At 65.9% G+C, this 358,952-nt stretch carries 299 protein-coding genes, 5 tRNA genes, 3 pseudogenes and 3 riboswitches; of the genes and pseudogenes, 197 read left to right on the top strand and 110 right to left on the bottom strand.

Annotated elements, in window-relative coordinates; genetic code table 11:
- Positions 1-604: pseudogene (locus ARTSIC4J27_RS14825) on the bottom strand (hypothetical protein); the annotation flags it as partial.
- A gap of 89 nt (positions 605-693) precedes the next feature.
- Positions 694-1,581 carry a hypothetical protein gene (locus ARTSIC4J27_RS14820; RefSeq protein ID WP_235436689.1) on the bottom strand — a complete coding sequence of 296 codons (888 nt, stop codon included), beginning with the start codon at positions 1,579-1,581 and terminating at the stop codon, positions 694-696.
- A 558-nt stretch (positions 1,582-2,139) separates the two neighbouring features.
- Between ARTSIC4J27_RS14820 and ARTSIC4J27_RS23580 the strand changes: the two are divergent.
- The 4 genes and pseudogenes from ARTSIC4J27_RS23580 to ARTSIC4J27_RS14810 form a co-directional block, all read left to right on the top strand.
- Positions 2,140-2,424 (top strand): annotated as a pseudogene (locus ARTSIC4J27_RS23580) (TetR/AcrR family transcriptional regulator); the annotation flags it as partial.
- Positions 2,425-2,454: 30 nt separating this feature from the next.
- Positions 2,455-3,519 (top strand): TetR/AcrR family transcriptional regulator, encoded by a 1,065-nt coding sequence (locus ARTSIC4J27_RS14815; protein WP_235436688.1) that lies wholly within the window; start codon positions 2,455-2,457, stop codon positions 3,517-3,519.
- Between the two features lie 137 nt (positions 3,520-3,656).
- The gene (locus ARTSIC4J27_RS22225; RefSeq protein WP_200900838.1) at positions 3,657-3,884 is read left to right on the top strand and encodes an SDR family oxidoreductase; all 228 of its coding nucleotides are present in this window, start codon (positions 3,657-3,659) and stop codon (positions 3,882-3,884) included.
- A gap of 300 nt (positions 3,885-4,184) precedes the next feature.
- Entirely contained in the window at positions 4,185-4,928 is a 744-nt protein-coding gene (locus ARTSIC4J27_RS14810; RefSeq protein WP_050055943.1) for an NADPH-dependent F420 reductase, read from the top strand.
- Positions 4,929-5,205: 277 nt separating this feature from the next.
- Here the strand turns inward: ARTSIC4J27_RS14810 and ARTSIC4J27_RS14805 are convergent, their stop codons facing one another.
- The 7 genes from ARTSIC4J27_RS14805 to ARTSIC4J27_RS14775 form a co-directional block, all read right to left on the bottom strand.
- Entirely contained in the window at positions 5,206-6,276 is a 1,071-nt protein-coding gene (locus ARTSIC4J27_RS14805; RefSeq protein WP_050055942.1) for a Gfo/Idh/MocA family protein, read from the bottom strand.
- Between the two features lie 36 nt (positions 6,277-6,312).
- On the bottom strand, positions 6,313-7,017 hold the full coding sequence (locus tag ARTSIC4J27_RS14800) for an ABC transporter ATP-binding protein (RefSeq protein WP_050055941.1): 705 nt from the start codon (positions 7,015-7,017) through the stop codon (positions 6,313-6,315).
- A 2-nt stretch (positions 7,018-7,019) separates the two neighbouring features.
- Positions 7,020-8,462: an ABC transporter permease gene (locus ARTSIC4J27_RS14795; protein ID WP_050055940.1), complete on the bottom strand. Its 1,443-nt coding sequence runs from the start codon at positions 8,460-8,462 to the stop codon at positions 7,020-7,022.
- 229 nt (positions 8,463-8,691) lie between these two features.
- Positions 8,692-9,789 carry a substrate-binding domain-containing protein gene (locus tag ARTSIC4J27_RS14790; RefSeq protein ID WP_050055939.1) on the bottom strand — a complete coding sequence of 366 codons (1,098 nt, stop codon included), beginning with the start codon at positions 9,787-9,789 and terminating at the stop codon, positions 8,692-8,694.
- Between the two features lie 50 nt (positions 9,790-9,839).
- The gene (gene mmsB, locus ARTSIC4J27_RS14785) at positions 9,840-11,126 is read right to left on the bottom strand and encodes a multiple monosaccharide ABC transporter permease (RefSeq protein ID WP_050055938.1); all 1,287 of its coding nucleotides are present in this window, start codon (positions 11,124-11,126) and stop codon (positions 9,840-9,842) included.
- 44 nt (positions 11,127-11,170) lie between these two features.
- Positions 11,171-12,727, bottom strand: a complete 1,557-nt coding sequence (gene mmsA, locus ARTSIC4J27_RS14780; protein ID WP_050055937.1) for a multiple monosaccharide ABC transporter ATP-binding protein — start codon at positions 12,725-12,727, stop codon at positions 11,171-11,173.
- Between the two features lie 132 nt (positions 12,728-12,859).
- Positions 12,860-14,050, bottom strand: coding sequence for an ROK family transcriptional regulator (locus tag ARTSIC4J27_RS14775; protein WP_050055936.1), 1,191 nt, complete (start codon positions 14,048-14,050; stop codon positions 12,860-12,862).
- Positions 14,051-14,255: 205 nt separating this feature from the next.
- Between ARTSIC4J27_RS14775 and ARTSIC4J27_RS14770 the strand changes: the two genes are divergently transcribed.
- Positions 14,256-15,050, top strand: coding sequence for a carbon-nitrogen hydrolase family protein (locus ARTSIC4J27_RS14770; RefSeq protein ID WP_235436686.1), 795 nt, complete (start codon positions 14,256-14,258; stop codon positions 15,048-15,050).
- On the opposite strand, the gene ARTSIC4J27_RS14765 is transcribed toward ARTSIC4J27_RS14770, so the two are convergent.
- Positions 15,029-16,681 carry a PucR family transcriptional regulator gene (locus ARTSIC4J27_RS14765; RefSeq protein ID WP_050055935.1) on the bottom strand — a complete coding sequence of 551 codons (1,653 nt, stop codon included), beginning with the start codon at positions 16,679-16,681 and terminating at the stop codon, positions 15,029-15,031. The genes ARTSIC4J27_RS14770 and ARTSIC4J27_RS14765 overlap by 22 nt on opposite strands.
- A gap of 108 nt (positions 16,682-16,789) precedes the next feature.
- Between ARTSIC4J27_RS14765 and ARTSIC4J27_RS14760 the strand changes: the two genes are divergently transcribed.
- Positions 16,790-18,328, top strand: coding sequence for an amino acid permease (locus ARTSIC4J27_RS14760; RefSeq protein WP_050055934.1), 1,539 nt, complete (start codon positions 16,790-16,792; stop codon positions 18,326-18,328).
- The gene (locus ARTSIC4J27_RS14755) at positions 18,325-20,058 is read left to right on the top strand and encodes a flavin monoamine oxidase family protein (protein ID WP_200900837.1); all 1,734 of its coding nucleotides are present in this window, start codon (positions 18,325-18,327) and stop codon (positions 20,056-20,058) included. Before ARTSIC4J27_RS14760 ends, ARTSIC4J27_RS14755 begins: the two co-directional genes overlap by 4 nt.
- Positions 20,059-20,093: 35 nt before the next feature.
- Here ARTSIC4J27_RS14755 and ARTSIC4J27_RS14750 read toward each other — a convergent pair whose 3' ends face one another.
- The 3 genes from ARTSIC4J27_RS14750 to purU form a co-directional block, all read right to left on the bottom strand.
- Positions 20,094-20,612, bottom strand: a complete 519-nt coding sequence (locus ARTSIC4J27_RS14750) for a gamma carbonic anhydrase family protein (RefSeq protein WP_050055933.1) — start codon at positions 20,610-20,612, stop codon at positions 20,094-20,096.
- A gap of 84 nt (positions 20,613-20,696) precedes the next feature.
- A complete protein-coding gene (locus ARTSIC4J27_RS14745; RefSeq protein ID WP_050055932.1) occupies positions 20,697-21,365 on the bottom strand; it encodes a class I SAM-dependent methyltransferase in 669 nt (222 codons plus the stop codon).
- A gap of 30 nt (positions 21,366-21,395) precedes the next feature.
- A complete protein-coding gene (purU, locus tag ARTSIC4J27_RS14740; protein WP_050055931.1) occupies positions 21,396-22,256 on the bottom strand; it encodes a formyltetrahydrofolate deformylase in 861 nt (286 codons plus the stop codon).
- Positions 22,257-22,299: 43 nt separating this feature from the next.
- A riboswitch (ZMP/ZTP riboswitch) is annotated at positions 22,300-22,385 on the top strand.
- Between the two features lie 145 nt (positions 22,386-22,530).
- Here purU and glyA point away from each other — a divergent pair.
- The 10 genes and pseudogenes from glyA (at position 22,531) to ARTSIC4J27_RS14690 (ending at position 31,871) form a co-directional block, all read left to right on the top strand.
- Positions 22,531-23,828 (top strand): annotated as a pseudogene (gene glyA, locus ARTSIC4J27_RS14735) (serine hydroxymethyltransferase).
- A gap of 3 nt (positions 23,829-23,831) precedes the next feature.
- Entirely contained in the window at positions 23,832-24,734 is a 903-nt protein-coding gene (locus ARTSIC4J27_RS14730; RefSeq protein WP_050055930.1) for a bifunctional methylenetetrahydrofolate dehydrogenase/methenyltetrahydrofolate cyclohydrolase, read from the top strand.
- Positions 24,735-24,858: 124 nt separating this feature from the next.
- Positions 24,859-25,836, top strand: coding sequence for an ABC transporter ATP-binding protein (locus tag ARTSIC4J27_RS14725; protein ID WP_050055929.1), 978 nt, complete (start codon positions 24,859-24,861; stop codon positions 25,834-25,836).
- Complete coding sequence (locus ARTSIC4J27_RS14720; protein ID WP_050055928.1) at positions 25,829-26,701, top strand: ABC transporter permease; 873 nt, start codon at positions 25,829-25,831, stop codon at positions 26,699-26,701. The genes ARTSIC4J27_RS14725 and ARTSIC4J27_RS14720 overlap by 8 nt, the downstream gene beginning before the upstream one ends.
- Positions 26,698-27,531, top strand: coding sequence for an ABC transporter permease (locus ARTSIC4J27_RS14715; protein ID WP_050055927.1), 834 nt, complete (start codon positions 26,698-26,700; stop codon positions 27,529-27,531). The genes ARTSIC4J27_RS14720 and ARTSIC4J27_RS14715 overlap by 4 nt, the downstream gene beginning before the upstream one ends.
- A gap of 60 nt (positions 27,532-27,591) precedes the next feature.
- Complete coding sequence (locus ARTSIC4J27_RS14710; protein ID WP_050055926.1) at positions 27,592-28,149, top strand: hypothetical protein; 558 nt, start codon at positions 27,592-27,594, stop codon at positions 28,147-28,149.
- Positions 28,150-28,159: 10 nt separating this feature from the next.
- Positions 28,160-28,993, top strand: coding sequence for an exodeoxyribonuclease III (locus tag ARTSIC4J27_RS14705; protein ID WP_050055972.1), 834 nt, complete (start codon positions 28,160-28,162; stop codon positions 28,991-28,993).
- A 20-nt stretch (positions 28,994-29,013) separates the two neighbouring features.
- A complete protein-coding gene (gene trpS, locus ARTSIC4J27_RS14700) occupies positions 29,014-30,057 on the top strand; it encodes a tryptophan--tRNA ligase (RefSeq protein ID WP_050055925.1) in 1,044 nt (347 codons plus the stop codon).
- 4 nt (positions 30,058-30,061) lie between these two features.
- Positions 30,062-30,763 (top strand): 2'-5' RNA ligase family protein, encoded by a 702-nt coding sequence (locus ARTSIC4J27_RS14695; protein ID WP_083435475.1) that lies wholly within the window; start codon positions 30,062-30,064, stop codon positions 30,761-30,763.
- 58 nt (positions 30,764-30,821) lie between these two features.
- Positions 30,822-31,871 carry a YihY/virulence factor BrkB family protein gene (locus ARTSIC4J27_RS14690; RefSeq protein WP_083435474.1) on the top strand — a complete coding sequence of 350 codons (1,050 nt, stop codon included), beginning with the start codon at positions 30,822-30,824 and terminating at the stop codon, positions 31,869-31,871.
- A 7-nt stretch (positions 31,872-31,878) separates the two neighbouring features.
- On the opposite strand, the gene ARTSIC4J27_RS14685 is transcribed toward ARTSIC4J27_RS14690, so the two are convergent.
- Positions 31,879-34,149, bottom strand: coding sequence for a hypothetical protein (locus ARTSIC4J27_RS14685; RefSeq protein WP_050055924.1), 2,271 nt, complete (start codon positions 34,147-34,149; stop codon positions 31,879-31,881).
- A gap of 204 nt (positions 34,150-34,353) precedes the next feature.
- On the opposite strand from ARTSIC4J27_RS14685, the gene ARTSIC4J27_RS14680 reads away from it, so the two are divergent.
- Positions 34,354-35,655: an ABC transporter substrate-binding protein gene (locus tag ARTSIC4J27_RS14680; RefSeq protein ID WP_050055923.1), complete on the top strand. Its 1,302-nt coding sequence runs from the start codon at positions 34,354-34,356 to the stop codon at positions 35,653-35,655.
- A gap of 38 nt (positions 35,656-35,693) precedes the next feature.
- Here ARTSIC4J27_RS14680 and ARTSIC4J27_RS14675 read toward each other — a convergent pair whose 3' ends face one another.
- The 5 genes from ARTSIC4J27_RS14675 to sdhC all read right to left on the bottom strand — a co-directional run bounded on the left by ARTSIC4J27_RS14675 (position 35,694) and on the right by sdhC (position 40,155).
- Positions 35,694-36,464, bottom strand: a complete 771-nt coding sequence (locus tag ARTSIC4J27_RS14675; protein WP_050055922.1) for an alpha/beta hydrolase family protein — start codon at positions 36,462-36,464, stop codon at positions 35,694-35,696.
- A gap of 154 nt (positions 36,465-36,618) precedes the next feature.
- Positions 36,619-37,401, bottom strand: coding sequence for a succinate dehydrogenase iron-sulfur subunit (locus tag ARTSIC4J27_RS14670; RefSeq protein WP_050055921.1), 783 nt, complete (start codon positions 37,399-37,401; stop codon positions 36,619-36,621).
- A gap of 1 nt (position 37,402) precedes the next feature.
- Positions 37,403-39,202, bottom strand: a complete 1,800-nt coding sequence (gene sdhA / locus ARTSIC4J27_RS14665; RefSeq protein ID WP_050055920.1) for a succinate dehydrogenase flavoprotein subunit — start codon at positions 39,200-39,202, stop codon at positions 37,403-37,405.
- A gap of 108 nt (positions 39,203-39,310) precedes the next feature.
- Complete coding sequence (locus ARTSIC4J27_RS14660; RefSeq protein ID WP_050055919.1) at positions 39,311-39,772, bottom strand: succinate dehydrogenase hydrophobic membrane anchor subunit; 462 nt, start codon at positions 39,770-39,772, stop codon at positions 39,311-39,313.
- A gap of 2 nt (positions 39,773-39,774) precedes the next feature.
- On the bottom strand, positions 39,775-40,155 hold the full coding sequence (gene sdhC / locus ARTSIC4J27_RS14655; RefSeq protein WP_081620212.1) for a succinate dehydrogenase, cytochrome b556 subunit: 381 nt from the start codon (positions 40,153-40,155) through the stop codon (positions 39,775-39,777).
- 264 nt (positions 40,156-40,419) lie between these two features.
- Here sdhC and ARTSIC4J27_RS14650 point away from each other — a divergent pair, with 264 nt between their 5' ends.
- The 24 genes from ARTSIC4J27_RS14650 to ARTSIC4J27_RS14535 all read left to right on the top strand — a co-directional run bounded on the left by ARTSIC4J27_RS14650 (position 40,420) and on the right by ARTSIC4J27_RS14535 (position 65,357).
- Positions 40,420-41,553: a mannose-1-phosphate guanylyltransferase gene (locus ARTSIC4J27_RS14650; RefSeq protein ID WP_050055918.1), complete on the top strand. Its 1,134-nt coding sequence runs from the start codon at positions 40,420-40,422 to the stop codon at positions 41,551-41,553.
- A gap of 75 nt (positions 41,554-41,628) precedes the next feature.
- On the top strand, positions 41,629-42,828 hold the full coding sequence (locus ARTSIC4J27_RS14645; protein WP_050055917.1) for an amidohydrolase: 1,200 nt from the start codon (positions 41,629-41,631) through the stop codon (positions 42,826-42,828).
- Between the two features lie 107 nt (positions 42,829-42,935).
- Positions 42,936-43,370 (top strand): MarR family winged helix-turn-helix transcriptional regulator, encoded by a 435-nt coding sequence (locus tag ARTSIC4J27_RS14640; RefSeq protein WP_050055916.1) that lies wholly within the window; start codon positions 42,936-42,938, stop codon positions 43,368-43,370.
- Positions 43,371-43,407: 37 nt separating this feature from the next.
- A complete protein-coding gene (locus ARTSIC4J27_RS14635) occupies positions 43,408-43,836 on the top strand; it encodes an organic hydroperoxide resistance protein (protein WP_050055915.1) in 429 nt (142 codons plus the stop codon).
- The gene (locus tag ARTSIC4J27_RS14630) at positions 43,833-44,870 is read left to right on the top strand and encodes an NADP-dependent oxidoreductase (RefSeq protein WP_050055914.1); all 1,038 of its coding nucleotides are present in this window, start codon (positions 43,833-43,835) and stop codon (positions 44,868-44,870) included. Before ARTSIC4J27_RS14635 ends, ARTSIC4J27_RS14630 begins: the two co-directional genes overlap by 4 nt.
- Positions 44,871-45,106: 236 nt before the next feature.
- Positions 45,107-46,216 (top strand): BMP family lipoprotein, encoded by a 1,110-nt coding sequence (locus tag ARTSIC4J27_RS14625; RefSeq protein WP_456107069.1) that lies wholly within the window; start codon positions 45,107-45,109, stop codon positions 46,214-46,216.
- A gap of 181 nt (positions 46,217-46,397) precedes the next feature.
- A complete protein-coding gene (locus ARTSIC4J27_RS14620; protein ID WP_050055912.1) occupies positions 46,398-47,993 on the top strand; it encodes an ABC transporter ATP-binding protein in 1,596 nt (531 codons plus the stop codon).
- A complete protein-coding gene (locus ARTSIC4J27_RS14615; RefSeq protein ID WP_050055911.1) occupies positions 47,986-49,359 on the top strand; it encodes an ABC transporter permease in 1,374 nt (457 codons plus the stop codon). Before ARTSIC4J27_RS14620 ends, ARTSIC4J27_RS14615 begins: the two co-directional genes overlap by 8 nt.
- Positions 49,356-50,681 (top strand): ABC transporter permease, encoded by a 1,326-nt coding sequence (locus tag ARTSIC4J27_RS14610; protein WP_050055910.1) that lies wholly within the window; start codon positions 49,356-49,358, stop codon positions 50,679-50,681. Before ARTSIC4J27_RS14615 ends, ARTSIC4J27_RS14610 begins: the two co-directional genes overlap by 4 nt.
- Positions 50,668-51,093, top strand: a complete 426-nt coding sequence (locus ARTSIC4J27_RS14605) for a cytidine deaminase (protein ID WP_050055909.1) — start codon at positions 50,668-50,670, stop codon at positions 51,091-51,093. The genes ARTSIC4J27_RS14610 and ARTSIC4J27_RS14605 overlap by 14 nt, the downstream gene beginning before the upstream one ends.
- Complete coding sequence (locus ARTSIC4J27_RS14600; RefSeq protein WP_050055908.1) at positions 51,090-52,424, top strand: thymidine phosphorylase; 1,335 nt, start codon at positions 51,090-51,092, stop codon at positions 52,422-52,424. The genes ARTSIC4J27_RS14605 and ARTSIC4J27_RS14600 overlap by 4 nt, the downstream gene beginning before the upstream one ends.
- Positions 52,425-52,430: 6 nt before the next feature.
- Positions 52,431-53,060: a DedA family protein gene (locus tag ARTSIC4J27_RS14595; RefSeq protein ID WP_050055907.1), complete on the top strand. Its 630-nt coding sequence runs from the start codon at positions 52,431-52,433 to the stop codon at positions 53,058-53,060.
- A gap of 126 nt (positions 53,061-53,186) precedes the next feature.
- On the top strand, positions 53,187-53,927 hold the full coding sequence (locus tag ARTSIC4J27_RS14590) for a DedA family protein (protein WP_050055906.1): 741 nt from the start codon (positions 53,187-53,189) through the stop codon (positions 53,925-53,927).
- A 27-nt stretch (positions 53,928-53,954) separates the two neighbouring features.
- On the top strand, positions 53,955-55,091 hold the full coding sequence (locus ARTSIC4J27_RS14585; protein WP_050055905.1) for an adenosine deaminase: 1,137 nt from the start codon (positions 53,955-53,957) through the stop codon (positions 55,089-55,091).
- Between the two features lie 76 nt (positions 55,092-55,167).
- Positions 55,168-55,779: a MazG nucleotide pyrophosphohydrolase domain-containing protein gene (locus ARTSIC4J27_RS14580; RefSeq protein WP_050055904.1), complete on the top strand. Its 612-nt coding sequence runs from the start codon at positions 55,168-55,170 to the stop codon at positions 55,777-55,779.
- Positions 55,780-55,912: 133 nt separating this feature from the next.
- Positions 55,913-57,193: a phosphopyruvate hydratase gene (gene eno / locus ARTSIC4J27_RS14575; RefSeq protein WP_050055903.1), complete on the top strand. Its 1,281-nt coding sequence runs from the start codon at positions 55,913-55,915 to the stop codon at positions 57,191-57,193.
- A gap of 123 nt (positions 57,194-57,316) precedes the next feature.
- Entirely contained in the window at positions 57,317-58,021 is a 705-nt protein-coding gene (locus ARTSIC4J27_RS14570; RefSeq protein WP_050055902.1) for an FtsB family cell division protein, read from the top strand.
- A gap of 28 nt (positions 58,022-58,049) precedes the next feature.
- Positions 58,050-58,721, top strand: coding sequence for a DUF501 domain-containing protein (locus ARTSIC4J27_RS14565; protein WP_050055901.1), 672 nt, complete (start codon positions 58,050-58,052; stop codon positions 58,719-58,721).
- Complete coding sequence (locus ARTSIC4J27_RS14560) at positions 58,718-59,665, top strand: Ppx/GppA phosphatase family protein (protein WP_050055900.1); 948 nt, start codon at positions 58,718-58,720, stop codon at positions 59,663-59,665. The genes ARTSIC4J27_RS14565 and ARTSIC4J27_RS14560 overlap by 4 nt, the downstream gene beginning before the upstream one ends.
- A 6-nt stretch (positions 59,666-59,671) precedes the next feature.
- Positions 59,672-61,057 (top strand): S8 family serine peptidase, encoded by a 1,386-nt coding sequence (locus tag ARTSIC4J27_RS14555; protein ID WP_050055899.1) that lies wholly within the window; start codon positions 59,672-59,674, stop codon positions 61,055-61,057.
- Positions 61,058-61,117: 60 nt separating this feature from the next.
- Entirely contained in the window at positions 61,118-62,590 is a 1,473-nt protein-coding gene (locus ARTSIC4J27_RS14550; RefSeq protein ID WP_050055898.1) for an NAD(P)/FAD-dependent oxidoreductase, read from the top strand.
- A gap of 95 nt (positions 62,591-62,685) precedes the next feature.
- Positions 62,686-63,693 carry an N-acetyltransferase gene (locus ARTSIC4J27_RS14545; protein WP_050055897.1) on the top strand — a complete coding sequence of 336 codons (1,008 nt, stop codon included), beginning with the start codon at positions 62,686-62,688 and terminating at the stop codon, positions 63,691-63,693.
- A gap of 20 nt (positions 63,694-63,713) precedes the next feature.
- Positions 63,714-63,787, top strand: a tRNA-Leu gene (locus ARTSIC4J27_RS14540).
- A gap of 217 nt (positions 63,788-64,004) precedes the next feature.
- A complete protein-coding gene (locus ARTSIC4J27_RS14535) occupies positions 64,005-65,357 on the top strand; it encodes an ABC transporter substrate-binding protein (protein ID WP_050055896.1) in 1,353 nt (450 codons plus the stop codon).
- Between the two features lie 90 nt (positions 65,358-65,447).
- On the opposite strand, the gene ARTSIC4J27_RS14530 is transcribed toward ARTSIC4J27_RS14535, so the two are convergent.
- The 4 genes from ARTSIC4J27_RS14530 to ARTSIC4J27_RS14515 are packed head-to-tail and all read right to left on the bottom strand — an operon-like array spanning position 65,448 to position 69,588.
- Positions 65,448-66,224, bottom strand: coding sequence for an ABC transporter ATP-binding protein (locus ARTSIC4J27_RS14530; protein ID WP_050055895.1), 777 nt, complete (start codon positions 66,222-66,224; stop codon positions 65,448-65,450).
- Positions 66,221-67,318: an ABC transporter ATP-binding protein gene (locus tag ARTSIC4J27_RS14525; RefSeq protein WP_050055894.1), complete on the bottom strand. Its 1,098-nt coding sequence runs from the start codon at positions 67,316-67,318 to the stop codon at positions 66,221-66,223. The genes ARTSIC4J27_RS14530 and ARTSIC4J27_RS14525 overlap by 4 nt, the downstream gene beginning before the upstream one ends.
- A complete protein-coding gene (locus ARTSIC4J27_RS14520) occupies positions 67,315-68,283 on the bottom strand; it encodes a branched-chain amino acid ABC transporter permease (protein WP_050055893.1) in 969 nt (322 codons plus the stop codon). The genes ARTSIC4J27_RS14525 and ARTSIC4J27_RS14520 overlap by 4 nt, the downstream gene beginning before the upstream one ends.
- Positions 68,284-68,292: 9 nt before the next feature.
- Entirely contained in the window at positions 68,293-69,588 is a 1,296-nt protein-coding gene (locus tag ARTSIC4J27_RS14515) for a branched-chain amino acid ABC transporter permease (RefSeq protein WP_235436685.1), read from the bottom strand.
- Between the two features lie 473 nt (positions 69,589-70,061).
- Between ARTSIC4J27_RS14515 and ARTSIC4J27_RS14510 the strand changes: the two genes are divergently transcribed.
- The gene (locus ARTSIC4J27_RS14510; protein WP_050055891.1) at positions 70,062-71,000 is read left to right on the top strand and encodes a Bax inhibitor-1/YccA family protein; all 939 of its coding nucleotides are present in this window, start codon (positions 70,062-70,064) and stop codon (positions 70,998-71,000) included.
- A gap of 100 nt (positions 71,001-71,100) precedes the next feature.
- On the opposite strand, the gene galK is transcribed toward ARTSIC4J27_RS14510, so the two are convergent.
- Positions 71,101-72,288 (bottom strand): galactokinase, encoded by a 1,188-nt coding sequence (gene galK / locus ARTSIC4J27_RS14505; protein WP_083435473.1) that lies wholly within the window; start codon positions 72,286-72,288, stop codon positions 71,101-71,103.
- Complete coding sequence (gene galT, locus ARTSIC4J27_RS14500; RefSeq protein WP_050055890.1) at positions 72,285-73,445, bottom strand: galactose-1-phosphate uridylyltransferase; 1,161 nt, start codon at positions 73,443-73,445, stop codon at positions 72,285-72,287. Before galT ends, galK begins: the two co-directional genes overlap by 4 nt.
- 129 nt (positions 73,446-73,574) lie before the next feature.
- Between galT and ARTSIC4J27_RS14495 the strand changes: the two genes are divergently transcribed.
- From ARTSIC4J27_RS14495 to ARTSIC4J27_RS14480, 4 genes are read left to right on the top strand one after another with little or no spacing between them, the layout of a single operon-like run.
- On the top strand, positions 73,575-74,534 hold the full coding sequence (locus ARTSIC4J27_RS14495) for an aldose 1-epimerase family protein (protein WP_152683879.1): 960 nt from the start codon (positions 73,575-73,577) through the stop codon (positions 74,532-74,534).
- Between the two features lie 39 nt (positions 74,535-74,573).
- The gene (locus ARTSIC4J27_RS14490; RefSeq protein WP_083435472.1) at positions 74,574-75,917 is read left to right on the top strand and encodes an AI-2E family transporter; all 1,344 of its coding nucleotides are present in this window, start codon (positions 74,574-74,576) and stop codon (positions 75,915-75,917) included.
- 3 nt (positions 75,918-75,920) lie between these two features.
- Positions 75,921-77,159 (top strand): threonine ammonia-lyase, encoded by a 1,239-nt coding sequence (ilvA, locus tag ARTSIC4J27_RS14485; RefSeq protein WP_050055889.1) that lies wholly within the window; start codon positions 75,921-75,923, stop codon positions 77,157-77,159.
- Between the two features lie 8 nt (positions 77,160-77,167).
- Positions 77,168-77,788, top strand: coding sequence for a rhomboid family intramembrane serine protease (locus tag ARTSIC4J27_RS14480; RefSeq protein ID WP_050055888.1), 621 nt, complete (start codon positions 77,168-77,170; stop codon positions 77,786-77,788).
- A gap of 99 nt (positions 77,789-77,887) precedes the next feature.
- Here ARTSIC4J27_RS14480 and greA read toward each other — a convergent pair whose 3' ends face one another.
- Positions 77,888-78,382 carry a transcription elongation factor GreA gene (greA, locus tag ARTSIC4J27_RS14475; RefSeq protein WP_050055887.1) on the bottom strand — a complete coding sequence of 165 codons (495 nt, stop codon included), beginning with the start codon at positions 78,380-78,382 and terminating at the stop codon, positions 77,888-77,890.
- A 141-nt stretch (positions 78,383-78,523) separates the two neighbouring features.
- Positions 78,524-78,991, bottom strand: a complete 468-nt coding sequence (locus ARTSIC4J27_RS14470; protein ID WP_050055886.1) for a DUF4307 domain-containing protein — start codon at positions 78,989-78,991, stop codon at positions 78,524-78,526.
- A gap of 130 nt (positions 78,992-79,121) precedes the next feature.
- Between ARTSIC4J27_RS14470 and mca the strand changes: the two genes are divergently transcribed.
- Positions 79,122-80,039 (top strand): mycothiol conjugate amidase Mca, encoded by a 918-nt coding sequence (gene mca, locus ARTSIC4J27_RS14465; RefSeq protein WP_050055885.1) that lies wholly within the window; start codon positions 79,122-79,124, stop codon positions 80,037-80,039.
- Positions 80,040-80,138: 99 nt separating this feature from the next.
- On the top strand, positions 80,139-80,528 hold the full coding sequence (locus ARTSIC4J27_RS14460) for a hypothetical protein (protein ID WP_050055884.1): 390 nt from the start codon (positions 80,139-80,141) through the stop codon (positions 80,526-80,528).
- A gap of 26 nt (positions 80,529-80,554) precedes the next feature.
- Here the strand turns inward: ARTSIC4J27_RS14460 and trhA are convergent, their stop codons facing one another.
- Positions 80,555-81,301 carry a PAQR family membrane homeostasis protein TrhA gene (gene trhA, locus ARTSIC4J27_RS14455; RefSeq protein ID WP_235436684.1) on the bottom strand — a complete coding sequence of 249 codons (747 nt, stop codon included), beginning with the start codon at positions 81,299-81,301 and terminating at the stop codon, positions 80,555-80,557.
- Positions 81,302-81,456: 155 nt separating this feature from the next.
- On the opposite strand from trhA, the gene ARTSIC4J27_RS14450 reads away from it, so the two are divergent.
- Together ARTSIC4J27_RS14450 and ARTSIC4J27_RS14445 are read left to right on the top strand one after the other, a co-directional pair.
- On the top strand, positions 81,457-82,218 hold the full coding sequence (locus ARTSIC4J27_RS14450) for an isoprenyl transferase (RefSeq protein WP_050055883.1): 762 nt from the start codon (positions 81,457-81,459) through the stop codon (positions 82,216-82,218).
- Between the two features lie 239 nt (positions 82,219-82,457).
- Positions 82,458-83,876: a PhoH family protein gene (locus tag ARTSIC4J27_RS14445; RefSeq protein ID WP_050055882.1), complete on the top strand. Its 1,419-nt coding sequence runs from the start codon at positions 82,458-82,460 to the stop codon at positions 83,874-83,876.
- Positions 83,877-83,970: 94 nt separating this feature from the next.
- Here the strand turns inward: ARTSIC4J27_RS14445 and ARTSIC4J27_RS14440 are convergent, their stop codons facing one another.
- Both ARTSIC4J27_RS14440 and ARTSIC4J27_RS14435 read right to left on the bottom strand, forming a co-directional pair.
- The gene (locus ARTSIC4J27_RS14440) at positions 83,971-84,621 is read right to left on the bottom strand and encodes a GNAT family N-acetyltransferase (RefSeq protein ID WP_050055881.1); all 651 of its coding nucleotides are present in this window, start codon (positions 84,619-84,621) and stop codon (positions 83,971-83,973) included.
- A 42-nt stretch (positions 84,622-84,663) separates the two neighbouring features.
- Complete coding sequence (locus ARTSIC4J27_RS14435) at positions 84,664-85,455, bottom strand: hypothetical protein (protein WP_050055880.1); 792 nt, start codon at positions 85,453-85,455, stop codon at positions 84,664-84,666.
- 58 nt (positions 85,456-85,513) lie between these two features.
- Here ARTSIC4J27_RS14435 and ARTSIC4J27_RS14430 point away from each other — a divergent pair, with 58 nt between their 5' ends.
- On the top strand, positions 85,514-86,068 hold the full coding sequence (locus ARTSIC4J27_RS14430; RefSeq protein ID WP_050055879.1) for a prepilin peptidase: 555 nt from the start codon (positions 85,514-85,516) through the stop codon (positions 86,066-86,068).
- A gap of 45 nt (positions 86,069-86,113) precedes the next feature.
- Entirely contained in the window at positions 86,114-86,584 is a 471-nt protein-coding gene (locus ARTSIC4J27_RS14425) for an NUDIX hydrolase (RefSeq protein WP_050055878.1), read from the top strand.
- A gap of 126 nt (positions 86,585-86,710) precedes the next feature.
- On the opposite strand, the gene ARTSIC4J27_RS14420 is transcribed toward ARTSIC4J27_RS14425, so the two are convergent.
- From ARTSIC4J27_RS14420 to ARTSIC4J27_RS14400, 5 genes are all read right to left on the bottom strand, one after another.
- The gene (locus ARTSIC4J27_RS14420; protein ID WP_050055877.1) at positions 86,711-88,396 is read right to left on the bottom strand and encodes an MDR family MFS transporter; all 1,686 of its coding nucleotides are present in this window, start codon (positions 88,394-88,396) and stop codon (positions 86,711-86,713) included.
- Positions 88,393-89,061, bottom strand: coding sequence for a TetR/AcrR family transcriptional regulator (locus ARTSIC4J27_RS14415; protein WP_050055876.1), 669 nt, complete (start codon positions 89,059-89,061; stop codon positions 88,393-88,395). The genes ARTSIC4J27_RS14420 and ARTSIC4J27_RS14415 overlap by 4 nt, the downstream gene beginning before the upstream one ends.
- A gap of 214 nt (positions 89,062-89,275) precedes the next feature.
- On the bottom strand, positions 89,276-90,703 hold the full coding sequence (locus tag ARTSIC4J27_RS14410; RefSeq protein ID WP_050055875.1) for a class II fumarate hydratase: 1,428 nt from the start codon (positions 90,701-90,703) through the stop codon (positions 89,276-89,278).
- A 76-nt stretch (positions 90,704-90,779) separates the two neighbouring features.
- On the bottom strand, positions 90,780-91,394 hold the full coding sequence (locus tag ARTSIC4J27_RS14405; protein ID WP_050055874.1) for a carbonic anhydrase: 615 nt from the start codon (positions 91,392-91,394) through the stop codon (positions 90,780-90,782).
- 10 nt (positions 91,395-91,404) lie between these two features.
- Positions 91,405-92,085: a DUF4245 domain-containing protein gene (locus ARTSIC4J27_RS14400; protein ID WP_050055873.1), complete on the bottom strand. Its 681-nt coding sequence runs from the start codon at positions 92,083-92,085 to the stop codon at positions 91,405-91,407.
- A gap of 236 nt (positions 92,086-92,321) precedes the next feature.
- Here ARTSIC4J27_RS14400 and glpX point away from each other — a divergent pair, with 236 nt between their 5' ends.
- Together glpX and ARTSIC4J27_RS14390 are read left to right on the top strand one after the other, a co-directional pair.
- On the top strand, positions 92,322-93,344 hold the full coding sequence (glpX, locus tag ARTSIC4J27_RS14395; RefSeq protein WP_176156781.1) for a class II fructose-bisphosphatase: 1,023 nt from the start codon (positions 92,322-92,324) through the stop codon (positions 93,342-93,344).
- Between the two features lie 87 nt (positions 93,345-93,431).
- Positions 93,432-94,487 (top strand): lipid II:glycine glycyltransferase FemX, encoded by a 1,056-nt coding sequence (locus ARTSIC4J27_RS14390; RefSeq protein WP_050055871.1) that lies wholly within the window; start codon positions 93,432-93,434, stop codon positions 94,485-94,487.
- 106 nt (positions 94,488-94,593) lie between these two features.
- On the opposite strand, the gene manA is transcribed toward ARTSIC4J27_RS14390, so the two are convergent.
- From manA to ARTSIC4J27_RS14370, 4 genes are read right to left on the bottom strand one after another with little or no spacing between them, the layout of a single operon-like run.
- Complete coding sequence (manA, locus tag ARTSIC4J27_RS14385; protein WP_050055870.1) at positions 94,594-95,862, bottom strand: mannose-6-phosphate isomerase, class I; 1,269 nt, start codon at positions 95,860-95,862, stop codon at positions 94,594-94,596.
- 37 nt (positions 95,863-95,899) lie between these two features.
- A complete protein-coding gene (locus ARTSIC4J27_RS14380) occupies positions 95,900-97,549 on the bottom strand; it encodes an LCP family protein (protein ID WP_050055869.1) in 1,650 nt (549 codons plus the stop codon).
- A 10-nt stretch (positions 97,550-97,559) separates the two neighbouring features.
- Entirely contained in the window at positions 97,560-98,144 is a 585-nt protein-coding gene (gene purE / locus ARTSIC4J27_RS14375) for a 5-(carboxyamino)imidazole ribonucleotide mutase (RefSeq protein ID WP_050055868.1), read from the bottom strand.
- Positions 98,141-99,337, bottom strand: coding sequence for a 5-(carboxyamino)imidazole ribonucleotide synthase (locus ARTSIC4J27_RS14370; RefSeq protein ID WP_083435471.1), 1,197 nt, complete (start codon positions 99,335-99,337; stop codon positions 98,141-98,143). Before ARTSIC4J27_RS14370 ends, purE begins: the two co-directional genes overlap by 4 nt.
- A gap of 174 nt (positions 99,338-99,511) precedes the next feature.
- Between ARTSIC4J27_RS14370 and ARTSIC4J27_RS14365 the strand changes: the two genes are divergently transcribed.
- On the top strand, positions 99,512-100,081 hold the full coding sequence (locus ARTSIC4J27_RS14365) for a GtrA family protein (protein ID WP_235436683.1): 570 nt from the start codon (positions 99,512-99,514) through the stop codon (positions 100,079-100,081).
- 58 nt (positions 100,082-100,139) lie between these two features.
- On the opposite strand, the gene ARTSIC4J27_RS14360 is transcribed toward ARTSIC4J27_RS14365, so the two are convergent.
- Positions 100,140-100,838 (bottom strand): TIGR03089 family protein, encoded by a 699-nt coding sequence (locus ARTSIC4J27_RS14360; RefSeq protein ID WP_050055866.1) that lies wholly within the window; start codon positions 100,836-100,838, stop codon positions 100,140-100,142.
- A 391-nt stretch (positions 100,839-101,229) separates the two neighbouring features.
- Between ARTSIC4J27_RS14360 and ARTSIC4J27_RS22220 the strand changes: the two genes are divergently transcribed.
- The 3 genes from ARTSIC4J27_RS22220 to ARTSIC4J27_RS14345 are packed head-to-tail and all read left to right on the top strand — an operon-like array spanning position 101,230 to position 106,779.
- Positions 101,230-101,763: a WhiB family transcriptional regulator gene (locus ARTSIC4J27_RS22220; RefSeq protein ID WP_083435470.1), complete on the top strand. Its 534-nt coding sequence runs from the start codon at positions 101,230-101,232 to the stop codon at positions 101,761-101,763.
- 29 nt (positions 101,764-101,792) lie between these two features.
- The gene (locus tag ARTSIC4J27_RS14350; protein ID WP_050055865.1) at positions 101,793-105,125 is read left to right on the top strand and encodes a glycosyltransferase family 2 protein; all 3,333 of its coding nucleotides are present in this window, start codon (positions 101,793-101,795) and stop codon (positions 105,123-105,125) included.
- Positions 105,118-106,779 carry a DUF5719 family protein gene (locus ARTSIC4J27_RS14345; protein WP_050055864.1) on the top strand — a complete coding sequence of 554 codons (1,662 nt, stop codon included), beginning with the start codon at positions 105,118-105,120 and terminating at the stop codon, positions 106,777-106,779. The genes ARTSIC4J27_RS14350 and ARTSIC4J27_RS14345 overlap by 8 nt, the downstream gene beginning before the upstream one ends.
- A 37-nt stretch (positions 106,780-106,816) precedes the next feature.
- Here the strand turns inward: ARTSIC4J27_RS14345 and ARTSIC4J27_RS14340 are convergent, their stop codons facing one another.
- Complete coding sequence (locus ARTSIC4J27_RS14340) at positions 106,817-107,329, bottom strand: metallopeptidase family protein (protein ID WP_050055863.1); 513 nt, start codon at positions 107,327-107,329, stop codon at positions 106,817-106,819.
- A gap of 119 nt (positions 107,330-107,448) precedes the next feature.
- Between ARTSIC4J27_RS14340 and ARTSIC4J27_RS14335 the strand changes: the two genes are divergently transcribed.
- The 4 genes from ARTSIC4J27_RS14335 to ARTSIC4J27_RS14320 all read left to right on the top strand — a co-directional run bounded on the left by ARTSIC4J27_RS14335 (position 107,449) and on the right by ARTSIC4J27_RS14320 (position 111,038).
- Positions 107,449-107,838, top strand: a complete 390-nt coding sequence (locus ARTSIC4J27_RS14335; RefSeq protein WP_200900836.1) for a DUF3499 domain-containing protein — start codon at positions 107,449-107,451, stop codon at positions 107,836-107,838.
- 77 nt (positions 107,839-107,915) lie between these two features.
- Complete coding sequence (locus tag ARTSIC4J27_RS14330) at positions 107,916-108,152, top strand: Trm112 family protein (protein ID WP_050055862.1); 237 nt, start codon at positions 107,916-107,918, stop codon at positions 108,150-108,152.
- A 105-nt stretch (positions 108,153-108,257) separates the two neighbouring features.
- Positions 108,258-109,736 (top strand): adenosylhomocysteinase, encoded by a 1,479-nt coding sequence (gene ahcY, locus ARTSIC4J27_RS14325; RefSeq protein WP_050055861.1) that lies wholly within the window; start codon positions 108,258-108,260, stop codon positions 109,734-109,736.
- A 63-nt stretch (positions 109,737-109,799) separates the two neighbouring features.
- Positions 109,800-111,038, top strand: coding sequence for a L,D-transpeptidase (locus ARTSIC4J27_RS14320; protein ID WP_050055860.1), 1,239 nt, complete (start codon positions 109,800-109,802; stop codon positions 111,036-111,038).
- A gap of 18 nt (positions 111,039-111,056) precedes the next feature.
- Here ARTSIC4J27_RS14320 and ARTSIC4J27_RS14315 read toward each other — a convergent pair whose 3' ends face one another.
- Positions 111,057-111,857: an RDD family protein gene (locus ARTSIC4J27_RS14315; protein WP_050055859.1), complete on the bottom strand. Its 801-nt coding sequence runs from the start codon at positions 111,855-111,857 to the stop codon at positions 111,057-111,059.
- 67 nt (positions 111,858-111,924) lie between these two features.
- On the opposite strand from ARTSIC4J27_RS14315, the gene ARTSIC4J27_RS14310 reads away from it, so the two are divergent.
- Both ARTSIC4J27_RS14310 and ARTSIC4J27_RS14305 read left to right on the top strand, forming a co-directional pair.
- Positions 111,925-112,917: a stage II sporulation protein M gene (locus ARTSIC4J27_RS14310; RefSeq protein WP_200900835.1), complete on the top strand. Its 993-nt coding sequence runs from the start codon at positions 111,925-111,927 to the stop codon at positions 112,915-112,917.
- Positions 112,918-113,055: 138 nt separating this feature from the next.
- On the top strand, positions 113,056-114,246 hold the full coding sequence (locus ARTSIC4J27_RS14305; protein ID WP_050055963.1) for a TIGR01906 family membrane protein: 1,191 nt from the start codon (positions 113,056-113,058) through the stop codon (positions 114,244-114,246).
- Here the strand turns inward: ARTSIC4J27_RS14305 and ARTSIC4J27_RS14300 are convergent.
- Together ARTSIC4J27_RS14300 and ARTSIC4J27_RS14295 are read right to left on the bottom strand one after the other, a co-directional pair.
- On the bottom strand, positions 114,237-116,066 hold the full coding sequence (locus tag ARTSIC4J27_RS14300; protein WP_050055857.1) for an AMP-dependent synthetase/ligase: 1,830 nt from the start codon (positions 116,064-116,066) through the stop codon (positions 114,237-114,239). The two genes, ARTSIC4J27_RS14305 and ARTSIC4J27_RS14300, sit on opposite strands and share 10 nt — an antisense overlap.
- Positions 116,067-116,133: 67 nt before the next feature.
- A complete protein-coding gene (locus ARTSIC4J27_RS14295) occupies positions 116,134-117,861 on the bottom strand; it encodes a dolichyl-phosphate-mannose--protein mannosyltransferase (RefSeq protein ID WP_050055856.1) in 1,728 nt (575 codons plus the stop codon).
- Between the two features lie 45 nt (positions 117,862-117,906).
- On the opposite strand from ARTSIC4J27_RS14295, the gene rsmI reads away from it, so the two are divergent.
- A complete protein-coding gene (rsmI, locus tag ARTSIC4J27_RS14290) occupies positions 117,907-118,845 on the top strand; it encodes a 16S rRNA (cytidine(1402)-2'-O)-methyltransferase (protein WP_083435469.1) in 939 nt (312 codons plus the stop codon).
- A 186-nt stretch (positions 118,846-119,031) separates the two neighbouring features.
- Positions 119,032-120,531, top strand: coding sequence for an NAD-dependent succinate-semialdehyde dehydrogenase (locus ARTSIC4J27_RS14285; protein ID WP_050055854.1), 1,500 nt, complete (start codon positions 119,032-119,034; stop codon positions 120,529-120,531).
- A 67-nt stretch (positions 120,532-120,598) separates the two neighbouring features.
- On the opposite strand, the gene ARTSIC4J27_RS14280 is transcribed toward ARTSIC4J27_RS14285, so the two are convergent.
- From ARTSIC4J27_RS14280 to ARTSIC4J27_RS14270, 3 genes are read right to left on the bottom strand one after another with little or no spacing between them, the layout of a single operon-like run.
- Positions 120,599-123,097: a transglutaminase TgpA family protein gene (locus ARTSIC4J27_RS14280; RefSeq protein WP_050055853.1), complete on the bottom strand. Its 2,499-nt coding sequence runs from the start codon at positions 123,095-123,097 to the stop codon at positions 120,599-120,601.
- On the bottom strand, positions 123,094-124,533 hold the full coding sequence (locus tag ARTSIC4J27_RS14275; RefSeq protein WP_050055852.1) for a DUF58 domain-containing protein: 1,440 nt from the start codon (positions 124,531-124,533) through the stop codon (positions 123,094-123,096). Before ARTSIC4J27_RS14275 ends, ARTSIC4J27_RS14280 begins: the two co-directional genes overlap by 4 nt.
- 10 nt (positions 124,534-124,543) lie before the next feature.
- Positions 124,544-125,668, bottom strand: a complete 1,125-nt coding sequence (locus tag ARTSIC4J27_RS14270) for an AAA family ATPase (protein ID WP_050055851.1) — start codon at positions 125,666-125,668, stop codon at positions 124,544-124,546.
- A 163-nt stretch (positions 125,669-125,831) separates the two neighbouring features.
- Between ARTSIC4J27_RS14270 and ARTSIC4J27_RS14265 the strand changes: the two genes are divergently transcribed.
- From ARTSIC4J27_RS14265 to sufU, 14 genes are all read left to right on the top strand, one after another.
- Positions 125,832-126,737 (top strand): TatD family hydrolase, encoded by a 906-nt coding sequence (locus ARTSIC4J27_RS14265; RefSeq protein WP_050055850.1) that lies wholly within the window; start codon positions 125,832-125,834, stop codon positions 126,735-126,737.
- A 281-nt stretch (positions 126,738-127,018) separates the two neighbouring features.
- On the top strand, positions 127,019-128,197 hold the full coding sequence (locus ARTSIC4J27_RS14260; protein ID WP_050055849.1) for a resuscitation-promoting factor: 1,179 nt from the start codon (positions 127,019-127,021) through the stop codon (positions 128,195-128,197).
- Positions 128,198-128,319: 122 nt separating this feature from the next.
- Complete coding sequence (rsmA, locus tag ARTSIC4J27_RS14255) at positions 128,320-129,192, top strand: 16S rRNA (adenine(1518)-N(6)/adenine(1519)-N(6))-dimethyltransferase RsmA (protein ID WP_050055848.1); 873 nt, start codon at positions 128,320-128,322, stop codon at positions 129,190-129,192.
- Positions 129,189-130,151, top strand: a complete 963-nt coding sequence (locus ARTSIC4J27_RS14250) for a 4-(cytidine 5'-diphospho)-2-C-methyl-D-erythritol kinase (protein WP_050055847.1) — start codon at positions 129,189-129,191, stop codon at positions 130,149-130,151. The genes rsmA and ARTSIC4J27_RS14250 overlap by 4 nt, the downstream gene beginning before the upstream one ends.
- Before the next feature lie 35 nt (positions 130,152-130,186).
- Positions 130,187-132,016 (top strand): ABC-F family ATP-binding cassette domain-containing protein, encoded by a 1,830-nt coding sequence (locus ARTSIC4J27_RS14245; protein WP_050055846.1) that lies wholly within the window; start codon positions 130,187-130,189, stop codon positions 132,014-132,016.
- Between the two features lie 85 nt (positions 132,017-132,101).
- Positions 132,102-132,173 (top strand) — tRNA-Gln (locus tag ARTSIC4J27_RS14240).
- 105 nt (positions 132,174-132,278) lie between these two features.
- Positions 132,279-133,760, top strand: coding sequence for a bifunctional UDP-N-acetylglucosamine diphosphorylase/glucosamine-1-phosphate N-acetyltransferase GlmU (gene glmU / locus ARTSIC4J27_RS14235; protein ID WP_050055845.1), 1,482 nt, complete (start codon positions 132,279-132,281; stop codon positions 133,758-133,760).
- On the top strand, positions 133,760-134,740 hold the full coding sequence (locus ARTSIC4J27_RS14230) for a ribose-phosphate diphosphokinase (RefSeq protein ID WP_050055844.1): 981 nt from the start codon (positions 133,760-133,762) through the stop codon (positions 134,738-134,740). Before glmU ends, ARTSIC4J27_RS14230 begins: the two co-directional genes overlap by 1 nt.
- A 280-nt stretch (positions 134,741-135,020) precedes the next feature.
- The gene (locus ARTSIC4J27_RS14225) at positions 135,021-135,617 is read left to right on the top strand and encodes a 50S ribosomal protein L25/general stress protein Ctc (protein WP_050055843.1); all 597 of its coding nucleotides are present in this window, start codon (positions 135,021-135,023) and stop codon (positions 135,615-135,617) included.
- 99 nt (positions 135,618-135,716) lie between these two features.
- Positions 135,717-136,307, top strand: a complete 591-nt coding sequence (gene pth, locus ARTSIC4J27_RS14220) for an aminoacyl-tRNA hydrolase (protein WP_050055842.1) — start codon at positions 135,717-135,719, stop codon at positions 136,305-136,307.
- A 123-nt stretch (positions 136,308-136,430) separates the two neighbouring features.
- The gene (locus tag ARTSIC4J27_RS14215; RefSeq protein WP_050055841.1) at positions 136,431-139,166 is read left to right on the top strand and encodes a helix-turn-helix transcriptional regulator; all 2,736 of its coding nucleotides are present in this window, start codon (positions 136,431-136,433) and stop codon (positions 139,164-139,166) included.
- A gap of 52 nt (positions 139,167-139,218) precedes the next feature.
- A complete protein-coding gene (locus ARTSIC4J27_RS14210) occupies positions 139,219-141,822 on the top strand; it encodes a helix-turn-helix transcriptional regulator (RefSeq protein WP_407681135.1) in 2,604 nt (867 codons plus the stop codon).
- 504 nt (positions 141,823-142,326) lie between these two features.
- A complete protein-coding gene (locus ARTSIC4J27_RS14205; RefSeq protein WP_050055839.1) occupies positions 142,327-143,652 on the top strand; it encodes a cysteine desulfurase in 1,326 nt (441 codons plus the stop codon).
- A 22-nt stretch (positions 143,653-143,674) separates the two neighbouring features.
- Positions 143,675-144,124 (top strand): Fe-S cluster assembly sulfur transfer protein SufU, encoded by a 450-nt coding sequence (sufU, locus tag ARTSIC4J27_RS14200; RefSeq protein ID WP_050055838.1) that lies wholly within the window; start codon positions 143,675-143,677, stop codon positions 144,122-144,124.
- Between the two features lie 81 nt (positions 144,125-144,205).
- Here sufU and ARTSIC4J27_RS14195 read toward each other — a convergent pair whose 3' ends face one another.
- From ARTSIC4J27_RS14195 to ARTSIC4J27_RS14185, 3 genes are read right to left on the bottom strand one after another with little or no spacing between them, the layout of a single operon-like run.
- The gene (locus ARTSIC4J27_RS14195) at positions 144,206-144,427 is read right to left on the bottom strand and encodes an SCO4848 family membrane protein (RefSeq protein WP_050055837.1); all 222 of its coding nucleotides are present in this window, start codon (positions 144,425-144,427) and stop codon (positions 144,206-144,208) included.
- 4 nt (positions 144,428-144,431) lie between these two features.
- Positions 144,432-144,929, bottom strand: coding sequence for a DUF2505 domain-containing protein (locus tag ARTSIC4J27_RS14190; RefSeq protein ID WP_050055836.1), 498 nt, complete (start codon positions 144,927-144,929; stop codon positions 144,432-144,434).
- A 43-nt stretch (positions 144,930-144,972) separates the two neighbouring features.
- Positions 144,973-146,481 carry an SDR family oxidoreductase gene (locus tag ARTSIC4J27_RS14185; protein ID WP_050055835.1) on the bottom strand — a complete coding sequence of 503 codons (1,509 nt, stop codon included), beginning with the start codon at positions 146,479-146,481 and terminating at the stop codon, positions 144,973-144,975.
- A gap of 195 nt (positions 146,482-146,676) precedes the next feature.
- Here ARTSIC4J27_RS14185 and mfd point away from each other — a divergent pair, with 195 nt between their 5' ends.
- The 5 genes from mfd to ARTSIC4J27_RS14160 all read left to right on the top strand — a co-directional run bounded on the left by mfd (position 146,677) and on the right by ARTSIC4J27_RS14160 (position 155,801).
- Positions 146,677-150,366: a transcription-repair coupling factor gene (gene mfd / locus ARTSIC4J27_RS14180; protein ID WP_200900834.1), complete on the top strand. Its 3,690-nt coding sequence runs from the start codon at positions 146,677-146,679 to the stop codon at positions 150,364-150,366.
- 6 nt (positions 150,367-150,372) lie between these two features.
- On the top strand, positions 150,373-151,185 hold the full coding sequence (locus ARTSIC4J27_RS14175; protein ID WP_050055834.1) for a metal-dependent hydrolase: 813 nt from the start codon (positions 150,373-150,375) through the stop codon (positions 151,183-151,185).
- Positions 151,186-151,887: 702 nt separating this feature from the next.
- Positions 151,888-152,829 carry an ABC transporter substrate-binding protein gene (locus tag ARTSIC4J27_RS14170; protein WP_050055833.1) on the top strand — a complete coding sequence of 314 codons (942 nt, stop codon included), beginning with the start codon at positions 151,888-151,890 and terminating at the stop codon, positions 152,827-152,829.
- Positions 152,830-152,878: 49 nt separating this feature from the next.
- The gene (locus tag ARTSIC4J27_RS14165; protein ID WP_083435467.1) at positions 152,879-154,048 is read left to right on the top strand and encodes an ABC transporter ATP-binding protein; all 1,170 of its coding nucleotides are present in this window, start codon (positions 152,879-152,881) and stop codon (positions 154,046-154,048) included.
- A gap of 7 nt (positions 154,049-154,055) precedes the next feature.
- Positions 154,056-155,801 carry an ABC transporter permease gene (locus ARTSIC4J27_RS14160; protein ID WP_161799578.1) on the top strand — a complete coding sequence of 582 codons (1,746 nt, stop codon included), beginning with the start codon at positions 154,056-154,058 and terminating at the stop codon, positions 155,799-155,801.
- A 423-nt stretch (positions 155,802-156,224) separates the two neighbouring features.
- Here the strand turns inward: ARTSIC4J27_RS14160 and ARTSIC4J27_RS14155 are convergent, their stop codons facing one another.
- From ARTSIC4J27_RS14155 to nirB, 6 genes are all read right to left on the bottom strand, one after another.
- Positions 156,225-156,488 carry a hypothetical protein gene (locus ARTSIC4J27_RS14155; RefSeq protein ID WP_050055831.1) on the bottom strand — a complete coding sequence of 88 codons (264 nt, stop codon included), beginning with the start codon at positions 156,486-156,488 and terminating at the stop codon, positions 156,225-156,227.
- 51 nt (positions 156,489-156,539) lie between these two features.
- Entirely contained in the window at positions 156,540-157,265 is a 726-nt protein-coding gene (gene deoC / locus ARTSIC4J27_RS14150; RefSeq protein WP_050055830.1) for a deoxyribose-phosphate aldolase, read from the bottom strand.
- Between the two features lie 81 nt (positions 157,266-157,346).
- The gene (locus ARTSIC4J27_RS14145) at positions 157,347-158,213 is read right to left on the bottom strand and encodes an FAD-dependent oxidoreductase (protein ID WP_050055829.1); all 867 of its coding nucleotides are present in this window, start codon (positions 158,211-158,213) and stop codon (positions 157,347-157,349) included.
- 256 nt (positions 158,214-158,469) lie between these two features.
- Complete coding sequence (locus ARTSIC4J27_RS14140; RefSeq protein WP_050055828.1) at positions 158,470-159,618, bottom strand: uroporphyrinogen-III synthase; 1,149 nt, start codon at positions 159,616-159,618, stop codon at positions 158,470-158,472.
- Between the two features lie 14 nt (positions 159,619-159,632).
- Positions 159,633-160,667, bottom strand: coding sequence for a uroporphyrinogen-III C-methyltransferase (gene cobA, locus ARTSIC4J27_RS14135; protein WP_050055827.1), 1,035 nt, complete (start codon positions 160,665-160,667; stop codon positions 159,633-159,635).
- 2 nt (positions 160,668-160,669) lie between these two features.
- Entirely contained in the window at positions 160,670-163,300 is a 2,631-nt protein-coding gene (nirB, locus tag ARTSIC4J27_RS14130) for a nitrite reductase large subunit NirB (RefSeq protein ID WP_050055826.1), read from the bottom strand.
- Positions 163,301-163,569: 269 nt separating this feature from the next.
- Between nirB and nirD the strand changes: the two genes are divergently transcribed.
- Positions 163,570-163,956, top strand: coding sequence for a nitrite reductase small subunit NirD (gene nirD / locus ARTSIC4J27_RS14125; RefSeq protein WP_083435465.1), 387 nt, complete (start codon positions 163,570-163,572; stop codon positions 163,954-163,956).
- A gap of 90 nt (positions 163,957-164,046) precedes the next feature.
- Here nirD and ARTSIC4J27_RS14120 read toward each other — a convergent pair whose 3' ends face one another.
- Positions 164,047-165,810, bottom strand: coding sequence for a phospho-sugar mutase (locus tag ARTSIC4J27_RS14120; RefSeq protein WP_200900833.1), 1,764 nt, complete (start codon positions 165,808-165,810; stop codon positions 164,047-164,049).
- 102 nt (positions 165,811-165,912) lie between these two features.
- The gene (locus tag ARTSIC4J27_RS14115; RefSeq protein WP_050055824.1) at positions 165,913-166,731 is read right to left on the bottom strand and encodes a purine-nucleoside phosphorylase; all 819 of its coding nucleotides are present in this window, start codon (positions 166,729-166,731) and stop codon (positions 165,913-165,915) included.
- Positions 166,732-166,837: 106 nt separating this feature from the next.
- Between ARTSIC4J27_RS14115 and ARTSIC4J27_RS14110 the strand changes: the two genes are divergently transcribed.
- The 10 genes from ARTSIC4J27_RS14110 to ARTSIC4J27_RS14065 all read left to right on the top strand — a co-directional run bounded on the left by ARTSIC4J27_RS14110 (position 166,838) and on the right by ARTSIC4J27_RS14065 (position 179,296).
- Complete coding sequence (locus ARTSIC4J27_RS14110; protein ID WP_050055960.1) at positions 166,838-168,253, top strand: NAD(P)H-quinone dehydrogenase; 1,416 nt, start codon at positions 166,838-166,840, stop codon at positions 168,251-168,253.
- A gap of 51 nt (positions 168,254-168,304) precedes the next feature.
- Positions 168,305-168,595, top strand: coding sequence for a hypothetical protein (locus ARTSIC4J27_RS14105; RefSeq protein WP_235436682.1), 291 nt, complete (start codon positions 168,305-168,307; stop codon positions 168,593-168,595).
- Between the two features lie 838 nt (positions 168,596-169,433).
- Positions 169,434-171,308: a flavin-containing monooxygenase gene (locus ARTSIC4J27_RS14100; RefSeq protein WP_050055823.1), complete on the top strand. Its 1,875-nt coding sequence runs from the start codon at positions 169,434-169,436 to the stop codon at positions 171,306-171,308.
- Positions 171,309-171,681: 373 nt separating this feature from the next.
- Positions 171,682-172,614, top strand: coding sequence for an ABC transporter permease (locus ARTSIC4J27_RS14095; protein WP_050055822.1), 933 nt, complete (start codon positions 171,682-171,684; stop codon positions 172,612-172,614).
- Positions 172,611-173,519: an ABC transporter permease gene (locus tag ARTSIC4J27_RS14090; protein ID WP_083435464.1), complete on the top strand. Its 909-nt coding sequence runs from the start codon at positions 172,611-172,613 to the stop codon at positions 173,517-173,519. Before ARTSIC4J27_RS14095 ends, ARTSIC4J27_RS14090 begins: the two co-directional genes overlap by 4 nt.
- A gap of 297 nt (positions 173,520-173,816) precedes the next feature.
- Positions 173,817-175,160 (top strand): ABC transporter substrate-binding protein, encoded by a 1,344-nt coding sequence (locus ARTSIC4J27_RS14085; protein ID WP_235436681.1) that lies wholly within the window; start codon positions 173,817-173,819, stop codon positions 175,158-175,160.
- On the top strand, positions 175,157-176,287 hold the full coding sequence (locus tag ARTSIC4J27_RS14080; protein WP_200900832.1) for an ABC transporter ATP-binding protein: 1,131 nt from the start codon (positions 175,157-175,159) through the stop codon (positions 176,285-176,287). Before ARTSIC4J27_RS14085 ends, ARTSIC4J27_RS14080 begins: the two co-directional genes overlap by 4 nt.
- A complete protein-coding gene (locus tag ARTSIC4J27_RS14075; RefSeq protein WP_050055819.1) occupies positions 176,284-177,351 on the top strand; it encodes an ABC transporter ATP-binding protein in 1,068 nt (355 codons plus the stop codon). Before ARTSIC4J27_RS14080 ends, ARTSIC4J27_RS14075 begins: the two co-directional genes overlap by 4 nt.
- A gap of 155 nt (positions 177,352-177,506) precedes the next feature.
- Complete coding sequence (locus ARTSIC4J27_RS14070; RefSeq protein ID WP_083435463.1) at positions 177,507-178,526, top strand: isocitrate lyase/PEP mutase family protein; 1,020 nt, start codon at positions 177,507-177,509, stop codon at positions 178,524-178,526.
- A gap of 584 nt (positions 178,527-179,110) precedes the next feature.
- A complete protein-coding gene (locus ARTSIC4J27_RS14065) occupies positions 179,111-179,296 on the top strand; it encodes a PspC domain-containing protein (RefSeq protein WP_200900831.1) in 186 nt (61 codons plus the stop codon).
- A gap of 87 nt (positions 179,297-179,383) precedes the next feature.
- Here the strand turns inward: ARTSIC4J27_RS14065 and ARTSIC4J27_RS14060 are convergent, their stop codons facing one another.
- The 3 genes from ARTSIC4J27_RS14060 to ARTSIC4J27_RS14050 are packed head-to-tail and all read right to left on the bottom strand — an operon-like array spanning position 179,384 to position 184,624.
- A complete protein-coding gene (locus tag ARTSIC4J27_RS14060; protein WP_050055816.1) occupies positions 179,384-180,943 on the bottom strand; it encodes an FAD-dependent oxidoreductase in 1,560 nt (519 codons plus the stop codon).
- On the bottom strand, positions 180,940-183,153 hold the full coding sequence (locus ARTSIC4J27_RS14055; protein ID WP_050055815.1) for a molybdopterin oxidoreductase family protein: 2,214 nt from the start codon (positions 183,151-183,153) through the stop codon (positions 180,940-180,942). The genes ARTSIC4J27_RS14060 and ARTSIC4J27_RS14055 overlap by 4 nt, the downstream gene beginning before the upstream one ends.
- Before the next feature lies 1 nt (position 183,154).
- Positions 183,155-184,624: an MFS transporter gene (locus ARTSIC4J27_RS14050; RefSeq protein ID WP_050055814.1), complete on the bottom strand. Its 1,470-nt coding sequence runs from the start codon at positions 184,622-184,624 to the stop codon at positions 183,155-183,157.
- A gap of 275 nt (positions 184,625-184,899) precedes the next feature.
- On the opposite strand from ARTSIC4J27_RS14050, the gene ARTSIC4J27_RS14045 reads away from it, so the two are divergent.
- Positions 184,900-186,312: an MFS transporter gene (locus ARTSIC4J27_RS14045; protein WP_050055813.1), complete on the top strand. Its 1,413-nt coding sequence runs from the start codon at positions 184,900-184,902 to the stop codon at positions 186,310-186,312.
- 138 nt (positions 186,313-186,450) lie between these two features.
- Here the strand turns inward: ARTSIC4J27_RS14045 and ARTSIC4J27_RS14040 are convergent, their stop codons facing one another.
- From ARTSIC4J27_RS14040 to ARTSIC4J27_RS14015, 6 genes are all read right to left on the bottom strand, one after another.
- Complete coding sequence (locus tag ARTSIC4J27_RS14040) at positions 186,451-187,182, bottom strand: glutamine amidotransferase (protein WP_050055812.1); 732 nt, start codon at positions 187,180-187,182, stop codon at positions 186,451-186,453.
- An 83-nt stretch (positions 187,183-187,265) separates the two neighbouring features.
- Positions 187,266-187,706 carry a YybH family protein gene (locus tag ARTSIC4J27_RS14035; RefSeq protein ID WP_050055811.1) on the bottom strand — a complete coding sequence of 147 codons (441 nt, stop codon included), beginning with the start codon at positions 187,704-187,706 and terminating at the stop codon, positions 187,266-187,268.
- Between the two features lie 15 nt (positions 187,707-187,721).
- Positions 187,722-189,533 carry an acetyl/propionyl/methylcrotonyl-CoA carboxylase subunit alpha gene (locus ARTSIC4J27_RS14030; RefSeq protein ID WP_050055810.1) on the bottom strand — a complete coding sequence of 604 codons (1,812 nt, stop codon included), beginning with the start codon at positions 189,531-189,533 and terminating at the stop codon, positions 187,722-187,724.
- Between the two features lie 129 nt (positions 189,534-189,662).
- Complete coding sequence (locus ARTSIC4J27_RS14025) at positions 189,663-190,307, bottom strand: Maf family protein (RefSeq protein ID WP_050055809.1); 645 nt, start codon at positions 190,305-190,307, stop codon at positions 189,663-189,665.
- A 9-nt stretch (positions 190,308-190,316) separates the two neighbouring features.
- Complete coding sequence (locus ARTSIC4J27_RS14020; RefSeq protein WP_050055808.1) at positions 190,317-192,836, bottom strand: MMPL family transporter; 2,520 nt, start codon at positions 192,834-192,836, stop codon at positions 190,317-190,319.
- 18 nt (positions 192,837-192,854) lie between these two features.
- Positions 192,855-193,547, bottom strand: a complete 693-nt coding sequence (locus ARTSIC4J27_RS14015) for a TetR/AcrR family transcriptional regulator (RefSeq protein ID WP_050055807.1) — start codon at positions 193,545-193,547, stop codon at positions 192,855-192,857.
- Between the two features lie 174 nt (positions 193,548-193,721).
- Between ARTSIC4J27_RS14015 and ARTSIC4J27_RS14010 the strand changes: the two genes are divergently transcribed.
- Positions 193,722-194,279, top strand: a complete 558-nt coding sequence (locus tag ARTSIC4J27_RS14010) for a hypothetical protein (protein WP_050055806.1) — start codon at positions 193,722-193,724, stop codon at positions 194,277-194,279.
- A gap of 94 nt (positions 194,280-194,373) precedes the next feature.
- Here the strand turns inward: ARTSIC4J27_RS14010 and ARTSIC4J27_RS14005 are convergent, their stop codons facing one another.
- From ARTSIC4J27_RS14005 to ARTSIC4J27_RS13990, 4 genes are all read right to left on the bottom strand, one after another.
- Entirely contained in the window at positions 194,374-195,807 is a 1,434-nt protein-coding gene (locus ARTSIC4J27_RS14005; RefSeq protein WP_050055805.1) for a dicarboxylate/amino acid:cation symporter, read from the bottom strand.
- Between the two features lie 273 nt (positions 195,808-196,080).
- On the bottom strand, positions 196,081-197,766 hold the full coding sequence (locus tag ARTSIC4J27_RS14000; protein WP_050055804.1) for a DUF885 domain-containing protein: 1,686 nt from the start codon (positions 197,764-197,766) through the stop codon (positions 196,081-196,083).
- 171 nt (positions 197,767-197,937) lie between these two features.
- Positions 197,938-198,159, bottom strand: a complete 222-nt coding sequence (locus tag ARTSIC4J27_RS13995; protein ID WP_050055958.1) for an acyl-CoA carboxylase subunit epsilon — start codon at positions 198,157-198,159, stop codon at positions 197,938-197,940.
- 14 nt (positions 198,160-198,173) lie between these two features.
- Positions 198,174-199,757, bottom strand: a complete 1,584-nt coding sequence (locus ARTSIC4J27_RS13990; RefSeq protein ID WP_050055803.1) for an acyl-CoA carboxylase subunit beta — start codon at positions 199,755-199,757, stop codon at positions 198,174-198,176.
- 221 nt (positions 199,758-199,978) lie between these two features.
- Here ARTSIC4J27_RS13990 and ARTSIC4J27_RS13985 point away from each other — a divergent pair, with 221 nt between their 5' ends.
- From ARTSIC4J27_RS13985 to ARTSIC4J27_RS13890, 20 genes are all read left to right on the top strand, one after another.
- A complete protein-coding gene (locus ARTSIC4J27_RS13985; RefSeq protein ID WP_050055802.1) occupies positions 199,979-200,866 on the top strand; it encodes an SDR family oxidoreductase in 888 nt (295 codons plus the stop codon).
- Between the two features lie 50 nt (positions 200,867-200,916).
- Positions 200,917-201,825, top strand: coding sequence for a biotin--[acetyl-CoA-carboxylase] ligase (locus ARTSIC4J27_RS13980; protein WP_050055801.1), 909 nt, complete (start codon positions 200,917-200,919; stop codon positions 201,823-201,825).
- On the top strand, positions 201,818-202,417 hold the full coding sequence (locus tag ARTSIC4J27_RS13975; RefSeq protein ID WP_050055800.1) for a PH domain-containing protein: 600 nt from the start codon (positions 201,818-201,820) through the stop codon (positions 202,415-202,417). Before ARTSIC4J27_RS13980 ends, ARTSIC4J27_RS13975 begins: the two co-directional genes overlap by 8 nt.
- Complete coding sequence (locus ARTSIC4J27_RS13970; RefSeq protein ID WP_050055957.1) at positions 202,407-203,531, top strand: adenylate/guanylate cyclase domain-containing protein; 1,125 nt, start codon at positions 202,407-202,409, stop codon at positions 203,529-203,531. The genes ARTSIC4J27_RS13975 and ARTSIC4J27_RS13970 overlap by 11 nt, the downstream gene beginning before the upstream one ends.
- Before the next feature lie 630 nt (positions 203,532-204,161).
- Positions 204,162-209,825 carry an Ig-like domain-containing protein gene (locus tag ARTSIC4J27_RS13965; protein ID WP_407681134.1) on the top strand — a complete coding sequence of 1,888 codons (5,664 nt, stop codon included), beginning with the start codon at positions 204,162-204,164 and terminating at the stop codon, positions 209,823-209,825.
- Positions 209,826-209,980: 155 nt separating this feature from the next.
- Positions 209,981-216,079 (top strand): Ig-like domain-containing protein, encoded by a 6,099-nt coding sequence (locus ARTSIC4J27_RS13960; RefSeq protein ID WP_050055798.1) that lies wholly within the window; start codon positions 209,981-209,983, stop codon positions 216,077-216,079.
- Between the two features lie 82 nt (positions 216,080-216,161).
- A complete protein-coding gene (locus tag ARTSIC4J27_RS13955) occupies positions 216,162-217,133 on the top strand; it encodes an AAA family ATPase (protein ID WP_050055797.1) in 972 nt (323 codons plus the stop codon).
- A 53-nt stretch (positions 217,134-217,186) separates the two neighbouring features.
- Positions 217,187-218,518, top strand: a complete 1,332-nt coding sequence (locus ARTSIC4J27_RS13950; RefSeq protein ID WP_050055796.1) for a DUF58 domain-containing protein — start codon at positions 217,187-217,189, stop codon at positions 218,516-218,518.
- Complete coding sequence (locus ARTSIC4J27_RS13945; RefSeq protein ID WP_050055795.1) at positions 218,515-221,079, top strand: transglutaminase-like domain-containing protein; 2,565 nt, start codon at positions 218,515-218,517, stop codon at positions 221,077-221,079. Before ARTSIC4J27_RS13950 ends, ARTSIC4J27_RS13945 begins: the two co-directional genes overlap by 4 nt.
- Entirely contained in the window at positions 221,076-222,629 is a 1,554-nt protein-coding gene (locus ARTSIC4J27_RS13940) for an RDD family protein (protein WP_327077650.1), read from the top strand. Before ARTSIC4J27_RS13945 ends, ARTSIC4J27_RS13940 begins: the two co-directional genes overlap by 4 nt.
- Positions 222,626-223,588 (top strand): PP2C family protein-serine/threonine phosphatase, encoded by a 963-nt coding sequence (locus tag ARTSIC4J27_RS13935; RefSeq protein WP_083435462.1) that lies wholly within the window; start codon positions 222,626-222,628, stop codon positions 223,586-223,588. The genes ARTSIC4J27_RS13940 and ARTSIC4J27_RS13935 overlap by 4 nt, the downstream gene beginning before the upstream one ends.
- On the top strand, positions 223,575-225,656 hold the full coding sequence (locus tag ARTSIC4J27_RS13930; protein WP_050055793.1) for an FHA domain-containing protein: 2,082 nt from the start codon (positions 223,575-223,577) through the stop codon (positions 225,654-225,656). The genes ARTSIC4J27_RS13935 and ARTSIC4J27_RS13930 overlap by 14 nt, the downstream gene beginning before the upstream one ends.
- Positions 225,653-227,341, top strand: a complete 1,689-nt coding sequence (locus ARTSIC4J27_RS13925) for a serine/threonine-protein kinase (protein WP_050055792.1) — start codon at positions 225,653-225,655, stop codon at positions 227,339-227,341. The genes ARTSIC4J27_RS13930 and ARTSIC4J27_RS13925 overlap by 4 nt, the downstream gene beginning before the upstream one ends.
- Before the next feature lie 70 nt (positions 227,342-227,411).
- On the top strand, positions 227,412-228,116 hold the full coding sequence (locus ARTSIC4J27_RS13920; RefSeq protein ID WP_050055791.1) for a hypothetical protein: 705 nt from the start codon (positions 227,412-227,414) through the stop codon (positions 228,114-228,116).
- Positions 228,113-232,558, top strand: coding sequence for an FtsK/SpoIIIE domain-containing protein (locus ARTSIC4J27_RS13915; RefSeq protein WP_050055790.1), 4,446 nt, complete (start codon positions 228,113-228,115; stop codon positions 232,556-232,558). Before ARTSIC4J27_RS13920 ends, ARTSIC4J27_RS13915 begins: the two co-directional genes overlap by 4 nt.
- Before the next feature lie 120 nt (positions 232,559-232,678).
- Positions 232,679-233,290, top strand: a complete 612-nt coding sequence (locus ARTSIC4J27_RS22810; protein ID WP_050055789.1) for a hypothetical protein — start codon at positions 232,679-232,681, stop codon at positions 233,288-233,290.
- Positions 233,291-233,342: 52 nt separating this feature from the next.
- On the top strand, positions 233,343-235,616 hold the full coding sequence (gene ligA, locus ARTSIC4J27_RS13905; RefSeq protein WP_050055788.1) for an NAD-dependent DNA ligase LigA: 2,274 nt from the start codon (positions 233,343-233,345) through the stop codon (positions 235,614-235,616).
- Positions 235,613-236,422, top strand: coding sequence for an inositol monophosphatase family protein (locus tag ARTSIC4J27_RS13900; RefSeq protein ID WP_050055787.1), 810 nt, complete (start codon positions 235,613-235,615; stop codon positions 236,420-236,422). The genes ligA and ARTSIC4J27_RS13900 overlap by 4 nt, the downstream gene beginning before the upstream one ends.
- A 105-nt stretch (positions 236,423-236,527) precedes the next feature.
- Positions 236,528-237,031, top strand: coding sequence for a GNAT family N-acetyltransferase (locus tag ARTSIC4J27_RS13895; protein WP_050055786.1), 504 nt, complete (start codon positions 236,528-236,530; stop codon positions 237,029-237,031).
- A gap of 46 nt (positions 237,032-237,077) precedes the next feature.
- Positions 237,078-237,461, top strand: coding sequence for a RidA family protein (locus tag ARTSIC4J27_RS13890; protein ID WP_050055785.1), 384 nt, complete (start codon positions 237,078-237,080; stop codon positions 237,459-237,461).
- Position 237,462: 1 nt separating this feature from the next.
- On the opposite strand, the gene ARTSIC4J27_RS13885 is transcribed toward ARTSIC4J27_RS13890, so the two are convergent.
- A complete protein-coding gene (locus tag ARTSIC4J27_RS13885; protein ID WP_050055784.1) occupies positions 237,463-238,125 on the bottom strand; it encodes a response regulator in 663 nt (220 codons plus the stop codon).
- Positions 238,118-239,878 (bottom strand): sensor histidine kinase, encoded by a 1,761-nt coding sequence (locus ARTSIC4J27_RS13880; RefSeq protein ID WP_200900830.1) that lies wholly within the window; start codon positions 239,876-239,878, stop codon positions 238,118-238,120. The genes ARTSIC4J27_RS13885 and ARTSIC4J27_RS13880 overlap by 8 nt, the downstream gene beginning before the upstream one ends.
- A gap of 184 nt (positions 239,879-240,062) precedes the next feature.
- Between ARTSIC4J27_RS13880 and ARTSIC4J27_RS13875 the strand changes: the two genes are divergently transcribed.
- From ARTSIC4J27_RS13875 to ARTSIC4J27_RS13855, 5 genes are all read left to right on the top strand, one after another.
- Positions 240,063-241,571, top strand: coding sequence for a CitMHS family transporter (locus ARTSIC4J27_RS13875; RefSeq protein ID WP_050055783.1), 1,509 nt, complete (start codon positions 240,063-240,065; stop codon positions 241,569-241,571).
- A 146-nt stretch (positions 241,572-241,717) separates the two neighbouring features.
- Positions 241,718-242,014 carry an Asp-tRNA(Asn)/Glu-tRNA(Gln) amidotransferase subunit GatC gene (gene gatC, locus ARTSIC4J27_RS13870; RefSeq protein WP_050055782.1) on the top strand — a complete coding sequence of 99 codons (297 nt, stop codon included), beginning with the start codon at positions 241,718-241,720 and terminating at the stop codon, positions 242,012-242,014.
- A gap of 2 nt (positions 242,015-242,016) precedes the next feature.
- The gene (gatA, locus tag ARTSIC4J27_RS13865) at positions 242,017-243,573 is read left to right on the top strand and encodes an Asp-tRNA(Asn)/Glu-tRNA(Gln) amidotransferase subunit GatA (protein ID WP_050055781.1); all 1,557 of its coding nucleotides are present in this window, start codon (positions 242,017-242,019) and stop codon (positions 243,571-243,573) included.
- Positions 243,573-245,081 carry an Asp-tRNA(Asn)/Glu-tRNA(Gln) amidotransferase subunit GatB gene (gatB, locus tag ARTSIC4J27_RS13860; RefSeq protein ID WP_050055780.1) on the top strand — a complete coding sequence of 503 codons (1,509 nt, stop codon included), beginning with the start codon at positions 243,573-243,575 and terminating at the stop codon, positions 245,079-245,081. Before gatA ends, gatB begins: the two co-directional genes overlap by 1 nt.
- Before the next feature lie 200 nt (positions 245,082-245,281).
- Positions 245,282-245,815 (top strand): DUF5666 domain-containing protein, encoded by a 534-nt coding sequence (locus ARTSIC4J27_RS13855; RefSeq protein ID WP_050055955.1) that lies wholly within the window; start codon positions 245,282-245,284, stop codon positions 245,813-245,815.
- Positions 245,816-245,841: 26 nt separating this feature from the next.
- Here the strand turns inward: ARTSIC4J27_RS13855 and ARTSIC4J27_RS13850 are convergent, their stop codons facing one another.
- Positions 245,842-246,753, bottom strand: coding sequence for a LysR family transcriptional regulator (locus tag ARTSIC4J27_RS13850; protein WP_050055779.1), 912 nt, complete (start codon positions 246,751-246,753; stop codon positions 245,842-245,844).
- Between the two features lie 144 nt (positions 246,754-246,897).
- On the opposite strand from ARTSIC4J27_RS13850, the gene tdh reads away from it, so the two are divergent.
- The 6 genes from tdh (at position 246,898) to ARTSIC4J27_RS13820 (ending at position 253,330) form a co-directional block, all read left to right on the top strand.
- Positions 246,898-247,944: an L-threonine 3-dehydrogenase gene (tdh, locus tag ARTSIC4J27_RS13845; protein WP_050055778.1), complete on the top strand. Its 1,047-nt coding sequence runs from the start codon at positions 246,898-246,900 to the stop codon at positions 247,942-247,944.
- A gap of 8 nt (positions 247,945-247,952) precedes the next feature.
- Positions 247,953-249,149: a glycine C-acetyltransferase gene (locus ARTSIC4J27_RS13840; protein ID WP_050055777.1), complete on the top strand. Its 1,197-nt coding sequence runs from the start codon at positions 247,953-247,955 to the stop codon at positions 249,147-249,149.
- A gap of 53 nt (positions 249,150-249,202) precedes the next feature.
- Entirely contained in the window at positions 249,203-250,318 is a 1,116-nt protein-coding gene (locus tag ARTSIC4J27_RS13835; RefSeq protein WP_050055776.1) for an NAD(P)/FAD-dependent oxidoreductase, read from the top strand.
- 12 nt (positions 250,319-250,330) lie between these two features.
- Positions 250,331-251,542, top strand: a complete 1,212-nt coding sequence (hutI, locus tag ARTSIC4J27_RS13830; protein WP_050055775.1) for an imidazolonepropionase — start codon at positions 250,331-250,333, stop codon at positions 251,540-251,542.
- A gap of 97 nt (positions 251,543-251,639) precedes the next feature.
- On the top strand, positions 251,640-252,428 hold the full coding sequence (locus ARTSIC4J27_RS13825; RefSeq protein ID WP_050055774.1) for a DeoR/GlpR family DNA-binding transcription regulator: 789 nt from the start codon (positions 251,640-251,642) through the stop codon (positions 252,426-252,428).
- A gap of 122 nt (positions 252,429-252,550) precedes the next feature.
- A complete protein-coding gene (locus tag ARTSIC4J27_RS13820) occupies positions 252,551-253,330 on the top strand; it encodes a CPBP family intramembrane glutamic endopeptidase (protein WP_050055773.1) in 780 nt (259 codons plus the stop codon).
- Positions 253,331-253,549: 219 nt separating this feature from the next.
- Here the strand turns inward: ARTSIC4J27_RS13820 and ARTSIC4J27_RS13815 are convergent, their stop codons facing one another.
- Both ARTSIC4J27_RS13815 and ARTSIC4J27_RS13810 read right to left on the bottom strand, forming a co-directional pair.
- Positions 253,550-255,142 carry an HNH endonuclease signature motif containing protein gene (locus tag ARTSIC4J27_RS13815; RefSeq protein WP_050055772.1) on the bottom strand — a complete coding sequence of 531 codons (1,593 nt, stop codon included), beginning with the start codon at positions 255,140-255,142 and terminating at the stop codon, positions 253,550-253,552.
- Positions 255,143-255,520: 378 nt separating this feature from the next.
- The gene (locus tag ARTSIC4J27_RS13810) at positions 255,521-256,159 is read right to left on the bottom strand and encodes a VOC family protein (RefSeq protein WP_050055771.1); all 639 of its coding nucleotides are present in this window, start codon (positions 256,157-256,159) and stop codon (positions 255,521-255,523) included.
- A 166-nt stretch (positions 256,160-256,325) separates the two neighbouring features.
- A riboswitch (SAM riboswitch) is annotated at positions 256,326-256,442 on the top strand.
- Positions 256,443-256,486: 44 nt separating this feature from the next.
- On the opposite strand from ARTSIC4J27_RS13810, the gene ARTSIC4J27_RS13800 reads away from it, so the two are divergent.
- Together ARTSIC4J27_RS13800 and metX are read left to right on the top strand one after the other, a co-directional pair.
- Complete coding sequence (locus ARTSIC4J27_RS13800) at positions 256,487-257,812, top strand: bifunctional o-acetylhomoserine/o-acetylserine sulfhydrylase (RefSeq protein ID WP_050055769.1); 1,326 nt, start codon at positions 256,487-256,489, stop codon at positions 257,810-257,812.
- A gap of 102 nt (positions 257,813-257,914) precedes the next feature.
- A riboswitch (SAM riboswitch) is annotated at positions 257,915-258,030 on the top strand.
- Between the two features lie 12 nt (positions 258,031-258,042).
- On the top strand, positions 258,043-259,158 hold the full coding sequence (metX, locus tag ARTSIC4J27_RS13795) for a homoserine O-acetyltransferase MetX (protein ID WP_050055768.1): 1,116 nt from the start codon (positions 258,043-258,045) through the stop codon (positions 259,156-259,158).
- Positions 259,159-259,164: 6 nt separating this feature from the next.
- On the opposite strand, the gene ARTSIC4J27_RS13790 is transcribed toward metX, so the two are convergent.
- From ARTSIC4J27_RS13790 to ARTSIC4J27_RS13780, 3 genes are read right to left on the bottom strand one after another with little or no spacing between them, the layout of a single operon-like run.
- Complete coding sequence (locus ARTSIC4J27_RS13790) at positions 259,165-259,728, bottom strand: hypothetical protein (RefSeq protein ID WP_050055767.1); 564 nt, start codon at positions 259,726-259,728, stop codon at positions 259,165-259,167.
- Between the two features lie 32 nt (positions 259,729-259,760).
- Positions 259,761-260,981 carry a winged helix DNA-binding domain-containing protein gene (locus ARTSIC4J27_RS13785; protein WP_235436680.1) on the bottom strand — a complete coding sequence of 407 codons (1,221 nt, stop codon included), beginning with the start codon at positions 260,979-260,981 and terminating at the stop codon, positions 259,761-259,763.
- Between the two features lie 4 nt (positions 260,982-260,985).
- On the bottom strand, positions 260,986-261,783 hold the full coding sequence (locus ARTSIC4J27_RS13780) for an SGNH/GDSL hydrolase family protein (RefSeq protein ID WP_235436691.1): 798 nt from the start codon (positions 261,781-261,783) through the stop codon (positions 260,986-260,988).
- Between the two features lie 149 nt (positions 261,784-261,932).
- Between ARTSIC4J27_RS13780 and ARTSIC4J27_RS13775 the strand changes: the two genes are divergently transcribed.
- Positions 261,933-262,583 carry an alpha/beta hydrolase gene (locus tag ARTSIC4J27_RS13775; protein WP_050055765.1) on the top strand — a complete coding sequence of 217 codons (651 nt, stop codon included), beginning with the start codon at positions 261,933-261,935 and terminating at the stop codon, positions 262,581-262,583.
- Positions 262,584-262,648: 65 nt separating this feature from the next.
- Here the strand turns inward: ARTSIC4J27_RS13775 and ARTSIC4J27_RS13770 are convergent, their stop codons facing one another.
- Positions 262,649-262,876: an RNA-binding S4 domain-containing protein gene (locus ARTSIC4J27_RS13770; RefSeq protein ID WP_050055764.1), complete on the bottom strand. Its 228-nt coding sequence runs from the start codon at positions 262,874-262,876 to the stop codon at positions 262,649-262,651.
- A gap of 32 nt (positions 262,877-262,908) precedes the next feature.
- Between ARTSIC4J27_RS13770 and ARTSIC4J27_RS13765 the strand changes: the two genes are divergently transcribed.
- The 3 genes from ARTSIC4J27_RS13765 (at position 262,909) to ARTSIC4J27_RS13755 (ending at position 266,471) form a co-directional block, all read left to right on the top strand.
- Positions 262,909-263,904, top strand: a complete 996-nt coding sequence (locus ARTSIC4J27_RS13765; RefSeq protein ID WP_050055763.1) for a DMT family transporter — start codon at positions 262,909-262,911, stop codon at positions 263,902-263,904.
- A 147-nt stretch (positions 263,905-264,051) separates the two neighbouring features.
- Positions 264,052-265,437 (top strand): glycine--tRNA ligase, encoded by a 1,386-nt coding sequence (locus ARTSIC4J27_RS13760; protein WP_050055762.1) that lies wholly within the window; start codon positions 264,052-264,054, stop codon positions 265,435-265,437.
- 2 nt (positions 265,438-265,439) lie between these two features.
- Positions 265,440-266,471 (top strand): GNAT family protein, encoded by a 1,032-nt coding sequence (locus tag ARTSIC4J27_RS13755; protein WP_050055761.1) that lies wholly within the window; start codon positions 265,440-265,442, stop codon positions 266,469-266,471.
- A gap of 56 nt (positions 266,472-266,527) precedes the next feature.
- Here ARTSIC4J27_RS13755 and ARTSIC4J27_RS13750 read toward each other — a convergent pair whose 3' ends face one another.
- Positions 266,528-267,358 carry a lysophospholipid acyltransferase family protein gene (locus tag ARTSIC4J27_RS13750; protein WP_050055760.1) on the bottom strand — a complete coding sequence of 277 codons (831 nt, stop codon included), beginning with the start codon at positions 267,356-267,358 and terminating at the stop codon, positions 266,528-266,530.
- Between the two features lie 51 nt (positions 267,359-267,409).
- A complete protein-coding gene (locus ARTSIC4J27_RS13745; RefSeq protein WP_050055759.1) occupies positions 267,410-268,165 on the bottom strand; it encodes an alpha/beta hydrolase in 756 nt (251 codons plus the stop codon).
- 84 nt (positions 268,166-268,249) lie between these two features.
- On the opposite strand from ARTSIC4J27_RS13745, the gene ARTSIC4J27_RS13740 reads away from it, so the two are divergent.
- From ARTSIC4J27_RS13740 to ARTSIC4J27_RS13715, 6 genes are all read left to right on the top strand, one after another.
- Positions 268,250-269,722, top strand: a complete 1,473-nt coding sequence (locus tag ARTSIC4J27_RS13740; RefSeq protein WP_050055758.1) for a YibE/F family protein — start codon at positions 268,250-268,252, stop codon at positions 269,720-269,722.
- A gap of 59 nt (positions 269,723-269,781) precedes the next feature.
- Positions 269,782-270,960, top strand: a complete 1,179-nt coding sequence (gene dusB, locus ARTSIC4J27_RS13735; RefSeq protein ID WP_050055757.1) for a tRNA dihydrouridine synthase DusB — start codon at positions 269,782-269,784, stop codon at positions 270,958-270,960.
- The gene (locus ARTSIC4J27_RS13730) at positions 270,953-272,242 is read left to right on the top strand and encodes a deoxyguanosinetriphosphate triphosphohydrolase (RefSeq protein WP_050055756.1); all 1,290 of its coding nucleotides are present in this window, start codon (positions 270,953-270,955) and stop codon (positions 272,240-272,242) included. Before dusB ends, ARTSIC4J27_RS13730 begins: the two co-directional genes overlap by 8 nt.
- Positions 272,243-272,315: 73 nt before the next feature.
- Entirely contained in the window at positions 272,316-274,244 is a 1,929-nt protein-coding gene (dnaG, locus tag ARTSIC4J27_RS13725; RefSeq protein WP_050055755.1) for a DNA primase, read from the top strand.
- 75 nt (positions 274,245-274,319) lie between these two features.
- A tRNA-Asn gene (locus ARTSIC4J27_RS13720) sits at positions 274,320-274,392 on the top strand.
- A gap of 124 nt (positions 274,393-274,516) precedes the next feature.
- Positions 274,517-274,589, top strand: a tRNA-Asn gene (locus ARTSIC4J27_RS13715).
- Between the two features lie 53 nt (positions 274,590-274,642).
- On the opposite strand, the gene ARTSIC4J27_RS13710 is transcribed toward ARTSIC4J27_RS13715, so the two are convergent.
- The 3 genes from ARTSIC4J27_RS13710 to ARTSIC4J27_RS13700 all read right to left on the bottom strand — a co-directional run bounded on the left by ARTSIC4J27_RS13710 (position 274,643) and on the right by ARTSIC4J27_RS13700 (position 276,582).
- Positions 274,643-275,050: a hypothetical protein gene (locus ARTSIC4J27_RS13710; RefSeq protein WP_050055953.1), complete on the bottom strand. Its 408-nt coding sequence runs from the start codon at positions 275,048-275,050 to the stop codon at positions 274,643-274,645.
- A gap of 96 nt (positions 275,051-275,146) precedes the next feature.
- A complete protein-coding gene (locus tag ARTSIC4J27_RS13705; protein ID WP_050055754.1) occupies positions 275,147-275,341 on the bottom strand; it encodes a hypothetical protein in 195 nt (64 codons plus the stop codon).
- A 17-nt stretch (positions 275,342-275,358) separates the two neighbouring features.
- The gene (locus ARTSIC4J27_RS13700) at positions 275,359-276,582 is read right to left on the bottom strand and encodes a multidrug effflux MFS transporter (protein ID WP_200900829.1); all 1,224 of its coding nucleotides are present in this window, start codon (positions 276,580-276,582) and stop codon (positions 275,359-275,361) included.
- A gap of 177 nt (positions 276,583-276,759) precedes the next feature.
- On the opposite strand from ARTSIC4J27_RS13700, the gene ARTSIC4J27_RS13695 reads away from it, so the two are divergent.
- The 5 genes from ARTSIC4J27_RS13695 (at position 276,760) to ARTSIC4J27_RS13675 (ending at position 280,716) form a co-directional block, all read left to right on the top strand.
- Entirely contained in the window at positions 276,760-277,614 is an 855-nt protein-coding gene (locus tag ARTSIC4J27_RS13695; protein WP_050055753.1) for a phage holin family protein, read from the top strand.
- A 99-nt stretch (positions 277,615-277,713) separates the two neighbouring features.
- Positions 277,714-278,334 carry a CDP-alcohol phosphatidyltransferase family protein gene (locus tag ARTSIC4J27_RS13690; RefSeq protein ID WP_050055752.1) on the top strand — a complete coding sequence of 207 codons (621 nt, stop codon included), beginning with the start codon at positions 277,714-277,716 and terminating at the stop codon, positions 278,332-278,334.
- The gene (locus tag ARTSIC4J27_RS13685) at positions 278,334-279,242 is read left to right on the top strand and encodes a DMT family transporter (RefSeq protein ID WP_050055751.1); all 909 of its coding nucleotides are present in this window, start codon (positions 278,334-278,336) and stop codon (positions 279,240-279,242) included. The genes ARTSIC4J27_RS13690 and ARTSIC4J27_RS13685 overlap by 1 nt, the downstream gene beginning before the upstream one ends.
- 125 nt (positions 279,243-279,367) lie before the next feature.
- Complete coding sequence (locus tag ARTSIC4J27_RS13680) at positions 279,368-280,564, top strand: glycosyltransferase (protein WP_050055750.1); 1,197 nt, start codon at positions 279,368-279,370, stop codon at positions 280,562-280,564.
- 78 nt (positions 280,565-280,642) lie between these two features.
- A tRNA-Ile gene (locus tag ARTSIC4J27_RS13675) sits at positions 280,643-280,716 on the top strand.
- Between the two features lie 92 nt (positions 280,717-280,808).
- On the opposite strand, the gene ARTSIC4J27_RS22205 is transcribed toward ARTSIC4J27_RS13675, so the two are convergent.
- Together ARTSIC4J27_RS22205 and ARTSIC4J27_RS13665 are read right to left on the bottom strand one after the other, a co-directional pair.
- Complete coding sequence (locus ARTSIC4J27_RS22205; protein ID WP_083435482.1) at positions 280,809-281,084, bottom strand: tyrosine-type recombinase/integrase; 276 nt, start codon at positions 281,082-281,084, stop codon at positions 280,809-280,811.
- A gap of 999 nt (positions 281,085-282,083) precedes the next feature.
- A complete protein-coding gene (locus tag ARTSIC4J27_RS13665; protein ID WP_050055748.1) occupies positions 282,084-282,299 on the bottom strand; it encodes a helix-turn-helix domain-containing protein in 216 nt (71 codons plus the stop codon).
- Between the two features lie 86 nt (positions 282,300-282,385).
- On the opposite strand from ARTSIC4J27_RS13665, the gene ARTSIC4J27_RS22555 reads away from it, so the two are divergent.
- Positions 282,386-282,595 (top strand): hypothetical protein, encoded by a 210-nt coding sequence (locus ARTSIC4J27_RS22555; RefSeq protein ID WP_152683876.1) that lies wholly within the window; start codon positions 282,386-282,388, stop codon positions 282,593-282,595.
- 580 nt (positions 282,596-283,175) lie between these two features.
- Here the strand turns inward: ARTSIC4J27_RS22555 and ARTSIC4J27_RS13660 are convergent.
- From ARTSIC4J27_RS13660 to ARTSIC4J27_RS13650, 3 genes are all read right to left on the bottom strand, one after another.
- Positions 283,176-283,421: an AMP-binding enzyme gene (locus tag ARTSIC4J27_RS13660; RefSeq protein ID WP_152683875.1), complete on the bottom strand. Its 246-nt coding sequence runs from the start codon at positions 283,419-283,421 to the stop codon at positions 283,176-283,178.
- A gap of 136 nt (positions 283,422-283,557) precedes the next feature.
- Positions 283,558-283,989 (bottom strand): DUF309 domain-containing protein, encoded by a 432-nt coding sequence (locus tag ARTSIC4J27_RS13655; RefSeq protein ID WP_050055951.1) that lies wholly within the window; start codon positions 283,987-283,989, stop codon positions 283,558-283,560.
- 122 nt (positions 283,990-284,111) lie between these two features.
- Positions 284,112-284,507 carry a VOC family protein gene (locus ARTSIC4J27_RS13650; protein ID WP_235436679.1) on the bottom strand — a complete coding sequence of 132 codons (396 nt, stop codon included), beginning with the start codon at positions 284,505-284,507 and terminating at the stop codon, positions 284,112-284,114.
- Between the two features lie 166 nt (positions 284,508-284,673).
- Between ARTSIC4J27_RS13650 and ARTSIC4J27_RS13645 the strand changes: the two genes are divergently transcribed.
- Together ARTSIC4J27_RS13645 and ARTSIC4J27_RS13640 are read left to right on the top strand one after the other, a co-directional pair.
- Positions 284,674-286,464, top strand: coding sequence for a DUF262 domain-containing protein (locus ARTSIC4J27_RS13645; protein ID WP_083435459.1), 1,791 nt, complete (start codon positions 284,674-284,676; stop codon positions 286,462-286,464).
- Positions 286,461-288,809 (top strand): DUF262 domain-containing protein, encoded by a 2,349-nt coding sequence (locus ARTSIC4J27_RS13640; protein ID WP_050055745.1) that lies wholly within the window; start codon positions 286,461-286,463, stop codon positions 288,807-288,809. The genes ARTSIC4J27_RS13645 and ARTSIC4J27_RS13640 overlap by 4 nt, the downstream gene beginning before the upstream one ends.
- A gap of 203 nt (positions 288,810-289,012) precedes the next feature.
- Here the strand turns inward: ARTSIC4J27_RS13640 and ARTSIC4J27_RS13635 are convergent, their stop codons facing one another.
- Positions 289,013-289,798 carry a class I SAM-dependent methyltransferase gene (locus tag ARTSIC4J27_RS13635; protein WP_050055744.1) on the bottom strand — a complete coding sequence of 262 codons (786 nt, stop codon included), beginning with the start codon at positions 289,796-289,798 and terminating at the stop codon, positions 289,013-289,015.
- 1,044 nt (positions 289,799-290,842) lie between these two features.
- Between ARTSIC4J27_RS13635 and ARTSIC4J27_RS13630 the strand changes: the two genes are divergently transcribed.
- Positions 290,843-292,030 (top strand): acyl-CoA dehydrogenase family protein, encoded by a 1,188-nt coding sequence (locus ARTSIC4J27_RS13630; protein WP_050055743.1) that lies wholly within the window; start codon positions 290,843-290,845, stop codon positions 292,028-292,030.
- A 39-nt stretch (positions 292,031-292,069) separates the two neighbouring features.
- On the opposite strand, the gene ARTSIC4J27_RS13625 is transcribed toward ARTSIC4J27_RS13630, so the two are convergent.
- Positions 292,070-292,597 (bottom strand): M23 family metallopeptidase, encoded by a 528-nt coding sequence (locus ARTSIC4J27_RS13625; RefSeq protein WP_050055742.1) that lies wholly within the window; start codon positions 292,595-292,597, stop codon positions 292,070-292,072.
- Positions 292,598-293,039: 442 nt separating this feature from the next.
- On the opposite strand from ARTSIC4J27_RS13625, the gene rpsB reads away from it, so the two are divergent.
- From rpsB to ARTSIC4J27_RS13595, 6 genes are all read left to right on the top strand, one after another.
- Positions 293,040-293,909: a 30S ribosomal protein S2 gene (gene rpsB / locus ARTSIC4J27_RS13620; protein ID WP_050055741.1), complete on the top strand. Its 870-nt coding sequence runs from the start codon at positions 293,040-293,042 to the stop codon at positions 293,907-293,909.
- A 129-nt stretch (positions 293,910-294,038) separates the two neighbouring features.
- The gene (tsf, locus tag ARTSIC4J27_RS13615; protein ID WP_050055740.1) at positions 294,039-294,875 is read left to right on the top strand and encodes a translation elongation factor Ts; all 837 of its coding nucleotides are present in this window, start codon (positions 294,039-294,041) and stop codon (positions 294,873-294,875) included.
- Positions 294,876-294,993: 118 nt separating this feature from the next.
- Entirely contained in the window at positions 294,994-295,731 is a 738-nt protein-coding gene (gene pyrH, locus ARTSIC4J27_RS13610; RefSeq protein WP_050055739.1) for a UMP kinase, read from the top strand.
- A gap of 124 nt (positions 295,732-295,855) precedes the next feature.
- Positions 295,856-296,413 carry a ribosome recycling factor gene (frr, locus tag ARTSIC4J27_RS13605; protein ID WP_050055738.1) on the top strand — a complete coding sequence of 186 codons (558 nt, stop codon included), beginning with the start codon at positions 295,856-295,858 and terminating at the stop codon, positions 296,411-296,413.
- On the top strand, positions 296,413-297,336 hold the full coding sequence (locus ARTSIC4J27_RS13600; RefSeq protein WP_050055737.1) for a phosphatidate cytidylyltransferase: 924 nt from the start codon (positions 296,413-296,415) through the stop codon (positions 297,334-297,336). Before frr ends, ARTSIC4J27_RS13600 begins: the two co-directional genes overlap by 1 nt.
- A 122-nt stretch (positions 297,337-297,458) precedes the next feature.
- Positions 297,459-298,043, top strand: coding sequence for a DivIVA domain-containing protein (locus ARTSIC4J27_RS13595; RefSeq protein WP_050055736.1), 585 nt, complete (start codon positions 297,459-297,461; stop codon positions 298,041-298,043).
- A gap of 6 nt (positions 298,044-298,049) precedes the next feature.
- Here the strand turns inward: ARTSIC4J27_RS13595 and ARTSIC4J27_RS13590 are convergent, their stop codons facing one another.
- From ARTSIC4J27_RS13590 to ARTSIC4J27_RS13570, 5 genes are all read right to left on the bottom strand, one after another.
- Complete coding sequence (locus ARTSIC4J27_RS13590; RefSeq protein WP_083435458.1) at positions 298,050-298,742, bottom strand: hypothetical protein; 693 nt, start codon at positions 298,740-298,742, stop codon at positions 298,050-298,052.
- Between the two features lie 82 nt (positions 298,743-298,824).
- A complete protein-coding gene (locus ARTSIC4J27_RS13585; RefSeq protein ID WP_050055734.1) occupies positions 298,825-300,291 on the bottom strand; it encodes a sodium/solute symporter in 1,467 nt (488 codons plus the stop codon).
- A gap of 45 nt (positions 300,292-300,336) precedes the next feature.
- Positions 300,337-300,687 (bottom strand): DUF485 domain-containing protein, encoded by a 351-nt coding sequence (locus ARTSIC4J27_RS13580; protein ID WP_050055733.1) that lies wholly within the window; start codon positions 300,685-300,687, stop codon positions 300,337-300,339.
- A complete protein-coding gene (locus tag ARTSIC4J27_RS13575) occupies positions 300,684-301,400 on the bottom strand; it encodes a LytR/AlgR family response regulator transcription factor (RefSeq protein ID WP_050055732.1) in 717 nt (238 codons plus the stop codon). The genes ARTSIC4J27_RS13580 and ARTSIC4J27_RS13575 overlap by 4 nt, the downstream gene beginning before the upstream one ends.
- A 43-nt stretch (positions 301,401-301,443) precedes the next feature.
- Positions 301,444-302,652: a sensor histidine kinase gene (locus tag ARTSIC4J27_RS13570; RefSeq protein ID WP_050055731.1), complete on the bottom strand. Its 1,209-nt coding sequence runs from the start codon at positions 302,650-302,652 to the stop codon at positions 301,444-301,446.
- A 182-nt stretch (positions 302,653-302,834) separates the two neighbouring features.
- Here ARTSIC4J27_RS13570 and ARTSIC4J27_RS13565 point away from each other — a divergent pair, with 182 nt between their 5' ends.
- Positions 302,835-303,215: a DUF485 domain-containing protein gene (locus tag ARTSIC4J27_RS13565; protein ID WP_050055730.1), complete on the top strand. Its 381-nt coding sequence runs from the start codon at positions 302,835-302,837 to the stop codon at positions 303,213-303,215.
- Complete coding sequence (locus ARTSIC4J27_RS13560) at positions 303,212-304,828, top strand: solute symporter family protein (RefSeq protein ID WP_050055729.1); 1,617 nt, start codon at positions 303,212-303,214, stop codon at positions 304,826-304,828. The genes ARTSIC4J27_RS13565 and ARTSIC4J27_RS13560 overlap by 4 nt, the downstream gene beginning before the upstream one ends.
- 107 nt (positions 304,829-304,935) lie before the next feature.
- Here the strand turns inward: ARTSIC4J27_RS13560 and ARTSIC4J27_RS13555 are convergent, their stop codons facing one another.
- Positions 304,936-305,601, bottom strand: a complete 666-nt coding sequence (locus ARTSIC4J27_RS13555) for a hypothetical protein (protein WP_050055728.1) — start codon at positions 305,599-305,601, stop codon at positions 304,936-304,938.
- 166 nt (positions 305,602-305,767) lie between these two features.
- Entirely contained in the window at positions 305,768-306,241 is a 474-nt protein-coding gene (locus ARTSIC4J27_RS13550) for an Lrp/AsnC family transcriptional regulator (protein ID WP_050055727.1), read from the bottom strand.
- Between the two features lie 194 nt (positions 306,242-306,435).
- On the opposite strand from ARTSIC4J27_RS13550, the gene pdhA reads away from it, so the two are divergent.
- Genes pdhA through ARTSIC4J27_RS13535 form a run of 3 tightly spaced genes read left to right on the top strand, consistent with a single transcriptional unit; the run spans position 306,436 to position 310,045 of the window.
- Complete coding sequence (gene pdhA / locus ARTSIC4J27_RS13545; protein WP_050055726.1) at positions 306,436-307,617, top strand: pyruvate dehydrogenase (acetyl-transferring) E1 component subunit alpha; 1,182 nt, start codon at positions 306,436-306,438, stop codon at positions 307,615-307,617.
- Positions 307,617-308,627: an alpha-ketoacid dehydrogenase subunit beta gene (locus tag ARTSIC4J27_RS13540; protein ID WP_050055725.1), complete on the top strand. Its 1,011-nt coding sequence runs from the start codon at positions 307,617-307,619 to the stop codon at positions 308,625-308,627. Before pdhA ends, ARTSIC4J27_RS13540 begins: the two co-directional genes overlap by 1 nt.
- A gap of 8 nt (positions 308,628-308,635) precedes the next feature.
- Positions 308,636-310,045 carry a dihydrolipoamide acetyltransferase family protein gene (locus ARTSIC4J27_RS13535; RefSeq protein WP_083435481.1) on the top strand — a complete coding sequence of 470 codons (1,410 nt, stop codon included), beginning with the start codon at positions 308,636-308,638 and terminating at the stop codon, positions 310,043-310,045.
- A 77-nt stretch (positions 310,046-310,122) separates the two neighbouring features.
- On the opposite strand, the gene ARTSIC4J27_RS13530 is transcribed toward ARTSIC4J27_RS13535, so the two are convergent.
- Positions 310,123-310,836, bottom strand: coding sequence for an SACE_7040 family transcriptional regulator (locus ARTSIC4J27_RS13530; protein ID WP_050055723.1), 714 nt, complete (start codon positions 310,834-310,836; stop codon positions 310,123-310,125).
- A 144-nt stretch (positions 310,837-310,980) separates the two neighbouring features.
- Between ARTSIC4J27_RS13530 and ARTSIC4J27_RS13525 the strand changes: the two genes are divergently transcribed.
- Genes ARTSIC4J27_RS13525 through ARTSIC4J27_RS13495 form a run of 7 tightly spaced genes read left to right on the top strand, consistent with a single transcriptional unit; the run spans position 310,981 to position 319,020 of the window.
- Positions 310,981-312,588, top strand: a complete 1,608-nt coding sequence (locus ARTSIC4J27_RS13525) for a carboxyl transferase domain-containing protein (RefSeq protein WP_050055722.1) — start codon at positions 310,981-310,983, stop codon at positions 312,586-312,588.
- Positions 312,589-312,593: 5 nt separating this feature from the next.
- Positions 312,594-314,819: an ATP-binding protein gene (locus tag ARTSIC4J27_RS13520; protein ID WP_050055721.1), complete on the top strand. Its 2,226-nt coding sequence runs from the start codon at positions 312,594-312,596 to the stop codon at positions 314,817-314,819.
- A 2-nt stretch (positions 314,820-314,821) separates the two neighbouring features.
- Complete coding sequence (locus ARTSIC4J27_RS13515; RefSeq protein ID WP_050055720.1) at positions 314,822-315,985, top strand: acyl-CoA dehydrogenase family protein; 1,164 nt, start codon at positions 314,822-314,824, stop codon at positions 315,983-315,985.
- 50 nt (positions 315,986-316,035) lie between these two features.
- Positions 316,036-316,857, top strand: coding sequence for a CoA transferase subunit A (locus ARTSIC4J27_RS13510; protein ID WP_050055719.1), 822 nt, complete (start codon positions 316,036-316,038; stop codon positions 316,855-316,857).
- Positions 316,858-316,859: 2 nt separating this feature from the next.
- Entirely contained in the window at positions 316,860-317,624 is a 765-nt protein-coding gene (locus ARTSIC4J27_RS13505; protein ID WP_050055718.1) for a CoA transferase subunit B, read from the top strand.
- Complete coding sequence (locus ARTSIC4J27_RS13500; protein WP_050055717.1) at positions 317,621-318,184, top strand: MaoC family dehydratase; 564 nt, start codon at positions 317,621-317,623, stop codon at positions 318,182-318,184. The genes ARTSIC4J27_RS13505 and ARTSIC4J27_RS13500 overlap by 4 nt, the downstream gene beginning before the upstream one ends.
- Complete coding sequence (locus tag ARTSIC4J27_RS13495) at positions 318,181-319,020, top strand: HpcH/HpaI aldolase/citrate lyase family protein (RefSeq protein ID WP_050055716.1); 840 nt, start codon at positions 318,181-318,183, stop codon at positions 319,018-319,020. The genes ARTSIC4J27_RS13500 and ARTSIC4J27_RS13495 overlap by 4 nt, the downstream gene beginning before the upstream one ends.
- Here the strand turns inward: ARTSIC4J27_RS13495 and ARTSIC4J27_RS13490 are convergent.
- Positions 319,017-320,483 carry a lipase maturation factor family protein gene (locus ARTSIC4J27_RS13490; RefSeq protein ID WP_050055715.1) on the bottom strand — a complete coding sequence of 489 codons (1,467 nt, stop codon included), beginning with the start codon at positions 320,481-320,483 and terminating at the stop codon, positions 319,017-319,019. The genes ARTSIC4J27_RS13495 and ARTSIC4J27_RS13490 overlap by 4 nt on opposite strands.
- Before the next feature lie 148 nt (positions 320,484-320,631).
- Here ARTSIC4J27_RS13490 and dxr point away from each other — a divergent pair, with 148 nt between their 5' ends.
- The 8 genes from dxr (at position 320,632) to ARTSIC4J27_RS13450 (ending at position 327,789) form a co-directional block, all read left to right on the top strand.
- Positions 320,632-321,816, top strand: a complete 1,185-nt coding sequence (dxr, locus tag ARTSIC4J27_RS13485; RefSeq protein WP_050055714.1) for a 1-deoxy-D-xylulose-5-phosphate reductoisomerase — start codon at positions 320,632-320,634, stop codon at positions 321,814-321,816.
- A gap of 18 nt (positions 321,817-321,834) precedes the next feature.
- Entirely contained in the window at positions 321,835-323,166 is a 1,332-nt protein-coding gene (locus ARTSIC4J27_RS13480; RefSeq protein WP_050055713.1) for a M50 family metallopeptidase, read from the top strand.
- A gap of 98 nt (positions 323,167-323,264) precedes the next feature.
- On the top strand, positions 323,265-324,011 hold the full coding sequence (locus tag ARTSIC4J27_RS13475; RefSeq protein WP_235436678.1) for a MarR family transcriptional regulator: 747 nt from the start codon (positions 323,265-323,267) through the stop codon (positions 324,009-324,011).
- Positions 324,008-324,520, top strand: coding sequence for a hypothetical protein (locus ARTSIC4J27_RS13470; protein WP_050055712.1), 513 nt, complete (start codon positions 324,008-324,010; stop codon positions 324,518-324,520). The genes ARTSIC4J27_RS13475 and ARTSIC4J27_RS13470 overlap by 4 nt, the downstream gene beginning before the upstream one ends.
- Positions 324,521-324,661: 141 nt before the next feature.
- A complete protein-coding gene (locus tag ARTSIC4J27_RS13465) occupies positions 324,662-324,955 on the top strand; it encodes a YciI family protein (RefSeq protein ID WP_050055711.1) in 294 nt (97 codons plus the stop codon).
- A 28-nt stretch (positions 324,956-324,983) separates the two neighbouring features.
- Positions 324,984-326,150 (top strand): flavodoxin-dependent (E)-4-hydroxy-3-methylbut-2-enyl-diphosphate synthase, encoded by a 1,167-nt coding sequence (ispG, locus tag ARTSIC4J27_RS13460; protein WP_050055710.1) that lies wholly within the window; start codon positions 324,984-324,986, stop codon positions 326,148-326,150.
- Positions 326,113-327,003: a GNAT family N-acetyltransferase gene (locus ARTSIC4J27_RS13455; RefSeq protein ID WP_050055709.1), complete on the top strand. Its 891-nt coding sequence runs from the start codon at positions 326,113-326,115 to the stop codon at positions 327,001-327,003. The genes ispG and ARTSIC4J27_RS13455 overlap by 38 nt, the downstream gene beginning before the upstream one ends.
- Positions 327,004-327,042: 39 nt before the next feature.
- On the top strand, positions 327,043-327,789 hold the full coding sequence (locus ARTSIC4J27_RS13450; protein ID WP_050055949.1) for a hypothetical protein: 747 nt from the start codon (positions 327,043-327,045) through the stop codon (positions 327,787-327,789).
- On the opposite strand, the gene ARTSIC4J27_RS13445 is transcribed toward ARTSIC4J27_RS13450, so the two are convergent.
- The 3 genes from ARTSIC4J27_RS13445 to ARTSIC4J27_RS13435 are packed head-to-tail and all read right to left on the bottom strand — an operon-like array spanning position 327,782 to position 330,050.
- Positions 327,782-328,468, bottom strand: a complete 687-nt coding sequence (locus tag ARTSIC4J27_RS13445; protein ID WP_083435457.1) for a TetR/AcrR family transcriptional regulator — start codon at positions 328,466-328,468, stop codon at positions 327,782-327,784. The genes ARTSIC4J27_RS13450 and ARTSIC4J27_RS13445 overlap by 8 nt on opposite strands.
- Positions 328,465-329,208 carry an ABC transporter permease gene (locus tag ARTSIC4J27_RS13440; RefSeq protein ID WP_083435480.1) on the bottom strand — a complete coding sequence of 248 codons (744 nt, stop codon included), beginning with the start codon at positions 329,206-329,208 and terminating at the stop codon, positions 328,465-328,467. The genes ARTSIC4J27_RS13445 and ARTSIC4J27_RS13440 overlap by 4 nt, the downstream gene beginning before the upstream one ends.
- Positions 329,209-329,219: 11 nt before the next feature.
- Positions 329,220-330,050 carry an ABC transporter ATP-binding protein gene (locus ARTSIC4J27_RS13435; protein WP_050055707.1) on the bottom strand — a complete coding sequence of 277 codons (831 nt, stop codon included), beginning with the start codon at positions 330,048-330,050 and terminating at the stop codon, positions 329,220-329,222.
- Between the two features lie 416 nt (positions 330,051-330,466).
- On the opposite strand from ARTSIC4J27_RS13435, the gene ARTSIC4J27_RS13430 reads away from it, so the two are divergent.
- Genes ARTSIC4J27_RS13430 through ARTSIC4J27_RS13420 form a run of 3 tightly spaced genes read left to right on the top strand, consistent with a single transcriptional unit; the run spans position 330,467 to position 334,538 of the window.
- Positions 330,467-332,278 (top strand): proline--tRNA ligase, encoded by a 1,812-nt coding sequence (locus ARTSIC4J27_RS13430; protein WP_050055706.1) that lies wholly within the window; start codon positions 330,467-330,469, stop codon positions 332,276-332,278.
- Positions 332,279-332,286: 8 nt separating this feature from the next.
- Positions 332,287-333,090 carry a sulfite exporter TauE/SafE family protein gene (locus tag ARTSIC4J27_RS13425; protein WP_050055705.1) on the top strand — a complete coding sequence of 268 codons (804 nt, stop codon included), beginning with the start codon at positions 332,287-332,289 and terminating at the stop codon, positions 333,088-333,090.
- Between the two features lie 56 nt (positions 333,091-333,146).
- Entirely contained in the window at positions 333,147-334,538 is a 1,392-nt protein-coding gene (locus ARTSIC4J27_RS13420; protein ID WP_050055704.1) for a pyridoxal phosphate-dependent decarboxylase family protein, read from the top strand.
- 97 nt (positions 334,539-334,635) lie between these two features.
- On the opposite strand, the gene ARTSIC4J27_RS13415 is transcribed toward ARTSIC4J27_RS13420, so the two are convergent.
- The 3 genes from ARTSIC4J27_RS13415 to ARTSIC4J27_RS13405 all read right to left on the bottom strand — a co-directional run bounded on the left by ARTSIC4J27_RS13415 (position 334,636) and on the right by ARTSIC4J27_RS13405 (position 337,700).
- Positions 334,636-335,679 (bottom strand): aminoglycoside phosphotransferase family protein, encoded by a 1,044-nt coding sequence (locus tag ARTSIC4J27_RS13415; protein WP_050055703.1) that lies wholly within the window; start codon positions 335,677-335,679, stop codon positions 334,636-334,638.
- A gap of 48 nt (positions 335,680-335,727) precedes the next feature.
- The gene (locus tag ARTSIC4J27_RS13410) at positions 335,728-336,456 is read right to left on the bottom strand and encodes a VIT1/CCC1 transporter family protein (protein WP_050055702.1); all 729 of its coding nucleotides are present in this window, start codon (positions 336,454-336,456) and stop codon (positions 335,728-335,730) included.
- Positions 336,457-336,572: 116 nt separating this feature from the next.
- Complete coding sequence (locus ARTSIC4J27_RS13405) at positions 336,573-337,700, bottom strand: DUF4439 domain-containing protein (protein WP_050055701.1); 1,128 nt, start codon at positions 337,698-337,700, stop codon at positions 336,573-336,575.
- A gap of 106 nt (positions 337,701-337,806) precedes the next feature.
- On the opposite strand from ARTSIC4J27_RS13405, the gene ARTSIC4J27_RS13400 reads away from it, so the two are divergent.
- The 5 genes from ARTSIC4J27_RS13400 (at position 337,807) to rbfA (ending at position 343,813) form a co-directional block, all read left to right on the top strand.
- On the top strand, positions 337,807-338,415 hold the full coding sequence (locus tag ARTSIC4J27_RS13400) for a ribosome maturation factor RimP (RefSeq protein ID WP_050055700.1): 609 nt from the start codon (positions 337,807-337,809) through the stop codon (positions 338,413-338,415).
- Complete coding sequence (gene nusA / locus ARTSIC4J27_RS13395) at positions 338,415-339,395, top strand: transcription termination factor NusA (protein ID WP_050055699.1); 981 nt, start codon at positions 338,415-338,417, stop codon at positions 339,393-339,395. The genes ARTSIC4J27_RS13400 and nusA overlap by 1 nt, the downstream gene beginning before the upstream one ends.
- Before the next feature lie 166 nt (positions 339,396-339,561).
- Positions 339,562-339,921, top strand: coding sequence for a YlxR family protein (locus ARTSIC4J27_RS13390; protein WP_050055698.1), 360 nt, complete (start codon positions 339,562-339,564; stop codon positions 339,919-339,921).
- Positions 339,922-340,073: 152 nt separating this feature from the next.
- Positions 340,074-343,013 (top strand): translation initiation factor IF-2, encoded by a 2,940-nt coding sequence (gene infB, locus ARTSIC4J27_RS13385; protein WP_050055697.1) that lies wholly within the window; start codon positions 340,074-340,076, stop codon positions 343,011-343,013.
- 290 nt (positions 343,014-343,303) lie between these two features.
- Positions 343,304-343,813, top strand: coding sequence for a 30S ribosome-binding factor RbfA (rbfA, locus tag ARTSIC4J27_RS13380; protein ID WP_050055696.1), 510 nt, complete (start codon positions 343,304-343,306; stop codon positions 343,811-343,813).
- 89 nt (positions 343,814-343,902) lie between these two features.
- Here rbfA and ARTSIC4J27_RS13375 read toward each other — a convergent pair whose 3' ends face one another.
- The gene (locus tag ARTSIC4J27_RS13375) at positions 343,903-345,024 is read right to left on the bottom strand and encodes a ScyD/ScyE family protein (RefSeq protein ID WP_050055695.1); all 1,122 of its coding nucleotides are present in this window, start codon (positions 345,022-345,024) and stop codon (positions 343,903-343,905) included.
- Between the two features lie 182 nt (positions 345,025-345,206).
- On the opposite strand from ARTSIC4J27_RS13375, the gene ARTSIC4J27_RS13370 reads away from it, so the two are divergent.
- Together ARTSIC4J27_RS13370 and trxA are read left to right on the top strand one after the other, a co-directional pair.
- Positions 345,207-345,689, top strand: a complete 483-nt coding sequence (locus ARTSIC4J27_RS13370; protein WP_050055694.1) for a nucleoside deaminase — start codon at positions 345,207-345,209, stop codon at positions 345,687-345,689.
- Between the two features lie 2 nt (positions 345,690-345,691).
- A complete protein-coding gene (gene trxA, locus ARTSIC4J27_RS13365; RefSeq protein ID WP_050055693.1) occupies positions 345,692-346,129 on the top strand; it encodes a thioredoxin in 438 nt (145 codons plus the stop codon).
- A 13-nt stretch (positions 346,130-346,142) separates the two neighbouring features.
- Here trxA and ARTSIC4J27_RS13360 read toward each other — a convergent pair whose 3' ends face one another.
- On the bottom strand, positions 346,143-347,303 hold the full coding sequence (locus ARTSIC4J27_RS13360; RefSeq protein WP_200900828.1) for a pyridoxal phosphate-dependent aminotransferase: 1,161 nt from the start codon (positions 347,301-347,303) through the stop codon (positions 346,143-346,145).
- Between the two features lie 102 nt (positions 347,304-347,405).
- On the opposite strand from ARTSIC4J27_RS13360, the gene truB reads away from it, so the two are divergent.
- The 10 genes from truB (at position 347,406) to ARTSIC4J27_RS13310 (ending at position 357,625) form a co-directional block, all read left to right on the top strand.
- Positions 347,406-348,422: a tRNA pseudouridine(55) synthase TruB gene (gene truB / locus ARTSIC4J27_RS13355; protein ID WP_235436676.1), complete on the top strand. Its 1,017-nt coding sequence runs from the start codon at positions 347,406-347,408 to the stop codon at positions 348,420-348,422.
- Between the two features lie 2 nt (positions 348,423-348,424).
- Positions 348,425-348,778 carry a hypothetical protein gene (locus ARTSIC4J27_RS13350; RefSeq protein ID WP_050055691.1) on the top strand — a complete coding sequence of 118 codons (354 nt, stop codon included), beginning with the start codon at positions 348,425-348,427 and terminating at the stop codon, positions 348,776-348,778.
- Between the two features lie 19 nt (positions 348,779-348,797).
- Positions 348,798-349,274: a hypothetical protein gene (locus ARTSIC4J27_RS13345; RefSeq protein ID WP_050055947.1), complete on the top strand. Its 477-nt coding sequence runs from the start codon at positions 348,798-348,800 to the stop codon at positions 349,272-349,274.
- 129 nt (positions 349,275-349,403) lie between these two features.
- Positions 349,404-350,387 (top strand): bifunctional riboflavin kinase/FAD synthetase, encoded by a 984-nt coding sequence (locus ARTSIC4J27_RS13340; RefSeq protein WP_050055690.1) that lies wholly within the window; start codon positions 349,404-349,406, stop codon positions 350,385-350,387.
- Positions 350,388-350,425: 38 nt separating this feature from the next.
- The gene (gene kynA / locus ARTSIC4J27_RS13335; RefSeq protein WP_050055689.1) at positions 350,426-351,280 is read left to right on the top strand and encodes a tryptophan 2,3-dioxygenase; all 855 of its coding nucleotides are present in this window, start codon (positions 350,426-350,428) and stop codon (positions 351,278-351,280) included.
- Positions 351,277-352,545, top strand: a complete 1,269-nt coding sequence (locus ARTSIC4J27_RS13330) for a kynureninase (protein ID WP_050055688.1) — start codon at positions 351,277-351,279, stop codon at positions 352,543-352,545. The genes kynA and ARTSIC4J27_RS13330 overlap by 4 nt, the downstream gene beginning before the upstream one ends.
- A 198-nt stretch (positions 352,546-352,743) precedes the next feature.
- Complete coding sequence (gene rpsO, locus ARTSIC4J27_RS13325; protein WP_043452786.1) at positions 352,744-353,013, top strand: 30S ribosomal protein S15; 270 nt, start codon at positions 352,744-352,746, stop codon at positions 353,011-353,013.
- 243 nt (positions 353,014-353,256) lie between these two features.
- Positions 353,257-355,518 carry a polyribonucleotide nucleotidyltransferase gene (locus ARTSIC4J27_RS13320; RefSeq protein WP_050055946.1) on the top strand — a complete coding sequence of 754 codons (2,262 nt, stop codon included), beginning with the start codon at positions 353,257-353,259 and terminating at the stop codon, positions 355,516-355,518.
- Positions 355,519-355,643: 125 nt separating this feature from the next.
- A complete protein-coding gene (locus ARTSIC4J27_RS13315) occupies positions 355,644-356,987 on the top strand; it encodes a M16 family metallopeptidase (RefSeq protein WP_050055687.1) in 1,344 nt (447 codons plus the stop codon).
- 119 nt (positions 356,988-357,106) lie between these two features.
- Positions 357,107-357,625, top strand: a complete 519-nt coding sequence (locus ARTSIC4J27_RS13310) for a DUF1579 family protein (protein ID WP_050055686.1) — start codon at positions 357,107-357,109, stop codon at positions 357,623-357,625.
- 68 nt (positions 357,626-357,693) lie between these two features.
- Here ARTSIC4J27_RS13310 and ARTSIC4J27_RS22200 read toward each other — a convergent pair.
- Positions 357,694-358,952, bottom strand: a 1,259-nt coding sequence (locus ARTSIC4J27_RS22200; protein ID WP_235436673.1) for an HNH endonuclease signature motif containing protein, incomplete at its 5' end; no start/stop codon positions are given.

The following is a 358,952-nucleotide window of genomic DNA, read 5'->3' as shown; positions in this document are numbered from 1 at the left end:
GGCCAAGGTCAACGATGGCTGCCGCGGCGAGGTCGGGGCTGGTGGTTTCACCGGTCCCGGTGGAGGTGCCCAGGTCGACGGCTACGTCTGCTGCGGCGGTCAGGTCGGCCGCTGCTGCGTCGGTGGTGCCGCCGGTGGCGGTGTTGCCGAGGCCAAGGTCGACGATGGCTGCCGCGGCGAGGTCGGGGCTGGTGGTTTCGCCGGTCCCGGTGGCGGTGCCGAGGTTTACGGCTACGTCTGCTGCGGCGGTCAGGTCGGCCGCTGCTGCGTCGGTGGTGCCGCCGGTGGCGGTGTTGCCGAGGCCAAGGTCGACGATGGCTGCCGCGGCGAGGTCGGGGCTGGTGGTTTCGCCGGTCCCGGTGGCAGTGCCGAGGTTGACCGCGGCATCCACTACGGCGGCGACGGCCGTTGAATCGGACGGCGTTGGGTCACCCAGCAGGCCCAACGACGCCGAGTCAGCGGACGCCGCCGCCGAGATGAGGGCAGATGCGGAAAGGTCCGATCCGCTGGTGGTGTCCGCGGCGTTTGCCGCGGTGCAGCCGAGGGCTAGAAGCCCGCCGGCGAAGAGGGTGCCAAGCAGCCCTCTGCGAAGGTTGGAACTCATGGTGATCTCTCCTGAGGAAGTTGAGTAAGGGGCGCTTGTCAGCAACCCGAATGGCCGCGTGCTGCCGCAAAGGGGCAGGCGGGTCTCAACTAGTCAGGAGAAGAACCGGGGTCGAATGACACCGGCGCAGGGGCGTTCTCGGGGGTTTCACCGGCGCAGACAGCGCCGGACAGGGGAAGGTCAAAGTTGAAGGGGCTCAGGAATGCAGCCGAACCAGGGGAGCCCGCGGGCGCAGCTCCGCTGCCCGTACCGGAGCCGGGGGCAGCAGGTGCCTGTGCTGGTGCGGGGGAAGGGTCCGCCGTCCCGGGCTGATTGTGGCTGGAGTCGGATGCGCTGATGGCCGCCGAATGAGGCGAAGAAGTTCCCGCGAGCGCGACGGCACCCTGAGGGGAGGTGGCGCTATCCGGAGCATTACTAATGGATGATTCAACAGCTGCGAGGTTCTCTGCCGGGGCCTGTTGCACGGCACGGGAGGCTTCCGTGGGGACAGCCGGGGCAGCCGCAGGAGGTCCGTCCTCGTAAGCGGCCTCGAGAGGCAGTTCGGGGAGCTCAACTGGCAGCGGTTCCGTTCCAGTCACGAAATCCGAAACGGGTTGCAGGACGGGCTCGAGTACCGGAAGAGTCTCGGTTACGGGTGGAACAACTACTTCCACAACTGCTGTGGTTGCCCCGTCCGCTACTTGAGCGATTGGAGCGGCGACCGCCGTGACGGTACCGGCGGGAACCACCTGGTTCACCACGGGAACCACCGAAACGATGTTGTCCGCGAGGCCCGAAACCTGGCCGACGACCGGCTGCAGCAAGCCTGCAGGCGGCGCAGCAGCAGAAGAGGGCGCAGGAGCAGCCGGGGCAGGAGTGGTGGGTGCAGTGCCAGTCAGCTTGTCGGTTACTGAGGACACCGAGTTTGTAACGCCGCCAAGCAGGGACGTTGTGTCCGAGAGTGCATCGGCAGAAGCGGCTGGAGATGAGAAAGTCAACCAAGTAAGGGTTGCAGCCCCGGCGAGGAGCACAGGCCGCAGGGCACGCCATGGAGAGACAGCGTTAGCCATGCGTACCACCCCCAGTACCGTTGCATTCGACGATGCCTACAGCCTAAGACTGGATGTTGCGGGAAGTCTAGGGTCTCCTAAAACAATTCGACAAAAGTGGAAACTTTTGTAGCAAGCCCATGACAAAGCGTCTTGTGCGAGTCATCTGATTGACCATAAGGGCTCGAGCGCCTCTAGCGCCTAGCTTTGACCGTTATCAACCACTCCAGCTATCAAAAGCGAGTAGCAGCCCTCATCACATCAGATCTGCAAAGCCGGCAGATCACCAATACTTCACTCTCAAGTGAATGTGGCCCGAGCACTGACCTGAAGTTCTTCGTCGGTGGTGATCTACGCCGACGACTATCTGATTCTTGGCCTGAATCCTTGGTGAAGGCCATGCGATACGATGGCTTTTGCCTGGATTGGGCCAGCGACGTGCGGACCTGACCGCTGCGTCCAGAACGCTTCGTATGTTGGAGAAGAGATGGACCGCACTGCTGAGAAATGCCCCCACCTTCAGCCTTGCTGCCGGACTTCCTGTATTCCCCACCTCCTCCTAGGAGACATGGCGGGCGAGTTGTGACCAGCCGCCCTCGTACTGCAGCGCGAAAACGCCGGCCTGGCCGCCCACAGGGGGCAGTTTGGGAGGAGACTCGCAGTCGAATCCTCGAAACGTCCCTGGGACGGTTTTCTACCGGAGGGTTTGGGGATACCGCGGTGAGTGCTCTGGCGAGCGACGCTGGTGTCGCCTCTGCGCTCATCTACTATTACTTTGGCTCCAAGAGTGGATTGTTCCAATCTGTCGTCGAGACTGCGCGGATGCGACTCAAAGAGCGGGTAATCGCGCCCATCCTCGCCGTGGTCGCCCACCAAGGGTCCTTAGAGGCGCGCCTGACCACGCTCGTGAGCGTCCTCGCTCACCGCGGAAGGGACGACATCGGACTTCACAGGCTCATCCTCGCCGGGGATCTCGAGGCGGATATCCCCGAAGTGTTCGCGGTCCGGGAAACCATCGGTGAAGACATCCAGCGTCTGTATTGGGCGGTCGCTGGCCTGAATGAGCACGGCCCGGAAAATGACAGGGAGCGCCAGCTCGTCGCCACTATCGAACTCTTGGTCCTCGGGATCTGGTTGTTTGGGATGCGCAGGCATGGCGTAGAGCGCCTCCCGATCGTCGTCCAAGCATTCATGGACCTTCTTGCCGGGACCCTCTTCGAGGCTGGCGTTGAGGACGAGCCACAGGGCGGCGCGGAAACGCGCCAGGAGGCGCGGACCTCTTCCGAATTACTCGATGGTGATGCCGCACTCGAGGAACGTCTTGCATCAATCGCACTACATCGATTTGCATCGAGCGGCTACGGGAAGACCTCCTTGAAGGAGATCGCGACGTTGGCCGGGGTGACCACCGGCGCAATTTTCCATTACTTCGGCTCCAAAGCAGGCCTCTATCGTATGGCGGGCGCCCTCGGGATCCAACGAATGGTTGACCGATCTGCATATTCAATCGCCTTGGCCGACATACGTGGTAAAGGCAGCCAGCGCGAGCGCGTAAAGGCGCACTTCCAATCAATAGCCGCCACAGTGGAGGACCTCGTCGACAACCACTGGATGGGGTTGCGGGTTCAGGTCGATGCGGAACTTTATCCCGCGTTGGTTGAGATGCGGGACGAGTGGGCGGACGCCCTTGAGCAGCACTACCGCTCGGTCACGGGAGGCGGTGAGCCCTCCTCCGGTTCGGGAGAGGGAGCGCCGGTCCAGGAGCCTTTGCCTGTGCTCCTGGACGTGCTCACACTCGGGACGTCCTGGTTTACTGTCCGCCACGGGACTGGCGCGGCCAAGTCCGCGCTCCTGGGCCTCGAGCGACTAATCGATAGGCAGGTCTGACCTTTTCTAGGCCGTACACCGAACCTTTTAAACCATTCGGTAGTCGCTTATGTTGCGCGGGTTCCAACCGTCGTCGCAACAGTTAGACAAAAGCCACCTGATCCACCTCACCAAGATTCTGGCCCTCGAATGGCCACATGCCGGAATCCGGGTCAACGCAGTGGCACCCGCTTTGTCCGCACGGAGCTGACCGCGTCAACGCTCAGCCGCCTCGAATGGGAAGCCGAGCTGCTGTTCAGGATCCCCATCGGCCGCTTGGCGAGCCGGAAGACATTGCCCGGGCGGTGACATTCCTCCTCAGCGACGCCGCTTCACTAATCACGGGACACACTTTGACCATCGACGGCGGCTACACCATCCGATAATCCAGACTATCCCGCTTCCGCAGACAACACTCCCCCGGGCGCTCACGGTGTCCTTTGTGTGTTCCTGGCGTCCTTGTGCCCAGCGATCTCGGTGATCCGGTACGTGTGATTGAGCTATCCGTTGCTCCGGTTTTCGGTGGTGAGCTGTTGTTGCACAAGAAAGAGGTGCGAACTAAAGCCGCGACCCTTGGAGGGGCTGCATGAGGATCAGTCGTTCTAGGAACGAGAAGTAATATTGATCGGTTAGTTAGGGCGTAAGCGTAGACTTTAACTACGTAGTGTATGAACGAAGGGGTTTACATGAAAATCGGCATTCTCGGAGCAGGAGCCATTGGCGGGACAGTCGCGCGCAAACTGAGCGAAGCTGGACATAAAGTAAAAGTCGCCAATTCCCGTGGTCCCGAATCCATCGACCCCGACATCGTGGCCGCGGGTGCCATGGCGGTAGAGGCTGACGACGTCGTCGCCGATGTCGACGTCCTCGTCATCTCCATACCGCTCAGCCGGATACCCGAAATACAACCCCTCGTCGCGAGGCTCCCGGGCGATGCAGTCATCGTTGACACGTCGAATTACTATCCACACCGCGATGGACAGATCCAGGCGCTCGAGGAGGGGCAGGTCGAAAGCATCTGGGTCACCGAGCAACTCGGACGCCCAGTTGCTAAAGCCTGGAATGCGATCCCTTCAGAATCCTTCCAGAACTCGGGGAAAGACGCAGGCGACTCTGGCCGCATCGCCATTCCCGTCGCCGCGGACCGCGCTGCCGATAAGCAGCTAGCCATGGCTCTCGTCGAGGAAACCGGGTTCGACGCCTTTGACGCCGGTTCCCTCGCGGACTCGTGGCGGCAACAACCCGGAGCGCCCAGCTACTGCACCAACCTCACGCGCCAAGAGATGCCGAAGGCCCTTGCCGCAGCCGACAAGGCCAGGCTCCCGCGCCGCCGGGATATTGTGATATCAGCAGTCATGGAGCGTTTCACCAGCCACACCGACATGAGCGATGACTACCTCGTCCAACTGAACCGAACCATCTACAGCTAACTCCTGCGCCGCTCGATATCAGTGATAGGTCGGCCTAACCATTACCTGTATCGAGCGGCCAAAGGCGATTGACTTTTAGTTATGACCTGAGGACAGGTGCCGTGGCGACCAACGCAGTAGAGCGGGCACCTGGCTAAGGTGGGCCCCCGGTTGGGCCATGCGTGACCAAGAGACGGCGTTACATTGACCTAAGTGCCCGCCCGCAGCAAGGCTTATCCCGGACCGCACAAGACGCCAGGGCCACCGGCTGCGGAATAACTGCCGTTCCGGCACCGACCTAGCGGCTGTCGTTCGGATAGGTGACGCCCAGCTGGGCCCGCACGCCGTCGAAAAGCCGCATGGTGTTCAAGGAGTCCTCCAGCGGCATGACCGGGCTTTCCGTAAGGCCCTGTTGGATGCACCTCGTTACCTCGCGGAGCTCGTAGGTGTACCCGCGGCCCACGATGTCAAAGGATTCCACACGCCGCTCTTCCCACCCGGAGCCAATAACCAGTTCACGCGGATTGTTGATCGAGCCGATGCTCTGAAGGAAGCCTAGACTGCCGGCAACGCTGGCCGTACGCGGACCGTGGGCGAGCAATGAAGATGTCAGTTGTGCCTGGGCACCATGGTTGTATCCAAGCGTTATGGCATTTTGGGCGTCGACGCCGTCGTCATTAAGAAAGCCCGTGGCGCTGACCGTTTGCGGGAATCCAAGGGTCCCCAGCGCCCACAGCAACGGGTACACCGAAAGGTCCAGCAATGCGCCGCCACCGTCCTGCCTGGCCCAAAGCCTTGCGGTGGGCGAATACGGGGCAGGAAACCCGAGATCGGCAGTAACCCAGTGGACGTCGCCGATCTCGCCGGACGCGGCAATCTCGAAGGCCCGTTGCATGCCGGGGAGGAAACGGCTCCACACTGCTTCCATCAGGAACAGTTTCCGGCTCCGGGCGACGTCGATCAGCTCGGCCGCTTCGCGGGCATTGATCGTAAAGGCCTTTTCACACAGGACATGCTTGCCCGCGTTGAGGGCGGCGAGCACGATCTCATGGTGCTGGGCGTGGGGTGTCGCCACGTACACAACATCCACCGCGTCATCGGCGAGCAGCCGCTGGTAGCCGGGCACACCGCCGTCGGCCCCGTAAGCTTTCGCGAAGTCATAGGCAACCGCAAAGGCATCCGCAGTTTCCTGGCCCCGGGAACTGATGGCATAGAGCTCCGCGTCATTCAGCAGGGCAAGGTCCTGCGAGACCGAACGCGCTATCCCGCCGGTTGCGATGATCCCCCAGCGGAGGGGATTTCCTGTTGCGGACCGGGGGTCCGGGTCGGATTGGCTGGACAGCCAGGGCTTGGCGATAGGCGCGCTCATGGAGCAATCCTGTCACAGGCGTGAGCACGCCCACCGTCAGGCGGAGGCGGACACCACCGGCCTGCGCACCGGTTCCTCGGTCAGCTTGCCTTGCTGGAGGCGGAAGCGTCTGTCTGTTTTATTGGCCAGGGCGCGATCGTGCGTGACCACGAGGATGGTGGTGTTGTGGTCCCGGCTGAGGGAGCTGAGGAGCTCGATGATGTGGTCACCGGTCTGCTCGTCGAGGTTTCCCGTGGGTTCGTCGGCCAGGATGAGCTTGGGCTCGTTGGCCAGGGCCCGGGCGATGGCCACCCGCTGCTGCTCGCCGCCGGAAAGCCGGTTGATGCGCCGGTCATGCTTCTCCGGATCCAGCTGGACCTGCACCAGCAGGTCCTTGGCGCGCTGCAGCCGGGTGGCTTTCCGCATGCCCGCGAACTCCATCGGCAGCATCACGTTGTCCACTGCCGAGAGGTTGGGGATCAGGTTGAACTGCTGGAAAACAAATCCGATATCCCGCCGGCGGTACTCGGTGAGCTTCGCGTCAGGCATGCTGGCGAGGCTGACTCCATTCACGACGACGTCCCCGCTGGTGGGCTTGTCGAGGGCGCCGAGGAGGGACAACAGGGTGCTTTTGCCGCTGCCGCTCTTTCCGACGATGGAGGCGAGGGTGCCCTGCTCCAGTTCGAAGCTGACATCGTTGACCGGTTTGATGGTCCGGTCACCGGAGTTGAAAGTGCGGACCAGGTTTTTGACTTCAATCATGGCTATTCTCCTCGCAGGACTTCGATGGGACGGATGCGTGCAGTGAGCAGCGCCGGGACCAGCGCGCCGATGATGGCGACGCTGAAGACGGCGCCAATGCCCGCCGCGATCACACCGGGCGATGCGCTGGCCGTGACGGAGGTGACGAGCTGGGCTGCCCCGCCGAACGGTCCTCCCTGGCCCCCGGGGAATGCGCCGCCGCCCGGTATACCGGCGCCTCCGGCAGCCCCGGCCATGGCGGCCCCGCGCCCGGTGGTGGGAGCCGCCGTCGTGCTGGTGCTGTTGGTGCTGATCAGCGCCGAAGCGATCCCGCCGCTGGCGAAGGAGGCGATGGCCGCGCCCACGGCACTGCCCAGCGCGGCCAGGACCAGTGCTTCGAGGACGAACTGCAGGCCGATGGTGCGGTTGGGGGCGCCGATGGCTTTCAGGACGCCGATTTCCCGGCGGCGTTCGCGCACCAGCATCACCATGATCAGCAGGATGATCAGGCCGGCCGTGCCGAGGGCTGCGATGAAGGCGATCAAGGAAATGTTCTTGACGCTGCCCAGCGAGCTCAGTGCGGTCTCGAGGTTCTGGCCCTGGGTGACGTCGGCCTTGTCCGTGCCGAGTGCCGTTTCGAGGGCGGCCTTGGCGGAGTCAACGTTCTCCAGCGAGTCCACTGTCACGATCATGCTGGCGAGCTCGCCCGGAAGTCCGGCGAGGGTCTGGGCTGTTGGAAGCGTGACATAGACGGCGTTGTTGCCGAAGGCAGTTCCGGCGTCGAACAGGCCGGCCACCGTGTAGGTATGGTCGTTGATGGTGAAGGTGGACCCGACGGTGAGGCTGTTCTTCTCGGCCAGCGTGGTTCCGAGCAGGGCGCTGCTGGACTCGGCGGTGTAGTCACCGAGGCCCGTGCCGTGGGTGATGGTCAGTGCCTTGCCGGTGGTGTCCACCTCCGCGCCGATCCCGGTCGCGGTAATCGGCAATGACCGGACCGGCTGGGTGGCGGTGGTGCCGTTGGCGGCTTGATTTCGTCCGCCCAGTGTTCCGGCGTCGACGGCGGCGGTGAGGCTGGTGGTGAGGGTGGCCGAGGCCTGTCCGCCGGGACCGCCCTGCCAGCCGCCGGGGCTTGCCCCGGTTGCCTGTGAGGCAGCCTCGGTTGCGTTGCGGAGGCGGAGGGACTGGGTTCCGACGACGGCACTGACGTTGGGAACGGCGGCGGCAGTTGCGGCCTGCTCGGCCGTGAGGGGCTCGCCGCCGCCTTCAAAGCCCTGCCCGCCGGCGGGGTTGACGGTCAGGACGGTGCCGACGGAGGCGTTGAGCTCCTGGACTTTGGCTGCGACGGCCTGGTTGGCCACCAGCATGGCCAAAGCCAGGCCGATCGCAACGGCCAGCACGGCAACAACCGCTGCCGTGCGGACCTTGTTTCTGAAGGCATTGCCTACACTGCGGGCAAGGACGCTCACGTTACTCCTAGGTTCCGGTGCCGGCCCAGCAGGCCGGCTTCGGGTCCACTCTCGTGCGGCATCCTGTGTGGGCAACCGGCCCAAGCTGTGTTTGAGCTGTGAAAACGGGCGGAGTGAGAGAGCGTTGGGAAAAAGCGAGCATTAACTGAGAGAGCGTTGGGAATAGAAATGCCCCGGTTCCTGTTTGGAGCCGGGGCATTCTGGGTTTAGTGCTTGATGGTGCGGGGTGTTACTTGGTGATCGGGCCGAGTACCGGATCGTCGGTGTAAGCGGTCTTCACGTTCGCGGCGGTGACGATGACCGGCTCCAGCAGGTAGGCCGGAACCGTCTTGACCCCGTTGTTGTAGGACTTGTCGTCGTTGACCTCAGGCGTCTTGCCGGCCTGGAGGTCCTTGACCATGGTGATGGCGTGCTCTACGAGCTTGCGGGTGTCCTTGTTGATGGTGGAGTACTGCTCGCCGGCCATGATGGACTTGACCGACTCAACCTCGGAGTCCTGCCCGGTGACCACGGGGAGTGGCTTGCCGGCGGCCTTGACGGAGGTCAGGACTGCGCGGGCCAGGGTGTCGTTCGGCGAGAGGACGCCGTCCAGGGACTCGCTGGTGTAGCTGCCGGTGAGCAGGGTGTCTGCGCGGCGCTGGGCGTTTTCAGCCTTCCAGCCCTGGGTTACAGCCTGTTCAAAGCTGGTCTGGCCTGACAGTACCTTGAGCGTGCCGTCGTCGATCTTCGGCTTCAGGACGCTCATCGCGCCGTCGAAGAACACCTTGGCATTGGCGTCGTCCGGGGAGCCGGCGAACAGTTCGATGTTGTACGGGCCGCTGGGCTTCTTGGCCTTGAGGCCTTCCAGCAGGGCCTGGCCCTGGAGTTCGCCCACCTTGAAGTTGTCGTAGGCCACGTAGTAGTCCACGTTCTCGGTGTTCAGCAACAGGCGGTCGTAGGCGATGATGGTGGCGCCGGAATCCTTTGCCTGCTTGAGCTGGGTGCCAAGCTGCGAGCCGTCAATGGCGCCGACGATGATGACCTTGGCACCCTTGGTGACCATGGCGCTGATCTGGTTCTGCTGCTCGGACACGCCGCCGTTGGCGAACTGCACGTCAGCTTTGAAGCCGGCGCCGTTGAGTCCGTCGTTGAACAGCTTCTCTGCCAGGACCCAGTTTTCACTGGTCTTCTGCGGAAGTGCGACGCCGATGGAAGAGCTCTGTTCGAATCCTCCTGCGCCCCCGCTCGCTCCGCCCGATGGGGTTTCCGAGCGGCCACAGCCCGTCAGCGCCAGTGCTGCGATAGCAGCTACCGCTGCGGCCTTCCCTGCTTTACCAATCATTCGCATTGTTGGTTCTCTTTCTTTTTAGTGGTGTAACGCTATTCAGGCCGCAAAGCTCAGGCTTCCCTGGCGATCGCTTCCTTGGTGGAGGTGGTCTCGTCCGGCTGGAGCGGGTTGCTGGGGCCGCCTCCGGCGGGGCGGTTGAAGTTCTGGGTCAGCAGGCCGATGATGGACCTCTTGCCCTGGCTCTTGTTGTAGACGTCGAAGGCGACGGCGATCAGCAGCACGAGGCCCTTGATGATCTGGGTCAGATCGGCGCCGACGCCGAGGAGCTGCAGGCCGTTGTTCAGAACTGCCATCACCAGGCCACCGATGATGGATCCGACAACTGTGCCCACACCGCCGGTAACCGCTGCGCCGCCGATGAAGACTGCCGCGATGGCGTCCAGTTCCCAGCCCACGCCGTCGAACGGGCCCGATGCGGTGGAACGGCCAACGAAGATCATGCCGGCCAGGCCGGCAAGGATGGACATGTTCATCATGACCAGGAAGTTGACCTTCTTGGACTGGACACCGGAGAGTTCGGCTGCGTGGCGGTTGCCGCCGACGGCGTAGACGTGGCGGCCCAGGATGGTCCGGGAGGCGACGAAGCCGTAGATCAGGACCAGGACGGCCAGGATCAGGCCGGGGATGGGGAAGGAGGTGCCCGGACGGCCGGTGGCGAAGAGGTAGGTTGCGTAAAGAATGGCGCCGCAGATCAGGACCAGCTTCAGCGCTGTAACCCACATTTCCGGTACCTCGGCGCCGAGGGCCTTGGCGCGGGCACGGGAGCGCAGCTCACCCCACACCACGAACGCGGCGGCCGCGATGCCCAGCAGCAGGGTGAGGTTGTTGAAGCCGGTGTTGGGGCCCACTTCGGGGAGGTACCCGGATCCGAGGTACTGGAAGTCGTTGGGGACCGGGATGGTGTTGGACTTGCCCACGAACTGGTTGAAGCCGCGGAACAACAGCATACCTGCCAGGGTGACGATGAACGCGGGTATTCCCACGTACGCTGTCCACCAGCCCTGCCATGCCCCGATCACCGCGCCGAGCACCAGGCCCAGGAGCACTCCGGCGTACCAGGGGATACCCCAGTCGCGGATGGCCAGTGCCACGGTGACCCCGACGAACGCGGCCACGGAACCGACCGAAAGGTCGATGTGGCCGGCGATGATCACCAGCACCATGCCGATGGCCAGGATCAGGATGTAGGAGTTGCCGTTGAAGAGGTTGATGACGTTGCCGGGAGTGAGGGTCCGGCCGCTGGTGGCGATCTGGAAGAAGACGATCAGGGCCACCAGGGCGAAGATCATGCCGAATTGGCGGGTATTGCCGCCAAATAGCTTCTTGAGGGCGTTCATTGTTTCAGTCCTTGTGTCCGGAAGGTTCTGGGTGATCCAGAGGGTCAGGCGGCTTTGCGGGCGGAGGTCATCAGTTTCATCAGGCTTTCCTGGCTGGCCTCGTCTTTGTTCAGGACACCGGTGATGGCGCCTTCGAAGATCGTGTAGATACGGTCGGACAGGCCCAGGAGTTCGGGGAGCTCCGAGGAAATGACGATCACTCCCTTGCCCTGGTTGGCCAGCTGCTGGATGATGCCGTAGATCTCGTACTTGGCGCCGACGTCAATGCCGCGGGTGGGTTCGTCCAGGATCAGCAGGTCCGGATCGGTGAACATCCACTTGGCGAGGACCACCTTCTGCTGGTTGCCGCCGGAGAGCTTGGCCACGCCTTCCTCCACGGACGGGGTCTTGGTCCGGAGCGACTTGCGGTACTGCTCCGCCACCGTGAATTCCTGGTTCGGGTCCACCACCGAGTTGCGGCTGATCTTCCGCAGGTTCGCCGCCACAGTGGTGGTTTTGATGTCGTCCAGCAGGTTCAGGCCCAGCGACTTGCGGTCCTCGGTCACGTAGCCCAGCCCGGCGTCGATGGCCTGCCGGACGTTCTTAAGGACCACTTCCTTGCCGTTCTTGTAGATGTGGCCGCTGATGAACCGCCCGTAGGAGCGGCCGAACACGGACCTGGCAAGCTCGGTGCGGCCGGCGCCCATCAGCCCGGCGAAGCCTACGATCTCTCCGCGGCGGACGAAGAAGCTGGAGTTTTTGCATACGAGACGGTCCTGGATCTGTGGGTGGCCCACGGTCCAGTTCTTGACCTCGAACAAGACTTCGCCGATCTTCGGCGTATGGTCCGGGAACCGGGATTCCAGGGTCCGTCCCACCATGCCCTTGATGATGCGGTCCTCGTCCACGCCGTCGGCCTTGACGTCCAGGGTCTCAATGGACTTGCCGTCGCGGATGATGGTGATGGAGTCCGCGATCTGTTCGATCTCGTTGAGCTTGTGCGAAATGATGATGGACGTGATGCCCTTGGCTTTCAGGCCGAGCATCAGATCCAGCAGGTGCTGGGAATCGGATTCGTTCAGCGCGGCAGTGGGTTCGTCCAGGATCAGGATCTTTACGGACTTGTTCAGTGCCTTGGCAATCTCCACCAGCTGCTGCTTGCCGACGCCGATTTCCTTGATGGGGGTGTCCGGGTCATCGCGCAGGCCCACCCGGGCCAGGAGATCCAAGGACCGGAGCCGGGCTTCAGCCCAGTCGATGATGCCGCGCTTGGTGGGCTCGTTGCCCAGGAAGATGTTCTCCATGATGGAGAGCTCCGGGATCAGCGCCAGTTCCTGGTGGATGATCACAATGCCTGCGTGTTCACTGGCCCGGATGTCCCTGAACTGCTGGACCTGGCCCTGGTAGACAATGTCCCCGTCGTAGCTTCCGTACGGGTAGACGCCCGAGAGAACCTTCATCAGGGTGGACTTGCCGGCGCCGTTCTCGCCGCAGATCGCGTGGATCTCGCCGGCCTTCACCCGCAGGCTGACGTTATCCAACGCTTTAACGCCCGGGAATTCCTTGGTAATGGACCGCATCTCGAGGATGATCGGGTCCGTCTGCGTGGTCTGGGACGCCATATTGCCCTAACCCTCCAATGCAATGACTTCTTTGTCCGGCCGGCAAAGCGCAGGGCCGTCTGATGAAAAAGTAAACTGGATCACTCCGGTTGTCGTCAAGTCTTTAACGCATATCCCGGATAACGAAACGGTCTAGGTTTTGCGGATCCCGGCGTGCTGGAACACCAGGGCGGCCGCTCCCAGAGCTTCGGCGCGGTCTCCCAGGGAGGACATGGTGATGGTGGTGGTCTCCCCGATGACGGGGACGGCATGCCGCACCAGCCCCCTCTTGATGGGGTCCAGGAGGAGGTGTCCGAGGCCGGCGAGGGGCCCGCCCACCACGATGACTTCGGGATTGATGAGGTTGGCAACGTTGCCCAGTGCGCGGCCGACGGCGAGCCCCGCGTCGTCGAGGACCCGGAGCGTTGCCGAGTCCCGTGCCAGCGCCTTCCGGACGATGTCCGCAGGGGTCATGGGCCGGTCTTCGCCCCGGCTCAGGAGCTCGATCATGGTGGTGGTGGAGGCGATGGTTTCAAGGCAGCCGCGGTTCCCGCAGCGGCATACAAGGCCCTGTTCGTGGATGGTGGCATGGCCGATCTCGCCGGTGATTCCCACATTGCCGTAATAGGGTGCGCCGTTGAGGATGAGGCCGGCTCCGATGCCGGATCCAATCTTCAAAAACAGCAGGTTGCTGACCCCGGTGTGCTGGCCCCAGGTCACCTCTGACCAGGCCCCGAGATTCGCGTCGTTGTCGATAAAGACGGGGATTTTCAGCCTGTCCTCCAGGTGCTGGAGGATATTGATTCCCACCCACTCGGGCAGGATGGCCCCTTGTGCCACGGTGCCGGTGCGCCGGTCAATCGGGCCGGGGATTCCGACGCCGGCACCCACCACCGCGCTGCGCGCGATACCGCTTTCCTGCAGGAGTTTCTCGAGCAGGACCACTGCCGCCTGGATGCCCTCCTCGGCCTGGTGGCCGAGCGGCAGCGCAACCGATTCCTCGGCGATGACGTGGTAGCTCAACGACGCCAGGACCACGCGCAGATGCCTGCGGCCGAAGTCGATTCCCACCGCCACCGCCCCATTGCTGTTGAGCCTGACATTAAGCGCCCGCCGGCCCGAGCTGGTGATAGGTTCGGTGGACGCCAGGCCCGAATCCAGCATGATTTTGACGATGTTGGAAACCGTTGCGGTGGACAGCCCGGTCTGCCGGGCCAGCTCCGCCTGCGTGGACGGGCCGCCCATCAATGTCTCGATGATCCGTTGCTGGTTAAGTTGCCTCAGGGCCGACTGCGAGCCGGGATTCTTAGGCTTGCTCCTCGTTGAGCGCGAAGTTGCGGGCATGCTTAGAAGATTGCCCCATCCGCACTCTTGTAGTCAAGAAGTTAACGCAAGGTGGCTCGGCGGCAAGAACAAACCGAACAGGATGATCTGCCCGCTGCGATGCGCGCAGAGGTGCAAATGGCCCCCGCTGCGGGCTGCGCGGCATGGCTACTCTGATGTCAGGCCTTCCTTATGCTGGCCGTTCCGACGACGGAAGGTGGCCGCGGTGTTGCTGGCGCTCCTGCAGGCGAATGCTGTTGTGATGGATCTCGAGGCCAATTGCGCCACCATCGACGAAGCGGCGGGTACCGCAGCCGCGGCCGGGGCCGCAGTCCTGGTGACGCCGGAACTTTTTCCCACCGGCTACGCGCCCGGCCGGGTCCGGGCGGAACTGGACCCTGCCGGCCTGCCGGAGCTTCGCAGCAGGCTGGCAGGGATCGCCCGGCGCCACAGGATCGGCCTGGTGTACAGCGTTCCCCGGGTCACCCCGCAGGGGGAGTGGCACATCAGCGCAACCTTGCTCGATGCAGAGGGGGCCAGCCTGCTCACCTACGACAAGGTGCATCTATTCGGCCCCGAGGAGCGGGCGGCCTTCAGCCCCGCGGCCCAGCCTCCCGCCGTCGTACGTTTCAACGGGATCCTCACCTCCATGGTGATCTGCTACGACGTCGAATTCCCTGAGGCGGTCCGGGCCGCTGCGGTGGCCGGCGCCGAACTGCTCCTGGTTCCCACCGCGCTGGCCCACGGGTTCGACGACGTTCCGCAGGTGCTGCTGCGGGCCCGGGCGCTGGAAAGCCAGCTGACCGTGGCCTACGCCAACCACTCCGGCACCGAAGAGGGGTGCCGGTTCCTCGGCGGCAGCGTGATTGCCGGCCCGGACGGTACGCTGCTGACAGCAGCGGGGGAAGAACCTCAACTCATTTATGCGGAGGTGGACGAAGGGTCTGCCGCCCGGGCCCGCAGTGAAGTGCCCTACCTCGCCGAACGCCGGCCGGACCTCTACCGCTCCTGGGACTCCTGACCGTTCAGGCCGGGCAGGACGTCCTCGTACTGCAGGGCAATCCACAGTTCGGCACGGGATTGGGCCTGGCCAAGGTCCATGTCCAGCAGTTCTGCGATGGCATTGATCTGGCGGCGCACGCTGTTCCGGTGCATACCCAGCTCCTTGGCCGTGGCGTCCCAGCTTCCGTTCGCGGCCAGCCATTGCCGCAGGATCCGTAGCTGGGCGTCGCGGCGTTCGGGCTCCAGCTCAAGCACCGGCGCCAGGAGCCGGGCGGCCAGCAGGCCGCCCGCTTCCCTGCCGAGCAGGCCGGTCACGGACCACGTCACCTCTTCCACGCGGGCGCTTTTGCCGGTGGCGATGACCCGGGGCCGCAGTGACGACGCGCGTCGGTAGGCCGCTTCCAGGCCTGACAGTTCGGCCGGTTCACCCACCACCAGGCGCCACCCCAGTTGTTCCACTTCGGCCACCAGCTGGTCATCCACTTTCAACCGGGTCACGGCAGTAAAGCCATAGTCCGTCAGTTCCACCATCTTGCTGTCGAACAGCCGCCGCCACTGCAGCAGTTCCCGGACAGGCCCGTCGTCGGCAGCCGGGGCTTCCGCCGCCCGTATCCCCTGCACCACGCGGACCTGGCCGGAACGGGTTCCCGCCACGCTTTGCGCCAGCAGGTCCTTGAGCCCGTTCAGCTGCCGGGTGTTGCCCCCGGCCAGCGTTTCGGGATGGAGCAGCAGGGCGGTGGCGAGCTGGCTGGGGGCAAGGGAGCCGCTGGTGCGTTGGCGGACCAGCAGTTCCAGGAGTCCCACCACGGATGAGACCACACTGTTCTGGGCTGGGGTCAGCGGCTTCTCCGCGCCGAGCACCAGGCTGCCCAGGGTGGCGTCCTTGCTGCTCCGCAGGGGATGGCCGAACACCAGCGCCGAGCCGGGGGCATCGGACGTTTCTGTTTCCACCCGGGGTCCGCTGCCGGTGAGGAGCTTCTTGAGGAGGGGCTGAAGTTGGGAAGGTTCGACGGCGGCACCCGCCCGGGCGCGCACGCGCCCGTCCGCACCAAACAGGACCGCCCACACCGGCACGCGCTGTGTCAGCGCCGCCAGCAGTTCATGCTCGGGCCGTGCGGAGAGGACGGCGCGCATGAGATGGCGGTTGGTCTCCGCGAGCTGCCGGAAGACCTGCGCATTTCCGGACTCCAGCAATTTGGAGAACTCCAGTCCCAGCGCTGCGAAGGGGACACTGGCGGAAACCTCTACCAAGGTGAGTCCCTGCTGCCGGCACGCGGCCAGCACGTGGTGCGGCACGGCGTCGTAATACGGCTGCAGGCCGAAGCCCAGCGCGGCGACTCCTGCGTCCACAAGCCGGCGGACATACTCACCGGCACGGAAGCCGGCACCGCTGGTGTCCGCGCCCTCCGTGCCCTCACCGGTCCCGCCGCCGCGGAACGGCAGGCCCGCGGTGAGCACAAACTCGCCGTCGAGCAGGTAGGGAGTGGGATCCTCCAACTCGCTCGGCTCCACCCAGCGCAGCGGCACATGGCGGTTGCCGGCGTCGTGCACCACTGACACCGCTGCCGGCAACGCGTCCAGGAACTGTCCCAGTGTGACAGCGTCCAGCTGATCCGGCCCGCCGTCCACCGTTGGTGCATTACGTCTCATGGATGATCACTATAGGTCACTTTGCACTGCCTGAGATGCGGCTCACAGCCCTACTGTGAATGAGGGGAAACCAGTTCCAGCAGCCAACGAAAAGAACGGACGTCAACGATGACTGTGCCTACACTCTCCGGCCGGCCACCGGCCGGGCCGGCCGCCCGTCCCGCTCTGGGCGCACAACTCCTGCGCCGCAAGCCCATCGGGCAGATGGTCAGCGAGGCGGAAAACGCCAGCGGCGGCCCCCGCCTGGTCCGCAGCTTCGGCGTCCTCCAGCTGACCATGATCTCCGTGGGCGCCACCCTGGGCACGGGCATCCTGGTTATCCTGGGTGAATCCGTACCGCTGGCCGGGCCGGCCATCTGGATTTCCTTCGCCATTGCCGGCCTCGCCGCCCTCCTGTCCGCGGTGTCCTACGCGGAGATGGCCGGGCTGGTGCCCGTGGCCGGTTCCAGCTACTCCTACACGTACGCCACCATGGGCGAGGGAATGGCCTGGATCTGCGGCTGGTGCCTGGTGCTGGAGTACGCGGTGTCCGTGGCTGCAGTTGCCGTGGGCGCCGGGCAGTATGTCAATGAGGCCCTCGCGGTGTTTGGTACCGTCCTTCCCGACGCCGTGTCCCAGCCGCCGGGCGATGGCGGCGTGGTGAACATTCCCGCCATGGTCATCGTGGTGCTCGCCACCATCCTCCTGGTCCGCGGCGCGAAGGAAAGTGCCTGGATCAACACCGCCATTGTGGTGGTGAAGGTGGGTATCCTGCTGTTCTTCTGCGCGGTGGCCTTCACCGCCTTCAACGCCGGCAACTTCGAACCGCTGCTGCCCATGGGCGCCGCCGGCGTCTCGGCTGCCGCCTCCCGGGTGTTCTTCTCCTACATCGGCTTCGACGCCGCCTCCACGGCAGGTGAAGAAGCCCGCAACCCGAAACGTGACCTGCCCCGGGCCATCATGCTGTCCATGCTGATCGTCACCACCATCTACGTCCTGGTTGCCGTCGCTGCCATTGGTGCCCGGCCCTGGGGCTGGTTCGACGGTACAGAGGCCGCCCTGGTGAAGATCCTCGAGGAGACCACCGGCCAGCCGTGGATCGCCCTGGTCTTCGCGGTGGGTGCCGTGCTGGCCATCGCCAGCATCGTCCTCACGGTCCTCTACGGGCAGACCCGCATCCTGCTCTCCATGGCCCGCGACGGACTCATTCCCCAGGTCTTTGGCCGCGTCTCCCGCCGCACCGGCACCCCCGTGGCCGGCACGCTCCTGGTGGGAACCGCCGTCGCACTCACCGCCGGGCTGGTCCCGCTGGGCGCCCTCGCGGATGCCACCAGCATCGGCACACTCTTTGCCTTCGCCCTGGTGAACCTTGCCGTGATCTACCTCCGCCGCACCCGGCCGGAACTGGAGCGCACCTTCCGCGTGCCGTTCTTCCCGCTGACGCCCATCCTGGGCGCCGCAATGTGCGCCTACCTGATGGCCAACCTCGGCGCTGATACCTGGCTGGTCTTCGCCCTCTGGATGCTGGTGGGTGTTGCAGCGTACTTTGGCTACGGGCGCCGCAACTCCAAGGTGGCGGCACTGAGCAACGACGAATACCGCGAGCTGTCCGGACCGAAACTTCCACCCGAGCAAACCCCCCAACCGACGAAGGCAGAACTTCCATGACCATCGCCACCGAACTGCCGGCCTCCGACCCGTCCAGTACCTCAGCCGCCCCGGCCGCTGCTCCGGGTGCCGGCGGGGCCGCCGCCGGTCCCATCACCATGCTGAACCCGGACTTCCCGTTCAGCTACGACCACTACCTGGCCCACCCGGACGGGCTGGGGTCCGTGCCGCCCGAACTGCTGGGCACTGAGGTAGCGGTGATCGGTGCGGGTCTTTCAGGCCTGGTCACCGCCTATGAGCTGATGAAGCTGGGGCTGCGGCCGGTGGTGTACGAGGCGGACCGGATCGGCGGGCGCCTGCGCACTGCCTCGTTTCCTGCGGCACCCGGCGTGGTGGCCGATCTAGGCGGCATGCGGTTCCCGGAATCCGGCAAGGCGTTTTACCACTACGTGGACCTGCTGGGCCTGGAGACCGAGGAGTTTCCCAATCCGCTATCCCCGGCAACATCAAGTACCGTGATTGAGTTGGCCGGCCAGAAACATTATGCGGAAAAACCCAGCGACTTGCCCCCGTTCTTCCGTGAAGTGGCGGACGCCTGGAAAGCGGCGGTCAACGACGGGGCCAAGTTCGCCGAGATGCAGCAGGCCATCCGGGCCAGGGATACCGGCCGGATCAAGGAACTGTGGAACGAACTGCTGCCGCTGATGGACGAGCAGACCTTCTACGGCTTCATCGCAGCCAGCGACTCCTTTAAGAAGGCAGGGTTCGCGCACCGGGAGGCCTTCGGCCAGGTGGGCTTCGGCACCGGCGGCTGGGACACCGATTTCCCCAACTCCATCCTGGAAATCCTGCGCGTGGTGTACACGGACGCTGACGACCAGCACCGGCTCATCAGCGGGGGAGCGCAGCGCCTGCCCGAGGCACTCTGGCAGCACGCGCCGTCGGGCATGGCCCACTGGCCGGAAGGGACCTCCCTGTCGTCGCTGCACTCCGGTTCGCCCCGCGGCGCCGTGGGCAGGATCAGCCGGGACCCGGACGGAAACCTGCGGATCCGTGAACGCTGGGGCCGCGAGGCCAGCTACCCGGCAGTGGTGACCACCTGCCAGTCCTGGCTCCTGTCCACCCGGATCCATACCGAAGAGGCGCTGTTCCCGCCGGAACTTTGGACGGCCATCGAGCGCTCGCACTACATGCAGTCCTCCAAGACGTTTGTGATGGTGGACCGGCCCTTCTGGAAGGACATCGACCCGGACACCGGCAACGAGGTGCTCTCGATGACCCTCACAGACCGACTCAACCGCGCCACATACCTTCTGGACAACGGCCCGGACCAGCCCGCCGTCATCCTGCTCTCCTACACGTGGAACGACGACGCGCTGAAGTGGCTGGCCCTGGACGCGGACGAGCGGGTGGAACTGATGTTGCATTCGCTTGAGCAGATCTACCCGGGAGTGGACATCGCCGGCCACATCGTGGGCCAGCCCATCACCGTCTCCTGGGAGGCCGACCCCAACTTCATGGGCGCCTTCAAAGCCAACCTGCCCGGGCACTACCGCTACCAGCAGCGGCTGTTCACCCACTTCAAGCAGGACAAACTGCCCGAATCCCAGCGCGGCATCTTCCTTGCCGGGGACGACGTTTCCTTCACGGCCGGCTGGGCCGAAGGCGCCGTCACCACGGGCCTGAACGCCGTGTGGGGAGTGCTGAACCACCTGGGCGGCGCCTCGGCTCCTTCCAACCCGGGACCCGGCGAACTGCTCGACGAGATTGGCCCTATTTCGTTGGACTGAGCCTTGCCCCGGGAGGTTAGGGGGCGGGTGGGGACTCAGGCGTGAAGCTCCCGGTGCGCGGCGGCCAACTCCACGTAGCGCGCCGCGTTGGCCCGGACGCCGTCGTACTCCTCATCGGTGAGTTCGCGGCGCACCTTGCCCGGGACGCCCGCCACGAGCGAGCGGGGCGGGACCACCGTGCCTTCGAGCACTACGGCGCCGGCCGCCACAAGCGAGCCGGCGCCGATCACCGCGCCGTTAAGTACTGTCGCGCCCATGCCGATCAGGCAGTCATCCTCCACAGTGCAGCCGTGGACGACGGCGGCGTGCCCCACGCTGACGCGTGCGCCCACGGTGCAGGGGAAGCCGGGGTCCGCGTGCAGGACCACGTTGTCCTGCAGGTTGCTGCCGGCGCCCACCGAGATGGCCGCAGTATCAGCGCGGACGGAGACGCCGTAGAAGGCGCTCGAGTCCGCGGCCAGGGTGGCGTTGCCGATGATCGACGCCGTGGGGGCGACGAAAGCTGAGTCATGGACGGCCGGGGTGTTCCCGGCGAAGGGGTAGAGAGGAGCCATGGCCCAAGCCTAGGACATCCCTCCCTGCGCCCAACCAACCAGGGCCAAAGTGTCGTTTTGCAGGCTCAGGACACTTGGCGCCCCCTACTTGGGGCCAGGGGTGCGCAGGACCAGGAACTGGTAGTGCTGGATCCAGTGCCCGGCTCCGGGGCCTGACTCGGCCCCCGTTCCCTCCGGCCACGTCTGGAAGTGCTCGATGTGGCCGTGCCTGCCGAAAATCCGGTGGAGGGCAGCATCGCTGCGCCTGCTGAAAAAGCGCCGGGGCACGTCGTGGTCCTCCGGGTTCAGGACTTCCTCGTCGTTCCCGGACCAGAGCCCGACGGCGATTGGCGAGCCGGGCGCACAAACCCGCACCAGCTCCCCAACGACGTCATGAATCCGGCTGTTGGGAACGTGCAGCAGGGTGCTCATGGTCCAGGCAGCCGAAAAAGAATCGTCCCGGAAGGGCAGGCTCCGGCCGCTGGCCACGCTTGCTTCAAGGCCTTTGGCCCGCGCCAGCCGGACGCTCTGGCCGGACAGGTCAACCCCGCAGTAATGCAGGCCCGCGCGTACGAACTCGACGCCCTCGACGCCCGTGCCGCATCCGAGCTCGAACAGCGAGTGGCGGTGTTCGTCCTTGAGCAGGCGGATGAACCACTCCCGGCACTGCACCCGGGCCGGGGTCATGGCGCGGGTGCTGCCGGCGGCTGCCTCCCGGTCGTAGAACCCGGCAAGGTCGGCTTCGTGGTCCGCTTGCTCCGGAATGCCCTGCATGCTTTCGTGCCCCCTGCTGCGGACGAAGCGCTAGTTAAAGACGACAGTCCGGTTGCCATCGAGCAGCACCCGGTGTTCCGCGTGCCACTGCACCGCCTGGACCAGCGTGCGGCCTTCCACATCCCGGCCCATCTGGACGAACTGCTCCGGGGTACGGGCGTGGTCCACGCGGATGACTTCCTGTTCGATGATGGGACCTTCGTCCAGGGCGGCCGTCACGTAGTGGGCCGTGGCCCCGATCAGCTTCACGCCGCGGGCGTGGGCCTGGTGGTAAGGCTTCGCACCCTTAAAGGACGGCAGGAACGAGTGGTGGATGTTGATGGCCTTGCCGGTGAGATCGGTGCAGAGCTCGTCCGAGAGGATCTGCATGTACCGGGCCAGGACCGTCAGTTCGATGTCGTGCTCGGCGATGATGGCCCGGAGCTTGTCCTCCGCCTGGACCTTGGTGTCCCTGGTGACCGGAATGTGGTGGAAGGGAATGCCGTAGAACTCGGCCAGCCCGGCGAGGTCCTGGTGGTTGGACACGATGGCGGGGATTTCAACGGGCAGGGTGCCGGAGCGCTGCTGGAACAGCAGGTCGTTGAGGCAGTGGGCGGAGGTGCTGGCCATCACCAGCGTGCGGACCTTCTGGCCCACGGCGTTGAGGCTCCACTGCATGCCGAACGCCCCGGCCACCGGCTCCAGGGCGGCCCGAAGCTCGGAGGCGGGGGCCGCCGTCGTGACCTCCACGCGCATAAAGAAGTTGCCCGTGGCGGGGCTGCCGTACTGCTGTGAATCCGTAATATTGCACCCTGCCACCAGCAGGGCTCCGGTGACCGCATGGACAATTCCCGGGCGGTCCGGGCAGGACAGGGTTACTACGTACGCTTGGTTCAGCTGCTCTTCACTCACGCGTACAAGCCTACCCGCGCAGCAGGGCCGGGATTTGGTACGCTGGGAAGGTCGCAACTGGCGTTGGGTGGCTAACCACCAGGGAGCGGCAATCACGAAGACCACGGATCGTACGCCTGGGCCGAGGGTCATGTCTTGCCGGAAATTGGGGCTGCACTGCGTCAGTACTGCAGCGCCATGCCCGCGCTTGATCGCACCGTCATAAGCGGTGTGGCAGCGTGCCAGCCGGTAGCCTGACCTAAGCAGTGCCCGTATCCCTAACCAGGAGTTCTTCGTGACTACTACAGCCACCTCAACCACCGCCGTCAGCAACCAGCCGCTGGCTGAGCTTGACCCTGAAATCGCCGCAGTCCTGGACCAGGAGCTCGGCCGCCAGCGCGGCACCCTGGAAATGATTGCGTCCGAAAACTTCGCCCCCCGCGCCGTGATGGAGGCCCAGGGCTCAGTCCTCACCAACAAGTACGCTGAGGGTTACCCGGGCCGCCGCTACTACGGCGGCTGCGAATACGTTGACGTTGCCGAGCAGCTGGCCATCGACAGGGTCAAGGCACTCTTCGGCGCCGAGTACGCCAACGTCCAGCCGCATTCCGGTGCGCAGGCCAACGCCGCCGCGCTGTCCGCCATGATCACCCCGGGCGACAAGATCCTGGGGCTGTCCCTGGCCCACGGCGGCCACCTGACGCACGGCATGAAGCTGAACTTCTCCGGCAAGCTCTACAACGTGGCTGCCTACCAGGTGGAGGAAGACAACTTCCGCATCGACATGGACAAGCTGCGTGAGCAGGCCATCGCCGAAAAGCCGCAGGTCATCATCGCCGGCTGGTCCGCCTACCCGCGCCACCTGGACTTCGGCGCCTTCCGCTCCATCGCCGATGAGGTGGGCGCACTGCTCTGGACCGACATGGCGCACTTCGCCGGCCTGGTGGCCGCCGGCCTGCACCCGAGCCCGGTGCCGCACTCCGACGTCGTCACCTCCACCGTGCACAAGACCCTCGCCGGTCCGCGCTCCGGTGTGATCCTGGCCAAGCAGGAGTGGGCCAAGAAGCTGAACTCCAACGTGTTCCCGGGCCAGCAGGGCGGCCCGCTCATGCACGTCATCGCTGCCAAGGCCGTGGCCTTCAAGATCGCCGGCACCGAGGAATTCAAGGAGCGCCAGGAGCGCGTCCTGGAAGGCGCCAGGATCATCGCTGACCGCCTCAACCAGGCCGACGTCGCCGAAGCCGGCGTGTCCGTCCTGACCGGCGGCACCGATGTGCACCTGGTCCTGGTTGACCTGCGCAACTCGCAGCTGGACGGCCAGCAGGCGGAAGACCTCCTGCACTCTGTGGGCATCACCGTCAACCGGAACGCCGTTCCGTTCGACCCCCGCCCCCGATGGTCACCTCCGGCCTGCGCATCGGCACCCCGGCCCTGGCCACCCGCGGCTTCGGTGCCGCCGAGTTCACCGAGGTGGCCGAGATCATCGCCACCGCGCTGAAGGCCGGCACCGGCGCCGACGTCGAGTCCCTGCAGGCACGCGTCGACAAGCTCGCCGCCGACTTCCCGCTGTACCCGCAGCACGAGCAGTGGTGACCCATGACTGAAGCAACCAAGACTGCCCGGATCCTTGACGGCCGCGCAGCAGCCGCCGCCATCAAGGCCGAACTGACCGAGCGTGTGGCTGCCCTGAAGGCCAGCGGCATCACCCCCGGCATCGCCACGGTGCTGGTGGGCGCGGACCCCGCCTCCCAGCTGTATGTGTCCATGAAGCACAAGCAGTCGGTGGAGATCGGGATGAACTCCATCCAGCGCGAGCTTCCCGGCGATGCCACCCAGGAGCAGGTTGAGGCCCTCATTGACGAACTCAATGCGGACCCCACCTGCCACGGCTACATCGTCCAGCTGCCGCTCCCCAAGCACCTGGACACCGACGCCATCCTTGAACGGATCGATCCCGACAAGGACGCCGACGGCCTGCACCCCACCAACCTCGGCCGGCTGGTGCTCAACGTCAACGGCAAGATCACCTCGCCGCTGCCGTGCACACCCCGCGGTGTCATCGAGTTGCTACTGCGCAACGGCTACGACCTCAAGGGCAAGCACGTGGTGGTGGTTGGCCGCGGTGTTACCATCGGCCGGTCCATCGGCCTGCTGCTGACCCGGCGCGAAATCAACGCTACGGTGACGCTGACCCACACCGGCACCACCAACATGTCCGAGCTGCTGCGCCAGGCGGACGTGATCGTGGGTGCGGCGGGTGCCAAGCACATCGTCAAGGCCTCGGACGTGAAGCCCGGCGCTGCCGTCCTGGACGTCGGTGTCACCCGGGAAACCGACCCCGAAACGGGCAAGAGCAGGGTCCACGGTGACATCGATCCCGCCGCTGCCGACGTGGCCGGCTGGATCTCGCCGAACCCCGGCGGCGTGGGCCCGATGACCGTGGCACTGCTGATGACCAACGTGGTGGAAGCCGCGGAGCGCAAGGCGGGCATCGCCTAAGTGCGCAGGGCAAACAGCCCGACGGCGGCACGTACCCATCCAGGTGCGTGCCGCCGTCGTAGTTAACACAGGTGTGTTACCGCGGACTCTTCCGCAGAGCCAAAAGCCCCGCTAGTCTGCGGAGGTGCACAACGAAGCCATCCTTCCCTCCGCTGCCCGGGCGGGCGGCCGGGACGCGCCCCGCACTGTCGTCAGCGCCGAAAACCTGACCAAAAAGTACGGTGATGTGGCCGCCGTGGACGGTATTTCCTTCAGCGTCCCGGCAGGGGAGTCCTTTGGCCTGCTGGGGCCCAACGGAGCCGGCAAATCCACCACCATGAAGATGATCGGCGGTGTCACCGGCCGCACCTCCGGCAGCCTGCACATCATGGGCCTGGACCCGGACTTGCACGGGCCGGAAGTGCGGGCCCATCTTGGTGTGGTGCCGCAGCAGGACAACCTGGACGAGGAGCTCCGGGTCCGTGACAACCTCCTGGTGTACGGCCGGTACTTCGGCCTGCCCATGAGCTATTTGAAGCCCAAGGCTGACGAACTGCTTGAGTTCGCGCAGCTGACCGACAAAGCGAAGTCCAAGGTGGACGCACTGTCCGGCGGCATGAAGCGGCGACTGACGATCGCCCGCTCGCTGATCAACGAACCGCGGATCCTGCTGCTGGACGAACCCACCACCGGCCTTGACCCGCAGGCCCGGCACATCCTCTGGGACCGCCTGTTCCGGCTCAAGGAACAAGGCGTCACGCTGATCCTGACCACCCACTACATGGACGAGGCCGAACAGCTCTGCGACCGGCTCATCGTGGTGGACAAGGGCAGGATCATGGCCGAAGGGTCACCGGCGCAGCTGATCCGCGGGCATTCCACCCGGGAAGTGGTGGAGCTGCGCTTCGGATCGGAGCGGAACACCACCATCGCCGCCGAACTGGACGGCATCGGGGAGCGGCTGGAAGTCCTGCCGGACCGGGTGCTGATCTACACGCATGACGGCGAGTCGGCGCTGGAGCAGGTGGCGTCCCGCGGTTTGAGGCCGCTGACATCGCTGGTCCGCAGGTCCTCGCTGGAAGACGTGTTCCTTCGGCTGACAGGCAGGAGCCTGGTTGACTGAGAACAGCGGCGCGCCCCTCCGGGCGGAGGGTCCCGCCGCCCATGGCCCGGTCGCGCACGGTCCGGCCGCAGCAGCTGCGAAGGCACGCCGCTGGGGCTCCGTCTACTACATGGAACATGTGCTCCGGGTCATGAAGGGGTACAGCTGGTCCCTGCTGATGTACAGCGTGGGCCACCCGGTTGCCTACCTGTTCGCGATGGGCGTGGGCCTGGCCACCCTCGTGGATGCGCAAGGGGCCGGAGCCTTCGGGGGAGTGGGGTATGTGACGTACGTGGCACCCGCCCTGCTGATCTCCGCTGCCGTGATGACGGCCGCCAACGAATTCACGTTCCCGGTGATGGCCGGCTTCAAGTGGCGGCGGACGTACTACGGGCCGCACGCTTCGCCGCTGACGCCCGGGCAGATTGCTGCCGGGCACATCATGGCGGTGACCCTGCGGTTCCTGCTGCAGTCGGCCGTGTATTTTGCTGCGGTGGCCCTTTTCGGCGCGGCTCCGGGCGGGTGGGGGTGGGTGACCATCCTGGTGGCCACACTGGCGGCGCTTTCCTTCGGCTTGCCGCTGATGGCCTATTCAGCGTCTATTACTGAGGACAAGGGCCAGTTCGCGCTGGTGATGCGCTTTATTGTGATGCCGCTGTTCCTGTTTTCCGGGACGTTCTTTCCGCTGGACTCGCTGCCGCCGGCGGTGCGGTGGATTGGTTGGATTTCCCCGATCTGGCACGGTACGGAGCTGGGACGGGTCTTCAGTTACGGCTATCAGGAGCCGCCGCTGCTGACTGTTCTGCATGTGGTGGTGCTGGTGGGCCTTGCCGTGGCGGGCTGGTTCCTCACACGGCGGCAGTATGCCCTGAGGATGGGCCGATGAGCACCGGACTGCCGGTGAAGAGCGCTGCGGACGCGGCCCGCAGCAGGACCTTCGGCGCGTTGTATTCGCGCAATGCGAAAGCGGTGATTGCGCGCGGGCTGCTGGCGACAAAGAGCACCAACTGGCTGGTGATGCTCTCAGGTTTCTTCGAGCCGGTCCTGTTTCTGATCTCCATGGGAGTGGGTCTCGGCGCGATCGTGGGCCCGGTGGAGGGCCCGGGCGGCGGGGACACCAGCTACGCCGCGTACATCGCCCCGGCCCTGCTGGCCGTTTCGGCCATGAACGGAGCCGTGTACGACTCCACCTGGAACGTGTTCTTCAAAATGAATTTCGCCAAGCTCTACCAGGGCATGCTGTACACCTCGTTGGGGCCGCTGGATGTTGCGCTGGGTGAGATCTTCCTTGCCCTGCTGCGCGGGCTCCTCTACGCCCTGGGCTTCACGGCAGTCATCGGCGTGATGGGCTTGATCACCACACCGTGGGCCCTGCTGATGATCCCGGCCTCAGTGTTGATCGCGTTCGGGTTCGCGAGCATCGGGATGGGGATCACGAGTTTCCTGAAGACCTTCCAGCAGATGGACTGGATCAACTTCATCATGCTGCCCATGTTCCTGTTCAGCGCCACCTTCTACCCGCTGGCCGTGTACCCGCAGCCCATCCAGTGGCTGATCCAGGCCATGCCGCTGTGGCACGGCGTGGAACTGCTGCGGCAGATCAGCGTGGGTGCGTTTACGGCGGCCACGCCCATCCACATCGGCTACTACCTGGCGATGACCGCCGCCGGCATGCTGCTCACCACCATGCGGCTGCGCCAGCTGTTCCTCAAATAGCCCGTTCGCCGGGGGTGGAAGGCGGCGGGAGCATGCCCGGGCGTTTGAGAGAATGGGTGCATGCAATCTCTGGGCAGCTCCAAGTCATCCTCCAAACCCGCCAGGGGCGGATTCTCGATGTTCCGCATCAGCGGGCCGGGACTGATGGTCCTCGTCACCGCCTTTATTGTGGCTGTGATCTTCGCCGCCAACCAGAACGACGTCGTGGGCTGGGTCGTTGCCGTCATTGCCTTCTTCTGGCTCGCCCTTGCGTCCTTCGTGGTCTTCAGTATCCAGAAGGCGGCCAAGAAGGCCGGCGCGAAGCTGACCGAAGCCCAGAACGCCTTCACCACGGCCGCCGGGCGCGGCCCGTACGCCGGTGCGGACCAGGGCGGAACCCGGGTTGTTGCCGAGCGCGGCCAGGCGGACGAGGTCCGCGACCTCAAGCTGGACCACTCCTTCAAGATCGTCCAGGTGCAGATCCGGGTGGTGGAAGAAGAGCGGGCCAAGGGCGCTGCCGCCAACCAGGACACCATCAACCGGGCCCTGGAAACCATCGAGATCACCGCCACGAACGCCCGGGACATGATCAAGTCCTCCGGCAGCGGAGAGCCGGTCACCGGAACCATCATCGACTAGAGTGGAGCGGGTGAGCTCGGCATTGAAGAAGGACCACCTTCGCATCGCATCCGTCAACGTCAATGGCCTTCGGGCTGCCTTCAAGAACGGTATGGCGGCGTGGCTGGAGCCGCGCGAAGTGGACATCCTTTGCCTCCAGGAGGTCCGCGCCCCTGACGCGATCGTCCGGCAGCTGCTGGGCGAAGGCTGGCACATCCTGCATGCAGAGGCAGAAGCCAAAGGCCGTGCCGGCGTCGCCATCGCCTCACGCGAGGAGCCGCTGGAAACCCGGAACGGCATCGGCGATGACTACTTCGCAACGGCGGGCCGCTGGGTCGAGGCCGATTTCCGCTTCGCCGACGCCGCCGGACGCCCGGTCCAGCTCACCGTGGCCAGCGCCTACGTCCACTCGGGCGAGGTGGGCACGCCCAAGCAGGACGACAAGTTCCGCTTCCTGGACGCGATGAGTACCCGCCTGCCGGAGCTGACCAAGCACAGTGACCATGCCCTGGTGGTGGGCGACCTCAACGTGGCCCACACGCCCCGGGACATCCGGAACTCAAAGGCCAACCTCAAGAAGGCGGGCCACCTGCCGGAAGAACGGGTGTACTTCGACCGCTTCTTCGGCGAGGAGATCGGCTGGCAGGACGTCCACCGCAACCTTGCCGGTGATATTGACGGGCCCTACACCTGGTGGTCCCAGCGCGGAAAGGCGTTCGACAACGACACCGGCTGGCGCATCGACTACCACCTGGCCACCCCGGAGCTCGCTTCCTCCGCCATCTCGGCCGTTGTTGACCGGGCGGCCTCGTGGGACACCCGCTTCTCCGACCATGCCCCGCTCGTAGTGGACTACCAGCTCTAAGCCCCGAAGGTTTCCTCCCCATGACTACCCAGACTTCCCCTGCCACCAAAAAGCGCATCCTCTCCGGCGCCAAGCCCACGGCCGATTCGCTGCACCTGGGCAACTACATCGGTGCCGTCCGCAACTGGGTGGACATGCAGGCCGAGTACGATGCTGTGTTCTTTATTCCGGATCTGCACGCCATCACCGTGGACTTCGATCCTGCGGAACTGGCCAAGCGCACCCGCATCGTGGCAGCCCAGTACATCGCGGCCGGCATCGACCCGGACAAGAGCATCTTCTTCGTCCAGTCCCATGTGCCGGAGCACGCGCAGCTGGCCTGGGCGCTGAACTGCATCACCGGCTTCGGTGAAGCGTCCCGGATGACCCAGTTCAAGGACAAGACCCAGAAATCCGGCGCGGACGCTGCCACCCTGGGACTGTTCGCGTACCCCACCCTGATGGCGGCGGACATCCTGCTGTACCAGACCGACCTCGTGCCGGTGGGGGAGGACCAGCGCCAGCACCTGGAGCTGACCCGGAACCTGGCGCAGCGGTTCAACACGAAGTTCGGGGCCACCTTCACGGTCCCGGAAGCCACCATCGTGAAGGAACGCGCCAAGATCTACGACCTCCAGAATCCAAGCGCCAAGATGTCCAAAACGGGGGAGTCACCCAACGGGGCCATCCAGCTGCTCGAGGACCCCAAGATCGCCGCCAAGCGCATCAAGTCCGCCGTCACGGATGCCGGCACGGAGATCCGTTTCGACCAGGAGGAGAAGCCGGGCATCTCGAACCTGCTCACCATCTACTCCTCCCTCACCGGCAAGTCCGTCGCCGAACTCGAAGCCGAGTACCAGGGCAAGATGTACGGCCATCTCAAGGTCGACCTGGCCGAGGTGGTGGTGGAGTTCGTCACGCCGCTGCGCGACCGCACCAACGAGCTCATGGAGGACCCGGCTGAGCTGGACCGGCTGCTGGCCCACGGCGCCGAGCGCGCCCGGGAAATCGCCTCCGTTACCCTCGGCCAGGTGTATGAGCGCATGGGCTTCCTCCCGTCCTTCTCCCTCGCTGGAGTCCGCTAGCGCCATGCCATCCAGCAAAGTCACCGCAAGGGAAGGCTCCCGCTCCTCTCAGGCAGCGGGAAGGCCCGGTAACCCCCAAGGCGACCCAGCGGAGGACACCGGCGCGGCCGGGAATGGGCCGTCCCGGACAGAAGACATCAGCGTAGGAGTCATCCTGGGCTTTCCGCCGGAGGTGGCTGAGGAACTGCAGCGCTGGCGGGCTTCCTTTGGGGATCCCCTCGCAGGCGTGGTACCGGCCCACATCACCTTGGTGACCACCACGCCTACCCAGGACTGGGAGGCCACCCGCGAGCACGTGCGGGACGTGGCCCGCAGCCAAAGCCCCTTTATGGTCACCATCGCCGGTACCGGAACGTTCCGCCCGGTTTCCCCCGTGGTCTTCATCAACGTGGAGGAGGGCTTCGAGGCCTGCGTGGACCTGCACGAAAAGCTCCAGCAGGGCCCACTCCAGCGGGAACTGCCCTTCGCCTACCACCCGCACGTCACCATCGCCCACGACGTCGCGCCGGAAAGCCTCGATGAAGCCGAAACGGTCCTGAAAAACTACAGAGCCACCTTCCCCGTGGTTAGCATGGGACTCTACGAGCACGATGCGGACGGCATCTGGCAGCTACGGGAAGAGCTGGACTTTGGGACCGAAACTGACAGCGACGCCGGCGCCGGATTCACGGACGCCGCCGCGGACACAGCAACCGAAACAGGCTGACCAACAGCCCCTTCCCACTGAGCAGGCGCAGCTGAAGCTTGCCGTCATCCAGAAGCGGATGGAGCTGGGGAAGGCGCGCCGGTCCGGGGGAACCTTTTTCGCCACCGTGACCGCCACATCCCAATGGCTGCTGGCCCGGCTCAACGCGTTGCGCCCCATGCGGGCATTCCGGCACTACAACCTGCAGCGCGGTCCACTGATGAGCGCCGGCATTGGCTTCAATATGTTTTTCTCCATCACCGGCCTTCTCACTACCGGTTTCTCCGTCGCCGGACTTGTGCTGCGGGGGCAGCCGGACCTGCTGGACACCATCATCAGCAGCGTGGCGTCGAGTGCGCCCGGGCTGTTGAAGCTGAACGGCACTGCGGGCCTGGTGGATCCGCAGGACCTGCTGAATCCGGACGGGCTGGGCTGGACTGCAGTCATCGGCTCACTGGTGACGGTGGTCACCTCCCTCCGGTGGATTTCCGGTATCCGGGAAGGGCTGCGCGGAGTGCTGCAATTGCCGCCGCTGCTGGTCAATCCCGTCCTCCTGAAGCTGCGCGATGCCGGAACGCTGCTGCTCCTGGGTGTGGCGCTGGTGATCAGCGCCGGAGCGTCCCTGGTGTTCGGAACCGCGGCGGGATGGGTCTCTGACTTCCTCCGGCTCGACGACGTTGTGGCGGGACCTCTGGCCACCTCCGTGAAAATCTCCGTTCCGCTGGTCCTCAGCTGGGCAACCGCGTTCATTATGTACAGGTTCGCGGCCAGCCTGAAGCTCTCCCGGCGGGCGCTGCTCGAAGGGACCATCCTGGCGGCCGTGGGTACCGGGGTGCTGCAGATTTTCAGTACCGAGCTGCTGGCGGGCGCCGGCCGCAATCCCATCCTGGCGCCGTTCGCCATCATCATCGGCCTGCTGATCTGGTTCAACCTGGTGAGCCAGGTCTACCTGCTCTCGGCCGCGTGGGCCGCCGTCCGTGAAGCCGACCTGAAGGCACCATCCAGCGGGCATGAGAAGGGCACCTGGGGAGCGCGCCAGGTCCAGCCGGGAAAGGTGCCCGTCCATCCGGATGGCGGCCCTGCGGTGACTGCCCGGCGCCGAGGTACTGGCCGGCCCCGGCAGGGATGAAGCAGGCCTAGGGGGCCGGCACCAGTCCTTCCCACTCCACAGTCCAGCCGGAAGGAAAGCCGGGGGCGTTCCGGTCCGGTCCGTTGTCCCAGCCTGCGGCCATCAGGGCGACGGCGGCGAGCAGCCCGCCGTTGCCCGGCAGGTACAGCGGCAGTGAATCCGTCTGGCGGTTGTGCCCGTTGGGCAGGACGGTGTTCTTCCCCGCGTCCATCAGGAGTGCGTTCACAGCAGCCTCCGGGTCGCCGAGGCGCGCCGCGGTCATGGCCATCACGGGATAGTCCCAGCCCCAGGTGCTGCCCCAGTCCCAGCCGGCGAGCACGTCCGCCAGTGTTGCCCTCATGATCTCCGCGTCGATCAGGTCAGTCTCCGGCAGCACACCGAGCGCGCAAAGCATCGAGGGGTGGTCCGTCCGTATGGTGAAGGGTTCCGAATCGATGGCGGCGTACACGCCATTGATGACCCCCGGCTTCACCAGCCCGTCGGCCACCTCCCGCCAGGCCGGAACGGGCTCGAGTCCCAGCCGTTCCCGCCAGGCGGCCGCGGTCCGAAGGCCCCACTGCCAATACGCGAGCTCGAACGTGGGGTTGGTAACGGACCCCCGGATGCTGCCGTAGCTCTCCTGCGCCGGAATCAGGGGCGGCCCCAGCTCAAAGCCACGCGCGGTGGGATGGGCGAAGCTGGCCATAAACGCGGCGGTTTCGAACACGATCTCCGCGAACTCCTCCAGCACCTCGCGGCCGGGGCTGGCACGGTACACCAGTTCGGCCAGGTGGATGGGGTGCGGCTGCTGCCAGATAAGGAACGTCCCGATGGGGCTGGGGCTCTCCCTGCCGTCCGGGCCAACCTGCTTTGGCCAGCGGACGCCGTCGAAACCCTGCGCCCTGGCTGTTTCCCGCGACGTTTCCAGCACTGTGGCGTACCACCGCAGTGAGGGCAGCAGGAGCTCGGGGCGGTTCCAGTGGGCAAAGTGGGCGGCATGCCACCAGTGCATTTCAAGGTGGAAGCGGCCCCGCCAGGAATTGCAGACCAGCCCTGTTTCCTGCGGCGGCAAGGAACCTGAGCAATTGATGGCGGTCAAGTACTGCGAGAGGACAATCCGGCGCTCCAGCTCTTTCGCCCGCGGATCATCCCTCGCCTCCAGCTCGATGGCGCCACCCGAGGACCAGAACCGGGGCCACGAGGCGGCCGAGGCCGCGGCAACGGCACTGCCCGCAGAAAGGTCTTCTGAAAGCACGACGGCGGTTCCTGCCCCGGTGCCCCTGCTGGGCTTTGCTGCCATGCGGGACTGCCTGTTGCCACCTCGGGGGATGCAGTCACCGGATCCGGCTGGGGCAAAAGCAATGGCAAGGTCCAGGACATCAACGCTGTCCTGGCCCTGGGCAGCGCCGGTGGAAGTAATCCGAAGACGGTGCTGCCCGGTCTGCTCCACCGCAAGGGTTGTGCCCGTGACCACCACCTGGTAGCGGGAGTTGTCCAGCCTGCGCTCCGCAATCCAGCTGGTGGAGCCGGTATGGACCGCTGAAGGGGCAGGCTCCTTCAGCGTGGTGCTGTGGGCATCGGGACTGTCCCAGTCTGCGGCATCGTGCCAGGCCTCGGAGCCGTAGGGAAAATCGACGGCAATGACCAGGCCCGCACGCAGCGCGGGTGACTCCACGCGCAGGCCGATTTCATCACGGTCCGGGTGGCACGCCGTAGTGACGGTGACCGGGTGGCCAGCCAGAGTGAAGGTGCTGGTCACCACTCCCGTCCACAGGTCCAGCGTCTGCTGGGGCCCGGAGATGTCGGCAGCAGTGAGCGAACGTTCCGCACCGTTCTCAACGAGCCGGAAACCGATGCGTCCCAGGTCCAGGCGGTGGGGATTGGCCCGGAGCCACGTTTCGGCCCGCGAGGCGTCCGTCTCGCGGTCATTGACGATGTCGCCCACCATATCGACGTACGGCACGGGACCGCGCGGCGAGTCGTAGAGGACGGTGGAACCTGCCAGCTCATATGGCTGGGCGGGGGGTATGGCGTGCCAGCCCCACTGTGCCTGGGTCCCAAGGAGCGTTCCGGGCGGGAGTTCGTCCCGTGCACCCACCGGGTAGGTGCCGGGGAGGGACTGCAGCCCCGTGAGGTCCATGGTGAAGGCGAACTCGCCGTTGCCCACAGAGACGGGGCTTCGGGGATCGAGTTTCTCCTGGCACACGTTGTGGCGCCGGACGAGTGCCTCCCTGTTGATGGCGGTGCCGGCAGATCCGGCTGAAGGAACTCCTGGTCTGGTGATGCTCTGGCTGTGCACGCTGCACGCCCTCCCGGTGCTGGTGCTGGGCTGTAAAAGGAAACAGGCCAGAAAGCGGTTTCTGGACGCGTTCCATCCTTATGGCCTGCCCCGGACGCTGTCAACCCCGGCGGCCGAAAGCCTTCCTGCCAACCCCTTGACCCTTCGCAGTGCTCCTTGATACGTTTCACGAAACCGCTTTCTGACCCGGAAGAAGTTTGCCCGATGACGCGTAAAGTGCTTGAAAGAATCCGTAAATCAGTCACAATGCTCACCGCACTGGGCCTTTTGGGCGTCACTGCGGGATGCTCCGGCGCGCCCTCCAACCAGCCCGCGGACGGCCCTGTGGAGATCCGATTTTCCTGGTGGGGGAACGCCGGGCGGGCGGAGCTGACCAACAAGGCCATTGCCGAATTCGAGGCTGCCAATCCCAACATCAAGGTCAAGCCCGAATACGGCGACATTGGCGGATACTTCGACAAGCTCGCCACGCAGGTAGCGGCCAACGATGCTCCTGACGTGATCACCATGGGCGGGGCGTACCCGGCCGAATACGCCAACCGCGGCGCGCTGCTGGACCTGTCCACGGTGAGCGGTTCCCTGGATCTGTCAAAGATGGACCAGGGTGCGCTGGAAAACGGGCAGGTCCAGGGCAAGCAATATGGCGTCTCTACCGGTGCGAATGCACTCTCAATTGTCGTGAATCCTGCGGTTTTCCAGGCAGCCGGTGTTGCCGTTCCGGATGACAGCACCTGGAGTTGGGAGGATTTCGCGAGGACCGCCGCAGAGATCACGTCAAAGAGTCCCAAAGGTACCTATGGAACGGCCACAGTGCTCACCCATGATTCCCTGGACGCCTTTGCACGCCAGCACGGCGAATCGTTGTACACACAGGACGGGCAGCTCGGGCTGAACCAGGATACGGTCCGGGACTACTTCGACTACTCGTCGAAGCTCAGCGAAACGGGAGCGGCGCCGAGTGCGTCCGAGACTGTGGAAAAGCTCGACGTGAGTACCGAGCAAACGCTGATGGGCATGGGCAAGGCTGCCATGATGCTCACCTGGAGCAACTCACTGTCCGCGCTGAGCAAGGCCTCGGGCGCCGACCTGCGGCTGCTCAAGCTCCCCGGCGAAACACCCACTCCCGGGATCTGGCTGCAGTCATCGCAGTTCTACACCATCTCGGCGCGGAGCAAGCAAGCAGATGCCGCCGCGAAGCTGATCAGCTTCCTGGTGAACAACGAGGCGGCCGCAAAGATCATCCAGAGCGACCGCGGGGTCCCCAGCAATTCCGAAATGCGCGACGCCATTAAGGACCTCCTGACGCCCCAGGGCAAGGTGGAGGCGGCGTATATCGACCAGATCGGCAAGATGGACTTCGCCCCCACCTTCATTGGTCCCACCGGATCAACGGCCGTCTCCGAGATCACCGCCCGCATCAACACCGAAGTCCTGTTCAGGCGGCTCACTCCTGAGAAGGCAGCCGAACAATGGATCAGCGAAAGCAAGGCCGCCATCGGCAAATAGCCACCTCTGCGGCCCGGCAGCCTGGGCCGCCCGGCCGGCTACTGCCCGGCGTCGAGGTACTGGTCCGCCCAGGCAGCGATAATCCGCGCAGCCCGTGCCGCCTGACCCTTCCCGGTCAGCAGGTGGTCGCTGCCCTCAAGCGACACGAAGTTCCGCGGATGCCGTGCGGTCTGGAAAATGGTGCTGGCATTTTCGATCCCCACAGTGTTGTCGGTGGGGGAGTGCAGCACCATCAGCGGCTTGTGCAGCTGCTTGATGCAGTCGGTCAGGTCCGCGTTTTCCAGGTCCTCCACAAAGTGCTTGCGGATCTCCACGCGCTTCCCGCCAAGGTCCACCTCGGCGCTGCCTTCGCTGAGGATTTTGTCCAGGGCGGCGTCGAACACGTGGGCCACGTGCTTGGGTGAGAACGGCGCCCCAACAGTCGCTACGGCGTCGAGCTCGGGGATCTCACGCGCTGCAGCGAGCACGGCTGCGCCGCCGAAGGAGTGGCCCACCAGAAGGGAAATCTCTTTGCCTTCGCTGCGCATGAACTCGGCCGCCTTAACGGTATCGGCCACCTTGTGGCTGAAGGAGCCCGCGGACCACTCGCCGGCGGATCCGCCGAGGCCCAGGTTGTCGAACCGCAGCATTCCCACGCCGCTGTCCGCCAGAGCCTTGCACATCCTCGACGCGGAGGGCGCGTCCTTGCCAAGGGTGAACCCGTGGGAGAAGACGCCCCAGCCCTTGACCGGGCCGTCGGGAATGTCGATGATGCCGGAGAGCATTTCGCCGGTGGAACCGGCAAACGAGACTTTTTCGGAGCGGGACACGTCGTCCCCTTTCGATGGGTACGAATGGCTGTGGGCCCACGCCCGCCGGGTTCCCTGGCCGGGCTTGCGAGCTCAGGCGGCGGGTGGGGAGAAACAACGACGGCGCCGGTCCCCCTTGGGTGGGGGACGGCGCCGTCGTTGGCCTAATCCTCTGTCAGATCTTGCGGGAGAGGATGGCCTGCTTGACCTCTTGGATGGCCTGGGTCACCTGGATGCCGCGGGGGCATGCTTCCGAGCAGTTGAAGGTGGTGCGGCAGCGCCACACGCCTTCCTTGTCGTTGAGGATCTCCAGGCGCATGTCACCGGCGTCATCACGGGAATCGAAGATGAAGCGGTGTGCGTTGACGATCGCCGCCGGGCCGAAGTACTGTCCGTCGGTCCAGAACACCGGGCAGGAGGACGTGCAGGCAGCGCACAGGATGCACTTGGTGGTGTCATCAAAGCGCTCACGGTCCTCGGCGGACTGCAGGCGTTCCCGGGTGGGCTCGTGGCCCTTGTTGATGAGGAACGGCATCACTTCGCGGTAGGACTGGAAGAACGGTTCCATGTCCACTATGAGGTCCTTCTCCACCGGCAGGCCCTTGATGGGTTCCACCGTGATGGGCTTGGACGTGTCCAGGTCCTTCAGGAGGGTCTTGCAGGCGAGGCGGTTCCGGCCGTTGATGCGCATGGCATCGGAGCCGCAGACGCCGTGGGCGCAGGAGCGGCGGAACGAAAGGCTGCCGTCGATTTCCCACTTGACCTTGTGCAGGGCATCCAGGACACGGTCCGTGCCGTACATGGTGAGGTGGTAGTCATCCCAGGTGGCCTCGCCGGAAACCTCCGGGTTGTACCGGCGCACGCGCATGTGCACATCGAACGTGGGGATTTCGCCGCCACCGCCGACGCCGGCAGGCAGTTCAATCTTTGAGGCTGGCTCAGCGATTTCAGCGGTCATCTTAGTACTTCCTCACCATCGGCTCGTAGCGGGTAAAGACAACCGGCTTGGTGGCCAGGCGGATGCCGGCAATTGATTCTGCCGATCCGTCCGCCGGGGCGTGGTCGTCCTTGTACGCCATGGAGTGCTTCATGAATTTCTCGTCGTCACGCTCCGGGAAGTCCTCGCGGAAGTGTCCGCCGCGGGATTCCTCACGGTGCAGGGCGGCCACGGTCATCACCTTGGCCAGCTCCAGCAGGAAGCCGAGTTCAACGGCCTCGAGCAGGTCAAGGTTGAAGCGCTTTCCCTTGTCCTGGACGTTGATGCGCTTGTACCGCTCCTCGAAGGAGGCGATGTCGCGCAGGACCTGGTTCAGGGTATCCGCGGTGCGGAACACCTGCATGTTGGCGTCCATGGTGTCCTGCAGTTCCTTGCGGATCTGGGCCACCTTTTCGTCGCCGGTGCCGTTGCGGGCAATGTCCAGCAGTTCGGTGGTGTACGCCAGCGGGTTCTCCGGCAGTTCCACGAAGTCGGCCGTCTTGGCGTACTCGGCTGCGGCAATGCCGGCACGCTTGCCGAAGACGTTGATGTCCAGCAGGGAGTTGGTGCCCAGGCGGTTGGAGCCGTGGACGGAGACGCAGGCAACCTCGCCGGCCGCGTAGAGGCCGGGGACCACGGTGTCGTTGTCCTGCAGGACCTCCGTGGTGATGTTGGTGGGGATGCCGCCCATGGCGTAGTGCGCGGTGGGGAACACGGGAACGGGTTCCGTGTAGGGCTCCACCCCCAGGTACGTGCGTGCGAATTCGGTGATATCCGGGAGCTTGGCGTCGATGTGCGCCGGCTCCAGGTGCGTGAGGTCCAGGAGGACGTAGTCCTTGTTCGGGCCGCAGCCGCGGCCTTCACGGACCTCGTTGGCCATGGAACGGGCCACGATGTCACGCGGCGCCAGGTCCTTGATGGTGGGGGCGTAGCGCTCCATGAAGCGCTCACCTTCCGAGTTGCGGAGGATGGCGCCTTCACCGCGGGCGGCTTCGGAGAGGAGGATGCCCAGGCCGGCGAGGCCTGTCGGGTGGAACTGGAAGAACTCCATGTCCTCCAGCGGGATGCCGCGGCGGAAGGCGATGCCCATGCCGTCGCCGGTCAGGGTGTGGGCGTTGGAGGTGGTCTTGAAGACCTTGCCGGCACCGCCGGAGGCGAACACCACGGACTTGGCTTGGAAGACGTGCAGCTCACCCGAGGCGAGGTCGTAGGAGACCACGCCGGCAACGCGCTTCTGCTTGTACGGCGTGCCGTCTTCGCGCACGGCGTCCTCTTCGACCGTCAGCAGGTCCAGGACGTAGTACTCGTTGTAGAACTCGACGTTGTGCTTGACGCAGTTTTGGTAGAGCGTCTGCAGGATCATGTGGCCGGTACGGTCTGCGGCGTAGCAGGCGCGGCGGACCGGGGCCTTGCCGTGGTCGCGGGTGTGGCCGCCGAACCGGCGCTGGTCAATCCGGCCTTCCGGCGTGCGGTTGAACGGCAGGCCCATCTTTTCCAGGTCAAGCACGGCGTCGATGGCTTCCTTCGCCATCACCTCGGCGGCATCCTGGTCCACGAGGTAGTCACCGCCCTTGACGGTGTCGAACGTGTGCCACTCCCAGTTGTCTTCCTCGACATTGGCCAGGGCCGCACACATGCCGCCCTGTGCCGCACCCGTGTGCGAGCGGGTGGGGTAGAGCTTGGTCAGTACTGCTGTGCGGGCGCGTTGACCGGATTCGATCGCCGCGCGCATGCCAGCGCCACCGGCACCGACGATGACGACGTCGTACTTATGGACCTGCATACCAGACGCTCTTTCTCTCAAAATTCGCTATAAAACAACGGGGCGGCTTCGCCCTCCCCGCAAAACAGGGCCCGCGGTAATGCCCGCGGGCCCGGGGTGGTGCTGCTGCTAGGCAGGGCAGAAACCGCCAGGCAGGGGGACGCCGTCAACCACGGGGCACGGATCGAAGGTGAAAATCACCAGGGTGCCCAGGACGATGATGACAACGGTCGCTGAGTAGAGGACGGTCTTCAGCCAGCGGCGGGTTGAATCCTTCTCGGCGTAGTCGTTGATGATGGTGCGCACACCATTGGTGCCGTGCAGCATGGCCAGCCACAGCATGGTCAGGTCCCAGAACTGCCAGAACGGGTCGGCCCATTTGCCGGCGACAAAACCGAAGTCGATGGCGTGGATGCCCTCGCCCACCAACAGGTTCACGAAGAGGTGGCCAAAGATCAGGACCACGAGCACCACGCCGGAGAGCCGCATGAACAGCCAGGCGATCATTTCGAAGTTGCCGCGGCTTCCGCCGGTGCGGCGGTACTGGGGCGCGATCCGCCCGCTGCGCGGGCTCTCAATCGTTGCTGACATGGCTAGTGACCTCCGAGCGCGAGGGATAGGTGGCGGATGGAGAAGGCGACCATGGTGACGACCCAGAGGGCCAGGACGGCCCAGAGCATCTGGCGCTGGTACTTGGCACCCTTCTTCCAGAAGTCCACCGCAATAATGCGCAGGCCGTTAAAGGCGTGGAAGACGATGGCCGCAACAAGACCGGTCTCGCCCAAGGCCATGAGGGGGTTCTTGTAAGCACCGATCACCGCGGTGTAGGCCTCGGGAGACACACGCACCAAGGAGGTGTCCAAAACGTGGACCAACAAGAAGAAAAAGATCACTACACCGGTAATACGGTGTCCTACCCAAGACCACATGCCTTCACGGCCGCGGTACAAGGTGCCAGCTGGTTTTGTCGGCACTGATAAACCTCCCTGCAACACAGCGGCGCTGGCATGAGATCCACGCGGGGGGAACGCCTGCTGCGAGAGCACTCGTAGCTCAGGCCTAAATCTAGGCTCCGCTAACAGCTTATTCAATTTAGGAACTCCTTGGTGCCCAGCAGTGGCAAGGATTTTGCTGAATAATGAGACTAACGCCACAATCGCGCGTCCAGATGAAGTCCAGGTTGGCCCGGCCGGACCCCCGAAGGGGCCGCAGCAGGCGGTCGGCTAAAGTAGGCCTTGATGAGTACAGACAAAGTGACAAGCCCGGCTTCACCCCTTGACCGCTTCATCGCGGTGATTCCGGCCGGCGGCGTGGGGACCCGCCTTTGGCCCCTGTCGCGAGCCGCAGCTCCCAAGTTCCTGCATGACCTCACCGGCTCGGGCAGCACGCTGCTGCGCGCCACCTATGACCGGCTGCACCCGCTGGCCGGCACGCGGGTGCTGGTGGTCACGGGGCAGGCCCACCGGGACGCGGTGTGCCGCCAGCTGCCGGAAGTCCAGGACGCGGACCTGGTGCTCGAGTCCGAGCCAAAGGATTCCGGTGCGGCCATTGGCCTCGCCGCGGCCATCCTGCACGAACGCGATCCCGACACCATCATGGGTTCCTTCGCCGCGGACCAGGTGATCAGCCCGGACAACCTCTTCCAGCAGGCGGTCCGCGAAGCCATCCACACCGCCGCCGCCGGCAAGATCGTCACGATCGGCATCAAGCCCACCCATCCGTCCACGGGATTCGGGTACATCCGTTCGGGCCAGGACCTGCACATCGACGGCGCTCCCAGCGCCCAGGATGTGGTGGAGTTCGTCGAAAAGCCGAACGAGGAAGTGGCGCAGCAGTACGTGGACAGCGGCAACTACGTGTGGAACGCCGGTATGTTCGTGGCCCCCGTTGCCCTTCTGCTCAAGCACCTCGAGGCCAACCAGCCCGAGCTGTTCCAGGGCCTGCAGGAAATTGCCCGCGCCTGGGACACCCCGGCCCGCGACGAGGTCACGGCCCGCGTCTGGCCCACCCTGCCCAAGATCGCCATCGATTACGCAGTGGCCGAACCTGCCGCCGAAGCCGGGGACGTCGCCGTCGTGCCCGGCTCCTTCCGTTGGGACGACGTCGGAGACTTCGCTTCCGTGGGCCGGCTCAACAGTGCCAAGGAAGTTGACGACGTCACCGTACTAGGTGAGGGCGCACGCGTGTTCACCGAGAACTCCAGCGGCGTGGTGGTGACCGACACCAAGCGCGTGATCGCGCTGATCGGGATCCAGGACGTTGTCATCGTGGATACCCCCGATGCCCTGCTTGTGACCACCATGGCCAACTCGCAGCGGGTCAAGGCCGCCGTCGACGCCCTGAAGGCCAGCGGGGATACAGACGTTCTCTAGGCCGGCGCGGCCCTGCGGATGTAACGCGGGGACCGCGATGGCCCGTAATCCGGCGACCCTCGCTAGAGTGAAGCAGTGCGCAATTACACTACGGAAACCGAGCCCACCGCGCTGGTGGCACCCTGGCTTGAGCCGCTCCTGCCGGAACTGATCGATTTCCGCCGGGACCTCCATGCGCACCCGGAACTGTCCTTCAAGGAATTCCGTACCACGGACAAGCTCGCCGAGCGGCTCGAAGCCGCAGGACTCAGCCCCCGCCGGCTGGACGGCACCGGCCTCACCGTGGATGTGGGGGAGGGGCCCATTGCCACCGCCCTGCGCGGCGACATCGATGCGCTGCCCATCATCGAGGAGACGGGCCTGCCCTTCGCCTCGAAGAACCACGGTGTAACGCACGCGTGCGGCCACGACGTCCACACCACCACCATGCTGGGCATTGCCCTGGTGCTGCACCGCATGCACCAGGAGGAACCGCTCGGCGCCACCGTCCGCATCATCTTCCAGCCCGCCGAGGAAACCATGCCCGGCGGCGCGCACTCGTGCATCGAGCAGGGCGTCCTGGACGGGGTTCCCCGCATCCTGGCCCTGCACTGTGATCCGCGCATCGAAGTGGGCAAGATCGGCACGCGCATCGGCGCCATCACCTCAGCCTCGGACACCATCCGGATCGAACTTTCCGGCCGCGGCGGCCACACCTCGCGTCCGCACCTGACCGAGGACCTGGTGTTCGCACTGGCCCAGATTGCCGTGAACGTCCCGGCCGTCCTGTCCCGCCGGGTGGATGTCCGGAGCGGAGTGTCCGTGGTCTGGGGGCAGATCTCCGCCGGCTCGGCTCCGAATGCCATTCCCGGCACCGGCTACATGGCCGGAACCATGCGCTGCCTGGACCGCGATGCCTGGCACGCCGCGGGCGAACTGCTGGATGAAGTGGTGCACCAGGTGGCGGCTCCCTACGGCGTGGACGTGCGCCTGGAGCACACCAGGGGAGTGCCGCCGGTGGTGAACTCCGAGCACGAGACGGCCATCATCGAGGCATCGGCCAGGGCGGAAATCGGCGAAAGCGCCGTGGTGCTGACCCCGCAGTCAATGGGCGGGGAGGACTTCGCCTGGTTCCTTGCCGAGCTCCCGGGCGCCATGATGCGGCTCGGCACCAAAACGCCCGGCGGCGAGGAATACGATCTCCACCGCGGCGACTACATCCTGGACGAACGGGCCCTGGGCCTGGGCATCCGGGTGCTCACGGCTGCGGCGCTGCGCACCATCCGCGACCTGTAGGGGCGGCGGCGCGCGCCGCCGTCGTACATACCAAAAACCCTGACCGGGCCTCACTGAGCCACTCGAAGTAAGTTGTGTGCAATCTAATTGCCCGTTATGGTTATGGCATGACTGATGTTCCCCGGCTGAACCGCCAGGTGTGTTTTGCGCTCTACTCCGCATCCCGTGCCGCCACTGCCGTGTACCGGCCTGTCCTCGAAGAGCTGGGCCTCACGTATCCGCAGTACCTGGTGATGCTGGTGCTGTGGGAAAGCGAGCCGCGCGGCGTGAAGGAACTGGGCGAAGAGCTCGGACTGGACTCGGGCACCCTGTCACCCCTGCTCAAGCGCCTGGAATCACTGGGGCTGGTGGAGCGCCGGCGGTCCGGAGAGGACGAACGCCGGGTCGCCATCCACCTGACGCCGGCCGGCCGGGAGTTGAGCGGTAAGGCCGGCGCCATCCCGCAGCGGCTGGCGGACGCCGCCGGGCTGACAGCCAGGGAACTGGACCAGCTGCGCGACACCCTGGGCCGGCTGACCGCCGCCCTGCACAACGCGCTCTGACACTGAAGATTTCAACCCACAACAGGACGGAAGCCCCGTGAAACCCCTTTACACTGCAGAGGCGCTTGCCTCCGGCGAAGGCCGCGACGGCAACGCACGCACCAACGACGGCAAACTGGACGTCACCCTCTCCAGCCCCCTGGAGCTTGGCGGGACCGGCGAAGGCACCAACCCCGAACAGCTTTTCGCTGCCGGCTATGCCGCCTGCTTCCACTCCGCGCTCCGGCTGGTGGGCCGCAAGGAACGCGCGGACCTGACCGATTCGGCAGTTGCCGCCAAGGTCCACCTCGGACAGCTGGACACCGCAGGTTTCGGGCTGGCAGCGGAACTGGAGATCGCCCTGCCGGCACTGGACCTGGCCACAGCTGAGGCGCTCGTGGCCAAAGCCCATGAAATCTGCCCCTACTCCAACGCCACCCGCGGAAACATCACCGTGGACCTCAAGATCCTGGAGTACGCCGCATGAGCGTTGCCACAATTCCCGTCACCACCCGCGAAATCCAGCTGGCTTCGCGGCCCGCGGGCCGACCGGTCCCGGAGAACTTCCGGCTTGCCGAGTCACTACTGCCGGAGCTCCAGGACGGCCAGGTCATGGTCCGCAACCTCTTTATGTCCGTCGATCCCTACATGCGCGGGCGCATGAATGACGTCAAGTCCTACTCCGCGCCCTTCGCCTTGGATAAGGCGCTCGACGGCGGCGCCGTGGGGGAGGTGATTGCCTCCCGTTCGGAGCGCCATCAGGAAGGTGACGTGGTGGTGCATGCCCTGGGCTGGCGCGAATACGCAGTGGTCGACGCTGCCGCAGCCACGCCCGCACGCACCGACCTCGCCCCCGCGTCAGCTTTCCTCGGTGCGCTGGGCATGACGGGGCTGACGGCATACGCCGGCCTGCTCAAGGTCGCAGAGTTCAAAGCCGGGGACGCCGTGTTCGTCTCGGGCGCGGCCGGCGCGGTGGGTTCACTGGTGGGCCAGATCGCCAAGGCCATGGGCGCATCCCGCGTGATTGGTTCCGCGGGCACCCCTGCCAAGGTGGCCCGGCTGCTGGAACTCGGGTTTGACGCTGCCTTCGACTACCACGACGGCCCGGTCCTGGAGCAGCTGCAAAAAGCGGCCGGTTCAGCCGGCATCGATGTCTACTTCGACAATGTGGGCGGCGAACACCTTGAGGCCGCCCTGGCCACGCTCAACGTCGGCGGCCGTGTGGCGATGTGCGGCGCCATTGCGCAGTACAACTCCACCGAGCCCACGCCTGCCCCGCACAACCTGATGCTGGCCATCGGCAAGCAGCTCACCCTCAGGGGCTTCCTGGTGGGCGGGCAGCGGCAGCACTCCGCAGAGTTCGCCGAAAGGATGGCAGGCTGGCTCGCCGACGGCACGGTCCGCTACGACGAGACCATCGTGGACGGGCTTGAGAACGCCCCGCAGGCGTTTATGGACCTGCTCGACGGCGCCAATACCGGCAAGATGCTGGTCCGCCTCTGGCGGTTGTCCGGCAGCTGAACGAGCAGGCGCCGCACCGCGAGGTGCGGCCCCCTACTCGTTGGTAACAACTTGTAAACAATCTCTTCAATCGCGCCCGGGTGTGCTACGGAGACGTGTTGCAGGCCACTAAAGTGGGTGCCATCAGTGCGCTCCGGCGCAGTGCTGCGGACCTCAGTGAAAACAGAATTTCAGTGTAGAAACGGACACTCATTGAATTCGAGCCGTAGCGCCACTCTCTTCATCCTGGAGGAAAATTGAAGAAATCACTGCGTGCACACGTCAAGCGCGGTTCAATGGCCGGCCTGGCTACCGTCAGCGCTTCGGCCCTTCTGTTGACCGCCTGCGGCGCAGCCCCCGAAGCCGGAAGCACTTCGTCCGCCGGTGCCACCGACTACACCGGCTGCATCGTCTCCGACTCGGGCGGATTCGACGACCAGTCCTTCAACCAGTCCTCCTATGAGGGCCTGAAGAAGGCGGAGGCCGATCTCGGCATCAAGGTCAACCAGGTGGAGTCCAAGACCAACAATGACTTCGAGCCCAACCTCCGCGCCATGGTCACCGCCGGCTGCGACCTGACCGTCACCGTCGGCTTCCTGCTGGGCGACGCCACCAAGGCACAGGCAACGGCCAACCCGGACAGCCACTTCGCCATCATCGACTTCGGCTACGAGACGCCCATCAACAACGTCAAGCCGATCATCTACGACACCGCCCAGGCAGCATTCCTGGCCGGCTACCTGGCCGCCGGCACCACCAAGACCGGCACGGTGGCCACCTTCGGCGGCATCAAGATTCCCACCGTCACCATCTTTATGGACGGCTACGCGGACGGCGTGAAGTACTACAACGAGCAGAAGGGCAAGGACGTCAAACTCCTTGGCTGGAACAAGGAAGCCCAGGACGGCAGCTTCACCGGCGACTTCGAGAAGCAGGACGTGGGCAAGCAGCTCACCCAGAACTTCCTGGACCAGGGCGCCGATATCGTGATGCCAGTGGCAGGCCCGGTCGGCAAGGGCGCCGGTGCCGCGCTGAAGGAAGCCAAGGCAGCAGGCAAGGACGTCAAGCTGATCTGGGTTGACTCCGACGGCTTCCTCACCGCACCGGACTATAAGGACATCATGCTGTCCTCCGTGATGAAGCAGATGGGCGAGGCCGTGGAGACCGTGGTCAAGGAGGACAAGGACGGCAAGTTCAGCAACACCCCGTACGTCGGCACCCTTGCCAACGACGGCGTCCAGCTGGCCCCGTTCCACGACCTTGATTCCCAGGTCCCCGCCGATCTGAAGTCCGAACTGGAGCAGATCAAGAAGGACATCGTGGACGGCAAGCTGAAGGTTGAATCGGCAGCAAGCCCCAAGTCCTGACCCGTGCATGGAGCGCCGCCGCCCGGCTGGTCGATGACCGGCCGGGCGGCGGTGCTTTTTGCTGCTGCCTGCCTCTTTTGGGCTACCGCCCGCTCATCCCAGGACTGCAACCACTAGGCTGGTGCTGCAGCCACATATCCCGTCCGGTCGATCACTGGACGCTTCGAGATTGGTCAGAGTTTTGAAACTTGAACTCAGAGGGATCACCAAACGCTTCGGGACTTTGCTTGCCAACGACCACATCGACGTGGTGGTTGAACCCGGACAAATCCACTGCCTGTTGGGCGAGAACGGGGCCGGAAAATCCACCCTGATGAATGTGCTCTACGGCCTGTACGAGCCGTCCGAGGGTGAAATCCTCGTCGATGACAAACCCGTTTCCTTCCGCGGCCCCGGCGACGCCATGGCGGCCGGCATCGGCATGGTGCACCAGCACTTTATGCTCGTCCCGGTGTTCACGGTTGCCGAGAATGTGGCACTCGGTGCCGAACCCACCAAAGCTGGCGGCTTCCTGAACCTGGACGAGACCCGCCGCCGGATTAAGGAGATCTCGGACCAGTACGGGTTCGACGTCGATCCGGACGCCCTAGTGGAGGACCTGCCCGTGGGCGTCCAGCAGCGCGTCGAAATCATCAAGGCGCTGGTCCGGAACGCCAAGGTCCTGATCCTGGATGAGCCCACTGCGGTGCTCACGCCCCAGGAAACCGACGAGCTGCTGGACATCATGCGCCAGCTCAAATCCGGCGGCACCTCCATCGTGTTCATCTCCCACAAGCTGCGGGAAGTGAAGGAAGTCTCGGACACCATCACGGTGATCCGGCGCGGAAAGGTGGTGGGCACGGCCGAGCCCGGCACCCCCACCGCAGAGCTCGCCTCCATGATGGTGGGCCGCCCGGTCAGCCTGAACTTGGACAAGTCGCCGGCCCAGCCGAAGGAAAAGACCTTCGAGGTCCACGACCTGACCGTCATCGCGGCGAACGGCCACCACGTAGTGGATGGCCTCAGCTTCGACATTGCCCGCGGCGAGATCCTGGCAGTGGCCGGTGTGCAGGGCAACGGCCAGACCGAACTCACCGAAGCCATCCTCGGACTGCAGGACCGCGTTTCCGGTTCCATCAGGCTGGACGGCAAGGAGCTGCTGGGCAGATCGGTCAAGGAAGTCCTGGGGGCCGGCGTCGGATTCGTTCCGGAAGACCGCAAGGTGGACGGCCTGGTGGGCACCTTCTCCGTGGCTGAGAACCTGGTCCTGGACCTGTACGACAAACCACCGTTCGCGAAGGGCATCAGCATGAGCCCGGCGAAGATCCTGGAGAACGCCAAGGCGCGCATCGGCGAGTTCGATGTCCGCACACCGTCAGCCGTGGCCGCCGCCGGAACACTTTCCGGCGGCAACCAGCAGAAAGTGGTGATGGCCCGCGAGCTTTCCCGCCCGCTGCGCCTGTTCATCGCCTCCCAGCCCACCCGCGGCGTGGATGTGGGTTCCATTGAGTTCCTGCACCGCCGGATTGTGGCCGAGCGCGACCAGGGCACGCCGGTGATGATCATCTCCACGGAGCTTGACGAGGTCATGGAACTGGCCGACCGCATCGCGGTGCTCTACAAAGGCAAGCTCGTGGGCATTGTTCCGGCCGGTACCGGACGGGACGTCCTGGGCCTGATGATGGCGGGAATCCCGCCGGAGGAACACTCCCATCCGCCAGCGCCGGGAACAGGACAGCCCTCCGCCGCAGCTGCCACGGCCTCCACTTCCGACGCCGAAGGAGGCGACCATGTCTGACAAGCATCCCCCCAAGCATGCGGCCGGCGAACCCGGCCCCGAGGCCCGGGAAACGCCGGCCGCGGAAGACCAGACGGCCGCCGTCGTCTCCGTTGACACCGCCGGCGGCGCCATGGAACCCTCAGCCGTCCCCGCCACTGCCCAAAGCGGGCAGCTGCCGGGCGGCCCGGACACTTTGCTCCGCAGGATCTTCACCGGCAGCGGTATGGTTTCGGTCCTCGCCGTACTGCTGGCGCTCATCATCGGCGGGCTCCTGATCGCCAGCACCGACAAGCAGGTGGCCACCACGTCCACGTACTTCTTCGCCCGTCCCACCGACTTCCTGGCGGCCGTCTGGAACGCCGCCACCCGCTCCTACATAGCCCTGTTCCAGGGCTCGGTCTTCAACCCGCGGGGCAACAGCATTGCCGCCCAGTTCGCGCCGTTTATGGAGACGCTTACCATCGCCACGCCGCTCATCACGGCCGGCCTCGGCGTCGCGCTGGCCTTCCGCGCGGGCCTGTTCAACATCGGCGCCCAGGGCCAGATCATCGTGGCCGGCATCCTGGCAGCCTGGGTGGGCTTCGCCCTCCACCTGCCCCTCGGCCTGCACCTGCTGCTGGTCCTGCTGGCCGGCATCATCGGCGGCGCCTTCTGGGGCGGACTTGTAGGCGTCCTCAAGGCACGGACCGGCGCCCACGAGGTCATCCTGACCATCATGTTCAACTACATCGCGCTGTACTTCCTGCGGTACCTGTTGAACACGCCGGCCTTCCAGCGGCCGGGGGAGTCCAACCCCATCTCGCCCATCCTGGACCCCAGCGCCGTGTACCCGCAGATTTTTGGCAGCCAGTACCGCCTGCACCTCGGCTTCCTCCTGGCCATCGCCGCCACCGTCCTGGTGTGGTGGCTCCTGAACCGATCCACGGTGGGCTTCGAGTTCCGGGCCGTGGGGGCCAACCCCAAGGCCGCGCAGACCGCAGGCATCAACGTCTCCCGCTCCACCATCCTGGTGATGGCCATCGCCGGCGGGCTGGCCGGCATGTCCGGCGTGGCCCAGGTGGCCGGCACCGAGAAAGTCCTCACCGACGGCGTGGCCGCCACCTACGGGTTCGACGCCATCACCGTTGCGCTCCTGGGACGTTCGACGCCGTGGGGCACCTTCGCCGCTGGCCTCCTGTTCGGCGCCTTCCGCGCCGGAGCGGTCCAGATGCAGATCCAGACCGGAACCCCCATCGACATCGTCCTGGTGGTCCAGTCCCTGATTGTGCTCTTCATCGCGGCGCCGCCGCTGGTCCGGGCCGTCTTCGGACTGAACCCGCGCCGCAAAAAGCAGGCCCGCACCGCCAAGTCCCGCAAGGCAGCAACCTCCGGAGGTGCAGCATGAGCACAACAGTTTCGTCGCCCCGGCCGGGAAAGCCGCAACCGGGCAACACGGTCCCCGACGCCGGTTCCGCCGCCGTCTCCACCAAACCCGTGACCTGGCGTACCCCTGTCCTGCTCACCGTCTTCGGACTCATCGCCCTGGTCTTCTTCGGCCTGATGGCGCCCAACCAGACCGCCAGTTTCGGGATCTCCACCAGCGAAGACTTTTTCCAGCTGCCGGCCCTGCAGGTGAACGCCTTTGCCGGCGGCATCGTCCTCGCCGTCCTCCTGCTGGGGCTTGCCGCCTATGCCGTCTACCTCAAGACCAAGAGCAGGCCGGCTCCGGGCTGGCTGACCATCACCTTCATCGTCCTGTTCGTGGCCGCGTTCCTCATCTGGGTGGTGGGCGGCGCCCGAACCCCGAACATTTCCCTGGCAGGCCTGATCGCAGGGTCCGTCACCCTCGCGGTACCGCTGGTGTTCGGTTCGCTCTCCGGTGTCCTGTGTGAGCGTGTGGGCGTGGTGAACATCGCCATCGAGGGCCAGCTCCTGGGCGGCGCCTTCACCGCCGCCATCGTGGCCAGCATGACGCAGAACCCGATCGTCGGGCTGGCGGCGGCCGCCGTGGCGGGAGCCGTGGTGTCCATGGTGCTGGCGCTTTTCAGCATCAAGTACCTCGTCAACCAGATCATCGTGGGCGTGGTGCTGAACGTCCTGGTTTCCGGCGTCACGGGATTCCTCTTCAGCACCGTCATGCAGGCCAACAAGGCCCAGTTCAATTCGCCGCCCGGGCTGGACATCATCGAGATTCCCGTCCTTTCGAGCATCCCCATCATCGGGCCCATCCTGTTCCGCCAGTCCCTGGTGGGGTACCTGATGTACATCGCGGTCCTGGTGGTCTGGATTGGCCTGTTCAAGACCCGCTGGGGCCTCCGCGTCCGGGCCGTCGGCGAGCACCCGCAGGCGGCTGACACCCTGGGCATCAATGTCAACGCCACGCGTTTTTGGAACGTCACGCTGGGCGGAGCAGTGGCCGGCATCGGCGGCTCTTTCTTCACCCTGGTGGCGATCGACAGCTTCACCAAGGAGATTTCCGGCGGACGCGGCTTTATTGCGCTGGCCGCCCTGATCTTCGGCCGGTGGAACCCGATCGGCGCCTTCTTCGCCGCACTGCTGTTCGGGTTCGCTGACAACCTGCAGAGCATCGTGACCATCATCGGAACCCCGGTCCCCAGCCAGTTCATGGCCATGCTGCCCTACCTGGTGACAGTCCTGGCCGTGGCCGGGCTGGTGGGCAAATCAAGGGGCCCGGCGGCCAGCGGCATTCCCTATGTCAAGGGTTGACCCGGTGGCCGGCTCGAAGGACCCGGACTGGCCCGCCCTGGAGGCTGCCGCCGTCGCAGCCATGCGGAACGCCTACGTCCCCTACTCGAAGTTCCCGGTGGGGGCGGCGGCGTTGACCGAAGACGGCCGGATTGTCAGCGGCTGCAATGTTGAAAATGCCAGCTACGGGCTGACCCTCTGCGCCGAGTGCGCTTTGGTGGGCAACCTGCATATGACCGGCGGCGGGCTGCTCCGGGCGTTCTACTGCGTGGACGGCAACGGCAAGGTCCTCATGCCCTGCGGGCGCTGCCGGCAGCTGCTCTACGAATTCCGGGCGCCCGGCATGGAGCTTATGACCACCCAAGGCATCAAAACCATGGACCTGGTGCTGCCCGACGCCTTTGGTCCCGAACACCTGGAGGAAACCCGGTGACAGATTCCCGCGCACAGAAGAACAACACCGCCGAAGCGTTCGACGCCGTCGACATCATCCGCGTCAAGCGGGACAAGGGCACCCTCAGCCCCGACCAGATCGACTGGACCATCGATGCCTACACCCGCGGCGTGATCGCAGACGAGCAGATGGCCGCACTGAACATGGCCATCCTGCTCAACGGCATGGACCGCAGCGAGATTGCCCGCTGGACGGCCGCGATGATCGCTTCGGGCGAGCGGATGGACTTCTCCAGCCTGCGTCGTCCCGACGGCGGCCTGAAGTACACCTCGGACAAACACTCCACCGGAGGCGTGGGGGACAAGATCACGCTGCCGCTGGCACCGCTGGTGGCCGTCTTCGGCGTCGCCGTTCCGCAGCTCTCCGGCAGGGGACTGGGCCACACCGGCGGCACCCTGGACAAGCTGGAATCCATCCCGGGCTGGCGCGCATCGCTCAGCAACGAGGAGATGCTGGCCCAGCTGCAGGACGTGGGCGCCGTCATTTGCGCGGCCGGCGCCGGGCTGGCTCCCGCGGACAAAAAGCTCTACGCACTCCGCGACGTCACCGGCACCGTGGAGGCGATTCCACTCATTGCGTCCTCGATCATGAGCAAAAAAATCGCCGAAGGAACCGGCTCGCTGGTCCTGGACGTCAAGGTGGGCAGCGGCGCCTTTATGAAGGATGAGGCCAAGGCCCGCGAACTCGCCGAGACCATGGTGGCCCTGGGCAAGGACGCCGGCGTCAACACGGTGGCCCTCCTCACGAACATGACCACCCCGCTGGGCCTCACCGCCGGCAACGCCATCGAAGTGGAGGAATCCGTGGAGGTGCTGGCCGGCGGCGGCCCGGATGACGTGGTGGAGTTGACCGTCCGGCTGGCAGAGGAAATGCTCGCGGCCGCTGGCGTCCACGACGCCGACCCCGCCGCCGCGCTCAAGGACGGCCGCGCCATGGACGTCTGGAACCGCATGATCGAGGCGCAGGGCGGCGACCCTCGGGCCAAGCTGCCGGAGGCCCGCGAATCCGAGGTGGTGTACGCCCCGGCGGACGGTGTGCTGGTGGAACTGGACGCCCTGGCTGTGGGCGTGGCCGCCTGGCGGCTGGGCGCCGGACGCGCGCGCAAGGAGGATGCCGTCCAGGCGGGAGCAGGCGTGCGGATGCATGCCAAACCCGGCGCAGTGGTCCGGGCGGGTGAGCCGCTGATGACCCTGCTGACCGATACCCCCGAGCGCTTCGCCCGGGCAAAGGAAGCGCTCGAGCAGGCAGTGGTCATCGCGCCCGAGGGATCGCGGCCGGCGCAGCGACTGATCATCGACCGAATAGCATAGGGTCCCATGCAGGCCATCAATGACTTCATCCTCGCCGCGGCCGGGCAGCCGTGGGTGCTGTTCCTGGTCCTGGCATGCTGCGTCATTGACGGTTTCTTTCCGCCCGTCCCCAGCGAATCCGTGGTGGTGGGCCTCTCGGCCGTGGCCGCCACCGCAGATGTTCCTAATCCCTGGCTCCTGATGCTGGTGGCAGCCCTAGGCGCTTTCTCGGGGGACAACATCGCGTACCTGATCGGGCGCCGGGTGGGTACGCGGCGCTGGTCATGGATGCGGGGAGCCCGTATGCAGAGCGCCTTCCGGTGGGCGGGCCGGGAACTGCGCAAGCGTCCGGCGTCGCTCATCCTGGTGGCGCGGTTCGTTCCGATCGGCCGGGTAGCGGTCAACCTCACCGCCGGCGTCACACACTATCCCCATCTTCGTTTCGTGGGCCTGACCGTGCTGTCGGCGTCCCTGTGGGCGGCCTATTCCGTGGGGATCGGACTGTTTTTCGGCCAGTGGTTTGAAGACAACCACCTCCTCGGCGCCGCTATCGCCATCGTGTGTGCCGTGGCCCTGGGCATCGTGGTGGACCTCGTTATCAACCGCGTCCGGCGCAGGCCTCCGATAGTGGAGCGGATGAAGGAACCGGAAGCGTAGTCCAAGCGTTGTTCTGGCAGGCCAGGGCGTAGCGAATTGCGTTGTGGCCATGGGACACTTAGGAACGATTTCCGCTTTGGCTGCGCCGCTTAGGCCCGTGCCATTTTGCATAGGAGCAAGACCCGCGTGGAGTTTATTAATGAGGCCGTGCTCCATGCAGCGGGCCAGTGGTGGATCTACCCCGTCCTGCTGCTGTTTTTCTTTGTGGACGGCTTCGCCATGGTGGTCCCCAGTGAGACTCTCATCGTGGCCTTGGCAGCGTTCTCCCGGCACAGTGGAGAACCCAACCTGTGGATCCTCGGCCTCACCGCCCTGGTCGGCGCCATCGCCGGGGACAACATGGCCTTTATGCTCGGACGCCGGATCGGGCTGAACCGCTGGAAGTGGATGCGCCGGCCCAAAATCCAGAAGGCTTTCGGCTGGGCACGCTACGAGCTGGACAAGCGCGGTGCGGTGCTGATTTTCACTGCCCGCTACATCCCCTGGGGGCGGGTGGCCGTCAACTACGTGGCCGGCAGCACCGGTTTCTCCCACCGCCGCTTCTTCCTGCTGGACGCCTTCGCCTGCGTCACCTGGGTGGGGTATTCCATCGGCATCGGACTGCTGGCCAGCTCCTTCCCGTGGCTCCACCACAACCCGCTGCTCAGCGCAGGCATCGCCGTGGTGTTCGCCATCGTGCTTGGTGTCCTCATCGACCACCTGCTTCGGTGGTGGCACAAGCATCTTGCCCGCAATGACGCCGAAGAGGTGGATGAGTGGCTCGACGGCGGCAGGTCCGGAGCAACCACGCTGAATCCCGGCAGCACTGACGTGCCTGCTCCCGGGGCCGGGGACGGCGATCACGCCGCCACGAAGCGGCTGGCATAGAACCCCCGCCCACCCTAAGGTGGGAACGTGACTGAGCCTATTGTTGACGCTGCCCCTGCCATCGATTTTGACCTGAAGAGCCTGCCCAAGGTGTCCCTTCACGACCACCTGGACGGGGGACTCCGTCCGGCAACCATCATCGAACTGGCCGGGGCCGTTGGCCACACCCTCCCGTCCACCGATCCGGTGGCGCTGGGCCAGTGGTTCCGGGAGTCCGCCGATTCCGGCTCCCTGGTCCGCTACCTGGAGACGTTCGACCACACCGTCGCCGTGATGCAGACCGCCGAAGGCCTGTTCCGCGTTGCCAAGGAATTCGTCGAGGACCTCGCCGACGACGGCGTGGTGTACGGCGAGGTGCGCTGGGCCCCGGAACAGCACCTGCAGAAGGGCCTCACGCTCGACGAAGCCGTGGAAGCCGTGCAGGACGGCCTGGAAGCCGGCGTTGAAGCCGTGGGGGAGACCGGACGCGAAATCCAGGTGGGCCAGCTCATCACCGCCATGCGCCATGCGGACCGCGGCCAGGAGATCGCCGAACTCGCCGTGCGCCACCGGAACAAAGGCGCGGTGGGCTTCGACATTGCCGGCGCCGAAGACGGCTTCCTGCCCTCCCGCTTCCGCGACGCCTTCACCTACCTGGCCCAGCACAACTTCCCCGCCACAGTGCACGCGGGCGAGGCAGCGGGCCTGGACAGCATACAGTCCGCCCTGGTGGACGGCCGCGCCCTGCGCCTGGGACACGGCGTCCGGATCGCCGAGGACATCATGGTGGAGTTCGACGACGATGAGGACACCGAGGACACCATCGGCCTGGTGACCTTGGGCGATCTTTCCAGCTGGGTCCGCGACCGCGGCATCGCCCTGGAAATCTGCCCGTCCTCGAACCTCCAGACCGGCGCCATCGCGGGGTTTGGCGAGGGCATCGAAAGCCACCCGCTGGACATGCTGTACCAGCTGGGCTTCAACGTCACCATCAACACGGACAACCGGTTGATGAGCGGCGTGACCCTGACCGACGAGTTCGAACTGCTGGTGGAAACCTTCGACTACGACCTCGACGACCTCCTGGAACTGACGCTGAACGCAGCCGAGGCATCCTTCCTGCCGCTGGAGGAGAAGGAAGCGCTCGTCGAGTACATCAACGACGCCTACGCCAACCTTGGCTAACGGGCAGGTGGCCGGCAGCTCCCCGATAGGGGAGCTGTTGTGGGTGCTGGCGTCCTTGCGTGAGCACTGCCCCTGGATGGGTGCCCTGACGCACGAATCCCTGGTGGAGTACCTCCTCGAGGAGGCGTACGAGGTGGCCGAAACCATCGAGGCACGCACTTCCGGCGGAGCCGCGGGGGAGGAACACTTCGACGCCGAACTGCTGGGGGAGCTGGGCGATGTCCTGCTCCAGGTGGTGCTGCATGCCCGCCTCGCCGAGGAGCGCGGCGCGTTCACGTTCGACGGCGTGGCACGCGGCCTCAGCGCCAAGATGGTGCGGCGCAACCCCCACGTGTTCCGTCCGGACGGCTCGCTGCAGGACAGCTTTCCGGCCACGGTTGAGGAGATCGTGCAGAAGTGGGATGCGGTGAAGCGGGCGGAACGGCCGGAGCGGCAGGATGCGTTTGAAGGGATCCCGCTGGCCCTGCCGGCGCTCGCGAGGGCGCAGAAGTCCATCGACCGCGCAGCACGGGCCGGCGTCGAACTGCCCGCACAGGCTCCCATCCCGGACACGGAAGAAGAGCTCGGCGAGTTGCTGCTCGCCGTCGTGCGTTCCGCACACGCCAGCGGATTCGACGCTGAGCGCGCCCTCCGCGGCGCCGTACGGAACTACCAGCAGTACGTCCCGCAGCAACACCAACAGAGTTAGCCGCACCATCATGACGTCCGGGGGCTGGATAGGTTTCCGTAACCCGGACCACTCTCGACTACGCTGGTCCCTGACGAGTACGTCGAGTTTTCAGCTGTATTTCCCCCGTTAATCGCCCATAAGGAGCAAATTCATGGCGCTTATCGATGCCATCCACGCCCGCGAAATCCTTGATTCCCGCGGCAACCCGACTGTAGAAGTTGAAGTTCTGCTCTCCGACGGCCAGATCGGCCGCGCTGCAGTTCCCTCCGGTGCTTCCACCGGTGAGCACGAGGCCGTTGAGCTCCGTGACGGCGACAAGGGCCGCTACCTCGGCAAGGGCGTCCAGAAGGCCGTTGACGCGATCATCGACCAGATCGCCCCGGCCCTGACCGGCTTCGACGCCACGGACCAGCGCAGCATCGACCAGGCCATGCTGGACCTGGACGGCACCCCGAACAAGGGAAAGCTGGGCGCCAACGCCATCCTGGGTGTTTCGCTGGCCGTTGCCAACGCCGCCGCCGCGTCCGCCGACCTGCCGCTGTACAAGTACCTGGGCGGCCCGAACGCCCACGTCCTGCCGGTCCCGCTGATGAACATCCTCAACGGCGGCTCGCACGCGGACTCGGACGTTGACATCCAGGAATTCATGATCGCCCCGATCGGTGCCGAGACCTTCTCCGAAGGCCTGCGCTGGGGCGTTGAGGTCTACCACAACCTCAAGTCCGTGCTCAAGGAAAAGGGCCTGTCCACCGGCCTCGGCGACGAAGGCGGGTTCGCCCCGAACCTGCCGTCCAACCGTGCAGCCCTGGACCTGATCCAGGAAGCCATCAAGAACGCCGGCTACACCCCGGGCAAGGACATCGCCCTGGCCCTGGACGTTGCCTCCTCGGAGTTCTTCAAGGACGGCGCCTACCAGTTCGAAGGCAAGGCGCTGTCCTCCACCGAGATGAGCGCCTACTACGCCGAGCTCGTGGCAGACTACCCGCTGGTCTCCATCGAGGACCCGCTGGACGAGAACGACTGGGAAGGCTGGAAGACCCTCACCGACTCCATCGGCGACAAGGTCCAGCTGGTGGGTGACGATCTCTTCGTCACCAACCCCGCCATCCTGCAGCGCGGCATCGACACCAAGACCGCCAACTCCCTGCTGGTCAAGGTCAACCAGATCGGTTCCCTCACCGAGACGCTGGACGCCGTCAGCCTGGCCCAGCGCGCCGGTTACACCACCATCACCTCGCACCGCTCCGGCGAAACCGAGGACACCACCATCGCCGACATCTCGGTGGCCACCAACGCCGGCCAGATCAAGACCGGCGCGCCGGCCCGCTCCGAGCGTGTTGCCAAGTACAACCAGCTGCTGCGCATCGAAGAGGAACTCGACGACGCCGCACGCTACGCGGGCCGCAGTGCCTTCCCGCGTTTCAAGGGCTAGTAGCCGCGTAAACCGATAACCGGTGGCTATGGTTGAAAGACCATAGCCACCGTTGTTGTTTCCGGCATTGTTCCAGCCCAAAAAAGTGGCGGCCCCAGGCAGGCTGCGCGTTTCAGGAGTGTCATGGCTACCCGCCGTCCCAAAGTTCCCAAGGTTGCCTCATCCCGCTCGGGCACCAACCAGGCAACGCATGAGACCGCCGACGGCGCTGACGTCATCCGCGCCGATTTCGGCTCGGGCAAGGGAAAACCGGGCGCCGCTGCAGCCGGCCATGAGGCGGCAACCGCCAGGGACAAACACCACGCACCGGCTGCGGACAAGGCCTCGCGGTCACAACCGGCAAAAGGGCACTCCGCACAAGGGTCCGACGGCGGGAAGGGGACAGGTGCCCGCGGGGCCTCCCGGACAGCCGGCAAAGACAGCGACGAGGAGCAGCAGCCCGTACCGGCCAAGGCGTTTTCCGGCAGGATGCTCGCCCTGGCCGTGGTGATGATTGCCATCACCATCATGCTCGCGCCCACGGTGAAGATCTTCTTCGACAAGCGGGCCGAAATAGCGGCCCTGAACGCCGATATCGCTGCCCGTGAGGCCGAAGGCAACAGCCTGCGCCAGCAGGTCTCCCGCTGGCAGGACCCCAACTACGTGAAACAGCAGGCACGCGACCGCATTAACATGGTTATGCCGGGCGAAACCGGCTACTGGGTCTTCGGCAGCGATCTGCCGGCCGGAGAAAGCAGTAGCCAGGCCGGTGCAGCAGCACAAGACCCCGCCGATCTGCCGTGGGTGGATTCCCTGTGGGAGTCCATCACGCGCGCGGCCACAGACTGAACCGCAACAGGAAGGACGGCCAGCGACAGTGGAACCTTACACGGCAGCCGCCCGGGACGAATCCCGCACACCATCACCGCACGATCTGGAAGTACTGAGCCGCCAATTGGGACGGCCGGTGCGTGACGTGGTGGAAATTCCTGCCCGCTGCATTTGCGGCAACCCGCTGGTGGCCGCCACCGCTCCGCGCCTGGGCAACGGAACGCCGTTCCCCACCACCTTCTACCTGACACACCCCGTCATCACCTCTGCCGTCTCCAGGCTGGAAGCGGCGGGCGTGATGAACGAGATGAATGAGCAGCTCGCCGGCGACCAGGACCTGGCCGCAGCGTACCGCTCCGCGCATGAGGCCTACCTGGCGGCCCGCGCCGCCATCGGCGAGCGGTCCGGCATCGGCGCCGTTCCCGAGATCGACGGGATCTCCGCCGGCGGGATGCCCACCCGCGTCAAATGCCTGCACGTCCTGGTGGGCCACTCGCTGGCCGCCGGCCCCGGCATCAACCCCCTCGGGGACCAGGCGATCACCGCCATCAGCGAGTGGTGGACCGCCGACAGATGCTACTGCGAAGGCGCCTGGGACACCTCCGGCGAAGCGCCCTCCAAGGACCTGAGCCGGCACGGTCCGCAGGGGCTGCCGGACATCGTGGGCCGGCCCGCGCCCGTCCGGAAGACCTCCGGCACCACCGGGGCGGCGACATGACGCGCGTCGCCGCCATCGACTGCGGCACCAACTCCATCCGCCTCCTCATCGCAGACATCCGGAGCAGCAACGGAATCACCACCCTGACTGATGTTGTCCGCGAGATGCGGGTAGTCCGGCTGGGCCAGGGAGTGGACGCCACCGGCGAACTCGCTCCGGAGGCATTGGAGCGCACGTTCGCGGCCACCGCCGATTACGCCCGGCTCATCAAGGAGCACGAAGCCGTCAAGGTACGCTTCGTGGCCACATCCGCCAGCCGTGACGCGCGGAACCGGGAGCTCTTCGTGGACGGAATCCGCAACCTGCTGGGCGTGGAACCTGAAGTCATCTCCGGTGACGAGGAAGCCGCCCTGTCCTTTGCCGGAGCCAGCAGCGTCCTGCCCATCCTGGACGGCCAGGAGGTGCTCGTGGTGGACCTCGGCGGCGGCAGCACCGAGTTCGTCCTTGGCACGGCGGCCGGAGTAACGGCCGCCAAGTCCGTTGACATCGGCTGTGTCCGCCTCACTGAACGGCACCTGCGCCAGGACCCGCCCACTGCGGAGCAGATCGCGGCCGCCCAGGCCGACGTGGACAACGCCATCGCCCGCGCCCACCAGGACGTTCCGCTGGAACGCGCCACCGCCGTCGTGGGCGTTGCCGGAAGCATTACCACCATCACCGCGCACGCCCTCCGGCTGCCCGAGTACACGCCTGACGCGATCCACGGCACCGAACTGCCCCTGGACACTGTCCGTGCCGCTGCCGGCGACCTGCTGGGCATGGACCGCGCGGACCGCGCCGCGCTGCCGTACATGCACCCGGGGCGGGTGGACGTCATCGGCGCAGGCGGACTGGTGTGGGGCCGGATCCTCGAACGGCTGCACGGGCTGACAGGTGGGCGCATCACCACGGCCACGGCCAGCGAACACGACATCCTCGACGGCATCGCCCTGAGCATCGGCTGACCGCCCATGCAAAAACACGCAACCGGGAAGACGCCACCGCTCGGACGGGCCGGCGCGGCCCTGCTGGCCCTGCTCCTGGCAGCCTGCTGCCTCGGAACAGGCCTCGTCACCGCGCCCGCCGCCCACGCGGACGAATGGCGCGACAAACAGTACTGGCTGGCTGAATCCGGAATCACCAAGGCCTGGGAGGTTTCCAAGGGCGCCGGCGTGAAGGTGGCCGTGATCGACAGCGGCGTGGACGCCAAGCACCCGGACCTCAAGGGTGCCGTGGTGGGCGGCTACGACGCCTCCGGCTCCGGACAGCCCGATGGCCAAAAAACTGTGGGCTCCAAGACCGAACACGGCACCCTCGTGGCCACCATGCTCGCAGGGCGCGGCCACCAGCCTGCCGACGCCACGGCCAGTCCGTCACCGGGACCCGCGGCGCTTCCTCCTGACGGAATCGTGGGCGTGGCCCCGGAAGCCCAGATCCTCTCCGTCTCCACGTGGCTGGGTTCAACCAACCCCTCGGGCAAAAGCGACCAGGACCAGATCCCCGAAGCAGTCCGCTGGGCAGTGGACAACGGCGCCAAGGTCATCAACATCTCCCTCGGCAGCACCACCCCGCAGTGGCCGCAGAGCTGGGATGCGGCCTTCCTCTATGCCGAGCAAAAAGACGTGGTGATTGTGGCCGCTGCCGGCAACCGGGTAGGCGGCAACATCCAGGTGGGCGCGCCTGCCACTATTCCGGGCGTCCTCACCGTCGCCGGCCTGGACCGCAAGGGAACAGCCTCCGTTGACGCGTCCTCGCAGGGCATCAGCATCGGCGTGGCAGCGCCGGCCGAGAACCTGCTGGGCGGCGTTCCCGGCGGCAGCTACGCCGAATGGCAGGGAACCTCCGGCTCCACACCCATTGTTGCCGGCGTCGCCGCTCTGATCCGGTCCAAGTGGCCGGAGATGAGTGCAAAGCAGGTCATCAACAGGATTGTGTCCACGGCCAAGGACGCCGGTGCCCCCGGCAAAGACCCGCTGTACGGGTTTGGTGTGCTGAACGCGGAAGCTGCGCTCAAGGGCAACGTTCCTGAGGCCTCGGCGAACCCGCTTGGCTCCATCGCGGAATGGATCAGGGTGCACCGCCGGGGAAACCTCGCCACCCCAACTCCGCCTCCAACCGCCGAGCTTCCCAGCGCAGTGCCCACGCTGCCCGAGGCCACCGTGCCTGCGGCAGAGCCTCCGTCCCAGCGGGACAGTGCCCTTGCCGCTGCCGTCGTGATCGGTTTTGGCCTGCTGTTCGTGGCGATCATCGCGGCGGCGGTGGCCCAGCTCAGGCGGGCGGCCAGAAGTCCCGGCGAACTGCCGGAGGAGCCTGACACGGGAGTGGTGGACCGGGTGGATTCGGGCCGGAAAACCTAGGGTTTCCGGCCTTCCGGACAGTTAGTGAAGATTTTCACAAACTGCTGTATCCTTGAAACTATGGCAACCACCCCAGAGCTCCAGGACCGTCCCAGGGTACTCGTCGTCGGCGGCGGGTACGTCGGCCTGTACGTAGCACTCAAACTGCAGAAGAAGATCGCGAATGCCGGTGGCATCGTCACCCTCGTGGATCCACTGCCCTACATGACCTACCAGCCCTTCCTTCCCGAGGTGGCCGGTGGCAACATCGAGGCACGCCACGCCGTGGTCTCCCACCGCAAGCACCTCCAGCAGACCGAACTGATCCAGGGCCGCGTCACCGGGATCGACCACGCCAACCGCACCGCGGTGGTGGCACCCGCTGACGGCGGCGCGCCTTTCGAGGTTCCCTACTTCGACGTGGTCCTGGCCGCCGGTGCCATCACCCGCACCTTCCCCATCAAGGGCCTCGCGGACAAGGGCATTGGCCTGAAGACCATCGAGGAAGCAGTTGCGCTCCGCAACAAGGTCCTCGAGCGCATTGAAGTCGCCTCCACCATGACCGATCCCGCTGCCCGCGCCAAGGCCCTGACCTTCGTGGTGGTGGGTGGCGGTTTTGCCGGCATCGAGTGCATCACCGAAATGGAGGACCTTGCCCGGGCCGCCGTCCGCAACAACCCGCGCATCAAGCAGGAGGAAGTCCGCTTCGTCCTGGTCGAAGCCATGGGCCGCATCATGCCCGAGGTCACCGCCAAGCAGGCCGAATGGGTTGTGGAGCACCTCCGCAGCCGCGGCATCGAGGTGCTGCTCAACACCTCCCTGGACAGCGCCGAAGGCACCCTCAAGCTCATCAACCTGCCGGACAAGACCCCGGCCCAGGAATTCGAAGCCGATACCCTCGTGTGGACCGCCGGCGTACAGGCCAACCCCATGGTCCGCTCCACCGACTTCCCGGTTGAGCCCCGCGGCCGTGTCCGCGTCCTGCCGGACCTGCGCATCGCCGGTGACGAAGGCATCATCGACAACGCCTGGGCTGCCGGCGACGTCGCCGCTGTCCCGGACCTCACCGGAAAGGGCCTGCCGGACGGCACCTGCGTCCCCAACGCCCAGCACGCACTGCGCCAGGCCAAGCGCCTCGCCAAGAACCTGTGGGCCTCCCGCTGGGACAAGCCGCTCAAGGACTACAAGCACAAGAACCTGGGCGCCGTTGCAGGCTTCGGCGAGTGGAAGGGTGTTGCCAACATCAACCTCGTGGGCAGCATCGGGCTCAAGGGCGGACTCGCCTGGCTGGCACACCGCGGCTACCACGGCCTGGCCATGCCCACCTTCGAGCGCAAGTTCCGCGTGATCTTCAACTGGATCCTCAGCTTCTTCGCAGGCCGCGACACCACGCAGCTGATGGACCTGGACAACCCGCGCGGTGCCTTCGTGGCAGCGGCTGCCCCGGCACCCAAGCCGGCCGCCGCACCCGCCGCCCCGCCGGCAGGCGCCGCAGGCTCGGCGGAAAAGACGAAGGTCGATCCGAAGGAATCCGTGACGGCCAACGCCAAGTAGGACCGGTCCTGGCTTAACGCACGACGGCGGCTATCCCCTTACGGGGGACGGCCGCCGTTTGCGTGGGTGCTTCTTCCGCCTCCTACACTGGCACCATGACTGGCGAGAAAAACCTGCAGGCCCTGCTGGCGGGGATGCGTCCGGTGCAGCGCACCGGTGAGTACGTCTACGTCCTGTGGCCGCACGGGCAGCCGCTGGCAACCGGCATTGAAGCGGCCGTCCGCGAAGCCGAAGGCCTTACCGTGGTGCTGCCCCGTGCCGAGGCGGACAGGGAAGGGCTGTCCTACGACTTCGTGGGCGCCTGGATCACCCTGGAGATCCACTCTGCGCTGGAGGCGGTGGGACTGACCGCCGCGGTCAGCAAAGCCCTCACGGACGCCGGCATCAGCTGCAACGTCCTGGCAGGCTTCCACCACGACCATCTCCTGGTGCCGGTCGCTGACGCACCTCGGGCCCTTGCGGTGCTGGCTGAACTCTCTGCCCGCAGCCGGCAGGGACCGGGCGAGGGGCCGGACATTGGCTGGCTGCAGGGCGATACCCAGGTTCAGGATGGTGGGCGGCCGGTTCCCGGGCTGCAACTGCGCGATGAGGCTCCGGAAGACCGGGACGCGATCCTCGCACTGACAGCAGAGGCGTTCGCCATATCACCGGCCACCGGCCTTCCCGCCGAGGGAGAGCCGGTGGAAGTCAACGTCCTGCGCGAACTGTTCGAGGCCAAGGAATACCTGCCCGGCTTCAGCGTGGTGGCGGTGCTGGACGGCGAGGTGGTGGGCCACGTCATCAGCACCCGCGGATGGGTGGGCAGCCACGAACTCCTTGGCCTTGGCCCCATCGGCGTCACCCCTCGGCTCCAGAGAAGGGGCATCGGCTCTGCGCTGATGAAGGAAACCATTGCCCGGGCCAACGCTGCGGGGGAGAGCGGCATCGCACTCCTGGGCAGCCCGGAGTACTATCCGCGGTTTGGCTTCGTGCCGGCTGCCACGCTCGGCGTCCTCGCGCCGGATGAAGCCTGGGGGGAACACTTCCAGCTCCTGCCGCTCGCACTGTGGCCCGGAGGCGTCCACGGCGTCTTCCGGTATGCCGAACCATTCAACCGCCTCTGACGGGATACCATGGAGCCGTTGCCCCAGTAGCCCAATTGGCAGAGGCAGCGGACTTAAAATCCGCGTGTTGTGGGTTCGAGTCCCACCTGGGGTACAAAATCGTCGTCGCTCCTGGCAGCCGCGACCAAGGGAAGCCGCCCATCTTAGGGGCGGCTTCCTGCGTTTAATTCCGCATATGCAACGACTGTTATATAGATGTGACCTCAGTCACTTATCTTCGCCTGGGATATGCATTAGCTTGAAGCTAAATCAGGAACACCTGATTTTTCGTGTCAAAGGCCGTTCGCACCTTTAGATCGAGGAGCTCGTAAATGACTTTATTCCCCCAAGCGGGAACCCGCGCTGCCAAGCTGACAGTGCTTGGCATCGGCGTCGCCTTTATGGCGACGGCGTGCGGCGGTTCGTCCACACCCACGGCGTCCGAGTCCACCACCGCTGCTGCGGCAGGTATCGCGTGCCCGGCACCTGAGGGCGGCGGGGGCGCGGCCGCATCGCAGACTGCGGAGACAGGTTCCATTCCGCCTTCCACCGGCACCACGGATACACCGCTGCGGATTGGCTCGCTGCTGCCCACCACCGGTTCGCTTGCCTTCCTCGGCCCGCCCGAAATCGCCGGCGTCAACCTTGGCATTGAAGAAGTCAACAAGGCCGGCGGCGTCCTGGGCAAGCCGGTGGAAGTTATCCACCGCGACTCCGGTGACACCAAGACCGATATCGCCACCCAGTCCACGTCCGCACTGCTCGGCCAGGGCGTCAGCGCCGTCATCGGTGCAGCATCCTCGGGCGTTTCCAAGACGGTCATCAACCAGATCACCGGTGCGGGCGTCATCCAGTTCTCGCCGGCCAACACCTCCCCGGACTTCACCACCTGGGATGACAAGGGCCTGTACTGGCGCACCGCACCCTCGGATGTGCTCCAGGGCAAGGTCCTGGGCAACTACATGGCCACCTGCGGTGCGCAGACCGTGGGCATGATTGTCCTGAACGACGCCTACGGCACAGGGCTGGCCAAGAACATCAAGTCCGCCTTTGAATCAGCTGGCGGCCAGGTGGTTGCGGAGGAACTCTTCAACGAGGGCGACACCCAGTTCAGCAGCCAGGTGGACAAGGTCATTGCCGCCAAGCCCGACGCCATCGCCCTGATCACCTTCGACCAGGCCAAGAGCATCGTCCCGCTGATGACCGGCAAGGGTGTCAAACCCACCCAGATGTTCCTGGTGGACGGCAACACCTCCGATTACAGCAAGGACTTCCAGGCCGGTACCCTCAAGGGTGCCCGCGGCACCATCCCGGGCACCTTCGCCCAGGAGGACTTCAAGAAGAAGCTGCTGGCCATCGATCCGGCGCTGAAGGACTACAGCTACGCCGGTGAGTCCTACGACGCCGTCAACCTGATCGCGCTGGCCGCGGAATCGGCAAAGAGCACCAAGGGCGTGGATATCGCAGCCAAGCTCAAGGAAGTCTCTGAGGGCGGCGAGAAGTGCACCTCCTACGCAGCCTGCGTCACGCTGCTCCGCGAGGGCAAGGACGTGGACTACGACGGCCAGTCAGGCCCGGTGACCTTCTCGGACGCCGGTGACCCGACCGAAGCCTACATCGGGATCTACGAGTACCAGGATGACAACAAGTACAAGGCAATCAAGGAAGAGTTCGGCAAGCTCTAACAGCCCTTCCTGAACCAGAACAAAGGGAGCCTCCGTCCAGCTGGACGGAGGCTCCCTTTGTGTTTCCTTCTTGTGATTCTGGCGCCAGGCCTATTCGACGGTGTCGGCCAGGGTGCCGAGGTAGAGCTGAATCACCTTCGGATCCTTCATCAGCTCCCGGCCCGTGCCGGTGTACGCATCCCTGCCCTGGTCCAGGACGTAGCCGCGGTCGCAGATCTGCAGGCAGCGGCGGGCGTTCTGTTCCACCATGATCACGGACACGCCGGCCCGGTTGATCTCATGGACGCGCAGGAAGGTCTCATCCTGCTTGACCGGGGACAGGCCGGCGGATGGCTCGTCCAGCAGCAGTACCGCCGGGTCCATCATCAGGGCCCTGCCCATGGCCACCATCTGGCGCTCTCCGCCGGACAGCGAGCCGGCCCGCTGCGCGCGGCGCTTGCCGAGTTCGGGGAACAGGCCGGTCACGAAGTCGAAGCGCTCAGCGAAGTCCTTGGGCCGCTGGAACATGCCCATCTGGAGGTTTTCCTCGATGGTCAGGGTGGCAAAAACATTGTTGGTCTGCGGAACAAACCCCACGCCGCGGCTCACCAGCTTGTTGGCCTTCAGCCCGGTGATGTCCTGGCCGCGGACCACCACAGTGCCCGAATGGACCTTCACCAGCCCGAACATGGCCTTCAGGAGGGTCGACTTGCCGGCACCGTTGGGGCCGATAATGCCGATGAGTTCGCCTTTGCGGGCCTCAATGCTGCAGCCGTTGAGGATGTTGACCCCCGGCAGGTAGCCGGCCACCAGGTCGGTGACCTTCACCACCGAGTCTCCGTCGATGACCGGCTGGGCGGCGGACGCCGCGCTCGTGCTGCTGCTCATGGGGTGTCCTTCTCTCGGCGCTCTTCACCACTGATGTCCGTGCTGCCATGGCGGCCGGAAATGCCGCCGCCTGCAGGCCGCTCCGTGTCCCTGGGTGTTCCGGTTTCTTCGGCTACCACGTCAAGTGAAATGATGCCCGCGTTTTCGGTTCCCACCACCGACTCTTCGTCACTGACCAGCTCGGCTGCCAGTTCCTTGATGCCCTCGGAGTCGCCAAGGTCCACGTCATGGTGGGCGCCGAGGTAGGCATCAATGACCGCGGGGTTTTTCATCACCTCGGCCGGCGGGCCCTCGGCCACCACCTTGCCCTCAGCCATCACCACCACCCAGTCGGCGATGTGGCGGACCATGTGCATGTCGTGTTCGACGAACAGCACCGTCATGCCTTCCGCCTTGAGGTTCTTGATGTGGTCCAGCAGGGACTGCGTCAAGGCGGGGTTGACGCCGGCCATGGGCTCATCCAGCATCACCAGTTTGGGCCGCACCATCAGGGAGCGCGCCATTTCCAGGAGCTTGCGCTGGCCGCCCGAAAGGGACGCCGCGTAATCGTCCTTTTTGGTGTCCAGCTTGAACTTCTCGAGGAGGACGTCCGCCTCGGCGGTGATTTGTTTCTCCCGGCCGCCCCAGATGCCCTTGAACAAGGCCTTGGCCAGGCTTTCCCCGGGCTGGTTTGACGCGCCGAGCCGCATGTTTTCCATAACGGTCAGTTTGCCCATGACCTTGGTGAGCTGGAAGGTGCGCACCATTCCCATCCGGGCCACCTTGTAGGGGGAGACCCCGGCAATGCTCTTGCCTTCAAACTGCCATTTGCCGCTGTTGGGCGTATCAAAGCCGGTGAGGAGGTTGAATAGTGTGGTCTTGCCTGCTCCGTTGGGACCAATCAGGGCAGTGATCTTATGGCGGGGGATTTCGAGGTATTCGACGTCCACCGCGTTGATGCCGCCGAAGCTTCGGGTCACGTTCTCCGCCACCACGATGGGATCACGCTTCTTGCAGCCTGGTCCGATGTCACCCGCTGCGATGGGCCGGGCATCGGTCATGTAGTCCGGCTCCGCGGAGCCGGGATTGGTTGGTTCCGTGCTGTGCATGCTCATGCGAACGCCAGCTCCTTTTTGTTTCCGAAGACGCCCTGGGGCCTGAAGATCATCAGCAGCATCAGGGCGACGCCCACCAGGATGTAGCGCAGCTGCCCGGCCTGGACCGTGTTGAGCCACGTGACGGCCCCCGACTCGATAAGGCCGTACAGGATGCCCTGGGTCAGCGACAGGACCACCCAGAAGATCATGGCGCCGATCACCGGACCGAGGACCGTGCCCAGGCCGCCGAGCAGGAGGCAGGTGTAAAGGAAGAACGTCAGTTCCGTGCCGTAGTTTGCCGGCTGCACAGCTCCGCGGGGAAGGGTGAACACCATGCCGGCCAGTGCGCCGAGGACGCCGCCGATGATGAGGGCCTGCATTTTGTAGGCGTAGACGTTTTTCCCGAGGGAGCGGACGGCGTTCTCATCTTCGCGGATGCCCTTGAGCACGCGTCCCCAGGGGCTCCGCATCAGCAGCCACACCAGTGTGCAGCAGATGGCCACCAGGGCCCAGCCAACCACGCGGATGAAGAAGTCACGGTTGTTCATCCCGAAGTACGAGCCTTCGGGGAACGGGTTCATGGCGTAGAACCCGCCTTCGAACGCTGCAAGGCCGTTTGCCGAACCCGTCACCGAGGTGAGCTGGTTGGTGGTCACGATGTACCGGACGATTTCGGCTGCCGCGATGGTCACGATGGCCAGGTAGTCGGCGCGCAGCCGCAGCGTGGGGATACCCAGCAGCAGCGCAAAAATCGAGGAGGCAATGATGGCGATCAGCAGCCCGACGAAAAACGGGACGCCGAAGGTGAGCGTGGAGATGGCGAAACCGTAGGCTCCCACCGCCATAAAACCGGCCTGCCCGAAGTTCAGCAGACCGGAGTAGCCGAAATGTACGGCGAGGCCGAGGGCAGCCAGGGCATAGGCCGCCGTCGTCGGGCTGAAAATTTCACCGGCAGCGCTGGCAAGAATAAATCCAAAGTCCATGGCTGTCTCCTAACCCACGCGCTCGCGCCGGCCCAGGATTCCCTGTGGCCGGAACAAAAGGACAACGATCATGATGAAGAGGGCGCCCACGTATTTGAGGTCGGCGGCGAGGCCGAACACGGTGGTGAGCTCCACAAAGATGCCGACGATCACTGACCCGATCAGGGCGCCGAAGACAGTTCCCAGACCGCCCAGCGTGACGCCGGCGAAGATGAGCAGGAGGATGGCCGAACCCATGTCGAAGGTGACGCCGGGGCGGTAGTAGGCCCACAGGATGCCGCCGAGGGCGGCCAGCATGCCGCCGGTGATCCACACGAGGCGGATGACGCCGTCAACGTCGATCCCGGACGCGGCGGCGAGGGCGGGATTGTCCGCCACTGCGCGCGTTGCCTTGCCCAGCCGGGTCTTGAGCAGCACGATGCCGATCAGGGCAATAACTACCGCGCTGATGCCCAGGGACCAGAGGTTGTTCGGCGAGATGGATACCGGCCCCAGCTGGATTTCGGGGCTCTGCGCAAACGGCAGCTGCTGCGTGGCGCCGCCAAAGTAGAACTGGATCACGTAGCGTACCGCCAGTGCCAGGCCGATGCTGACGATCATCATGGGCACCAGTCCGGTGCCCCGGCGCCGCAGCGGCCGCCACAGGCCCCGGTCCTGGGCGTACCCGAACAGGCCGCCGCCCAGCAGGGACAGGATGATCGTGAGCCAGAACGGAAGGCCGATGGCGTTGAACGCAAACACCAGCACCGCGCCGAGCGTCACCATCTCGCCGTGGGCGAAGTTGGTCAGGCCGGTGGTGCCGAAAATCAGTGAAAGGCCCACGGAGGCAAGTGCCAGCAGGAGGCCGAAACTGAGTCCGGCCACGAGCCGGTTGAGAAGGTTCTGCCCGAAGTCCTGCTGCTGCACCACGATGCCTTTGCCGAAGGCGAAGATGACCGACAGGTTGGAGGTCTGGCTGAACGTCACCTCCCGCGGGTTCTCCTGGCCTTCAGCCAGGGTGATGCCCTCCGGCAGGGTGGATTCGTCCAGCTCCACGGTATAAGTGCCCTGCTGCGGCACGCCGATGTTCCAGGATCCGTTCGCCGTGGACTTCGTGGTTCCGGTGAAGTCGCCGCTCTTGGCAGTGATGGTCACGCCGGCCAGGGGTGCGCGGGTGTCGTCACGGAGGAATCCGCTGATGTTGTTCTGGAAGGTCTGGTTCGACGGGGATGGTGTCGGTGCGGGGGAAGCGGCCTGGGATGCCGGTGCGGCCACGAGGAGGATCGCCAGGATGGAAGCACTGATGGCTCCCAGCAGTCTCAGCAATCGGCCGTGTCTTCCGGCCGGCTGGCCTTGGGGTGTACTTCTCAAATTGAAAACCTCCACTTGGGGGCGGTCTCGGCTGCGCCTCTGCAGCCGCTGCGAACGGTCGCAGGACGGGGATGGCACCCACTGGCCCGGCACCCATCACGGTTGTGAGTTCCGTCACCCTGCTTGGCTTATGCTACAGCGCAAAAGAAGGCGCAATTGCTGTGGTTCCGGCCTTGTTGGTAGCGATCGGATAACAACTGCCGGCGCCCGGGCCCCAAGGAAGGCGGCGGCGCCAGGAAAACCTTTGTTGAATAAAGGTGCTTCCTCGAGGGGTACTTCCGGACCGACCTGCCCCCCGGGCACGGGCCGTACGTCACGGTTGGGTTGCACCGCCGTCAGGCCGGGAACTTTTAGCGGCGCATCCGCGTGGAAATTGGTAGCGTGAACTTTAAGGTTCATACCCACCCACCACATGGAGGAAACCCGCAATGGCACTTGGCGGCAACCCGATCTTCAACGGAAAGAGCTTCCGTGGAGCCACCCAGGCACCGCCTGTCCCGCAGGCTCCTTACGGCCAGGCTCCTTACGGCCAGCAGTATGGCCAGCCTTTCGGCCAGCAGGGCTACGGGCAGCAGCCGTATGGCCAGGCCCCCTATGGCCAGCAGGGCTACGGACAGCAGCCCATGACCGACGAGCAGCTGCGGCAGATGTACAACCAGCCTGCAGCAGGCCCGGCTGACACCGGCCGGATGACGTTCGACGACGTCATCGTCAAAACGGCAGCATGCCTTGGCGTTGTGGTGGCCGGCGCAGCCGTCACCATGTTCGTCAGCATGGGCCTCGCGTCACTGCTGATGATTGTTGGCGCCCTGGGCGGTTTTGTGCTGGCCCTGGTCAACACCTTCAAGAAGCAGCCCTCGCCGGCACTCATCCTCGCTTACGCCGGACTGGAAGGCCTGTTCCTTGGCGGCCTGACCCGGATCCTGGACGCGCAGTTCCCCGGCGTCGGCCTGCAGGCCGTGATCGGAACCCTGTCCGTGTTCGCCGTGACGCTGGTGCTGTTCAAGAGCGGCAAGGTCCGGGCAACGCCCAAGGCCATGCGCTTCTTTATGATCGCCCTCATTGGCTACGCAGTGTTTGCCCTGGTCAACATGGTCATGATGATGACCGGCGCCGTGCAGGAGCCGTTCGGCCTGCGCACCCAGGTTGAAATCTTCGGCATCCCGTTGGGTGTGTTCATCGGCCTGCTGGCCATCGGCCTGGCTGCGTTCTCGCTGATCATGGACTTCACCAGCATCGAAGAGGGCGTCCGCAGCGGCGCTCCGCAGCGCTTCTCCTGGACCGCTGCGTTCGGCCTGACCGTCACCCTCGTATGGCTGTACGTGGAAATCATCCGCCTGCTGGCCATCCTCCGCGGGGACGACTAGCTGCCGGGTGACGCACCCGCCGTCGTCCTTTTCTAACGTAGGCCAATAACCAGCTGAGGGCCCCACCACCAGGTGGGGCCCTCAGCTGGTTAACGCGAACTTAGGCGATGCGCAGGGCGCCGGCCGCCGGGGTCACCGTGAAGATCTCCGGCGCCGTGAAGCCGGCGTCGGCAAAGGCCTTGACGACGGCGTCACGCACCTTCTGCTCTGAGCGGGCCGGTGTGAGGGCGATGGCGGCGCCGCCGAAACCGCCACCGGTCATCCGGGCGCCGATGGCGCCGCTGGCGCGGGAAGCCTCCACCGCCAGGTCCAGTTCCGGGCAGGAGATTTCGAAGTCGTCGCGCATCGAGACGTGGCTTGCATCAAGCAGGGCGCCAATGGATGCCGGCCCCCGTGCTGCCAGGAGCTCCACGGTCTGCAGGACCCTGTCGTTCTCGGTGACCACGTGCCGCACCCGGCGGAACGTCACCTCGTCCAGGAGGCCCGAGGCCTCCTCAAGGTCGGCTACCTGGACATCGCGCAGCGCTTTGACTCCGAGGACCTCAGCCCCCAGTTCACAAGACGCGCGCCGGGACGCGTAACCGCCGTCGGCATGCGAATGCGAGACCTTGGTGTCAATCACCAGCATCACCAGGTCCGCCGGTTCCGTTTCGAAGGGAACCAGGCTGACTTCCTGGTTGCGGCAGTCCAGGAACACGGCATGGCCTTTTGATCCGCGCAGCGATGCTGACTGGTCCATGATTCCGGTGGGCGCGCCCACAAAGTCGTTCTCGGCCTGCTGCGTGGCCAGCACCATTTCCTCTGCCTTCAGGCCGGCACCGGTCAGTTCGTTCAGCGCCGAGACGACTGCGCACTCGATGGCATGGGAGGAGGACAGGCCTGCCCCAAGCGGAACATTGGAGTCCAGCAGCAGGTCAATGCCGGGAACGTCGATGCCCCGTTGGCGCAGTGCCCACATGACTCCCAACGGGTACTTGGTCCATCCCTTGGCCAAGCCGGGCTGCAGGGAATCCAGGGATGTGGTCACCATGCCCTGGTCCCCGTACGTGGACAAGAGCCGCACCGTGGAATCGGAACGCACAGCGACGGCCACCCGGGCAGTCCGGTCAATGGCGAAGGGCAGCACAAAACCCTCGTTGTAGTCGGTGTGCTCACCGATCAGGTTGACCCGCCCCGGCGCCTGCCAGATGCCGGCGGGAACGCCGTCAAACTCCCGGGTGAACCGGGCAGCCAGATCTTCGCTGCTGGCCGGTCCGGGCGTGGTGAGAGAATCACGAACGGCGCTCACGCGGTTGCTCCTTCAGGCACGGCTGCCTGGAGGGCAGCGGGGGATGGGGTGGAGGCCGGAACGGTGACGTTGCGCAGCCGCTCGGCCACGCTTTCCGGAGTGGTGTCATTGATGAAGGCGCCCATCGCGGCTTCCGATCCGGCGAGGAACTTCAGTTTGTCGGCAGCCCGGCGCGGCGACGTCAGCTGGAGGTGCAGGTAACTGGCCGGGCGCAGCAGCTCGTCAATCGGCGCCTGGTGCCACGCCGAGATGTACGGCGTGGGGGTGGGGTAGAGGGCGTCCAGGCGCTTGAGCAGGTCCAGGTACACGTGCGCCAGCTCATCCTTCTCCTCCCCGCCCAGCGCCGCCAGGTCCGGAACCTGGCGGTGGGGAACCAGGTGGATCTCCAGTGGCCAGCGGGCAGCGAACGGGACATAGGCGCTGAAGTTCTCACCCTCCAGGACCATGCGGCTGCCGTCCTCGCGTTCGGAGCGCAGCAGCGATCCTGTCAGCGTTTCCTTGCCGCCGGCCGCGTCGTAGAACTTCCGGGCCGCGGCGCCAAGGACCCCGGCCCGCGGGGTCACGTAGGGATAGGCATAAATCTGGCCATGCGGGTGGTGCAGTGTCACGCCAATGTCCGCGCCGCGGTTTTCGAACGGAAACACCTGCTTGATCCCCGGAAGCGCACTCAGGGCTTCGGTGCGCTGGGCCCAGGCCTCGATGACGGTGCGGGAACGCTCCTCGGTCAGGCCGCTGAAGGACCCGGTGTGGGCAGGAGTGAAGGCCACCACCTCACACCGGCCATAGGCGGGCGCCGTTGTTCCCCAGGCAGCGTGGTCCGGGACCGAACCGAGGGCCGGGCCCAGGGACGGGAAGCGGTTCTCGAACACCACCACATCGTAGTCGTCGGCGGGAATCTCTGAGGGGTTGCTGGCCGTAGTGGGGCAGATGGGGCACTGGTCCGCCGGCGGAAGGTGCGTGCGGCTCTGGCGGTGGGCGGCGACGGCAACCCATTCACCAGTCAGGGCATCGAAACGGACTTCTCCCGGTTCACCCCGTGGCGGCAGGCCGCGGTGGTCCGCGGTGGTTTCCGCCGTCCGCGCCTTGGGGGCGTGGGCGTCGTCGAAGTAGATCAATTCCCGGCCGTCGGAGAGCCTGGTGCTGGTGATTCCGGTCATGAACCCTGTCCTTTTAGTGCAGCAACTTATCAATATTGTGCCACATTCCGCTCATAAAAGAATAGAATCAAACAAAAAGTAACACCAGCCGTGATGCAGGCACAGGACATGGGCTGTACGGTATTGCTCATGACTTCCGATGCACCCCTAGAAACCAGCGTTGCTTCAGGCTACCGGGCCTACGCCACGGGCCGGCAGTATGAGCTCCGCCGCGGAGATGCCCTTGCCGTAGTCACTGAGCTGGCCGCAGGACTGCGTCTCTACAGCCGGGGCGGCGTGCAGCTGACGGAGACCTACGGCGATGACCAGATTCCGCCGGGCGGGTGCGGCATCACCCTGGCTCCCTGGGCTAACAGGGTCGAAGACGGACAGTGGTTCCTGGACGGCAAGAAGCAGCAGCTGGCCATCACCGAGGTGGCACGGAACAACGCGAGCCACGGCCTCCTCCGGAACGCCTCCTACGCGCTGGTTGACGAGTCGCAGCACTCGGTCACGCTGGAGGCCGCCATCTTCCCCCAGCACGGCTACCCCTTCCTGGCCCGCCACCGGGTGCAATACTCCCTCGGGGAGGATCTTGGGCTGGAAGTCCGCCAGACCCTGGCCAACGACGCCAAGTCTCCGGCGCCCTTCGTCCTCGGGGCCCACCCGTACCTGCGGCTTGGCGACACCCCCACTGAAGACCTGGTGCTGACGGTTTCCGCTGATACGCAGCTGCTCGCCGACGAGCGCCTCATCCCGCGCAGCAGTGCTCCGGTGCAAGGGGACACCGACTTCCGGGCCGGGGTGCACATTGCGCCGCTGAGCGTGGACGTTGCCTTGACGGGGCTCCGCTTCGAAGGGGGCAGGGCGCGCCACACCCTGGCCGGGCCTGGCGGGGAGCAAGTCAGCCTCTGGCAGGACGAATCCTGCCAGTACGTCCATGTCTATGTCAGTACCATCTACCCCGGCCGGAACCGTGCCGTGGCAGTTGAACCCATGACCGGACCGGCGAATGCCTTCAACTCCGGGGACGGCCTCCGCTGGTTGGCGCCCGGGGAATCGTTCACCATCTCGTGGGGAATCGACTACAGCCCCGGCGCCGCAGGGTAGCAGTTTCCCATTAGGCCACGGCTGCGTAAGTATTAGGCTATGACGCCAGCCGAGGATCCCGTTTCGCCCGACCCTCAACCACCGGTACGGCAACCAACCGCCCCGACGGCCCAGGCTGGTCCGCCGCTGCGCGTACTGACAGACCGTGAACTGGATAAGGACATTCCGTACGGGGTGCGCATTGCAGCGTCGTGGGCATGGCGGCTGGGGCTCATCCTCCTGGTGTGCGGCGCGCTGGTCTGGATCCTGCGGCAAATCAGCTTCCTGATCATCCCGGTGATGGTCGCCGCGCTCCTGGCCGGCCTCCTCAGCCCGGTGACCCGCTGGCTGCGGCGCCGGGGACTGCCCGGCGGCCTCGCAGTGGCCCTGACCGTCCTCGGCTTTATCGGGCTGATCGCCGGATCGCTGGCGCTGGTGGGCAGGCAACTGCTCATCGGATTCGGCGAGCTCTGGTCCCAGGCGCTGGAAGGCGTGAAGCAGGTCCAGGACTGGCTTTCGGCCGGCCCCCTCCACCTGACCGCCGCCCAAATTGACCAGTACGTCAAGGAAGCCACCGATGCGCTGCAGAACAACAGCAGCAGCATCCTCAGTGGCGCCCTGTCCTTTGGCAGCACCGCCGGCCACTTTGCCGCGGGAATGCTCCTGGCGCTGTTCATCCTGATCTTCTTCCTCCTCGAAGGCGACCGCATCTGGGCTTTCCTGGTCCGTCTGCTGCCCAGGAAAGCGCGCGCCGCGACCTTTGGTGCAGGCCGGAAGGGCTGGTCCTCCATGGTCAGCTACGCCCGGATCCAGATGTTCGTCGCGCTGGTGGACGCCGTGGGAATTGGCGTTGGTGCCGCCATCATCGGTGTGCCCCTGGCGCTCCCGCTGGGCGTCCTGGTGTTCATAGGTTCCTTCATCCCCGTGGTGGGCGCCCTGGTGACCGGAGTCATCGCGGTCCTGCTGGCACTCGTGGCCAACGGTCCGGTGAACGCCCTGATCATGCTCGGCATCGTGTTGCTCGTCCAGCAGCTCGAAAGCCACATCCTGCAGCCGCTGGTTATGGGCAAGGCAGTGGCCCTGCACCCGGTGGCGGTGATCCTGTCCGTCGCGGCCGGCTCCTATCTCGCCGGAATTCCCGGTGCGCTGTTCTCGGTACCCATCCTCGCCGTCGCAAATTCGGCCGTTCGCTACATCGCCGCCAGAACGTGGGAACATGAACAGGTGCTGGCAGCGCCGGGCGGCCCTTCGGTTGCCGGCGCCGGCCCGGACAACACCATTAGGCATGTTGATCCGCCGGACGCCCTCAAGGACGGCAACGGCGGCGCAGCCGGCACAAACGCAGAACATCATGGTGCCCGTACCCGCGACGCGGCGCCAGGGCCGAAATTCAGAGGAGATTAGTCCGTGAACATCCTTGAAACCCTTCCCGTCACGCTGGACGATGTCCTGGAGGCGCAGAAGCTGCTCGACGGGATTATTGCGCGGACTCCGGTGGAATCATCACGCGCCCTGGGCAAGCTTGTGGGCGGAGACGTCTACTTCAAGTGCGAGAACCTGCAGCGCGCCGGATCGTTCAAGGTCCGCGGCGCCTACGTCCGCATGGCACGGCTGTCGCCCGAAGAAAAGAAGCGCGGCGTGGTGGCCGCTTCCGCAGGCAACCACGCCCAGGGCGTGGCAGTGGCGGCGAAGAGCCTGGGAATCAAGGCCCGCATCTACATGCCGCTCGGAGTGGCCCTGCCCAAGCTGGCAGCAACCCGCAGCCACGGCGCCGAGGTCATCCTGCACGGCCACAACGTGGACGAGGCGCTGGCCGAAGCCCAGCGCTACAGCAACGAGACCGGAACGGTCTTCGTCCACCCGTTCGACAACGTTGACGTCGTGGCCGGCCAGGGAACCCTGGGACTGGAAATACTGGAGCAGGTGCCCAACGTGGACACCATCCTCATGGGTGTCGGCGGCGGCGGGCTCCTGGCGGGCGTCGCCGTAGCCATCAAGGCGCGGGCCAAGGAACTGGGCCGCGAAATACGCATCATCGGTGTACAGGCGGAGAACGCCGCGGCCTACCCGCCCTCACTTGCTGCAGATGCGCTGGTGCCTTTGAAGAAGGTATCCACCATGGCCGACGGCATCGCCGTGGGCCGGCCGGGCCAGCTGCCGTTCAGCATCATCCGCGAGCTGGTGGACGATGTGGTGACGGTCAGCGAGGACTCCCTGGCCCGCGCGCTGATCTTCCTGCTGGAGCGGGCAAAGATGGTGGTGGAGCCAGCCGGCGCCGTGGGGGTTGCCGCCCTGATGGACGGCAAGATCGAAAACCCCGGAACCACGGCAGTGGTCCTTTCCGGCGGCAACATCGACCCCATGCTGATGCTCAAGGTCATCCAGCGCGGCCTCTCCGCGGCAGGGCGTTACATGACAGTCCGCATGATGCTTGACGACCGCCCCGGTTCGCTGGCCACCATCGCCAGGATCATTGCCGAGAACGACGCGAACGTCACCGGCCTGGACCACACCCGCGTGGGCGGCTCCATCAGCATGGGTGACGTCTCCATCACCGTCAACCTGGAAACCAAGGGCCATGAGCACGGCGAGCAAGTGCTGAGCGCGCTCCGGGCCGAGGGTTTCCAGCCCATCGTGGTCCATTAGGAGGGTTGATGGCCGGACTGGCGCAGAACAGCGGTTTCGGCGACCGGCGGACCCTTGCTGCCCGGGCAAAGGGCGGGCTGCTGGTGCTGGGCAGCTTTGTGGCACTCCTCTTTGTCATCGAACTGTTCAACGCGCTGATGCTGCGCTCGCTCAACCGGACGTTCGGCCTGAGGCCCAGGAGCGCCGACGGGCTGCTGGACATCTTCACCTTCCCGCTGCTGCACGCCAACCTGAACCATCTGCTGTCCAACAGCCTGCCGCTGATAATTTTCGGCTTCCTGGTTTTCCTGTCCGGACTGCGGGTCTTTATGACGGCCCTGGCCTTCAGCTGGCTCGGATCGGGACTGACAGTCTGGCTAATCGGGAACGGCGGCATCACTGTGGGTTCGTCCGGCCTGGTTTTCGGGCTGTTCGCGTTCCTGCTGGTGCGCGGGTTTTTTAACCGCAGCTGGCGGCAGATCCTCCTGGCGGTGGTGCTGTTCATGGGCTACGGCGGCATCCTGCTGGGCGTCCTGCCCTTATTTCCCGGCTACATCTCGTGGCAGGCCCACCTTGGCGGCGCTGCCGGGGGAGTGGTGGCGGCACTGCTCCTGCGCCCCCGGAAGTCCGCGACGGTCAGCGATTTCTGACCGCCGAAGCACGGCGTCTCCTTGCACCAAAGCAAGACGCCGGCCGCCCCTGGGGGGCGGCCGGCGTCTTTGAATGCTCTTGCCGGTATGCGGGTACTGCTATCCGGCGTACGGCTTGGCGGAAAGGATCTCCACTTTGATGTCCTTGCCGTTGGGCGCCGTGTAGCTGAGCGTTTCGCCTTCCTTGTGGCCAAGGATGGCAGCGCCCAGCGGTGACTTTTCGCTGAAGACGTCGATATCGGAATCACCGGCGATTTCGCGTGAGCCGAGCAGGAAGGTTTCTTCGTCGCCGGCGATCCTGGCAACCACGATCATGCCGGGCTCCACGATTCCGTCATCGGCCGGAGACTCACCCACGTGCGCGTCGCGGAGCAGCGCCGTCAGTTGGCGGATGCGGGCTTCGATCTTGCCCTGCTCCTCCTTGGCTGCGTGGTAGCCGCCGTTTTCCTTCAGGTCCCCCTCTTGCCGGGCCTGGTCAATCTTCTGGACGATTTCCGCGCGGCCAGGGCCGGAAAGGTGGTCCAGCTCTGCCTTCAGGCGGTCAAAAGCTTCCTGGGTGAGCCAGGCTGCAGCTGCGCTGTTGGTGGTAGACACGGACTTCTCCTCTAATGGTCCTACATGCAAAAGACCCCGCCACGGTGGCCACTTGTGGAACAGTAACCAGCTCAGCGGGGTAAAGGTATTGCTCCATTGTAGTCAATCCTGTGGATTTACCCAACGTGGGAGCGGCGCGGATCACATCTTCCGGCCTGAACCGTCCGGAATCCAGCAGCTGTCCACCACCCCGGACACGGCGAGGGACTCCGTGCGGACGGACACGCGCTGAGAAACTGTCCGCCCGCCGTCGGCTGTTTCCTCTGCCTGCGACGGCGGAACGTCCACCACTTTCCAGCCCACCACGGCGAATTTGGAGTCCAGCGCCTTGATGGCACACTGCACGGCCGTTCCCGGCTCCCTTGTCACCTGGAAATCCACCTCCGCCACGGTGGCGTCCGTCGTGGCGTAGCCGATGTCCTTGAAGCTCACGCTGGAGAGGGAATTCGATGTGGAGACCCATGCCATGAATCCGATGCCGGCGGCCAGGCCAACACCGCCGATGGCCCGCTTGGCGGCAGGGGAGAGCCTGCGCTTTTTAGCGCCATAACGATTGGCTAGGCTAGTGTTCGCGGGCTCCGAGGGGGCCGGCTGGTCCGGGGAAGTCACCAGACCAGTTTAGTGCCCTTCCCCGGGGGACTCAGCGGCCGGCAGCGTGCCGGCGCAAGCCAGCCGCCCGCCGAGCCATACGAACAGCCGCCACAAGCCGACATATGAAGAATTAAGGAGCAGTCCTTCGATGACAGCGTCCAGTAACGCCCCGAAGGGGGAGCACAGCCCGCTCCGGCTGCTCGCCGTCCACGCCCACCCGGATGACGAATCCAGCAAGGGTGCCGCCACCATGGCGAAGTACGCTGCCGAAGGGGTGGAAGTCATGGTGGCCACCTGCACCGACGGGTCACGGGGGGACATCCAGAACCCTGCAGTGGAAGATGCGCCCCATCCCAAACGTGACATGGCAGGCGCCCGCCGGTTGGAAATGGAACGGGCCGCGAAAATCCTGGGCATCAAGCAGCGGTGGCTGGGCTTTGTGGATTCGGGCCTGCCCGAAGGAGATCCGCTGCCGCCTCTGCCGGCGGGATCGTTCGCCACGTTGCCGCTGCACCAAGCTGCCGCCCCGTTGGTGCGCCTGGTCCGGTCCTTCAAGCCGCACGTGATCCTCAGCTACGACGAAAACGGCGGCTACCCCCACCCGGACCACATCATGGCCCACCGCGTAGCCGTTGAAGCCTTCGAGGCGGCCGGGGACCCCGCCCGCTACCCGGACGCCGGCGGACCCTGGGAGCCCAGCAAGCTGTACTACGACCGGGCCTTCAGCCCCGAGCGTTTCCGTGCCCTGCATTTCGCCCTGGAGGAGGCGGGCCTTCAGTCGCCGTACGCGGAGCGGCTCGCGGCGTGGCTGGAGTCCGACGCCGAGGGCCACACGCCGCCGCCCGCACCGCATCCCACCACCACGCAGGTGGACTGCGGGGACTTCTTCGAAGTCCGCGATGATGCCTTGCGGGCGCACAGCACGCAGGTGGACCCGCTGGGGTTCTTCTTCGCTGTATCGCCGGAGATGCAGCGGCGGGCATGGCCGTGGGAGGACTACTCGCTGATTAGTTCCCGGGTGCCCTCCGGGCTGCCCGAGAAGGACCTGTTCGCGGGACTAAGATAGAACCGACAGGCAATTTCTATGCCGCGTAGAAGAAGCGTCCGGAGTCCGGGTTGCTGTATCTGCTGCCTGCCGACACCCGTTCCATAGAAGGTATTCAACGTGCAAAGTCTGCTCCTCAGCCTGGCCACCACGCCCGCGCCCCAGCCCACACCGTCGCTGCGCGAGGGCATCACCCAGGACCAGGTGACACCGGGACTCCTGGGCTTCATCATGACGGCCTTCTTTGTGGTGGCCACGGCACTGCTCATCGTGGACATGGTCCGGCGGATCAGGCGGGTCCGGTACCGCGCCCAGGTGGAGGAGGAGCGCATTGCGGCGGCTTCGGCTGCGGACATCGAAGCGGCCGAGGCTGCAGAGGCGGGATCCGCCGCTGCGGGGCCGTTGGCAGGTCCGGCGGACGGTTTTGCTGCCGGTTCAGCCTCCGGGGATTCCCTTCAGGGGCCGGCCGACGGCGGCACGGACGCCGGTCCCGGGACCCGCCGCCACTAATTGGCTAGCTGGGCACGGCTGCTCGGCTAGCTGAGTACGGCGAGAGCTATTGCCGTGAAGTGCGCGGCGAACGCAACCACGGTCAAGGCGTGGAACAGTTCGTGGAAGCCGAAGTGGTGGTAGCTGAAGTTCGGCTTTTTCAGCGCGTAAAAGACAGCGCCGGTGATGTAGAGAATCCCGCCCACGCAAATGAGGACGGCGGCAGGAATGCTCGCCTGGAAGAACTGCGGGAGATAAAACAGCGCTCCGCAGCCCAGCGCGATGTAGATCGGAACATAAAGCCAGCGCGGCGCATCGGTCCACAACAGCCGGAACAGCACGCCCAGAATGGCGCCGGACCAGATAACCCACAGCAGCAGGACAGCCTGGGGCCGTTCCAGCAGGGTCCAGGCCAGCGGAGTGTAGCTCCCGGCGATCACCAGCATGATGTTGGTGTGGTCCAGCCGCTTGAGGACCATCTTCACCTTCGGGGACCAGTTGCCGCGGTGGTAGACGGCACTGATGCCGAACAGCATCACGCCGGTGGCCGCGTACACGGCTGACGTGATCTTGCGGTCCACGGTGGGGGCCAGTGCCACAAGGACGGCTCCAGCCACCAGGGCCAGCGGCGCGGTCACGGTATGGATCCACCCGCGCCACTTCGGCTTGATCATCAGGAGCCCGGCCAGCCGGACGGCGGCATCGTCCACGGCGTTCGATTCGGAGCCGGTTCCAGCGCTTGCGCTGCCGTTCGGTTGCGGCGCCCGCGAAGCGTCCGGGGTGTCGCTGTTCATGGGTCCAGAGTAACTTACGCCCCGGTAAGTTACCCACGGGTAGTAACGGGTGGCCTATGGATTCCGCTCCCGCCGGGAACGCAGGTTCCGTTACGGACGGTAGCCTAGGATGTGCAAAGCCGAACGTACAGCAAGGAAGTCAGGTGAGAGAACGCGTGGAGTTGCCCGGGTTCCTCTACGGCTTTTACGAGCGCAGGCTGCTGAAGGACCTCGCCCGCGACCGCATTCCCCGGCACATCGGGGTCATGGTGGACGGCAACCGGCGCTGGGCCAAGCAGTTCAATGCCCCCACCAGCCAGGGCCACCAGGCCGGTGCGGACAAGATCCACGAGTTCCTTGGCTGGTGCCAGGAGCTTGGCATCAAAGTAGTCACGCTCTACATGCTGTCCACGGACAACATGAACAGGTCCAGCGAAGAGCTCGACCTGCTGATGGGCATCATCGCCAACACTTTGGACCGGCTGGACGAGGACGCCAACATCTCCGTCCACGCCATGGGTGCGCCCGAACTGCTGCCGGACTATCTGGCCGAGCGCCTCAACAAGCTGACCGCACGCACCCCGGTCCGGGAAAAAATCCACGTCAATGTTGCTGTGGGCTACGGCGGGCGGCGGGAAATAGTTGATGCGGTCCGCGAACTGCTGCACGATGCCGTGGCCAAAGGCAAGGACATCGGAGAACTGGCAGACGAGCTCTGCGTGGACGACATCTCCAGGTTCCTCTACACCCGCGGCCAGCCCGATCCGGACCTGGTGATCCGCACGTCCGGCGAACAGCGCCTTTCCGGGTTCCTGATGTGGCAGAGCGCCTACAGCGAGTTCTACTTTTGCGAGGCGCTGTGGCCCGCCTTCCGCAAGGTCGATTTCCTGCGCGCGCTGCGCGATTACGCAGGCAGGCAGCGGCGCTTCGGCGCCTGACATTCCCGGTTTACCGCGTGTTCACGCGGCCGCAACAAGAATCGCCGCGTAATGGTTGCGGAAATTACTTCCGATGGATTTACGTTATATCCATCAGCAGGCAAAACCGCCGGCTGATCGGGGAGGCCAGTACATGGAGCGAGACATCGCACCGGTTGTATGGGAGGCCGGACCCGGCCTCATGGCCGAGCCGGCTCACCACTAACACATCCGGGCTTGTGCCCGGGGCTGGAGTCGATGTGGCTACTTCTGAACAACTGCCCGCGGTCCTTTCCGACCAGGGAGAGAAAGCTACCTCTCGCGCCATGCGAGCCACCTTAGAAACCGGTGCAGCGGAAGAAACCGCGGCCGGTTTTGCTGTTCCTGGAAGGGAAGCCACCATCCACACCTTTGTGATCGACACCTCCGTCCTGCTCTCGGACCCCCGCGCCCTGCTGCGCTTTGCGGAGCATGAGGTTGTGGTTCCGGTTGTGGTCATCACCGAGCTTGAGGCCAAGCGGCACGATCCCGAACTTGGCTACTTCGCGCGCAAGGCACTCCGGCTCCTCGACGACCTGCGCGTCAAACACGGTGGACTGAACCAGCCCATTCCGATCGGTGATGACGGCGGCACCCTGGTGGTGGAACTGAACCACATTTCCTCGGAGGTGCTGCCGCTGGGCTTCCGCAGCGGGGACAACGACAGCCGCATTCTCGCCGTCGCGAAGAACCTCGCGAATGAAGGCCGGGACGTCACGGTGGTGTCCAAGGACCTGCCCATGCGCGTCAAGGCCTCGGCGATGGGGCTCACCGCCGACGAATACCGCAACGAGCTGGTGAAGGATTCGGGCTGGACCGGTGTGGCCGAGGTGGAGGCCGGCGAGCAGGAGATCAACACGCTTTACGGCCACGAGCCCGTCTTCATCCCGGCAGCGGCTGAGCTGCCGGTCAACACCGGGCTGGTGCTGCTGTCCAACCGGGGCTCTGCCCTGGGCCGTGTCGGCCCCGACAAGCAGGTCCGCCTGGTGAAGGGCGACCGGGACGTTTTCGGCCTGCACGGACGGTCCGCGGAACAGCGGCTGGCCATCGACATGCTGATGGATCCCGCCGTCGGCATCGTTTCCATCGGCGGCCGGGCAGGAACCGGCAAGTCGGCGCTGGCCCTGTGCGCCGGCCTGGAGGCTGTCCTGGAACGCCGCGAGCACCGCAAGGTGATTGTGTTCCGGCCGCTCTACGCCGTGGGCGGGCAGGAACTGGGCTACCTTCCGGGCTCGGAGTCCGAGAAGATGAACCCCTGGGCGCAGGCCGTTTTTGACACCCTCGGCGCGCTGGTGAGCCAGGAAGTGGTGGAGGAGGTCATGGACCGCGGCATGCTCGAGGTTATGCCCCTCACCCACATCCGCGGCCGCTCCCTCCACGACGCCTTCGTGATTGTGGATGAGGCCCAGTCGCTCGAAAAGAACGTACTGCTGACGGTCATGAGCCGGATCGGCCAGAACTCGAAGATCGTCCTCACCCACGACGTCGCCCAGCGTGACAACCTCCGCGTCGGACGCCATGACGGAATCGCCGCCGTCGTCGAAACCCTGAAAGGACACCCGCTCTTCGGCCACATCACACTGACCCGCTCCGAACGCTCGCCGATCGCAGCCCTGGTGACGGAACTGCTCGAAGGTTAAGCGGGGGTGCCCGGGTGCCCCTTCCTCTGCGTGCTGGCTCGTTCCTCGCCTCTGACGCACGCTGCCGGAAGGCGCACCCGGGCACCAGGTCCCGTCAGTCGCCGATCTTGAGGAACTTCGCCGCTGCTTCGTGGCCCTCTACCTGCAGGGTCCAGTCGGGGCGTTTGAAGGATTCCGGGGTGAGGCGGACGTGTTGGACGGTTTCGACTTTTGGGCCCCAGGCCTTCCGGGTGATGCCGTTCAACTCGTAGCCGAGGGCGCGGGAGACGCCGAGGGAGGCCTCATTCCAGAGGGCAGCTTCCGATTCGGCTGCTTCTGCGTCCAGCCAGTCGAAGGCGTAGAGTGCGACGGCGGCGCGCATCTCCTTGCCCAGGCCCTGGCCCTGCACGGACTGCTTGAGCCATGAGCCGGTGCTGACTGTCTTCAGCCTGGCGAAGTCCTTGGCGCCGACGTCCTGGCAGCCAACGAACCTGCCGTCGTGCCAGATCCCGAGCAGCAGGGTCCACGCCTCCGGTGTGAACTCCGCCCGGCAGCGCCAATACCAGCGGGCCATGTTGGGCCCGAGCTCCTCCGCCGGGAGCTCCGTCCAAGGGGTGCTGAACGGGTTCCGGCCGGCGTCGTGAATACCGCTGCGGGCAGCCTCCACGGCGGCCGGGATGTCCTCATCCCTGATGGGGCGGAGTTCAAGGCGGGGAGTGGCCAGCCGAAGGCCAAAAAGTGGCCAGACGTCACTTATTGTTGTCATTCGCGAAGCCTAGCCGACGGCCGCATCCAGGGCTTGCCATCCTCAGGCGGGGATCTCCCAGCTGATGTGCTGGCGGACATCGGTGAGGCTCATTGACTGGGCGACGAACAGGTCGTCCAGCATGTATTCGTCCACTGCGAGGATGCGCAGCCAATGGCCGTATTCCTCGGTCCCTGGTTCCAGTGACTGGCTTGCCACGCATACACCCGTTCCCAGATCCACCCGGATCCGGGACCTTCCAGGCAGGCACAGCGGCGAGGCTGGATAGGCCGGGTGATATGCGGCCGTGGGGCTCACCACTGCTTCCAGGACCGGGCGGCCCTCGTGGTTCCGGGAGCTGACCCCATGGACTTCCACGGTATTGCTGCCGGGGAATTCGATGGGCACCGGCGCGTTGCCGGCCAGTTCCACCGGGTCCAGGGCCGCGGCGAACCGGCCGTTGCCGAAGCCCGGTTCGCCGTAGGCTGCTTCCGGGCGGCGCCGGACCAGGCCCTGGTCGTCGTAAACGGGCGTCACCAGGTGCGGTGGAAGGAGCCAGGACTTCCGGGTGGCGCTGACGTAGAGGCCATCCTTGGAATCATTGATTCCGGTGGTGCTGTGCAGGACGAGTCCGTCCGCGGTTTCGAGCCGGAGGGCGCCGGGGCGGCGCAGCCATGCCCGGACCAGGGGCGCTGCCGGGCTGGGCGCTTCGGTAAAGGGCTCATCCCAGTATTCAAAGCGCAGGGACTGCCACTTCCAGGGCGAGGACCTGCACAGATTCCGGAAAAGGGCAGGATCCGCGGCGGCTGAACTGCTGTCCGGATTTATCCGGTGCCGGGAGTCCCAGGTCGCCATATCCACAGTTTACGCGCGGGCGGTGCGCGCGGGAGCGGAAATCCAGTAGCATCCGAGGGTGATCCAACGACTGGGCGAACTCTGGGCGCAGACCCCGCTGGCCTTCTGGCTGGTGCTTGCTGCCTGCGCCTACTTTGCGGTGATGGCCGTCCGGCTTACGGTGATCGACGTCCGGCATCACCTCCTGCCCAACCGGATCGTTTTCCCCTCCTACGCTGTGGCCGGTGTCCTCCTGCTCGCGGCTGCCATCTTTGCCGACGTCGGCGCTGGTGCGGTGCAGGGGCCGGATGGCTGGAGTGCTGGGTTGATGGCCATGCCGGCCCTGCGGATAGTGGCCGGTGCCGGCATCCTGTGGCTTTTCTACTTCCTCCTCAGGTTTGCCTACCCGCCCGGGATGGGTTTCGGCGACGTGAAACTGGCCGGCGTCCTGGGCATGTACCTCGGCTACCTGGGGTGGGGCCACCTGTTCGCCGGTACCTTCCTGGCTTTCCTGCTGGGCGGCCTGTGGTCCATTGCCCTGCTGGCCGCGCGCAGGGGGACCTTGAAGTCGTCCATCCCGTTCGGGCCGTTTATGCTCGCCGGCGCCGGGGCCGCGATGCTGCTGCCTGCCTGACAGGCGGGCTGAGCTGTGGGGCAGGCAGTTCGGTAGGCTGGCTTAATGCCTGCGCCTGACTACGTCCTGAAACTTCGCGAAAAAATCGGCAACGACCCTCTGTGGGTCCCCGGCGTCCGGGGAGTGGTGGTCGATGACTCGGGCCGGGTCCTGCTGGCCCGCCGTGCGGACAACAGGCAATGGGCCCTGATCAGTGGAATGCTCGACCCGGGCGAGCAGCCCGCGCGCGGCCTGGTGCGGGAGATTTTCGAGGAAACCGCAGTGGTGGCCGAACCGGAGCGTGTTGTGTCCGTCGGCGCGGTGGGCCCCATCACCTATCCCAACGGTGACGTCTGCGAGTTCCTGGACGTGGTATTCCTCTGCCGCTACGTATCGGGAACTGCCCGGGTCAACGATGATGAGTCCATTGCCGTCGGCTGGTTCGGCCTGGATGAACTCCCTGACCTGATGCCCGGGCACCTCACCAGCATCCACTGTGCCCTTGCTCCGGCAGAGGCAGCCCACTTCGAACCCTGACAGCACCCTGCCGCCCCAGGGCCCGCAGGGCCCGGGAATGCAGCCGGGGCGCCGCAACCCCCAGGATCGCGGCGCCCCGGCCGGTCCGGCACTCCCGGACCACAGCCGGCAGGAGTTCGACGGCGGTCAGTTGCGCTGGGAGACCAGCCCGCCGTCGTCGTCCTTGACGCTGTCCTGAGCACCGCGGGCTTCCGCCCCGGCCCCGGACGGGGCCTTGGACAGTTCCGCGGCGAGGCGTTCAGCTTCCTCGCCACCCACGGCTTCCCCGCGGGCCACCATCCCGGCAGTGTCCGAGAGCGGTATCTGCTTCAGCGTGAGCGCCAGGATCAGAGCCAGGGCAATGAACGGGATCAGGTACCAGAAGACGGGGGCCAGCGACTCGGCGTAGGCGTTGACGATCGCATCACGCAACTGCTCCGGCAGCTGGTTCAGGGCCTGCGGATCCAGTGTGCTGGTGGACTGGGCAGCCTGGTCGGCGGAGGCGCCGGCGCCGGTGAACGCGCCGGTCAGGGATTCCGAGAGCCGGTTGGTGAAGATGGAGCCGAAGATGGCCACACCCATGGCCGCACCCACTTCGCGGAAGTAGTTGTTGGTGCTTGTGGCCGTGCCGATCTGATCGGCGGGGACGGAGTTCTGCACCACCAGCACCACCACCTGCATGATCAGCCCCAGGCCGGCACCGAAGATGAACAGCTGCACGCAGATGACCCAGATGGGAGTGCTGGCGGCGAGGGTGGTCATCCAGAACATGGCAGCCATGGTGAAGGCAGCGCCGAGGATGGGGAACATTTTGTACTTGCCGGTTTTCGAGATCCGGATGCCTGAGTAAATGGAGGTGCCCATCAGGCCCGCCATCATGGGCAGCATCAGCAGGCCGGACTCTGCGGCGGAGGTGCCGGAGGACATCTGCAGGAACGTGGGGACAAAGGCGATCGCGGAGAACATGCCCAGGCCAAGGGTGAAGCCGATGGCCGTGGCGTTGACGAAGATCCGGTTGCGGAACAGGCTCAGCGGAATGATGGGGTCCTCGGCGCGGCGCTCCACCATCACAAAGGCGGCGGCGGACAGCACCATGCCGGCGCCGAAAGCCCAGGTAAGCGGTGAATCCCAGCCTTCGTCCTTCTTGCCGCCGAAATCGGTGAAGAAGATCAGGCAGGTGGTGGCGGCCGACAGCAGCACCACGCCCAGGATGTCGATCCGCTTTTCAGCCTTCTTGTTGGGCAGCGTCAGGGTGAACCAGGCGATGGCGAACGCTGCGATGCCGATGGGGATGTTGATGTAGAAGGCCCATTCCCAGGTGAGGTGGTCCACAAAGAAGCCGCCCAGCAGGGGGCCGGCCACGGCGGAGAGGCCGAAGATGGCGCCGAGCGGGCCCATGTACTTGCCGCGGTCCTTGGCTGGCACAATATCGGCAATGATCGCTTGGGACAGGATCATCAGGCCGCCGCCGCCCAGGCCCTGGATGGCGCGGAAGATCACAAAGCCCCAGAAGTCGGTGGCAAGGGCGCAGCCCACGGACGCCAGTGTGAAAAGTGCGATGGCTACCAGGAACAGGTTCCGCCTGCCCAGGACGTCGCCGAACTTGCCGTAGATGGGCATCACGATGGTGGTGGCCAGAAGGTAGGCGGTAGTGATCCAGGCCTGGTGTTCCACACCGCCGAGCTTGCCCACGATGGTGGGCATGGCGGTGGAAACGATGGTCTGGTCCAGGCTGGAGAGCAGCATCCCGGCGATCAGCGCCGAGAAGATGATCCAGATGCGTTTCTGGGTCAGCAGCAGGGGGCCCGCTGCCGGCTTGGTGGCGATACTCATCTTGGTCCTTCTGCGGCGGTGTCCGGCTGGTCGAATGGCTGGGAGAAGAGCAGGCTGGCGGCGGAAATGTTCTCCATCAGCAGCTTTTTGTAGGGGCGGGTGTTGCCGTCGGCGAAGTAGGCGATGCTGCTTTTCCGGGCGATGGTACTGAGCAGCGCAACGGCCATCTGGACCACAGGGTGGTCACTGGCCACGCCTTCGCGCCGGGCCACGTCGCGGGCGAACTGTGCTTCCCGCCGCTCGGTGATGCCAATGAGGCGGAGGATCAGCTGGGGCTCTTTTTTGACGACGGCGATCAGCTGGCGGGTTTCCTCTTCCGAGGCCTCCATGTCCTCGGACAACCGCAGGGACAGCCGGACGAGGTCCCGGAACAGGGTGGGGGACATTTCGCCGGGCGGTGAGGAGGCTCCGCCGTCGATGAATTCCTTGAGGATGCCGGCAGGCAGGTCGTCGTCGCCGTGGCCGATAACGGCGTCTTCCTTCGTGGGGAAGTAGTTGAAGAATGTCCGGCGGGAGATGCCGGTGCGCTCGCAGACTTCCTCCACGGTGTAGCCGTTCAGGCCGCGCTCGGCGGTCAGGGTGCGGGCGGCGGCGGTGATGCCGGCACGGGTTGCGGCGCGTTTCCGTTCACGGAGTCCGCCCGCTATTTCTGCACTGTTATCCACAAAGTAAAGTTTTGCACTCTATTAGCTAGAGTGCAACTTAATCCCTTACCCGATGGAGTTTTTGTCCAGATATGCAGGTTTCAGGGGTGCGGAAGTCTGCATATCTGGACAAAAACTCCAAGGTGGGGGAGGGGTGGGGGCAGTACGACGACGGCCGGTACCTTTCGTGCGAAAGGTACCGGCCGTCGTCGTACTTGAGCGGTTAGTGCGGAGGCTACGCCTTGTGCGCCGGAGCCGTCATGGTGGTGACATCCAGGGCCTTGTCGAGGTCGGCCTCGGTGACCTGGCCTTCGCCGTCACCGACGAAGCCGAGCTTCTCGGTGGCCTGGCGGACGGTGAGGCCCTCGGCCACAGCCGTCTTGGCGATCTTGGCTGCGTTCTCGTACCCGATGTACTTGTTCAGCGGGGTGACGATGGACGGGGAAGCCTCGGCCAGGAATCGGGCGCGCTCCACATTGGCCGTGATGCCGTCGATCATCTTGTCCGCCATCACGCGGCTGGTGTTGGCCAGCAGGCGGATGGACTCGAGCAGGTTGGAGGCCATGACCGGGATGCCGACGTTCAGTTCGAAGGCGCCGTTGGTTCCGGACCAGGCGATGGCGGTGTCGTTGCCGATGACCTGGGCGGCCACCATGATGGACGCTTCGCAGATCACGGGGTTGACCTTGCCGGGCATGATCGAGGAGCCGGGCTGCAGGTCCGGGATGGCGATCTCGCCCAGGCCGGTGTTGGGGCCCGAGCCCATCCAGCGCAGGTCGTTGTTGATCTTCATGAAGGAGATCGCGATGTTGCGCAGCTGGCTCGACGCTTCAATGAGGCCGTCGCGGTTGGCCTGGGCCTCGAAGTGGTCACGGGCCTCGGTGAGCGGGAGCCCGGTGTCGGTGGCCAGCAGTTCGATCACGCGCTCCGGGAAACCGGCCGGAGTGTTGATGCCGGTACCCACGGCCGTGCCGCCGAGCGGAACTTCGGCAACGCGGGGGAGTGAGGCGTTGATGCGCTCGATGCCGTAGCGGACCTGTGCGGCGTAGCCGCCGAACTCCTGGCCCAGGGTCACCGGGGTGGCGTCCATGAGGTGCGTACGGCCGGACTTAACGACGTCCTTGAACTCCACGGCCTTGCGCTCCAGCGACTCGGCCAGATAGCCGAGGGCCGGGATGAGGTCGTTGATCAGGGCCGAGGTCGCCGCGACGTGCACCGACGTGGGGAACACGTCGTTCGAGGACTGCGAGGCGTTGACGTGGTCGTTCGGGTGGACAACCTTGTCGCTGCCGGCCGCTTTCAGGGCACGCGAGGCGAGCTCGGCGATGACCTCGTTGGTGTTCATGTTCGAGGACGTGCCGGAGCCCGTCTGGAAGACATCGATGGGGAAGTCGCCGTCGTACTTCCCGGCGGCCACCTCATCCGCCGCGTCTGCGATGGCCTTGGCAAGCTCGCCGTCGAGCACACCCAGTTCAGCGTTGGCTTGGGCAGCCGCCTTCTTGACCCGGGCCAGTGCCTCAATGTGGGCACGTTCCAGGGTCTTGCCGGAAATAGGGAAGTTCTCCACTGCCCGCTGCGTCTGCGCGCGGTACAGTGCGTTCACGGGGACGCGGACTTCGCCCATCGTGTCATGTTCAATGCGGAACTCTTCAGTGGAAGTCATGGGGCTAGCTTAGGGCGATCCGGCGCGCCATCGAAAACCGTGAAGAGCATGCTACGGGCGGGTTTTTACCCCCGCCCTAGAGCTCACCGATCCCGGAAACAACGTTGGCGCGCCCCTCCGCCAGGCTGTAGGAGAGGCCGATGACCGCGGTGCGCCCGCTTTCAATTGCGTCCGAAATCACACGCGAGCTGTCCACCAGCCGTTCGGACGTCTGCTTGACGTGCTCCACCACCATGTCGTTGACCTCATGCTTGTCCTGGCGCATGGAGGTGAGGACCGACGGCGTGATGCGCTCCACCAGGTCGCGGATGAAGCCCGGCGGCATCTCGCCGGTGTCCACCGCGGCCTTGGTGGCGCTGACGGCGCCGCAGCTGTCGTGCCCCAGGATAGCGATCAGGGGCACGCCGAGCACACCCACGCTGTATTCCAGCGAGCCGAGGACGGCGTCGTCAATCACCTGGCCTGCCGTGCGCACCACAAAAACGTCACCGAGTCCGACGTCGAAAATGATCTCCGCTGCGAGCCGGGAATCCGAGCAGCCGAAAATCACGGCGAACGGGTGCTGGTTCTCCACGAGCGAGGACCGGCGCGAGGAGTCCTGGTTCGGGTGGGACGACTGGCCGGCGACGAAGCGTTCATTTCCTTCGCGCATCCGGCGCCAGGCAAGGGCAGGAGTCAGATAGGTAGTCACCCTGCTTACCTTAGGGGGCAGCGGTGGCCGCAGGTGAAACTGTGACGGCAGGATTGCTGTCCAGGGACTTCACGACGGCGTCTGCCAGGATGGCGAATTCGTCCAGTTGGGCAGCGCCCGAGAGGATGACGGTAGTCCCGCGGTACTCGAGGACCATTGACTTTTCGCCCTTGCCGGTATCCCGGAGTTCCCATTCCTGCCCGCCGGCGTTGCGGGATCCGGTGACCGGGGCATTCTTTGTCTGCTGCAGGAGCCAGGTGGGGTTGGCAGCGCGGGTCTGGATGAGTCCAATGAAGGACTCCTTGGGCGTGATAAAGCCAACCTCCCACGAGGGGACGCCGCTTCCGGTGCCGGCTTCCCACCGGGCGTAATTGGGCCGGAAGGTGCTGCCAGTGTCCGGGGCCACTGGTGTGAATCCTGCCACATCTGTCGCATTGCGGGCTGCGGCGCTGACGTCGATGTCCGGGCGGTAGCCGTCACTCTTGGGGGAAGGGTTCATCAGGACGATGGGCAGGAAGGCGCCGATGCTGAGCGCCAGGGCGATGATCATCCCGATCACCGAGGCGTTGGCCCGTTTGGCCGCGGCAGCCGGAATCACTGGCTTAACCGGGGCCTGCCCTCCCGCTGCGGCCGGTCCGCTGTTGCTTCCGGATCCGGCCGGTTCGGGGGTGGGGCTGGTCTTTTCCTGCATTTCGCTCACCCCTCCATAGTCCCTTATGCCGGTGCACAACTCACACTCGGCCCGGACGGCGCCGGGAGCCCGGCGCCAAAGCCCGCGCGGGTACATTGCGCCCCCGCGTCATGCCGCAGCCCGAAGGCGGTGCCGCGACTATGATCGATATCAGAGGAATCACCGCTTTCGCTGTTCCGGCGGAGCGGGTTCAATGATCGCCACTCGAAGAAGAGGTTCACGTGTCACCAGCGTCCATGACCCAGAAGTACTCCACGATCTCCCCGTCCCTGGCTGTGGGCAATGACGAGCCGGACCGCAACCTCGCCCTTGAGCTTGTCCGTGTTACCGAGGCGGCAGCAATCGCCGGCGGCCACTGGGTTGGCTTCGGCGACAAGAACACTGCCGACGGCGCCGCCGTTGACGCCATGCGCTCCTTCCTGCAGACAGTCCACTTCAACGGCGTTGTGGTCATCGGCGAAGGCGAAAAAGACGAAGCCCCCATGCTGTTCAACGGCGAACGCGTCGGTGACGGCACAGGCCCCGAATGCGATGTGGCCGTAGACCCCATCGACGGCACCCGGCTCACTGCGCTGGGCATCAATAACGCCCTCGCCGTCCTGGCCGTGGCCGAGCGCGGCTCCATGTTCGACCCCTCCGCGGTGTTCTACATGGAGAAGCTCGTCACCGGCCCGGAAGCGGCTGACATGGTGGACCTCCGCCTGCCCGTCAAGCAGAACCTGCACCTGATCGCCAAGGCCAAGGGCGTAAAGGTCAACCAGCTCAACGTGATGATCCTTGACCGCGACCGCCACCGCCCCCTGGTGGAGGAAATCCGTGAGGCCGGCGCCCGCACCAAATTCATCATGGACGGCGACGTTGCCGGTGCCATCGCGGCTGCCCGCTCCGGGACCGGCGTGGACGCCCTGATGGGTATCGGCGGCACCCCGGAAGGCATCGTTGCGGCCTGTGCCATCAAGTCCCTCGGTGGTGTCATCCAGGGCCGCCTGTGGCCCACCAGCGACGAAGAAAAGCAGAAGGCCATCGACGCCGGCCACGACCTCGAGCGGGTCCTGTCCACCAACGATCTGGTCTCCAGCGACAACTGCTACTTCGCCGCCACCGGCATCACCGACGGCGACCTGCTCAAGGGCGTCCGGTACTCCAAGGACAAGGTCCTCACCCAGTCCATCGTGATGCGTTCCAAGTCCGGCACCATCCGTTTTGTGGACGGCGAGCACCAGGCCAGCAAGTGGGAAGGCTACGCCCGCAAGAGCTGATCCCCTTCCTGCCTGACACGGATCCCCGGAGCGCCGCAGCGTGCTCCGGGGATCTGCCGTTTCAGGCCTTGGTATAGGGTTGAAGCCATGATTCCTGCTGTTGTGCCCTGTACTGACCGCGCCCTCTGGGACGAACATGTTGACCAATTTCAGGGACATCCGCAGCAGCTGTGGGGCTGGGGTGAGACCAAGGCAATGCATGGCTGGTCTGTGGCCCGGGTGCTGGTCAACGACGGTGACAAGACCGTGGGCTGCGCACAGTTGCTGGTCCGGCGGCTGCCGTTCCCGTTCCGCGCCCTGGCCTACATCCCGCGCGGCCCCATGTGTTCGGTGGAGGACGCCCCGGCCGTCCTGGCAAGCCTGGCTGAGCATGCAGCCGCCCGCCACCACGCAGTGGCGCTGAGCATAGAACCCGACTGGGACCAGGACTCGGCCTTCGCCGGCGCCGTAGCCTCCGCGGGCTTCCGCGCCACCACCAATACCGTGCTGATCCCGCGGACGCTGATCCTGGACCTGACCAGGACGGACGACGAACTGATGGCGGAGATGTCCAAGTCCACCCGGGCCAACATCCGCAAGGCCATGCGCAGCGACGTCGAGTTCCGCAAGGTCAAGAATGACGCTGAGCTTGACCAGGTCCTGGCGATCTACCATGAGACGGCCGAGCGCGCCGGCTTCGGCATCCATGAGGACCAGTACTACCGCGACATCTTCAGGAACATGGGGGACGGTTCACCCATTATTGGCGCCTTCGACGGCGAGCAGATGCTGGCCTTCGTGTGGCTGGCCAGGAGCGGGTCCACGGCCTTCGAGCTGTACGGCGGGGTATCCGCCGAAGGCCAGAAGCAGCGGGTGAACTACGGGGTGAAGTGGGCGGCCCTGCAGGCCATGCGGGAAGACGGGTGCTCCCGCTATGACTTCAACGGCCTCCTCAACGACGGCATCTCGGACTTCAAGAAGCAGTTCGCCAAGCACGAGAACATGCTGCTGGGCACGTGGGACAAGCCGCTCTCACCGCTTTACCCGGCCTACGCCCAGGCCATGCCGCTGGCCCGCCGCGGCCTGCAGCAGGGGCGGCGGCTCCTGAAGGCGGCGGCCGGCCGCGTGCGGCCGCTGGTCCGGAAGCTGCGCCCGGGCAACTGACCAGGTAAGCCAGGACAAAAGGGCGACGGCGGCACCCGCCCGGGTGCCGCCGTCGCCCTTTGCTCGTTGCTGGCCTGCCGGCCTGCCGGTTGCTGGCCGCTGGTTGCTAGCCGCGGTCCGCGGAGTGTGGAAGGCCGGTGGTCACGGCGAACGCCAGCGCGCGTTCCCTGCTGCCGGCCACCGGATGAACGTTGACGGGCGCCTCGGCTGCGGCAAGGAAGGCGCTGCCGCCGCGGGAGAGCCGGAGGTCTCCCCTGGGGGAATCCAGGTAAATGTCTCCGGCCACCACAATCACCACGGCGGCGCCGGACTGGGCCAGCGGAACGGGGCCGGCGTCCGGCGCGAGCTCGATCCGCTGGAGCTGGAATTCCTCGAAGGGCGGCCGGAACAGCTCCTGGTCCATCACTGTCCGTTCGGCCGGAAGCATCGGCACGGCGACGGGCTGGAAGTCGATGGTCCGCAGCAGTTCCGGAACATCGATGAACTTGGGTGTGAGCCCGCCGCGGAGCACGTTGTCCGAGGAAGCCATCACCTCGACGCCGAGCCCGTGCAGGTAGGCGTGCACGTTTCCGGCCGGCAGGTAGACCGCTTCGCCGGGCTGCAGCGAGATGCGGTTGAGCAGCAGCGAGATGAGGACGCCGGGGTCGCCCGGGTACTTCTCGTTGAGGCTGATGACGGTGGCCAGCTCGGTTTCGTAGGGTGCCAGCGGGGCCCCGGACAGGAGCGCGGCAACCACCAGCGCGGTATCGCCGGCCACCGAGGAGCCGCCGGTGATCAGCCGTTCGAAGGCTGCCCGGAGGCCGGCGCTTTCGTCAGCTGCCCCTAGGTCCTCCAGCAGGGCACCGACCAGGGCGGGCGCCTCGCCTTCCGCCGCATCAAAAGCGGCCGCCACATGCTGCAGGATTTCCCGCGTCCGGGCTGCCGGGCGGAAACCGCAGAGCGCCTCAAACGGCGTGAGGGCGAAAATCATTTCGGGCTTGTGGTTGTCGTCCCGGTAATTGCGGTTGGGGGCGTCCGCGGCCAGGCCCTCGGCATTCTCCCGGGCAAAGCCTGCCCGTGCCTGTTCAAGGCTCGGATGGACCTGCAGGGACAGCGGCTGGGCGGCGGCCAGGACCTTGGCGAGGAAGGGGAGGCGGGGACCGAAACGCGCCACCGAGTCCGCGCCGAGGAAATGCTCGGGATCGCGCGAGATCAAAGCGTCCAGGGCCGTGGGAGTGCCGTCCTCCGGAACGCGGGCCACGGAGGGCGAGTCAGGGTGCGCTCCGATCCACAGTTCCGCTTCGGGACGGCCGGATTCGGGGCGTCCCAGCAGGGCGGCGATGGCCGTGGTTGAACCCCAGGCATAATCCCGGAGGACGTTCTCAATCTCGTACAAGTGGGTGTCCATTCCTAGGTCTGGAGGGAAAGCGGGCCTACAAGGGGGCGCACTGGCCGTTCGTCGCCACCAAGACCCGGATGGCCTGTTCGTTGCCCTGGCGCTTGAGCTCGTTGAGCATGGCTTCAGTGATCGGCTCACCGTCCGGCGTGGTGGTCACCGGCGTGAAGTCCGACGGCGGGGGAGACTGCTGCGCCCGGGTCCCGCCGGCCAGCAGCGGAGCGGGGGAGAGCGCCGGTGCAGCCTGCAGGTGTCCGGTGGCAGCGGCCGGGACCACCATCGCGTCATCGGGGGATCCGGCGGACTGGGCTTCCGACGCCGACGCCAGCAGCTGGCGGACCCGGCTGTGGATCTCGTCGAAGTCCGGAACGGTGGAGAAGGACGCGTCAAAGTCCGGCGGGCCGATGGTAAGCCGCTTGACGTCCTGGCCCTTGGCTTTGATGGCCAGGTCCGCGAAGCTGCCCAGCTGGGAGGCGGAGATATTGGAGTCCACCACCTTGGTGCCGGCGTTGGCGATGTCCTCGAACTTGGCCAGGAGCGTGGCGGGGTCCAGCTGCTTGAGCATGGCCTGCTGTACGCACTGCTGGCGCTGGATGCGGGCGTAGTCGTCCACGAATTCACGCGACCGCCCGTACCAGAGGGCATGGTAGCCGTCCAGTGTCTGGTCGCCCGCGGGGATCCAGCCCAAGGGCATGCCGTGGATGCCGTTGGCCTCATCAATCGTCTCGCCGCTGATGGGCACCCAGCCTCCGGCCTTGATCCTGATGCCGCCCATCGCATCGATCAGTTTGGAGAACCCTTCCATGTCCACCAGCACGTATGCCTGGACCGTGATGCCCAGGGTTCCGGAGACGGCCTCGAGCGTGGCCTGGGCGCCGGGATCTGCAACGCCGGGGTAGAGGTCGGCATGCTCATTGGTCACTTCGGTGTTGATGGCGTTGATCAGGCACTCGTCGCCGCAGTCGTAGCCGTCAGGGTAGAGGGCCCGCATGGGGGAGTCCTCGCTGAACCGGGCGTTCTGCAGGTTCCGGGGAACGGAGATGATGGCGGTCTGGCCGGTCTTGGCATCGACGCTCAGGACCGAGAGGCTGTCCGTGCGCCTGCCTGTACGGTCGTCGCCGGCGTCTCCGCCCATCATCAGGAAGTTGTAACGGCCCTCCACCGGTTCGATGGCGGGACCGGCGGAGAAGATGCTGCCGATGGCATTGCGTCCCACGTTGAGCAGGTACGCGGCGTAGCCCAGTGAGCCGCTGCCCAGGACCATCGCCAGCACCAGGGCAATAACGACGGCGGGCCGGGACGGCGGTGCCAGCAGCACGGGGCGGATGAGCCGCAGGGTGTTGATGAACAGGACCGCCCAGCCGGCCGCCAGGGCCACCATCACGATGATGATGGCGAGCGAGGCGAAGGGGTTGGTGATGATGTTGATGAGCAGGGTCCGGTTGACCAGCAGCAGGACCACGGCCAGCACCAGGAGTGCCCAGACGCCGAGCGTTACCCTCAGCGCGGCCCGGCCGAGTCTCCGGTCGCCGGCTACGAGCTGTGCGCTGCCGGGAACCAGGAGGGTCATCAGGACAAGCACAAACCCGCGCTTGGTCCGGACCTGGGGGGAGGCACTGACCGGATAACGGACCGGGTCAGTCAGCGCAGTGTCCGAAGGCGACTGCGGGATCTTGCTGCTGGACATGGCCGCCTTCCTAACGGCTGCCCCGGAGCGGCCCGTTGCCTTCTGCGAAGACCTCGCTCACCTTTTGCCGGAGGTTTGCTCCCTTGCGGGTGGCCACGGCATTGAGGTCAGCGGCAAACTCGATGAGGTCGGCGCGCAGGGAGGCGGCAAGCTCATCAGTACCTGCAGCCAGCATGCGTACCGCAAGGAGCCCGGCATTGCGGGCTCCCGCAATGGAAACCGTGGCCACAGGAACGCCGGCGGGCATCTGCACAATGGAGAGCAGCGAGTCCATCCCGTCCAGCGTCTTCAGGGGGACGGGCACCCCGATCACGGGAAGGGGCGTGACGCTGGCCAGCATCCCGGGCAGGTGGGCGGCGCCGCCGGCACCGGCGATGATGACCCTCAGCCCGCGCTCGTGCGCCGTCTGGCCGTAGCGGATCATCTCAGTAGGCATGCGGTGGGCGGACACAACGTCAGCCTCGAACGGGATGCCGAACTCAGCCAGGGCGTCCGCTGCTGCTTCCATCACGGGCCAGTCGGAGTCGGAACCCATCACCAGGCCCACCAGGGGGCTGGCGGCGGAACCGCGGGCCGGGGTAGCTTCGGCGCTCATGCGTTCTCCTCAAGAATTGCTGCGGGTTCTTCTGCCGGCACGCGCCCGTCCCGGATGATGCCTGCCACCACTGCGGCCCGGCGCCGGACGTCGTCAACGTCCGCCGTGGAGGTGCCTGTGAGGTTGACATGGCCGATCTTGCGGCCCGGACGCACGGACTTGCCGTAGCAGTGCACCTTGGCCGCCGGTTCGCTCGCAAGGGCCAGCGGGTAGGCGGAAAACAGGTCCTGGTTGTCTCCGCCCAGGAAATTTTTCATCACCACAACCGGGGCCAGGGCATCCGTGGCGCCCAGCGGCAGGTTGAGGACTGCCCGGAGATGCTGCTCGAACTGGCTCGTCACCGAGCCGTCCTGCGTCCAGTGCCCGGTGTTGTGCGGCCGCATCGCAAGTTCGTTGACCAGGAAGCCGGCTCCTGTCCCGGGCGTCTCGAAGAGTTCCACGGCCAGGACTCCGGTCACGTCCAGTTCGCTGGCGATCCGCAGGGCCGCGTCCTCCGCCGCGGCGGCGACTTCCACCGGAATATCGAGTGCGGGGGCGATAACTTCGTCGCAGACGCCGTCAACCTGCACGGTGTGGACTACAGGCCACGCCCGGGCTTCGCCGTCCGGGGTCCGGGCAACCAGCGCGGACAGTTCACGGGTGAATTCGACTTTTGCTTCCGCGAGGAGCGGGCTCATGGCCTCAAACCAGTCGCCGGTTTCAGCGGCCTCCGCCGGGGAGGAGATGATCCGCACACCCTTGCCGTCGTAGCCGCCGCGCGGCGTCTTCAGGACAACGGGCCATCCTGTTTCCTCACCGAATGCAACGAGCGCGGCGACGTCGGACACTGAAGCCCACACGGGGTTCGGCAGCTCCAGGCGGTCGATGGCCGCACGCATCACGAGTTTGTCCTGGGCATGGACCAGGGCGTCCGGGCCGGGCTGGACGTTGACGCCCGCTTCCTGCAGGGCCCGGAGATGGGCGGGAGGGACGTGCTCGTGGTCGAACGTCATCACGTCCAGGCCCTTCGAGAACTCCAGCAGGGTCTCGAGGTCCTTGTAGTCACCCACCGGCGAGGAGGGCACTGCCGAGACGGCGGAAACGTCGTCACTTTCGGCGAGGACGCGGAGTTCGAAGCCGAGTGCTGTTGCGGCCGGGGCCATCATTCGGGCAAGCTGGCCGCCGCCAACCACACCTATTACTGGAAAAGTCACATGGGCCAGCCTACCGAAAACCGCCCCGTATCCCGCCTTCGGGTCGCGGCGGCGGCTCAGTTTTTCCCTGCGCGGGCTGTCGGCTGAAGCAAGTCAGGGGGCTGCCGTACAGCTCCGGGGGCTAAAATGGGCCTCTGGCCGTGTGGCCCATTGTTTCAACGGCCATGGAGGGTCATGTTTAGCGCACTTGCAGATCGCATCCGGGGGCTCGCCTCGCTTTTCTGGCGTGAGGTGGCCAAATTTGGTGCCGTGGGCGGTGTGGCGTTCGTCATCGATAACGGCCTCACGTATTACCTCATGCATGGACCCATGACCGACAGTGAGGCCAAGGCGCGGTTTGTGGGCGCCTCGGTGGCCACCATCTTTTCCTGGATCGCCAACCGCCTCTGGACCTTCCGGCACCGGCGGCAGGCCAACGTGCTGCGCGAGTTCCTGATGTTCGTCCTCATTAACGGCATCGGCATCGGCATCTCCACGGGCTTCACCGCCCTGGCCAAGTACGGGCTGGGCGTCACAGACAAGAACCTGCTGTTCTTCGCGGGAGTTGCCGGCATCCTGGTAGCCACGGTGGTCAGGTTCTTCGCCTACCGGTTCCTCGTGTTCAACCAGGAACTGGACCAGGAACCCGAGTTTTCGCACGACCACGAGCTCATCGAGCTCCACCACGCCAAGGATTCCGGTACCGGCAGGGGTGTGGCGGAGCCCGAACCCTTTGCCGGCGATACAGCGCAACCCCAAAAGTAGTGGCGGCCGCGCTCCGGACCGGGCGGCGGCCGCAGTAAAGGCCGCCGGGACCAGGGGTTCAGCTGCCGTGGATACGTTCTGCGGCGAGCAGCTTCCCGGTGTCCGTCACCTCAGGGTGCGTGAGCACCACGGACCCTCCGCCGCGCCACGCGCCCAGCGCATTGGCCAGTGCGGCTTCGAGCCCGCCGCCGCCCGCAACGTGCAGCCGGACGCCCTCTTCGTGGGGCACTGCGAAGCCGTCCAAAAGGTCCTGGTGGAGGTGCCGGCGGCCGTCTGAGGCGACGATGGCGCAGGCTGACGGATCGGGGTCGGCATGCTGCATAAAAACGTCGCCGTGGGAGCGCACCTCGGCAGCGTAATCGAGGACGCCGGCCGGGAGCCCGCCGTCCCAGCGCATGGCCAGGGCCGGCAGCGCAACTGCCACGACGGCGTCGTACTTTCCGTTCACTGCCTCCGGCGCAGCAGTGGCCAGGAAGTCGGCCTCGTCCGCGCTGAGGACAGTCTCGAGACCGAGCTGCCATGCAGCCAATGCCCAGACCACGGACTTCCAGTGCGCCGGAAGGTCCAGCGCCAGCCGCATGCCGGGACCGGCGTCCAGTTCGTCCTGGAGGAGGTTGCTGGTCTTGGCCACCCAGTTGTCCAATACCCTTCCGGACAATTCCACCCGCTCCCCGTCCGGGCCGTACCAGGTGAGCCGCGGTGCAGTGGAGTTGCCGGAACGAAGACTGGCCATCAGATCGATTGCGGGGGTTGTCATGGCTCAATCCTGCCATCCGCCGAACCGCGGGTCACCCGTCATCGCGGCACCGGGTCCCCGCCTCACGGCGCATGTGATGTTTATCACCCCTGGTACTAAGCGTACTTGCTATTTTCCCGCGGACCGGCTATTTTCCCCGCAGGCACACGCTTTTTGGCGTTCACGTGTCCGCATTCCCCGCCACCGGGACCAGTGCCGTGCCGAAGCCGGCGAAAAATCCGGGCGTGGCGTGCAAAACATCGCAGGATTTACTGATTATTATCCGGGCAGCGGCTTGACTCACCCTAGTTACACGCGTGTAATTAGATAACTAAAGGCAACTGCGTAAATACCGGCACACAACCGAGTGTCCACGTATCCAGGCAGTGGCTGCAACATCAGGAGGGTCGCCGTGGGGCAAGCAGAGCGTATCCAGGAAGATGCCGTCGTCGCCGGTCAGGCAACGGCGAAATACCGGGCACGGGGGGTGCCGAGCGATTGGTATGTTGACCCGGCCGATCCTGATGCGGCGGAACGGTACAACAGGAACAACAAGGACTTCCTCCAGGACCAGGCCACGGCGTTCCTGGCCGCACATGAAGCGCTCCTGGATGGCGGCGAGGATCCCGAGGACGAGCTGGACCCGCCGATGGAACTGGCGGCGGCCGGAACGTCGCAGCCGGTATGGATCGGCCTGCCCTTCCAGCAGGACTTTGATGACGAGGGCGAGCTCGGCTGGCAGACGGACGCGTTGTGCGCCCAGACGGATCCCGAGGCGTTCTTCCCTGAAAAGGGCGGTTCCACCCGCGACGCGAAAAAAGTGTGCGGCGCCTGCAACGTGCGGTCGCAATGCCTTGAGTACGCGCTGGCGAACGACGAACGGTTCGGCATCTGGGGAGGCCTGTCCGAGCGTGAGCGCCGGCGGCTAAGGAAGCGAGCAATCTAATTCATCAGGATGTTCACGTCACTGCCGTTGTGGTTGCCCACAACGGCAGTGCCTATCTCCCCAGGACCCTGGCAGCACTGGCGGACCAGACCCGGCCGGCGGACTACGTCATCGGGGTTGACGCCGGTTCGCGCGACGATTCCGAAGTCCTCCTCCAGCAGGCCTTGGGTTCGGCCCACGTTGTCAGCCACCGCGGGAAGAGCGGTATGGGCGCCGCAGTATCTGCTGGCCTCGCCCGGCTCGCCCCCTGGCGTGGTGAGCCAGGCGCGGGCGGCAGCCCGGAGTGGATCTGGCTGCTCCATGACGACGCCGCTCCCGCTCCCGAAGCGCTGGCTGAACTGCTCACCGCTGTTGAACGCGCGCCCTCGGTCACTGTTGCCGGCTGCAAACAGCTGGACTGGCACGCCGAACGCCACCTGATCGACGTCGGCCTGTCGACGAGCCGCTGGGCCGAACGGCTGACCCTCATCGACGCCGATGAACTGGACCAAGGGCAATACGACGGCCGCACCGATACGTTCGCCGTGAATTCAGCAGGTATGCTGATCCGCCGCGACATCTGGGAGCAGCTGGGCGGCTTCGACCCCGCGTTGCCGGGCAGCGGCGATGACGTCGACTTCTGCTGGCGGAACCGGTTGGCCGGACACCGGGTGGTGGTGGTCCCCGCCGCCAGGATGTTCCACGTTGCCCACCGGCCCCACGCGCTGGGGAACGCGGCGGCAGCCCGAAAAGCCCAGGTCCATCTGCGCCTGAAACATGCACCGCTGTGGATGGTGCCCGTCCACGCGGCGGCCGCCCTGCTGGGAAGCATCTTCAAATTTGTGCTGAGCATTGCCGTCAAGGATCCCGGGTACGGAATCACGCAGCTGCTTGCCACCTTCGCCGCGCTGGGCCGGCCCCGGGCCGTCCTCAAGGCCAGGCAGGCAGCCCGGAAAACGCGCCGGATCAGGCGTTCCGTCATCCGCAAGCTCCAGACGCCCAGGCGGGAGGTCTGGAGCCACAGGCGTTCGCTGATGGAAGCCCTGGGGTCGGACACCAATGCGGTGGACGACCTCGAGCACGACCCCCTGGCTCATCAGCCCACCGGCGACGCTTCGGACGACTTCGCGGCGCTGGCCACCAGCAAACGCGGCTGGGTGGGTAACGGGGCGCTGGCCGCCGTCATCCTCGGGTCCGTCGCGTCGTTGCTGGGCCTGACCGGAATCTTCGGTGCCCCGGCAGTATCGGGAGGTGCCCTGATTCCCGTTGCGGCCGGGCTGGGCGACATCTGGCACCACGCCTCCAGCTGGTGGATCTCCCTGGGCGCCGGACTCCCGGGCCGGGGCGACCCCTTCGGCTACGTCCTGTGGATTCTCGGAGTACTCGGTGGCGGCGACGCCAATGCCGCCATGACCTGGCTGCTCCTGCTCGGCACGCCGCTGTCCGCCCTGACCGCCTGGTTTGCTGCCGGAGGGCTGACGGTCCGCCGCCGGCTGCGCCTGGTGGCGGCACTTTTCTGGGCTGCTGCCCCGGCCCTTCAGGTGTCCCTGAACCAGGGACGCGCCGGCGCCCTCATCGCCCACATCATGATCCCCCTCCTGGTTCTTGCCTTGCTGCGGTCCACCGGCTCAGCCGTGGGCCAGGGCCGTTTCGAGTCGCCGGCTTCCGGCGACCACCCCTCGGCCGACAGGCCGGCGCTGAAGCCCGGGATCAACGGCATGCCGTCCTGGACCGCGGCTGCGGCAGCCGGCCTCGCCATGGCAGTGATCAGCGCCTCCGCGCCTTCCCTGCTGGTTCCGGCCACCGTGGTGGTAGTACTCTGCGGCCTTCTCCTGCGGCGCCGCGGGCGTACTGTCTGGTGGACACTGCTGCCCTCGGCTGCCCTCTTCATTCCCTTCGGGCTGTCCACCCTCGACAGGCCCCGGGCCTTGCTCGCCGACCCCGGCCTGCCGCTCGCCTTCGACGCCGCTCCCTTGTGGCAGCAGCTCCTCGGCCAGCCGCTTGAGTTCGGGCAGGGAGCCGGCCTTTCCGGACTTCCGTATTTCGCCGACGGCACCATTCCCTGGGCAGTGCTGCTGGCTTTCCTTGCAGCCGGCCCGGTCCTGCTCCTGGCCGCAGCTGGAATCCTGCTGCCGGGCCAGCGGACCGGCATTGCCCGGTGGCTGTGGGTTGTTGCCACCATAGCCCTTGCCGGAGGCTGGCTCGCGGGGCAGGTGGCCGCAGGCATTAATGCCAACACCATGGTGACGCCCTTCTCCGGCCCGGCGGTTTCTGCCGCGGCCTTTTCCCTTCTTGGCGCCGGCCTGCTGGGGGCCGAGCAGCTCCTCGGCCGTGTGGACAGGGCTGCAGCAGCCGGCACCAAGCACAGGCTGACGCTGCGGTCCGCCACAGCACTGGGCACAGTGCTCCTGGTTGTCGGACCCCTGGCCGGCATGGCAGCCTGGTCGGCGCAGAACCTTCTTCGGACATCTGTGGTGACGGCGCAAGCGCCTGCCGGCCCGGACGGACCCCTGGGCACACCCCGCCTGGTGGAAGCCGCCAACCAGCGAATCCTGCCGGCAACCGCGATCGACCGGGGGACCGGGCCGGAGCAGACACGCACGTTGTTGATCAGCACCCGCGACGACGGCACCTATGACGCCTCGCTGATGCGTGGTGCGGGCACCACACTGGACAGCCTCTCAGCCATTGCCTCCGCGCGGAACATCCTGGGCGCCCCGGGGTCCGAGACGGTCCGCGACGACGACGCGGTCACGGCCGCGGTCCGCCGGGTGGTGGCCACGCTGGTGGCGGGCCAGGGTGTGGACCCCAGGACAGACCTTGAGCAGTTGGGCGCCGGCTTTGTGGTACTCCGGGCGGCTGACACCGCCGCCCAGTTGACCGCCAGCAGGATGGACGCCGTGCCGGGCCTGATTGCCGTGGGGCAGACCGATGTCGGCTGGCTCTGGCGCATCACTCCGCTGAACCAGCCGGCCCTGCAGCCGGCAGACGTCACGCACCGGGTGCGGATCGTTGATGGCAGCGGCGCCGCGATTGGCCTGGTACCTTCGGGCTACGACGACGTCGACGCTGCAATTCCCGAGGGGCCTGAAGGCCGCCTGGTTGTTCTCGCCGAACGGGCAGATCCGGGCTGGACGGCGTGGCTGGATGGGCGGAAACTGACAGCCACCACCTCCGGGTGGTCCCAGGCCTTCACCCTTCCGCCCACGGCAGGCCACCTGACGGTGCGCTACGAGAACCCGGGCGCCGTGTGGGCTGGAATTGGCCAGGCCGCGGTCATCGGGCTCACAGTGATGCTGGCCATCCCCATGCCGGCCCGGCGCCAACGCGCCGGCCTTTCCCGGGATGAAGGCTCCCTGCGTAAGGAACACCAGAATGCATAACAACTCCGTTGCCCCGGCAGCACCTCCCGCCGTGCCTGCCAGCGGGGAAGAACCGCAGGGGAGCTCAGTCATGGAGAAGCGCCCCGGGACCGGCCGCAAAACGCTCGTGGCAGGGCTGCTCTCCGCCGCGGTGATTATCGCCGGCGCCGGGGCCGTAGTTGCGGCCGGATCCCTTCTCCCGCAGTCGGGGTCCAGCCGCAGCATAGCTGCGGGGGTTTCTGCAGTTCCGGCCGGGACCAGCCTGGGGGTCTGTCCCGGACCCGCCCGCCTGCTGGAAGGCACGGAGGCGGGCACGGACCCGCAGTTCAGCCCGGAGTCGGAGACCGCTGCCAGTTCAGTCACCGGTGCCGTGCTCAGCGCCGGCGGCGTCCTGCCGGCAAGCCGCCTCGCGGACCTCAACGGCAGGACCGGCGTCGACATTGCCAAAGACCCTGGCCAGCCCGCTGCCGCCAGTGCTCCGCAGGAGCTGTTGGCAGGAGTAGTGGCCGGCAGGCCGGTGGACCAGGTGAGTGTGCTCAGTGCCGATGCCACCGCCAACCAGAGGGCGTCGGCCGGGGCTGCCATGAAGTTCACCGCAACCGACGGCGACCTGCAGGGGACTGCGGCCGCCAACTGCCAGCAGCCCTCCAACGACCAATGGCTCGCCGGCGCCAGCACCACTGTGGGCCGGACGTCCGTGCTGATGCTCACCAACGCTTCCACCACACCGGCCACCGTCAGCCTGGAGCTGTTCGGCTCGAACGGGCAGATCCAGGCGCCCGGAAGCCGCGGGCTGCTGGTGGCGCCCGGTACTTCGCGCCCCGTGGTACTCGCAGGCCTCGCTCCAGATGAAGCGCATCTGAGCGTGCACGTCCGCAGCGCGGGCGGACCGGTAACAGCCCTGATCCAGCAGAGCGTCCTCCGGGGACTCACCCCGGGAGGCGTGGACTTCATCGCCCCCGGTGCGGCGCCTGCCGTCCGGCAGGTAATGACCGGCGTCGACATCCAGGACGCGGGCCAGGTCGCCTCGCTCACGGAAAAGTCCGGATATGAAGACGCCGGGCCCGCCCTTCAGCTCACCGTGCCCGGCCCCTCGGACGCCGTGGTGGAGGTCAAGCTGTACGGGCGGGACGGCCAGAAGGCCCTGCCTTCCGGCGGCGTGATCACGGCGAAGGCTGGCGCGGTTACGGAGGTCCCGCTCGCAGGGGTGCCGGCCGGCCACTACACCGTGGCTGCATCATCCGACGTCACGTTCGTGGCTTCCACCCGGGTCACACGCGGCCTCGAGGATGGCAAGGCGGTGGACGTTGCGTGGGCGGCATCCGGCGTCCGCCTGGGCAGCCAGCATGTGGTCCCGGTTCCGCCGGGCGGCCAGCGGACACTGGTTTTTGGTGCCCTGGAGAACCGGGCCACCATCACCTATTCGGCCATCACCGTGGACGGCAAGGTCCGGGCGCCCGCCACGGCGGACATCGCGGGCGGAACCACAGCGTCCATCACCATTCCTGGCAAGGCCGACGATTCCGACGTCGTGGGCTACGTGGTCTCGGCTTCCGGGGACGCAGCCTATGGTGCACTGCTCCTGCAGCAGGACGGCCGGGATGACGTCTCGTCACTGGCTTTCCTGCCGGCGGCCGCCGGCCAGGAAACAGTACCCGTGACGCTCAGTTACTGACCGCGCCCGCTGCCGCCGACGGTCGGTACCGCCGCGGTCAGTACCTGCGCCGATAAACGGGATCCAGGGTCTCGGGGGCAACACCCAGCATTTCGGCGGTATGTTCCACCACCACGTCGTGGACCAGGTCCTGGAGGTCGTCGGCACCGCCGCAGGTTTGCTCCACCACGCGCCGGTAGACGGTGATCATGGGGCCGTCCCCGTCGGTTGCCGGGATGTAGGCTCCCATGGGCGCCGGGGCCGAATTCGCTGCAAGCTGCTCGAGGTCCGGCGGAATTTCATCCACGCCGAACCGCACGCCATCCAGCGTCTTGCCCCAGATGTCGTGAAGCCGCTGGGCGGAGTCCAGCACCATGTCATCGAACCGGTCCGAGCGCGTACGGTACCCGGGATGGGTGGGGAGCATCACTTCGCCGCGGAGGCCGCGTCCGTGCCGGTTCCGGCGGCGGGCCATAAAGCTTTTGCCGGGCACCGCGGTGCCTTGGTCCTTGCGGGCATCCGGGTCAGCCAACCGGACCGTAAAACCTGATTCATGGTTCGATGACTGCATACATCGACTGTAAACCCGGGCGAACAATTACGCGATACATTGTCCCCAGCTTCACAGCCGCGTCGACCCGCAGCGGCAATGCGCAGTTTTGCGGTGGACTGCGAGTAGTCTGGGATGTCGTGGGAGCTATCCGTCAGTGTTCAAGATCTGCCTGCCGCCAGTCAGCGGTGGCTACCCTGACGTACGTCTATGCCGACTCCACCGCAGTCCTCGGTCCGCTGGCCACCTACGCCGAGCCCCATTGTTACGACCTGTGCGAGCAGCACGCCGATTCCCTCACCGTTCCCCGCGGCTGGGAAGTCCTGCGCCTCGCCATGCCTACCACCCCGCAGCAGCCGGGCCCCGACGACCTGCTGGCCTTGGCCAATGCCGTGCGCGATGCCGCGGCCCTGCCAGCCCAGCCCCAGCCGCCGGCAGCCAAGCGCGGGCCGCATTCCGCCCTGGAGGCACCGGCTGGCGCGGAAGGTACCCGGCGGGGCCACCTGCGCGTCCTGCGGGAACCGTCCTGAACGCATCTGGCGGTAGGCTGGAAGCTGCAATTCCGTCCGCTACCGGCGCCAGCGCGCCCGCCAGGGAGCATGTACCAATGCCAAAGATCAGTCCTGAACTGCTGTCCGTCCTGCGTTGCCCCGTGACAGGTTCGCGGTTGGTGCAGGAGGGCGGGGAACTTGTTGCCACGGCAGCGGACGAGTCCGGCGTGAAGCCCCGGTACGCCATCGAAGACGGGATTCCGCTCCTGCTTCCGCCTGAACTGCTGGCGGCCGCCGCCTCCGCCGGTTCAGACCAGCACGATTCCTCCTCCGCTGCGCCGCCGGCAGAGTAGCCCGATATCCCTTTCGAACCATAGGCCAACCCGGCCGCGCGGCCCGGTGCCGCGGTTCCCGCACATGGCACCGGCCACCGCCGGACTAACTGAAGGATTTACCCCATGGCTTTTGATTACAAGGTTGCCGACATCTCGCTGGCGGAAGCCGGCCGGCACCAGATCCGCCTTGCCGAGCACGAAATGCCGGGCCTGATGTCCCTGCGCGAGGAGTTTGGCCCCAGCCAGCCGCTCAAGGGTGCCAGGATCGCCGGATCCCTGCACATGACCGTGCAGACAGCCGTGCTGATCGAGACGCTGACGGCCCTCGGCGCAGAGGTCCGCTGGGCTTCCTGCAACATCTTCTCCACCCAGGATGAAGCTGCTGCCGCCGTTGTGGTGGGCAAGGGCACCGTGGAGGACCCGCAGGGCGTGCCCGTGTTCGCCTGGAAGGGCGAAACCCTCGAGGAATACTGGTGGACCGCCGAGCAGATCCTCACCTGGCCCGGCGCCGAGTCCGATCCGGAGCTTGGCCCCAACATGATCCTGGATGACGGCGGCGACGCCACCATGCTGGTGCACAAGGGCGTTGAATTCGAGGCAGTGGGCAACGTTCCCTCCGCCGATCCCACCGATTCCGAAGAATACGGAATCTTCCTGGAGGTCCTCCGCCGCTCCATGGCGGCAGACCCGAAGAAGTGGACCCGCACCGCCGCCACCATCAAGGGCGTCAGCGAAGAAACCACCACCGGTGTGCACCGGCTCTACCAGCTCGCCGAGCAGGGCAAGCTGCTGTTCCCGGCGATCAACGTCAACGACTCCGTCACCAAGAGCAAGTTCGACAACAAGTACGGCATCCGGCACTCCCTCCCGGACGGCATCAACCGCGCCACCGACGTGCTTATGGGCGGCAAGGTCGCCGTCGTCTGCGGTTACGGCGACGTCGGCAAGGGTGCCGCCGAGGCACTCCGCGGCCAGGGCTCCCGGGTCATCGTCACCGAAATCGACCCCATCTGCGCGCTGCAGGCCGCCATGGACGGCTACCAGGTTGCCAAGCTGGAGTCCGTCCTGGCCCAGGGTGACATCTTCATCACCACCACGGGCAACAAGGACGTCATCATGGCCGAGCACATGGCGGGCATGAAGAACAAGGCGATCGTGGGTAATATCGGCCACTTCGACAACGAGATCGACATGGCCGGGCTCGCCAAGCTCCCGGGTATCAGTAAAGTGGAGATCAAGCCGCAGGTCCACGAGTGGGTTTTCGACGCCGGCACCGCCGCCGAGCGTTCCATCATCGTCCTCTCCGAAGGCCGGCTGCTGAACCTGGGCAATGCCACGGGCCACCCTTCGTTCGTAATGAGCAACTCGTTCGCGAACCAGACCATCGCCCAGATTGAGCTGTGGACCAAGAAGGACCAGCCGGAAGGCCAGCGCGAGTACGAAAACCAGGTCTACGTCCTGCCCAAGGTCCTGGATGAAAAGGTGGCACGCCTGCACCTGGACGCCCTGGGCGTGGAGCTCACCGAGCTGACAAAGGACCAGGCGGAGTACCTGGACCTCGACGTCGCCGGCCCCTACAAGCCCGAACACTATCGTTACTAAGAAGTAAAGTGCCCGGGTGCCCACCGCACCCGGGCTGTTACTTTTTGAACCTAGGATCAAAACATGGAGCCTGAATTCAAGCCCCGCCGGACGGGCGCAACCAAGAAGATTCTTTTGGTGGTGGCCGTGTGCCTGCTGGCTGCCGTCGGCGGCGTGTTCGCCGCGGTGGCCCCAGGTATCGCCCGCGGTGCCATCGAATCCGAGGCAGGTTCCGCCGTCAGGTCATCCCCTGGCGTCGCTTTGCCGGTGATCGCCCCAGTGAAACTGGATGCCGCGCCGGCCAACGGTGCCAAGCAGGTGAACCCCGCCGCCCCGGTGTCACTGAAGGTGGCCAACGGCACCATCGAGCGGGTCACCCTCACCAGCACCTCGGGCGAGACGGTCGAAGGCAGCATCGACGCTGGAGGCACGGGCTGGACCGCGGCCGGGGCGTTGAAGTTCAACACGGACTACAGCTACACCTACGTGGTCAAGGACAGCGCCGGGCGCGAGACAAGCACCACGCAAACGTTCAGCACGGTCTCCAGCACCCATGAAGCGGATGCCGCCATCTACCCGCTGGACGGCATGAAGGTGGGGGTGGGACAGCCGCTGCAGATCATCTTCAGTGAACCTGTCATCAACCGCGACGCCGTGGAAAAGGCCATCAGCATCTCCAGCAGCGCCGGCCAGGTGGGCGCCTTCCACTGGCACAGCGACACCATGGTGCGGTACCGGGCCGAGAACTTCTGGGCAGCCAATTCCACCATCACCATGGACATGAAGCTGTTCGGCGTGGACCTGGGGAACGGCCAGATCGCCAACTTCAACAAAAAAGTCAACGTCTCCATTGGTGACAAGAAGGTGGCAGTCGCCGACGCTGCGGCCCACACCTTCACGCTGAGCGTCAACGACCAGGTGGTCAAGACGCTGCCCGTAAGCATGGGAGACCAGCGCTTCCCGTCTGCCCGGGGCTACGGCGTGCTGATGGAGAAGAAACGCTACGACCACTTCAGGGCCTCGAGCATTGGACTGAAGCCGGACGACCCCGCCTATTACGGTGACGTGGACGTCGAGTACACCATCCGGCTGACGCTCAGCGGGGCCTACATCCACCAGGCCCTGCCGTCCGCGTTCCCCTTCATCGGCAACGCGAACGTCTCGCATGGCTGCATCGGGTTCGCTCCCGACGGCGCCGCCTGGGTCTTCGACAACATGGGCACCGGCGACGTGGTCCAGATCGTCAACACCGAGGGTGACTACGCGGCCCACACGGACGGCTTCGGCGACTGGAACATCCCCTGGGGCGAATACGACAACTAGCCGCGCGACTAACGGCGGCTAACTGCTGAAAGGCAGCCGGTGCAGCCGCTCACCGGTCTCAGCGCTCCGCCGTCGGGCCTTGCCCAGCCTGGCCAGCTCCCTGCTCCGCCGTTCAGCAACGACGGCGGCGAGGTAGTCATCAGGGCTGGTTCCGGGAGGCGGGGGAGGGGCCACGTGGGCTGCGAGTTCGGTAGCTATCGACTCGGCCATTCCAGCCCTGGACAGGGGCGCCATCCGCCCGGCCTGCCGGATGAACTGGGAGGCCCGCCGCGCAGTGGCATCCGGGATCCTTCCAATGTCCGCCGCGGCCGCCCAGGCCTGCAGCCGGGGCGGAACGAACACCGGCGCGGACTGCTCCACCGGCACCCGGCTCCGGATGGCGTACGTCCCGGCCATCAGGTCGCCCAGCCGGCGCGACCTCTCATTAAAGAGGGCCACCGCAATGGCAAGGCCGCCAAAAGTCAGGTAGATCTCGAGGAATCCAGCCAGGCCGCGGATGAGGGCGTGGCGGAAGCGGATGGCCCCGCCGTCCTCCCGGACCACCCGCAGGCCGGCGGCGAGTTTCCCCAGCGAGAGCCCGCGGCTCAACGTCTCGATGGCCACCGGGACAATCACCAGGCAAAAGACCACGCCGGCAAGGACCAGTGCCCGCTGGGCGGCCTCGTCCAGGTCCTCACCGGCGGCCGAGATCCCGGTCAGGACCACCACCAGCAGGACGATGCTCAACGCCATGTCCAGGAGCAGGCCCAGGGCGCGGGCCGCGAAGGACGCCGGGCGCAATTCAAGGACAACCGCTTCGCCGGTGACGATCGAACTCACACTGGTTCCTGTTCCTCGCAGCTGTTGATGCAGACGCAAGTCTAGTGCCGGGCGCTAGGCTGATGCCGTGGATATGGATGCGTTCTCCGCCGTCAATGCGGACAGGTGGTCCCGGCTGCACCATCTGGCCCACAAGGGCAGGCTCACCGGGACCGAAGCAGACGAACTGCTGGCGTTGTACCAGTCCACGTCCGCACACTTGTCCCTCATCCGTTCCCTGGCGCCGGAAAGCGGCCTCTCTGCATCCCTGTCAGCCACCCTGGCCCAGGCCCGGACCCGTTTCACCGGGGCGCGCTCCAACGTGATGGCAGACCTTGCGCGGTTCTTTGTGGTGGCCCTTCCGGCGGCGTTGTACCGGCTCACCTGGCTCACTCTCGCGTGCGGTGCCGCGTTTGTCCTTATCGGCACCGCCTATGCACTCTGGATCGGCGGGAGCCCGGAGGCATTGCGGGCAGTGGCATCGGAAGCCGCGGCCCGCCAGTACGTTGAAGAGGACTTCATCGACTACTACTCAGAAAACCCCGCTGCGTCCTTTGCCGGCGCCGTCTGGACCAACAATGCCTGGATCAGCGCACAGGCTGTGGTTTTGGGAATCACCGGCGTGTGGGTGCCCATGATCCTGTTCGCCAACGCCCAGGGGGTGGGGATTGCCGCCGGTATCTTCGCCGCGGCCGGCAAGTCGGATGTTTTCTTCAGCTACATCCTGCCCCACGGCCTGATGGAGCTGACGGCAGTGTTCATCGCCTGCGCCGCCGGCCTCCGGATCTTCTGGGCCATGGTTTCACCGGGCCCGCGCACCCGGGGCAGGGCCGTGGCCGAGGAAGGAAGGTCGCTGGTCACCGTTGCCCTGGGGCTGGTCCTGGTGCTGTTTGTGTCCGGACTGGTGGAAGGCTTCGTGACCCCCAGTGTGCTGCCGGTATGGGCCAAGATCGGGATTGGAGCCTCCGTACTGGCCGCGTACTGGCTCTACGTCCTGGCCTTCGGCCGGCGCGCCCACCTGGCCGGGGAGCGCGGTGACCTGCGCCGCGAGGATGCAGGGTATTCCGAAATCGCTGCCTGAATCGTTGTAATCCATCCGGGGTGGTTCCTCGCCCAGCCGGAATTCCGGACGGTAGGCTCGTCAACAGAGAAAGCGCGCCGGTGGAACCCGGTGGGACCCGGAACCTGGCGCGAAGACCCAACGGAAGTGGACGCTGCTGTGAAAGACGAAACTCCTGCCCGCGCCCGGCGCGCCGAGCCGCAGCCGGACCCGATTTTGGACACGTCGGGAGACTCTGACGAGCCGGCGTTCTCCTGGCTGAGCGGCGGCACAGGCGCCGGAAGTTCTGCCGCGGATAGCAGTGCATCCGACGGGACCGGACCGCGCCGCGCCGGTGACCCTGCTGGTCTTGCAGAACCTGACGGCCCGGCCGTGCCCAGAGGCCCGGTTGAGTCCAAAGGCGCGGCCGTGCCCAAAGGCGCGGCAGTGCCCCAAAGTCCAGTAGAGCCGCAGCCGGAAAGCAGGGCGGACCGCAAAGCCGCCGAGGCCGCCGCTGAAGAGCCCGTGCCCGCATCCAGCCAGGGAAGCTCACCGGTTTTCCGTGAGCAGTTGCCCACCTCGGCCCTGCAGGTCCGTCCGCCGCAGGAGGAGGTGGAGCGGCGCAACGCCCAGCGGGAGAGCGCAGCAAACGCGAAGCCGGTGGCCCCCCGCGTGATGCAGGTCCTGCTCGCCATCTTCTTCCCGCTGGTATTGCTTATCCTCGCCGTCCGGGCGGTCACCAGTCCGCTGTTCCTGTGGGTGGAATACAATCGCCCCGGGTTTCCCGGCGACGGCTACGGGTTCAGCACGGATGACAGGATGACCTACGGGTCGTACGCGGTGGATTACCTCAACAACTGGGCTGCCCCGCGCTACCTGGGGGACCTGGTGCACCGCAGCGGCGACAAGCTGTTCAAGGACGGCGAAGTCAGCCACATGGCGGACGTCAAGCTGGTGATCCTGTCCACCTTCGGTGCCGGTGTACTGCTGGCCCTGGTGGGCATCATCGCCATCCTGTACCTGCGCAGGCGCAGTTCCGGGGGCGTCCGGAGGGGCCTGTTCGCCGGCTCCATCATCACCCTGGTGCTCATCCTGGGCCTGGGCTCGCTGGCGGTGCTGGGCTGGCAGCAGTTCTTCACGGAGTTCCACCGGATCTTCTTCGCCGAGGGCTCCTGGACTTTCAGCATGGACGACACCCTGATCAGGCTGTTCCCCGGCCAGTTCTGGATTGACGCCGGAATGGTCATTGCGGGCCTGGTGCTGGTGACATCGCTCGTCACTCTGGTCCTTACCTGGCCGACGCGCCGGCGCCGGGGCCTGGCGAAGAAGGATGCCGGAACGGCAGGGGAGAAGCCCGACGATCAGGTGTAAAGCTTCCCGATCTCCGCTTCGAAATCGCGTACGACGGCGTTGCGCTTCACCTTCAGTGACGGCGTCAGGTGACCGGATTCAACTGTGAATTCGGCGTCCAGCAGGGTGAACTTGCGGATGGACTCCGCCTTGGAGACCAGCAGGTTCGCCTGGTCCACTGCTTCCTGGACCGCTGCGGCCACCTCCGGATCGGCGGCTGCCTCGCGGATGGTCCGGGAAGGCAGGCCGCGCTCGGAGTGCCAGTTCTCCAGGCCCTCCGGATCGAGGGTCACCAGGGCTGAGATAAAAGGCTTGCCGTCACCCACCACCACGGCATGGCCCACCAGCTGGTGTGCCCGGATTTTCTCCTCGAGGGGTCCGGGTGCCACGTTTTTGCCGCCGGCTGTGACCAGCAGGTCCTTCTTCCGCCCGGTGATGGTGAGGAAGCCCTGCGGGTCCAGTTCCCCGAGATCACCTGTACGGAAAAAACCGTCCACAAAAGCCTCGGCGTTTGCGGCCTGGTTGGCGTGGTACCCCCGGAAGACGCCGATCCCCTTCACCAGGATCTCCCCGTCGTCGGCCACCCGGATGGTGGTGCCCGGAATGGGGATGCCCACCGATCCCACCTTGGTGCGGGTTGGAGTATTAGCCGTGCACGGGGCGGTGGTCTCTGTCAGGCCATACCCCTCCAGGACCGGGATCCCGGCGCCGCGGAAGAAATGGGCGTCCTCCAGGCGAAGCGGGCTTGCGCCGGAAACGGTATAGCCCACCTGGCCGCCCATGGCCTGGCGGAGCCGGGGGTAGAGCAGCCGGTCGAAGATACCGTGACGGATCCGGCACAGCAGGCCCGGCCCAGCTCCCTCGCCCCGGCTCTTCAAATCCTCGGCACGGGAGTACTCAATGGCAGTGGCAGCCGCCGCACTGAACAGCCGGGCTTTGCCCCCCACTGCCGCCTTGTGCGCCGCGGTGGCACGGACTTTCTCAAAAATCCGTGGAACCACCAGCAGGAAGGTAGGCCGGAATGAGCCCAGGTCTTCCAGGAGCCGCACCGCACCGGGCGAGTGTCCCAGGGTTGCACCGGCAGCGAGGCAAACCACCTGGACTGCGCGGGCCAGCACATGGGCAAGCGGCAGGAACATCAGGGTCCGGGCCTGCTCCTGGAGCAAAAGCCCGGGCAGGAAGGCAACAATGTTCTTGGCTACCAGGGCGAAGTTTCCGTGCGTGATCTCGCAACCCTTGGGCTTTCCCGTGGTGCCGGAGGTGTAGACCAGCGAGGCGACGTCCTCCAGCACCGCTTTGCTGCGGTGCCGCTCCAGCTCGGCGTCGGTGACGCCCATCCCCGCTGCGGCAAGGCTCGCGAGATTGGGGGCTTCGCCGTCCGAATCCATCCGGACCACGTTGACCAGCCGGTCCCGGAGCAGGGGAGAGTTGGCCAGGACTGCAGTCACCAGCTGCGACTTGCTCCGGTCCTCCACGAACACGCGCCGGACGCCGGCGTCGTGGAGGATCCACTCCACCTGGCTGGCGGAGGACGTTTCATAGATGGGAACGGTCACGCCGCCGGCGAACCAGATGGCGAAGTCAACCAGCGTCCACTCGTAGGAGGTGGCCGACATAACGGCCACGGTGTCACCTGGCTCGAGCCCGCCCGCGATGAGGCCCTTGGCGAGGGCGCTGACATCCTGGAGGAACTTCCGTGCGGGCACGTCCACCCACCCGTTGGGCCCCTTGCGCCGGTACAGGGCAAGGGCCGGATTGGCTGACTCCTGCTCCAGCAACAGGTCCGTGACGTTGCTGGCAGCGTCAACCTCAACCAGCAGCTCTGTGCTCGCTTCTCTCACAGCAGGTCTCCGTTCCGCTGCCATGCCGCGGGCAGCGGCTCCTTCGGGGGTCTTCTGACATCCTGCCCTAGATCCAGGACGGCATCCACATCCGAAGCCTCCACTCCTGGTAGGGGATAATCTCGGCAGCCCAGACCGGATAGAAGAAGGCGGACAACAGCATGGCGGCCGCCACAAACAGGACCACCAGGTACAGGCCGGACCGGCGGCGCCACGGCGGGTCCGCCGATTTCCCCAGGACCAGCCCCAGACAGTAGACCAGCGCCAGCACCAGGAACGGCTCGAAGGACACCGCGTAGAAGTAGAACATGGTCCGTTCGGGGTACATGAACCAGGGCAGGTATCCGGCGGTCATGCCGGCCAGGACGGCACCGGCCCGCCAGTCCCGACGGCCCGCCCACCAGAACAGGAGCACCACCAGCGAGATGGCGGCCGCCCACCAGATCAACGGGTTGCCTACGGACAGGATGGCGGACGTGCACCGGTCAAAGTCACAGCCAGGCGTACCGCGCTCCGGGGACTCATAAAAGAACGACGTCGGCCGGCCCATCACCAGCCAGCTCCAGGCGCTTGCCTCGTAGGGATGTTCCGAGCCCAGGCCCTGGTGGAACTTGTAGGCCTCCAGGTGGTAGTGCGCGAGGGAGCGGACGGAATCCGGCAGCCAGCCCCATTCTGCGGAAGGGTTGGATTGCGCCCAACGGCGGAAGTAGGCGTCATCAGACCGGAACCAGCCCGCCCAGCTCACCGCGTAGGTCACGGCGGCAACCGGAACCATGCTCAGGAACGCCGGAATTCCGTCCTTGATGATGCCGCCGCTGATCCAGCCGCGGATCCCCGCTACCCGGCGGGCGCTGAGGTCCCACAGCACGGTCAGGATGCCGAAGCCGGCCAGGAAGAACAGGCCGGACCACTTGGTGCCCACGGCGAGCCCAAGGCAGAGCCCTGCGGCAATCCGCCACCAGCGGATTCCCAGCCAGGGTCCGGACAGCAGCTGCGCCGGAGTGGGACGTCCCCCGCCCGCCTCCGCCGCCCGGGCAAGCCTGGTGGCCAGCCGCCGTCGGCCGTCATCCCGGTCCAGCAGCAGGGCGCCGAAGGCGGCGAGGACCCAAAACATCAGGAAGATGTCCAGCAGCGACGTCCGCGACATCACCAGATGGTGGCCGTCCACGGCCAGCAGGAGCCCGGCGGCCCCCGCCAACGGAAGGGATCCGAAGAGCTTCAGTGCGATGAGTGACAGAAGCAGGATGGACAGGGTGCCTGTCAGGGCGGCGGAGAAGCGCCAGCCGAAGGAACTGTCCGGGCCGAAGATCCACATCCCGGCCGCGATCATCCACTTTCCCACGGGGGGATGGACCACATATTCGGGAGAACCCAGGAGCACGCCGGGGTTGCCGGCATTGAAGGAATCGTTGGCCTTGTCCGGCCACGCCCGTTCGTAGCCGCTGACCAGGTATGAGTAGGCATCCTTGACGTAGTAGGTCTCATCGAAGACCAGTTTGTGCGGGGTCTCCAGCCGGATGAACCGCAGCACACCGCCCGCGACGGCCGTCAGGACCGGAACCAGCAGGAACCACAGCCTCAACGACGGCGGGTAGTCCCGCCATTGCTGACGGCTGCCCAACAGCCGGGCACGGAGGGACTCAACAGTAAATGCCTCGGCCGGCCGGGTGATCCAGGGCCGGGCCGGGACGTCTCCGGGCCGCCCTCCGGTTGCTGGAGTGCTTGTGCTGGACGCCGCAGGTGTGGCGTGTCCGGCCCCGGCTGGCCGCGTCGAGGTCTGCGTCACGAGCCCCATGCTACCTTTTGCGGCTGGCAGTGCCCGCAGCAGTAGGCTGGTGGCGTGGACCCTAACCCCAGCCCCTTCCCTGATTCCGGCACTGCAACCTCCAGCGAAGCTGGTGGAGAGCCCGTCGAGGACGGGGGAGCGGTTGCGGCGCCAGGGCAGGCGGCCGGGCGGATCGTGCTCGCCGCCACGCCCATCGGCAACACCGGTGATGCCTCCGCCCGGCTGGTGGAACTGCTGGGCACGGCGGACATTGTTGCCGCTGAGGATACGCGCCGGCTGCACCGCCTGGTGCAGAGCCTGGGGGTTACCGTGGCCGGCCGCGTCATCAGCTACCACGAACACAACGAGGCCACCAAGACTGCTGAGCTCCTCGAACAGGTCAGGGCAGGCAAGACCCTGGTGATGGTCACCGATGCGGGAATGCCGTCCGTCTCCGACCCCGGCTTCCGGCTGGTCGAAGGTGCCGTGTCGGCCGGCCTCACCGTTACTGCCGTTCCGGGACCCTCGGCAGTACTGACGGCGCTGGCGTTGTCCGGTCTGCCCACCGACCGCTTCTGCTTTGAAGGGTTCCTGCCGCGAAAGACCGGCGAAAGGGCCTCGCGCCTGGCCGACCTTGTCCAGGAGCGGCGCACCATGGTGTTCTTCGAGGCGCCGCACCGGCTCGAAGCGATGCTGCGCGCCCTGCGGGAACGTTTCGGACCTGAGCGGCGCGTCGCCGTCTGCCGCGAACTGACCAAAACCTATGAGGAAGTGATCCGCGGTTCCCTGGGCGAACTCCTGCAGTGGGCCGAAAGCACCGAGGTCAGGGGCGAGATTGCCGTGGTCCTGGCGGGCGCACCCGAGCAGGCCGCCGGAACACCGGAGGACCATGTGGCCGCGGTCAATGAGCTGGTGGCGCAGGGGATCCGGCTGAAGGAGGCCGTGGCCGCCGTCGCCGAGGATGTCCGGGTAAGCAAACGGGAGCTCTATTCAGCGGTTTTGGCTGCCCGCTAAGCACGCCTGCTCGCTCCACGAAAGGGCTGTGCAGGTGCACAGCCCTTTCGTCTTTGAGTAGTGCGTAAAGGCGTAGACCGGGCGGGGGCCCGGCAGTAGTCTGGCAACTAATCAGCCCGTATCACCGCGGCCCATGCGGGCCGCTTGCCCGCGGGCTGCAATAACCCTACTGACGAGGGAGTCATCGTGACTGTCACTGCACAGCCGGCCGTTTCCGCAGAACGCGAAAGCGCCCTTTTGGCCTCTGTTCCCACCGGCCTGCTTATCAATGGTGAGTGGCGGGCTGCCGCTTCCGGCAAGACCTTCGACGTCGAGGATCCGGCTACGGGCAAGGTGCTGTTGAGCATTGCCGACGCCGGCGCTGAGGATGGTGCCGCGGCCTTGGATGCCGCTGCTGCCGCGCAGGAGTCGTGGGCGAAGGTCCCGCCGCGGGAACGCGGCGAGATCCTGCGCCGCGCTTTTGACCTGGTCACTGAACGCGCCGAGGACTTCGCGCTGCTGATGACCTTGGAAATGGGCAAGCCCCTGGCCGAGGCCCGCGGTGAAGTGACCTATGGCGCCGAGTTCCTGCGCTGGTTCTCCGAAGAGGCTGTCCGTGCCTTCGGCCGCTACTCCGTCTCACCGGACGGCAAGTCCCGGCTGCTGGTCACCAAGAAGCCGGTGGGTCCCTGCCTGCTGATCACCCCGTGGAACTTCCCGCTGGCCATGGCCACCCGCAAGATCGCCCCGGCCGTGGCCGCCGGCTGCACCATGGTGCTGAAGTCCGCGAACCTCACTCCGCTTACCTCCCAGCTGTTCGCCGCCGTGATGATGGAAGCCGGCCTGCCCGCCGGCGTCCTGAACGTCATCCCCACCTCCACGGCCGGCGCCACCACCGGGCCTCTGATCAAGGATTCCCGGCTCCGCAAGCTCTCCTTCACCGGCTCCACCGAGGTGGGCCGCCGCCTGCTCTCCGACGCCTCCGAGACCGTACTGCGGACCTCCATGGAACTTGGCGGGAACGCCCCGTTCGTCGTCTTTGAAGACGCTGACCTGGACGCCGCCGTCGCCGGCGCCATGCTCGCCAAGCTGCGGAACATGGGCGAGGCCTGCACCGCGGCCAACCGGTTCATCGTCCACGAATCGGTCGCTGCAGAGTTCGCGCAGAAGTTCGCCGCCAAGATGCGCGAAATGACCACCGCCCGGGGCACCGAGCCGGAGTCCAAGGTGGGCCCGCTGATCGATGCCAAGAGCCGGGACAAAGTCCACGAACTCGTCTCTGACGCCGTCGCCTCCGGCGCCACGGCCGTTGTGGGCGGCGGACCCGTGGAGGGCCCGGGCTACTTCTACCAGCCCACCATCCTCTCCGGCGTCACCGAGGGCACCCGGATCCTGTCCGAGGAAATCTTCGGCCCCGTTGCCCCGATCACCACGTTCAGCAGCGAAGACGACGCCGTGCGCCTGGCCAACAACACCGAATACGGGCTCGTGGCCTACGTCTTCACCAAGGACCTGAACCGCGGCATCCGGATGGGCGAAAAACTCGAAACCGGCATGCTGGGCCTGAACGCCGGCGTCATCTCCAACGCCGCAGCCCCCTTCGGCGGCGTCAAGCAGTCCGGCCTGGGCCGCGAGGGAGGCCTCGAAGGCATCGAGGAATACCTCTACACCCAGTACATCGGCATCGCCGACCCCTACGCCGGATAGCCTTCGCCCGCCGGTGAAAGCCGCCGCCTGCCCTGGAACAGCAATGCCTGGACCGGAAACTCCTGCCTTAGGAGTGTCCGGACCAGCGTGTTGACCAGGTGCGCGCGGCGGCTTTCGCGCTTTTGCCTGCTGCTCCGGCAGCACCGATGGCGATCCTGAAGGGTGTGCCAAGCAGGCGTCCCAGCCGGGCAACAACCGACGGCGGCAGCCAGACGGCGCGGAGGCGGCGAAGGGTGCCCGCGTTGCCCCGCAAGGCTGTTTCGAGGGCGGCGACGCGTGCACCGGCCACCTGGCTGGCCCGGGACGCCTCCCTTTCAATTTCCTCCGGATCCGCTTCCGGCACACCTTCCACCAGGGGCGGACCGTATTTTTGGCGTTCGAAGTCCGAGGTCAGCCCGGCCGCGGCCTGGTGGGCGGCCTCGTCCATTCCGCCCGGTTCTCCCAGCAACGCGGAGCCCCGGAGCCGGGCCGAGTAGGTCCGCGGCGTTTCACTCGGCTCGGGCGGCAGGCCATAGTCCGTCCCCAGGTCAACCATTTCGCTCCATGCCAGCGGCACCGCAGCGGCCGGATCAGCGGCCCTGAGCCGCCGTGCCCGGATCGCTGCCCGGACCAGGCGGGGGGAGGCGGCGAGCAGCGCGGCACCCAGGAGCGCTCCCGTACCCAAGAGCCAGGGCAGGAGCTGGGATCCGGTGTCAGCGGTTCCGCCGGCGCCCGGACCGGGCAACGGGGCGGCGCTCGGCGCGGGGGCCGGTGCCGGGGTGGCGTCCGGGATAAGGTCGTCGTTGTTTTCGATCGAGCCGGGGGCTGAGGCGGTGGAACTTTCGGTGGCATAGTCCGGCACCACGCCGCGGGAAGGCGTTGGTTCGAAGGGGACCCAGCCAAGGCCCTGGAAGTAGAGCTCCGGCCAGGCGTGGGCGTCGCGGGCATCCACTTCATATTCGGGCAGGGCGCCCTGGCCGGCCACGGACACCGTGGCGCCGGTCAGCCTGCCCGGCGCATATCCCACGGCGATCCGGCTGGGGATCCCTTCGAGCCTTGCCATCACGGCCATGGCCGACGCGTAGTGGATGCAGTACCCGCTCTTCTGTTCCAGGAAGTCGGCAAGGACCGAGAGCCCGTTTCCGTCGTAACCGCCCTGCACGGGAGATTGGAGCGAGTAGGTGAATTGGGCGGACCGCAGGTACTTCTGGATGGCCATCGCCTTGTCATACGGAGAGGCGCCGGAACCGGCCACGGTGTCGGCCGTGGTCCGGACGATCTCCGGCACGTTGCCCGGAATCCTGGTGAAGTCGTCCGCGATGCCCTGCACAGGCGCTGAAGACGTGGCCAGCAGTCCGCCCGTCAGCTTCGGAACCGTGGACGTGACCAGGTACTCCTGCCGGCGTGAGGTGGTGTCAGTCCCCTTGATGCTCAAAGTGGCAGGATCCCAGGTCCACCGACCCTGAAGGCCCCGCACGGATTCGGGGGCGTACGGAACCGGAAGGTAGGGGCTGGTAAAGGTTCCCGTGTCTATGGCTGTGACCAGCTGCTGCTCGTCGGACACCGTGTAGCCGGGGTCGATCTGGTTGCCCAGTGGGCGCCGGGAGGCGTTGCGGTCATCGGGGCCCCAGGAGTCGCCGTCGAAATTGTCCACGGTGACAGAGCGCAGGTACACCGGGGCGGGGGAGTTGGTGGCATAGCTGATGCGGCCGCTGCCGGCAGGGGTGCGCAGGCTGTTGCCCAGCGTGATCATCGGGTTCAGGCCAGTGGACGTGCCCCAGGGGTTGATACGGGAACCCTGCGGGAAGGTGCCCTGGTCGAATCCGGGGATGGCCAGCGGCAGCACCAGGGTGGCGGCCACCGCCACAGCCCCGGTAAGGACCGCCCTCCGCCCCTGGCCGGGGTTGCGCGCCGAATCCGCCGGTGTCCGCGCATCCGGGACGTACCACTGGCTGCAGGCCAGGATCATCAGGTAGCCGGCAACGGTGGCAGCGAATCCCCAAAAGCCCACGCTTTGGGGTTTGATCATGGCCGGCACCACCAGGATGGCCAGCAGGCCCACTCCGGTGGCGGCAGGCATCCCGAGCGGGACGGCCAGCGCGTCCACCAGGATCACCGCCAGGCCCAGAACGGCGCAGATCACCATCACGATGCCCACGTTGGGCGCCACGGGAGCGGTTTCGGAGAGCACGGTTTCGCTGGCGCGGCGGATCAGCCGGTCAAGTTCCGCCAGGCTGCCTGCGGTGGGGATAACGCCCGCGAAACTGGTGCTCCGGAAGAACGTCAGGGTCAGGATGGCGCCGAGGGACAGGAAACCGCCGGCAGTCACCAGCAGCGGCTGCGCCCGGACCGCACGCAATACGGCGAGGGTGAGGCTGACGACCAGAACTGTGGTGAAAACGGGCCAGTACCAGGCCCAGCCCCGCAATACTCCATTCAGCGACAGGGCAGCCCCTGCCACCGCCAGGGAAATGGCCGCAGCCATCACCCACGGGTAGGCGCCTACGCGGGCGCGTCCTGCCAGGGTTCCCGCCGCCGACGGCTGCTGCTGGCCCGTTCCAGGTTTCCGGGCCGGTGCAATGGTCATCGGGCCACCCCCGCTCCGCGCCGGACCTCCGCAGCCGGTGGTTCCGGTACGTCAAGGTCCTGGTCGAACTGGTTCCAGGCGGCAGCCACGGAGACGCCCGGCGCCACCGCCGCCGCCCGCCAGCCTCCCTGCCGGAGCTTCTCCAGGGCATCCTCGAACTCCGCCGGCCGCTCCGCCACCAGGATGGCAAAGGCGTTGGTGCCGTAGCCTGCGGCGGGGGCAAGGGACAGGGCCTCCAGTGCGGAGATCCTGCCCAGGACGGCAATGACCGGTCCCCGCATGCGGTGGGCGGAGAGCTTGTCCATGAGGTTGTCATCAAAAGGCGGTGGTCCTGCCTCCTGGCCATGGGATTCCCTGGCGCCGAAAAAGTCTTTGCGCGCGGCGTCGCCGCGCTGGTGGTGGTGGGAACCCGTGAGCTGGATGGCCGCGAGGCTCTCGGCGATGGACTGAAGCCCGGACGCTCCGCTGTACTCTTCCAGCTCCGGTTCGGGAGCCGACGGCGAACGCAGGAAAGCCGGTTCCCCGCGTGCATCCAGAAGACGCAGGGCGTAGTTGCGTTCGGAAAGGTGGGCGCTGATGGACATGGCGGCCACCACGGCCCACTCGAAGGTTTCGCTGCTGACCATCGTGTGGCCGTCCTGGGCCGCGTTACCAGACGGGGCGGCGCCGGAGCCGCCGGAGAACGCACCGAACCGGTGATCCAGGATGATGGTGGCCTCCGGCGTGGTGACGGATTCTTCCTGCCGCACCATCAGCTCGCCATGGCGTGCGGTGGCCGCCCAGTGGACGCGGCGCATCGGGTCCCCATGGCGGTATTCGCGCGTCATCACATCATCATCGCTGGGGTTGGCCCGGATCCGCGTGGCCGTGACGCCATCGTTGCCCCGGGCGCCCGCCAGTCCCGTCAGCGGAAGGACGACGGCGGCCGGCGTCACGGTGAGTGTGTCGCCGTCGTCAATGGCCTGCCTGTGCAGCGACAGGCCGAACGGGTCGGTGAACTCCGCCGTCACTGGTCCGATCAGGAACTGGCCGCGCTGGGCGGAGCGCAGGCGGTACTCGTACCTGCTGGTGCCGCCGCTGGCAGAGCGCGAGGGGAACCGGAAGGCGGGCGACTCGCCAAACCTTGGCGGCAGGCGTTCCTCCATGGTGGCGCGGCCGGTTGCTGCTCCGGTCCGTGCCACCGCAAGCCTGACCGTGGTGGGCGCGGACGTTTCCACCGGGGAGGGATTGAATTCGCGGTAAACCTGGAAGCGGGGTTTCACCAGCCGGATCCCGGCAAGGGAAACCAGCGGGAGGACAAAGAGGAGCACGGCCAGGCTCAACAGGTCCCTGCGGCCCATGACCTGCGCCGCGGCAAGTGCTGCTGCCCCTGCGGCCAGCATTCCCCACCCGCGCTGGGTGAAGAGGTGTCGGGGCAGTCGGTCCAGCAGCGCCATGGAAGTCCGCCTAGTGGTTCCTGCTCAAGCCTGCCACGGGGGCGCTCCGGCCGGCAGGCTTGGAAGCCCTGGCCCCGGTATCCGCCTGCTTCTGCGCCACGGGCAGCCGGGACAGGATGCCGCGCAGGACGCTGTGTGCCGTTTCCCCGGCGCCCGCCGCCTTCCGGTCCAGGATGATCCGGTGCGCCAGGACAGCTTCGGCAACATCCACAACGTCGTCCGGCAGGACGAAATCGCGGCCGTCCAGTGCCGCCGTCGCCTTTGCGGCGCGCAGCAGCTGCAGCATGGAGCGGGGGCTGGCGCCGAGGCGGAGAAGGGGGCTTTCCCGGGTGGCCCGGCCCACGGACACGGTATATTCCTTGACCGCCTGCGAGACGTAGACCTGCTGGACGGTGGCGATCATGGCAGCCACGTCAGCTGTGCTCACCACCGGCGACACTTTGGCCAGCGGGGACGCCGACTGGTGGGTCTCGAGCATCTCGATCTCTGCCTCCTTGTCCGGGTAGCCCATGGAGATCCGCGCCATAAAGCGGTCCCGCTGGGCCTCGGGCAGGGGATACGTTCCCTCCATCTCGATGGGATTCTGCGTCGCCACCACCATGAACGGCTCGTCCAGCCGGTAGGAATTGCCGTCCACCGTCACCTGGTGCTCCTCCATGCACTCGAGCAGCGCCGACTGCGTCTTCGCTGACGCCCGGTTGATCTCGTCGCCAATCACAATATTCGCGAAGACCGCCCCGGGCCGGAACTCAAAGAGCCTGGAGGACTGGTTGTAGATGGACACGCCCGTTACGTCGGAAGGAAGCAGGTCCGGGGTGAACTGGATCCGGTTGACAGTGCAGTCGATGGTCCGCGCCAGCGTTTTTGCCAGGAGCGTCTTGCCCACGCCCGGCACGTCCTCCAGCAGCAGGTGGCCCTGGGCGAGCAGTACCGTCAATGCGAGCTTTGCGGCGTCCGATTTGCCGTCAATCACCGTGTTAACAGTGGTCAGGATCCGCTGGCTTGCATCGTGGAACGACGGGGCATCCATGGCAGCGGTCCGGTGGCCGTTCAGGTGGCTGACCGGCTCTGCGACTCCCGCCAGATTGCGATTCGCAGCGCTCACATCGTTGGCAGTGCGTCGGTGGGATTCCATCGGCAACCTTTCAGCCCGGGTACTCCTGGGCGGGACAGCTGGCCCTGCCTTCGCCCGTCGGTGGGCGTCCGCATGTGTTCGTACCAGACTACTAACACAACTGCCGCAGCAGACAGAGAGTTCCAACAAATATGGGGCCCCACTGTCGGTTTAGGCTTGATGGATGTGTAATCCGCTGATCCCCGCCGCGTACCGTGCTCCCGGCGCCGCAAGTGCGCCGGATTCCGGAAGTTCCCGGCAGCGGGATTTCCCCCCCGCTCCCGAGCCCTTGCCGGTGCCCGTCATGGACAACCACACGCACCTCGACTTTCCCGACGGACAGGCGCCGGTGGGGATCAAGGAAGCACTTGACGCCGCTGCGGCGGTAGGTGTCCAGGGTGCCGTGCAGGTGGGCTGCGACCTGGAATCATCCCGGTTCACGGTCCAGGCGGTGGACCTCGATGAGCGGTTGCTGGGGGCCGTGGCGCTCCACCCCAACGATGCTCCCCGCTACGCCGCACGGGGCCAATTGGAAGAGGCACTGGCGGAAATCGAGCAACTGGCCGCGCATCCCCGGATCCGCGCCATCGGCGAAACCGGCCTCGATTTCTTCCGCACCGAGGGAGAGGGCCTGGCCCACCAGCGCCATTCCTTCCGCCGCCATATCGACATCGCCAAGCGGCTGGACCTGACCCTGCAGATTCATGACCGCGAAGCCCACAGCGACGTGGTGCAGGTCCTCAAGGAGGAAGGAGCCCCGGAACGGGTGGTCTTCCATTGTTTTTCCGGCGATGAGGAACTGGCTGCCACCTGCAACCGGGAAGGCTGGTATATGTCTTTTGCCGGGACCCTGACATTCAAGAACGCGGCGAACCTGCGGGCCGCGCTCGCGGCCGCCGACCCCGGGCTCCTCCTGGTGGAAACGGACGCCCCGTTCCTGACTCCGCATCCCCACCGGGGGAAGCCCAACGCCAGCTACATGGTTCCCTACACCGTCCGCGCCATGGCGGAATTGACAAACCGGGACCTTGCCGGGATGTGTGCCGGAATCAGCGAAAATACCGTGCGCGCTTACGGAAAATGGGATTAAGAACACGTCACCGGGACCAGGCGAACAGAATACCTGGTATGCAAATTTCTTGGCGGCTTTATAACGCTACGGTTACAGTGGAAAACTATTAGCCGGGGTCGGGGAAGGCCACCGGGTAAATTCACCCTTTCTGCAGCAGGATCTGCCGGGCTTCTCCCGGCCTGTCCGCTGCGCAGGGTGTGGCGGCGCAACGGTGCCCGGACTACTCCTCTTTGAGGCGGTGCCCGGGCATTTTATTGCGCTCTCCCCGTGCCCGGACGGAGCTAAAGTTACGGGCAATCGTGGTCAAGTTCTTCACAACGGACGGCAAGTTCAGCTTTTTCAAGGTTGGAACCCAGCTCCTGGTGCTGTGTGCGCTGGTGGTCGGGCTCGTAGCCTTCGTGGGCAATAACAAAACCATCACGCTCAATGTTGATGGCAAGGTAACTTCCGTCCAAACCTTCGGTGGCACAGTGGGGCAGGTGGTCAAAAGCGCCAACCTCGAGCTGAAGCCGGCGGACCGGGTTTCCCCGGCCATCGACTCCACCGTCCAGAACGGCACGGTCATCAACGTCAACCAGGCCAAGGAAGTCAAAGTCAGCCTTGACGGCGCCGAAAAAACGGTGAACACCACCGCCCAGGACGTTGAAGGACTCGTCACCGAACTCGGTGTCGCAAGCGCCTCGTCCGTCTCGGTCCCCAAGGACGCCCAGCTCGCAGTGGCAGGCTCCTTCGTTTCGATCTCCACCCCCAAGTCCGTGAGCATCGTCGCCGACGGCAAGGTCCAGACCGCCACCACCACCGCCGCTACCGTGGGCAACGTCCTGGAAGACGCCGGCCTGACCCTCGGAGCCAATGACCGGTCATCCCAGCCGGCCAACGCCCACGTGGTCAACAACATGGTGATCAAGGTTTCCCGTGTGGACACCGGCCAGACCGCCGTGACCACCGAGGACGTCCCCTTCAAGACCGAAACCGTCGAAAGCGCCGAGCTTTTGAAAGGTGAAAAAGAAGTCACCCAGGCCGGATCCGCCGGCAAGCTGGAGAAAACCTTCAAGCTGGTCCTGGTGGACGGCCGCGAAGCGTCCCGCACCCTGGTCACCGAGTCCGTCACTGCACAGCCCGTGACCGAGAAGATCACGGTGGGCACCAAGCCCAAGCCGGTGGCCCAGGCCGCCCCCGCGCCCGCCGCCCCCACTGCCGGTGCCAACACCGGTGCCGCCGCCCCGGCCATGATGAACGAGGCCATGTGGGACAAGATCGCCCAGTGCGAATCAGGCGGAAACTGGTCCATCAACACCGGTAACGGCTACTACGGCGGCCTCCAGTTCGACATCCAGACCTGGATCGGATCAGGCGGCGGCGCGTACGCCCCGAACGCCAGCCTCGCCTCCAAGGCCCAGCAGATCGACATCGCCAACCGCGTCTACGCACAGCGCGGCCTGCAGCCCTGGGGTTGCGGATGGGCTGCCAGCAGCTGACGCAAGGCACAACTGAACCACATCGATTGACGGCCGGGCCCGGATCTTCCGGGCCCGGCCGCGGCCTTTAACCGCGCATTGGCCGGGCGGGGCGGCAGCGGCATGCGGGATAGGATACCTAGGTGACTGAACCCATCCCCGCCGCGCCCGCACCTCTGTTTGGTGCCTCCGACATACGCCGGCTGGCGGAAGAGATCGGTATCCGCCCCACCAAGACCCTGGGCCAGAACTTTGTGATCGACGGCAACACCATCCGCAGGATCGTGGCCGCTGCCGGTGTTGGACCGGAGGAGACCGTGCTGGAAGTCGGTCCCGGCCTCGGGTCGCTGACGCTGGGCCTGCTGGACGCGGCCGCCGCAGTGGTGGCCGTGGAGATCGACCCCGTACTGGCAGCGAAGCTCCCGGAAACCGTCAAGGAATGGCGCCCGGCCGCCGTCGGAAGCTTCCATCTGGTCCAGGCGGACGCGATGAAGGTTACCGGACTTCCAGTCCAGCCCACCGCGCTGGTGGCCAACCTGCCGTACAACGTGGCCGTGCCCGTGGTGCTGCACCTCCTGCAGCATTTCCCCAGCCTTCAACACGGCCTGGTAATGGTCCAGGACGAAGTAGCTGACCGGCTGGCAGCCGTGCCGGGGTCCAAGATCTACGGCGTTCCGTCCGTGAAAGCCGCCTGGTACAGCCACATGCGCAAAGCCGGCGTCATCGGCATGAACGTCTTCTGGCCCGCACCCAAGATCCACTCCGGGCTGGTGTCCTTCACCCGGCATGAGCCGCCCGCCACCACCGCCACCCGCGAGCAGGTCTTCGCCGTGGTGGACGCCGCCTTCGCGCAGCGCCGCAAGACCCTCCGCGCAGCCCTTGCCGGCTGGGCCGGCAGCGCCCCGGAGGCGGAGCGCTGCCTCGTTGCTGCCGGCGTCGATCCCACCGCCCGTGGTGAAGTGATCGACATTGCAGACTTTGCGAGGATCGCCGAAGCACGCGAGGCCCGCCCGTGAACGCCCTCCCGGGACGTTTCGCCGCCAGGACGGTCCGGGCCAAGGCGCCCGGAAAGGTCAATGTCTCCCTGGACGTCGGTCCGCTCCGGCCGGACGGCTACCATTCGGTGGCCAGCGTCTACCTCGCCGTGTCCCTGTACGAGGAGGTCACGGCCACCAGCACCGAAACGCCGGGGATCACCGTCAGCCTCAGCCCGGACAGCACACTTGACCTGGACGCCGTCCACATCCCCCTGGACCAGAACAACCTGGCGTACAAGGCGGCGGCCATTATGGCCGACGTCTCCGAGCGCACAACAGGAGTCCATCTGGAGATCACCAAACGCGTGCCGGTGGCAGGCGGCATGGGCGGCGGCTCAGCGGACGCGGCCGCGACGCTCCTGGCCTGCGACGCACTCTGGAACAGCGGCCTCTCCCGCGAGGAACTCGCCCACCTGGCCGGTGAGCTCGGCGCCGACGTCCCCTTCTCCCTGCTGGGCGGAACCGCCGTGGGCCTTGGGGTGGGCGACGAACTTTCCCCCGCCCTGGCCAAGGCGCAGACGGACTGGGTCCTGGTCACGGCGGACTACGGACTTCCCACGCCGGAGGTGTACCGGACCTTGGACCGGCTGCGGGCGGCGGAAGGCATCGACGGGGCCGAACCCACCGGCGTGGATCCGCAGGTCCTCACCGCCCTCCGCAGCGGGGACGCGGAAGCGCTGAGCCGGGTCCTGGTGAACGACCTCCAGCGGGCCGCCATCGAACTGGCCCCCTCATTGCGCGATACGCTGGGAATCGGCGAAGCGCACGGTGCCGTTGCGGGCATCGTCTCAGGCTCGGGCCCCACCGTGGCGCTGCTGGCCGATGATCCCGTCGCCGCCGAGGGCCTGGCGGAAAACCTGCGGCGCTACGGCCTGACGGCCCTCGCCGTGCATGGCCCCGTTCCCGGGGCGCGCATCATCTCTGACACCCATCTCTAAGACGTACAGTTCCCGGCAGCAGAAAGCAGTTCCCTTTGGCACACCTTCTTGGCGGCGAGAACCTCACCGTCGCTTACGCAACCCGCACCGTCCTGGACGGCATCACCCTCGGGCTTGAGGAGGGCGACCGCATTGGCATGGTGGGACGGAACGGCGACGGCAAGTCCACCCTGATGCGCCTGCTGGCGCTGCGGTCCACCCCCGACTCCGGCAGGGTCACCAAGCGCGGCGATGTCAACGTGGGGTACCTGGACCAAAGCGACGTGCTCGACGGCGACCTGACGGTGGGTGCCGCTATCGTGGGTGACCAGGCGGATTACGAATGGGCACGGAACCCGCAGATCCGCGAGATCATGGGCGGGCTGGTCTCGGATGTCGACTGGCACGCCAACGTCCACGCCCTGTCCGGCGGGCAGAAGCGCCGCGTGGCACTGGCCAAGCTCCTGATTGAGGACCATGACGTCATCATGCTGGACGAGCCCACCAACCACCTGGACGTGGAAGGCGTTGCCTGGCTGTCCCGGCACCTGAAGACGCGGTGGCGGGCGAACCAGGGGGCTTTCCTGGTGGTCACCCACGACCGCTGGTTCCTGGACGAGGTCTGCAACAAGACCTGGGAAGTCCATGACGGCGTCGTGGACCCCTTCGAAGGCGGTTACGCGGCCTACGTGCTGGCCCGCGCCGAGCGGGACCGCGCGGCCTCGGTTATGGAAAGCAAGCGCCAGCAGCTGGTCAAGAAGGAACTCGCATGGCTGCGCCGTGGTGCCCCGGCGCGGACTGCCAAGCCGAAGTTCCGGATTGAAGCGGCGAACGCCCTCATCGCCGATGTCCCTGAGCCCAGGGACTCCACCGCACTGAGCAAGATGGCCACCGCCCGCCTCGGCAAGGACGTGCTGGACCTGGAGAACGTCTCGCTGGACTTCCTCGGCGGCAGCGAAGGGCAAAAACTCTTTGACAACATCACCCTCCGCCTCGCTCCGGGCGAGCGGCTGGGGCTGGTGGGTGTCAATGGTGCAGGCAAGACCACACTGCTGAAACTGCTCAACGGCCAGATCGAGCCGACGTCCGGCAAACTCAAGCGCGGCAAGACCGTGGTCACCGCGGTGCTGACCCAGGAGGTCAAAGAGCTCGACGACGTCTCGGACCTGCGCGTGATCGAGGTGATCGAGCGGGAGAAGCGATCCTTCAACGTGGGCGGCAAGGAGTTTTCCGCGGGCCAGCTCGTGGAGCAGCTGGGCTTCACCAACGAGAAGCAGTGGACCCCGGTCAAGGACCTCTCCGGCGGTGAGCGGCGCCGCCTCCAGCTGCTGCGGCTGCTGGTAGGGGAGCCGAACGTGCTGATGCTTGATGAGCCCACCAACGACCTCGACACCGACACCTTGGCCGCCGTGGAGGACGTCCTGGACGGCTGGCCGGGAACACTTGTTGTGGTGAGCCACGACCGCTACCTGCTGGAGCGGGTCACCGACCACCAGATGGCCCTGCTCGGCGACGGCAAGATCCGCGCCCTGCCCCGCGGCGTGGACCAGTACCTGGAGCTCAGGGAAGCCACCCTGGCCGGATCAACCATCACCGGCGGCGGCAACCCCGTCACCGGCGGAGGCTCCGGAACGGCCGCCGCAGCCCCCGCAGGGCCTTCCGAAGCACAAAAACGCGACGCCCGGAAAGCACTGAACCGAATCGAGCGCCAGCTCAACAAGCTGGAACAGCAGGAAAAGAAGCTCCACGACCAGATGGTGAAGAGCACGGAGCAGTCCGATTTCGACGCCCTGGCCGAACAAAACAGGCAGCTCAAGGACCTCGCCGACGAAAAGGACGCCCTCGAACTCGAATGGCTGGAAGCCTCCGAGGTCCTGGGCGAATAGGCCGCCAGGGGTGCCGTGTCGCGCAGCGCCCCGAACCCGTGGCAAAATAGGGACTTGTGCCCGGGGCTTAGGCCCCTCGGCACGGTCCGCTCTGGTGTAACGGCAGCACCCCGGCCTTTGGAGCCGTGGAGTATAGGTTCGAATCCTATGGGCGGAACTGCTGTGCCAGGAGCTTCAGTAGCATGACCATCGGTGCCCCCGCCGGCTGGAGGCCGGCGGGCACCCGCAAGCGCCAGCGTAACCAAGCAAGGAGAGCCCGTACGTGATCCCCGAGAACACCGGTCCGGCCGCAGTCATCGTTCTGGCGGCAGGCGCCGGTACCCGGATGAAATCGCGTACCCCCAAGATCCTGCATGAGATCGGCGGCCGGTCCATGGTGGGCCACGCCCTCCTGGCCGCCCGCAGCATCAACCCTCGCCAGCTTGCCGTGGTGGTCCGCCATGAACGCGACCTGGTGGCACGCCACCTCGCGGACGCCGATCCGGCCGCCGTCATTGTGGACCAGGACGAGATCCCCGGCACCGGCCGTGCGGTGGAGGTGGCCCTGCAGGCCCTCGACGCCGGGCAGAGCCTCACCGGAACCGTGGTGGTGACCTACGGCGATGTGCCGCTTCTCTCCGGCGCCCTGCTGGCCGAGCTCGTCGCCACCCATGAACGCGACGCCAACGCCGTCACCGTCCTCACCGCGGTCCTGGACGACGCCACCGGCTACGGCCGGATCCTGCGCGGCGAAGACGGCACCGTCACCGGCATCCGCGAACACAAGGACGCCTCCGACGCCGAGCGCCTTATCCGCGAAGTCAACTCCGGGATCTACGCCTTCGACGCCGCCGTCCTCCGCGACGCGCTGGCCCACGTCACCACGGACAACTCGCAGGGTGAAAAGTACCTCACCGATGTCCTGGCCCTGGCCCGGGAGGCCGGCGGCCGCGTGGCCGCCGTAGTCACGGCGGACCGCTGGCAGGTGGAAGGCGCGAACGACCGCGTCCAGCTCGCCGCCCTCGGCGCCGAACTGAACCGCCGCGTGGTGGAAGGCTGGATGCGTGCCGGCGTCACCGTGGTGGACCCGTCCACCACCTGGATCGATTCCACCGTGACCCTGGACGAAGACGTCCGGCTCCTGCCCAACACCCAGCTGCACGGCACCACGAACGTCGCCAGGGACGCCGTCGTGGGTCCGGACACCACCCTGACCGACGTCACGGTGGGTGAGGGAGCAAAGGTGGTCCGCACCCACGGTTCCGGCGCGGTCATCGGCCCGGACGCCGCCGTCGGTCCCTTTACGTACCTGCGTCCCGGAACGGTCCTGGGCGAAAGCGGCAAAATCGGCGCGTTCTACGAGACCAAGAACGTCACCATCGGCCGTGGTTCCAAGCTGTCCCACCTCGGCTACGCCGGCGACGCCGAGATCGGCGAGGACACCAACATCGGCTGCGGAAACATCACTGCCAATTACGACGGCGAGAAGAAGCACCGCACGGTCATCGGCTCAGGCGTCAGGACCGGCTCCAATACAGTCTTTGTTGCCCCGGTCACCGTGGGGGACGGCGCCTACAGCGGCGCCGGCGCGGTGATCCGCAAGGACGTTCCGGCGGGCGCGCTCGCCCTGACGGTTGCGGCGCAGCGCAACACCGAGGGCTGGGTCCCGGCCAACCGGCCCGGAACCCGCTCCGCCGAACTGGCCCAGGCAGCCACCACAAATTCCTCAAGTACCCCGGCATCTACAGAAGAGGGCAAGCAATAATGAGCGAAATTACGGCGCGCGGCGAAAAGAAGCTGGTGCTGGCCACCGGCCGTGCCCACCCCGAGCTGGCCCGGGAGATCGCCAAGGAGCTGGGCACTGAGCTGCTGCCGGTGGACGCCTACGACTTCGCCAACGGCGAGATCTACGTGCGCGCCGGTGAAAGCGTCCGCGGAACCGACGCCTTCGTTATCCAGGCGCACCCGGCCCCGCTGAACAACTGGCTGATGGAACAGCTGATCATGATCGACTCGCTGAAGCGGGCCTCCGCCAAGCGCATCACCGTTGTTTCCCCCTTCTACCCGTACGCCCGGCAGGACAAAAAGGGCCGCGGCCGCGAGCCCATCTCGGCCCGCCTGGTCGCGGACCTGTACAAGACCGCCGGTGCGGACCGCATCATGAGCGTGGACCTGCACACCTCCCAGATCCAGGGCTTCTTCGACGGCCCCGTGGACCACCTGATGGCCATTCCGCTGCTGGCCGACTACATCCGCACCCGCGTGGATGCCGAGAACATCACCGTGGTTTCGCCGGACACGGGCCGCGTCCGCGTGGCCGAGCAGTGGGCTGAGCGCCTGGGCGGCGCCCCGCTGGCGTTCGTGCACAAGAGCCGGGACCTGACCGTCCCCAACCAGGCCGTTTCCAAGACCGTGGTGGGCCAGATCGAAGGCCGCACCTGCGTCCTGATCGACGACATGATCGACACCGGCGGAACCATTTCCGGCGCGGTCAACGTGCTGAAGAACGCCGGAGCGAAGGACGTCATCATCGCGGCCACGCACGCGGTCTTCTCCGAGCCCGCCGCCCAGCGGCTTTCGGAGTCCGGCGCCCGTGAGGTAGTGGTCACCAACACCCTCCCGCTCTCCTCCGCGCAGCGATTCCCGCAGCTGACGGTGCTGTCCATCGCGCCGCTGATCGCCCGCGCCGTCCGCGAAGTGTTCGACGACGGCTCCGTCACCAGCCTGTTCGACGGCAAAGCCTGACGGCCCCGTCGGTGGTCGAGCTTGTCGAAACCCTGCTCAACCACCGGCACCGGCCCGGGCCCGTTTTCAGGAATCGTGTCCGGCACTGGTAGACTCTTCAGCGATACCTTGGCGAGGGAGAGCGCCGGTAACCGCATGTGCGGGCACCGGACCGCAGTCTCCGTTATCGACTGGGTCTGAATCTCCCTTCGAAGTGGGCCGCCTCCGGGCCGCCTGGCGTTGAAGGTCGCAACAGACCTCCGCCCTTGCTGAACACCGTTTAGTTTTCAAGGAGATATCCATGTCTGAGCAGAAGCTCGCAGCAGAAGTACGCACCGAATTCGGCAAGGGCTACGCCCGCCGCGCCCGGATGAACAACCAGATCCCCGCAGTCATCTACGGCCACGGCGCAGAGCCCATCCACATCACCCTCCCGGCCAAGGCAACCACCCTGGCTGTCCGCACCGCCAACGCCCTGCTGTCCCTGGACATCAACGGCGAAGGCCACCTGGCCCTGGTGAAGGACGTCCAGCGCGACCCGATCAAGCAGATCATCGAGCACATCGACCTGCTGACCGTCCGCCAGGGCGAAAAGGTTACCGTTGACATCCCCGTCCACCTTGTTGGCGAAGTTGCCCCCGGCAATGCCTACAACCAGGAACTGACCGTCATCTCGCTCGAGGCCGAGGCAACCCACCTGCCCACCGCCGTCGAGGTCAGCATCGAAGGCCGCACTGCCGGACAGCACATCCACGCTTCCGACCTGGTCCTGCCCAAGGGCGCTGTCCTGCTGGCAGACGCCGACGCACTCGTTGTGAACATCTCCGAGGCCACGGAGTCCGCCGAGGAAGGCACCGAGGAATCTGCCGAAGGCGCTTCCGCGGCTGCAGCCGAGTAATTTCAGCTGATCTGCAGTGGCCGGACCCCCAGGGGTCCGGCCACTGTCGTCTGCGCCCGACTCGCCGCGCCTCCCAACACTCCACTTTAGGATTGACCCATGACTGACACCTGGCTGATCGTCGGCCTCGGAAACCCCGGCGCCCAGTATCAAGGCAACCGGCATAACGTCGGCCAGATGGTGCTTGACGAACTCGCAGGCCGGGTGGGGGCCGGGTTCAAGACCCACAAGGCGCGTGCCCAGGTGGTGGAGGGACGGCTTGGCATCGGGGGGCCGCGGGTGGTGCTGGCCAAACCCATGAGCTACATGAACGTCTCCGGCGGCCCGGTGGCGGCCCTGGCAAACTTCTACGGCATCGGACCGGACTGCGTGGTGGCCGTCCACGACGAAATCGACATCCCCTTCAACACGGTCAAGCTCAAGCTGGGCGGAGGCGAGGGCGGCCATAATGGCCTGCGGGACATCTCCAAGGCGCTCGGCACCAAGGACTACCTCCGGGTCCGGGTGGGAGTGGGCCGCCCGCCGGGACGGATGGACACCGCCGACTTCGTGCTGCGCGATTTCGGTACTGCCGAGCTCAAAGAGTTGCCCTTCCTCCTCGACGAGGCCGCTGATGCCGTGGAGTTGCTGGTGCGGGACGGGCTGCTGCAGGCGCAGCAGAAATTCCATCCTGCCAAGTCCGGGCAATAACAACACAAAAAACTTAAAGTCGCCCGAACCTGTTTCCTTGTCTGTCCCACGAGGTACTCTGTCTCCAAGGCGGGGGAGCAATGGGGCTACATCCCGCTATCAGGGGACGTAGGGGATAAGTTCATGTCAATCGAGCCACTCAGCTGGGGACGTGGGTCAACACCTCCGGGCGCTGGGCTGCAGAAGGAAACCTCCGGGGTACCCGAGGGGCAGCATTGGTCTGCCCCGGCCCGCAGCGCAAACCTTGAATCCGTCCGGGCAGCGCTGACCAACGAAAATTCCCTCGGCGTTGTGATCACCGGTGGCCGCGGCGTGGGGAAGTCGTCACTGGCCCGGGCTGCCGTGGCTGACCTTGGTCCCGATGCCTGGTCGCTCCAACTCCGCAGCGGTCCGGCCGGCGCCAACACGCCCTACGGTTGTCTCTCCTTCCTGCTGGCCCGCCTCCCACAGGCCTACATGGGCTCACCCACGGCCATCCTGCGCGGCATCACGTCGCTGATCCGGAGCGATGCCGGCGGACGGCCCTGCGTCATCACCCTTGATACCTCCGGAAGCATCGACGACATGAGCGCCGGGGTGCTCCTGAACGTACTCCTGACCGGCACCGCCAGGATCATCGCCGTCGCACCGAAGATCAGCGACCTTCCGCCCGACTTCCACTGGCTGCTCACGGACCGGCGCCTCACCGAGGTCCGGCTCAGCAACCTGAACGAGCTGCAGACCCGGCAGGTGCTGTTGTCCCTGCTGGGCCACCGGGTCTCCGCCTCGTTGGTCAACACCTACCACCACATGGTGGGCGGCAACCCGCTGCTGCTGAAGGCACTGGTCACCGAGCAAAAACTCTCGGGAAACCTGGTCCTGTCCGACTCCGTCTGGACCCTCCGCGACAAAGTGGTGCTCGACGGCGCCGCCAGCCTTGATGACATCGTCCGCTCGCGCTGGTCCAGGGAGACTCCGGAAACGCGGGAAGTCATCGAAATGCTCTCCTGTGCCCGGCGGGTGGAACTCTCCAGGCTCACGGCCATCTACAGTTCCGACGTAGTGGCCGACATGGAGGACGCGGGCCTGCTGGAGATCGACGACTCCGACCACCGCTGGGTGTCCCTGCGGGAGAAATACATCGGCGATGTGGTGCGCTCCTGGTTGAGCATCGCCCGGCGGCGCGAGCTCCGCAGCGGGCTGCTCGGCGGGACGGAACCCGATCCGGCGGAAATGACGGTCGATGAGCTGATGGCCTTCGCCGCCTGGACCCATGAATGCGAAGCCGAGCTCAGCCCTGCCCTTGCCCTCGCCGCCGCCGAAGCTGCCGTCCAGCTTTTTGACCCCCGCTACGCCCTGGCCTACGCGGACATGCTCAAGAGGACAGACACGCAGTGGGTGCCGGCCCAGCGTCACAAAGCCGCGGCATACCTTCAGCTCGACCTCCCCGTCCAGGCCCTGGCAGCCCTGGATGACATCTCGCAGCCCGAACTGGAGAGCGTGGGCGTCGAAGAATACGCACGGGTTGTCGCGGCCAAGGCCCGCGTTATGCTGTGGCTGCCGGAGCACGCAGGCAAGGTTCCTGCCCTTCTTGCCGACGCCCGGGAAAGGCTGGATTCGGCCGGGAGCCAGGCTGCCTGGCCGCATCCGACGGTATGCGCAGCAAACCGGGTAGCGCTGAGCGGATTCGAATACCGTGCCTTCGCCGGTGACTATGCCGCCATGATTCCGGAGCTCGAAGCCGCAGCGGATCCGGCCCGCAATCCGGACATGTCCTACCGGATGCAGGCGTCCGTCATCCTGATGACTGCGCTGTCCCTGACAGGCCGGGAAATGGATGCGTTGAGCCTGATGCGGCGGCTGGGCGGGCAGATCACGGATGCATCACACGTGGTGGGCCTGCGCGAGCAGTACACCAGGGAGGCGTTCGTGGTGCTGCTGATGGCCGGGCAGTGGCGGCGCTGCATCGATCTCGTCGGCCCGCATGTCGACGGCGAATCAGACCGGATGCCTTACCGGAGCGCTGCCTCGGAACTTGGCGCAGGCCTTGCCTATGTCTACTCCGGCCGTGGCGGCGCTGCCCTGGATCCGCTGATTTCGGCGGTGGCCCAGCTGGAACTCCAGCCTGCCCAGGCCGCCCTTCGCACGGCGTATGCGGCAACGGCCCTGGCATACGCCCAGACGGGCAACGCGCCACAGGCGCGCAAGTACCTGGCAAAGCTGCAAAGGACCACCGGTAAATCCAGTTTCGCGGCCGAGAACGTTATTGAGTTCTGTGCCCTGGTTGCCGGGCGCTGGCTGGGTGACTCCGAATCGGTTGCCGGACTCAAGCAGTCTGCCCAACGGAACATCAAAGCAGGCTCCTACACCCTGGCAGGGATCAGCCTTCTCGCTGCGACGGTCAACGGCAGTGATGCCGACTTCCGCCTGCTGGAGGACATCGCGAGCCACCGCCAGGGCCCATTGGCAGAAGTCTCCCGGCTCATTGCGGTGGGCAGCAGGACCAAGGACGCCAAGACCCTACTCGCGGCCGGCGAACTGGCGGCCACGCTGGAACTGGACGCCGTGGAGGCCCGCTGCATGGCGCTGGCCGTGGACTTCGCCCGGCAGGACGGGGATGCGGTCTCGGCCCGGACCGCCCAGGCCCGGCTGGACATCCTCGCTGCCACCGTAGCTAATCTGCCCATCGTGCCCAGCAGCGGCAGCCCGCTGCTTACCGCCCGGGAGCGCCAGATCGCGCGGCTCGCCGGCCGGGGCGCCTCAAACCGTGATATTGCCCTGGAAATGGGCGTATCAGTCCGGACAGTTGAAGGCCACCTGTACCAGGTCTTCACCAAGCTCGGCGTAACTTCCAGGGGTGATCTGACTGGACTCGTCTAACGGCCACAAACCGGCAACGGCCCACCGCGCCCTCACCGGACGGCGGGAGCCGCTGGAACGGATCTGCAACATAGTCAGGAACGGCACCAGCCACGCGGTATTCCTCATGGCCGGGCCCGGTATCGGGAAAACCTCCCTGAGTGAGGCGATCGCCGAGCGCCTGGCCGGGCAGATGAATATCCTCCAGATCCACGGCAGCTCGGCCCTGGCAGCCGTGCCTTTTGGTGTCCTCACCCCTTACACGGGAGACCTGACCGCTGAAGAGTCCGTCTCGCCGGTAGCGGTCCTGCGGTCCATGTGGACCTACTTTGAAAAGCTGAAGGCAGGCAGCGGCGCCCCGGTCCTGCTCGTGGTGGATGACGCGCACCACCTGGACGAGGCCTCCGCCGGCGTCCTGGCGGACCTCATCTCTGCCGGCTGGGCTACGGTGGTGGCCGCTGCCAGGCCGCGGCCCGGGCTCCCGCAGCCGCTGGACCAGCTTTGGTACGACGGCCTGGCGGAGCGGGTGGATCTCCGGCCGCTGAACCGGGAACAGATTGAAGAGGTACTGGCCCACGTCCTGGACGGGACTGTCCCGCCCGCCACGGTCGACTCCGTCTGGCACGCGTCCGGCGGCAATCCGCGGCTCCTGGACGCACTGCTGCACGATGCCGCCGAATCCGGTGTCCTGGCAAAGCGCAACGGCATCTGGGTACTGCTCGGCCCCCTGCCGGCTGACGGACCGCAGCTCACGGCCGTGGTGACCAAGGACCATCTGCGGCGGTCGCCGGAGGAACAGGAGGCCTTGAAGCTCATCGCCCTCGCCGGTCCGGTAGGCCGGAAGGTGATTGAGGAGATCAGCGGGGCCACCGTGGTCCGGTCCCTCATTGACCAGCAGATGGTCTCCGAGAGTTCCGGTGTTCCGGCCGAACTCTCCATCTGGAACGCCCTGTTCGCCAAGGCCATCAGGAACACCCTCTCGGTGTCCCGGAGCCTTCAACTGCTGGAACGGATCCGGGCCCACCAGGACAGCACAGCCCTGCACGGGGAGGGCATGCTCCGCTCCGTCGAGTGGGCTTTTGAGGTTGGCCTGCGGATCCCTGACCACGAGATGCTGCAGGCCGCCCGCGAAGCCTTGCGCCGGTTCCGCAACGACAGTGCGCGCACTATCGCCGCCAAAGTCCGTGACCCCGAACTGATACCCCTGGCCAAAGCCGTCCAGGCCCGGGCGCTGTACAACGAGGGCATGTACGGGCAGGCCGCCAATCTTCTTGACGCCTGCTGGCGGGAACTGTCCTGTACCGCGGAGGGTCCCGCCGTCGTCCTGCTCCGTGCAGCCGCCCACCAGGCACAAGGCGCCCCGCTCAACGTCCTCGCCGAGGACATGCGGGAACACGTCCATCAAACGGTTGAGGGGGACCGGTCCGCGCATGATCATCTCCTGCGCCTCCTCCGCCTCCTGGAACTGGGCGCGGACGTGGACGCCGAAGCGCTGGCCACCGAGGTCCGGGAGATCAGGAACACTGCCTCCCCGGACGGCGGAGGCGAACCCGTGCGGACCCTGGGGGAGGCGCTCCTGGCGCACGCCCTGGCTGCTGCCGGCCGCGCTTCCGAAGGCCTGGATTCGGCGCTGCTGGCCGCTTCCGAGCTGCCCCCGCTGGAGGACAGCCTGTTCTTCTACACGGAGTTTGTGCTGGGCCGGCTGGTGGCCGATTACCTTGCCATGGGCGAATGGGAATCAGCGGAGCGTGAACTCGACAACTACGGGACCAGCCATTCGCTGGGGGCTGCCACGTTCAACGGTAGCCTCCAGGTGCTGCGCGGATACTCGCTGCTGCGGCAGGGCCGGATGGAGCGTGCGTACCAGGTGTTGCTCCCGGCCGTGGAGGCGCTCCGGTTGAACGATCCGCTGCAACTTTTCCGCCTCGGTTCCGCCTTGGGTTTTTACGTTGCCGCACGGCTGGGGGACACCGCACAGGCGCAGCGCCTGGAACAGGACTACAGCGACGCTGCCACAGGCGGCCCCGCCCACGAGCTGCTCGCCGCGGCCTACAGTGCTGCCGCCGCAGAGTACCTGTCCCGGGACGGCAAGGGCCTCGCCGCGCTGCACACGCTGGCCACCACGCCGGATGCCACCGCGAGGGCCGGAACCCTGCTCGAACTCCTGGCTATCTGCTGGGACCTGGGCGACCCCTCGGTCATCCCGATGGTGCAGACAGTCGCGCAGACTGTCGAGGGCCGTTGGGCGCAGGCCATGCTGGTCCTGGCCACCCGGTGGGAAAAAGCTGACGGGGACGCCCTGATGGAAACAGCCGCCGGCCTCGAGGAATCAGGATTCGTGAATCTGGCACGGGAAGCTTACGCCCGCGCCAGCACCCTCCTGGAGCAGGCGGGGGAACGCAGGCGCTCCCGGCAGGCCGTGGCCCTGCGCGAGAAATGCGACCACGAACTGGGTGAGAGGTTCCGGGAAGGCCGCTTCATCGCCGCGGCTCCCGCCGTCCACCTCACCCGGCGTGAACAGGACATCGTGGGCCTGGCTGTCCAGGGCCTCACGGACCGCGAAATCGCCCAGCGGCTGATGGTGTCCGTGCGGACGGTGGAGGGCCACCTGTACCGTACCTACGTCAAGCTTGGCGTGCGGAGCCGTGACGAGCTGGAGTCCGCCCTGCCCAAATAGGCCCCCTGGAGCGGCGCCCCGGTCAAGGCTTCTCGAGAGGACGGGCGCGGCCCGCCCATGCCCTTTGCCGGCACACCCGCCGGGCCTGCCCATGCCCTCTGCCGGCACAGCGGGCAGACCCGCCCGCCCGACTTTCGGAGCCTTCCGGGTATCAGCGGCCCATAGGTAGTAGCCCGCGGACGAATTCGAGTACACCCTACTCGTGTGCAGGGTGGCGCCGGAGTATTTACTTATGGAAGCAAAGCAAGCGGCACGAAAGAAGCCAAAGCAGCGAGAACAACAAGGCCTCCGTATCCAACAACTTCCGGTCCTTCGGGACCGGGCTGGACGGGGCCGGCGACGTCAGAGTCTTCTGAGACCGAGACTCTCCCCCCAGCCGTCGCCGGCCCTCCACTCCGCGGGCTGAAGCCCGGAACGACTGTGGCGGCTGCCCCTCCGGGCGGCCGCCACAGCCGTGCTGTGGGACAATTAAGTGTCATCCGTTGGCATTTCAAGGAGTTTGTTTTGGCCGTAGTATCAACGCCAGCCACACTGGAACGTGCCGTGCCGGTCATGGATGACGCCGAAGTGCAGCGCATCCGCAACGACTTCCCGGTCCTGGACCAGCAGGTCAACGGACGCCCGCTGATCTACCTGGACTCCGGAGCCACCTCGCAGAATCCGCTCAGCGTCATCGAAGCGGAGCAGGAGTTCTACGAGCAGCGCAACGCCGCGGTCCACCGCGGCGCCCACCACCTCGCAGTGGAAGCCACCGAAGCCTTCGAGGATGCCCGGCAGACCGTGGCGGACTTCGTGGGTGCCGACTATTCAGAGATCGTCTGGACTTCCAACGCCACCGAGGGCCTGAACCTCCTCAGCTACGCCCTGTCCAACGCCGGGCTGTGGGCTGCCCAGGGCAGGGGCGACGCCCGGCTCAAGGAGCTCGCCCTGAACCCGGGCGACGAAATCGTGGTGACCGAAATGGAGCACCACGCCAACCTCATACCCTGGCAGGAGCTGGCCTTCCGCACCGGGGCCACCCTGCGGTACATCCCCGTGGACGACGACGGCAGCCTCCGCATGGACCTGGCGCGGGACACTGTGAACGGCCGGACAAAGGTACTTGCTTTCACGCATGCCTCCAACGTCCTGGGCACCATCAACCCGGTCCGTGAACTCGCGGCCATCGGCCGGGAAGCCGGCGCCCTGGTGGTACTGGACGCCTGCCAGTCGGCCCCGCACATGCCGCTGGACGTCAAAGAGCTGGACGTGGACTTTGCCGTGTTCTCCGGGCACAAGATGCTTGCACCCACGGGAATCGGCGTGTTTTACGGGAAGCAGGACCTCCTGGACATCCTGCCGCCGTTCCTGACCGGCGGTTCCATGATCACCACAGTGACCATGGAGCGGGCCGACTACCTCCCGGCGCCCCAGCGCTTCGAAGCCGGAACCCAACGGATTTCGCAGGCGGTGGCGCTGGCCGCGGCCGTGAACTACCTGACGGAAACAGGGCTGGACCGGATCCACCGGTGGGAGTCTGAGCTTGGCCAGCGGATGGTCGCCGGGCTGGAGTCCATCCCGGGCATCCGGGTCCTGGGCCCGGCCGCCGGGCAGGACCGGATCGGCCTCGCCGCGTTCGACGTGGACGGGGTGCACGCCCACGACGTGGGCCAGTTCCTGGACTCCAGGGGTATCGCCGTCCGTGTTGGCCACCACTGTGCACAGCCGCTGCACCGCCGGCTCGGGCTGACAGCCACCACCAGGGCGAGCGCCTACCTGTACAACACCACTGCCGACGTGGACCAGTTCCTCGAAGCCGTGGCCGGCGTGCGCGCCTATTTCCGCGCCTAAACCCCACCGTGAAGGTAAAACCATGAGCCTCGACCAGCTGTACCAGCAGATTATCCTCGATCATTCCAAAGCCCGGCACGGCAGCGGACTGGCCGGCACCGAGGCCCCTGACGGCGCCACCACGGGCCAGTCGCACCAGCTCAATCCGGTCTGCGGCGACGAAGTGACACTGCGCCTGGCAGTCAGCGACGGAAAAGTGGCACAGGTTGCCTGGGACGGCGCGGGCTGCTCCATTTCCATGGCGTCCGCCTCCGTCCTCACCGAGCTGGCAGAGGGAATGACGGTGGCGGAACTTCACGAGGTGATTGACAGCTTCCGCGAGGTCCTGAGGTCCCGGGGCAAGATCTCCGCAGACCCGGAGCTGCTGGGCGATGCGGCAGCCTTTGAGGGAGTGGCCCGGTACGCCGCCCGGGTCAAGTGCGCCATGATTTCCTGGGTTGCCGCTGAGGACGCGCTCAACCAGGCCGCCTGACACACCCTGCCGTCAGCTGTTTAAAAGGCTGCGGCCCTCCTCCCCAGGGGAAGAGGGCCGCAGCCTTTTAAAGAGGGGGGCCTAACTGACCAGCCCCATAATTCCGATCACGGCCGTGGCTGCGCCAAGCACCATCGAGATGGTCACCAGCACCACATGCACGGTGAGGAACTTCGTGGCCTTGCCGGCGGCGTCCCGGGCACGCGGATCCTTCATGACCCGGCGCAGGAACTGCGGCCAGACCACAAGTGACCAGATGCCGGCAACAACCAGTACCAGCGCGGCAAAGACGGGCAGTTCCACGCGACTAGTGGCTTTCCAGCCAGGCCTGTGCCTGCTGGGCCTGCAGGTTCAGGGCCTTGGCAACCATCGGCTCGGCCGCGTCGGCGATCTTTCCGCCCAGGAACGGTACCGAGGACTTGACGGCGCCCTCAAGCTCCACGCGGGTGCCGCCGTCGGCAGCTACCAGCCGCTGCACGGCGGTGACGTCGACGGGGGCGCCGGCGATCTTCAGGGAGATGTTGCTCTGCCGGGAGCCGTCCGCGGCGGGGGCGTCCCAGTTCTCCACCTGCGTCACTTTCAGGTGCTCGCCCACGAACTTGCGGGCGATCTCCGGCAGGCGGGTGGTGGGCAGGGTCCGCACGGACGTGGCGCTGAACGCGCCGGCAACGTCGCCGTCGACGGTGAAGGATTCAAGGCTGCCGCCGACGAGCTGGCTGACGTGGCGCTGGAAATCCTCGTTCACCAGGACAGCTGCAACGCTGGGTACGGAGTGCGGAAGGGTGGTGGATGCGCTCAGGGCCATGGGTCCTCCTGGGACGTGGGGGTCGGATTAGGCTCCAAACATCCTACGGGGTCCGGGCGCCCGGCTCCGCATCCACCAGCTTCCGTGCTGTGCTGGTGATATTCTTGGCCATGGCCGGGAAGATCAGGCTGTGGAACGGCAGGACCGCGAGCCAGTACAGCCGCCCGCTGAGCCCCTTGGGGAAGAAGATGGCCCGCTGCCGGTAACGGCTGCCCTCCCCGTCCGGCTCGACTGACAGTTCCAGCCAGGCGCGTCCCGGGGCCCGCATTTCGGCCCGGAGCCGCAGCAGCTTCCCACGCTCGATCCGTTCCACCCGCCACCAGTCCACCACTTCACCGGTGGCCAGGGTATGCGGGTGCCTGCGTCCCCGGAGCAGTCCGGCCCCGCCCGTCAGCTTGTCCAGCCAGCCGCGCACCTGCCAGGCCAGCGGCAGGGAGTACCAGCCGTTGCGTCCGCCGATGCCCTCGATGACCGTCCAGACATGCGCCGGATCGACGTCGCCATGGAAAGTCCGTTCGTCGATGTACACCTTGTGCCCGGCCCAGTCCGGGTCACTCGGCAGGGGATCGGAGGAAGCGCCGGCGCTGGCCCACGTGGTCTCCACCTGGCCGTCGCGTTCCTTCCCCAGGGCAAGGGCGACGGCGGTGCGGTAGGCGGTCAGGCCGCCGTCGGGCTGCGCAATGTACCGGTCGATGTCCTGCTCGTTGGACACGGCGTCGTGCTGCAGCGACTGGACCAGCGGAACTGCCATGGACAGCGGGATGGGGGTGGTCAGGGCCACCCACATGCCGGCCAGCTTGGGTGCCGGAACAGGCAGGGCCAGCACCGGCCGGTAGGGCAGGCCCGCTTCCGCGGCGTATTCCTGCATCATGCCGGCGTAGGTGAGGACCTGGCGGCAGCCGACGTCGAAGGTGCGGTTAAGCGCCCCGTCCAGGGACGCCGCGGCGACGAGGTAGTACAGGACATCGCGCACCGCGATGGCCTCGATCCGGTTGCGGACCCAGCTTGGCGCCGGCATCAGCGGCAGCGTTTCGGCGAGGTGACGGATCATCTCGAAGGATGCCGAACCCGAGCCGATGACCACCCCGGCCTGGAAGACAACCGCATCCACCGGGCTGTCCAGGAATACCTGGCCCACGGCCTCCCGGGAACGCATGTGGGTGGAAAGCTCCACGCCCTTGGGATGGAGCCCGCCCAGGTAGACAATCCTGTCCACGCCGGCGGCGGCCGCGGCCCCGGCAGCAGTCCGTGCCATCGCCTGTTCCTTGGCTTCAAAACCGGCACCGGCTGCCATGGAGTGCACCAGGTAGTAGAAGACGTCCACGCCGGCCAGCGCCGCCCGGAGCGCCCCGCCGTCGTCCAGGCTGCTTTCCACCACTTCCACCTTGTCCCGCCACGGGACGCCGGCGATCTTGCCGGGGGAGCGGACCAGGACCTTGACCGTGTGCCCCTCATCCAGGAGCCTGGGCACCAGGCGGCCGCCGATGTAGCCGGTGGCGCCGGTCACCAGGACAGTTTTTCCGGACTGCCCGGTGTTGCTGGTTACGCTCATGCTGTGTCCTTTCGTCCTGTGTCGCTTGTTCCACGTCTTGCCCCGCGACTCCCATCCTGTAGGGGGTTCGGAGCCGCGGCAGCCCTGGACGGCTGCATGTCCCCGGCTGGGGGTAGGCTGGGATCACCCGGGATTCGCAGCGAATTTCGGGTTTTCGCGTTGCCTGCTTTTCGTAACACCACAGGAGCTTCTGCCATGAGCCTTCCCGGCCCGTCCACCGCCGGCACAGCCAGCACCGGTAAACCCAGCGTAGGCCCTTCGCTGGAGGGGTTGCGCCGCGCCCTCGCCGCGGACCAGACCTTCGCCCGGGTCCGTGCGGAGGCTGCCCGCGGCTTCGCCGTCCGGGGCCAGGATTACCAGATCAGTGCCCCGGCCGGGCTGCGGCCCGTGCTGCTTGCCGAGATGGCCGACGGCGTGGCTGCCGCAGTCGGGGGAGCGGATGGTGCCGGGCCGGGCGTGGTGCTTGCCGTCACCGCTACCGGCCGGGAAGCCGAGGACCTTACCGCTGCCCTTCGCGCCTACCTGCCCGCGGATGCCGTGGCCGAGTTCCCCAGCTGGGAAACGCTCCCGCACGAACGGCTTTCGCCGCGCTCGGACACGGTAGGGCGGCGGTTGTCCGTCCTGCGCCGGCTGGCGCACCCGGAAACCTCGACGGCGGGTCCCCTCCGGGTAGTGGTGGCGCCCGTCCGCGCCGTGGTCCAGCCCGTCGTTGCCGGCCTCGGCGAGCTGGTCCCCGTCACTCTGAAGGTGGGCCAGGAGAAGCCATTCACCGACGTGGTCCGCAGCCTGGCCGACGCCGCCTACGCCCGGGTGGACATGGTGACCCACCGCGGCGAGTTCGCCGTCCGCGGTGGCATCATCGACGTTTTCCCGCCCACTGAAGACCATCCCATCCGGGTGGAATTCTTCGGTGACGAAGTGGATCAGATGCGCTGGTTCGCCGTGGCAGACCAGCGCTCGCTGTCCTCACCCGGACTGCACCACCCCACCGAACTGCACGCGCCGCCGTGCCGCGAAATCCTCATCACCCCGTCCGTGATGTCCCGCGCCGCCACGCTCAAGGCGCAGCTTCCGGCGGCAGCGGACATGCTCGAGAAAATCGCCGGCGGCATCACCGTGGAAGGCATGGAGTCCCTGGCGCCGGTGCTGGTGGACGCCATGGTCCCGTTTGTGGAGCAGCTGCCCGCCGGTTCCATCTCCGTTGTCATCGAACCGGAGAAGGTCCGCACCCGCGCCCACGACCTCGCCGCAACCAATGAGGAATTCCTGGAAGCGGCCTGGTCCACGGCGTCCGACGGCGGGACCGCGCCGCTGGACCTCAGCTCGCAGGCAAGCGCTGCCCTCCACTCCGCCAGCTTCCGGTCACTGACGGAAACCCGCACCTCCTCCCTGGAGCATGGTGTCTCCTGGTGGTCCATCACGTCGCTGGCCCAGGACGAGGAACTGCTGCCCGAGATCGACGTCCTGAACCTGCACGCCCGCGAGCCGCGCGGCTACCAGGGCGACGTCGCGGAAATGATGGATTTCATCGGGTCCCATGTGCGCGACCAGTGGCGGATCGTGGTGGCCACCGAGGGCCCCGGCCCCGCCCAGCGCCTGGCCGAATTGTTCCACGACGCGGACATCCCCTGCGCCAGGGTGGACAGCCTGGACCACGAACCCCAGCCGGGCATCATCGAGGTGACCACTGCCGCCGTCGGACGCGGTTTTGTCCTGGACGGGCTGAAGCTCGGCCTGCTCACCGAAGCCGACCTGTTGGGCCGGACCTCCGCCGGATCCACCAAGGATATGCGGCGCATGCCCTCCAAGCGGCGTAATGCCGTGGACCCGTTGCAATTGGTGGCAGGTGACCATGTGGTGCACGAACAGCACGGCATCGGGAAGTTCGTGGAACTGATCCAGCGCAAGGTTGCCGGCGGCGGTGACGGAGTTCGCGAGTACCTGGTCCTGGAATACGCGCCGTCCAAGCGCGGCGCCCCGGGGGACCGGCTGTTTGTCCCCACGGACCAGCTGGACCAGGTGACGCGCTACGTCGGTGGCGATACCCCGGTGCTCAGCAAGATGGGCGGCGCGGACTGGGCCAGCACCAAGTCCAAGGCCCGGAAGGCGGTCAAGGAGATCGCGGGCGAGCTGATCCGGCTGTATTCGGCCCGGATGGCCTCCCGCGGGCACGCCTTCGCCCCGGATACCCCCTGGCAGCGCGAGCTCGAGGAAGCCTTCCCCTACGTGGAGACGCCGGACCAGCTGACCACTATCAACGAGGTCAAGGCGGACATGGAACGCGAGATCCCCATGGACCGGCTGGTGTCCGGCGACGTGGGCTACGGCAAGACCGAGATCGCCGTGCGCGCCGCATTCAAGGCGGTCCAGGACGGCAAGCAGGTGGCAGTGCTGGTGCCCACCACCCTGCTCGCCCAGCAGCACTACGAAACGTTCACCGAGCGCTTCTCCGGATTCCCGCTGCGGGTCAAGGCCCTGTCCCGGTTCCAGGGGACAAAGGAAACCAAGGAGACGGTGGAAGGCGTCAAGAGCGGTTCCGTGGACGTGGTGATCGGCACCCACCGGCTGCTGTCCAAGGACTTCGAGTTCAAGGATTTGGGCCTGGTGATCGTGGATGAGGAGCAGCGCTTCGGCGTCGAGCACAAAGAAGCGCTGAAGAAGATGCGCACCAACGTGGACGTGCTGGCCATGAGCGCCACTCCGATTCCCCGCACCCTGGAGATGTCCCTCACCGGAATCAGGGAAACGTCCACCTTGGCCACTCCGCCGGAGGAACGGCACCCGGTCCTGACCTACGTCGGGCCCTATACCGACAAGCAGACCTCCGCCGCCATCCGGCGTGAGCTGATGCGCGAAGGCCAGGTGTTCCTGGTCCACAACCGGGTATCCACCATCGAACGCACCGCTGCCAAGATCCGTGAGCTCGTCCCGGAAGCACGGGTGGAGGTGGCCCACGGGCAGATGTCCGAAAGCCGCCTGGAGCAGATCATCGTGGACTTCTGGGAAAAGCGGTTCGACGTGCTGGTGTGCACCACCATCATCGAAACCGGCCTTGACATCTCCAACGCCAACACCCTGATCGTGGACGGCGCGGACAAGTACGGCCTGTCCCAGCTTCACCAGCTCCGCGGGCGCGTGGGCCGCGGCCGTGAGCGTGCCTACGCCTACTTCCTCTACCCGTCGGAGAAACCGCTGGGCGAAGTGGCGCTGGAGCGGCTCAAGGCGGTGGCAACGCACAACGAGCTGGGTGCCGGTATGCAGCTGGCCATGAAGGACCTCGAAATCCGTGGCGCCGGCAACCTACTGGGCGGCGAACAGTCCGGGCACATCCAGGGTGTGGGCTTCGACCTTTACATCCGCCTGGTGGGCGAGGCTGTGGCCGACTTCCGCGGCGAGGCCGAGGAGAAGGCCGCCGAGATGAAGATCGAACTGCCGGTCAACGCGCACCTTCCGCACGACTACGTGCCGGGGGAGCGGCTCCGGCTGGAGGCCTACCGCAAGCTGGCGGCAGCCCTCACCAATGAGGCCATTGACGAAGTCCTGGCCGAGCTGGTGGACCGGTACGGTGAGCCCCCGCTGCCCGCCCAGAACCTGGTGGCAGTGGCCCGCTTCCGGGTGGGCGCCAGGGAAGCCGGCCTGTCCGACGTCGCGCTGCAGGGCAACTTCATCAAGTTCTCGCCGGCCACTCTTCCCGAGTCCAAGGTGATGCGCCTGAACCGGATGTATCCGGGCTCCCAGTCCAAGCCCGCCCTCGACGCCGTGCTGATCCCCAAACCGAAAACGGCGAAGATCGGCGGCCGTGACCTGCAGGATGCGGAAATCCTGGAATGGGCCAACGGCGTCATCCGCAATATCTTCTCCGACGCACCGCTGGCGGTGGGTTAGGACTTGATGGGAGGACATCACGCCGCGGCCGGAGCCGCGGCGTGGGTAGCTATTGCCTCAACGGGGCCGTACACCCTTGGCTGGTATCCGCTGGACGCCACCGGGATCCTGATCGGCGGGATGGCGACGGCGGGTACTGCCCTGGTCTGCGACTGGGACCACCGGCACAGTACGGTGGCGAATTCCCTGCCGCCGTTGTCCAATGTGATCGCCGTCGGGATTGAGAATGCGAGCGGCGGGCACCGGCAGGGCACGCACTCCGTCCTTGGAGCTGCCTTCTTTGTGCTGCTGGCCACGTTGGCCGGCCAGATCCAAGTGCAGACCCAGTGGGGCCTGCTGTCCGTGGGGGCCGGACTGCTGTGCATGTTTATGATCAACATCGCGGCCAAAGCGCTGAAGCTGTTCCCGAAGGCGGGGTTCATCAGCAACTGGATCTTCGCACTGACCATGGCCGGGCTTGTCACCTGGTTCGCGCCGGACCAGTGGACCTGGCTGCCCGTCTCAATGCTGACGGGCGTGGTGGTCCACATTGTGGGGGACCTCATCACCACAAACGGCGTGCCCCTGCTGTGGCCCCTGGTGATCCGGCCGCCCAAAGCGCTGCGCCGGCTGCCGCTGCTGCGCCAGGTATGGCGGCCCAACGGCGCACTGTCCCTGCCGTTGCTCGGCCGGGCGGGGTCTAAACGCGAATGGCTGCTGCTCATTCCCGTGAGCGCCTATGCGATGGTGGGGTTGTGCGTGGCCGGCTGGGCACTGGCCAGGAGCCACTGGACCAGTGTGGCGGCCGCAGCCGAAGCCTGGACCCGCATCTGGTTCTAATGCCTTTTTCAGAAGCCAACTGCACATAATCCCGCTGAATTCCGGGGTTTGTGCAGACAAGTTTTGATCAGTGCCTGGCCGGTACTCCTGCGCAAGAGCCCGTTTGCTCAGCACTCCTGTTCACAATCCGCGACACCGATTTCTCTCAAAACCCTGGGGTTTCGAAACTCTGGTCCCCTGGGCCACCGTTACGTCCGTTTCCAGGCGCTCAAGGGGTCCAGGGGGAGCGGGAGTGGCGGCGGGAGAACTCATCGGAGAGCAGTAGCTCCAGGAACGCGGCGTGGCCCATCTGCTCTGCCTGGCCATCACGAGACGCTCGGCAGGGTGTCCTTGAGCCCGGAGCTTCAGGTCTTGGATACGATGTCAAAGGCTCGACCGTCGAGGACCTTGAATCTAAGTGGCCGCGCTTGGGGACTAGTAGACATCGTATTCAAACACCATGTACCATCGGCCTAGTTCCTGTATGCGGGGTCGATGGATCGTCCTCCCCTTGGGCCTCGTTGAATTCGAAGCCAATCCTACGAAGATCGATGAAGATCGAAGGAGAATGCTGTGCGTAGATCAAAGAACGGCAAAGCAATACGCGGATCCATAGTTGTCGGCTGCGGACTGCTGATGCTGACCGCATGCTCGTCTGGGGGCGCCGGTTCGGCGGTTGCACCCGACTCGACCTCGGGTCCGAGTACTGAAGTGGGCAAGATTATGAGCGAAGCCGAGTGGGCCGAGGTCGTGGAAGCCGCAAACAAGGAGGGCGAGGTGGTCGTATACGGAACGATGAATGCGGCTCTGACGACGTTGCTGCCCCAAGAGTTCGAAAAAGCCTATCCCGAAATCGACGTCACTTATGTACGTCTGAGTCCAGCTGATGTCGAGGCGCGTCTAGGTGCTGAGATCGCTTCTGGAAACGTTGTGGCAGACGCGGTCGACAACCTGCAGAACATAGTGGTGGACGGCTTCGCGGATAAGGGCGCACTATTGCCACTGAATGTTCCGGCAGTGGGTGTCCCTGAGTTTGACCGTCCCGTCAATCAGCGAACACCCTTCTCGGCTTACATTGGAACGGTTCCGTATGGGTGGGCCTGGAACACCAACCTGCTTCCGGAGGGCATCACATCCTGGGAGGACTATCTGGAACTCGACCCGTCACTGGTGGGCGCAACGGACCCTTCCATTGGACCGGCGGTGGCGAGTCTGTACATGGCAACAGAGGACTTAGCGGGTGAGGGTTTCCTCGACAAGCTCTTGGCTGGTGCGAATCCGAAAATCTACCCCGGCTCAAACCCAGCGGTGACCTCCTTGGCTGCGGGCGAGATTGCGGCGGTGCTGCCCGTTCCTGTGGCGAACGTGATTACAGCCCAACAAGGCGGTTCGCCCATTGATTTCACGCTCTACGAAGGCTCCTACACCATTCCCACCGAGTTGGCGGTGCTGGACGGCCCTCACCCTAACGCCGCACGGGTCTGGGCCAACTGGTTCCTGTCCGAGGAAGGCCAGAAGGTGGTGGGTCAGGGAGGGCAATTGCCAATCCTGCCGGTACCGACGCTGTACGACACAGAGGGAATTGAGCTGGTCCGGGATAAGCCGCTGCCACAGGACGAATTCGTTGCGTTCCAGCGGCGATGGGCCGAACTCGTGGCCGGGTAACTAGAGGAACCAAGAGTCAACGGCAGTCACTCGGACAGGAAATAAGACTATGGCTAACTTAAAGATTCAGGGTCTGCGTAAGGAGTTCGTCGGTCGCCGCGACCCAGTTGTGGCGGTCAACGACCTGACATTCGAGATTGAAGACGGCGAGATGTTGGTCTTGCTCGGATCGAGCGGATGCGGCAAGACGACCACGCTCCGTATGGTAGCCGGCCTGGAGCGGGCATCTGCTGGCCGGATCAGTATCGGCGACAACGTGGTCTGCGACACCTCGCAAAGGCTCGACCTCAGCCCTAATCGGCGCGACGTGGGGATGGTCTTTCAATCGTTCGCGTTATGGCCCCACTTGACGGTCCGCCGGAACATCGGTTACCCGCTCAAGGCACGCAAATTGAAGCAAGGCTTTCGGGAGGGTTGGATTGATGAGGCGGCCCGCGTCGTTGAGTGTTCCGACCTACTGGACCGGTATCCGGCCCAACTGAGTGGAGGCCAGCAACAGCGCGTGGCCGTGGCACGAGCCCTCGTTGCACGGCCATCGCTGTTGTTATTCGACGAACCCCTATCGAACCTCGATGCCAGATTGCGCGACTCGCTGCGCAATGAAATTCACCAGTTGCACCAGCGTGTCGGATTCACGGGGCTGTATGTCACCCATGACCAGGCTGAGGCATTTGCGCTGGGTGATCGCATGGCGATCATGAATGCAGGCCGGATTGAGCAGATGGATCGCCCGCGCGAAGTTTATGAGAATCCGGCCACAGAATTTGTCGCGTCCTTCATTGGAATGGGAAACTGCATCCCCTTGCGCAGAACGCCTTCGGGGTGGGCCAGCGACTCCGGGCAGCTCGTAGGTAAGGTCCCAGACGTGACTGTGGCGACGGCGAACCTGCGGGTGCGACAAGAGGCAGTCCGGGTCGGGGCAGTCGAGTCACTAAGTCCTGGAGAGATGGGCATCACGGGTGGCACCATCATCGACGTGGAATATGGCGGGGCTGTGGTAGACGTCATCGTTGAACTCCGCGACGCTCAAACGGTCTCCTGCCGTATTCCGCTTACGGGTGAGGGCGACCACCGCTACGATATCGGCGCAGAGACGACGGTGATCTTCTCGGCTAAGGATGCCAGGCTGTTTCCGACAAGTGGGGCCCCTGCACCAGCATCGACCCAGGCGGACGGCAGCCACCTCGCGCTGGAGCCAGCAGACAAAGCGAGCAGGTGACGCAGGGATGAACTCGCTGATGCAAGACCACGGAGTGGACGAGTCCGACACCGGAAGCGTTTCACCACAGGGCCGCGCAGGGCAGAAGCCACCTCGACGCTTTCGAGCACGTCATGCCTGGACTATAGGTCTGGTGCTGTTCGTCCTGTTCGTCGGGGCGCTTGTCGTACGGCCGATTTATTTCATCGTCGATCGATCATTTCTGAATGATGGCTACCAAACCGCCTTCGGAGATCCGTTTATTTGGCAGGCGATTTGGACAACGCTCGTGCTCACCGTCGCGTCCGTTGCCCTTGCGCTCGTCCTGGGTACCGCGCTGGCGTGGTTCGCCCTGCGCCTTCCGCCACGGCTTCGCTGGATGTCAACACTGCCGGTGTTGTCCATACTCCTGCCTTCGGTTGCAAGCATCACGGGGTGGATCTTTCTCTTCTCTCCACGGGTTGGCTTTGCCAACACGCTGCTCCGCGAATTGCCTTGGTGGTCGGACCTGTCTGCCGGACCGATCGATGTGTACACCACGCCGTGGATCATCCTGTCGACGGGCCTCCAGATTGCGGCCTTTGTTTACCTCTTCATGAGCGCAGGCTTCCAGGGCATCAACGCTGACTTGATTGAGGCGGCCGAGGTCTCCGGATCGTCCAAAGCCGAAGTTTTCTTTCGGGTCACTCTGCCACTCGTTCGCCCCGCCTTCGTCTACGCAACGGCGACATCGATCCTTTTGGCTTTGGGCCAGTTCACCGCACCGCTCTTGCTCGGACGAAACCTCAGTATCGAGGTCATCACAACCCGTATTTTCCGATATTTGAACTCGGTTCCCGTCGACTTCAATGCGGCGGCGGCACTGGGCGCTCCGTTGGTCGTTATTGGCATATTGATTGTTTTCGGCCAGCGCGCGCTGCTTGGCAATCAGAGCAGGTTCGTAACACACGGGGGCAAGGGGTTCAGACCCGTGGGACGCTCCTCATTGGCCGGCGCATTCTGGATCGGCGCTTACACTCTCTTCACCGCCATATTGCCGCTGGCGGCCATCACCATCGTCGCGCTTTCACCACGATGGTCGGCCGAGATCGTGCCGTCCAGTTACACTCTGGAACATTTCGCCGATGCTTTGGCTACGCCAGCCATTCTCGATTCTGTGCAAAACAGTCTCGTATACTCGTTGGTCGCAATCCTGATTGCCACTCCAATCGGCTTCTTGTGTTCGGCGGTGCTGGTGTACGGGCGCCGTTTTAGACCTATTCAAGCCATCTTGGACATATTCGTTGCAATGCCCTTGGGCATACCAGGGACTATATTCGGTCTGGGCTTCCTTCTGGCCTACAGTTCTGCTCCGCTCAACCTATACGGCACGCCCTGGGTGGTCATCGCTGTCTACGTCACGCTAATGATCCCATTCGCGACCCGACTGCAAACCTCTGCCATGCTTTCGCTCGGTATGCAATACATCGAGGCGTCTCAGGTGGCCGGTGCGAGCATTGGGCGAACGACGTTCCACGTTCTGGTCCCGCTCATGCGCACAGCCTTCGGTGGAGCCGCAGCACTGATGTTCCTCCTGCTGAGCCACGAATTTGCCGCATCGATGCTCGTGCGGTCACCAAAAACCCAGGTGATGGGAACTCAGCTGTACGACGAGCTGGAATTCGGGTCATATTCGAGAGTTGCCGTCATCGCGGTGATCATGACCGTTGTCTCGTTGGTGGGCCTGGCATTTGCCTTCCTCCTAGGGGGCAAGGGTGCGCTAAAGCGGCTTTGAGTCGAGTAACCGGCCTCAGACGAAGCGCCTGTCAATGGCCATTGGATTCTGCCCACGGGCGGCCAGTTGATGTGCCCGCGGGTGGCCAGTAAAACTGCCCGGTGATGGCCAACAGATCTGCCCACGGAGTGGTTCGGTGAGGTTGGCCATCGTTGGGTTGGTCAGTTCAGTCTGTTGCTCCATTTCCTGCGAGGGCCTGGGTGAGGCGGACGGAATCGCCGCTGGTCTGGCAGACGTGGGCGTGGTGCAGCGGCCGGTCGACGGTCGCCGCGGCGCGGTTCCAGGCCTATGTCGTCGATGACCACGAGTTCGGCGCGGAGGATCCGGGCCGGCGGCTTCTTCGGTGGAGAGGGCCGGCCAAACACCTGCGCCATATGCAAGAGACCCCCTGGACATCGTCCAGGGGGTCTCTTGCATGAGGGATTAGTGCTCGCCGGCGGAGTCCGAGCGGCCCAGGATGGTCTGCGGGATCCAGTACGCCAGGGCGAACAGCGCCAGGCAAACAGCCATGGGCCACGGGTTGCCGAGCGTAAGGAAGGACAGCGAATAAATTGCGCCGAGGAACAGGGCCATGCAGACCACAAAGAGGATGATGCTTGTGCCGAGCTTGTTCTCGTTCTGGGGGGTCCGGAGTTCCCCTTCGTGAGACGCCGTGCCCTGGCTGGAAGCCGTGATCTTGCTGGACATTCATTCCTCCTTGGCCGCGGGGGCCTCAATCTGTGGCGGCTCCGGTTGCCGTCAGTAGGAGGATGAACCCTGTTCACCCTTGACGATGGCGATGCCGGAGCTGGCACCAATACGTGTTGCACCTGCTGCAATCATAGCCTGCGTGTCCTCGAGGGAGCGCACGCCGCCGGAGGCTTTGACGCCCAGCCCCGGACCCACCGTGCGGCGCATCAGGGCGATGTCCTCGGCGGTGGCGCCGCCGCCGTTGAAGCCGGTGGAGGTTTTGACGAAGTCGGCGCCGGCTTCCACGGCGGCCTCGCATGCCAGGACCTTCTGGTTGTCCGTGAGCAGGGCGGTTTCGATGATGACTTTCAGGATGGCACCGCTGGCGTGGACAGCCTCCGCCACCGAGGTGATGTCTTCAACCAGCGCGCCCTTGTCCCCGGCCCGGGCGGCCGCAATGTTGATGACCATGTCCACTTCGTCCGCGCCGTCCAGCACCGCTCCGCGGGCCTCGAACGTTTTGACGTCGGTGGGCGTGGCGCCCAGCGGGAAACCCACCACTGAGCAGGTGAGGACGCCGGAACCCCGAAGGGCCTTCTTCACGGTCTTGACCCAGACGGGATTCACGCACACGGACTTGAAGTGGTACTCGGCCGCTTCCGCACACACCTTGAGGACGTCGGCCTCACCCGCTTCGGGCTTCAGCAGCGTGTGGTCGATGAATGACGCGATGCTGCCGGAATCCGGGGCGCCGGTTGCGGCTGTTTCAACGGAAGGGGTGGCTTCGTTGCTCATGATGGTCCTCTCCAAGGGGCCGATGGGCCTGGGCGTTGTGACGCCCTGCCCCGTTTCGGAACCATCTTGCCACAGAGCAACTCAGGCGGCGGCTGGAAGGGCGGACGGGACGGACGGAGCGGACGCGGCGGACAGGAGCTGCGTGGCGCAGGCGCCCGCTGCGGAAGCCGCCGCGACCAGCAGGCCCAGCCGGACGCCGTCGAACGCTGCTGCGTCACCGATGGCCCAGATCCCGGGGACGGAGGTGCGGAAGTCCCTGCTGATGACAATCCCGCCGGTGGCGGCGGTCTGCAGGCCAGCGCTGGCGGCAAGGCCGTCCCGGGACACCCGTTCTTCGGCCAGGACCACCAGGTCGCCGTTCATGCTGCTGCCATCCTCAAAAACAACGCCGGAGGCTGCAAGTCCGGTTGTGGTGCCGGGAACCACGGCGGCCGGCCGGGCCGTAGTGCGGATGGGCCGCACGCCCCTGGCACGGAGTACGGCTTCAGCCTGGCCGGCCGCGGCACCCGTGCCCACCAGGATCCCCAGCGGCCGGCGGCCCAGCTCCCGGGTGACTTCGCTGACGGCCTCGCCGATCCGGGCGGCGTCGTCGATGGTGGAGTAGCTCAGGCACCGGCTGGCGCCCTCCACCGGGCTGGCCACCGGTGCTGACCCGGTGGCGATGACCAGCTGGTCGTAGCTGAATTCCATGCCGTCCGCCGTTGCCACCGTCCGGTTCTCCGGGTCGATGTGGCTCGCCGGCTGGCCGAACCGGACCGAAACCTGGGGGAGCAGCGCCAGCTCCAGCAGCTCCTCGGGAGTGTCGTCCCTGTTGCTCAGCACGGTGATGGTGCCCGTGAACCGTGCACGGTTGAGCTGGCTGACCAGTGCCTGGGCAGCAGGTCCCGCCCCCGCGATGACGATGCGGGCGGCGGGAACGGTGGAGGTGGAGGGTGCCGGAGCGGACATGTGCTGGCCCTTTCGCTGGCGGCCGCTGAACGGCCGGAACTTCGTGATGAACCCAGCGTAGGACCCTGCTTTTTCCGGAGTGTTTCCCCTCAGTTGCCGTTTAGCGGGTCCGTGTTCGCCAGTTTTTACCGGCCGGTAACAGAACCCGTGACGTGCCTCTCATCCGTCTGCCGACTGACACATTCATAGTGCATCCCGGCAGATGCGAAAGTGCCCGGGTCAAAGCCCGGGCACTTCGGATAGTGCTGTGGAGGCACTAGACGCGGATGCGGTAACCGCGCTTCACCACCGTCTCCACCAGGCGGCCGTCCGGCAGCGAGGAACGGAGCCGGCTCACGGTCATGTCCAGCGCGTGGACCGAACCGCGCAGTTCCAGCAGGTCGGACAGGGATTCGCGGGACAGGACCGCGCCGCCTGCCCCCAGCAGCGCGCGGAGCAGCAGCAGCGGGGCCGGTGCCAGTTCCACCGGCTGGCCGTTGATGCGCAGGCTCCTGCCGCGCAGCTCGATGTTGCCGGACCTGGTGTCCAGCCGCCGGACATGGTTCAGCGCGAGGTGCTCGCACACCAGCCGGATGAGCGCGCCCATCCGGAAGCGTTCGGGAATCAGGGGTGTAATGCCGGCGTCCAGCAGCGGCTGCGCGGTCACCGGACCCACCACGGCCGTGGTTACGTTCGTCTTCAGGCTCTCGATCAGCTGCTTGTAGACGCCCATCTCGTGGGCGGTGCTCCACAAGGCGTCGACGGCGGGCGCGCTGGTGAAGGTAAGGACGTCCAGGTTTCCGCTGCACACCGCCTCGATGAGGCGGGGAAGCCTGTCCTCGCCGTCGGGCTTCACCCAGCGGTACGGGGTGACCGTAAGGACGGTGGCACCGGACATGCGCAGGCGCTCCAGCTGCCGGACATCCGTGTAGCCGTGCAGCTGCACGGCCACGGTCTTGCCGCGGACGCCTTCGGTGAGCAGCATGTCCACCAGCGTGGCGGTGGTTTCGTCGCTGCTGATGCCGACGTCGGCCAGGCCGGCCGCGCGCACAGCGCCCCGGGCTTTGGGTCCCCGCACGAACATCCTGCAGGCACCGAGGGTTTCCAGCAGCTCGTCACCGATGCCGAAGGAATCCGCTGCCTCACACCAGCGGCGCATGCCGTAGGCGGTGGTGGCGATACACAGGTCCGGCCTGGCGGCGATGATGGCCCGGGTGTCGTCGATGAGGCGCATGTCCTCCTGGACCGGGGCGATCTTCAAGGCAGGGGCGTGCAGCACCTCGGCGCCGCGCCGTTCGAGCGCCTCGATCAGGTCCTGGGACCGCCGGTCGGAGGTGACACCGATGCGGAAACCCTCCAGCGGTGCTTCGGTCGCCTCGGGCGTTTCGTCGACCTGAGGTGTTTCGGCCGGTGCAAGTGCATTCATGGAGGTCAATCCTTTCACGAGCCCAGCAGCGAGGCCGCCAGCCTGTCCAGATCGGCGGCGGCCTCAGCATGCCCGCGGTTGGCTTCCGCCACCCGCACCACCTCACCGATGACCAGCACAGCCGGATTGCTGCAGCCGGCGGCCGCAGTGGTGATGGTGCCCAGGTCCGCGATGGTGGTGCGCTGTCCGGGGCGGTAGCCGCGTTCAACCACGGCCATGGGCATGTCCGTGCGCATGCCTGCCCGGCGAAGGCCTGCGGCGAGCTGGTGCAGCGTGCCGATCCCCATCAGCACAACGATGGTCCCGCCCAGGCCCGCCAGGTGCTGATGCTCCTTTTCGGTCAGCGGGGCGTGCCCGGAGACCACGGTGAACATGTGGCTCACCTCGCGGTGGGTGACCGGGATCCCGGCCGCCGCGGGGACGGAGATGGCGCTGGTGACGCCGGAAATGACGCGGACCGGGACGCCGGCTGCAACGCAGGAGGCAACTTCCTCGCCGCCGCGGCCGAACACGTACGGATCGCCGCCTTTGAGCCGGACCACGTTGTTGCCCGCGAGGGCGCTTTCCACCATCAGCTTTTCGATGTCACCCTGGCTGACTTTGTGGTGTCCGGGCTTCTTGCCAACATCCACGAGTTCGGCCGAGGTCAGCTGCGGCAGATCCTGGCAGGGGGCCAGCCGGTCATAGAAGACGACGTCGGCATCGCGCAGCGCCTTGACTGCACCGACCGTGAGCAGCTCAGTGGTTCCGGGTCCGCCGCCCACCAGGGTGACATGGCCGACCGGTCCGGCGGCGGGTTCCGCGGCCACGGGGATGCCGGCCGTGCGGCACCGGTCCAGCAGCGGCTCCCAGCCGGGCTGACCGTCGTCCACCGCTGCCACCAGGAAGGGACGCTCCGGGAGCGGGCCGTCATGCCCGGCGCCCTGCGGGGTGCTCAGACGGTAGACGACGGCGCCCGCGGCTTCGTAGCGGCGCACGGCCTGGCGCGCGGCGTGGTCCGAGCCGGTGACCAGGACCTCGCGGCCGGTGAGATCAATGCTGAGCTGCATGCCTATACCTCGTTCTCGTTGCTGGACCGGACGGGGATGGAGGCGCCGATGAGGACCTTGCCCTTTTCCTCGGGCGTGGCGGGGCGCATCTGGCCGCGCTCGTCCGGGACGAAGGTGATGGAGTCGTCCTTCTGGTCCGGAGCGTTGACGAAGGAACGGAACCGGCGCAGGCGCTCGGGGTCCTTCAGGGTGTCTGCCCATTCGTCGATGTAGGTGTCCACATGCTTGGCCATGGCCGCTTCAAGGTCCGCGGCGATGCCCAGGGTGTCCTTGACCACCACGTCCTCGACGTGCTTGATGCCGCCGTCGAGCTCCTCCTGCCAGCGCGCGGTGCGCTGCAGGCGGTCCGCGGTGCGGATGTAGTACATGAAGTAGCGGTCGATGTACTTGATCAGCGTCTCGTCATCCAGGTCCTTGGCCAGCAGCTGGGCGTGGGCCGGAGTGGCACCGCCGTTGCCGCCGACATACAGGTTCCAGCCGTCGGCTGTGGCGATCACGCCAACATCCTTGCCGCGGGCTTCGGCACACTCGCGGGCGCAGCCGGAAACACCCATCTTGAGCTTGTGCGGGCTGCGCAGGCCGCGGTACCGGAGCTCCAGCTGGATGGCCATGGCCACCGAATCCTGCACGCCGAACCGGCACCACGTGGAGCCGACGCAGGACTTCACCGTGCGCAGGCTCTTGCCGTACGCCTGGCCGGACTCGAAGCCGGCGTCCACCAGCTCCTTCCAGATTTCGGGCAGCTGTTCCAGCCGGGCGCCGAACATGTCGATGCGCTGGCCGCCGGTGATCTTGGTGTACAGGTGGTACTTCTCGGCGACGGCGGCGATGACGCCCAGCTTCTTGGGAGTAATCTCACCGCCGGCGATGCGGGGGACCACCGAGTATGTACCGTCCTTCTGCATGTTGGCCAGGGCGCGGTCGTTGGTGTCCTGCAGGGTGCCGCGGCCGGCGTCCAGGACGTAGGCGCTGTTCTGGCTGGCCAGGATGTTGGCGATGGTGGGCTTGCAGATGTCGCAGCCGGCGCCGGTACCGTACTTGGCCATGATCTCTTCGAAGGAGGTCAGTTCCAGGACGCGGATGGCGTCGAACAGTTCCTGGCGGGACAGTTCGATGTGCTCGCAGAGGGCCTTGGAAACCTCGACGCCGGACTTGGTCAGTTCGGTCTCGAGCAGCTTCTTCAACATGGGAACGCAGGAACCGCACTGGGTGCCTGCACGGGTGCAGCCCTTCAGCTCACCCAGTTCCTGGACGGGAGCGTTGCCTTCACAGGCGCCGCAGCCGTTGATGGCGTCGCGGATGGTTCCGGCAGTGACGTTGTTGCAGGAGCACAGGGTCGCGTCGTCCGGCAGTTCGGTCTCGGGAGCTTCGCCGCCGCCGGCGGCGCTGAGGAATGCGCCGGGCTCGGCCGGAAGTTCGCGGCCCAGGAGCGGACGCAGGCTCATGTACGGTGAGGCGTCACCGACGAAGATGCCGCCGAGCAGCGTCTTGGCATCATCAGTGGTGACGATCTTCTGGTAGACGCCGCGTGCGGGGTCCGCGTAGACGATTTCCAGGGCGTGTTCGGTCTTGGCGAAGGCGTCGCCGAAGCTGGCAACATCCACTCCGGACAGCTTGAGCTTGGTGGCTGTGTCGAAACCGGGGAAGGTGGCGTCTCCACCATGGAGGCGGTCGGCAACGATTTCAGCCATGGTGTTGGCCGGGGCCACTAGGCCCAGGCACATGCCGCCGTAGTTGGCCACTTCACCGATGGCCCAGATGCCGTCCACTTCGGTGGCGCAGTAGTCGTTGATGACCACACCGCCGCGCTGGCCCAGGCTGAACACCTGCTCCTCGCCCTCGGCGGCGCGGAACAGTTCATCGCGGGGCCGCACGCCAATGGCGACAATGACGATGTCCGCATCGATGACCCGGCCGTCGGCCATCAGGACCCCGGTGACCTGGCCGTCGTCGTCGGACAGTACTTCCGAGGGGAAGACGCCGCCGTGGACCTCGAAGCCTTTGCCCTTGATGAGCCGGCCCATGGCCTGGCCGGCGCCCTCATCAAGCTGCGTGGCCATCAGCCACTGTGAACCGTCGATAACAATCGGATTGGCACCCAGCTGCTCGGTGCCCGCGGCGGATTCGAGTCCGAGGAGGCCGCCACCAATGGTAACGGCATTGACCCTGCGGCCCAGCTTCTCGGTGAGGCCGGTGATGGCCTCGTTGATGGCCCACACGTCTTCGAGCGTGCGGTACACGTGGGTGTGTTCGGCGCCGGGGATGGGCAGGCGCGCCGCGTTCGAGCCGGTGGCGACCACCAGTTCGTCGTATTCGAAGACGTTGCCGGCAGCGGTTTCCACCGTCTTGGCTTCGGCATTGATCTTGACTACGCGCTCACCGGTCTTCAAGTCCAGGGAAGGGTGGTCCCACATGGAAGCGGTGCCCAAGGTGAGGTCCACGCCTTTTTCGGTGAGGGCCTTGGACAGCGCCACGCGGTCGTAAGGGAGGTGGGCTTCTTCAGTGAGAACCGTGACATGCCAGCCATCGAGGCCGCGGGCATGCATGGCGTCCGCAAAACGGTGGGCCGCTGGGCCGCCGCCGGCGACGACGATGCGGCGCGGAGTCTCTGTGCTTGAAGTCTGTTCGGTCACTGTGGGCCTTTCGCATGGGCCGCAGTGTTTCCTGCAGCCTTCTGGTGACGAGTGTCCATCCAGACTAGGGAGACGCAGTTTCGCTTCAGTTTCCCAATTGTTTCGTCAACTTAACTTCTGCATCACGAACGCATTTCCGGCTGCGTGAGGTGTCTTTTACGCGCTGGACACATTCACTGCACCCCTCTGAAACACCGGCGGCCTAGCGTGGAACACGGCCGCAGAGGCAGCCAAAGGCAAGGAAAACACGCACAGGAAGAGGAGCCGACATGACGGCAACACTGGAACTTGGGGCACTCGCAGCAGCCACCGACGAGGCCGCACCGGGCAACACCGCCGCCTGGCACCGCATCTGCCTGGTGGACGACCTGGAACCCGCCTGGGGCGAAGCCGCCCTTGTGGCAGGACGCCAGATTGCCCTCTTCCGCACCGGACCGGCTGAGGTTTTCGCCGTGGCCCATGAGGACCCCGCCACCGGCGCGCATGTTATGGCCCGGGGAATCCTGGGATCACGCGGGACGCGTCCCACCATCGCTTCCCCATTGCACAAAGAGGTCTACGACCTGGAAACCGGCGAATGCTTCAGCACCCCGGGCCTGAGCATCGCAGCGTACAGCACCCGCGTGGTGGACGGCTTCGTTGAAGTCGAGCTGTAGGAACGCGCACTGGTAACCCGGGACAGCAGTTCCAACCCATGACAAAAGGGCGCCCGGCCGGGCGCCCTTTTCGGGTTGTCGGGGGCCCTGCTAGAGCCCCAGTGCTTCGCTGACGTCCCGGAGCACCTCGTCCAGTGCGGCCCGCACGGCCTGCCTGGCCTCCGGCAGCTCGGCTGCCGACCCCACCTGGTGGATCACCTCGAGATAGCACTTGAGCTTGGGCTCAGTGCCGCTGGGCCTGATGATCACTCTGGTGAGGTCGCGGGTCAGGTACAGGAGCCCGTCCGTGGGCGGAAGCTTGTCAGTCCCTTCGGCCAGGTCGGTGAAAACCTCCACCGCCGATGACCCGAAGGATTCGGGCGGGCTGACCCGGAGCCGGTTCATCATGGCATCCAGCAGGCCCAGGTCGGCCACCCTGATGCTGAGCTGGTCGCTCGCGTGCAGGCCGTGCTGAAGGTACAGCTCGTCAAGGGTGTCAAAGACGGTTTTCCCGTCAGCCTTCGCCGCGGCCGCGAGTTCCGCGATCAGCACCGCGGCCGAGATGCCGTCCTTATCCTTCACCAGCTCCGGCGCGACGCAGTAGCCCAGCGCCTCCTCGTAGCCGTACAACAGCCCCGGGACGCGCGAAATCCATTTGAACCCGGTCAGCGTCTCCTCATGCCCGTAGCCGGCTGCCGCCGCGATCCGGGCCAGCAGCCGCGAGGACACAATCGAGTTGGCGAACACCCCCTCGCTGCCGCCGGCGACACTTCCGCTGCCTGCACTTTCGCCAGCCGCGGCCAGCCGCGCCGCCACGTGGGCGCCGAGCAGCGCACCCACTTCGTCCCCCCGCAGCATGCGCCAGGCACCCGTGTCCGGGTCCTTCGCGGCAACTGCCGCCCGGTCGGCGTCGGGGTCGTTCGCAATAACAATGTCCGCGTCCAGCCGCCCGGCCGTTTCCAGGGCCAGGTCCAGCGCCCCGGGTTCCTCAGGGTTCGGGAAACTGACCGTGGGAAAGTCCGGGTCCGGCTGGGCCTGTTCCGCCACCAGCGTGACGTCGGTGAAACCGGCCGCATTCAGCACGGCCAGCGCCGTTTCGCCGCCGACACCGTGCATCGGAGTGAGCACGATGCGCAGATCCCGGGCGGGAAAGTAGTCAGGGAGGGCAAGCCCGGCCGTTGCCTGCTGGTAGCCGGCGGCCACGGACCCTTCGAGCACCGTCCAGCCCTCGGCGGCAAGGGCGATGGTCCCAAGCGGGCCAACGGCGTTGATCCTCGCCGCGATTTCGGAGTCGTAAGGTGCCACGATCTGGGCCCCGTTGCCGCTGTCCGTCACGGCATGGCGGCCCAGATAGACCTTGTATCCGTTGTCCTGCGGCGGGTTGTGGCTGGCGGTGACCATCACGCCGCCGTCACATCCCAGTTTCCGGACGGCATAGGCCAGCAGGGGAGTGGGCAGCGCCGAGGGCATCAGGAACGTCTCAATGCCCGCCGCCGTGAAGATCGCCGCAGTTTCCGCTGCGAAGATGTCCGAGTTGTACCGGGCGTCATAGCCGACGACGGCGCGCGGCCGGGTTCCCGGGGACGCCCCGGCCACCGCGCGGAGCAGGAAGTCCGCCAGCCCGGCAGCGGCGCGCCTCACCACCACGCGGTTCATCCGGTTGGGGCCGGGCCCCAGCGCGGCGCGGAGCCCGGCGGTGCCGAACTGCAGGGGTCCGCGGAAGCTGTCTTCGAGTTCCTGGCGGGCGGCCGGTGAGCCCTCTTCCACCAGCCGGACCAGCTCAAGGAGGGCCGCCGATGTCTCGGGATCCGGGTCTTGGGCAGCCCATTCGCGGGCCTCGGTGAGCAGGCGGAAATCGGCATCGGAAGACGTCATGGGCACAAACCTATCGTCATTGGTCCCTCACTTCTTGCAACGCGGGGCCGGATGCGGCCGATCGAACGCGACGGATGGCGCCTGAAGCGGCCCCGCATTGCTTTAGAGTTTGGCGATGATTTCGGCGAGCAGTTTGGAGATCCGCGGGCCCGCTGCCTGCCCTGACTCAATGACTTCCTGGTGGCTGAGCGGCTGCGGGCTGATACCCGCGGCGAGGTTGGTGACCAGGGAGATGCCAAACACTTCCATTCCCGCGTGCCGCCCTGCGATCGCTTCCAGGGCGGTGGACATTCCCACCAGGTCGGCGCCGATGCGCTTGGCGTACTGGACCTCGGCGGGGGTCTCGTAGTGCGGGCCGGGGAACTGTGCGTAGACGCCTTCGTCCAGCGTTGCGTCCACTTCCCGGGCGATCCCGCGGATCCGGGCCGAGTAGAGATCTGTGAGGTCCACGAACGTGGCGCCCTCCAGCGGTGAGGCCGCGGTGAGGTTTATGTGATCGCTGATCAGCACCGGAGTACCCGGCGCCCAGTCTTCATTCAGTCCGCCGCAGCCATTGGTGAGCACCAGGGTGCTGCAGCCGGCGGCGGCCGCGGCCCTGATCCCGTGGACTACGGCGCGGACTCCCTTCCCCTCGTAGTAGTGGGTGCGGGCACCCAGCACCAGGGCGCGCTTGCCCTCCTTGGTCAGTACGGAACGGATGGTGCCAACATGGCCTGCCACTGCCGGAGCGTGGAACCCGGGGACTTCCTCGGCGGAGAGCGTGGCTGTGGTCTCGCCGATGAGGTCGGCCGCTTCGGCCCAGCCGGAGCCGAGCACCAGGGCCACGTCATGGCTGTCCACGCCCGTTTCCTCGGCGATGTAGTCGGCGGCGGCGCGCGCGGCAGCGAAGGGATCCGTGTTCAGGAAGTCAGTTGTACTCACTGGTACAAGTTATCCTGCTGCTCCGGTTGGGCCCAGCCTTTGGCGGTTTTCGCGAGAGAACGGTTTCTTTGGCGGTCCGGCCGGGGATGCAGGAGAATGGTTGTTTGTGACTACCCATCCAGATTTCAGTTCACCCCGGATCGCAATCCTGGGAGGTGGTCCGGGCGGATACGAGGCCGCCATGGTGGCCGCCTCGCTCGGAGCGCAGGTCACCATCATCGAGCGTGCGGGGCTGGGCGGCTCAGCGGTGCTGACCGACGTCGTCCCGTCCAAAACCCTGATCGCCACCGCGGATTTGATGACCCGTGTCGCCGAGGCGGGGGAGCTGGGCGTGAAGTTCGACGTCGACGGCGGCGACTTCGTGCCGGTGATGCGCGCAGACCTCAAGCACATCAACGACCGCCTCCTCAACCTGGCGCGCAGCCAGTCGAAGGACATCTCCGACGGCCTGGCACAGCAGGGTGTACGCATCCTGGCCGGATCCGGCCGCCTCCTGGATGACCACACCATCGAGGTGGTCACTGCCGAGGGCACTGAAACGGTGGAGGCGGACACCATCCTGCTGGCAGTCGGCGCCCACCCCCGCGAACTGCCCACTGCCCGGCCCGACGGTGAGCGGATCCTGAACTGGACCCAGATCTACAACCTGGACGAACTTCCCGAAGACCTGATCGTGGTGGGCTCCGGTGTGACCGGCGCGGAGTTCGCGTCCGCCTACAACGGCCTCGGTTCCAAGGTCACCCTGATTTCCAGCCGTGACCGGGTGCTGCCCGGCTCGGACGTGGACGCGGCCGTGGTTCTCGAGGAGGTCTTCGAACGCCGCGGCGTGCGGGTGCTGTCGCGGTCCCGCGCCGAGCAGGTGGAGCGCACGGATGACGGCGTGGTGGTCACCCTCAGCGACGGGTCCAAGGTGACAGGCAGCCACTGCCTGCTCTGCCTGGGCTCTATCCCGAACACCGCCGGTATCGGGTTGGAAGAAGCCGGCGTTGCGGTCAGCGAGAGCGGCCACATCAAGGTGGACGGTGTCTCCCGGACAACCGCTCCGAACATCTACGCCGCCGGCGACTGCACCGGTGTCCTGCCGCTGGCCTCCGTGGCAGCCATGCAGGGCCGGATTGCCGTTGCGCACTTCATGGGCGATGCCGTCACCCCGCTCAAACTGCATCAGGTGGCGTCCAACATTTTCACCTCGCCCGAGATCGCTAACGTCGGCGTGTCCGAGGCCGAGATCGAATCCGGCAAGTATCAGGGCGACGTGGTGAAGCTCTCGCTGCGCAGCAATGCGCGGGCGAAGATGCGCAACAACAAAGACGGTTTTGTGAAGATTTTCGCCCGTAAGGGCTCCGGAACGGTGATCGGCGGCGTGGTGGTGGGGCCCAACGCCTCCGAGTTGATCTTCCCGATCTCCATCGCCGTCAAGCAGAAGCTGCACGTGGACGATGTCGCCAGCACGTTCACCGTGTACCCGTCCCTCACGGGCTCGATCTCAGAGGCTGCACGCCGGCTGCACGTGCACATGTAGCGTCCGCGCGTCCGCGGGAAGGCCCTGCAGGGGCACTGCTACACTCCGCTCATGTTCGGGCTTCCCTTCGCGGGAGACGGGTTGGTTCACGCCGGCCTGTTAGGGCTGGGAATCCTCGCAGCCCTGTTGTTCTACGCCTATGAGAAGCGCCGGCGCGGCCTGTCCGACCCACGGTTGTGGCCCCTCGCCGGTTTTGCCGTCGCCTTTGGGGCCATCGGCTCAAGGGTCCTCACGTGGGATGTTTCCCGGCAGGTTTCCTTGGGGGACTGGTGGGGCGTAGGCGACCGCAGTATCCTGGCCGGCCTGGTGGGCGCGTGGTTCGGCGTCCATTTGGCTACGTGAGTTCCTACGCCTTGTTCCGGTTCGGCGTCGAAATGGCACTATTTCGCAGGGGGTTTCCGGATATCGCCCCCAACACGAGGACTTGATGGAGGTACGTTCTGGCCTATGAGTTATCTTTTTCCCCGAAGAGCACGTCGATGAGCCGATCGCGAGTGGCCTTGAAATTTGGCTGCGTCGTCAAGAATGCAAGGAGCTCATAGGTCTTCATCAGCGGCGGCTGTACCGGCTCGTTATTGGCAAGAAGGCGTGGTCGCGAACTATGTGTTCAGGCTGGAGTTCGGCATACGTATCTTGCGCAAAATGATCGGCATAGAATTACTTGGTCGCCGTTGACAAAGCCTATTCAACTCTTCGGATTCATTTCTCACCAGGCTACCTATCCAGCTTTTGACCGGCAATACTAAAGGCACTAGTTGCCCGGACACCGCCTGACCTGCGCGCCTCAGGGAAAGCTATTCAAAATCCGTCCCTTATTCGGTCAGCGCAGACGATTACGTGTCACGGCACCGTTGAGGACATCCAAGACTATATCGTCACAAAGGCCCTTGTGAAGCGGACCTGAATCATTCTGGGACGCCGCCGTGATCCACGCGCGATCATCCCCCGCGCTTGTTCAGATAATCGGTGCCATTCGTGCCTGACGTGCATCTGACGTGCCCTGACGACGGCTCGACCACCACGAGTACGTATGCATTTTTCCGCTTTTCACGGACAAATTACTTTCGAGGGACACTGGATTCCTGGTTCTGGATACGATACCGTCAGCGATGTGAATCAGATTCCACAGACGTAGTCGGGTTCAGTTCGCGATGAGGCGACGGATAAGCGGAGGCTCTGTATGAATTCGGAGAATGAGGGCTTTGTGCCGGAGGAAGAGCGTGATTCGCTTCGCGAGAAGTATCGGGAAGAGCGGGACAAGCGGCTTCGTGCGGAAGGCACTGCGCAGTATGTGAAGCTTGACACTGCTTCGGAGTATTTGCGTGATCCGTTCACTCCTCGTGTGGAGCGGGAAGCGGTTCGGCGTGAGGTGGATGTGTTGATCTTGGGTGGCGGCTTTGGTGGTTTGACCACGGGTGCGTTGCTGCGCAAGGCGGGCGATATGGAACTTGCGATCATTGAGGACGCGGGTGACTTTGGTGGTGTGTGGTACTGGAACCGTTATCCAGGTGCCCGGTGTGACATTGAGTCCTCGATCTACTTTCCGCTTCTTGAAGATCTTGGTTATATGCCCACGGAGCGGTACGCGCGTACTGACGAGATTTTCGGGTATGCCCGCAAGATGGGGCACCACTTTGATTTGTATAAGGATGCGTTGTTCCAGACCCGGATGACGGAGATGCGCTGGGATGAGGACAGTGCGCTGTGGCAGGTGGCCACTGATCGTGGGGATCAGATCAGTGCACGGTTTGTGGTGTTGGCTTCCGGGGTGATGTTCAGCCGTCCTAAGCTGCCGGGTATTCCGGGGATTGAGACTTTCAAGGGGCATTCGTTCCATACCAGCCGTTGGGATTATGAGTACACGGGCGGCAGTAATCTCGGGGGTATGACGGGGCTGGCTGATAAGCGGGTTGCGGTGATTGGCACCGGGGCTACTGCGATTCAGGTGGTGCCCCGGGTTGCGGCAGATGCTAAGGAAATGGTGTTGGTCCAGCGGACCCCGTCGATTCTTGATGCGCGGGGGAATCGTCCGACGGATCCGCAGTGGTGGTCGAGTTTGCCCAAGGGGTGGCAGGAGGACCGCCAGATGAACTTTGACCTGGTGTTGGAGGGCAAGAGTCCGGACCGTAACCTGATTGATGACCAGTGGAAAGAGGTCTGGGGGCGCCCGGATGCTTCGTCCATGTCCCCGGACGAGGTTGTCGAGGCGATGGAAGCATTGGACTTCCAGCAGTTGGAGCGCATTCGCCATCGCATCGCGGAGATCGTGGAGGATCCCGAGACCGCTGCTGGTCTCATGCCGTATTACGGGCGGTTCTGTAAGCGGCCTTGTTTCAGTGATGAGTATCTGCAGGCGTTCAACCAGCCCAATGTCACCCTGGTCGATACCGATGGCCGCGGGCCTGACCGGATCTCTGAGAATGCCATTCATTTTGATGGTGTCGCGTATGAGGTGGATTGCATCGTCTATGCGACTGGTTTTGAGTCGTTCGCGACGTCGCCGTCGCAGTCGGGTCGCTACAACGTGATCGGGCGGGGCGGGATCACTCTGGATGAGAAATTGGGTCGTAACGAGTACTACTCGCTCCATGGTTTGTATACCCATGGCTTCCCGAACATGTTCATGGTCGGTAACAGCCGCCAGTCAGCACCGACGCACAACATTCCGTTCCGGATGCATATTCAGGCCAGCCATGTGGTGGAGCTGATCACGACGTTGGTTGATTCGGGTGTCACGTCGATGGAAGTCAAGCGCGAGGCGGAGCTGGCGTGGGATGCCCACATGGCGGAGTTGCGTCTGAGTGGTGCGGCCATCGCGAAATCCGTGCAGGAGTGCACGCCGGGTTATTACAACAACGAGGGCCGTGTCAGGGGCAACATTGTTCCGGCGATCGCGGCCGGATACCCGGGCGGCACGTTCGGGTTCCGCAAACAGATTGATGCGTGGCGGCGCGAGGAGCGGTTCTGCGAGGACATGCTCTTGAACGTGTCGTCGGGTGTGTCTGATTCACCAAATGATGCCTATACATCCCTTCAACCACTGAGAGGCATCTAATGCGGCAGAGGGTCTTACCCGTGCCGTCGTCGTAGCGGAGACGGCCCTACAGTTTTCGCGCGGACACTACGCGAAGTTTTATGTTCTCGTCGCTGGAGGATTCCACCTCTCTAACCGGTTCATCATGGGCGGATTACTCACGCCGCGCTCGCGGGCGGTGCAAAACGTGGGAGAACCTGGCTTCCTGCCGCCTCCGTTGCAACAACCTGAACCAGAGAGCGTCACGCAAAACGTTGGACAATGTCGTATTTCAGGAATACGAATTCAAGTATTGACTGCAAGGTAAGGGTCAAAAGCCTCAGGCTTTAACGCAAAGGAGCGCCGCTATGAAGCCACATGTCAACGGGCCCGCGACAGTGAGGAGGGTCCGTACATGCTGATGGGGAGACTTACTAGGCTCGTGGCAGTCGTGTTTCTTGTGACTCTCATGACATCCTTCATGCTCGAACTCGTGCCGGGGTCTCCAGCAGTGAGCATTGCGGGGGATTACGCTACACCCGAAGTTATCGCGGCCATTAATGAGCAGTACGGTTTCGAAAAGCCGGTCATGGAACGGTATGTCGATTGGGTGGCTGGGGTGTTCCAAGGTGATTTCGGACGATCCTACTTAGACAGGACCCCGGTATTCGATTCGCTGATAGAACGGGCGCCTATGACACTGCAGCTGGCCTTCGGGGCTATCCTTCTGGCGCTGCTAATTTCGATTCCACTGGCGTTGTTCTGTGCATTTCGGCCCGACACTTTCGTCGATCGTGTCGTTAACGCACTTACGTCCGGGTTGATTGCCATTCCAGCTTTCGTCACGTCGCTGTTCTTCGTCTACGCGTTGTCAGTGACGCTGGGCTGGCTGCCGGTGACGGGATGGGTGCCCTTCACCACTGATCCAGTGAAGAATCTGCGACACGCCTTCATCCCGACGCTGGCGCTCTCTCTGCCCGCGGCTGCTGTGTTTGTACGTGTTCTCCGTGCCGATCTGGTCGGTACTCTGCAGCAGGACTTTATTACGTTGGCGCGTGCGAAGGGCCTTCCGTCCACGCCGATCCTAGTGCGACACGCACTTCGTCCCTCGTCTTTCTCCCTCTTGACGGTAGCCGGCCTCCGTTTAGCCGAGCTAGTCGGCGGAACAATTGTGATCGAGACGATCTTCTCGATCCCAGGAATCGGGGCATATCTTATTCGGGCGGTTCTAGGAGGAGATTTGATTGTCGTCCAGGGGGTCGTGCTCTTTATGGCCGTTGCATACCTCGGCATCAATTTCGTGGTTGATTCCACATACCGACTCCTGGACCCGAGGATCGCAAAATGACGAGAACCGGATTGCGTGACGGACGGGAAGCACGTTTGCCACAGCCAGCTTTGTTGGCGGGGCGCTTAGCTCGCAAGGCACGGCCACGGCGTTCCATCGGCGCTGTCACGGCAATCGCATTCGGCTGGGTGGGATTGCTCTGCTTACTTGCCTTCGTCGTCCAGTGGCTACCTGTTGCGGAGCCGCAAGTGAGCGTCGCCGAGCCGCGACTTGCTCCGTTCGTGGACTGGGCACATCCTTTGGGAGCGGACGCGCAAGGTAGAGACGAGCTATCGCGTCTTCTTTACGGCGCAAGGGCGTCGATCGGCATAAGTTTCGTCGCGATGATGATTGGCCTGGCGGCAGGCACAGCAGTTGGTGTGCTTGCTGGTTACACGCGGGGAAAGTTCGATGCGTTCGTCGGTGTAATCACCGATGCAGGGTTGGCTTTTCCTGGCTTGGTGTTGATCGTGGGCATAGCTGCTGTGCTGGGACCCGGGATGCAAACATTGATCATCGGGCTCGGGGCCGTCTCGTTCCCAGTCTTTGTCCGCGTCGCCCGTGCAAACACTCTACGATTCAGCGCTCGCGAGTTCGTGCATGCGGCACATCTGACCGGTGCGCGGACGGGACGCATCATCACCAGGGAGTTGCTGCCTAATGTTATCCCCCCGGTTTTCGCCTATGCGATCATTCTGATGGCGACGCTGATCACGGCGGAGGCGAGTCTGAGCTTCCTCGGCCTCGGACTTCAGCCTCCTACGCCTAGCTGGGGAAACATGATTGCCGAAGGTCAATACGAATTGGCCAGCTTCCCTCACCTGGTTTTCGTTCCCGCCGCGATCCTCGCACTGACGGTGTTTTCCCTCAATGTTATCGGCGATGTGATTGTCCGTAAGTTCAACGCGGGGGATTCCAAGATTTGAACAAAGGTCAATTTTGATCGGTCAGGCAACCGTGCCGTATCTCAGTAATCCCTAGCGATGCACAAGAAAGAGAAGATCATGAAGTCAACTATTGCGAAAAGGTGCCGTGTCCTGGGCGCGTCCCTTGCAGTCCTTTCGATGGCGCTGCTCGCCGCGTGTAGTAGCGGGGACGGGAGCGATACTTCGGGCGGAGGAACGCCCGTGCCTGGCGGCACGTTGACAGTAATCACCGAGACCGATGGCTTGACACTAGACCCGACAGTGACTGCGGGAGGGGCTCAAAGCGTCGGGAATCTAATGCTGCCGATCTTCGACACGTTGATTCGGGTAGATGTCAATGGTGAGATCAGACCCCGTATCGCGACGTCGGTGGAGTCGGAAGATCGGCAAACGTGGACAATTGAGCTTCGAGAAGGCGTAACTTTCACGGACGGAACGCCGTTCGACGCGGAAGCTTTGAAGTTCAATTGGGAGCGTGCTCAGGAGCCGACGTCGCCAATCACAAAACGCGACGCGAACGCGATAACCTCAATGACAGTCACAAGTCCTACAACGCTTGAAGTGACGCTGGACGCGCCTTCCAGTGGTTTCCCGTTCCTCTTACAGGGCTCGTTAGGGATGATCGGGTCTCCCACCGCGATCAAGGAAATGGGGGAGGACTACAGCGCGGCTCCGGTTGGAGCCGGCCCCTTCATTCTTGAGCAACGCGTCCCGGGTTCTATGTACTCCTATAAAAAGAATCCAGATTTCTGGGAAGAGGGCCGACCCTACGTCGATGCCCTCAACATAAAGCTGATAGTCGAAACGCAACAGGCTGAAGCCGCCTTCAAGGCCGGTGAGAGCGATCTGTTTTATACAGGCGACCCAAGGGTTCAGCGCGACCTAAAGGCAACTGGGCACGAGGCGCTCACGCCAGAAGCGTTCGGCGGATACCAATACACCTTCAACACGACGAGCCTGCCAACAAGTGACGTCCGCGTGCGTAAGGCAATCATCATGGCGCTGGACCCCGAGGCCCTGAGCGACAGGGCGACGCAGGGGGCTGCGGCACCATGGACCACGCTTTTCCCCCAGACTTCGCCCTATCACGCACCGGAACACCAGTGGCCCTTCAATGGGGACATCAAAGAGGCGCAGGAGCTAATAGACTCCTACGTCGCCGAGCACGGACCGGTCGAAATCACCTACGAAGCTATTAGTTCGGATCGGGCGTGGGCCGACGCAATCGCGGAACGGGTGAATTCGCAACTAGATGACATCACGATCACTATCGGTACTGTCAGCTTGCAGAAAGCGTTGGACAACCTGTATTCCGGCCAGTACACAATTGCCAACAACTCTCTGCAAGGGTTTGACCCGATCCCTACGCTGAGCAACCGTCTCCTTTGCGACTCGGGCGGTAATAACGCCAATTACTGTAACGAGGAGATGGACAGACTCTTGAAGCGGGCCGCCGTGACGTCTTCTCAGGATGAACGTGTCGAAATCCTCCGTGAGGTTCAGAAACTTCTCGTCCAGGAACTGCCTTTCTTCCCGCAGATGGAGCGCAAGATTGAACTGTTTGTTAATGACTCCGCCAAAGGCGCTCACATCTACGATGCCGGTTTGATCGAGTACGAGTCGCTGTGGATCGACGAATGAACCTCGAAACCCACACGGCTCAGAAGAACGCTTCAATGATCCCCGCTCGCTTAGGGGACGAGGTCTTGAAGGTTCGGAATCTCACTACGAGCTTTCATACGAGCCGCGGGCTCGTCAGGGCAGTGGATGACGTGTCCTTGGCCATTCGAGGCGGAGAGATGTTGGCCTTGGTGGGTGAGTCAGGCTCTGGCAAGTCGGTCCTGGCACGTTCGATCATGCGGCTGCTACCGCGCAGTGGCGTGGAGTCCAGTGGAGAGATCTTGATTAAAGGGGAGGACCTCGCAAGCCTTTCTGAGCCGCAGATGCGCCCCCACTGGGGTCCTACCGTCTCTATGATTTTCCAGGATCCAATGACGGCGTTGAATCCGGTAATGCGGATCGGGGATCAGATCGTCGAGTCGCTAAGAGGAGCGAATACAGGTGGATTTCGCGCACTTCGCCGGGCAGCCGTTAAGGCCTTGAATGACGTGGGTGTGTCTGAACCTGAAAGGAGAGTGCAGCAGTATCCGCACCAACTATCGGGAGGCATGCGACAACGGGTCATGATTGCGATTGCGCTCATTCGTGATCCGCAAGTTCTGGTGGCCGATGAACCTACGACCGCTCTGGATGTAACTATCCAGGCGCAAGTAATGCAGCTACTGAAGAGAGAACAGCAGTCGCGTCAAATGTCGGTGCTTTTCATCACCCATGACCTCGGTCTTGCCGCTTCGTACGCCGAGAACGTCATGGTGATGTATGCCGGCCAGGTTGTCGAGAGCGGGCCCGCAGATGCGGTGCTCCGCTCCTCCCGCACACCATACGCTTCGGCGCTACGGAACTCGATGCCGCTTGTCAAGAATCCTCCGCACGCTCGCTTGGAAGCCATCGCAGGGCGTCCACCGGACCTGGCATCCCTTCCTACGGGCTGTCGGTTTGCCTCGAGATGTGCCTATTCGCAGGAACGCTGTCTTAAAGAGGAGCCCCAACTCGTCTCGGACAACGGACGCGAGGACCATAAGTATCGATGCTTCTTCCCGGTAGGACTCCCCGAAGGTGATGCTGCGCTTCGCGCTAACCGAGCGAAGGGTACATCGGCGTCAGGAGTCCCGGTAGGAGAGCTCAAGGGGTCGGGAGCAATTGTATGAAGGACTCCACTAGAGAGTTGACGGGGCATGCAGTTAGTACTTTCACTAAACCGCTCCTCGAAGTGACAGATCTGACAGTTCGATACCCGCTTGGCCGCGGCAAGTGGCTAGAGGCGGTTTCCGGTATCAGTTTCGACCTCTTTGAGGGTGAAACGCTGGGAGTGGTAGGTGAGTCGGGATGTGGCAAGTCGACCGTCGGCAAAGCGATCGTCCAGCTGCACCCACCGGCCTCGGGAGAGGTGTCCTTCGAAGGCCAGGATTTGACCAAGGTCTCGGCAAGCGCATTGCGCCGCGTGCGACCGCACTTACAGATGATCTTTCAGGACCCCATTGCGTCGCTTAATCCGCGGCGAAAAGTGTTCGATATCGTCGAAGAACCACTCAAGGTCATGAAGGTCCGGTCTCAGCAAGAGCGCTCGAAACGAGTTGAGAACCTCCTCGAGCAGGTCGGGATTAGTCCCGATATAGCCCGAGAACGTACGCCGAGCGAATTCTCTGGGGGACAATGCCAGAGAATCTCGATCGCGCGAGCCTTAGCCATGGAACCGAGATTGATAATCTGCGATGAACCGGTCTCAGCATTAGACGTCTCCGTCCAGGCGCAAGTGCTCAACTTGCTGGAGGACCTCAAGGTCTCGCATCAACTGACACTGATGTTTATCTCTCATGACTTGGCCGTCGTGAAGAACATCAGCGACCGCGTGATCGTTATGTACCTTGGCAAGGTCGCGGAGGTGGCTCCCACCCAGACGCTCTATGACACTCCGGCGCATCCATACACTATGGGCTTACTCAACGCCATACCCGATTTCGATCCGGCGGTCGGACATGTCGAGCGCCAACGTGAAGGTCTCAGTGGTGAGATTCCATCGCCGTCTGCCCCACCGTCAGGATGCAGATTCAGGACACGGTGCCCGCTCGCTCGGGAAAGGTGTGCCAGCGAAGAGCCGCAACTACGGGAGATAGGCCACCAGCATCAAGTTGCTTGCCATTATCCATTGGAGGGCGCTGACCGAGAGAGAGCCCGAATTTATGGGGTCGGGGCTTTAGCTCCTGGGTTCTAGCGCGTCTCTCAGAGGTGTCGGATGTGTGGGCGCTGAGGCCGGTTCCTGTCCGGAAATCGCCTCGCCGACTGTTCAAGTGTTGATCATTCCGCGCGGCAAGAACAGCGTAGAAAATCTTCCAACCGCGGCTTCCACAGCATTGAATCCAAAAAGTCATGGAATCGTATTTGGGAGAAAAAGGCGCCAAGTGGCAAGAACATCAGCGCCGACGTGCATCGGTGCTGTTCGGCTTCGACAAGAGAAGGGGAAAGGTTGTGAGTGGTATGGCGATAAGGACGAGGTCTGCGGCACATCGGTTGAGGGAATTGCTCACTCAAGAGGGGTTGGTGCAGATTCCAGGGATTCACGACCCATTCTCGGCTCGGGTAGCCCAAGACATGGGATTTGAGGCGGTGGCGTTGGGAGGCGGAGTTACCTTGGCGATCGGGTATCACGTGGTGCCTGACATGACAATGGTATCTACGCGTGATGTGGTTGAGGCGGCACGCGGCATTACGCGAGCAATTGATATCCCATTGGTCGCCGATTTCGATGACGGAGGAGGCAATCCGCTTCAGGTTCGCCACGCAGTTCAACTGGCGGAGGCAGCGGGCATCGCAGGCGTAATGATCGAAGACACGAACTTCGCGTATCCGAAGCACTCTCCGCCGAAAGAACTGGGGACTCTGATGCAGTTCAAAGACAATCATCATCTCTCGAGGGAGGCGGCAGTCCAGCGGATCCGGGCGGCGGTGGAGGCGCGTCGGAATCCCGATACAGTCATTATTGCCCGGACTGATGCCGCGTTGATATCCAAGGAAGAATCGCTGATTCGGATGCGATTGTTGGCCGAGGCAGGGGCAGATGTAATCAAGCCCACGCATTTTCCTTTTGAGGACGCCGCAGAAGCTGTGGAGGCGTCTGGCCGGCCGGTAATGATGGTCCCCATCCGATTGGGAAGTTCAACTCGGCAGGAACGCGAACTCGCTCGTCACAGCGGGGTTAAAGTACTGCTCGAACCGGTCCCAGTCTCATATGCGGTCTACGGTGCGGTGATCACCGCCCTCACTGAACTCAAGGGTGGCGGAACCAGCGAGGTGGATTCCGACACTGTCAAGTTGGTCCAAGAAACGATCCGCTACCCCGAATGGGGCGACTTGGCCGCTCGCTATCAGGGATCAGTGGCGTTACCGTGACGAGGAGAAAGCACTCACGTGATCCTGCCGCGGGTGCCCGCGACGCGACCCTGACGTTTACAGCGATTTCACGAACGGCGCGTTACGCAACCTGATGAAAGTCCTCGCTGCTGGACCTGCTCAGCGAGCAGTCGTCGTCACTGTCCCATCCGCGCACGCTGGACCTCTGGAAGAACATCTGTACCCAGTGCGACCTCGGCATCGGAAACGCTCACCACACTGGCCGTGGGCAAGCTCCCGGGCCAGCAACAACGGCTGCGCCGACTCCTCGCCGAACGGGTAACGGATCATGGTCACGCGCAGAAACGGGCTCAAGAGATCGAAGTGCTTCCTCCGCCACACGAGGCTGGTGCTGGCTTATCTGGGCCTTCTTTTGGCGGCTGGACTCTATGGGATATAGGGGCTGGCAAAAGGACTCTTCAGCCTTTGAGGCTGCGGTTGTTCATTGACGTTCGGAGGTCACATTCCCTGCACGCCGAAGCCTTGCGGCGTACGTACGTCGACGTGGAGGACGTGGCAGCAGCAACTCTGGACTCTCAGGGAACGATCTGCATAGACTCCTCGAAGGAACTGGGAGGTCGGACATGTCAATGGCACTTGAGCGCCCCCGGCGCGGCAAAATGATCGGCGGCGTCTGCGCGGCTCTGGCAGCCCGGTTCGGGCTTCCGAAGTTCCTGGTGCGGCTGGGCTTCGTGATCTTTGGTCTGGTGGGGATCGGCGAGCTGGTTTACATCGCGCTGTGGATCACCATCCCGAAGGCCCCGGCGTAAGAGCACCGGTTTCGACAGGTTCACACGCAGCGCCGGCGGTTGAGTTTGGCGCCCCGGGGTTTCGACAGGCTCAACCACCCGGCCTAATCAGGCGGCGGAGACCGCCTGGAAGTGTTTTTCGATGAGCCCCTTGATGTCCTCGTGGCAACCGCCGCAGCCTGTGCCGGCACGGGTGGCTTTGGAAACCTCGGCCACCGTTGAGCAGCCTTCTTCCACGGCGCCCTGGATGGTTGCCCCGCTGACGCCGGCGCAGCGGCACACGGTGCCCTGCGGATCGGCGGCGGCGCCGGGCAGCTGGTCAGGTCCGTCCAGGCGCAGCAGCAGGGACCTGTCCGCGGGCAGCTCCGCGCCGCGTTCGAAGAGCCCCACCAGCTCGGCAGCCGTGCGCGGCATGCCCACAGCCACGAGTCCCTCCAGGACCCCGCCGCGGGTGGTCATCTTGACGTAACGGCCGTGCTCCGGGTCCGCCCACTGGGCGATCTGCAGCCGGGCGCGGCCGTTCCCTGCGCCGGCGGTGAGGACTTCTTCGTCCCAGGGCTCGGCTGTGTTGTCCCCGGCCACGGCCATGTTCATGCCCCGGGCCTTGAGGACAACAACCCCTGCCTGCTCCGCGGGAAGCTCCGGCAGCGCTTCGGCTTCTGCCGCCGCGTCCGATGCCAGCAGGGTCAGGTATTCGGCCAGCCACTCGGCCTGCCGCCAGCCCGGCCCTACCAGCCCGGACGGGCCCTTGGCGTTCCGGCACCGGGCGCAGTCCGGCTCGGGGCAGCGCACCTCGGCGCAGTCGCCGATAGCGAAGATATGCGGTTCGTGGTGTGCCCGCAGCCGGTGGTCCACGAGGATTCCGTTGGCGGTGGAAAGCCCGCAGCCTTCGGCCAGTTCGGTGCGGGGGCGGACACCGCACGAGATGACCAGGAGGTCGCCGTCGATCGCTGACCCGTCGTCGAGCAGCAAAGCCGAAAATCCGCCGTCGGCCGCGTTGTGCTCAACACCGGTGGAACGCGCGTTGCCGGCCATCCGGACACCGCAGCGGCGCAGGCTGGCGGCGAGGACGGCGCCGCCGCCGCGGTCGATGTTGCGGCCCAGCGGGTGCGCTCCGTTGTGGACCACTGTGACGGTGGCGCCTTCTTCAGCCGCGGCCAGCGCAGTCTCCAGGCCCAGGACGCCGCCGCCCAGGACCACTACGCGCTTGCCGCCGTCCACCGCCTGGCGCAGCACCTCGGCGTCACGCAGGTCGCGAAGGGCTGTGACGCCGGCCGGCAGGACCGGCGAGGTTGGATCGGGGTTGATGCCGGTCAGGTTGGGAATCACGGGACGGGACCCGGTGGCAAACACCAGACGGTCGTAGTGGGCCACGGAGCCGTCGGTCAGCAGTACCTGCTGCCGTGCGCGGTCGACCCGGCGGACGCGGATGCCCAGCCGCACGTCCACGCCTTCTGCGGCCAGCGCGTCAGCATCAGCCAGCGCCAGGGCTTCTGCCGTGGTGCGCCCGACGCCCAGATCGGCCACCAGCACGCGGTTGTAGGCTGCTTCCGCTTCCGCGCCGACCACCGTGAGGTGCACCTGGCCGTCCCGGACGGCGGGCAGGAGCTCGTCAACCAGCCGGGCGGCCACCGGGCCGAATCCCACAATGACAATCTGCTCGCTCATGAGGCCTCCGTCGTTTGCAGCACGTTGGTTGACAGGGGAGTGGCGGCAGGCCGCACCCACACCTTGTTGAACTTGAACTCGGGCATTCCGGACGTGGGGTCCGTCGCCGCCTCCGTGAGGCGGTTGGCGCTCTCGAGTTCAGGAAAATGGAAGGGAAGGAACACCGTGTCCGTGCGGATCGCCGTGCTCAGCTCGGCCCGGCACAGCACCTCGCCGCGCTCGTTCGCCACAGAGACGAGCATTCCTTCGGTGATGCCCATCGACGCCGCGGCGGCCGGATGGACCTGCAGCTTCGCCTCCGGCCGGGTTTCGAGCAGCTCGGCAACGCGGCGGGTCTGCGCGCCGGACTGGTAATGCTCCAGGAGGCGGCCGGTGATGAGTGTCATGGTTGTCGCAGCAGGATCAGGGTTGGCAGCTGGAGCACGACGGCGGCGGGGCGCCACCGGGACCATCACGGCTTTGCCGTCGGCGTGTGCGAAGGTGTCCCGGAACAGGCGCGGGGTTCCGGTGCTGCCTTTCGGGTACGGCCAGTAGGCGGCTTCGCCGCGGTCCAGCATGGCGTAGTCGATGCCGGAGTAGTCGGCCAGTCCGCCGGCGGAGGCCAGCCGGAGCTCCTCGAAGACAGTTTCCGGGTCCTCGCTGTAGGTGGACGGCGCCTCGAGGGCCTCGGCCAGCCGTGCCATGATCCACAACTCACTCCGGGCCCCGGCCGGGGGCGTCAGGGCGCGGCGGCGGCGCAGTACCCGGCCTTCGAGGTTGGTGAGTGTGCCTTCCTCCTCGGCCCACTGGAGCACCGGAAGAATGAGGTCTGCCTCGGCGGCGGTCTCGGACATAAAGAAGTCGCAGACCACCAGGTAGTCCAGGCTGCGCAGTCCTTGAATCACGGCGTTGGCGTCGGGGGAGGCCACGGCGATGTTGGAGGCGTGGACGAAAAGGCAACGGACGCCGTCGGGCTGTCCCAACGACTTGAGCAGCTGGACGGCCGGCAGTCCCGGCCCGGGGATCAGCTGCTCAGGGACACCCCACACCCGGGCCACATGCTCACGGGCGGCGGGGTCGGTGATCTTGCGGTAACCGGGGAGCTGGTCGGCCTTCTGGCCGTGCTCGCGGCCGCCCTGGCCGTTGCCCTGGCCGGTGAGGGTGCCGTAGCCGCTGCGGGCCGAACCCGGCAGGCCCAGCAGGAGGCTGAGGTTGATCGCAGCGGTGGCGGTATCCGTGCCGTCCACGTGCTGTTCCACGCCGCGGCCGGTGAGGATGTAGCTGCCTCCGGCGCGTGCGCCGGAGGCGAGCCGGCGGGCCGTTTCGCGGATGAGTTCGGCGGGCACGCCGGTGATGGACTGGACGCGTTCGGGCCAGAAGGAGTTCACGCTGCGGACCACGGCGCTGTAGCCCGATGTGCGTTCTTCGACGTAGGCGGTGTCCACCAGGTTCTCGTGGATGACCACGTGCGAAATTCCCAGGAGGAGGGCGAGATCGGTGCCCGGCAGGGGCTGGAGGTGCAGGCCGCCGCCGTCGGCCGTAAAAGCCGCCGTGGCGGAACGGCGCGGATCCACCACAATCAGCCCGCCGGCGTCGCGCGTTCCCTTCAGGTGCTGGACGAAGGGCGGCATGGTTTCGGCAACATTGGAACCCAGCATCAGGATGCTGCTGGCGGTGTCCAGGGCTTCGAGCGGGAACGGCAGGCCGCGGTCCACCCCGAAGGCGCGCATTCCGGCCGCCGCTGCGGAGGACATGCAGAAGCGTCCGTTGTAGTCGATGCGGGAGGTCCGCAGGGCGAGCCGGGCGAACTTGCCCAGCATGTAGGCCTTTTCGTTGGTGAGGCCGCCGCCGCCGAAAACGCCCACGGCGTCACGTCCGTAGCGGGCCTGCGCGTCTTTCACTGCGCCGGCTGCGAGGTCCAGGGCCTGGTCCCAGCCGATGGGGCGGTGGACGCCGTCGGGCCCCTTGAGCAGGGGCTCGGTGATCCTGCCCGGGTGGTTCAGCAGCGTGGCGGAGGTCCAGCCTTTGCGGCACAGGCCGCCGCGGTTGGTGGGGAAATCACGTCCGCTGACCTCGAGGGGTGCCTTGAGGCCGGCCCGTTCCCCGGCGGCCGGCGCGGACACGGGGACTGACCCCGGCTGGACGGCCGGGGTCAGTTCCGCTGGAGACGTGAGCGTCATGGCGCACTGCAAAGCGCAGTAAGGGCAGTGCGTGTCGGCGCTTTTGGTCATGTTAGACGTGTCCCATCGCATTTCGGTTGGCATTGCGGATGTAGCAGAACCAGCAGACGGCCAGCATGAGGACGTACGCTCCAACGAAGCCGTAGAAGGCCGGGGTGTAGGAGCCGCTGGCCGTGTTGGAGGCGTTCAGTACCTGCGGGATAACGAACCCGCCGTAGGCGCCGATGGCGGAGATCAGGCCAAGCGCCGAGGACGCGAGGCGCTGTGTGGCCACCGAGCTTGCCCCCTTGCGGGCGGCGCGGCTGGAGGTGGCGAAGATGACCGGGATCATCCGGTAGGTAGCGCCGTTTCCAAACCCGCTGGCCGTGAAGAGCATCAGGAAGAGGACCAGGAACAGCCAGAAGTTCTTCAGCGGCAGGGTCCAGATCATGGTGAGGGTGATGACGGCCATGGAAGCGAAAGCGGCCACGGTCATCCGGGCGCCGCCCATGCGGTCGGCCATGCGTCCGCCGTACGGCCGGGCCAGGGAGCCCACCAGCGGGCCAAGGAAGGCCAGCGACAGTGCCACAGTGCCCACTCCGATGGAGGAGAACGCGGGGAAGTAGTCCTTGATCAGCTTCGGGAACACACCGGCGAAGCCGATGAACGAACCGAAGGTGCCGATGTACAGCAGCGCCATGATCCACAGGTGCGGTTCCTTCAGGGCTGCCACGGATCCGGCGATGTCACCCTTGGCGCTGGTGAGGTTGTCCATGTACTTGAAGGCGCCAAAGGCTGCCACGAGGATGAACGGCACCCACATCCAGCCCGCCAGCGGCAGGTTGACGGTGCCCGCGGCGAGCAGGGTGATGGCAATCGGCACGGCGAGCTGCGCAACGGCGGCGCCCATGTTTCCGCCGGCGGCGTTCAGGCCCAGGGCCCAGCCCTTTTCGCGGGCGGGGTAGAAGAAGGTGATGTTGGCCATGGAGCTGGCGAAGTTGCCGCCGCCGAAACCGGCCAGGGCAGCCACCAGGAGCATCACGCCGAACGGCGTTTCCGGGTTGGAGACGCACAGCGCCAGGCCGATGGAGGGGATCAGGAGCAGCAGCGCGGAGACGATGGTCCAGTTCCGGCCGCCGAAGCGGGGGACCATAAAGGTGTAGGGGATGCGCAGGGTGGCACCCACGAGGCTGGGCATGGAGATCAGCCAGAAGATTTCGGAGGTGGAGAAGGTGAAGCCTGCGGCGGGGAGCTGGACCACCACGATGGACCAGAGCTGCCACACAACGAAACCGAGGAATTCGGCGAAGATTGACCAATTGAGGTTGCGGCGGGCGATGGTGCGGCCGGCGGATTCCCATTGTTCCTTGTTCTCGGCATCCCAGTTGGCGATCCAGCGGCCGGGGCGGAAATCAAGGGCGGGGGCAACGGTAGTGCGGGTATTGCCGGGCTGTGCGCTGGCGGATGCGTCTTCGGGCCTTGCGGTCTCGTCAAGATCAAGGGAATTGCTGGGGCCGGCATCAGCGGTGCGGTCAACAGTCACGGGGTACCTCCTTCGGGGGGATGTTGTTCCTCCAAGGTAGGTAAGGCTCGTTTCACAGACCGACGCGGTGTGTTAACGGGCTGTGACATTTGCCTATCGGAGTCTTTTGGGGACCGTTAGGCTAGGGGGAACCGTCAAAAATGAGACGCACCGCACAAGTCCGGATAGTGGACCTTTCGTCCATTGACTGGACCGCGGGAACTAAGATTGAACTCTAACTATTTCGAGCCGGACCCCACGCGTGGTCCGCCAGGTTTCCATGAAAGCGTTTACCTATGTCTTCCACCGATACCTCCACGGTGCCCGGATCCCCGCAGCCGGTTAACTCACGCGGGCGCGTGATCGTTGCCAGCTTGATCGGCACCACGGTTGAGTTCTACGACTTCTACGTTTATGCCACCGCTGCGGTGCTGGTGTTCCCGCAGTTGTTCTTCCCCAACCAGAACGAAACAACCCAGCTGCTGAGCTCGTTCGCAGTTTTCGGTGTGGCCTTTGTGGCCCGCCCGCTGGGATCCATCATCTTCGGCCACTTCGGCGACAAGTTCGGCCGCAAGGGCACCTTGGTGGCCTCACTGCTGACCATGGGCATCGCCACTTTCCTGATCGGCTGCCTGCCCACTGCGCTGGTACCGGGCTGGGAATTCCTTGCTCCTGCCCTGCTCGTTGTGATGCGCTTCGCCCAGGGGCTCGCCCTTGGCGGCGAATGGAGCGGCGCCGCCCTGCTGGCCACCGAAAACGCACCGGCCAACAAGCGCGCCATCTATGGCACCTTCCCGCAGCTGGGCGCACCCATCGGCTTCATTATCGCCAACGTGATCTTCCTGGTGTTCAGCTACGCGCTGAGCCCGGCTGACTTCCAGGCCTGGGGCTGGCGCGTGCCGTTCCTGCTCAGCGCCGTCATGGTGATCATTGGCCTGTACGTCCGGCTCAAGCTGATTGAGACCCCCGCGTTCACCAAGGTGCTCGAGTCCAACGAGGTGGCGAAGCTGCCCCTGGGCCGGGTCTTCAAGACCAGCTGGCGCCAGCTGATCCTGGGCACGTTCATCATGCTGGCCACGTACGTGCTCTTCTACCTGATGACCACGTTCACCCTGACCTACGGCACCCGGCCGGCCAGCCTCGAGGCTGCCAGGGCCGCCGCGGAAAAGGCCGGCAAGCCGATGACCGAGGCCGCCGCGGCTGCGTTCGTTCCCGGCCTGGGCTACACCCGCAACGACTTCCTGTGGATGCTGATTGCCGGCGTCGTCTTCTTCGGCATCTTCACGCTGGTGTCCGGGCCGCTGGCCGAGAAGTACGGCCGGCGCAAGATGCTCCTCGCCGTTACCGCCGGCATCTTCGTCTTCGGCCTGCTGTTCGTCCCGCTGTTCAGCGGCGGCTTCGTCGGCACCATGGCCCTGCTGGTCATCGGCTTCTCCCTGATGGGACTCACCTTCGGGCCCATGGGTGCGCTGCTGCCTGAGCTGTTCCCCACGAACGTCCGCTACACCGGGTCCGCTGTCAGCTACAACTTCTCCAGCATCCTGGGTGCTGCTGTTGCCCCGTTCATCGCCGTGGCGCTGTGGGAAATCGCTGACGGAAGCCCGGTGCTGGTGGGCGTTTACCTGACGGCCATGGCCGTACTGACCCTGATTGCGCTGTTCGTCAGCAAGGAAACCCGGGACCTGGACTACGAGAACAACGTGGCCTGAGTCCCCGGGCTGTTCCTTCCGGCCCGGTGGCAGCTGAGGCGCCCGGCACAATTCCCGTAACTGCGGGGATTGTGCCGGGCGTTTTTCTGCCTCTGCGGGAGTAACCGGGCGGGAACGTACGACGGCGGGCTGCCGCGGCTACTGTGCGTAGCGGGCCACGAAGTTCTTAAGGATGTTCATGGGCTCCGTGACCGTGAACCGCCGTGCGCTTTCCATCAGGTCTTCGGCGGACTCCGGCGGGAAGTAGCCCGCGTGCCGGTAGATGTCGATGCGGGTGCAAAGGCCTTCGGCGTCCAGCTCGGGGTGGAACTGGGTGGCGTACAGGTTCTTCCGGATGCGGAACATCTGCACCGGGCAGTCCGCCGAGCCCGCCAGGAGCACGGCGTGCGGCGGGAGGACGGTGCAGGCTTCCTTATGGCCGGTGAAGGCGGTGAACCTGCGTGGCATCCCGCTGAGCACGGGGTCCTCCAGTCCGGCGTCAGTGAGTTCGATCTCCGCCGCGCCCAGCGGCTCGCCGTAGGTCCTGTCGATCACGGCGCCCTGGTGCGTACCCAGCGTTCCCACCCCGTAGCAGGCGCCGAGGAACGGGAAGTCGCGGGCCACCAGTTCGTCCAGGAGGTCGGCCAGCTCCCGTTCCACGCGGTGCTGCGTGGGTGTCTTGTGCTCTGGCGGGTCACTGGATGTGAACGGGCTGCCGCCCACAATCACCCCCGAATAGGAGGCCAGGTCCAGCTCGGGCAGGGGAGCGGCTTCCAGCCTGATGCGGCGCAGGCCGGAGGGGTCCAGTCCGCCGTACTTCAGATAGGCGGCATATTCGTCCTCGGCTGCGGCGTCCTCGGCACGTGATGCCAGGAGCAGGAAAGGCAACATGTGCTAAGTGTGCCTTTTTCGAACCGGCATGTCAGCCTCGGGGCCCAGCCCATCATCCCGTTGGTGCAGCCCGGACAGCCCCGTCAGCTGCTGGCGGGCTGGCTCAGCGACCGGCGGGACTGGGGGCGGGCGGCGGGGTCTGCGTGGCGGTGCACCAGCTTCCAGTACCCTTCCTCGCGCCGGAAGACGCTGGTCACGCGCAGCGCGAATTCCTCCGCTGCCGCGGCACCGTCCAGGCGGGCACGGAAATGTTCCGTTTCCACCAGGAAGGCGGTGTCCCTGGCGGTGTAGGAGCTGACAGTGTCAAACCCCAGCATCTCGCCGTCCTGGAACTGGCGTGCCGCCTGGTCCAGCCGGGCTTCCACCTGGGCCCACCCGCGGGCAATGCCGCCGAACGGGTTGGCGAGGGTCACGTCGTCGAGGCGCGAGTACAGCTCCTTGACCGGTTCCGGGTTGCCCCGGGTGATTTCGGGGACGGCAAGGTGGTAGCGGTCCACTTCTTCTTCAAAGCTGGGTGCGAGCACGGGAAACCTCCGGCGTTAGTCTTCGATGGTGGCGATGACGGCGCCTGCTGACACCGTTTCGCCGGCGGCCGCCGTGAGCCCGGTGATGGTGCCGGAGCGGTGCGCGGTCAACGGCTGCTCCATCTTCATGGCTTCCAGGACCACCACCAGGTCGCCCTCGGCCACCACGTCACCGTTGGCAACGGCTACCTTGACGATGGTGCCCTGCATGGGAGAGGTCAGGGCATTGCCCGTAGCCGCAGCGGTGCCGCCGGAACGGGAGCGCTTCTTCGACTTGCCCGGCTTGGCCGTGGCGCCTGCGGCGCCGGCAGCCACGGAACCGAGCGATGCCGGCAGGACCACCTCAAGCCGCTTGCCGCCCACCTCAACCACCACGCGCTGCCGGTCTTCGGCCGGGGCCTCGGTGGCGCCGCCGTCGGGGGTCCAGGCCGGGAGGTTGTTGACGAACTCGGTCTCGATCCAGCGGGTGTGGACGGTGAACGGGCCCTCGGCCGGGGCGAAGGCCGGGTCCGAGACCACTGCGAGGTCGAACGGGATCACCGTGGGGATGCCTTCCACCACCATCTCCTCGAGGGCGCGGCGGGCCCGCTGCAGGGCCTGCGGCCGGCTGGCTCCGGTGACGATGAGCTTGGAGAGCATGGAGTCGAAGTTGCCGCTGATGACATCGCCCTGCTCCACGCCGGAATCGATGCGTACGCCGGGGCCGGTGGGGTTTTTCAGGACCCGGAGGGTGCCCGGGGCAGGCAGGAAGTTCCGGCCCGGGTCTTCGCCGGTGATCCGGAACTCGAAGGAGTGCCCGCGTACTTCGGGGTCGTCGTAACCGAGTTCCTCACCGCGTGCCAGCCGGAACTGTTCGCGCACCAGGTCGATCCCGGTGACTTCCTCGGAAACACAGTGCTCCACCTGCAAACGGGTGTTGACCTCGAGGAAGGAGATGGTGCCGTCCTGGCCTACGAGGAATTCGCAGGTACCGGCGCCGAGGTAACCGGCCTCTTTCAGGATGGCCTTGGAGGATTCATAGAGCCGGCGGTTCTGGTCTTCGGTGAGGAAGGGGGCCGGGGCTTCTTCCACCAGTTTCTGGTTGCGGCGCTGCAGCGAGCAGTCGCGGGTGGAGACCACCACAACGTTGCCGTACGCGTCCGCCAGGCACTGGGTCTCCACGTGGCGGGGCGCGTCCAGGAACCGTTCAATGAAGCATTCGCCGCGGCCAAAGGCGGCGGTGGCTTCACGGACGGCGGATTCGTACAATTCGGGAATCTCGTCCCGGGTGCGGGCCACCTTGATGCCGCGGCCGCCGCCGCCAAAAGCGGCCTTGATGGCCACGGGCAGCCCGTGCCGGCCAACGAAGTCGAGGATTTCCTCGGCCGATTCCACGGGATCGGCAGTACCGGGGACCAAGGGTGCGCCGACTTTTTCGGCGATGTGCCGGGCCTGGACCTTGTCGCCAAGGGCCGAGATAGCCTCGGGAGAGGGGCCGATCCAGGTGAGGCCGGCTTCAATCACGCGGGCAGCGAACTGGGCGTTCTCGGCGAGGAAGCCGTAGCCGGGGTGGATTGCGTCGGCTCCGGACTGGCGGGCGGCGTCGATGATCTTGTCCATCACCAGGTAGGACTCCGCGGCCGTGTTCCCGCCCAGCGCGTAGGCCTCGTCAGCAAGGCGGACGTGCAGGGCATCCCGGTCCGCGTCCGCATAAACAGCAACCGAGGCGATCCCTTCATCACGGGCGGCGCGGATGATGCGCACCGCGATTTCGCCGCGGTTTGCGATCAGCACCTTTGTGAGGGTCGACTGCGTGGGATGTGCGGACTGCTCCAAATTTGCTGACAAGGCGTCTCCTTCTTTCCTTCAGGGAGCCTAGCGCGGTTTTGAGGGTTCCGCCGATATTGCTTGCGGATTCCGCGTGTAAACCGCCAAGGCTTTGTAGGGAAGCTACAAGAACCGCCGAAATCGGCGCCTTTAGGACGCCGGCCAGAGTTCGGTGATCCGGACCTGCGCCTGGGCGAGCAGGCTGCGCAGCGTGGACACCGAAAGTCCCACCACCGTGTGCGGATCGCCGTCGACCTTCCGGATGAAAGCGCCGCCCAGTCCGTCGATGGTGAAGGAGCCGGCGCAGTGCAGCGGCTCACCGGTGGCGATGTACGCGTCGATCTCCGCCGCGTCCATCTGGAGGAAGGAGACCTCCGCCGAGGCCACCGTGCCCAGGGTGGCCCCGGTGCCCGGGGCGGCGTCGCCGTCCGGCTCGGTATCGCGGCAGTCCACCAGCCAGTGCCCGGTATGCAGCACCCCGGTGTTGCCGCTCATCCGGAGCATGCGTTCGCGGGCGACGGCGGCGCTGTACGGTTTGCCGTGCGCCTCGCCGTCGAACTCGAAAACGGAGTCGCAGCCAAGTACCAGCGCACCCTCGGCTTCGGGCAGGGCCGCGACAGCCTCGGCCTTGGCGCGTGCCAGCAGCAGGGCGGTGTCATGCGGATCGGTGACTCCGTACCGGGCCTGGACGGCGTCCTCGTCAACATCCGATACCAGCACCGTATGCCGGATACCGGCCTCGGTGAGGAGCTTGGTGCGGGCGGGGGACTGGGAAGCAAGAATCAGGCGGACCACGGATTCAGCCTAATGGACCAGTTCTTCGGACGCCTTGGCGGCAGGCCGGTTCAGCTGGGCGCCTTCCACGTCGACGTCCGGCAGGATCCGGTCCAGCCAGCGCGGCAGCCACCAGGATTTCTCACCCAGCAGGTACATGACGGCAGGAACAATGGTCATGCGGACCACAAAGGCGTCAAGCAGCACACCGAACGCCATTGCGAAGCCCAGCGGCCGCACCATGGTGAGGTGGCTGAAGATAAAGCCGGCGAAGACGCTGACCATAATGATCGCGGCTGCCGTCACCACAGCGGCCGCGTGGCGGAAGCCCACCCGGACCGCCTGCTTCGCGGTGGAGCCGTGCATGTACGCCTCGCGCATGCCGGAGGCAATGAACACCTGGTAGTCCATGGCCAGGCCGAACAGCACGCCGATGAGGATGATCGGCAGGAAGCTCAGGACCGCGCCGGGGTTGGCGACGTCGAACACGCCGCCCAGCCAGCCCCACTGGTACACCGCCACCACGGCGCCGAACGCCGCGGCGAGGGAAAGCAGGAAGCCGCCGGTGGCGAGCAGCGGCACCACGATGGATCGGAAGACGAGCAGCAGCAGGACCAGGGAGAGGCCGACGACGATAGCCAGGTAGGGCGGCAGGGCGTCGCCGAGCTTCGTGGAGACGTCCACGTTGCCGGCCGTCTGCCCCGTGAGGCCCATGGCCACGCCGTATTCGGACTGGATGTCCTGGTTCAGGCCGCGCAGTTTGGAAACCACCTGGACCGTGCTGGCGCTGGCCGGGCCCTCCCTCGGGATGACCTGGAAGACTGCGGTTCGGCGGTCCTCGCTGAGTGCTACGGGCACAGCGGCCACCACGTTGTCCACGGCGCGCAGCTTGTCCGCGACGTCGTATTGCAGGGCCTGCGCCTCGGCTTCGTCCAGGTTCGCCGGGAACTCACCCACGGCAACAATCGGGCCGGTGACGCCTTCGCCGAAGCTGCGCGCGGTCAGGTCGTACGCCTGGTAGGCCTCTGACTCCACCGGTTCGGAACCGCCGTCGGGCAGCGCCAGCTGCAGCTGGGTGGCAGGGAGCGCGAGCGTACCCAGCAGGACTACACCGGCCAGGAGTGCCAGCACCGGGTGGCGGGTGACCAGGCCGCCCCAGCCGCGGGTGCTGCGCTCGCGGTCCTGGGCTTCGTCGGCTGCCTCGTGGCCGGGTTCGGCGTTGTGTTCCTCAGCCTTGGCCCAGGCGCGCCTTGAGATGATGCGGCGGCCGATCAGGGACAGCATGGCCGGGGTCAGGGTGATGGCCACCAGAACAGCTACCGCCACGGTCCCGGCCGCGGCCAGGCCCATCACCGCGAGGAAGGGCAGGCCCGGCACCACCAGGGCGGCGAGGGCGATGATGACGGTCAGGCCGGCGAAGACCACGGCGTTGCCGGAGGTTCCGGTGGCGCGGGCCACCGATTCCTCCTGTGCCATGCCGGCAAGCAGTTGTGTGCGGTGCCGGTTGACGATGAACAGTGAGTAGTCGATTCCGACCGCGAGGCCCAGCATAAGCGCCAGCATGGGGGAGATGGAGCTCATGTCGAACAGCCCGGAGAGCGCGAAGGTAATGCCGACGCCGACGCCAACACCAATGATCGCCATCAGCAGCGGCAGCCCGGCGGCAATCAGCGTGCCCAGCATGATGATCAGGACCAGGGCTGCCACGGCAATGCCGATGATCTCGGCGGCGCCGAAGAGCTCGGAGATGTCCTCGGTGATCTCCTTGCTGGCGTAGGCGCTGACGCCGGCCGCGGACGTTTCATGGGCGATGTCCTGGACCTGCTGGCGGACCTCCGGGCTCAGGCCGTTGATGGAGGTGTTGAACTGCACCTGTGCCACGGCGGCGCGTCCGTCTTCGGAAACAAAGCGGATGGCCGAAGACGCTTCAGCCTGGCGCTTGCCCAGCTCCAGCTTGGCCTTGCCGGCTTCCAGTTCCCGGCTTCCGGCGTCGAGCTTTGCCTGTCCGTCTGCCAGGGCCGCCTTCTGCTGGCCAAGCTGCGCCTCAATGAGTGCTGCGGGGGCGCCGGCGGCTGCCAGCTGCTGCTCTGCTGCCGCCAGCTGTGCCGCCCCTGCCTCGAGCTGTGCGCGGGAGGCATCCAGCTGTGCCTGGCCCGCGGCCAGTTGCTGCTCGCCGTCGGTGATGGCCTGCCCGGCCTGGTCCACCTGCGCCTGGGTGGCGAAGGGGTCCACGGTGCCGCGGACGCTGGGCACTGATTCAAGCTTCTTCAGCGCGTCGGTGACGGCGGCGCGGCTCTCGGCGGTGAAACCGCCGTCGGGCGCTTCAAAGACGATGGTTGCCGTGCCCCCGGAGGCTGATGGGAGGTCTTCCTTCAGCTTGTCCGCGATGCGTTGTGTTTCGGTGCCGGGAATCTGGAAGTTGTTGGACAGCGTGCCGTGGAAGGCGGCAGCTGAACCGCCGACAGCCAGCAGGACCGCCAGCCAGAGTGAGATGACCAGCCAGCGCCGGCGGTAGGAGAACTTGCCCAGGCGGTAAAGGAACAGTGCCATAACAGGAAACCGATCTGATCAGGAGGAAACGGATGCGGAAGTAGCGGAACGGTGGGCAGGGCTGGTGCCCGCGGTGAAACCGGAGCCCAGCAGCGCCATGGAGTCGATGAGCAGCTGCCGCAGCTCGGCGAGGGAAGCGGCGGAAAGGTCGGCGCCGCGGCGCGTGAACCACACCTCCAACGCAGCCTTGCCGCAGGAGATCACCGCACCGGCCAGTGCGCGGACGTAGAGCTCGTCCACACTGTCGGCGCCGCCCGCCACTCGTTCCCGGGCGACGGCGATGATCTGTTCGGTGCAGTGCTCCCAGGCCTGCAGCTCCGAGTGCGACATCAGCGTGCTTTGCTGCGTGAGCGTAAACAGTTCCGCGAGCGGTGCCACGGTCATAGGGTCTGCGAGGGCCATCAGGGCGGCCTGTGCCGAGTGCAGGATCGGTTCTTCGGCAGGCCGGAGCCGGAACTGCTGGATGGCGTTGTCGAGGAACCCGTGCGTGACCGAGGCAAGGGCCGCATCGGTGCTGCCGAAGTAGTTGAAGAAGGTCCGCCGGGAGATGCCCGCAGCATCCGCGATGTCCTCCACCGTGAAGTTTCCAGGCCCGCGGCTGCGCAGCAGTGACAAAGCGGCGTCCGTGATGGCCTGGCGGGTGGCCGCCTTGTTCAGCTCGCGCCTGGATGGGGTTGCGGCTTCTGCGGGAATGTCGGTGGGAGTGCCCATAGCGATTACACTACGTGCAAGTTTGCACGCTGGGCAAGTTCCCTGCGCCAGCATTCACAGGTAGATGAAAGGTTCCCAACAGCTCTTCCAGAACTGGCCTGGCGATGCTTGGAATGTCCCGGGAGGGATGAACCATCAGCAGCCGTCACCGACGGCAGATCCAGGAGACGCAGAATGTCACGCACAAAGAAAATGACCCTTGGCTTGTCAGCCACGGCACTGGCCCTCGGTGCCGGTATCGGCGTTGCCGGCATGGCCTCCGCCACCACCACACCAACCCCCGCTCCCAGTGCAAGTTCCAGCGCTTCAGCAGACGGAAGCACCAGCACGGCCCCCGGCGGCATGGGCAAGCACAGCGGCCACGGCGGTGAGCGGGGCATCGCCCAGGCATCGGCGCTCGCGGAGAAGCTCGGCGTGGAGGAGGCGAAGGTGACGGAGGCACTGCAGGCGTTCCGTGAGGCAAACAAGCCCACCAGCCCGCCGGCCGACGGCGCGAAGCCGGACCAGGCAGTCCGCGATGCCGCCCTGGCCAAATCCTTGGCCGGGTCCCTGGGGATTGAGGAGTCCAAGGTCAGCGCCGCGCTGGAGGAGCTACGTACCGAGAAGCAGGCAGAAAAGGCCGCTGCCTTGAAGACGCGGCTCGACCAGGCCGTGACCGAGGGAAAGCTGACGCAGGCGGAAGCCGACGCCGTCACCAAGGCCGTACAGAACGGTGTTATTGGCGGCCACTGACCCGGCCGTCAAAGACAAAAGAAGTCCCCGGGAAATTTCCCGGGGACTTCTTCGTTCCGGCAGTTGTTACTGCCAGGGGTGAGCACGGGCCCTTTTAGGCCTTCGCGTCCGCCAGTTCACGCGGCGTGGTGTCCGTGGAGGTTCCGTCGGACGGGCTGGCGTTGTCGGCAGAGTCGTCAACAAAAGGCGTGCCGTTTCGGGGTGCGTTGTACAGCTGCTCGTCCAGGATGCCCTGGCGCTTGGCCACGATGGTGGGGACCAGCGCCTGGCCGGCCACGTTCACCGCGGTGCGGCCCATGTCCAGGATGGGATCGATGGCCAGCAGGAGCCCGACGCCGGCCAGTGGCAGTCCGAGCGTGGAGAGCGTGAGTGTCAGCATCACCACAGCGCCGGTGGTTCCGGCGGTTGCCGCGGAGCCCAGGACGGACACCAGGGCGATCAGCAGGTACTGGCTGAAGTCCAGCTGGATGCCGAAGAACTGGGCCACGAAGATCGCTGAGATCGCCGGGTAGATGGCTGCGCAGCCGTCCATCTTGGTGGTGGCGCCCAGCGGCACGGCGAAGGAGGCGTAGGCGCGGGGGACACCCAGGCTGCGCTCGGTGACACGCTGGGTCAGCGGCAGGGTGCCCACCGAGGAGCGGGAGACGAACGCCAACTGGACGGCGGGCCAGACGCCGGAGAAGTACTGCTTGACGGACAGGCCGTGGCTGCGGACCAGGATGGGGTAGACGGCGAAGATGACCAGGGCCAGGCCCACGTACATGGCGAAGGTGAACTTGCCCAGGGAACCGATGGTGTCCCAGCCGTAGACTGCGACGGCGTTGCCGATGAGGCCAACGGTGCCGAGCGGTGCGATGCGGATGATCCACCACAGGACCTTCTGGATGACGGCCAGTGCGGAGGCATTCAGGTTCAGGAAGGGCTCGGCAGCCTTGCCCACCTTGAGGGCGGCAACACCGACGGCGATGGCGATCACCAGGATCTGGAGCACGTTGAAGCTCACGGAAGTGGTGACGGCGCCCGATTCGGCAACCGTGGAGCTGGCGCCCAGGCCAAGGAAGTTCTTGGGGAACAGGCCGACGAGGAAGGACCACCAGTCTCCGGACTTGCCTGAGTACTTGGCTTCCTCGGTGATGCCGGTGTTGGCGCCGGGCTGCAGCAGGACGCCCAGTCCGATGCCGATCAGCACGGCAATCAGGGAAGTGATGGCGAACCACAGCAGGGTGTTCCAGGCGAGCTTGGCCGCGTTGGACACCTGGCGGAGGTTGGAGATGGAGCTGACGACGGCGGTGAAAATGAGGGGCACGACGGCGGTCTGCAGCAGCGACACGTAGCTGGAGCCGATGGTCTGCAGTGTGGCGCCGAGACCGTTGGGGCTGGCTTTGGTGCTGCCGGTGTACTTGGCCAGCAGGCCGAGGCCAAGGCCGACGATCAGGGCGGCAATGATCTGGAAGCCGAACGAGCCAGCCCACTTGGGGAGCTGGAAGCCGGTCTTGGCGGATTCTGAGGGGCGGGTTTGAGTGCTCACCCGAATACGTTAGGGCCAGGCTCCATATCACGACGAACGAACATTGAGAAATATTACGCGCCCAGGATTCCACTCCCGGACCCCGATCCGCGCCAAATCAAGGGTTTCCGGCGGTATTGTTACTTATTCCCGGCCCAGGTGTGCTTAACGTCTCGAGTCGGGCACAGCAAAAGGCCCGACGTGGGTGCCTTCCGGCAGCTTGCGTCAAAGCGACGAAGGAGCAGCAAGCAGAGGAAGGCAGCCTCGCCGGGCCGGGGTGACCACTGGTTGGAGTCAGGAAAGCAGTGCGCGCCGGAGGGTGTCCAGTCCCACGGAGCCGATGTTCAAAGCCCTTGTGTGGAACTCCTTGAGGTCGAACCCGGGGCGGGCTTCGAGTTCGGCGCGGATCTGTTCCCAGAGGCGCTGACCCACCTTGTAGGAGGGAGCCTGTCCCGGCCAGCCGAGGTAGCGTGTGAACTCGAAGTTGAGCTGGCCTTCGCTGATGGGCAGGTTCTGTTTCAGGAAGTCATAGCCTTTCTCCGGCGTCCAGGTGCCGAAGCCCCACCGTTCGGGGACCGGCAGTTCGAGGTGGATGCCGATGTCGAACACCACGCGGGCGGCCCGCATCCGCTGCATGTCCAGCATGCCCATGTGATCGCCGGGATCATTGAGGTAGCCCAGTTCCTGCATCAGTTTCTCGGCGTAGAGTGCCCAGCCTTCGCCGTGGCCGGAGGTCCAGCACACGTTCCGCCGCCACTTGTTCAGCAGTTCGCGGCGATAGGTTGCGGTGGCCACCTGGAGGTGGTGGCCGGGGACGCCTTCGTGGAAAACGGTGGTGGTTTCGGCCCAGGTGGTGAAGGTGTCCTCGCCGGCAGGGACGGACCACCACATGCGGCCGGGGCGGCTGAAGTCGTCCGACGGGCCGGTGTAGTAAATGCCGCCTTCATCGGTAGGGGCGATCAGGCACTCCAGTTTTTTCATTACGTCCGGGATGTCGAAGTGGACGCCTGCGAGCTCCGCCACGGCCTTGTCCGAGAGTTGCTGCATCCACTCCCGCAGGGCCTCCTTGCCCTTCAGCTGGCGGGCGGGATCATTGTTGAGGATTTCCTTGGCCTCGTCGATGGTGGCGCCGGCTTTGATGGTGTGGGCCACCTGTTCCTGCTCGGCGATCAGGCGGTCCAGCTCTTCCACGCCCCAGGCGTAGGTTTCCTCCAGGTCCACAGTGGCGCCCAGGAAGGAGCGTGAGGCCAGGGCGTAGCGGGATCTTCCCACGGCGTCCTTTTCGGGCGCGGCGGGCAGCAGTTCCCGGCGGAGGAAATCCGCCAACCCGGCGTAGGCGTTGCGGGCGGCGGCAGCGCCGGCGTCGAGCTCTTCCTGGATTTCGGCAGGCAGGGGGCCGGCAGCGGTGGAGGCTTCCGCGGCAAGCTTGGCGAAGAAGCCGTCCTCCGCCGCATATTTGGTGACCTGCTCGACAACGATCTTCACCTGGCGCGCGGCTGCCACGCGGCCCGCGTCCCGGGCCAGCCGGAGCGACTCGGTGTAGCCGGCGATCGCTGCTGGAACGTTGCGCGCCCGGCCGGCAATGTGCTGCCAGTGCTGTTCCGTCTCAGTGGGCATCAGGTCGAAGATGGCGCGGATGTCCTGGGCGGGGGAGGCGATGTTGTTCAGGTCCGCGTACTCCCAGCCGGAGGCATGGATCAGCAGCTGCAGGCCCAGCCGCTCCCGCATGGCGTCGAGGGTGACGGCGTCCACGTCGTCCTCGGGCTCCAGTCCCTCAAGTTCTTCCAGGGTGTGGCGGGCAGCCTCGGCGAATTCCGCGATGCCGGCGGGGGAGAAGTCCTGGTATTCGGTCTCGTGTCCGGGCACGCCAAGGGTGGTGGCGAACGACGGATTAAGCCTGATCAGCGTGTCCGTGTACTTGTCTGCGACGGCATCGATGCGGGTTTCCGGGCGGGCGGCAGGTGCGGTGTCTGTAGTCACCCCACGACACTAACCGTGCCCCCAGCGTTCCGGAAGGAGGCTGGTGCGGCGGGTGGGCCCACGTCGGCGAGGGGCCCAAGTCGAGCGAAGCGAGATTTAGGCGGCGGGTGGGCCCACGTCGGCGAGGGGCCCAAGTCGAGCGAAGCGAGATTTGGGAGCCGACGGGGAGGATCAGCCGCGGCTTCGCTTCCAGGCCCCTGGACCGGGCGTGGGGGCGAGCCGAAGCTGCTGGCGGCGCACCCAGTGCCGGACGGACGGCTTGTTTTCGGGCTCCGCTTCGCCGCCGCCCAGGGAAAGGACGACGGCGGTCAGTGCGGCCAGTTCCTCGGCCGTCGGCTGGCCCTTAACGACAGACAGCAGCGGTGCGCCGGGTGTCCCGGCAGCCTCAACCATCGGATCTTCGGGGATCACAGCGGGATGTTCCCGTGCTTCTTGGTGGGCAGGCTGGCGCGTTTGTCGCGGAGCGCGCGCAGGCCCTTGATGATCTGGGTCCGGGTTTCGGAGGGGGCGATGACGGCATCGACATAGCCAAGCTGGGCTGCCTGGTACGGGTTCAGCAGCTCTTCCTCGTACTGGCGGATGACCTCGGCGCGGCGGGCCTCGACGTCTCCGCCGGCCTCGGCCACTGCCGCCAGGTCGCGGCGGTAGAGGATATTGACGGCGCCCTGGGCACCCATCACGCCGATCTGTGCGGTGGGCCAGGCGAGGTTCAGGTCAGCGCCCAGTTTTTTGGAACCCATCACGATGTAGGCGCCGCCGTAAGCCTTGCGGGTGATCACGGTGAGCTTGGGTACGGTGGCTTCGGCGTAGGCGTACAGGAGTTTGGCGCCGCGGCGGATGATGCCCTGGAACTCCTGGTCCTTGCCGGGCAGGAAGCCGGGGACGTCCACCAGGGTGATGATGGGGATGTTGAAGGCGTCGCAGTGGCGGACAAAGCGGGCAGCCTTCTCCGAAGCGGCGATATCCAGCGTCCCGGCGAACTGCAGGGGCTGGTTGGCCACGATGCCCACGGTGTGGCCCTCCACCCGGCCGTAGCCGATCATCACGTTGGGGGCGTACAGGGCCTGCATTTCCAGGAAGTGGCCGTCGTCCACGATCTGCTCAACTACGCTGCGCATGTCGTAGGGCTGGTTGGCCGAATCGGGGATGAGCGTGTCCAGGGCGAGATCGTCGTCGTCGATCTCCAGCTCCTGCTGGTGCTCCAAGACAGGTGCCTCGGAAAGGTTGTTTGACGGCAGGAAGTCCAGCAGTTCGCGGACGAACTCGATGGCGTCGGCTTCGTCCGCGGCCAGGTAGGTGGACGTTCCGGTGGTGGCGTTGTGCTGGCGGGCCCCGCCGAGCGTCTCCATGTCCACGTCCTCGCCCGTGACCGTCTTGATGACGTCCGGGCCGGTGATGAACATGTGCGAGGTCTTGTCCACCATCACCACGTAGTCGGTGAGGGCGGGGGAGTAGGCGGCGCCGCCGGCGGAGGGGCCCATGATCAGGGAAATCTGCGGGACCACGCCTGAGGCGTGGACGTTGTTGCGGAAGATGTCGGCGAACATCGCCAGCGAGGCGACGCCCTCCTGGATGCGTGCGCCGCCGCCGTCCAGGATGCCCACCACCGGGCAGCCGTTGCGGAGCGCGAACTCCTGGACCTTGACGATCTTCTCGCCGTTGACCTGGCTCAAAGAGCCGCCGTAGACGGAGAAGTCCTGGCTGTAGACGGCGACGGGGCGGCCGTCCACGGTGCCGTAACCGGAAACCAGGCCATCACCCAGCGGTTTCTTCTTCTCCATGCCGAATGCGGTGGAGCGGTGGACGGCCAGGGCGTCGAACTCAACAAAGGAGTCTTCGTCGAGCAGGAGGCTGATGCGCTCGCGTGCGGTGTTCTTGCCGCGGGCGTGCTGCTTTTCAATCGCTTCGGGGCCGGAGGGCTGTTCGGCACGGGCCTGGCGGTCGCGGAAATCGGCGATCTTTCCCGCTGTCGTTGTCAGATCGTGGCTCATCAAATATCTCCGGCTCTGTAGCAGATTGGTCCAGTGGCGCTTTTGTTGCTGGCTGGTCTGTTGCGGGAGTTAAGTAGCATCCACACAAAAAACGAACCCTGCTGGCTAGTCTAGTGACGCTTCTGGCGCCGGCTGCTGTAGAAAACCTACAATTTTCTGCCGTGCCGCAGCACGCTGCAATAAGTTACTCACCGGTAACATAATTGGGTTAGAGTGGCTCCATGACTTTGAGCAACGACGCTTTGGACTCTCCGGCAAGTCCCTACCAGGCCTCGGGTTCCCTGCGGGGGCACACCCTCTTGATCTCCGGCGGAAGCCGCGGAATCGGGCTCTCCATCGCGATGCGCGCCGCTCAGGACGGCGCCAATATCGTGCTGATGGCCAAGACCGGCGAGCCGCACCCCAAACTTGCCGGCACCGTGTACACGGCCGCAGAGCAGCTGGTGGCCGCCGGCGGCCAGGCGCTTCCCCTGGTGGGTGACGTGCGGAACGACGACGACGTGGCGCGCGCCGTCTCGGCCGCCGTGGACCGCTTTGGCGGCATCGACGTCGTCATCAACAACGCCTCCGCCATCGATCTGTCCCGTACGGACGCGGTGGACATGAAAAAGTACGACCTCATGCAGGACATCAACGTTCGGGGGACGTTCCTGCTGTCCAAGCTGGCACTGCCCGCCCTGCGAGCCTCCGCGTCCGGGCAGATCCTGACCCTCTCACCGCCGCTGAACCTGGACCCGCACTGGGCCGGCAGGCACCTGGCCTACACCATGGCCAAATACGGAATGAGCCTGACCACGCTGGGGCTTGCCGAAGAGCTGAAGGCGGACGGGATCCGGGTCAACTCCCTGTGGCCCTGCACCCTGATCGACACCGCAGCAATCCGGAACATGCCCCACGGCGAGCAGATAGTGCAGGCGGCACGCGGGCCGCAGATCATGGCTGATGCCGCCCACGCCGTCCTGACCGGCGCCAACCTTGCGGCCGGCGGTGCGGCCAGCGGAAATTTCTACACGGACGAAGAAGTCCTGGCAGCGGCGGGGGTAGCGGACTTCCGTCCCTACAGCCTGGGGGCACCGGAGGACCGGCTTGTAGCGGACATCTTCCTGTAGGGGCGGGAGCGGGCACGGACCGGGGCGGGTTGGCTCTGTAGGATTTAGCTATGGATGACGCACACACCCCCGGTACGCCCCTGAGCCGGAGGGAGCTGGCGGACGAGCGTTTCCTGTCCGCCACCGGCATCCCGCGGCTTGACGTGGTGGACTCCACCGGATCCACCAATGCCGACCTCCTCCGGTCCGTCAGCGTGGAGCCAGCGGCCTGGCCGGACCTGTCTGTGCTCACCGCCGAGTACCAGACAGCTGCGCGGGGACGGCTGGACAGGCACTGGGAAGCCCCGCCGCTGAGCTCCATCTCAGTGTCCGTTGTGCTGCGCCCCGCCAATGCCGAAGGCCGGCCGCTGCCCACGCAAAGCTACTCCTGGTTGTCCCTGATCGCAGCCCTGGCGCTGCGCGAAACCCTCCTCGAAACCGCCGGTATCCCCGCCGAACTCAAATGGCCCAACGATGTCCTGGTCCGCGGGAAGAAGATCGCCGGCATTTTGGCCCAGCTGGGCCCCATGGTGGACGGCTCAGTGCCGCCGGTGGTCCTGGGCACCGGACTCAACGTGACGCTTACCGCCATTGAACTGCCTGTTCCCACCGCCACCTCGGTGGTGCTGGAAGGGGCCAAAACGGCCGACAGGACAGTGCTCCTGAAAAGCTACCTGTCAAACTTCTCCGTGCTCTACCGCAGCTTCTGCAATGCCGACGGCGACCCGGCGGCAGGGATGGCGGGCGGGCCGTCCCTGCATAAGCGGGTAGAGGCCGTCATGGTCACCCTGGGCAAACAGGTCCGGGCGCAGCTGCCGGGGGACCATGAGATCATCGGCCATGCTTCGCGGCTTGACGAATACGGTTCCCTGCTGGTGGTGGACCGCGACTCCCGCGAACATGTGGTCACCGCCGGCGACGTGGTGCATCTGCGGCCGTGGACTTCCCCGGACGCTTCCGGCCAAGGCGGTTATGCGTAGAGACCTCCAGCCGGGCGAGCAGGTCATTGTGGCCACCCGCCCGCAGCCGCGGCAGCTTGCCGGCGCCGTGGCTGCCTTTATTCTCGCGCCGGCGCTCGCAGCCTATTGTTCCGCCTGGCTCATCCGCGGCGGGGCCGCGCGGGCAGTGCCCGCGCTCTCAGGCCGCTGGACTCCGTGGCTGGTGGGCGGCTGCATCCTTGCCGCCGCCGCTGTATGGCTGGGCTTCTGCCTGCCCCGGCTGTTGCGGTGGCACAGCACCCGGTACACCCTTACCAGCAGCAGGCTCGTGGCCAGGTCCGGGATATGGAAGCGGCGTGACCAGCAGGTGAACCTGGCGTCGGTGCGCAACCTCACCGTCCATGAATCGGTCCTGCAGCGCCTCTTCCGCTCCGGGAATATATCCTTGGAAACCGGGTATCAGTCAGCGGTGACGTTCCCGGACGTGCCGGAGGTGGCCAGGTTTCGGGACTTCATCCTGGACGCCATTGAAGACCTGCCGGAAGGGCAGGATGTCCAGCCGGGCGGGCCAGCGGATTACCCCGCCGAAGCTTTGCCGTGGGAAATGAGAGAAGGTGGACGGGATGAACGATGAGGACCAGCAGGAACGCGTCGGATCCGTCGCGCCCGCTCCCGGGGCAGACGCCCATCCTCCCACCGGCACCATGTCCGCCGAGCGGCTCGCCATGAAAGCCCTTGAGGCCAGGCTCCTGGGCGGGGAACGCAAGCTCCGCCGTCGTGAAGTTGCTGCCGGCGCAGGGCTGTCCCTGCTCTCTGCACGCAAACTGTGGCGCGCGCTGGGCTTTCCCAACTTCGGGGATGAGGATCTTGCCTTCACCGAACGCGACCAGGCCGCCCTTTCCACCGTGGTGGACCTGGTCCGATCCGGCAAGCTGACCGAGGAAGCGGCCATCTCCGTCACGCGTTCCATCGGGCAGATGACGGACCGCATGGTGGTCTGGCAGATCGAGGCGCTGGTGGAGGATATGGTGCACGAGCAGGGCGTCAGCGACGCCCTGGCCCGCAAGCGCCTGGTGAACGAACTCCCCGCCCTGGTGGACGCACTGGAGGAAGTCCTGGTCTACTCCTGGCGGCGCCAGCTCAACGCCGGCGTCCAGCGGCTGGCGGTCCGCGCCGAGGCCGGTTTGCAGGCAAGTGAAGAAGGCCGCGACGGCGACGAGGATGACGCCCCGCTGCCGCTGGCGCGCGCCGTCGGCTTCGCGGACCTGGTCTCCTACACCAGCCTGTCCCGGCGGATGAACGAAAAAACGCTGGCCCGCCTGGTGCAGCGCTTCGAGAACAAGTGCGCGGAGATCATTTCCGTGGGCGGCGGCCGGCTGGTCAAGACGGTGGGCGACGAAGTCCTCTACATTGCCGAAACACCCGCCGCGGGAGCGGAAATTTCGCTGGCACTGGCGCACGCCTTCACCGAAGACGAGATCCTGCCCGAAGCCCGGGTGGCCATGGTGTGGGGCAGGATCCTGTCCCGGCTCGGCGATATTTACGGGCCTACGGTTAACCTTGCCGCGCGGCTGACGTCGCTCGCGGATCCGGGAACCGTGCTGGTGGACTCCATGACAGCGTCGGCACTGGAGCACGATGAACGTTTTGTTCTGATGCCCCAGCCGCCCGAAAATGTCCGCGGCTTCGGCGAGATCCGGCCTGTGCGCCTCACGCGCGGCCTGGGCAAGGGGCTTGTCCTGGACTGACCGGCGGGCTGTAAACCGTCCGCACTGACTTTATCCATTTGATGGTGAATTCCGATATAGTCGGAAGACACCCGGCCACCGCATGCCGGAAACCGGCTATGCCGCTGCCTTACTGGGGGAAACAACATCGTGAAACTTCGCAGACCTGCGCGCTCAAAAGGGCCGGGAACCGCGGAAGGACGCTTCCGTCCGCGACGGCTGCTCAGTGGTACTGCGTTTGGTGCTGCTGTTGCTGTGGTGGTGACGGGTGCTGTGTTGTATCCGGGGTTTAAGACCACTGAGGTGGATTTGAATGATGGTGGCGTGTGGGTGGTGTCGAAGTCCAAGAATGCGGTGGGGCGGTTGAATTATCCGTCGCGTGTTTTGGATGGGGCGGTGACGCCGGCGTCGACGACGTTTGATGTGTTGCAGGACGCGGGGGAGGTGTTTGTTGATGATGAGTCTGGTTCGACGTTGAATCAGGTGTCGCCGGCGAATATGCGTTTGGGTGGGGATAAGCGGTTGCCGGGTGCTGCTGATGTGAGTTTTGGTTCGTCGGTGATTTCGGTGACGGATGCTGCGTCGGGCAAGGTGTGGGCGGTGTCGCCGTCGACGGTGAATGGTTTTGATGAGGAGGCCACCGAGCCGGTGTTGGTGGGTTCGGAGGGTTCGGTGTCGGCGGTGGGGGCCGATGACCGGATTTACACGGCGGATCCGAAGTCCGGTGTGGTGACGGTGACTGGTGTTGATGCCAACGGTGAGGTCACGTTCTCGGATGCTGAGACCTGGGGGGAGTTGAAGGGCTCGGGGGATCTGCAGATTACGGTGGTGGGGGATCGGCCGGTGTTGTTGGATGCGGCGGCTGGGGAGTTGTTCCTTCCCGGTGGTAAGCGGTTGCAGTTGGAGAATGCGCGGGATGCGAGGTTGCAGCAGACCGGTCCGGGTAGTGACTTTGTTGCGATTTCGACGCCGAAGGCGTTGTTGAAGCAGCCCTTGGACGGCGGTACGGCGAAGGCGGTGGCGTTTGGTGGTGAGGGTGTTCCGGCGGCGCCGGTGCAGTTGGGCGGGTGTGTGCATGCGGCGTGGTCCGGGGCGAACAAGTATGTCCGTGACTGCACGAATGATGCGGATGATAAGAACGTTGAGGTGCCGAAGGCGAGTGCGTCGCCGTCGTATGTTTTCCGGGTGAACCGGGACCTGGTGGTCCTGAATGATGTGAATTCCGGGAATGTGTGGCTGGTCAACCAGAACATGCAGCTGGTCAATAACTGGGACGACGTCATCCCGCCGCAGCAGACCTCGGACGACGCCGACAAGGACTCCGCCGACGAAGTCCAGCAGACAGTCCTGCCGGACCGCACCAAACCCAACAGCGCACCCGTGGCCAAGCCGGACACCTTCGGCGTGCGCGCCGGAAAGACCACCATCCTCCCGGTGTTGGACAACGACTCGGACCCCGACGGCGACATCCTCACCGTCCGAACTCCGGAGCCGCTCCAGTCCGGCCTTCTCTCACCCATTTACGGCGCTACCGGTTTCCAGGTCAGCATCGGCGCTGACAAGACCGGTTCAGAGGCTTTCAAATATACGGTGGACGACGGCCGGGGCCTCTCCGGCTCCGCCGACGTCACACTGAACATCGTCCCGCCGGGGGAGAACTCCGCCCCGCGGCAGAAACCCAACCGGAACACCACGCTGGTGGTGCAGGCGGGCAAGGTGGTCAGCCAGAACATCCTTCCCGACTGGATCGATCCCGACGGCGACGACCTTTTCGTTGTCGGCGCTGCCAGCAGTGATCCACGCGACCAGGTCAAGATCCGGCCGGACGGGCTGCTCAGCTTCCAGGACTCCGGGTCCGACCCCGGGCGCAAAACCGTTACCGTCACGGTTTCGGACGGCCGGTCCACCACTGAGGGCAAAGTCACCGTGGACGTGCAGCCGGCCGGTGCCCTGCCGCCGATTGCCAACGCCGACCACGTGGTGGCCGTCGCCGGGGTGGATACCGTGATCGCCCCGCTGAAAAATGATTCGGACCCGCAAGGCGGCGCACTGCGGCTAGCCCAGATCACCCCGGACGGAAACTCCACGGCAGTCATGGGCGCCGACCAGCAAACGTTTACGTTCAACGCCACCGCACCGGGCGCCCACTACATCACCTACCTCGTCACCAACGGACCCGCCAGCGCCCAGCAGCTGGTGCGCGTCGACGTTGTGCCCGGCGGCGGTGACGCCGCCCCCGTGGCAGTCCGTGACACCGCCCTGCTGCCCAGCGGCGGCAGCGTTCTGGTGGACGTTCTGGGCAACGACTCCGACCCCTCCGGCGGTGTGCTGGTGGTCCAGTCGGTGACCGCCGCGGACGGGCTGCCGCTGAGCGTCGCGGTCCTGGACCACTCCGTGGTGCGGATTACGGACCTCCGCGCCCAGGGCCAGCTCAGCGTGAAATACACGATCTCCAACGGCAAGTCCTCCGCCACCGGCGAAATTTCCGTGCTGGTGGTTCCCGCCCCTGCGAAGCTCCAGGCGCCGCAGGCCAAACCGGACGAAGCCACCGTCCGCACCGGCGACGTGGTCACCATTCCGGTGCTGGAAAACGACACGGACCCCAACGGCGGCAAGCTCACCCTTGAACCCGTCCTGGCGCAGACACCGGACCCGGCAGACGGCCGCATCTTTACCTCCGGGAATTCGGTGCGTTTCATCGCCGCTGATGTGCCCAAAACGGTGTACGCCATCTATAAGGTCACCAACGAGTCCGGCCAGTCCGACTCCCAGCAGGTGACCATCCGGATCCGGGCCCGGGATGACCAGCTCAACACCCGGCCCGAGCCCCGGAACCTGACCGCCCGTGTTGTGGCAGGCATGACGGTCCGCATCCCGGTGCCGTTGGACGGCGTGGACACCGACGGCGACTCCGTCCAGCTGACCGGCGTGGATAAAGCGCCGGCGATGGGAACGGCAGTTGTTAAGGACGGCTACCTGGAGTTCACCGCCGCAGGCAACGCCGCCGGCACGGACACCTTCACCTACCGCGTCCGGGACCGTATTGGTGCCGAGAACACGGGCACCGTGATCGTAGGGATCGCGCCGCAGGAGACCAACAATCAGAAACCCATCGCCATCGATGATGCCGTGGATGTCCGCCCGGGCCGGAAGATCGCAGTGGACGCACTCACCAACGATTCGGACCCGGACGGTGACCCGGTCAGCCTGGTTTCCAATGGCTTCGAAGCCCGCCCCGAGCTCTCCGTCGAAGCGGCTGAGGGCGGCAAGGTACTGCTCACGGCGCCCGCCGCCGCCGGCAACGAAAGCGTCAGCTACAAGATCCAGGACGACAAAAAAGCCCAGGCGGGCGCGGTGATCCGGGTCCGGGTGAGCCCCGATGCCGCGCTGAAGATTCCGCTCGCCAAGGATGACGTGGTCACGCAGGCAGAGACGCTGGGCAAGTCGGCGGTGGATGTTCCGGTGCTGAAGAACGACGCCGATCCCGACGGCGTCGCCTCCGAGCTGAAGATCGGCCTTCCTGACGGCAACCCCAACGCCCGCGCCACCGGAGACGGCACAGTCCAGGTCACGCTCGCGCCGGAGGACCAGCTGGTGCCCTACACGGTCACCGATGTTGACGGCCAAAGCGCCACGGCAGTCATCTGGGTTCCCGGGCAGGGGGAACAGCACCCCACCCTGGCCAGGACCGACGTCGTGGAGGTCATGGCCGGCAAGGAGCTCACCCTCAACCTGGCCGACTACGTACGGGTCCGCGAAGGCCGCACACCCCTTATCACCCAGGTGGACAAGGTCCGCGTCCAGGGTGCGGAACCGGATGACGTGGTGGCCGGGAACGGCGGCGCCCTGCGCTACGCAGCCCTTCAGGATTATGTAGGTCCCGGGTCCGTTACTTTCGAAGTGACCGACGGTACCGGACCGGATGATCCTGCCGGGCTCAAGTCCACCCTCAGCATCATTACCAAGGTCATTCCGGACCCGAACGCCAACCACGCGCCCACCTTCAGCGGTGCGACCCTCGACGTGCCGAAGGGCGAATCCGCCACCCTTGAGCTGGGAAACCTTGCCAAGGACGTGGACTCAGGCGACCAGGAAAAGCTCACGTTCGAACTCGACGGTTCCTTGCCCGAGGGCTTCACCGCCAGCGTGGACAAATCAACCCTGAAAGTGACCCCGGAATCGGCCAGGGACGCAGGCTGGAAGGGAAGCATTCCGCTCAAAGTCACTGACGGCCGGTCCGAGCCGGTCCGTGCCACGGTGACGGCAACCGTTGTTGCCTCAAACCGGCCGTTGCCGGTGGCCAACGAGGACGTGGTGGACAAAGCCAACGCCGGCAGCACCGAGACCGTCAACGTGCTCGGCAACGACTTCAACCCGTTCCCGGAAACCCCGCTGCGGATCACGTCCGCCACCGTGGAAACCGGCTCCGCCGCCGGGCAGCCGGCTGTGGCCGGCGACTCCATCACCGTGACCCCGGCCAGCGGGTTCAAGGGGGTGATGGTGGTGCGGTACACCATCATGGACAAGACCGAGGACATCTCCCGGCAGACCGACGGCAGGATCCGCATCACCGTCCGTGACCGGCCCGACGCCCCCTCCGCCCCTACGGCTACGGACGTCCGCAGCAGGACCGCCGTGCTCAAGTGGACACCGCCGTCGGACAATGGCGCCGCCATCACCAAGTACACGGTGCGCTCCGGCAACGGCTTCACGCAGGACTGCCCCACCACCACCTGCACGCTGACCGGGCTGACCAATGACGTCAAGTACGTCTTCACCGTCACGGCCACCAACGAAGTGCGGGAATCCGACCCTTCGCCGGTGTCCAACGAGATCCGGCCGGATGAAAAACCCTCACCTCCGGACGCCCCGACGGTCAAGGCCGGCGACAAAAACATGGAGATCAGCTGGGCCCCTGCCAAAACCGAGGGCTCCGCGGTAAAGACCTACAACCTGGAGATCTCCCCGCCGCCGGCCAACGGGATCGCCGTCAAGAACGGCGTGACCGGACTCAGCTATAGCTGGCCGGCACTGACCAACGGTGTGCGCTACAAGGTGCGCGCCCAGGCCGTCAACGAGCTCGGCCCGTCCGACTGGGGCCAGTACTCGGCCGAGGACAACCCGGCCGGCGTCCCCGCTGCTCCGGCTGCGCCCACGTCCTCCGTGGCATCCTCGGTAGGGACGTCCAACCAGCTCAAGGTTGACTGGAACGAACCGAACACCAACGGCGACGCCATCAGGAACTACTACGTCACCATGAGCGGCGGCGGAGGCGCGGCCCAGACCCAGGTGGTGGCAGGCACCGTCCGGACCGCCAACTTCACCGCGAATAACTCCGAAGCCTCGTACACCTTCACCGTCCAGGCCGAGAACAAGGCCGGCAAGGGAGCAGTCAGCGCCGCCTCGGCTCCGCGCCGGGCCACGGGCAAGCTCGCCCAGGTCAGCGGCGTGTCCGCAACCGAAGCAGACACCGGAGGGGCCGGCCGTTCCGTCACCATCAACTTCCGGGAGCTGACCGCCGCCGAACGAAACGGTTCGTCGTACGCCGAGGTCAGTTACACCTACCGCGCCAGCACCGGCCAGACCGGTCCAATCAAGCCCGGGCAAACAGTGGGCGGCTTCACCAACGGCACCAGCACGTCCATCACCGTGGTCGCCAACTCCGCCGTGGCACCCAGCTCCGACGCCAGTGCTCCGGCAACCGTGAACCCCTATGGCTGGCCCGGCACGCCGTCGGCCTCCGGGACGGATGGCGCTGAAAACCAGAAGAACCTGACGTTGAGCTGGTCCTCGCCCCCCGCCGGGAGCTGGGACATCGCCTATACCCAGATCAGGATCGACGGCGGCGGCTGGGAACGGGTTGCGGCGTCGGGGAGCCGCACGATCAACACCGGCGGCTTCAGCGAGCGGCACTACATCGAGGTCCAGGGCGTCAACTCGCGCGGCACCGGCGGACCGCTGGCCTCGGCGTCGGCACAGTCAGGTGCGCAGAAGACCAGCTGGGCCACACGCCTGAACACCGGGATGGACCGCAGCTGTACCGATCTTCCCGGGCCTACGTCCTATGATCCCGTGGCCCACACCTGCGACGGCAAGGGCGGCTACGACCGGCCGTGGATGTCCCACATGGACTCGTTCACCATTATGTGCTGGAAGCCGCACGGCACCACCTACAGCGGGGACGGCCAGTGGTACTACATCATGCGCGGTTCACCGAACGCGACCCGCTGGATCGATTCGAGGCACACGACGATCGGTACGCCGGCCCAAAGCGGTGTGCCGCTGTGCACCTTCCCGACAGGAGCCACACCATAGCCGGAAGGCGCCGGGCCAGGGCCCGGCGCTGGGGAGGGCTCCCCATCGCGGGGTCTGTAAGGGTTCGGTAGGCTTGCGCCGGGGAAAAGAGAGTCTCATGCCAGTACGCGGACGGGCTGCCGTACGGCCACACAAACTGAGGGAAACGTAACGCTGTGACAAGTCTGCTGGGGAAGCTTGGTCTCAAGACGCGCCATAAGAAGGTCGTGAGTGGTACTGCGTTTGGTGCTGCTGTTGCTGTGGTGGTGACGGGTGCTGTGTTGTATCCGGGGTTTAAGACCACTGAGGTGGATTTGAATGATGGTGGCGTGTGGGTGGTGTCGAAGTCAAAGAATGCGGTGGGGCGGTTGAATTATCCGTCGCGTGTTTTGGATGGGGCGGTGACGCCGGCGTCGACGACGTTTGATGTGTTGCAGGACGCGGGGGAGGTGTTTGTTGATGATGAGTCTGGTTCGACGTTGAATCAGGTGTCGCCGGCGAATATGCGTTTGGGTGGGGATAAGCGGTTGCCGGGTGCTGCTGATGTGAGTTTTGGTTCGTCGGTGATTTCGGTGACGGATGCTGCGTCGGGCAAGGTGTGGGCGGTGTCGCCGTCGACGGTGAATGGTTTTGATGAGGAGGCCACCGAGCCGGTGTTGGTGGGTTCGGAGGGTTCGGTGTCGGCGGTGGGGGCCGATGACCGGATTTACACGGCGGATCCGAAGTCCGGTGTGGTGACGGTGACTGGTGTTGATGCCAACGGTGAGGTCACGTCCTCGGATGCTGAGACCTGGGGGGAGTTGAAGGGCTCGGGGGATCTGCAGATAACGGTGGTGGGGGATCGGCCGGTGTTGCTGGATGCGGCGGCTGGGGAGTTGTTCCTGCCTGGTGGTAAGCGGTTGCAGTTGGAGAATGCGCGGGATGCGAGGTTGCAGCAGACCGGTCCGGGTAGTGACTTTGTTGCGATTTCGACGCCGAAGGCGTTGTTGAAGCAGCCCTTGGACGGCGGTACGGCGAAGGCGGTGGCGTTTGGTGGTGAGGGTGTTCCGGCGGCGCCGGTGCAGTTGGGCGGGTGTGTGCATGCGGCGTGGTCCGGGGCGAACAAGTATGTCCGTGACTGCACGAATGATGCGGATGATAAGAACGTTGAGGTGCCGAAGGCGAGTGCGTCGCCGTCGTATGTTTTCCGGGTGAACCGGGACCTGGTGGTCCTGAATGATGTGAATTCCGGGAACGTGTGGCTGGTCAACCAGAACATGCAGCTGGTCAACAACTGGGACGACGTCATCCCGCCCAAAAACGAATCCGACGAACAGGACCAGGAGTCGGCGGACAACAACACCATCAACGTCCTGCCGGACCGCACCAAACCCAACCGTCCGCCCGAAACCAAGCCCGACGCCGTGGGCGTCCGCCCGGGCCGGACCACGATCCTCAGCGTGCTGGACAATGACTCGGACCCCGACGGCGACGTCCTCACCGCAGCGGTGACAGACTCCGGCCCCAAGGCCGGCACCCTGGAGAACATCTACGGCGGCACCGCGTTCCAGGTCTCGGTGCCGGCGGATGCGAAACCCGGGACGGAGACGTTCAGCTACAACGCCTCTGACGGCCGCGGCCTCTCCGCCGCCGGCCAGGTCACCCTGACAGTGATGGCGCCTGAGGAGAACAAACCGCCGCAGTTCAAGCGCGGCGACAACACCACCATGCTGGTGGAACAGGGCAAGACCGTCAGCCAGAACATCCTCACTGACTGGATCGACCCCGACGGCGACGACCTGGTACTGCTGGACGCGAAGGCAGACAACGACCAGGACCAGGTCAAGGTCCGCCGCGACGGCCTGCTCACGTTCCAGGACTCCGGCGCCACCGCCGGCAAGAAGAACGTGGAAGTCACCATCTGGGACGGACGCGCCACCGTGACCGGGAAAGTAGTGGTGAACGTCCAGCCGCCCGGTGCTTTGGCCCCTGTAGTCAACGCCGACCACGTCACAGCCGTGTTCGGCCAGGACCTGGTCATCTCCCCGCTGAAGAACGACGTCGATCCCAACGGGGGTGCCCTCCGGCTGGCCCAGGTGGAAGCCAACGGCCCGGCCGAGCTGGGACCCGTCACCGACGGCGGCACGTTTACCTTCCGCAGCACCACCCCCGGGCCCGTCTACCTCACCTACATCGCCAGCAACGGGCCGCAAAGCAGCCAGGGCCTCATCCGGGTGGATGTGGAATCCGGTGATGACACCGGTGATCCCGTCGCCGTTCACGATGTTGCGCTGATGCCGACGGGCGGCAGCGTGCTGCTGGACCCGCTGGCCAATGATTCCGATCCGTCCGGCGGAGTACTCGTGCTGCAGTCCGTCAAGCTTCCTGAGAACGCACCATTGTCTGTGAGCGTGATAAACCACAGCGTCCTGCGCATCACGGACATCCTGGCCGTTAGCGATCCCTTCGTTTTTGAATACACCATGTCCAACGGGAAGAAGTCCGCCACCGGCAGCGTCTCCGTGGTCCCGGTGCCGGCCCCCGCCGTCGTGGAAGCCCCGCAGCCCAAGCCGGACGAAGTGAATGTCCGGGTGAACGACGTCGTCACCATCCCTGTGCTCGACAACGACACCCATCCCCAAGGCCAGGAACTCACCGTGGACCCGGTCCTGCCGCAGGGTGTGGACCCGGCTGACGGGAAAAGCTTCGTCTCGGAGAACACCCTCCGTTTTATTGCCGGCAGCCAGCCCAAGACGGTCCGGGCCATCTACAACGCCGTGGACCCGCAGGGCCAAAAGAGCGCCGCCGCCGTGACCATCCATATCCTGCCGCTGGAAGGCGCTGAGAATTCGCGTCCGCAGCCGCGGAACCTGACCGCACGGGTGGTGGCTGGCGGCACCGTACGGATTCCTGTCCCGCTGGACGGCATCGATCCTGACGGCGACTCGGTCCAGTTGACCGGCATCGACAGCACCCCGACCATGGGTACCGCCACGGTGGGCAGCAACTTCATCGACTTCACGGCGGCCGGCGACGGCGCCGGTACCGACACGTTCCGCTACAAGGTGGTGGACCGCCAGGGCGCGGTCAATACCGGCACGGTGACTGTCGGGATGGCCCCGCGCGGCGAGGTCAACCAGAAACCGACTCCGGTGGACGACGAGGTGCGGGTCCGGCCCGGCCGGCAGATCGCCGTCGACGCCACTGGAAACGACACCGACCCGGACGGTGATTTGATCCGCATCGTGACTGACGGTATCGAAGCTGATCCGGCACTGCAGGCCACGGTGAGCAAGGCCAGCGGCAGGATCATCCTGCTGGCGCCGGGCGAAGCGGGCACCGTCAACGTGCGCTACACCATCGCCGATGACCGGGACGCCTCGGCGCAGGCCGCCATCCGCGTGGTGGTGGACAACGAGGTGCCCCTCAAGGCGCCCATCGCCCGGGACGACAGGGTGACGTCCGCCCAGACCCTGGGAAAGACCGCTGTTGATGTCCCCGTCTTGAAGAACGACGAGGACCCCGACGGCGTGGGCGAAAACCTCAAGATCAGCACCGAGGCCACTACGGCCCGGCCCGGCGCCGAGGGCAATATGGTGGTGGACCTTACCGAGCAGCCGCAGCTGATCCCGTACACCGTGGAGGATGTGGACGGCCAGCAGTCGACGGCGGTCATCTGGGTCCCGGGTTTGGGACAGCAGGTGCCCACCCTGGCCAAGGACGAAGTCATCGAGGTCATCGCCGGCCAGTCCGTGGACGTTGACCTGGACGAGTGGGTGAAAGTCCGCGAGGGCCGTTCCCCGCGGCTGACCCAGGCGGACCGGATCAAACTGATCGGCGCCGACGCCGGTGATCCCGTCACCGGCGACGGCACCGGCCTGAAGTACACTGCCGGCGCCGACTACGTGGGCCCCGGTTCCCTGACCTTCGAGGTGACCGACGGTACCGGCCCTGACGATCCGGCCGGCCTGAAGTCCACGCTCAGCATCCGCACCAAAGTGCTGCCTGATCCCAACAAAAACAACCCGCCCGAGCTCCTGGGCGCCAGCGTGGAGGTCCCGAAGGGCGATTCCGCCAGCACCGACCTCGGCAAGCTGACCTCGGACCCGGACCGGGACGACGTCGAAAAAATGAAGTACGAGCTGGTGGGCGGATCACCGGCCGGCTTCAACGCCAGCATCGACGGCAAGGCCCTGAAGGTCTCGGCGGCGGATTCCAGCGGTACGGGAACCACCGCCGCCGTCCAGGTCAAGGCCCGCGATCCCCGCGGACTCGAAGCCACCGCCACCTACCAGCTGGCGGTGACGGCCTCCAACCGGCCAAAACCGGTGGCCAACGACGACGTGGAAGACAATGCGGCCGCCGGCAAACCCGTGACCGTCAACGTCCTGGCCAATGACGCCAACCCCTTCCCGGAAACCGCCCTGAAGATCATCGCTGCCAATACCGAAACGGGCAGCGGCAACGTGGAGGTTGGCGGGGATTCGGTCACGGTGACACCTGCCCCCGGCTTCACCGGAACCATGGTGGTGTCCTACACAGTGGCCGACAAAACCGGCGACGCTTCCCGCCAGGCCACCGCCCGTATCCGGCTCACCGTCAAGGACAAACCGCAGGCGCCCACCACGCCGCAGGCCCAGAGCGTGGGGGACAAGACGGCATTGCTGAACTGGACGGCACCCGCAGACCGCGGCTCTCCCATCACCAAGTACACGGTGTACGGCGAAGCCGGGTTCCAGCAGGACTGCCCGGCCAACACCTGCACCCTCAACGGTCTGGTCAACAACACCAAGTACCACTTCCAGGTGACGGCCACCAACGAGTTCGGCGAGTCTGACCGGTCGCCGGCCTCCGCGGAGGTGCGTCCGGACGTCAAGCCCGATACCCCGCTGGCGCCGTCCATGAAGTTCGGCGACAAGGAGCTGTCCATCAACTGGACCGCCCCGGCCAGCAAGGGATCGCCGGTGAAGTCCTACGACCTGGAAATCTCGCCGCCGCCGCCAGGGCAGAACGCCCAGATCCAGAACCTGACCGCTGTCAGCTACGTCTGGAAGGGACTGCAGAACGGCGTTTCCTACAAGGTCCGGGTCCTGGCGCGAAATGACGCAAAAGAACCATCTGAGTGGAGCCCTTACTCCGCCGCAGAGGTTCCGGCGGGCGTCCCGGCGACTCCTACCGCGCCCACCGCTGCGCAGGCGGGTTCACTGGGTTCGCAAAGCCAGCTGAAGGTCAGTTGGGCTGCGCCCAACAACAACGGCGACGCCGTCTCGGCCTACACCCTGACCACCCTCCGGGGCGGGGCAGTGGTGTCCAGCCAACAGGTTTCCGGCACCACGCAGAACGTAACGGTGGACAACTCGGAAACCAACTACACCTTCACGGTTTCCGCCACGAACAAGGCAGGAACCAGCGGGACCAGCCCCCAGTCGGCCGCTATCCGCGCGGCAGGCAAGCCGGGCCAGGTCAGCGGCGGAACGGTGGCGGCCACCGGCACCAGCGGTCAGCTCAAGGTAACCTTCACGCCGCTGAGCGAGGCCCAGCGCAACGGCTCCACCGCGAGTGAAATCGCCTACAGCTACAACGCCGACGGCAAGAGCGGCGCCATCGCTGCAGGCGGGGGAGTGATCGGCGGCATGACCAACGGCCGGGACATCACCGTGACCATCATCGCCACCTCCACCAAGAACAACGTGTCCGGCGATGCCAGCGCCATCGGCACCGGCAACCCCTATGGGCCGCCGAATGCACCGAACGTCAACGGCGCCACGTCGGCCCAAGGCGACGGAGATGTTCACTGGACCTGGAACGACCCCGCGACGAACGGCAGGGCGCTTGACCATTACGAAGTTAGCTACGAGGGCGGCGGCTGGATCAACGTGGGCAAAGCCAACCGTTACGACCGGGATGCTGGCGGCTGGAGCCAGAGCCGCCAACTTCGTGTCCGCGCTGTCACGCTTGTGGATGGCGCCATCGGATCAGCAAACGCAAGATCCGGCGCGAGCCCCACGCCCACATCGTGGGGCATCACGGCGAGCCCGGTCCGCAGCTGCACCGAACCCCGGAAGGGAACGGACAGCTACGTCGCCGGGAACCCGTCGCAGTGCAACGGCGAGGGCAAGTGGCTCGACGCCGGAGCCGGCGCACAGACCGACCGGTACCAGGTCTGGTACAAGACGTCGAACAACCCCAGCGGCATCTGGTACCACCTGACCTCAGGCATGGCGGCCGGCAACTGGATCCGCTGCGATACCAGCAGCCTCGGCTGCAACCCGCCCAACGGAATGCCCAACCGCTAGGCCGGCACTGCCGGCGCACCAGCGGGACCGGTACCCCGGTCCCGCACCACAACCTGACCATCACAGAAGGAAGAGCAACCCCATGACCATGACCATCGAGCAGGCCGCCTGGTTTGCTGAAACCTTCGAAAAGCTCGTCGCCAACGTGGGGAAGGCCGTCCTGGGCAAGGAGCACGTCATCCGGCTGACCTTCACCGCCATGCTGGCGGAGGGGCACGTCCTGTTTGAAGACGCGCCCGGTACCGGCAAGACCTCCCTGGCCCGGGCACTGGCTGCCACGGTGCAGGGATCCAACAACCGCATCCAGTTCACCCCGGACCTGCTGCCCTCGGACGTCACCGGCGTCACCATCTATGACCAGAAGACGCAGAAGTTCGAGTTCCACAAGGGCCCGATCTTCAACAACATCGTCCTGGCTGACGAAATCAACCGCGCCTCGCCCAAGACCCAGTCGGCCCTGCTGGAAGTCATGGAGGAATCCCGCGTCACCGTGGATGGCGTCACCTACGCTGCCGGGCGCCCGTTTATGGTGATGGCCACGCAGAACCCCATCGAACAGGCAGGCACCTACCGGCTGCCCGAGGCACAGCTTGACCGCTTCCTGATCAAGACGTCCATCGGGTACCCGGACCACGCCTCCACCGTCCGGCTCCTGGGCGGCTCGAACCTGAAGGACCGCTCGCAGGAACTCACTGCCGTCATCACCACCCAGGCTGTGGCGGACATGGCCGACCTCGCCGCCACAACCCATGTGGACACCGTGGTCCTGGAATACATCTCCCGGCTCTGCGAGGAGACCCGCAGCGCACCGGAAACCCGGCTGGGAGTCTCCGTGCGCGGCGCCCTGGCCATGGTGCGTGCCGCGAAGGTCTGGGCAGCGGGCCAGGGACGGAACTTTGTCCTTCCGGACGACATCAAGGAACTCGCCCCCGTGGTGTGGACCCACCGCTTTGTGATGGACCCGGAGGCCGAGTTCTCCGGTGCCACCGCCGAAGCCGTCCTGACCCGCATCCTGGCAGACGTGGCCGCGCCCCAGCAGCGCACCAACGCCTGACCGCCGCACCCGGCTCAACAGTCCATCCCCAGCAGCACAACGAAGGTTCACATATGTCCACCGGCACCCCGTTGACCCGGATCGCCGAGCGCCTCAGGCAACCCTTCCACCGGAACGGCCAGCCAACGCGCCTGCACCCGTCCGCCGTCTGGGCCGAGGCCAGCAGCACTGCCGGACTTGCCCTGGCACCCGCCTGGCGAACAGTCAAAGAAGCATGGCTCAAGCACGTTTGGCCTGTCCTCTCGGTGATCAGCGTGCTGGGCTGGTCCGTACTGGCCGCCGCAATCCTTCTTTGGGCGGCGGGGCAGGCCTACGGCTGGCAGGAGGCAAAGGCCGCCGCCGTGGCAGCCTTTGTGATGTTCGTGATCGCCGTTGGCTTCATCCTCGGGCGCTCCACCTACGGCGTGGTCCTGGACCTGGCCCGCACCCGCGTTGCCGTGGGCGACAGCGCTGTGGGCAGCATCGCCGTCACCAACACCTCCAACCGGCCCCTGCTGCCCGCCGCCGTCGAACTGCCCGTGGGCGGTGTCACCGCGGTCTTCCACCTGCCCCGGATGAAGCCGCAGCAGGTCCACGAGGACCTCTTCACCATCCCCACGGCCCGTCGTGCCGTGATCGTCGTCGGCCCGGTGCGTTCAGTCCGGGCCGACCCCCTGCACCTGCTGCGCCGCCAGGTCCTGTGGACCGAGCCCGAGGACCTCTTTGTCCATCCCCGCACGGTGGCCCTGGCCGGATCGGCTGCGGGCTTCATCCGCGACCTCGAAGGCATGCCCACCACTGACCTGTCCAGCGCCGACGTTTCCTTCCACGCCCTGCGGGACTATGTCCCGGGCGATGACCGGCGGCACATCCACTGGAAAACGACGGCCCGGACCAACAAGCTCATGGTCCGCCAGTTCGAAGAGACCCGGCGCGCCCACCTCGCCGTTTCCTTGTCCATCAACACGGACGAATACGCCTCGGAAGAGGAATTCGAGATGGCTATTTCCGCCGCCGCGTCCATCGGCCGGCAGGCCATCCGCGAGCAGCGTGAGCTGGACGTCCTCACCCAGAAGGGGCCGCTGAGGTGCGAAACCGGCCGCAACATGCTCGATGACATGACCCGGATCGTAGGCGCACCCATGCGCCGCACCGCCGTCGACCTTGCCAGGACGCTGGCCGACACCGTCCCCAACGCCTCCGTGGTGTTCTTTGTGGTGGGCAGCAACGTCACCGCCACCCAGCTCAGGTCCGCCGCCGCCTCCGTGCCGCCCGGGGTGCGCAGCCTCGCCGTCCGCGTGGAAGCCGGCGCCGCGTCCAGCAGGGCGAACATCGCGGACCTGACAGTACTCACCCTTGGCGACCTCGCCGACCTCGGCATCGTCCTCCGGAAGGCGGCAGCATGACCTCCGCACCAGGGCTGCGTCCGCGCACCACATCCGCCCGGCAGCAGGCCCGCAACGGCCTGCAGTCCGGTTTCGCCGACGGGCAGCCGCTCTGGCATTTCCTGCTCGACGCCGGCGCCCTGACCGTACTCCTGGGGCTGGGCCTGCTGGGCTTCGGCCTCAGTTTCGGCGGTGATCCCTACTATCTGGTGTCCGGCTTCGGCGGGATCATTTTGGGCCTGGCTATCGGCGTGATCAACGCCCACCTGCGCCTGGGGCTGCTCATCACCTCCGCCCTGGCACTGGGGGCCTACCTCGTCTTCGGGACGCTGCTGGCAGTGCCCGACTCGGCCATCGCCGGCTTCGTCCCCACCCTGGACTCGCTCCGGATCCTCCTCCTGGGCATAGTGTTCGCCTGGAAGGACATGCTTACCGTCGGGGTCCCGGTGGGAACTGCCGGCGGCGTGCTCATTGTCCCGTTCCTCAGCTCCATGATCACCGCGCTGGTGGCAGGGGTCCTCACCTGGCGGGCCAGGAGCCCGTACCTGCCGCTCATTCCGGTACTGGTCCTCTTCATCACGGGCATCGCCTTCAGCACCACCGCAGCCTTCCTCACCCTCGAACGCGGGATCGGCCTGACGGTGCTCGGCATCGCCTGGGCAACCTTCCGCCGCGACGCCCTGCGGCGCAGCAACAGCCGGAAAGTGGCCGTCAACAACCCGCAGACCGACTCCGCAACCGCACAGCGGGCCAAGCTGCGCAGGCTGGGCATGGCAGCCGGCGTGATCGCCGCCAGCGTGGCTGTCACCGCGCTGTCCGCCCCGCTGGTCACAGCTGGGGGAGACCGCAAGGTCCTCCGGAACGTTGTGGTCCCGCCGTTCGATCCCAAGGACTACATCACACCGCTCGCGAGTTTCCGTACGTTCGTCAAGGACAAGAAAGACGACACCCTGTTTGTGGTCAAGGGCCTCCCGCGGGACGGCCGCGTCCGGCTGGGAGCCCTGGATGCCTTCAACGGCACCAACTACAACATGGATCCCAACGGGTCGGGCAACTTCAGCAAGGTAGGCGACACCGAGTCCATCAACACGTTGGCCGACACCTCGGGTGTGGTCCCCACCAACAATTACTCCATCGGCATCACCATCGAGGACTACCAGGGTTTCTTTGTGCCCGGCGGCCGCAAGACCACCGGCATCAGCTTCGACCAAGGCGCCTCTGCCGCGGCTTCGGGCCTCTACTTCAACTCGGGCACTGATACTGCGGTGACCACCAACGGGCTGTCCAAGGGCGATTCCTACAGCGTCCAGGTCTCCGATCCGGTCAAGCTGGAACACGGGCAGCTGACACAATACGACTTCGCGCAGGTCTCCCTGCCGGACCCTGCGGAAGTGCCGCCGGTGGTGGGATCGCAGGCGAACGACCTCTCTGCGGACGCGCCCACGGCCATCGACCGGGTGCGCCAGATTGAAGCGCACTTCCAGAAGACCGGCGCCTTCAGCAACGGCCTGGTCAGCGAAGGGCAGCTGCCCAGCGTCTCGGGCCACGGGTCCGCCCGCATCAGGAACCTGCTGACGGCAAAGCAGATGTTGGGTGACGACGAGCAGTACGCGGTGGCGATGTCGCTGATGCTGCGCCACCTCGGCATCCCGTCCCGCGTGGTGATGGGCTTCTACCCCGAGCCGACGAGCCCCGAAAACGGGGCCGGGGAAGTGAAGATCACCGGCAAGGATGTGCACGCCTGGGTGGAGGTCGCGTTCGAGCGGGTGGGCTGGGTCAGCTTCGATCCCACCCCGCCCAAGGACAACGTGCCCATTCCGCCGGATCCCGAGAACAAGTCCAAGCCCAAGCCCCAGGTCCTGCAGCCGCCGCCCCCGCCGCAGGAACCCGCGGACCTGCCGCCGGACTCCTCACCGGACGCCCTGGACGCGGACCAGAAGAAGAACAACCCCTGGCTGTTCTGGGGCGCGCTGCTGGGCGCCCTGGGCGTTGCGCTGATCCCGCTGTCCATCCTCGCGTTGCCGCTGCTGCTGGTTGCGTTGCTGAAATCACGACGACGGAAGTCCCGTTTCCGGGACGGTGACCCTGCGCAGCGGGTCGGCGGAGGATGGAGCGAGGTGGTGAGCCTTGCCACTGACATGGGGGCCGCCGTGGACACGCGTTCCACGCGGCGGGAAAGCGCGGCGGTGCTGGCCGAGGCGTTCCCGGCCAGCGGCGGCACCACCACCATGCTGGCCAGGCGGGCGGACGCATCGATCTTCGGTGCCGGTCAGCCCAGCGAGGACGAGGTCAGGGAGTACTGGACCGTTGTTGACGGCTCGCTGAAGGAGATGACCTCCACCGTGGGGTTCTGGCGCCGGCAGCAGGCACGGTTCTCGCCGCGTTCCCTGCTCGCGGACGCTCGAACCCTCCTCAGCCGCCGCGGCGCCGGGCTGGCACTGCCCGTGCTGCCGTTCCTCAAGGGGAGCGGCCGCCGTCGTCCTGCCGGTCCCGAAGCGGCTGCACGGCCCGCCGGGCCGGACGCGACGGCTGCCGACGCAACACCCCCCGACACACCCACGCAAGGACCCGGTACCCAGTGACAGACGACGCCGGGCGTTGCCCGCACTGCCGGCAACTGATCCGCGCCGGGGCTGCTTTCTGCACCGCCTGCGGAGCACCCTTGCCCAACCGGTCGGCACGGAGCAGCCGCCAGCCCCACCTGGTGGCTGAGCCGCCTGCCGGTACCCCCGCCGCGCACCCGCCCCGGATTCCCGGTACTATCCCGGTAGTAGAAAGGCCGCAGGCATTTCCAGCGGCAGGCATCAACGCGGGCACAGGCCGGGGGAGTGCCGGCGGGTCCACCGTGCAGGTGGGAGCCGGTCCAGGGGGAGGAACGGGAATGGCAGTAAATCTTCAGCTTGTTCCAGCCACGGCGGGCAAGCGCCTTGGTGCTGCCGTGATTGACTGGCTCCCGCCCCTGGCTGTCCTCGTGGTGACTTTTGCCCTCGGTTTCGCCGGCATCACCCGCACCCGCAGCGGCGGCTTCATCATCTACGACACCGCCTCTTTGGTGCTGTTCGGCGGGATCGGCCTGGGACTGACCCTCGTGTACCTGTTTGTGGTTTTGGGGTGGGAAGCCCGGACAGGCAAGACCCTGGGCAACCTGTTGATGGGAATCCGCAGCGCGGACAATGACGGCTACGCGCCGGGCGCCGGTCCCGTCTTCCTGCGCGGTCTGATTACCGGGGCCGGCATCCTGCTGGCGCTGCTCACCGCCATCCTTGTGGTGGTCTTCCAGTGGTTCGCGGTTGCCTTTTTTGTGCTTGGTCCGCTGGTGCTGGCGGGAACGGCGTGGGCTGTGCTGGTGGTCGTCTCGAACAGCTGGGATAAAAACGGCCGGCTCCGGGGCTGGCACGATACCGCCGCAAAGTCCCTTGCCTTCGACGTCAAGGCGGGCCGGAACCCCATCACTACCGGCGGAATCCAGGGGCCGTACAGCTTCGCGCCGCTGGACCTGCCCCCGGTGCAGCCTGTGTTGTCCCCGGTGGCGGGTGCCGCTCCCGTCCTGCCCGCGCCGGCAGCCACCCAGCACACCCTGCCGGAGCCGCAGGTCATGCCGTACCAGGCGCCCGGCCCCCAAGCGCCGAATCCCCAGGCCCCTGCAGGTGAAACCCGGGCATCCGCGGCACCTGCATTCCAAGCACCCGGATTCGAGGCCACGTCATTCCAGGCGCCCGCGCCGGCGGTCCAGCAAGGACATCCTGACGACGACGTGGACCGCACCCAGGTGCGCCACGGCTCCGCCGCCCCCGCACCGGTCGCCGCTTTGCGGATCAGGCTGGATGACGGCCGCGACTTCCAGCTGGACCGCAGCGTGCTGGTTGGGAGGAACCCGGTGGGCCAGGCGGGCGAACAGCAGGCCCAGCTGCTCGCCGTCGACGACCCCGGCAGGTCCATTTCCAAAACCCACCTGCATCTGCTGACTGACGGAGCCGGCATCTGGGTGACGGACCGGAACTCCACCAACGGCAGCGCCGTGACCACCCCCGATGGGCACCGCACGCCCCTTCAGCCGGGCGTGCCCGCATTTGTTACCCCGGGATCCAGTGTTCATTTTGGAGACCGCACCTTTTACCTAGGACAGGCATGAACCAACAGCCCGCACGCGTTCCCTCCAGCACTAAACCGGGGGCGGGGCTCAGCCTGAACGTCGGCCACGGGACGGACCGGGGACTCCGCCGGGAGTTGAATGAGGATTCGTACATTGCCTCCGATCCTGTCTTCGCTGTGGCCGATGGGATGGGCGGCCACGAAGCCGGAGAAATTGCCAGCGGCATGTGCGTCCGGGCCCTTGCGGCCATACCCCAGCTCACCACAGGGGAGCGGAGCGTCACGGCCGCCGTCCTCCAGCAATACCTGGTGAAGGCGGACGACTCCATCCGCGAAGCCACCGGCGCGCGTGCCGGAACCACCCTCACAGGCGCCGTCCTCGTGGAACAGATGGGCATGCCGTACTGGCTGGTGATGAACATCGGTGACTCCCGGACCTACCGCCTGAGCCAGGGCCGGTTCGAACAGATCAGCGTGGACCACTCCGAAGTACAGGAACTCGTTGACGCCGGGGAGATCACGGCCGAGCAGGCCACCATCCATCCGCGCCGGCATGTGGTCACTCGGGCACTGGGCACGGGAGACGAAACGGAGGCCGACTACTGGCTGCTGCCCGTAGAGGAAGGCGACCGCGTCCTCCTCTGCTCCGACGGGCTCACCGGGGAGCTGACGGACGATCACATCTACCGGATTGTCAGCACCGTGGGGAACCCCCAGGACGCCGCGGACGCCCTGATCCAGGCCGCGCTCCGCAGCGGCGGCCGGGACAACGTCACGGTCATTGTGGTGGACGCCCGGAACGTCCTGAACGACGCCGGTGCAGCAACCACCGCCCCGCGCCCCGACCCGGCCGAAGACGAAACAACACTGCCCCGCACGGGAACCGTCCATGCCGCCCCGGCGGATCCGGAAGCTCCTGAACCGGACGTTGTAGAACCGGGCGTTGTGGAACCCGGCATTGCGGACGAGAGTGGGGAACCGGACGATGAGCGCCGTTAGTTACGTCCCCGGGACTTGGCTTGGCATTGTCCGCTCCCACACCGCTGTCCTCCTGGGGCCGGACTCCAGTCCGGCCCTCATCGCCGCACTCTGGGACCTGCTCGAAAGCCGGCCGGAAGTGCACGAGGTCCTGCATGCGGTGACCAGCAGTTCCGGGGGATCGCTGGCCAACATCCCGTCCTTTGGCATCCTCGACTTCCAGGGACCACTGCGCGTCTTCCTGCGCGGGGACCTGGACGTCATGGTCCAGTCGGCCGACGGCCCGGTGGAGCTGAACGGCCGGGATGTGACCACGTGGACCGAGCGGCGGCTCGGTCAGTCCGGGCTGTGCCGGCTGGTTATTCCCGCAGCCGGTGCCAGCCTGCACCCCCAGCCAACGTCCGCACAGGTGCCCGCGCCCGCGCACGCCGGCCCGTCGGGGCTTCCGGACCTGCCGGAGTGTCCGGACCTGCCGCTCGGGGAAGGCGTGGTGCTGCTGCAGTCCTTGGTCCTCACCACTGAGGCCGCGACCAGCGCCGCCAGGCCTGCTCCCGCAGCAGTTGAGCCTGCCGATGCTGCCGGAACCGCCGATGCTGCCGGAACCGCCGTTGCAGCGCCCCCGGCAGCCGACGCAACCCCGCCGGTCGTGGAAACGTCTGCACCCGAAGCGACCACCTATGCGGTCCCGGCCCCGGTGATCGTAGCGGCCGAACAGGCCGACCTTCCGGAAATCACTGTTGCCCCCGAGCACGGGGCGTCTGCAGAGACTGTTTATGCCGTCATCGATGAGGACTTCGATGACGACGACTTGGCCGAAACCGACACTGCCCCGGAGCCAGGCACTGCCCCGGAACCAGGCGCTGACCCGGACCCGGAAGCTGCCCGGGAGGATGACCGTGGCGCCGGGACCGGCATTGCCCCTGGAACTGACGCCGCCCCTGGAACTGGCACTGCCCCCGCCACTGAAGCTGGCCTCAGTGCAGCACGGGAGGACGCCACGTCCAGTGCGTCCGGACAAGCGCCCGCCAGCGAGATGACCAGCTCGTATGACCACCTGTGGGAGCGGACCGTCGTCCGCAGGATCGAAGACGCCGCCGTCCGCGAAGAGCCGGAACCAGACGGCCCTGAGCGAGACGGCCCTGCGCCCGGCGGGCAGGCGACCGCGGGCCACGAGCCGGCAGGACAGGAAGCCGCGCACCAGGAGGCGACAGACCAGGCGGCGTCAGGCCAGGAAGCCGCAGACCAGCGCAATGCAGCTTCGCCGGCGGAGTCCGGCAGCGCCCAAGGATCGCCGGCAACGGCAGATTTGCCGCCCGCCGTCGTATCGGAGGCACTTTCTGACGGTTCAGCCCTCCCGGCGCCCGGCCGGCCCGCAGCCAGTGGCCTCATCGACTCGGTCCCCTGGCGGACGCCGGCCGCAGGCAGCGAGCCGGCCGCGCCGCCTGCGATGCCCGCACCCATGCTGTCCGCCATACCCTCCGCAGCTTCCGCCGCAACGGCTGCCCCGGAGCCGGAAACCAGCCATGCTGAATACGACGCCGACCACGACGGCCAGACAGTCATGAAAGGCAGCCTGAAAGGGATGGCCGCCCAGCCGGTCCGCACGGTGGCAGACGCCTCAACGGTTGCCGGGCCGCTGGTGCTTGCGCGGCTATGCCCCCAGGACCACGCCAACCCGCCCACCAGCGCCACCTGTGCCGCATGCGGTGCAGGGTTGCTGCCCGACGCAGTCCAGGTGGCCCGTCCGCGCCTGGGACGGATGCGCATCTCCACCGGGGAACTCGTGGACCTCGACCAGTCGCTGGTGATCGGCAGGCAACCCTCGGTGTCCCGGGTCCAGGGCGGAGTGATGCCCCGGCTGGTCCAGGTGGCCAGCCCGGGCGGGGACATCTCCCGTTCGCACGTCGAAGTCCGGCTGGAAGGCTGGCACGTGATGCTGTGCGACCTGAAAGCCACCAACGGCACCGTCCTGGTGCGTGAAGGCCAGCCCCCGCGCCGCCTGGCCCAGAACGAGATGGCCATCCTGCTGGACGGGGACATCGCTGAACTGGGCGACAACATCTCTCTGCGTTTTGAGGAGATTCTTTGAGTTCCAAACGGCCGCCTGCGCCGCCGCCCCACATCCCGGGGTTCACCTACATCAGCCTGCTGGGTTCCGGCGGGTTCTCCGACGTCTACCTGTATGAACAGGACCGACCGCGCCGGAAAGTGGCCGTCAAGGTGCTGCTCTCGGACCTGAAAACCGAGGGCGCCCGCCGCCGGTTCGAGTCCGAGGCCAACCTCATGGCCCAACTGTCCTCCCACCCGTACATCGTGACCATCTTCGAGGCGGAGGTCACCGACGACGGGCATTCCTACCTGGCCATGGAGTACTGCTCCCGGCCCAGCCTGGACGTACGGTACCGCCGGCAGCGGTTCAGCGTTGACGAGGTGCTGGCCGTCGGCATCCAGGTGGCCTCCGCCGTCGAAACCGCCCACCGGGCCGGCATCGCGCACCGCGACATAAAGCCCGCCAACATCCTGGTAACCGACTACAACCGCCCTGCCCTGACGGACTTCGGCATTTCCGGAACCCTGGCCGGCGACGCCGACGAGGACTCGGGCATGTCCATCCCGTGGTCCCCGCCGGAACAGTTCCGTGACGGCAACGTGGACGGCGTGATGGTGGACGTGTGGGCGCTCGGCGCAACCCTCTACACGCTCCTGGCCGGCCGGTCGCCCTTCGTGATGCCCGGCGCTGACAACTCCCAGCGCGAGCTGATCAACAGGATCAGCAACATGCCGGTGCCCCGGCTGGGCCGCGCCGATGTCCCGGAATCCCTGGAACTGGCGTTGTCCACGGCCATGGCCAAGTCACCGCAGTCCCGTTACTCCTCGGCCCATGCCTTCGCCCTTGCCCTGCAGCGCATCCAGGCTGAACTGAACCTCTCGGTCACACCCTTCGAAGTCCTCGAAGAGCCGCACCATGAAGACAGCCACCCGGACGACGGCGCCGAGGAAACGCGGGTGCGGAGCATCGCGGCCATCGATCCGGAGCGGACCGGCAGCGCGCCCACTTTCCCGGCCCGCACCCGGCCGCAGGTTCCCCCGGCGGAGGCGCCGCCGTCGCGCTTTACCCCGCCGGCGGCCCTGACGCCGCCGGCGCCCGCACTCCAGCCCCAGGACTGGACTCCGGCCACGGTGCTCCGCGGCAGCGCCGGCAGTGTGCCGGCTACCCCCGGGCTTTCCCGGGACGGCGGGCTCCAGGACAGCAGGCTTCCCGACGGCGGTGACGCTGCCGACACAACGATCCACCGGCCCGCGAAGGTGGAGGAACCAGCCGAAGCTGCTGCGTCCGGCACGGACCACGGGAAACGCAACCTCTGGCTTGCCATCGCCGGGGGTACCCTCCTTGCCCTCGCCGCGGTGGTAGGAATCGTGATCGCGAACGCTGCACCGGAGACCCCCAAAGCCCAACAAACCCAGGAGCCGAGCAAGCCGCCGGCCGATGCGCTGGACAACGGCACCGTGCCCGACGTCGAAGGGCTCACCGGCACCCTGACCCCCGGCGGCGCCTCCTTCACCTGGAACAATCCGCAGCCCAAGCCCGGTGACACCTACAAATGGCGGGTCTACACCATCGGTGGCGGCGGCGAATACCAGTCCATCGCCCAGCCCCCCATCCAGGTGACGCCGAACCCGTCCGGGCAGACCTGCGTCCAGGTGATGATCGTCCGCTCGGACGGCGCCTTCTCACCAATGGAAGAAGCCTCCATCGCCTGCACCGGCCCATGAGCGGCCCTCCGTTCCAGACACTTACGCCAGCACGATTTACAGCGCTTTGCCCAATGAGGAGGCACAGAAAATGGGGGATCTAGCAATAGATTTCTGTGGTGAATGGTACGAACCCTCCGACGAGGACGTCTTCAACATCGGCCGCGAAGGCGACCTGGAAGTGGACGACAACCCGTACCTGCACCGGCAGTTCCTGCAGGTGGCCCGCTATGACGGAATCTGGTGGCTCAGCAATGTTGGCAGCATGCTTTCCGCCACCGTGGCAGACGCCTCCGGCGGCATGCAGGCCTGGCTCTCACCCGGCGCCCGGATTCCGCTGGTGTTCAGCCACACCAACATCATCTTTACGGCCGGACCCACCACCTACGAATTCGCGGTGCACCTGAAGACGCCCTCCTTCCGGCAGGAGTCGCGGGAGGAGGACAGCAATGGGGACACCACCATCGGCCCCGTGGTGTTCACCGACTCGCAAAAGGCACTGATCGTGGCGCTCGCCGAGCCCATGCTCCGGCGCGAAGGGACAGGCTTCAGCGCCATCCCGTCCTCTGCGGCGGCAGCAAAGACGCTGGGCTGGGCGCTGACCCGGTTCAACCGGAAGCTGGACAACGTGTGCGACAAACTGGACCGTGTGGGCGTTGTTGGCCTTCGCGGTGGCGGCGGAAAACTCGCCACCAACCGCCGCGCCCGGCTGGTGGAGCACGCAGTCACCTCGCACCTTGTTACAGCCGATGACCTGTACCTGCTGGAAAAGATGAGGGGCGTGGACGAAGGATGAGGATCCGGCTGACACTCCGCCGGGACCCTGCCGAGGCCAAGGACCTGGCCGTCACCGTGGACGGCCTCGCCACCGTGGCCGACGTGGCAACCACGCTGTGGGCCGCGGACCCCGCCCGCAAGGGCACGCCCGCGCCGGACAATCTCTCCTTGAAGATCGACGAGGCGTTTGTGGGCGGCGGCATGCGCGGCAACGTCCTGGCCCGCGAGGACAACCTCCTCGAATCCGGGCTCCGGCCCGGCTCCGTGGTGTCGCTGACCCAGGTCAGTGCGCAGTTCGGTGACCCCGGCGCCGGCCGGGGCCCCGCGGCTGCCACCCTGCGCGTGCTGTCAGGGCCCGACGTCGGCCGCGAATTTTCGCTGCCATCCGGCACCAGCTACATCGGCCGGGACCGGGACGTGGACATCCGGCTCTCCGATCCGCTGACGTCCAAACGCCATGCCCGCATCACCGTGGGCGACGGCGTGGAAATCGTGGACACCAACTCCGCCAACGGGCTCCTGATGGACGGTCTGCCGGTCACCCGGGCCACATTGAACTCCTCGGACACCATCACCCTGGGCGACACCACCATCACCGTGGTGCCGCTGGGACACAACCAGGCCGCCGCGCCCACCTCTCCTCTGGTGGACTTCAACCGCTCGCCCCGGGTGGTTCCCCGGTTTGAGGAACCGAAGCGCGTCCTGCCCGCCGGACCCAAACGCCCCGAGGACCATCCCTTCCCCTTCATCATGCTGCTCATCCCGCTGCTGATGGGCGCGGTGATTTTTTCGGTCAGCAACAACCCGCTCTCGGCGGTGTTTATGCTGATGATGCCGCTCTTCGTGGTGGGCCATTACGTGGACCAGAAGATGCGGACCAAGCGCCAGCAGAAGGACCAGCTCAAGCATTTCCGCGCGTCCATGGCCGCCTTCCGCGAGGACATCACCGAACTGCAGCACGTGGAGCGTGCCGTCCGGCTGCAGGAGGCGCCCTCCGTCAGCGACACCGTCAGCGCCATCTACAAACTGGGTCCGCTGCTGTGGACCCACCGCCCCGAACACGGCGGCTTCCTGGGCCTGCGGTTCGGACTGGGCACCGTGCCGTCGCGGGTCCTCCTGGAGGAACCGTCGAACAACGACACCGAGGTGGAGTACGCCCGCGAAATCCAGGACTGCATCAAGCAGTTCCGGGACATCGAAGGCGTGCCGGTGGTATCCCAGTTCCGGACAGCCGGCTCGCTGGGCATCGCCGGTGCCCGCGGGCTGGTGGACGATGTTGCCCGCGGCATGGTGCTCCAGCTCGCAGGGCTGCACTCACCCGCCGAAGTGGTCCTCACCGCCATCACCTCCGCCCAGTCCAGGGAACGGTGGAACTGGCTTCAGTGGCTGCCGCACGTGGGCTCCGGCCACAGCCCCCTTTCCGGGGACCACCTGGCCGCCGGTTCGGCCGGCGGGGCATCCCTGGTGGCCCGCCTCGAAGACCTGGTGGAAGCCAGGGAAGCCGCCGCCCGACGCTCAGGTCCCGTCCTTCGCCCCGCCCTGGATCCCACCAAGGACGAGGTGGATGCACCGGTGGTGCCGGCCGTGCTGGTAGTGGTTGAGGACGACGCCCCCGTGGACCGGGGACGCCTTACCAGGCTCGCCGAACGGGGGCCCGATGCAGGCGTCCATGTGCTGTGGGTGGCCACGGACGTGCAGGCCCTGCCGGCTGCCTGCCGCGACTTCATGGTGGTGGACGGCGACCACGGCACCACCACCGGACAGGTCCGGCTGGGCCGCCACACCTACCCCGTCAGCTGCGAAAGCGTGGATGCCGAACTGGCGGCCCAGCTGGCCCGGATGCTCACCCCTGTGGTGGACGTGGGCAAACCCGTCGCCGACGATTCCGACCTTCCACGCGCTGTTTCCTATGCCACCCTGATCGGCAAGGACTTCCTGGACAACCCCCAGGCCGTCGCCGAGCGCTGGACCGAGAACAACTCCGTGCACAGCAGCGCCGTGGCCAACCGCAAGGACAACGGCACCCTGCGCGCCCTGGTGGGCTCCAAAGGCATCGAACCGCTCTACCTGGACTTGAAGAACGAAGGCCCGCACGCCCTGGTGGGCGGAACCACCGGCGCCGGCAAATCCGAGTTCCTGCAGTCCTGGGTGATGGGCATGGCCGCGGCGTACAGCCCGGACCGGGTCAGTTTCCTGTTCGTCGATTACAAGGGCGGTGCGGCATTCGCCGACTGCATTAACCTGCCGCACACGGTGGGACTGGTCACGGACCTTTCGCCGCACCTGGTCCGGCGCGCGCTGACCTCCCTGCGCGCCGAACTGCATTACCGGGAGCAGCTGCTGAACCGGAAGAAGGCCAAGGACCTGCTGGCGCTCCAGCGCGAGGCCGATCCGGAGGCGCCGCCCTACCTGATCATCATCGTGGACGAATTCGCGGCGCTCGCCAGCGAGGTCCCCGAGTTCGTTGACGGCGTGGTGGACGTTGCCGCGCGCGGGCGGTCCCTGGGCCTGCACCTTATTCTGGCTACGCAGCGCCCGGCCGGCGTCATCAAGGACAGCCTGCGGGCCAACACGAACCTGAGGGTAGCGCTGCGGATGGCCGACGAGGACGACGCGACGGACATCCTGGGTGTCCCGGACGCTGCCTACTTCGACCCCGCCATCCCGGGACGGGGCGCGGCCAAGACCGGTCCCGGCCGGATCCAGGGCTTCCAGACCGGCTACGCCGGCGGCTGGACCACGGACAAACCCCAGCGGCCGCAGATCGACATCGTGGAAATGGCGTTCGGCTCCGGCCCCAGCTGGGAGGCCCCGGCTCCGGAAAAGCCCGTGCTGGAGGCGCCGGCGGGCCCCAACGACATCGCGAGGATGACCGCCAACATTGTCCGCGCCGCCGGGACGCTGGACATCCGGCCCCCGCGCAAACCGTGGCTGGACGAACTCGCCAAGACCTACGACTTCTCCAAGCTGCCCAACCCCCGAACGGACGAGCAGCTCCTCCTCGGCGTTGCCGATGACCCCGTCCGCCAGGCCCAGCCCACCGTCTTCTACCAGCCGGACAAAGACGGCAACATGGCCATCTACGGTACGGGCGGATCAGGAAAGTCGGCTGCTTTGCGCGGCATTGCCATAGCTGCCGCCGTGACTCCCCGCGGCGGGCCCGTCCACGTCTACGGGATCGACTGCGGGTCCTCCGGGCTGCGGATGCTGGAAGAGCTTCCGCACGTGGGCGAGATCATCAACGGCGACGACGTGGAACGGGTGGGGCGCCTGCTGCGCCTGCTGCGGGACATTGCGGAGCAGCGGTCCGCGGCGTTCGCCGAGGTGCGTGCCTCCACCATTGTTGAGTACCGGAAGCTCGCCAACCGGCCCCACGAGAAACGGATCTTTGTCCTCGTGGACGGAATGTCGGCCTTCCGTGAGGCGTACGAGCACAGCAGGTTGTCCGGGCTCTGGGACATCTTCCTGCAGCTGGCCACCGACGGCCGCACGCTCGGCATCCACCTGGTGGTCACCGGAGACCGCCCGAACTCGGTCCCCGCCTCGTTGCTCGCTTCCATCCAGCGGCGCCTGGTGCTGCGACTCTCCTCCGAGGACGACTACGTGTCCATGGACGTCCCGCGGGACGTGCTTGGCGCCGGCTCCCCGCCTGGCCGTGGCCTGCTGGACGGACTCGAAGTGCAGCTCGCCGTGCTGGGCGGGAACTCCAACCTTGCCCTGCAGGCCCGTGAGGTGCATAAGCTCAGCGAAGCCATGCTGCGCCGGGGCCTGGAGTCCGCCCCGGGCATCGAAAGGCTGCCGGAGCAGGTGGACCTGGACGTCCTGCCCGCCGGCGGTCCGGACCTGCCCGTGATCGGCGTCGACGACGAAACGCTCCGGCCGGCTGAGGTCATGGCCCGGGGGCCGCTCCTCCTCGCCGGGCCGCCGGGCGCCGGCCGGACCGTGGCGCTCGTGACCCTGGCCTACGCCCTCCGCCGGTCAAACCCCGCCACCGAGCTCATCTACATCGGGGCGCGCCGGTCCGCCGTCGCCTCCCTGCCCATCTGGAACCGCTCCGTGGTGGGCCCGGACGACGTAGCCGAGGTAGTGGAAGACCTGGTGGAGCACTCCTCCGGAAACCCCGGAGCTCTGGCCATCTTCATCGAAGGGCTGACGGAATTCACCGACACCATGGCGGAGTCCGGTGTGGGCCGGCTGGTGACGGCATCCATCAAGGCGGACCAGTGGGTGATCGGTGAATCCGAAACCTCCACCTGGTCCTCGGCCTGGTCCCTGGCGCAGCCCTTCAAGTCCGGCCGGCGGGGCCTGCTGCTGAACCCCGGCGACATCGAAGGCGACAGCCTGCTGAACACGTCGCTGGGCCGGACCGGCGCGGACTTCATTCCCGGCCGCGGGTACGTGGTGGGGCGCGGAAAGGCGCGCAAAATCCAGGTTGCGCTGCCGCCCGAAAACAGGGATTGAGACGCTGATGACAACAGGGCCGAGGATCCGCTGGATTTGCGGCCCTGTTGCGGGGTGTAGAAGACTACCGGGGACACCAGAAAGCCGCGGTGGGGGGACTGCGCGCATCGAAAGGTAGCCATGACCCCGTCCTCACCGGTCTTCCGCGTTGCGTCGACGACGGCATCAGCAGCGGTCCTGGCCCTCGCCGTTGCCCTCTTTCCGGGCGGCCCCGCGGCGGCGGATTCCACGGAACCCACCCCCGAATCCACCACATCCCCCGACCAGTGTTTTCTGGTGTTTTGCGGGACAGAGCCGGCAGACGACCAGGGACCCGCCGACCCCACTCGTACCCGCAAGCCCAAGGAACCCGAAAGCCCGCCGGCTCCGCCCGCCGACCCTGTGCCGGCGCCTCCGGAGCAGCCCGCACCTCCGGTGGCGCCGCCCGCCTCGGATCCGGTGCCGGCTGCCCCGGCCGCAGAGCCTGAAGAATCAGCCGCGGCCCCGTCCGCTTCCGCCACGGGATACACCGGTTCCCCGCCGCCCACCGGCGCGTCAAGCGGGCAGGACTGGAACACCCCGGTCACCAGGTCGGCTACAGCCACCCGGGCGGCGGTCGTTGTGCCTGCCGATGACTCCGGCCCCGGCGGCCCTGTGCTCCTGCCCATCATCGCCGGGGTCCTGCTGCTGGGCGCTGCCGGTGCCTCCTTTTTCTGGTGGGGAAGGACCCGGTTACGCGGCCGGGCGCACTAGGCCCGGGCCGGGACGCCACGGCGCTGACGTGCCTTGATGGCAAGATAGGTCTGTGAGTACAGGACCAGGCCCCGCAGAACAGACCGCCACCCGCACCACCGAACCCGTCGAGCCGGAAGCAACCCCCACCGACGCAGTCCGGGAGGAGTACGAGAACCTCGTGGACCTGGTCCGGAAGTACCGGTTCGCGTACTACCAGGAAGACGAACCCCTGGTCTCCGACGCCGAATTCGACGAACTGTTCCGGCGGCTGGAGGAAATCGAGGCGCTGCACCCGGAACTGGTGTCCAATGATTCGCCAACCCAGGAAGTGGGAGGGGAAGTCTCCGCCGCCTTCGCCGCCGTGGAGCATCTGCAGCGGATGTACAGCCTTGAGGATGTTTTTTCCCTCGAGGAACTCGAAGCCTGGCTCACCAAAGCGTCGGCCAGTATCGGGAAGCTCGGTGACGGATCGCAGCAGCCGGCGTGGCTGACCGAATTGAAGATCGACGGACTCGCGGTCAACCTGCTGTACCGTGACGGCAAACTGGTTCGCGCCGCCACCCGCGGCGACGGCACCACGGGGGAGGACATTACCCACAACGTCCTCACCATCAAGGAAATCCCGCAGGAGTTGAGCGGGGAAGGGTTTCCGGCGGAAGTGGAAATCCGGGGCGAAGTGTTCATCCCCTCGCAGGCATTCGCCGAGTTCAACGAAGCGCTGATCGAAGCGGGCAAAGCGCCGCTGGCCAACCCGCGCAATGCGGCTGCCGGCTCGTTGCGGCAGAAGGACCCGGCGGAAACAGCTAAACGGCCATTGAAGATGTTTGTCCACGGCATCGGCGCGCGCGAAGGGCTCCAGGCTCGCAGCCAGTCCGAGACCTACGACTTGTTGAAGAACTGGGGACTGCCGGTCAGCCCCTACTCCGAAGTGCTGGGGAGCCTGGACGAGGTCCTTGATTTCATCAAGCGGTATGGGGACAAGCGCCACAAACTGCTGCACGAAATTGACGGCATTGTGGTCAAGGTGGATGACTTCGCCACCCAGCGGGCCCTGGGCTACACCACCCGGGTGCCCCGGTGGGCAGTCGCCTACAAGTACCCGCCGGAGGAAGTCCACACCAAGCTCCTGGACATCCAGGTCAATGTGGGCCGCACCGGCCGCGTCACGCCCTTCGGCATGATGGAACCGGTCAAGGTTGCGGGGTCCACGGTGGAAATGGCCACCTTGCACAACCAGGACGTGGTCAAGGCCAAGGGCGTCAAAATCGGAGACATCGTCGTCCTGCGCAAGGCCGGTGACGTCATTCCGGAAATCGTGGGACCGGTCCTTGCCCTGCGGGACCAGCAGGATCCTCCGGTCCGCGACTTCGTGATGCCCGCCGAGTGCCCCTCCTGCGGCACGCCCCTGGCCCCGGCCAAGGAAGGCGACGTGGACATCCGGTGCCCCAACTCAAAATCCTGCCCGTCCCAGCTGCGGGAGCGGGTGTTCCACCTGGCCGGCCGTGGTGCCTTCGACATCGAGGCCCTCGGCTGGGAAGCTGCCATCGCCCTCACCCAGCCGGCCGAGCCCGAGGTTCCGCCGCTGACCACCGAAGCGGCCCTGTTCGACCTCACCCCCGAGATTCTGGCGGACGTCCGCATCAGGCGCGAGAAGCGCAGCAAGGGGGTGCCCACCGGGGAGTTCGAGCTGGTGCCCTACTTCTACAGCAAGGGCACCGCGAAATCGCCGTCCAAGCCCACGGCCACCACGGAAAAGCTGTTCAAAGAGCTGGAAAAGGCCAAGACCCAGCCGCTGTGGCGGGTCCTGGTGGCGCTGTCCATCCGGCACGTCGGCCCCCGGGCGTCGCGGGCGCTTGCGCAGGCCTTCGGCACCATGGACGCCATCCGGGCGGCTTCGGAGGAGGAGCTGGCACACGTTGACGGCGTAGGCCCCACCATTGCAGCCGCCCTGAAGGAGTGGTTTGCCGAGGACTGGCACGTCGACATCGTGGACCGCTGGGCTGCAGCCGGTGTCCGCATGGAGGACGAGCGGGATGAGTCCGTGCCGCGGACCCTCGAAGGTCTCACCGTGGTGGTCACCGGCTCCCTCCCCGGCTTCAGCCGGGACGAGGCGAAGGAAGCCATCCTCCTCCGGGGAGGCAAGGCGGCGGGCTCCGTCTCCAAGAACACCAGCTACCTGGTGGCCGGCGAAAGCGCCGGCACCAAACTGGACAAGGCCGAACAACTCGGTATCCCCGTCCTGGATGAGGACGGCTTCCGGCAGCTTCTTGCGGCCGGGCCCGCAGCACTGGAAGGCGGCGCTGGTACTGAGGCAGAACCGGCAGAGGCGGAGGCAACCCGATGACCGGCGTGACCGAACTGTTGGAAGTGGCCAAGCAGGCCGCAGCCGCCGGCGCGCGCGTCCTCGCCGGCCGGAACGCCGACGCGCTTCATGCCAGCAACAAGGGCGACGCCGGCGATTGGGTCACCGCGTTCGACGTCGCCGCTGAGAACGCCGTCCGTGACGTCATCGCCGCCGCACGGCCGGCGGACAGCATCACCGGCGAGGAACACGGCACCACCAGGCCGGCAGACCCCACCGGCTACCGCTGGTCCATCGACCCGCTGGACGGCACCACCAACTTCATCCGCAACATCGTCTACTACGGCACCTCCGTGGCGGTGGCGGATGCCGACGGCGCCTGGCTGGCCGGCGTCGTCAACGCCCCTGCGCTGGGCCGCATCTACTATGCTGCCCGCGGCCAGGGTGCGTGGCTGGAAGAAGCCGGCACCCTGACCCGCCTGGAAGGTCCTGTGCCGGGCCGCAAGGGGCAGATCCTTGCCACCGGCTTCAGCTACGATCCGCTGGTCCGCTCCGAGCAGGCCGCCCGGTTTGCCGGGCTGCTGGAGGGATTCGCCGACGTCCGCCGGCTGGGGTCCGCGGCGCTGGACCTGTGCATGGTGGCGGACGGCACGCACGACGCCTTCGGCGAACGCGGGCTCAACGAGCACGACTTCTCCGCCGGTGCCCTGATCGCGGAGGAAGCCGGCTGCTGGGTACGCCGCCCCCGGCTCACCAGCCCGCTGGATGGCGGCCCCACCGACCAGGAGCGGCTGGACGCCTGGACCTGCGCGGCGAGCCTGGAGCTGTCCGGCAAATTTCCGCTCTGACAGCCCGTGTTCGCGCTGGCTTGCGGTCCGGCCCTGACTGATAGTTCAGTCACGAAAAGCGCACTTTCACGCGGTGTTACCGGCTGGTACCCCTACCATTGATGGGTGCCTTCGCCGATAACCGTCCGTCCCGCCGTCGAATCCGATTTCGACGCCGTTGCCCGCATCACCAGGGATTCCTACCTGGCCGCCGGGTACTTTGACGACGCTGAGCACCCGTATATGCGCAAGGTCCAGGACGTCGCGCAGCGCGCCGGCCAGGCCACCGTGTGGGTGGCCGAACGGGCCGGAGACGTGGTGGGTTCGGTGACCCTGGCTTTGGCGGGGGAGCCGTACGCGGACATCGCCCTGCGCGACGAGCTGGAATTCCGCATGCTGGTGGTGGACCCGGCCGTGCAGCGCAGCGGCGCCGGCAAGGCCCTGATGGCCGCCATCGTGGACCACGCCAAGGCACTGGACGGGATCAACGCCGTCGCGCTGACCACCGGAAGCACCTGGGAAAGCGCCCGCGGCCTCTACAACAAAACCGGCTTCGCCAGGGTGCCGGACAGGGACTGGTTCGTCCCCGGAACTGACATAAAACTGCTGGTTTACCGGCTGGACCTGTAGCCGCCCTAAAGTGGTGCCGACTCATTCCAGCTTTGAAAGGCCCACCATGCGCAAAACCTTCGGCACCGGCTCCGTCTGGGAACAGACCCTCGGCTACTCCCGCGCCGTCCAGGTGGACAACACCCTGTACATTTCCGCCACGGCCGCCAGCGGCGAGGACGGCATTGTGGGGAAAGACTTCTACACCCAGACCCAGTTCATCCTGCAGAAGCTCGGCAAGGTCCTCGCGGACGCCGGCTTCAGCTTCGAGGACGTGGTCCAGTCCAAGCTGTACCTGACGGACATCAGCAAGTGGGAAGAGGCCGGCCGCGCGCACGGTGAAGTGTTCGGCGACATCCGGCCCACCCTGTCCCTGGTCCACGTCCTGCCCTTCCTGGACCCCGAAATGCTCGTCGAAATCGAACTCGTCGCCCAGAAGAGCGCGAACTAATTTACCCCGCCGGCAGGCCGTAGCGGTGCTCCGGCCTGCCGGTGGTCCCGTAGCGCAGCTGGATGTCCACGGCGCCGTCGTCGGCCAGCGAGGACAGGTACCGCTGCGCCGTCGCCCGGGAAACACCCACCCGGCCTGCCACCTCCGCGGCTGAGTACTGCTCACCGGGAACCAGGGACTCGAGCACAGCCGCCTCCGTCGCGGACCTCGGCTTGGACGACGGCGTGACGTCACCGGGGATGAGCGAGCGCTTGGCCCGCTCCACCGCGTCCTGGTCCAGCGCCCCGGGCTGGGACAGCAGGCGCCGGTACCGCGCATAGGACCGCAGTTGCTGGGACAGGGACTCCGAAGTAAACGGCTTCAGCAGGTAGCCCAGCGCACCCCGGCGGAACGCCACCCGGATGGAGGCGGCGTCCGAAGCGGCGCTGAGGATCACGGTGTCCACGTCCAGTTGCTGCAAAAGGTCCAGCCCCGAAGCGTCGGGCAGGTAAACGTCCAGCAGCACCAGGTCCGGCCGCAGGCTGTGGATCGCCTGCAGCGCGAGCGAGGCCGTTCCCACTGGCGCCAGGGCCAGGAACCCCGCCACCGAATCCACATAGGCGGCGTGCAGCTTGGCCACGTGGAAGTCATCATCCACGATCAGCACCCGGAAATCATCAGCCATGGGTGTCCTTTCCCGCAGCGTCCCGGGACGCCGCATCCTCGAGCCGGGAATCCTTGGTCCCCGCCGTAGTTCCCGCAGTGGTGCCGGGGAGGGTTGCCATAAAGACTGCTCCGGGGCCGCCGCGCCGTCCGCGCTCCAGCAACTTCACGTCGCCGCCGCGGCGCCGGGCCAGCTGGCGGGCCAGGGCAAGCCCGAAGCCTTGGCCCCCGCCGGCACGGTTGTTTCTGGAAAGCGCGCCGGAAGCAGTGGTGAAGCCTTCCGCGAAGACCGCCTCGGCGTCCGTTCCCTCCGCCAGCCCGTCGCCGGAGTCAGCGACCACCACATGGAGGGTGCCGCCGCCGTCGGCCGGTTCATCCAGCACCTCCAGCTCCACCCAGCGGTCTTCCGCAGAGCCAGCCACGGCGGCATTAACGGCATTGTCGATCAGGTTGCCCAGCACGGTGGTGACATCCTGGGCGTCGGTGACCTGCCCACGGACGAGGGTCTCGGGCCCGATCCGCAGGGCCACCCCGCGCTCGTCGGCCTCAACGCCCTTGGCCCCGACAAAGGCCTGCAGGTAGGGGTCCTGGAGCAGTTCGGCCTGGTCCACGGGAAACTTCAGCGGGCCCGTTGAGGCCAGCCGGGCCAGGTACTCGCGCGCCTGCTGGTGCTGCCCGATGCTCATAAACCCAGCGATGGTGTGCAGCTGGTTGGCAAACTCGTGCCGCTGCGCCCGCAATGCCGTGGACATGGTGCCCACGGCGTCCAGCTGGCGGGTGAGCTGCTGCAGCTCCGTGCGGTCGCGGAGCATCACCACCCAGCCCAGGTCCTCGCGCCGGTGCAGGGCTTTGCGCGCGTTGGCCACCAGCACCCGGCCGCCTGCCACCAGTTCGACGGCGGGAGCGCCGCCGGAGCCGGCCCGGGTCAGGGACTTCAGCAGGTCCGGTACTGGGGCGTCCTCCCAGGGTGTTCCGGCGAGGTCGTCCAGCCCCAGCAGGCGCTGGGCGGCGGCGTTGAAGACGGTGATCCGGCCGTCGGCGGACACGCCGATCACGCCGTCGTCCACCCCCTGGAGGACCGCCACCTGGTCATGGACCAGCGTGCTGATCTCCTCCGGCTCCAGGCCCAGGGTGAGGCGCTGCAGGCGGCGGCGCAGCAGGAAGGATCCCAGGATGCCGGCGAGCAGTGCGCCGGTGGCGGTCAGGGCGACCGGGCCAATGTCCCGTTCCACGCTCTGGCCTACGGTCTCCATCGAATAGCCCACGCTCACCTCGCCCACCACCGTGTTGCTGCCGGGGGCGTAGACGGGGACCTTGGCGCCGGCGGACGGCCCCAGCGTTCCAGTGTTCCGGGTGGTCACTTCCTGGCCGGACAGCGCCTCGGACGGATCTGTGCTCACCCTTTCACCCAGCCGCCGCGGGTCCGGGTGGGCCAGGCGGATCCCGGTTTCGTCAGTGATCACCACAAACAGGGCACCGGTCCGGGTACGTACCGCTTCGGCCGATGCCATCAGCGGCCCGCCAGCGAGTTCGGCGGCCGGGGGAGTGCCGGGTTGTTCGCTGATGGCCAGCACATCGGCCCGGACGGACGGATCGGAGGCCACGGTCCGGGCCAGCGTCAGCGCCTGGTTCTCCGCCTCGCGGCCCACCCGGTCATAGGTCAGCCAGGCGTGGACCGCTGCGCTGAGCAGAACCACCAAAAGCACCACCGCCAACTGCAGCAGCAGCGTCTGGGTGGAAAACCGCAGCGGCTCGCGGGGACTGGAACGCAGCATGAGCCTCCTCGATCCGGGCGGGTAGTCCGGGCATCCTCAGCCCGTGAGCAGAATGAGCTAAATGCTCGCAATAAGCAGTATGCCAATCAATTGAGCCAAAGGCACTGCCGTGACCGCGGCCACCCTAAAGTCTGTAGCACGCGTCACACCGCTGTGCCGCTGTTCACAAAGAAGGAGCCCAGCCGTGCTGGTATTACTTGGATTCGCCATGATCGCGGTATTCATGGTGCTGATCATGACGAAGAAGTTGACGCCAGTGCTGGCGCTGATCATCGTCCCCACAGTATTTGGCCTGTTCGCCGGCGCCGGCCTGGGCATTGGCGACATGGTGATGGATTCGATGAAGTCCATGACCTCCACAGCAGCCCTGCTGATGTTCGCCATCATCTACTTCGGCCTGATGATCGACGTCGGGCTGTTTGATCCGCTGGTCCGGTTCATCCTGCGCAAGCTCGGCAACGACCCCGCCAAGGTGGTCCTGGGCACCGCACTGCTGGCAGCCGCCGTGTCCCTGGACGGCGACGGCTCCACGACCTTTATCCTCACCACCGCTGCCATGCTGCCGATCTACCTCCGGCTGAAAATGAGCCCCGTGGTCCTCACCTGCGTGGCCGGCCTGGCCAACGGCACCATGAACATCGTCCCCTGGGGCGGCCCCACCGCCCGCGCCGCCAGCGCCCTGAAGATCGACGTCAACGAGGTCTTCGTCCCCATGATCCCGTCCCTGGCCGCCGGCCTGGCCGTTGTCCTGGTCTTCGCCTGGGTCCTCGGCCTCCAGGAGCGCAACCGCCTCCGCGCCACGCAGCCGGAAATCTGGGGCGTTCCTGATACCGCTGAAGCATTCGACGGCGGCACCCCTGCCAGCGGCACTGGCAGTGGCACTGGCAGTGGTTCCGGTGCCGGCACCTTCCGCAGCGGCGCAGGACGCAAAGGGAACAACCCCGGCGGAGCAGCTCCCGCCGTCGCCGGCTCCGCCGGTTCCGGCGTCGCAGTCCTGGAACGCACCGAAACCCCCGTGGACGAAGACAACACCGCCATGGCGGGCACCGCACTGGATCCGAACCGCACCACCCTGCGGCCCAGGTTGCAGTGGTTCAACCTGGCCCTCACGGTGGCGGTGATGGGCATGCTCATCGCTGACCTGGTGCCCCTGCCGTACGTCTTTATGGTTGGTTCGGCCATCGCCCTGCTGGTGAACTTCCCGCACGTCAAGGACCAGGCCGCGCAGATCGTGGCCCACGCGCCGTCAATCGTTGCCGTGGTCAGCATGGTGATGGCTGCGGCAGTACTCACGGGCGTGCTCACCGGCACCGGCATGGTGGAAGCGATGTCCGCGTGGCTGGTCCAGATCATCCCGTCCAGCATGGGCCCGCTGATGGCCGTCATCACCGGCCTCCTGAGCATCCCCATGACGTTCTTTATGAGCAACGACGCCTTCTACTTCGGCGTGCTTCCGGTCCTGAGCGAAACGGCCGCACACTACGGCATCAGCGGCGCCGAGATGGCCCGGGCCTCCATCACCGGCCAGCCGTTCCACATGCAGAGCCCGCTGGTTCCCGCCATCCTCCTGCTGGTATCGCTGGCCAAGGTGGACCTGGGCGACCACCACAAGAAAGTCCTGTGGCGCGCGGCAGTGGTTTCGCTGGTCATGCTGGGAATTGGAGTGCTGACCGGAGCCATCGGAATCGGTTAGTCTGTACCTGCCGCGTGCTGCCCCTGGTGGGCAGTACCCCGGCATGAAGGTGCCCGTCTGACGCCCGCTGGGGGCCGTCAGACGGGCATCTACGTTTCCCCACTAGAATGGATCGGAAATCAATTCAAACTTTGCAGGGGAGATCCATGGCTGCGATCAACCGTGACGATGTTGCGCATCTCGCGCGGCTCGCTCACATTGAGATGAGTGCTCAAGAGCTGGACAGGATGGCCGGAGAACTCGCCGTCATCGTTGATTCGGTCAAATCCGTCAGCGAAGCCGCCGGTGACGACGTGCCGGCCACGTCCCACCCCATTCCGCTGAACAACGTGTTCAGGGAAGACGTTGTGGGCCACACGTTCACGGCGGAACAGGCACTTTCCGGTGCACCGGACTCGCTCGAGTTCCGTTTCAAAGTTCCGGCAATCCTGGATGAGGCATAACCATGACTGACAGCAACGAACTCATCCGCCTCTCCGCCGCTGCGCTGGCCGAAAAGCTGGCCGCCGGCGAGGTAACCTCAGTCGAGGCCACCCAGGCCTACCTGGACCGGATCGCCGCAGTGGACGGCGGCGAACGCGGCGTGAACGCCTTCCTGCACGTCAACGCCGAGGAAGCGCTCGCCGTCGCCGCCGAGGTGGACGCCATCCGCGCCGCCGGCGGCGCCGACGCCGAAGCGCTGCATGTGCTGGCCGGTGTACCCATCGCGGTGAAGGACCTCATTGTCACGGTGGGCCAGCCCACCACGGCAGGGTCGAAGATCCTCGAGGGCTGGCACAGCCCCTACGACGCCACGGTGGTGGAGCGCCTGCGCGCTGCCAGGATGCCCATCCTGGGCAAAACCAACCTGGACGAGTTCGCTATGGGCTCCTCCACCGAACACTCCGCCTACGGGCCCACGCGCAACCCGTGGGACCTGGACCGGATTCCGGGCGGCTCCGGCGGCGGTTCCGCGGCCGCCGTCGCCGCCTTTGAAGCTCCGCTGGCCCTCGGCACCGATACCGGCGGGTCCATCCGCCAGCCCGGCGCCGTCACCGGCACCGTGGGCGTAAAGCCCACCTACGGCAGCGTGTCCCGCTACGGAGCCATCGCCATGGCGTCCTCGCTGGACCAGATCGGCCCCGTTTCGCGGACCGTCCTGGACTCGGCGCTCCTGCACCAGGTCATCGGCGGGCACGATCCCCGCGACTCCACCTCGCTGCCGGACCCGCTGGCGGACCTCGTCGCCGCAGCGAAGACCGGCAATGTTGAGGGCTTGCGGATCGGCATCATCAAGGAGCTCCACGGTGAGGGCTACCAGGCCGGCGTCGAAAACCGCTTCAACGATGCCCTGGAACTCCTCAAGGAAGCCGGCGCCGAGATCGTTGAGGTCTCCTGCCCCAACTTCCAGTACGCGCTGGGCGCCTACTACCTGATCATGCCCTCCGAGGCGTCCTCCAACCTCGCCAAGTTCGACGGCGTCCGTTACGGCCTGCGCGTCCTCCCCGAAGAGGGCCCCATGACCATCGAACGCGTCATGGGTGCCACGCGCGCCGCCGGCTTCGGCGACGAAGTCAAGCGCCGCATCATCCTGGGCACCTACGCCCTGTCCGCCGGCTACTACGACGCCTACTACGGCTCGGCACAGAAGGTCCGCACCCTGGTGCAGCGCGACTTCGATGCTGCCTTCACGGTGGCGGACGTCCTGATTTCGCCCACGGCCCCCACCACCGCCTTCCGCCTCGGCGAGAAGCTGGACGATCCGCTGGCGATGTACCTGAACGACGTCGCTACCATCCCCGCCAACCTGGCCGGCGTTCCGGGGCTGTCCCTGCCGGGCGGCCTTGCGGACGAGGACGGCCTCCCCGTGGGCATCCAGCTGCTGGCCCCGGCCCGCGAGGACGCCCGCCTGTACCGCGTGGGCGCGGTGCTGGAGTCTCTGCTCGAGGCGAAGTGGGGCGGCCCGCTGCTGGCGCAGGCCCCGGAACTGGGTGAGCTCGTCGAAGCCAAGGAGGCAAAATAATGAACACCGACGCAGTCCTGAGCTTCGAAGAGGCCATGGAGAAGTACGATCCCGTCCTGGGTTTCGAGGTCCACGTGGAGCTCAACACCAAGACCAAGATGTTCTCCTCCGCCCCGAACGTCTTCGGCGACGAGCCCAACACCAACGTCAACGAGGTGGACCTGGGTATGCCCGGCGTCCTGCCCGTGGTGAACAAGGCCGCGATCGAGTCCTCGATCAAGATCGGCCTGGCCCTGAACTGCAAGATCGCCGAATCCTGCCGCTTCGCGCGGAAGAACTACTTCTACCCGGACACCCCGAAGAACTTCCAGACGTCCCAGTACGACGAACCCATTGCCTACGACGGTTACCTGGACATCGAACTGTCCGACGGCACCGTGTTCCGGGTGGAGATCGAGCGCGCGCATATGGAGGAGGACGCCGGAAAGCTGACCCACATGGGTGGCGCCACCGGACGCATCCAGGGCGCCGACTTCTCGCTCGTGGACTACAACCGCGCCGGCGTGCCGCTGGTGGAGATCGTCACCAAGCCCATCGAGGGCGCCGGTTCCCGCGCGCCTGAACTGGCCAAGGCCTACGTGGCTGCCGTCCGCGAAATCGTCAAGAACCTTGGTGTCTCCGACGCAAAGATGGAGCGCGGCAACGTTCGCTGCGACGCCAACGTCTCGCTCCGTCCCCACGGCCGCGAACGGTTCGGCATCCGGTCCGAGACTAAGAACGTGAACTCGCTGCGCGCCGTCGAACACGCCGTCCGCTACGAAATCCAGCGGCACGCCGCCGTTTTGGACGGTGGGGGAACGGTCACCCAGGAGACCCGCCACTGGCACGAGGACACCCGCACCACCACCTCGGGCCGGGCCAAGTCCGACGCCGACGACTACCGCTACTTCCCGGAGCCGGACCTGGTTCCCGTGGTTCCGTCGCGTGAATGGGTGGAGGAGCTCCGGGCCACGCTGCCCGAGCCGCCCGCCGCACGCCGCAAGCGCCTCCAGGCCGACTGGGGCTACTCCGACCTGGAATTCCGGGACGTGGTGAACGCCGGCGTGATGGACGAGATCGAGGAAACCATCGCCGCTGGTGCTTCGGCTTCCGTCGCCCGCAAGTGGTGGATGGGCGAAATCGTGGGCCGCGCCAAGAACGCCGACGTGGATCCCGGCCAGCTCGGTGTCCAGCCCGCCACCATTGTTGAGCTCGCCCGCATGGTGGAGGAAGGCAAGATCAACAACAAGATGGCCTCTGAAGTGCTGGACGGCGTCCTGGCAGGCGAAGGCACGCCGGCTGAAATTGTGGACAAGCGCGGCCTGGCCGTTGTCTCCGACGACGGGCCCCTGCTCGAAGCCATCGATGCCGCCCTGGCCGCGCAGCCCGACGTGGCGGACAAGATCCGCGGCGGCAAGGTCCAGGCCATCGGTGCCATCGTGGGTGGGGTTATGAAGGCCACCCGCGGCCAGGCCGACGCCGGCCGGGTCCGTGAGCTGATCCTGGAGAAGCTGGGCGTCACTGTCTAGCCCTCCCACCCAACTGGGTCGCAGGTATCGTCGCTTTGACGACGTTACCCGCGGCCCGGTTTTCGTTTAAGTAGTAGTACTCGCTTCCCACATGGCGCCGGCTACTCGTGTGCAGCGGTGCGCCCCGGTCCTACACTGAAGCTCCAGGGCGCCGGATCCAGGAATATCGGGCCTTGCTGTTGCTGTGGGAGGTAGGTTTTATGTCTGTCCGGGACCCGTTGAAGATCCGCAAAGCCGTGCTCGCCGGGGCGGTGGCCCTCGCCCTGACCGGGACGGGGGCAGCGTTTGCGTGGGCAGCGGATGACTCCGCCCCGCCGTCGACTTCGCCCTCCGAGTCGCAGTCTGCGCCGGGCAAATCAGGTCAGGCGCCGGGGCACAACAAGCCGGACAAGGCCCAGCGCCCCCAGCAGCTGCACAGCGAAAGCGTGGTGAAGAAGGCGGACGGCACCTTCCAGACCATCCTCGAGCAGCGCGGCACGGCGGAGGCGGTCAGCAGCACCTCGATCACGGTCAAGAGCGAGGACGGTTACTCGCAGACTTACGCTGTCAGCGCCGACACAAAGGTCAAGTCCTCCATCGCGGACATCGCCACCGGTGACACCGTCCGGATTTCCGGGGTGAAGAACGGGGACCAGGCAACGGCGGAGCGGATCGTCGAGGGTGCAGGCGACGTCCCCGGGCTGGGGCTCGGCCGCGGCAACGGGCACGGCAAAGGACATAACAAGGCCAAGTGACTGGCACCTGGCGCCATTCAGCCGGGTCAGCCCTGCTCGACCAACCTTGCCATGATGGCCTGCAGCGCTTCGGAAACAACCATCACCGAACGCCGCTTCAGGTTTTCCGGCCGGGCCAGCAGGTCGATCCGGCGCCGGGTGCTGATGCCCTCAAGCGGCCGCAGCACAATATCGGGATTGAGCACCGGGCCCGCGGTGTACCTCGGCAGCAGTCCCACCACCCCGCCGGTTGCCACCAGCGCAGCCGCCGTGGAGTAGTCGTTGATCCGGTGGACGATATTCAGCTCCCTGCTGGAAACGGCCGCGACGGCGGACAGCACATCGGCGGGGGAATAGCCGGTGTGGCTGGTCACCCAGGCCTCGCCGCCGACGTCGTCCGCCGTGACGGCAGGCTTCCCCGCCAGAGGGTGGCCGGCGGGCAAGGCGACATCCAGAGGCTCGTGGGCGAGCGGTATCACCGTGACCCGTTCGGCAGGCCAGCGGGGGCTGTGGTCCATCCGGTGCGCGAGGACCAGGTCGTAGCGCGCTGTCAGGGCGGGAAAGTCCTGCTGCGCCACGTCCTCATCCGACAACTCGATCCGCGGCTGTCCCGGAGCATCGAGGATCCTGGCCAGGGGCGCAAAGACCGCCTGCCCCACGCTGTGGAAACCGGACAGCGTGACGCGGCCCGCCGCGTCGCCGTGATAACTGCCGATGGCGCCGCGGGCGTCCGCCATGGCGTTGACGACGGCGGCTCCCGCGTCCGCCAGCACCTGGCCTGCCTCGGTAAGCACCAGGTTCCGGCCCTCTTTGCGGGTCAGCGGCACGTCCACGGTGCGCTGCAGCAGGGCCAGCTGCTGGGACACCGCGGAAGGCGTGACCATCAGCGTGTCCGCTACCGCCTTGACGCTGCCCAGGGCGCCGAGTTCGCGCAGGATTTCGAGCTGGTGTATCTCCATGGGATTCAGTCTATGCGTTAGCTTTTGCTACATCGTTGATTGAGAAATTAGCGGTTGTGCTAAAGCTTCTTCCTCGTTGTAATGAGGAGGTCAGCACCCCGCCGACGACGCAGAATGTGACGCAGACAAAGAGTAAGGAAGCCGATGAAGGCTTTGTACAAGGCCGGCCCACAGGCCGGTTTCGAGTTCGTGGACCGCTCCGAACCGGAGGCCGGGCCCGCCGACGTGAAGATCCGGGTGATGACCACGGGCATCTGCGGCACCGACCTTCACATCCAGTCCTGGGATGCCTGGGCGCAGGGGATCATTGAAGCCCCCCTCATCCCGGGCCATGAATTCTACGGTGAAGTGGTGGAAACCGGCGAGGATGTCCGCGACGTGAAGGTGGGGGACCGGGTATCCGGCGAGGGCCACGTGGTCTGTGGAATCTGCCGGAACTGCCGGGCGGGCCGGCGGCAAATGTGCATCCATACCGTGAGCGTGGGCGTGCAGCGCGACGGTGCGTTCGCCCAATATGTGGTGATCCCGGAAACGAACGTCTGGGTCCATCACGATCCTTCGGTGACGCCGGAACTGGGCGCCATCTTCGACCCCTTCGGCAATGCGGTGCACACCGCCCTGAGTTTTCCGCTGGTGGGCGAGGACGTGCTGATCACCGGCGCCGGACCCATCGGGTTGATGGCCATCGCCGTCGCCCGCCACGCCGGGGCCCGCAAGATCGCCATCACGGACGTGTCCCCGCACCGGCTGGACCTGGCCCGCCGGCTGGGCGCAGACCTGGCCATCAACGTCGCCACCACCAGGGTCCGCGATGCCCAGCGGGAGCTGGGGATGCGGGAGGGATTCGATATCGGCATGGAGATGTCCGGCCACCCCACAGCCCTGCCGGAGATGATTGACAACATGAACCACGGCGGCCGGATCGCGATGCTGGGGCTGCCCAGCCAGGACATCACCATTGACTGGGGCAAGGTGGTCACGCACATGCTGACGCTCAAGGGCATTTACGGCCGCGAAATGTACGAGACCTGGTACGCGATGAGCGCCATGCTGTCCTCCAACCCCGTACTTCACGCCGGCATCTCCGCCGTCGTCACTGATACCCTCCCTGCCGCCGACTGGGAAAAGGGCTTCGAGCTTGCCCGCAGCGGCGCCGGCGGAAAAGTTGTCCTCGACTGGACCCGACTCTAAGGAACACCATGTACACCTCGATCAAGGACCAGCTGGGCAGCGAGCTGGAGGAGATCCGCACCGCCGGACTCTTCAAGACCGAACGCAGCATCAACTCGCCCCAGTCAAGCCACATCAACGCAGGCACGCTGGGCCAGCCAGGCGCGGACGTGCTGAACTTCTGCGCAAACAACTACCTGGGCCTGGCTGACCACCCGGACATCATCAAGGCAGCCAAGGAGGCCATGGACGAACGCGGCTTCGGGATGGCCAGCGTGCGCTTCATCTGCGGCACCCAGGACCTGCACCTGGAACTCGAAGCCCGCGTCTCCCGTTTCCTGGGAACGGAGGACACCATCCTGTTCTCCAGCTGCTTTGACGCGAACGGCGGCGTCTTCGAGTCCCTCTTCGGCCCGGAGGACGCCATCATCTCCGACGCCCTGAATCATGCCTCCATCATCGACGGCATCCGCCTCTGCAAGGCCCAGCGGTACCGGTACGCCAACCAGGACATGGCGGACCTGGAGTCAAAGCTGGTGGAAGCAAAAGATGCCCGCCGCAAGATCATCGTCACCGACGGCGTTTTCTCGATGGACGGGTACCTGGCGCCACTGGAGGCCATCTGCGACCTCGCCGAGAAACACGACGCCCTGGTGATGGTGGACGATTCGCACGCCGTGGGTTTTATGGGGGCAACCGGAGCCGGCACGCCCGAGCACGCCGGTGTTTCGCAGCGGGTGGACATCTACACCGGCACGTTCGGCAAGGCGCTGGGCGGCGCCTCGGGCGGATACGTCTCCGGCCGCAGTGAAGTGGTGGCCATGCTGCGGCAAAAGGCCCGTCCCTACCTGTTTTCAAACTCGCTGGCCCCGGCTATCGTGGCCGCCACCATCAAAGCCCTTGACCTGGTGGAGAACTCGGCGGAGCTCCGGCGCCAGCTCTTCGAGAATGCCGCATTTTTCCGCCGCCGCATGACCGAGGAAGGCTTTGACCTGCTGCCCGGCGAGCACGCCATCGTCCCGGTGATGTTCGGCGACGCCGTCCTGGCCGCAAAGGTGGCGGACCGAATGCTGCAGCACGGCGTCTTTGTCACCGCCTTCAGCTTCCCGGTGGTTCCGCGCGGAGCGGCAAGGATCCGGGTGCAGCTTTCGGCGGCTCATTCAGCGGACGACGTCGAAGCGTGCGTAAGTGCCTTCGTCGCCAGCCGAGCCGAAGTGGCAGGCTGAGGGCTTAGCCTGCGGGCGGTCACAGCCCGGCATAACTCTGCAAGGATGAAGGCATGGCAGCTCATTACGACGTCCTCATAGTCGGCGGCGGCATCGCCGGCTTGTCCCTGGCGTCCGCGTTGGCGGGCACCTGCGCCGTGGCGCTGGTGGAGGCGGAGCAGGAACTGGCGTACCACACGTCCTCCCGCTCCGCCCGGCAGCTCATTCCCAGCTACGGCCCGCCCGTGGTCCAGGAACTGACCGTCCGGACACTGGAGCTGATTGCCGCCCGCGACGCTGAGTTGCCCGAGCCGGTGCTCACGCCGCGCAGCTTTATGCTGATCGGTTCGGAGCACGCGGTGGCAGCCGAAGCCAGCGGCCACATGCGGTCCATTACCCCAGCCGAAGCGCTGGAGCTTTGCCCGGCCCTCGTTCCCGGAACCTTCACCGCGGCCGGCCTGGACACCGGCTCCTTCGGCTGCAACGCACCGCTGCTGCTGGAGGATCACCGCCAGCGCGCGCTCGCCGCCGGCGTGGACATCATCACCGGCGCCAGGGTCCACTCCGCGCAGCGCGTGGGTTCCGGCTGGCAGGTGGGGGCCGGCATGGAAGCTTTCGAAGCCGGTGTGCTGGTGAATGCCGCCGGCGCCTGGGCGGATGAACTGGCTGTCATCAGCGGCGTGGAGAAGCTCGGGCTGCAGCCTTACCGGCGCACTGCGGCGATTGCCGCCGTCGAACGCCCCCTGCCGGAACACAGCCCGATGGTGGCAGCAGCGGACAACTCGTTCTACTTCCGCCGTGAAGGTGGCGACGTGCTGATTTCGCCGTCAGAGTCGGTGCCTAGCGGGCCCGAAGACGCCAAGCCCCGGCCCGGGGACGTGGAGCGGCTCGTTGCCACGCTGAACAAGGTGACAACCTTGGGCATCGCGGGGGTCCGCACGGCCTGGACGGGACTGCGGACAGAAGCCGCCGATGGCGTCCCAGTAGCCGGGTTCGACGCCGAAGCGCCGGGCTTCTACTGGCTTGCCGGCCAGGGCGGCTATGGCTTCCAGACCTCAGCGGCGATGGCGGAACTGGCGGCAACCCAGATTCTGGCCGGCCAGCAGGCCTCACCTGAGGCGGCGGACACGGGTCCGGTATCCCGGACAGCGCAGGCGCTCGCGGCCACCCGCTGGTCCGTCCGGCGCTGAAGAATGGTCCGTATGAGTACCTTGATCACCAATATCGCCGAGCTGATGACCCAGGACCTGGAACACCGGGTCCTCAAAGATGCCGCCGTGGTGGTCGAGGGTGAGCGGATTTCCTGGATCGGGGCTGCAGCTGATGCTCCCGCTGCGGATGACGCCGTCGACGCCGGCGGCCGCGCCATGCTCCCCGGCTGGGTGGACTCCCACACCCACCTGCTGTTCGCCGGTGACCGGACGGCCGAATTCGAGGCGCGGATGGCAGGGGAGTCCTATTCCGCCGGCGGCATAGCGGTGACCATGAAGGCCACGCGCGCCACGTCCGATTTCGATCTCACGCGGCTGGCTCTTGGCCGGGTGGCCGAAGCGGTGTCGCAGGGGACCACCTACATCGAGACGAAAACCGGCTACGGCCTGGACGTCGAGCATGAGGCCCGGAGCGCCCGCATCGCCTCCACTGTTGCAGACCAGGTGACCTACCTCGGCGCGCACCTGGTCCCCGCCGGGCAGGACCCGGACGACTACACGGACCTCGTGTGCGGCCCCATGCTTGCCGCCGTCCGTCCCTACGCGCAATGGGCCGACGTCTTCTGCGAGGAAGGGGCCTTCGACGCCGAGCAGTCCCGCCGGGTCCTGGTGGCCTGCCGTGACGCCGGACTGGGACTGCGGGTCCACGGCAACCAGCTGGGCGAGGGCCCCGGTGTCCAGCTCGCCGTGGAGTTCGACGCTGCCAGCGTGGACCACGTGAACTTTCTGGCGGACAAGGATGTGGATGCCCTGGCCGGAACCTGGGCCGGCTGGGATGCCGCCACCGGAACCGGTGCCCGCGGCACGGTGGCCACCTGCCTGCCTGCCTGCGACCTTTCGACCCGTATGCCGCTGGCCCCGGCGCGGGAACTCCTCGACGCCGGAGTCCAGGTGGCGCTGGCTTCCAACTGCAATCCGGGCACGTCCTACACGAGCTCCATGGCCTTTTGCGTGACGACGGCGGTGCTGCAGACGCACCTGAGTGTCCACGAGGCGGTCCGGGCAGCGACGTATGGCGGCGCCCTGGCGCTGCACAAGGACAAGGGGAACGACGTCGACGGGGAGCGGGCGGTGGGTTCCATCGCCGTCGGACACCGGGCGGACCTCCACCTGCTCAATGCGCCGTCCGCCACTCACTTGGCTTACCGTCCAGGTATGCCCCTGACGTACGCTGTATGGCGGGCCGGGGTCCGGGCGCGCTGACCATTCCCGCCAAAGTGACGTTAGATGATCATTTGGCTTCTGTTATGATCAGAAAGCGTCATCGAAGCTGGTGGCGGGAGTACTTGGAGGCTTTTGCATGACCCGCACCGACCGCCTGACGGCAATCCTTGACCTCCTCGCCAAAACCGGCCAGGTGGAGGTCGAAGAGATCGTCAGCACCCTCCACGTCTCGCCTGCCACTGCCCGGCGCGACCTGGACAGCCTGGCCAAGCGCCGGCTCCTCACCAGGACCCGGGGCGGAGCCACAACGGGCGCCCTTGCCTACGACCTGCCCGGCCGGTACAACAGGGACGACCACGCCGAGGCCAAGCAGCAGATCGCCCAGGCCGCTTCCGGCCTCATTGCCCCCGGCGCGGTTATTGGCCTTTGCGGCGGCACCACCAGCACTGTGCTGGCGCAGATCCTGGCCACCCGCGAGGACCTGAATGCGCCGTCCAACCAGCCCACCCTTACGGTGGTGACAAATGCCATCAACATCGCCGGGCAGTTGGCCGTGCGGCCCAACATCAAGGTTATGGTCACGGGCGGGATCCTGAACCCGCGGTCCTACGAGCTGGTGGGCCCCTACACGGACATCATTATGCAGAAAGTGGTGCTGGACATCGCCTTTATCGGGGTCAACGGCATCGATCCCGATGTGGGGCCGACCAACACGGGGGAGGGCGAAGCCTCGGTCAACGCCCTGCTCGCCAGCAGGGCGCGTGTCTCGTACGTGCTGGCGGACTCGTCCAAGGTGGGGGTGCGCGCCTTCGCCACCATGGACGGGTACAACTTCACCCGGCTGATCACCGATTCGGGCATCTCGGCGCAGGATAAGGCCGCGTTCGAGGCCAACGGCACCGAAGTGATCGTGGCCGGCAGCTGACGCTTGAGCTTTAACCGATCTGCGGGCTGATTCCTCGCCGCCCCGGTGAGGTGTGGTCCGCGACCTGCGGGGTGTGGCAGGCCAATCAGCCCGGATCCAGAAACTGAAGGCAAGATGGGTACATGCTGGTTCCCTCCCGTCGTCGACTGCGCATTGAAGTCTGGATTGTTTTAGGCCTGTCCCTGGGGCAGTCCGCCGTGTACTCGGTGGTGCAGCTTCTGGACAAAATGACCCGGGCGCCGCTGGTGGAAGGCACCTCCACCCTCAACCGTTCGCAGAGCACCCGTGAGTACTTCGACCTGACCTACCAGCTGTTGGACATCATCTTTGCGCTGGTGCCGGTGCTGCTGGTGATCTACTTCCTCACCGACCAGCGGCAGGCCGTTGGTCCCGGCGGCGGCCACTCGGGCTCGGCCTTCCGGAAGCTGGGGTTCAATTTCGCCCATCCGGGCAGGGACCTGCTTCAGGGGCTGGGACTGGCTGCGCTGATTGGCATCCCGTCCCTCGGCCTGTATGCCGCGGGCAGGGCGCTGGGAATCACCACCGCCATCATCCCGAGTGCGCTGGACGCCTACTGGTGGACTGTGCCTGTGCTCATCCTGTCCGCGATCCGTCATGGGGTGGTGGAGGAAGTCATCGTGGTGGGCTATCTGATGGACCGGTTCGGAAAGTTCGGCTGGAGTCTGCCGGTGTCCATCGTGGTGAGCTCGCTGTTGCGCGGCAGCTACCACCTGTACCAGGGATTCGGGCCCTTCATTGGGAACGTGGTGATGGGCGTCGTCTTCGCCTGGCTGTATACCCGGACCAGGCGGGTGATGCCCCTGGTGATCGCCCACGCACTGCTGGACATCGTGGCGTTCGTGGGATTCAGCCTCTTCGGCAGGGCGGTCGGGCTCGGGTAGGACAGTCAAGCTGACACGGTAAGGTTGAAGCGCCCAGGCTGACGGAGCGCCGTTGACTCGGCCCAGCTCACACGCTTATGCCTGAAGCGGACCAGCTGACAAAGCAAGGTTCGCTCTTCCACAGTTGAGCCATATCGGATTGCTCCACCCGTCCAGCCCGGTAGGCCCGGAATGCGTGATCTGCGGGTCACCGGGCGGCCCTCTTGGATTCCGGGTTCGCTAAGAGCGGCCGTGGAGGAACCGCTCTATGAAGTCTTCTCCGGGGGAGGACCTGTAGACAAAGTCCGGGGGCAGGCAGGACGGATTGAGGCGGACATGCCCCAGTTGTCCTGGCTTCAGTTGTTGTGGCCAGTGGGGTGGTTCCCAGTCGTGGTGTTCGGCTTTGTAGTGGCGGCCGGTGGGTGAGGTCCAGCCCGGTGGTTCGTTGTGGGTGGCCGGTGTGGGCGTCCAACTGGTGGCATGTTTGAGGCGGTGGTGTTTTGGGCAGAGCTGGGCCAGGTTGCTGATCCCGGTGTTGCCGCCGTGTTGCCAGGCTTGAAGGTGGTCTGTTTCGTTGTCGAGGGAGGGGTTGTTGCAGCCGGGGAAGGTGCATTTTCCGTCCCTGAGTTGCAGTGCTTTTTTCATGGCTTTGGTGAGCCGGTAGCTGGTGCGGCCGATTTCCAGTGGCGCGCCGTCCCTGGGGTCCACCAGTACCCGGTAGAACGAAGTGGCGCCGCCTTCGACGAGTTTGCGGGCCATGGACGCGGGGATCGGGCCGTAGCCATCCAGTATCGCTGGCTCATCGGTCGTGCCCATCAGGGAGAGGGCCGGCACGGTGACGAGGACATCCGCTCTGGGTGCCGGGACGTTGCCTAAGGCGGCACCCGCGTAGGTTTCACCCGGCTTGCCTGCAGCCGGACCGCTTTGTCCCAAGCTGCTTTGTCCTGTGCCGGCCTTTCCCGCGCTGCTTTGTCCTGTGCTGCTTTGTTCTGTGCTGGTTTCAGGGCCGGGGTGAAGTGCCGTTCCGGCGCGGAGCAGGAGGCTGGCGGCGATGTCGGGGCGGAGTTGTGTCATGGTGCGGGGTTCGTCGGGGCCTTGGAGGCCGCGGGCGAGGGCGGTGGTGCGGTTCCAGATGGCTGAGGCCTGGTCCGCAGGGACGTAGAGGGAAACCCGGGCCATGCCGTCGCGGTCCGGGGTGTATTCCATCCGCCGGTCCGCGGCGCATTTGGCGTGGCGCTTCTCCAGGCTCTCCGGGTGGTGGCGTTCCCGCCAGTTCCTGGCCTTGGCACGGAACCTGTACGCGGGTAATTCCCCGATCGGGGCGGCCGTAGGCGGCCGGGGCACCTCCGGGTCCAGGAAGTGGGCCTCCAGTGCCGCAGCGCCGGCGGGGTCAAGGCCGGCGGTTTCCTCCACCATGACCAGGGCGTGCGGCCAGGTAATCGACCCTTTCTGCAAGGCAGACAACGTCAGCGGCAACTCGTTGGCCACGGTGTGGGAGGCGGCCAGGAACGCACCCGCTGCCCGGGGCCCGAGGGCCAGGAGGGCGCCGATTTCCGCCGGGACAGCCATCTCCAGCGCCTGCACCGGCATGTCCGGCCCAGCGATGGCCTGGGCAGTGTCCGCGTACGTCACGGCAGCGCGGGCCTTCACAGCAGCGAACCCGGCTTCAGCGGTGCGCGCCCCGGCAAGGATGTCCAGGCACCCATCACCCAAACCGGCCAACGGATCAGCAGCCGAGAACGGCTCCAACCCACAGCCCTCCGCCTCGGCATTGAGCACGGCAAGGGCAGCATTGATGTCCTCAAACGCCTTCACCACCGCCGCTTTCCCCATAAACCAATCATCGTGAGGGGGTCTGACAAATCAGGGTCTTCAGAGGCTGTCCCAGGAAATTTCTTCAAACGTTTTTTGACGCTTTCGATGGAAGCCCAGGACACCAGGTGATGGCGCGTTGCGGGGAAAGCTGCGGGAGGTGTGGTGGGTTTCTCTTCAACCCGGGAATCGGGATCCTTCAGACGATCGGGGAATATGGCTGCCGGCCCAGCCTCAATCCCGGACAGGTCCGGGACATGGATTCGGCCGCCATCAACTGGTGACGCCGTTGTCACCGGCTGATGGCGGCCGAAGTTTGGGAGGACAGGGTGCCCAGGCAATACCCCGGGCGCGCCACTGCGATGCCCGGGCGCGGCGGCCCGGGCAGCGGAAGGAACGTCAGATGGTGACGGCTCCGGTGGCGGTTTCGAAAGTGACGGACAGGATGCCGGGCGTCCCATGCGGTGCCACCCACTCAACGGCCACGTCTTCAAGCGGCTTCTCCACCGGCTCGCCCAGCCATTCGGTGACCCGTGCTGCCGAGCCTGCGATGGTGAGGCAGCTCATCTTCACGTTGCTCTCGTAGGCATTGGACGGGTGCAGGGAAGGATCACCCTCCCACTTGAGCATGTAGGGAACCTGGGGGTCGGCGATCAGGCCGAGGATGCCGATCTGCTTCCAGACGAGTTCACGGCCGTCCGGAAACTTGCGGTTGCCGTTCACTGCAGAGCGTCCGAGCCGCTCTTCAAACGGGGCGAGGTCGTCCACTTCGACGCACCAGCCCATCCAGCCGCCGCCCGCCGCGGACCGGGCACGCACGGCCTGTCCGAAGGGGGCCTTGTCCGAAGCGGGGTGGTCCAGGACCTCCACGACCTCGAGGTACTTGTGGCCCGCGAGCGGGATAATCATGTTTCGGGTACCGAACCGCGGGTGTACCCCGCCCTTCACTGCCTCAACGCCGAGGGCAGAGGAAATACGTTCGGTGGTGGCCGCCAGGCCATCGTGTTCACAGGCGTAAGAGACGTGATCCATGCGCATGCCATCATCTTGGCACTTTGTGATCGGGCTCTCAGCTAAGGGTAGCCTTACTGGGATTTTCGCTGGTCAGCGCCCACAAACCGACGGCAGGGCGCGTAAAGATGTTCAGGACCATGTTCGTCACAATGCTGTCCGCCGCACTCTGCGTGTTCCTACACTGGGCTCAGGTCATGAGTGCCAGCATCAAGCCCCGGCTCGCTGGCCGGCAACCCTCCAACCGCGGTGGGGTGCCCCGGGTGAGGACCTGGCTGTCCGGCAAAAGGCCGGATGGCAAGCGCGGCCCGCAGTGCTTCGAGCATGCCGGGCCAATGTCAAAGGAGCCTTGAATTGTCCAACGGATGGTCCTTCGAAACCCGCCAGATCCATGTTGGGCAGGAACCGGACAGCGCCACCGGCGCCCGCGCCCTCCCCATCTACCAGACCACGTCCTTTGTTTTCCCGAGCGCGGAGAGTGCCGCCAACCGCTTCGCGCTGGCGGAGCTGGCTCCCATCTACACGAGGATCGGCAACCCCACCCAGGAGGCCGTGGAACAGCGGATCGCCAGCCTGGAAGGCGGCCTGGGGGCCCTGCTGCTCAGCTCCGGGCAGGCCGCGGAGACGTTCGCCATCCTGAACATCGCCGAGGCCGGCGACCATATTGTGGCCAGCCCCAGCCTCTACGGCGGCACCTACAACCTCTTCGCGCACACCCTGAAGAAGTTCGGCATCTCGGTCACCTTCGTGGCGGACCCGGACAATCTGGACCAGTGGCGCGACGCGGTGCAGCCCAACACCAAACTCTTCTTCGGCGAAGTGGTCTCCAACCCGCGCCAGGATGTCCTGGACATCGAAGGCGTGTCCCAGGTTGCGCATGAGGCCGGGGTGCCGCTGATTGTGGACAACACCCTGTCCACCCCGTACCTGATCCGTCCGCTGGAGTGGGGTGCGGACATCGTGGTGCACTCGGCCACCAAGTACCTGGGCGGCCATGGTTCTGCCATCGCCGGTGTCATTGTGGACTCCGGGAAGTTCGACTTCGGAAAAGACCCGGAAAAGTTCCCCGGGTTCAACACCCCGGACCCCACCTATAACGGGCTGGTCTACGCCCGCGACCTCGGCGCAGAGGGAGCACTGGGCGCCAACCTCTCCTACATCCTCAAGGCCCGGGTCCAGCTCCTGCGCGACCTGGGCTCGGCGGTGTCGCCCTTCAACGCCTTCCTGATCGCCCAGGGACTGGAGACGCTGAGCCTGCGGGTGGAGCGGCACGTCGCAAACGCCACCGAAGTGGCGCGCTGGCTGGAAGGAAGGGACGACGTCGAATCCGTCGCCTACGCGGGCCTGCCCTCCAGCCCCTGGTACGAGCGGGGCCGCAAGTACGGACCGAAGGGAACCGGCGCCATCGTCTCGTTCAACCTGGCCGGCGGGGCAGAGGCGGGCAAGCGCTTCGTGGACGCCCTTGAACTGCACTCGCACGTGGCCAACATCGGCGACGTCCGCTCCCTGGTGATCCATCCGGCGTCGACCACCCACAGCCAGCTCTCGCCCGAACAGCAGGAAGTGGCCGGCGTGACGCCCGGACTGGTGCGGCTTTCCGTGGGCATCGAACACATCGACGACATCCTCGCGGACCTCGAAGCCGGCTTCAGGGCGGCCAAGGGAACCAGCGGCGCCTGAGGGCCGGCAGGAGCGCCGGCAGGAACAGCGGCGGCAAGCCGGGAAGTCACAACCAGTCACACTCTTGGCAGCGGGCGGGGGCAGTTTCGTACACTCAATGCAGGTCATGAGTGCCAGTGACAGCCCCGGCTTGCTGGCCGGCAACCCTCCTTCCGCGGTGGGGTGCCCCGGGTGAAGACCTGGCCTGCCGGTCAGACGACGGCAGGCAAGCGCGTAGAAGAGGTCTTGCCATGACGGTTACCGTCACCCGTACCACCGTTCCCGAACACGGAATTGTCCGCTATGCCTCCATCGGCGGGCTGCAGCTCGAGGCAGGCGGCTACCTGCCGGACGTCACCCTGGCCTATGAAACCTGGGGCACGCTCAATGAGGACGGCAGCAACGCTGTCCTGATCGAGCACGCGCTCACCGGCAGCACGCACGTGACCCGCGGCGACACGGACGAAGAAGGCTGGTGGGAACAGCTCGCAGGACCTGGCGCTCCAGTGGACACGGACAGGTTCTTCGTCGTATCAATCAACATCGTGGGCGGCTGTTACGGGTCCACCGGGCCGTCCTCGCCCGCCCCTGACGGCAGGCCCTGGGGCTCCCGTTTCCCGCTGGTGACCCTCCGGGACAGCACCGCGGCTGAGGCCCGGCTGGCAGACCAGCTGGGCATCAGCAGCTGGTTTGCGGTGCTGGGCGGGTCCATGGGGGGCGCCCGTGCGCTGGAATGGGCCGTGACATATCCGGAACGCGTGCAGCGCTGCGCCGTGATCTCCGTGGGAGCCGCGAGCACCGCCGAGCAGATCGCCTTCGCCCAGGCGCAGACGCTGGCCATCCGCCAGGACGCCAACTTCAATGGCGGTGACTATTACGGCGGGCCGCTTCCGGAGGAGGGCCTGGCCCTGGCGCGGCGCATTGCCCACATCACCTACCGTTCGCCCCTTGAACTGGACGGGCGCTTCGGCCGGGCACCCCAGGCTTCCGAATCACCGCTGCAGGGCGAGCAGCTGGCGGCGCGCGGACGCTACCAGGTGGAGAGCTACCTGGACCATCAAGGCACCAAGCTGGTCCATCGGTTCGACGCCAACAGCTACATTGCCATCACCGAAGCACTGATGAGCCATGACGTCTGCCGCGGCCGCGGGCCCCTGGAACAAACGCTGTCCCGTACCGGCGCCCGCTTCTTTGTGGCCGCCGTGGATTCGGACCGGCTCTACTTCCCGTCGCAGTCCCTGGAACTGGCCCGCGCGCTCCCGGGAGACGTGGACGTCAACTTCATCGAGGCGCCCATCGGGCATGACGGATTCCTCACCGAAATCGGCCAGCTGGGGCACCAGCTCCGGACCAGCTTCCTGGTCTGACGGTTCCTAGCCGTTCATGATCTCGGTGCGGCGGGCCATGTATTCCTCCATGGAGAGCTCACCGTTGCTGTACTGCGTATCAAGTTCCGCGAGTTTGCGCGCGCGGTAGCCTTGCGGGGCCGACGGCGGCGGGGGAGTTGCCGGGGCAGCGGGCTGCTGCGGGGCTTCTTCGCGCTGTCCGGGCTGCGGCTGCCCGGACTGTCCGTAGCCGGGCTGTCCAAACGGCGGCTCGCCGAAAGCCGGCTGCCCGTAGGGCGGGAACTGCTGGCCCATCGGCGGGACAGGCGGGAGCGGCTGAACGGGCGGCAGCGGCCCGCCGGAGAGGGGCTGGGGCCGGTCAAGCTGGCGGAATCCGCCGCCGAAGTAGTCCTGCTGGGTGAAACCGTCCCGGGGCTGCTTGTTTTGCGGGCCGTTGGAGCCGGGGAACATCCCGCCGCCCGGAAACTGGTCCGGGTAGCGCCCCGTAAAACTCTGCTCGTGGTTCCTGCGGGCCACCGACTTCCGGTACATCCGCAGGGCCATCGGGATCAGGAACGACAAGATAATGATCCAGAAAAACAAGTTGCTCACGGTGCCGTGCCTCTCATTGGTGTCCTTCCAGCTTAAGCCCCGGGCTGCACGCGGACGGTGGGGAGTCCCATAAAGGCGCCGTACCGTTCCACAGCTGCCTGAACCGCTTCGGCCAGGGGAGAACCCGGAGTTTCAGCCCGCGAGAGACGGATGTCGACTTCACATCGGCCGGGAAGCAGCGTGTGCCGCCAGGAACCGGTCATCCGCCCGTCCAACAGCACCACATGCATCGGCTCGCCCTGGAACGGGAAAGTCGGGGCGTTGCCTCCGAGGTAGTGCCGCGTGGCGGAATAGCCCATCACGTACTCGTCGTAGCACTGGATGAGGTCGATCCGCGGGCCGGCTTCCCCGGCACCACCGGCGCCCGCTTCCGCGGCGTCATGGCCTCCGGCTTCGTAATAAGGCGCGGCACTGTAATAGTGCACGACGCCGTCAATCACCGTTTGGGCCAGGGCTTCAGGGTGCGCCTCAACAGCGAGCTGCAGGCCCTTCCGGACGTCCGTCATGGTCAATCCGGACCAGTCCGCGCAGTCCTTGACCGTCGCGGGGCCGCGGCTGCTGAAATAGCGGCGGGCCAGTTCGGCCAGCGCTTCCGCCCTTTCGGGTGCGGGCTCCGGTCCTGCAGGGACCCGCTCGTCGAAGAGCGCGTACGTCTGCTTCAACGCCCCGCCCGGGCTGCGCACAGGCGTGCCGCTCACCAGGACCCCGCTGATTTCCGCGTGCATGACCAGGTAGGCAAGTTCCAGGCCCTTCGCCGGGAACCCGGCGTCGTGCAGCCTTTCGGCCAGTCCCTCCCGGGGAAGGTGGTTTCCGCCCGCCACCGCGCTGGCCAGGACTTCTGCGCTCCGGGCGGCAACGGCTGCGTCGATGCCGGTACGGCGGTAGGTTGCGGCGTTGGCCTGCTCGAGCGGAGGTGCGGAGAGCGCTAGAAGCCAGCGGAGATCGTCCCGGTGGACAAAATGCCACGTGGGCCGGAGGATGTGGGTCCGCAGGATACGGCCGTCCGTCACGGCCTGCTCGATGTCCGCCGCGGTAACCGGGCCGGCACTGGCGGCCACCCGCTGGGCCAGGCTCCACCTGGCATAGGGAAACTCCTGCGCCTGCACTGCCAGCAGGGACCGCAGCGCAACTTCGGGGGACGCAGCGCCTGGCCCACGCAGCATCTGGGACAGCAGCCGCAGCTGCACTACCTCGTCGGGTTCCAAGCCCGCCAGGGGCTGCCCCGCCGCCGCATCGGGCGTCCCTGTGTCCACTCCGCTAGCGCCGGGCAGCCTCGGTGGTGCCGAGCGGTCCCTCGCCCGAACCCAGCGGAACGCCCGGCCCGAACACGGGTCCCGGTGTCGGCCGCTTGGGCAGGATGCCGTCACCGGAGGACTGGTGCCGCAGCCGGCGCAGCACCCAGGGCACAAAGTACTCGCGGGCCCACACGAGGTCTCCGGACCGGGCCTCTCGCCAGGTCCGCGGCGGCAGCGGCTTGGCCTGCAGCGGTTCCAGGGTGTGGTCAACGTTGAGTGCGTCCAGCACCATTGCCGCGATGGTGTGGTGGCCCAGCGGCGAGAAATGCAGCCGGTCCGCGTCCCACATCTGCGGGTCGCTGAGCTGGCGCAGGGACCACATGTCGGCGATGACCGCGTCGTGCCGTGCTGCCACCGTCCGCAGGTTCTCGTTGTAGATGGCCACCTTGCTGCGGATCCTGCCGAGCACTGAGGACCCTGTGTCCGGGCCGTTGAAGAGAACCACGGTGGCGCCGCCCATTGCCAGGAGCTGGACCACGGAATCAAGTTTCTCCGCCAGCGCATCGGGGTCGCCGCCCGGGCGGATCAGGTCGTTTCCGCCGGCGGAGAGGGTCACCAGGTCCGGTTTCAGCGCCAGGCACGGAGCGAGTTGCTGGTCCACGATCTGCTGCAGCAGCCGGCCGCGCACAGCCAGGTTCGCATAGGCGAAGTCGGGCTTGGTGCGGCTCAGTTCCTCCGCCACTCTGTCAGCCCAGCCGCGGTAGCCGCCGGGGCTTGAGGGCTCGGGATCGCCGATGCCTTCGGTAAAGGAATCGCCCATGGCCACATACCGGGTCCAGGGGTGGGATCCGGCAGGGGCAGTGGACGTTGGGATGCTGGTTGTGTCAGTCACGGTCCTATCCTGCCTTCCGTTTCGCGGGCTGCGCGAACGTAGGTTGTTACCTTTGGGTAACTGTAAGAATGGAAACCATGACTGAAGCCGAAGTATTTCCTGCCCCTGTAGTTCTGTGGTCCCATCCCGAGGACCAGCGCGACGGCAAGCCCCTGCTGGTACTCCTGCACGGCTACGGCGCCAACGAACAGGACCTGCTCAGTCTGGCCGACCTGCTGCCCGGAGACTTCGCCGTAGCGTCCGTCCGGGCCCCGATCGCCACGGGCCCCGGCTTCACCTGGTTCCCGCTCACGGCCTCCATCGACTACTCGGTGAACCGGGTCAAGGCGGCTTCGTCCTATGTCCTGGAATGGATTGACGCCATCCGGGTGGGCCACCCGTCGGTGACCCTGCTCGGCTTCTCGATGGGCATGGCCATGGCCACCACGCTCCTGCGGCAGCGGCCCACTGACTTCGCCGCCGTCGTCGGACTCTCAGGCTTTGCGGTGGACGCCGGGGACGATCCCTCGTTCAAGGACAATGAACTCGACGGCACCGTCCCCTTCTTTTGGGGCCGGGACCAGCAGGACCCCGTGATCACCCCGGACAAGATCGACTTCACCATGGGCTGGGTTCGCAAGCACGTCAAGCTCACCAAGGTCCTCTACACGGGCATGTGGCATGGCATCAACCAGCAGGAGATCGGGCACGTGTCCGAGTTCCTCACGCACGAGGTGCTCAAGAAGTAGGAGTACGACGGCGGGCGGCGGCGCGCGCTGTTGGGCCCGCCGTGGGTGCCGGGATACGGTGCCGGTCAGGCTTCCGGCGCCACGACCTTCACTGTCTGGTTGTTCACGGTGACAGTGTCCCCGTCGTGCAGCTGGCGGCCGCGGCGGTCATCGATCTCCCCATTGACCTTGACGAGCCCGTTCTTGATCAGGTCCGCCGCCTCCACGCCGTCCTCCACGAGGTTGGCGAGCTTCAGGAGCTGGCCAAGGCGGATCATGCTGTCGCGGATGGGGACCTCTTCAACGTTGCTCATGAAGCAATAATGCCTGACGTAATGTGGATTCAATGACCTCCACCCACCGCCTGCCACTGCTCGCAGGCCTGCCGCTGGCGGTGGGCTCGGGCCTTGCCATTCCCGTCCAGGGCCGTATCAACGGTGCGCTGGGAGCCCGGCTGGACGATGGCATCGCCGCGTCCGTGGTGAGTTTCAGCACAGGCCTCCTGCTGATGCTCCTGATCTCGCTGGTCCTGCCGCGCGGCCGCGCCGGGCTGGCCAGCATCCTCCCCGCCGTCCGGAACCGGGCCTTTCCCCGGATCTACGTCCTTGCCGGCGGCATCGGCGCGCTGTTCGTTTTCGCCCAGTCCTTCACCGTGGGGATCCTCGGCGTAGCCCTCTTCACTGTTGCCACCGTCACCGGGCAGACCCTCAGCGGACTGCTGGTTGACCGGCTGGGCATCGGGCCGGCGGGCAAGAAATCAGTCACGGGGATCCGGATCATCGGCTGTGTGCTGACCATCGCCGCCGTCGCCTGGGCCGTATCTCCACGGTTCAGCGCGGCAGCGGGAGGCACGGGAGCCGGCGCACCGGACGCCGGCCCGTCAGCCCTGCTGCTTCCCCTCCTGCTGCCTGTGCTGGCAGGGTTCCTGATGAGCTTCCAGCAGGCCATGAACGGAACAGCCACCGTTCATTACGGCACTCCCATCGCCGCCACGCTGGTCAACTTTGTTGCCGGTTCCCTGGTGCTGTGGACGGCCTACGGCATCAAGCTGGCAGTGGCCGGGCCGGGCAACCCGCTGCCGGGGGAGTGGTGGTACTACGTGGGCGGTCCCATGGGCTGTGTGTTCATTGGCCTGGGCGCGCTGCTGGTCCGCAGCCTGGGCGTGCTGGTCACGGGCCTTGGCATGATCGCCGGCCAGCTGCTGGGCTCGCTGGCCCTGGACCTGATCCTGCCCGCGCCCGGGACAGTAGTGGCGCCGGCCACCGTACTCGGCACCATCCTCACCCTTGCCGCCATTGTCCTGGCAACCCTGCCCTGGCCGCGGGGAGCTTTCCGGAGGTAGGCACCGGTAGGCTAGGACACGCAGCTTTTCACGCATCTTTCCTTCATCCGCCCCTCCCGGCAGCCAACGGTGCAAACCTGCGGCGCAACCGGGGCCTGAAAACCGCGGACCGCACCCAGCGGCCCTGTAGAAATTGGAGTTACCCCCATGGCAGCAAAATCCGTTCTCGACCAGGTCATTTCCCTCTCCAAGCGGAGGGGCTTTGTGTTCCAGGCCGGTGAGATCTACGGAGGTTCGCGTTCTGCCTGGGACTACGGGCCCCTCGGTGCGGAACTGAAGGAAAACATCAAGCGCCAGTGGTGGCAGTCCATGGTCCGCGGCCGCGAGGACGTGGTGGGCCTGGACTCCTCGGTCATCCTGCCCCGCCAGGTATGGGAAGCCTCCGGCCACGTCGAGGTCTTCTCGGACCCCCTGGTGGAGTGCCTTTCCTGCCACAAGCGCTACCGTGCGGACCACCTCGAGGAAGAGTACGAGGAAAAGAAGGGCCGCCCCGCCGAGAACGGCCTGAAGGACATCGCCTGCGCCAACTGCGGCACCCGCGGCGAATGGACCGAGCCCCAGGAATTCTCCGGCCTGCTCAAGACCTTCCTGGGCCCGGTGGCCAGCGAGGAAGGCATGCACTACCTGCGCCCGGAAACGGCCCAGGGCATCTTCGTGAACTTCAACAACGTCCTCACCACCTCCCGCAAGAAGCCGCCGTTCGGCATCGGCCAGATCGGCAAGTCCTTCCGCAACGAGATCACCCCCGGCAACTTCATCTTCCGCACCCGCGAGTTCGAGCAGATGGAGATGGAGTTCTTCGTCGAGCCCGGAACCGATGAGGAATGGCACCAGTATTGGATGAAGGAGCGCATGTCCTGGTACACCGGCCTGGGCATCCGGGAGGAAAACCTGCGCTTCTTCGAGCACCCGCAGGAAAAGCTGAGCCACTACTCCAAGGGCACCACGGACATCGAATACCGCTTCGGGTTCCAAGGCTCCGAATGGGGTGAGCTGGAGGGCATCGCCAACCGCACCGACTTTGACCTCTCCACCCACGCCAAGGCCTCCGGCACGGACCTGAGCTACTTCAACCAGGCCACCAACGAGCGCTACACCCCGTACGTCATCGAGCCCGCCGCCGGCCTGACCCGTTCCTTTATGGCGTTCCTGGTGGACGCCTACACCGAGGACGAGGCGCCCAACGCCAAGGGCGGCGTGGACGTCCGCACCGTGCTGAAGCTTGACCCGCGCCTGGCCCCGGTCAAAGCCGCCGTGCTCCCGCTGAGCCGCAACGAGGACCTGTCCCCGAAGGCCAAGGACCTCGGAGCGCAGCTGCGGAAGAACTGGAACATCGACTTCGACGACGCCGGCGCCATCGGCCGCCGCTACCGCCGCCAGGACGAAATCGGCACGCCGTTCTGCATCACCGTGGACTTCGACACCCTCGAGGACCAGGCCGTGACCATCCGCGAGCGGGACACCATGAGCCAGGAGCGCGTCTCCCTGGACAAGGTGGAAGGCTACCTGGCCGCACGCCTGATCGGCGCCTAGCCATGGCCATCGAATACCGCGAATGGCGCGAGGGGGACGACCTCGCCCTCCTGGAAATCTGGGGCGGCCCGGAAACCTCCCAGGCCCGGCAGTTCCGTGGTGCCCTGGCGCTTTCCTCCGACGGGAGCAGCTCGCCGTGGCGGCGCTGCATCGTGGCCGAGGACGTCATCGACGGCGTCGGCATACCCGTTGCGGCGGGCGTGGTGTACGAAGCCTCGCTGCACCCGGAACGGCTCTGGACCTACATCGAAGTGGCGCGGGACCACCGCCGCAACGGCATCGGTGCCACGCTCCTGACCATGCTGCGCCGCGAAGCGGACAAATCGCCGTCGGGCGTTTCGAAGCTCCGCGCGAAGGTGGAGCCGGGCACCCCCGGCGCCGCCTTCGCCGAACATTTCGACCTGACTCCCATCCAGCGTTCCCGGCTGGTGGTGGTGGAACCGGGCGCCCTGCGGCTTCCCGTGTTCCCGGCCAAGGACGGGGCCAGCGGGCCGTCAAACGATGAAAACGCCGGCTCGGACGTGGTGATGGACCTGGCCACCGGCTCCGTGGAACTGACCGACGTCGTGGGACGTTACTACACGGCCATCCACGGCTGGGATTCGCCCGGCGTGCTGTCCGTGGGACAGGTGCAGAAGCTGTTCCTGGACGACCTCACGGGAGCCCACGGCGCCATCGTGCTCCGCGCCCAGCCGGAGTCCGCCTTCGGGGCCGGCGTTGCGCCCAGTAAGAAGGGCCGGATCCGCGCCTTTGCCGTCAGCTATGCCGCCCCCGCGGACCCGGACGCCGCGCCCGGGCAGGAGGCTGCCGGGCAGGAAGCACCCACGGACGTGTTCGTGGGCCATGAGCCGGCGCTCGCCGCGGACGACGCCGCCGAAGCGGTCCGGGACATGCTCGCCCTCATCGCGTACCAGCACCCGGTGATGCTGGAACTGGACGATTCCATGACGGCACTGCGGGCCGCCGTCGAGCCCCTGCTGGAAAGCGGGAAAGCCCGCCTCGCCGGCCCGGAGACCCTGGTGGTCTCGGACTAAGCCGCCCGGCCCACCCACCTGGCTCGCAGTTGACGCGTTGTCTCGACGGCTGCGAGTCAGTTGGTTGCTCTGCGGGAGGTACGACGGCGGCCCTTCAGCACGTCTTCGGCATCCAGCAGTTGCCGCTCGGCTTCGGACGGGGCGCCGCCGGCCAGCTCGGCGGGCATCCACCACGCGCCCGGCGCGCCAGGCAGGGGAAAGTCCTCGATACAGCCATCGATGCCGGCCTGCAGCCGTGTGCGAAGTTCAGCCGTGGCGGCTTCGGCGTCAACGTCCGGCGGAACCCGCAGGGGCTCACCCACATGGACCCGGACCGGCGCACGCCACGCCACCCGCGGTGAAAAGCCGTGACCCCGCGTCAGCAGCCGGTGCGCGCCCCACACCGAGACCGGAATGACAGGCACGCCGGCTTCCGCAGCCATCCTGACGGCGCCGGTTTTGCATTCCCGGACTTTGAAGCTCCTGCTGACGCCGGCCTCCGGAAACACTGCCAGGTACTCGCCGCTGCGCAGCTTGGCGACGGCCTCATCGAGCGCTCCGGCACGTTCGGTGTAGCCCACCACCACACTGTTCGTGGCACTGATGGCCGGGCCGGCGAGCCAGTGGTCGGCAGCGCCCTGATGGATCATGAAGCGCAACCGGGCCCGGGCATGCTTCCACAGGATGAGTTCCACCGGGGCGAAGTCCACATAGCCGAAGTGCGTGATGGCAAAGACAGCGCCGTTGCCCGGCGTTACCTCGCGGGCGATCCCATGGCGCGGTCCGGGCGCGGGCAGGTGCTCCAAACCGGTGGCAAGGATCCTGATCCGGAAAGCCCACCGGAGGAACAGGCCAAGGCGGACAATGAGCCGGTAGAAGCGGTCACTCGGCCGGGGGCGCCAGGCCATGCTGTTCCTTTCGTTCGTGACCCCGCGGGGCGGGCAGGGCGTACCGGATGCTTACAGGGTTACCTGCACCGACGATTCCGGGAGCAGCTGGTCAAACCCCCGTGGCAGGGACACATCCGCCCCGGCCGCTTCGTTGAAGGCCTTCAGCACAAAGCCGGTGGAGAGCGTGTGCCACAACCGGACCTTGCGGAGCATAAAGTGCCCGGCACCCTTGAGTGCCACGTACTGCATGGAGGCGGCACCGGCGGCGGCGCGCCGCGAAAACGCGAGCGACGCCGACGGGCTGGTCCACCGGTCGAAGGTGCCGTGGACAATCAGCACCTTCCTGTTGTTCACGCCGGATACCGGCGTCCCCGGGCTGAGCCACGGGGCCAGGGCCACGACCGCTTCCACCTGCGGGTGGTCGGCGGCGCACACGGCCGTCAGGCCGCCCATGGAATGGCCCACCAGGAATATCGGGACGCCGGGGTGCCTGCGGGTGATCTGTTCGAGGGCCCAACGCGCGTCCTGCAGCGGCGTCATGTCCTCCCCGTTCCAGCCCCGCACACTGTTGCGGAGGGACCAAACAGCCAATCCGTGCCGCCTGCCTGCCCGGTGGATGTGCCGGGCAAAAGGCACCATCCGCGCAGGGCTCAGGTGCCGGGCTTCCACCGGTTCACGGCTGTGCGACTTCCCGCCGTGCAGCACCAGGGCGATACCCAGAGTGGGACCCTGCGCCGGCAGCACGCTGAGCACGGGCCGGTGGACCGTTTCCGCAGCCGCTCCGCCCGTGTCCAAGTTGCCATCTTCCATACTGTGGTTGGCCATGCCCGGTTCCTCCCCGTCCTGCCGATCCATTTATCAACCCTAAGGTGCCGGACGTAGAGTTCAACGTATGAGGTTCTACTGCTGATGGGGTCCGGCCACACACACGCTTCTACAGATCATTCGGAGCCGACACCGCAGGCGATTGCCGCCCGCCGGCGGGCAAACCGGATCCTGGCCGCAGTGCTCATCCCGCTGACCCTGCTGACGCTGGCCGGCATGGCGATGCTCTGGCCCTCCGGGAGCAAGGAAGGCATTTCCCTGGCCAACCCATACTCGGCGGCCCCCGGCGTCACCTTTGATACGGGGACCATCCAGAGCGTGGCCACAGAGAACTGCATGCAGGGCGTCGCCCAGCAGGGGCCCGGGGAGCAGGGCCAGGCACAGCAGTCCCAAACCCAGCAGGGGCAGGGATCGGACTGCACCTTCGCCTTCACCGAACCGGACAAGGGCGGGAGCCCGGTGAAGGTGGTCATCAACCCGGACGTGGCTTCGTCCCACGGCGTGGAACCCGGCGACCAGATCCGCTACCTGAACCTGTCCAACGCCCAGGGCGCCTCAGCCTCACAGGGTTCACCCGCCTACATCTTTGTGGATTTCGTCCGGACCCTGCCCATCGTCCTGCTCGCGCTGCTGTACGCGGCGGTGGTGATCGCAGTGGCCCGCTGGCGCGGCCTCCGTGCGCTGATCGGACTCGTGGGCGCCTACTTCGTGCTGGCCAGTTTTATGCTGCCGGGCCTGGTGGAGGGGAAGCCGCCGCTGCTGCTGGCGCTGGTGGGATCCACGGTGATTATGATCGGGGTGCTGTACTTCGCCCACGGCTTCTCCGCGCGGACCTCCACCGCCCTCCTGGGCACCATCTTCGGACTGGCCATCACGGCGCTCCTGGCGGCGTGGGCCACCGACGCCGCCAACCTCGCGGGCGTGGGCAACCATGATGCCACCACCCTGGTGAACACCTCGGCCAACATCTCCATCTCCGGGGTGATCCTGTGCGGGCTGATCATCTCCGGACTGGGTGTCCTCAATGACGTCACTATCACCCAGTCCTCCGCCGTCTGGGAGCTGTACGAACTCGCGCCGCAGAGCAGCGCACGGAAGCTGTTCACCTCCGCCATGCGTATCGGCCGAGACCACATCGCCTCCACCGTGTACACCATCGCGTTCGCCTACGCGGGCGCGGCCCTGCCGATCCTCATCATTGTGATGCTCTACGACCGCCCGCTCGCTGACACCCTCACCAGCGCAGAACTCTCCGAAGAGGTCATCCGCACCCTGGTGGGTTCCATCGGCCTGGTCCTGGCCATTCCGGTCACCACATTGATTGCGGTGCTGGTTGTTAAGGCCACCGGTTCCCCGGCCGTGGAGGTGGCGGGTTCAGACGGAGGGTCCGGCAGCCGGCCAACAGACGACGGCGGCCGGCCGCCAGTTGCCGAACGGGCAGGCGGGCGCGAAACAACGCAGCCCGCCGTCAACCCTGACGATGTCACCGATACCGGAACGCTTGCGGCCGCAGCCTTCCAGACCCGGCGCGGACGAAGGGCCGCCGAAAGGGACTGACAGAGGCACGCAGAACCACCCGGAATCCACGATTTGCCCGGCTTTGCAACAATGGACAGGTGACTGTTGCAGCAACTCCTCCCGCCCCCAAGCTGGAACTCCCGCCCCTGAAGCTGGGCCCCATCACCGTGGACACCCCGGTGATCCTGGCGCCGATGGCCGGCATCACCAACTCGGCGTTCCGCCGTTTGTGCCGTGAGTACGGCGGCGGCATGTACGTGGCGGAGATGGTCACCTCCCGTGCCCTCGTGGAGCGCACCCCCGAATCCCTGCGCATCATCTCCCACGACGACGACGAGAAGGTCCGCTCCGTGCAGCTGTACGGTGTGGACCCCGGCACAGTGGGCGCCGCCGTGCGCATGCTCGTTGAGGAAGACCGCGCGGACCACATCGACCTCAACTTCGGCTGCCCGGTGCCCAAGGTCACCCGGCGCGGCGGCGGCTCCGCCCTGCCCTGGAAGATCGACCTCTTCACCGCCATCGTGCAGACGGCCGTCAAGGAAGCGTCCAAAGGCAACATCCCGCTGACCATCAAGATGCGCAAAGGCATCGACGATGACCACCTCACGTACCTCGACGCCGGCCGCATTGCCCGCGATTCCGGCGTGGCCGCCGTCGCGCTTCACGGCAGGACCGCCGCCCAGTTCTACTCGGGGCAGGCGGACTGGTCCGCGATCGCCCGCCTCCGTGAGGCCTTGCCGGACATCCCGGTCCTCGGCAACGGGGATATCTGGTCCGCCGAGGACGCAGTCCGCATGGTCCGCGAAACCGGCGTTGACGGCGTGGTGGTGGGCCGGGGCTGCCAGGGCCGGCCCTGGCTGTTCGGCGACCTCCAAGCGGCCTTCGAAGGCAGCGACACCCGCTTCCGGCCCAACCTCCGCCAGGTGGCCGAGGGCGTGTACCGCCACGCTGAACTGATGGTGGAGACCTTCGGTGACGAGGGCAAGGCGCTGCGTGAGATCCGGAAGCACATCGCCTGGTACTTCAAGGGCTACGTAGTGGGCGGCGAACTGCGCACCCGCCTGGCCCTGGTGACCAGCCTTGAGGTCCTGCGCGACACCCTGTCCGAACTGGACCTCGAGTCGCCGTACCCGGGCATGGACGCCGAGGGTCCGCGCGGCAGGGCCGGCTCGCCCAAGAAACCGGCCCTGCCCAAGGACTGGCTCGAGTCCCGCGCATTGAACGCGGAGCAGTCCGCGGACATCTCTGCCGCGGAACTGGACGTTTCCGGTGGCTGAGACCAGGACCGCCGCGCCCGTCCTGCCCGGTTACGACAGCCACGACTCCGCCCGCTGGGTGGAGGAACCGCCCAAGAACGTCTACCGCTCGGACTTTGAGCGGGACCGCGCCCGGGTGCTGCACTCGTCGGCGCTGCGCAGGCTCGGGGCCAAGACCCAGGTGGTGGCGCCGGACACTGACGACTTTGTCCGGACCCGGCTCACGCACAGCCTCGAAGTGGCCCAGGTGGGCCGCGAACTGGGCCGCGCCCTGGGCTGCGACCCCGATGTTGTGGATACCGCCTGCCTCAGCCACGACCTCGGCCACCCGCCGTTCGGGCACAACGGGGAGTCGGCACTGAACGAGGTGGCGCACGCCATCGGCGGTTTCGAAGGCAACGCCCAGACCCTGCGCCTCCTGACCCGGCTCGAGCCCAAGGTCCTGGGCCCGGACGGCGCGCCTGCCGGCCTCAACCTGACCAGGGCGAGCCTGGACGCGGCATCGAAGTATCCGTGGTCCGCGCTGGAAGCGCCCGTGATCCATGGCCAGCGGACCAGCAAATTCGGCGCCTATGAGGACGACCTCCCCATCTTCAACTGGATCCGGGAAGGCGCCCCCGAGCGCCGGACCTGCCTGGAGGCCCAGGTGATGGACCTGGCCGACGACATCTCCTATTCCGTGCACGACGTCGAGGACGCCATCGTCGCCGGCCATTTCCAGCTCCGCTGGATGGACAACCCGGACCACCGCGCCCGCGTGGTGGGCTACGCCAAGCAGTGGTACCTGCCGCACAACGACCCCGCCGCGATCGACGCCGCCTTGGCCCGGCTGGAGGCCACGGATGTGTGGGTGCGCGAAGCTGACGGCAGCCGCAAGTCCATGGCCGCCCTGAAAAACATGACCAGCCAGCTCATTGGCCGGTTCTGCCAGAGCGCCCTGGAGACCACCCGGGCCGTCTACGGTCCGGAGAACCTGACCCGGTACAACGCCCAGCTCATGGTGCCGGATGAGACGGTGATGGAAATCGCCGTGATGAAGGGCCTGGCCACCACGTTCGTGATGACCACAGAGCACCGCCAGCCCATCTACGAGCGCCAGCGCGAGGTGCTGCACGCCCTGGTGACGGCCCTGAGCGCCACCGGGGACCGCCACCTCGAGCCGATGTTTGCTGCGGACTGGCGTGACGCGCCCGACGACGGCGCGCGCCTTCGGGTGGTCATCGACCAGGTGGCGTCACTGACGGATGGATCGGCGCTGGCGATGTATGAGCGGCTGGTGGGGAGCCTTCCGTCGCTGTGGTGAGGAACGGCACATGGCGCCGGACGTCGTCGTACTCCGGGGCCGGAAGGTCAGCACCCGGGGCTAGGATTGCTCTGTGCCTGGGCTGATCAAACGTGAAGATATCGACGAAGTACGCCAGCGCACGGACATCAAGGAAGTGGTTGACGGCTACGTCACGCTCAAGGGCGCCGGGCTGGGAACCTACAAGGGGCTGTGCCCCTTCCATGACGAACGCTCACCGTCCTTCACCGTCCGCCCGCAGGTAGGCCGCTACCACTGCTTCGGCTGCGGCGAGGACGGCGATGTTATTGCGTTCGTGCAGAAGCAGGACCACAGCTCCTTCCAGGAAGCCGTAGAGAAGCTGGCCGCCCGGATCGGCTACGAGCTGCGGTATGAGGACGGCGGCACCGGCCCCAACCGCGAGGAAGTGGGCCGCCGGCAGCGGCTGCTGGACGCCCACAAGATCGCCGATGAATTCTTCCAGTCCCAACTGCTGACGCCCGGGGCCGCGGAGGCGAGGACGTTCCTGCACGGCCGCGGATTCGACCGTGCCGCCGCCGAGCAGTTTGGTGTGGGCTACGCGCCGCAGGGCTGGGACGCGCTGCTCAAGCACCTCCGCGGCCGGGGTTTCACGGACGCCGAGCTCAAGCTCACCGGGATGTTCTCCGCCGGGGGACCCGGAAACCAGCAGAGAATCTACGACCGTTTCCGCGGCCGCCTGATCTGGCCCATCCGGGACATCGCGGGCGACACCATTGGGTTCGGCGCCCGCAAGCTTTACGAGGACGACCAGGGCCCGAAGTACCTCAACACTCCGGAGACCACGCTCTACAAAAAATCCCAGGTGCTGTACGGGATCGACCTCGCCAAGCGGAACATCGCCAAGGACCGGCAGCTGGTGGTGGTGGAGGGCTACACGGACGTTATGGCGTGCCACCTGGCGGGAATTCCGACGGCGGTGGCCACCTGCGGAACGGCGTTCGGCACCGAGCACATCAAGATCGCCCGCAGGCTGCTCTCCGACGACGGCACCGGGGGAGAGGTCATCTTCACCTTCGACGGCGACGCCGCCGGCCAGAAGGCCGCGCTGCGCGCGTTTGAGGAGGACCAGCGGTTCACGGCCCAGACGTACGTGGCCGTGGAGCCTACCGGGGCGGATCCCTGCGACCTGCGCCAAAGCAAAGGCGACGAGGCGGTGCATGCCCTGGTGCAGTCCCGCCGGCCGCTGTTTGAGTTCGCTATCCGCACCACGCTGAAGCAGTTCAACCTGGATACCGTGGAAGGCCGGGTGCAGGGCCTGAAAGCCTCGGTGCCCGTGGTTGCCGCCATCCGTGACGCGTCCACCCGTACCGGCTACTGCCAGGCCCTGACCGGGTGGCTGGGTATGCCGGACCCCAATGAGGTGTTGCGCCTGGTCACTGCCGCGGTGAAGCGCGGCGACCAGGGCGGGCCTGCCGCTTCCGGTCCCGGGGCTGCCTCCCGCGCTGCCCAGCCGGGCGGACCCGGAGTAGCTGCCGGGCCGCCGTCGGGCGCTGTACCCTCCTTCCACCGGCCGGACCCGCGGGACCCGGTGGCCTCCATGGAACGGCAGGCGCTGGAAGTTGCCCTGCAGGAGCCTGCGCTGCTGGCGGGCAGCGTGTGGGACCGGTTCGCCGCCGCCCGTTTCGCCACCCCGGCCTTCCAGGCTGTCCACGATGCCATGCGCGCTACTGGCCCGGCCCTCACCGCTGACCCCGTGCGGTGGGTGGAACACGTGATGCACGAGGTTCCCGAGCCGCTGCGGCCGCTGGTCTCCGAGCTGGCCGTGGTGCCGCTGCCAGCGAGCACGGAAGAGGCGGTGCAGAAGTACTGCCGCGATATCCTGGCGCGGCTGTTCGAACTGCAGATCACCCGGGTCAAGGCCGACAAGATGGGCCAGCTCCAGCGGCTGGACCCGGCGGCGGATCCGGAGACCTACCAGCGGCTCAACCGCGAGCTCATGATGCTCGAAATGGAACGCCGCGCACTCCGGGCAGAGGCCTAGCAGGTCCCGCAGGCCCCAGGGCCGCCACGATTTCGTTTCCAGGCCGAGTCTTTGCTAGGCTAATACCCGCTTCATTCCTCCTTAGCTCAATTGGCAGAGCATTCGACTGTTAATCGAAGGGTTGCTGGTTCAAGTCCAGCAGGAGGAGCGCACAATCCCCGTTCCGGGCCTCCGGAACGGGGATTTTTTATGCCCGGAAGCAGCCGTACGGCCCGCAAAACCGCCGATTTCACTTTGGTGCGGATCCTTTGCTAATGTCATACCTGCTTCATTCCTCCTTAGCTCAATTGGCAGAGCATTCGACTGTTAATCGAAGGGTTGCTGGTTCAAGTCCAGCAGGAGGAGCAACAAGAAAAATCCCCGTTCCTTCCCTTGGGAGGAACGGGGATTTTTTTGTTTCAGACGAAGTCCATTTCCACCTGCAGGAAGCGCTCTGCTTCCGCGATGGCGGCCAGGAACGCCTCCTTTTCGGTGGGCGACTTCCGCGGCTGGCGCGGGTTCCACTCATGCGGTGCCGAATGGATCCGGACAAATCCGGTGTCCGGCGGCGCGTAGAAGATGCCGAAGCGCTGCACGGGCCATTCGGGGGAGGTTTCCGGGGCCACGAGGAGCGCTGCATTGAAGGCGGGATTGTACCACTGGGCGATCGGCCGGCGGCGGTCTTCGGTAAACAGTCCTGCAGCGTAGAGGGCGGCTGACTGCTCGCCGCTCTGGGCGCATAACCGCTCCCACCACAGTGGCAGGATCCGGGTATCGCACCGTTGCCACGAGGCCGGGAGCTGCGGTTGATCCTGCCAGCTGGGCACGAACAACATTTTATCGCGGGAGGGGCGCCTGGCGGCAGGCGACGCGGCACAGCGGGCTTGGCAGGGCCTGGCTTGGTGCAGTGCGGCACGAGGGGTTTAGGGGCGGTTCCAGGGGCCCGGGTTGACCCGGTACAGCAGCGCGGAGCCGGCCAGCATGCCCAGCGCAATCCCTATGGCCGGATTGCCCAGGGCCCGTCCGGCGAAATAGCCCACGACGGCGCCCAGTACCGCCCCGAGGAAGAGTCCCCGGGGGTTCCGGTGCGGCTTGCGCCTGGCTGGGTTCTTTGGCATCCGGGTCAGTGTTCGGATTAATGGATGGAGGGGACAGTCCTGGGCCGGACCACGAGCCACAAGGCCGCGATGGCCAGCAGGATGCAGGCGGCCTGTACGGCGCCCATCGGGGTGGCGCTGGTGATGCCCAGCCATCCGACCACAGGGGAGATAAGCCCGGCCGTCAGGAAGGTCGCGGCGCCCAGGAGGGAGGCAGCGGTGCCGGCCTGCGCGGCATGGCCGGCCAGGGCGAGCACCTGGACGCAGGGGAACATAAAGCCCGTGCCCATGATGTAGAACCACAGTGGGACCAGCACGCCCCAGAGACCGAGCCCAAGCTGGTCGAACAGCACGATCAGCATGGCCATCAGGAAGGTCCAGGCCGTGGCGCAGGCAAGGATCCATTGCGGCGGCACCCGCCGGATCAGGCGCGAACTGGTCTGGATGCCGGCGACGATCCCCAAGGAATTGATGCCGAAGAGCAGGCCGTACTCCTGGGCGGAGAAGCCGAACACGTCCTGGAACAGGAAGGGGGAGGCCGAAAGGTAGGTGAACAGGCCGCCGAAGTTCATGCCTGCCACTATCAACAGGCCAACAAAAATCCTGTCGCTGAAAAGTATGCGGTAGCGCTGGCCGACCGTCATGCCGCTCTGCTGGCGCTTTTCCGGCGGCAGCGTCTCGCGCACCAGGAACAGGGCAGCGACAATGACGATCGTGCCGTACGCGGCGAGGAACACAAAGATCCCCGGCCATGGCATCACCAGGAGCAGCTGTGAACCGATCACCGGAGCCAGGATCGGTGCCAGCCCGTTGACCAGGGACATGCGGGAAAACATTTTCACCATGGCGTAGCCGGAGAACAGGTCCCGCACCATGGCCATGGCCACCACGCCTCCGCCGGCTGCCCCAACACCCATCAGGACGCGGAAGATGCCCAGGGTGGTGATGTCGGTTGACAGTGCGGCGCCCAGCGACGCCGCAATGTGCAGTGCCGTAGCCAGGATCAGCGGCATCCGCCGGCCTACTTTGTCGCTGAACGGTCCCACCACCAGCTGGCCGAAGGCAAAACCCACCGTTGTCCCGGCCAAGGTCAGCTGAACCTGGGCTTCCGTGACCCCCAGGCTCGCCTCAAGTGCAGGAAAGGCCGGAAGGTAGAGGTCGATCGTGAACGGACCCAGGGCAGTCAGGGCGCCGAGAAGGAGGATGTACAGGAGTTTGCGGCGGCGGGTCAACAGATCGCCCGGATTGCTGGGAATGGTCACGGAAATCAATCCTAGGCCCGGGCCAGGGGATTTTTGCAGCGTTGTAGGCCACGCCGTCCGGCAAGCCCCGAAGTTGGCCCTGAACCTGAATGATAGTTTTGGGGGCGGGGACGGTGCAGCTGCACTCTCCCGCAGCCATGGAAGCCGAATCCACCATGAAACAGTAAGGCGGGACCGATGAGCGGACGTCACAGCGGGCGGACCAGCCAGGGAGTGCGCATCGCCGCGCTGCCCGGGACGCTTAAACTCCTTTTTCGGCTGGCACCCCGCCAGCTGAACGACGAGATCGCCTTCGCAAAGATCGAGCTTAAGCGCAAAGGTGTCCAGGTCGGAGTTGCCGCCGCGTTCCTCGCCGTCGCCCTGATTTTTGCCCTCTTCCTCGTGGTGGGACTGATCGTTGCCGCCATCATGGGCCTGGCCACCATCATGCCCGCCTGGCTGGCTGCCCTGCTGGTTTCCGCCGCGTTCCTGCTCATTGCACTTATTGGCGGCCTGATCGGCGTCAGCCGGTTCAAGAAGGCCATGCCGCTGCTGCCGGAGGAGACTATCCGCGGCATCAAGTACGACATCGGCGTCGCCAAAGAAGGCTCGGCCTTCAACCCTGCGCTGCTGGATCCCCAGAGCCCGGAGGCCAAAGCCGCCAAGGCTGCGAAGGCGGAGGCGGCTGCAAAGGCCAAGGCTGAGAAGGAGGCCAAGGCTGCGGAGCACAACAAGGAATTCCCGCAGGCCTCCGAGCCGGAACTCGCCCGCCGCCTCAGCCAGCGCCGCCACCACCTCACTGAGGTCCGCGACGACCTCGGTGAAGAGCTCGACGTCAAAACCCAGGCCCAGTTCCTGCTGGCTGCCGCGCAAGGAAAGCTGCGTGAAGGCCAGGTCCTCGCGGGCCGCGGCAAAGAACTCGCCGCGCGCCGGCTGGCCGGTCTTTCAGAGTCCGCCGGCGGCCTGGGCAGCCGGTGGAAGCCGCTGGCTGCCCTCGCGGCCGCCGGCACGGTCTTCGTTGTGCTGGTCCGCAAGCTCCTGCGGACGTACTAGCACCGCCCAGGCAGGGCTGCTCCGGCAGCCTGTAATGCATGGGCACAATACACAAATGGTTAGTAGGCGCCGGAGGGCAGCGGGAAGGAAGGGGACGGGATGAAGTTCATCGGTGCCGGCTCCCGGCCCGGCCGCCCCCAGGTGGACCACGACCGCGTTTTCACCATCCCCAACCTGCTCACCGTGGTGCGCTTTATGGGGGTGCCCCTGTTCATTTGGCTGGTCCTGGGGCCGAAGGAATACGCCGCCGGCGTGGTGGTCCTGGCGGTTATGGCCGGCACCGACTGGATTGACGGCTACGTTGCCCGCCGCTTCGACCAGGCTTCCAAGCTCGGCCGGGTCCTGGATCCCATCGCCGACCGCCTGGCGCTGATCGCCGTCGCCGTCACCCTGGTGATTGCCGGCGTCGTCCATTGGCTCTACCTTGCCGCGCTGGTCATCCCGGACGCCATCCTGCTGGCACTGACGCTTTCCTTCTTCCGCGGACACCCGGACCTTCCGGTGAGCGTGGTGGGAAAGGTCCGCACCGGCCTGCTGCTGCTCGGCACTCCGCTGCTGGTCCTCTCGCGCCTGGACACGGGATGGTCCGATGAGCTGTTTGTCGCGGCGTGGATTGTGCTGGGGCTTGGCCTGATCGGCCACTGGATCGCCGCCTACAACTACTTCTGGGCCATCCTGCGCAAAGGCAGACAGCTGCGTCACGACGGCGGGACCGCCTGATGGTGTGGATGGCCGTTGTGCTGGCGCTTCTCGGGGCTTTCTGCCTCGCCCTGGGTGCCCAGCGCCAGGGAAGCGCCGTCAAGGCGGACACCGGGGGACTGGCCCTGAGCTCGAACGGGTTCCTCCGCCTGCTGAGGAACCCCCGCTGGGTGTTCGGCCTTCTCCTGCTGGGCGCCGGAATGGCCATGAACGCAGTGGCCCTTGTGTCAGCCCCACTTACCGTCGTTCAGCCCATCGGGGCCATCGCGCTGGTCATCACCACCATCATCAATGCCAAGGACCAGGACCTCACGATCAACCGGGCAACGGTGGTTGCCATCTCAGCCTGCGTGACAGGCTCGGCGCTCTTTGTTATCCTCGCGGTCAACGTCACCCAGGAAAACCACCACGTAAGCGTCGCGGACGAACTCACCATCGTGCTGCTGCTCGCCCTCGCCGTCGGCCTCTTCGGCACGTTGGCAGTGATGTTCAAGCACCGGATCAACGCCTTCGTCTACATTCTGGGGGCCGGGGTGCTCTTTGGATTCGTGGCCGTACTTACCCGGATTATCGGCAAGCACCTGCTCGATCCGAACGGGCTCTTCCTGCTGAATGTGCAGTGGTACTCAGTGGTTGCGCTGATCGCCGCAGGAGGACTCGGGTCATGGTTCGTCCAAAACGCCTACTCCTCAGGACCTCCCGACCTCGTCATCGCAGGACTGACGGTCATCGATCCCTTGGTGGGAATCGCCATCGGGATTGTCATCCTCGGAGAACTCCGACCGGATGTGCACGCCGTGATGGCCATTGCCATGGGAACTGCCGCTTCCCTTGCTATCGTGGGGGTAATCGCCCTTTCCCGGCACCACCCCGAGGTCACGAAGCGCAAGAAGGACGCGCGACGAACCGCGGGCAAGCCGGTCCTTTAGTTCCTGCCGACCAGTTTCCAGTCCGTCCCTTCCAGCCAGTAAATACACGAGGCCCCGGCGCCAGCCGCGGCCGGCCGTGCTGTCAGTACCAGCTGTCCGCACCGTGACCATCAGGAGCCCTCCACGTGACCACGCCCGCAGACCAGCAAGCCCTGACCATCCTGATCGCCGCTGACACCTATCCGCCGCACATCAACGGCGCAGCCCAGTTCGGCTACCGCCTGGCGAAGGGAATGTCCGGCCGCGGCCACAACGTGCACGTGCTGGCCTGCCGGGCGGACAACGGGAAGAGCTTCACGGAATTCCGGTCAGAGGCAACCGTCCACCGGCTCCGTTCGCACGGCGTCCCCACGCACGAGTACTTCCGGATCTGCTTCCCCTGGGAAATCAAGAAGGAAATCAGCCTCCTCTTCGACCGCGTCCAGCCCGATGTGGTGCACATCCAGAGCCACTACATGATCGGCGAGCACGTCCTCTACGAAGCTGTCCGGCGCGGCATCCGGATCGTCGCCACCAACCACTTCATGCCGGAAAACCTCAACCCGTTCCTGCCGTTCCCCCAGTGGTTCAAGAACATCATCGGGCGCATCTCCTGGAAGGACATGGGCAAGGTCATGGGCCAGGCGGACGTGGTGACCACCCCCACCCCGCTGGCTGCCAAGGCCATGCACCAGCACGCCTTCCTGCGCAAGGTCCTTCCGCTCTCCAACGGCATCGACTCCGCGGCCTACGAGCTGCAGCCCGGCGAGCAGATCGAACCGCACCCGCACCCCACGGTGTTGTTCGTGGGACGCCTGGCGGAGGAGAAGCATGTGGACGTGCTGATCGAGGCCGTCGGCAAGACGCCTTCCGAGCTGAAGGTCAACCTGGAGATCGTGGGTGGCGGTGAGGTGCGGTCCAACCTCGAAAACCTCGTCCAGCGGCTCGGGCTGGGGGGCCGCGTGAAGTTCCTGGGACTGGCCAGCGACGAGGAACTGCGGAAGGCCTATATCCGGGCCGACCTGTTCTGCATGCCCGGCACTGCGGAGCTCCAGTCCTTGGTCACGCTGGAGGCGATGTCAGCCTCCACCCCGGTTGTACTCGCAGACGCCATGGCCCTGCCGCACCTGGTCCGCGATGGCGAAAACGGATACCTTTTCACCCCCGGTGACAGCGACGACCTGGCCAAGAAGATCACCCTGATCCTGGAACTGCCCGCAGACCAGCGCGCAGCCATGGGCCAGGTTAGCCGGCAGATGGTGGAACGGCACAGCATCGAAGGCACCCTGCAGACCTTCGAGGACCTGTACCGGGGCGCACGCTTCGAGGACAAAGTGGTCTAAACGCATCCCACGGTTTGCTAGAGTAATTTTGCCCCGCAGGCATCTCCCCTTTTTCAGGAGGGCCGGCCCGGGGCATGGGGGGCTATAGCTCAGCTGGTTAGAGCGCGGGACTCATAATCCTAAGGTCCTCGGTTCAAGTCCGAGTAGCCCTACCCCAAAAGAGCCCCTGACCTGCGGAAACGCCGATCAGGGGCTCTTCTCTTTTTAAGTTCTAAGGTCGGCATCCACCGGAAACCCACCGGAATCATTCCATGCGCTGGCCGAATGCCTCCAGCAGAGTCGTGTTGTCCGGCGCCTCGTGGGTCTTCTGGACGTAGTGCTTCCGCGTGACGTTCTCGCTGGAGTGCCCCAGCTGGGCGGACGCCACGGCCATGCCTGAGGAGGCTTCCAGCAGGGTTCCTACCGTCTTTCGGAAGGTATGCGGGGTGACCCACTCGAAGCCGAGGTCGTCACGCGCTGAGCGCCACTGCTTGCGGAAGTTGTTGGGGTCCCGGAGAGAACCGACGGCAGAGGGGAACACGACGTCCCACGGTTGGCCTCCAGCTGCCCGATTTGCCGCCTCAGAAGCATTTCCACTGCGAAGGCGGGTAAGAAGTACCTTTGGCGGGAATTTGCGGTCTTAGGGTGATCCTGGATGGTCAGGCCCTGACCCGGCATGTAGACGATGGTCCCGTTCACCGTGACCGTGGGACGGGCAGTCTTCAGGTCGATGTCTTTCCAACGGATCGCGAGGGCTTCACCGATCCTCGCCCCGGTGGCGAGCATGATGTCGACGACGTCGAGCATGTCCACGGTTGGATAGTGGCCAGCCTGCTTCTTGCTGGCCTCCCACTGGCGGAGCCCGGCACGCAGGGCGCCGACCTCCGCCACGGTCAGTGCCCGGACTTCCTTGTGGCTGGTTGGAATCGTGGCGACTTCACGCAGCGGGTTTCCGTCAAGGGCGCCGTGCCTGGCTGCCAGGCCCAGCATGCCCGACAAGACGGTCTTGCAAAGCTTCGCGGTCGCGTTTCCGTGCTTGGTCCTCATGGTCTTCAGGAACCGGTCCAGGGTGGAGACTGTGGCTTCCCGGATCCGGAGGCCGCCGACGCCCGGGCAGACGTAGTTGTCCATGATGTCCCGGTACCGGCGCCGGGTGTTCAGCGCCCGGCCTGTGTCCTCAAACTCCGCCCACCAGATAAGGGCGAGCTTCGTGATGCGCATGTCACCGGTGATGTCCTCCCCGGCCGGCATCGCCCGATCCGTCAGTGCAGCGATCAGCGGCCGCTCCGCTTTCGCGCCACGGTCATTCTTTGATGTAGCTGTCGCCCGCGCTTCGACTTTCCGGGTCACACCGTCGAAGTCACGAAACCGGGCCATGGCCCGCCAAACTCCGGGGCTCACCTCGTCCCGGCTTATTCTCCCCCAAGTGCCGATTTGAAGTGGGGGTCTAGGCATAGCTGTCGCTGTCTTTAGGGAGGCGGTTCTCCGGAGGGGCGTGCGAGACCACCAATCTGACCTGAACCTGCCGGCGGGATGCCATCTACGGTTCCAGTCTTGCCGATAACCAGGCCTCAAAGTCCCGGCGGCTGATGCGCAGATGCTTACCGATCCGGTGAGCTTTCGGTCCGACGTGCTTCACCCGCCATTGATAGAACGTCTGTTCGGGGATCTGGAGTTGAGCGCAGATCTCTTTTGGCGTGAGCCATTCTTGTTCGGCCGCACCCGGCCCGCCGCTGCGTTCTGGCGTGGTAGTCATGTGAGATTCTCCTTCATGTCGGCATTACTGCCGGTACGTGCTGCCGGCGGTGTTCCTAGTCCATAGGCGCCAGTAGACCTGGCTGCATGACTTGGTGGCAAGCGTCGCTAGTCCATATGAAATGCCGAATCTGGCTTGACCTCTCCGGCAAAGCTGGCGGCCATGGTTTGGATTTCTCCCCGCGCTTGATCCGGGCAAGCGGTGAATCGGGCAATGGACATGCGTTCGACAAGACCAGCGCAATGCAGCATTACTACGTGCCGACGGATGGTCAGATTCTGCCGCTTACGCCATGAGATGAGTGACAGGAGGTGACCGCCGCGATGACGACCCTTGGAGTAGAAGAAACGTCGAATCGGCCCCAAGTGTCTCGCCGAGCCCCGGCGTTCTGGGCTTGGGAGGCCGAAGGCGTCGGACGACGTCGAGGTTTTTTTCCTCCCGCTGAGCGCTGCTGCCGCAAGGCAAAAAGGGGAGTGTGCACAATGTGCACACTCTGGGCTTCGGATCGGATCGGGTCGTAGCGGTTCCTTTGGCTTTGGCCACCTGGCATTCCCGAAGACGTGGATCAGGCCGCGCGCGGCATCGCGGAGTGCAAGACGACCAGCGGTGACGACCTCCGCCGCGAGTTCGGACTGCCGCCCCGGTGACTGACGCACAAACCGCCCACAAAGGACGGTGGAAGATCGACGTGCGATGCACAGACGATGACGGCCCCGCTGTCCTCTTCGGTGACGAAGGAGATCGAGTCGACCAAGATTGCGGTCATACCCGTGGCTGTCTGGACTTTCTGATGCCGGATCATGGCTAGATGGCCCGCGCCCGGCCGGCCCAGTACGGGGCGCGGAGGGCCTTATTTATCCGCCTTACCGAACGGCGTTAAGGGCATTGCTCCGATGATTTGAACCTTTTTGGGCCTCTTGTAGTTTCCGAGGAGGCTGCGGGCCTGGAGAGTATGTCGTCTTCGGTTATGTGGCTGTTGGGGGTCGGGACGACGGCGCAGGCAGCTTCACCCCAGTCCTCGTCGGGCACGCCGATGGCTGCGACCTGTTCCACGCCAGGGATTTTATGGATTTCGGCTTCTACTCCGGAGCAGTAGACGTTGTATCCGCCGGTGATGATCATGTCTGCTTTGCGGTCCTTGATGTAGAGGTATCCGAGTTCATCCCACTGGCCCCGGCCGACGGTAAGACGGCCAACCAAGTCAATCAGCAGTTCCCAGAAGTGACTGCGCCGACTGCGCGGGGTGCTCGGCGTCGGCTCACTGGCCGGTAAGCAGCCGATCACGGGCGCAGTTCACCACGGCGGACAAGTCCAGCCCATAGGTTCGCCCTTCGCCGGAACCGTACTCCTGGAGCCGGGCCGCGCCGCGCTCGAAGAGACGAAGCGCACCAACGGAGTTCCCTCGGGCGGCGTGGGTGAGCGCGACGCAGATCTGGGCGAGGCCCTGCCAGAGCTGGCGTTCTTCGTCCGGTCCGGCTTTCCAACGGGCCTCAAGTACCTCATGCGCGGCGAAGGGCCGGCCGCCCTCCACCAGAGTCCGGGCCAAGACCAGGGTCTTCGCCGGCGGCAGCGGCTCCTCCGAAACCGGCTCGACGCCCGCGCTTCCGTACGGCAGGGGCCGCCCAAGGGCGTCACGGGGCCGGGCCTGCCGCGGGCGTTTTAGAGCATCCCGATCCCGGTCACCGGTCATTGTAGTTTCCATCCCTTAGCGTTCCTGGACCTTGCCGGGCCTTTCATACGCCCAATGCTAGGACCTGGCGCCGTCGAACACGGCCGGCGCGGAGGAGGCTGTCGGCCTGGAGGAGAAATTGGTTACCGCTGGTCCCGTCGCAGGGGGTGATCCTTCGGAACTTCAACCAGCACAATTCGTACTCCGTCGGGGTCCGCGATCCACATCTCCACCAGCCCCCATGGCTCCTGCTGCGGCTTGCGGATCACCGGGACCGCCGCTGCCAGCAGCCGCTCGTGCTCGAGCTGCACGTCGCGGACCTGGATCCAGATTGCCATGGTATTCCCCGGGGGACCGGGCGACCGTCCGCTGACCTCAAGAAAACCGTTGCCCAGGAAGAACACCAGGCCCGGCGCATCAGGGCTCCCGAATTCCCGGTAAATTGCCAGGCCAAGCGTGTCCCGATAAAACCGGTGGCTCCGCTCAGGGTCGGACGGATGAAGCAGGATCCGGCTGCCAAGGACTTCCATGTTCTCCATCCTGCCCTCCTTTCCGTGATTGGATCGTGTCGGGAACGCAGAATCCTGGTCCGGGATCTGGAAGCCGCCGGCTCTCCGGAGTCAGGTGTGAGCTGAGCCCCTACGTCGGGACCCACGTCATCGCAATCCACCAATCTGTCGGGGCATCCCACTAGAGTCTTATCTCATGGGGAAACTCGCTGACCAACCAGCTCGATCAGAGGCGACGATTGAGCCCCGGCTCGTGATGAAGGGCGACGACGACAAGCCGTTCATCCAAGGCGAATTCTTCGTCGCCGCGTACCAGCGCGGCTACCGCTGGGGACGCCACGAAGTACGCCAACTTCTGGAGGACATCAAGACCCACAAGCGCGAAGCCGGCAGGGGAGAGCCCACCGATTACTACCTCCAGCCGATCGTCGTGTTGAAGCGCGATGGTGGGAGCTGGGAACTCGTCGACGGCCAGCAGCGGCTAACAACCCTGTTCCTGATCACGAAATACGTCGCCACGAAGATCGCCGACTCCAAGTTGGACTACCTGCTCACCTACGAAACCCGATTAGGTAGCCGCGACTTCCTGGAGACTCTCGACTTCTCGCGCCGTGACGAGAACATCGACTACTACCACATCGCCCAAGCGTACGAGGTTATCGGAGAGTGGTTCGACGAACAGCCGAACGCCACACAGGCCGCCATCAATCTCCACACGGCGCTTGCTAACTGGGTCTACGTCATCTGGTACGAGGCACCGCCGGGCACCGACGCCACCGCACTCTTTACGCGCCTGAACCGTGATCGCATCCCGCTCACGGACTCGGAGTTGATCAAGGCTCTGGTGCTATCCAACAGCGGCGCAGCCGGCGGCAAGTCGGGGCGGCAACAGGAGATCGCTGCCCAATGGGACGGGTTCGAGAGGGATCTTCGTGGGCCGCAGTTCTGGGCATTCCTCACGCGTTCATCGACCGAAAGATCGACCCACATCGACTTCCTTTTCGAGTCCATGACGCCGAAGGCGGGTCTAAGAGAACGGCCCCGCTACTGGACCTTCAGCAAAGTCCAGGAGGACATCGCCAAGCGGGGAACGGCCGCCTTCTGGCGCGACGTCGTCGAGCGCCACGGACTGCTGACAGGTTGGTTCCAAGACCGCGATCTCTACCATCGGATCGGCTACCTCATCCAGGTCGGTGACTCGATCCAAGAACTTATCGACCTATCCCGATCCCGTACGCACTCGGACTTCCGAACGGCGCTCGTTGACCGAACACGCAAGCGCCTTGATCTCACTACTGACAAGGTCTCCCTCTTGCGCTACGGGAAGGACTACGGCAAGTGCACCGACGTCCTGCTCCTCATGAATGTCGAGACCGTGCTCCGCAGCAGCGACATCGGGAGCCGCTTCTCGTTCCACGCCTACGTCGATAACTGGTCGCTGGAACACATCCATGCACAGAACTCCGAAGCCTTCGAGAAGGAGACCGAACGTCGAGACTGGCTACGGACGCACAGGAAGAAGATCGAAGAGTCTCACTGGCCGCGAGATCAGCGGGCCGATGTGGAAGAGATCATCGATAAGATCAACGCCCATCTGGCCATGGCCGACGGTAAGACCGATGAGCGGAGTTTCGACTGGATCTTCCGGCAGGTCCTGGCTTTGTTCAGCGCTCCTGACGCTGACGCCACCGATGAGGACACGCACGGACTCGGCAATCTCGCGCTGCTCCAACGCGACTTCAACAGTAAGCTGAACAACGCGGTCTTCGCCCTCAAACGCGAACAAGTGATCGGGCTCGACCAGGATGGGGCCTACATCCTGCCCTGCACCCGTAACGTCTTCCTGAAGTACTACACGGCCGCGGCCGACCAGCAACTCTCCCTGTGGGGTCCACAGGATCAGGCCCACTACCTCACCGCGTTGATCGACAAGGTGAAGCGCTTCCTGATTGTCGAGAGCTCTCCCGCTGACGAGGTCGATGTATGAAGGGCTACCCCATCACGTTCCTCGGCCTATTCGACGAACCCGTCGGAGACCGTCCCCGCATCACTGAGATCGAGATCCCGATCATCCAGCGTGACTTCGCGCAGGGCCGAGCTGACGAGGAGGTCAGCGCCCTCCGGGACCGCTTCCTGGACAAGGTCATCGAAGCCGCCACGACTGACAGACACATGGGCCTCGACTTCGTGTACGGCGACGTTCAAGCCGGAATCCTGCAGCCACTCGATGGCCAACAACGCCTCACTACCCTGTTCCTACTGCACTGGTATGTCGCTTCGCGCGCAGAAAAGCTCGACCCGGACGCCCCTTGGCTGCACTTCTCCTACTCGACCCGGCCGACAGCTCGAGACTTCACCCAGACCATCGCCGAGAACCCGTATCCGGGCGGGCTGGCCTCTCCATCGGTCTGGATCAGCGACCAGCCGTGGTACGTCTACCCGTGGCGCCACGACCCGACCATCTCATCGATGCTCGTCATCCTCGACGCGATCCATCGACGGCTCGACCCGCACGCCGAGGAAATCGACGCCGTGTGGGACCGGCTCGCAGCTCGGCCCGCCGACGTCCAAAACAGCGCCATATGGTTCCTGTTCCTCCCCGTCGTCGATATCGCCCACGGCGAAGACCTCTATATCAAGATGAACTCGCGCGGGAAGCCACTGACGACGTTTGAGGTCTTCAAGGCGGACTTCGAAAGCATCATCAAGTCAGCCGACCCTGACCGGCACAAGCACCTCGTCGAGAGCATCGACGGAGTGTGGGCCGACCTGCTCTGGGAGTACGAGAAGCGAGCGGCGAGCGACTACAAGATCGACGACGAGTTTGAGCGGTACCTCACGTTCATCATCGAAATCTGCGAGTGGCGCGACGGGAAACTTGACCGAAAGTGGCACGACAAGCAGGCACGAAGGCTATGGCCGATCGAGGAACGAGCCCGACTCGCCTTCGCCGACCCCGACAACGAACATGCCGCTCGGAATCGAGACTTCTTCTTCCACGCGTTCGACACGTGGATCGACGCCGGTCCCGTCACCCACATCAGAGTTCCTCCCGACCCGCGCGCCGAGTTCAGCAAGCTGTTCACCGCCGGCGGCGTCGGGGAAGGATCGATTCCGCTCTTCTCCACAACCCCTGACCTGTTCGGTGGTTGCATCCTCCGGTACGCGTCCGACTTCACGGCACAAGAGACGCTGCTCCTCTTCGGAGTCCTGCTCGCGCGACAGGCCGATGACACGATAAGTCAGGCCGAGATAGCCAAGCGCCTGCGTTCTCTACGCAATGTCACTGCCGCATTCCTCGACTTCAATCGCATGCCTGCCTACGTGGCACAGACCGAAAAGCTGATCGTTCACGGCGAGCTGGAGGATTCAGGGGCCTTCCGAAGCGATTGGGTTGCTGATGAGGTCCTCAAATGGTCGTTTCTGGACGAGCACCCGGAAGCCATTGACGCCGTGCATCAACTCGAAGACCACCCACTGGTTCGCGGACGCATCATGGCGTTCGAGCTCGATGCAGCCACGCTGGAAGCACGCGCTGAAGCATTCGCAGACGTGAGCGGGCAGGAACTGCGCGACCTGCTCGGCGCCGCGCTGCTCACGAAAGGGGACTACTCACGCGATGTTGGCTGGGCGGGAAGGCGTCGCCAGCTCGGAAGTTCCCAAAAGGACGACTCCTGGACCGACATGCTCACCACGGGGTCTCGGGCGAATCTCGCGAACATGCGCGAGCCGCTGATGGCTCTGCTGGACGACGTCGCCACAAGGGCGGCGACCGGTACGAATCAGCCGAGCGACGCCCTCGATGCGATTCGCGCCCAATGGCTCGCTGAACGCGAGTCCCGCAACTTCTACGACTGGCGATACTACCTCGTCCGCTACTCCGGCGCCCGCAGCTCGAAGGGCGATGGCTACTTCGACGGCACCTACGACAGCACAATCGGCGGATTCGCTTATCAGCGCCTCCGGATGCTTCACGGTAGCAACTACAACGCTTATTTCAGCGACGCGCTGCTACGTGCGGCCTGGGTCGATGGCTCGCTAGGTTCTGATGCCGAGGAACCAAGTTGGTGGCACCGCGATGACCCAGGCCTCACGCTCAAGAAGTCCCGCATCGAGATTCGCTGTGATGACAACGCTTTCGAACTCGTCCTTCCAGACGACCAAGAGACCGTCGAGGTCAAGATCGCCAAGGCCTTGACGGCGTTCGACTCTGACGACCACTTGCGGGTTATGGTCCAGCAGACTCCCGAGGGCGGCCGGCTAGTGGATAGCGAGGACCGGATACAGCTCTGTGTGCGGCTGGTGCGCGCGTTGGCAGTTGAGGACCTCTGACGGTCATTGCAGAACGCCGCAGTCGAAGCGTTTGCGACCTTCGCTCCAGAATGGCGCATCGTGACGGAGATACCGGCGGCAGGAGATGGGTGTAACCCCATCCGTAAGCCCAAGGGTCTACAGCGATGAGGGCTCCGATGTCCGGTTCATGGCGCGGCCCTCATCGAGTTGGACTCCGCGCGGATGCGCTTCGCAGAGTTCTCTCACACATTACGAAGAGTCCACTCGTGCCCGTCGACAATGATCATCGCGAGTCGGGCGATGTGCTCTACTTGGGCCCGCTGCCCGGCCGTCATCTCGACCGCAGTGTCGAGGAAGACCCAGTCGAACTGGCCCGCGGAGAAAGTGTTGGCGATGAGTGCATCGCGGAAATCGACCGGGTAGATTGCTGCGGCCTTCGGGTGCTTGCGGATCAGGAGGTTAAGCATCGCCTGACTGGAGTCAATGCCCGCATAGCGGTCAGCACTTGCGAGCCCAAGATCGAGCACTCGGCCGGTGCCGCAGCCGATGTCGAGAACGTGGGGCGGGTACTTTCCCCGAGCATCATCGAGGAGCCGCTTGACACGGTTTGACTCCCCGGAGCCGGTGGGGTGCAGGACGTCCCAGATGGTGGCGACCGCGTCGTACGGCGACTCGATGTCGCTGACCGTGGAGGGTGCGTTCTGGATTCCGTAGAACAGCCGAGTCGTTGCGCGGTTGACCAGTGTGGTGTCGGTGAAGTGGTTGTCCTCGGTCCACCAGCGGTACTTCCCGTCGGGGCTGACGAGATAGATCTTGGTCAGCGAGTAGTACTTGCCCGGCTGCCCGAAGGTGTGGATCACGCGCGAGGCGCGAACCATGTCCTCGTGGGTCACGCCTGAGGTGCGCCCTTCGACGATGTAGTGGTGGGGTGCCGTCTCGGCATAGGTCTTAGCGAACGTCCACTCCCGGGAGGTTGCAAACTCCAGCCACCAATCCAGGTCCTGCTGGGTAATCCGGCCCTCAGTCATCTGTCTTCTCCTAGTTACGTGCGTCCGGTCTCGTAAGATCAGGATGCACGGCACCTCCGACAAAACCGCTGCTCAACGTCGTTGGAGGTGTCGCGACGTTGGCGCGCTGGCGACTGATGCACCGATAGATGACAGCCTGAGCTGTCTTGCTTGTAGGCGGGCCCGGATGGACGCAGCAGATGCCCGTAGACCGCCACCCATCCACCGCAGAAGGCGAACTCAGATGGTCGTCGCTTGCGGCAACTCTCGGATCGCCGGTACAGGGTCGCCCTGGACTTGCCGAGGTCACGGGCGACCTGGGTGCCAGGCTCCCCGTCTGACGCCGCCCACCGAGATCCTTGCCGACAGCCCTCCATCGAATGGGGTGGGGGGCAGACACATACGGTGGCGTTCGCCCACCGCTTACCCACCGGAAACAACGAGTAGGATCGAAAGGCAATGATCAGCTGGAATCGCTCGAGGGGCGCTATTGCTTGGGATCCGCGGGGTGATGGAATCCACCGGAAACGGACGAAAGACAGGAATTGCTAATCCTAAGGTCCTCGGTTCAAGTCCGAGTAGCCCTACAACAACATCGCGGAAACCGCGTCCGGTGCATGGCACGGGCCGCGGTTTCCTTATTAGGGTCAAAAACCGGGACGCCCCAACACCTCCCGCGCTGTTCCTGGGGAACGCCCCATCACCTCCCACGACATATTGGGGAACGCCCGATCACGTCCCGCGCTGTTCCGGGGGAACGCCCCATCACCTTCGGCTTTAGTCCGGGATCGCTCCGTCACTGTTGGTGATCGCCCCGATTAGTCCCGCCCGCGTCCGCGGCAGCATCGCCGTCGAACCACACCAGAACTGCTTCGGCGTTGGCCTGAAAGCGGCAGGAGGTGGTGGGGCGTTGCGTTGGGGGCGGCAGGAAGGAATGGCGCGTTTGGGGAAGGCGTGCACAGGCAGCCCTTTCATCTCATCTACGAATACGGTATGTTACTGACCAGTAACATACCGTGCTCATTCCGCGAGCTCCGGTCACCGCTGATCACTTGCGAGGTAACCATGTCCACTTCCGCTGCAGAACTCAACCTGCCCTACGCCGACGGTGACTTCTATGCGTTCGAGCAAATGCTGAGCGCCAAGGAGCAGGACCGGCTGGCGGAAGTCCGCGACTTCCTGGCCCGCGAGGTCAAGCCCATCGCCGTCGATTGCTGGAACCGGGGCGAATTCCCCATGGACCTCATTCCGAAGCTCGCGGACATCGACCTGGTCAGCCCGGTCCGGCGGCAGGGCCACTCCAACCTCTTCGCTGGCCTGATGCACGCCGAGGTGACCCGCGCCGATGCGTCCATCTCCACCTTTATGGGTGTGCATGACGGGCTCTTTACCGGCTCCATCGAAGCTCTCGCCTCCCAGGAACAAAAGGACGCCTGGCTCCCGGACATCTACGCCATGAAGAAAATCGGGGCCTTCGGCCTGACGGAACCCCTCGGCGGATCGGACGTTGCCGGCGGGACGCGGACCACCGCCAGGCGCGAGGGAGACGCCTGGATCCTCAACGGTGCCAAACGCTGGATTGGAAACGCCACCTTCTCCGACTGGGTGGTGGTCTACGCCCGCGATGTTGAAGACAACCGGGTCAAAGGCTTCCTGGTGGACACCGCACTGGAGGGTTTCAGTGCGGCGAAGATCGAGAACAAGATCGCCCTCCGGACAGTCCAGAACGCCGACATCACGCTGGACAACGTGGTGGTTCCAGAGTTCTACAAGCTTGCCAACGCCAACAGCTTCCGGGACGTCAACAAAGTCCTCAAAGTCACCCGCCTTGGCGTCGCCTGGCAGGCTGTGGGCCAGCAGCTGGCCGCCTTCGACGTGGCACGCCGCTATGCCGTGGAGCGCCAGCAGTTCGGCCGGCCGCTGGCCTCCTTCCAGCTGGTCCAGAGCCAGCTGGTGCAGATCCTGGGCAATGCCGTCAGCTCCATGGGCATGATGGTGAGGTTGTCTCAGCTGGAGGACCTCGGCGAGGCCAAGGACGAGCAGTCAGCGCTGGCCAAGGCGTTCACCACCGCCAGGATGCGTGAGAGCGTGGCCATTGGCCGGAACCTCCTGGGCGGCAACGGCATCGTGACCGACTTCGAAATGGCAAAGATCTTCGCCGACGCCGAGGCCATCTACTCCTATGAAGGAACCCACGAGATCAACACGCTGGTGACCGGGCGGGCCATCACGGGTATCTCCGCCATCGTCTGAGTAGGATCGTCAGGATCTGCCGGGCCCATTGCTCGCTTCCTAACTCAGCGGCAGCAGGATGGACGGCCGCAGGTCCATCACGAACTGCAGCGGATTAACGTACCCGTCACCGCGCCGGACGCCCCAGTGGACGCAGGACGTGGAAGCGCAGTGGCCTGGCAGCAGCGTCCCGATCGGCTGCCCGGCGGCCACCACGCTTCCAGTGGCCAGGCTGCTCTCCACCGGCTCGAAGCTGCTGCGCAGGCCGTTGCCGTGGTCGATGGTTATCACCGGCCGGTCCACCACGACGCCCACGAAGCTGACGGTGCCCGCGGCCGGCGAGGTGACCGGCACGCCGTCGGACGCCGATTCCAGGTCTACGCCACGGTGTCCGCTGAGCCAGGGCTTGGGCGGCGGGTCAAAATCCCGCAGCACCGCCGGGCGCGGGGAGAGCGGCCACCGCCACGATGGTGCATCAACGATGGCGGCAGGCGCCAGGGATCCGGGGCCGAACGCCAGTGCTTCCCCCGTGGGGGCCAGGGACGCGGGCAGCAAGAGTATGGCCGCAAGCAACGCCGGTGGTTTCATAAGTCCAGCCTGCGACGTTTGAAATGCTGCCGGCAGGGACAGTTTCGCCTATGTGGATAAGGTGCGGTGCCGGCGTCGCGCATGTCCCCGTCCCTGTCCTCCGCCTGCGGGTGCCTGTAGTACACTTGATGGAGCAGTTTGCTGCGCCCTCAACGCTATCCGTCCAGCGGCTACCCAAAGGTTTTCCCCACGGTATACGCCCCTGTCCGGCCTGCGTCGGCACATCTCATTCAGGAGTGTGGGGGAGCAGCGGCTGACTACGCGCGTCCAGCCCTCCTTCGGAGGATCGGGCTTCTTGCGGTCAGGACTACGGTCCTGATGAGAAGCGCGATGGACGCCAGGAGCACGGCCCGCCCGGGCCACGCTAATCAACCGTCAACTATTGGCAGGGTAAGAAGCCCCAGGGGTTTCTCATGAATGACCTGCCGGAAGGAGCGCCGGCATGCCCGTCGTAACCATGCGCCAGCTGCTTGACAGCGGCGTCCACTTTGGACACCAGACCCGCCGTTGGAACCCGAAGATGAAGCGCTTCATCTTCACCGAGCGCAACGGCATCTACATCATCGACCTTCAGCAGTCGCTGTCCTACATCGACCGCGCCTACGAGTTCGTGAAGGCCACCGTTGCACACGGCGGCACCGTCCTCTTCGTCGGCACCAAGAAGCAGGCCCAGGAAGCAATTGCCGAGCAGGCAACCCGCGTGGGCCAGCCGTACGTGAACCAGCGTTGGCTCGGCGGTATGCTGACCAACTTCCAGACCGTCGCCAAGCGCATCCAGCGTATGAAGGAACTCGAAGAGATCGACTTCGACGACGTCGCCGGCTCTGCTTACACCAAGAAGGAGCTGCTGCTCCTCAAGCGTGAACTCACCAAGCTCGAGTCCAACCTCGGCGGTATCCGCAACCTGACCAAGGCACCCTCCGTGCTCTGGATCGTGGACACCAAGAAGGAACACCTCGCCGTTGATGAGGCCAAGAAGCTGAACATCCCGGTTGTGGCCATCCTGGACACCAACTGCGATCCGGATGAGGTCGACTTCCCGATCCCGGGCAACGACGACGCCATCCGCTCCGTGAACCTCCTGACCCGCGTTGTTGCCGATGCCGTTGCTGAGGGCCTCATCGCCCGCAACAACCGCGCCACCGGCACCACCGAAGCTCCGGAAGAGCCGCTGGCCGAGTGGGAGCGCGAACTCCTCGAAGGCAGCAAGGCTGAAGCAGCTCCCGCCGCTCCGGCAGAAGAAGCTGCAGCACCGGCCGCTGAGGCTGCTCCGGCAGAAGACGCTGCTGCTCCGGCTGAAGACGCCAAGTAACACAAGTACACCGGATTTCCCGGTGCCGCCCGCGGCGCCGGAACTGCTGACAGGATGGCGGCCCACTTTCGTGGGCTGCCGTCCTGTCAGTCCGTACACCACAACACATTTCTAGACAGAGGGGTTCACATGGCGAACTACACTGCCGCGGACATCAAGGCCCTGCGCGAGCGCACCGGCGCCGGCATGATGGACGTCAAGAAGGCTCTTGACGAAGCCAACGGTGACGCCGAGAAGGCCATCGAAATCATCCGCATCAAGGGCCTCAAGGGCGCTACCAAGCGCGAGGGCCGCTCCACCGCTGAAGGCCTGGTGGCCGCAAAGGTCAGCAACGGCGTCGGCGTGATGATCGAAGTCAACTGCGAGACCGACTTCGTGGCCAAGGCTGACAAGTTCATCCAGCTGGCCGACAAGGTCCTGGCTGTTGCGGTCGAGTCCGGCGCAGCCGACCTCGAGACCCTGCTGGCCACCGGAGTTGACGGCAAGCCGCTCTCCGAGGTCGTCGTCGAAGAAGGCGCCGTCCTGGGCGAAAAGGTTGTTGTCCGCCGCATCTCCCGCGTTGAGGGTGCCACGGTTGACGCTTACCTGCACAAGACCTCCAAGGACCTCCCGGCCCAGGTTGGCGTGCTGTTCGCTGTTGACGGTGAAGGCGAAGCTGCTGCCACCGCCGCCCACGACGTTGCCGTCCACATCGCTGCCATGGCCCCGAACTACCTGACCCGCGAGGACGTTCCGTCCGACCTGGTCGAGTCCGAGCGCCGCATCGCCGAAGAGACCGCGAAGGCCGAGGGCAAGCCCGAAGCCGCACTCACCAAGATCGTGGAAGGCCGCGTGACCGGCTTCTACAAGGGCGAGGTGCTGGTTGACCAGGCATTTGCCAAGGACGCAAAGAAGTCCGTTGCACAGGTCCTCGAAGAGGCCGGTGTCAAGGGAACCGCGTTCACGCGTTTCCGCGTCGGCTCCTAGCCGATACTGCAAGGGGGTGGCCACTTCGGTGGCCGCCCCTTTTGCATGCAACGGGCCACTTGGCGAGCATGGGCCCCAGCAGGATACCCTTTTTTCAGACCCCCAACCGGAAGGCATCATGGAAGCCGTCAACACTGTAATGCAACCAGAGAAAAGTCGACGCCGGGTCCTCCTGAAGCTCTCCGGAGAGGTTTTCGGCGGCGGGAAGCTGGGCGTTGACCCGGAGACTGTCCGCGACGTCGCCAAGCAGATCGCCGCAGCAGTCCCTGAAGTGGAAGTGGCCATTGTGGTTGGCGGCGGCAACTTCTTCCGCGGCGCCGAACTGTCCCAGAGCGGCATGGACCGCTCACGGGCCGACTACATGGGCATGCTCGGAACGGTGATGAACTGCCTGGCGCTGCAGGACTTCCTGGAGCAGGCCGGCGTTGAAACCCGGGTCCAGAGCGCCATCACCATGGGACAGGTGGCCGAGGCGTACATTCCGCGCCGCGCCATCCGGCATATGGAAAAAGGCCGCGTGGTCATCTTCGGTGCGGGCGCCGGGCTCCCGTACTTCTCCACCGACACCGTAGCCGCCCAGCGGGCACTCGAAGTCCACGCCGACGTCGTCCTGATGGCCAAGAGCGGTGTGGACGCCGTCTACACCGCGGACCCCAAGAAGGATCCCTCGGCCGAGCGGCTTGAAACCCTCAGCTACGACGACGCCCTGCGCCGCGACATCCGCGTCATGGACCAGACGGCCATGACCATGTGCAAGGACAACAACCTCTCCATGGTGGTCTTTGGCATGGAGGGCGAAGGCAACGTCACCCGCGCCATCCTGGGCGAAAAGCTCGGCACCCTGGTCACCACCTAGCTGCGGCTAGGATGTTTTCAGGACAGTTCCGTCCCCTGCCTTCGGGCCGGGGACGGCACAGCTACCGAGAACCACGTGCACGGAGCCGGCGCCCCGGACTGCACCAGAATCGTCAGGAGAGACCGTGATAGAAGAAACCTTGCTCGAAGCCGAAGAAAAGATGGACAAGGCCGTAGAGGTAGCCAAGGAAGACTTCGCTGCCGTCCGTACCGGCCGGGCAAATCCGGGCCTCTACAACAAGGTCCTGGTGGACTACTACGGTTCCCCCACGCCGCTGCAGCAGCTCGCCTCGTTCGCCATCCCGGACGCCCGCACCATCCTGATCACCCCATTCGACAAGACCGCGATGCGGGACATCGAACGTGCGCTCAGCGATTCCGAGGTCGGCGCCAATCCGTCCAACGACGGCAACGTCATCCGGATCACCATTCCTGAGCTGACCAAGGAGCGCCGCAAGGAATACGTCAAGATCGTCAAGACCAAGGGCGAGGACGCCAAGGTCTCCATCCGCAACATCCGCCGCAAGGCCAAGGAAACCCTGGACCGGCTGGTCAAGGACGGCGAGGCCGGTGAGGACGAGGGCACCCGGGCCGAAAAGGAACTGGACGGCATGACCAAGGCGCATGTTGACGGCATCGACGAGCTGCTGAAGCGCAAGGAAGCAGAGCTGCTCGAAGTCTGATGGGTCAGGCAGAGCAGGCCCCGGCACAACGGGCGCGCACACGGGGGAAGCAGCCCAGGAGCAATCCAACTCCGAAAGCCGGGCGGAACCTGCCGGCCGCAGTGGTGGTGGGCCTGGCCATGCTGTTCGCGGTGCTGGGCGGACTGTTGTTCCTCCCGCTCGGGTTCGTGGCGGTCACCACCACGTTCGCCGTCTTTGGCGTGTGGGAAATCTACCGGGCACTTGAAGCCAACGGCACCAGGATGCCCATCGTCCCGGTGATGACGGGCACTGTGGCCATGCCGTTCTGCGCCTACCTGGGCGGCATCGAGAGCCTGCTTTTTGCCATGCTGCTGAGCTCGGTGGCTGTCCTGCTGTGGCGGTCCGTTGAGAGCGCGGCGGGCTCCGCCAACAGCATCTTTGCCGGGGTGTTCACCCTGGGCTGGGTGCCGTTTTTCATCAGCTTCGCCGCGCTTCCGCTGCATGCCGCGGGAGGGGCCACGCCGCTGGGGCTTTGGCCGGGCGGAACCATTCCCGACGGCGCGTTGCAGGTAGCGGTGATGCTGCTGCTGGTGGTGTCCAACGACACGTTCGGCTACCTGGTGGGTGCATCCCTGGGCAAGCATCCCATGGCCCCGAAGATCAGCCCGAAGAAGTCCTGGGAGGGATTCGCCGGCTCCGTGGCGGGCGCCATGCTGATCGGCGTCCTTGCCAGCCTCTTTGTGCTGGACAAACCGTGGTGGGTGGGCATCATCCTGGCAGTCGGAACGGTAACGGCCGCCACGGCCGGCGACCTCGCCGAGTCCATGGTCAAACGGGAACTTGGCGTCAAGGACATGAGCAGCATCCTGCCCGGGCACGGCGGCGTGATGGACCGGCTCGACTCGATCGTGTTCGCCTCGCCGGTGGTATTCATCCTGTACGGGCTGCTCGCCGGAGCCTGACACGCATGCAGCACGCGCTTGCAGCCTGACACGCGCGTCAGGCTGACACAAACCCTTGCCGGTCCCGGCGCCCTTAAACTGGGGCAGAAGCGATACGGCAGAAGAGCATTGAAGGAATCAAAGTGGCATTGGACATTCATCGGCAGATCCCTGCGTCCTTTGAGCGTGTGCAGCGCAGCGAATACGGTTACAACGCCAAGCAGGTGGACCAGTTCCTGCAGCGTGCACGGGTCTCCCTTGAAACCCCCGAGTCCACCTCGCACCCGATCAACAGCTCCGATGTCCGGGGTGTCTCCTTTGACCCGGTGAAGGGCGGCTATTCCGCCGCTGTTGTGGATGCGGCCCTGGACCGCCTTGAGGACGCGTTTGCGCGCCGCGAGCGGGACGAGCTGATCGCTGAGCGGGGCGAGGAGGCATGGCTGCGCGAAATCGGGAACCTGTCCGGCATCCTCCGGGGCAGGCTGCACCGGCCCGACGGCGAGCGGTTCCGCCGGCCCGCAAAAAAGAAGGCCCGCAGCTACAACACGGCGGACGTGGACCGGCTGTGCCGCGAACTGGTGGCGTACCTCGAACAGGACAAGCCGCTCAGCGTGGACAATGTCCGCCGGGCAGTCTTCCGTCCCGCCGTGGGCAAGGACGGTTACGAGGAAGCCCAGGTGGACGCGTTTTTGGACCGGGTGGTTGAACTGATGGCAGCCATCGACTGAGGCGGCTCATTCCCCGCCCGGTGAAGTGGGTCCCGGGGGAGTGGGGGAGAGCGGCGTGAACCTCTGCCAAATCGCCGCGTAGGCCCGGTAGCCGAGGTAGGCGGAACCGGCCAGGAAAGTCAGGCCGAAGACGGCACCCGCGATGACGGCCGCCGTCGTCCCTGCCCCGAGGAGCGTCAGCAGCAGGCCCGACAGGATGGCGATGAGCGCAGCGTTCGCGGCGCTCATAAAGACCATGCTGCTCCCGGCCACCTGGCTGGGTGAGCTTCGATTGCCGAAAAAGAAATATGTCTGCATGGAACCGGCCTGGTCATCGTGGTACCCGGCCATCAGGTACGGCGCCACCCCGGGGTCCAGGTCCACGTAGGCCGCGCGCAGCCGGTTCATCGCCGTTACGTACATCAGGTCCTCCTGGGCCACGTTCATCACCCGGACCTGGGTCAGGAGCCCTATGGCCACGTCGATGCAGAGGACAATCACCGCAAGCACCACGAAGGCTTCCGAAAACTTCGTGGCCTGGCCTACCAGCGCCACGCTCACCACGCTGGCGGAGGTGAAGGTGAGGAACATACTGATCCGGGTCAGTACCTCGCCCTGCGTGGTGCTGCGCGAGGCAAGCAGGCCCCAGTGCTCAGTGGCCAGCAGTTGCGCCCGGACTGACGGAGGGACTCCGGCCGGGCTTTCGCCCTCGATGGACATGGCGCCATTCTCTCCCATCACAGGCAGCAGCGCGAGGAAAAAGGACCGCTGCAGGCAAAAGCCTGGACGGACGACGGCGGGATCAGCGTTCCGTGGCCAGCGGCCTTTCGGGGGTGTGCAGCCGGGTCATGACCCGCGCCATCGTTGTGGGCACCCTGTGTGCGGTGGCGCGCGAGACGGCCACCATCACGGCGAAGGCAGCGGGCACGGTCCACGCCGCCGGCTGCGCCAGCCAGGGTGCCAGGTTCGAGGCTCCCACCAGGGCTCCGGCGATCATCGCCCCGCCGCACAGGATTGCGCCCGTCACCATCCCGGCGATGGCACCGGCGTCGGTCAGGCCCCGCCACCAGATTCCCAGCAGGAGCACCGGGCACACGGTGGAGGCGGTGAACGCGAAAACCAGGCCAACGCTGCCGGCCAGGGCCAGGGAGTCGGTCATAAAGGCAAACCCCAGGGGCACGACGGCGGAGATCACCGCAGCGAGCCGGAATCCGCCTACTTCGCCGCCCAGGACGTCCTGGCTGATGACGCCTGCCAGGGACACCACCAGGCCGGAGGTGGTGGAGAGGAAGGCGGCAAAAGCGCCCGCCACCACGAGGGCTGAGAGCAGGTCGCCGGCGGCTCCGCCCACGAGTTCGCCCGGGAGCAGCAGCACCATGGCGTCGGCCTGGTTGGCGCGGGCCAGGCCCGGCGCGAAGACCCGGGCCACCAGCCCGTACGCGGTGGGGAAAAGGTAGAAAACGGACAGCAGGCCGAGGACGATCAGCGTGGTGCGCCTGGCCGATTGCCCGTCCGGGTTGGTATAGAAGCGGACCAGGACGTGCGGCAGCCCGAGGGTGCCGAAGAGCAGGGCCATCAGCAGCGACACATTCTGGTAGGCGCCGGCAGGGGGCAGGCTGGTGGGGTTTACCGCTGGAGGGGACAGTGCGGGTGTTCCGTTTCCGGCGAGCATAAAGATGATGAAGAGGATGGGGACGGCCAGGGCTGTGAGCTTGAGCCAGTACTGGAAAGCCTGCACGAAGGTGATGGACCGCATACCGCCGGCCACCACCGTCAGGCACACCACGATCACCACCGCCACCGATCCCACCCAGGACGGCAAACCGGTGGTGATCCGGATGGTCAGGGCGGCGCCGTGGAGCTGCGGCACGATGTAGAGCCAGCCCACCAGCACCACCACCAGGCTGGTGACCTTCCGGACAACCTGTGAGTCCAGCCGGGCCTCGGTGAAGTCCGGGATGGTGTAGGCGCCGGACCGGCGCAGCGGAGCGGCAACAAACAGCAGCAGCATCAGGTACCCGGCCGTGTAGCCGACGGGAAACCACAAGGCGTCCGTTCCCGAGAGCAGGATCAGTCCGGCAACGCCCAGGAAGCTTGCGGCGGAGAGGTATTCGCCGCCGATGGCCGAGGCGTTCCACCAGGGCCGGACGGTCCGGGACGCAACGTAGAAATCGCCCGTGGTGCGGGAGATCCGCAGGCCGTAGAAGCCGATGACCGCCGTGGCCACGGAGACCACCGCGAGCGCGGCGATGGCCACGCCAGGATTCATGCTGCCGTCACCGGTCCCTGCTTGCGGATTCAAGAGTGGCCGGGTTCACTGGTCACCGGCCAGGTCCCGGTACCGCGCTTCGTTGCGGGCCGCGGTGCGGACATAGAACCAGGCACTGAGCCCGATCAGGGGGTAGATTCCCGCGCCCAGGAGAAGCCAGTCGAAGGGAATCCCGGCGATGCGGGTTTCCGACAGCCCGGGCACCACGGCGAGCAGCAGCGGGAAGGCGCCCAGGATCAGCAGGAACCCGCCGGCCACCACCAGGGCCAGCCGCAGCTGGGACCTGATCAGGGACCTGACGAACAGCTGCCCTACCTCGGAGTCCTGCGCAGCTTCCCGGGTTTCCCTGGCGGGCAGGGCTGCAGAACGCGGAGCAGTCACACGCACCCTGGTCATGCCTGCGGCCTGATCCGGGTGGCCCCCAGCTTTTCACGGACTGTTGGCAGGTGGCGGCGGCTGATGGGCAGTCCGGCCCCCGCAACGGTGACGCTGGGCCCGTCCGCCGCCAGCTTCATCGAGGTCACGTGTTTCAGGGCGACAAGGTAGGAGCGGTGGGTCCTGATGAATCCGGCATCCGCCCACTGCTGTTCAAGATCGGCCAGCGGGACCCTGATCAGGTAACTCGCATCTGCCGTGTGCAGCCTCGCGTAGTCACCCTGGGCCTGGACGTACGTCACGTCGTCGCGCCGGATCATTTTGGTGGTACCGCCCTGGTCCACCGTGATCATCTCCGGCGCCGTACCGCCGTCGCGCAGTTCACTGATGCGCCCCACGGACCGTGCCAGCCGCTCGGCACGCACCGGCTTGAGGAGGTAGTCCACGGCGGCGAGTTCGAAGGCCTTCAAAGCGTGGTCCTCGTCGGCGGTCACAAACACCACGGCGGGGGGATTCCTGCTCCCGCTGATGGCGCGGGCGATATCCAGGCCGGACACTGCCGGCATGTGGATGTCGAGGAATACGGCGTCGATCTGGCCAGCGGACAGTGCCCGGAGGGCCTCACTTCCGGAGGTGGCGCGCAGGACGGTGCCGATACGGTCATCCCGGCCCAGCAGGAACGCCAGTTCCTCGACGGCGGGCAGCTCATCGTCGACGACGAGGACGTTAATCATCTTCCTAGGTTAGCTTCCGCGGCCGGGCCGGAAGTGCCTGGCGTCACGCGTCGTGGCCGGGCTGGGACTTGGGTACACGCATGGTGATCATCGTCCCCTCGCCGGGCGCGGTCTCGATGACCAGGCCGTGGTCGTTGCCGTAGACCTGGCGGAGGCGGGCGTCTACGTTCCGCAGTCCCACGTGGACGCCGTCGGTATGCCCGGCCAGGGTGGACTGCAGCTGCGCAGGATCCATGCCCACGCCGTCGTCCTCGATGGTCACCTCGGCGAACGCTCCGGCGTCGTTGGCGGTGATGCTGATATGCCCCGGTCCTTCCTTGGCCTCCAGCCCGTGCCGCACGGCGTTTTCCACGAGCGGCTGCAGGCTGAGGAAGGGGATAACGGTGCTCAGGACCTCCGGCGCCACCCGCAGGCTGACCTGCACGCGTTCGCCGAACCGGGCGCGTTCCAGGAGCAGGTAGCGGTCGATGCAGCGGAGTTCTTCGGCGAGGGTGGTGAAGTCGCCGTGGCGCCGGAAGGAGTAGCGGGTGAAATCAGCGAATTCCACTACCAGTTCCCGGGCGCGCGCGGGGTCGGTGTTGATAAAGGACGCGATGGCGTTCAGCGAGTTGTAAATGAAGTGCGGGCTGATCTGGGCGCGCAGTGCCCGCACCTCCGCCTCCATCAGCAGGGTCCGTGATGCGTCCAGTTCGGCGAGCTCCACCTGGACGGCCACCCAGTCGGCCACTTCGCTGGTGGCCCGGACCAGTCCGGCACCCGCCGTCGGCGCGAAAGCAGCTACTGCGCCCACCACACGCGTTCCCGCGCGCACCGGAGCAATCACCGCTGCCAGCGGACCGCCTGTTCCATCTTTTGTTACGCCGTCCGCGCCTGCCGGGCTGCCGGCAGGAAGAACGGCGGTCCGGCCGCCCGCCAGTACCCCGTCCGCCAGGCGCATCACCTGCGGTTTTAATTCTTCGGCCGCTCCGTCCCATGCCAGTACCCCGGTGGTGTCGGTGATGGCCAGGGCCTCGCAGCCCAGCAGCGTCCGCAGGTGCCGGCTGGCTTTCGCCGCGCCGGCGGGGTTCAGTCCGCGGCGCAGGTGCTGCCCGGCCTGGGACGCCGCATGCAGGGTGTGGTAAGTGGCGCGTTCCGCGTCGGTGCCCAGGTCGCGGAAGGAGCGGAGGACCTTGAGCCCCCCGCCGACGACGACGGCAACTGCCATGGCGATGACGGCCACCGCCGCGGCAGTCAGGAGGGGGGAGTCCAGCATGCTGCCCAGCGTAGCGGGGGGTGCCGTTTGCCGCAGCATCCCGACCGTTGAGCGACGCCGGGCGGGCCAGGTATGGCATGTGGCGGCCGGCGCACAGCACAGTGATTGCAGTCACACTTCCGGTGTCCCTGCCCAGGGCCCACCGCCCGGTGTGTCCCGGCAAGTCTCAATGAGGAGGAACGATGGGTAACGATGCCCATATTCCGGACGCAGCGGCGTCCGTGGACTTTGAACAGGTCCAGTCGACCGGCCAGTTCCAGGAACTGCGCAAACGTCACCGCAGTTTTGTGTTCCCCATGGCAGTGGCCTTCCTGCTGTGGTACTTCGCCTACGTCCTGCTCGCCGACTATGCCGTGGGATTTATGTCCACGAAGGTCTGGGGCAACATCAACATCGGCCTGATCTTTGGGCTGCTGCAGTTCGTCTCCACGTTCGCCATCACAGGCTGGTACGTGCACTACTCCAACAAGCGGCTCGACCCCATCGCCAAGGAGATCCGGGACGAGATCGAGGGCCACGAATTCGATAAGCAGGGCAACCGGGTAAGCGGAGTCAACAAATGATCAACATAGCTGCCGCGGTGGACGTCGCCGCACTCAAGGACACCACCCTGCTGAACATGGGCATCTTCGGCATCTTTGTGGCCGTCACCATGGTGATTGTGTTCCGCGCCAGCCGGAACAACAAGACCGCTGCCGACTACTATGCCGCCGGCCGCTCCTTTACCGGTTCCCAGAACGGCACGGCCATCGCTGGCGACTACCTCTCGGCGGCATCGTTCCTGGGCATCACGGGCGCCATCGCCATCAACGGATATGACGGCTTTATGTACTCCATCGGCTTCCTGGTGGCCTGGCTGGTGGCGCTGCTCCTGGTGGCTGAGCTGCTCCGCAACACCGGCAAGTTCACCATGGCCGACGTGCTCTCCTTCCGGCTGAAGCAGCGGCCTGTCCGGATCGCCGCGGCCATCTCCACCCTGGCCGTGTGCTTCTTCTACCTCCTGGCCCAGATGGCAGGTGCCGGCAGCCTGATCTCCTTGCTGCTGGGCATCAGCGACTGGGGCGGACAGGCACTGGTGATCATCGTCGTCGGCGCGCTGATGATCATGTACGTCCTGATTGGCGGCATGAAGGGCACCACCTGGGTCCAGATCATCAAGGCCATCCTGCTGATCGCCGGTGCGGCGGTCATGACGCTCTGGGTGCTGGCCATCTACGGCTTCAACCTTTCCAGCCTCCTGGGCGCGGCCGTGGAGACCGCCAACAACCCGGCCGTCCTGAACCCCGGCCTGCAGTACGGCAAGACCGAGACCTCCAAGCTCGACTTCATGTCCCTGGGCCTTGCCCTGGTCCTGGGAACTGCCGCCCTGCCCCACGTCCTGATGCGCTTCTACACGGTCCCCACTGCCAAGGAAGCCCGCAAGTCCGTGGTCTGGTCCATCTGGCTGATCGGCCTCTTCTACCTGTTCACCCTGGTTCTCGGCTATGGCGCCGCGGCCCTGGTGGGTCCCGAAACCATCAGGACCGCACCCGGCGGCGTCAACTCGGCAGCCCCCCTGCTGGCCTTCTACCTGGGCGGGCCGCTGCTGCTCGGGTTCATCTCGGCTGTGGCCTTTGCCACCATCCTCGCCGTCGTGGCCGGCCTGACCATCACCGCGGCCGCGTCCTTTGCCCACGACATCTACGCCAGCGTCATTTCCAAGGGCAAGGCCGACGCCGATACGGAAGTTAAGGTTGCCCGGCGCACCGTGGTGGTCATCGGCGTCCTGGCCATCCTGGGCGGCATCCTCGCCAACGGGCAGAACGTGGCGTTCCTTGTGGCACTGGCCTTCGCTGTGGCGGCGTCGGCCAACCTGCCTACCATCATCTACTCCCTGTTCTGGCGGAAGTTCACCACCCAGGGCGCGGTGTGGAGCATGTACGGCGGGCTCGGTGCAGCCATCGTGCTGATCATCTTCTCGCCGGTGGTGTCCGGCGGGGCAACGTCGATGATCAAGGACGTCAACTTCGCGCTCTTCCCGCTGAGCAACCCGGGCATTGTGTCCATCCCGTTGGCGTTCTTCCTGGGCTGGCTCGGAACGGTCCTGGACAAGAAGCGCGAAGACACGGCCAAGCAGGCCGAGATGGAAGTCCGGTCCCTTACCGGTGTGGGCGCGGAGAAGGCGGTCGACCACTAACCGGGTCCACCACTGACTGCGGGCCCTGCCCCTTTATGCAGGCAACTGGAAAGAGCCTCTGCGCTTCGGCGCAGAGGCTCTTTTTGTTATCCCTGATGCTGTTGCTGCTAGGCCTTCGGCCGGAGTTTGATGTTGGTCATCTTCATCTCGTCCGTGCCTTCAAAACGGTAGGCGAGGTCAACTTCCTTGCCGTCACAGGTGATGACGCCGGCCACGTCCGCGGCCTTGACGCCGTTTTCGGTGCTTACCTTGAGGTCGTTGTAGGACGGCTTGCAGGAGCCGTTCATTTCCAGGCTGCCGACGCCGGTGATGAAAGCTTCCTTGGATAACTGCTCCTGCAGTGCGGGGTCGAGGTAGTCGTCATAGGCTTTGGCGTTGTCGCCCGCGATGACCAGCTTGGTGAAGCCGTCGGCAAGGCCCCGTGCCTCATTGGTGGCACTGCCCGCCACGTTCACCAGGATGATGATCCCCAGGACCACCAGCAGCAGTACGCCGCCGATGCTGCCCAGGATGATCCAGAGTTTGCGCCGGCCCTTGGCCGGGGGCTGCTGGCCGGGAAGGCCGAACGGAGTGGCTTCCTCATACCCGGTGGCTGGAGCCTGGTACCCACCGACCGGAGCCTGGTAGGCGCCGGAGGGAGCCTGGGGTGCACCGGACGCGGCGTGGTAGGCCGCCTCCACGCGGTCCACGGGCGGCCGCCGGGTGGGGGCAATCGGCTGCTGCGGTGCGGACCCGGGGTCTCCCGGCTGGTACGGTTCCTGAGGATTGCTCAAGATGGAGCCTTTCCGGCGGGGTGCATGGCACCGCCTGGTCGCGGGAGCCGGCGAACGGCACCCGTGGATAACTTGCAACAGCCTATAGCGGGCGTGGCCGCCGTCGTACTTTATGGCAGGCACGCAATGCAGCTGGTGCGGCTTCCGGCTGCCTGCACGCACAGGCCTAAGCGCCCTGCGAACCCCGCTCGAGCAGGGGCTGGACCCGGAACGGGATGAGTTCGCCCATGGCCAGGGCGGTGTCCGTACGCTCCACGCCGTCGCAGGCAAGGATCTTCCCGTTGATCCGGAAAAGATCCTCCGCGTCCAGGGCCACCACACGAAGCAGCAGGTCGGCAGGGCCGGTAAGCCCGTAGCCTTCGAGGATTTCGGGTACGTCGGCCAGGTCTTTGGCCAACTGGGCGAGCTTTTGCTGCTGGACGTGGACGGAAATAAAAGCCATCAGCGGGTAGCCCAGGGACACCGGATTGATCCGGCGTTCAAAGGACAGGAAAACGTGCTTCTTTTCCAGCTGGGCCATCCGGGCCTGCACCGTATTCCGGGACAGCCCAAGCTTCTGGGCCAGCGCCACCACCGTTCGCCGCGGATCCTGGGCCAGGGCTGAAAGCAGCCGGGTATCGGTGCCATCCAGAGCTTGCATAATGCGCAACGTTAGCACCGTCCGGACGGGCCGGACAGAGCATATTGCTCAGTAGCAGCCATGGTGGTTGTACCCAATGAGCATTGTGAGTAGGGTCACAGTTATCCGGGGCAACGGCGCCCGGAAGGCCGGCGGCAGCGGGACCACAAGTCCTTCGAAACCGCAGGTCAACGACGTGAGAGGTTGCGGCTATCGTGTCTACAGACGGAATGGGCCAAGGCAGCGCAAGTGCCCCCAATGCTGCTGATTTCACCGGCGCGGAAACTCCCGGAACGGGAAGGGGACTTGTCCAGCTGGTCACCCCTTCAGGGGAGCGGATCAGCCACCCGGAATTCGATCCCTGGGTGCGGGACATCACCGACGAACAGCTGTGTGCGCTGTTTGAGGACATGACAGTTATCCGGCGCATCGACGTCGAGGCCACCGCCCTGCAGCGCCAGGGTGAGCTCGCCTTGTGGCCCCCACTGCTCGGACAGGAAGCCGCGCAGATCGGCTCCGGCCGGGCCCTTCGCGAGGATGACTTCGTCTTCTCCAGCTACCGCGAAAACGGTGTTGCCTACTGCCGGGGTGTTGACCTGACGGACATCGTAAGGGTCTGGCGCGGAAACGCCTCCTCCGGCTGGGATCCGTACTCCATCAACATGGCCACGCCGCAGATCATCATCGGCGCCCAGACCCTGCACGCCACCGGCTACGCCATGGGCATCCAGAACGACGGCGCGGATTCTGTGGCGGTGACGTACTTCGGCGACGGCGCCACCAGTGAGGGCGACGTCAATGAAGCCATGGTTTTTGCCGCGAGCTTCCAGGTGCCGGTGGTGTTTTTCTGCACCAACAATCACTGGGCCATCTCCGAACCCGTACGGCTTCAGTCGCATATCCAGTTGGCGGACAGGGCTGCCGGTTTCGGAATCCCCAGCCTGCGGGTGGACGGCAACGACGTCCTGGCCGTGATGGCCGCAACGAGGGTCGCCCTGGACCGCGCGCGGCGCGGCGGGGGCCCCACCTTCATCGAGGCCGTCAGCTACCGGATGGGCCCGCACACCACAGCAGACGATCCCACCCGCTACCGGGATGCCAATGAACTGGAGGACTGGACCGCCAGGGACCCGATCACCCGTGTCGAAGCACTCCTGGACCGCAAAGGCCTGCTGACCCCACAACTGCAGCAGCAGGTCAGTGACAAGGCCGACGCCGTCGCCAGGGAAATGCGCGCAGGTTGCACCACCATGCCGGACCCGCAACCGCTGGACGTTTTCAAACACGTTTACAGCACGCCCAACTCCTGGCTGGACCGGCAGCAGGACCACTACGCCCGGTACCTGGCTTCGTTCGGTGATCCCGCAGAAGCCGTATCAGAAGAAGGTGCACGCTGATGACCCAGATGACCTTTGCCCGCGCCATTAACGCCGGCCTGCGCAAATCTTTGGAAAACGATCCCAAAGTGGTCCTCCTGGGCGAGGACATCGGCGCGTTGGGCGGCGTCTTCAGGGTGACTGACGGGCTGCAGAAGGATTTCGGCAAGCACCGGGTTGTGGACACGCCCCTGGCTGAATCGGCCATAGTGGGCACGGCCGTGGGACTGGCCTACCGCGGCTACCGCCCCGTAGTGGAAATCCAGTTCGACGGCTTTATCTACCCTGCGTTCGACCAGATCGTCAGCCAGGTGGCCAAGCTGCACTACCGCACCCGGGGCGCCGTCAAGATGCCCATCACCATCAGGGTCCCGTTCGGCGGCGGCATCGGCTCCCCGGAGCACCACTCCGAGTCACCGGAAGCGTACTTCACCCACACGTCCGGGCTGCGCGTGGTGACCGTCTCGAACCCGCAGGACGCCCATACCGTCATCCAGCAGGCCATCTCCTGCGACGACCCCGTGCTGTACTTCGAGCCCAAACGCCGCTACCACGACAAAGGCGAGGTAGACGAGAACATGGATCCGCGGACAGCGGTCCCCATGGACCGGGCCCGCGTGGTCACCGAGGGCGCCGACGTCACCCTCGTGGCCTACGGCCCGCTGGTCAAGACTGCCAGGGACGCCGCTTCGGCCGCTGCCGATGAAGGGATCTTCATCGAGGTCATCGACCTGCGCTCGCTGGCGCCGGTGGACTACGACACCGTGGTTGCCTCTGTCCGCAAGACCGGCCGCCTGGTGGTGACGCATGAAGCCGGCCAGTCGGGCGGCCTCGGTGCCGAGGTGGCGGCCAGCATCACCGAACGATGCTTCTACTACCTTGAGGCGGCGCCGGTCCGGGTCACCGGCTTCGACATCCCCTACCCGTATTCCAAGCTGGAAATGCACCACCTCCCGGGCCTGGACAGGATCCTGGACGGGGTGGACCGCGCCCTGGGCCGGCCGAACTCCCTCAGCGGGCTGGAAGGATGAGCGCCACCATGATCAAGGAATTCCTGCTCCCGGACCTGGGCGAAGGACTCACCGAATCGGAAATCCTCAGCTGGAAAGTCGGCGTGGGGGATACCGTCAGCCTGAACCAGGTGATTGCCGAGGTGGAAACCGCCAAGGCCGTGGTGGAGCTTCCGTCCCCTTTTGCGGGGGTTATCAAAGAACTGCACGAGCAGCCGGGCACCATCGTGGAGGTGGGCAAGCCGATCGTCTCCTTTGAAGTGGCGGACGACGCCGGAACCTCCTCCGGACTGCCCGTCGCCCCCGTTTCGTCCCCGGCAGGGCAGGAACGGGAACAGGAGCAGGAACAGGAGCCGGCACCAGCCAAACGGGAACCGAACCTGGTGGGGTACGGCGCCGTCGTCGAAAGTTCCGGCAGGCCAGTGCGGCGCCAACGCAACCTTGCCCCGTCGGTTGAGCCTGTCCAAACCCGGCCTCCGGTGGTTGAGCCTGCCGGCACACGTTCCCCGGTGGTTGAGCCCGCCGAAACCGATCACCTCGAAACCCGGCCCCGGTCCACACCTCCGGTCCGGAAGTTCGCCAGGGACCTGGGTGTCGACCTCTCCCTGGTGCGCGGGACAGGCCCGCAAGGGCTGATCACCCGCGAGGACGTCCAGCACTTTGTGGACGGACAGTCCGCGGCCGCCGGCTCGTCCACCCAGGAAACAGTTGCTCCGGTCGGGCTTCAGCCACGGCAGGAGCGGGAGACCCGGACGCCCATCAAGGGGGTTCGGAAGTTCACGGCAGCGGCCATGGTGGAGAGCGCCTTCACCGCTCCGCACGTCACGGAGTTCCTCACGGTAGACGTCACTCCGGCCATGGAGCTGCTGGCAAAGCTCAAGGGAAGCCGTGAGTTCAGCGGCCACAAACTGACGCCGCTCACCCTCGCGGCGAAGGCCGTGCTGATCGCCCTGCGCCGGAACCCGGAGCTCAATGCACGGTGGGATGAGGCGAACCAGGAGATCGTCACCTTCAACTATGTGAACCTGGGCATCGCAGCCGCCACGCCCCGTGGACTGACCGTTCCCAATATCAAGGATGCTGACGCGCTGTCCCTCCTTCAGCTGACGGACGCGCTGACCGAACTGACGGAAACCGCGCGGGCCGGCAAAACCACACCAGCTGATTTGTCCGGCGGAACCATCTCCATCACCAATATCGGCGTCTTCGGGATTGACGCGGGCACTCCCATCCTCAATCCGGGGGAGGCCGCCATTCTGGCCCTCGGCGCCGTGCGGAACATGCCGTGGGAGTACCAGGGCCAGGTGGCCCTGCGCCAGGTCCTCACGCTGAGCCTGTCCTTTGACCACCGCCTGGTGGACGGGGAACAAGGCTCGCGCTTCCTGGCGGATGTGGGTGCCATCCTGGCTGACCCGGGAATGGTCCTCACTATGGTCTAGCCAGCCCGGGAGTTTTTGTCCAGATATGCAGGCTTGGGGACGGTTTATCCCTGCATATCTGGACAAAAACTCCAGCGTTAGGGGGCGGGTTCCGGGGGATCCACCAGCAGCGCGGCCAGGGCCATGCTTTCCAGCAGCGGCCGGGCGGAGCGTGCCGCCATTTTCCTGCCGTGGCTGCGCACGGAGTGCGGTGTGGAGTTGATCAGCCCGAACGTGGCGTGAGCCCGCATCCGGAGTTCGGCGGTGTCCGTATCCGGGTGCAGCTTGGCGAGGACATCAACCCACACCTCGACGTAACCCAGCTGCAGCGTCCGCACGGCTGCCTGGTCCTGTTCCGAGAGGTTGCTGAAATCCCTGTCCTGGACGCGGATGACGTCCGGCTTGCCCAGGGCGAAGTCCACCTGGAATTCCACCAACCGCCGCAGGGCCAAAGCAGGGTCGGGGTTGCGGGACACAACCTCACGGCCGCCGTCGAGCAACTCCTGGCTGACGGTCACCAGAAGGTCGGCAAGGACCGCCTGTTTTCCGGGAAAATGGCGGTAGACGGCAGGCCCGCTCACCCCGGCAGCCGACCCCAGGTCCTCCAGCGACACACGATTGAACCCGTTGACCGCAAAAAGCGACGCCGCAGCCGAGAGCAGCGCCTGCCGGCGGCTTTCCTTCGCTTGGCCCCGCTGTGTTGATGGACCAGGTGTTGATGGACCAGGCGCTGGCGGGCCCTGCGGTGCTGAACCTTGCGTTGTTGGGCCTTGCGTTGATTGGCCAGTCTGCGTGGCGTCGGTGCTGCGCACATTTCCTCCTCGATCCCGCAGATCTTAGCAAGAACAGCTATGTGGTGGACTTCACAGTTAATCCAGACTAACCTGAATTTCAGTTATTGGGCGCTAACCGAGTTGCCGTAAAAGTGCTCGGACCGGAACAGGAACGGACCGTTAATGGAGACCCTTGCCACCCGGCTTGATGCAACTGCCGAGGCTTATGCATCGAACCGTGCCGCCCAGCTGGAACTCACCGAAGAGCTGCGGAAGAAACTGGCGGATGCGGCCCTGGGCGGTCCGGAAAAATCCAGGCAGCGCCATGTGGCACGGGGAAAGCTTCTGCCCCGAGAGCGTATCGACCAGTTGCTGGATGACGGCAGCCCGTTCCTGGAGATCGCCCCGCTCGCTGCCAACGGGATGTACAACAACGAGGCCCCCGGCGCCGGAGTGATTGCCGGGATCGGACTGGTCCACGGCCGCCACGTGCTGGTGATCTCCAACGACGCCACGGTCAAAGGCGGAACCTACTACCCGATGACTGTCAAGAAGCACCTCCGGGCCCAGGAAATTGCCCTGGAAAACCGGCTGCCCTGCATCTACCTGGTGGATTCCGGCGGAGCCTTCCTGCCCAAACAGGATGAGGTTTTCCCGGACCGTGACCACTTCGGCCGGATCTTCTACAACCAGGCCCGGCTCTCCGCGGCCAAGATTCCGCAGATCGCCTCGGTGATGGGCTCCTGCACTGCCGGCGGCGCCTACGTACCCGCCATGAGCGACGAGACAGTGATCGTTCGGAACCAGGGAACCATTTTCCTGGGCGGGCCGCCGCTGGTGAAGGCTGCGATCGGCGAGATCGTCAGCCCGGAAGAGCTCGGCGGCGGGGACGTGCACTCCAGGATCTCGGGCGTAACGGACCACCTTGCCGAGAACGATGAACACGCGCTGCAGATCATCCGTGACATCGTCGCCACGCTGCCGCCTCCCGCACAGCCGGCGTGGGACGTAAGCGCCGCCGTCGAACCGTCCGTAGAAGCAGACGGGCTCTACGGCGCGGTGCCCACGGACGTCAACGCCCCCTACGACGTCCACGAAGTCATCGCCCGGCTGGTGGACGGCAGCCGGTTCCACGAATTCAAGAAGGAGTACGGCACCACCCTGGTGACAGGCTTCGCCCGGCTGCACGGACACCCGGTGGGCATCGTGGCCAACAACGGCGTGCTGTTCAGTGAATCCTCGCTCAAGGGGGCGCACTTCATCGAGCTGTGCGACCAGCGCGGGATCCCGCTGGTGTTCCTGCAGAACATCTCCGGGTTCATGGTGGGCAAGGACTCCGAACAGGGCGGGATCGCCAAAAACGGCGCCAAGATGGTCACGGCCGTCGCTACCGCACGGGTGCCTAAACTGACGGTGGTGATCGGCGGTTCGTTCGGTGCCGGCAACTACTCCATGTGCGGCCGTGCCTACTCACCGCGGTTCCTCTGGATGTGGCCCGCGGCGCGCATCTCGGTGATGGGCGGCAACCAGGCGTCCAGCGTGCTGGCCACCGTAAAGCGTGAGCAGTACGAGGCGGCCGGCCAGGAATGGTCAGCCGAGGACGAGGAAGCCTTCAAGGCGCCCATCCGCCGGCAATACGAGGACCAGGGCAGCCCGTACTACTCCACGGCACGGCTCTGGGATGACGGCGTGATTGATCCTGCCGACACCCGGACCGTCCTGGGCCTGGCGCTGGACGTGGTGTCCCGCACCCCGCTGCCCGAAACCTCCTTCGGCCTCTTCAGGATGTGAGCGGTATGGCCACGCCCTCCCTTGCCAGCCCGCTCACCGCGCGCAAGCCGCTCTTCGGAACGGTCCTGGTGGCCAACCGCGGTGAGATCGCCTGCCGCGTGATCCGCTCCCTGCGCGCCCTCGGCATCCGTTCGGTCGCCGTATACAGCGATGCCGACGCCGGTGCCCGGCACGTGCGCGAAGCTGACACTGCCGTGCGGATCGGCCCCGCAGCGGCAACAGAGAGTTACCTGAAGATCGACGCCATCATTGATGCCTGCCGCCAGACCGGGGCCGAAGCGGTGCACCCCGGCTACGGCTTCCTGAGCGAAAACGCCGACTTTGCCCGCGCCTTGGACCAGGCCGGGATCACCTTCATTGGCCCGGGCATCGAGGCGCTCACCATGATGGGGGACAAGATCCGGTCCAAGAACCACGTTGCGGGTTACGGCGTTCCGGTGGTCCCCGGCGTGGCCCGCCCCGGTATGACGGACGCCGAACTGGTCGAGGCCGCGGCCGCCGTCGGGTTTCCGCTCCTGATCAAGCCCTCCGCGGGCGGCGGCGGCAAAGGCATGCACGTGGTGGAACGCCCTGCGGACCTTCCGCATATCCTGGCCACCGCCCGGCGCGTCGCAGCGAGCGCGTTCGGTGATGACACGCTGTTTTTGGAACGCCTGGTGACCACCCCGCGCCACATCGAGGTGCAGGTGCTGGCCGACAACCACGGCAACGTCGTTCATCTGGGCGAGCGTGAATGCTCGCTGCAACGGCGGCACCAGAAAGTCATCGAGGAGGCCCCCTCGCCCCTGCTCGAAGCTCTGCCGGAGGGGAAGGCCATCCGCGCCCGCATCGGCGAGGCCGCCTGCAACGCTGCCCGCAGCGTCAATTACAGCGGGGCCGGAACCGTGGAATTCCTGGTCTCTGACGAGGCGCCGGACGAGTTCTACTTCATGGAGATGAACACCCGGCTGCAGGTGGAGCATCCGGTTACCGAGATGGTCACCGGGGTGGACCTGGTCGAATGGCAGGTGCGGATTGCCGCGGGGGAGGAACTCACCCTCCGGCAGGCCGACGTCGAACTGACCGGACATGCCGTGGAAGCCCGGGTTTATGCCGAGGTCCCTGGGAAGAACTTCCTGCCGTCCACGGGAACGGTCCTCCTGCTGGACGAACTGCCCGGGCCTAAGCAGCGGCCCGGCATCACCCCCAGCATGGAGGCGGCTGCCGGCAAGGGCCGCGTCAGGGTGGATTCCTCCCTGGTGGAAGGCCTTGAGCTGTCCTCCAGCTACGACCCCATGATGTCCAAGGTCATCGCTTGGGGCGAAGACCGCGCAGCAGCACTCGACACACTGGATGCTGCGCTCGCCGGCTACACGGCCCTGGGCCTGGACACCAACGTCGAATACCTGCGGCTGCTGCTCAACGATCCCGAGGTCCGCGCCGGCCGCCTCGACACAGGGTTGATCGAGCGCAAACTCCCGGATCTCGCCTTCCGCCGCGTGGGTGACGCCGAACTGGTGGCGGCAGCGCTCTTCGCGGTTGCAGCGGAGGGGCCAGATGGTGGGGAATTGCCGTCCGGCCCGTGGCGCGCCCGCAATGGCTGGCGGTTGGGGGCGCCCGCGCCACGCCGGATCAACCTGGGAACGCCCGACGGCGGCGTGGCAGCGGTGCAGGTATTTGAATCCGCACGGCAGGGGACTGCAACCGTTGCCGTGGATGGTGGCCCCCGGCATAAAGCCTCATTGAGCTTCCCCCGTGCCGGTCACGCAGAAATCACCCTTGACGGCGAGTCGGCAACGTACTCACTGATCAGGGTGCAGCCCGGACCGCATCCATCCGGCCCTGACAACCCCGTACCTTCCGAAATCTTCCTCGGCAACGGGGGCTGGTCCTGCCGGCTGGAAGTCCTGACGCGGGAGTCGCGGCTTGAACGGGTGCTTGCCGCCATCCAGCGGGAGGAGGGCGCAGCCGATCCAGCCGTGCGCTCGCCCATGCCGGGCACCGTGGTGTCCGTTCCGGTCAGTGACGGGGACGCCGTCACCACCGGGCAGGTGCTTGTGGCTGTGGAGGCCATGAAGATGGAGCACCAGCTGCTGGCACCGCTGGACGGAACCGTGCATCTCAGCGCCCGCCCCGGCGACCTCGTGAAGGCGGACCAGGTGCTGGCCACCATTCATCCGCATCCCGCTGCCAGCAGCACCAATCCCATAGACGCAATCAAAGACACAGACGCAACAGGCGAAGGAGCCTAGCCATGGCAGGTTTTGAACTCAGCGAGGAATACCAGGACCTCAGCAACACCGTCCGGGAATTCGCGGACGAGGTAGTGGCGCCCGTATCGGCCAAGCACGACGAGGAGCACAGCTTCCCCTACGAAGTGGTCAAGCAGATGGCGGAGATGGGCCTGTTCGGGCTGCCCTTCCCCGAGGAATTCGGCGGGATGGGCGGGGACTACTTCGCCCTCGCCCTCGCGCTGGAGCAGCTGGGCCGCGTGGACCAGTCGGTGGCGATCACCCTCGAGGCCGGGGTGTCGCTGGGCGCCATGCCCGTTTACCGCTTCGGCACCGAGGAACAGAAGCAGGAGTGGCTGCCCATGCTCGCGTCCGGCCAGGCGCTCGCCGGCTTCGGCCTGACGGAGCCGGAAGCAGGGTCGGACGCGGGCGGTACCAAGACGCACGCCCGGCGGGAGGGCGGTGAGTGGGTGATCAACGGCAACAAGGAGTTCATCACCAACTCGGGCACCGACATCACCCGCCTGGTTACCGTCACCGCCGTCACCGGGCAGAAGGAGCGCGCGGACGGCTCCGTCCAGAAGGAAATCTCCACCATCCTGGTGCCCACCGACACGCCCGGCTTCAAGGCGGAGAAGCCGTACAACAAGGTGGGCTGGAACGCCTCGGACACCCACCCGCTGACCTTGAAGGATGTCCGGGTTCCGGAAGCGAACCTGCTGGGGGCTGAAGGCCGCGGTTACGCCAACTTCCTGTCCATCCTGGACGAGGGCCGGATCGCCATCGCGGCCCTGGCCACGGGTGCGGCCCAGGGATGCGTGGACCTGTCGGTCAAGTACGCCAAGGAACGCAGCGCCTTTGGACACCGGATCGGCAAGTACCAGGCCATCTCGTTCAAGATCGCACGCATGGAGGCAAGGGCCCACACCGCCCGCCTGGCCTACTACGATGCGGCCTCCCGCATGCTTGCCGGAAAGCCGTTCAAGACCCAGGCGGCCATCGCTAAGATGGTCGCAGGCGAGGCGGCCATGGACAATGCGCGGGATGCCACCCAGGTATTCGGCGGCTATGGCTTCATCAACGAGTTCACCGTGGCACGCCACTACCGCGACTCCAAGATCCTTGAAGTGGGGGAAGGCACCACGGAGGTCCAGCTGATGCTGATCGCCCGCGAACTGGGTCTGTAGCAAACGGGTTTGTACGAGCAGGGACTGTAGCCGGCCTGAAAGGATCACCGATGATTAACAAGGTTGTTGCCACCGCGGAGGAGGCTGTGGCGGACATCCCGGAGGGAGCATCCCTGGCCGTGGGCGGATTCGGTTTGTGCGGTATCCCGGTTACCCTCATCGACGCCCTCCACAAGGCCGGAACCTCGGGGCTGCAAACGGTGAGCAATAACTGCGGAGTGGACGACTGGGGCCTGGGAATCCTGCTGCGCGACGGCCGGATCCGCCGCACCATCAGCTCCTATGTCGGCGAAAACAAGGAGTTCGCCCGGCAGTACCTGGCCGGGGAACTCGAGGTGGTTCTGACGCCCCAGGGAACGCTCGCCGAAAAACTGCGCGCCGGCGGCGCCGGCATCCCGGCCTTCTACACCAAGGCCGGCGTAGGCACGCAGGTTTCCGAAGGCGGCCTGCCGCAAAAGTACGACGCCGAGGGCCGGGTTGCGATCGCATCCGCACCCAAGGAGGTACGCTCCTTCGCCGGCGTGGATTATGTGCTGGAAGAGGCGCTGACCCCGGACTTCGGTCTGGTCCACGCCTGGAAGGGCGACCGGCACGGGAACCTCGTGTTCCACGCCACCGCCATGAACTTCAACCCGCTGTGCGCCATGGCCGGCCGGATCACCATTGCGGAGGTGGAGGAGCTCGTGGAACCCGGTGAGCTGGATCCTGAACACATCCACACGCCCGGCATCTTCGTCCAGCGTGTAGTGGTGGCCGCGAACGCGGAGAAACGCATCGAGAAGCGGACGGTCTCCCTGGCGCCGGGGGCCGGGAACGGCAGCCACCCGAACGCGTCCAGCCAGATCAGCGGCAACCCGCAGGCAGGAGCCTAGCCATGGACCCGAACAGCCCCTACGCCCCGCGTCCCGAAGGCGTCCGGCCCGAGTACCGGCGGGCGGCCCAGCAGCATGAAATGGCGGCAGACGGCACGGGCGCCAAAGGCTGGACCAGGAATGAACTGGCCGCCCGGGTTGCCCGCGAACTCAGCAACGGCCAGTACGTGAACCTGGGCATCGGCATGCCCACCCTGATCCCCAACTACATTCCTGCCGGTGTTGAAGTGGTGCTGCATTCCGAAAACGGAATCCTCGGTGTCGGCCCTTATCCCGCGGAGGATGCCGTTGATCCGGACCTGATCAACGCGGGCAAGGAAACTGTCACGGTCAACAAGGGCGCGGCTTTCTTCGATTCCGCCATGTCCTTCGGGATGATCCGCGGCGGCCATGTGGACGTCGCAGTCCTGGGCGCCATGGAGGTGGCCCAGAACGGTGACCTGGCCAACTGGATGATCCCGGGGAAGATGGTCAAGGGCATGGGCGGGGCCATGGACCTGGTGTTCGGCGCCAAGAAGGTCATTGTGATGATGGAACACGTTGACCGGAGCGGGAACCCCAAAATCGTCAAGCAGTGCTCCCTGCCCGTGACCGGCAAAGGCTGCGTGGACCGCATCATCACCGACCTCGCAGTCATCGACCTTGTGGCGGATGATTCAGGTTCCCGGCTGGTGCTGAGGGAACTGGCGCCCAACGTCTCGGTGGAGGAAGTGGCTGCCGCCACCGGCGCCGAACTTTTTGAGGAAGACCGGGAACTGACGGTATGACGGGGAACGGAGTTTCGGGCGGCCCAACCAACGCCTCCAGCCCGGGGGAGCAGCGCGTCATCGAGCAGCGCGGGCTGTACTTCGACGAACTGGAAGAAGGGGTGCTGTACGCCCACCGGCCCGGCCGGACCGTCACCGAAGCGGACAATGTCCTGTTCACCACCCTCACCATGAACACCCAGGCGCTTCACCTTGATGCGGCCTGGAGCGCCGGGCAGCCGTTCGGCCAGCGGCTGGTCAACTCGATGTTCACGCTGGCCACGATGGTGGGCCAGTCCGTCTCGCAGCTGACCCAGGGAACCATCATCGCCCAGCTTGGCCTGACTGACGTCTCCTTCCCGCATCCGCTGTACCACGGTGACACCCTGTACACCGGGACGGTGATCAGCGGGAAGCGGCTCTCTTCATCCCGGCCCGGCCAGGGCATTGTCACCATGGAGCACACCGGCCGCAACCAGGACGGCACGGTGGTGGCACTGGCCACGCGCAGCTGCCTGATCTGGACCCGCGACGCGCACCGGCAGCAGTCGGGCGGCGAAAGGGGCACAATACCGGTATGACGTTTGTGATGGGCCCCGCCCTGCTTTTTTGCCCTGCTGACCGGCCGGAGCGCTACCAGAAGGCCGCCACCCGCGCGGACGCCGTGATCCTCGACCTTGAGGACGCCGTGGCCCCGGCGGACAAGCAGCGTGCCCGCGGTGCCATCCTGGCCCAGCTCGGAGCCGCCGGCGACGCACCCGAGCTGGATCCCAGCCGGACCATCATCCGGGTCAATCCGTCAGGCACGGAGGAGTTCGAGAAGGACCTGCACTGCCTGGCCCACACTCCGTACCGGACGGTTATGCTCGCCAAGGCCGAGAACGCCGCCCAGCTCGAAGCCCTGGCCGGCTACCAGGTGATCGCCCTGTGCGAAACAGCCGCCGGGGTCCTGAACGCTCCCGCCATCGCGGCAGCCCCCAACGTCGTGGCGCTGATGTGGGGCGCCGAGGACCTGCTGGCATCACTGGGCGGGACCTCCAGCAGGACGGACGACGGCGGCTACCGGGCCGTCGCGCTGCATGCCCGTTCCACAGTCCTCATCGCCGCCAGGGCGTTCGGCAAGGAAGCGGTGGACGCCGTCTACACCAACATCCCGGACCTGGCTGGACTGGCAGCCGAAGCCGCGGACGCCGTGGCCTCCGGGTTCAGCTCCAAGGCCTGCATCCACCCCGGCCAGGCAGCGGTGGTCCGGGAAGCGTACGCTCCGTCCGAAGCCGAAGTCTCCGCTGCGACGGAATTGCTGCAGGCCGCGGCAGCTGCGGGACAGGGCGTCTTCCAACACAAGGGCCAGATGATCGACGGGCCCATCCTCAAGCACGCAGAATCGATCCTTCGACGTAAAGGCGAGCGCGTCTAACGCCTTCGCCCGCTGGATCCCCGTAGCGATACGGGCGGAATCGGTTCATGGACCAGCGTCCGGACCCAACGGTTCCCCGTTTCCCGGAACTCCTTCCGGGTTGAGAACCGATAGAGGTAGCTGCGCACGCGCACCAGATGCGGGGCCACGCCGTCGAACGGATCATGCCTGAGCAGCCGCAGCGTCTGGCGGTCCGCCTCCAGCAGCTTGCCGAGGAAGGCATAAAACCACTCCTCGTGGACTGTCCGCAGCGGAAGGAACCACATCAACCAGTCCAGCCGCAGGTGGTAGGGAGCCCACTGCCGGGGCACCCGCCGGAGGTCGCCCGGTTTGCCCTTGAAGTCGTACTCGCGCCAGTCCGAAGAATCGTCCGGGGCGTGGTCCAGCGTGCCCTCCACCACGATCTCGATGCGCTGCTTCGTCACCGATCCGAACGCCCCATAAGTGTTGACCAGCTGCCACCGGTTGAAGCTGGCGTTCATCAACTGGCGCTTGGAGAACAGGTTGCGCAGCGGCCAGTAACTGAGGACCAGCAGCAGCAAGGTGGCAGCCAGAGTGATGGCCAGCCACCACAGCGGGGTCTCCCGGTCCGCGCCGCCGCCGTGCCAGTCCAGCGGGATCACCGGGAACACGGCGTGAGCCACCGGATCGCTCACCGCGGCGAAAGCCAGCACAATGGCAATCCAGTTCAGCCAGGCGAAATTCCCGCTGGCCACAAGCCACAGCTGGGTGAGGATGACCACCGCGGCTGCCACACTGGCAACAGGCTGCGGCGCGAACAGCAAGAAGGGCACCACCAGCTGGGCGAAGTGGTTTCCCAGTACTTCCACCTTGTGAAGCGGCTTGGGCAGCAGGTGTGCCTGCCGGCTCAGCGGCCCGGGCATCGGCTGCGTCTCATGGTGGTAGTAGAGGGCAGTCAGGTCCCGCCATTCCCTGCCGCCGCGGATCTTAATCATGCCCGCACCGAATTCCAGCCGGAACACGAGCCACACGATCAGGATCAGGATGGTGCGCGGCGGGTCGGTCTGGTCTGAACCCAGGAACGCCACCGTGAATCCCGCCTCCAGCAGGAGCATCTCCCAGCCGAAGCCGTAAAACGTCTGGCCCACGTTGACGATGGACATGTAGAGCAGCCACAGGGCCAGGAACGCAATCAGCGGAACCCACGGCGGCCCTGCCTGCGGGATGCCGGCAACGAGCAGGGCGGAGATCACAAGCCCTGCCGCACAGACCCCCCGCAACAGCCGGTCCGAATAGCGCCAGCGGAAAAGGGTGGGCCGGCGCAAACGGCTGAACCCGGAAAGGTACTCCGGCGCCGGCAGGAGGCCCCGCTCACCCAGCAGGGCGGGGAACTGGTTCAGGGAGGACAGGAACGCAACAAAATACAGTGCTGCCACCCCGCGCTGCAGCACCTGCCGGGCGAACTCGTATTCCGGGGCATCAAACCACGTGAGCCAGTCCACGCAATCCACGTTACGCCCGGCCGTCCTGTGGTCAAGCAGCGGTGGCGCCAAGAAGCATGGGGTCAAGGACCGGCGAATCAAGGAGCGCTGGGTCAAAGCCCATTCCGTCAGGGCGCGGGGGTCAGGGATGGTGCGCGATACTTAACGGATGCAGCCACGCAAGATCGCCCTCCTCGGATCCACCGGCTCCATCGGCACCCAGGCGATTGACGTCGTCGACGGCGCCCCGCATCTTTTCGAGGTGGTGGCGCTCAGCGCCGGGGGAGGCAACCTCGAACTCCTGGCCCGCCAGGCGGTGCACACCGGTGCCGCGGCTGTAGGCATTGCGTCCGGTGATCCCGGCCGGTTGGCTGCCTTGATCGATGACGCGGCCGCCGCAGCCGGGAAGCACGGCTACCGGCCGGAGATCATTGCCGGGCCGGACGCTTCCACCAGGATCGCGGAGCTGGAAGCTGACGTGGTGCTCAACGGCATCACCGGATCAATTGGACTCGCACCAACGCTCGCGGCGCTGAAATCCGGCGCAACCCTGGCCCTGGCCAATAAGGAATCCCTGATTGTGGGCGGGGAACTGGTCAAGGCTGCAGCCCGCGAAGGCCAGATCGTCCCCGTGGATTCGGAGCATTCGGCCATTGCCCAGTGCCTGCGTTCGGGCTCGGCCGGCGAGGTGGAGAAGCTGATCCTCACAGCGTCCGGCGGTCCTTTCCGGGGCCGGAACCGGGAGGAGCTCCACGATGTCACGCCGCAGGAGGCGCTCGCCCATCCCACGTGGGACATGGGCGTAATGGTCACCACCAACTCCGCCACCCTCGTCAACAAAGGGCTGGAAGTCATCGAGGCCCACCTGCTCTTCGATGTGCCCCTGGACCGGATCGACGTGGTGGTCCATCCCCAGTCCGTGGTGCACTCCATGGTCCAGTTCATCGACGGATCCATCATCGCCCAGGCATCGCCGCCGGACATGCGCCTTCCCATAGCCCTTGGCCTGGGCTGGCCGGACAGGGTCTCCAAAGCGGCCGCCGCCTGCGACTGGACCCAGGCCGCCACCTGGACCTTCGAGCCCCTGGACGTCGCCGCCTTCCCTGCGGTGGACCTCGCCAAGGACGCCGCCAAGCAGGGCAGCACCTTCCCTGCGGTCTTCAACGCCGCCAATGAGGAAGCCGTCACGGCGTTCCACGCAGGACGCATCCGGTTCACCGACATCGTGGACACCATCGCAGCCGTTCTCAGCGAACACCCAGGGTCTTCCGGGCTGACAGTGGAATCCGTACTGGATGCTGAGAGCTGGGCACGTGCGCGCGCCAATGAACGTTTAGCAGTCAGCAGTCTCTAGGAAGCAGCAAGCACCTCCATGACCCCCGTTCTCCTCTTTGTCCTCGGTGTCGTTTTTGTAGCCATCGGCATCGCGGCCTCCATCGCGCTCCACGAAGTGGGCCACCTCCTGCCCGCCAAGCTCTTCAAGATTCGCGTCACCAAGTACATGATCGGCTTTGGTCCCACCCTCTGGTCACGGCGGAAAGGCGAAACCGAGTACGGCGTGAAGGCTATTCCGCTGGGCGGTTACGTGTCCATGATCGGCATGTATCCGCCCAACAAGGAGGACGGGACCGTTCGTCCCTCCAGCACAGGAATGTTCCAGACCCTGGCCACGGAAGCCCGGTCGATGGCGCACGAGGAGGTGGGCCCGGGCGACGAAAACCGGGTTTTCTACCGGCTTCCGGTGTGGAAGAAGATCATCGTGATGCTGGGCGGTCCGGCCATGAACATGGTCCTTGGCGTCATCCTGACGGCCGTCCTGCTGATGGGTTTCGGCTTCGCCACGGCCACCACCACCATCGCCGATGTTTCCAAGTGCCAGGTGGCTGCCGGTGAAACAGTGGACCCGGATTCGGCCGACTGCCAGCTCACCCCGGCGGCCGCGGCCGGCCTGAAACCGAACGATACCGTCACTTCCTTCGACGGGAAGACCGTCACCAGCTGGGACCAGTTGACCGAGTGGATCCGTGCCTCCGCCGGCCGCGAGGTGGCCATCACCGTTGAGCGGGCCGACTCGCCCGTGTCCACCACGGTGACCCCCGTGCTGTCCGCCCGGCCCATCATCGGCGTGGACGGCCGGCAGGCGACGGACGACGGCGGCAACCTCCTGTACCAGGACGTCGGCTTCCTGGGCATTGGCGCGCAGACGGAACTGGTGCCCCAGCCGGCGTCGTCCGTCCTGCCCATGGCGGGGGAGAACATCAAGCAGGTGGCGGGTGTGATCTTTAACCTCCCGGCGCGGGTTGTTGGCGTGGCAAAGGCCGCCTTCAGCGAGGAACCGCGCGACCCCAACGGCCCCATCAGCGTGGTGGGCGTCGGAAGGGTGGCCGGAGAGGTGGCAGCCATGGAGGAAGTCCCCGTCCAGTCGCGGGTGGCCACCCTGATCGGGCTGCTGGCCGGGCTGAACTTTGCGCTGGCGGTCTTCAACTTGGTTCCGCTGCTGCCGCTCGACGGCGGCCACGTGGCCGGTGCGCTGTACGAAGGCGCCCGGCGTTGGGTGGCCAGGCTGTTCGGCAAACCGGATCCTGGAGCCTTCGATATCGCCAAGCTCCTCCCGGTGACCTACGTGGTGGCTGCATTGTTGATGGGGATGAGCGCGCTCCTCATCTATGCCGACATCGTGAAGCCGGTGAACCTGTTCGGCTGATAAACAGCTGATTTCCACTCATCAGCCAATATCGGCTGATATCAGATAATCAGCCATTTATGATTGATTATCGTGGATCAGCTGCGTACGGTTAGGGCATGTTCGTTCTCACCATTGACCAGCGGGGCAGCACCGCCGACATCGACCGGGTGCCTGGACTGATATCCGGGCTGCTGGGCCTCACGCAGGGGCGCTTTGAACGCTCCGTGGGGGACGAACTCCAAGGCGTGGTGGAACAACCCGAAGAGGTCGTGGATATCGCCCTGCATGCACTCCGGGACGGGCACTGGTATGTCGGGATCGGTATCGGTGTGGTGCAGCTCGCCCCGGGCGCAAGCCCCCGCGAAGGATCCGGAAGTGCTTTTGTTGCCGCCCGCAAAGCCGTGGAACTGGCGAAGGGTGCTGCGGGCCAAGTGCCGCTGTCAGTGGTGGCGGGCACTATGGGCCATGGCAGGAACATCCCGCCCCAAGCCAAGGAAGGTGCCATGGCCGGCTCGAATGCCCAGGCGGTGCTTCGGTTGATCGGACGCCTGGTCCAGCAGCGTACACAGGCCCAGTGGAGGGTAGTGGACAGTCTCCGCGCCCTGCAGTCCGCTGATGGCAAGCACGGCAGCCAGAAGCAGGTGGCCCGGGAGTTGGGAATAACGGAGCAATCGGTGAGCCGTGCCGTCCTCCGCTCCGGCTGGCAGGAAGAATGGGCAGCCAGGCCGGCAGCAGCCATGCTGCTGGAGTATGCGCAGAGCCGGATTACCGGCGGCGAGCCAGCCCGGCCAGGGCCAGACAAACCAGACCCAACCCTGCCCGGGCCAGAGCCAGTCGGGTACCGGGATGAAGGAGACACGTGACCGCGCTTTGGATCACCGCAGCACTGCTCGTGGCCGGCTTCGCCGGCTGGCCCGTGACGGCCCTCGTGTTCCGGCTCGCCCGGACCATCGACGACAGGGCAGATGCCGCCAAGGCAGCGGAAGAGGCCAGGAAGGCAGCGGAGGATCCCGCCGCCGACGTCACCGTTGATGCCCCGCACGCCGAAACGCAAAGCGTGGACGATGAGCTGACCGCGGCAACTGACGCGCCGCCGCCGGCCGGTTCTGCTGCGGAGCCGCCGGCGCCAACCCAGCGCATCCTGCGCGGCGGGGCAATTATCGGCATCCTGGAAAGGCTTGGGGTCTGCCTGGCCATCCTGACCGGGCAGCCCGTGGCCATCGCCTACATCGTGGCCATCAAAGGTCTGGGAAGGTTCGCGGAGCTAAAGGAAACGCCCGTAGCAGCCGAACGCTTCATCATTGGAACCCTGGCCTCCATGCTCTGGGCGGCCGGAACAGCGGCCGCCGTCAAAGTCCTGTTCCTGTCCTAGGGTCGCATGTCCCCAGACCACACGTCCTGGTGGCACACGTCCGGAAACAAAATTGCGGGGACAAATCCGGTGGGGTGTGGGAAGAATCCCGTTGGGCTGTTCAGGTGCGTGCAACGGCAGGCAGGGCGATAGGGTAGCCGTATGACAGTTTTTGCCGTTGAGTACGTTTATGCCGCTGATTCCACCGAAGCCCGCAATGAGGCCCGCCCGGCCCACCGGGAATGGACTGCCGGCCTGGCAGAGGACGGTGCCATCCTGGCGAGCGGGCCCTACGGTGACGGAGCGGGAGCGCTGCTGATCTTCAAGGCTGCAGACGAGGCCGCCCTGAACTCGATCCTCAAGCAGGACCCCTTCGCGGCTGCCGGGGTTATTGCCGGAACCCGCATCACGGAGTGGTCTCCCATCACCGGCATGCTGGCCGGCCTCGCCGCGTAGCCACCCACCTTTCGATTTAGGAGTCCACGTGACCTCGGTCAGCCTGGGAATGCCTTCAGCACCGCCGCCCGTCCTTGCCCCCCGCCGCAAGACCCGCCAGATCAAGGTCGGTTCTGTGGGGGTCGGTTCCGATTTCCCCATCAGCGTGCAGTCCATGACCACCACGCCCACCACCGACATCAACGCCACGCTGCAGCAGATCGCGGAACTCACCGCGTCCGGCTGTGACATCGTCCGCGTCGCGTGCCCCTCAGCGGACGACGCCGAGGCGCTGCCCATCATTGCCAAAAAGTCCCAGATCCCGGTCATCGCGGACATCCACTTCCAGCCGAAGTACGTCTTCGCAGCCATCGAAGCCGGGTGCGCCGCCGTGCGCGTGAACCCCGGAAACATCCGGAAGTTCGATGACCAGGTCAAGGAAATCGCCGCGGCCGCCCGCGAACACGGGACGTCCATCCGCATCGGCGTGAACGCAGGTTCGCTGGAGCCGGGCATCCTCAAGAAATACGGCAAGGCCACCCCCGAGGCGCTGGTTGAGTCCGCGGTCTGGGAAGCGTCCTTGTTTGAAGAGCACGGCTTCCACGACTTCAAGATCTCCGTCAAGCACAACGACCCCGTGGTGATGGTGGCCGCCTACGAGATGCTGGCGGAAAAGGGCGACTGGCCGCTGCACCTCGGTGTGACCGAAGCTGGCCCGGCCTTCCAGGGAACCATCAAGTCCGCCACGGCCTTCGGCGCGCTCCTTTCGCGGGGCATCGGCGACACCATCCGGGTTTCGCTCTCCGCCCCGCCGGTGGAGGAAATCAAGGTGGGCAACCAGATTCTCCAGTCCCTCAACCTGCGCCCAAGGAAGCTGGAGATTGTGTCCTGCCCGTCCTGCGGCCGGGCCCAGGTGGACGTGTACACCCTGGCAGAACAGGTGACCGCCGGCCTGGAAGGCATGGAGATCCCGCTGCGTGTTGCGGTGATGGGCTGTGTGGTGAATGGACCCGGTGAAGCCCGCGAGGCAGATCTTGGCGTTGCTTCCGGCAACGGCAAGGGCCAGATCTTTGTGAAGGGTGAAGTCATCAAGACTGTGCCCGAAAGTCAGATTGTTGAGACACTGATCGAAGAGGCCATGCGTATCGCGGAAGAGATGGGGGAGGCCGATGGCGAAGATGCTGTCAAGGGTAGCCCCGTGGTTAGCGTCTCGTAAGGACGTTCCCGACCCTCCGGGACTTTCCGTCCGCACCCTGGACGGAACGGATACTGCTGCGCTCAGGATGCTGGCGCAGCAGGATCCGGTCACAAACGTCTTTATCCTTGCCCACCTGCGTGCCGCCGGCACTGCCGCGCCCACCAGCGGCGGCGCCGGCGTCATTGGCGTTTTCGACGACGGCGTCCTCGTGGGTGCGTGCTGGGCAGGGGCCAACCTGGTTCCGGTCCAGCTGGACCCCGAACTTGCAGGGGTGGTGGCGGAAGTGGCCAACACCTCCGGCCGCCGGTACGCCTCAGCCTTTGGCCCGGCGGAGGCCGTCCTGGCGTTGCACGCCGAACTGGTGGAACTGGGCCACCGGGCCCACGAAGTCCGTGCGGAGCAGCCCCTGATGACTATCGAGGGCCCGCCGTCGATTCAACCCAACCCCGGCCTTGAGCTGGGAAGCCTGGCCGACTTTGACCGCATCCTTCCCGCCTGCGCCGCCATGTTCGAGGAAGAAGTGGGGTACTCCCCCTTCCTGGGCGGCAGGGAGTTCTACAGCCGGCGGGTGGAAGGGCTGATCCGCCAAGGCCATTCCCTGGTGCACCTGAACAACGGCCGCGAGGTGGTGTTCAAGGCCGAGCTGGGCGCTGTCACCTCCGAGGTCACCCAAGTCCAGGGCGTGTGGATGAACCCGCTCTATCGGGGCCAGGGACTGAGCGCCGGATACATGGCCGCCGTGGTGGAGCAAGCCCGGAAAGTCGCGCCCATCACCAGCCTCTACGTCAACGGCTTCAACCTGCGGGCCCGTGCCACCTACGAGCGGGTCGGCTTCCGCCAGGTCGGGACGTTCGCTACAGTTCTTTTCTAGCTGGCTGCCAAATACCGGCAGAAAAAATTGGGGGAAAAATTGAAGACATTTGCGCTGGGAACTTTCGCGGCCACAGCCCTACTCGCGTTGACCATTCCGGCCTGTGCAGGGCCGGTGGACACCCCGGTGAATGGCGCTTCAGCAGCGGAAAGTGCAACTGGCACTGCCACCCCCACAGTCACACCCACTCCGGTTCCCAAGGCGTTTACCAGTGCCGACCTGGCGGCCATTGTGCGGCAGGTGCGGGACCCGGCTGACCGGAGGCTGACCGTGCTTCCCGAAGCGGACGTGACCGCCGCACTGGAGCAGTCCAAGGACATGATGTCGTCGCTCGAAGTGGCACCTGCGGCCTGCCTGGAACTCGCAACGTCCAGCACCGTTCCGGCCATGGACGGGGCTGCCACGGCCATGGGCGTCAGCACGGACACCAGTACCGGGGCCGTCATGGCTTTGTCCCTGCTGTCCGGGCTCGACGAGGCAACCCTTGGCGGCGTTACCGGCCGCCCCGCCCAACTTGAGCAGTGCGCGAACATGACAGTGACCATTTCGGGCGTCAGCGTGCCGGTCTCCATCACGACTGTAAACGGCGTGGGCGGGCTGCCAAATACCGTTGCCTACCGGACGGAAACTGAGATGCCCGATGGCCAGGTGCAGTCCATCATCACCGCCCAGGCCATCCACGAGGGTGTTGTGCTCACGGCCGTGGCTTCCGGTGGTGGAAGCGAAGCAGAGACTGTTGTGCGTACCGGCGCACTGCTCGATTCAGCTGCCGCGCTGGTCAAGTAGCCGTTCCTAGGCCCAGTTCGCCGGTGAGGTACCGCTGTACGTTCGGAGCCACCAGGCGGACCACGTCCTCGGGTGCGGCCGAGGCGAGGGGTTCCAGCCTCACCACGTAGCGGACCATCATGAGTCCCACCATCTGGGTGGCCACCAGGTCCCCACGCAACGCAACGTCCTGGGGCGGACCCGGCACTCCCGCCATGATCCTGCTGACCACAGTGCGGGTCACCACTTCGCGGAGGAGCGCCGTCCGCGCTTTTGAGCCCAGGGTGCCCCGCAGGAACGCCACCAGGCCCGGCTGGGCCGGACCTTCCCAGAGCCGCAGGACTGCGCGGACGATCAACTCGGCCCGCTGCTCGGGACGTGCGGACGAAACACCTGCCAGCACCTCCTCCGGGTCGGCGGGGAGTTCCACACTCAGGGCGAAGAGCTCGTCCTTGCCGTTGAAAAAATGGTGGACCATGGCGGGATCCACCCCCGCCGCACGGGCCACCTGCCGCAGGCTGGTGCCCTCAAAACCATGCTCGGCGAACAGGCGCCGGGCCGCCTCCAGGATCCTGTCCCGGGACGCCGTTGTTCCGCCGCGCCGCCCCCGCCGTGCCGGCAGCGGATCACCCTTCGGCAGCGGACGGACCCGGGGCAGGGCGTTCCCCTCCGGCCGGGCGTTTCCCTCCGGCACGGTCATTCAGTCCGCCTCCGCAGCGTCAGGGAGGCCAGCACCAGGACGCCCAGCACAATGGCGCCCATGATGGCCGCGTCCTGCCACATCCGTTCGGTAGCCTCGGGGTTTGCGGCGATCTCCTGCAGGGCGTCCACGGAGAACGTCAGGGGAAGAACATTCGAGATGGCCTCAAGGACGTCATTCATGCGGTCGCGCGCCACAAACAGCCCGCAAAGAAGGATTTGGGGCACCACCACTACCGGCATGAACTGGACGGCCTGGAATTCGGTCCGGGCAAACGCTGAGCACAGCAGGCCCAGGGCCACGCCCAGGACGGCGTTGATGACTGCGATCAGGACCACGAAGCCAGGCGGGCCCTCAATATCAAGATCGAAAATCCAATAGGCCACTGCGGTAGCCACCAGGGACTGCAGTGCGGCCATGATGGAGAACGCCAGGGCGTAGCCGAAGAGCAGATCCCCTTTATGGGCGGGGGTGGTGAGCAGCCGCTCCAGGGTTCCCGAGGTCCGCTCACGCAGCATGGTGATGGACGTGACCAGGAACATCACCACAAACGGGAAGATGGCGAGCATCATCAGTCCCACGCGGTCGAAGGTGCGCGGCACCCCGGGCGGCAGCGTCTCGTTCTCGTAAAGGAAGTACACGGCCGTGAGCAGCAGGGCCGGAACCACCAGGATCATGGCGATGCTCCGGTGGTCGTGCCGCAGCTGCTCAAGCACCCGGCGGGTGGTGGCAAACATCATCAGGACATCCATCACCGCACGCTCCCGTCCCAGGTTGTATTGTCCCGGGTTGTATTGTCCCGTGCTGTGGCCCCGGCAGCAGGCTCCGCTTCTTGCCCGGCCTCCTGGATGATGTGCAGGAAGGCTTTCTCCAGGTCGGCACTGTGTCCGCGCCGGCTCAGCTCTGCGGGTGTGAGCTGGGCAAGCAGCCGGCCTTCCCGCAGGAGGAGCAGGGACTCGCAGTGGCTTGCCTCCTCCATGACGTGGCTTGATACAAGCAGCGTTGTCCCTTGCGCGGCCATGTCACGGAACCGGGCCCAGAGATCCGCGCGCAGCACGGGATCCAGTCCCACCGTCGGTTCGTCCAGCACCAGCAGGCGCGGACGGGCCACCAGGGCGCAGGCCAGGGACACCCGGCTGAGTTGGCCGCCGGACAGGTCCACCGTCTTCTGCCGTGCCTGGCGTTCAAGCCCGACGGCGGCAATCGCCTCCGCTGCGTCGGCCGCCCCTTGACGGTGCATGGCCCCGAAGTAGCGGACGTTGCCTTCGACGGTGAGGTCCGGATAGACACTCGGAGACTGCGTCACATAGCCCACCTGGTGCCGCAGTTGGCTGCTGCCGGCAGGCTGCCCCAGAACCCGCACCGAGCCTGAGGTGATGCGCTGCACTCCAACGATGGCGCGCATCAGCGTGGTTTTCCCGCTTCCGGACGGCCCAAGGAGCCCAGTGATTTGTCCGGCGGGAATGGCGAAGTCCAGCGCGCGGAGGACGTGAACGCGTCCCCGCACTACCGTCAGGGCGCTGGCCGCCACCGCCCCGCCGTCGTTCGTTTCCTCTGTGTTCTCCACTGCCGGACGTGACATGGCCGCCTCCGCTGAACTGCAGGTCGCTGGGGCCGGCAGGCCCGTAATTCATCACCTGATGAATTAAATTTAGGCCTGCATTTGGTGGTAATCAACAGCTGCGGATCGAAAAGTACTTGATATATGTGGCCCCTATCACTTAGGTTCGATCTAGCTGCGCTGGAGTGGCGTGGGCGGTCTCACCAGTCCTCACCAGTACTTAGGCGATAACGGCGTTGAGCCACGCCCGGATACGATGACCAGCCTCGAGGGGGGCCAGGGGCTTTGTTTTCCGGGCGTGGCTCTACTGTGTCCGCGGGAGGGCAGGTGCTCCGAAGGGGAATCGGGGCCAGGCGTCCAGTGCCGGTAGATTAGTACCCAGACGAATTTGTCCGGCCCTGCTGATCCAGCACCTCCCCAGAAACGGATATCCACCCGTGGTTACAAGACTGTCCCAGCTTTTCCTGCGCACGCTGCGTGAAGATCCCGTCGACGCCGAGGTGGCCAGCCACCGGCTCCTGGTCCGGGCGGGCTATATCCGCCGTGCTGCCCCCGGGATCTACACCTGGCTCCCGCTGGGGCTCAGCGTACTGCGGAAAGTCGAGGCCATCATCCGCGAGGAAATGGCCAACATCGGAGCTCAGGAAGTCCACTTCCCGGCGCTCCTGCCGCGTGAACCCTATGAGGCCACCAACCGCTGGACCGAGTACGGCGAAGGCCTGTTCCGCCTCCAGGACCGCAAGGGTGCGGACTACCTGCTGGCCCCCACGCATGAGGAAATGTTCACGCTGCTGGTCAAGGACCTGTACTCCTCGTACAAGGACCTCCCGCTCAGCCTCTACCAGATCCAGAACAAGTACCGCGATGAAGCCCGTCCCCGGGCAGGCCTGCTGCGCGGCCGCGAGTTCATCATGAAGGACTCCTACTCCTTTGACGTGGACGACGCCGGCCTGGACGCCAGCTACGCTGCCCACCGCGGCGCCTACCTGCGCATCTTCGAGCGCCTCGGCCTGGAGGTCATCCCGGTCACTGCTACGGCCGGCGCCATGGGCGGGTCCAAGAGTGAAGAGTTCCTGCACCCCACCGACATCGGCGAGGACACGTTCGTGCGGTCCGCCGGAGGCTACGCAGCCAACGTTGAAGCCGTTACCACGGTGGCTCCTGCGGAAATCGACTTCACCGGTGCCCCCGCCGCCGAGGTGCTGGACACCCCGGACACGCCCACCATCGAAACGCTGGTGGCCGCAGCCAACCAGCTGGCACCGCGCACGGAGGCCGACGGCGGCGCCTGGACCGGGGCGGACACGCTCAAGAACGTGGTGCTCGCCGTTACCCTGCCCACCGGTGAACGCCAGCTTGTGGTCATCGGGGTGCCGGGCGACCGCGCCGTGGACTTGAAGCGCGTCGAAGCGAACATCGGATCCTTCCTGCCCATCGGCGGGGAGATCGGGCTGGAAGCCGCGAACGATGAGGACCTCAAGAAGCAGCCGCTCATCGTCAAGGGCTACCTTGGACCCGGGCTGACACTGGACGAACCGCTGCTGGGCGCCGAAAGCGCCACGAAGCTCCTCTACCTCGTGGACCCCCGCATCGTCAGGGGCACCGCCTGGATCACGGGCGCCAATGAAGCGGGCAAGCACGTGTTCGGGCTCGTGGCCGGCCGGGATTTCACCTGGGACGGCGTCATCGAATGCACTGAGGTCCGCGAAGGCGATCCCGCACCGGACGGCTCCGGACCCCTGGAAACAGCCCGCGGCATCGAGATGGGCCACATCTTCCAGCTGGGCCGGAAGTACGCCGAAGCCCTGGAACTGAAGGTCCTGGACCAGAACGGCAAACAGGTCACGGTGACCATGGGTTCCTACGGCGTGGGCGTCACCCGCGCCGTGGCAGCACTTGCGGAATCCAACCATGACGCCAAGGGCCTGGTATGGCCCCGCGCCGTGGCGCCCGCGGACGTCCACGTGGTGGCCGTCGGCAAGGGCGAAGACATCTTCGCCACCGCCGAACAGCTCGCTGCGGACCTTGAAGCCGCGGGCCTCGACGTCCTGCTTGATGACCGGCCCAAGGTTTCCCCCGGCGTCAAGTTCGGCGACGCCGAGCTCGTGGGCGTCCCCACCATCCTCGCCGTCGGGCGCGGCCTGGTGGACGGCGTGGTGGAGATCAAGGACCGCCGCAGCGGCGAAGCCGAGAACGTCGCCGTGGACAAGGCTGTTGACTACGTGGTCAACGCTGTCCGCGCCTCCTGACCCCGGAAGTGCTCCCCGGGCTTGAGTCCATCCAGCTGACAACACTGGTCCTGATCGTGGTTGCCGGTTTTGCTGCCGGCTGGGTGGACGCAGTAGTGGGCGGGGGCGGGCTGATCCAGCTTCCCGCCCTGCTGCTGGTGCCGGGCATCACCCCCGTCCAGGCGCTGGCCACGAACAAGATGGGATCCATCTTTGGTACCGCCACCAGCGCCGTCACTTATTACCGGCGGGTGGGGCCGGACCTGCGGACGGCCGTGCCGATGGCTGTTATTGCCCTGGCCGGCAGTTTTGGCGGCGCGGTCCTTGCCGCCAACCTGCCGTCCAGTGTCTTCAAACCCATCATCGTCGCCGCCCTCGTGGCAGTGGCACTGTTCACGGCGCTGAAACCGGACGAGGGCCACATCACCGCGCTCCGGCACGACGGCCACAAACACTATGTGGTGGCCTGCCTGATCGGGGCCGTGATCGGCTTCTACGACGGCCTGATTGGCCCGGGCACCGGCTCCTTCCTGGTCATCGCCCTGGTCTCGGCGATGGGGTACGCGTTCCTGGAGGCCAGCGCCAAGGCCAAGATCGTGAATATGGCAACCAACGCGGGGGCGCTGCTGTTCTTCCTGCCGCACGGCTCCATCCTGTGGGCCCTGGGCCTGCTGCTGGGTGCCGCCAACATGGCCGGCGGATACCTGGGTGCCCGGACTGCGGTGGCGCAAGGCAGCAAGTTCGTCCGGGTGGTCTTCCTCGTGGTGGTGGCTGCCCTCATCATCAAGCTCGGCTACGACGTCTGGCAGGAAAACTTCGCCCAACAAGGGTAGCGGGCAGGGGAGTACCGGCCCTCGTGACGAGGAACGGGCGGGCGTAGCATGCAGATATGCGCCACGGTGACGACGAGTACTCGAGTGCTTTATCCGCAGCGGCGGGCCATGCCGCGGCATGGCTTCGAAGCCTTCCAGACCGCCACGTTGGCCCCCTCCTCCCGGCCCATGACCTCACCGGGGCGTTCGGCGGGCCGTTGCCAAACTCCGGGATGCCCGCAGCGGACGTGGTGGACCTCCTTGCCCGGACAGCCGAACCCGGGCTTATGGCCATGCCGTCCGGCCGCTTCTTCGGCTGGGTGATCGGCGGAACCCTGCCCGCGGCCCTTGCCTCCGACTGGCTGGTCAGCGCCTGGGACCAGAACGCCGGACTGCGCTACGCCACCCCCGCCATGGCCGCCATCGAGGAAAGCGCCGGAGCGTGGCTGCTGGAACTGCTGGGGCTTCCCGGCGGGTCCGACGTCGGATTTGTCACCGGAGCCACGATGGCCAACTTCACCGGGATGGCAGCGGGGCGGTGGCGGCTGCTTGCAGACGCCGGGTGGGACCTGGACCGCGACGGGTTGTCCGGCGCTCCCCGCATCCGATGCTTCGTGGGCAGGGAACGGCACGACACCGTGGACCTCGGCCTCCGGTACCTCGGGCTGGGCAGGCCGGTGGTGGTGGACGCGGACTACCAGGGACGGCTCATTCCCGCGGCATTGGAAGCCGCGCTTTCTGAAGGGACCGGCCCGGCCCTCGTCTGCCTGCAGGCGGGGAACCTCCATTCCGGCGCTTTTGATCCGTTCCCTGAAGCCATCCGGGTCGCCCGGGAGCACCGCGCCTGGGTCCACATCGACGGCGCTTTTGGCCTCTGGGCTGCAGCTGCACCCGAACTGCGCCACCTGACCCGCGGTTACGAGGACGCTGATTCGTGGGCAACCGACGCGCACAAGACCTTGAACGTGCCGTACGACTGCGGCATCGCGATCGTGCAGGACGCCTCCGCCCTTCGGTCCGCAATGGGCCTGCACACCAGCTACCTGATCCATGACGCCGAAGGGCCGGGAGACCCGTTCGAGAAGGTCCCGGAGCTGTCCCGCCGTGCCCGGGGCGTGCCGGTGTGGGCGGCCCTGAAGAGCCTGGGCCGCGACGGCGTGGCAGCCCAGGTACAGGGGCTGGCGGCCGCTGCATCGGAGATCGCGGCAGGGCTGGCCGGGCTCGACGGCGTGGAGGTGCTGAACGACGTCGAGTACACCCAGGTGAGCGTGGCCTTCGGCGACGACGACACCACCCGTGCGGTGACCGCTCGCATCATCGAGGACGGCAGGGTGTGGATGTCCGGCTCCCGCTGGCGGGACCGGGACATCCTGCGGGTGTCCGTGAGCAACTGGCAGACAGCCGAAGCAGAGGTGGCCACTGCCGTGGCTGCCGTAGGCTCGGCCCTTGAATCAGTGCGGGGCGGCTGATCAACGGCTGCATGCTTGTGGGGGCCTGCTGACCGGGGTCTGTTTGAGCGGGGCCTGGTTGATCACCGGCCTGCCCAATCAAGCGAGAGGCAAACTTTCAGTGCGCGCCCACGGCTTCCCCGGGCTCGGGGAGGCGGTGGGCGGACGGCAGGCCGTCCAGCGTCCTGCCGGCAAGGGTGCTGGCGACCCAAAGGGAACGGGCCAGGTCGCCGCGGTGGTTCGGTTTGCCCGCGTACGCCAAGGCGTTCGCCACCTCCCGGGCGATGCCCCACTGCCGGGCTACGTCAGGGTCCAGGCCGGCCGCGGAGCTGAACCCGGCGCAGCGCCGGCGCAGTCCGGCTGCAGCGTTGTCCAACGGCAGATCGGACAGCCGGTTCCACAGCAGCGGCGCCACGGCGAACTCAGGCTCCCCGATCATTGGCTGGGGATCGATGGCGGCGTAACCGGCCGCCGTCGGAAGCCCATGCCCGGCAGGATCAGCCGGGCGCGCCAGGATGTTGAGGTAATGCAGGTCCGTATGGACCAGGGCATCGCGGGCAGAACGCCGTCCCACCGCTCCGCGGGTCTGGCATACCTCCAGGGCGGCTTCGAGGAGCCACCGGGGGAAGGGCCGGCCCAGCTGTTCCCAGTCCGCGGGCAAGTCATCGCTCCACTGTTCCGCCCGGGCAGCAATGTGCTCGAACTCAAACCACTCCGGCCGGTCGTCGGGGGTGAGGCTGAGCTGCCGGACCAGTCCGGCCCAGACCACCACGGCGTCTTCCATGGGCACGGTGCTGAGCGAGCGTTCGCCGTCGAGCCTTTCCAGGAGCATGGCGCAGGTGCCGGCGTCGGAGGCGAGCAGCGCTACCGCACCCCGGCCCTGCCAGAGGGCCAGGGCGTGCCGCTCCACCCTGGCTTCGTCGTGCGGAAAGGCGATCTTGAGGGCGGCGGGGGTGCCGTCCTGCTGCCGCACCGGGATGACGATGCCGCCGTGGCCGTTCCAGGGCAGGGCGCCGGGCAGCAGGTCCGGTGCCAGCTGCCAGTTTTGGAGGCGGCCCTGGATGAGGTCCGGCAGGGAGGCGAGCCATGCGCGTCCGGCACTGCTGCGGGTGTAGCGGGCAGTGAGGTCCGGAGGGATGGGTACTACCGCGGGCTGGATCATCAGTTCCAGCGTAAGTCCATTCGCGCGCCCCGTACGGCAGGTCCGGCGTCAGACCACTCCCGTGGCCCCCAGCACGTTGCCGATGCTGAAGGTGGCGGCGAGGGCAAGTGCTCCGCCCGCCACCACGCGGACAGCCGCGCGGAACTTGGAGCCGCCCCCTATCCAGGCGCCCAACGCCCCCGTCAGCGCCAACGCCAGGAGCACCGCGACGAAGGTGACCGGGACCCGGACGTCCGGCGGCGGAAGCAGGATGGCCAGCATGGGCAGGGCCGCCCCGATCACGAAGGACACCGCCGAGGCAAAAGCGGCATGCCAGGGGCTGACGATATCGTCCTCGTCAATGTTCAGCTCCGCGGAAAGGTGTGCGGCCAGGGCATCGTGCGCGGTCAGTTCCGCCGCCACCTTCCCGGCCGTTTCCTCGCTCAGGCCCTTGGCCTGGTAAATCGCCGTAAGTTCAGCCAGTTCCACGTCAGGTTCTTCGGCGAGCTCGCGGCGTTCCTTGTCTATCAGGGCTTTTTGGCTGTCGCTTTGGCTGCTCACCGAAACGTACTCGCCAAGGGCCATTGAGACGGCGCCACCCACCAGCCCCGCCGCTCCTGCCGCGAGGATGGGGCCCGAAGCGGCAGTTGCTCCCGCCACGCCCACCACGATCGCTGCCACGGACACAATCCCGTCATTGGCGCCGAGGACGCCGGCGCGCAGCCAGTTCAGGCGCTGGGCCAGGTCGTTGTGGTGGGGCTCATTCGCGTGGAATGAGGAGTCGGCTGCTGTGTCCATCCCACCAGCAAACCATCAGGCATGCGGCCCTGCCAGCTCCGCACCGGCACCGCCGGCGAAACCTCCTGATGACAGGTCGGGTCAGTTGCCCCTCCTCACCGGAAGGACGCCTGCCGTCACTGCGGCAGCTGCGGAAGTTGCCCTTCGTCCAGCACCAGGCCCGGCAGGGGATCCGGGCCGCCACCCCAGTGCTGCGCGCGCCGGGCTGCTTCCTGCAGGGCGGACAGGGCCCAGTCCCGGGTGGCCCCCTCCGCCAGGGCCACAACGTCGCCGTAGGACGGCAAGGTATCAGCCTCCAGCCCGGCGAGTCCGGCCGCGGGGGCGTCGAGGAACTCCTGGTCCAGGACGTATCCCGGCGGCTGGGGCGGCAACGTCACACACAGCATCCGCCCGTAGTCCTCGGCCTGGTCGGCGAGGTCCTGGTGCTGCGCCAGGAATTCCGACGCCGGCCCCGCGGCTTCCGGAGGCAGGCGGGTGAGTGCTGCCTGGTAGCCGTACACCGTCTCCAGTTCGGCGCCTGCGGCTGCGACGAGGGCGGCTCCCAGGCCGGCGGCGGCAAGCGGGGCTATGGAGGCGGGGGTGCCAGGGGAAGGCGTGGCAGGACAGGCCGGGGGCGCCGACGCGGAGGCTTGACGTTCTGTCCCGTGTGCTTCTGTCCCTTGTGGTTCTGTTTCAGGGGCGCCTGCCGCACCAAGCCGTTCGGCTGCCAGGAGTTGCGCCGTCCCGGCGCCGGCAAGCAGGCGTGCCATGCCGCCGTCGGCCGTTTCCGCGTCCTTGAGGCGTTGCCGGCCGCTGGCGGCGAGCTTTGCCGCGAATTCCGCGACTGTCACTACGGGAGGGGCGCTGGGGGATGGGGAAGCCGCGGTAGGTGACCCTGCCGCTGCGGGCGACGCTGCGGACGGCAGGGTGGCGGCCTCCGCGGATGCCGCGTTCCCTGGCAGCAGCAGCGCCCGGGCCTGGATGGTCAGCAACGTCACAACCTGGTCCACACCGCCGTCCGGGGGGCTGCCGGCGGTTCCACCGGCGCCGGAAGCGGCCAGGTCCATTCCGGCGGACCGGAGCTCGAGTGTCTGCTCCAGCGCGGCGGCCCGGGCCTGCTCGGAGAAGGGCGGTTCCGCGGGAGCGGGCGGTTCAGCCGGGATCAGGGCGAAGCCCAGGCTGAGGACCAGAAGGGCTGTGAGCGAAAAAACGGCGTACCGGAAATAGCGCGTCCGCGGGCGGTTTTCCTGGTTGTCGTCTTTCACAACAGACCATGGTGTCACGCCGAAGGGGAAACCCCGTGCACCAATGAACCGGTAAAATAGCTACGCTAGTACACACAACATCATCTATCGGGAGGCGGCCGGCATCGTGAGCAATGCAGAAGCCACGGCTTCATCAGACCATACCGGAACGGGTAAGGCTGAGGCCGCACACAATCCGGAAGCTGCACGGCTCAGGGCGCTCCTTGAACCCTCGGTCCAGGCCAACCGCCTGTACTTGGAGGATGTGGCCATCATCCCCGGGTCCCACCGCGTGGTCCACGTGGTGGTGGACCTGCCCCAGGAGGAGACCGGCGGAGTCAGCCTGGATGTCATTGCGGACATCTCCAAGGTACTCTCGGATGTTTTGGACAACGATCCCGGCGACGACGGCCGTCCCTACGATCTTGAGGTCTCCTCCCCGGGCGTCGGGCGGCCGCTGACCGAGCCGCGCCACTGGCACCGCGCCAAGGGCCGCATGGTGAAGGTCAACGTCCTCCAGGGCGACAACGTCACCGGACGCATCCAGGCGGTGGACACCTCGGGTGTGACCATCGTGCCCGAGATCGCCGTCAAAAAGGGAATGAAGCCCCGCCAGGGCGATCCCATCAAGCTTCCTTTCGACAGGATCCGCAACGGAAAAGTCGAGATCGAATTCAGCCACCTCCATGAGGATGGTCTGGAACCTGGACACAATGGACCTTCTGAGGAGGCCTGATGGATATTGACATGAGCGCACTGAGACTTCTGGAGCGTGAGCGTGAAATCCCGCTGGACCTCCTGATCCCCACCATTGAGCAGGCGCTCCTGGTGGCGTACCACAAGTCGCCGGGCGCCTTTGAGAAGGCCCGCGCGGAACTGGACCGCAAGAGCGGCCACGTGACCATCTGGGCCGTGGAAATTGACGACGACGGCGCCCCGATCGGCGAGTTTGAGCACACCCCGGAGGGCTTCGGCCGTATCGCGGCCAGCACTGCACGGCAGATCATCCTGCAGCGCCTCCGCGATGTTGAGGACGACAACGTCCTTGGCGAATTCAAGGGCCGTGAAGGCGAGCTTGTGGCCGGTACCATCCAGCAGGGCCACAACCCGCACATGGTGCAGGTCAACCTGGGAACCGTTGAAGCGCTCCTGCCGCCGCCCGAACAGGTGCCGGGGGAGAAGTACCTCCACGGAAACCGCCTGCGTGCCCTGGTGATCGATGTGCACCGCGGCTCCAAGGGTCCCTCCGTCACGCTGTCCCGGTCCCACCCGGGGCTCGTCCGGAAGCTCTTCGAACTGGAAGTACCCGAGATCGCCGACCGCTCGGTGGAGATCGTTGCGCTGGCCCGGGAAGCCGGCCACCGTACCAAGATCGCCGTCAAGGCCAACATCCCGGGCATTAACGCCAAGGGTGCCTGCATCGGTGAAATGGGCTCCCGAGTGCGGGCTGTGATGACGGAACTGAACGACGAAAAGATCGACATTGTCGACTTCAGCGAGAATCCGGCCACCTTCATCGCCAGCGCCCTGTCGCCGTCGAGGGTGAATTCGGTCACTATCACTGATGAAGCCACCCGTTCGGCCCGCGTGGTGGTTCCCGATTACCAGCTTTCCCTGGCTATCGGCAAAGAGGGCCAGAACGCCCGCCTCGCGGCCAAGCTGACCGGCTGGCGCATCGATATTGTTTCCGACGCCGCCGCTCCGCGCGAAAACTGAACCAGCCCTCACCGGGCGGCCACGCCGGGACTGCCATGCGGTTTCGGGCAGAACGGCCCGGAGGGGCTAGAATAGAAAAGGCCGCGCCCAACGGCCGGCAGCCGTGTGCCTCGAGCATGCCCCTTCCGCTGACTCAGCGGAGGCAGGCATTCCCGGGGCAGCAGATATGAATGTCAGGAAGATGACCGTGGCAGAGCTTTCCACCGGGAATCAACCGGAGCGTACCTGCATCGGATGCCGGAAGAAGGGCCTGCGGTCTGAATTGCTCCGGCTCGTCGCCGAAGGCAGCGGCTCTGCCGCCGTCCTGGTGGATGAACGACGCCGGCTGGCTGGCCGGGGTGCTTGGTTGCACCCCAGCGAATCGTGCCTGGCTCTGGCGATCAAACGGCGGGCTTTCGGACGTGCCCTTGCGGGTGCAACCGGAACTGCCGCCGTCGAACACTGGATCAAGTCGGAAACGAACGTTGCAGGCACCACGGCAACTGCAACACCAACCGTCCAACCTGAAAGCGGGTCAGAAATCTGATGGAAACCCGATGAGTTCCCAGCGATGAGTGCGTAACGATGACAACTTTGTTGCGCTCTGCAATGGGCCCTTTCGCTGTATTCGCGGCTGGGGTCCGCAGTAAGAAGTAGACGGTTCGTGCCTGGCTCGGTGCGGACCGAGACAGGAGAAATGTGGCCAAGGTCCGCGTACATGAGCTCGCCAAAGAGCTCGGTATTACTTCCAAAGATGCAGTGACAAAACTGCAGGAACTGGGCGAATTTGTTCGCTCCGCCTCTTCCACCATTGAGGCCCCCGTTGTGCGTAAACTGCGCAACGCCTTCCCCGACGCTGCCGCTAAGGCTTCAGCGCCGGCAGCCGCGCCCAAGGCGCCTGCCCCGGCGGCAGAAGCACGTCCTTCAACTCCGGCTCCCGGCCCGGCAGCCCCCAAGGCTCCGGCTCCCGCGGCACAGGCACCTGCCCCCGCATCTCCGGCAGCACCGGCCCAGCCTGCTGCTTCGGCTCCGGCGGCGCCTGCTGCCAGCCGGCCCGCAGCTCCGGCGGCTCCGGCCGCTTCCACCAGCGCTGCTCCGTCCACCGGTGCCAAACCCGGTGCGCGCCCGGCTCCCAAGGCCGAAACTCCCGCTGCCCCAGCCCGCTCCGGCGGACAGGGCGGTTCGGCAGGCAGCTCTGCTCCCCGTCCCGGCGGTCCCCGTCCGGGCAACAACCCGTTCGCCACCTCGCAGGGCATGCCCCGCGGCGGCCGTGGCGGCGATGGAGAGCGTGCTCCCCGTCCGGGTAACAACCCGTTCGCTACCTCGCAGGGCATGCCCCGTCCGGGTGGAGGCCGCACCGACGGCGACCGTCCCGGCGGTCCGCGTCCCGCAGCAGGTGCCGGTGGACCCCGTCCCGGTGGTCCCCGTCCCGCAGCAGGCGCCGGTGGGCCGCGTCCCGCGGCTGGCGCCGGCGGCCCGCGCCCGGGTGCACCCCGTCCCGGTGGTGCCGGTGGAAACCGTCCCACCCCGGGGATGATGCCCAACCGTACTGAACGCCCGGCTCCGGCCGGTGCAGGACGTCCGGGTGCCGGTGGCCGTGGTCCCGGACGCCCGGGCGGCGCTCCCGGAACCGGTGGTCCCGGTGGCGGCGGCGGAGCTCCCGCCGGTGGCGGCTTTGGCAAGGGCGGCCGCGGACGCGGCGGCACCCAGGGTGCCTTCGGCAAGGGCGGCGCCGGACGTGGCAAGCAGCGCAAGTCGAAGCGTGCAAAGCGCCAGGAACTTGAGCAGATGAGCGCACCGTCGCTGGGCGGCGTGAGCGTACCCCGCGGCGACGGCAACACTGTCATCCGCCTGCGCCGCGGCTCGTCCATCACGGACTTCGCCGACAAGATCGAGGCAAACCCCGCCGCGCTCGTGACCGTGCTGTTCCACCTCGGTGAAATGGCAACGGCAACGCAGTCGCTGGACGAGGAAACCTTCGCGCTGCTGGGTGAAGAGCTCGGCTACAAGCTCCAGGTTGTGTCCCCGGAGGACGAGGAGCGCGAGCTGCTCTCCGGCTTCGACATCGATTTCGAAGCCGAACTTGAAGCCGAAGGCGACGAAGACCTCGAGGCACGTCCTCCAGTAGTCACCGTTATGGGCCACGTCGACCACGGTAAGACCCGCCTGCTCGATGCCATCCGCAAGTCCGACGTTATGGCGGGTGAGCACGGCGGCATCACGCAGCACATCGGTGCCTACCAGGTCACGCACAACCATGAAGGCGACGACCGGAAGATCACCTTCATCGATACCCCGGGCCACGAGGCGTTCACCGCCATGCGTGCCCGTGGTGCGAAGGTCACCGACATCGCCATCCTGGTGGTCGCAGCGGACGACGGCGTGATGCCCCAGACCGTTGAAGCCCTCAACCACGCCCAGGCAGCCAACGTGCCCATCGTGGTGGCCGTGAACAAGATCGACAAGGAAGGCGCCAACCCGGACAAGGTCCGCGGCCAGCTGACCGAGTACGGCCTGGTTCCCGAAGAATACGGTGGCGACACCATGTTCGTGGAGGTCTCTGCCCGCCAGAACCTCAACATCGACGAGCTGCTCGAGGCAGTCCTGCTCACCGCGGACGCTGCCCTGGACATGCGCGCCAACCCGAACAAGGACGCCCGCGGTATCGCCATCGAAGCCAACCTGGACAAGGGCCGCGGTTCCGTGGCCACCGTCCTGGTGCAGTCCGGCACCCTGCGCGTCGGCGACACCATCGTGGCAGGCACGGCCCACGGCCGCGTCCGTGCGATGTTCGACGACGACGGCAGCGCCCTGACCGAGGCCGGCCCGTCCCGCCCCGTCCAGGTGCTGGGTCTGTCCAACGTCCCGCGTGCAGGCGACACCTTCTTCGTGACCGCTGACGAGCGCACCGCCCGCCAGATCGCCGAGAAGCGTGAAGCTGCCGACCGCAACGCCGCCCTGGCCAAGCGCCGCAAGCGCATCAGCCTCGAAGACTTCGACCAGGCCGTGGCCGAAGGCAAGATCGACACCCTCAACCTCATCCTCAAGGGTGACGTGTCCGGTGCCGTGGAAGCCCTCGAAGACGCCCTGCTCAAGATCGACGTTGGCGAAGGCGTGCAGCTGCGCGTCATCCACCGCGGTGTTGGTGCCATCACGCAGAACGACGTCAACCTGGCAACAGTGGACAGCGCCGTTATCATCGGCTTCAACGTCAAGCCGGCCGAGCGGGTTGCCGAACTGGCAGACCGCGAAGGCGTGGACATGCGGTTCTACTCCGTCATCTACTCCGCGATCGATGACATCGAGATGGCGCTCAAGGGCATGCTCAAGCCGGAATACGAAGAATTCCAGCTGGGCACCGCCGAGGTCCGCGAAGTCTTCCGCTCCTCCAAGTTCGGAAACATCGCCGGCTCGATCGTCCGCTCGGGCATCATCCGCCGCAACACCAAGGCCCGCATCAGCCGCGACGGCAAGATCATCGGTGACAACCTCACCGTTGAGACGCTCAAGCGCTTCAAGGACGACGCCACCGAAGTCCGCACGGACTTCGAGTGTGGTATCGGTCTTGGCTCGTACAACGACATCTCCGAAGGTGACATCATCGAGACCTTCGAGATGCGTGAGAAGCCGCGCGTCTAGTCTGTCTGTTGTGGGGCCGTCGGGATCTCCCGGCGGCCCCCGCTTTTCCGCCGTGAAGGGGGCCCCGCCCCTACGACGGGTGGCTGACGATCTGCGATCGTCAGCCACCCGTCTCCGGCAGGCCCGATGCCACTCCCGGGCCCCCTTCACGGCTCCAAAGCGCCGCCGGAAAATCCCGACGGCATCGTCGTTGGCCCGCCTTTAGTGCGTGGCACATAACTGAAACGTTCGACGCCGGCACGCCGCCGCCGTCGTACGTCCCCAATTTTTTCTTCTTTTAGGAGTTGTTCATGGCTGATCCGGCACGTGCTGCCAAATTGGCGCAGCGGATTAAGGTTGTTGTTGCTGAGGCCTTGGGCCGGAAGGTTAAGGATCCTCGGTTGGAGGGCATTACTGTTACTGATGCCCGGGTGACCAATGATTTGCAGCATGCCACGGTGTACTACACCGTTTTTGGTGACCAGGCTGTTCAGGCTGATGCTGCCAAGGGCCTGGAGAAGGCCAAGGGTGTGCTTCGGCAGGAGGTGGGACGCAACCTCAGCATCCGCCTGACTCCCACCCTTGAATTCGTCTCCGACGAGATCCCCGTCATCGCCTCGAACCTCGAGGAGCTGCTCCGCGAGGCCAAGAAGCGTGACGCCGAGGTGGCCGCCCTCGCGGCGCAGGCCCGGCATGCCGGGGACCCCGATCCGTACAAGAGCGATGCGTCCGCCGATGTGGACATCGACGAAGACGACTTCGACGAGGAGGATCTCGACCTCACCGACGCCGAGGAACTTGACGAAGACGGCCATAAGTAGCCGCAATTGCCAGCAGAAGGCCCGGACCATATGGTCCGGGCCTTCTGCTTCCCAGGAATCTTTTGCAGCTGGCCAACCTTCCCGGCTGACTAGTCGATGCCGGCCCGCACCACCTTGCCCTTGGTCATGTCGGTGAAGCTGAATCCGGCGGTGGCGTAGAGGTTCGATCCACGGACTTCCACCGCGGCCGGCCCGTCGATGGCCAGGAACCGGGACCTGTCACACGTCCAGGCATCGAACTTGATGATCTCATTGCCAAACATCGACGCCACGTACACGTCGCCGTTATCGGTGATGGCCAGGCCGGTGGGGCTCAGGATGTCCTCTGCCCACACGTGCGAATTGCCGGTCCACGGGTTGACCCGGAAAATCGCGCCCCTGGCTCCCAGGGAAGGATCCTCAGGCCCGCCCGGCAGGGAGGTGACATACAGCCGGCCGTCCGGGCCGAACTCCACATCGGTGGGCACCGGCTCGAAGGCGTATTCATGGCCCACCACGCATGCAGGGACTTCCACGGTGTTTCCCGCCATGTCCACCGGGATCTTTGTCCCGGCCGGAACCACTGCGGGCCGCGGCGGCAGCACTGCCAGGGTGGAAACGTCACCGGTCTCGATGTCCACTTCCAGGATGGCGTTTGCGCCGGCGTCAGCTATGTATGCCGTACCGCTCCGGACTGCCACGGCATAGGGATGCGAGTCAACGCCACCTTGGTAGCGGGCGGGCGGGAACGCGGGCCAGCCAGCCAGGCATTCTGCCGAGACGTCTGGTCCGAAGCCGTAGTGCTGGTCTGCGTCCGGGTTGTTCTTGCGTTCATGGTCGGCCAGTGCGGCAATGGTCCGAACGTTTCCCTGCGCGTCGATGGACTTCAAGTAGCCTTCGAGGGCGGCCGGATCATTACCGCCGGCTCCCACGCTCTCCACGAAGTACGTGGTTCCGCGGCGGCTTTCCACGCCGCCAACGTCCCAACCGGGTTTGCCCTGGTAAAGGGTAGCGGTGGTGCCGTCGTCGTTGACGCGGCTCAGGAGGCCGGCGAAATTCTGCGTGACCAGGACGGAGTCATCTGAATTTACGGCCAGGCTAAGAGGTGCTGACAGGCCCGCAGCCAATGTGACTGGCTCGGGGGCGTCAGTGGAACCCGCAGCGGCGGGCCCGGTTGGAATGACTATCGCCGCGGCCGTGAGACAGGCGACGAGTGGAAACTTGTTCTTCATTGGGTACTCCGGGTTGGGCGCCCTTGAAAGGGCCGGTTATAAGGAGCCTCGTTGGAAGCAATATTTCGGAACCCCCGCCCGCCAGACTATTCCTGCCGGGTAACGGTGTCGCCGGTACGGGCCCCCTATATCGCCCCCTATTTTTATCCCCTAACCTCAAGGCCTTTGGCTAGGATCGAGCTATGAACCAGGCGGACCACGGCGATGCCAACCAGTACCTCGAACGGGCGGTGTCCCTGGCCACCCGGAACGTCGCCGACGGCGGCGGTCCCTTCGGGGCTTTAGTGGTGACCAAGGACGGACGGGTGCACGAGGGCGTCAACCGGGTCACCCGCGATAACGATCCCACCGCCCACGCCGAGGTGGTGGCCATCCGCACTGCGGCTGCTGCCATCAGGAACTTCGACCTGCGCGGGGCAGTCCTGTACACCAGCTGCGAGCCGTGCCCGCTGTGCCTGGCGTCCGCCCTCTGGGCGCGGATCGACCGGGTCTACTACGCCGCCGACCGCTACGGCGCCGCGTCCGCCGGCTTTGATGACGCGCTCTTCTACGACTACTTCTCCGGTACCCGTCCGGAACTGCTGCCGGTCAGCAGGGGCGAGGTGCCGGCGTCGGACGCCCCGTTCCTGGCCTGGGGCGCGCACAAAAGCCGGAAGGACTATTAGGCATGGAAGCCTCGCTCACCCCCTGTCCCCACTGCGGGAAGACCAACCGGGTCCCGGCCAATGCCGCCGGCCGTCCCCGCTGCGGCAACTGCCGGGGCGGGCTGCCCTGGATCGTTGCGGCCGGTGATGCCGACTTCAGCATTGTGGCCGAGCAGTCGCCCGTTCCCGTGCTGGTGGACTTCTGGGCTGAATGGTGCGGACCGTGCCGGATGGTGAGCCCGGTCCTGGACAAGCTGGCCCGCGAACGCGAGGGCGCCGTCAAACTGGTGAAGGTCGACGTCGACAAGAATCCCGGCTTATCCCGCCGGTTCGATGTCCAGGCCATACCCACCCTGATGGTCATCGTTGACGGCAAAGTGGCCGCCCGGCAGGCAGGGGCCGCTCCGGCGGAGGTGCTGCGGACGTGGCTGGACGGGGCGCTTGCCGGAACCCGGCGTTAACGACGAAAGCGGCCTACACGCGCTCCGGAAGCCGGGACAGGCCCTCCAGCAGTTCGTCCCGCTTGCCGCACAACGCAATCCGCACCCAGCCTTCGCCAATGGAACCAAACGCCGTCCCCGGCGCGAGGGCAACCCCGGACCCGGCGAGGAAACGCCGGACCCATGCCCGGACATCGCCGCCGCTCACGTGCGAGACGTCGGCCCAGAGGTAGAACGCGCCGTCGGCCTTCAAATACGGGATGCCCTTGGCATCCAGCACGGCGGACGCGGCGTCCCGGTTGGCCCGGTAGTGTTCGTGGGCGTGCCGGACGTAATCCTGCGGCCCGGTAAGGGCGGCGAGCGCAGCGTACTGTGACGGCGATGCCACGCACGAAACGATGGACTCCATCACGTTGTTCATCTTTTGCTCCAGCCCGGGCGGGCAAACCAGGGCACCGATCCGAAGCCCTGTGAGCCCGTACGTTTTGGAAAGCGTCAACGAAGTGAAGACGCGCGCCTCGCCCGGCAGTACGCCGTCGAACCTGGCCGGACTCACGTGCGGCACGTCGTAGGTGAACGCCTCGTAGCACTCGTCGGAGATCACCCACAGATCGTGCCTCCGGGCCAACTCCACAATTTCGCGCGTGAGGTCTTCACCGAGGACCGCGCCCAGGGGATTGGACGGTGAGTTCAGGACCAGCACGCGGGTGCGGTCCGTGATGAGCGCCTCGATATCTTCGGTCCTGGGCTGGAACCGGTGCTGCGGGTAGAGCGGGTAGCCCACCGGGACGGCGTTGAGGAGCCTGCTGGTCATGGCAAAGGTGGGGTAGCCCGGATTGGGGATCAGGATTTCGTCGCCGGGGGAGAGCAGCAGGCTCATCGCGAAGTGCAGGCCCTGCTGGGCGCCGTCCACCACGTACACCCGGTCCGCGCCGATGGCGGTGCCGTGCCCGGCGCGTTCCCGGAACCGTGCGGCGAACGCCTCGCGCAGCGCGGGGATGCCCGCGTTGGGGGTGTAGTTGGTTTCGTCCCGGTCCAGGCAGGCGATCCCGGCGTCCAGGACGTGGCGGGGCAGCGGGAACCCGGGCTCGCCGATGCTGAGGACCAGGGCGCCCGGTGTGCGCCACGCAGCCTCGGTGATCTCGCGGATCTGGTTGACGGGCACATCGCGGACATGGGTGGCAAGCTCAGGCATGAGTGCCATCCTAACCGGCCCTTCAGCTGCCGCTTTGAGCTGCCCGCAGGGCCCGTTGACGGGTGGGCGGGAGCCGGGACTGGCGCCGATATACTGGGAAGCGTGCTTTCTGGACTGGTGATAGTGGACAAGCCGCAGGGATGGACCAGCCATGATGTGGTTGGCCGGATGCGGCGCATCGCAGGTACCCGGAAAGTAGGGCATGCCGGCACGCTGGATCCGATGGCAACAGGCGTCCTGGTGGTGGGCATCAACAAGGCCACCCGCCTGCTCACCTACATTGTGGGCACATCCAAGACGTACACCGCCACCATCCGCCTCGGTCAATCCACAGTGACGGACGACGCCGAAGGTGAAGTGACTGCCACGGCTTCCACCGTGGAGGTGGATGAGCAGGCCATTTACGACGGCGTTGCCGCCCTCACCGGGCAGATCCAGCAGGTGCCCAGCAGCGTGAGCGCCATCAAGGTCAACGGCGAACGTGCCTACGCTCGTGTCCGCTCGGGCGAAGAGGTCAAGCTCGCGTCCCGCCCGGTCACCATCCACCGGTTTGAGGTCCACAGCATCAGCAGGGACGCGGCGGCGGACGTGGTGGACCTGGATGTCACGGTTGAATGCTCCTCCGGAACCTACATCCGGGCGCTGGCACGCGACCTCGGCAACGCCCTGGGCGTCGGCGGGCACCTCACCGCCTTGCGGCGGACCCACGTGGGACCATACTCACTGGAGCAGGCCCGCACCCTGGAACAGCTCGCCGAAGAGCTTGATGTCCTCGACATGGCCGACGCCGCCCGCGCACTGATGCCCAACCGTGAGCTCAGCCCGGAAGAAACCACCGAGATCTCCTTCGGCCGCCGGATTGCCGCCGGCGCGGCCCCCGGTGCCGGTGCCACTGCCGAACATCCCGCAGCCGCCTTCGCCCCGGACGGAAGCCTGGTGGCACTGCTGGCCGATGCCGGCAGCTTTGCCAAACCCGTCCTGGTGTTCGCGCCTGGCACCGGCGGGCCGTCGAACGGCCCGGGTGCCTCCGACGGCCCCGTCACCTCCGACAGCCCTGGCACCTCCGACGGCCCGGGTGCCTCCAACAGCCCTGGCACCGGCACTTCCGGGGCGGCCTGAGCGTGGACGCGTATTTCTACATCATCCTGGTGGTGGGGTTGCTGTCCACCGGGGTCTGCCTGCTGGCGGGCATCCTGAAAAAGGCGCCGAACGACGTCACCATCCTCTCGGTAGCCGCCGTCGAGGTGGCACTCCTGGTGTACCTGGTGGGATCGATGGTGCGCGTCATCGCCGGTGAGCCCATTGCCGGGGAAGCGTGGGAGTTCTGGGGATACCTCGCCACGGCCATGCTGCTGCCGCCTGCTGCCGTGTACTGGTCCATCCTGGAACGCACCCGGTGGAGCAACTTTGTCCTGGCCGCCGTTGGCGTCACCGCACTGGTGATGGCCGCCCGTATGAACCAGATCTGGTACTGAAGTGGAAGAAGCACGCAACGTGAAAAACCAGAATCCCGCTGCCGCCAAGGGCGCAACCGCCAAGGGTGCAACCGCCGCCGGCGGGGAAGCCCCGGCAAGGAACACCCGGAACACCGGGCCCGGCCGCCTGCTGATCGCCGTTTACGCGGTGTTCGCCATCTCCGCCACCGCCCGTGCCGGGTACCAGATCCTCACCAAGTTCTCCGAGGCTCCGCTGGCGTACCTGCTGTCCGCGTTCGCCGCTCTGGTGTACGTGGTGGCCACCGTGTCCCTGGCGAAGGCCGGCAGCACCTGGTTCAAGGTGTCCGTGGCAGCGGTCCTCGTTGAGCTGGTGGGTGTGCTCGTGGTGGGTGCCCTGAGCGTGTTCGACTCTGTCCAGTTTCCGCACGAGACGGTCTGGTCCCTGTTCGGCCGGGGCTACGGATTCATCCCGTTGCTGCTGCCGGTGTTGGGCCTGGTGTGGCTGTACCGCCGCCGGCCCTCCTTGAATGCCTGACCGCCCCGCGGCCGGGAAATCGGTTGGCCGGTGGCAAAGCCGCACCGCTGAGTGCGGGTAATCTTTAGAGAGTTCCGTGGCCGGTACGGTCCTGAACGTTGATTTGCACGCAGTTTAAAGGCGAGGGTGATGGTCTACATCTGGAACGATCCGTCCGAGGTCCCGGCGGACTTCGGCCCATCTGTTGTCACCTTCGGCAACTTCGACGGGGTGCACCGCGGCCACCAGCAGGTGTTGTCCGAGCTGATCCGCACCGCCCGGCTCACCCGCTCCAGGTCCGTGGCCGTCACCTTCGATCCCCACCCCGCCCTGATCCACCGTCCCGAGTCTGCGCCCGAGCTGATCATGGGGCTGCAGGACAAGCTTGAAGCCCTGGGGGAGCTGGGCCTGGACGGCATCCTGGTGATGAAGTACTCCCTGGACCTTGCCAGCCTCACCGCTGAAGAGTTCGTGCAGCAGTTCCTGGTGGACTGCCTGCACGCCAGCCACGTGGTGATCGGCCATGACGCCCGGTTCGGCCGCGGCAATTCCGGCGACCTTGACACCATGAAGGCGCTTGGCCAGAAGTTCGGGTTCGAAGTCCGGGTGATCAGTGAGTTCGGCTCCGAGGGCTACCCCCTGCATGACGACGACGGCAAGGACCGCCGCTGCTCGTCCACCTGGGTGCGCGAAGCCCTCCAGGAGGGTGATGTGGCCACTGCCGCCGCCGTCCTTGGCCGCCCGCACCGGATGCGGGGCCAAGTGGTCCACGGCGCTGCCCGCGGCCGTGCCCTCGGATTCCCTACCGCCAACCTGTCGTCCAACGCCAGCGGCCTGATCCCCGCGGACGGCATCTACGCCGGCTGGCTGGTGGACCAGGCCGGGACGCGCTGGCCCGCGGCCATCTCCGTCGGGTCCAATCCCACCTTCGACGGCGTCAGCCGCCAGGTGGAAGCCCACGTCATCGACCGCCCACGGGAAGCCGTGGAGGACTTCGATCTGTACGACCAGACAGTAGTTGTCGAATTCGTGGCCCGGCTGCGGGGCATGGTGGCCTACCGTGGGCCTGAAGCCCTGGTGGACCAGATGCGCCTGGACGTGGTCCAGGCGCACGATTTGCTGGCCAGGCGCTAACCGTCCGCAGGCCAAGCGCCGCAGCGAAAGGCAGTACCGTGTCCGTTGAGAAGAACACCAGGAAACTGGACAAAGGTATTGTCCGTGATTTCAGCTCACGGATGAGCTACGCCTCCTACCTGCAATTGCCAACGCTGCTCAGCGCGCAGCACCCGGTCAGCGAGCCGGAACACCACGATGAAATGCTGTTCATCATCCAGCACCAGACCACCGAGCTGTGGCTGAAGCTGGTGCTGCACGAGCTGCGCAGCACTGCTTCCTGGCTCCGGAACGATGACCTGGGCTCGGCGCTCAAGGGGATCGCACGGGTCAAGCACATCCAGAAGACCCTCACCGAACAATGGTCGGTGCTGGCCACGCTGACCCCCACCGAGTACTCGCAGTTCCGCGGTTTCCTGGGCCACGCCTCCGGGTTCCAGTCCAGCCAGTACCGGGCCGTGGAGTTCATCCTGGGCAACAAGAACGGCAAGATGCTGTCCGTCTTCGAGTCCGATCCCGAAGCCCATGCCATGCTGGAGCAACTGCTCAACGCGCCCAGCATCTACGACGAATTCCTTGCCTACCTTGCCCGGCAGGGCTTTGATGTGCCCCGGTCCGTGCTGGAACGGGACGTCACCCAGGCCCACGAATTCAGGCCGGAACTCGTTCCGCTGTTCAAGCACATCTACGAGAATGCGGCGGATAACTGGGCTGCCTACGAGGCCTGCGAGGAGCTGGTGGACCTGGAGGACAACTTCCAGCTCTGGCGCTTCCGGCACCTGCGCACGGTACAGCGGACCATCGGCATGAAAACGGGAACCGGTGGCTCCAGCGGCGCCGCGTTCCTGCAGAAGGCCCTCGAGCTGACGTTTTTCCCGGAATTATTCGCTGTCAGGACGGAGATCGGCCAATGAGCATCCAGCAACAGCCCGTTGCACCGGGCGCAGAAGCGGCAGGCGCCTCCCTGCAGCAGCGCGCGGACGAACTGGACCGCCAGGACCCGCTGGCGCGCTACCGGAGCCTCTTCATCGGTACTGACACGCCGCTGTCCTACCTGGACGGGAACTCCCTGGGCCGGCCGCTGAGGCGGACAGCCGAGGATATCGGCGCTTTCATCCGCGACGGCTGGGGCGGCCGCCTGATCCGGGGCTGGGACGAGGAATGGCTGGAGCTGCCCCAGGCCATCGGCAACCAGCTGGGCCGGGCAGTGCTGGGCGCTGCGCACGGGCAGACCATCATCGCCGATTCCACCACCGTGGTCCTGTATAAAATGATCCGTGCGGCCCTCGCCGCCGTGGCGGACCCGGACCGGAACGAACTGGTCCTGGACACCGGAAACTTCCCCACGGACCGCTACCTGGTTGAAGGCATCGCCCTCGACGAGGGCCTGACGCTGCGCTGGATCGATGCCGATCCTGCGGCCGGGGTGACCGTTGACCAGGTGCGCCAGGCGGCGGGGCCGCGCACCGCCGTCGTACTTTTGAGCCACATCGCCTACCGTTCCGGCCATATGGCCGACCTGCCGGCCATCACCGAAGCAGTGCACGACGCCGGTGCGCTCGTTGTGTGGGACCTGTGCCATTCCGCTGGGTCGGTGGAGCTGGACCTGGACGGTGCCGGCGTGGACTTTGCTGCCGGCTGCACCTACAAGTACCTCAACGGCGGGCCGGGATCGCCCGCGTTCGCCTACGTCAACCAGCGCCACCTTGCCTCGCTCAACCAGCCGATCTGGGGGTGGATGGGGCGCAAGGACGCGTTCGAGATGGCTGCCGGATATGAGCCGGCTCCCGGTATCCGCGGATTCCTCAGCGGGACGCCGGCGATTTTCGGGATGCTCGCCATGCGCGGAACGCTGGACCTCATCGAGGAGGCAACCATGGCAGCCCTCCGGGCCAAGTCGGTGCGGCTGACCACCTTCGCCATCGAGATCTTCGACGCCTGGCTGGCGCCGCTGGGCGTGGAACTTTCCACGCCCAGGAATCCGGGGGAGCGGGGCAGCCACATCACGCTGGACCATCCCGCCTTCGCCAAGGAGGACGTGGCAGGGTTGTGGGACGAAGACGTCATTCCGGACTTCCGGGCTCCACACGGCATCCGGGTAGGCCTCTCGCCGCTGAGCACCAGTTTCGGGGAGGTCCTGCACGGGATGGCGGCAATCCGGGACCGGCTGAACCGCTGACTGCTGCACTGTTTCGACAAGATTGGGACGGGGCCGGTAAACTGGACGATGGATCCGGCTGCAGTCCGTGGCGGCTGGTTCCTGTTGCGTGCAGCACTGCCCGGGAGTTCCCTTTGGGAGATCCCTGACAGGTTGCGCCGGCAGACCCGGCAGTGAGTTTCTGACCTGGGCCCTCACGGCACATCCCTAGGAGTTATTGTGGCACTTGACGCCGCTGTAAAGCAGTCCATCATCAAGGAATACGCAACCGCGGAAGGCGACACCGGTTCACCGGAGGTCCAGGTTGCTGTCCTGACCCAGCGGATCAAGGATCTGACTGAGCACATGAAGGAGCACAAGCACGACTACCACACCCAGCGCGGTCTGCTGGCCATGGTTGGTCGCCGCAAGCGCATGCTGAGCTACCTCAAGAAGACCGACATCGCCCGCTACCGTTCGCTCATCGAGCGCCTCGGCCTGCGCCGCTAGTCGGACTTAGGGGCGGCCCTTTCCATTGCGGAACGGGCCGCCTTCTTCAAAAGAAAAATTAAACAGGAGGATCAACCGCATCACGCATTCGCGGTCCTCGGTAGTGATCCCCGGGAAGGGCTTCGTTGACAGAAGCCGGCGGCCCGTGGGTCTCGATCGATGACCGGGTGCAGGGCCAGTAGACAGATGCTGGCCGGGTTGATGCGGCTGGACTTCCGTCAAACAGAAACGGAGGTGACTCTCTTGGAGGGTCCCGAAATCCAGTTCTCGGAAGCAGTCATTGACAATGGCCGTTTTGGCAAGCGCGTAATCCGCTTTGAAACCGGCCGCCTTGCCAAGCAGGCAGCCGGCGCAGCCATGGTGTACATCGACGATGACACCGCACTGCTGTCCGCCACCACTGCCGGCAAGCACCCGCGTGAAGGCTTTGACTTCTTCCCGCTGACGGTCGACGTCGAAGAGCGCATGTACGCTGCCGGCCGCATCCCGGGCTCGTTCTTCCGCCGTGAAGGCCGCCCGTCCACCGAAGCCATCCTGGCCTGCCGCCTCATGGACCGCCCGCTGCGCCCCGCCTTCATCAAGGGCCTGCGCAACGAGGTCCAGATCGTCGTGACCGTCCTGGCGATCAACCCGGACGAGCTCTACGACGTGGTGGCCATCAACGCTTCCTCCATGTCCACCCAGCTTTCCGGCCTGCCGTTCTCCGGCCCCATCGGCGGCGTCCGCGTTGCCCTGGTCGCCGACGAAAACGGATCACAGTGGGTTGCTTTCCCGAAGCACTCCCAGCTGGAAAACTCCGTCTTCAACATGGTGGTGGCCGGCCGCGTTGCCGGTGACGACGTCGCCATCATGATGGTTGAAGCCGAAGCAACCGACAACTCCTGGAACCTCATCAAGGAACAGGGCGCCACCGCCCCCACCGAAGAGGTTGTTTCCGAGGGCCTCGAGGCTGCCAAGCCGTTCATCAAGGCACTCTGCGACGCCCAGGCGGACCTGGCTGCCCGTGCGGCCAAGCCCACCGTCGAGTTCCCGGTCTTCCTGGACTACGAGGACGACGCCTACGCCGCTGTTGAAGCCGCTGCCGCCGAGAAGCTGGCTGCCGTCTTCCAGATCGCCGACAAGCAGGAGCGCGACAACGCTTCGGACGCCCTGAAGGACGAAGTCCTGGGCAACCTCGCCGGCCAGTTCGAAGGCCGCGAGAAGGAGCTGTCCGCAGCATTCCGCTCGGTCACCAAGCACGTGGTGCGCCAGCGCATCCTCAAGGACCAGATCCGCATCGACGGCCGCGGCCTGACGGACATCCGCCAGCTCACCGCCGAGGTTGAGGTGCTGCCGCGGGTTCACGGTTCGGCCATCTTCGAACGCGGCGAGACCCAGATCATGGGTGTCACCACGCTGAACATGCTGAAGATGGAACAGCAGATCGACTCGCTGTCGCCGGTGAAGACCAAGCGCTACATGCACAACTACAACTTCCCGCCGTACTCCACCGGTGAAACCGGCCGTGTCGGTTCCCCGAAGCGCCGCGAAATCGGCCACGGTGCCCTGGCCGAGCGCGCGCTCGTGCCGGTCCTGCCGTCCCGCGAGGAATTCCCCTACGCCATCCGCCAGGTATCCGAGGCCCTCGGATCCAACGGTTCGACGTCGATGGGTTCCGTCTGCGCCTCCACCCTGTCGATGCTGAACGCCGGTGTGCCCCTGAAGGCCGCCGTCGCCGGCATCGCCATGGGTCTGGTTTCCGACCAGGTGGACGGCCAGACCCGCTACGCAGCCCTGACCGACATCCTTGGTGCTGAAGATGCCTTCGGCGACATGGACTTCAAGGTTGCCGGTACTTCCGAGTTCGTCACGGCCATCCAGCTGGACACCAAGCTCGACGGTATCCCCGCCTCGGTGCTGGCAGCAGCCCTGAAGCAGGCCCGCGAAGCCCGCCTGCACATCCTCGAGGTCATCAACTCGGCCATTGACACCCCGGACGAGCTCTCCGAGTTCGCGCCGCGCGTCATCGCCGTGAAGATCCCCGTGGACAAGATCGGCGAGGTCATTGGCCCCAAGGGCAAGATGATCAACCAGATCCAGGAAGACACCGGCGCCGACATCTCCATCGAGGACGACGGCACGGTCTACATTGGCGCCACCAACGGCCCGTCTGCAGAAGCAGCACGCTCCGCCATCAACGCCATCGCCAACCCGCAGGTCCCGGAAATCGGCGAGCGTTACCTGGGTACGGTCGTCAAGACCACCACCTTCGGTGCTTTCGTGTCGCTGACCCCGGGCAAGGACGGCCTCCTGCACATCTCCGAACTGCGCAAGCTGGCCAACGGCAAGCGCGTGGACAACGTCGACGACGTTGTCTCGGTGGGCCAGAAGGTCCAGGTGGAGATCACCAAGATCGACGACCGTGGAAAGCTCTCGCTCGCCCCGGTAGTTGCCGAGGAAGAAGGCGCCGAGGCTGAGACCGAGCGCGCCCACACCACGGAACCTGCTGAGGGTGCTGACGTCTAACACGTCCGGCTTGCGGGCCAAGCCCGCAGCACTTGCATGAATCGGCGGGGCCGGTGGATGATCCACCGGCCCCGCCGCTGTTACGATGGCAGCCAGATCCCGGCTGCCCCTTTTGAAAGGCCTCAATGACTGTTGTACCCCTGCCGCTTGAGCAGAACCACCGCGGCGACACCCTGGTCCACGGTTCCGACGGCGGCTCGGAAGTCCGGCGTTCGGTGTTGCCCGGGGGTGTGCGGGTCCTGACGGAGGCCATGCCGGGGCAGCGGTCTGCGACCATCGGCTTTTGGGTTGGTGTGGGTTCCCGGGACGAGGCGCCGGGACAGCACGGGTCCACCCACTTCCTGGAACATCTCCTGTTCAAGGGGACCAAGCGCCGGACCGCCCTGGAGATCGCCTCCGCCTTCGACGAGGTAGGTGGCGAGTCGAACGCTGCCACGGCCAAGGAAAGCACCTGCTACTTCGCCCGCGTTCTCGATACTGACCTGCCCATGGCCATCGACGTCATTGCGGACATGATCACCGGAGCGGTCCTGGACCCTGCGGAGATGGAGCAGGAGCGGGACGTCATCCTTGAGGAAATCGCGATGGACAGCGATGACCCTACGGACGTAGCCCACGAAAACTTTGTGTCAGCCGTTCTCGGCAACCACCCCCTCGGCCGGCCCATCGGCGGCACGCCGGACGCCATCAAGGCCGTGGCCCGCGACTCCGTGTGGGAGCACTACCAGCGGTATTACCGCCCGGACGAACTGGTGATCACCGCGGCCGGCGGCCTGGAGCACGACGTCGTCTGCGACCTGGTGGTGGACGCCCTCGAGTCCGCGGGCTGGTCGCTGAAGACCGATGCCGCACCCGTGGAGCGGCGGTCCACCGACCGGGCCCTGATCACCGGTACTGCAGGCCTGCACGTGGTCAAGCGCGCCGTGGAGCAGGCGAACATCATCATGGGCTGCCCCACTATCGTTGCCACCGACGACCGGCGCTATGTCATGAGCGTCCTGAACGCAGTACTGGGCGGCGGCATGTCCTCGCGCCTGTTCCAGGAGATCCGCGAGAAGCGCGGCCTCGTTTACTCCACGTATTCATTCGCGTCCTCCTACGCGGACGCCGGTTACTTCGGCATGTACGCCGGGTGCACCCCCTCCAAGGTGCGCCAGGTCCTGGACCTGCTGTCCATTGAGCTGGAGAAGCTCGCCGAGCATGGAATTTCCGACGACGAACTCCGCAAGGCTGTTGGCCAGCTCGGCGGCGGCATCGTGCTCGCCCTGGAAGACACGGGTTCACGGATGTCCAGGCTGGGCCGGGCCGAACTTGTCTCCGGTGAGTACCAGGACATCGACGAAACGCTGAGGCTGATCAAGGCTGTAACGGCGGAGCAGGTCCAGGACCTGGCGGCGGAGCTGGCTGCGGCACCCCGGACGGTGACAGTTGTGGGACCCTTTGAAGAGACCGAGACGTTCGGGCTCTGACCGGGCTAATGACGGGCTTGGCGGGAACGGCTCGATTTGACGGGAACGGCTTGATCTAGGGGGAACGGCAGGACCTGGTTGGTAACCCCGGCAACACTTTACCTCTGGAGGTGAGGGACGTGGAACAGACCTCGCCCGGCCGCGCGCCGCATGCCCTGGCTGGATTCCTCGGCCGCTGGCGGGGGAGTACGCGGTTCGCGTCCGGTGCCTGGGGGCCTGAGAGGACTGTCGACGCCGAGGTGACGTACACCCCGGTGGCTGGCGGATCTGCGGTGGTGCAGAGTTACAGCCACCGGGAACCGGACGGGACACATTTCGAAGGCCATGGCATCTTCACTGTCGATCCGGATCACCACGACGTTTTCTGGTACTACGTGGACAATGCAGGGCCGGCACCGGCCGCAGCGGTCCGCTGCACATGGCACAACGGAGCCCTGCGCGTCGAGCGCCGTGGCTCTTCCGGATGGACCCGCCATACGCTGCGGGTGGATGGCGACGTGTTGACGCATGTGACGGAGCTTCGTACCCGTGGCGACAAGGCCATGCGGGACAGCGGGCTGCACGAGGAAGCGGGAGCGGTCGACGGGACTGGCTCTGCCTACGTCCCGTTTATGACCTCGTCGTTCCAGCGGAGCTGACGTTTTCCGAGCAGGTTCGAACTTTAGAACAGCGTCGGACTTCAGTCGACTCCAGATTGCCGGCGGCTTCAGGAGTTGACCATGTCCCACTCCCGCTTGCGCTGCCACTCCTTGAGCGGGTCTTTGGGCAGTATCGGCGGGTGGGCGTAGAAGTCGTCCCAGATGGGATCGTCGGGCGAGAAGTCGTGGGGATCTTCAAGGTTGTCATCGATTGGCTCGGCAAAGGGCGGGTTAAAGTCCGGGAAGTCCATGGATCCAGTTGATTGTGTTGCGGGTGGATCTTGCGCAGGCGTCAGGAACCCGGTCGTGTCGGTTGCACGGGTCAGGAGTCCTGGGGTTTCGGTTCCCGGTGCATCCTTTGACTGTCGCATAAGACCGGTTGTATCGGTCAGGCCGGATGGCAGGAGCCCGGGTCTTTCCGGTGCACGGGCGGGGAATCGGGGCCTTTCGGTTGCGGGTGGATCTTGCGCAGGCAGGGATCCGGTCGTGTCGGTTGCATGCGTCAGCTGTTCGGCTGTGTCGGGTGCGCGGGTCAGGAGTCCGGGTGGCCAGTGGGGTGGTTCGTGGTCGGGTTGTTCGGCTTTGTAGTGTCGGCCGGTGGGTGAGGTCCAGCCGGGTGGTTCGGCCTTGGTGGCCGGTGTGGGTGTCCAGCCGGTGTTGTGCTTGAGTCGGTGGTGCTTTGGGCACAGTTGGGCCAGGTTGCTGATCCCCGTGTTGCCGCCATCCTTCCAGGCCTGAACGTGGTCTGCCTCGTTGTCCAGCGAGGGGTTGTTGCAGCCGGGGAAGGTGCATTTTCCATCCCTGAGTTGCAGGGCTTTTTTCATGGCCCTGGTGAGCCGGTAGCTGGTGCGGCCGATTTCCAGCGGTGCGCCGTTCCGGGGGTCGACCAGGACGCGGTAGAACGAGCTGGCACCGTTGGCGACGAGTTCGCGGGCCATGGAGGCGGGGATCGGACCGTAGCCGTCCAGGGTTGCCGGTTCATCCGTGATGTCGAATAGGGCGAGTACCGGCACGGTGACCAGGACGTCCGCCTTGGGTACCGGGACGTTGCCGAGGTCCGCGTACCCGTTGCCGCCGGTAGCTGGGTGCTCTGGGGTGCCGGGGGCCTCATGGTCGGTGGTGCTCTCGTACGCGGCGGTGCCGGTGGCGGCGGCGGTACCGGCGGGGGTGTCATTGACGCCGGCCGGCGCGAGCGAGGCCAGCCCGATCGTGCCCTGGTCGCCGTCGTCGGTGGCTACCGCGCTGCCGGTGCCTTCACCCATGTTGCCTTCCGGGCTGCTTTCACCCGGGTTGCCTTGACCTGTGGTGTTTTGTGTTGTGCTGGGTT

The organism is Pseudarthrobacter siccitolerans, from assembly GCF_001046895.1.
GTDB classification, from domain to species: domain Bacteria; phylum Actinomycetota; class Actinomycetes; order Actinomycetales; family Micrococcaceae; genus Arthrobacter; species Arthrobacter siccitolerans.
The sequence above is the reverse complement of the archived record's forward strand: the minus strand, read 5'-3'. Positions and strand labels throughout refer to the sequence as shown.

Excerpts from the sequence above, each read along its gene's own strand:
- gatC (WP_050055782.1), top strand. The coding sequence starts at position 241,718 with ATGGCTGCGATCAACCGTGACGATGTTGCGCATCTCGCGCGGCTCGCT.
- ARTSIC4J27_RS14040 (WP_050055812.1), bottom strand. The coding sequence starts at position 187,182 with ATGTTGCCTTTCCTGCTCCTGGCATCACGTGCCGAGGACGCCGCAGCC.
- ARTSIC4J27_RS14520 (WP_050055893.1), bottom strand. The coding sequence starts at position 68,283 with ATGGACTTTGGATTTATTCTTGCCAGCGCTGCCGGTGAAATTTTCAGC.
- ARTSIC4J27_RS13550 (WP_050055727.1), bottom strand. The coding sequence starts at position 306,241 with ATGCAAGCTCTGGATGGCACCGATACCCGGCTGCTTTCAGCCCTGGCC.
- ARTSIC4J27_RS22555 (WP_152683876.1), top strand. The coding sequence starts at position 282,386 with ATGACTTGGTGGCAAGCGTCGCTAGTCCATATGAAATGCCGAATCTGG.
- ARTSIC4J27_RS13970 (WP_050055957.1), top strand. The coding sequence starts at position 202,407 with ATGAACGATGAGGACCAGCAGGAACGCGTCGGATCCGTCGCGCCCGCT.
- ARTSIC4J27_RS14360 (WP_050055866.1), bottom strand. The coding sequence starts at position 100,838 with ATGACAACCCCCGCAATCGATCTGATGGCCAGTCTTCGTTCCGGCAAC.
- ARTSIC4J27_RS14715 (WP_050055927.1), top strand. The coding sequence starts at position 26,698 with ATGAGCACCGGACTGCCGGTGAAGAGCGCTGCGGACGCGGCCCGCAGC.
- ARTSIC4J27_RS14595 (WP_050055907.1), top strand. The coding sequence starts at position 52,431 with ATGCAGGCCATCAATGACTTCATCCTCGCCGCGGCCGGGCAGCCGTGG.
- ARTSIC4J27_RS13495 (WP_050055716.1), top strand. The coding sequence starts at position 318,181 with ATGACGTTTGTGATGGGCCCCGCCCTGCTTTTTTGCCCTGCTGACCGG.
- ARTSIC4J27_RS14075 (WP_050055819.1), top strand. The coding sequence starts at position 176,284 with ATGAAGGACTCCACTAGAGAGTTGACGGGGCATGCAGTTAGTACTTTC.
- ARTSIC4J27_RS14670 (WP_050055921.1), bottom strand. The coding sequence starts at position 37,401 with ATGACCGCTGAAATCGCTGAGCCAGCCTCAAAGATTGAACTGCCTGCC.
- ARTSIC4J27_RS13375 (WP_050055695.1), bottom strand. The coding sequence starts at position 345,024 with ATGAAGAACAAGTTTCCACTCGTCGCCTGTCTCACGGCCGCGGCGATA.
- ARTSIC4J27_RS14480 (WP_050055888.1), top strand. The coding sequence starts at position 77,168 with ATGGCCGGACTGGCGCAGAACAGCGGTTTCGGCGACCGGCGGACCCTT.
- ARTSIC4J27_RS14225 (WP_050055843.1), top strand. The coding sequence starts at position 135,021 with ATGTCTGAGCAGAAGCTCGCAGCAGAAGTACGCACCGAATTCGGCAAG.
- ARTSIC4J27_RS14680 (WP_050055923.1), top strand. The coding sequence starts at position 34,354 with ATGACGCGTAAAGTGCTTGAAAGAATCCGTAAATCAGTCACAATGCTC.
- ARTSIC4J27_RS14345 (WP_050055864.1), top strand. The coding sequence starts at position 105,118 with ATGCATAACAACTCCGTTGCCCCGGCAGCACCTCCCGCCGTGCCTGCC.
- ARTSIC4J27_RS14175 (WP_050055834.1), top strand. The coding sequence starts at position 150,373 with ATGGGAGGACATCACGCCGCGGCCGGAGCCGCGGCGTGGGTAGCTATT.
- ARTSIC4J27_RS14495 (WP_152683879.1), top strand. The coding sequence starts at position 73,575 with ATGACTTCCGATGCACCCCTAGAAACCAGCGTTGCTTCAGGCTACCGG.
- ARTSIC4J27_RS13445 (WP_083435457.1), bottom strand. The coding sequence starts at position 328,468 with ATGACCGTGCCGGAGGGAAACGCCCGGCCGGAGGGGAACGCCCTGCCC.
- ARTSIC4J27_RS13505 (WP_050055718.1), top strand. The coding sequence starts at position 316,860 with ATGGACCCGAACAGCCCCTACGCCCCGCGTCCCGAAGGCGTCCGGCCC.
- ARTSIC4J27_RS13480 (WP_050055713.1), top strand. The coding sequence starts at position 321,835 with ATGACCCCCGTTCTCCTCTTTGTCCTCGGTGTCGTTTTTGTAGCCATC.
- ARTSIC4J27_RS13990 (WP_050055803.1), bottom strand. The coding sequence starts at position 199,757 with ATGAGCCACGATCTGACAACGACAGCGGGAAAGATCGCCGATTTCCGC.
- hutI (WP_050055775.1), top strand. The coding sequence starts at position 250,331 with ATGAGTACCTTGATCACCAATATCGCCGAGCTGATGACCCAGGACCTG.
- ARTSIC4J27_RS14530 (WP_050055895.1), bottom strand. The coding sequence starts at position 66,224 with ATGAGCAGCAGCACGAGCGCGGCGTCCGCCGCCCAGCCGGTCATCGAC.
- ARTSIC4J27_RS14400 (WP_050055873.1), bottom strand. The coding sequence starts at position 92,085 with ATGCAGGAAAAGACCAGCCCCACCCCCGAACCGGCCGGATCCGGAAGC.
- deoC (WP_050055830.1), bottom strand. The coding sequence starts at position 157,265 with ATGAGCAACGAAGCCACCCCTTCCGTTGAAACAGCCGCAACCGGCGCC.
- ARTSIC4J27_RS14055 (WP_050055815.1), bottom strand. The coding sequence starts at position 183,153 with ATGACCAAAAGCGCCGACACGCACTGCCCTTACTGCGCTTTGCAGTGC.
- ARTSIC4J27_RS14610 (WP_050055910.1), top strand. The coding sequence starts at position 49,356 with ATGAGCACAACAGTTTCGTCGCCCCGGCCGGGAAAGCCGCAACCGGGC.
- ARTSIC4J27_RS13440 (WP_083435480.1), bottom strand. The coding sequence starts at position 329,208 with ATGATGTTTGCCACCACCCGCCGGGTGCTTGAGCAGCTGCGGCACGAC.
- ARTSIC4J27_RS14165 (WP_083435467.1), top strand. The coding sequence starts at position 152,879 with ATGGCTAACTTAAAGATTCAGGGTCTGCGTAAGGAGTTCGTCGGTCGC.
- ARTSIC4J27_RS13780 (WP_235436691.1), bottom strand. The coding sequence starts at position 261,783 with ATGGGCGATTCCTTTACCGAAGGCATCGGCGATCCCGAGCCCTCAAGC.
- ARTSIC4J27_RS13525 (WP_050055722.1), top strand. The coding sequence starts at position 310,981 with ATGGAGACCCTTGCCACCCGGCTTGATGCAACTGCCGAGGCTTATGCA.
- ARTSIC4J27_RS14045 (WP_050055813.1), top strand. The coding sequence starts at position 184,900 with ATGTCTTCCACCGATACCTCCACGGTGCCCGGATCCCCGCAGCCGGTT.
- ARTSIC4J27_RS13330 (WP_050055688.1), top strand. The coding sequence starts at position 351,277 with ATGAGCATCCAGCAACAGCCCGTTGCACCGGGCGCAGAAGCGGCAGGC.
- ARTSIC4J27_RS13815 (WP_050055772.1), bottom strand. The coding sequence starts at position 255,142 with ATGGGGAAAGCGGCGGTGGTGAAGGCGTTTGAGGACATCAATGCTGCC.
- ARTSIC4J27_RS13635 (WP_050055744.1), bottom strand. The coding sequence starts at position 289,798 with ATGACTGAGGGCCGGATTACCCAGCAGGACCTGGATTGGTGGCTGGAG.
- ARTSIC4J27_RS14230 (WP_050055844.1), top strand. The coding sequence starts at position 133,760 with ATGAGCGAAATTACGGCGCGCGGCGAAAAGAAGCTGGTGCTGGCCACC.
- mca (WP_050055885.1), top strand. The coding sequence starts at position 79,122 with ATGACAGCGTCCAGTAACGCCCCGAAGGGGGAGCACAGCCCGCTCCGG.
- ARTSIC4J27_RS14340 (WP_050055863.1), bottom strand. The coding sequence starts at position 107,329 with ATGCAGTCATCGAACCATGAATCAGGTTTTACGGTCCGGTTGGCTGAC.
- ARTSIC4J27_RS13640 (WP_050055745.1), top strand. The coding sequence starts at position 286,461 with ATGAAGGGCTACCCCATCACGTTCCTCGGCCTATTCGACGAACCCGTC.
- ARTSIC4J27_RS13665 (WP_050055748.1), bottom strand. The coding sequence starts at position 282,299 with ATGACTACCACGCCAGAACGCAGCGGCGGGCCGGGTGCGGCCGAACAA.
- ARTSIC4J27_RS13840 (WP_050055777.1), top strand. The coding sequence starts at position 247,953 with ATGTACACCTCGATCAAGGACCAGCTGGGCAGCGAGCTGGAGGAGATC.
- glpX (WP_176156781.1), top strand. The coding sequence starts at position 92,322 with ATGACCCAGAAGTACTCCACGATCTCCCCGTCCCTGGCTGTGGGCAAT.
- ARTSIC4J27_RS14510 (WP_050055891.1), top strand. The coding sequence starts at position 70,062 with ATGGCACTTGGCGGCAACCCGATCTTCAACGGAAAGAGCTTCCGTGGA.
- ARTSIC4J27_RS13825 (WP_050055774.1), top strand. The coding sequence starts at position 251,640 with ATGACCCGCACCGACCGCCTGACGGCAATCCTTGACCTCCTCGCCAAA.
- ARTSIC4J27_RS14275 (WP_050055852.1), bottom strand. The coding sequence starts at position 124,533 with ATGGCGCTGCTGGACCGACTGCCCCGACACCTCTTCACCCAGCGCGGG.
- ARTSIC4J27_RS14440 (WP_050055881.1), bottom strand. The coding sequence starts at position 84,621 with ATGACAACAATAAGTGACGTCTGGCCACTTTTTGGCCTTCGGCTGGCC.
- tdh (WP_050055778.1), top strand. The coding sequence starts at position 246,898 with ATGAAGGCTTTGTACAAGGCCGGCCCACAGGCCGGTTTCGAGTTCGTG.
- ARTSIC4J27_RS13650 (WP_235436679.1), bottom strand. The coding sequence starts at position 284,507 with ATGGAGAACATGGAAGTCCTTGGCAGCCGGATCCTGCTTCATCCGTCC.
- ARTSIC4J27_RS14555 (WP_050055899.1), top strand. The coding sequence starts at position 59,672 with ATGCAAAAACACGCAACCGGGAAGACGCCACCGCTCGGACGGGCCGGC.
- ARTSIC4J27_RS14380 (WP_050055869.1), bottom strand. The coding sequence starts at position 97,549 with ATGTCCAGCAGCAAGATCCCGCAGTCGCCTTCGGACACTGCGCTGACT.
- ARTSIC4J27_RS13980 (WP_050055801.1), top strand. The coding sequence starts at position 200,917 with ATGGATGACGCACACACCCCCGGTACGCCCCTGAGCCGGAGGGAGCTG.
- ARTSIC4J27_RS13565 (WP_050055730.1), top strand. The coding sequence starts at position 302,835 with ATGGGTAACGATGCCCATATTCCGGACGCAGCGGCGTCCGTGGACTTT.
- pyrH (WP_050055739.1), top strand. The coding sequence starts at position 294,994 with ATGGAAGCCGTCAACACTGTAATGCAACCAGAGAAAAGTCGACGCCGG.
- nirD (WP_083435465.1), top strand. The coding sequence starts at position 163,570 with ATGACGGCAACACTGGAACTTGGGGCACTCGCAGCAGCCACCGACGAG.
- ARTSIC4J27_RS14650 (WP_050055918.1), top strand. The coding sequence starts at position 40,420 with ATGAGTACAGACAAAGTGACAAGCCCGGCTTCACCCCTTGACCGCTTC.
- ARTSIC4J27_RS13765 (WP_050055763.1), top strand. The coding sequence starts at position 262,909 with ATGACCTCCACCCACCGCCTGCCACTGCTCGCAGGCCTGCCGCTGGCG.
- ARTSIC4J27_RS13645 (WP_083435459.1), top strand. The coding sequence starts at position 284,674 with ATGGGGAAACTCGCTGACCAACCAGCTCGATCAGAGGCGACGATTGAG.
- ARTSIC4J27_RS14145 (WP_050055829.1), bottom strand. The coding sequence starts at position 158,213 with ATGTCCGCTCCGGCACCCTCCACCTCCACCGTTCCCGCCGCCCGCATC.
- ARTSIC4J27_RS13660 (WP_152683875.1), bottom strand. The coding sequence starts at position 283,421 with ATGATCATCACCGGCGGATACAACGTCTACTGCTCCGGAGTAGAAGCC.
- cobA (WP_050055827.1), bottom strand. The coding sequence starts at position 160,667 with ATGCAGCTCAGCATTGATCTCACCGGCCGCGAGGTCCTGGTCACCGGC.
- ARTSIC4J27_RS13890 (WP_050055785.1), top strand. The coding sequence starts at position 237,078 with ATGCGCAAAACCTTCGGCACCGGCTCCGTCTGGGAACAGACCCTCGGC.
- nusA (WP_050055699.1), top strand. The coding sequence starts at position 338,415 with ATGGATATTGACATGAGCGCACTGAGACTTCTGGAGCGTGAGCGTGAA.
- ARTSIC4J27_RS13465 (WP_050055711.1), top strand. The coding sequence starts at position 324,662 with ATGACAGTTTTTGCCGTTGAGTACGTTTATGCCGCTGATTCCACCGAA.
- ARTSIC4J27_RS13410 (WP_050055702.1), bottom strand. The coding sequence starts at position 336,456 with ATGGACACAGCAGCCGACTCCTCATTCCACGCGAATGAGCCCCACCAC.
- ARTSIC4J27_RS13360 (WP_200900828.1), bottom strand. The coding sequence starts at position 347,303 with ATGCCTGAGCTTGCCACCCATGTCCGCGATGTGCCCGTCAACCAGATC.
- ARTSIC4J27_RS14605 (WP_050055909.1), top strand. The coding sequence starts at position 50,668 with ATGTCAAGGGTTGACCCGGTGGCCGGCTCGAAGGACCCGGACTGGCCC.
- ARTSIC4J27_RS13585 (WP_050055734.1), bottom strand. The coding sequence starts at position 300,291 with ATGAATCCTGGCGTGGCCATCGCCGCGCTCGCGGTGGTCTCCGTGGCC.
- ARTSIC4J27_RS14800 (WP_050055941.1), bottom strand. The coding sequence starts at position 7,017 with ATGATTGAAGTCAAAAACCTGGTCCGCACTTTCAACTCCGGTGACCGG.
- ARTSIC4J27_RS13695 (WP_050055753.1), top strand. The coding sequence starts at position 276,760 with ATGAGCGGACGTCACAGCGGGCGGACCAGCCAGGGAGTGCGCATCGCC.
- ARTSIC4J27_RS13420 (WP_050055704.1), top strand. The coding sequence starts at position 333,147 with ATGCGCCACGGTGACGACGAGTACTCGAGTGCTTTATCCGCAGCGGCG.
- ARTSIC4J27_RS13995 (WP_050055958.1), bottom strand. The coding sequence starts at position 198,159 with ATGGTTGAGGCTGCCGGGACACCCGGCGCACCGCTGCTGTCTGTCGTT.
- ARTSIC4J27_RS14730 (WP_050055930.1), top strand. The coding sequence starts at position 23,832 with ATGACTGAAGCAACCAAGACTGCCCGGATCCTTGACGGCCGCGCAGCA.
- ARTSIC4J27_RS13575 (WP_050055732.1), bottom strand. The coding sequence starts at position 301,400 with ATGATTAACGTCCTCGTCGTCGACGATGAGCTGCCCGCCGTCGAGGAA.
- ARTSIC4J27_RS14015 (WP_050055807.1), bottom strand. The coding sequence starts at position 193,547 with ATGGGCACTCCCACCGACATTCCCGCAGAAGCCGCAACCCCATCCAGG.
- ARTSIC4J27_RS14815 (WP_235436688.1), top strand. The coding sequence starts at position 2,455 with ATGCGACTCAAAGAGCGGGTAATCGCGCCCATCCTCGCCGTGGTCGCC.
- ARTSIC4J27_RS13515 (WP_050055720.1), top strand. The coding sequence starts at position 314,822 with ATGGCAGGTTTTGAACTCAGCGAGGAATACCAGGACCTCAGCAACACC.
- ARTSIC4J27_RS13510 (WP_050055719.1), top strand. The coding sequence starts at position 316,036 with ATGATTAACAAGGTTGTTGCCACCGCGGAGGAGGCTGTGGCGGACATC.
- ARTSIC4J27_RS13590 (WP_083435458.1), bottom strand. The coding sequence starts at position 298,742 with ATGTCCATCGAGGGCGAAAGCCCGGCCGGAGTCCCTCCGTCAGTCCGG.
- ARTSIC4J27_RS13630 (WP_050055743.1), top strand. The coding sequence starts at position 290,843 with ATGTCCACTTCCGCTGCAGAACTCAACCTGCCCTACGCCGACGGTGAC.
- ARTSIC4J27_RS14140 (WP_050055828.1), bottom strand. The coding sequence starts at position 159,618 with ATGAATGCACTTGCACCGGCCGAAACACCTCAGGTCGACGAAACGCCC.
- ARTSIC4J27_RS14805 (WP_050055942.1), bottom strand. The coding sequence starts at position 6,276 with ATGAGCGCGCCTATCGCCAAGCCCTGGCTGTCCAGCCAATCCGACCCG.
- ARTSIC4J27_RS13885 (WP_050055784.1), bottom strand. The coding sequence starts at position 238,125 with ATGGCTGATGATTTCCGGGTGCTGATCGTGGATGATGACTTCCACGTG.
- ARTSIC4J27_RS13740 (WP_050055758.1), top strand. The coding sequence starts at position 268,250 with ATGGGGTCCGGCCACACACACGCTTCTACAGATCATTCGGAGCCGACA.
- ARTSIC4J27_RS14085 (WP_235436681.1), top strand. The coding sequence starts at position 173,817 with ATGCTGCCGATCTTCGACACGTTGATTCGGGTAGATGTCAATGGTGAG.
- mfd (WP_200900834.1), top strand. The coding sequence starts at position 146,677 with ATGAGCCTTCCCGGCCCGTCCACCGCCGGCACAGCCAGCACCGGTAAA.
- ARTSIC4J27_RS14760 (WP_050055934.1), top strand. The coding sequence starts at position 16,790 with ATGACTGTGCCTACACTCTCCGGCCGGCCACCGGCCGGGCCGGCCGCC.
- ARTSIC4J27_RS14070 (WP_083435463.1), top strand. The coding sequence starts at position 177,507 with ATGGAATCGTATTTGGGAGAAAAAGGCGCCAAGTGGCAAGAACATCAG.
- ARTSIC4J27_RS14570 (WP_050055902.1), top strand. The coding sequence starts at position 57,317 with ATGGCTACCCGCCGTCCCAAAGTTCCCAAGGTTGCCTCATCCCGCTCG.
- pth (WP_050055842.1), top strand. The coding sequence starts at position 135,717 with ATGACTGACACCTGGCTGATCGTCGGCCTCGGAAACCCCGGCGCCCAG.
- ARTSIC4J27_RS14410 (WP_050055875.1), bottom strand. The coding sequence starts at position 90,703 with ATGACTTCCACTGAAGAGTTCCGCATTGAACATGACACGATGGGCGAA.
- gatA (WP_050055781.1), top strand. The coding sequence starts at position 242,017 with ATGACTGACAGCAACGAACTCATCCGCCTCTCCGCCGCTGCGCTGGCC.
- ARTSIC4J27_RS14640 (WP_050055916.1), top strand. The coding sequence starts at position 42,936 with ATGACTGATGTTCCCCGGCTGAACCGCCAGGTGTGTTTTGCGCTCTAC.
- ARTSIC4J27_RS13850 (WP_050055779.1), bottom strand. The coding sequence starts at position 246,753 with ATGGAGATACACCAGCTCGAAATCCTGCGCGAACTCGGCGCCCTGGGC.
- ARTSIC4J27_RS14160 (WP_161799578.1), top strand. The coding sequence starts at position 154,056 with ATGAACTCGCTGATGCAAGACCACGGAGTGGACGAGTCCGACACCGGA.
- ARTSIC4J27_RS14190 (WP_050055836.1), bottom strand. The coding sequence starts at position 144,929 with ATGGCCCTGAGCGCATCCACCACCCTTCCGCACTCCGTACCCAGCGTT.
- ARTSIC4J27_RS14615 (WP_050055911.1), top strand. The coding sequence starts at position 47,986 with ATGTCTGACAAGCATCCCCCCAAGCATGCGGCCGGCGAACCCGGCCCC.
- ARTSIC4J27_RS14660 (WP_050055919.1), bottom strand. The coding sequence starts at position 39,772 with ATGTCAGCAACGATTGAGAGCCCGCGCAGCGGGCGGATCGCGCCCCAG.
- ARTSIC4J27_RS13435 (WP_050055707.1), bottom strand. The coding sequence starts at position 330,050 with ATGTCACGTCCGGCAGTGGAGAACACAGAGGAAACGAACGACGGCGGG.
- ARTSIC4J27_RS14270 (WP_050055851.1), bottom strand. The coding sequence starts at position 125,668 with ATGGAATCCCACCGACGCACTGCCAACGATGTGAGCGCTGCGAATCGC.
- ARTSIC4J27_RS14775 (WP_050055936.1), bottom strand. The coding sequence starts at position 14,050 with ATGCCCGCAACTTCGCGCTCAACGAGGAGCAAGCCTAAGAATCCCGGC.
- rpsB (WP_050055741.1), top strand. The coding sequence starts at position 293,040 with ATGCCCGTCGTAACCATGCGCCAGCTGCTTGACAGCGGCGTCCACTTT.
- ARTSIC4J27_RS13880 (WP_200900830.1), bottom strand. The coding sequence starts at position 239,878 with ATGCTGCGTTCCAGTCCCCGCGAGCCGCTGCGGTTTTCCACCCAGACG.
- mmsA (WP_050055937.1), bottom strand. The coding sequence starts at position 12,727 with ATGGCGTCCCAGACCACGCAGACGGACCCGATCATCCTCGAGATGCGG.
- ARTSIC4J27_RS14545 (WP_050055897.1), top strand. The coding sequence starts at position 62,686 with ATGACTGGCGAGAAAAACCTGCAGGCCCTGCTGGCGGGGATGCGTCCG.
- ARTSIC4J27_RS14105 (WP_235436682.1), top strand. The coding sequence starts at position 168,305 with ATGTTCGGGCTTCCCTTCGCGGGAGACGGGTTGGTTCACGCCGGCCTG.
- ARTSIC4J27_RS14095 (WP_050055822.1), top strand. The coding sequence starts at position 171,682 with ATGCTGATGGGGAGACTTACTAGGCTCGTGGCAGTCGTGTTTCTTGTG.
- ARTSIC4J27_RS13920 (WP_050055791.1), top strand. The coding sequence starts at position 227,412 with ATGGGGGATCTAGCAATAGATTTCTGTGGTGAATGGTACGAACCCTCC.
- ARTSIC4J27_RS13455 (WP_050055709.1), top strand. The coding sequence starts at position 326,113 with ATGCTGTCAAGGGTAGCCCCGTGGTTAGCGTCTCGTAAGGACGTTCCC.
- ARTSIC4J27_RS14695 (WP_083435475.1), top strand. The coding sequence starts at position 30,062 with ATGCCATCCAGCAAAGTCACCGCAAGGGAAGGCTCCCGCTCCTCTCAG.
- ARTSIC4J27_RS13570 (WP_050055731.1), bottom strand. The coding sequence starts at position 302,652 with ATGCTGGACTCCCCCCTCCTGACTGCCGCGGCGGTGGCCGTCATCGCC.
- ARTSIC4J27_RS13770 (WP_050055764.1), bottom strand. The coding sequence starts at position 262,876 with ATGAGCAACGTTGAAGAGGTCCCCATCCGCGACAGCATGATCCGCCTT.
- ARTSIC4J27_RS14525 (WP_050055894.1), bottom strand. The coding sequence starts at position 67,318 with ATGAGCATGCACAGCACGGAACCAACCAATCCCGGCTCCGCGGAGCCG.
- ARTSIC4J27_RS13775 (WP_050055765.1), top strand. The coding sequence starts at position 261,933 with ATGACTGAAGCCGAAGTATTTCCTGCCCCTGTAGTTCTGTGGTCCCAT.
- ARTSIC4J27_RS13580 (WP_050055733.1), bottom strand. The coding sequence starts at position 300,687 with ATGACCAGGGTGCGTGTGACTGCTCCGCGTTCTGCAGCCCTGCCCGCC.
- purE (WP_050055868.1), bottom strand. The coding sequence starts at position 98,144 with ATGAGCGCCGAAGCTACCCCGGCCCGCGGTTCCGCCGCCAGCCCCCTG.
- ARTSIC4J27_RS14535 (WP_050055896.1), top strand. The coding sequence starts at position 64,005 with ATGACTTTATTCCCCCAAGCGGGAACCCGCGCTGCCAAGCTGACAGTG.
- ARTSIC4J27_RS14745 (WP_050055932.1), bottom strand. The coding sequence starts at position 21,365 with ATGCAGGGCATTCCGGAGCAAGCGGACCACGAAGCCGACCTTGCCGGG.
- ARTSIC4J27_RS14020 (WP_050055808.1), bottom strand. The coding sequence starts at position 192,836 with ATGGCACTGTTCCTTTACCGCCTGGGCAAGTTCTCCTACCGCCGGCGC.
- eno (WP_050055903.1), top strand. The coding sequence starts at position 55,913 with ATGGCGCTTATCGATGCCATCCACGCCCGCGAAATCCTTGATTCCCGC.
- ARTSIC4J27_RS13760 (WP_050055762.1), top strand. The coding sequence starts at position 264,052 with ATGGCAGCAAAATCCGTTCTCGACCAGGTCATTTCCCTCTCCAAGCGG.
- ARTSIC4J27_RS14155 (WP_050055831.1), bottom strand. The coding sequence starts at position 156,488 with ATGTCCAGCAAGATCACGGCTTCCAGCCAGGGCACGGCGTCTCACGAA.
- ARTSIC4J27_RS14295 (WP_050055856.1), bottom strand. The coding sequence starts at position 117,861 with ATGGGGCTCGTGACGCAGACCTCGACGCGGCCAGCCGGGGCCGGACAC.
- ARTSIC4J27_RS13835 (WP_050055776.1), top strand. The coding sequence starts at position 249,203 with ATGGCAGCTCATTACGACGTCCTCATAGTCGGCGGCGGCATCGCCGGC.
- ARTSIC4J27_RS13415 (WP_050055703.1), bottom strand. The coding sequence starts at position 335,679 with ATGATCCAGCCCGCGGTAGTACCCATCCCTCCGGACCTCACTGCCCGC.
- ARTSIC4J27_RS14435 (WP_050055880.1), bottom strand. The coding sequence starts at position 85,455 with ATGGCGACCTGGGACTCCCGGCACCGGATAAATCCGGACAGCAGTTCA.
- ARTSIC4J27_RS14765 (WP_050055935.1), bottom strand. The coding sequence starts at position 16,681 with ATGAGACGTAATGCACCAACGGTGGACGGCGGGCCGGATCAGCTGGAC.
- ARTSIC4J27_RS13855 (WP_050055955.1), top strand. The coding sequence starts at position 245,282 with ATGTCTGTCCGGGACCCGTTGAAGATCCGCAAAGCCGTGCTCGCCGGG.
- ARTSIC4J27_RS14425 (WP_050055878.1), top strand. The coding sequence starts at position 86,114 with ATGCCTGCGCCTGACTACGTCCTGAAACTTCGCGAAAAAATCGGCAAC.
- ARTSIC4J27_RS14630 (WP_050055914.1), top strand. The coding sequence starts at position 43,833 with ATGAGCGTTGCCACAATTCCCGTCACCACCCGCGAAATCCAGCTGGCT.
- ARTSIC4J27_RS14265 (WP_050055850.1), top strand. The coding sequence starts at position 125,832 with ATGTGTAATCCGCTGATCCCCGCCGCGTACCGTGCTCCCGGCGCCGCA.
- ARTSIC4J27_RS14170 (WP_050055833.1), top strand. The coding sequence starts at position 151,888 with ATGAGCGAAGCCGAGTGGGCCGAGGTCGTGGAAGCCGCAAACAAGGAG.
- ARTSIC4J27_RS14185 (WP_050055835.1), bottom strand. The coding sequence starts at position 146,481 with ATGAGCGTAACCAGCAACACCGGGCAGTCCGGAAAAACTGTCCTGGTG.
- ARTSIC4J27_RS14010 (WP_050055806.1), top strand. The coding sequence starts at position 193,722 with ATGTCACGCACAAAGAAAATGACCCTTGGCTTGTCAGCCACGGCACTG.
- ARTSIC4J27_RS14120 (WP_200900833.1), bottom strand. The coding sequence starts at position 165,810 with ATGACGTCTTCCGATGCCGATTTCCGCCTGCTCACCGAGGCCCGCGAA.
- ARTSIC4J27_RS13950 (WP_050055796.1), top strand. The coding sequence starts at position 217,187 with ATGTCCACCGGCACCCCGTTGACCCGGATCGCCGAGCGCCTCAGGCAA.
- tsf (WP_050055740.1), top strand. The coding sequence starts at position 294,039 with ATGGCGAACTACACTGCCGCGGACATCAAGGCCCTGCGCGAGCGCACC.
- trpS (WP_050055925.1), top strand. The coding sequence starts at position 29,014 with ATGACTACCCAGACTTCCCCTGCCACCAAAAAGCGCATCCTCTCCGGC.
- ARTSIC4J27_RS13945 (WP_050055795.1), top strand. The coding sequence starts at position 218,515 with ATGACCTCCGCACCAGGGCTGCGTCCGCGCACCACATCCGCCCGGCAG.
- ARTSIC4J27_RS14320 (WP_050055860.1), top strand. The coding sequence starts at position 109,800 with ATGGAGCCTGAATTCAAGCCCCGCCGGACGGGCGCAACCAAGAAGATT.
- trhA (WP_235436684.1), bottom strand. The coding sequence starts at position 81,301 with ATGAACAGCGACACCCCGGACGCTTCGCGGGCGCCGCAACCGAACGGC.
- rbfA (WP_050055696.1), top strand. The coding sequence starts at position 343,304 with ATGGCTGATCCGGCACGTGCTGCCAAATTGGCGCAGCGGATTAAGGTT.
- ARTSIC4J27_RS13690 (WP_050055752.1), top strand. The coding sequence starts at position 277,714 with ATGAAGTTCATCGGTGCCGGCTCCCGGCCCGGCCGCCCCCAGGTGGAC.
- ARTSIC4J27_RS13500 (WP_050055717.1), top strand. The coding sequence starts at position 317,621 with ATGACGGGGAACGGAGTTTCGGGCGGCCCAACCAACGCCTCCAGCCCG.
- ARTSIC4J27_RS14100 (WP_050055823.1), top strand. The coding sequence starts at position 169,434 with ATGAATTCGGAGAATGAGGGCTTTGTGCCGGAGGAAGAGCGTGATTCG.
- ARTSIC4J27_RS13985 (WP_050055802.1), top strand. The coding sequence starts at position 199,979 with ATGACTTTGAGCAACGACGCTTTGGACTCTCCGGCAAGTCCCTACCAG.
- ARTSIC4J27_RS14365 (WP_235436683.1), top strand. The coding sequence starts at position 99,512 with ATGTTTAGCGCACTTGCAGATCGCATCCGGGGGCTCGCCTCGCTTTTC.
- ARTSIC4J27_RS14280 (WP_050055853.1), bottom strand. The coding sequence starts at position 123,097 with ATGACCATTGCACCGGCCCGGAAACCTGGAACGGGCCAGCAGCAGCCG.
- ARTSIC4J27_RS13915 (WP_050055790.1), top strand. The coding sequence starts at position 228,113 with ATGAGGATCCGGCTGACACTCCGCCGGGACCCTGCCGAGGCCAAGGAC.
- ARTSIC4J27_RS14560 (WP_050055900.1), top strand. The coding sequence starts at position 58,718 with ATGACGCGCGTCGCCGCCATCGACTGCGGCACCAACTCCATCCGCCTC.
- trxA (WP_050055693.1), top strand. The coding sequence starts at position 345,692 with ATGGAAGCCTCGCTCACCCCCTGTCCCCACTGCGGGAAGACCAACCGG.
- ARTSIC4J27_RS14550 (WP_050055898.1), top strand. The coding sequence starts at position 61,118 with ATGGCAACCACCCCAGAGCTCCAGGACCGTCCCAGGGTACTCGTCGTC.
- ARTSIC4J27_RS13705 (WP_050055754.1), bottom strand. The coding sequence starts at position 275,341 with ATGCCAAAGAACCCAGCCAGGCGCAAGCCGCACCGGAACCCCCGGGGA.
- ARTSIC4J27_RS13600 (WP_050055737.1), top strand. The coding sequence starts at position 296,413 with ATGGGTCAGGCAGAGCAGGCCCCGGCACAACGGGCGCGCACACGGGGG.
- ARTSIC4J27_RS14420 (WP_050055877.1), bottom strand. The coding sequence starts at position 88,396 with ATGAGTATCGCCACCAAGCCGGCAGCGGGCCCCCTGCTGCTGACCCAG.
- ARTSIC4J27_RS13540 (WP_050055725.1), top strand. The coding sequence starts at position 307,617 with ATGACCCAGATGACCTTTGCCCGCGCCATTAACGCCGGCCTGCGCAAA.
- ARTSIC4J27_RS13475 (WP_235436678.1), top strand. The coding sequence starts at position 323,265 with ATGTTCGTTCTCACCATTGACCAGCGGGGCAGCACCGCCGACATCGAC.
- ARTSIC4J27_RS13745 (WP_050055759.1), bottom strand. The coding sequence starts at position 268,165 with ATGGCCAACCACAGTATGGAAGATGGCAACTTGGACACGGGCGGAGCG.
- ARTSIC4J27_RS14490 (WP_083435472.1), top strand. The coding sequence starts at position 74,574 with ATGACGCCAGCCGAGGATCCCGTTTCGCCCGACCCTCAACCACCGGTA.
- dxr (WP_050055714.1), top strand. The coding sequence starts at position 320,632 with ATGCAGCCACGCAAGATCGCCCTCCTCGGATCCACCGGCTCCATCGGC.
- ARTSIC4J27_RS13755 (WP_050055761.1), top strand. The coding sequence starts at position 265,440 with ATGGCCATCGAATACCGCGAATGGCGCGAGGGGGACGACCTCGCCCTC.
- sdhA (WP_050055920.1), bottom strand. The coding sequence starts at position 39,202 with ATGCAGGTCCATAAGTACGACGTCGTCATCGTCGGTGCCGGTGGCGCT.
- ARTSIC4J27_RS13340 (WP_050055690.1), top strand. The coding sequence starts at position 349,404 with ATGGTCTACATCTGGAACGATCCGTCCGAGGTCCCGGCGGACTTCGGC.
- ARTSIC4J27_RS14090 (WP_083435464.1), top strand. The coding sequence starts at position 172,611 with ATGACGAGAACCGGATTGCGTGACGGACGGGAAGCACGTTTGCCACAG.
- ahcY (WP_050055861.1), top strand. The coding sequence starts at position 108,258 with ATGGCTTTTGATTACAAGGTTGCCGACATCTCGCTGGCGGAAGCCGGC.
- metX (WP_050055768.1), top strand. The coding sequence starts at position 258,043 with ATGACGGTTACCGTCACCCGTACCACCGTTCCCGAACACGGAATTGTC.
- ARTSIC4J27_RS13625 (WP_050055742.1), bottom strand. The coding sequence starts at position 292,597 with ATGAAACCACCGGCGTTGCTTGCGGCCATACTCTTGCTGCCCGCGTCC.
- ARTSIC4J27_RS13975 (WP_050055800.1), top strand. The coding sequence starts at position 201,818 with ATGCGTAGAGACCTCCAGCCGGGCGAGCAGGTCATTGTGGCCACCCGC.
- ARTSIC4J27_RS13810 (WP_050055771.1), bottom strand. The coding sequence starts at position 256,159 with ATGCGCATGGATCACGTCTCTTACGCCTGTGAACACGATGGCCTGGCG.
- ARTSIC4J27_RS14750 (WP_050055933.1), bottom strand. The coding sequence starts at position 20,612 with ATGGCTCCTCTCTACCCCTTCGCCGGGAACACCCCGGCCGTCCATGAC.
- galT (WP_050055890.1), bottom strand. The coding sequence starts at position 73,445 with ATGACCGGAATCACCAGCACCAGGCTCTCCGACGGCCGGGAATTGATC.
- ARTSIC4J27_RS14060 (WP_050055816.1), bottom strand. The coding sequence starts at position 180,943 with ATGAGCGAGCAGATTGTCATTGTGGGATTCGGCCCGGTGGCCGCCCGG.
- ARTSIC4J27_RS13535 (WP_083435481.1), top strand. The coding sequence starts at position 308,636 with ATGATCAAGGAATTCCTGCTCCCGGACCTGGGCGAAGGACTCACCGAA.
- ARTSIC4J27_RS14710 (WP_050055926.1), top strand. The coding sequence starts at position 27,592 with ATGCAATCTCTGGGCAGCTCCAAGTCATCCTCCAAACCCGCCAGGGGC.
- ARTSIC4J27_RS14330 (WP_050055862.1), top strand. The coding sequence starts at position 107,916 with ATGCCAAAGATCAGTCCTGAACTGCTGTCCGTCCTGCGTTGCCCCGTG.
- ARTSIC4J27_RS22225 (WP_200900838.1), top strand. The coding sequence starts at position 3,657 with ATGCCGGAATCCGGGTCAACGCAGTGGCACCCGCTTTGTCCGCACGGA.
- ARTSIC4J27_RS14215 (WP_050055841.1), top strand. The coding sequence starts at position 136,431 with ATGTCAATCGAGCCACTCAGCTGGGGACGTGGGTCAACACCTCCGGGC.
- mmsB (WP_050055938.1), bottom strand. The coding sequence starts at position 11,126 with ATGAACGCCCTCAAGAAGCTATTTGGCGGCAATACCCGCCAATTCGGC.
- ARTSIC4J27_RS13750 (WP_050055760.1), bottom strand. The coding sequence starts at position 267,358 with ATGGCCTGGCGCCCCCGGCCGAGTGACCGCTTCTACCGGCTCATTGTC.
- ARTSIC4J27_RS14580 (WP_050055904.1), top strand. The coding sequence starts at position 55,168 with ATGGGTGCCCTGACGCACGAATCCCTGGTGGAGTACCTCCTCGAGGAG.
- ARTSIC4J27_RS13520 (WP_050055721.1), top strand. The coding sequence starts at position 312,594 with ATGGCCACGCCCTCCCTTGCCAGCCCGCTCACCGCGCGCAAGCCGCTC.
- ARTSIC4J27_RS13655 (WP_050055951.1), bottom strand. The coding sequence starts at position 283,989 with ATGACCGGTGACCGGGATCGGGATGCTCTAAAACGCCCGCGGCAGGCC.
- ARTSIC4J27_RS13900 (WP_050055787.1), top strand. The coding sequence starts at position 235,613 with ATGACCGGCGTGACCGAACTGTTGGAAGTGGCCAAGCAGGCCGCAGCC.
- ARTSIC4J27_RS13955 (WP_050055797.1), top strand. The coding sequence starts at position 216,162 with ATGACCATGACCATCGAGCAGGCCGCCTGGTTTGCTGAAACCTTCGAA.
- ARTSIC4J27_RS14755 (WP_200900837.1), top strand. The coding sequence starts at position 18,325 with ATGACCATCGCCACCGAACTGCCGGCCTCCGACCCGTCCAGTACCTCA.
- ARTSIC4J27_RS14790 (WP_050055939.1), bottom strand. The coding sequence starts at position 9,789 with ATGCGAATGATTGGTAAAGCAGGGAAGGCCGCAGCGGTAGCTGCTATC.
- ARTSIC4J27_RS14390 (WP_050055871.1), top strand. The coding sequence starts at position 93,432 with ATGATTCCTGCTGTTGTGCCCTGTACTGACCGCGCCCTCTGGGACGAA.
- ARTSIC4J27_RS13315 (WP_050055687.1), top strand. The coding sequence starts at position 355,644 with ATGACTGTTGTACCCCTGCCGCTTGAGCAGAACCACCGCGGCGACACC.
- ARTSIC4J27_RS14080 (WP_200900832.1), top strand. The coding sequence starts at position 175,157 with ATGAACCTCGAAACCCACACGGCTCAGAAGAACGCTTCAATGATCCCC.
- ARTSIC4J27_RS13560 (WP_050055729.1), top strand. The coding sequence starts at position 303,212 with ATGATCAACATAGCTGCCGCGGTGGACGTCGCCGCACTCAAGGACACC.
- ARTSIC4J27_RS14690 (WP_083435474.1), top strand. The coding sequence starts at position 30,822 with ATGGAGCTGGGGAAGGCGCGCCGGTCCGGGGGAACCTTTTTCGCCACC.
- ARTSIC4J27_RS13370 (WP_050055694.1), top strand. The coding sequence starts at position 345,207 with ATGAACCAGGCGGACCACGGCGATGCCAACCAGTACCTCGAACGGGCG.
- ARTSIC4J27_RS13685 (WP_050055751.1), top strand. The coding sequence starts at position 278,334 with ATGGTGTGGATGGCCGTTGTGCTGGCGCTTCTCGGGGCTTTCTGCCTC.
- ARTSIC4J27_RS13935 (WP_083435462.1), top strand. The coding sequence starts at position 222,626 with ATGAACCAACAGCCCGCACGCGTTCCCTCCAGCACTAAACCGGGGGCG.
- ARTSIC4J27_RS14810 (WP_050055943.1), top strand. The coding sequence starts at position 4,185 with ATGAAAATCGGCATTCTCGGAGCAGGAGCCATTGGCGGGACAGTCGCG.
- ARTSIC4J27_RS13930 (WP_050055793.1), top strand. The coding sequence starts at position 223,575 with ATGAGCGCCGTTAGTTACGTCCCCGGGACTTGGCTTGGCATTGTCCGC.
- ARTSIC4J27_RS14065 (WP_200900831.1), top strand. The coding sequence starts at position 179,111 with ATGTCAATGGCACTTGAGCGCCCCCGGCGCGGCAAAATGATCGGCGGC.
- ARTSIC4J27_RS13820 (WP_050055773.1), top strand. The coding sequence starts at position 252,551 with ATGCTGGTTCCCTCCCGTCGTCGACTGCGCATTGAAGTCTGGATTGTT.
- ARTSIC4J27_RS22810 (WP_050055789.1), top strand. The coding sequence starts at position 232,679 with ATGACCCCGTCCTCACCGGTCTTCCGCGTTGCGTCGACGACGGCATCA.
- ARTSIC4J27_RS13390 (WP_050055698.1), top strand. The coding sequence starts at position 339,562 with ATGAATGTCAGGAAGATGACCGTGGCAGAGCTTTCCACCGGGAATCAA.
- sufU (WP_050055838.1), top strand. The coding sequence starts at position 143,675 with ATGAGCCTCGACCAGCTGTACCAGCAGATTATCCTCGATCATTCCAAA.
- gatB (WP_050055780.1), top strand. The coding sequence starts at position 243,573 with ATGAACACCGACGCAGTCCTGAGCTTCGAAGAGGCCATGGAGAAGTAC.